This window comes from Prosthecobacter sp. GW821-HT29F12 (genome assembly GCF_058803405.1).
This window is the reverse complement of the sequence record NZ_CM179517.1, coordinates 4,757,003-5,216,795: the sequence shown is the minus strand read 5'-3', so window position 1 is coordinate 5,216,795 and position 459,793 is coordinate 4,757,003. Positions and strand designations below refer to the sequence as shown.

The window sequence follows — 459,793 nt, the reverse complement described above, 5'->3', positions numbered from 1 at the left end:
TCGAAGGTAAGGGCATCGACAAACCCTGGCGCACGCATTTCTTCTGCGAGCACCTCGACCTCGCACCCACGCTTACCTGGGAAGGCATCCGCGGCCAGCGCTACGTGTATGCGCGCTACTTCGATCAAAAGCCTGCGTATGAGTTTCTGCATGATCTGGAAACCGACCGCGATGAGCTCAAAAACCTCGCATCCGATCCCGCGCATGCCGAGGCTCTGCAAAAAATGCGCGCGCTGTGCGATGCCGAGATGAACGCACGCGGCGGTGCCCTGCTGCCCATGGACCAGCGAGGTGCGCGCAAAGCCGCCGCCAAGAAAGGTGCGGGCAAGAAGGCCAAGGCCGAATAATGACAGGTTTTAGATCCCACCTAGCTCTCCCAACCATGAAAGCCCTCGTTCTCATCCTTTCGTCATTCTGCCTTTTGGCATCGTCCTTTGCCGCTCCGGCGAAGCGTCCCAACATCTTGTTCATCGTTGTGGATGACCAGTCACCCTTTGACTTCAAGTTCTACAATCCGAAGTCACCGCTGCAGTCACCGAACATCGACAAGCTCGCGGCGGAAGGCATGGTCTTTGATTCTGCGCGGCACATGGGCTCCTTCAGCGGTGCGGTGTGCACGCCTTCGCGGCACATGATCATGAGCGGGCGCACGGTGTGGCATCTGCCCATCGGCCCCGGCGCGAAGGAGCACTGCCCGCCGAATCTGGAGCTGAACACGCTGGCAGCGGTGTTCAATCGCGCCGGTTACGACACGATGCGGACTTGCAAACAGGGCAACTCCTATGAGGGAGCCAATAAGCAGTTCACCGTGCGGCATGATGCCACCAAGCGTGGCGGCACCGATGAAACCGGCAGCACCTGGCATGGCGACCGAGTGATGGAGTACCTGAACGAGCGCGAGGCGAAGAAGGACACGGACCCCTTTCTCATCAACTTTGGTTTCTCCCATCCGCATGACACCCGCGACGGCCGCCCCGAGCTGCTGGCGAAATACGGTGCAACCAACCACGAAGATCCGAACACGCTGCCTGCGCTGAATTCCAAGCAGCCCGCGCTTCCCCCGAACTACCTGCCCGCGCATCCCTTCAACAATGGCGATGCTGGCGTGCGCGACGAAGTGGAAGTCAGCGGGGTGTGGAAGAACCGCGATGAAGCCACCATTCGAAATGAGATCGGCCGTGAGTACGCCTGCAACGAGAACATCGACATCCAGATCGGGCGCGTGCTGGAGAAGCTTAAGGCCATGGGTGAGCTCGACAACACCTACATTGTTTACACGGCAGACCACGGGATCGCCATTGGACGCCATGGATTGCAGGGGAAACAGAACCTCTACGAGCACACCTGGCGCGTGCCCTTCATCGTCAAAGGCCCCGGCATCAAGCCCGGCTCCCGCGTGCCGGGAAACATCTACCTGCTGGACATCGTGGCCACGCTTTGCGACATCGCGGGCATCCCCGCACCGGAAAGCAATGAAGGCGTCAGCTTCAAGCCGGTGCTCGAAGGTAAAAAGACCGCCGTGCGCGATGTGATGTACGGCGTTTACTGCGGTGGCACCAAGCCCGGCATGCGCTGCGTGCAGCAGGGCGACTGGAAGCTGATCAAGTATGATGCCATGAACGGCGCCGTGCATGAGACGCAACTTTTCAATCTCGCCGCGAATCCTGACGAACTCCTCAAGGAGCACGGCAGCAAGGACCCGCTGAAGACCAACCTCGCCAGCAATCCTGAGTACGCCGCCAAGCTTGCCGAAATGGAGGCGTTGCTCCTCAGCGAAATGCGCCGCCTCGATGATCCTTATCGTCTTTGGAACCAGCCGGATGATGGACTGCCGCCAGTGCCGGAGCCTGCGCCGAAGGCCAAGAATGCGAAGAAGAAACAGGCCAAGCAGTGAGTCATGATCAAGGATTGGCCATTCGCAGACGCAGCCAACACCGCGGCTTTCGTATCACGATACGTTATGCAGGGTGAGCCGATCTGTCGTGTTCATCACGACTGGGAGGATGGTGCATGGCAGTTTCATCCGGATCGCATTCCGGAGCTGTCCGATATCATGATTGTGTGCCTCGAACACGTGTTCAAGCTGGACCCTACCATCGGAGAACTGCACGATCTGCCCTATGGTTGGGCAGCAGAAAGAACTGCACGTCAGAGCCCCTGGGTACGCCTGAAGGACCATCCTTTTCCTGTTTTCAAAGACGATGGCTTTTATCTGGATGATGCCACTTCGTACAAAGAATTTTGTGAGATTCCTGCTGCCGAAATTCGCGAAGGTCTCAAAGCAGGACAATTGGCGAAGCTGATATTCCGATTCGCAGATGAATGGTCGGAACGTCAAGACAACGACTGCGAGCGCATGTGGGTGGAGGTGCTCGAAACTGATGCAGAGAATATTCGTTATCGAGGACGCCTGTTGAGCCAGCCTCATCTACACACCGCGATCCATGAAGGTGACGAGCTTTGGTTCCATCCAATGCACGTCTTCGCCATCGACGACTGATTCACCCGCAAGATTTGTTTGTTCGACTTTTACCGATCATGAAACCCCTCTCGCTCATCCTTTCGTCATTCTTCATTGTAGCGTCGTTGTTCGCCACGGAGCAGCGCCCGAATTTTCTCATCATCTATGCTGATGATCTCGGTTACGGCGATGTCTCGACCTACCATGCCTCAGACTGCCACACGCCGAACATCGACAAGCTGGCGGCGGAGGGCATGCTGTTTCAGAACATGCGGGCGAACTGCACGGTGTGCTCGCCTTCACGGGCCGCACTGCTCACTGGGCGCTTTCCAGATCGCGTGGGGGTTCCCGGTGTCATTCGCACGAATCCGGAGGACTCGTGGGGTTATCTTGCGCCTGGCATTCCGACGATTGGGAATGAGCTGAAGAAGGTTGGCTATCACACAGCGGTGATTGGGAAATGGCATTTGGGTCTCGAGTCTCCGAACACGCCGAATGAGCGCGGCTTCGATCTCTTCCACGGCTTCCTCGGCGACATGATGGACAGCTACACCACGCATCTGCGTCAGGGGCACAACTACATGCGCCGCAATGCGGAGGTCATCGACCCGAAAGGGCATGCCACGGATATCTTCGCGGGCTGGGCGGCGGATTACTTTCGTGAACGGGCGAAGGAGAAGCAGCCCTTCTTCCTCTACCTCGCCTTCAATGCACCGCATTTCCCCATCGAGCCGCCGGAGGAATGGGTGGCCAAGGTGAAAGCGCGTGCGCCGCAGCTTGATGAAAAGCGTGCAATGAATGTCGCGCTGGTGGAGCATCTGGATGATCGCATCGGACAACTGCTGGCCGTCTTGAAGGAAACCGGGCTCGATCAAAACACCGTCGTTGCTTTTGGTTCTGACAACGGCGGCTCCTTGCCGCATGCGCAAAACAACGACCCCTGGCGCGATGGCAAGACCAGTCACTACGACGGTGGCCTGCGCGTGCCCTTCATGGTGCGCTGGCCGGGGCACATCAAGGCGGGCTCACGCAGCGACTACGCGGGGCTGAACTTTGACCTTTTCCCCACCTTTCTTGAACTTGCTGGTGTGAAGGCTTCACCTGGCATTGATGCCATCAGCCTCGTGCCGATCCTCAACGGTGGCAGCATCGACGCTCCGCGAGATCTCTACTTCGTCCGGCGTGAAGGAGGTGCGACTTACGGCGGCAAAAGCTACGAGGCCATCATCCGTGGCGAGTGGAAGCTGATGCAAAACACGCCCTACAGCCCGCTGGAGCTCTACAACCTCAAGAACGATCCGCAGGAGAAGACCAACCTCATCGGCAAGGCACCCAAGGTCTTCAAAGAACTCTCCACCGCCCTGCGCACGCACGTGCAGATCGGCGGCGCCACGCCCTGGCAGAAGCCCGAAGTCCGCGAACCATGAAAAGCTTCTTGTTGATCCTTTCGACGTTCGCCCTCTGGCATTCGTCATTCGCCGCGCAGCCAAACATCATCCTCATCATGGTCGATGACTTCGGCTACGAGTGCGTCACGGCGAATGGCGGGGAGTCGTATCAGACTCCGAACATCGATAAACTCGCGGCCAGCGGGGTGCGCTTTGAAAACTGCCATGTGCAGCCGCTGTGCACGCCTACGCGGGTGCAGCTCATGACGGGACGGTACAATGTGCGCAACTACATCAACTTCGGCACGCTGCTGCGCTCGGAGACGACTTTTGGCAGCCTCATGAAGAGCGCAGGCTACGCCACCGGAATCTGCGGCAAGTGGCAGCTTGGCGGGGAAGTGGATTCGCCGCAGCACTTCGGCTTTGATGAATCCTGCCTGTGGCAGCAGACGCGCCGCCCACCGCGCTACGCGAACCCGGGCCTGGAATACAACGGCGTGGAGAAAGATTTTACTCATGGCGAGTACGGCCCCGCGCTGGTGAACGACTTCGCGCTCAGCTTCATCACGAAGAACAAGGAGAGGCCCTTCTTTCTCTATTATCCGATGATCCTCACGCACAATCCGTTCCAGCCGACGCCGGACAGTCCGGACTGGGATCCGACGATCAGCAGCGAGAACAAGCAGCAGTCGCCCAAGCACTTCGCCGATATGACCGCCTACATGGACAAGCTGGTGGGCAGCGTGGTCGCGAAGCTTGATGAGCTCGGCATCCGCGACAACACTTTGCTACTCTTCCTCGGTGACAACGGCACGAACTCCGGCATCACCAGCCGCTTCAAAGGAGCGGACTACAAGGGTGGCAAAGGCAGCACCACATCTCATGGAACGCATGTGCCGCTCATCGCCAGCTGGCCCGACGTGATGAAACAGGGCCGCGTCTCTGCGGATCTCGTCAGCAGCACCGATTTCCTCCCCACCCTTTGCGCCGCTGCCGGCGTAAAGGTGCCTGAAGGCACCGATGGCGTGAGCTTTCTGCCGCAGCTCAAAGGAGAAGCAGGCACGCCCCGCGACTGGCTCTACACCTGGTACTCACCGCGGCAGAGCCAGGATATGACCGTGCGTGAGTACACCTTTGATCAGCGCTTCAAACTGTATCGTAGCGGCCAGTTCTACGATCTGAGTACGGATGAACTGGAGAAGCAGGATATTGCCGCCACCACGCTGAGCCATGAAGCCGCCTCCGCCAAGAACAAACTGCAAACCGCTCTCGACCAATTCAAAGACGCCCGACCCATTGAGCTTGATCGCGAGTTCCAATCCTCGGGAAAAGGCAAGGAGAGGAAGAGCAAGAAAGGGAAGAAAAAGGGGAATGAGGAGTAATTTTTTCATCACCAACATGCGCCCGCTTCTGCTCATCCTCTCGTCATTCTGCCTTTGGCATTTGTCATCAGCCGCAGAGCTGAGGCCCAACATCATCTTCCTGATGTGCGATGACCTGGGCTATGGAGATGTGCATTGCCTCAATCCCGCGCATGGGAAGATCTCTACGCCGGGCATGGACCGCCTGGCGGCGCAGGGGATGATCTTCACAGACGCGCATTCAGGTTCTTCGGTCTGCACGCCTACGCGCTACGGGGTGATGACGGGGCGCTACAGCTGGCGGACGAAACTGCAGAGCTGGGTGGTGGAAGGCTTTGCGCCAAGCTTGATCGCGGCAGACCGGCCCACAGTCGCCAGCTTTCTCAAGCAAGCGGGCTACCACACGGCCATCATCGGCAAATGGCACCTGAATTTCGAGTATATTGACCCCCAAACCGGCAAACCTTATCAAGCCAAAGACTTCAAGATTCCGCCGGTCGGAGCACAGATTCACGACGGGCCGGTCGCGCGCGGGTTTGACTACTACCACGGCTTTCACCACGCGCGTGACATGGAGGCGGTCATCGAGAACGACACTGTCATCGAGCACGACCCGGTGGTGCACATGCTGCCGCGGCTGCGGCGCAAGGCCGTGGAGTTCATTGACTCGCGCAAAGGCAGGCAAGAGCCGTTCTTTCTCTATCTGCCACTGGGATCGCCGCACACACCCATCGTTCCCGCACCCGAATGGCAGGGCAGAAGCGGCCTGGGGGATTATGGCGACTATGTCATGCAGACCGACGATGTCGCCGTCGCGGTGTCGGAGGCTCTGGAACGCAATGGCATGACGTCCAACACACTTGTCATTCTCACCAGCGACAACGGCTGCTCGAAGGCGGCGGGCATCGACAAACTAGCCCTGCAAGGCCATCAGGTCAGCGCGAAGATGCGGGGGTCCAAGGCGGACATCTGGGACGGCGGGCACCGCATTCCCTTCATTGTGCGCTGGCCGGGACACGTCGCGGCAGGCTCGACCTCCGGGCAGCTCATTTGTCTCGTTGATTTCTTTGCCACCGCTGCCGAGATCGTCGGACGTCCGGTGCCCGCGGGAAGCTGTAAAGACAGCGTAAGCTTTCTGCCTGCACTGAAGGGTCTGCCGATTGTCTCCACACGCCACGGTGTCATTCATCACTCGATCAGCGGTCACTTCGCGTATCGCCAGGGGGCGTGGAAACTCGCGCTGGCCAGGGGTTCCGGCGGCTGGTCCTCGCCCAATGAAAAGCAAATGCCTGCCGGTTCACCGAAGGGCCAGCTCTACGACATGCAGAACGACATCGGCGAGACGACGAACCTTTTCGAGACGAAGCCTGAAATCGTGAACCAGCTTCTCGAACTTTTGAAAGCCGACATCGAACGCGGTCGCAGCACGGCGGGACCGGACTCCGCCAATGACTTTGCCGACATCGTGATGTGGAAGAGTGAAAACGGGAAGAAAGGGAAAAAGAAGAAGTAATTTCACCGGCGGCACGCTGATCGCTCAACCATGATGAATCACTTGAGAACGAAACTCCGTACCGCAGCAGAGGCTGTTTCGGCATCGAATTGGAGAGTGATGAATCGTATTCCAACCAGACATTTTCCCCAACCATGAAGACCATCCTGCTTATCGCGCTTTCGTCATTTGTTGTGCTGCATTCAGCATCTGCGGCGAAGCCAAACGTCCTGTTTCTCTTCGCAGACGACTACACCTACGAGGCCGTGCGCGCCTTTGGCCACACGGACATCGACACGCCGAATCTCGACCGCCTCGCCGCACGCGGCACCGTCTTCACCCACGCCTACAACATGGGCTCCTGGAGCGGCGCGGTGTGCGTGGCCAGCCGCACGATGCTGAACACCGGGCGCAGCGTGTGGAGCGCGGACGCCGTGTACAAAACCACCGACAAGGAGCGCCAGAAGGGCGTGCTCTGGCCGCAGCTCATGAGCAAGGCGGGCTACAAAACCTACATGACCGGCAAATGGCATCTGCAGACCGCCGCGGCCAAATGCTTCGATGTCACCGCTGATGTGCGCGAGGGCATGCCCAAGACCGTTCCCACCGCCTACAACCGCCCCATTGAAAACCAGACCGATGCCTGGAGCCCCTATGACAAAACGCTGGGCGGCTACTGGGAAGGCGGCAGGCATTGGAGCGAGGTGGTGAGCGACCACACGCTCGAATACCTCGCCGATGCGAAGCGGCAGGCGCAGCCTTTCTTCATCTATGCCGCCTTCAATGCGCCGCATGATCCACGGCAGGCGCCGAAGGAATACCAGGACATGTATCCGCTCAGCCGCATGCAGATGCCGCAGAATTTCATCCCCGAGTATCCCTACAAGGACGCCATGGGCTGCCCGCACTCCTTGCGTGATGAAAACCTCGCGCCCATGCCGCGCACCGAGTTCGCCGTGAAGACGCACCGCAGCGAATACTACGCGCTCATCACCCACCTCGACGTGCAGATCGGCAAGATCCTCGATGCGCTGGACCAGTCCGGCCTGGCGGACAACACCTGGATCTTCTTCACCGCCGACCACGGCCTCGCCGTGGGCCACCATGGCCTCATCGGCAAACAAAACATGTATGACCACAGCGTGCGCGTCCCCTTCATCGTCGCCGGACCCGGCGTGGCCAAGGGTGCGAAGAACGACAACGCCATCTACCTGCAGGATGTCATGGCCACGGCGCTCGATCTCGCCGAAGCCGAGAAGCCGCAGCACGTCTTCTTCCACAGCCTGCGCCCGCTGCTCAATGGCACCCAGAAGCAGTCCAGCTACGAGTCCGTCTATGGCGCCTATCTGGAGCTCCAGCGTGCCGTCACTCACGATGGCTGGAAGCTCATCGCCTACCCTAAGGCCAGGGTGCTGCGCCTCTACCGACTCGCCGAAGATCCTCAGGAGATGACCGATCTGGCCGCAAAACCCGAACATGCGGCCAGGAAAAAAGAGATGTATGCACGTCTCTTGAAACTCTCCGCCGACCTTGGCGACAAGGTGGATCTGCAGAAGGTGTTTGGCGATTAGGCGACCGCGGCCTGGATGCGCGTGCTCCAATTATTTTCAAATCCGGCGCAGAGTTGGCGCTTGGTCGGGTAATCTATCTCTGAACAAGCACCACCACTCCTATGAAACACTCCATTCTTGCCACCCTCCTTTTCACATGCCTGCTGTGTTCCGTGACTCAGGGCCAGCCCACACCTTCTGTCCCCAGCCCTGCAGCAGTTCCTGAAGTTCAGCTCATGGGCACGCTCGAACAGCGAGTTGCCATCGGTGGTGAAACCACCGGCTGGGTGCTGCGCTATGGTGAAAAGCAGCGCGTTCAGGTGCTTTTGCCGGTGGAGGCCTTTGCGTGGATCAGAGATGGCGTGGTTGTTTCCGTCAGCGGCGTTCATGGCACGAAGCATTATCCAGAGCGCGGCGATGTGGCGGTCTTCATCGTGAAGAAAATCAGCCAGGTGGTGCAATGATCCATCCATGGTATGTTTGAACCTGCTGCTGCGTGTGCCGCGGCTCTGTTCTGAACCTCACCCCGCCGCACCCGATGTCCGACAAAAAATGGCAAATCAAGTGCCCGCATTGCCAGAGCAGCACGCTGCTCACTGCGGACCAACTCAGTGCGCGGCACATGATCGGCAGCATGTCGGCGCTGAAGGACCCTGCCAATGCGCGGCGCATGCTGGAAGACTACACCATCGCCTGTCCGCACTGCGATGCGCTGATGCCTTTTGAGCCGCGCAGTGAATACCGCCGGCGCAAGGCGCTCGCGGTCAGCCGGCGCATCACCCGGCTGTTAACGGAGCTGGAAAGCGCCACGGGAGGAGAGCGCGACTTGCTCGCGACGGCGGGGCAATTGGGTGCGGTTGTGCTTGAGATGCTGGAGACGGACATGCCGCTCGAAACGCTCTTCGACAGCGAGGACAAGCTGCTCTCCGTCTTTGCGGATGAAGTCCGTAAAACTGATGCCGAGCCCAAGCGGCACCGCGCGTGGCGCTGGTTGCAGGAAACCTTTGCCATCGCCTGCTCCGGCATTGGCGAGCGTGATGATCTGCCGGCAGCGCCAGTCGAAGACGTGGAGGAAAAGCGGGAGGCCCTGCTGCGTTCTCTGGATGAGCTTCATCAGGAGCAGCGCCAGTCGGCGACCGTGGCTCAGCCGGCTCCCGCACCTGCGGCAAAGACGCAGTGCAACCTGCGGTTTCAGTTCAAGCGGGCGCACGACAACAACGTGGAGGCCTTGGCGATTTCGCGTGATGGACGCATCGGGCTGTCTGTCGGCTGGAACTCTTTCGTGCGCGTCTGGAACCTGGAGACCGGACAGGAACTGCCGCCCTTGAAAGCGGATGGCAACTTTCTCACCTCCGTGATTTTCCTGGGCGATGAATCACGGGTGGCCGCTGCGGGTCAAAGCGGTGCGTTGTGGATTTGGGACCTGGCGAGCGGCCGGGTGCTTCATTGCTTGCGCAAGCATTCCTTCACCATCTTCAGTCTCGCGGCCTCGGCTGGCGGACGACTGTTGATCACCGGCAGTGGCGACGGCACCGCGCGGCTGTGGGACACGGTCAAAGGATCGCATGTGCGGAAGTTTGGAGGCTTCTTTGGAGGCACTCTCAATGGAGGCGTGGCTGCGGTGGCCCTGTCCCCCGATGGCGCGTGGGCGCTCACGGGTGGCGGAGATCATGCAGACACGGTCAAAGTCTGGGATACCAGCAACGGACAGCTGGCCAAAACGGCCCACTTTCCCGCACGTGCAATCAGTGCGGTTGCTTTTATGTCCGTGCGCTGGAAGGCTCTTGTGCTTTCGGGGTCCAAGCTGTGTGTAATGGATGTCACGGAAGGCAAAATCATCGATCGCCTGGCTGATTCCAATGACGATTATTTCACGGGGTTCCAGCTCGCTTCAGGTGGCCAATGGGCGGCAGCAGGATCTGGCGCCGAGGTTTGTGTCATCGAAGTCGGTGCCGATTCAAAAAGCAGCATCCGGCTCCGCCTGCGCGGCCATGAGCCGGGCATGTCCATCAATGCCTGCGCAATTACGCCTTCCGGTGGACGTGTCATGAGCGGAGGACATGACTGCGCTGTTATGGTGTGGGACACCGGCCTTTGATAGCCTCAGTGGCACAGCAGGCAGAGCACTGCCAGTCCCAGGCTGCCAGTTAGCAGACCCAGCGCGATCACTACGCAGCCGGACTTTCCAGACGACCCAGAGGCGGGTCCGATCATGAGGGTGCCACCCACCTCAGCATTTGATGAGCCATACCAAAAGGCCTTTTGTTTTTTGGTCATGTCTTCGTCCCATTTCAGGCTGGGCTGGGCATCCAGCAGCTTCTGGTATTCGGACGGCACCTGGGTCTCCGGTGACATGCGACGGATCAGACGGATGAGATTGCCAAAGCAGAGAATCCCGTCGTCCCAGCTGAAAAACAAACGCACGGCCACCACGCGTGCGCGGATCTCTTCAATGAGCTTTGCGGCTTCACGCAGGTTGCCCGCCTTGGCCAGCGCAGCGGCCTGATTGAGCTTCTCTGCCAGCCATTCTTCGCTGGGTGAATCCACATGTCCGCGGCTGGCGGAGCGGCAGAACCTTTGGAGGTCATCATCCCAGTCGTAAGCCATGATCAGTGCAGGGTGAAATCAGCAGAGCCGGAGCAGCGCAGTTGTCGCTGAGTGATGATCCGGCACTGACACATGCCATCGGATAATCGACGGCGGTGCAGTCGTCAATCCACCTCCTGCAAACATGGGGCAGCCGTCTCTGCGTCACGAAGTGAAATTATTTTCAAGCCTCACGCAGAGTCGGCACACGGACCGGTAATCCATCTGCAGAGAGGCAAATCAGCCGATCAAACTTAACCAACAAAATACAAACAACATCCGCATCCCATGAAAACGAAACTCATCCAAACCCTGCTGCTCCTTGTCGCCGTCTCCTCCATCACCGGAGCCCAGGCCGGCGAGTCGCTCTCCGATCGCATCAAGGAAATCTGCAAAGACCCACCCCGCCCTCGTGGGCCCACCGCCGTCGCCGCCGTCCGCGGGTAAGACTCATCACATCCCTCCACCCTCCACCCTTCACCCACTCCATCCCATGAAAACATCAATGCTTCACCTCTGCTTCCTCACCGCCGCCACACTCGCCTTTCATCCGAGCGCCCACGCTGACACATGGATCCGCCCGCTGCCCATCAGCCCGCTGCCGCTGTGTCCGCTACCCATCTACCCGGCGCCCACTCCTGAACTGCCCAAGCCCTGCCGTCCCTGCGTGCCGCTGCCACCTACCGCTGATCCCTGGGATCAGCTGGCAGTGACCGGGACAGACGAGGGGTGCGTCAGGCTGCCGGGGAAACCCACCCGTCCGTCTTCCGCCAGCACAACGATGATTCCTGCCTGAACCGCCCCTGCATCAAACCACCTCATCTCTACTCATCATGAAAACATCAATCCATCTCGCGCTTCTCCTGCTTGTCAGCCTCAACGCTCCGCTCTCAGCAGCGGATTCCGATGACAAGCTCGACGCCGCCAAGAAACTGGTGGAGCGCATCAGCGAGGCGCAGCCTCCACGTGAAACCGGCAGCGGGCGCACGCCGGAACAGGCCATCAAGGAATACAAGGAGTCTGGCAGAGCGCCCGGCATCCGCCTGGAGGTCCACCCGGTGCCGCCGCCGGCTCCCTGAGAGGCCGCGTCAAACACAACGGCAAGCCCGGTTCCATGCGGGCTTGCCGTTTTCATTTTGCCTCGTAGCCTGCACTGCATGAGCAACGACGGCGAGATGTTTCCGCAGACGCGCTGGTCACAGCTGGCGCGGCTGAAAGACGGTGATGAAACCACCAAAAGCGAAGTGCTCGGCACGCTGTACCAGCTGTATCGCAAGCCGGTGCTGGCCTATCTCGCGCGGCGCGGCTTTGGACATGAGAAGGCCGAGGATCTGGTGCAGGACTTCTTTCTCCACTCCATGCAGCATCAATTGTTTGAAAAGGCGGAGACGGCACGCGGGCGCTTTCGCCGTCTGATGCTTTCCGCCCTTCAGCATTACGCCGCTAATGCGCACCGGCATGATCAGGCGCAGCAGCGGCGGCCAGCGGGCGGATTTATTTCCGCAGACGAGGTGCTTGAAGAAGGCGGCAGCGCTGCGGTGATGGGTGTGGACAACCACACTCCGGAGGATGCCTTCACCCAGTCATGGGCGCGCATGCTCCTGGCACGTGTGGTGGACGCTCTGGACCGCGAGTGCCAGGCCACTGGCAAGCAGACGCACTTCAGTATTTTCAAACGCTTCATGCTTCTGCCCATTCTCGATGGCGTCGCGGCACCTTCGCAGCGCGACATGGCGGCCGAGTTTGGACTCACGGAAAAAGAAGTGGCCAACCGCCTCGTCACCGCACGGCGCGCCTACCAACGGCTGCTGCGCGAGGAGATCTCCCAGTATGCGACGGACAGCGATGAAGTGGACGCGGAGGTTCGCGATCTCTTCGCCGCGCTCAGCCGCCCCGCTTGAATTCCGCCATGCCACCCGATGCCAATTCCCGCAGCTTGCGCGATCTGCTTTCCGCCCTGAGGCGCGGGCTGATCGATGCGAGTGAAGCGCGTTCCGCCGTGACACCGGGTGGTTCGGTGATCGCACGCCTGGAGCGCGGCAATGCGCTGGAGGCAGGCGGTCTTGCAGACTTGCTTGGGCTGGACAGCGGCTCACAGGAAGAGGCCGATCTCATCCGCCAACTCCAGCACGAGTGCCGTTTTTTGGAGCAGGTGCCGTTTCAGCCAGGAGCCTGCATCGGCGGGAAATATGAGGTGCTCAAAATCCTGCATGGGGGTTTCGGGCTGGTGTACCTCTGCCGCAGTCTCGGGCCGGAAACTTATCAGCGAGGGGATTCGCTCGCCGCCTTGAAGAGCCCGCTGCCGCAGCATCTGACTGATCCGGAGCTGTGCGAGCAGTTCGTGGCGGAGGCGATGAACTCCGTGGCGCTCACACCGCATCCCAATCTCGTGCTCGCCTACGGCGTGGAAATGCACAACCGCATTCCCTTCCTCGTGATGGAGCACATCACCGGCGGTCGCACCTTGGCAGAGGAGATCGCGAAGGGCCGCACGGACTGGCGCAGCTCGCTGCAGCATGGCCTTGGCATGGCATGGGGTCTTGCGCATGCCTTCAAAGAAGAGCAGCTGGTGCATGGCGATCTGAAGCCTGCCAATGTACTGATCACCGCTGATGGCGTGGCGAAGGTCAGCGACTTCGGGCTTTCGCTCACCGGAGGCGATACCGGTCCTGCGGGACTCATCGCCGGTACGGACGGCTTCATGGCTCCTGAGATGGTCGCGCGGCGTTCGGGCCGCAGCACCGCGGCAGACGTGTATGCTTACGGCGTCACGCTGCTGTGCGCGGTGCTGGGTCACTTTCCGGAGGCAGCACGCCCTGCAGAGCTCTGCACCGCCGCCCGCATGCCGGAGCCGCTGGCCGCGCTGCTGCGGGAGTGCCTCGCCATTGATCCCGCTGCACGGCCCGCGAATTTCCAAGTGATTGCTTCACGTTTGGAGACCATGTTTAGCTCCCTGCTCGGAGCACCGCCTCCAATCACGACAGCTCCCGATTCGCCGTTGCAGGCAGATGCCCTCGTCAATGCCGCGCAGACCTGGCTCAATCTCGGTCAGCCGCGCAAAGCCCATGGCGAGGCTGAACGTGCGCTGCGCCTGAACCCCGCCAACTGGAAGGCGCATCAGATCCAAAGCTGCATCCACATGGAGAGGCGCGACTTTGATGCCGCATTTCTGAGCGCGTCGAAAGCCCGCCAGCTCGCTCCTGACGAACCCGGCCCTCTGGCCAATCTAGCGCAGGCCGCGATGGGTCTTGGCCGCCGTGAGGATGCTTTGAGCTGGCTGGATCAGGCGCTGGAGCTCGCCTACGAATTCAACCGCATGGGCGAACTCGATGGCACCTCGCATCTCTTCATCGAGCTCCTGCCTGCGGAGCAGGCTTGCAGCGTGCTGGATGCCATTGTGGCCTCTCAGCCCGGCGCAGCGATCACTTGGAACAATCGCGCCATCCTCATGCGGCGCATGAAGAAGCCTGCAGAGGCGCTGGCCAGTGCGGACCGCGCCATCGCCCTCAATGCCGCGTATGCCAAGGCCTGGGTGAACCGCGCCAATGCGCTCATTGAGCTGCACCGGTTCGCGGATGCGCAGACCTCTGCGTCCAAGGCGCTTGATCTCGATCCCTGCCTGCCGGGTGCCTACTGCGCCAAAGCCACGGCACTGGCCCAGCTCAATCAGCTTGCTGAAGCCCGCGCCGTGATCCGCAGCGGCCAGTCCATTCTTCCTGCCGACCCGCTGCTCCAGAAAGCAGCGCAGATGTTTGCACGGTGATCCCGGCGGCGATCAGGCATGCTCCTTCAATTTGCCGAAGGAACCTCTCATGCGCATCGTTCCCTCGCCATGCGCCAACCAGCAGCCCTCATCCTTTCGTCATTTTTAGTTTTGGCTTCGTCATTCGCGGCAGAGCCGCCGCCAAACATCCTCTTTGCCATTGCTGATGACTGGGGGCCGCATGCGAGCGCCTATGGCACGCCATGGGTGAAGACGCCGAACTTTGACCGCGTGGCGAAGGAGGGGCTGCTCTTCAGCCAGGCCTACACGCCGAATGCGAAGTGCGCGCCTTCACGTGCGTGCATCCTCACGGGGCGCAATTCATGGCAGCTCAAAGAAGCGGCGAATCACATCTGCTACTTCCCGCCGGAGTTCAAAGGCTGGGGCGAGGCCCTGGCGGAGAAGGGCTGGAATGTGGGCTACACCACCAAGGGCTGGGGCCCCGGCGTGGCGGTGGATGCGAATGGCAAGCCTCGCCAGATGACGGGCACGCCCTACAACAAACGCAGAGCGGAGGCACCCACGCCTGAGATTCTGAACTGCGACTACGCGGCGAACTTCAGCGACTTCCTCAATGCCGCGCCGGCTGACAAGCCCTGGTGCTTTTGGTATGGCAGCGTGGAGCCGCACCGTGGGTATGAATTTGGCAGCGGTGTGGCGAAGGGCGGCAAGAAGCTCACGGACATTGACCACGTGCCTGCCTACTGGCCGGACAACGAGGTGATCCGCAATGACATGCTCGATTACGCCTTTGAGGTGGAGCACTTCGACAAGCACCTCGGGCGAATGATCGCTGATCTCGAAAAACGCGGCCTGCTGGACAACACGCTCGTCATCGTCACCGCAGACCACGGCATGCCCTTCCCGCGCAGCAAAGGCAACGCGAACGTGCAGGCCAACCATGTGCCGCTGGCGATGATGTGGAAGAAGGGCATCCTGCAGCCGGGCCGCACGCTGAGCGATTTCGTGAGCTTTGTTGATCTCGCGCCGACCCTCGTTGAAGTGGCGGGCATGAAGTGGGCGGACACCGGCATGGCGGAGTCACCGGGCCGCAGCCTCACGGATCTCTTTGCCAACAAGCCTGCGCATGTGCGCGATCATGTGCTCCTCGGCAAGGAGCGCACCGATGTGGGCCGCCCGCATGACTGGGGCTACCCCATCCGCGCCATCGTGACGAAGGACAGTGTCTTTGTCGAAAACTTCGAGCCCTCGCGCTGGCCCGGGGGCAATCCCGAGACCGGCTACATGGACTGCGATGCTGGCGCCACCAAGAGCTTCATCCTTGATGCGCACCGCAAAAATCCCGCCGATCCTTTCTGGCAGCTCTGCTTTGGCCTGCGCCCTGGCGCCGAGTTCTATGACCTCAAGTCCGACCCCGATTTCGTGAAGAACTCGCCCGCTGATCCACGCGCCACAGCACTGCGTGAGCAGCTTCACACCGAGCTCAAAGCACAGGGTGATCCGCGCATGTTTGGGCAGGGCGAGATCTTCGACAAATACGAGCACGCCTCCAAGGCGAACGTTGGCTTCTACGAGAAGTTCATGAGCGGCAAGCCCATGAAGGCCGGATGGATCAACCCCAGCGACATTGAACCCAAGCCCGTCCTGCCATGAGATTTTCTTTTCTGCTCATTCTCGTTTCGTCGTTCATCAGCCTGCATTCATCCTATTCGGCTGCTCCGAATATTCTTTTCATTCTCTCGGATGATCACAGCTATCCCTTCATCCACTGCTACGGACGTGAGGAAATGAAGACTCCGAACCTCGACCGATTTGCCGCCGAGGGGATCATGTGCCGGCGCATGTTCACGGGTGCGCCGCAGTGCGTGCCTTCGCGTGCCACGATTATGACCGGGCGCTCGCCGGTGGCCTGCCGCATCACGCGGTTTTCATCACCGCTGCCGCGGGATGAGATCACCTTTCCGGAGATCTTGCGGAAGAACGCAGGCTACTTTGTTGGCTGCTGCGGACGGACGTATCATCTCGATGGTTCGGGGCGCGGCCCGGAGGCATCCGCGCAGGTGTTTGATGAGCATCACATGGTCACCTTCAAGGATCGCTTCAACTACGTCGATGCGAGCGGTCAGGAGAATGTGCCGGCGAAGATGAATGAGTTCTTTGACCAGCGGCCGAAGGACAAGCCTTACTTCCTGTGGGTCGGGTTCAGTGATCCGCATCATGCTTGGAACACCGGGAAAAATCCACCGGACCCAGCCAAGCTCAAGGTGCCCGGCTTTTTGCCGGACCTGCCCGGCGTGCGCAGCGATCTCTCCGCCTACGAAGGGGAGATCGAGCACTGCGACGGCGATTTTCAGCGCGTGCTCGACATCGTCAAAGAGCGCGCCGGACTGGAGAACACGCTCATCATTTTCATGGGAGACAACGGCATGGCCTTCCCCAGTGGCAAAGGCTCGCTGCATGATCCCGGATTGAACGTGCCGCTGCTCGCGTGGTGGCCGGGTGTGATCAAACCGGGCGGTGACTCCAGCGCGCTGATCTCTGGGGAGGACATCGCGCCCACCTGCCTCGAAGCCGCCGGACTGCCGGTGCCCGAGCGCATCAGTGGCGTGAGCTTTCTGCCGCTGCTCAGAGGCGCGAAGTTTGAAAAGGAGCGCCAGCACATCTTCGCCGAACGCGGTCCGCATGGCAGCGCCACCTTCAATGAAAGCACCACCGCCAGCGGCGTGGACTACAGCCGCTGCGTGCGCAGCACGCGCTACAAACTCATCTACAACGTCACCCCGAACCTGCGCTACACGCCTGTGGACAGTGCGGGCGATCCGAGCTGGAAGGACATCACCCAAGCGCACGAGGACAAGACGCTGGCGACCGAGTTTGAAGATCTCTGGTTCACCAGTCCGCGCCCTGTGTATGAACTTTACGACCTCAAGGACGACCCGAATGAGCTGCACAATCTCTACGGCCAGAAAGGTCTGGAGGAAGCCACGCTGGAGCTGAAGACTGCGCTCCAAAGGAAGATGATTCTCGACTTCGATTATCTGCCGCTGCCCATCGCTGGTGAGGCGAGGCCCAAGGGCAAGGCGCAGGCGAAAAACAATCCCAACCGCGCCGAGCAGTTCAAGAGGCTCGACACCGATCATGATGGCAAACTCAGTCGTGAGGAGTTCAGCGCCAAACGCGATCCCGCCGATGCCTCCGCATGGTTCAAAGCCCGTGATGTGGATGGCAACGGCTCCATTGACGCTGCGGAATACACTGCCAGCACCGTGCCGAATCCTCCCAAACGCTGATGCTCATGAAACGAATCCTCATCTTCCTCACTGTTTGACTCTCTTTGCGCGCCGACTTCATCACCCCGGTCTTTTCCGACGAATTCTCCCGTGACGAGGCCACGCCGGGCAAAGAGGACATCGGCAACGGCTGGACCAGCAACAGCGCGTGGCGCGCCAAGGGGCATCAGCAGGTGGATCTCATCGACGGCTACATGCACGTGACCAAGCATGCCGAGGCCGACCATGGCGTGGCCATTTTTCACGCGGTGGAGTTTCAGGATGGAATTGTGCAGTTGAAGTTCAGGCTTGGCGAGGGCGATGATCTCGGCGTCGATTTCGTGGATCGTGAGATCAAGACCGTGCATGCGGGACATCTCTGCATCGCGCGTGTGACCAACAAGGCGGTCACGCTCACGGACTCCAAGACCGGAGGCATGGACAATGAGATCCGCGCCCGCCGCGAGAAAGGTGACAAGTCACCTGAACTCGCCGCGCTGCTCAAATCCAAAACCAAGTCCTTCAAGCTCGACCTCAAGCCCAACGAGTGGCACAGCATGAACATCAAGATCGTCGGCGATCAGATGACCGTCCGCATTGACGATCTGGAAGCTGTTTCCTTCAGCAGCGAAGGCATCGCTCACCCCACGAAACGCATGATCACCCTGGCGGTGAACAAGTCGGCGGATGTGGATGATGTGAAGGTTTCGAAGTTGAAGTGAGTTTTTACTTTTTCATGCGCTTCATCTTCTTCCTCGGTCTCCTCGCCACGGCGTCTTTCGCGCAATCCCAGCATGAGGTTGTCCCTGGCTGGCCTCAGTTGCCAGAGGGGCATGTGCTCGGGCTGTGTGCCGGGGTCGGGGTCGATGCGCAGAACCGGGTGTTCGTCTTTCACCGCAGCGGCCGGGTGTGGTCGAAGCCCTTTCCCAAAGAGGCCATCGCTGCGCCGACTGTGAGCGTGTTCGATGGCGCGACGGGACGGTTTCTCAATAGCTGGGGGGCGAAGCGCTTCATCATGCCGCATGGGCTGACTGTGGATCATGAGAGCAATCTCTGGCTCACGGATGTGGGCTTGCATCAGGTCTTCAAATGTTCGCCGACTGGTGAGGTGCTGCTCAGCTTGGGCGAGGCGGGTGTGCCCGGCAGCGATGACAAGCATTTCAATCTGCCCACGGATGTGGCGGTGCTTGCAGACGGCTCTTTTTACGTGAGCGACGGCTACCAAAACACGCGCGTAATGAAATTCACCGCTGACGGCCGCTTTGATTTTCAATGGGGCACGAAAGGCCGTGGGCCGGGCGAGTTTCATCTGCCGCATGGCGTCACCGTGGATGCGCAGGGACGCGTCATCGTCTGCGACCGCGAGAATGAACGGTTGCAGGTCTTCGATGCGAAGGGGGCATTCCAGCATGAATGGAAAGGCCCGCAGATCGGCAAACCGTATGGCATCGCCACCGGTCCCGACGGCCATCTCTTCGTCATTGATGGCGGTTCTCCCTCTTTGCAGCCGCAGCTACGGGGCAAGGCGGTGGAGCTGGATCCTACCGGGCGGGTAGTTGAGACCTTTGGCAGCCACGGCCAAGCAGCTGGGCAGTTTCAGCTCGGGCATGACATTGCGGTTGGCCCGGACGGTGCGGTCTATGTCGCTGAAGGCACTGGCGCGCGGGTGCAGAAATTTGTACGCAAGAAAGAGGCGGAGTGATAGTATGGGCACGCCATGAAACACCTTCTTGCCGTATCCCTGGTTTTGCTCGGTGCGCACACGCTGCGTGCTGCGGTGCCGGGTGGTGAATCACTCGCCACGCTCATCGCGCATGAGTTTGACACCAATGCTGACGGCATCCTTGACCAAGGGGAATGGCAGGGCGGCATCACCGGCAGTTTTGACAAGTTGGATACCAATCGCGACGGCTCGATCAAGCCCGACGAAGTGGATGGCCTGAGCGATGACATAGCGGCGGAGGCCGGAGACATCGGCGGGGTGATCCTCGTGGCCCTCATCAAGCAGGCACTGCTCACGCTCGACCAGGACGGTGACAAGGCCGTCAATCGCAAGGAATTCGACACGCTCACCGATGGCATCTTCACCAAGCTCGATGCCGACAAAAACGCCAGCCTCACACCCGCCGAATTGTCCGAGCTGCCGGTAAAGATGGTGTCGAAGTAGACATTGTTGCCTTGTGCGAACCGCACATCTCCCGCTGGTCTGATGATCGGACCAAGGGTTTGCTGCGAAAGCAAACAGAGGGGGCGCGTAATCTATGGCACTATGACCAATCGTCGCCGCTTTCTTGCCACCACGACCTCCGCACTTGCCTTTCCGTTCATCGCGCGTGGGGCCTCACCTGTAGCGAAGATCATTGAGACCAAGGTGATCTCTCAACAGCCGGAGTTTTATCATGGCTGGCCGACTGTGGTGCGCAGGCAGAATGGCGAGCTGTGGGTTTCGTGGTCCGGTGGTCGTGAATCGCATGTGTGCCCCTTTGGTCAGGTGCATGCGATGACTTCGCATGACAATGGCGCCACCTGGACCTGGCCGCGTGTGCTGCTGGACACGGCAACGGATGACCGTGACTCCGGTGTGCTGGAAACCGCGAAGGGCTCTCTCATTGTCAGCACCTTCACCTCGCTGGCCTATGAAGATCATTTCAAGAAGGCCAGCACCTTTGCCGAGCACACGGACAAGGGCTGGACCTCGAAAACCATGCCGCAGGAGCAGTTTGTGAAGTGGAAGGCCGCGCACGAGCGCCTCAATGATGAAGAGCGCAAAGCGGAGCTCGGCGAATGGGTGATCCGCTCGACCGATGGTGGCAAGTCCTGGTCCACCCGCATCCCTACCATTGTGAACAGTCCGCATGGTCCCATCCAGCTCAAGGATGGACGCCTGCTGTATGCGGGCAAGCAGCTCTGGACGACCGATAAGAAGGTCGGAGTGGCGGAGTCGAAGGATGACGGCCAGACCTGGCAGTGGCTGGCGGAAATCCCCACGCGCAAAGGCGATAACGCTGTCAGGTCGTATCACGAACTGCATGCGGTCGAGGCTGCGGACGGCACGCTGATTGCGCAGATCCGCAATCACAACGATGCCAACAAGGGTGAGACGCTGCAGACCGAGTCCAAGGATGGAGGCAAGACCTGGAGCGAACCGCACAGCATCGGCGTGTGGGGGCTGCCCTCCCATCTGCTGCGCCTGCGCGACGGCCGCCTTGTCATGACCTACGGCCACCGCCGCAAGCCTTATGGCAATCAGGCCCGCATCAGCAGCGACAACGGGCAGACCTGGAGCGAAGCCATGATCCTCTCCGGCGATGGCATCGGTGGTGATCTCGGTTATCCCAGCACCGTCGAGCTGGCCGATGGGACGCTGCTGAGCGTGTGGTATGAGACGATGAAGGAGCCGAAGCTGGCGGTGCTGAGGCAGGCCACGTGGCGGATCGAGTGAGGGCGGCTCAAGGAGGGGAGCGCGGAATGAATTCCGTGCTCCTTGTGCAGCAGCACGGCACTGCGCTACATTGCGATCCTGCCATGAAATGTTTTCTGCTCCTGTCTGTCTTCCTCTTTGCGCTGTGCAAGCTGCATGCGCAAACCACACCACCCGAAGCCGCGCCTGCCCAGCTCAAACTCAACGCACCGCTCGATTACCAGGTCTTTCAACGCAGGGATGCGCACCAAGGGAACATCACGATCTCCGGCGTGTTCGCACAGATGCCGAACGAGGTCTTGGTACGATCTGTGGTGAATGGACAAACCAGTGGCTGGATACCGCTCAATGTCGCGATCAATGACTTGTCATTCCGAGCAGAATATGAACTGCCCGCAGGTGGCTGGCACCGGCTCGAACTTCGCACCAAGCTGAATGGCAAGGTGATCGAAGAAGCGACGGTCGAACACGTCGGCATTGGTGAGATTTTCATTGTCGCCGGTCAGTCAAACTCGGCGAACCACGGTGAAGAAAAGCAATCCACGCAGACAGGTCGTGTCTCGGTCTGTGATGGCCGGCGCTGGCAGCTTGCGAACGATCCGCAGCCCGGTGCCAGCGGCCAGGGCGGCAGCTTCATGCCGCCGCTCGGCGATGCACTGGTGAAGAAATTCAATGTCCCGGTCGCCTTCATCCCCTGTGGTATTGGGGCGACCAGTGTGCGGGAATGGCTGCCGAAAGGCGTGCCGTTTCCGCAACCTCCCACGATTGAATCCCGTGTGCAGAAGCTCCCCGGCGGTGCGTGGGAAAGCAATGGTACGGCCTATGCCAGATTGCTTCAGCTCATGCAGGGCGCCGGCCCGTATGGCTTTCGCGCTGTGCTCTGGCATCAGGGCGAGAGTGATGCGAACCAGAGGGACCCAAATCGTACACTGCCAGGAAAGTTGTATCGTGAGTATCTGGAGAACATCATCACCAGCTCCCGCCGCGACATCGGCTGGAAGGCCCCGTGGTTTGTCGCCCAGGTCAGCTACCATGTGCCAGGAGATGAAGCCTCCCCCGACATCCGCTCGGCACTGGCATCCCTGTGGCGAGACGGCATCGCTCTCGCAGGACCGGACAGCGATGCCCTCAAGGGCGAACTGCGCGAGCGACAGGGCAAGGGCGTGCATTTCAGCGGCGCAGGCCTGCGTGAGCATGGCAGCCGTTGGGCCGCGCAAATCATCCCCTGGCTGGAGCGGGAGTTGAAATGAAGTGTTCTGCGCGAAAGACTCGCGCCTGCCGCTCGCTTCTTATGCTCATGCTCCTGCGACACTTTCTGCTCACCACGCTTTTCATCACCACCGGCTTCGCGGAATCCAACTGGCCGCAGTTTCGCGGGGAGGGCGGGCTTGGGCTTGGCACGGGGAAACCGCCGGTGGAGTTTTCGAGCACGCAGAATCTGAAGTGGCAGGTGGAGGTGCCGTTTGGGCATTCGTCGCCGTGCCTCTGGCAGGACAAGATCGCGCTCACGGGACTGGATGGCGGCAAGCTGGTGACGATTTGCCTGAGCCGGAAGGATGGGCATGAACTGTGGCGTGCGGCGGCTCCGGCGGAGAAGGTGGAAGGTGCGCACCGCATTGGCAGCCCGGCCACGCCGACGTGCTGCACGGATGGCGAGCGCTTGATCGCCTACTTCGGCTCCTATGGCGTGCTGGCGTATGACTGGAATGGAAAGGTGCTGTGGCAGAAGCCGCTGCCACCGCCGATCGTGGAGTTTGGCACCAGCGCCTCGCCCATCATTGCGGATGGCAAGGTGATCATCGTGGCGGATCAGGATGTGGGCAGCTACATGATCGCACTGGATGTGAAGTCGGGTGAGCCCGTGTGGCGCGTGGACCGCAGCGAATTCCGCCGCAGCTTTTCCACGCCGTTTGTTTGGCGGCATGACGGCATTGAAGAACTCATCGTGAGCGGATCACTCCGGACGCGCAGCTACGATCTCAAGGACGGCAAACTGCGCTGGTCTGCCAGTGGCATGGCACGTGTGTCGAACACGAGCCCCATTGCGGTGGGGGATGTGCTGATCGTCTGCGGCTGGAACGCGGGCGGGGATCCGGATGACCGCGTGGAAATGGAGCCGCATGACGCTTTCCTTGCTGCGCATGACGCGGACAAAAACGGTCTGCTGAGCGAGAAGGAGTTTCCCGAGGGGCCCTTGCGTGACCGCTTCACGATCATCGACGCCGACAAGAACGGCACCGTCAACCAGGCCGAGTATGACGCCATGCGCGACATCTTTGCCAAGGCGGCGAACCAGCTCTTTGCCATCAAGGCCGGTGGCAGTGGCGACATCACGGATACGCATGTGATCTGGCGGCAAACGAAGCAGCTGCCGTATGTGTTTTCTCCGGTCATTGCGAACGGGCGCGTCTTCACCGTGAAAGGTGGCGGGCTGGCCTCAGCGTATGATGCGAAGAGCGGCAGCCCGATCTTCCAAGCCGAACGGCTTGATGCTTCCGGCGAGTACTATGCTTCTGCGGTGACCGCTGATGGCCGCGTGTATGTGACGTCGCAACGCGGTGTGATCTCCGTGCTCGATGCGGCGAGCGATACGCTGAAGGTGCTGGCGAAGAACGACCTCAAGGCGCCTGTGTTCGCCTCGCCTGCCATTGTCGATGGTGTGATCTATGTGCGCACCAACAAGCACTTGTGCGCGTTTGGTCACTGAGAGATGCGCTCATTTCGAATCAGCAGCCAGAACACGGCGGCAATGATGTAGAGTGCGCCAAAGCCGGCCAGCACGGCATTCCAGCCACCGGCGTGGGCCAGCAGCCAGGGCACGAGGATGGGGAATGCTGCGGCACCCAGATTGCCGCACATGTTGGTCGTCGCGCTGAGGGTGGCCACATGAGGGCCGCCGATGTTCATCACGGTGGCGCCGAGGCATGGATTGGCGGTGGCGGCGCAGAACATGCCGGCGCTGATCACCAGCACGGCAATCACCGGATTCGCGACGAACCAGGCGCAGAAAATCAATCCGGCACACAGCAGCAGGGCGGTGGCGGTCAGGCCCTGCCGGGCGAGGCGCTGGCTGCCCGTGCGACGCAGCAGCACGTCTGACAGCACGCCGCCAGCCATGCAGCCCGTCACATCGGCCAGCAGCGGCAGTGTGGTGAGCCAGCCGGAGCCAAGGATGGTCACTCCGCGTGCCTCCTGCAGGTAGGTGGCAAACCAGCTGGCAAAGAAAATGTACCCTGCAGCACGGCAGAACTGCTGGATGCATAGACACCACAGCGCCGGACTCCGCAGCAGCAGCCCCCACGGCACACGCGGAGTTTCTGCGGGCTCATGCGGCGCGTCCTGCTCGATCTGTGCGCGTTCGGTGGCATTCACCGCCGGATGCTCCGCCGGTCGGTTCCGGTACCAAATCGCAAACCACGCCGCCCACAGCACCCCGGGCACGGCATACCACACGAACATCCAGCGCCAGCCGATGCTCACCACGAGCCAGGCCGTCAGCGGCGCGGCGATGATGCTGCCCACGGACATGAAGCCGCTGAAAGCACCCGAGGCCGAAGCCTGGGCCGTGCGTGGAAACCAGCGCGCCATCACCGTGGTGCCCACCGGCACCAGTCCCGCCTGCGCCATGCCCATGAAGGCGCGTGCGCCCGTCATCACGGCCAGGTTTCCCCAGGCCAGACATGCCGTGGCCAGTGACCACAGCACGCCATACAGCGACAACGACCAGCGCGAGCCCAGCCGCTGCGCCAGCATGGCCGCAGGGATCTGGCACAGCGCATACGGCCAGAAGAACGAGCTCATGAGCATGCCCGACTGCTCCTTGGTGATGCCGAGCTCCGCACGGATGGTGCTCTCCGCCGGGCCCACGCCATTGCGCGTGAAATACGCCAGCGCCGCCCCCGCGCAGATGCCTGCGAGTACGATGAAGCGGGTCCGGGTGGGTTTCATGGTAGAATGATGATGGGTAAAATGATGTTCTGAAAAGAACCTATCTGAAAATCATTTTACCCATCATCATTCTACCAATCATGCCCATCGAAACATCCATTCCGATCGCTTGCATCAGTCAGCAGGAGTTTCACGAGATTGACGCGCGAATGATGGCGCATGCCTTTGACATCCAAAATGAGTTTGGACGTCTGCTCGACGAGCTCATTTACAAGAAATCACTGGCCGAACGCTGCATCTCTGATGGCATGCCGGCCAGACGAGAGGTGGGCATCCGTGTGAGGCATAAATCGTTCGCCAAGGAATACTTCATCGACCTTTTGCTGTGTGACAGCACGGTCATCGAAGCCAAAACGGCCAAGGAGACCCTCGCCGTGCATCGCGGCCAGGGAATCAATTACCTGCTGCTTGCTGGAACGAAACACGGCAGCTTGGTGAACTTTCGTCCACCGCGAGTCGTGCGGCATTTTCTCTCCACACGCCTCACGCACGACCTTCGCCGCACATTTGAAACCACGGAGTCAAACTGGCCGCCCGACGAGGCGTTTACGAACTTGCGAGATGGTGTGATTGAACTGAGCCGGGACATTGGCCTGGGCCTTGATCTACCTCTTTATAGAAAGGCCATAGCGCATTTGATGCAAGGCACCCGGCATCTCGTGCCACTGAAAGATCGGAGTTCATTGGTGGGCCATCACGAGATGACTCTGCTGACACCCGATGTTGGCTTGGCAGTAACGGCCCTGAATGAAACAGGCGACTTCAAAATCCATCTGCATCGCTTACTGGCTTTGACGCCTCTTTCAGGCATTGCTTGGATCAATTTGAAACTCGGCGAGATGCGCTTTGAGCACCTTAGAAGGTAAAATAATGGCGGGTAAAATGATGTGTTCTGAATCCATCAAATCCGAATCATTTTACCCTTCATCATTTTACCAGTCCGCCACGCCACCATCGGGGCTGAACTCACGCAGCACGATCTCCTGCTGGAAGGGGTGCTTCTTCACCTCCTCTTCGTTGATCGTGATGCCGAGTCCGGGTTTGGTGTTCGGGCGGACAATGCGGCCTTGTTTTTCGATGATGAAGCCTTCCTCCACCACGTCCTGGCGCCACGGCACATCGTTGTGGACGGTTTCGCAGATGATGTAGCTGGGCTGTGAAAAGCCAAACTCCAGCGATGCGGCAGTGCTGACGGGACCCTGCGGATTGTGCGGGGCGAGGGAGATGCGATGAGCCTCGGCCAGCGCGGCGATGCGTTTGGCGGCGCTCAGCCCGCCGCAGTGGGTGATGTCGAGCTGACAGATCTCGACCGCGCGTTTCTCAAACATGTCCTTGAAGGCCTCCAGGTTCGTCACGCGCTCGCCACTGGCCACGGGTGTGGTGAGTGCGGCATTGATGCGGGCGAGCCCGTCCACGCATTCGGGCCAGCAGGGTTCTTCAAAGAAGTAGAGGCCGAAGTCATCCAAGGCTTTGCCAAACTTCAGCCCCATCGCGGGCGAGGGCCGCGCATGGCAGTCCACCATGATGTCGATGTCCGGCCCCACAGCCTCCCGCATGGCGGCCACGGCGGCTGCTGCGGCGCGCACGGGCTTCTGGCCCTCGATGGGCATCGTGCTGGGCACCGCCATGCTTTTGAAGGCGGTGTAGCCATCCGCCACGGCGGCCTGCGCCAGCTCGGCGAAGCGTTTGGCGTTGTCGGCGGGCGTTTGATAAAAGTCCTCCATCTTGCCGCCGCCGAGGTGGCAGTAGGTGCGCACAAAATCACGCACCGGGCCGCCGAAGACCTTGGAGAGCGGCATGTTCGCCACCTTGCCGACGATGTCCCACAGCGCGAGGTCGATGCCTGCGATGGCCGTGGCACGCACGATGCCGTGCCCATGCCAGAAGTGCTGCCGGTACATCACCTGCCACAGGTACTCCACCCGCGTGGGGTCTTCGCCGATGAGGAGATGCGACATGTCTTCGATCGCGCCGACGATGCTTCGCGTGTGCCACTCCAGCGTCGCCTCGCCCCAGCCGATGAGGCCGGGCTGGTCCGTGACGACTTTGACGAAGATCCAGTTTCGCATCCGCGCGTGGCAGACGAGTGTTTCGATGGCGGTGATTTTCATGGGGTGATGTGAATGGAAATGGATTCGATCAGCTGCTCCAGACTGCCTGCCGCGACGACGGCGATGGTCTCCTGGTAGATGCCGGTGTCGTAAAGGTCACGCGGTGGCAGGTAGGAGGCACCCCAGTCGGCGGCGATGGTGGCGACGATGATGACTTGATCCGGGAAACGGCGGCGCAGTTCGGTTTGCAGGTGGCTGTAGCTCTCTCCCTGGACACCCACCCATACTGCATCGCCCATGTGCCAGACGACGACTTGCAGCGGATAGCGGTCTCCCGGCGGAAGCTGGTGGAGACGATGCAGCAGGCGGGTTTTGCGCTCGGCCATCGCACGGCATTCTGCCGCACGGGACTCATCGCCCGCTGCGCGCGCTGCGGCCTCGGAGGCTTGGAATTGATCGAGCTCGGCCTGCACCTGCGCCACGGTGGGCTGGCCGGGGCGGTAGTGCAGAGGCTCGTGCCAGCGCTGCAGCTTCCAACCGGCTTTGGTGTCTGGATCGATCTTCTCGTGCTTCCACGCGCCGAGGGTCGCGCCTGATACGACGGGGCCTTGATAAACGAAGGTAGTGCCTGCGGCTGGCAGCGCGGTGAGAGCTGAGAGCGCGGCATAGCCCAGCTCGCGACCATTGCGATCCGCGACAGCGGTGTCGCCGACGAAGCCCTCGCGCGGGCCGAGTTCGCCGCTGGCACCTTGCAGAAACAGACAGGGCGCAGAGGTCTCGCGCTCCACGAGCTCGCGCATTGCGCCGATGTAGTCGGGGCTGATGAGAGTGTTCTCCCATGCGAGCGTGGTGGGATGGCAGGCGTAGTTCACGATGCAGGCGAGCATCTGCCCATCGTCCGCCGTCACGCGTGCCACGATCACGCGGTCATCCGCAGGCACGCCGGGATTGTGCCCGCAGATGAACTGGCTGCCGTCCCAGAAATCGCGCTGCGTGGCCAGACTGCAGCGGCCACGGCCATAGACGATACCCGCTGGCACCAGCGAGGCGAGGCATTGCTGCACGAGTTGGCCTGCTTTCTCGCCCAGCGCATGCAGGTAGGGCGGAATCAAATCGCCCCCGGGCAGCTCGGCGCGGTCCAGCCCCATGAGGCCCGCGCCATGGGTGTGGGAGAAGACCACGAGCACCTCCTCCGGTGCCACGCCGCCTATCGCTGCGGCTTGAGCGACGAGCTGCGCATGCTCCTTGGCTCCCATCACGCAATGATCCAGCGCGAGGAGGATCTGCCGCCCTTTTCCCTCCATGGCCGCAAACACCGCCACCGTGGCCCGCAGCGGCCGGTGCACCCCGGTGGCGCGCTCATGCTTCGCCGCGCCCCACATGCGGTGGTAGATGTCCGCCGGAGGTGTGATGTCACACCAGGCGAGCGCAAAGCGGCATCGGCTTTGCGGTGTGGGGTCTTCGGTGCGGGAGGGCTGGCGCATGAGACTTGGTAGAATGATGAGGGGTAAAATGATGGAAAGGCCCGAATCCTTCAAAACATCCTTTTACCCGCCATTATTTTACCGCCGGCTGCTTCGTTCTGCCATGAAACTGTCTGCCTGTTCTTCTGGTCTGTTTGTCATACCAGAGATTATTTGACTATCTGGCTGCGTAGTTCTGCCATGAAGCTGATTCTCTTCTCCTGCCTGGTTCTTTGCTCCTTCTCTGCATTGGCTGCCGACGCCATCGACATCGGCTCCCGACGCGAGCTGTTTGTGGATGATCTCTTGATCGACAAACTGAGCGGCAAGGCGGAGCAACTGCTGCATCATCCGCAGATTCAGGAGATCGCGCTGGTGCATGACCTGCCGTGGGAGGGCAGCGGCAGCGGTTACCACAGCGTCTTCAAAGACGGCGACAAGTACCGCATGTACTACAAGAGCTGGCAGCTCACCGTGACAGCACCGGGCAAGGTGAACACCGGCGAGCATCCACTCTTCACCTGCTACGCGGAGAGCGACGACGGAATCCACTGGCGCAAGCCGGAGCTGGGCCTGCATGAGTTCAAAGGCTCGAAGGCCAACAACATCGTCATTCCCCATGGCAAGATGGGCAAGGTTGACCCCGATGGCGGTCATCCTGCCGTCTTCAAAGACGAGAATCCCGCCGCGCCTGCGGATGCGAAGTACAAGGCCATCGTGCGCTCGAATTCACCGAAGGGACTGCTCGCGCTGAAATCGCCCGATGGCCTGCGGTGGTCGCCGATGGCGGATGCGCCGGTCATCACCGACGGCGCGTTTGATTCGCAGAACCTCGCGTTTTGGGATGCGCACAGCGGCCAGTACCGGGCCTACTGGCGCTACTTCACCGGCGGCACCACGGATGAAAAGAACTGGAAGCCCTCGGGAGATCGCGCCATCCGCACGGCGACTTCAAAGGATTTTATCCATTGGGAAAACCAGCACGATCTGAGCTACGTCGATTCCCCCAGCGAGCAGCTCTACACCAACCAGGTGAAGCCTTACCACCGCGCACCGCATCTGCTGCTCGGCTTTCCCACGCGCTACACCGAGCGTGGCTGGTCTGACAGCATGCGCGCGCTGCCCGAGCGCGAGCATCGCGAATGGCGCTCCAAGGCCAGCGACCGCTACGGCATGGCCATCACGGAAGGTTTGTTCATGAGCAGCCGCGACGGTGTGAAGTTCAAGCGCTGGAACGACGCCTTCCTGCCGCCCGGCATCGAACGCCCGGGCACCTGGAACTACGGCCATCAGTACATCGCGTGGCATCCTGTGGAGACGAAGTCGGCCCTCGAAGGCGCGCCCAACGAGCTCAGCTTCTACGCCACCGAAAGCTACTGGACCGGCAAGAGCAGCCAGCTCCGCCGCTATACCCTGCGTCTCGATGGGTTCGTCTCCATCCGCGCTCCGATGAGCGGGGGTGAGCTGACCACGAAGCCGATCACCTTCACCGGCAAGGCGCTCACGCTGAATTTCGCCACCTCCGCCGCAGGTGGCATTCAGGTGGAGATTCAAGATGCCGGTGGCAAACCCATTTCTGGATTTGCGCTCGCCGATGCGCAGCCCGTCTTTGGCGATTCCATTGACCGCACTGTAACTTGGAAAAGCGGCAACGATGTGAGCTCACTTGCGGGGAAAGTCGTGAAGCTGCGCTTTGTGCTGAACGATGCGGATTTGTATTCGATCAAGTTTGAATAGAGCGGATAGCAGGCCGCATGCCCGGCACTGTGCTTGCGCACGAAGTTACGAAGCGGGGCTGTTGGGATTCAGCTCGTCCTGCTTTCGAAGATACTCGCGCAGGACCTCGAGTTCGATGGGCTTGACGAGGTATTCGTCGAAGCCGGCTTCCAGCGCGAGGGCGCGGTCTTCTCTCCTGCCGTAGCCGCTCATGGCGATGATCTGGATCTTCTGGAAAGCGGGCATGGCGCGCAGCCGGCGCGCCACTTCAAAGCCGTCCATGCCGGGGAGGCCGATGTCGAGGAGAACGACGTCGGGTTTGAATTCCGCCGCGACGATGAGTGCGTCCGGCCCGGTGAAGGCGGTGCGGGTCTCATGACCGCGCCGGGTCTGGAGGGTGGCCATGGTGATGGCGGAGTCGGTGTTGTCATCCACCACGAGGATACGGCGCGGGACTTCGGGAGCCTTGGCCACAGAGCGCGGCGGTGGCGGCGGTGGTGGGGCATTGAGAATGGGCAGGTGAACGATGAACTCCGCGCCCTGGCCAGGGCCGGCGCTGTGTGCCTCCACCCGGCCGCCGTGCAGCGCCACCAGCCGCTGCACGAGAGTGAGGCCGATGCCCAGGCCGCCATGCGCACGGTCCAGAGAACGCGTAGACTGGACGAAGAGATCAAACACATGAGGGAGCAGCTCGGGCGTGATGCCGATGCCGTCATCGCTCACGGTGACGGTAACCTCCGGCGGCTGGGTGGTGGTATCGAGCGCCGCTTTGAGGGCGATGTGGGAGCCGTCACCGCTGTATTTGCAGGCGTTGGCGAGGAGGTTGCCAAAGACCTGCTCCAGGCGGGTGGCGTCAGCATCCAGATACACCTGTTCTTGGGGCATGGAGACGCTGAGCTCCTGCCCGTGGGCGGCAATGCTGGCGCGGATTAGACTGGTGGATGCTGTGAGGATGGACTCCAGGCTCACGGGCTTTTTGCGCAGCTCGATCTTGCCTTCAGTGATGCGGGAGACATCCAGCAGGTCATTGATCATGCGGCCCATGTTTTCGATCTGGCGCTCCAAAATGCTCTGGGCCTTGTGCCGGTCCTCATCGCTGGAGCCGGAAATTTCCAGGAGCTGCACGGCATTGCGCATGGGGGCGAGAGGATTGCGCAATTCGTGCGCGAGCATGGCGAGGAATTCATCCTTGTTGCGGTCGGCCTGCGCCAGCCTCTCCGCAGCCTGTCGCAGCGCTTCGCGGGCCTGCTTCTGGGCCGTGATGTCGCGCAGATACGCCGTAAAAAAGGGCGGCTCGTCAGGCATCCGGGTGAGGGTGATGGTCAGTTCGCAGGGGAAGCAGGTGCCGTCTGCGCGCTGTGCGGCGAGTTCCAGACGCTTGCCAAGGGCAGGGCCCGCGCCGGTGGCCATGAAGCGGGCCAGACCGGACTGGTGGGCTTCACGAAACTCCGGCGGGATGATGGTGTCCGCCACCGTGCGACCAATCGCATCCGCACGCAAAATACCAAAGGTCTGCTCAGCGGCGGGATTGAAGTCCACAATGCGGCCCTCATGATCCATGCTGATGATGCAATCCAAGGCCGAAGTCAGGATGGCGCTCTTGCGGGCCTCGCTGGTGCGCAGTGCGCGGTCTGAAGCCCGCTCGACGCTCACGTCGCGGAAGACCAGCACGCAGCCGACAATATCGCCCTTTTTGCAGCGAATCGGCGCAGCGCTGTCGTCGATCGCCCTCTCGGAGCCATCTTTGGCAATGAGGATGGTGTGATTCGCCAGCCCGACAATGACGCCGTCCCGCAGGGCCTTCGTCACAGGGCTTTCCACAGGCTGGCGCGTGGTTTCGTTTACGATGTGAAACACATTCTCCAGCGGCTGCCCATGGGCTTCCTGGTTGCTCCAGCCGGTCATCGCTTCCGCCACAGCATTCAGGTTGGTCACCTTTCCCTCAGTATCCGTGGCGATGACAGCATCACCAATGCTCGCGAGGGTGGTGCGCAGGCGCTCCGCCTGCTCCGCGATGACGGCAGCAGCGGCAGCGCGTGTCTTCAGAAGCCGCCGTACCACGTAGAGAAAGGCTCCCACGCAGGCCAGTGCCGTCAAACCCGAGATCAGGCCGCTGAGCATGGTGATGCGGTAGGTGCGGTGGGTGCGTTTATCCCTGACCTGCAGCAGCTCTCTCTCGTTCGCTGCCATCTGCCTGACCAGCAGGCGCAGCTCGTCCATCAATTTCTTGCCACGACCGACCTTCGCCCTTTCCTGGACCGCCGCAAAGCCCTCCTTCTGCATCAGGAGCCTGGCTTCCTCCATGACGCTCAATTTCTCAGCGATGAGCCGTCGGAGCTGCGGAATGCGTGACTGCTCACTTGGACTGTCGACGATGAGCTGCTCCAATTTGCTCATTTGCGCGTCAATGGCAGCAGGTGCCGCTGCGAAGGGCTCCAGGTATGCAGCATCACCGGTGATGAGGTAGCCGCGAAGGCCGGTTTCCGCATCCGTCATCAGCGGGAGCAGGTTGTCCAGAACTGAAATCACCTCATGCGTATGAGTCACCCACCTGGCATCGGCCCTCAACAGCCGGGTGTTGCGCGCCATGAGGCCGATGTTTGCCACCAACAGGGCAACGACGACCGTCGCGGCAGCCAGGAGCAGTTTATCGATGGCGGGTCTCATGCAATCTGTGGCGGAATCAGGTGAAGGGTGGGCAGCGTGTTTCTGGCCAATCATTCATCGCAGCACACGCCATGAGCAGCTTGTCCTTTGGCGATAAACGCATTGGGACCTCGTTTTGGATTCATTGCCATGATCGGCGGCACTGAACAAAAATCCACCCAATCGAGCATGCCGGTCTTCCTTGGCTGGCAGCCAAGGTTGCGAAATTGGCGGCGGGTGATGACCTTTAACCCCCGCCACTCCGTACGATTCCAAAAGAATGGGCCTGCAACTTCGCAGGCCCATCCCTATCAACTTGTTATCAGACGCAGGCTTTTACACCTTTGCCAAAATCGCATTGAACGTCGCGCTCGGACGCAGCGCGGCATCCGCCTTCGCGAGGTCAGGCTTGTAGTAGCCGCCGATTTCGACGGGATTGCCCTGCACGGCGAGAAGTTCGGCGACGATCTTGGTTTCGTTGGCGGTGAGCTCCTCGGCGATGGGCTTGAACTTGGCCTGCAGTTCGGCGTCGGCGGTCTGGGCGGCCAGGGCCTGAGCCCAGTAGAGGGCGAGGTAGAAGTGGCTGCCGCGATTGTCGATGGTGCCGAGCTTGCGGCCGGGGCTGCGGTCGTTTTCGAGGAACTTGCCGGTGGCGGCGTCGAGGGTTTCTGCCAGCACCTTGGCCTTGGGCAGGCTGAAGTTTTCGGCGATGTGCTCAAAGCTCGGGGCCAGGGCGAAGAACTCACCGAGGCTGTCCCAGCGGAGGTAGTTTTCTTCGAGGAACTGCTGCACATGCTTCGGCGCGGAGCCGCCGGCGCCGGTTTCAAACAGGCCGCCGCCGTTCATGAGGGGAACGATGGAGAGCATCTTGGCGCTGGTGCCGACTTCGAGGATGGGAAAGAGGTCGGTGTTGTAGTCGCGCAGCACGTTGCCCGTGACGGAGATGGTGTCCTCGCCTTTGACGATGCGCTCGAGCGAGAAGGTGCAGGCGTCAGCGGGCGTCATGATGCGGATGTCGAGCCCGCTGGTGTCGTGGTCCTTGAGGTACTTCTCCACCTTGGCGATGATCTGGGCGTCATGGGCGCGGGCCTTGTCGAGCCAGAAGATGGCGGGCACACCGGAGGCGCGGGCGCGTTTGACGGCAAGCTTCACCCAGTCCTGGATCGGCGCGTCCTTGGTCTGGCAGGCGCGCCAGATGTCGCCAGCTTCGACGGCGTGCTCAAGGAGCACGGCGCCTGAGCTGTCGGTCACACGCACGGTGCCGTCGGCGGGAACTTCGAAGGTCTTGTTGTGGCTGCCGTATTCTTCGGCTGCCTGGGCCATGAGGCCCACGTTTGGCACGCTGCCCATGGTCTTGGGATCAAGTGCGCCGTTCTTTTTGCAGAAGTCGATCACGGCCTGGTACACACCGGCGTAGCAGCTGTCGGGAATGACGGCCAGGGTGTCCTGCTCCTTGCCGGCGGCGTTCCACATTTTGCCACCGCCGCGGATCATCGCAGGCATGGAGGCATCGACGATGACGTCGCTCGGCACATGAAGGTTGGTGATGCCCTTGTCGCTGTTCACCATGGCCAGCGCGGGGCCGTTGGCGTAGGCGGCCTGGATGTCGGCCTCGACCTCAGCTTTCTTGTCCGCTGGCAGCTTGGAAAGCTTCGCGACGAGATCGCCGAAGCCGTTGTTCAGATCCACACCGATTTCAGCGAGCACGGCGCTGTGCTTGGCGAGGAGGTCCTTGAAGAACACGCGGACGGCATGGCCGAAGATGATGGGGTCGCTGACCTTCATCATGGTGGCCTTCATGTGCAGGGAGAAGAGCACGCCGTCCGCCTTCGCCTTGGCGATCTGGCTTTCGATGAAAGCGACGAGCGCCTTCTTGCTCATGAGCGTGGCGTCGAGGATTTCGCCGGCTTTGAGCGGGGTCTTGTCCTTCAGCACCTTGGTGGTGCCGTCCTTGCCGATGAACTCGATCTTCACGTCGGTGGCGGCAGGCACGCAGACGGATTTCTCGTTCGAGAAGAAGTCATCCTTGCCCATGGTGCCCACGCTGGTCTTGGAATCAGCGCTCCACTTGCCCATGGAGTGCGGGTGCGCCCGGGCGTAGTCTTTCACGGCCTTCGGTGCGCGGCGGTCGGAGTTGCCCTCGCGCAGCACGGGGTTTACGGCGCTGCCCATGACCTTGGCGTAGCGGGCCTTGATGTCTTTCTCGGCGTCGGTCTGCGGGTTTTCAGGGAGATTTGGCACGGCGTAACCCTTGCTCTGCAGCTCGGCGATAGCGGCCTTGAGCTGTGGCTGGGAGGCGGAGACGTTGGGCAGCTTGATGATGTTCGTGGTGGGCTCCTGGCAGAGCTTGCCGAGGTAGGCGAGGTCGTCGGGCTGCTTCTGTGCGTCCGTCAGGAAATCGGGGAAGTTTGCCAGGATGCGGCCTGCCAGGGAGATGTCGCGCGTTTCGACCGTGATACCGGCGGGCTTCGTGAAGGCCTGCACGATGGGCAGGAACGAAAAGGTGGCCAGCAGGGGGGCTTCGTCGGTCAGGGTATAAATGATCTTCGCGGACATGATTTGGAGGGGGAGAATTGGGAGCGTAAGAGCTAAACGAGACCACGCTCCGGCGCAATCCCAAGGTGTGCTGCGGCACACTGAAAACAAGAGAAGCGGACCCTTGGGGCCCGCTTCTCCGCAGATGTTGCCTAGGCGATGCGCCGACTCAGCACGCAGGCGCTGGCCGCCCCGTGAGCAGGGCGTCCATTTTGTCCATGCAGGTGTTCCAGCCCTGGCTGTGATTGCCTCTGCTTTCGGCCGATGGGAAGCCGCTTTGAGTGAGACGCAGCTCGGTTTGATCTCCGCTGGCGATGAACTCCACGGACACGACCGATTCGCAGCCTGCCCATTCCTCATCGCCTTCATATGTCCAGGTGAAAACCACCTTGGCCGGCGGCGTGATTTCACGATAGACGCCTGTGACAATGAAGGTCTCCCCGCTCTCCGGGGAATGGGTGACAAGGCGGTAGCTGCCGCCGACGCGGAAGTCCGTGGTGCAGGTGGTGGTTTTGCCGCCGCAGCCAAACCATTGGTCCATGTACTGGGGGGTGGTGAAGGCGGCAAACACGCGCTCGCGCGGGGCTTTGAACAAGCGTGTGAGGTTCAGGGTGTCGGATTCGGTGGTGGTCATGGGTGTTGAATAGCGGTGTGGCGCAATTAGTTAACCAAAAGGTTAACAATGCAAGGGCGATTTTCTGGCAAGTTTGACCGCCCACATTCCACTCACCGCAAGACTCCGCGAATGGCCGGCACCAGCAGCTCCGCAACGAGCTGCTGTCCGAGGTCATTCGGATGCATGCCGTCCAGCAGCATCCCCTCAATGGTGGTCTGGTGCTTGGCTGCGAATTCCGGGTAGGCCGCGCGGACATCCACCAGCGGCACTTTCAGTTCTGCGGCGAGCTTGCGCAGGGCTTCGTTGTAACCGGCGAGCGTGGCGGAGTCGAAGCCGTCTTCGGCAGCGGGATTGTAGGGCGGTTTGCCATACAGCTCGCGGAGCTTGGAGGTCCAGCGCAGCGGATTGGTGGTCATGAGGATGACCTTGGCCTTCGCCTCGTGGGTGGCGGAGATCATGCGGCGCAGATTGCTGAGGTATTCGGCCAGTGGCACGCGAGGCTCAGTGGCGGGCGGGTTCTTCCACACATCCATGGCTGAGTCATTGATGCCGAACTGCATCACGACAATGCGTGGCTGGTACTTCAGCACGTCGGTTTGCAAACGCTTCAGCGCATCCCGCGTGGTGTTGCCGGGAATGCCAGCATTGTGCACGCCGAGCGAGGAGCCGATGCTTTGCAGCATGGTCTCCACCCGCGCGGCATACACTTTCAGGCTGCCGCGCGGCGCGGTGGTGGAATCGCCAAACATGACGATGCCGCCTGGTTTCGGCTCCGCCTTGGGCGGCGGGACAAAGACCGGGATCTCGCCTGCGCCGAGATCGGCAGTGTTGATCTTCATGCGCAGGCCGCCCTGCATGGTGGTGATCCACAGCTCTCCGGGCTTGCGCTCGTAAAGGTAGGGATAAGACACGCGGCCACCCGGCACGTAGTTCGCGGCCACGATGACCGGCTTGGACCACGTGGCCGCTTCATCGTCTGAAAACGCGAGCGACAGCTCCACCCGGCTGGAGCCGCTCTTCGGATCATGCCGCGGCGGCGCATTCCACAGCAGCGCGATGCGGCCATCGTTCAAACGCGCCATCTGCGGGCAGCAGGTGACGGAGGCGATGTTTGTTTGCTTCAGGCCGGTCCATTTCAAGCCATCGCGCGAGATCGCCTCCCATAGAAAGCCCGACTCCGTGCGCAGCAAAAGGTAAAGCGAGCCGTCTTTGCGCTCGATCACGCTGCCTTCGAGAGAGCCCGCGTGATCATGCGTGCCGACGCCGTAGTCGAGCATGTCGCCGCGCTGCCAGCTTTTGCCGAGATCATCTGAGGCCCACATCACCGTGGCATGCCGCCACTGCGGGATGATTTCCTGCCCCACAAGCACGATGCGCCCCGACTTCATTTGAATCATCGAGTGAATGCACCCGCACCATGGCGTGCTGAGCAGCACGGGCTTCTCCCACGTTTTGCCATCGTCCGTGCTGCGGCAGGAATAAGTCGGCAATACGAAAGACTTCCAGTCCACGCCGGGTTCACCCCAGTGCCAGCCTTTGGGCTCCTTGCGTTCCGCGCCGTTCATCCAGGCGGAGATGATGACACCTTCGCGGGTGCGCAGAAGCGCGCGCTCGTTGCTGACGTTGAACTTCGCCGGTTCGGCAAACAACGGTGTGGTGCTCCATGTGCGGCCCTCGTCCGTACTGCGCAGCGCGTTCTTCGCATCAATGCACAGCACGCCGCCGTCTGCCGTGGTGACAAACGGCCCCTGGTGCGTGAAGGGCAGCGCCGCCGCCTTGGGATGCAGCTTGGGTGAGTCAGCAGCGAAGGCAGTGGCCGTGATGCCGAGGAGCAGCGGGAGGAGTCTCATGGTGGTTCATTTGTACGCGGTAAAAATGGAGCTTGTACTCATGGCGTTCTGGTTCTGTAAGCAGACCAGCACGGGCAGCGCTGGCAGGAGTGCCCATCGTATCTCTCCTCACGCGATCACATTCTCACCGCGATTTTCCTTCTGCTGCAGCGTCACAGGCCAGCCGGGGAACTGATTGCCCGGCTTGCCGTCTTTCACATCGATGAGGAAGCGGAAGGACTCGATGAAGTAGGTCTTTTTCACTGTGTCGAAGGTGATGAAGCCGAAGCCGCTGCCTTTCTCATGTGCCTTCTCGTAGCGGTTTGCCGCCTGGCCGACCACGGGGTTGCCCACGGCGTAGACGTAGGCCTTGTTGCCGAGACCTTCGATGAACTCGCCTGTGTCCGGCAGGCCATGCTTGGGCCGGTTTTCATGCGGCATTTTGAGCTCATCCGGCCGCCACCAGCGGGGATAACCGGCGGAAATGGCGGGCGTGCAGAAGGACCAGTTGCTGTCGCGCTGTTTTTCCACGCCGTACTGCGTCAGCGTGGTGAGATGCTGGTCGCCATTGATGTGCAGCGCCATGGAGGGACGCATGATTTCCACGGCCCGATTGCGCGGCGTCTGAGGCCAGCCGCCGGAATCGAGATCGGCCTTCAGGTAGCCATCGGGCCCGCCATGATGCGTCGCCACATTGGCAAACACGGTCTGGCTCAGCACGGCCTTCAGCGTGTGCCCGCGCCAGTCCTGCGCCCATTTTTTGAGAAACTCCTCCTGCCGCTCGCCAAGCAGCACGAGCCCCGGCTTGTCGAGCGTGGATGTGTCAAAGTTCGGATCAGGCACGTGGTCTGCGCGGCCAGCGCCCGTCTCCACATGCTCTGGCCCACTTTTCCACTGGCGGTCGGCAATGATCGCGAAGCTCACGCCGCCATAGACCATGTCGCCATAATATACGCTGATGTCCTGCTGCACTGGCTTGGGATCATACGCATCCGGATGATGCGCCACATTCGTCTTGTGCACCGCATTGACCATACGCGCCGGCTCGATGTAGCCGCCCTTGGAGGAGGCACCTGCATCGCCCACGTCCATCTTCTTGCCGCCCTCGCCCCAGATGTTGCCTTGAAAGACATCATGATCATCCGGCAGGCAGAGCGTGGGTGCATTGCGCATCACCTCGCGGAAGGCCCATCCGTGCTGGTAAAACTTGCGCAGGTAGTTCAGGATCGCGGGTTCTGCGGGTTCACGGATGATGCCGAAGCCGCCGTGGTTCTCATAGATCTGGTCGCCGGAGAAGAAGACGAGATCAGGATCGAGCTTGAGCAGATTCTCCGCCACAGGCGCGTAGGGGAAGCCGTAGTCGTTCTGGCAGGTGAGTGCGGCCATGCGCAGCGGGCGGCCTTCGGGGTTGGCTTTGATGGTGCCGGTCCATTCGTGCGGCGTCTCGCTGCCGTCCGTATGCTTTTCGCGATACACCAGCTTGTACGGCGTCGCCTGCTTCTCATTCCATTTGGGAATGCGGAAGGTCGCCACCCATGCATCAGGATCCAGCTTGGCCTTATCGAGTGATTTCCATTTGCCGCCCTGTTGCACCTGCAATTCGACCACCTGACTGTCCTTTGCCCCCATGGGACCTGTTAGCGCGCTGAGCTTCATCACAAAGCCCTCGTTCGTGCGTGAATCGCTCAGCGAGTACATGGACCACAGCAGCGGTCCAAACTGGTTGCCCTGCGTCACGGTGAAGGCGCTGCCTGCCATGGTCCAGTTTTGAAACCGATAGCGTCCTCCTCCTGCTGCACCCGCCTTGCCCTTGTTTTTCTTTGCCCCCGCCACAGCACCAGCGGCGAAGTTGTTGGCGATGGAGACATTGCCGAGAATCTCCTCTGCACCGAAGGGGTGCGAGATCGTCCCCAGCTCCACGCCAGAGTCTGCGATATTGGCTGTGAGTGTCACCACGCACTTGTCTCCTTCAGTTGCGCCCTTGAGCGTCAGCCGAACCTGTTTCAAAGCATTGCCGTCTTTGAGCGGAGCGGTCTTTGGCCCTAGAACCAGAGTTTCGCCCTGCCATCCGGCGTTGATGCCCTTCTGCACAAAGCAGTTGCTGCGGTATTCGTTGATTTCACTGCGCAGGCCGATGCGGAAGCCCGCGCCGCCATCGGCTTTGCCGATCTCCAGGCGGGTCAGCGTCACGCTCATCGTGAAGTCACCGTTATGCGTTACTTGATGCGTCAGTGAATGCACACTGCGGCCACCGCCCATGTTCAGGCACTCCGCGCCGCCTTCGCTCACGCGCCAGTCTTCCATCGGATTCGCCCAGAATTCACCGCCGAGAAACACACGGTCATGCGTTTTGGCCCAGGCATCCGTTGGTGCGTCGGGTTTGGCCGGAGCGGCAGGCGAGTTGTCACGGGCACCAAGACCCATGAGGGTGCCTGCTGTCATCAGCTTGAGTCCAGTGCGTCGGGAGATGTTCCGTTTCATGAGCCCGATGCAACGAAGGCAATGGGTCGCGCCCATCATTAAATTTGGACTTTTGCCTCAACTGCCTGCCGGAGCCTCAGAGGCGACGCGTCGATAGATTTCTTTGGCCGTCTCATAGCTGCGTCTGGCTTCCTCACGCTCTGCCGGAGCGATGTTTTTCTCCCGCACGCGCCAGAGCTGCTCAATGCAGCCGAGGCACCACTGCGCACTGCGGCGTGAGGCGCGGATGGGTTGTTCTGCGACTAAGACGTTCACCGGGTTCGTGTGAAGCTGTGGAAACTGCCGCACCGCCACCCAGCTGCTGCGGGGGATGTCGGCGCTGAAGGTGATCTCATGAATCTGATCATCTGCAGGCACCTCGCGCATGGCCACGGGCAGACCATTCACGATGAGCTCCACCTTGCGTTTGCCGCCGGCATAGGGCTGCGCTGCGGTGACATCGTGATAGTTCACCGTGTCGCCGGTCAGACGTGCGCCAGCGACGGGTGTCGCGCCGCCATAGGCGATCTCCAGCGGTGTCTCAGAACTGAACGCGGCTTTCACACGCACTTCAACCTTCCCCGGCTGCGCGAGGCGCACCTCGTCGCCGGAGGGCTGGCCCGCGACGGTGAAATCGAGCGCGTGCGCATAGCCATCGCTCACATAGCTGCGTCCTTGTGCCATCGCCTCGCACCACTTCTTGAAATCGATGCGGTCGGTCTTGCCGAGCTTCACATACGTGCGGCCCTGGCCCACGCGGGTGCCGCTCATGCAGGGGAAATCGGTTTCGCCGGCGGCCTTGAGAGGAAAGCCGCAGTTCATGAGGTGGTACCAGGTGTTCCACTCCAGCAGGCGCGCGGTGTCCATCGCGCTGATGAAGTCACACACGCCATGCGCGGTGGTGACGAAGATTTCATGGCCGCCCGCATCGGGAATCGCGAAGTTGGGCAGCAGATCCAGCACGCGCTCATGGCTGCTGATGATTTCGGCTTCGTTGAGTCCGCCATCGTGATCGGCATCAGTTTTATCAAACGGCTCCGGCAGCAGCGCACTCTGCGCTTCGGCAGCCGTGAGCCGCGCATCCTTGCTGGCATCGTAGAGATCGAGCAGGCGCTTCGCCGCTGTGGCGGAGTTCACCTGCATGCCACTGCCAGAGTGCGGATAGCCGGTGAAGCCGCCCTGCTGCTTGGTCCAGCGCAGCGCGGGCAAGGTCCAGGTGGGCCAGCCTTTGATGCCGTCTGCGCCGGGATACACCAGCTCACGCAAATTGAGCAGGCACACGTGGCCGAGCGCTGCGGAGCCGAAGCCGCTCACCTCCATGTCGTATTTCATCTGCGTCAGCGGCTCGCTGAATTGATCGACCTGCGGGCCGAAGAACTGGCGCTGGTAGTCGAAGCAGTAGCCCCAGGCGAGCACGCAGCCGACGTTCAGCCCCTCGCCCTTCACCTGCTGAAACATGTGCTCCGGCCGCATGCCTTCGGAAGGCGAGGTGTAGTGTGCGCAACCAGCGGCGTGGATGTGATGATCGCCGCTGTAATAACCGAAGTCCGCCGCATGGATCCAGCGTGCAAGCTTCACGGGAAGCGTGGTCTCCTTCGCTGAAGGGATCATCACCTTTGTCTTTACTGTGCGATATTCCGGGCCGCGCGAGGCCTCCATCGTAAACTCTCCCGGCGGCAGCAGCACGGTGCCGCCGCTGGGGCGGTACAGATGTTTTTGGAAAAAGAAATCCGGCGCGAGCCTTCGTGCCTGTGGCGGAAAGACCTGCCCTTGCGCATTGGTGAAGGTCAGGCGTGCCGTGGTGGCCTGTCCGTCGAAGTCCTGAATGTCGAGCTTCACCTTCACTGCCGGTGATACCTGAAACAGGATCGGCACCTCCGCACGAAAGCCGAGATCCTGCGTTCCCTGGCCGATGTCGAACACGAGCGAGGCCTCGCGTTTGCCCACCTCGCTCGAATAGACGAGTGCGATGACGTATTCGACTTCCAGACCGCTGAGGTTTGCGGTCATTGGCGGCGCATCAAACAAGCTGATCTCCAGAAAACGGTCGGTGCCCTGCGTGTTCTCGTTCTCCCGCAGATGCGTCTGCCGCTCGCGCTCCATGGTGAGCTTGGCCACGCCTGCATAGGAGGGACCTGCCTGCGGGCTGCTGATCTGCAGGCGCGCCACGCTGGTGGCGTGGTTGATCACTTTGATCAGCACGGGCGTGTAGCCTGCCTGCTGCAACTGCGCGGTGGCCGGTCCGCGCTGCGCCTTCACACGTGATTCAGGGCTGATGTCCACCGCGCACAGCACCTGCGGGTCTAGCACAGACTGCACGCCTGCGCCATCGCGCGCCGTGATCGCTCTCTGCAACTTCGTGCGCAGTTCGTTTGCGAGCGGTCTGCCCAGAAAATCCAGCGCCTGCACGACCCGCTGCGCATTCGCCGCCAGTGGCTGGCCTTCGACTTCGATCACCGGCAGCGGCCCAGCGTGGGCTGCGAGGGAGAGCGTCGCGAAAAGGGCGCAGATTTTGTTCATGACCTCTATACGTCACGAACACCCGCATCTTGGATCACGGGCTAAATTGCACCGGCGTGCTCACCATGGCGTCACGGCTGTCAGTGACGTTGATGAACCACGTGTTCGCCTCGGCAGGCGGCTTGGGGGCCGTTATTGTATAGCCCCAGATTGGTGGACTCGCGGTCAGGGAGTTCATCGTGATGGTGGCCGGAAGACTTTTCCATTCGCGCTTCGAACGCAGTCCGGTGTCGGTGGTATAGTTCAGTTCAGCCTTCTGGATGGCGTTCACACATGCAGTGCATGAGACCTCAACCGTATCAGTCTTTAGAACAGGATTGCCAAGGGTTGGCAGCGGCTGTTCGGTTTTAAGACCATCCTTCGCTCCGACCACGGGTGTTATCCCCTTGCACTTCGAATCAATAAAAATCCCGATCTCCTTCGGCGCCCATCCTGGCGGATGCCCATGCGGCATCTTGATCTGGATGCGGATATGCTTCTCTCCAGACACGGCGTTGTAGCTCTTCATGTAGCTGTCGAGCACATAGTGGACGTCGTTGGTGCCGTTCACGAAGAGGATGGGCACATGGCAGCGTGGCAGCAGGCTGCCGGGATCGTATTCCTTCACCCACAGCGCGCGGTGCTCGGGGTCCAGCTTGTCGATGCTGGGTTTTTGAACGGATTCACCTTCGTGCAGGAAGCCGCAGCCATAGACGGGCACGGCGGCTTTGAAGCGATCATCCAAAGAAGCGACGAGGCAGGTCGTGTACCCACCCCAGCTGATGCCGGTGACAGCGGTGTGCTCGGCATCCACTTCGGGGAAACTGCGTAGCAGCGAGTGTGCGCGCATCACGCTCGCGGCGGCGTGGAAGGGCCAGTCATCGCTGGTATCAGGAGTGAGCACGCAGTCAAATTTTTCAGGATGGCCGTGCTGTGGGCCCGCATTCGGCAGGCGCGTGCGCACTCCGCGATGGCCGTTGCCGATCGCCATGCCGGTCTTGGGGTCAAACTCGACCTCAGGCGGACGCGAGCCATTCAAATCCATCGCAATGGCGGCGTAGCCGCGCTTGGCCCACAGGTGCACCCAGTCAGCGAAGGCCGTGCCGCCACCGCCGTGAATGAGCACCACGCCGGGGAACTTGGTGCCAGGTTTCACCTTCTCTCCCAGAGTTATCGGTGAGGCATAAAACGCGAAGACCTCGGTGTCATGGCCCTGGTACTTTTCACCCGCATAGGTCAGCGAATGAATCGGCTGATCCTGCCGCACCCATTTCATGGCAGGCACGTTGTTTTTAAGGGCATCCAGATCCCAGGGGCCGACTTTTTCGGCGTGGATGGATGTGGCGAGACAAACGGCAGCGGTAAAAAGAGATAACCTCATGGCGGAAGATCAAACGCTCCCGCCAAGTCAATTCAGCATCTTTTTTCTACAGCTTGGGGCACGCGGTTGTTCTCCTCGTGCCACGGACCGATCACGGCGACATCAAAGCTGGCAGCACGCGAACTCTCCCGAACAAGGTGGCATTCGAATTCATGCTTATGCTCTGGTTCATCGTGGCACCCGTGCCCTCCAGAACCGCCGATACGGGAGCCCAGGTTTTGAGATCACTGGACGATTCCACGACGTAGAGGCGTCCGGCCTTGGATTTCCAGGTCAACACCAGTTCGTTGCCGGGTACTGCATGCGAAATGCTGGGCGCCGTCTCCAGGCGGTCCAAGGCGGAACGAGGGTCCGTGCCAGCTTTGAACTCGGCAAGGTCGGTCATTCCATCCCCATCGCTGTCAGAGGTGGCCGTGGTGGCGGAAAGACTGCCGTAGAACTGCATTTCCCACCAGTCGGCAATGCCATCGCCATCAGAGTCGGCAATGGTGAAGGAAGCCTCATGGATGCGGCTGACTTCCGAGCCTTTGACGGAGATGGCGCGGATTTTGCCACTCCAGCTCATGCGGACGGGAGCCCCGGAGACAAGCCATGGGCTGGTGAAATCTGGTGCCGAGCCATCGACGGTGTAGTGGATTCTGGTGGTGGGATCCGCCGCACCGATGACCACACCCACCGGCTGGTCAAAGCTGCCCCCGGGCGGCGTGAAGGTGATCGCCGGCTGCGCAGCCCATGCGGAGACGGTGCCGGTGGCCGGGCTGGAGATGATCAGCGCATCATCGACCACGGCAGGGCTTCCTCCACGGTTCAGCGTGGCGATCAATGTGCTGTCGTAGCGGCCAAAGATAAACGTGTTGCTGTTAGAGGCGGCGATGACGAGATCATCCGTGACAATGGGCTGCCCGGAAAGGTAGGTGCCAGCCGGTGCAGCATACGTGGCGATGAGGCTGCCATCCGTCGCCGTACGGCCCTGCACGGTGTTTCCACTGAGCGCAAAGACGGTTCCGCTGGAGACAGCCGGAGTGCCGTTGAAATCACCATTCACCGACCAGACGACGGCGTGGGTGTCCAGGTTGATGCAGGTCAGGTCTTCATCGTAATAGGTGGCGGTGGGGCTGTCGTTGATGAGGTAGGCGCGGCGGCTGTCCAGCGCGGTGGTGCGGCCCATGCTGTAACCGAAACCGCCCCAGCCTAGCGACCGGGTCCAAAGGGCCGCGCCCGTTGCAGGATCATGGCGGACAAAGTCGCCATTCACAAAAGCATAGAGCTCGGAGTCCAGGATGGAAGGGGTCCAGCTGTCTGACTGCGCCTTGCTCACAAAGAACTTCTGGGAACCGCCGCTGAGGGAGAATCCGTACATGCCGCCGTAATAACCGCCATCCACAAAGACGCCGGAATCAAACACCGCCGGCGCCATGTAGCTGTCCCACTGCGCGGCATGCGGCGCAGACCAGAGGGTGGCTCCGGTGTCATCCTGCAGGGCGATGAGCTGGGTGTCGCTGGCATGATTGCCCCGCTGCACATACACGCGCCCGTTGTACCAGCTTGGCGGATTCATGGAGGAGGCACTGGCAAAGCTTTGTGACCAGAGCTGCGCCCCGCTGCCGGCATCCAGGGCGACGACGCGGCTGGAGGTGGAATCGCGGAAGGAGGCAAAGACCCTGCCACCCGCGCTGGCCACAGGTTGCAGGCTGGAGCTGCTGCCGCTGGCGCTGTAGCTCCAGCGCTGTGCCCAGCCGGTGCGGCCGAGCGCAGATGAGGCATAGCCCGTATGCGCCGGTCCGTTGCCAAAGGTGGGCCAGGACCCCGTGATGCTCTGCATGATGGAGATGGAGACGGAAGCCGTGGCGGTGGCTCCCGAAGGATCAGTGATGGTGTAGCTGAACTGGGTGCTGCCTCCGCTCACATCCGCAGGAGAGTGATAGCGCAAAGTGCCGTCGTCATTGCGCACCACAGAGCCCAGGGATGGCTGGGTGAACGACAAAACCGTGACCACATCTCCGTCCACGTCGAAGTCATTGAGCCGCTCACGAATGGGGCTGACGATCTGTCCGGGCTGTGCCACCCGGGCATCTGCACGCGCCACAGGCGGATCGTTCACCGGCAGCACGTTGAGCGTGACCGTGGCAGATGAGGAAAGACTTTTGCCATCGCTCGCAGCAAACTGGAAGCTCGTGAGTGGTGAGCCATTGCGGTCGGCCATCGGCAGAAAGATCACCTTGCCCTGTGCATTGGTGACCAGCGCAGGTACCGTGGAGATAGTGCTGCCGAGAGCGGTGCCATCGCTTGTCTGATACAGGGTGCCGGCCGCCGGCAGGGTGGTTATGACGTAATTCAGAGCATCACCGTCCGCATCCGTCCCCCGAAGACTGACCGCCGTTCGCGTGTCCTCCTGCGTGGTTGCGGTCTGCGCCAGGGCTGCCGGCGGATGGTTTGTTACGTCAGGGACACCATAAGCACGAATGTACCCGTCGCTGGAAGCGATGTAGAGGGTATTGCCCGCGAGACTGAGGTTTCCACCGTAGGCGATGGTCTGCCTCAGGACGTGGCTGGCGAGATCAAAAATGTACGTCTTCGACGCCGAGGAGGCAATGACCGAGTCGTTGGTCACAATGGGCTGGTTGACCAGGCCGGTGTCCGTTCCCGGGAGGGTGTAGGCTCCCAAATACATGCCGGTGGCTGCATCGTAAGCCTTGATGGAGCTGGTGTTGGAGATGACAAACGCTGACTGATGCGCCACAGCCGGAGTGCCCGTGAAGCTGCCCATGACCTTCCATGCAGCCTTTTTCTGGAGGAGATCCACACAGATCAGTTCCTGGCTGCCTGAAGGAATAGTCACCGAGTCGTTGACCAGGAAGGCGCAGTTGTAGGCGCAGGCCGTGGTGCGGTACAGGGTGTAACCCGCCCAGCCAAAATTCAGGCTCCACAAGGTGGCTCCAGAAGTCTTGTTATGGCTGGTAAAGGTTCCATCAATAAAGGTATACAAGCCGTCGTTGTAGAGGGTGGGGTTCCATTTGTCCTCCATGGGGAGCTGTTGGAAAAACAACTGTGCTCCCGAGGCAGGATTGAAGCCGTAGATGCCGCCATAGTAGCCGCCGCTGATGTACACACCCGAGGCTTCCGCCGTCGGTGCGAAATACTGGCCCCACTGGCTGCTAAACGGCGCGTTCCACGTCGTCGCCCCGGTTGTCCCGTTGAGGCAGTAGAGCTTGCTGTTCGTGGAATAGGTGTACTGCAGGAAAACACTCCCGTTGAAAAAGGTCGGCGGGCTCATGTAGGCCGGCTGGGTGAAGTTTGACCTCCACAACTCGCCGCCGCTCGCGCTGTCCAGAGCCACCAGGCTGGAGTCCTGGAAATAGACCTGCAAACTGGCATAAACCTTCCCATCCGAAACCGCGAGCTGGTAGGCGGGCTTGGTCAGGTTTGTCTGCCAGTTCTGTGTGAAGGCCGTGGTGCCCAGCCTGACGGGCAGGAAGCCAGCATGGTCCGGCCCTGCGCCAAACGTGGGCCAGGAACGCCCCAGGGTGGTGCTGATGGTGACGTTTACCGTCGCGGAGGACTGCACATTCGCGGCGTCGCTGACGGTGTAGGTGAAGGTGTCCGTGCCGGAGGTGAAGCCCGCGTTGGGCACATACTGCAAAGATCCGTCCGCGCTTTGCTGAACCTGACCGGATGCACCCTGGGTGCAGGCCACGACCTTGAGTGCATCGCCGTCTGGATCACGATCATTGGCCTCAGGGTGGAAGCCCGTCAGAGACTCGCCGGGACGGAGGGCCACGAAATCGTCAACAGCCATCGGCGGGTCATTGACGGGCGCGATGTTGATGGTGATCGTGGCCGCAGCGGAGGTGGAGACCTGATCGCTGGCCGTAAAGGTGAAGGAGCCTGCGCCGCTGCCAAAGACATTCAGCGGAGCCACATAGATGACCGCGCCTGAGGCATTGAGCACCTGGGCCGGCACCTGGGTGATGGCATTGCCTTTGGTCGTCCCGTCCACGCTCTGATACAACGTCCCCTGGGCAGGCAGCGTGCGCACCACGTAGGTCAGGGACTCGCCGTCGGCATCGGTGCCCTCAAGTGTGATGGCGGCCTGCGCCTCCTCCAATATCCCTGCCTGTGCTGCCAGCGCCACCGGCGCGTGGTTTGATGCCACGCTATGTCCATACAACCGCACTTTGTTGTCCGAGCAGGAGAAATAGAGCAGATCGTTGACGACAGCGGCCTGGCTGCCAAACGTCAGGGTCTGGACCAAGGCGTTGGTGGTCAGATTGAAAAGATACGTCTTCGTGCTGGAGCCAATGATGAGCAGGTCGTTGCTTACCACGGGGCTGCCGTTGAGGCTCGTTTCCGTTCCGGCCTTGAAGTCCGCCAGCCAAACACCGGTGGAGGCGTTGCAGGCTTTGACCACGCCGCCGCTGCAGGCATAGACGACCCCGTTGGCCGTGGCCGGTGTGCCGTTGAACGTCCCCGCCGTCCTCCACAGCACGCTCTTTGTCTGCAGATCCAGACCCACAAGTTCCGCACCCGATGATAGTGTGTTCACCACAAAAGCCCGGCCGGAGTCAGCGCAAATCGTGCGGTTCATCGAACCGCCCAGCGCGCCGTTCAAATTGACGGACCACTGCACCACGCCGGTCTCCGGGTGGTGGTTGCGGAAGGTGCTGTTGACAAAGGAATACACCTTCCCGTCAAGGATGGCCGGGGTCCACTGGTCCACCTGATCCAGACTGAGAAAGAATTTCTGCGCCCCGCTCTGGCTGTTGAAGCCGTAAATCCCGCCATAGGTTCCACCATCGACATAGACCCCCAGGTCGGAAACCGCGGGAGAGAAGTAGCGCTCCCACTGGGCATTATGAGGGGCGTTCCAGAGGACGGTGCCGTCGGCAGCCTTGAGCGCCCACAGCTGGGTGTCTCCGCCGTTGTTGCCACGCTGGATGTAAACATTTCCACCATAGAAACTCGGCGGATTCAGTGAATTTCCCGGCTGGAACTGCGCGCGCCAGACCTCGCCCCCGGTGACGGCGTCCAAAGCCACCGCGTACATGTAGTTGTTCCAGTTGCCCGTTTGCGTGACGTAAACCTTGCCTCCGGCCACGGCGAGGGGATTGATGCTGGAGGGGAAGGCATACTCCCAGCGCTGCACCCATGTCTGGGTGCCGAGTGACCCGGGATAGCGCCCAGCATGGTCGGGCCCGTTGCCAAACTGCGTCCACTCGCGGCCGTAGGACGCACTGACAAACACCTGCACGGTCGCGGTGCTTTGTGCTCCGGCTCCATCCCGGACTGTGTACTGGAAGCTGTCCATGCCCTCGGTGAAATCCGCCTGCGGTGCGTAGTTCACCGAGCCATCGCCGTTCTGGTTCAGGGTCCCCTTGGCGGGAGCGGTGAAGGAGACGATCTGCAGTGCTTCGTTGTCCACGTCCACATCGTTGGCCGTGGGCCGGTAGGAAGTCAGCACGTTGCCTGCCCGCAGGTAGGCGGTGTCATCCATTGCCACAGGAGCATCATTGACGTTGGTGACATTGATCGTCGCCGTGGCCTCGGCGGAGCTGATCGTACCATCGTTGACCTTGAATTTGAAGGTGGTGTAAGGCGCCCCGAAACCATCGGGCGCAGGACGGTAGATCACCTGGCGCTGGGGATTCTTCACGACGACAGGAACCAGCGTGATCGGATCCCCGACCTGCACGCCGTCTGCGGTCTGGTACAGCGTACCTTTGGCCGCCAGGGTGGTGATGAGCCCCACCAGGGGGTTGTTGTTCGCGTCCGTGCCGGGCAGCGTCAGGGTGACGGATTGATCCTCCACACAGGTGGCCGTCAGCGCCGTGGCGACGGGGGCGGTGTTGGCCCCCATCACGGCATAGCAGCGCAGCACACCATCCGTGCCGGCCAGCAGCAGATAGCTGTTGCTCAGGCTGGGGATGCCCCCCGCAGCGATCGTCTGCGTCTTGGTGCCCGTGCTCAGTGTGTGAATGGCGGTGCTCGTTGAAGAACAGGCGAAGAGGGTGTCGTTGGTGACAATGGGCTGGTAGAGACCTGTGGTGCCGATGCCCGTGGTGTAGGTTCGAATCAGAGCGCCGCTGGTGATGTCATAGGCCTGGACGTTTCCAGCAGCGTCAAAGGCGTACACCGACGAACCCGCAACTGCCGGAGTCGCGGCGGCAAACCCGGTCTGCACACGCCAGCGCACCGCTTGCGTGGTCAAATCAATGCAGACCAGCTCATTTGATGGAGAACGATTGTTCACGACGAACGCGGCGCCGGAGGCGATCGCCATGGTTCGCCCCATGGTATAGCCGTTCCAGTTCCAGGTCAGGTCCAAGGTCCAGTCGATGGTCCCCAAGGTGGGATTGTGCTGGCGGAACTTCCCTGTCACGAAGGAATAAGCCTTGCCGTTGTAAAAGGAGGGAGTCCAGCCGTCATACTGGTCAAGGCTGGTGAAAAACAACTGGGCGCCCGTCGTGCGGTTGAAGCCATACGTACCGCCGTAGTAGCCACCGGCCGTAAATACGGAGGTGTCGGTCACTGTGGGAGGCAGGTATTCCTCCCACTGGGCGCTGAACGGGGTGCTCCATTTCGTGCTTCCGTCAGTCGCATTCAGGGCCCAAAGCTGGCTGTCGCTGCTGTGGTTGCCACGCTGCACATACAGCACGCCGCCGAAATAAGCGGGGCCGTTGAGCGAGCGCGCCTGCACCGGCCATAGCTTCTTCCACGCCAGAGTGCCCGTCGTCAGATCCACCGCACTCAGCTGCGTCTCGTTGAAATAAATGTCCGGAGTCGCAAAGACCTTCCCTTCCGCGATGGACACCTGGTTGAGCGCCTGCGGGGCCACCTGCAGCGTCCACGCCTGAGAAAGCGTCTGTCCGTTCAGCGAGCCAGGATAAAAGCCGGTGTGCGCCGCGTCCCTGCCCATCATCGGCCAGGGGCCTGCGGCCAGGAGGCCCACGGCCACTGTCACCGTGGCGGTGGAAGTGCCGCCGGCACCATCATTGATGGTGTAGGTGAAAGAATCCTCCCCGCTGGTGAAGCTGCCATTCGGCATGAAGCTCAACGTGCCGTCCCCATTGCTGGCCACGGTTCCTTTGAGACCCTGGGTGAAGGAACTGACCGTCAAAGTCTGGCCATCGGGATCGATGTCATTCGCCAGCACCGTGATGGGCGTGATCATCTGCCCCGGCAGGCCGGAGGCAAAATCATTGAAGGCCACCGGGAGGTCATTCACCGCCGTGACATTGAGCGTCACCGTGGCTGCTGTGGACTGGGAGCGCTTGTCATTCAGCACAAACTGGAAGCTGGCAAAAGGCGTACCGTTGGCGTTCGGCGGCGGCACAAAGATGACTTTTTTCGCGTTGTTGGAAACGATCGCCGGTACGGTGACAATGCGTTCGCCCAGGCTGGTGCCATCGCTCGTCTGGTACAAACTGCCCTGGACGGGCAGCGTCTGAATTTGTGCAGTGAGCGCATTTCCATCAACATCACTGCCAGTGAGCGTGATAACCGCCTGCGCATCCTCGTTTAGCGTCACTGTCTGCGCATCCGCCACGGGCGGTGTGTTGGGCTGCTGCTGCACCGTCATGGTCACCGGCACGGACACCACGGGGTTGGCAGGATCATTCGAACTGATGTCAATCTGGCCCAGATAATCTCCCGCGATCTTGCCGGTCGCATTGAAGGTCACCGTGAGCGTGGTGGACTGCCCGGGCGCCAGCGTGGCGCCGGTGGGTGTCTGGGACAGCCAGCTCAGGCTGGAATCCATCATGCGGATGTCATCCCACCAGGCTTCGGACCCCGTGCTGAAGTTATAAAGCCACAGCTGAGAAACTTCGTCCACATACGCCGCATTGCGGAATGGAATGTTGGCCTTCACCAGCGTGCCGTTGACGTAGTAGTCGAAATTTTTCGCCGTCCAGTCGAGATCCTGAAACTCGACGTGGTACCACACATTGGCCTGATAGCTGAAGGTCTCGTCGCCGCCGACGTCGCCATTGACGTAAAACTTGCCCGAACCCCGTGCAAAGAACCAGATCAAGTCATCACCATAGGTGCCGTCTGTGAGAACGAAGTAGCCATCATGCGTGGTCGTGGAGCCGGATCTCACCCAGAAGGAGATGTTTTTGGGCTTGGAGCCAGGGCTGAAGTCACGGTTGATGCCATGAAAGTGATCGGTGCTTCCCTGGTAGTTGTAATGAAAACTCTTGCTGCCTGAGGCGGCCGTGCTGGACACGATTTCTCGTGTGCCGGCGCCGGAACCGCTTGCCCATTCGCTCAAGGTGCCGCTTTCGAAGCCGTCCGAAAATGGCAGTGGCGTCGATCCCGACGCGATGCGCATGAGCTGCTTCACGCCTGCAGGCTGCGTCTCGGCCGCCGCATCCAGCACACCCAGAATCGGCGGAGCCTGAATGCTGGCCGTGCCCGGGTCCATTGAAAGCACCGAGCTGCGCGGCACCGAATTGACGTCAAATGTCAGCGGCTGGTCACCATTGTTGGTCAGCGTCAGGGTTTTCGTGGCCACCGCATCCTCATACTGGGTGGAGGCAAGGGTGGAAGGTGCAACCTGGATGCGAGATTTCCCGAGCGCGAAATCAACCGCGGCAGGATTTGGCGGGACAGTCACGGAGGTGCTCGCGGACGGATTGTAGCCGGGCGCTGTGGCGCGGAACTCATAAGTTCCGTCGGTAAGTTTCACACTGTAGGTGCCATCGGCCGCCGTCACGACGCTGCCAGTGGACGTCCCGGTGTAGTTGATCAAAGCTGCTCCGATGCCCGAGCCGCCCGTCACCGCCGTCACCCGGCCGGACACGGTGCTGCTGGTGAAAACCGTGAGCTGTGCCTGGGAGGTCCACGAGTGGCCGTCGGTGTCCGTCGTGTTCAAAATCAGCGAAAAAGCATGCGGCGTAGGGGTGTCTGCGGCGATCCGGATGAGAAAAGGCGTACCTCCCGTGGACGCGGTGCCACCCACGGCAAGATCGCCCCACGAGTTGCTGCCCTGAAGCACGGTCACCTTGTTCCCCGCAGACGTCACCGTCAGCATGCTCGCGGCGCCCTTGGCAGTTTTTGCCCCCACATTTTTCAATGTCACCGCCAGCGTGATGTCCTCGGCGGGATTCAGCACACCGTCGTTGTTGCCAGCACCTCCCTGCTGGCCGCTGTCGGAGGCCTGCAGTGCAGTCAGTGTCACATACGGCTCCGATGCGATGATCAAGGCGCGTGCCAGGTTCATGCGCCCGTTCGCCGCCACCTTGCCGGTCATCCCCGCCACCCCATCGACATTGTTCATCAGCGAGCTCTTGATGTCCGACCAGTTCATCGCGGGACGGGCTGATTTGATCAAGGCACAGGCGCCTGCCACGTGCGGACACGCCATGGAGGTGCCGCTCAGCGTGCGGTAACCACCACCCGGACTGGTGGAGTAAATGCTCACCCCAGGTGCCGCCAGATCCACCGTGGTGGCACCATAGTTGGTGAAGCTGGCCAGCACATCCGCGTTGTCGCTGGCGGCCACGGAGATGATGTTCGCCGAGTCATAGGAGGCGGGATAGGAGGCAGACAGGTCCGTGTTGATGCCGCTGTTCCCTGCCGCCGCCACAAACAGAATGCCGGCCGTCCCTGCCGCATCGATCGCATTTTTCAAGGTCTGCGAATAGCCGCCACCGCCCCAGCTGTTGGATGTCAGGGTCACGTGGTTCGCCGTCGCATACAGCACGGCCTCGATGGCGTCTGAAGTCGAACCTCCGCCGCTGCCGGAGAGGAATTTCAGAGCCATCAACCGCACCGTATGACAAACCCCGGCGACTCCGATGCCGTTGTCTCCCACCGCGCCGATGGTCCCTGCACAGTGCGTCCCGTGATAATGATCATCCGCCGGATCATTGTCATTCGACACGAAATCCCAGCCCCTCATGTCGTCGATGTAGCCATTGCCATCGTCATCAATCCCGTTCCCCGGGATTTCGCCGGCATTCAGCCACATGTTTGCCGCCAGATCAGGATGGGTATGGTCAATTCCAGTGTCGATGATCCCGACCACGACGGCAGAGCTGCCCCGCGCGACATCCCAGGCCTCCGGCGCGTCAATGTCCGCGTCACCCACTCCGCCACTCTGGCCGGTGTTGTTCATGCCCCACAGGGAGGAGAAGGAAGGATCGTTCGGCGTCAGCGAAGCAAAGACCACGTAGTCCGGTTCCACGATCTGCATCGCTGCCCCGCTCAGCCGGAAATCCTTCAGCTTGACGTCGTACAAGTCCAGGTCAGAAGTGCCCGTTTCCACGATGTAAACCTGCGAATTCGGCAGATGCCTGCGCACCTTGCCGCCCAGGCCGTCCAGCACCGTTTGCAGCTCCCCGGCGGTCACTCCGTCTTTCAGCGTCAGCAGAAAATGATCCGCCACCATCACCTTCTGCTCCTGCATGGTTTCCACACCCGTCGCCGCATCACGTTTCCATGACTCCTCAATGCGCAGGAACGGGTATTTGAACTTTGCCTCCACCACCCGCTTTTTGGTGAAGTTTCCCTGCGCATCCGGCGGCGTGGAGCGTTCCTGCAAAATGCGCGCGTCTTGCAGGAAGCGGGCCCGCTCCGTGGTGGCCGCCAGATCCGCCGGCTTCTGCGGCGCGATATACGGTGCCGGCTTAGCTTTGACCTCGGGATTGGCCTCGCGTGTGCCAAAAACGGCGGGGGCAGCAGTCGGGGCAGGTTTTAAATTCGGCGGGCTGGATTTGAGCGCCCCGGCGTCCGCAGGGGGTTTGGACACTAAGGGTGGGGCAATTTCTCTTTTCCCCATAAGGTACCATCCGACCAAGGTCAGCAGCACGAGGGTTAAAACAGGCACAAAAAATCGTCGGAGCATATTGGCCAGAATTACGAAATTCCGCCCCAGAATTCAACTATTTCCTTTCTGTTTCCTAGGCAGACCCATTATTTAATCGGGATAAAATCCTATCTATACACCCTGCGGGAAATTCCAACCTCCACCCGAGGACGCTTTAGACCAACTTCAAAAATCTTGTCACATTGCCCGGGCGGCGGAGCGGCTCCATTGGCTGCGTCGTGTGCTTGCCTGTTATTTCCAAATAGCAGGCGGCGCACTCTCCTTGCCACTGGGGCCGCTGTGCTCGCCGGATCAAAATGACAATCTTTTGGAGAACTGGTCTAATAAAACAAAACCGCCGCAGCGAGCGACTCCCGGCACTCACTGCGGCGGTATATTTGGGTCAACGAGAGAGGGACGGCTCTCAGTTGGCCTTCTTCGGACGGCCAAGCACATCGTCCTTGGTCGTGAGCGCGACGGCGACGACCTGGTCAATGAGTTCCTGGCTGATCTTGAGATCCTTCAAAGTGTTCACGAGGTTTTCAGCGATGGCGTTGAAATGCACCTCGGTCAGGCCCATGCCCTCGTGGGCTTTGCGCATGTCTTTGCCAGTCCATGGCAGCGGACCACCGAAGGCGGCGCTGAGGAATTCCTTCTGCTTCCGGCGCTGCTTGTCCATGCTCACGTCATCAAAGAAGTGCTTCACGCGGTCATCGGCCAGCACCTTCACATAGAAGGCGTCAATCGCAGCCTCCATGGCGGCCTTGCCTCCCAGCTTTTGATACAGGCTGTCTTCGCGAGCCTTCAGCCATTTGGTTTTGCAGGCTTCCTGGGCAAAGGACCATTTCCGGCCTTCATAGTCGGTGGTGATGGCAGGATCGACCGGCTTGCCGCTGATCGGGCAGACCGTGTTGGTGGCTGCTTCAGTGGCGACGGCGGCCGGATCGACCGCGAGCGCGGCGGCATTGACCAGCAGGGTCATGACAGCGGTGATGGTGACGATGGATGATAGGATGAGTTTCATGGTTTGGTTGGGCCATTTAATAAGTTGCATCGCCGATACATCAATGCACCGATCCTGCGCAGAGATGCGCGTTTATTGCGCGCCCTCCGCCACGCCAATTCCTGCGCACAAGGCCGCACAAAGCGAGAAGCGACAGGTGCGGTTAATGTTGCATGGTAAATGCATGTTTGAAACCAAGCCTGACATCACCGGACGCGCCGAAATCGAAACGCTGGTGAACACCTTCTACGACCGCATCCGCACCGATGAGGTGCTGGGGTTCATCTTCAACGACGTCGCGCAGACCAACTGGACCACGCATCTGCCGAAGATGTACGCCTTCTGGGAGACGGTGCTCTTCCGCACGGGCGGCTTCACTGGCAATCCCATCGCCGCGCATGCCAAGCTCGTCCCGCAGACGGCCATGGGCCGTGCGCAGTTTGATCACTGGCTGCAGCTCTTTCGCAGCACGGTGGATGATCTCTTTGCCGGAGAGCGCGCGGAGCACATCAAGAACTGCGCGGCAGACATGGCCAACGTGATCTACTCGCGCATCAACCAGGTGCCCGATCCCCGCTTTGATCCCGCCAATCTCACTCCGGAACAACGCGCACGCTATGCGCACTACAAACCTCAAGCCCAGCCCGCAGCACCATGATAAGAAACACCAGTATCATCCTCACCGCCCTTTTGCTCACCCAATGCGGTGACCACGAGCTGAGCCCGAACGAAAAGCTTTCCCAGCAAACCTTCATCAAGGAGACGGCGGCGTATTCCACGGCCGTACCCGATGCGGTGCGGGATCCCCTGAAACAACCTGATAAGCCGCTCTCCGGCAGTGAAGACGCCGTGCTCACCGATGCGCCGCATGTCCCGCCGCCGATCACGCGCGATCATCCGACCAAGGTCATCGTGAAGCTGGAGGTGCGGGAGCTTGTGAAACGCATGGCAGACGGTGTGGACTACACCTTCTGGACTTTCGGCGGCAGTGTGCCGGGCAAGTTCATGCGCATCCGACAGAATGACGAGGTGGAGTTTCATCTCATGAACCGCCCCGACAGCAAGATGCCTCACAACATCGACCTGCATGCCGTCACCGGCCCCGGCGGTGGAGCGGCGGCTTCCTTCACCGCGCCTGGGCATGAGTCCGTGTTCTCGTTCAAGGCACTGATTCCGGGACTGTATGTCTATCACTGCGCCACCGCGCCGGTGGGCATGCACATCGCAAACGGCATGTATGGGCTCCTCCTGGTCGAGCCCATCGGCGGCCTGCCGAAAGTGGACCGCGAGTATTACGTCATGCAGTCTGAGTTCTATACCAAGGGGCCGTATGGTGAGGCGGGTCTGCAGCCCTTCAGCATGGAAAAAGCGCTGGCAGAAAACGCGGACTACGTCGTCTTCAACGGCTCCGTCGGTGCTCTTGCCGGAGACAATGCGATGCCTGCGAAGGTCGGTGAGAAAGTGCGTTTGTTCGTGGGCAATGCGGGGCCCAATCTCACGTCATCCTTCCATGTCATCGGCGAAATCTTCGACACCGTTTATCTCGAAGGCGGCGCGCTGCCCGCGCAGCACAACGTACAGACCACGATGATCCCGGCAGGCGGATCGGCCATCGTGGAGTTCGGCCTCGATGTGCCCGGCACTTACATCCTCGTCGATCATTCCATCTTTCGTGCGTTCAACAAAGGCGCGATCGGCATGCTCAAGGTCGCAGGCGAGGAGAACAAGGTGGTCTATTCAGGCAAGCAGGATGACCGCATCTATCGTCTCGAAGGCGGCGCGATCCAGACCATCCCGCAGGCCTCTACGCAGCAGGCGCCGGCCGTGAACAAGGACGAGCGCATTGCGCGCGGCAAGATCGTCTACAACTCCGTCTGCTTCGCCTGCCACCAGCCCGAAGGCCAGGGCATCCCGAAAGCCTTCCCGCCGCTCGCGAAGTCGGACTACCTCAATGCCGATCCCAAACGTGCGATCAGCAACGTGCTGCACGGCCTGCAAGGCAAGGTCACCGTCAATGGTGAGACGTATGAAAGCCTCATGCCGCAGCTTGGTCTCAACGACGAGCAGGTGGCCAATGCGCTCACGTATGTCTACAGCCAGTGGGGCAACAACGGCACCGAGGTGCTGCCTGAGACCGTGAAGCAGGTGCGCGCCACTGTTCCTGCACCTGTCGGCCCCGGAGCCGAGTGATTTATGAAAACCACTCTCCTATCACTGCTGCTTCTCGCCTGCGCAGTCAGCGCCACTCAGGCGGAGACATCCGGGCCGCCGCCGGGCATGGTCTTCATTTCCGGTGGTGACTACAAGCCGCTCTATGCGAAGGAGGCGAAGAGCCGCCACACCGCGCCCTTCTTCATGGATGTGACGCAGGTGACGAACGGGGAGTTTCTCGCCTTCGTGAAGGCTCATCCAGAATGGCGTCGCTCCCAGGTGAAACGCTCTTTGGCCGATGCGAATTACCTCGCGCATTGGGCAGGTGACCTCGAACTCGGTGACAGCGCACCCCTCAACGCACCGGTGACGCATGTCTCCTGGTTTGCGGCGAAGGCCTGCTGCGAAGCCCAAGGCAAGCGCCTGCCCACGCAGGATGAGTGGGAATTCGCCGCGCGTGCCGATGCCACGAAACAGGATGCGAGCACGGACCCCGCTTACCTGCGTCAGCTGATGGAGTGGTATTCGAAGCCTGCGACCTCGGCTCTTGAGGATGTGCACACCGGGGTGACAAACGTGCACGGTTTGCGTGGCATGCATGGCCTCGTCTGGGAGTGGGTTCACGATTTCAACGCCACGCTGCTGATGGGCGATTCGCGCAGCGACGGCTCACTGGAGCGGAAACTTTTCTGCGGTGCGGGATCTCTGCTCGCCAGCGATGTGAGCAATTACGCCGCCTTCATGCGCTATGCGCTGCGTTCCAGCCTTAAGGGCTCCTACTGTGTGGGAAGCCTGGGCTTCCGCGCAGCGCAATCCATCACGCCGGACGCGGCCAACAGCCGCACCCTCGCTTTCACCACTCCTTATGATCTGCCAGGTGAATGGCGGAACCAGGACAACAAAACGGCCACGCTCGCCGGCCTGCGCGGCAGGGTGCGAGTGATCACGATGGGCTTCACCCGCTGCAAATTTGCCTGCCCGCGCATCCTGTCAGACATGCAGCACATCGAGAAAGAACTCGGCAAAGACGCGGAACAGGTGGGCTTTGTCTTCCTTTCGATCGACCCGCAATTCGATACTCCGGCGCAGATGACCACCGCGATTCAAGAGCACCGGGTGAACCCTTTGCGCTGGACGTTTCTGACCGCACCTGCAGACATCGTGCAGCAGACCGCCGTGGCGCTGGATTTTAAATACCAGCTTGTGGATGGCTTTTTCGCCCATTCCAATCTCATCGCGGTGCTCGATGAAGACGGCAAAGTCATCCACCGTGAGGAATCACTGGGTGCCGACATCAAGCCAGTCGTCGATGCCGTGCGCAAGCTGCTGACCCAACCCTGAACCCTTCTCATCCCGTGAGCTTTCCTGCCTGCAAACACAAGAAACACAAAGCCACCGGCCCGCGCCGGGATGGCCTGCGCTGGCTTGCGTCGGAGCCATATCGCCTGTTCTTTTTCAGTGGTGCGGTGTGGAGCATCATCGGCGTGGCGCTGTGGCCGTTGTATTATGCGCAGCAGCTTGGCTTTTATCCCAGCTTCGTACACGCGCGCATCATGATCGAGGCCTTCGGCGCGGCCTTTGTCGTCGGCTTTCTCGGCACCGCCGGGCCCCGCATGGCCACTGCACCGAAGCTCATGCCTCTGGAGCTGTTCTGGCTCTTCACGCTGCATCAGGCCTGCGGCATCTCCCATCTCACCCTGCACTTGGCCTTGGGGGATATGTTTTTCATCGCGCTGCTCGGTTCGCTGCTGCTGTGTCTGGTGGTTCGCGTGGTGAAGTTCCGCAAGGAGGCGCCGCCACCGCAGCTGCTTCTTGCGCTCACTGGTCTGATCTGTGGCATCACAGGTGCGTCGTTGCTGCTGTCAAATGCGACACTGCTGGATCCTCAGCGCCTTCGTCTCGCGAATTTGCTGCTTTATCAGGGACTGCTGCTGCCGCCGGTGCTCGGCATCGGTGCGTTTGTGTTTCCGCGCATGCTCGGCGGAGATTTTGGTGATCCGAAAACGGCGGCGCAGAGCCGCACGAAGCTCATGCGCGCTCTCATGGCGGCAATCCTGCTTGTGGGCAGCTTCTTTCTCGAGTCCTGCGGTCAAGTCATCGCCGGCTATGCGCTGCGCGCGCTCGTGGCGGCAGGCTATTTGCTCATGGAAGTGCGCTGGAAGACGGTGCAGAGCGGCTCACTCACCACCGGTTTGTTTTGGTCGCTGATCCTCGGCTGGCTCGGTCTGGCGCTCGCCGGATTCTTCTACACCCAGCATGTCAGCGTGGAGCACCTGCTCTACATCGGCGGCTTCGGCATGCTCATGCTCATCGTCGGCAGCCGCGTACTGTTTGGCCACAGCGGCGATCTGGACGGCTTTTTTGTGAAGAGCAAGTGGGTGCGCTTCCTCATCTTCCTTGGCGTTCTGGCCGCCATCACGCGTGCCACGCCCGCCTGGGTGCCTTCGACGACAGTGTCCCATCACATCTACGCCGCACTGACGTGGGCGCTGCTGGTGCTGTTCTGGCTGCTGTGGCACCGCCGGCGTTTTGTGAAGCGGGATGAGGAGGATTAGCTGCGGCGGGTTCAAACACCCCCGCAAAATCAGCACAACATTCCACACGCATAGAAGGGATTGCCACGCACTTCTCCCGTTAGTCTCACGCATGAACCCTGCGCTGATGAATCCCGAGTGGTCGAAGGTGGCCGCGATGGCCTATGACGGCTTTGATGAACGTCCCTTTCTCGTCTTTTGGGAGATCACGCGGGCCTGTGCGCTGGCGTGCCAGCACTGCCGGGCGGAGGCGCAGTCGCATCGTCATCCCGATGAATTGAATCGTGAGGAATCGAGCCGGCTGATCCGCCAGCTCGCGGAGCTGAATCCCCCCATGCTCATCCTCACGGGCGGTGATCCGCTGATGCGCACGGATGCGCTGGACTTGGTGCGCGAGGCGACGGCTGCCGGGCTGCACGTAGGCTTGAGCCCTTCGGCAACGGCAAGGCTTATGAACGCTGATTTTGCGGAGATCAAAGCGGCGGGCGTTGACCGCATCTCTCTGAGTCTGGACGGTGCCTCACGCGAGACGCACGATACCTTTCGCGGAGTTAAGGGTACCTTTGACCGCACCATCGCGGCGGTGCATCGCGCCCATGCGGCGGATCTGAGCGTGCAGATCAACACCACGCTCACACGCGGCAACTTGCGTGAGTATGAAGCCTTCAAGAAGCTGATGTTTGAACTGAAGCCTGCCATGTGGAGCGTCTTTCTGCTGGTGCCGACCGGTCGCGCAGGCATTGCGGATCTGCCTGATCCCCTGGACATCGAACACGTGTTTCAAGACATGGCCTCGCTCGTCGGCAAGGCCCCCTTTGCCATCAAAACCACGGAGGGCCACCACTTCCGCCGTGTGCTGATCCAGAAGCATGGCGCGGGTGGCAGGCAGCGCCCCGGCATGCGTTCACCGCTCGGCATTCGCGATGGACGCGGAGTGATGTTCATCTCCCACACCGGTGTGGTGTCTCCCAGCGGCTTCCTGCCCTTCGACTGCGGCAATGTGCGCGACGAGCATCCTGCAGAGATCTACCGACATCATCCGCTTTTCGTCTCGCTGCGTGACAACGATGCACTGGGCGGCAAATGCGGCCGCTGCGAGTTCCGCACGGTTTGCGGCGGCTCCCGGGCACGCGCTTATGGCGTGACGGGAGATCCCTTCGCGGAAGATCCGGCCTGTGTGTATCAGCCGCGGCAGGGCAGCGCTGTGCTCAGTTAGAGCGAAGGCGGTGACCAGTCGGGAATGCCACCGGACTTGAGCTGTTTTTCATAAAGCTCCCAGTAAGGTTTTGTCGGCGACATGGGCGCGGTTTCATTCACCATGAGCGGGCGTGCTTCCTTCCAGTAGCTGTCATAGGCGGCGCTCATTTTCTGCACCACTTCGGGATAATCACCGCTGACATCCGTCTTCTGATACGGATCGGCCTCAAGATCGTAAAGCGCGCCTTTCGTGGGCTTGGCGGCGGCTTGTTGTTTCTTCTTCGGATTCCCGGCACCACCACGCGGGCCCACGTAGCGGAAGCGCTGGTTGCGCACGCCGTAGTTGAGAAATTCCTGCGTGTTTGGCTCCGTGCCCGTGGGCCAGCGGGCCACATGCGTGAAGAGGAAGCGATCCTCCCACTTGTCGGCCTTGCCTTCGATCAGCGGCAGCAGGCTGCGGCCTTCCACCTGATTCTTCGGCAACTCTGCACCAGCTAATGCGGCAAAGGTGGGCAGCAGATCAATGTGTGCGGCGACGGTGCTGATGTTACGCCCAGCATTGATATGTCCATCCCAGCGGATGAAGAACGGCACGCGCACGCCGCCTTCATCGGTGGAGCCTTTCAGGCCGACTTGATCGCCATTGAAGAACGGATAGCCGGGTGCGAGATCCTTGCCGGGAACGCCGGAGCCACCGCCCGTGGTGCCATTGTCAGACATGAAGATGACGACGGTGTTTTTGTACAGGTCCCACTCCTTCAGCTTCTCCGCGAGGCGGCCCATGTTTTCGTCGATGTTTTCGATCATGCCGTAGAATCCCGCCTGATCTTTGCCGAAGCCGAGATCGGTGAAGCGTTTCGCATTCTTCTCCGGTGCGATGTAAGGGCCGTGCGGAGCATTCGTGGTGAGGTAGGTGAAGAACGGCTTGCCGCTGTCCTTCTGCTGCTTCATCCAGCCGAGCGCGGCCGTGAAGAAGACATCTGTGCAGAAGCCGTGCGTCTTCACAAAGCTGCCGTTGTGACGGATGACGGGGTCCATGTACTTGTTGTTTGGCGCATCTGCGCAGGAGCAGGGATAGGCCTGGCCGATGCCGCCTGCGCCGTGGATGAAGGCCTCGTCAAAGCCGCGCTTGTTCGGCTGATACGCTTCTTCATCACCGAGGTGCCATTTGCCAAAGATGCCGGAGGTGTAGCCCGCCGTTTTAAGGACCTGTGGCAGGATGGTGGCATTCAGCGTCATGCGCTCGCGCTCCAGAATGGTGTGCGTGATGCCGTTTTTGAGATCATGCCGGCCCGTCATGATGGCGCTGCGTGTGGGCGAGCATGTGGGGCTGACGAGGAAGCGCGTGAAGCGCAGGCTCTGGGCGTGCAGCGCGTCGATGTTCGGTGTTTTCAGCCAGGGATGCCCGTGACATGCGAGTTGAGCGTAGCCCTGGTCATCCGTCATGATGAGAATGATGTTTGGCTTGCCGCCCGCGAGATCCGCGAAGGCATGCAGGGTCAGGACAAAAAGAAGGGTCAGGGCGAGTTTCATGGTCGGGAGTGTGAGGACGCAGTCCAGATGGCGCTCTTTCAACTCAATGCGGTTAGATGCTCCACCTGCTATTTTTTATAAGGCATGCGTTTCACCTCTTCGATGACAGGCACGTCCTTGTTCATCGCCTCATAGGCGGCCATGAGCCGTTTTACTTCGTCGGGATGCTGGGCTGCCACATCATGCTGCTCACCGGGGTCGTTTTGCAGATCAAAGAGCTGCATCTTCGTCGCGGCATCGCCGGTGTTGAGGCCGGGAAAGGCGTCGATGTTGTACTGCTCGTAAGGCGCGAGAATCGTCACTCCATCTGGCGCGCGTGGATCGAGCCACTTGCCATCTGCTTCGGCCTTCAGCTTGAGCTGGCCAGCAGGAAGCACGTGCAGCTTCCAGCGTGCATCGCGGATGTTGGCCAGCTTGGAGTTGAAGTGACCAAAGAGGTGCTCATGCGGTGATTTGGCAGCGCTGGTGAGCAGCGGCATGATGCTGCGGCCATCCAGCACACGGTCATCCGGCATCTTCGCACCCGTTACCTCCAGCACCGTGGCAAAGAGGTCCATCGTGATCGCCATTTGATCGCTCACCTGTCCGGCGGGAATCTTGCCGGGCCAGCGCGCGATCATCGGCACACGGTAACCGCCTTCCCACTGCGAGCCCTTCATGCCGCGCAGTCCTCCGGTGCTGCCGCCGAACCAAGCACCGTTGTCACTGCTGAAAAGCACGAGCGTGTTTTCATCCAATCCCAGCTCTTTCAGTTTCGCCAGCACCTGGCCCACTCTCCAGTCGAGCTCGGCCACGGCATCCCCATAAAGTCCTGCGCCGCTCTTTTTGTAGAACGCTTCGGAGGCCGCGAGCGGCTTGTGCGGCATCGCTTCCGCGAGGTAAAGGAAAAAGGGCCGGTCCTTGCTGCGCTCGATGAAGCCCAGTGCGCGATCCGTGTAGCGCCGCGTCAGCGTGGCCTGCACCACGGGGTATTCGATGACCTGCGTGTTTTCCAGCACCTGCACCGGCCGCATGTCATTCGAGTACGGGATGCCGTAATACTCATCGAATCCGCGCTCCGTGGGCAGGAATCCCGCCTTGTGACCGAGATGCCATTTACCCACCATGCCCGTGGCATAACCGGAGGACTTCAGGACCTGCGCCAGCGTGACCTCCTTCTCAGGCAGGTGCAGTGCATCCGCCACCGGTCCGCCATCCGGTGCGGGATTCGCCGTCATGCCGCAACGAAACGGATAACGTCCCGTCATCAGAGCAGCGCGGGTGGGTGCGCAAAACGGTGCCGGACAGTTGAACTGCGTGAGTCTGGCACCCTCCGCCGCCATGCGATCAAGATTCGGCGTTTTGATCTGCGGATGCCCATAGCAGCCGAGATCGCCATAGCCGAGATCATCCGCGAGGATGATGACCACATTCGGCTGCTTCGCGGCCAAGGACGAAATCAAAAAGACGAGGAGGGAAAGCAGAGTGATGAGAGGAGTCTTCATGTGTGTGGTTGGGCTGCGCCGTGTACTTCACGAAGCCAGGTCGGTACTCTTTCGCATCATGGCGATCATGTGCTCAAAGTTTCAATCCTCCCTTTTGCCACCCGTCGAGTCCGGATTGCGCGGCTCATCATGCTTTGGCAGCCACTGCTGCAGCTCGGCTTTGATCTTGGCGGACTCCGGCTTGGTGGCGAGGTTGCTGCGCTCCAGAGGATCAGCGGTGTGGTCATACAATTCCTCCGCACCGTCTGCATAGCGGATGTAGCGCCAGCGGTCGTTGCGCAGCGCGTGGCTTTTGAAGCCAGCGGTGGTGAGGGCGGGACGTTCCCAAGGTGCCGCAGGATTTTTGAGCAACGGCATGAGGCTCACTCCATCGAGTCCAGCCTTGGCGGGCAGTCCAGCCAGTTCCACCAGCGTGGGGTAGAGATCCAGCAGGCTGACCGGATGCGTGCAGGTCTGCTGCGCGGCAATTCCTGGCCCCGCGATGATCAAGGGTACATGGGCTGAGCCTTCCCGCAGGCTGCCCTTGGACCAGTTGTGCTTTTCGCCAAACTCATAGCCGTTGTCGCCACAAATCACGACGATGGTGTTCTCGCGGTTTGGGCCGTCGGTCAAACCCTTCAGAATGCGGCCCACACAATCGTCCGCATAGCGTGAGGATGCGAGATAGGCCGAGATCAGTTCCTTGCGCCGCTGAATCAGCTCAGCTTCTGCCTTATGCGTTTTTTCACGCACAGACTCCGGCAGTCCTGCGCTTTCATCGGGAGCCAGATCAGGCACGGTGATGCTTTCAGGTGGAAAAAGATCAAAGTACTCCTGCGGCACATGCCAGGGTGTGTGCGGCTTCACGATGCCGCAGGCCAGGAAGAAGGGCTCCTCATGCGGCTTCGTCAAAAACTCCGCCGCCCATCCAGCCAGCTTCCAGTCTTCCATATCCTCCTTGCTCTTGTAGAGCGGGCCCCACGCATGTTTGCCGATGGCATTCATGCCCTCGCCTTCCGGAGGCGCGGGGGCATGCTTCTTGGCCTTGCGGCCCAGCTCGATGCTCTCGGCCCAGATGCGCTTGCCAGCAGCAGCGGCGATGGCAGAGCTGAAGACCTTTCCTGCGCCCGCGAGGTGGTAGCCCTGATCGCGGAAGTACGTCGGCAGCGAGATCGAGCGCATCAGAAGATGATCTTTTGGCAAAGAGTCCTGGCTGTTGTCATAGATGCCTGTGGTGGAGGGTCGCAGGCCGGATAGAAAGGCCGTGCGCGAAGGATTGCACACCGGCGCAGCGCACTGTGCATTGGCAAAGTTCATCCCGCTCTTCGCAAAGCGGTTGAGCTGAGGCGTCACCGCCTGCGGTGCAATATCCGTGCGGCCCGCGAAACCGTTCTGATCATCAATCACGATCAGCAGCACGTTGGTCTTCGGCGCAGTGGCTGCCTGACCTGAAACAAGCGGTGCCATTAACAGGAAGAGGAGTGCGCGTGTTTTCATGAGCAGCCCCTCAAACGTTGGCGCGGCCAAGTCTTTCGTGAAATATTCGCCGGGCTTCCACCTCTCACGGTCATGAAGCCTGTCTTTTTTGCCCTCGCCCTCATGCTGCCTTCACTGTCCTGCACCGCCAGCACCCCCGCACAGCCCGAGGAGGCTGGAAAGGTGCGATGGAGCCGGATTCTGGAGACGGCGCTGGCCTCCAGCGCTCAGACAGGAAAACCGGTGTTCGCCCTGTTTCAGGAGATCCCCGGCTGCGCGGGCTGCAAGCAGTTCGGTCGCGATGTGATGTCGAACCCGCTGCTGGTCGAGGCCGTGGAGACCGAGTTCACCCCGCTGCTTATTCATAACAACAAAGGAGGACAGGACGCCGTGGTGATGCAGCGCTTTGGCGAACCAGCGTGGAACTACCAGGTGGTCCGCTTCCTCAATGCAAACGCGGAGGACATCATCCCCCGCAAAGATCAGGTATGGGACACAGGCGGAATCGCAGAACGCATGATCGCAACACTGACTGAGGTGAAACGCCCCGTGCCTGCCTACCTGACATTGCTGGCCGCCGAGCACTCGACACGGCTCAAGCAGGCCGTGTTTGCCATGTATTGCTTCTGGACCGGTGAGGTGGAGCTGGGCCAGATCGACGGCGTGATCACCACCGAGGCTGGTTTCATGGCCGGGCATGAGGTCACGCTGGTCAACTATGATCCGGCGGTCATTTCACTGCCCGAGTTGATCACCGCCGCGGAGAAGGTGGAATGTGCCAATGCCGTCTCAGTGCATGCGACGGATCTTCCCGCCGCGAAGACCACGCGGCTCAAGATCGGCACCATCTCCGGCTACCGCAAGGCACCCGTCAGCGATCAGAAAAAGCAGATCGGCGGCACCCCGGCGGAGAAGCTGACGCTTTCCCCAGCCCAGGCCACGAAGGTGAATGCATGGATCCGCACGGATCCGGCCAAGGCGCTGAGCTTCCTCACGAAGTCGCAGCGGGCGCAGCTCAAGTGACAAGCTCAAGACCGGGGCTTGACGATGAGGCTGTCGATCTGCGGTGCCTCATGCTCGCCTGAGTTTTCGTAGCCGGGCAGCTCCTTGCCGCCATGCCGCTCCTCCCGCACCTTCACATCAGGCCCGTAAGCCATGCGCAGGATCTTGAGGTTTTCGATCTTGTCCTCGGCCCGCACTCCCACCTGAGTGCGGTAGATCGCACAATCCTCCACCGTCACCCGCGCATCTCCGCGCCCGCCTGGTCCACGTGCGCGGATGGCCACCTCGTTGTCGTCAAACACGCAGTGGGAGATCACGGCATCAATGTGCTCCTTCAAATTGAGCGCGGCACGTGTCGAGATCTGGCTCGGCTGGTTCCATCCATGCATGTAGCACTGGCGGATGAGGAGCTTGCACCGCTCGCCATCGGGCGGGGTCTTGGAATCAAAGGCGTTCTCGCCAGGACTCTGTCCCGCTTTGAAGCCCGGCACGTCTTCAGCCAGCGGGCCTGCCCACAAGTTGCATTGTTCAATCGTCAAGCTGCCGCGTGACTGCCGATCGGGATCAAACTGAATGCAGTCGCCCGAGGTATGAGAGATGTCGCAGTTGCGGATGGTCACATCTCCCCAGCGGCCGGTGATGCCATGGGCATCGTTTTGATTCTCAAAGGTGCCGTTCAAGAGATGATGGATGCGGCAGTTCTCGATCACCACACGCGTGCCAAACACACCGACGCCATTGCCCGTGCCATTGAAGATCTCGCAGTTGCGCAGAGTGACATCGTCTGCGGTGATCTTCACAATGTTGCCGCCCTGACCCTGCGCATCGACACGGAAGTTTTCATATACCCCGGGCTTCGTGATCTCCAACCGATGGACGAGCTTCGCACCCTCCTGTGTGCCCACGGGGCCCGGAGCCCCTGCCAGTTCGGCGGCGTGAAGGGAAATGAGCACGCCGCACGCGGCCCAGCAGATGAGGAAGGTCTTTTGCATGACACCTTGAACGCTGCAGCAGCGCGTCTGTTACCAAGGAATCACCGCACGGTCCTTCACAAATTTTCCGCGCTGCGTGTGGGGCGCATCCAGTGCCAGCCATGTCAGTGTGTCCGCACCTTCATCGGGCGTGCGTGGTGCCTCGCTGCCGCCCATCTCCGTGCGGCACCAGCCGGGGCACATGCTGTTCACCATCACCTCAGGCAATGCGGCAGTGAGCTGCTGCGTGAGCATGTTGAGCGCGGTTTTGCTGATGCAATAGGCCGGTGCCCAGGACTGCGGCTCACCGTCCAGCTGCCCCGCACCACTGGAGACATTGATGATGCGCGGCGCACTGGATTTCGCGAGCAGCGGCGCGAACCCCTGACACACCCGCAGCGTGCCGACCACATTCGTGTTCAGCGTCTCCAGCAGCACCTCGGGCTTGAGTTCCAGCAGGCACTGATAGTGATCCAGCAGGATGGCAGAGTTGTTGGCCAGCACATCGAGCTGACCAAACTGGCCCTCGATTTGTTTCACCGCAGCTTCCACGCTTGTCTGATCCGTGATGTCCAGAGCGACGCCGCGGGCATCATCGCCCACCCGTGCAGCTGACTCAGCGGCGCGTGAGCCATCACGACTGGCGATGATGATCTGCGCGCCGCGTGCGGCCAGCTGCCTGGCAGCAGCGAATCCAATGCCACGCGTGGCTCCGGTGATGAGAATGACAGGCTTCATAGAGAGGTGAAGGGCACGAACCCTCAGGCCCGTTCCCAGCGGAACTTACGCTCCTCCTCGCGGATCGGTTGGTCGTTGATGCTGGCATAGCGCCTGGCCATGTAGCCATTTTCATCAAACTCCCAATTCTCATTGCCATGGCTGCGCCACCACTGCCCGGCGTCATCATGCCACTCGTATTCAAAGCGCACGGCGATGCGGTTCCCCGTGAAAGCCCAGAGCGTTTTCTTGAGGCGGTAGTCATGCTCCCTGGCCCACTTCTTTTTCAGAAAATCGACGACTTCGGCGCGGCCATTGAGAAAGACATCGCGGTTGCGCCATTCCGTGTCGGGTGTGTAGGCCAGTGAGACGCGCTCGGGATCGCGGCTGTTCCAGGCGTCTTCAGCGGCCTGGACTTTCTTGATGGCCGATTCTTCAGTGAATGGTGGCAGGGGTGGGCGTGGGTTCATGGTGTTTGCAGTTTGAGCTGGGATTCGAGTTCGGCAATGCGTGCCTTCAGCAGCGCCACGGCGTCTTGTACTTCCGCGGCGGTGAAGCGCGGTGTGATGAATTTGGGGCAGTTCCAATCGTAGGATAAAACGTCGATGACAAAGATGCGCTCCACCTTCGCCGCGTGACCTCCGGGCGGCGCGATCTTGGCGACCAGATCCGGATGCTCACGCGCATCCAGCACACGCGCATGGCCAAGGATCTTCAACCGCTCCCGCGCCGGGTAGTCCATGAGGAAGAGGCTCACGCGGTCATTCTTCGCCAGGCTGCCCACGCTGATCATCTGGCGGTTGCCGCCGTGATCGGCAAACATGAGTTCGTTCGGTCCGGTGACTCGCAGAAAGCCCTTCGCCCCGCCGCGATGCTGGAGATACGGCCAGCCATTCTCCGTGATGGTGGCCATGTAAAACGAGTCGCGCTCGGAGATAAATGCCGCCTCTGCGGCAGTGAACGCATCACGTTCAGGTGTGGAGTCAAAGGCGGGATAGGTCCGCCCATAGTAATGACGCTCCGCCTCGAACACGGCAGGCGTGAGCACGGTGTGCATGAATCGGTCGGCCATAATCGAGGTGGAGCGAGGGGTTGCTGATAATGAAGGCGTTCGCCGGTGATTTTAGAATACGAGCGTCTGCCAGCCTTCGGCGAGATATCGACGGATGCTTGCGAATCCTGGAGTGCCTGCCAGCGCAAAATCTTTGATCTCCGGCAGGCCGCAGGCTTCGACTTCCTTCGTCGCGCCAAACACGGTGGAACAGCCGCAGGAGGCGCCAGCGACGGAGGGGCGCACGGCATTGTAGAGACCGTGGGCCGGATGGGTAGGCTTTGAGAATTCGGCAGGCCAGCGTACGCCGGTGCCGGCGAACACGACACTGACTTCGTCGTTCTTTTCCTGGGCTTCCGCTGCAAGAGCAAGGGCATTGAAGGCGCGGCCAAGGGCTTCTTCGCCGTTTTTAGGATCCGAGGTGATGATGATTGCGAGTTTCATGATGAGGTATGTTTAGGTTGATGTGCTCTTGAGTGAGCAAGTGGATACTGCCGCGCTGGTGAGGCTGCGGGTAATGCCGGTTGGCAGTTGCCGTTATGCCAATTGTGCATAACCTCTGCGGCATGATGGACCGCATCCGAGCCCTGCTCACCGTGATCGAAGAAGGCAGCGTCAACCGCGCGGCAGTGCGGTTGCGCATCACGCAGCCCGCGCTGAGCCGTCAGATGCAAGCTTTGGAAAATGAACTCGGCGGCAAGCTGCTGGAGCGCGAAACCAGTGGCGTGAAGCCTACGGGTCTTGGCCATGCCCTGGTGAAATCCATGAGCCCGCTTGTCGCCAGCTATGATGCAGCATTGGCCGAGCTGCGCCGGCAGGCGCGTGGAGAGCGCTCCGAGCTGCGCGTGGGCTATCTGCTTTCCGCAGCGCAGAGCATGCTCACTCCCGCTCTGGCAAAGCTGCGCAAGTCACACCCGGAAGTGAAGCTGAAACTCCACGACATGTCCCCGCGCGAGCAGCTCGACGGCTTGTGCGCTGGCGAGCTTGACCTCGCCCTCATCGGCCAGGAGGGCGCGGCGGCCGCACGGGAGTTTCACAGCGCCAAACTCCGCTCACTGCATGTCTGTGTGGCTGTGGCGGATGATGATCCCATCGCGGCACGGAAAAGCATCGCGCTGAAGGATCTGAAGGGCCGCGACTTCATCGGCGTGGATGAAGATCAGGTGCCCGGGCGCAATCGCTGGGTGGCGGCGCTATGCAAAGAGTCCGGATTCAAGCCGCGCTTCGCCGTCGTCGTGGACGGCATTACCAATGTGCTCTCCCAGGTCGTCTCGGAATCCGCCGTGACACTGCTGCCCGGCTATTTTGAAAAACTGCAGCATCCCGGCGTGACCTTCGTGCCGGTCAGCGATGAGAAAGCCCGCTGGGACTTCATCGTCCTCTGGCAGAAAGGCCGCGCCTCCACCGCCACACGCGCGCTGGTCGATGCACTGAAACAAGTCGCGGCGGAAATAAAATGAGGAAGCTCCTGCGGAGCTTCCTCAAAGAGAATCAGGGGCGGTTACTTTTTCGTGCTCATCATCCGGCCTGCCACCTTTTCGGTGTAGAAACGGTGCATCTTCTCGGAGATGAACTCCAGGTGATCCTCGACGGCGAAGTGCCCTGCCTCCAGCCTGTGCATTTCAGCATTCGGCAAGTCCTTCAGGTAGGCCTCTCCTCCTTCAGGAGTGAAGAAGATGTCCGCCTGTCCCCAGAAGATGAGGGTCTTCGGCTGGTTCTTGCGCAGAAACTCCTGCCACACAGGGTAGAGTTCCACGTTTTTACGGTAGTCGTAGAACAGGTCCAGGTTCAAACGGGCGGCGTTCGGCCTCTGCATGAAGGCAAAGTCAGACTCCCAGTTGTCAGGGCTGATGAGCGCCGGATTTTTCGCCCCCTGCACATACATGCCCTTGATGGCGTCATGGGTGAAAAAGCCCGTCAGCGGCTTCTCCGTTTCCGCCGTGCGGTTTTTCCAGAGCGCGCCACGAAGGCCGTCCCACGCCGCCGTGAAACCGGACTCATAGGCGTTCGAGTTCTGGACGATCAGCCAGTCGAGGGCCGCAGGATTGCGCACCGCAATTCTGAATCCCACCGGACCGCCGTAGTCCTGCATGAACAGCCCGTAATGCTCGAAGCCTTTGAGCTTGAGAAAGTGCTCCACAGTGTCGGAGATGCCGTCAAAGGTGTAGCTGTAGGTCGCCGGGTCAGGCATGTCGCTGAGGCCAAAGCCGGGATAGTCCGGAGCGATCACGTGGAAGGCGTCCGAGAGTGAGCGGATCAGGTCACGGTACTGGTGTGATCCCGAAGGGAATCCGTGCAGCAGCACCAGCTTCGGGTTGGCCGGATTGCCCGCCTCACGAAAGGCGATGTTCAATCCGTCCACCTTGAGACTCCCGAAGGTGATGGGATGCGGCTCGGCGCTCAGCATCGGCCTGCCGGGTTTGGCGGCGCCGGCCAAGCCTCCCGTGGCGGCCATCATCGCGAGCGCTGCGAGAGTTTGTCGTCTGGTTTTCATGTTCGTATCTTTTTTTGTTTTGGGGTTTGTTGGGTTTGCTCACGACGCCTGAGGCGTGGTGAAAAATGCGTCCTTCGCCTAGGCCTCACCGCCAAAGCTGACGTGGTCGTCCAGGTCGAGGTAGTCGAAGGTGCCGCGCAGGTCTTCGCGTGCGGGATTGAGGCGTTTGATCTGCTCGGTGAACCACTCGCGCATTGCGACGTCATTGAAGGCCACCGTTTCGGTCCAGTCGGACCACTGGCTGATCTCCAGCACGGTGCGCTTGTGCGTCGCGTGCTCGTTGACCCACAGCAGCAGGTCCCAGTCTCCAGCTCCGGTTTTCACCTGCGCCAGCAGCGCTTCTGGCTCAATGCCGGTGAAACTGAAAAAGCGCCGGTCGTTCGGGCTGTCATAGACGTATTCGCCATGAGTGCCGGCCAGTAAGGCCCGCGCTTTGTCGAGCAGGCGTGGGAGGACGGTGTAACCGCCGAGGCGGACGCGGGGGCTGCGGGGAGGACGTTGGGTGAGGTTGAGTGCTTTCATCACCACCATCATCCACGCAGCCGCCGCTGTCGGGTAATGCCGCTTCGTCGTGATGGATATGCCGAATCAGCATAGCCCATTTCTCCAGCTGAGACGTGGCCTCAGCGCAGTGCCAGCCCATGCTGCTGCCAGAACGACTGCAGCGCTCCATGCGAGCCGTTGAAGACATTGCGCTCCACCGGGCGGTCGAGATTGCCAAAGTAGAGGCTGTTGCGGTGCATGCCGTGATTGTACACTTTCGGCTGCGAGCGGCCGTGCGCCCAATCCACGCCGCCATATTGCCACAGCGTCCAGTTTGACCACACTTGGTACTGATGGACCAGCCCATGCGGACTTCCCGGCGCGGGATAAACCGGCCCTGCACCGCTGTCATGCGCATACAGCGCCACCCAGTAGGGCATGCGACGCAGTTTAGCTTTCGTGGCGGGATCAGCGCTGCTGAGGAGCTGCTTCAAATGCGTGCTGTTTTCCAGATAGGCCACCGGCACCACGCCCGTGCGGGACTCCACCCGGTCCATGAACCGCAGGATGTCCGACAGCCGCGAGTTTGCATCAAAGTCCGCGCACAGCAGCAGCGCGGGCGCATTCCACGCACGCCCACGCGCCAGCGAATGCGCCCGTGCGCTGAATTGATCCGCCTGCGCCACGGCATCCACATGATTTTGCAGACGATAATAAACCCCCGGCAGCATCCCGGCGCGATCCGCCGCAGCGAGGAAGTTCCCGCACTTCTCGTCCAGATTCCCGCCCTTGCCCGCCCGCGCGATCAAGCCGCTGGCCCCATTGGCCCGCAGCGCCGACACATCGTGCTCCGAGTAGCCCTGGCCTGCGCGCTGCTTCTCCTTCGGATCATAAGCCGAAACATTGATGATCTGCGGCATGCCCCAGGAAGACGGCGGCAGACTGCCCGGCGTGCCACCGGACTGCGGAGTGGTACAACTGGCAAGGGCAAGAAAAAGCGGCAGTAGAAGGTGTTTCATGGGGATGTAATCGGCTGTGGCATCAGTCATGGACTCTTGAAGCTTTGGCAAGGAGCCTCATGCCATTCCAGAGGGGCTGGCAGTGAGAAACCGGCAAACTCGATGTGCAGCACCCGGCGCCGCCTTGGGCTGGAAGAGCGAGAGGATGCATGCAGCAGCAACGGCCGCATCAGCAGCACGTCTCCGGCTTTGGCTTCACAAAGAACCTCTTCATGAGTTACACGACGGCTTTGGATCGCTTCTGCGCTCAGCCGGCCTAGTCGATGCGTGCCAGAAAGAACTCGCAAAGCACCGTTGCTCGAATTCGTGTCATCCAGGTGCAGGCGCACGGTGAGCATCTGCTCCAGCAGCTGCATCGGTGGCTGCACATGCGGCACGCCTTCCTTCACGCTCCAGGGTCCAAATCCAGGGACCTCGGCTTGTTCTTTGAGCGCCAGCGTCAGGTCCTGATGCCAGGCCACCAGCCAGTTCGTTTCCGGACGTTTGTCAAAATAGATGCCCCGCACTGGAATGGGACTGAGAGGAAGATGCGGGCGTACCAATTCAGCCAGTGATGATTCTGCAAGCTCAGCTACCAGTGGATTGCTTAGCATGCCACGACTGCCTGCTCCGTTTGCATCGCCCAGCAGGGATGCCAATGCATGACATGCAGAAGCATCGAGCACGTTCGGCACGATGGCGAATCCACGTGTGTCCAGATTGGAGGCGATGTTCATTCAACCGATGTCTTGCTTGTTCCTTGCCCATTTGCAAGCCAGCCATGGCTTTGAGAAAAACTTCAAAACTCCGTCCGCGTCACCTTGCCGCCTTCATTGGAACGCAGCTCGATCCAATCAATCTCCACTGGCTGCTCCTGCATGGGCAGATAAAGACGCACGATGCCCAGCGGACCCGTGGCGGGGATTTGAACAGTGATCTCTTGCCAGTCGCCACTCATCAGGGTGAAGGGAACGCGCTGGGCCTTGCCGCCTCCGGGCACCCAGTCGAAATGCGATGTGCCGGGCTTGGCCTTGATGCGGAAGGTGGCGGTGCTGGGGCCGCTGTGCTTGCCGGCACCGAAGCCGAAGAAACATTCAAAGCCAATGTTCGTCACACGCACGATGCCGTCCTTCACCGCCGCTTTGCAGTCGCGGGCCTTCCAGCCTTGCAGGGCGGGATCGCTGTCATCTTTGGCCGGTGCTTTCGCCCTGGCCTTCGGCTGCTGTTTGCCCTCAAGTTCAGGGTGGTATTGCTTGGGATCAAAAGCCGGATTCACCACCGGCACCACGGCATGCGTTTCCTTGAGGAAGGTTTCAATCAGCGCGTCCAGCTCAGTCACGAGTTCCGGCTTCTGCGTGGCGAGATTGTTCTTCTCGCCAAGATCGTCCTTCAAATTAAACAGCAGATGCCGATGCGCCCCGTTCTCACCGCCGTGAAAGATGCGGATGAGCTTCCAGTCATCGCGATGCACGGACACCGCAGGTGGCAGCCAGTCTGGCACGGTGCCATAGTGCGGAAAGTACTGGAAGACCGCCTTGCCCGGCAGTTCGCCTCCTTTCAGCGCAGGCAGGATGCTGCTGCCGTCAAAATGCTGCTCAGGTGCTGACTTGAGCGCCAGACCTTCGAGCAGCGTGGGGTAATAATCCTCACTCTGCACCAGTGCATCGTTGCGTGCCCCTGCCTGGGTGATGCCAGGCCACACGACAATGCCCGGCACACGCGTGCCGCCTTCAAACAGGCAGGCCTTGCCACCGCGCAGCGGCGCGTTGCTGGTGGGCGTGGTGTCATCCACCTTGTCATACATGTTGCCGCCATTGTCAGCGGTGAAGATGATGATGGTGTTGTCCGCAATTTTGAGCCGGTCCAACGTGTCCAGCAACGTGCCGACGGCGTCGTCCATGCTCTCCACCATCGCCGCATACGTCGGGCTGTGCTGTGGGTCAGCGGGATTCACGCGGCTGCGGTACTTCTCCATGAGCGCCTTCTTCGCATCAAACGGCGCGTGCACGCTAAACATCCAGTAGTTCAGGTAAAACGGCCCACCCTTGTGCTGCTCCATGAATTTCACCGCATCCTTCGCCATGCGGTCTTCGATGTGCTGTTCCGGCACGTCGGGGTCCGCATCAAAGTCCGCAAACTTCCATGGCGCGATGTAGCTGCCCGCCGGACCCGGGCCCGGATGATGAGGCACATCGACATCAAAACCCTGCTGCAAAGGGGAGAAAGGTTCCGGTCCAAGGTGCCATTTGCCAAAATGTCCCGTGGCATAGCCAGCCTCGTGCAGCGTCTCCGCCAGGGTGCGATATTCAGTCTTCAATCGCGTCGGCGGCGTGGGTTGAATCGCCTTTTGATTTGGAGCCGCTTTTTGGGGAAGGCTCGCCTCCAGCACCGCCTGCGGCATGTGGCAGTTGGGCACGGTGATGCCCGTGCGTGCCGGACTCAGTCCGGTGAGAAGCGCCGAACGCGTGGGCGAGCACAGCGGACTCGCCGAATACGCCCGCGTGAAGGTCATGCCACGCTTCGCCAGACGTTCGACATTCGGTGTCTGGTAAAACTTCGTCGTGCCATACAGCGTCGTGTCACTCCAGCCGAGGTCATCGGCCAGGATGATGATCACATTCGGCTTGTCCAACGCACCAAAGAGCGCCGGACAAAGAGACAGGAAGCAGAGTAAAAAATTTCTCATCTTGAAGCGGGTTGGAGATCAATCGTGCGAAACTCAGAAGGACCAGCCGGCATGTGCACGCGCACATGTATGACACGGCCTTTGCCGGGGATCTGAAGTTCGCGCGTTTGCCATTCCTCGCTCGCTTTCACTTCAAATTGGGCGCGGTTCTCCGGCAGGAAGTCTTTATCTCCATCCATGCGCCATGCGACGGCCCCTTGGCCTGAAGCAGCCGTTTTGAAGGTGATTTTGGCCGTGACGGGACCGGCGAGTTTGAGCTGGCTGCGGGTGATAAAAGTTCCCTTGCCGCCTTTGTCCGGCGTGAGCACGAGCACTCCCTCTTTTTCGATCAGGCTGCCACCACGGGCCTGCCAGCCACGAGTGGCGCTGGTGTTGGGTTCGGCCTCGGGTTTCGGCGCGGGTTTGCCTTCCAGGTAGAAATCGAAGTAGTCATTCCAAACGGGCGCCATCGGGCCGAGGGCGAGTCCTGGCGGATTGAGTTCCGCACACCAGGCTGTGAGCTTCGCGCGGAGACGTGCGGCGATGTCTGGACGCTGCGAGGCGAGGTTGTGCTTCTCCTCCAGATCGGTGGCGAGATCGTACAGATACTCGCGCTCACCGCCCCGCAGGAGTTTCCAGTTTCCCTCGCGGATGGCGCTCTGAGCCATCCAGCGCCACATCAGCGCTTCATGCGGTGCTGTGGTGATCTCGCCTTTGAGATAAGGAAGAAGGTTCACGCCATCAAGATCGCCAGGTTTCACGGCAATGTCTGCCATAGCAGCAGCCGTGGCGGCGACATCCAGCGCGCTCACGGGGTGCTCATAGGTCTGACCACCGGGAATGGTGCCAGGCCACGCGATGAGAAACGGCACATGCATGCCGCCCTCCGCTAGCATGCCTTTTTCTCCATTGAGCGGTGTGTTCAGACTGCCATCCCAGCCACCGGCATCACCTTCCAGCGGTGAGTCGGTCTTGTGAATCTTGAGAGGTGCGCCGTTGTCGCCGATGAAGAAGATCAGCGTTTTTTCGGAGAGGCCGTTTTTCTTCAGCGTGCTCGTGACGAGCCCCACTCCATCATCCACCGCGGCCAGCATGCCCAGCGCGGCGCGGCGGCGCTCAGGCATCTCGCCGGGGAAGCGGTCTTTGTACGACTGCGGCGCATCCAGCGGCGTGTGAGGGGCGCGAAAGGCGATGTAGAGAAAGAAGGGCTGCTCCTTGTAGCGCTCGATGATCGCCGCCGCGGCCTTCGCACAGCCATCGACATGGTAAAGCGACGGCGGCAGGTCACTCATCGGCCTGTCCTTGCCATCCAGCGTGATGTTGGCGGAGAACCTCTGCTGCCCGTGCTGCGAATACACATGCTTGAAACCATGCTTTGTGATCTCGCTCTGCGGGCCGAGGTGCCACTTGCCAAACTGCGCCGTGGTGTAGCCTGCGTTCTGCAGTCGCGTGGCGATGGTGGTCTCCTTGTTGAAGCCGTCCAGCGCGGAACCGTTGTTGTCGAGATTGAAGCGCCCCTGAAACTTCCCCGTCATCAATCCGCCGCGCGAAGGCACACACTGCGGCGCGGTGCTGTAACCGTTTTTAGCGATGACGCCGCTGCGGGCCAGCGCATCCAGATGCGGCGTTTTTACGTCCTTTTCAACACCACGAATGCCGAGATCAGCAAAGCCGTGATCATCGGTGTAAATGACGATGATGTTGGGTTTCGACTCGGCATGAGAAGTGACTGCGAGACTGCCGAAACTCCAAAGACAGATGAGCAGGTGCTTCATGGGCGTTTTTTCTTCGGCTGTTCAATCAAGGCGGTGGCCTCGTGGCCCACCTGGCCGGGGATCACGGCGTCTTTGAGAAACTCGGCCAGGCGCGCACGCATGGTGGCAGTGCGTTCAGGCTCCTTGGCAGCAAGGTTTTCCTTTTCGCCAATGTCTGTTGCGAGGTTGTAGAGAGCAAGAGTTTCACCGGACTCAGCTGCCTTGGACTTGCCCTTCTTACCTTTGCCTTTCCCTTTGGCACTACCTGCGGGGGTTTCTTCGCTGTCGGCATCGCTGCCGTTCATGACGAGCTTCCAGTCGCCCATGCGCAGTGCAGCCACAGTGGGAGACTGCACGCAGAGGATGGCATCGTGCGGAGAGGGGGCACCTTGCGTGAGCATGGGCCACACATCCTTGCCATCCAATGCAGTCTTTTGCTCCAGCGATCCACCAGCGAGCTTCACGAGGGTGGGATACCAATCCACGGTGTGCATGGGTTCCTTGAGACGTTTGCCTGCGGGGATGTGACCGGGCCAGTTGGCAAAGGCGCAGCCGCGCACGCCGCCTTCGTAAATGCTGCCTTTGAAGGCGCGCAGGGGTGTGTTGCTGCCGGGAGGCGGGCCGCCGTTGTCGGTGGAGAAGATGATGAGCGTGTTCTCACGCTGGCCGGTGGTTTCCAATGCGGCGACGATCTTGCCGATGGCCTCGTCCACGGCGGCGAGCATGCCTGCGAGTTTTTGCCGGGCACCTTTCAGCTCGCCATAGGGCTTGAGGTACTCATCCGGAACTTCATGCGGTGAGTGCACTCCGTTGAACGGTACGTAGAGAAAGAGGGGTTTTGTTTTGTCCTTCTCCGAGATGATGCGGCAGGCTTCGCGAGAGAGAAGGTGAGTGGTGTAGCCCTCCTCCTTGATTTGTTTGCCATCGCGGTACCAGTCGAGATCCTGGCCACGCATATGGGTAAAGTAGCCCAGCATGCCGAAGTAGTGGCCGTAATGATGATCGAAGCCGCGTGCCGTGGGCAGGTAGGCGGGCTCGAATTCGCCGAGGTGCCATTTGCCGGTGATGGCGGTGGCGTAACCGGTATCGTGGAGCGCGTTGGCCAGCGTGCGCTCGGTGAGCGGCAGACCCCAGGTGGCATGCGGGCGTACGATGGTGTAAACGCCTGTGTGTGTGGCGTAGCGGCCGGTCATCAGCGCGGCGCGCGTGGGCGAGCAGACGGGCTGCACATAGAGCGACTCCAGCACGGTGCCGCCCGCCGCGAGCTTGTCGATGTTCGGCGTGTGGATGTCTTGGCCGCCATTGAAGCCGCAGTCGGCATAGCCGAGATCGTCGATGAGCAGGAAGACGATGTTGGGCTGTTTCCCGGCAGCGAAGGACGATGCCAATAGGAGCAACGACGAAAAGAGGAGTGTGATGATTTTCATGGGAGGAGAATAAAAATGCGCAGTCATTTGGACTTCTTCTTTTTACCAGCGCCGGGATCGACCATTGTGACGGGCTCGCCGATCAGCAGCGGCTTGCCAAAGACGGTCTGCTTGTCGCCCTGCCGCTGCATCCAGTCATCCACGTCGGCGCGCATTTCCTTGAGGCGTTCTGCCTGGGCGGGGTCGTCCGCAATGTTGTGCAGCTCATTCGGATCACTCTTCAAATCAAAGAGTTCTTCTGCGGGGCGCACGGAATAGCGTTTCAAGACAGCCGTTGCCGCAGGATTGCTTTCGGCCGCAGTGAGCCAGCTCTGCCAGTAGTTGAACCCGCTGGTCACGTTGCTGGAACGCGAGATGTGAGTGTGATGCTGAAACTCGGGATGCAGATTGCGGATGTACTTCCAGTCACGCGTGCGCACGCTGCGGATGGGATAGACGTTGAAGTCTCCATCGCCGCTGTGCGTGGTGAAGATCTTTTCCCGGTGCGTCGTGGCTTTCCCCAGAAGAACGGCGGCAAAGGATTTGCCATCGATGCCCTCCGGCACGGTGCCGCCGCCGAGTTCGATGAAGGTGGGCAGCAGGTCCGGCCAGGAAATCATGGCATCATTGGTCGAGGCGGGCTGCAAATGGCCGGACCATGCCGCGATGAAGGGGATGCGGATGCCGGCATCGTAGAGGTTCCATTTGGCGAAGGGCCACTGCGCGCCGTGGTCGGCGGTGTAAATGAAGAGAGTGTCTCCCGGCACCTTGTCCTTGGCCAGCGCGCGAAGTTCTCCGAGCAGGGTGTCTGAGCGTGTGATGTCCGAGCAGTAGCGTGCGCGCTGTTCGCGGGTGGCTGCTGTGTCCACATGCGTGGGTGGCAGCTTCAACTGGGAAGCATCGTAGCCTGCATTCTCCCCCCATGGCACATGCGGATGATGGGTGCCGAAGAAGAGGCAGAGCGGTTTCGATGCATCGCGGTTGGCCAGGAATTTGCCGACTTCCACGGTGTCGATGTCGCCCTGCTGCTGGCCGCCCAGAACATCGAAGCCGTGATCCTTGCCGTAGTTTCCATGGGCCACCTTGCCAAAGGCCGCCAACTCATAGCCCAGCGCGTGAAGTACGGGCGGCAGTGAGCGCACACCAGGATTCTTCGCCTTGTGATTCGGCTCCGCGCCATTGCGTGCCGGCCACAGGCCGGTGCAGAGGGTGGTGCGGCTAGGTCCGCAGGCTGGCGAGGCAACGAAAGCGTGGGTAAACTTCATGCCCTCCGCCGCGAGTTTGGCCATGTTCGGCGTGCGGATGTCCGCGGACCCGTAGGGCTCGGAGTCCAGCATGCTGTGATCATCCGAGATGAAGACAACGATGTTTGGCTTTTCAGCGCCCAAAAGCGGCAGGCTCAGGAAAGCCGCAGCGAACAATGTCAGGGTCTGGTTGGACATGAGCCGGTAACGAACGATTTTGAGGCAACATCTCAACAAATGCGCATCAGGGTGCCGCCTGCTTTTTCTTCTTCGCCTTTTTTGGTGCTACGGTTTCTTGCTTCGCGTTTGGATCAAAGTTCGGATTGGGCGTCGGCATCAGTGCGCCAACTTCTTTGCGCCATGCGATGAGCTTCTCATGCAGTTCTTTCACCCTGTCAGGCTGTGCAGAGGCCAAATTGTTCTTTTCGCCGATGTCCTGCGGAATGTTGTAAAGCTCCAGCGCGCCGTCCTCATGCCACTCGATGAGTTTCCAGTCGCCATCGCGGATGGTGGTGCATGGTGGGCCGCCTTGATTGGCATAGTGCGGATAGTGCCAGAAGAGCGGCTTCCCACGAGCGGTGGACTCGCCTTTCAGCAAGGGTAGGAAGCTTACGCCATCGAGGTGCTGCTCGGGTTTCAACGGCTGGCCGGCGAGCTGCAGCAGGGTGGGATAAAAATCCGTGCTGATGACGGGTGAATCGCACGTTGTGTCCGGCTTGGTCACGCCGGGAGCCACGACGATCATCGGCTCGCGCACACCGCCTTCGTAGGGCCAGCCTTTGCCGGCACGCAGCGGCAGATTTGAGGTGGGATGTCCTTCGGCAGTGGCAAGGCCGCCATTGTCAGACATGAAGACGACGATTGTTTTCTCTGTGAGTCCGTTCTTCTCCAGAGTGGTGAGCACGCGGCCAATGGCCGTGTCAAACTGCTCCAGCATCGCGGCGTAGACCAGATTGTTCTGCACGAGGCGCACCTGGTTCGTCCGCTCCTGGCCCCAGGCATCGGCGGGCGCTTGCTTCGCCTTTTCCTGCCACTTCGCCACGAGGTCGGCGCGTGCGCCGATGGGCACATGCGGTGCGTTGTAGGGCAGGTAGGCGTAGAAGGGCTTGTCTTTGTTGGCCTCGATGAACTTCACAGCCGCGTCGGTGATGCTGTCGGTGTTCTTCGGATCGTCCTGCTTTTTGCCCTTGCCACCCTTCGGCCCGGTGCTTTCGCTTTCGTCGTGAGTGAAGCCTTGGTCACGCGGCATGAAGCCCGCGCCGCCCAGGTGCCACTTGCCTGCAAAGAACGTCTCATAACCCGCATCGCGCAGAGATTCCGCAATGGTGACCTCCGCCAGCGGCAGCTGACCTGCATTCGGCGCTGGCAGCAGTTTGCCCGCACGACCTCCAGGAATGAAATTGGTGATGCCAAAGCGCGGCGGATACTTCCCGGTCATCAGACTGCCACGCGTGGGAGAGCACACGCAGCAGGCTGCATAGCCCTGCGTGAACTTCATCCCGCGCTTCGCCAGCCCGTCGATGTTCGGCGTTTCATAAAACGTCTTCGGGTTGAATGCGCCGATGTCCATCTGACCAAGATCATCGGCCAGGATGAAGACGATGTTGGGTTTTGTCTCCGCGAAGAGGGACGTTACAAAGGTGAGCGCAAGCAGGGCGAGAAGCGGGGCTTTCATGGTTTGGAGAGATGTGAAAGGAACGAGAATGATCTTCAAGGCAGAGACGGTAGAATCATGGTGTTGTCCTGGGTGTCTGCGTGCCATTGTTTCAGGGCGGCATAGAGACGTTCGAGGTGCTGGCGCTGCGTGGGATCTGGAGCCAGGTTGTGGAGTTCGTCGGGATCGCTTTGGAGATCGTAGAGCTCGATCAGCGGGGGTATTCCACCCAGGGCGTGCGGGTCCATTTCCTGCAGGATGCGAAAGGCTTCGGGAAACTGGGCTTTGACGCGCACGGTCTCTCCATAGATGCGGTTGATCCAGGGTTTCATGTCACGCAGGTCGGCATTGATGACCTTGGGCTCATCGAGATGGCTGCGGACGATGAGCTGATGCGTGGCGTCGATCACACTGCGCTCTTCCATGCCGCGCTGCTGGTTCAAGGAGCGGCCGGAGACCTCACTGAAGATGAAGTCATGCCCTTTGGCGTCTGGCTTGCTTTCAAGCAGGGGTCTGAGGCTGATGCCGTGGAGGGGTGACTCGTACGGAATGCCAAGCAGATCCAGCAGAGTGGGCAAGAGGTCGAGCTCACTGACCAATGAATCGCTCACGAGCGGTTTGCCTCCGGGAAGGCGAATGACGAGCGGAATGTGCAGGCCCAGATGAAACGGTGTCATCTTGCCATGCTGGTAGGCCGGGCCGTGATCTCCCATGAAGATCACGAGGGTGTTTGCTTCCTGACCGGACTCCCGCAGAGCGGTCATGACCTCGCCGACGATCTGGTCGTTGTGCTGCACGCCGTCGAGATACTCGGCCCAGTCACGGCGTGAGACGGGTGTGTCCGGCAGATGCGCGGGCAGTTTCACCATTGCGGGGTCGATGGTGATGGGCTGCTTCTCGCTGTTCACAAAGGGCCGATGCGTATAGGTGGTGCTGTTGTGCAGCAGGAACCACGGCCTGCCTGCGGACCGTTTGATGACTGCGGTGAGGGCTTGCTTGGAGCCAGCCTTCGGGATGAAGTCATTGTAGGGAAAGCGTTCATTCGGAGCGATGTGGAGCTTTCCGCACACTGCGGTGTGATAGCCCTGCGCAGCAAGCACCTCGACCATCGTCTTGCCCTGGGAACGGATGCGGGTATGCAGGTAGGGTGGAGCTTTTTTCTCTGCCTCTGTGAGTTTGTCGGCGGGCTTGAGGTAGTTGTTGGTGTTGTTGACCAAGCCGTTCGTGTGCGAGTGCAGGCCGGTCATGATGCAGGCCTTTGATGCTGAACAGACGGGGTATCCCACATAGGCCCGGCGAAACAACGCACCGCTGGCCGCCAGCGCATCCATGTGGGGTGTCTTCACATCGGTCGTGCCCAAAGCGCCCATGTGCGCGCCTTGATCCTCGGTGAGGATGAAAAGGATGTTCGGACGCTGCTCCGCCGCGAATGACGAGAGCACACTGAAGAATGACAAAACAAGAATGGCCGGGACGCGATGCATGGTGGGTTGTGCGCGTGTAACGAAGGGCTCTGTCAGGACATCTCAGCAAATAGTGTGTCGGATTCAGCATGCAGGCTTGTCATTCAAATGGAGGCATTTTAGTTTTTCGCGCCATGACCTCGAAATCGACCGCCGGTTCCTCGACTGCAGCCGCCACCAAGCAGTCCGCTGAATATGCCATCTACAAACCCAACGGTCGCGGCACCGGCGGAGTGATTCGTTTCGAGTTCAATCGCAGCAAAGGGGCCGTGTTTGTGGATGCGGCGTCGCAGAGCGGGGAGAAGCAGTTCGACTGGGAGCAAAAGATCACCATGAAATGGGGGCTTTCGGACCTTGGCGCTGTGCTGGCGACGCTGCAGGGGCGGCAGGAACAGGCGAAGCTTTTCCATCAGTCTGAGAAGGCCAACAGCGCCTTTGAGCTGACCTTTCGCGATGATCCGCAGAAGGCACCGTATTTCATGAGCATGTCACGTCAGGACGCGTCTTCGAAGAGCGTGAAGAAGGTCACGATTCCCGTCACGCATGCCGAGGCGGTGATTCTCGAAACCGCGTTGCGGGCGGCGATCACGCGGCTGATCGGGTGGTGAGGTTTTAGAGGGCTTCCATCATCACCGTCAGCGAGTTGTAGCCGAGCGTGCGGTCGAACTTGGCTTCATGTTCGACACGTTCTTTGGCTTCGAGAATGGTGATGCTCTTCACACGTTCGCAGCACAGACGCAGCAGCGTGCGCAGGATGAGGCGTGCGTGCGGAGCGCCGAGGCAGAGATGGGTGCCGAAGCCGAAGGAGAGATGCGGGTTGGGCTTGCGATCAAGGCGGACTTCTTCCGGTGCCGGGAAGGCGGTGGAGTCAAAATTGGCGGAGGCCCAGGCGAGGGAGATGCGGTCGCCGGCTTTGACGGTGGTGCCATTAACATCCGTGTCTGCGGGACAGACACGGCCGATGTGCGTGAGCGGCATGAAGACGCGGAAGAACTCCTCGCTGGCGAGGGTGATGCGCTTGGGGTCTGCGCGCAGATACCCGAGGGCTTCGGGATGTTCGGCGAGATAACCCAGGGCGCAGGAAATCGTGTGGATGATGGTGTCACGCCCGCCGGCGAAGGCGAGATTGGCGAAGCCCATCATCTCCTCACGCGTGAGCTTGCGGCCGCGATACTCCGCCTGCGTGAGAGCGCTGAAGAAGTCTGCGCCGGGATTCGCCTCGGCGCGGTCGAACTGCGCGTGGAGGTAATCCTCCAGCACGTTGCCCTTTTTAAACTCACCGCCGGTGACTTTGAAGACATGGATGCCCCAGCCGATCCAAGTTTCGCCTTCGGATGCGGGTACGTTGAGCAGATGGGTCAGGGCGCGTGACTGGATGGGCAGCGCGAAATCGTTGACGATCTCGATCGAGTCGCGATTCATTGCCTGCGTGAGCATGCCGTCCATCAGCGCCTCCACCTGCGCGATCATCGCGGGATCTTTGGAGCGCTGGAAAAACGGCTCCACGATGGCGCGGTAGTCGGTGTGCTCCGGCGGATTGGTCTCGATGGGCAGCTGGCGCATGGTACGCACGGCCTCCTCCGAAGGGATTGGCACACGGAAGGGCGCATCCGAGCTGAAGGTCTGCCAGTCTTTGGCGGCCTTGCGCACGTCCTCATGGCGCAGGATCATGGTGATGTCTTCGCCATGAAAGGGGCACTTTAGCACGCCGGTGGCGTTGCGGACTTCGCGGAAGGGATCGGAGAAAGCGGGCATAGGAGGATGAATCAAACGCTGAACGCGGGCTGCTTTCAGTGCAACCTTTGCTCTTTGTAGGATGATGCCTGCGGCCTGTGTTAAGGCTGTTTGCTCACTTCTTTTTCGCCTTGCCTGCCTTCGCTGCTGGTTTTGCCGGTGCGGTGGGGTCTTCGCTTGGGCTGCCATGCCATTGCGGAGCGATGTTTTTGGCGTTCCACTCTTCCCAGGCCTTGGAGAGTTTGCTGACGAGTTCGGGCTTGGCGGAAGCGAGGTCGTGCTGCTCGCCGATGTCGGTGCTCAAATCGTAGAGCTGCCAGCCGGACTGGGTTTTGGCCTCCATGTCGCGCACATCGACAAGCTTCCAGTTTCCCTGGCGGATGGCCTTCTGTGGACCGAAACGCCAGGCGAGTGTTTCGTGTGGTGCGGTGGTGACTTCACCTTTGAGATACGGCAGGAGATTCACGCCTTCGACGCCAGCGGGCAGTGGTGTTTCGGTGACGGCGCAGGCCGTGGGCAGGATGTCCATGGCGCTCACCGGTTGGTCGAAGGTTTTGCCTGCGGGCAGTTTGCCGGACCAGCTCACGAAGAAAGGCACGCGAATGCCGCCTTCCAGCGTTTGGCCTTTGTCGCCACGCAGCGGAGTATTGACGCCGGTGTTGTAGGCAAAGAAGGGTTTCCGGCCGGAGCCGCCATTGTCGCTGAAGAAGAACACGAGGGTGTTCGGGTGTTTGGCTTTGAGCTCGGCGGTGATGCGGCCGATGTCGTCGTCAAGCCCCAGCAGCAGCGAGAGATAGCCGCGGCGATTTGGATCGGTGACATCAGCGGGAATGCGGTCCTTGAGTTTGTCAGCGATCTCCAATGGTGTGTGCACGGCGTTGTAGGCGAGGTAGAGAAACCAGGGTTTGGCCGTGTTGCGGTTCATGAAGCCGAGGGCTTCATCAGTGAAGAGATCCGTCGTGTAGCCGTCGAGATGCTGCAGCTCGCGGCCGCGATAGATCATGTTGTGCGAATGCGCGGAGCCGAACTCGGGCTCGGCGTCCTTGTGCAGCAGGAAATTGTGCCCGCCAACGAGGAAGCCCAGAAACTCGTCAAAACCACGCGACAGCGGATGATGCGCGGCATCGAAGCCCTGATGCCATTTGCCGATGAGTGAGGTGGCATAGCCCGCATCGTGCAGCACATTGGCGATGGTGCGCTGATCCAGCGGCAGACCGAGTTTGGCCTCATCTCCGACATGGGGATTGAACTCATGGCCGAAGCGCGTCTGCGATTTACCCGTGAGAAATCCCGCGCGTGAGGGGCTGCAATACGGCGCGGTGACATAGCCATTGGTGCAGCGCACACCGCTGGCAGCGAGGGCATCGATGTTCGGCGTGGGCACCGTCTTGCCGCCATGAACTCCGATGTCCGCGTAGCCCAGGTCGTCAGCGACGATGACGAGGATGTTGGGTTTGCCTTCCTGCGCCGAAGCTGTGGAAAACAAAGCTGCTGCCAGGATGGAGCGACCGAAGGCGCGAAAGATCATGGATGGGTATTTCATGGAGCGTTGATAACGGAGCACGTGTGATGATCTCCCAGCAAAAGCCGGAGGATTCTCAGAGCCGTAAGTTCAATGATTTGGAGTCAGCTCACTTCCCAAACATCGCATTCGTCTTGTCGCCGCCGCTGAGGACGTAGGCGAGGAGGTCGAGGATTTCGTCCTTCTTGAGCATGGCGAGGAGCATCGGCGGCATGGGGGAGACGGTGCTGAGTTCGATGCTCTTCACTTCCTTGCGATCCACGTTCACGCGCTGGTTGGGATCGGTGAGGTCGGTGTTGAGGGTGACGCCGTCGCCGCTGAGGTTCACCACGACGCCGCTCATCACGGTGCCGTCGTTTTTGGTGACGATGATGGGGGCGAACTGCTCGTTGATGACCTTGCTGGGGTTGATGATGTTGTCGAGCAGGTCGTGTGGGCTGTAGCGACCGCCCGCGCCGGTGAGATCCGGGCCGGTCATGCCGCCGGCGTTGCCGAAGCGGTGGCAGGTGTAGCAGGCGGCGGCGGTGAACATCTTGCGGCCGTTGTCGAAGCTGCGTTTTTTCATGCCGGTCTTGGCGGCGGCGCTGAGTTCATCGAGCGTCCACATCGTCGGTGTGCGTCCCACGAACATGGAACCGACGTTTTCGATGGCGCTCTTCGCCTCGGGTTTCTTGGCGATGAGCTCGGCAAGCTGCGCATTTTCTTCAGGTGTGAAGGTGGCCAGCGAGTCTTTGCGGATGAAGTCGATGAAGATGGCGAAGCTGCTGCCGCCTTTGTAGTTCGCGGCCTTGAGGAGGAACTCGAGCTGCTGGGTACGGAGTTCCTTGGTCCAGCCGGTTTTCAGGAAGCGCAGGCTGCGGGCGTATTCGATCTGCGGCTCCTGGCTTTCCGCAGCGGCAATGAGGGCCATGCCTTTGGCGGCGGTGTTCGGGGCCTGGAGATAGGCGAGGGTTTCGGTGAGCAGCCAGTTGAGCTCAAAGTTGTCAGCTGGATAGGCAGGATCGAGCTTGGCGATGATCGCGGCCACCGTGGCATCATCCGGATTGCCGAAGCGGTGCAGCACGATTTCGGTGAGGCGTACGTAGGCCATGCGCTGCTCGTTGTTGAGCTTCTTGAAGTCGCGCTTCAGCAGGGCGGCCCAGAGCTTGTCGCGCATGGCGGTGTTCACGACGTGATCGGGAGCACGATGCGTGGGGCACACGCCCGTCATACGAGTCAGCGCCAGCAGGGCTTCAAGCTGCGCGGTGGCGTTCTTTTCATTGAGCGCCTTGGTTTCCCATTCGGAGACGGGGTTGTGCTCCAGCACGGTGCGTGCGGCGGCGCGGATGAAGCGGTCCTTGTCACTGAGATGCGGCCAGGCGAATGCGACGGCTTTTGTGTCTGCTTTGCCGTGGAAAGCGGCAAGCTCATGACGCAGCTCGCTGGCGCGTGTGATCTGCGGTTTGGATGTCACCGGCTCAGTCGATTCCTTCCCGGTGTAAGTCACGCGATAGAGTCCCGACTGCACGCGACGGCCACCGATGGTGAAGTACATCGCGCCGTCTTGGCCGATGATGGCATCGCTGACTGGCAGCGGGCCGCCGGTGACGAATTCTTCCTTCGTGGCGGTGTAGGTAGATCCGCTGGGCTTGAGATGCACGGCGTAGATTTTGCCCCAGCTCCAGTCGAGCACGAAGAAGGCGTCCTGGTATTTGGCGGGGAACTTCGCGCCATAGCCAAAGGTGGTGCCAGTGGGCGAGCCGGGGCCGATGTTCAGCGTGGCGGGCAGGTTGTCATAGTAGAATTCGGGATACTTGCCTGCGCCGTTGCGCCAGCCGAATTCCGCGCCGCTGACGACGTGATTGATACGTGTGGGGCGATACCATGAAGTATTGAAGTCATACTCCATGTCGGCGTCATAGACGAAGAGCTCGCCGTCGCGATTCACGCCGCCGTCGAAGATGTTGCGGAAGCCGTTGGCGAACTGGATGAATTCTTTTCCATCGGGCGAGACGCGATAAACATTCCCGCCCGGGGCCATGACGTGGCGATTGTGACCGCGACCGTCAGGCATGCGTGGCAGCAGGTGGTCATCGCCCCAAAGCTTCTGCACGGGCGAGGTCGGGACGGTTTCTGTGAGCACGGCGTTGTTGCCCGTGATGAGATACAGGCCTTTGCCGTCGGGAGTGAGGAGAACTGCGTGCACGCCGTGGTCGCCGCCGGAATCAATCGCGCGCAGCAATTCCACCTTGTCGGGCATGTCGTCGTTGTCGCTGTCAGTGATCCGGTACAAGCCGCTGGGGATTTTCTTTTCGTAGTCGTTCACGCCAACGTAAAGCGCGCCAAAGGCAAACAGCATGCCGTTCACCGCGCGGATGTCGGCGGGAACTTTCTGCACGTCGCCCGGGCTCAGCGTCTTGCCGGGGGCGGGCATCTTGAAACGATAGAGACCGCCGTACTGGTCGCTGGCGTAGATGCGGCCTTTGTCGTCGGTGCAAAGATTGACCCAGGAACCCTGGTCGCCGCCGGGCACGGAGTAGAGCAGCTCCACTTTGAAATCCGGCAGCGTTTTGATGTTGGTGACCGGTGTGGCCACATTCGCGCCGATGGCTGGACCGACGGCATCCGGGCGCTTCGGCTTCACTTTGGCGGCCTTGGCTTTGGCATCGCCCTTGGCTGGAGCGGGGGCGGGTGTTTGGCCTTTGCCTTTGCCCTTCGCCGGCGCTTTGGCCTCGATGATCTGCGCATCGCTGGGAATGGCAGATTTTTCAAACGAGACCACGCCGCCATCGGGCAGTTCCTTGAGCATGACGTCTTTGATCTGCACGTTCATGGCGGGGCCGCGATGAATCTGGAAGGCGATCAAGCCTTCGAGCGAGCGCTTCGATTCTTCGAAGTCGAGCAGGTCGATGGTGACCTGGCCGTCGATCTTGTGAATGAGATGATTGCCCTGCGCGATGACGGTGTACTCATGCCATTGGGCGATGTCCACTTTCACCGGTTCATGCTCGGAGGCGAGCCAGCGTTTGCCTTCTGGATCGATGACCACGCCCTGCCCGTTCTGAACGATGATGCCGCGCCCGCGCTCCTCATAGACCATCGCGTTGTTCGGTGTGGCGGGATGAATGTCGCACTGATAACCGCCGATGGACCACTTGCCGTTCTCAGGCAGTTCTTTGCTGCGGTACTGGATGCCTGTGTTGTTGCCCGTTTCCTTGATCTTGGCGTGCAGTTCAAAGTTCTTCACTTTGCCGCCGCGCCAGATGAGGAACTGATTGTAGGCAAGCTGTTCGGGGCCGGTGGTTTTGCCGGTGATGCAGCCGTCTTCGACGCTCCAGAGTTCTGGATTGCCATCCCAGCCGGCGAGGTCTTTGCCATTGAAGAGCGGTTTGAAGCCGTCCTGCGCGGAGGCGAAGGAGGCAAACAGGAGAGAGAGGAGAAAGAGGCGTTTCATGGTTGGGCGCGTGGATAAACGTGCCCGTCTGTCAAAAACTGCCAGCAAAGGATGTGTCGGATTCAGCAAGTGGGGGTCGGTTTCTCCATTTCAGACCCGCCGAGAGAAGCATGGCATTGTGAATGCCATTGAAAATGGCATTTCTTATGCCAATATCGTTCCCATGACCGCGACTGTAACTCTCGACAAAGCCGGACGCCTCGTGCTTCCCAAGCCTGTGCGTGATCAACTGCACCTTCGTGCGGGATCCAAACTGCGTCTTGATGTCATGGGGGACCACATGGAGCTCACGCAGGAAGTTCCAGAGGTGAAGATTGTAAGGCGTGGAAAGCGTCGCGTGGTGGTGGGCTGGGAGGGCTTCGACGCAGCCAAGGCCGTACGGGAAATGCGCGAAGAACAGGTTGCTCGTCTTGAATCCTCGTCTGGCTCGTGAGCGATTTTATTGACACTTCTGTCTTGGTGGCGGCCGTGGTCGCCACAGAGCCTTTTCACATTGAATGTGATGCGTTGCTAAATCGCAAAGCATTGGCTGCATACTCCCATGTCCTGGCGGAGACATTCAGTACACTCACCGGCGGTAGAAAAGCCTTCCGCCTGCCAGCAGCAGTCACTGCCGCTGTTTTAGAAGAGGACTACGTACCCGATCTTACCATCACCACCCTGACTCCCACGGAGATGCTGCGCGCCATGCGCGAGGCAGAAGCTCGTGGCGTGAGAGGTGGAGCGATCTTCGACTTTTTGCACCTCGTCGCAGCACGAAAGGCCAAAGCTGTCAGGTTTTACACGCTGAACATCTCAGACTTCCGCGCAATTCATCGCTCGGGTGATCCAGAGATTGTACATCCTTGAAGAGGGTGGCGGCCTGCCACCCTCTTAGCGACAAAAGCCTACTTCATCGGGTGCTGCTTGAGCAGCTCATCGGTGGTGTAGAGCATCATGCGGCCAGGGTTGGCGTCGCGGATGGCTTTGACTTCGGCGGCGGTGATGGGGTCGGCTTTGTTGCCGAAGTGGTTGCGGACGAAGGTGAGGACGCTGGCGATTTCCTCGTCTTTGAGCATGCCGCCGAAGGGCGTCATGGGGACCTGGCCGTTGTATTCCTTGGCACCGACCTTGAGGGGGCCCATGAGACCGTACATGGCGATCTTGATGAGGCGGTCGCGGTCGGTGGTGACCCAGGGGCTGTTGGCGATGCTGGGGAAGGCGGGGTCGAGGCCGGCGCCGTTGGGCTGATGGCAGGTGACGCAGTGGCCTTCGCGGAAGTAGATTTCCTGGCCGAACTTGAACTGCTTCTTGGCGGCGTCGCTCAGGTAAGCGGGGGGCTGAATGACGGGATGCTCGGGCTTCACGATTTCTGCGATGCCGGCGAGGCGATCTGCAGCGGTTTTGGTGGCGGCCTTGTTCCAGTCGTCCAGCGGGAGCTTGGAGGCGATGGCGACGATGTTTTTCGCGGCAGGAATGTTCGGCAGCCAGGAGGCGGCGACGACGGCTTCGAGACGGACGCGGCCGTGTTCATCGGCGGCGGCTTTTTCGAGGAGCGCCACGTGATCGGCGATGCGGTGGGTGTTGTAGCGCAGCACGCGGACGGCGGCGGCACGGGCGTGGAAGTCGGAGGAGGCGAGCATTTCGCGCAGGAGGCCTTCATCGGCCTCGTTCAGGCCCCAGGTGACCCAGAGGGCTTCGAGTTTGGCGTGGGTGTCCTTCTGTTCTGCGGCCCAGGTTTTGATGGCGGGGAGCACTTCCTTGGGATCGCGAGCGCGCAGTTCGCGGCGGGCGCGGTAGCGGGTGCGGAGTTCGGGTTCCTTGAGGTCTTCGAACAGCGTGGCGAGCGGTGCGCCGGCGACGGGCACGGGCTTCACGAGCGGGCGGCCCGCGTAGGTGATGCGGTAGATGCGGCCGTGGACGTGGTCGCGCAGGGGATCGCGGGCATTGTGCTGCATGTGGCCGATGAGGACATTGTGCCAGTCGATGACGTAGAGGGAGCCATCGGGGGCGAATTCGAGATCGACGGGGCGGAAGTTGCCATCCGTGCTGACGAGGAGGTCCTGGCGATGCGCGGTCTTCCAGCCGGTGCCGCTGTCTTCAATCTTGACCTGCTTGATGCCGAGGAAGCCGATGGCGTTGCAGTAGATGAGGTCGCCCTGCACTTCGTCGGGGAAGTTGCGGGAGGAGACGATCTCCAGGCCGCTGGTGGGGCGCACTTTGTGGCCGTCCGGCACGAGGTCGGCGGTGGAGGGGGTCTTGCTGCCAAAGGTGGGCTTCACCTCGACGGGGAGGGCCCAGTTCATGGTGGTGCCGGAGGTGTGCAGGAGGAAGTCCTGGCCCCACTGGTCAAAGACGAAGCCCCAGGGATTGGGGATGCTCATCTGGATGGTGCGCTCCAGCATGCCGCGCTGCGGGCTGTAGCGGAAGAAGCCGCCATCGACGCAGCGAACGGGGCCGTAGGGGGTCTCGACGTTGGAGTGAAGGAAGACGCCTTCGCACAGCATGAAGGCGCCGCTGGGGTCGGCGGTGAAGGCGCTGATGGCGTGGTGGGTGTCGTGCGTGTCAAAGCCGCCGAGGACGATTTCCATGCTGTCGGCTTTGTCGTCGCCGTTGGTGTCGCGCAGAAGCATGAGGTTGGGCTCCTGGGTCACATAAACGCCTTCGGTAGCGAATTCGAAGCCGATGGGCAGGTGGAGCTTGTCGGCGAAGACGGTTTCCTTGTCGGCCTTGCCGTCGTTGTTGGTGTCTTCGTAGATGAGGATCTTGTCATCCGGCATGGCATCGCCGGGGCGATAGTGCGGGTAGGTCGGCATGGTGGCGACCCAGAGGCGGCCCTTGTTGTCGAAGGACATCTGCATCGGGTTCGCGAGGTTCGGGAACTCCTTCTCAGAGGCGAAAAGCTCGACCTTGTAGCCTTCCGGCACTTTGAGAGACTTCAAGGCGTCCTCGCCATAGAGGTACTTCTCGCTGCCGTTCTTGACGCTTGGCACGTAGTTGGTCGGCACGGGTGGCAGCGCGTGGGTCTTGCTGTCATCGACCTTCAAGTCGGTGGTTTTGCCGGTGGCGACGGCGTGGATCAGGTTGTCGCGCAGGGCGGTCATCTCGCGGGACTTCTGCACTTCATCCGGGTAGTTCTGCGGGCCGTAAGGGTTGTAGCGGCGGCCGTGCGCGTGGACGCCGTTGAGGATGTTGTAGTCGGTGTTCCAGAACCAGTCCTTCTCCTTCACAGCTTCGTGCACCAGCTTGGGATCTGCCTTCGACTCATAGCTGGCGTGGCCGTAGAGGCCGGTGGCGAGCAGCTTGGCCACTTCCACGTAACCTTTGTCGGTCGGGATGAAACCGCCGGTGGTGAAGGATTCGCCGCCTTTGGCTTCGATTTCCTGCGTGGGGGTGAAGAGGTCGATGTAGGTGAGGCCGTGCTTTTTGGCGACTTTCTCAATCGCACTTGCATAGAGAAGCAGGTTTGAGTTTTCGACGTCGCCCTTGGGCAGGTCGCGTTTGGCGCTCTGATTTTCGTAGGCGATGGGGCTGACGAGCACGACGCGCGGAGCGGTCTTGCCGTTGTAGGCCTTGCTCAGGGTGTGGACGACCCAGGCGTCGAGTTCGGCTTCGAAATTGCCAACCTTGGAGGGGCCGTCGAAGGATTCGTTGTAGCCGAAGAAGCCGACGATGGTGTCTGCCTGCAAATGGGTGAGCCACTGGTCAGGCGTGGCGTAGAAGCCTTGGCCGTTGTGAATGGTCTTGTCCGGATGGAACTTCTCCGCGCCGGGGAAGGCCCACTGCGAAGCGCGTGAAGGATGCGGACGGAAGCCGGGGGTGTCTCCCACGTGGCCCATGTTGCGGAAGAAGAGCTCGCGATCCGGGTAGCGGAGCTGGAGCTCGGTTTCGATGCGGCTGTACCAGGTGTCGCGCTCAGCGAGGCCGTTGCCGATGAGCACGATGTGCTCGCCCTTGCTGGGTGGTGCGACAGCCTGAGGGCGCGCGGAGGTGGCTGCAATGGGTTCCACGCTGGGCTGATGCGGGGCTTTGACTTCTTCCGGCTTTTTCGCGTCCGGCTTCTTGGCTGCAGTCGGCTTGGATTTGTCTTCGGGCACGCCCATGGAAGGGCTGCTGCCGGTGGCGAAGTCGCCGGGTTTCAGATTGCGCTGCTTGAAGTAGCCAGCGTCCTTGGTGAAACCGAAGGCGGTGGGTTTGAAGGGATCGATGAGGGAGACGTCCGCCTTGGCAGCGACGGGGAGTTTCAGGAGGGAGTGCACTGCATTGACGATGAGGCGGCGCAGGTTTTCGTCCGTGTAGTCCAGCGAGGCACCCATGGTGGTGCAGAAGGAGCGGCCCTTGGCGCTGCCATCCGGGGACGTGTAATCATGCAGCCAGGCGATGGGCTGCATGGGCTCGTTCTTCGGGCCTGCGACGTTCTTCGATTTTGGGTCGAGGGTCTCGGTGACAGCGCCGCGCAGCAGGATGGTGTCGCTCTCAGGCTTCACATCTGGGGCACCATAGACATCGGTGGTGCAGAAGATCTCGCCGACACCGCGCAGGATTTCGTTCTTGCTGTTGGCCTCCACGACCACGCTGCGGGTACCTTCCTTTTTGTGGGAGCCGTGATGGCTAACCCATTTTTCGCCGAGGATCTTCAGGCCGAACTCGCTCCACTTGAAGTCGCCCGTTTTGGCGCTGCCGGTGAAGGCGTGGGTGGCGGTGCGGAAGCCGATGACGGGTTTGCCGGAGTTCAGGAACTTGGCGAAGTGCGCCAGGCTTTCGTCGGGGAGCTGGCGGAAGCGGGTGCCGATGATGAGGAGATCCGCGTCATCGAGCATTTCCGTGCCGCGGATGTTCTTCTGGTTGTTCGGGTCGATGTAGCCCGCCTTTTCATCGGTGGAGAAGAGGACGATGCAGTTGAAGCCGTGGGTCTTGGCCAGGATTTTGGCCAGCATGGGCATGCTCTCTTCGGTGTGGTATTCCTCGTCACCGGCCACCAGGACGATCTTTTTGCCTTTGCCGGCACCGACCGGATTGGCGGCGACTTCGAGATATTCCTGCGCGTGCGCGGATGCGACCGAGCCAAGCAGGAGGAGGGTGAATAGGAGATGCTTCATGGTTGGGAAAAAACTGGCGGGGAATGCTTATACCGCACGGCCTGGAGAAACCGGACAATAAAAAAAGTGGGCGGGGGTGAGAAATGAGCTGGAACGGAGGCATGCGAGACCTCCGCCTGTGACGGTGAAAGGGCGCGGTGCCTCAGCCAGCATCCGTCAGGGTGCACGAGGTGACATGCCAGAAGGCTGGTCGCCCCTACTGGATCAACTCAGGGCATGCACCCCTTGATACTTTGTTTCCGCCGGTTCAGTGCCGGGGGAGCTTAGCGGGCCCCGTGGGAGCGGCGCCAGCCTTCCTGGAAGGCATTGCCGTAGTCCTCGGTGCCGGTGCCAATGACTTTACCGTCCGCTCCGAAGCGCACGACGTGCTCTTCGACCTTGGCCCAGGTGCCATAGACCGGCACATGGCGTTTCCAGCCTTGCTGAGCCCAGCGCCAGGTTTCGCCGCTGGCGGTGGGTTTCTTTTCATCGGGCTCTCCCCACGCGGCAACCACCTGGGCTTTGGTCATGCCGGGCTTGATCGCGCCGTCACTGGAAGAAGACCCAGCCGGTGCCGAAGCGCTGCCGTCATTGCCGGCGGGGGCCGCACAATGGGAGAGGCTGAGAGTGAGGGCGGCGAGAGAGAGGAGGGGGATGATTTTAAAGGTCATAAGCCGCCGGTTTTATCCAGAGCGGTTTCGTCCGTCAAGCTTGGATGCATTGGCCGGAGGGCTCGGGCAAAGGGGCGAGGCGCGTCCCCCTCGTTTGTTATTGAACATGTTCTAAAGAACAGTATTGGATGATCTCGCGGTTCAAGTTTAGGCAATGAGCACTGAAAAATCGGCGGCGCAGACGGCAGGCACGTAGAGCCAACTCAACATGGAAATCACCCGCAAACTCGAAATCCTGGCCGATGCGGCGAAGTATGATGCTTCGTGCGCGAGCAGCGGCGCGGCGCGGAAGGACTCGCGGGGCAGCGCGGGCGTGGGGTCCACGGGCGGGATGGGGATCTGCCATTCCTACACGCCTGACGGGCGCTGTGTCTCGCTGATGAAGGTGCTCATGACGAATGCCTGTCTGTATGACTGCCACTACTGCATCAACCGGCGGTCCAGCAACGTGACGCGGGCACGCTTCACACCGGACGAGGTGGTGCAGCTGACGCTGGATTTCTACAAGCGGAACTACATCGAGGGATTGTTTCTGAGCAGCGGGATCATCCGCAGTGCGGACCACACGATGGAGCTTGTGATCGAGGTCGCGCGGAAGCTGCGGGAGGTGCACCAATTCCGTGGCTACATTCATTTGAAGACGATCCCTGAAGCTTCGCAGGAGCTCATCGCTCTGGCCGGGCGTTATGCGGATCGCATCAGCATCAATGTGGAGCTGCCCAGCCAGCAGAGTCTCAACACGCTGGCCCCGGAGAAAAACCTGGCGCGCACGGAGGAGGCCATGGGGCACATCCGGGGAAAGATCGAGGAGCGGCATGCGGAGAAACGCAAGCCGGATGCCCCCAAGCCGCCGCCGTTTGCCACGGGCCAGAGCACGCAGATGCTGGTGGGGGCGGATGCCTCGACCGATGCGGTGATCCTGGGATGTGCGGACAAGCTCTACACCTCCCACCGCCTGCGCCGGGTGTACTACTCGGCCTTCAGTCCGATCCCGGAGCCGTCTTCGATTTTGCCGCTGAAGGCACCGCCGCTGATCCGTGAGCACCGGCTGTATCAGGCTGACTGGCTGCTGCGGTTTTATGAATTCAAGGTGGAGGAGATTGCATCGACCGCCGCACCCAATCTGGATCTGGCGCTGGACCCCAAGCTCTCCTGGGCGCTGCGAAACCGAGCCACTTTTCCCGTGGATGTGAACCGAGCGCCCCGGGAGCTGCTGCTGCGCATTCCGGGGCTGGGCGTGCGGAATATGGAGCGTATCCTGGCTGCGCGGCGCTACACCCGGCTGCGGCTGGCGGATCTGGTGCGGCTGCGGCTGCAGATGAAAAAGCTGCTGCCTTTCATCACAACGGCGGATCATCATCCGGCGAGACTGGGGCTGGACAGCGACTCGCTGCGGGCGCGGTTTTTGCCCCCGCCGGAGCAGCTGGAGATCAACTTTGACTCACCGCCAATACCTGCCACGAGCGACTTTCTCTCAGTGAGATCCGGGGAGCTATAAAAACGAGCATGCGCACCGTTGTCATTGAGCCTGAGTATGAAGCCTGGAGAGCTGCGGCCCGGCAGTTGCTGGCGCAGGGCGTGGCCCCTGAGGAGGTGTTGTGGACGGATGATCGCCAGGAGGCATCGTTGTTTGTCGGCGAAGCGCCTGCCGTAGCGGCGCAGGAGGCCAGTGCCATCAAAGTGCCGGCGGCTTTCATGGATCTGGCACGCAGCGTGGCGGCGCATACGGATGCGCGGCGCTGGGGCATGCTGTACCGGGTGCTGTGGCGGCTGACGCGGGGAGCGGAGCGGCACCTGCTGGCCATGGCCACGGACCGCGATGTGCGCCAGCTGCAGGACTGGTGCAAGGAGGTGGGACGGGACATCCACAAGATGCATGCCTTTGTGCGCTTCCGGCTGGTCGGCACGGATGCCGCCACGGGGCGCGAGCAGTTCGTGGCATGGTTTGAGCCGGAGCACCGCATTGTGCGGCTGGCGGCACCGTTTTTTGAGAAGCGCTTTGCCGGCATGGACTGGTCCGTCCTGACGCCGTATGAATGTGCACACTGGGATGGCAATCGGCTGCATTTCACCGCAGGGGTGTCACGCAGCAGCGCTCCGGATGAAGACGCGCTGGATGACCTGTGGCGCACCTACTACCGGAACATCTTCAATCCTGCGCGGGTCAAAATCAGCGCCATGCAGTCGGAGATGCCGAAGAAGTACTGGAAGAACCTGCCCGAGACATCGCTGATTGCAGGACTGATCGCCGAGAGCACGGGGCGTGTGCAGGGCATGCTGGAAACCGAGGAACGAGCTGCCAAGCCCGCGCCCAACAATGCCTATTTGAAATCGCTTCACGCCATGAATCAGAGCGAAGCCGCCGCCCAAAACCCCGAATCAGACCCGGCATGAAAGGCGTGAAAAAGCAGGATCTTCCCACCAAGCCCTGTCTCGTCTGCGGACGGCCCTTCACCTGGCGCAAGAAGTGGGAGAAGGTGTGGGAGGAGGTGAAGTTCTGCAGCGAGCGCTGCCGACGAAGCAAGTCGAGCGCACTTAGCTCGATCACTTCGCCAGCATCGCAATCTCCGCATCGCTGAGGGCGCGGTCCCAGAGGGCGAATTCGTCCATGGCACCGCTGAGGTGGCGGATGGCGACGCCTCCGGATTTGCGGCCGTCGTTCCAGTTGCCGAGTTCGGCGATGCCGATCTTCAGGGCTTCGGTGGTCTTGAGGGTGGAGCGAGTCAGGAGTTCGCCGTTGGCGTAGTGGCGGACTTCCTTGGTGGCAGGATCAAAGACGACTGCCAGATGGGTCCAGCGGCCGAAGCGTTCCGGGGTGAACAGGACGGGGGTGTCGTGATCGGCATGATGCGCTCCCGCGCTGCCGGCGATGCCGAGGCGTACTTTGCCGTCCCGCGTGATCTGCCAGTGGACTTTGCGGTCGCCCCAGCCTTCGGACATGAAGAGGGAATTGAAGGTGCGGTCGAGGCCGTTCACCCGGACCCAGACAGCCATGGTCAGGGTCTTGGTTTCGCCGGGAATGTTCAGGCGCACGCGATCGCTCACATTGCGGAATTCGAGGGCACGTTTGCCCGGCCAGCGGCCGGAGGTCCAGGAAGCGCCGACGATGCTGCCGTCTTCGATCTGGCCGCCGTTCACGGCGTGATTGCGCAGGGAGCGCGAGCCTTCGTCATCCTGGAAATCAAAGCGCAGGCGGAGTCCGGCATCGGCGTTCAGTTTGGAGCTGGAGGCCAGCCACTTTTCAAACTGGAAGCGCTGGGACATCGCGCTGCGGGCGTCGATCTCATTGAGCGAAGCAAAGCTGGAGGCATTCGCGCTGAGCACGGCGGTGTTGCCTGCGATCGCCATGGCCTGTCCTTCTTTGAGGGACTTCATGGTCGCAGAGGGCTGATGCAGTTCCACCTCACCTTTGAACACATGTACTTCCTCATTCGCGGCGCTGACATCCAGGCCGAACTCGGTGCCGAGATCGACGATGGTGCCCTTGGGGGTGTTGATGCGGAAGCCTTTGGCCTGGGGTGGCACCTGGGCGCTGAGTTTGCCACGGGTGCAGGTGGCTTCGCCGGAGGAGACGAGCTGCAATTCGGCGGGGCCTTCGATCAGGACGCGCGCGCCTTGATAAAATTCGATCTGCGCGATGCCAGATTTCAGTTTGAGCAAGCCCGGTGAGAGCGGTGTGCCGGGGGTGATGGCGGCGGAGTCCCATTCCAGATTCACCCCGCGTGTCAGCACGGCCACGGAGGCGGTGGTCTCCTCGGCTTCGGGTCGCAGATCCAGGGCAGCATTCATCAGCCAAGTGCCCAGCAGGGTGATGCAGGCGGCCATGGCCGCGACGCTGGTGACGGTGGCGAAGGTGAAGCGGCGCTTGGGCAGCAGGGCGGGGCGGATGATGTTGTCCGCGACCAGCGGTTTGGTCGCGCGCAGCATGGCATCCATGTCGAAGTGCTGGAGCAGGCGCTCGCCCAGCTCCGGCTGTGTTTGCAACAACTCGTGCAACTCCTCCGCCTCGGCCGTGGTGAGCGTGCCTTCGAGGTAGTGCTGGATCAAGGTGTCGGTGTCAGGCATGTGCGGGGCCTCCTTGGTTGGTCGAGCGCTCGATGCACTCGCGCAGTTTTTCGCGCACGCGGGAGAGGGCGCGGCAGACGGTGTCCGCCTTCATGTTGATTTGATCGGCGATCTGCGGCGTGCCGATGTCGTTGTAGTAGTAGAGCTCCACCAGCTCGCGGCTTTTCTCCGGAAGCTTTTGCAGGCAGGCGCGCAGCACGCTGATCTCCTCTTCATAGCGCGGCGGGGCTTCGCGTTCTTCGGCCAGGAGGCGGATGTGGTCGGCCAGCTTCTGCACCACCTCGGGCTGCTGTTTGGTGCGCTCGCGCCACTGCCGCATGGCGATGTGGCGTGTCATCGTGGCCAGCAACGGGCGTGCATCCGTGCTGAGGTCCCACTGGGATTCCTTGGCCATGAACTCCAAAAACACCTGCTGGGCGATGTCCTCCATCAGACCCGGCCATGGCGCGTACTTCAGCGCCACGCCCCTCACAAAATCGTGATGGGCGAGGAAAACCTGCGCGGCCTGGGTCTCATGCGTGTTCATGCGTCTGGCAGTATCTCACGCGGGAAGGGGGAACCGGACAGGGAAAATTCGTTCGCATTTTGCCTGCGCATGAAACGAGGCCGATTACACCTTAGAAGGTAAAAGCCTTGCCGATCATCCCATGAGCACAACCAATCTCATATTCGAACGCTACGATCTTTTGATTGATGAGCTGGCGGAGGAAGTGGAACGAAATTTTGGAGGAATTGGCGATCCCCTTTTTGAGAGTGTGAGATTCTACACCTGTGAGCGGGTTGATGGCAGCTTCAGCCACAACCGGGTGACCGAACTCGCTGTTGAAAAGGTGAGTGAAATCGAAGGCAGGCAGATGCAAACAGAGGAAGCGGTACCGTTGTTCGCCCCCCTTCTGACGAAGCTCAAAACCATCGCTCCTGAATTTAACAAGAACGGTCAATTCGTATTTCTAGCTTCCTGGGGAATGGGACCCGGAGAGATCGGATGGTGCATTCGGTATTTGAATGACCGTTCCATCTTTGAACGATACCTCGCGGCCGCCGGCATTTCAGAGGCAGACGTCGATCTCTACAATGACGCGTTTGCTGAGGACTTGAATACTCAGACGTGAAAGGACGCCATTGATGGAGGTCGTACGCTGGCGGCATGCGGCGTGTTGTGCCACCGCTACGCGTTTTCCACGGGCTTAGAGGTGTGGCAGCGCGCTACACCGTCACGTAATCCCGCATCGTGCTGAGCATGATGACGACGGAACATGCACCGGCGTCGGGGAAGCCGAGGCAGGCTTCGCCGAGGGTTTTGGCGCGACCGAACTGGGCGATCATGGCTTTGCTGGCTTCTTTGCCGGACTCGGCAGCGGCGGCGACGGCGGTCAGGGCTGCGGTGAGTGAGAGGGCGGCGGATTCGCGGGCTTTGGTGGCGGCGGGGGCGAGGGCGTCGATCATGGTCTTGTCGCCGGGCTTGGCGCCACCGCGTTTCATGACTCCTTCGAGGGCGGCTTCGAGGAGGAGAGCGAGGCCTTCGGCATCGAAGAATTCACGGCCGGCGAGGGCCTTGCCGCCGGCGCGGTAAACGGTGCCGAAGAGGGCACCGGAGGCTCCGCCCATGCTGGTCATCATGGCGGTGCCGGTGGTGACGAAGACCTGCTCCACGCTGGTGGGTTCCATGGGCTCAAGCTGGGCTTTGACGGCTTCCATGCCGCGCTTCATGCCGAGGCCGTGGTCGCCATCGCCGAGATCGCGGTCGGCTTGGGAGAGCATGGGTTCAGCGGCGATGATGGCATCGGCGACTTGCAGCATCATGAGCCGCACCTGGTTGGATTTGAGTTCCATGGTTGAAGGGGAAAGAGAAGGGCTGGAGAGGTGAGTGAAAGAAGGGGGATCAAGATGATCCCCCTCCTGTGAATGCGTTCGATCTGCTGAGGCTTACTTCTTCTTCAGCTCTTTCTTCTTCAGGTCGTTGTAGAGTTCGAAGGCCTTGTTCGCGTTGAGGCCACCGTGCACCACGCCTTGCACTGCCTGCATCATCGAGACCGGAGCATCGCTCTGGAAGATGTTACGGCCCATGTCCACGCCGCTGGCACCCTGCTTGATGGCGTTGGCGCACATCTTCAGCGCATCGAGCTCAGGCAGCTTCTTGCCACCGGCGATCACGATCGGCACCGGGCAGCAGCTCGTCACCGTGTCGAATTCCTTCTCCGTGTAGTAGCACTTCACCACGTTCGCGCCGAGTTCCGCCATGATGCGGGTGGCCAGGCGGAAATACTGCGGCGTGCGGGCCATCGCACGGCCCACGGCGGTCACGCCCATGACGGCGATGCCGTAGCGGCTGGCGGCGTCAACGAGGTCGGTGAGGTTCTTGAGGGACTGGCGCTCGTAAGCGCTGCCGATGAAGACCTGCACAGCGAGGATGCTGGCATTGAGGCGGATGGCCTCTTCGATGTTGAGGGCGGTGCTTTCGTTGGAAAGGGGCTCAAAGCCGGGGCGGGCAAACTTGGCCTTCTTGCCGTCGATCTCGCCTTCCCATTCTTCCATGGGGCTGATCATCGAAGTGCCGCCGGAGGCGCGCAGGGCGATGGCCTTGGTGGTGGAGGCAGGGATGACGGAACGCTGGATGCCGCGGGTGAGCATGAGGCAGTCGGCGTAGGGGGCCAGGGGGAGGATGGTCTGGTCCACGCGCTCCAGGCCGGTGGTCGGGCCCTGGAAGTAGCCGTGGTCAAAGGCGAGCATGACGGTGCGGCCATCCTTGGGGTTGAAAACCTTGGCGAGGCGGTTCTTGAGGCCCCAGTCGTACTGGTGGCAGCCCTTGAGGAAGAAGCCGGGGGCCTCCTGGGGGACGTCGGTGAAGAATTCCTTTTCCTTCTTGTCTGCAGCGCTGGTTTGGATGTCGGCCATGGTGTGTGTTCAGTTTTGGTTGAGTGATCATCCATAGTCACTCCCTGCTTGCCGTCCATGCACGGGCTCGCCAGATTTGTGTCGGATTTTGCAATGGCCATGCAGACGAACAAAAACATCCTCAGCCTCGTGCCCACCGGCTCGGCACATCGCGTGCAGGGTCAGCGGACGGTGGCGCTGCCGGGGGTGACGGTGGACATCCTGACCACGCGCAAGATCGAACTGCAGCAGTGGGAGCTGCGGCGGCTGAACGATCCGTACTGGCGGCTGTACTGGCCGGTGAGTGCCGGAGGGGTGGTGGAAATCGAGGGTGAAAAGACGCTGCTGGAACCGGGCTTCATGTATCTGATTCCGCCACACACGACTTTCAGCACGACGACGAGCCGGCCATTCAGCAAGTGGTACGCGCATTTCAATCTGGGCCCTCTGGCGGACCGGGCGGCACCGGGCATTCACAAGTTCCCCACGAATGCGCTGATGCAGAGTCTGATCCCCGGCCTGATCAAAATGAGCAAGGAGAAGGTGGCGGTGAGGTTTCCGTGGCCCACGATCCAGCTCGTCATCGCAGCGGTGCAGTGCCTGCCTGAGAGTGTGTGGGAGAAGCAGCATCTGGATGCGCGGGTGCTGCGGGCGATGGAATTCATGCACCAGCATCATGGGCTCAAACTGACTGCCGAGCAGGTGGCGAAGCATGCGGGGCTAAGCCTGCGGAACTTGAACCATCTCTTTCAGCAGGAGCTGCAGCAGCCGCCGATGCGTGTGCTGCTGGACTACCGGCTGGATGAAGCGTGCCGCAAGCTGAGGCACACGAAGGAGAGCATCGAGACGATCTCCGAGCAGTGCGGGCTGACGAACCGGTACTACTTCAGCCGCATGCTGCGGCAGTACCGGAATACCTCGCCAGCGACGTATCGGGATGAGAGCTGGGGGTGAATAGGCGGGGAAACGAGGTCGCAAGCATGCAGGGACGCTTTTGATTTTGGGGTGTGCTGGAGCGCTGGCCGACAGACAAGAGTGTCTGTCGTACTTTCCGGAGGTGCTCGCGCTGGGACTTGGAAGAAGAGAGCGGTTTAGAGGTCCAAGCCGAGGAGCTGCAAGCTGTCGCGGTGGATCATGGCTTCGATCTGGGCCAGGTCGAGGCGGGGGAGGTGGGTGCCTTCGAGCATGTCGTTGAGTTTGCGGATGCCATCGATGGAGGCGTTGACGGTGGTGAAGGGGAAGTCGGTGCCGAAGAGGAGCTTGTGCCAGACGCCGTATTCCTGCGCGAGCATGAGGGAGTTGTAGAGCTGCCAGGGGCGGTAGTGCAGGGCGCTGACGTCGGCGAAGACGTTGTCGTGCTTGCGGATGGTGACGAGGCATTCGCCTTCGTACGGATGGCCGAGATGGGCGAGGATGATTTTTACGCCGGGATGTTTGAGGGCCACGGGCTCGATGAGGCGTGGCAGGGTGAAAGCGAGGGGGGCCTGGGCGATGAAGGTGGTGCCCATGTGCAGGAGTACGGGCAGGCGGTGCTTTTCCGCATACTGCCAGAGGGGTTCGAGTGTGGGGTCATCGGGGCTGAAGCCAGCGTACATGGGCAGAAGCTTGATGCCGCGCAGGCCGAGGGTTTCGTGGCCGAACTGCATTTCGCGCTGCCAGTTTTCCTGAGTTGGATCGATGGAGAGGAAGCCGATCAAGCGTGCGGGATCGCGCGCCACGTAGTCTGCCACGGTCTGGTCATTGACCCAGAGGCCGCTGAGTTTGGCTTTGCCGCCGAAGACGAAGGTGCGGGTGTCTTCCGGGGCGCTGGCGCGATAGGCTTCGTAGGTCGCGCTGATGTCCACCTTCACGCCGGGGCGGGCGCGTCCGGCTTGATGGATGAAATCGTCGGAGAAGTCGGCAGGGAAATTCCAAGCGTGGGAGTGGACGTCGATGATCATGGGTTTGAATCAAAGGGTGGCGGCGAGCATGCGGTCGAACTGGCGCTCGACTTCGAGTTGCGATTCAGTGTCGAGTTTGAAGCCGACGGGGCCACGGATGAGGGTGTTTTTGAAGATGCCCTGACGGACGAGGAGGTGCTTTTCGACGGCGAGGAAGCCATCGAGGCTGGTCTGCATGGAGATGAGGGCGGAGAGGGGGCCGTGGATGCGGTCGGCTTTTTCGGTGTCGCCGGCTTTGAGAGCATTCCAAAGGGGGACGAGGCCGCGAATGAGGTCGGCGCCGGGCATGGTGCCGACGACGCCGCGCTTGAAGGAATCCACGAGGGCGATGCCGCCGGTGCCTTCGAAGACTCGGGCGCGGCCTTGGGTGGCATCGCGGAGTTCGGAGAGCTTGGGGCCGATGGGGGAGGCCTCGGGTTTGTATTGAACGCGTTCGGGGCCGAACTCGGCGAGCAGTTTGGCCTGCATGGCGATGGGCATGGGCTTGCCGACATAGCCGCTGGCGTCCTGCACGATGACGGGAATCTGGATGGCGTGGATGATGCGGGTGTAGTAGGCGAGCAGCTCGCTTTCGCCGATGCCGATGGACACGGGCGGGATGGCCATCACGGCATCGGCTCCGACGCTTTCGGCGTGTTTGGCGTAGCGTTCGGCGACCTTGGAGGACTCTGCGCCGACGCTGATGATGACGGCGCCGCGTGATTTGCCAAACTTGCACGAAGCGGCGGCGAGCTGTTCGCGCTCTTCGCTGTCGAGGCGCAGGGTTTCGGAAACCATGGCCATGACGATGCCGTGGGCACCGGAGTCGTAGAGCCAGGCGATTTCGCGTTCGAGGGTGTCGAGGTCGAGGGTTTCATCGTCATGCCATGGGGTTTGGAATACGGGGAGGACGCCGTGGAGTTCGTGTTTGGGGGGAGTCATGGGGGAGATTGAATGCCGCAGAGATTGTTTCTGAAGAAGAGCGGCGGTGTTTTAAGGTTCCACGCTTAGCGGAGTGAGGGGAAATGGGTGGCCGCAAAAAGGCGCAAGAAGCGCAAAAAAAGGGACCGGAAAGGGATGGCCGAAAGAAGGGAAAAAGGGTGAAAAAATTCAGAGAACGAGAGCAGTTTCAAAAAACTTGGGACATTGGCCGGAGGGGCACTGGTCACCAGAGCAGTTTGCCGCCGTCGATGATGAGCAGGCTGCCGGTCATGTAGCTGCTGGCATCGCTGGCGAGGTAGAGGGCGAGGGGACCGATTTCTTCGGGGCTGCCCCAGCGGCCCATGGGAATGCTGGTGGCGACTTCGCCTTCGAACTCGGGGCGCTCGCCGATCCAGCGTTTGTTGGCGTCGGTGAGGAAGGGGCCGGGGGCGATGGCGTTGACCGTGATGCCGTGCATGGCCCAGTCGGCGGCGACGGCTTTGGTGAACATGGTCAGGGCGCCTTTGGAGGTCTCGTAGCTGCGGCCGCGCATGGCTTTGCCGGGCCAGAGGGCGTTGATGGAGGAGATGTTGATGATGCGGCCCCATTTGCGTGGGATCATCGCGCCGCCGATGCGTTTGGTGAGGATGAAGGCCTGGGTGAGATTGAGGTCGAGTATGCGCTGCCAGTCTTCGAGGGTGAGGTCCTCGGTGGGGGTGTTGATGCGGCGACCGCCGACGTTGTTGATGAGGATGTCGATGGGCGGGTGATCGCGGAGGAGGACATCGCAGAGGCGTTCGGCTTCTTCGGGTTTGGAGAGGTCGGCCTGGATGGTGGTGACGGTCAAGCCTTCGCTGCGCAGCGTGGCGCATGCGTTTTGGAGGTGCGTTTCATCGGAGCCGGCGATGATGAGTTCGGCTCCGGCTTCACCGAGGGCGCGGGCCATTTCCAGGCCGAGGCCGCGGGAGCCGCCGGTGATGAGGGCGCGGCGGCCGGTGAGATTGAAGCGATCGAGAACAGACATGAAAACAGATCGGCGCGATGAAGGGAGTCTTTCACGCACTGCGTATGGCTTGCATGATCCTGCGCCTCTTTTTCTGTTTTTTCCTCGTTGTTCTCCAAGCCCGTGCCGGGGATTTTCGTGTGGGGGCCGCGAGGGTGGACATCACGCCGAAGGATGGGACGCCGCTGGGTGGGTTCTACAAGTTTCGGGGTTCGGAGGGTGTGCTGGATCCGCTGTATGCGAAAACGCTGGTGTTTGAAAAAGACGGCGTGCATGCGGCCATTGTGGTGCTGGATCTCTCGGGCACGGTGAGGCCGCTGGTGGCGGAGATGAGGAAGGTGATTCAGGAGCAGTGCGGTATCGAGGGGGATCATGTGATGATTTCAGGCACGCACACGCATTCGGGGCCGCAGCAGCCGCGTGGATCGCTGATGGATGACATCACGAAGGTGAACTCGCCGCCGGGGGTGGCCTACATCAGCGCGCTGCCGGGGCTCGTGGCGCAGTCAGTGAAAGAGGCGAAGGCGAAGTTGACGGCTGCGAAAGCCTCGGTGGCGGTGGGCAAGGCGGAGGGGATCAGCTTCAACCGGCGTGTGCTGCGGGAGGGTGTGAAGGAGGCGATCTGGCAGCCGCAGAAGATCAATCCGGCGACGGACAAGCCGGCGGGGCCGATTGATCCGGATGTGGGCGTGGTGGCCTTTCATGGCACGGGTGCGGATGCCGCACCGCTGGGCGCGCTGCTGAACTTTGCGATGCATCCGACCTCGGTGGGAGCGGGCACGAAGATCTCGGCGGATTACCCCGGAGTGTTTACGAAGCTGGTCAGCGAGAGGCACGGACCTGGTATGATTTCGGTGTTTGCGAATGGCTGCTGTGGGAACATCAACCATGGGGATTATATCAACGGCAAGCGCCGAAGCACGCTGGAGCTTGGCACTGCGCTGGCAGATGCGACGGATGCCGTGTGGCCGAGCATGAAGACGGTTGCCACATTCGCGCCGCGTGTGCGTTCTGAGCAGGTGACGTTGCAACGCCGCAGCTTCACGCCGGAGCAGATTGCGAAGGCGAAGGACATGGCGGCGAACATGTTTACGAAGAGCTTCGGTACGGTTCCGATGGCGGAGACCGTGTGCATCTTGGAAACGGTGGAGAAGCAGAACGTGCCGCTGCTGGCGGAGGTGCAGGTGATCGCGCTGAGTGATGAGCTGGCCATCGTGGCGCTGCCGGGAGAGATTTTTGTGGAGCTGGGGCTCGCTTTGAAGAAGGCCTCGCCGTTCAAGACCACGATCATCGCAGAGCTGGCGAATGGAAGCATTGGGTATGTGCCGAACCGAGAGGCGTATCCGCAGGGCAATTATGAAGTGGTGAGCGCGCGAAATGAAGTGGGCAGCGGCGAGAGGCTGGTGGAGGTGGCGCTGAGGCTGCTGGGCGAGGTGAAGGCGGGGAAGTGACTGCGACCTAGAAGAGGCAGTTTGTGCTTCACGCCGAGAATGGTTTTTGCTCTATTATCAGGGCATGAGTCTTTCGCGATTATTCCAAGCATTCCTGATGCTGGGATTGTGCGATCTGAATGCACGGGAAGACGACAGGCAGCAATGGCTGCAAAGTGAGCTCTACCGGGCATGCGACAATGGTACTCTGGAGGCGGTGAAAAAGCTGCTTTCAGAGGGTGCCAGCGCGAAGCTGGTGTCCGAGGACTACCACGAGCTGCCTTTGAACAGGGCGATCTCGATGGGGAATGAAGAGATGGTGAAACTGCTGGTAGAGCATGGCGCGCCATTGAATGATCCAGAGGCCTCGGCGCTGGCGGTGGCAGCGAGAGGTTTGTCGTTTCCGTACTCGGAGATCAAGACGAAGAGAATGATTGATCTGCTGCTGTCGTTGGGGGCGGATGTTCATGTCTATGATGAGGAGGCGATTGTCGAAGCTGCAGGAACAGGGCTGGCGATTGTGCAGCAGCTCGAAAAAGCGGGGGGAAAGCCCAACCACCGAGCTTTGGTGTCTGCGGTCAGAGGGTGTCATCTCGATATTGTAGAGCATTTGGTCAAAGGAGGCATTGACCCGACTTCCACCGACAAAGATGGCCGCACCTTGCTGCACGAAGCTGCAAGTATGTCATGGGCTTACTCGCGGGAGGAGCCAGAAAAGCGGCTAACTCTTTGGAACCGAATACTTGCGCTGGGAATCCCTGTCGAGGCGCTGGATCGAAGAGGACGCAGCGCTTTGTTTGAAGCAGTCACCGCGGAGATGATGGAATGGCTCGTTCAGAAAAATGCGGATGTGAATCTGAAGGACCATGAGGGCATGACGGTGCTGATGGAGGTGGCAGGAGACGGATGGGATATGGCAGAACTGGTTCGATGGCTGCTGAAGGCTGGAGCCGATTTGAAGGCGAAAGATCAAAAAGGGCGTTCTGCGCTGGACTTCGCCGCCGGTGCAGAGGCATGGGGGGAAATGTCCCTGTTGCTGGATGAAGGTGCGACTGCGGACCATGCAGTGGGCATGCTCACGGCCATGGCCCGCGCCACGCTGGATCATGCGACGGCGCATGAGCATCTGGCCAGCATTACCGAACATTTGCTGTCGCAGATTGGGGAGCCGAATGCTCTGCGTGTGGATGGAATGCCGCTGCTTTCTTGGGCGGTACTGATCAATAATGAGGCAGTGGCAAAGCTGCTGCTGAAGGCCGGGGTGGATGCCAATGCTGTGGATGCCGAAGGACGCACTGGTCTGATGCTGGCCGCGCTGGCTGGCAATACCGCCATGAAGGGACTCTTGCTCAAGGCGGGTGCTGATTCCGCGCGCAAAAACAAGCAGGGGCTCACGGCTGACAGGTTGACCCCTTTTCCAAAGATGGGGAATGAAAGCCTCTCATCCGGCGGGAGTGATGGATCCACCGTGGCCGTCGAAGCAGCGCTGAAGGATGACATTTTCGGGGCGATTGCGGCTGATCAAATCGAGGATGTTAAGCGGCTGGTAGCGGCGAAGCCCGACATCCTTAAAAAGGAACGAGGTGGAGTGCAGCCATTGCATCTGGCGATTGCGCTGGGGCGAGTGCCCACTGTGGAATGGCTCTCAAAGAACGGTGCCGCGCTTACTGAAAAAACTTCAGATAAGCAAACCTGCCTGGCGGTCGCGCTGGGGGCGAATCAAGAGGAGATGGCGCGGTGGTTGATGAAACAACGTGATGTTTTTGACCCTGCGGCGGTGATGGAAGAATTGCTCGGTAGTTGGACAGATCAAGAGGGCTGTATTCTGGCAGTGCGTCTAGCTCTGGAGGCCGGATGGAAACCAGACGGTAGTGGAAAGGCCAGAGATGCGGTGGCACTGGCTGTTCGGTGCGAAGATCTTATCACCACCCGGCGGCTGCTGAGTCTCGGTGCCCCGCTAACCCCGGTGGAGAATGACAGCGCTGAAAGTATAACGATTGGAACACCTCAAAATCTGATTCGGTTTGCCGCGCAGAGCCGCAATACGGCGATGCTGAAATTTCTGCTGGAGAAAATCTCCGCTAAACACAAGGAATGGCGGGCGGACATCACGGCAGCGCTGCATTTTGCGGCCAGTTCAGGCAACCTGCCGGTGGTGAAGCTGCTGGTGGAGCAGGGCGGGGCCGATGTGAATGCAGGCACGCAAAAGTTTCACGGGACTGGCTGGGGGTATCAATCTTTGGAAGACAAGACCATCTTGTTCACTCCCATCTGCCTCGGCGTGGAGCAATCTCAGCGCGAGATCGTGGAATATCTGCTGCAAAAAGGTGCCAAAGCCGAAGGGCATGATACTTCCGGACGGCAGGTGCTGGCCTGTGCTGTGGCGACGGGGAAAATCGAGCTGGTCAGACTCATGCTGGAGCATGGTGCGCCCCTTGAGGCCAGGAATGGAGATGGTGGCACCGCACTGCATGAAGCGGTGCGATGCTGGGTGTCTGACATCACAGCGCTGCTGCTCAGCAAGGGAGCCAGCCGTGATGCGAAGGATAAGAATGATCGTACGCCGGCGCAACTGGCCGAAAGCATGGGGCAAACTTTTCCCTGAAGCAGCGCGTCATTCTTCCGGCAGTTTTTCAAAGGCGGTGACGATCTTTGCAACGCCGGGATAGCTGCCATCGATGGTGGCATTCCAGGCGATGCCGAGCCAGCCGCCGGTGGTTTTCATGGAGACGTTGGTGTTCCAGTGGCTGAGGCCAGGAAGACGCTTGTGTTCCACTTTGCCGCTCACGGGATCAATGCTCGTCAAGATGGTCTCCCACCTGCGCAGGGGATCTTTGCGTTCCGCCGCAGTCTCTGCCTGGCGCACCCAGGCCACCCACCAACGGCGGGCCGCCCAGACGGGAGCTGATGAAGTGGGGAAATCATAGATCGTCGCCGGCTCACCGAGCAGCACGGTCTTGCCGGGTGAAAAGCCTTTCGTGGCGGCGGTGGAGAACATCAGTTTGACTGAAGCCGATGGATCCACGCGCTCGTCGCTGGTCCAATCGTAGCCTAACGCAGTCCAGGTGAAGCCTGCCCATTCACCAGCCAAAGTTGCTTCGTCAACCATCGCAAATTTTGCCGGGTCGAGGGGCAGGGGCTGTTCGACTTTCTGCCCATTCGTTGTTCGAGTCAGAACAAAACGTGTTTTGCGTGAGCCTGGCACTCCAAGGGTTTCCACCTTGATGGCATCGGCAGGTGGGGGCGGCTCCGGGCGTTTGACCAGGATTTGATGGCGTGGAAGCAGGAGTTTTCCCTCTGGAGAGAAGACCATGCCCCATTCCAGAACCTGGGTTTCCACGCGTGTGATGAAATGGATGGCGAATTTGCCATCCTCGATCTCCACACTGGGGCTGACGTCCCCATGTGGATTCATGTGAGCCTGAGTGATCAGCGGTACGGACAACAGGCAGGCGAGGCCGAGAAGGGCTTTGGCTGACATGGCGCAAGGCGATGGAGCAATCCGTGCTGCGAGCTAAGCCGCCTGCGGGGCGCGGATGTGGGCCCAGCAGTGGACGTGGGGGTCGCCGCGGAAGAACCAGACCATGCTGGGGCCTTCGATCTGCCAGACGTCCCAGATGCCGTCTTTGCCGACGTCCTGGTTTTTGAAGAACGCCATGTGGAGATTGTCGTAGCCGCCGGCTTCGATGTACTTCATGGACTCTTCGCGCTCGGATTTACGGAAGGGTTTGAGGAGATCGGCGATGACTTTTTTGACGAGGTCTTTCTGGTCGGCGCTGAGTTCGGTGAGGGGGATGCCTTCGAGGCCTTTGGTTTTGCCGGTGAGCTTGACGGTGTCGTTGCCGTCTTCGTCGCGGGATTCGCCGAGGAGGGCGAGCTCGCGCTGTTTGCCGTCGAGGGCCTGGAAGACTTCGTTGGCGCGCTTGGCCTGGTACCAGTAGGCGTTGCCGGGGTGGTCGGGCTTTTCATTGAAGCCCTGGGCGGCGTGGCCGTAAAAGATGGGACCGCCGAAGGCCGCGCCTTTTTCGCTGTCGCCATCGCAGCGGCGGGTGCAGTGGCGGCCTGTGAGGACGAACTCGAACTGACTGGTGCCGGGCTGGCCGAAGAGGGCGATGGAGGCGCTGCCGAAGCCGCCGTCTCCCTTGTTGTCCTGATCGAACTGACGCCAGACTTCGGATTTGTACTCGTCGCTGTGGAGTTTGTCGAAGATCTCGCGCACGAGGTCCTGCTGGTCGGGCTTGAGGACGTCGCGGATTTTCTGCGGGGTGATGTGCCAGTTGTTGTCCACCTTGAGGCGGCGGGGATCGCTCCAGGCGAAGCAGAGGGTTTTGCGCTGGGCTTCGTCCATGCTGCCGTAGAGCTGCTGGACGAGGGTTTCAGAAGTGGCGGCTGAAGTGGCGCCGAAGGCGGAGCCAAGGAGGCCCGCGGCGGCGGCCTGCGCGCTGCGGGTGATGAAGTCGCGGCGGTTGACCGCAGGGGTGAGGGGCGTGTTCATGGCGCGGTTGTACCAAACGTGGCTTTGAATGGGAAGTTTTTGTTTTCCCTGCGCCATTATCGCAAACGGGCATAAAAGTGATGCTGAAATGGTATTGCAGGTGGCGTACCAGCAGACAGCATTCATTCGTATTGAAGTTGTTATGCACATGAACAGTACCCACGAAGTCATCATCATCGGCGGCGGTCCGGCCGGAACCAGCACTGCAGCCATTCTCGCAGAGTACGGCCACAAGGTGCTGGTGCTGGAGCGGGAGAAGTTTCCGCGCTATCATGTGGGGGAGTCGTTGATCCCGTTCACCTTTGGACCGCTGGAGCGGCTGGGGCTGATCCCGACGATGAAGAAGTCGCACTTCATGAAAAAGTTCAGTGTGAGCTTTGTGCAGCCTGACGGACGGCGCTCGCAGCCCTTCTATTTTTACAATCGCTATGACCGCGAGACGGTGGCGCAGACGTGGCAGGTGATGCGCTCGGAGTTTGACCAGATGCTCATGGAGCATGCGCGCGGCAGAGGTGCCACGGTGAGGGAGGAGACGACGGTGACGCAACTCCTGAAGGATGACAGCGGCCGGGTGATCGGCGTGGCGGTGCAGAACAAGGACGGCAGCAAGGAGCACCTGCTGGCCAAGCTGGTGATCGATGCCTCGGGCAAGGAGGCGTTTGCCTCCGTGCGCGAGGGCTGGCGAGTGGGCGACCCCTATCTTAACAAGGTGGCGGTGTGGACGTACTACAAGGGGTCGAAGCGCGAAGCGGGCCTGGATGAGGGTGCTACGACGATCGCCTTCGTGCCGGACAAGGGCTGGTTCTGGCACATCCCGATGCATGATGACATGGTGAGCGTCGGCGTCGTGGCCGAGGGCAAGTATCTGAGCCGCGATGGGGTGAAGGATCCGAAGGCGATGTTTGAGCGTGAGATCGGTGAGAACCAGTGGATCAAGGACCATCTTTCGACGGGAGTCTCCACGGGTGAATACTGGATCACGAGCGAGTATTCACGCCACTCGAAGTATGGTGCCTCGCCAGGCCTGCTGCTGGTGGGGGATGCGTTTGCGTTTCTGGATCCGGTGTTCAGCAGCGGTGTGATGCTGGCGCTGAAGAGCGGCGTGATGGCCGGAGATGCGGTGCATGAGGCGCTGGTGGCGGGTGATCTTGCGCCGGAGCGGTTTGCCGAATACGCCGAGTCCATGCGCCAGGGCATCGATAACATGCGCAAACTGGTGTATGCCTTCTACAATCCGAACTTTTCCTTCAAGGATGTGGTGATGAAGTATCCGGATGCCGGTGACGAGATCACCGACTGCCTGTCCGGTGATGTGAACAAGGATTACTCATCCCTGTGGATGAAGATCCGGGAGTTCTCGCCGATACCCGACATCCTGCCCTATGGGGTGCCGATGGCGGCGTGAGCGGAGGAAGATGAAGTGATTTTAATTATCGCGGTGCGTGAGGGCGGGCAACCTTCATCGCACCGTCATGAAAACGCTTCTGCTTCACTTCAGCCTGGTTTTTTGCGCCCTTTCGAGTCTTCAGTCCCGCACCTGGACGGAGGCGCAGACGGGGCGCACTTTGGAGGGTGATTTTGTGAGTGTGCAGGGAAGTGCGGTGGTGGTGCGCACGGGGAATGGCGGCACGCTGCAGCTGCCGCTGGCACGGCTGAGCGAGGCTGATCAGACCTTTGTCAAAGAGCAGGGAGCGGCTGCAACGAAGCCTGCGGCGGCGAAGGCGGAGGAGAAGGACGATGTGAAGAAGCAGCTCATCGGCACGTGGGATGGCTTCATGGCGGACAGCGATGGCTCCAAGCATGGGGACATTCGGCTGGTGATCACGGCGGATAAAATCACCGCTTCGAATCCGCAGGGGAACCGAGAGATGGGTGCGGGAACGTACAAGATTTCGGGCAAACGCATCGATGCCACGGGGACGGAAGGGCAGTTTGCCGGTAAAAAGTACGAGGGCATTTTTGACCTCGACAGCAAGACTTTGAAATGGTGCTCGGCGAACGACAACCCGAACTCCACCCGCCCCACCAAGCTGCAAACGAATCCGCAGGCAGGACAGTTTCTCATGGTGCTGGAGAAGAAATAACGGGTTTCACGATCGGCATCGCCGCGTTTCTTGGCCTGCATGCGCCTCCTCGTCATCGAAGATGAAATCAAGGTGGCCCGCTTCATTGAGCGCGGGCTGCGCGAGGAGGGTTTTGCAGTCGAAACAGCACTGGATGGCGAGGCAGGGCTGGCCAAGGCGAGAGACGGCAGTTTTGATCTGATCATCCTCGATGTGATGCTGCCGCTGCGGGATGGTTTTTCGGTGCTGCGTGCGCTGAGGGGGGCGGGTGTGTCTACGCGGGTGCTGATGCTCACTGCGCGAGATGGCGTGGGGGACCGGGTGCTGGGGCTGGATCTCGGCGCGGATGATTATCTGGTGAAGCCGTTCGCCTTTGCGGAGCTGCTGGCGCGCGTGCGTGCGCTGCTGCGGCGGAGCATTGCTGAGGAGTCTGCGCTGCTGCATGCGGCGGATGTGCAGGTGGATCTGCGTGCGCGGCGTGTGACGCGGGGTGGGAAGCTGGTGACGCTCTCCTCCAAGGAGTTCGGGGTGCTGGCGCATCTGCTGCGGCGTGCGGGGAATGTGGTGACGCGGGCGGAACTGGCGGAAACGGTGTGGGAAGACCTGCCGAACACGCCGAGCAATGTGATCGAAGTCACGGTTTACCATTTGCGGGAGAAGATCGATCGTGGCTTTTCACCGGCGCTGATCCAAACCGTACGTGGTGCGGGCTACCTGCTGCAAACATCATGAAATCTCTGCGCGCACGGCTCTGCATCAGTTTCACGGCGCTGCTGGCGGCGGCGCTGCTGATGTTTGGTGTCATTGCGTGGCTGGTGGCGCGTGAGGCGATGACGAATGATCTGGATGATTTTCTGCGGTCCAAAGCAACGCTGCTGGGGAGGCTGGTGTCTGCCAGCCGACTGCGGATGGAGCCGTGGATCGAGCAGGAGCTGCAGGTGCAGGAGCGTCATTTCATGCTGCAAGTCTTTGCGGCGGACGGCAGCGTGGCTGGGAAGTCGAGCAATCTGGCGGCCGGGATTCCGCTGAGTGATGAAGCGCGGCGCTCGGAGCATCCTGCGGGGAATGCAGTGATCGAGACGCTGCACGTGGACGGGCGCGCCTACCGCGTGGCCACGCATCCGCGACGTGAGCAGTGGGGAGATCCGGTGACGCTGTATGCACAAGCGCTGATGCCACTGGATGCAGTGCAGGGGCGGGAACGGCGGCTGCTGGTGTGGCTGGTGGGCTGTGGTGTGGCCATGCTGGCTGCAGGGGCGGTGGCGGCCTGGCATCTGAGCCGGCAGTGGCTGCGCTCAGTTTCCAATCTGGAGGAAGCGGCGCGTGGGCTGAGCAGCGCGGAGCTGGGATTGCGGCGTTTGTTTGTGCCTGCGGACGACGCGGAGCTGGCGGCATTGGCGGCTTCGTTCAATCTGCTGCTGGACCGCCTGGAATCCGCGCATGCGACGCAGCAGCGGTTCACGGCGGATGCTTCACATGAACTGCGCACGCCGCTGACGGTGCTGCGTGGGGAGATCGAGGTGGCGCTGAGAAAGCCGCGCAGTGCGGAGGACTACCGGGAGGTGCTGGTCAGTAACAAGGAGGAGATCGAGCGGCTGTCTCGGCTCACGGAAAACATGCTGGCGCTTGCGCAGGTGGATGTCGGGGATGGCATCGCGCAGCGGGAGCTGGTGAATGTGAGCGAGCTGTGCGACAGTGTGATCGCGAGGCTGCAGGGACTTGCGAGTGAGAAACGGATCACGCTGCATCATGAAGATACGACGAATGAACCGCTGAGTGTGAATGGAGACCGGATTGCGCTGGAAAGGGTGGTGGCGAACCTTGTCGAAAATGCTGTGAGGTACTCGCCGGCGGGTGAGCAGGTGACGGTGCGGGTTTCAAAGGCAGCGCCGTGGATTGAGGTGCAGGTGATTGATACGGGCGGTGGCATCGCGCCGGAGCATCTGCCGCACTTGTTTGAGAGATTCTACCGCGTGGACAAGGCGCGCTCACGTGTGCATGGGGGCAGCGGCTTGGGATTGTCGATTGTGAAGGCGCTGGCGGAAGCGCATGGCGGCGGTGTGAGTGTGAAGAGCGTGGTCGGGCAGGGGAGCACGTTTACGGTCAGGCTGCCGATGGCGTGAGGCAGGGGGGAGCGCCAGGCGCTGATCAATCGCCAGCCGGCATAGAAGCGATGCTGAGAGAGTATTTTAGACATTGATCAAAATCGGCATTGATTGGACCGTGAAACTTCTTGGCACCACCTTTCTTTGCGGCGCGCTCTGGCTGGCGTTGATCACGACCATGCATGGTTCGCTGAACCTGAAATGGTTTGCGCCGAAAGTGGCGAGCACGACCAAGGCCGGAGGCAAATTCCGCATCGGCTTTCTGCCGGTGACGTGCCATCTGACCTGCCCGGTCACGGATTTCATCAATCAGCAGGTGAAGGGGCAGAGCAGCTTTGATCCGGTGAGGTTCAGCGGGTGGCCTGAGCTGAAGGAGGCGTTTCTTTCTGGCTACACGCCGGCCACGTTCATCCTGGCGCCGATGGCGATGGCGCTGCGTGAGCAGGGGGTGCCGCTGAAGATTGTTTATCTGGGGCATCGAGACGGCACGGCGCTGATGGTGCACAAGGATTCGCAGATTTACCGCTTTCAGGATCTGCGGGGCAAACGAATCGCGGTGCCGAACCGCTACTCGAACCAGCGGCTGCTTATTTTCCGTGCGTTGAAGCAGGCGGGGATGACGATCAAGGACGTGGAGCTGGTGGAAATGCCGCCGCCGGACATGCCTGCCGCGCTGTACTCCAAGGCGGTGGATGCGGTGACGAGCGGCGAGCCGTTCATGGGCCAGACGGAGATCGACGGCTATGGCCGGGTGCTCTACTTGACGAAGGATGTGTGGCCGAACTTCATCTCCTGCGTGCTGGCGGTGCGGGAGGATTTCATCAAGGATGATCGTGAGACGGTGCAGCGATTGGTGGATGGCATCGCGAGCAGCGGCAAGTGGCTGGACCAGACGATGGACCATCGCATGGATGCGGCAAAGTTTGTGGCGAAGAACTACTACAACCAGCATCCGCGGTTGTTGGAGTTTGTGCTGAGCAAGCCGCCGGACCGGGTGAAGTACACCAACCTCGCGCTGAGGAAGGCGGACTTTGAGGAGATTGAAGCACTGGCGCTAGAGGCCGGGGTTATTCAGAAAGATGTGATCTTTGAAGACTATACAGATGCTTCTTTCGTGCCGGATGACGTGCTGGTGAAACCTTCCACTTATGAAGGACTGAAGGGTGGAGAGGTGCCGCCGAGAAAATAAATTGTCTGAAGCATGAAGCGTTTTTCTTCCATTCTCCTGCCGCTGGCCACTGCGGTGATTTTTTTGATCGTGTGGCACTCACTTGTCCGCCTCTCTGGCAGCGATCTTTTCCCGACGCCCATGGAGGTTGTGAGGGGCATCCAAGAGCTGTTTGAGAAAGGGCTGCTGCTCAAATACATCGTGGCCTCGCTGTTTCGCGTGAGCTGGGGTTTCGGGCTCGCCGTGGTGGTGGGCGTGCCGCTGGGTTTGATCCTCGGCTGGTTCAAACCTGCGTTTCAGGCGCTGAATCCGATGATCCAGATCCTGCGTCCGATCTCGCCCATTGCTTGGATACCGGTGGCGATTTTGTGGTTTGGGATTGATGACACGGCGCCGGTGTTTCTGATCTTCCTGGCGAGTGTGTTTCCGATCACTGTCTCGTCGATGGCGGCGGTGCAGAACATGCAGCTGGTGTATTTGCGTGCGGCACAGAATTTTGGCATCAAAGGGCCGCAGCTTTTTCGGCGGGTGATTCTTCCAGCGGCGCTGCCGCAGATCATCACTGGCATCCGCATTGCGCTGGGCATCGCCTGGCTGGTGGTGGTGGCGGCGGAGATGATCGCGGTGAACAGCGGACTGGGGTATCTCATCATTGATGCGCGCAATGCAGGGAAACGTTATGACCTGGTGGTCGCGGGGATGGTGATGATTGGGCTGATCGGGCTGGTGCTCGACCTGCTGATCCGCCAATTGGAAAAATTTGACGAAGTGAAATGGGGCTATGGACAACGATAAATCACTCATTCATGTCCGCGATTGCTGGAAGTCTTTCCCGGGCAAGAAAGCCGGGGAGCAGGTGCATGTGCTGGAGCGTGTGAATCTGGATGTGCAGGCGGGGGAGTTTGTCTGCGTGGTCGGGCCGTCGGGCTGCGGGAAATCGACGCTGCTGAACATCATTGGCGGGTTTTTCAAAGAGTCTCAGGGAGAGGTGAAGGTGGCGGGAGTGCCGGTGAACGGACCTGACCCACGACGCATCTTTGTGTTTCAGGAGAACGGTGTATTTCCATGGCTCACGGTGGAGGAGAACATTGGGTTTGGCCTCATGTCGCGGCCGGCGAAGGAGCGTGAGGAGCGCGTGGCGCACTACATTGGAATGGTGGGGCTGACGGGATTTGAAAAATCGTATCCGCGTGAGCTTTCAGGAGGCATGCGGCAGCGGGTGGAGATCGCGCGTGCGCTGGCGGCGGATGCGGAGGTGCTGTACATGGATGAGCCGTTTGGGGCGCTGGATTTCATCACTCGTTTGAAGATGCGCGCTGATTTGATCCGCATCTGGCAGGCTGAGAAAAAGACGATTTTGTTCGTCACGCATGACATCGAAGAAGCCGTGCAGCTGGCGGATCGTGTGGTGGTGATGAGCAGGCGTCCGGCGACGGTGGCGGAGGAGGTCCGGGTGGATCTGCCCCGACCGCGTGATCTGGATTCACCGGGTTACCTTGCCGCGCGTGATCGCATCTTTGCCATCATGGGCATGGATGTGCATGGCGCTGGCATGGGTGAAATGAAGTGAGAGGTCAGCGCCTTCACCGGGGTGATTTCTTGACGCTGAAAACAAGGAGCAGAAAGGCAGTGATCGCGCCGATGCCGATGGCGTTTTCGCGCCATGAGGGCGGGAACACCAAGATGTAGCCTGCGTCTTTCACGAGAGCGGCGAAACTGGAGACGCAGAAAGGCATGAGGAAGAGTCGGAAGAGGACCCAAGGGTCGGTCTTGGTGGTATTGCCGGAGGATGGACGTGTGCTGAGGATCAGCGCCGCGCCGATGATGCCACTGAGGCCAAGGGAAGTGAGCCAGATGCGCGGGGTGGGATCGAAATGATTGATGATGCTGAGCGCCCACCAGATGAAGTAGCACCAGAGGATGGTGCGGCCGGTGGAGAGGTTCTGCAGGTAGCGGATCAGGGGCATGGCGGGTGAGGCTTCCTATGAAGCGCATCAGTGCAGGGGCAAATAAGAAGGTCATCCGGTTGCGGCCTTGGCATCGTGTGGGGCGTAATGGGCATGCGCCATGCCATCCCGCCCCCGACTTGTGCTAGTGCTGGGAGACCAGCTTGATCTTCAATCCGCCGCTTTTGACGGCTTTGATCCGTTGCGGGATGTGGTGTGGATGGCCGAGGTGGCGGCGGAGTCCACCAAGGTGTGGAGCGTGAAGGCGCGCATCGCCGTTTTTCTGGCGGCCATGCGGCATTTCCGCGAGGCGCTGAGGGAGAAAGGATGGAGGGTGGTTTATCATGAGATGGGTGCGTATGGGGACTTTGGGCAGGCTCTGCGTGCCAGTGTGATGGAACTGCGCCCTTCCGCGCTGGTGATGGTGAAGGCGGGGGAATGGGGCGTGCAGCGTGATCTGGAGGCTGTGGCTGCGGAGCTGGGGGTGCCACTGGAGGTAAGGGAGGACCGCCACTTTCTTTGCACAACGGCTGAGTTTGCGGAGCATGCCAAGGGGCGCAAACAGCTGCGCATGGAGTTCTTTTACCGTGAGATGAGACAGCGCACGGGGGTGCTGATGGAGGAGGGCAAGCCGGCGGGAGGGGAGTGGAACTTTGATCACGACAATCGCGGTTCTTTTGGCAAAGAGGGGCCGGATTTGCTGCGGGTGCCGCCGAGGAGGTTTGTGCCTGATGAGATCACGCGGGAGGTCATTGAGCTGGTGGAGGAGCGTTTTGCGAAGCATCCGGGCACGCTGAAGGATTTCGACTGGCCGGTGACGGCGGCGCAGAGTGTGGAGGCGCTGGAGGATTTCATCGCACATCGGCTCGCGCAGTTTGGGCAGTATCAGGATGCGATGTGGGTGAATGAGCCGTGGCTGTATCATTCACGGCTGAGTGCCGCAATGAATCTGAAGCTGCTGGATCCGAGGGTGGTCATCGCGGCGGCGGAGAGGGCGTGGCGTGAAGGCAAGGCACCGCTGGCGGCGGTGGAGGGTTTCATCCGGCAGATCCTTGGCTGGCGTGAGTATGTGAGAGGAATCTACTGGCTGAAGATGCCGGACTATGTGCGGCTGAATGCCATGGAAGCGCACGAAGCGCTGCCGGGTTTTTACTGGACTGGGGAGACGGACATGAACTGCCTGAGGGATGCGCTTTCGCAGACGCTGCGCTACGGGTATGCGCACCACATTCAGCGGCTGATGGTGACGGGTTTGTTTGCGCTGCTTTACGGGGTGGACCCGCATCAGGTGCATGAGTGGTATCTGGCAGTGTATGTGGACGCGGTGGAGTGGGTGGAACTGCCCAACACGCTGGGCATGTCCCAGTATGGAGACGGCGGCCTGATGGCCAGCAAGCCGTATGTGGCCAGTGGCAAATACATCCAGCGGATGAGCAACTACTGCACGGGATGCAAGTATGATCCGGCACAGGCCACGGGGGCGAAGGCATGTCCTTTTACGACGCTGTATTGGGACTATCTGCTGCAGCATGAGGTGAGGCTGCGGGGGAACCAGAGGATGGCAATGCAACTCAAGAATCTGGGGAGGCTGAGCGCGGAGAAGAGGAGTGAGATTCAGGAGCAGGCGCGGAGGGTGAGGCAGGGGGGCGGTGAGGTGGGGTGAGTGGCGGAGCTGCAGGATCGAGGACGAGAAGGAGAACGAGGACGAGGACGATTAAGAGGGGCGCTGCGCAGGGGAGGCTAGGTGAGGATGTTCTTCACGACACGGGCGGGTTCGACGCCGGTGAGTTTGAAGTCGAGGCCCTGGGCGCGGAAGGTGAAGCGTTCGTGGTCGATGCCGAGTTGGTGCATGACGGTGGCGTGGAGATCGCGGACGTGGACGGGGTTTTCGGCGACGTTGTAGCTGAAGTCGTCGGTGGCGCCGTAGGTGATGCCGGGTTTGACGCCGCCGCCGGCCATCCACATGGTGAAGCAGCGAGGGTGGTGATCGCGTCCGGCTTCGGGGCTGTCCCATTTACCCTGACCGGCGACGCCACGGCCGAATTCGCCACCCCAGAGCACAAGGGTGTCATCGAGGAGACCGCGTTGTTTGAGGTCTTTGATGAGAGCGGCGCTGGGCTGGTCGGTGTCGCGACAACGGGCGGTGCACCAGCTTGGCAGACGGCTGTGATGATCCCAGTCGGGATGGAAAAGCTGGATGAAGCTCACGCCACGTTCCGCGAGGCGGCGGGCGAGGATGCAGTTCGCTGCGTAGCTACCTGCACGACGTGAGTCGGGGCCGTACATTTCGAAGACGTGATCGGGCTCATCGCTGAGATCGGTCAGTTCCGGCACGCTGGTCTGCATGCGGTAGGCCATCTCGTATTGGCGGATGCGGGTGGTGATTTCGGGATCCTGGGTTTGCTCGAAACGCATCTGGTTGAGCTCGGCGAGGCCGTCGAGCATGCCACGGCGCAGGTGGCGTGGCAGGCCTGCGGGATCGGTGAGATACAGAACGGGGTCTTTGGAATTGCGCAGTTTGACGCCTTGATAGCGGGAGGGGAGGAATCCGCTGCCCCAGTAGTGGTTGTAGAGAGGCTGGTCGCTGGGGCGCTGCATCTTGGAGATGAGCACGAGGTAGTCGGGCAGGTTGCGGTTCAGGCTGCCGAGACCGTAGCTGATCCAGGAGCCGAGGCTCGGCCTGCCGGGGAGCTGGTGGCCGGTGAGGAACTGCGTCATTGCGGGTGCGTGGTTGATCTGATCTGTCGTCATCGACTTGATGAAGCAGAGGTCATCGGCCACGCCTTGGAGATGAGGCAGCCATTCGCTGATGGTGGCGCCGCTCTGGCCGCAGCGGCTGAATTTGGTGAGGCCCGGCAGGATGAGCTGCTTCTGACCCGAGGTCATCGTGGTGAGGCGCTGACCCTGGCGCACGGATTCCGGCAGCTCTTTGCCGGCCCAGGGCATCAGGCCGGGCTTGTGGTCGTAAAGTTCGAGCTGCGAGGGGCCGCCCGAATGGGTGAGGAAGATGACGCGTTTGGCCTTGGGTGCAAAATGGGGAAGGGAGGGCAGGCCGGTGACTTCCTGCTGGGCCATCGAGTGGAGAGCCATGGCGCCGACGGAGACGCCGGTGCATTGGCCGAGGAAGTAGCGCCGGGTGGTGTTGAGGGAGGATTCACTCATGGGTGATGGCTTCGTCGAGGTTGAGAACCAGGCTGGCGACCAGGGTGTGCGCGGCGAGTTCGGGCGTGGATTGCAGTTTGCGTGCGTCTTCGGGATGGACGCGGTAGTGGGCGAGAGCGCGGTCGAGTTCGCGCTGGAGGACGGAGAGCTCTTTGGGGGTGGCCGGGCGGGTCAACACGGACTGATAAAGCAGGGGGAGACGATCTTCGGTTTTCGCGGCGAGCATGCGTTTGGCGAGAGCGCGGGAGGCTTCCATCATGGTTTCGTCATTGAGCAGGGTGAGGGCCTGCAGCGGTGTGTTGGTGCGCGAAATCGCCACTTCGCATGAGCGGCGCTGGGCGCTGTCGAAGAGGAAGGTGGGGGCGATGCTGCGACGCCAGAAGGCATACAGGGTGCGGCGGTGCTGGGCGGCGCCCTGGCTGGGCTCATAGGTGAAGCGGCCCATGAAGATCTCCTCCCACACGCCGTCGGGCTGGTGGGGGCGCACGGGCGGGCCGCCGAGGGCGGGATTGAGCAGGCCGGAGGAAGCGAGGGCGGCATCGCGGATCATCCAGGCGGGGAGGCGGAAGCGGGGGCCGCGTGAGAGGAGGAGGTTTTGAGGATCGGATGGATTGGTATGATCTGATGCCTGCTGGTAGGTATCGCTGGTGACGATGAGCTTGATCAGCTTCTTCACATCCCAGCCGTTCTCCATGAAATCGACGGCGAGCCAGTCGAGGAGTTCGGGGTGGGTGGGGCGCTGGCCTTGGAGGCCGAAGTCATCGGGTGTGCGGACGAGTCCGGCACCGAAGAGCATCTGCCAGACTTGATTGACGAAGACGCGGGCGGTGAGGGGATTTTCTTTGGAGGTGAGCCACTTCGCGAGGCCGATGCGGTCGCGTGCGATGCCTGCGGGCCAGGGGGCGATGGCGGCGGGGACATCGCGCTGGACGACATCGCCTTTTTTGTCCCAGACACCGCGAACGAGGACGTGGGTGTCGCGGGGTTCTTTGCGCTCGGCGAGCACCATGACGTTGAGCTTGCCGGCGGCGGCCTGCACTTCCTTGAGCTGGGCATTGGCGCGATCGAGGGAGGCTTTCGCGAGTTGATAGGGTTCGTGATCTTCCAGGAATTGATCGAGGAGGCGATGGCGGTCGGGTTTGCCAATTGCGAGTTGTTCGAGGGGGGCGGGTCCGATTTCGCGCACGGCGGGGCCGGGCTGATCCGTGGCGGAAACGCGAAAGCTGGCGATGTTGGCATCGCCGTTGGTGGAGCGGTGGCGAAGTTCGAAGATGAGCTCTTCATCGCTTTCGAGCACGAGGGGTTCGGCAAGACCGTAGAGGGCGGTGTGCGGCTGATCTTTGGGGAAGCCCTTCGTGGTCCAGCCGTTGCGGGGATCGTCGTCGAGGGTGCCTTTGACATCGCCGTACTCGCGGGCCTTGGCTTCGGTCTTGGTGTCAGCGATGGCGTATTTGACGAGGATGTCGCGGATCTGGGAACTGCCTTTGCGGCGAACCTGCAGCTTGATGTCGGTGAGGATGAATTCGCCGTCCTTGCCGCGTGAGAGCACGCCGTTTTGTGGCAGCACTTCGAGCTTCAGGCCGGTGAGGCGGGGCAGCTTGATCACCGAGATGAGGCGGTAGTCGTCCTGTTTGGGATTGGGACCGCTGGCGGTGACGATGCCGTCTTTGGCCTGGGCCAGCTTGGAGCCTTCTTGGGATTCCACGGCACCGTGGATGATGTGCCAGGCTTGGAAGCCGTTTTTTACTGCGGCTTGCTGCTCCGTGAGCCATTTCTCAAAGGGTTTTGCGGCATCCGCTTTGGCCTTGGTTTCCACGGGTTTGCGGGCATCGACGAGTTTTTGGGTTTCATCCACGGCACGCTTGGCGTGAGGCGACTGGTAGCTGAGGTACGGCTTCGCAGCCGTGCCAGCGGCACCGTCTTCGTCGATGCTGTTGAAGAAGGCGTGGAGGCTGTAGTAGTCGTGCTGGGAAATGGGGTCGAACTTGTGCGAGTGGCACTGAGTGCAGCCGAGCGTGAGGCCGAGCCAGACGGTGCCGATTGTATTCACACGGTCGATGACGTAGTCGATGCGGGACTCCTCCTTGTCGCGGCCGCCTTCGCCGTTGGTCATGTGGTTGCGGTGGAAGCAGGTGGCGAGTTTCTGCTCGGGGGTGGCATTGGGCAGGAGATCGCCGGCGAACTGTTCGAGAGTGAACTGATCGAAGGGCTTGTTGGCGTTGAAGGACTCCACCACGTAGTCGCGCCAGGGCCAGTTGGTGCGGGAGGCGTCGGACTGGAAGCCGTCGGTGTCGGCGTAGCGAGCGGCATCCAGCCAGTTCATGGCCATGCGCTCGCCGAAATGCGGTGATGCAAGAAGGCGGGTGGCTAGATCCTGGATGCTAGATTCTAGATGCTGGATACCGGAGGCGGGAGGGAGGCCGGTGAGGTCGAAGGAGAGGCGGCGGAGGAGAGTATGAGCGGGGGCTTTGGGGGAGAGCTTGAGGCCTTCTTTAGCGAGGCGGGCTTTGACGAAGAAATCCACGGGATGGCCTTCGACTTTGGCTTTCACGGGTTTTTCGAGGGACCAATGCTTGCCCCACGGTGCGCCTTCGGCGAGCCAGCGCTTCAGAAGCGCGACCTGCTCGGGCTTGAGGGCCGGCTTGTGGGACTTCGGGGGCGGCATGAGCTCCTCGGGATCGCTGGTGACGATGCGAGCCATGAAGTCGCCGGACTTGAGGACTTCGCGCGCGCCTTCCTGGGTATCGAGCCGGAGGTCGGCTTTGCGGTGGCCTGCGTCCTGGCCGTGACAAGAGAGGCAGTTGTCCGAGAGCAGCGGCATCACCTCGCGGCTGAAGCTCACCGGGTCCGCATGGGCGGAAAGGGAGAGGGCGAGGAGGAGCAGCAGATGTTTCGGCATGAGACGCAGCATGCAGAAACCAACGCGGCTGAACATGCAAGGTGCATGCATTCGCTATGGAGAATCCTGAGATTTTTGCGGCGGCAGCCTGCGTAAAAGCAGGCGAGAGGGCGGCGGGAGGCGTAATGCGAAGGCATTCATGAGTGAACAACCCTCCAACAAGCGCCACGGCCTCATGCTGGCCGGATTCATTGTCGTCACGTTCTGCGCGCCGCTGATGAGCGTGGGCTCCATGCCGGGCGCATGGTATGCGGCCTTGCAAAAGCCGTCATGGAATCCGCCGGCGTGGGTGTTTGGCCCTGCCTGGACGCTGCTGTACACGCTGATGGCGGTGGCGGCGTGGCTGGTGTGGAAGCGCGTGGGATTTGGCAAACCGCTGACGCTTTACTTTGTGCAACTGGCGCTGAATGCAGCGTGGACGCCGATTTTCTTTGGGGCGCATCAGCTTGGGTGGGCATTGTTTGAAATGGTACTGCTGTGGATCGCTATTCTGGCGACGCTGTTGAGCTTTCGTCGTGTGAACACCGCAGCCGGATGGCTGTTTGTGCCGTATTTGGCGTGGGTCACGTTTGCGACGGTCTTGAACTTCACACTTTGGAAATTGAATCCCGCATGACACAAAAGAACTGGCTGATCACAGGATGTTCGAGCGGCTTTGGCCGAGCGATAGCGGAGGCGGCGCTGGCCGCGGGGCAGCGTGTGATCGCCACGGCGCGGGATGTGAGGAGCATTGCGGACCTGGAGCGTGCGGGAAGCTGTGAGGTGATGGCGCTGGACATCACGGATGCTGACAACGTGCGCGAAGTGATCGCGGCGGCGGGGGCGCTGGATGTGATCGTGAACAATGCGGGGTATGGGCTGATCGGTGCGGTGGAGGAGTGCAGTGACGAGCAGATCCGCCGCAGCATGGAGACGAATTTCTTTGGGCCGCTGAATGTGATCCGTGCGGCGCTGCCGATGCTGCGGGCGCAGAAGAGCGGGCACATCGTGAACATCAGCGCGGCGGCGGCGATTTCGAACTACCCGGGCTTTGGCATCTATGGAGGAGCCAAGGCGGCGCTGGAGATGATGAGCGAGAGCCTGCGGCTGGAACTGGCGGCGCTGGGCATTCAGGTGACGCTGGTGCAACCGGGGCCGTTTAGGACGGACTTCATCGCGCGAGGTTTGGAAAGGGCGGCGGGAGAGATCGCGGATTATGCGGGCAGTGCGCGCAAGTTTGCCACGTTTCTGGAAACGGTGAACGGCAAGCAGCCGGGAGACCCGGTGCGTGCGGCGGAGGCCATCGTGAAAATGGTGCTGGAGGGCCAGGCACCGCTGCGGCTGCCGCTGGGCAAGTATGTGGTGAAGAAGATGCGGGACAAGGCGGCGGCGCTGACGCGTGAGGTGGAGCAGTGGGGAGAGGTGGCGGTGAACACGGATTTCCCCAGCTGATCATGGCCGTTCACACCTTGCACACGAAGCAGACCATCCGGGCCACGCGGCAGGAGGCGTGGGATTTTTTCTCGAACCCGAGGAATCTGGCGAAGATCACGCCGCCGGAACTGGGTTTTGAAATCATCACGCCGGATTTGGAGCCACAAGTGCGGGAGGGGATGATGATCGCGTACCGCGTGAGGCCGCTGCTGGGACTGCCGATGACGTGGCTGTCAGAGATCACGCTGGTGGAGCCCGGAGTGCGGTTCATCGACGAGCAGCGTGTGGGGCCGTATGCGGTGTGGCATCATGAGCATGAGTTTCACGATCTGGGTGATGGCCGAATCGAGATGGAGGACAAGGCGACGTATGTGCTGCCGTTTGCGCCACTGGGAGATCTGGCGCATGCGTGGCTGGTGCGGCCGCAGCTGGAGCGCATCTTTGCCTACCGTGAGAAAGCGGTGAGGCAGTTGTTCGATTGTAGCCCGAGCAAGGGATGATCGTTTGTTCGACTTGAGTGTGGTTGGCGTTTAAACACCCCCTAGCATGAAGATCCCTGTTGCTTACGAACTGAACGGCCGCCGCCGCTTTCTGCTGGTGCAGGACGGGGAGACGATCAGTGTCGGGCGTGGCGAGACGTGCAGCATTCGACTGACGGGGGAGGCAGCGCAGGAGGTGGAACTGACGGCGCAGTTTGTGAACGGCTGCCAATTCCTCGTGGTGCATCCGGCCAATGGCAGCGTGCCTTATGCGCAGCCGCTGCCGTGGAAGGTCACGCTGGCGGGGATGGAACTGGAACTGCAACGTCCGTTCAGAGCGGAGCAGGGCAAGGCTGGGCGCGAGCTGATTTTGCAAGGTTTGAGCGCGGGGGAAACCCGGCTGGTGCTGCCGCCGGACAAGCCGCTGCTGCTGGGTGCGAGTGATGCCTGTGAGGTGGTCATTCCAGATGCAGGCTGTCCGGATGTGCTGCTGGCCCTTTGGGGGGCAGGAAACAAGCTGCGGGTGCAGGTGCTGGATGAGTCCGCTGTGGTGGGCTGGGTGGGACGCGCGGGTGAAAACGAGGCTGAGCTGGAGCTGCCTGTGAGTTTGAGCATTGGCGGCCGGGTGCTGCTCTTTCGCTCTGGCGAGGCAGCAGCCATGACGCATCCCGTGGCGAAGCCGATGGTGCCTGTGGCGGCAGCACCGCATGCGCCAGCCATTTTGGCGAAGAACGCTGAATATGCGCCCAAGATCATTGCACGGCAGGGTAGCAGTGAGGAAGGCGGGATCCATCTGGTGAAAAAGGAGGAGCAGGCTCCGGCAACCACGGGGCGTCCGCTGGTTTTGCCGCCGCCATCGGTTCTCTCAGCGGATGAAGGGGTGCCGATCATGACGATGGAGGAGGCGGTTCATTCGCATCCCAAGCCCTACACTCCCACGGTATTCCTACTCGCGAGCTGGCTGCAGGTGGGGCTGATTTTTGCCGTGGCGCTGCTGCCCCAGCGGGGGCTGATGACGCCCGAGCAGATCGTGCAGTTGTGGTATGCCGCAGGTGGCATGCTGATCCTGACGCTGGTGCTGGGTCTCGGGGTGCTGCTCAAATGAAGCGTGGAAGCGGCTGGTTTTTTTGAGGAAGGTGTCATACAACGCGGCACGCCCGCGTCACTCAGCGGGAAATGAATGGAACGCGCCATTGCCGACCAGCTCGAAGCCCTGCATCCCGACGCCTTTGGCTGGGCGCTGCACTGCTGTGCCGGCGAGCATGGGCGGGCGGAGGATGTGCTGCAAAACGCGTATCTCAAACTGGCCCAGCAACGGGCGCAGCACGACGGGCGCTCCAGCTTCAAGACGTGGTGGTTTGGAGTGATCCGTTTCACGGCGCACGAGGAGTTCCGACGGCTGCGCTACCGGGAATCCCTGCTGGGCAAGCTGCTGCTGCAGCTCACGGGCGATGCCCACGATCCGCAACCGTCGCCCGCACGAAAGATGGAGCTGGACGAGCGCACGGCCGAGCTGCGGCGCTGCCTGGCGCAACTGCCGGCACGGCAGGCCGAGGTGCTGCATCTGGTGTTTTACCAGGATCTCACGCTCAACGAGGCGGCGGAGGTGATGCGAGTGAGCATCGGCTCCGTGCGCCAGCATTACGAACGCGGCAAAGCGCGCCTGCGCACGCTGCTGCAACCCGAACACCTGCATGAAACCGCAGTCTGACGACGACCTGCTGGAGATTTTTTCGCACGCGCGCCGATGTGATCGGGAAGACGCACCCGCCTGGAGGCCGGAGCTGCTGGAGCGACCTGTGCAGAGGCCCGTCACTCCGTTGCGATGGATTCCGGCGGCGCTGGCGGCAGCCAGTGTGATCGTGGCGGCGGTCTTCTTCACCCGCGCACCAATGCATGAGCCGCGTCTGAGTGAGGCGCTGCCGCCGTTGTTTGAGTCTCAGCCAGGCGAGCTGTTTGCCAGCATAGAGCCGTCACTCATGACTTTCGAAGCGCCTTCCGATTTTCTTTTGCCCGATCATCTCAATCCCTACAACCCATGAAAAAGCTCCTTTGCTGCCTTTTGCTCACCGTCGCCAGTCTGCCTGCTGCCCAAGTCGAAGACTGGCTGAAAAGCGGGCTGCTGCATCCGGACCTGATCGCCTCGGTGCGTGAGCAGCTGGGCCTGACGGAAGAGCAGCAGGCCAAACTCAACTCCCAGCTCAGCGAGGCGCGTGCCCAGGCCGAGCCGCTGGAGCAGGCCGTGCAGGAGCAGAAGAAAGCGCTCAATCATCTGCTGCAGGACCCAAGCACCAGTGCTGACGTGGCGGCGGCGCAGCTGACCAAGCTTCTGGATGCTGAAGCTGCGGTCAAACAGCTGCAGCTGCGTACGCTTATTGGGGTGCGCGATGTCCTGACACCGGAACAACTTGGCAAAGCGAAGAAACTGGGGCCGCCGAAGCTGGCTGCCAGTGGAGGACTGGAGGCGAAAGTGAAGGAGAAAGCCGGGAAGCTCAGGGCTGCGGTGGAAGCCATCGGCGTGCCGCCTACCGAGGCGATGAAGTATCGGGGGGAGGAAATCGAAAAGCTGATCAAAGCCAGTCAGTTTGCCGAAGCCAACAAGGAGCTGGATGAGCTGATGGAAGACTCGCATTTCAAGGAGCTGGACGCCCAGGTGGAGAAGGTGGATTTTGCCAAATTCGAGCCCGGCAGCACCGATGTCGAAACTTTGCGGGAGCGCTACGAAAGCGTGCATGCGGCGGGTCAGGAAATCATCTCTTTGCCACTGCTGCGCGAACTGCTACAGGCCAAGACGGCATTTGAAGCCGCGAAGGAGGCGCAGGACGCCGACAAGGTGGGGCGCATTCTCACCTATGTGGAGGGCAAGCTGAAGAAGTAACCGAGGCGGGAAACTGGATTTAAGAACGGGAAAGCAGCGCTCCGCCTGAGGGTGACGTCGGGGTGAAACCGTAGAAAAGTTTCGTTTGCCTTTGGCAAATTTCCGGCGATAAAACGCCGTAAGTCACCTGTTAAGGGTCAGGCTCAGTCGTTCATCAGGTGATTTCGAATCCGTTGGTGTTCATATACCGATGATCGGGGCTGGTTCTGACACGAGGCAGAGGACGGCACCCAACAACGAAAGATATGAATACCAAGATGTACGTGGGCAATCTGCCCTTCGCCGCTCAAGAACAAGACATTCGTGAGCTGTTTTCACAATACGGTGGTGTCACCGAAGTCTTCCTCCCGATGGATCGCGAAAGTGGTCGTCCGCGCGGCTTTGCCTTCGTGACCATGGACTCCGCAGAAGCCATGAATGCTTCGATCAACGCGCAAAACGGCCAGGAATTCATGGGCCGCAAGCTTGCCATCAATGAAGCCCGCCCACGTGAAGAACGTCCGGCAGGCGGCGGCGGTGGTGGCGGTCGCGGTGGCTACGGCGGCGGTGGTGGCGGCGGCGGTGGCCGTGGCGGCTACGGTGGTGGCGGCGGCGGCGGTGGCCGTGGCGGCTACGGTGGTGGCGGCGGCGGCGGCGGCAAGCGCGGTGGCGGCGGTTTCGACCGTGGCAACCGTGGCGACGGCGGCGACGGCGGCGGCTGGTAACACCTGACCCTGTTTTTGACTTTACGCCCGTGATCCGGTGAGAGCGTTATGCGCCCTCCTGAATCACGGGCTTTTCTGCGTTCACGAACAGAGCAAACACACCGGCGAGCACGAAGGCCGTGGCGCACATCCAGACGCCTTCGTGGAAATCGTGATTGGTGTCATAAGACTTGAGCACCAGTGTGAAGAGCATGGGCATGATGGCGGCACCGAAGTTTCCCCACATGTTGGACCAGCCAAAGAGCTGCGCCTGATTTTTGCCACTGATGTCCTGCATGGTGGTCCACATGGCAGGCAGACCGATATCGCCGAAAAAGGCGGCCATGCCAAAGGCTGCGGCCATGCCCCAGGGAGAGTCCGTCCACAAGGCCAGCACATAACAGCCGGCGGCGGCGAATTTGGTCACGCTCATGGGCAGCATGCGGCCCATGCGTTTGCCATGATGGCGTGTGATGTAGTCGGTAATGAAGCCGCCGAGAGGTAGCGCCACGATGCCAATGGACAGCGCGCCGGTCGTGATGAGGCCGGCGAGGCCTTCCTCCAGATGCATGACTTTCTTGAGATAGTCGGGCAGGGAAAGGATGAGAAAGGCCCAGCCGATGTTGGTGAAAAACTGCACGGCATTGGCCATCCATAGATTGAGGCTCAAGCAGGCGGCCTTGAGGGGAAAACGCCGTGGTGGATCTTTGATGGGCTGGAAGTCACCGCGTCCTTCGGCCAGCAGATCGATCTCTGCTGAGTTGCAGCGTGGGTGCTGGCGCGGGTGCTCACGAAACACGCGCCAGTAGCAGATGGCGACGATGACTCCGATCAAACCATAGATCCACCCCGCCCAGCGCCAGTCGCCAGAGCGCAGAATGACAAAGGCTGTCAGACCCGGCGCCACGGCACCTCCGACGCGCCCGCCCCAGGAAATCATGCTGCTGGCAAATCCGCGTGCTTCAATGTGGGCCCAGCGGGTGAGGAGGCCGCTGCTGGCTGGATAGTAACCCGCTTCGGCGAGTCCGCAGCAGAGCCGGGCGATGAGCAGGGTGGTGAAGCCCAGTGAAAAGCTGGTGGCGGCGGTGAAGACGGACCAGGTGGCAATGTAGATGGTGATGAGGATGCGAGTGCCGAAGCGATCGCTGAGCCACCCGGCGGGGACTTGAGCCAGAGCGTAGGCCCAGAAGAACGCACCTTTCACCCAGTCAATCTGCCAGCCTTCCAGCGCGACGCTTTTTTGAAACGAGTCCGAGGCTACGATCTGTGCCAGACAAATGCGGTCCAGATACATCAGGAAGGCCACCATCGTCGCGGTGGCAAGGATTTGATGGCGGACGATCGTGGGGCGGGAGGTGGAAGACATCGAAGAGACAAGACGCAGAAAATCAGCCAGCCCTAACAGGATTCCGACTTGATGAAGCATCGGAAGGCATGCATGAGCCGTGTATTGCAGCGCAAAAGCGTCCCAATGAATAGACTTGCGCGCCTCGCAGTCTCAACAACTCTTCCCTATCATGACTGCCATCAAAAATCTTACCGCATTGCTGGTATTGAGCTTTCTCGCTTCCGGTGTACTGGGTTGGTTCCTGTTTCAGTCGCACACCGATCTCGCGACTGCGCGTGCAGAGCTGGAGCAGGTTAAATCTGCGCATGCCGAAGAGATGAGTGCGAAGGCGGCTGAATTTCAGCGCACGCTCGACACCCAGGCGGCGCAGCATCAGAAAATGATCACTGCGATCAATGATGAGCACGAGAAGAAGATCGACGAACTGCGCTCGGGCGAGCGCAAGCGCCTGGCCATCGCGGCGAAGGAGTTTGAAAACATTTTTGAGGGCAACAAAACCACGCTGCAGTACATTGACCTGCTGGAGGACAAGGTGAAGGCCGGCCAGTCGCTGTCGAAGGCGGAAGTGGAAAAGCTTTCGATCATCACCACCGGGCTCGGCTACCTGAAAAAGCAATATCAGAAGCCGATGCAGGAGTTTCAGGAGCTGGCGAACTACTTTGACGCCCAGGCCTCCAAGCAAATCGCCAAACCGAAGGGCGGCTTCTTCAAGCGCCTTTTCAGCAGCGACTTCCGTGATGCCGAAAAGGAATACCTGCGACAGGAGGGGGCCAAGGAGGCCTTTGAGCAGGCGCAGAGCAAGTTCTCTGGCACCTACAAGCAGGCCCAGAAGGTCATGGGTTCGGTGAATCTGGATGCGGATGCCCAGATCCAGAAACTGCATGCTTACATCGACGACAAGCAGCAGATGAACGCGGAAGATCTCTCCTCGTTTTTTGACAAGGCTCGCAAAGCGCTACGAACCCATCAGGATGTTCTTGACTTTGAACCGGACGCTGCGCGGCTTCCTGCGCCGAAACCGCAGCCCTGAGGTCCGCTAGGACGATAGGAAATTTTAGGTGAATTGGTGCGAAACGCCGGGGATTAGAGGTGTCATGGAGGTGCTGCGCAAGCAACTGTCCCAGCCATTCAATGAATGGCCATGGCATGGGTATGATCCTACGCAAATTGTAGGTTTTTGAAGGCACCGAGGGCTCCAGGAGCTGCGAGTTGATCGCAATTAACGCTCCTAAATAGTAAGAGAAAACCGAAAATATAGGCTGCTAATACGCCAGCATAAATTTTCGCAGGAAATCGTGAACATATTCTTGATGTCGACCTTCCCAATCCTTTACCATCGACACCCTCTCCTAATTTAAATAAATATGAAGTTTTTACGCATGCATCGTCCCTTTATCAGCGCGCTGATGATGATGTTGATATTCTCCTGGCAAATAGGTCAGCCGCTCGCGGCGGCAACGCTTTACTGGGATTCGGATGCTGCAGTGGCAGGGAACAGTTCGATCACGGGGGCTGGTCTGGGCGGATCTGGAATTTGGAACACCACTTTGCCGTATTGGTGGGATGGCAGCAGCACGGACGCTGCGGTGACTTTTACCAGTGCAGACACAGCCCTCTTCACAGGCATGGGCGGCATGGTGCAACTGGGGTCACCCATCACCTTGGGATCGATCATTTTCAGTCAAAACATCGGGGCCTCGGGATTCAACATCACCGGTGACGGGACGGCAGGCAGCAACTCACTGACCCTCGCTGGAACTGCGGCCATTGCGGTCAATGTGTCTGGAACAGACACGATCAGTGCAGTGATCGCCGGATCCAACGGGCTTAACTACAGCAGCACGACCAACGGAAGGTTGAACCTCACCGGGGCAAACACCTACAGTGGCACCACCACCATCAATTCCGGGACGTTGAGCATTTTCGCAGATGCCAATCTTGGCAGCTCCGGCAATGACATCACCTTCAATGGCAGCACGGCGGCGGGTCTCATGCTGAATGCGCCGATGGTGCTGGGTTCAGGGCGCACGATCACACTCAACAACACTGGAGGTGCGGTGGCGCTGCTGTCCTCGAACGGGACTGCTGCGCAGGTCGTGCTGGGGCAGGTGACGGGGGCGGGGACGCTGGCTGTGGCAAATGCCGGGACAACTTACCTCCTGAATACCGCCAATAATGCTACGGGTATTCTTTGGGCGCAAACGGGCACGGTTTCACTGAGCACCCTGACGGACGCGTCTGGCAACGGCAACATCAAGCTTGGCTCAGGCGGGAGCACGGGGGGGGTGCAGTGGAATGTGGGCGCCACGAGTGCACTCAACCTTTCCAACCGGAGCATTGAACTCGCTGGTACCACGGGCGGCGGCACGATTGACAGCTCATCGCTGGTGGCCGCCAACAGCATCACGATCAACAACAACCTCTTGTTTACAACGGCCAGTTCGGGGGCCAAAACCCTGACGCTGACCGGCTTCAACCAAGGCATCAACACCTTTGCAGGGAACATCCTGAACAATGGAAGCTCCACGACGGCATTGCAGAAATCCGGGCTGGACCTGTGGGTGCTGACCGGCACGGGCAACAATTATACCGGTGCGCTCACGATTAATCAGGGGACTTTGCGGGTGGTTAATGCCAGCGGTCTGGGGGGCACGGGGACGCTGTCTTTCGGAGGGGCCGCCAATGGGCAGGGGCTGGACATTCGCACGGACACGGCCCCCACGGGAATCCGATCGATCACCAACAACAGCGCGAACAACGCCTTCATCTATTTGGATCATGCGGCCACGAACGGCAACGCCACGACGGGGCAGACGATCACCTTTGGTACGATCGCCCAAGCGAATAGCACGGCCGCCATTACGTTCGTGGGAAATCATGGTTATGGTGTGGCGCTGGGTGTGAACACACTTGCGGCCAGCAATGGCACCGCGAACACCCTGACTACTTATACAATCACCAATGACCTCGGCTCTCCTGGTCTGACGGGCTACAGCGTGGGCGCGAACGAGTTCATCTCCATCGCAGGATTTGCAGAGAGCGGGTCCAACACGGCGGGGGTCACGCAGACGCTGAATGGCTGGGGGAATTACACGATCACGGGCCCGATCTCCAATACAGGCACCCAGCCGGTGAACCTGACGAAGAGCGGCATAGGAATACTTACCTATTCACCGACGACGCTCAGTGGCTGGAACACGGGAACACTGTCACTGAGCGCGGGTACCACGCGAGTCGCCTCATCCATCGCAACAGGCGGTGCCACGGTCACGATGAGCGGGGGGTTGCTGGAACTCCGCAACGATGCCTCGACCAACTTTGGCTTCAACATTGCCGGCGTCTCGGCGGCCTCGACCCTGGTCATTGACCATGCCGACACAGCGGCCAATGCCAATGCCGGACGCACGGTCACGATTGGAACTCTCACGGGTTCCTCCACACTCAACATTGTGGGCGACCATGGATACAGTCTTGTCACTGGCAATCTCTCGATTGGGGCATCCACCTTAACGCTCAACAACATGCTCAATGCCGTCGGTTACAGCGCCACCGGCTACACGGGAGGCAGCATCACGCTGGGCAACGTGACTTCCACGGGTGCGGCGGTGCTGACGCTGAACGGCTATGGAGACTACACGCTGGGCACATTGGGGGTGACCTCCGGTTCGCTGACCGTTAACAAAGGCAATCTGGGCATTGTCACCATTGGCAGCAGCAACATTCCAGCTTCCAACACCTGGACGAGCGGCACAATCAACACCACGCTCGGCACGACGCGCATCGATGCTTCGGTTGCTTCCATTGGCGCCGCCGCGATTGGCGTGGCGGGCGGCATCACTGAAGTCCGCAGCAATGGCAACATCGCATGGTCGGCCAACAATCTTATTCTGCAGACGGCGAGCGGCACCCTGGTCGCGGCCCCCGCCATTGGCAGCTCGAACACGGGGAACCTGCTCACACTGGGAACACTGACGTCGGTGACCACCGGGCTTACGTTCAACTTTGACACCAACCACAATTACGGCATCACGCTAAGCGGAGCGGCGACATCGGCCATCGCCGCCACGACGATCAGCAACATCGGCAATGGGACCGTCACATTTGCAGGAGGAATGACGAACACCGCCGCCACAGTGTGGACGCTGGCTGGCAATGGAGACTTTGCTGTGACGGGCAACCTGCTGGCGGGCACCGCCACGACGGGTCTGACGAAGACCGGCTTTGGAACACTGACTCTCAGCGGGGCGGCAAACACTTATACAGGTGCGCTGACGCTTACGGCGGGCATTCTGAAAATCACGACGCCACTCGGCACGGGGACAGGTGCCCTCACCTTTAACAACACTGGTTCTGGGCTGCCCAATAACAACGTTATCGGACTCGATTTGCGGAACAATGGCTCGTTGGACCTTTCCACACATGGCCTGGGCCGTTCGATCACGACCGTATTCAACGTGGACAACAACGGTTCTGGAACCAATGGAACGATGACCCTGGGCGGCGGCCTGAGCTTTCAGGACAGTGGCTGGTCCGACTTGTTCATGGGCGCCAATGGGTACTCGCTCAAGTTTGCTTCCTCAGCACCGGTGAAGCTTGGGGTTGCAACCACGGCTGTCGCTTACACAAACTACAACTACATCCCGAGCGTGAGTGGCAGCGGCAATGTGGAGTTTGCCGGTGGCATTGCGTTCCAAAACACCACGGTGAACTCAAGCATCGCCCTGGCTGGCACGGGAGACTACTTGCTGTCGGGAGCTTTGAGCATCAGCGCGACAACGGGCACATCGACTGTCACGAAAAGCGGTCTGGGTACCGTGACTCTGACAGCAGACTCCAGCACGAGCTGGAACAACGCCTTGAATATCTACACCATGACCGCAGGCATCACCCGCGCCACGGTGGCGGGAGCCTTGGGCGGGGCGAGTTCCAAGCTGAATGTGAACACTGGCGTGCTGGATCTCCGGTCAGACACCGGCTTTACGCTGACGGACCCTGTCACCATTGGCGCGACCAATTCCTACTTCAATGCGGATCGCGCCATCGGTGGTGCAGGAAGCGCCCAGACGATGACGCTTAGCGGTGTTTCGTCGGGTGCCTTCAACTCCTACTTCTTGAATGGCAACAACTACTCGATCAACACGGGTACATTCACGCAGACGGGCGCCTCAGTCATTGTGAATCGCACAAGCGGCACCGGCGCACTCGTCATCCCGACGCTGACGGGAACCTTCAATGCGAAAGTGGACGGTCCTGGCAACACGAACATCACCAATGCCATGACCCTGGCAACGGGAACACTGACCAAAAGTGGTGCTGGCACGCTGACCCTCAGCGGTCCGGCGGGCTATGCCGCTTCAAACACGAACGGAGCGATCACGGTCAGCGGCGGCACATTGGCGCTGGATTTCACCGGCATCACCACAGCCACCAATCTGCTGCAGTCAGCCGGGCTGACGCTGGGAGCGGCGAGCGCCGGCGGTGTGAGCGGAGGCAAGCTGAGCATCAACGGGGCTGCAAGCGGCAACACAAGCCAGACGCTTTCGACGCTGGCGATTCAGGCCGGCTTTGATCAGATCGTGCTCACTCCCAATGGGGCAGGCACCACGACAATGACTTTCTCCGGGGCGCTGACGGCAACGAATGCTGGCGGCCAGCTGCTGGTGAGCGCGCCGTCAAACTCAGCAGTCACAGTGGCCACAGCGCTCAACACGGCAACCACCACGGGACGCAACACCGTGTTCTTTGACGGAACGAATTACAACTGGGCGACCAACACCGCCTCGGGCGCCGCCTTCATTGCAAACAACAACGCAAGTGCTGCGGCAGCCGTCAAATACGCAACGCTGGCCCTGACTGCAGGTACTGACACCAGCAACTCCCAGGTGACAGCCAACGGAACCACGACGCTGGCGGGTGCACGCATCACCAACTCGCTGATGCTCAATGCGAGTGGAGCCGGTGGCACCCTTGCCTTGGGTGCCAACCTGCTGACCCTGACCCAGGGCGGATTGCTGTTCACGGATTCCGGCACTTACACGATCACCGGCACCAGCGCTACCAACGGACTGAAGAGCGCCACGGCGACGAACTCGGACCTGGTTATCAACAACTACGGCACAGGGACCTTGCAAATCCAGGCTCCCATCATCAATGGCACCGGCACCTCCACGCTGACGATTGGCGGTCTGAGCGGTGGCACCACCATTCTGGGCAATTCCGCCGTTCTTGCCACGGTGGGCACCTACACCGGACTTACATACATCAACAGCGGCACCGTAAAACTGGCCTCAGGGATCACCGGGCTGGGCGCTGCCGCCAGCAACACGGGGCTGACGCAAAACGGAGGCATCTTCGACATCAATGCCAACAACCTCAATATTGGAGCCTTTAACGGCGGCCCTGCTGCAACCATCGACAACACCAATGCCGGTACCGCGACGCTGACCATCGGCGCAGGCAATGGCACAGGAACGTACACCGGCACCATCAAGAACACGGGTGGCGCGCTGAGTGTCATCAAGACCGGCACGGGTGTCATCACCTTGGGAGATTTGAATGGCTCGAGCAGCCTGCTTTTCACGGGAGATCTGACTGTCAATACTGCCGGGGCCTCAGGTGCGAACGTGCTGACTTTGGCGGCTCCGCTGGCAGATTCTGCCGACTCCAAGATCAATCTTGGTACCGCAACGTCCACCGACACGGTGCAGATCACCTACAGCGGTGCCACCAACATGACGCTGGCCAGCCGCCAGCTGGATCTGAGCGGCCAGTCCAATGTGACGATCACATCCAGCGGGGTCAGCGGCCTCAACGGCACCGTGGGTGTGCTGGTGATCAATAGCAACGTTCTCACGGATGGCACGGGTGCCAAGACTCTCAGCCTCGGAGGAACTGGCGGAGCCGGTGCGCCTGGCGGGGCTTCGGTGAGCGGTCTCACCGGCACCGGCTCGGTGCAGACGATCAACACCATCAATGGCAACATTGGCAATGCGAGTGGCGGCGGCGCACTGACACTGACCATCGCCGGTTCAGGCGGCTGGTCACTCGGTGGCAACAACAGCTTTACGGGTGGTGTGAACATCACATCGACAGGCGTCATTCGCGGCACGAGCGCCAATGCTTTCGGTGGCAGCACCAACACGATCAACTGGACTGGAGCCGGTCAGTTGGACCTGCGGTCAGATTCTTCCCTTAATTTTGGCAATGCGATCACCTGGGGCAATGCGGCTCTCAAAATCAACGTGGATCGTGCCGCTGGCGGAACGGGTTACGGCCAGGTGATGACTCTGGGTGCGATCACGGAAACCGTGACAGGGCAGACTCTGACAGTCACCAATGCGGTCGGGGTAGGCACCAATATCAATGGCACCAACCCCATTGCAGGTTACGGCCTGCGCGTCGCAGGTCTCGTTCTGAATGCAGGCACCGCTACCACCATCACCAATGGCATTGGCGCAGCTTCCACCGCTCAATTTGCCGTTCCGGCATCTGGGACCGGAGCAGCGGGCGCGTTTACCATCGATGGCATCACCACGGCCGCCACGCTGGGAACGCACACCTTGACCATTGGCTCAGCCGGCAATTCAGATCCAGTCACGATCATCACCGGCGACATTGTCCAGAGCACCGGCACGAATTTGGTGATCAACTACACGGGCAGCAACCTGCTCACCTTGGCAGGCCAGACAGCGTCCACCAACTACAGTGGCGGACTGAACATCGGCACGACGACGGGCACCGTGCGTGTGACGACGGCTTACGGTCTGGGCTCCGGCGCTGTGACATTCAACACTGCGGCCACAGGGGGCACGCTGGAAGTGCGCAATGACTCCAGCGTCAATTTTGGAAACACCATCACGGTCGCCAACACTGCTGCGGCGACGGTCAGGCTGCAGGTGGGCGAATCGATCAATGGCACTGGCGGGCATGCCAACACCTTCACCTTTGGTGCGTTGAACCTGGGCGGCATCACCGCCAATGCTCTGACGGTTTCAGGCATCAGCGGCAGCAACAACAACAGCGCTGACTCCGTCACCTTTGGCAACGTGACGCTGGGCAATGGAGTCAATGGCACTGCCTCTTTTACGGTGAACAACAATCTGGCAATGCCCGGTGTGATGACCCTGGGCAATGTGACCAGCTCCAACACCACCACAGCCACTACTCAGACGCTGGTCATCGGCGGCACTGGGGTGACAACGATCGGCAATGTGACGGATTCGAGCACATCTGGAGCCCTCACAGCCCTCAGTTTCTCCGGCACTGGCATCCTGGACCTCAGCAAGGTCACCAGCGCCAACAATTACACTGGCGGCCTGGCACTTTCCGGTGCGGGTGGAATCACTCGTGTGACCAATCAATACGGTCTCGGTGCCAACACCGGCAGCCAGGCGACGAGCAATGTCGTGAACTTCGCGGGCGGAACACTGGAACTGCGCAGCGACACAAACGTGACCTACAGCAATCAAATGCTGCTCAATGCAACCGGCAACGGCACGATCAACGTGGGACAGTTGCCCGGCGGCACGGGTGTCAATGGCGCGACTGGCGTTCTGTTCACGCTGGGCCAGTTGAAGATCGGCACCGCGGGCAAAGTATTTGCGGTTGCTGGCATCGGCTCGGGCCTGACCGCCACCACGGCGGTGACTACGGCCACCAGTGCGGCCTCCGTGACTCTTTCGGGTGGTGTTGATCTCAATGGTTTGGCGACCAACATCCAGAACAATCTGCCCCTTCCCGGCGTCATGAACATTCCGAACGTGACCAGCAGCGCCACCGGAACCCCAGTGCTGACCATCAGCGGTGCAGGCCTTACGACATTGGGTGATGTGACCAATGGCAGCGCCACTTCCGTGGCATTGACTTATACAGGTTCTGGTATTCTGGATCTCAGCCGTATGACAGCGGCGACGAACTACAGCGGTGGCTTTACCTTGAACGGTACCGGCATCGCCCGCATAACCAACGTGGGCCAATTGGGCGCCGCTTCGGGCCTCAGCCTTTCGGGTGGTACGCTGGAAATCCGCAGTGACAGCAACTTCACTTATGCCAATCCGCTGAACTGGAACGGCAACACGGGCAATGTGAACATCAGCATCGGTGAAGTCGGCACTGGCACCACCACGGGTGTTGGCAGCACCTACAGCTTCGGTGCTTTAACGGTCACCACGGCATCGGGCAAAGTGCTGAGCTTCGGCGGCATCGGCAATACTGGGGCGAGCAGCAGCGATTCCATCGTCGTTAACAATGTGACCTTTGGCGCGGGCAACTTCAGCAACACCATCAGCAACAATCTGAGCCTGCCTGGTACGCTGGGCCTGGGGAATATCACAGGGAATGGAACCACAGGCACGGTGACTTTGACAATTGGCGGCACTGGATTCACGACCATCGGAGATGTGACGAACGGCAGCGGTGGAAGCGTCACGGCGCTGACTTACAGCGGCACGGGCATATTGCAGGTGACTCCGACAGCGACTGCCACCACGAACTACAGCGGTGGTTTGAACCTGAGTGGTTCCGGGACCCTGCGCTTCATCACCAACGGAACCGCCGCCAACTTCGGTGCGGTTACAAACACCATCGCCCTGACCAATGGTACTTTGGACATCCGCACGGACTCCAGCCTGAGTGTGGCCAACGCGATCACCGTGGGCACGAACAGTGTCACAATCAATGTGGACGCAGGGACCAGCGGCAATCTTAGCAACACGGTCACGTTCGGCGGGACGACGACCCAACTGAGCACCACGGCGAAGACTCTGACTCTGAACAGTGGGAGCAATTACGGCATGACGTTCACAAATGGTTTCAGTGTGAACATTAATGCTTACACCATCGTCAACAACGCCTCAGGCACGGTGAACTTGGGTGCGCTGAGTTACAACTCGGCTGCCGGTGCGCTGACGATTGGTGGCTCGGGTCTCACCATCGCGGGCAACATCACGGGTGTCACCGCTGCTGCGGCGCTGACCTATTCCGGGACAGGCATGCTGGATCTCACGGGCAATGGTGGAGTGAGCAATCCTCTTTCCTCGATCACCCTCAGCGGTGCTGGCGGTATGTTGCGAGTGAACTCGGGGACGAACCTGGGCGCGGCCGGTAACATCGTGACCTTCAGCAGCACCACGACGGCGGCAACGCTGCAGGTGCGCAGTGACGGCAGCGGCAGCAATGGCAGCATCGCCTATGGAAATGCGGTGGCGTTCAATGGTGCCGCCTCAGCCTTGGGCATTATTGATGTGGGCAACAATGGCAGCTCCAACACGGGGAATACCGTGGCCTTTGGGGCCTTGATCAACAGCGGGACTGGCAACGCCGGCACCCTGACGATCAATGGGGCCAACGGTTACGGTGTCAGTTTCACCAGCCTCGCGCTGCCGAGCGGCACAGCCAGTGTGAGCACGACCCTGGTGGCCAATGCTCCGGTGACGATCACCGGTGGGGTGACGAATGCCAATACCGGAACTGCAGCCGTCGCAGACACACTCATTCTTGATGGGGTGAGCACGGGATCGATCGGCGGAGTCATTGCTGACGGCACCGCTGCGCTGACTGCGGTGACCAAGCAGGGAACGGGCATCTGGACATTCGCAGGCGCCAACACGTACACCGGGGCCACCACCGTCAACAACGGTACTCTCCTGATCAACGGATCGAGCGTGGCTGGCAGCGGTTATACGGTGAACGGCAGCGCCACGCTGGGGCTGCAAGGCACGCTGGGGGGCACCGGCGTCATCGGTGGTGCGGTCACGCTGGGGACGAATGGAGCCAGCTCCTTTGACCTGGGTGCCGTGCTCAATGCTGGCACTGTGGGCACGGCGGGTACGCTTACGATCGGGGGTCTCCTCACCACCAACACCTTCAGCACTCTGAGTTTTGACCTGAACACTGCCAGCACGGTGGGATCGGGAGTCAATGACCTCATTTCCGCCGCCTTGGCACCAGTCATCAACGGAAACACGCAGATCGTCATCAACACTCTGGGAACGCTGACGGTAGGTGCCTATACCTTGATCAATGGATACAGCGGGAGCATTGCCAGCCCTGGAAATTTCACCCTGGCGGCCTTCACAGGTGTGGACACCACCCATGGTGGCATCCTCATCAACAATAATGGGTCTCTGCAATTGTTCGTGACGAATGCGACGCCCACGAACGCCTATTGGTCTGGAGCGGTGGACGGGAACTGGAATTCCTTTGACCTCGGCACGGCGGCCACCAACTGGCGCACGGATGCCACCAGCAACACAGACACCCTGGCGCTGCCGGGTTCCACCACCAATGTGCACTTCTACACGACGACACCGGCGGCAGGAAACATCACCACGACGCTGGGCTCGAACTTTGCCATCAACACCCTGACCTTTGATGCGGCCGCCACCAGCGCGGTGACCATCAACGGCGGAACGCTGACGATTGATCCATCCAGCAGCAGCACGGGCATCACTTTGGAAAACGGTGCTGCCGCCGCCACGATCAACAGTGCTGTTGTGATGGGTTCGGCGCAGACATGGACCAACAACTCCGCCACCAACCTGCTGACCATTAATGGAAGCCTGTCCAACGGTGGGAGTTTGCTGACCAAGGCTGGAGTGGGAACCGTCGCCGTCACCGGTGTCATTTCTGGGGCGGGCGGGCTTGCCCTCACCGCTGGCACATTGAGCATCAACCAGCAGGCCAACACCTTTACGGGCAATATCACGGTGGATGGTGCGTCCACGATTCTGTCCATTGTTGGAAATTCGGCGGGCACCTATACGACTTCGAACCCATTGGGGAACGCTGCGGCGGGTGGCACGAATTTCAAGACGGTCACCCTGACCAATGGCGGGACGTTCGCTCTGGCGAGCCAGAACTTTAATGTCAATGTCATCACGTCCACAAACGTGGGCGCGGGCATGGTTTTCAACATCGGCACGGGTGGCGGCAAGTTTGATGTCGCGAGTGGTTCCACCTTCACTGTGGACGATGGCACTACCACGGGAACAGCGACCACCGCTTATCAGCTTCAGGGCAGCGGAGGCCTGACCAAGACAGGAAATGGCACCCTTATTTTGAGACAGCAGAACGCCTTCTCCGGCACCATCACAGTCAGTGCCGGCCTGTTGCAAGCCTCAGGCACGACAATGGCCACGGCTGCTGCAGGAATCATCGTCCAGTCAGGAGGAGCATTGAATCTGGCGGGTCAAGCAGTGACCGACATGGAATCGGTGACCATCTCCGGCACCGGGCTGACGGCTTCCCCGGCGGGAGCCATCACGAACAGCACCGGCACGGCCAGCTACGGTGGGGCGATCACACTCGCTGCGGACAGTGCCGTGGGCGGCGCTGGCACCCTGCTCACGCTGAGCGGGGTCATTGATGATGCGAGCGGTGGCTTCGGCCTTGCGAAACTGGGGACGGGAGCCACGACTCTTTCGAACACGGCCAACACCTTTGCAGGAGCCCTTTCCATCAATGCTGGTACGCTTACCCTTGCTTCCCTGGCGAACAGCGGGGCTGGCAGCAACGGCACCGGGGCGATTGTCTTCAACAACGCGGCCATTGCGGCGACACTCACCTATACAGGGAGTGGCAGTGGCAGCATGACTGGCCGCGGAATCTCCCTGCTGGGCTCGGGCGGTGCGGTCACCATCAACAACAACGGCACGGGCGCGCTTGTGTTCAAAGGAAGCAACACGAACAGCATCACCGGGAACACCACCCTGACGCTGGCCGGCACTTTCACAGGGGCTGATAACGCGATGGCGGGGAACCTCACGGACAATGCAGGGAGCGTGCTGGCGATCACGAAATCTGGTGCCGGCAACTGGGTTCTCTCCGGCACAAACGCGTATTCTGGTGTGACCACCATTTCAGCGGGTGTTCTTCAATTCAGTGGTGCAGGCGCTCTGTCTTCTGCGACTGCCATTATTCTGGGAGGCGGCACATTGTCCTATCGTGACGACACAGCAGGTGCGATTGACAAGACCACGAATGCCCTGACTTTGACTGGGACCAGCACCATCGACGTGGGCAACAACGGCGGTACGACGACGGGCAGTGTGGTGAGGTTTGGAGCATTGAGTCAGACGGGGGCCACGGCACGTACGCTGAACATCACGGGAGCCAATGGCTATACCGTGGAACTGGCCGGTCTTGCACTTGCCACAGGAACAGGCCAGACCACGACCCTCAATCCAACGACAGCGAATCTCAGCATCACCGGGAATGTGACCAATGGGATGAGTGGATTTGCGACCGGCAATTTTGACACGGTACTGCTCTCTGGCACCACCACGGGCAACAGCATCAGTGGTGTGATTTCCGACGCTGCAGGCGGTTCCTTCCTGCCGACACTTGCGGGCGGATATACAAAGATCACCCAGAACGGCGGCAGCATGTGGAGGCTCTCGGGGCAGAACACCAATACGGGTGCGGTGGCTGTCCAAAATGGTGCCATCTGGCTGGCTGGCGGTGACAACCGGCTCAATCCCAATGGCGGTGGCGTGACGCTGGGCACCGGCACCACCAGCGGCAAGCTGATCATCGGCGGGAATGCTGACGGCAGCACGACGGCGGGCTCGCAGCGTTCTCAGACGCTGAATCAGATCAATGCCACGTCCATTTTGGCGACAAGCGGAACAGGCACGCAAAACAGCATCGTGGGTGGAGCGGATGGCGGCACCAGTGCCGGGACCCCGGCAAACAACTCGACGCTGACGCTGAACATCGGCGCTGGCTTTACGGACACTTATGCCGGCCTCATTGGCTGGGATGGCACCGGGTCTGTTGGTTTTCAAAACAACATCAACCTTGTGAAGAGCGGGGCTGGCACTCTGATCCTGTCGGGGGACCTGACGAACTGGACGGGCACGATGACCAATGCCGCTGAGGGAACAGATATGACCATCGATCCTACGCGCCCGACCATCACCATCTCAGGCGGGGTCTTGCGCGCGACGGGGGTGATCAACACGGTGGTGCTGCAAACGGGGGGTATCTTTGATGACCAGACAACCGGTCACGGGGTGAACTTCTACCTGAAGATCACCGGGGGCCTGGTGACGAGCAATGCGCTGGCGGACAATGCCGAAGACGTGGTGGAGACCATCTCCCACGGTGTGTATGCCTTCAATTTCAACAACACTGGAACGACTGGGGTGTCAGGCAGTGACATGTATCTCGGCGCTGTTGGAGCACGCGTTTTCAGCGGTTCTGTGCTGGCTGCGGGATCGTCCAACACCTACCGCTTTGGAGGTGGTGCTCCTTGGGGAGCTGTTTCCTCCGCCACACTGGGAGGCAGCGGCGGCTATCTCCAAATTGCAACGGCCAATGTGGTCACGGGTGCGAACAGCGTCATTATCGGCGACAATGGCTCATATGGTGGGGGCCTGAGTATCTACGGCGGCAACAGCACGGTGGAATTTACGGCGGCTCAAAATTATACGGGCACGACAACACTGGCAGGCGGCACCTTGGTCTTCACCAACAGCAATCAGCTGGGAAGTCCGGCAACCGTTGCCGGCAGCCTCATTCTTGATGGCGGCATTTTGCGTTATTCCGGCGCCCTCACCACGGATGTCTCCAATCGTCTCACGATTGACAGCGGTGGCGCGATCGACACCGGCAGCAACAATGTCACCTTCGCCAGCGCCTTGGGCAACAGCAACACGGGGACCAGTGATGGCACCAGCCACCCGATCACCAATGGTGTGGGCGGCCTGACCAAGATGGGCACGGGTACGCTGACGCTGACGGCTGCGAATACCTACGCCGGCACCACGACGGTGAGCGGCGGCGTCCTCCAACTCAACCGGCAGACCGGCTCGTTGAACTCAACGTCAGGACTCACCTTTGGCGCCAGTGGTACGTTCCGCCTGGACAACACGGGGGCCTCAGGGGCGCTGAGCCAGACTCTTGGAACTTTGACCTTCAGCGCTGGAGACGGCGTTATTCTCTCCCAGCGCACTGCAAATCAGAATACAACGCTGACTTTTGCGGCGCTGCCGACCCGCGCTGGAGGAGCTACAGGGAACTTCACAGTGGCTGGAACGGGCGCCACCACGGCGCTCAACCAGGTGGTATTCAACACGCCGCCAACCACGAAGCAGTTCCTGAATGCCGGGCTGTATGTCAGCGGGACCAACTTCGCGGCGTATGACGTCGCCGGTTATGTTCGCGCCCTCGACTACACCACGGACACCAATGTGGCCATCTCAGCAGGGGGGACCACACTGGGCGCCACGGTGACCGGAAAGGATATTCAACTCGCCACCGCCGCAGTCACCGCGCAGACCACGGTTTCCATTAACTCGCTCAAGATCAACGGTGCCTTTGGCATCACTCTTGGTTCGGGACAGATACTGACCATCGCCAGCGGTGGTCTGATCAAGACGGGTACAACAGCCACCATCACGGGCGGCACCCTGGCCACCAGTGGTGAACTGGTCATCCGTCAGGATGCGTCTGCGGATGCGCTGACGATCGCGAGCGTGATCAACTCCGTGGGCCTGACCAAATCGGGCGCGGGGACCCTGACCCTGGGCACCTCGACCAACAACCTCGGCGGCGGACAGGTGGTCATCAATGGCGGGGTTCTCACGGTGGATTCCGAGAACCGGTTTGGTACCGCAGGCACCAGCTATAGCGGGGTGGTGCTCAATGGGGGGACTCTGGCAGTGACTGGCAACTCCACCATCAGCGGCACCTTCACGCTGGGGCTGGCTGGAGGCACGATTACGCAGAGCAGTGATTCCAGCGACAATATTGGTTCAGCAGGTGATCTGCTGTTCGTCGGACTTGGCGCACGTACTTTGACCCTGGCAAACAATCGCGATAACCGCACGAAGACCTTCCGTTTCAGCATTGGTGACAACGGAGGACCGACCAGCGTGACGATCGCCGGTTCGGGTGATTCCAATGTCTACGTTCTGAGTGGTGCCAACACCTACACGGGAACGACCACCATCACGCGTGGCATTCTGAGGCTTACGGGAGCGACTCAGCTGCCTGGTGGTCTGGGTGGTGTGACGCTGACCAGCGCCAACACGGGCGGTGGCAATCTAACCTTCAACGGCGGAGCAAGCACGAGCCGTGCGATCCTGGAAACGAGCACTGCGGCAGGGGACATCTACCGTTCTGTTGGCACAGGGTTTGACCAGATCCAATGGCTCGGCAACGGCGGTTTCAGCAACTCGACAGCTTCAACAACCCGGATTGTGAATCTGGGCGGTTCGGCTGCGACCCTGACGTGGAATTCGGGTTCGTTTGTTCCAACGGGTTCGCGGCTGCAGTTTGGTGAAGCTGCGGCCAACGTGGGCAACAGTGCCGGGACCATTGACTTCCAGAACTCCATCAATCTGGGCACAGCGAGCCGCACCATTGATGTGGCCAACGGTACGGCGGTAGTTGAAGCAATCATCAGTGGTAATTTGATCTTTGGCGCTGGAGGCGGCCTGACACTGAACACCGGCACTGGTGCGCTTTCCCTGTCGGGCACCAACAATGCCGCAGGTGCAGCCACAATCGACATTCTGACTGGCACGCTTTATTTTGCCAATGCCAACGCCGTGCTGGGAACGAGCGGCAACATCACGATCACGGGCGGGGTGAGTTCTGTGGGGCTGGCGGGATCCACCAATCCGCTGACCAGCATCATTGGCAGCCGTATCGTCACCACTTCCACGGGAAGTGTGGCGCTCGATACTAACAGCAGTGCGACGCTGAACTTCAGCAGCTATACAGCGCTGCGTCTTTCGGCCTATAATCCTGGAAATACAGCCGTGTATTTCACTGGCACGATCACGCCAAACGGCACCACCTACCGTTTTGGTGGCCAGCACATCGATGTGGGCGGCAGCGCCCCTTCTTCGACGCTGGTGCTCTCCAACAAGAACACGCTCACCGGGGCACGCAGTGTGGACATGGCTCCAGGCGTTCTCACTCTTACGGCTTCACAGAACTACAGCAATGGCACGGTGGTGAACACCACGCTGGCTGGTGGCAGCAGCAGTTTGGGGTTGGGTTCTGATGCAGCGCTGGGAACAGGCACCGTGACTGTCGGAGGCGGGAACACGGTGGCTTTCGGCGCGGTCAATGGTGACCGGGTGGTGTACAACCGCATCATTGACACACAAACGGGCACGGTTGCCTTCGTGGTAGCGGGTGACCAGGCAAGCGATGGGCTGGCCAATAACACCAACCAAGGGGCCATCACTTACGCTGGTACGCTGGATTTGAATGCGCGCGCCGCTTCTTCTGTGCTGCACTCGCGCACGGGACATGCTGCGATTTTCCTTGGCAACATCACCAACAGCACGAATGGTCTGGCACTCAACAACTCCACCCTCGGTTTGTTCGGTTTGCTGACCAGCGCCAATGGCGGTGTGAACAAAACCTTCTCTGGAACCACGACTCTGGCGGACAACACCGTCCTGGCCATCGACAGTGACGGCTCCCTGGGCACCGGCGGCGGACTTGCGATGGGAAACAGTTCGCTCGTTCTCCAGCCGGGGACCACGGGAACCATCATACTGGCGGGTGCCGGCACCCGGACCCTGACGGTGACTGCTGATAAATCCCCCAACTTTGTCATTGGAGCAGGCGGTACGATTGCGATCACCGGAGGGATCAACGGAGGTGCCAACACAGCAGCCAGAACATTCACCAAATTCGGCGGTGGAACCCTGGCCCTGCGCGGAGCCAACGGCACCTATACCGGAGCGTCAGGCTCCGCGAACACGATGCAGATCTATGGCGGCAAGCTGCAGCTGGATTCCGTCAACTTTGCCGCAGCATCTGATCGCTTCATTGCTGAGACGACGCTGATGCCTCTGACCTTTGGCGTGGCCTCGGCCACCCTCGGCGGTGGTGGCACCCTGGAGATCGTGCATGATGCGGCGAAAGCATTCGCGCTGACGCAGGGTTTTGGAAACATCACCATCAACCAGGGTGCGCATACCATCGCGCTGACGAATAACAATGTGACGCAGGCGCTGAATCTGAATCTGGGCTCCACCTTTACCCGTGCGGCGCTCAACGGCGGCACCTTGAACTTCAACAGCACCACGGCTGGCGGCACCAACACCATCGGTTCCGCGATCGCGAACAACGCGGGTGGCATCATCGGCGGTTACGCGACATTCAACGACCTCGACTGGGCTGTTCAATCGGGCAGCAGCACCATCACAGCACTGGCATCAGGCAGCTACACGACGCTGGTGGCAGCCTCCAACAGCGCGACCGGCAACTTCATTCTGACCACCGGGACAGTGGCTTTGAGCACCGCCAGCGCCAGCCTGAACACGCTGAAGCTCGTGGGCAGTGCGGGCGGCACCAATCTTACGCTCAATGGCGCGAACGTCCTGACTTCGGGAGGGGTGATCTTTGACAACACCTCGGGCAGTGCATCCATTTCCGGTGGCACGCAGCTGGGCACGACTGGCACTGAAATCATCGTCTTCACCGGTGGCACGGGCAACACATCGACGAACAAGCTGACACTCACATCTGTCATCAAGGGGACAGCCACCGTGCTCACCAAGTCGGGCTCGGGCACCTTGGTGCTGGCAGGTACGAACACCTACACTGGCGCGCTGATCATCAATGCGGGTACGGTTGAGTTCAGCAATGGTGCGGCCTCGCAGAATTTGGGCAATCCAACGGCTGGCGCCGCCAACATCATTCTCAATGGGGGTGTGCTGCGTGCAACTGCGACGACCAGTTTGGGTTATGGCATCACGGTCAATGGTCCGGCGGCGATTGATCTCGCCTCGGGGGTGACGCTCACTCAGACGGCGCAAAACATCACCGGCATCTCCAATGGCGCGGGTCTTGGCACGGGTCTGCTGCAGAAGACAGGTCTGGGCACCCTGACGCTGGCGGGATCCACAGCGAACAGCAACCTGAGCATCGAAATCGTGGGAGGGGTGCTTAATCTTGGCAAGTCTGCCATTTCAGTGGGTGAAACCACCAATGCCAACGGTGTTCCCTATGCAGCCCTGATTGTGGACAGCGGTGCCGTGGCGAACCTGACGGGGACCGGCGGCAATCAGATCGGCGATGCCTCGAGTGTGGTCGTTAAGAGCGGGGGCATCTTTGACGTGATGGGCACGGGAGCCACTGTCACGACGGAAAGCTTCGACGGACTCGCAGGGACAGGCACGGTGCGGAATACCATTGGAACCCTGTTTAGTCTCACCTTGGGCTCCAACAACAGCAGCAATCTGGCACCTTACACTCTGGGTGCGGCAGCCGCAGGAGTGGGCTCCACAGGGCTCAACAACTTCGGTGGAGTGATTCAAGGAAACATCGCATTGAACAAAATCGGCAGCGGCACCCAGATTCTGAGCGGCAATAACACGTACTCCGGCTCTACGACCATCAACGAGGGGACACTGAAGCTCGGCACCACGAATGCTCTGCCCAGCGGGGCTGGCAAAGGCGACGTCACCCTTGTCGGTGATAGCACGGCCACGGGTGTGGCCATCGGTGGTTCAGCGACGGTTCTTGCTCCGGGCACCTTGGATCTGGGGGGCTACAATCAAGCCATCAACGGGCTCAACTCCACGACGGGTGGCTATGTGGTTAACAACCCGACTGCGGGTGCCAGCATCACCAACACGCTCACCGTTGGCAGTGGCGATGCAAACGGGGCCTTCAACGGTGTGATCATGGATGGGTATTCGGTGGGAGCTGACTCCACGACGGCGGCGCCGCTGGCCTATGTGGGGACGATCAATCTCTCCAAGATCGGCTCTGGCACACAGGTTCTGAGTGGTGTCAATACCTTCACCGGCAAGACTTCTGTGACGGGTGGTGTCCTGAGCATCTCGGCTGACAACAACCTGGGCACGGCACCGGGCAGCAATGTGGATGACCAGCTCACGCTGGATGGAGGCACCTTGCAGACGACGGCCACCTTGATGATCACAAGCACACGCCGCATTACCGTGGGAGCCTCCGGCGGCACGTTTGACACTGCCGCGACGACAACGGCGACCATCAACAGCGTCATTCTGGGCGGTGGCCCCATCACCAAGATCGGTGCTGGCACCCTCGTCTTCACTGCAGCGAACACTTACACTGGAAAGACGAGCATCCAGGATGGTGCGTTGAGCGTGGGTTCGATCAACAGCGTCGCAGGTGGCACTGCTGGCAGCAACCTCGGGGCTCCGGTCACGGTTGCCAACGGCACCATCGACATGGGTGCAACCACGACCACAGGTGCTTTGATTTACACAGGCGCGGGCGAGACGACCGACCGTGTGGTGAACCTGGCCGGCACCACGGGTGGAGGCACCCTTGACCAGTCGGGAACAGGCGTGGTGAAGTTTACCAGCAACCTGACAGCTGCCGGTGCTGGCTCCAAGGTGCTGACTCTTCAAGGATCCACCGCTGGAACGGGTGAGATCAGTGGTGCCATCGTGGACAACAGTGTTACCAACACCACTGGAGTGACAAAGAACGGTACTGGCACCTGGGTGCTCAGTGGCACCAATACCTACACGGGTGGCACCACGGTCAATGGAGGCACGCTCCAAGTGGGTGCCAGCGGTGCCGGAAGCATTGGCAACAGCACGGTCACGGTCAACAGCACGGCCACACTTTCGGGTTCTGGCAGCATCGCAGGCAGCACGATCATTGGCAGCGGAGCTGTTCTTGCCCCTGGCGATGGGAATCCAGACACGAGCAACGCGACCCTGACCTTCAGTGCTACCACCACTTCCCTGACAGTGGCAGACACCGGTTCGATTCATCTGAGCCTGAGCTCCGCCGATTCGACAGATGCGAGCTTTGCCGCCTGGTTCCATGACAATCCAAGCGGAACGGCTGCACAGTATGTCACCAGCATTGGCGGGATGGCCAACACGGGATCAGGCACCAGCTGGAATGACATTCACTCCGGCAGTCATGACTTCATCTCGGCCGCAGGCACGGTTGTCCTGGGCAGCACGAATACCACCGACAAGCGTGTGGTGGTGTCCTTGAACAACCTCACCGGGGTGACTTATGGCAGTGTCTTCAATCTCATGGACTGGAGCACGCTGGGCCTGACGCATGATGACAGCGCCCTTTCCGCCATGGGGGCGTTCAATGTGGCGAACAACCTGCAACTGCAGGACATTTCGAGCATTTCCCCCGGACTTGCCTGGGATACCAGCCTCTTTGACAGCTATGGCATCATTGTCGTGGTCCCAGAGCCAGGACGGATGCTGTTCCTCATGCTCGGTTTGCTGGGACTTCTGGCACGCCGCCGCCGCCGGGCTGTGGCTTGATTTTGAGGAGTCAAACCACGCAAAAGTCATCCATTCAGGGCAGTCCGCCGCGCAGTTGATGTGATTCGGAGGTCTGCCGAATCACAAACGGCGGTGGATTGGGCATAAACGGCGGGGAATGAAAGGAAAGGTTGTCTTTTCGCTGACGTTTTGGCTAGGCTTAACATTCCATGCCGCGCTTTCAGGTGCGGCTGTGCCTGATTCCAACTCTTCATTCCATGCAAACAAAACAAAACCAAACCACCCGCCGAACCTTTCTTCGCGGCACTGTGGCCGGCGCCGCCGGTCTCGTCGCATCCCGAGCCTTCTCCGCACCGCTGGGTGCCAATGGTGACGTTCGTGTCGCGGTCATCGGATTTAACGGACGTGGCGCAGGCCACATCAAGAGCCTGGAGGAAATCCCGGGCGTGCGCATCGTCGCTCTCTGCGACGTGGACGCCAATGTGCTCGCCAAAGGCGTGGCAAGCCAGGCCAAGAAAAACAACACCGTCACAGCTTACTCCGACTACCGGAAGCTCATGCTGGACCCTGAGGTGGACGCCGTGACCATCGCCACGCCGAACCACACGCACACGCTCATCGCCATGACGGCCATGCAGCATGGCAAGCATGTGTACGTGGAGAAACCCGTGTGCCACAACATTTGGGAAGGCCGTCAGCTTTTGAACGCCGCCGAGAAGGTCGCCAAGAAGGGACTCGTTGTTCAACATGGCATGCAGCGCCGTTCCAGCCCCGGCTGGGCGGAGGCCATGGCTTGGGTCAAGGAAGGCCACATCGGCAAGGTGACGCTCTCCCGTGGAGTGAACTACAAGTCGCGCATTTCCACCGGCAAAGTGGCGGAGGCGATCCAGCCCAAGGACGGGATGATCAAGGGAACCTTCCACGATCTGCGCAACGTCAAGACCGACCCGGCCGGAGCGCCGCAGGAAGTGGATGTGGACTACAAGCTGTGGGCTGGACCACGTGGCATGCTGCCGGTGCACCGCACGCAGTTCCACTATGACTGGCACTGGCAGTGGGCCTTCGGCAACGGCGATATCGGCAACCAAGGGCCGCATCAGACAGACGTGGGCCGCTGGGCGCTGGGAGATCCCGAGCTGCTGCCCAAGCGCGTGATGAGCTTTGGCGGACGCTGGGGCTACAAGGATGACGGCGAGACCGCGAACAATCAGATGGCTTTCTGGGCCTACGAGCCTGCGCCGTTGCTGTTTGACAACCGTGGTCTCCCTCTGAAGGACATGGACTGGAAGCTGGAGCCCGTCTTCCGCGTGAATGGCAAGACCGCCGCTGCGCGCGTCGGCAATGTCATCCATTGCGAAGGTGGCTACGTCATCGAGGCCAAGGCTTATGACAATGAAGGCCAGGCCATCAAGAAGTTCGAGAACTTCAATGACGGCCCTGACCACATGCTCAATTTCATCAACTCGGTGCGTGCCGGCAAGCTCATCAACCCGAACCTGCACGTCTCCCACGGTTTCCATGCCGCTTCGCTGGCCCATTTGGCGAACATCTCCTACCGTCTGGGCAAGGCTGCGAACGTCGCTGAGGTGCAGGAGCGCCTCAAGAATGACAAGGCCGGTCTGGAGACGCTGGAGCACTTCGTGAAGAATCTCGAGGACAACAAGATCGACCTCAACGTGGACAAGATCAGTGCCGGCCCCTGGCTGGAGTTTGATCCCGTCTCCGAGAAGTTCACCGGCGAGTTCGCCGATGAAGCCAACAAGCTCGCGATGGAGAACTACGTGGACGAATTCAAGCTGCCGGAAATCAACTAAACGGAGAGCGAACTTCGAATTTGATGCTTTGCGCGGAGCCGGGAAACCGGCTCCGCGTTTGTAATGGGCGGCGGGCTGCTTTGGAGTAGGGTTAAAGTGCCATGGAATCCCCCAATCCACCTCCCGCGCTGCCGTATTCATCCGTCACTCAGGATGAAAAAACTCTGGGCATCGTCATGCACGTGCTTTGTCTGGTCGGTTTCCCCATTTTGGGTCCGCTGATCGTCTGGCTGGTCAAAAAGGATCAAAGCAGCTACATCGACCTGCAGGGGCGGGAATTGCTGAACTTCCAGCTCAGCTTCCTGGTTTATGGCTTCCTGTCCTTTTTGCTCTGCTTCATTCTCATCGGCATTCCGCTTCTCATTGCAGTGGGCGTTGCCACGGTGGTGCTCACCATCATCGGGATTGTGAATGCTTCTGAGGGAAGGATTTATCGGTTCCCGCTGACGATTCGCCTGCTGTGAGGCAAAACGGTTGCGACTTCTGTGCCGTGGTGCTAGCTGAGTTCCCCGTTTCCACCCCAATCCAGATGCGACCCAACCAACTTCTTCAAGCCATCGGTGCCGAGCTGCGCATGCAGATCATGACCTACATGCAGACCGATCAGCGTGCTGCATACAAGGCTGTCATTGATTCGCTCGCTCCGGCCAAGCGTCTTCGTCCTGCCTTCATTCTGGAGAAGTCCCGTGCCAAGCAGGCAGAGTGGCTGCTGGAGCAGCTCAACACGAAGTCGAACGAAGAAGTGACAGCGCAGATCTTTCAAATCTGGCTGCTCAAAGGTCAGCCGCAGATGCTGATCACTTTCCTCGATGCCGCGCAGATCGCGCATGATGGCAAAGGTGAAGTGACCGAGCTTCCCGAAGTGATCGATGATGACAAGGCTGAAGCTGCGGTGACCGCCTTGCTCGCGGCGTATCCTGCCAAGCAGGTCGCCTTGTATCTCTACATGTTCCAGCAGCAGCGCGAAGGCGGCTGGATCTCACTCACCAAGGCCATCGATGCCCGCCCTGAGCTGAAGCTCGAAGCCTGAGATTTTCTGCCATGATGGACGCCCTCGACAGCGCCATCGCCAACACGCAGGCGCATCTGGATGCCCTGCGCAATGCGAGCGGCCACTGGGAAGGGCGGCTTTCCAGCAGCGCGCTTTCGACCGCGACGGCCATCGTCGCGCTGGCGCTGGTGGATTGTGACAAGCATGCAGTGCACATCGCTGCCGGGGCGCAGTGGTTGTGTGATCATCAGAACGCTGACGGCGGCTGGGGTGACACAACGTTGAGCAAGAGCAACCTTTCGACCACGCTGCTGTGCTGGAGTGCGCTGCATCTCGTGGGGAAGCGGACTACGCCTGCCGTTGAAACTGCCAATGGGTGCATCATCGCGCAGGTGGGTTCGCTTGAACCAGCGGCCATCGCCCGGGCGGTGGTGTCCCGCTACGGGAAGGACAAGACTTTTTCGGTGCCCATTCTCATGCTGTGCGCGCTTTGCGGCACTTTGGGGGAGAAGCCGTGGAAGCATGTCATTGCGCTGCCGTTTGAGCTCGCTGCTCTGCCGCGCACCTGGTTTGGGGCGGTTGGACTGCCGGTGGTGAGCTATGCGCTGCCGGCTCTGATCGCGATTGGGTATACGAGGTTTAAGAACCAGCCGCCGGCGTGGTGGAATCCGCTGCGGTGGCTGCGTGCGCTGACATGGCCGCGTATCCGGCCGATGCTCAAGGCACTGCAGCCTAGCAGCGGGGGTTATCTTGAAGCCACGCCGCTGACGAGTTTTGTGACCATGGCGCTGGCGGGTGGCGGGCAGCTTGATCATCCGTGCCTGCCGCTGGCGGTTGAATTCTTGGTGAGTTCGAAGCGGGAAGATGGGAGCTGGCCGATTGATACCAATCTGGCGACGTGGGGGACGACGTTGTCGCTGCGAAGCTCGGACTTCAGCGCGCCACCTATTCCATGGCTGCTGGCGCAACAATACCGCGAAGTTCATCCTTTTACCAATGCGCCGCCGGGGGGGTGGGCGTGGACGAATTTGCCTGGGGGAGTGCCGGATGCGGATGACACTTCGAGTGCGCTGATAGCACTGAAGAAGATCGGGCATACCTGCGATGAGGCGATTCAGCAGGGGATCACATGGTTGGTTGATTTGCAAAATCGGGACGGGGGCATTCCCACGTTTTGCCGGGGATGGGGCACGCTGCCGTTTGACCGCAGCACGCCGGAGATCACAGCGCATGCTCTATGCGCGTGGTGGGTCTGGAGAGATGAAGCGCCGCAAGCTTTGAAGAAACGCATCGATGAAGGAACACAACAGGCGCTCGCCTATTTGAAGCGGGTGCAGTTGTCAGATGGTTCCTGGATTCCGTTGTGGTTTGGGAACGAGCACACGCGGGATGAAAACAATCCGGTCTATGGCACGGCGCAGGTGGTCAATCATCTGAGTGGCAGTGCGCAGCTGGCCAGCAAGTTTGAAGCGTTGATTCAGAGCGGAAGGCAATATCTGCTCAGCGCCCGGAAGTCCGATGGCTCGTTTGGCGGGGATGCGAATGCACCTGCCAGCATCGAAGAGACGGCAGTTGCTGTGCATGCGCTGTGTGGTGAAGAGCAAGGCGTCATGGCCAGCGTGCAATGGCTCATCACGGCCACGGAGAACGGCACTCGTTTTCCGACTGCGCCCATAGGTCTCTACTTTGCGCGGCTGTGGTATCATGAGCAGCTTTATCCCGTGGTTTGGACACTGGGAGCGCTGAGGGCGGCCAAGAAGGTGCTGAGTTGATTTATTCCTGCTCGACAGTGCTGGAGATGTCCACGGGGGGCTCGCCTGCGGCTTCTTTTTCGACGGGCTGCACGCGGATTTCGACGTTTACGGGGACGGCGCGGAGGCCTTCGATGATGCGCTGAAGGCGCTCGATGGTGACATCGGACAAGGTGGGTTTGCTCACGGCCTGCTCGATCTTTTCAAGACCGACGGTGAAGGCGTTCATGTGGCCGGTGATGCGGTTGATGGGATCGTTTTCGCCGCCGCCGCCGGTGAGGAGGTTGCGTTTGAAGGTGCTCTTAATTTCGGTCCAGCGGATGACGTCGGCCTCGGTGGAGAGGGCGTTGATCTCGCGCCACTTGAGGAGGTTGGATTCCGCAGCCTGGCTGAGGGTTTGCGCTTCGCCGCGATAGTGATCGGCGATGAGGCTGGCGACTTCGGCATCGGTCATGAGAGGGAGGATTTTCTCCGCGATCTTGTTCATGTTGCGGTAGCTGCCCTGGAGCTTGAAGGGCGGCTCGGTGCGGTAGGCGTCCTCCATGGCGGCGCTGCGCACGTATTCCTGATTCACGCGCAGGATGATCTCGCGCACATGCAGGAGCTTTTCCATGACGGCGACGGCTTCGTTGATCTCTTCGGCGCTGTAACTGCCTTCGAATTCGACGCCTTCGCGGGTGCCAGTTTGGGCGACCTTTAAGACGGCGAGGGCATCGGCATGGCTGCGCGCGGCGATGCGGGCCAGCGTCGCGTTGCTGGTGAGGCTGTTTTCGATGTAGCTGTCTTTGAAGACTTCCTGATGGCCGCCGAGGATGTCGCCGAGATTGTAGGTGTCGGCGCGGTTGGCGAGCATGTCGGGCACCTGGAATTTGCCGCCGACTTCGGTGTAGGGATTGCCGGCCATGACGACGGCGACTTTGCGGCCGCGCAGGTCATAGGTTTTGGCCTCGCCTTTGAACACGCCTTCGATCTTGCGGGTGCCGTCGCAAAGGGAGATGAACTTTTGCAGGAACTCGGGGTTCGTGTGCTGAATGTCATCGATATAGATCATGACATTGTCGCCCATCTCGAAGGCGAGATTGAGTTTCTCCACTTCTTCACGCGCGCTGGCGTTGGCGGCCTCGGCGGGATCCAATGAGGTGACCTTGTGGCCGAGTGCGGGGCCGTTGATCTTTACCAGTGTGATGCCGAGTCGGCTGGCGACGTACTCCATGAGCGTCGTTTTGCCGTAGCCGGGTGGTGAGATGAGCAGGAGCATGCCCATGCGGTCGGTGCGCGTATCCTTGCCTGCGGCACCGAGCTGTTTCGCGAGGTTGGCACCGATGAGCGGAAGATAGACCTGATCGATGAGGCGATTGCGCACGAAGGAGCTGAGCACGCCGGCTTTGAACTGATCGAGGCGCAGTTCGCGGCGGCGGGTGTCGGCGAGGCGATGCTTGAGCAACTGGAAGGCTTCGAATGCGGGCACGACTTCGGCTTCGTAGCGTTGCAGGCGCGTGGTGAATTCGTGGTAGTTGAGCTCGAGCTTTGCGTCGGCGATGCGGGCATGCGTGCCGATCAAGCCGGTGATGGTGGCGTGGGCTGCTGGCTCGGTGGGTATGGCGGCTGGAGGTTGGTCGTGGGTGATGACCATGGCCGCAGTTTCGATCAGCACTCCGGGGGCTGCGGTGGGATTGAGAGCGGTGAGCCACTCCAAGGCGATTTCAAATGCGAGTAGGGGCTGCGCGGCGAGGGAGATGAGGGTTTCTTCGAACTCCTTGGCTGCGTGTTTGACGGTGAGTTCGCGGTGGAAGGCACGCAGGAGTTCTGTGGCTGCGGCGGAGCGGGTGAAGGGATGCTTGGATTGGAGCTCGTCGAGGAGACAGGCGGTGATCTGGGATGACGAAGCCTGCGCCAGCGTGCCGCCAAGCAGAGTATCCACATGCTTTGCCAGTTCGTTATCGGCGGAGGCATTCGAGATGCCGAGAAGGTCGCGCATGCGACCTTTGGACTGCATGCGTGCAAGGAGTGCTTTCTTGGAGTCGTCTTCAGCCCAAGAATGCCAGAACAGGCGGGCGTAGCCGCGGGCGGCGGGGGAATGGCGGAGGAGGCCGAGGGCCTGCTGCATTTCGCGCAGGGGTTTCAGCAGCAGCGCGGCGTCGTGATCATGCACGCCCTTGGTGTAGCCTTCGTGATAACGCTGAGCCATGAACGTGGCCACGTCATCGCCTGCGCCGGCCTTGAGCATCTGCCAGGCGAGGTATTCGGCGCGATAGACGTCTGCGTTTTCTGAGACGACGGCCTGGTCCCATACGCTGCGCTGCGTCGCGAGTTCAGGGTTTTCGACGGTCTCATAAAAACGCGTGCCGGTGAGGTGGAAGGCCAACCCATTGTCGCGTGGGAGGATGGTGAGCTCCAGCGGCTGCTTGTTCACACTGAACTGATGCTGGCCGAGCTGGATGAGATCGCCGCCTGCGACGAAGATTTCCGACTTGTCGCGGATCTGCTTGATTGAGTCCTGCTGGACGGTCTTGAGGCGGGTTTGCAGTTCGTCGGCACGGACGCTGTCGCCGAGTTTGCGCAGTTCCTCGATGAGATCGCGCAGCTTGGCGACCATGGCGTCAGCTGCGAGCCAGGCGTGGACTTCCTCGGGCTTCGCGAAGTTGGCGAGACGATTGCGGATGCTGGTGAGGATGCGTTCGGCGGACTGGCCGAGGCTGCCGCAACGGCGGTTCAAGGCATCGCTGAGGCTCTGGCGGCGTGACTCGAAGGCGGTCTGCACTTCTTCGCGCTTTTTGATGAGTTCGGCGGCGTAATCGTCGAAGTCGGAGAAGCGGGTCTCCATTTCCTCGATCTGCACGAGCACGCGGGTGAGGGATTCGTCACACTTTTCCGGAGTGGTCGCGACTTCGAGGTAGTTCAGCACGCTCTGGCTGAGCAGGCTGAGCTGGGCCTGGAACTGCGCCGCGCCTTCGGTTTTGGCGAGGTCATTGCGGCGGTTGCGCAACACGCTGCGCACTTGATTGAGCTGAGCGAAGAGCGTGGAGATGCCTTCGATGATGCGCGTGGTCTCGGTGGCGTCTTCGATCTTGAGGCCGCTGACAATCGCGGTGAGCATTTCCAGCTCGCTGCTGGATTTGGCGAGGGCTTCCTCGACGGCCTGGGCTTCGGTGACTTTGGCCAGTGCAGGCACGAGGGCCTGCTGTTCGGAGATCTGTTTGCGGTAGGGGTCCAGCGACTCAGGCTTGAGCAGGAAGGTGACGCATTTGGCCGAGAGCTTGTCTGCGCCTTCCGCCACCGCCTTGTCCATGCGGTCGATCTCAGCGGCGTCGGTGTAGCGCACATCGCGCAGGGCGATGATCTGGCCGCGCAGCTCACGCAGGGAGGTGAGGAGATGGACGAAGCCGAGGATGTCGGTGGGATCGGTGTTGGCGGCGGCGTTGAGAGCCTTCTTCGATTTCTCCTGCAGCGTCGCAGTTTGCTCCGCTGCGGTCTTGCGCATGCGGCTGACTTTTTCAAACTCGCCCAGCGCGGCTTCGGCGGTGGTCTTGACCTCGACGAGGATGCTCTTGAGATCGTGGGCTTCTTCGCGGCCGACCCAGAAGTAGCTGTCGGCAATGTCGCCGCAGGAGCGGGAGAGTTCGACGTAGAGACCGGAGAAGGAATCGTCTTTGCCGAGAAGTGTGAGCACGCCCTGGCACTCGGCCATGGCGCGGACGATTTCGGCGTTGCCGATCTTGCTGAGGAAGGTCTGCGAAGCTTTGGCTTCGCTCACATCGGCAGAAACGAAGGGCGTGCGCCAGACCTGAATGACGTGGTGCTTGCGCGGTTCTTCATCCGCCGAAAACAGCACGAGTTCGCCGCTGGGGAAGAGGCTGAAGCCATGGCAGGGCTGCGGCGTGGCGACGTTTTGCGTGATGAGATTGTAGCTGAGCAGCAGGTAGGACCCGCTCTCCAGATGGCTGAAGACAAAGAGCGTGTCCTCGCCGTTCGCGGCAGGGATGCGTTTCTCGAAACGCATGGGCGGCAGGCCGGTTTCAAAGCGACGCACTTCGCCGGTTTGCAGGACGTAGCCATGCGGGAAGAGGATGCCGTGGTCGTCAGGAAGAAGGACGCAGCTTTCGGCGATGCTGTCGATGCGATGTGCTTCGCGCGTGCGCTCATTGAAGACGAGATGCCGCCACGTTTTTTCCTGGTAGGGGAGGAGCTTGAGCAGGATGAGGCTGCCGACGATGGCGTAGTACACCTCGGCATCGTCGAGGGTCTGATCTCGGTTTTCGACGGGCTCGTTGTAGATGCCGCGACCGGTGTCGGTGTTGTTTTCCACCTTCACGGTGAGATCGCCGCCGATGGTCTCGACGAAGACGCGATCCTCGATGCTGATGTGCGGGTGGTTGCCGTGGATGTACATGTCCCGCGTCGCGCGCTTCCATTCAAATTCCTGCGGCGTGGGGAAGATGAATTCGTGGTCGCTGCGGTTGCCGAGGTACTTGAGCGTGCCGAGGTCATCGTTCACGAGCCACTTGAAGGCTTTCACCTCGGTGACGCGCTGACCCACCTGGAAGCCCAGGTAGAGATGCGGGCCGATGCGGTGAAACTTCAGAAAGGAGGCGTGCTTGTAGTAGCTGTAGAGGTAGGCGAAGTCCTCCACGAACTGGGGATCACTTAGCAGGCCATCCTTGTTGGGATGAAAGCTGTGATCCGCAGGATGATAATCATAGACCGCGAACACGTCCTCGATGCGCATGGTGCTGCGCAGGCCGAGGTGGACGTTGTAGCCAAACAAGAAACGGTGCGGGCCGATGGCGGCGAGATCGCGCGGCACGCAGTTGTTTTCTGTCGTGAGGCGCGAGGTGGCCAGCAGGGCGGTTTCAATGCCGCCGAACTCCGCCTTGCGGTCGGCATTCAGCAGATCCAGCCGACGCTGCAATTCGGAGCCGTGCTTGTTGAGACGCTGACGAATGACCTCGTAAGCGCCGGCTTCGAGCTGCGGGGAGGGTTGGGGAGATGGAGGTGTGTCGGCCATTCGTGGCGGTTTAAAGATTCAGAACCTCAGTGAACATCACTCGAAGTGATCGCATGAATCAGTCATTTGGATCCATCCAGACCGATCTGAGTAACCATGCGGAATGAGGAAGCGCGAGGAGTGCCATCCACCCAAAAGTGCCTTCCGCCATCACAAAGGGGAGGGAAACGGCCAGGAAGGTCCAAAAGATCTTCCCGGCTGTTTTCCAGGCTTTGCGTGTGGCGTAAGGCGTCGCGTTCATCGGAATGACGCGGTTACTTCTTCGCCGCCTTGGCTGCGAGGAGGCCGCTGACGGTCTGCTCGGTGAGGCCGAAGCGGGAGGCGGCGCCGATCATGCCGGTGAGTTTATTTAAGGTGGTGGCGTCGGGGTTGAGGCCGATGAGCTTGGAGAAGAGGGCGCTGAGGGTGAGGTTCTTGGTGTCTTCGGAGGTGAGGCCAAACTGATCGATGATGTTTTTGAGCTGGGATTTGAAGTAGTCGGGATCGCCGGTGAAGAAGGTTTCCTTCACGTCGGTGAGGGTGCGGCTGCCTTCGACCATGCGGTCGATGGCGCGGGCGTTGCCGATGGCGTTGGTGATCTTGTCGAAGAACTGGCTTTCGCCGCCGATGATTTCGATCTTGGCGGACTTCATGGCCTCGCCAAGCACGTTGGCCTGGGCGGCGGCGATGTCCTTCTGGATGTTGATCTGCGCGAGCTCGATGGCTTTTTCCTTTTCGAGCGTGAGCTTGAATTCCTCGTGTTCGCGTCCGGCGTTTTCGAGGAGCTTCATGGCCTGCGCCTTCTTGGTGATGCCATCGGCTTCCGCAGCGAGTTTGAGCTGCGTGACTTCGGCGTCTGCGGTGCCCTGCTTCTGCGAAGCCTCGGCCTTGGCAAGCAGGACCTGGGCTTCTCCGAGACCGATGGCGGCGGAGCTGGCGGTGCGACCTTCGGCGAGAGATTTCTCGGCGGCGGCATCCTTGGAGGCAGACTCCTGCCGGGCTTCGGCAAGCGTGAGCAATTCCTGAGCGTGAAGCTCGGCAGCCTGCTTGGAAGCGTCGGCGGCTTTGATCGTGGTGAAGGCTGACTGCTCAGCGGCGAGCTGTGCGGATTGTTTGGAGGCTTCGGCCTCTTTGATTTTCTGGATGAGCTGCTCCTGGGCGTTTTTCTCGGCGTTGGTGAGAGCGACCTGCTTCTCGCGGTCGGCGGTGGCGAAGGCTTCGGCGTCCTTCATTTTCTGCTGCTCGATGACGACGGTTTTTTCGAGAGCCACGCGGTCTTTGATGACTTCCTGGATGTTCTTTTTTTCCACTTCGACGGCCTTTTCCTTCTCGATGGCCTTGAGCGTGGTGACACGCTCGCGGTCGATGATTTCAAGGTCGCGATCACGGGTGACGCGTTCGACTTCGACGGCGTCGGTGCGCTCCTTGTTGCGCTGGGCGACGAGGACCTGGCGATCTTTGTTCTGGGTGGCGACGGCGATTTCTTCGTCGGCGCTGATTCTGGCGCGCTCGGCCTTGAGGCGCTCTTCTTCCTGCACCTTCATCATTTCGGCCGTTTCGCGGGCACGGACGCTTTCGACGTCGCGTTTCTGTTTGGACTCGGTTTCTGCCAGCTGGCGCTCGAGTTCGAGGATGGCCTCGCGAGCCTGCACGTCCTGCTGCTTGATGACCTTTTCCTTGTCGCGCTGGATGTTGTTGGAGAGCTTGGCCTGGGCGGCGGTGAGCTCGGTGATCTTCTTGATGCCCTCGGCGTCGAGGATGTTGTCGGGATCGAGGTTCTCGAGCTGTGTTTGTTCGAGGAAGTCGATGGCGCAGTCGTCGAGGGTGAAGCCGTTCAGGTCGGTGCCGATGACTTTGAGGATCTCGCTCTTGAAATGATCGCGCTCATTGTAGAGCTGCACGAACTCGAAGCGCTTGCCCACGGTCTTGAGCGCTTCGGAAAACTTGGCGTCAAACAGCACGCGGATGGTGTCCACGGTGCTGGCACGGGCACAACCGATGCTCTGGGCCACGCGCAGCACGTCTTCCGGCGTCTTGTTCACACGGACGAAGAAGGCGACCTTGATGTCGGCACGCAGGTTGTCTTTGCAGATGAGACCTTCCTGGGCTTTACGCTCGATTTCGATGCGCTTGACCGAGATGTCCATGTACTCGGACTGATGGGCCACAGGGATGACGATCATGCCGTTGAAGGTCACCTTGGTGCCGCCGATGCCGTTGCGCACGATGGCCTGGCCCTGCTGCACTTTGCGGAAGAAGCGCGAGAACAGAATCAGGATGCCGAGAAAGATGCCGATGATGATGACTCCGACAAGAAGGCTGCCTTCCAGCAGGAGAGCGAGGGGTAGGGATGTGGTCATGAGCGAGTTGGGTGAAAAGGTATTGGGTTAGTTCTGGGGAGCGGGTTCGATCAGGTAAAAAATATTGTCGGGACCGGCGGAGATGACTTTGGCCGAGTCGCCGCGTTTCAGGGGTGCGGCATCGGGCTGGGTGCGGACATTGATCAGCAGCGGGACATTGGTGGTGGTAATTTCCAACTGGCCGTAGGTGGCGTCAGCTTCCGTGGAGGTGATGATGCCGGTGCGCCCGATGACCTCCTCGGCTTCGGAGTCGGCATCGCCCATGGCTTTGAAGAGTTTGGCGACGGGGAGGGTGACGAGCTTGGTCACGATCAGGCTGCCTAGAAGGTTGGGCAGGAGGAGCCAGGTGGCCTGCAGCAGGCTGCCAGCCTGATTGTACCATTCATTCAGCGCCAAGGAGCCGAACCAGAGAAAGAGAACCAGGAAACTGAGCCAGACCATGAGGGGCACCTGCGAGAAGCCGAGGAAGCGACCCGCCGAGAGCCAGGCGCCGCCGGTGCTCATGCCAAGAGCGTTTGAGGAGCCGGTGCCGTGATGGGCATCGCCGTCTGTGCCCAGATCGTCGGGCAGATCAGCCTCGAAATCCAGCGCGCCAAGCAGGACCAGAAGCCAGTAGCAGACGACCAGTGTCAGCAGCAGCGTCAGCAAAAGCTGGTGTGGCAGGATGGCGGCTTGGAAGAGTTCGAACACGTTGTGAGAATTTGGCGGAAAGGTGATGTGCGATATAAGCAACTGACCCGAGGCGAGGCGATTACAATTTTGCAGATCGTCTTCAATGCAATTAGACGAGCCTAGTTGCGTGTGCGCCTGAGGTTAAATAAATTCCTGATTGCCGGAGCGGGGGAGGATTGAAAAACCGAGCTTTGGAATGTTCGCGCGGGTTGTTTTTGGGGGCGGAGAGGGATGGCTGACCTCACTTTAGGCGGCTTTGAGGCCGTGATATGAACCGTGAGAAGCATTGACAAGCCCGGCGCTGCTCCTAGAATCGGCATCGAATTCACCCAGAACAAAGTACAGCGAATCGTCAGTCAGCGGAGGTTACCGGCATGAGGAACACAGAATTTGAAGACGAACGGCGTCCACCCAATCCGCCGCTGCATTCCGAAAAAATCGTCACGGATCGGAAGATTTTTTTCCTGGATCTCAAGGAGAATGACCGCGGCAAGTTCATCAAGATCACCGAGGACGTACGCGGCCGCCGTGACACGATCATTCTGCCGATCGACGCCGCGCAGGAGTTCCTGGACGCCATGATGCGGACCGTGGACGCTGCGAGTGTGGATGAGTGAGGCTAGGCGGGGATTTTTTTCCGACGGCAAGCCAATTCAAAATTCGGGCATGAAGGGAAAGTGCCGTAGAGGGGTTATCAGCCTCGTGCTCGGGGCACTCGTCGCGGCTGTCCCACTTGGGTTGTACTGCCTGACGAAAGGCCATCACTACTCCGAACATGGAACCTTCTTCAGTGGCACGTTGGACGGCCAGCAAATCGTCGGCGTTTCGTTTGTTGAATACGACGGAATGGGTTTGATGAAACCCATCCAATGGAGGGTTGAGTTGGTGAACCGTGCTGGCCAGCATGTCACGCTGTACCGGAAATCATCGCTGTTTCAGGAAAAGATTCCGCATCAACCGAAGATCGAAATCAGCGACCACCAGATTCAAATTGATGATGGTGAGGACAAACTCACGATCACCATTCAATAGTGTCAGGAGGTCTCGACTCCCTGGCTTTGGTTGGCCGCCTGACTTCACACGAATTTGATCACCTGCTTCTGCCCGTGCTCTTCATGCGCGGGATTGAGCGCACGGAGCTCGAACTCGGCGCGCTCTGAATTGATACGGACGATGACCCAGCCGTTCGGGCGTTTGGGGTCGAAGGTGTAGGCGACGGGCGGGAGATTGATGAGCGGGAGGCCGGTCTTCTCGTGCTTCGTTTTCAGCCAGGTGTGGGTGTGGCCATAAATGTAGCCCTGCACCTTGGGATAGGCGGCGAGGAGGTCGAAGAGGGCATCGCTGTCCTGCAGGCAGCTGCCTTTTTTCTTGTCGTCCATGCTGGGCTGCATGGGATTGTGATGGGCCACGATGAAGGTGGGCTTGTTTGGCGCGTTGCGCAGTTCGCGCTCGATCCACACGAGCTGGGGTTCACCCAGCAGGCCGGGGGTTTTGTTCACGAGGTCCAAGGAGTCGAGCAGGATCCAGTTCACCTGGGCGCTGGTGACGGTGGCGACGTGCTTGTCCGGCACGTTCATGGGGCGCTCGGCGTTGGGCGGCGGCGGGCCGATGATGGCGTTGAGGAAGTTGTTGCGGTGGTCGTGGTTGCCGAGTGTGCAGTGAATCTGAATGGACTGCTCGCGCAGGGCCTGGATGCAGTGGGTGAAGGTGACGTAGTCTTCCGTCTTGCCTTCGAGGTAGGCGCAGTCGCCGTTGACGATGAGGCCAAAGGGCTTCTGGCCGATCTTGAGCACCTGATTGGCGCAGCGGCGCAGATTTTCCGCCATGCAGGCGCCGCGTGCGACGAGCGCCTCGTCCTCGGCGATGTGGGGGTCAGAAAACAGCACCCAGGTCTGTTCAGGAATCTCCAGCGCCGGAAGCTGCGTGGCGAGGGCGCCCAAAGCAGCGGCGGTGCCGTGCTGCAAAAAGTTGCGGCGGGTGAGAGGGGGGAAGGTGATTGGCATGGGAAGGAATGAAACGCTGCTTGAGGGCAGGATCGTGCGAACAGGAAGCAAACTTCAGGTGCCGAAATAGCGATCTCCGGCATCGCCGAGGCCGGGGACGATGTAGCACTTGTCGTTCAGACCGGAATCAATGGCGGCGGTGACGATGGCCACATCTGGATGAGCACTCTCCATGGCGGCCAGCCCTTCCGGGCAGCTCACCACGCAGACCATCGTGATGCGCATGGCTCCGGCCTCCTTGAGCTGGCGCGCGGCTTCGCAGGCGCTGCCGCCGGTGGCGAGCATGGGGTCCAGGAGGAACACATCGGCGGTGGAAAGGCTGGCGGGCAGATTCGCATAGTAGGCATGCGGCAGGGCGGTTTCCTCATTTCGCCTGATGCCGACATGGGCGACGACGGCGTCAGGCACGAGCGGCAGGATGCCATCCAGCAAACCCAGGCCGGCGCGCAGGATGGGCACGCAGACGAGCGGGCGTGCGAGCTGTGAGCCCACGGTTTGCTTGAGAGGTGTCTGCACTTCAATTTCGCGCACGGGAAGCTCACGGGTGGCTTCGAGGAAGAGAAGGCGCGCGAGGTGGTTCAGATGCCGCCGAAACTCATGCGATGGCGTGCCGACAGCACGGATGGCGGCGAGATGGCACTGTGCCAAAGGGTGCTGGACGACGACAACGGGCTGCATGCCGGGCATTCTGCCGCGTTTGCCCGTGCTGGCAAAGTTTTCCACCACCGGGTTGACGGTCATGATACCCTGCAGGCATGAAAACACGATTCTGCGTGCCTGCTCTGCTCGCTCTTTCACTGGTCGCTTGCGACAGCGCACCGAGAGGGGACGGTTCGAGTTATTATTACCCGTCTGCCAATCTCCCGCAGGCCGCCCCGCGCAGCAGCCCCAGCCAGAGCATTGCCAGCATGGCGGGCGGCAGCGGAGCTCCCGTGCCGCGTGGTGGTTATGCACCCGGTTCGGGGCCAACGGCGATGCCGCAGGGGAACCAGTTCATGTATCAGCAGAACGTGTCAGGCCCCTTTGGCAGCCGCAGTTCGAGCGGTGTGATCAATGCATACGGCGGGGTGCAGAGTTATCAGACCATTGGCAACATGCCGGTCTATCCCGGCATGGCGGTTCCGTACAACAACCCGCGCTACAACGGCAGGATGCCCACGAAACCGGTGTATGTGCCCGGTGTCGGCGGCGCTCCCGGCTACTACATGAACCCGAGCACAGGGGCGCGGGTGCCAGGGCCTTAAGCCGGGTTAAGCTTCTCCATCCTTCTCAGCCTGCGCTCGCTTGGCCTCAGCTTTGTGTTTGAGCACTTCGAACACGATGGGCAGCATGGAGACGACGATGATGAGAACGAAGACCAGCTTGAGGTTGTTTTTGATGATCGGGATGCTGCCGAGGAAGTAGCCGGCGATGCTGAAGCTGAGGACCCAGACCAAGCCGCCACCGAGGCTGTAAACAAGGAAGCGGCGGTAGTCCATGCGGCCAAAGCCGGCGGTGAAGGGGGCAAAGGTGCGCACGATGGGCACGAAGCGCGCGAGGATGATGGCCTTGCCGCCATGCTTGACGAAGAAGGCCTCGGTCTTCGCGAGGTAGTCGCGCTTGAACCAGCGTTGGTTGACGATCCAGCCGCCGGCTTTGCGGCCGATCCAGTAATTCAGGTTGTCGCCGATGATGGCGGCGCACATGAGCAGGGGAATGATGAGCTCAATGCGGATGAGACCCTGCGCCGACAAAGCGCCCACGGCAAACAGAAGAGAATCACCCGGCAGAAAGGGCATGACCACCAGGCCGGTTTCGCAGAAGACAATGGCGAAGAGAAGTCCGTAAATCAGCGCGCCATGATCGTGGGCAAAGGTTTCCAGGTGTTTGTCGATGTGCAGGGCGAAATCTAGAATCTGGGACATGGACCGCGACTCTCCGGCGTCAGAGCGAGGCGGCAAACGAAAAGTCATGCCGATCCCGAACGGGTCACAAAAAAGCCGGGGCGTGATGCCCCGGCTTTGCTGAATGGGTTCTGTCGATTTGATCGGTGGCTTATTTCAGCTCAACTGTGACCACTTTTTTGCCCTCGATCTTCAGGCCGTCGACGTTTTTGAATTTTTCCGCCACCTCTTCCGGGCTGAGGCCGACGTCAGCCGATTCCATGAAGCCGGCGAAGATGTCTGCATTGTCCATGATCTTGTCGAACTGGATGTCCATGTAGCTGATCGTGCCATCATTCAGATGGGCGGCATTGGAGCTGGCGATGCCATTGGCACCTTGCACCGCCACGGTTACGCGCATGCCGGCAAACATGGGCTTCATCATCGCCATCTGCGATTTCATCATGGCGATTTGATCCGGGGTCTTCTTTGGCTTTGCCTCGTCGCCGCCTCTCTTTTTATCTGCGTCAGGGTTGGTGATGGTGAGGGTGGAACCACTCAGCGCGAAGGTCATCGGCTGCGTGGTGGAGGGTTTGCCTTCCTGCTCTGGCTCAAACGGCACGTATTTCAGCTTGGAGAGATCAGCAACGGCGAAGACCACTTTCACGCCGCTTTTGCCATCGGGGGTCTTCACTTCTTCGTGCGATTTGACTGTGACGCCCTCGCCGAGTTTCTTCGCGCGTTCTGCGGCCTTTTCCTTGTCCATGACCAGGCCCTTGAGCTGATCGCCCTGGCCCCCCTGCATCATGGCAGCCAGCTGAGCACCCAAGAGAACACTCTCCTCGATGGTGGCCGTGCCGTCCTTGCTGACGATCACGGTGGATTTGATTTCAATGCAGGAGGCCAGCACAAAAGCGACCGCCGCGAGGAGGAGGGATGAGATTTTCATGAGGTCGGCAGATTAGGCGTGTGGAATTTTCTTCTACAAGCGCAAAGAGCGGGGCGGTGTGACATTTGCCATGGCAGAACGGCAAGGATGCTGCTTGCCAAATGAGTTACTTTCTGAAACAAGTCAGGCATGGACTCCCATGAAGTGATCAGCAAGGCCGTCGAGCAAACCAGCTTCAAAGAGGTGGCTGCGCAGATGGGCGTTTCCCTCTCGCTCGCCTACAAATGGTCCCAGCCGGACGAGCAGCAGGGCAGCGGCACCTCCAATCCACTGGACCGAGTGCGCCAGCTGTTTGAGATCACCAAGGATGCGCAGCTCATCCAGTGGCTCTGCCATAAGGCGAACGGGGTCTTTGTGCAGAATCCCACCACCGGAGGTCCCCGAGGCATGGAGCTGATGCCTGCCACGCAGGAAATCGTCCAGCAGTTTGCCGATCTCCTTACGGCCATCAGCAAGGCGGCCTCTGACAACCGCATCAACAAGGAAGAGGCGGAGCACATCCGCGGCGTGTGGGATGAGCTGAAACGTTTCACCGAAGGCTTCGTCCGCCTGTGTGAGAAGGGCGACTTTGCCCACCTCGCGGATGAGATCAAAACGCATCAGGGGCACAAATAACGAACCTATTATTGTAAGCCATGGCCGCCACGGGTCCGCTGCTCATCCGCCACGAAGGCCACACGCCACGTGAGCGCAGCACCTGTGGCTGGAGGGATCGTTTGATCAGCCGTGAAGATGCGGGCCTGTCTCCCGCAGCCTGGGCGCATGCGGTGGACATCGACGGTGCGAAGCTCCACTACCACAAACGCTCCACGGAACTCTACTACGTCCTCGAAGGCGGTGGCACTGTGGTGCTGGACGGCGCCGAACAGCCTGTGAGCCAGGGTTCGCTCGTGCACATCCCGCCTGGCGTTGTCCACGGTGCGCGTGGGAAAATGCGCGTCCTCGTCGTGGGCATCCCGGACATCGCTGAGGATGATTACTTTGAGATGGAGGAGCCGGACTAAAATTAATAAAACGTACGCGCAGTCAGAAGGACTGGGCCGATTGGTATGGAAACCGCTCTTTTTTTGCCATGGCACTGCTTCTCCTTTTTGTAGCCCGGCTTTGCCTCACGTCACCCATGCAGCTCAGCATGCAACTCAGTGACGACGATTGGATGGCGCTCTATGCCGTCCTTTCCATTTCGGTTGCTCTTCTGATCAGTCACAAGGTTCACATGCTGACCGGACGCTGAAGCACATGGCTCTGGGCTGAGTGATTTGTTATATTCCAAGGAGTCATAATAATTCATTGAAAATCAATGTAATGAGAGGGTGTTGGGCGAAATCGTAGACCGAATCTGAGCCATCTCTTGGGCATTTGAAAATAAAGATTAGGCTCAGGCATCTAAAGAAATAGATGGGAAAGAATCAGGAATCGATAAAATTAATTGGACCGATTTGCATTTGTTATGTTTATTATAATCATAAACATTTAGTCCACTTATCATTATGAGCGAGAACGAACGCAACACTTTGGTGCCTGACATCCGTGAAGTCCTTGCCCAGCATGGCCGGTTCCCCGTGGAAAATCTGACTGAGGCTGACGATCTTTATAATGCTGGCCTGACGTCATTGGCGACGGTAGCGGTGATGCTGGCGCTGGAAGACAAGTTCAATGTCGAGTTTCCCGACAATCTGATCGGCCGCCGCACCTTCAAGAGCATTGAATCCATCGCGGAGGCGATCACGAAGCTCGCGGCCTAGGTCCGTGCGGCCATGCGCCCCAGTTGTTCAAGCCCGTACTACTCCCCACCCCCAATCCAATCCTGTGAGCACTCTTTGCAGCACCGAAGTCGATTTTGACGAACTTTTGAAGGAGGTGCATGCGCTGGGCAAATCGGTGCTCCGTGTTCATGCGGCGGATGTGGACAAGGAGGCGCGTTTTCCGAGCGAGTCGATCGATGCTATGCGCGAGGCGCGGCTGCTGAGTGCGTATGTCCCAGAAGAATATGGCGGCATGGGGTTGAACCTCGTGCAGGTCGCGAAGATCTGCGAGACCCTGGGCCAGTACTGCGGCTCGTCGGCGATGATTTATGCGATGCACAAGATTCAGGTGGCCTGCGTCGTGCATCATGCCCAGCAGTCGGAATTTTTCTGCGACTACCTGCGGCAGCTGGCGGAGGAGCAGCGATTGATGGCCTCTGCGACGACGGAGATCGGAACGGGCGGAGACCTGCGCTCCAGCATTTGTGCGGTGGAGGTCTCGGGGGATCAGTTCAAACTCACGAAGAAGGCCCCGGTCATTTCCTATGGTGACTTCGCAGATGAGATCTTGGTGACCTGCCGCAGTGCATCAAACGCGCCGGCGAATGAGCAGGTGCACGTCATGGTGCGCAAAGGAGAGTACACCGCCGTGCCGCTTTCGACCTGGGACACCATGGGTTTCCGTGGCACCTGCAGCTCCGGGTTTGAACTGACGGCCACAGGCAATGCGGAGCAGATTCTGCCGCAGCCTTTCAATGAGATTTTGGGGCAGACGATGCATCCCTACTCGCACATCGTGTGGGGCGCGCTGTGGTCGGGCATTGCGATGGACGCAGTGAACCAGGCCCGCGCCTTCGTCCGTGCCGAAGCGCGCAAGACACCTGGTGAAACACCCATCTCGGCCATTCGCCTCGGTGAGGTCGATCAGGTGCTGCAAGTGATGAGGAACAATGTGACGGCCATGGCCCGCGAGTACGACGAACTGCGCAGCCGCGACTGCCCGGGAGTGTTTGAAGAGTTTGGTTTCTCCATCCGCACGAACAATCTGAAACTGTCCACCTCGCAGCAGTTTGTGGACATCGTCGGCCGTGCGATGCTGATCTGCGGCATCTCGGGTTATCGCAACGATTCCAAATTCAGCATCGCCCGCCATCTGCGTGATGCTTATGGCGCGGCGCTGATGGTCAACAACGACCGCATTTTGAAACTGAACGCCACGATGCTGATGGTTCACAAGGAAGGCTGATTTATGACGTGCACCTCGACCGCAACTCTCCCCATCACCGAGGCCTATCAGGCGTTTCTCGACCAGGTCACTGAGGCCGGGCTTCTCGTGCCGCTTGGCGTGCGTGGCGTCTATGGCTACAACGGTGTGTTTGAAGGCGTGCTGCAGAGCTTTGACCGCCTGGTCACACGACGCGCAGCGCACTTCCAGGCGGACATCATGCGCCTGCCCGGAGTGCTGAGCCGTGAGCATTATTTGAAGACGAGCCACATCGAGAACTTCCCGGACTTGATGGGTTCCGTGCACAGCTTCATGGGGCGTGATCGCGAACATATGGGAATGCTGACCAAGCGCGAGAGCGGCGAGGAATGGACCCAGGACCTGACGCCAAGCGCACTGATGCTGACGCCCGCATGCTGCTATCCTTTGTATCCTACGGCGACAGGCACGCTGACGAGTGAGGGCAGGACGGTGGATTTGTTCTCGCAGGTGTTCCGGCATGAGCCGTCGATCGACCCGTGCCGCCTGCAGATTTTCCGCCAGCGCGAATTCGTCCGCATTGGCACCGCTGAGCAGGCGCTGGAGCATCGCAAGCAATGGATCGAGCTGGGCCGGGACATTCTGGAGGAGGTCGGACTCGGCGTGGAGATCGTGGTCGCCAACGATCCCTTCTTCGGACGTGGAGGCCGGGTGATGGCGGCATCGCAAAAGGAGCAGGACTTGAAGCATGAGTTCACATTTGCCGTGGCTTCGGAAGAGAAGCCGACGGCCATTGCCTCGACCAACTGCCACATGGATTACTTCGGCAAAGCCTTCGACATCAAGCTGCCGAACGGTGAGGCGGCGCATTCGGCATGCATTGGATTTGGGATGGAGCGCATCACGCTGGCCTTGTTCAAGCATCACGGGTTTGATCCCGACCGCTGGCCGTATGAAGTGAAAAACGCCCTGGAACTATGAGCCGGCCGTTTCCACCACTTGATCCACAAACTTACACGCGCCATCGCCTGCACACGCAGGAGCGCGAGTGGGCGGAGACGAACTGCTACGTCGATGTGTGGATCGAAGTCCTGCATGCCCGTGGACTGGAGCCGATAGCGGCCCTGCCGTTCACACTGGGCATCGACTTTGAGGGCGACCAGTGGACCTTTTTCAAATATCAGCTGACGGATTTGTACGATCTGTACGCGCTGGATGTGCAAGAGCTCGCCATTTACCGGCCGCTGACGGCGCACATTGAGGAACAGTTGTCGCTTGGACGACCCCTGCTCATTGAGCTGGATTCATTTTATCTGCCCGACACGGCTGGCAGCGCCTACCAGCTGGAGCATGTGAAAACGACAGTGGCCATCGCTGAAATCGACATGGAGCAGCAGCGCCTGGGCTACTTCCACGCGCAAGGCTACTACCATCTGCATGGGGATGATTTCGCGCATGTGTTTCATCTCCGTGGGGAAAAGAATCCTGCGATTCTGCCGCCCTACTGCGAGATCGTGAAGAACACCGCCAAGCTGCCGCTGCAAGGCGAGGAACTGTTGAATGCATCGCTGGGTCTGTTGAAGCGACAGCTGCAGCGCCTGCCGGAAGTGAATCCCTTTGTGAAGTTTCGTGCCCGATTTGAGGCTGACATGCAGTGGCTGATCAACGAACCGATCGCCACCTTTCACCAATACTCCTTTGCCACGCTGCGTCAGTTTGGCTCCTGCTATGAACTGGCCGGCACCTATCTGAAGTGGTTGCAGAGCCAGGGCGTGGGCGGGCTGGATGGCGCGATTGACTCGATCCTCCGGCTGTCCACTGGGGCGAAGACGCTGCAGTTCCAGCTGGCGCGTGCGATGGCGCGAAAGAAGGCGATTGATTTCACGCCTGTCGATCAAATGGCGGAGCACTGGACCCAGGCAATGCAGCAACTGAAGGACGCGTTTCCCGCGTAATCACCATGAAGGACCCTGTTCACTTTGCGCCGTGGACATGCTGTGCGCAGGCTCCCGGAGCGAGTGCTGAACCCGCAGCGGTGCAGGGAGATTGGTTCGCCGCCCAGGTGCCGGGCACAGTGGCTTCGGCTTTGCGCGCACGTGGTCAGTGGAATCATCAAAATCCGCCGGAAGTGGATGCGCAGGACTGGTGGTATCGAACAACATTTACTGTGGCGGCGCGAACTGCAGAAGAGTCCTGTGCCCTGTGCTTCGACGGGCTGGCATCGCTCGCTGACGTATGGCTCAACGGCGAACTCATTCTAAACTCCGACAACATGTTCCGCAGCCATCGCGTGGATGTTGCGCGTGTTTTGCGCGATGAGAATGAGCTCATGATCCGCTTTCGTTCGCTCACGGCGGACTTGAAGAAGAAACGTTCGCGTCCGCGTTGGAAAACGAACCTCGTAAACAACCAGCAGTTGCGCTGGCAGCGGACGAGCCTGCTGGGGCGCATTCCTGGCTGGTCACCGCCGGTGCCTGCTGTGGGGCCGTGGCGTGCGGTGAGACTGGAGTGTGCGCCTGTGCTGCTGACGGACATCCAAAAGACGGCTCTGCTGGTGGGAGATGAAGGCGTCGTCAGTTTTCGTGCGCGGGTGGAGACGTCGATGAAGATCGTTTCTGCGCGGTTAAACATCGGAGAGTATTCTGCCGAGCTTTTGTGTGAGGGTGATGTTTTGCGCGGTGAGCTGCGCATTCAACATCCGGAACTGTGGTGGCCGCATACGCATGGCGTGCCGGCGCTGTACAGCGGCAAGGTGATCATCGAGACGAGTGCGGGTCCGCATGAGTTTCCGCTGGAGCAAACGGGCTTCCGCAGCATCGAGGTCTGCAATGATCCCGGGTTTGCGGTTCATGTGAATGGAGAGCGCGTGTACTGCCGGGGTGCGTGCTGGACGACGAACGATATTTTTACGCTGGGCGGCACCGAAGAGTCGCTGCGGCATGATCTCATGCTCGCGCGTGATGCGGGCATGAACATGCTGCGCATTGGCGGCACGATGGCCTATGAGAGTGATGCACTCTACCGCCTTTGCGATGAGCTGGGCATCCTTGTCTGGCAGGACTTCATGTTTGCCAACATGGACTATCCCGTGGAAGACGCGGCGTTTGCAGAAAACATCACGATTGAGGCCACGCAGCAGCTGAGCCGCCTCGCGCAGCACCCCTGTGTGGCGGTTTACTGCGGCAACAGTGAGATAGAACAGCAGGCGGCGATGCTGGGCATGGCGCGTGAGCTTTGGCGCAACCGCTGGTTTGGCGAGCAGCTGCCGGCGCTATGCAGCCAGCATCATCCCGGCACGGTGTATGTGCCTTCATCGCCGAGCGGCGGTGCGCTGCCTTTTCACACTCGCACCGGCGTGACTCATTATTATGGCATCGGTGCTTATCTGCGCTCCTTGCGTGAGCTGCGGCAGGCGGATGTGAAGTTTACCAGCGAGTGCCTGGGTTTTGCGAACATCCCGGAGCCTGAGGCGATTGATGAAATCATGGGCGGCCTGATGCCGGTGATGCACCACCCGCGCTGGAAGCAGCGTGTGCCGCGTGACACGGGAGCCGGATGGGATTTTGAAGATGTGCGTGATCACTACCTGCGGGAGCTTTTCAATGTCGATCCTGTGACATTGCGCTCATTCGACATGCCTCGTTATCTGGAACTAAGCCGCGTGGCTTCGGGCGAGATGATGGCGCGAACATTCGCGGAATGGCGCAGCGGGCACAGTCGCAACGCCGGTGCGCTGGTGTGGTTTTACAAGGATCTGTGGCCAGCGGCGGGCTGGGGCATCGTGGACAGCACGGGCACCCCGAAGGCAGCTTACTATCAGCTCAAGCGCGCATGGCAGACACGGCAGTTAAGCATCACGGACGAAGGCCTCGATGGTTTGCATCTGCATCTGAGCAACGAAACGGCCGGGTTGGTCGAGGGCTTTGTCGAGGTGCAGTTGCTGCGCGAGCCGAATGTGGTCGTCGCACGCCACGAGATCGAGGTGACGGTAGCTGGGCGTTCGTTGGAGTTGCGCAGTGTGGATGAAATTCTCGGTTCGTTTTTTGACGTGAACTATGCTTACCGTTTCGGGCCGCAGTCGCATCATGTGGTGATCGCGACCTGGTTCAGCGCCGGGCGTGAGGTCATCAGCGAGGCGTTTCATCTCACTCGTGCACGTGATCCGGTGGCGCAGCCGTTGTCGGCCGAGGCGCTGGGGGCCAAGGCGGAAGCCCTGGGTGATGGGCGCTACCAGCTCAGGCTCAAGAGCGACCGGTTTCTGCAAAGTGTGCGATTGTCGGCCAAGGGTTTTCTTCCTGACGACAATTACTTTCATCTGGCCCCGGGCCGGACCAAGACGGTGTCCTTCACGCCGACTTCTGGGAAGAGCGGGGCGCTTGAAGTTTATGTTGAGGCCCTGAATGTGGCGGGCGAAATTTCGGTGGAGCCGAGCCGTGCATCCCACCCAACCCATCATGACAGCTGAGCCACAGTCGCACGCGCCTGAAGACGCTTCGTGTGTTGATCAGACCGTGCGGAGCGCGTTCTACTTTGAGAGTGGTGGCAGGTCGTTGTTTGCGTGGCTGCACCGACCTGCAGGCGCTGTGGCTGAACATGGGGTGTTGCTCTGTCCGCCCCTCGGGCACGAGCAGGTTCATTCACATCGTGCGCTGCGACACCTCGCGGAAAAGCTGGCGGCGCAAGGTTTTGCGGTGATGCGGTTCGACTATTATGGGACCGGTGACTCCGATGGCACAGAAAACGATCCGCAGCATCTGGCCACGTGGCAGGCCAACGTGAGCGATGCCGTGGCTTGGATGCGTCGTGAAGGGGGCTGCCTGAAGATCAGCCTCGTGGGACTGCGTCTGGGAGCGTCGCTTGCGGCGCTTTATGCCGAGCAACACGAGGTGGAGAGCCTGGTGCTGTGGGCTCCCATTGTGAAAGGACGGCGCTATGTGCGCGAACTCACCGCCTTGAGCCAGACTGCGCAGCTGGCCGCAGGCAATGAATCGGCTGGAATTGAAGCCATGGGCTTTGTCTATCCAAATGAGCTGGCTGGCGAACTCGCGCAGATCGATCTGCTCGCCCATTCGGTGCGCTGCCAGCAGGTGTTGATCGCATCCAGTGCAAATGCGGCGGGTGATTTGGCGTTGTTGGAACATCTGACGAAGCAGGGCGTGTCCGTGGAGTCCGTGGCATCGTCTGGCTATGAAGGGATGATGGCGGAACCTCATGACACCCAGGTGCCGCATGAAGCGCTGCGAAGTATTGCGGATTGGATGAAGGCCAAAGCACAGCCTGTCGTAAGAGCCGGAGACACTGTATCAGCTCCAGGTGCAACGACGATGCTGACGAGTGGTCCTGACGCGGTGCGCGAGACCATTCATCAGATCAGCAGCACGCCTGATTTGTTTGGCATCATGACGGAGCCGGTGGAGCGCCCGACGTCACTGCCGTGGATCGTGATGCTCAATGCCGGGGCGGCGTACCGGATCGGTCCAGGGCGCATTCATGTGGCCATGGCGCGGCAGCTTGCAGCGCTCGGTTATCCCTGCCTGCGGCTCGACATCAACGGCATCGGCGACAGCGTGGCCGCTGATCCTGAGAAGGAAAACGACACCTACGCGGCGACTGCCTTCCGCGACGTGAGTCTGGTGTGCGACTACCTGCATGCGCGGCAGCCTGGCCGCCCGATTGTTTTGCTGGGCCTCTGCTCGGGCGCCTATGTGGCCTTTCAATCGGCGGCCCAACTGCCCCATCCTGCCATCATCGAGAGCATTCTCATCAATCCCCTCGTCTTTTTCTGGAAGGAGGGCATGACCATCAATGACACGAACACCGACCAGCTGGTGGCCTGGCGTGAATATTGGAATGCGATCTTCAAATGGAGCCAATGGAAGATGCTGCTCACCGGCAGGACGCGCATGGGATTTGCCGGCTCGCTTAAACGTTTTGCAGGCCATGTGAAGCCACGTTTTCTAACTGCTGGCAGTCGTGCTGCGCAGAAAGGAAAGTCCGCGGCGCAGAGCGGCTGCGCCCATCCGGCGCGCAAGGATCTTCCAGGAGATTTGAGCCGTATCGCTGCTGCGGAGCGCAAGCTGGCCATGTTTGTTTCCGACAACGATCCGGGGTACTTTCTTCTGATGTATCAGGCGCGTCGCAAAGCCACGCTGCTGATGAAGCAGGGCCGGCTGCAGTGCCGCTTCATCCACCAGGCGGACCACACTTTCTCCACCGCTCAGGCGCGCCAGACTTTTTATCAGTCACTCACGGATTACCTGCATCATCGCTTTGGTTCCGGGAGGATGGAGAGGCGGGCACCGGATAAGGATTGCAAACTGCTGGCAGCTTCGCTGACGGCGTGACTCGGCCGGATCTGTTGCCAGATCTTCATTTCAAAGGCGGAACGCGGAAGATCTTTCCGGTATAGGGGCATTGCGACATCTGACCCGCGTTGAAATCGCGAACATCAATCAGCCGTCCGCTGGGATCGAAGGGGCTTTTCACCACGCCACGCTTCCCGGGAGCCCAGGTGGCAAAGGGAATGTCCGCCGGATTCAGATCTTGCGCGGGCGCCGCGCTCACTGCGGGCTTTGACGCGGATGGTGTTGTCGAAACCGTGGGCGCGGGTGTCACCGCAGTGACCGTGCTGGGCGTGCTCGGTTCCGGAAGTTCGGCAAGTGCAGGCTGGCCCCCCGATGCAGGTGGTTTGTAGCGTTGCATGGCGAGATTCCAAAAAGCGTCACGCGCGGCGTTGGGATCTGGCGGCGGATCTCCTCCGGCAACAGGTGGAGTTTCTCCCCCAGCAGGTGGGGTTTCTCCCGCAGCAGGCGCTGCGCCCGTCACGGCAGGTGGCGCACCTTCGGACAAGGCCGCCTGTTGATTCACCCCTGCTGCAGCAGACGGGGAACTTTTGGACAAAGCCTTCTTCGGTCCTGCACAAGAAGTGAGGCCAATGAGGGTCACGCTCAGGAGAGCAACGGAATGGAACAGGCGGATCACGGGAAATGTGGAGGGTTAGTAAACTTCACCGCCGGCTCAACCGGCCCCACACATTCATAGTACACCCTACGATTTTAGGCAAGTCACCGACCGTTTTTTCCTATGAAATGGGAAAAGGACACTAAAAAGCCCTGTAAACCAACGGTTTACAGGGCTTTGAAATTGGTTGCGGGAGTAGGATTTGAACCTACGACCTTCAGGTTATGAGCCTGACGAGCTACCGGGCTGCTCCATCCCGCGATTTGATGAGGGACTAGAATCGGCTGTATCGAAGGATTGGCAACCTGTATTTGCAATACTTCACATCTTGACCTGCAATATCGCCTGCGGCTTCTCGTTAGCTGCTTCCCCGCATGAAATACACTGCTACAATCCTCCTGCTCGCACTGGCGAGTTTTCCGGCCCTGGCTGCCGACTCCAAACCTGCCGTTCCAGAAAAACCTTCACCCATCGGCTATTCGGACACTCCGGTCATTCCAGGCACTCAGTGGAAGGTTCACGACATCGACCGTCCACGTCCTGATGCCGTGGCTCCTGGAGAAAAGCCAGGCGACCCACCTGCAGATGCGATTGTGATCAATGCCGACTCGCTGCAAGCGAAGGAAAAGGACGCGAAGGGCAAGGAAACCGGCAAGATCATTCCCTGCCCTTGGACAACCGACAGCGGAGTGATGATGATCTCCGGTGGCGACTGCTGGACGAAGCAGGAGTTCGCCAGCTGCCAGCTCCATCTGGAGTGGATGAGCGAACCCAACACGAAGGGCAATTCCCAGAAAAAAGGCAATGCCGGCGTGTTTTTCATGGACCGCTACGAATCCCAGATGCTGGACTGCGACAACAACCCCACCTATGCCGATGGCATGACGGGCGGTGTGTATGGCCAGACGCCGCCGCTGGTGAACGCCGTGCGTCCTGCCGGCCAGTGGCAGGTCTATGACATCGTCTTCACCGCGCCCAAGCTGGAAGGCGGCAAAGTGGTGGAGCCAGCCTACATCACGACCTTCGTGAATGGCATCTGTGTGCAGAACCACACGAAGATCATGGGACCGACAAAGCACAAGAACATCACGGACTACACGGGTGAGTTCCCCGCAAAAGCACCGATCCGCATCCAAGACCACAAAAACGAGCCGCCAGTACGCATTCGGAACATTTGGATCAGGCCGCTCTGAGGCTGAAGAAAGCGTCTTTTTTAAACTCTCAAGGCCGGAGGAAACCCCTCCGGCCTTGTTGTGTTTAGACTATGATAGTCAAAAGTAAGGAAAGCGTAAGATTAATACAGTATTTATGATAATTTCATTGAAGTTAATAAATCGCCACCTAAAATGTGTGTGATTGTTACGATTGCCAAATTTCTATAACCGTCATGCCTGTCAGCCATCTCCGGCTGAGGGCCTAAGCTTTTCATTAACCCTTTGATTATGCCGCTCGCCCTCTACTCGCGCTCTATCAAAGCCGCCGCCCTTGTCGGGAGCGGGCTGGCATCGTTTTCGCGTACACGGCGTTCCTCCGAGGCCACGATTTTAACGTTTCATGGTCTCAGTGAAAATACTGAAGATCGAGGCATCCTCGACTGGTCCCTGCATCTGGATGTTGATGCTTTTCGCAGCATCTGCTCCATGCTGGCCAAAGAGTACCGCGTGATTTCTTTGGCCGATCTCGTTGAAGCTCGCAGCCAGGGATCCGGCCTGCCTGACAACTCAGTCGTCATCACCTTCGATGACGGGTATGCATCCAACTACGAACTGGCGTTCCCTATTTTGCGGGAGTTCGGGCTGCATGCCACCATCTTCGTCGCCACGGGCTTCCTCGATCGGGTGGAAATGTTTTGGTTTCAGCGCGTTGATCTCGCCCTCGGTCGAACGCAGAAGGAGCTGCTCGACTGGAGGATTAACGGTAAAAAACTGCGCCTTTACCTCGGCACATACGAGCTGCGTCAGCAGTCACTCAGGCAGCTGCTGCCTGAACTCAAGGAGCTGCCGGACGCAGATTTGCTGGGCGAGGTGGATCGTTTGGAGGAGGCGCTGGAGGTCAAAGCGCCCGCATTTGACGATCTACCCAAAGCCATGCGCCCGATGACGTGGGAGATGGCGTGTGAAATGTCTCTCAGCGGCCATGTGGACATCGGCGGTCATACGCACACGCATCCCATTCTGGCACGTTGTGACGTCATGGCCATGCGTGCGGAAATCGCCACATGCCGTGATCGCATTCACGCCGAGCTCGGTGAACTGCCCATTGCTTTTGCCTATCCCAACGGCGGGCCGGACGATTTTACCCGCGAAACACTCATGCTTGTGCGTGAAGCGGGGTTCAAAGCAGCCTGTACGACGATCAGCGGCCGCGTTCATGACACTGTCTCGATGCACCAGCTGCCACGCTACGGCTCTCCTGAATCCGTGCTGGAGGCGAAAGCCACGGTTTCTGGTGCTTTTGAAACACTCAAAGACTGGCGGCAGAGCTGCCTGAAAGCGATGTCGATGATATGAGGACGATCACGCTTGCCACGAGTAACACGCTCCAGCTGCCCATCCAGCAGCCGATGCGTGCTTTCGCGGCTGCGCAAACCCTGCCTGCGCCCGCCATCGACCGGCGCCCGGTGGTGCTGCATTTTGCCTACAGCATCGGGGGTGGTGGCGCGGAGGCGATGCTGATGAATCTGGCCGAATCGCTCGATCCGGCGCAGTTCCGAACCGTCGTCGTGGCCATCAATGCCAAGCCTTGGCCACATCAGCTGAAGCGGTTGCATGAGGCAGGGGTGAATGTGCATGACCTTGAGAGCACCACCTATCTCAATGCGCGAACACTCGCGAGACTGCACGCTGTGCTGCGTGCGGAGCGTCCTGACATCGTGCAAACGTGGACGCATCACGCCGATCTCGTGGGCGGCTGGGCTGCGCGGGTGGCTGGAGTGCGCCACATTGTCTGGAGCATCCATTGCCGCGAAATCCACCGCAACCCCGGCGACAGTGACGGCAAGATGGCGCTCTTCCGCCGTGCGCTGGCCTGCAGCTCGCGTTTTATTCCGCAACGCATCATTTCCTGCTCTGCCACCGCCATCGAAGACCACGCCGCCATCGGCTATCCGCGCGCCAAAATGCGCTGGATTCCCAATGGCATCAGCGCTGAGCGCTTTGTGCCAGACACGGATGCCGGACTGGACACGCGTGCCGAACTGAAACTGCCGCCTACAGCACCAGTGATCGGATTCGTCGGGCGCTTTCATGAGATGAAGGATCTGGCGACCTTCCTGCGCGCAGCGGCCCTGCTACAGACCCGGGTGCCAGAAGCACACTTTGTCTTTTGCGGCGGAGTGGAAGTGGAACTGGGCGAGGTGGAGCGTGAGCTGCTGGCCATGCTGCCGCAGCGCCAGCAGGTGCGTTTTGATTCTTTCCGTGCCGACCCGTGGCGTTTGTACCCTGCGCTGAGCGTGTTCTCGCTTTCCTCACGCACCGAAGCGTGTCCGATGACCATCATTGAGGCGATGTCCTGCGGTGTGCCGTGTGTCACCACGGATGTGGGTGATTGCGGACGATTGCTTGAAGGTGTCGGACAGGTCGTGCCAATGCAGGATCATTCTGCCTTGGCGAGAGCCTGGGAACAGGCGTTGCAGCTTGGAGCGGCAGCGCGTGAAGAAATCGCCCGGAAATCGCGCCAGCGGGTGCTGGAGAAATTGACCATCGCCCATGCTGCACGGCAGTATGCGGAAACCTATGCAGAGCTCGTGGAGGTGAAGTCATGAAAGCGCTTCTGCTGCTCCTGGCACTGACCACCTGCGCGGCTGCCCAGCCGGTGAAAGTGTCGTTTTGCGATGGCATGACCCGCATTTCCCGTGACGGCGCCGCGCCGACGGCAGCCACGAACACCCTGTACGCAGCGCGCGGAGAATGGGAGCCGTTGCAGATCATCGTTACCGCCACGCCCGAGCAGCTTAAAACGATTCAGGTGATCGCCACGGGGATCGCCAAGAATGATTCTGGCGTCTTGCTGCCAGCCCCGAAGGTGCTGCGTGAGCACTATGTGCGGGTCTCCAAGTCCACACCGATGGCACCGCTGCCGCCGGGCGATTATCCGGATGCACTGGTGCCGCTGGACATGCCTGCGCAGGAGCTCAGCGGTACTGAGGTGGTGAACCAGCCTTACTGGGTGGATGTCTTTGTGCCTTACACGGCTGCACCGGGGGCATACACCGGGGAAGTGCGGTTCGAGTTTGCCGATGGCATGAAAGCCCTCGCCAGCTACACGCTCAACGTGTGGGATTTTGACCTGCCCGTGGTGCCCATGCTGCGCACCTCGATCATGACCACGGTGCGTCACGTCGCCCAGGTGCATGGACTGGAGTATCATGACAATGCACCTTTGCTGGCGCACGCGGGTCTGCTCAATGCCTATTACGACCTGCTCGCCGAACATCGGCTCAGCGTGGATCAAATCTACGGCAGCTATCCTGACGCCAGCACCGGCAAGCTGGATGAAGACAAGGTGGAACGGGCGCTGAGAAAGCACCTGCTGCACCGCCATTGCAACAGCATCGGCCTGCCGATCTGGCCGCAGTGGCCGTTCAAAGATCCCTTGGGCGAAGATCGCGCTGCGGCGATGAGCTATGTCGCGCAGTGGATGAAGCTGCTGGCCAAAATCCACTGTGAATCTCGTGGCTACGTCATCATGGGAGATCTTGATGAGCCGAACAACGAGGCCGCTTATGCCACGGTGCGCCGCTGGGGCGAGTTCTTCAACGAGGTGGAAAAAAAGCACGGCGTGCGTGTGCCGCTGCACGTCACCGAGCAGCCGACAGCCGAAAAAGCCGCATGGGGTTCACTGGCCGGTGCGGTGGACATCTGGGTGCCGCATTTCAGCGAAGTGTGGAAGGACATGGAATGGGCCGGAGGCAAGCATGACATCGCCCTGCGCCGGCAGGCAGGGGATGAAATCTGGGCGTATGCAGCGCTCGTGCAGATGCCAGTGGCCTGGGAACAGCAGCACGGCAGGCCCAAGCAGCTCACCAGCAGCTTTCCACCCGTTTGGGCGATTGATTATCCGCCCATGGCTCATCGCATCGTCGGCTGGCTGTTTCCAAAGCACGGCATCACGGGCTTTGATTACTGGGACACCATCTTTGCCGCTGAAGGCGTGGATGTCTGGCAGGATGCCGGCACTTTCAAAACACCCGATGGTGCGACCTACAATGGCGACGGCTCCTACATCTACCCTGCCACGGAAAAACGTCAGGGCCGCAATGCCCCGGTGGCGTCCATGCGCCTGAAGTGGCTGCGTGAGACGGTGGAAGACTACGATTACCTGATGCTGGCACGTCATTTGGGCCTCGAAGATGAGGCACGTCGTTTGACGAACGGTTTTGCGCGTGGTTTTGGCGACTGGGATGACAATTCCGGCGTACTGCTGAAGGCGCGCCAGCAACTGGGTGCGCTGATTGAATCCGCGCAGCAACACAAACAAACAGCCGTAGTGCCAGCAGGAGGTGCCAAGTGACAACGACAATGTTTCGTCCCAAACCGCGCCGCGCTTCGGCCCCTTCCATCCCAGCTCCGCGTCGTGGCGTGCTCACGCTCGAGATCGTGCGCGACGAAGCGGGTTTCCATGCGCTGCAGCCGTTTTGGGACACACTGGTCGATCAAATGGCCACGCGTTCGCCGTTCGTTCGCTGGGACTGGATGAGCCTGTGGTGGGAAGAATGCCGTCAAGAGGCACGGCTGGTCATTGGTGTGCTGCGTGATGCCGAAGGTATTCCGCAGGCCATTGCGCCGCTGATGTTCGCCTCTGAATCGGATGCGGTGCGCAAACATCTCGTGACCCTGACCTTTCTGGCCGGGTTTGGAGATGCGCATGGCGAGCGGCTGGACCTCATCGTGCCCGCCGGCCGTGAGGATGAACTGACGCCTCAGCTCTGCCGCGTGTTCAAGATCCTGCGGCCTGAATGTGACAATGTCCGGCTCAATCATCTTCTCGAAGAATCTCCCAACAGGCCCCATCTCCTCGCGGTGCTGGAGGAGGCTTTCAGCCATGCCGGAGTGCTGAACCGCCAGATCACCCGGTTTATCAACCTGCCTGCGTCCTGGGAAGACTACGAGTCACGCCACAGCTCCAAATGGCGCAATTTACTGCGCCGTGGTCGCAGGGCGTTTACGGCAGAGCATGCAGGCATCGCCACGCAAGTCGGTGAGCGCATGACCATAGACGAAACGATGAAGGAATTTCGAGTGCTGCATGCCATGCAGTGGGCGGAGGGAATCAGCAGCTTCACCACGGAAGCGTCCTGGCGTTTTCACCAGCGCCTGGCGGCTCGCTGGCTGCCGCAGCAGCGCGCATGGATGCCCTTGCTCGAGGCCGACGGCAAACTGGTGGCCGCGCTGTACGGTTTCGTTGAGCGTGAGCAGTTTTTTCAGTATCAGTCGGGCTGGGATCGGTCCCTGGCGAAGATTTCCCCTGGGAAGCTGGTGATCCGCTGGGCTGTTGACTGCTGCATCCAGCGCGGCCTGCAGGTGTATGACATGCTGCCCGGCGACTACGACTACAAACGCCAGTGGTGTGACGGTACACGCTGGCTGCTCGATCTCGAAGGTTTCAATCCGACAAGCTGGCGCGCCACCGCCTTTCGTGCTCTGCGCACCGTGCGCCGCTGGCTGCCACGGTCCAATTCTTCAGGGGCGATCAGTCCCAACGATTCTCAGGAGGGGAATGAACCTGTTCTCCCTCCAGCTGTTTAATACACTTATATGGCCATTTCCTACAGCATCCAGCCCTCAAACGCCGCCCCACCGGACGGCTTTGGAGCGATGCTTGCCCTCCCGCCAGCGCGTGGACTGGTGCCAATGGCTCCGTCCATGACCATGCCGGCGCATCCGGGCATGTCGCCGGTGTTTGACCCGCGTGCCTTCCTGCCGCCGATCAATCCGCAGGATTTTGAGGTTCAGTCGCTCATCAGTCTCGTGGATGTCATCGGCTACATCCGCAAGCGCTGGCTGCGGGCTGCCGTGCTGGGTCTCATGCTTGGGGCATTCGCATTTTATTACCTCGGCATGGGGGTGAAGATCTACGAGGCGGAGTCGCAGCTGCTGCTGCGCATTCAGGATGCCAGTCCCGTTGACATTGATGGCGCGGTCTCACGCGGTCCCGGAGAACTGAGTGCTGTGCAGTTGATCAACAACCACCGTGCGGAGCTGCTGTCCCGGCGCTATCTGAGTTATTTGTTCGACCACTTTCCGGCAAAGGAGCGTGATGCGTTTCTGGAGCGTGAGGCGAACTCTCTCAGCCGCAAGGATGAGCTGATGAAACTGCTGGGACTGTACAAGCCGGGCAAGCCGGGTGATCCGCGTGAACGGTTCATCAACCTGATGATCAGCAATGCACGGGTGGAGCCGCTCAAGGAATCGCACGTGCTGCGGGTGCAGATTCGCGACCGTGATCCGCAGACCGCCGCCGATCTCGCCAACCATTACACGGAAGAGTACACCCGCTACGTGGCCGAGGAGGAAGGCCAGCTCAGCGCGAACGCCTCCACCTTCCTTGAAACCAAATCAGCGGAGTTGCTGAAGCGACTGCGCGAATCGGAGCAGAAGCTCGCGGAATACCGCAAAAGCCAGGGGATCATGGAAGACGTCGATTCCAAGGATGTTTCCAACGACAAGGTGCGCCAGCTTAACGTCGCGATCACGGAGGCTGACCTGAAGCTCACCAAGGCGAAAAGTGATCTCAATGATCTTGTGGCTGCACAGAAGGCCGGGCGTGACCTGACCGAACTTCGGTTGTTTGCAGACAACCCGGATGTGAATTTCATCCGCAAGCAGCTTGATGCCAAGATCGCCGAACGCGCGCCTCTGGAGGCCACCTGCGGCCGCAAACACCCACGCATGATCGGCCTGACGAATGAAATCGAAGCGCTGCGGGGGTCGCTGGCTCGCGCGATCAGCTCCGTTGGTGGAATGATCGAGGCCGAGGTGGAGTCCCAGGAGCGCCAGCTGGCCGACTACCGCCGCCAGCTCGAAGAAGCACGCGGCGTGGCGCTGGACGTCAATGGCAAGAACGTGCAGCAGAGCCTGCTGCGTGATCAGGTGCGAATGGACCGCGATCTCTATGAGAAAATCGAGATGCGCCGCAGTCAGGCAGCACTCACGGGCCAGTTCCGTGACAGCGGTCTGCTGCGTGTGGCGGATGTGGCAACGGTGCCGGAAAAACCTGTGAAACCGAGCAAGCCCATCGCCGCCCTGGCTGCCGTGATACTGTTTGGTCTGACCTTGATCGGCCTGCCAGTGGGCTGGGGAATTTTTGACGATCATGTGAAGAAGCTTTTCAGCCCCAAAGTCGAAAAGCCCGTGATGCAGGATCAAACGCAGCACACAGCGTATGGCTATGGCTATCCAGCTCAGCATGCCCAGGCACCGCCGCGTGCTTCTCCCTTCACCATTGCCAGCCCTGCGGCGCCAGCCTTGCCTGCTACGGAGCGTCCATCGCCTGTAATGAATCGTCCTGCAGCGCCTCCGCCACAGCCGCAGCCGCCGCAATCGCGCCAGATGCCGGTGATCAAGCCTGCCAATGGTGAAACCACCATTCTGGCCCGTCTTCCCTATGTGCATGGATCCAGCCCGGAGGCCATGCTTTCGGAACTGCTGAAACCAGAACCCATCGGTGCTTCCAGTGCGCTGCATCAGCTCACCAGCACGCTGGAACAACAAGCCATGAACCGCAGCGGCACTGCCGGGGTGATTCTCATCACGAGTGCGGGCAACGGAGATGGCAAAACGCTGGTGTCCGCCGCATTGGCCGCCGCCTTCTGCCATCAGGGCCGCCGTGTGTTCATGATGGAGTGCAATCCGTCCTCCCCCACGCTGCACCAGTGGTTCCCGCGAGCAGTGCAGGGCTACGGCGCCTATGCCAGCAACCTGGAGGCCCTTCGCTACGGCCACAGCAATCTTTTCCTGCTGCCCGGCTGCGACCTGCCCGCGCACGCCACCAACGAACTGCTCGACGGTTACCGCAGCTGGATCGAGCGCGCGAAAACGGAAGTGGACTGGATCATTCTCGATGCCTCCCCGCTGCTGAAAAGCTTTGCCAACGTCGCGCCGCTGGCCCCGCTCGCGACCGATGTGCTCATCGTCAACAACCCTGCCAAAACCACCCCCGCTCAGCTGCGTGCCGGTCTGGCGTTGCTGCAGCCGATGATGTCATCGAGCGCTCTGCGTGGCATGGTGGTGAACGGCGGGTAATGGGGCCTTCAATGCGCACCTGCCGCGCTTGAGCCAGAGGTCTTCGCGCACAGGAAGATGAGCGGGATCATGGCGAACAGCAGCAGGCCGGCGACGTGGAAGCAGTCATTGTAGGCGAGGACGAAGGCTTGTTTGCGCAGGGTGGCATCCAGCAGATGCAGAGCGCGATCCTGAGCACCGACGGCATCGATGCCCTGAGCCATGAGATTTTGGGCGATCGCGGCCAGGCGGTCGCGAGTGAGGGGATTGTAGAGGCTGACGGCCTCGCCGAGGTGGTGCGAATGGAAGTGCTCGCGCTGCGTGAGGAGCGCGGAGAGCAGAGCGATGCCGACGGAGCCGCCGAGATTGCGCAGCATGTTGAAGAGGCCGGAGGCGCTGGAGGCATTTTGAGACTCAATGCCGCCGGTGGTGATGAGAGAAAGCGGAACAATGATGAAGGTGAGGCCAATGGCACGGACGATCTGCGGCAGCACCAGTTGATCATGCGCGGTGTCGGCGGTCATGCCGCTCATCAACATGGCGCTGAGGCCGAACAGACCAAGACCCAGGGCGACGATGGCGCGCTTGTCGAACCACTTCATGAACAGGGGCATGAAGGGCATGATGATGAGCTGTGGCAGGCCCACCCACATCATGGTGGCGCCGATCTCCATGGCGTTGTAGCCCTGAATCTGTGCCAAGTAGACGGGCAGCAGGTACATGAAGCCGTAGAGGCAGAGGCCCAGCACCAGGTTCACCAGACTGCCGAGCAGAAAATTCCGGCGGGCAAAGAGACGGAGATTGACGACGGGCGCGGTCTTTTTGCGCAGGAGTTCGATGAGCACGAACACCGGCAGCGCGATGGCGGCGATGATGGCGAGCCAGGAGATGAACTCGGAGCCAAACCAGTCTTCGCGGGTGCCTTCCTCCAGAAAGACCGTGAGAGAGCCCAGGCCAAGCGCCATGAAGACGATGCCGGTCCAGTCGCCTTTCTTCAGCATGGAGAGGCGCATCGGCGTGGCATCGAGGCCGTAGGCGATGGCAGACACGAGGATGATGCCCGGCACCAGATTGATGTAGAAGATCCATGGCCAGGAATAGTTTTCCGTGATCCAGCCGCCAACCGTGGGGCCGATGGCCGGGGCAAACATGGCGCTGAGGCCGAAGAGAGCGAAGCCGACAGGCTGTTTGGACGCTGGCAGTTTGAGCAGGACCATGGTGGATGCCATGGGGATGAGCGCACCACCGGTGAATCCCTGCAGAGCGCGGAAGACGATCATGCTGGAAAGATCCCAGGCAAAACCGCAGCAGATGGAGAAGACCAGGAACAGCACGCTGTTCCAGATGAGGTAGCGCCGCATGCCGAAGACCTGGGCCAGCCAGCCGCAGAGGGGAATGACGACAATCTCCGGCACCAGGTAGGAAAGGGACACCCAGGAACCTTCATCGAGAGTGGCTCCGATGCCGCCGGTGATGTTTTGCAGCGAGGAGTTGGAAATCTGAATGTCCAGCACCGCCATGAAGGCTCCGAGCAGGGCACCGAGCACGGCGATCCAGTTGCGAAGGCTTTCGCGGGAAGCCGGCACGGGTTCAGCCAGCGGAGCGGAGAGTGTGAGGCTGCGGGTCATGGCGGTGGGAGGTTGAAGTGGGTGCGGGACAAAACTGGCTCAAGGTTTCAAGCGCACGGTGGCGATGACCGAGAGGCCGGGAGAGAGCTGGCTGGCGAAGGCATTGGAGTCGGAAGCATCGAGCAGGATTTTCACCGGCAGGCGCTGGACGATCTTGGTGAAGTTGCCTGTGGCGTTGTCGGGGGGCAGCAGGGTGAACTTGGCGCCGGTGCCGGGAGAAAAACTGTCCACATGGCCGTGGAAGCTTTGACCGTGGATGGCGTCAATTTTCACCTCCACCGGCTGACCTGCGCGCATCTGGGCAAGCTGGTTCTCCTTGAAGTTGGCGACGACCCAGTTGTCCTGAGACACCACGGCGAGCAGCGCCTGACCGGGCTGCACATGCTGGCCGGTTTGGAGTGTGCGCTTGCCGATGCGTCCGGCATCCGGCGCACGCAGGATGGTGTAGGAGAGCTGCAACTGGGCATCATCCACGACCGTCTGCGCATGATCTCGCCCTGCTTTGGCGACGATCAGGTCCGCCTCCGCAGCGCGAACGCCTGCCGTTGCTGCCTCCTGGGAGGCCACTGCGGCGCTGTGGTTGGCCATGGCGGAATCAAAGGCGGCCTTCGCGCTGTCGAGGTCCTGACGGGAGATGGCCCGGCCTTCGTTGGTGAAGAGTTTTTCCGCACGGTCAAAGTCGAGCCGGGCCTTTTCAAGCTGTGCTGCCGCCACCGCCACCTTCGCAGCAGTCTCGCGGCTGGAGGCATGCGCCTTCGCCAGCGCTGCTTCCGCCTGAGGGATCTGTGCGGCGACTTGTTCCAGCGTTGTCCTGGCGAAGGCGAGCTTCATTTCGTAGTCGCGCGGGTCGAGCTTCGCGAGCGGCTGGCCTTTGGCGACGATCTGGTTGTCCTCCACCAAGACTTCGAGCACGTCGCCGATGATGCGGCTGCTGACGGGGTGCACATCCGCCTCGATGAAGGCGTCATCTGTTTCCTCAAACTTGGCCGCATAGGCGAGCCAGAAACTGAGTGCGGTGGCTGCAAGAGCCAGCGCCGGAATGCCGACGAGGAGAAGCCGGGTGCGGGTGCTCAGCGCCCTTCTTGGGGCGGCAGGCTGGGTGCGTGAGGGAGGATCATCGAATTCGATTTCCGGGGCGAGTGTTTTTGGGTCGAGTGCGAGGGTGCTCATTGCTTTCTCTGGTTTAGTTTCGACCCCATCATCCATGGCTGCGGGCCTGCCGGACATGACTTGTTTCCTTTGCGCGTTATAGCTAAAAGCTATAAGGTGTTGAATGGAATTGCGTCATTTGCGCTACTTCGTGGCCGTTGCGGAAGCCCTGAGCTTCAGCCGTGCGGCCACACGACTGCGGTTGGCGCAGCCTTCGCTGAGCACGCAGATCCGCGATCTGGAAGAGGAGCTGGGTCTTGAACTGCTGGAGCGAAACCGGAACCGCGTGGCGCTGACGGATGCAGGCGCGGTGTTCCTGAAGGAGGCGCGTGCGGTTCTCGCACGTGCGGAAAAGGCGGTGGCGCGGGCGAAAGAGGCTGCGGCAGGCACCACGGGCGAACTCCGTGTCGGCTCCATGGGTTCGCTGACGATCAGTTTTCTGCCTGCGTGCCTCACCCGGCTGCATGCCGCCCTGCCAAAGGCACGGATCAGTGTGACGGAGACGGGGCCTTCAGACCAGCTCACGCAAATCTTTGCCGGACGCATGCACATCGGTTTTGTGCCGGAGATCTTCGCGAAGCTCTCGGCGGGCAAACGACTGGCGGTGCGGAATATTCTCCGCAGTCCGCTGATTGTGCTGGTCTCAGAACATCACCCCCTGGCGAAGCGAGGGGCGGTGCGCCTGCGTGATCTGGAGGATGAGACTTTCCTGCACATCCTCATGTATGGCAGCGATGCGCAGCGGGTCTGGACGCGGGAGATTTGCCGCAGCACCGGTTTCATGCCGCAGTTTGGCAGTGCGGCCTCGAATGCGGAGAACCTGGTCAGCATGGTCGCGGCCGGTGAAGGCGTCGCCTTGATTCCCAAGATCGCCGAACGCACCGGCACCCCCGGCTGCGCAGGGCTGCTGGTGAGCGACAAGGGGCTGCATTACAACCTCTGCGCCGTTTACGATGAGCATTTCCCTTCGGGCCTGCGGGACACGTTTCTGGGCATCGTGGAAGAGGAGGCCAAAAAGGTGGAGACTCAGGTGGCCGGGCGGTGAACGGAGCCTCTAGGGCGCGCGCTGCTGCTTTAAGGCGTCAATAAGCGCTGCGGGCTCGCTCACACTGAGCATGACACTGTAGCCCTCCGTGGTCGGAATGCGCGCAACGCGCGTCTTGTCCGTGACAAAGAGCAGCGCTTTCTCCCCATTGCGGAGTTTGAACCATCCAGCGGCGTAGCCTGGCAGCGCTGTTCCCATCGTGCGCCATTTCGGCTGGTGCTCTTTGTCGGTGCTCAGGTTGGTGACGACCGCCTCGTCGAGTTTGAGCGACTTGAGCGGGACCGTTCGACCATAGAGATCGCCTTGAAGTCGCAGGCCATCCTTTGAGACCGTGAAGCGCACATGCTGCATGGACCACGCCAGCCAGACCATCAGCAACAGGGCACCGACGAGGATGAGGCTGATGATGGCAAAGAACCACAGCGATTTACTCGCGGCAGGAATCATGGGGAAGACGGTGGTGGTGTCCATGCGGTGGAGTGTGATCCTTCCGGTGAAACATGCCAGAAAACAAAAATCCGGCAGCCTTGCGGGCTGCCGGATGATTGTTGAGTTGTGGCTGGAGGGAACGAACTTGGTAGTTCGTTCTACGGCTTACGCGTTGGCGCGCAGGATCTGGGCGAGCACATACGGCAGGATGCCGCCGGCGCGGTAGTAGTCGATTTCGACAGGGGTGTCGATGCGAACGACGACGGGGACGTCAAAGCTGCTGCCATCGGCCTTGTGGACACGGAGGGTGGCTTCGCTCATGGGCTTGAAGTCGTTGCTCAGGCCCAGGAGGTCGAAGGTGGCATCGCTCAGGTCCTTGACCTTGTCGTAGTCGGCCTTGTCCTTGAAGTTGCAAGGCAGGACGCCCATGCCGACGAGGTTGCTGCGATGGATGCGCTCGAAGGACTTCGTGATGACGGCTTTGACGCCGAGCAGACGAGTGCCTTTGGCGGCCCAGTCGCGGCTGGAGCCCATGCCGTAGTCTTCACCGCCGAGGATGATGCTAGGCGTGCCAGCAGCCTTGTAGGCCTCAGCAGCGTCGTAGATGCTCATTTCGGTGCCGGCAGGTTGCAGGAGGGTGTCGCCACCTTCCTTGCCGCCAAGCATGAGGTTCTTGATGCGCACGTTGGCGAAGGTGCCACGGGTCATGACGAGGTCATTGCCACGGCGGCTGCCGAAGCTGTTGAAGTCGGCCTGCGTGACACCGTGTTCAAGCAGGAAACGGCCGGCAGGGCTGGCCTTCTTGATGGCACCCGCAGGGCTGATGTGGTCCGTGGTGACGGAGTCGCCGAAGATGCCGAGCGGGCGGGCGCCCTTGATCTCGGTGATGTCTCCGGGGGTCATGCTGAAATCAGCGAAGAACGGCGGATGCTGGATGTAGGTGGACTTGCCGTCCCACTCGAAGACTTCGCCGATGCCGCCCTGGATCTCGTTCCACTTCGGATTCTGCGAAGCGAAGTCGGTGTAGAGCTTGCGGAAGACATCCGGGGAAAGAGCGGACGCCATGGCATCGCGCACTTCCTTGAGCGTTGGCCAGATGTCCTTCAGATACACGCCGCTGCCGGGAACGAGCTCGTCCTTGCTCAGATCGATATCGACCGTGCCTGCGATGGCGTAGGCGACCACAAGCGGGGGGCTCATGAGGAAGTTGGCCTTGATGCTCTGATGCACGCGGGCTTCGAAGTTGCGGTTGCCGGAGAGCACGCTGGCAGCCACGACATCCTGGCCTTTCACGACGTCTTCGATGCCTGCGTCAAGCGGGCCGGAGTTGCCGATACAGGTGGTGCAGCCGTAGCCGACGGTCTGGAAGCCGAGCTTGTCGAGTTCGACCTGAAGGCCGGTTTTCGTGAGGTAATCGGTCACCACACGGGATCCTGGCCCGAGGCTGGTTTTGACGGAAGGCTTCACTGTGAGGCCCTTGGCGTTCGCCTTCTTGGCGAGGAGACCTGCGGCGAGCATGACGCTCGGATTGCTGGTGTTCGTGCAGCTCGTGATGGCGGCGATGAGCACGCTGCCGTCGGTGATGCTGTCTTTGATGCCACCTTTGGAATCGACGGTGACCTCATAGGAGGTCTTGTCGGAGACCACGTCCACCCCTGCTGCTGCGCCGGTGACGTCGATGCCATCCGCTTTGGAGGCACCTAGGTGTTCCACAACCTGCGAGACGGGTGTTTTGCCAAAGCCGCCGGCTTTCACATCGGCCACGAGGAGCTCGTTGAACTTGGACTTCAAAGCAGGCACTTCGATGCGGTCCTGCGGGCGTTTTGGGCCGGAAACGCAGGGAACCACGGTGCTGAGGTCCATCTCCATCTCGGTGGTGAACTCGATGCTGCCTTTCTCCGTGGGGATGCCCCACATGCCCTGGGCCTTGTAGTAATTGGTGACGGTGGTGCAGAGCTCTTCGCTGCGGCCGGTGCCGCGCAGGTAGGCGATGGTTTCTTCATCCACGCCGAAGAAGCCCATCGTGGCGCCATATTCAGGGGCCATGTTGGCGATGGTCGCACGGTCGGTGACAGGCAGGCTGACAGCGCCTGGGCCGTAGAATTCGACGAATTTGCCGACGACACCGAGCTTGCGCAGCTTCTGCGTGACTTCGAGCACGAGGTCCGTGGCGGTGACGCCTTCTTTGAGCGCGCCTTTGAGGTAAACACCGACGACTTCCGGTACAAGGAAGGTCACTGGCTGGCCGAGCATACCAGCTTCGGCTTCAATGCCACCCACGCCCCAGCCAACGACGCCGAGGCCGTTGATCATGGTCGTGTGCGAATCCGTGCCGACGAGGGAATCGGGATAATACACGCCGTCTTTTTCGAGCACGCCCTTGGCGAGGTATTCCAAGTTCACCTGATGCACGATGCCAATGCCAGGAGGCACCACCTTGAAGGTGTCGAAGGCCTGCTCACCCCACTTGAGGAACTGATAGCGCTCCTTGTTGCGCTCAAACTCCAGCGCGAGGTTCTGATTCAGCGCATTCTGCGTGCCGGCGAAGTCCACCTGCACGCTGTGATCGACCACGAGATCAACGGGAACGAGGGGCTCGACCATCTTCGGGTTCTTGCCGAGTTCTTTCACCTTCGAGCGCATGGCGGCCAGATCGACGAGAAGGGGCACACCGGTGAAGTCCTGCAGCACGATGCGGGCGACGGTGAAGGGGATCTCATACTCACCCGGGTTCTTCGCGTTCCAGTTCGCGAGGTTTTTGACGTCTGCCTCGGTGACCTTCTTCCCATCCAGATTACGCAGCAGGGACTCCAGCACGATGCGGATGGACACTGGCAGACGAGAGACATTGCCTACACCGGCACTTTCAAGAGCGGGAAGAGAGTAAAATTTGCCGGGAGCGCCGGAGCCAGTGGTGAAGGTGAGTGGTGTGTTCATTGGAATGGGGTAGCAGCCAACGAAATAGCAAGAGTAGCACGAATGACACCACTTTTTTGTCCCCCACACATACAGGGCAAGGCATGCCAGAGCCCAAAGCGCCTCAAAGCGGGACATCTGTCATTGTCCCTATCGTCCCTAAAGAAGGAGAGGTGGGAGGTGAACGTCGCAATGCGGAGGCGCGTCTCGGTTATGAGGATAGTGCCCATGAGAGGGCGTCGCCAACGATGTTTTAGAAGCGGAGGAGAGGCACGATATAGGGGCATGTTTTTGATGGCCCATATGCACAAGCGAATGCCTGCCGAAATCGCGCTCAATCATGAATGAAATCGAGCGGAAAGAAGAAAATGTCTGATGCCAGCGCAGAAAGATGAAGTTTTGGGATCAACGCATGCGCACTCTGACCAGCGGGTCTTAAAAAGTGATGCGTTCTCAGAGCTTAAAAACGGCGTGTTTACGTAGACAAATCGTCGTTTTTCGAGAGTCGCTTTTTGCAGACAATGAGAACGCGAGATCGAAGGCATGAAATGGGGCGCGAATCGGCAGGAAAAGGCTGATTGGATGCATCGGACGAAACTTTTTTGCAAAAAACAGCACAATGTAGTTGCAGGGTTCTGAAGCTGTTCTAAGATCCCAACCCGCAGCGAAAAACGCGGGCTGAGAAAAAGAAGATTGGGAAGCGAAAAGCGGCTCATGAAACTTGGAATCAGAAACGATCTTTTAGAAAACACAGAAGCAGTTTTAGCGAGGCGAAAGCCGAGTGAAGACTGTTAGAAAACAGAAAGCTAAATTGTGCGCTGTGCATGAAAATGCGCAGGCATCTGTGGTTTAAACAGATGCAGTCAATAGAGATCGTCTTGAAAAGAGACGGCTCGAAATTTTTGGAGAGTTTGATTCTGGCTCAGAACGAACGCTGGCGGCGTGGATAAGACATGCAAGTCGAACGGGACACCATGAGTAGCAATACAAGTGGTGTCTAGTGGCGAACGGGTGCGTAACACGTGGATACATTCCGGGAAGCGGGGGATAGCCCAGGGAAACTTGGATTAATACCGCATGTGGTCGAAAGACTAAAGGCAGGGACCGCAAGGCCTGCCACTTCCCGATTGGTCCGCGGCCTATCAGCTAGTTGGCGGGGTAAAAGCCCACCAAGGCTACGACGGGTAGCTGGTCTTAGAGGACGACCAGCCACACTGGAACTGAGACACGGTCCAGACACCTACGGGTGGCAGCAGTCGAGAATCTTTCACAATGGGGGCAACCCTGATGGAGCGACGCCGCGTGGAGGATAAGGTCTTCGGATTGTAAACTCCTGTCATGTGTGAACAAGGCTGTCTCGTTAATAGCGGGGCAGATTGATGGTAACACAAGAGGAAGAGACGGCTAACTCTGTGCCAGCAGCCGCGGTAATACAGAGGTCTCAAGCGTTGTTCGGAATCACTGGGCGTAAAGGGTGCGTAGGTGGCGTGGTAAGTCAGATGTGAAAGCCCGGGGCTCAACCTCGGAATAGCATCCGATACTACCATGCTAGAGTACTGAAGAGGTGACTAGAATTCTCGGTGTAGCAGTGAAATGCGTAGATATCGAGAGGAATACCAACGGCGAAGGCAGGTCACTGGGCAGTTACTGACACTGAGGCACGAAGGCCAGGGGAGCAAACGGGATTAGATACCCCGGTAGTCCTGGCAGTAAACGGTGCACGTTTGGTGTGGGCGCAATCGACCGCGTCCGCGCCGGAGCTAACGCGTTAAACGTGCCGCCTGGGAAGTACGGTCGCAAGATTAAAACTCAAAGAAATTGACGGGGACCCGCACAAGCGGTGGAGTATGTGGCTTAATTCGATGCAACGCGAAGAACCTTACCTGGTCTTGACATGCATTGTGTCTCCGGTGAAAGCCGGATAGGGTAGCAATACCCGCTTTGCACAGGTGCTGCATGGCTGTCGTCAGCTCGTGTCGTGAGATGTTGGGTTAAGTCCCGCAACGAGCGCAACCCCTGTGATTTGTTGCCACCGGCGTATGCCGAGCACTCGAATCAGACTGCCTCGATCAACGAGGAGGAAGGTGGGGATGACGTCAAGTCCGTATGGCCCTTACGACCAGGGCTGCACACGTACTACAATGCCCAGTACAATGTGAACCGAGACCGCGAGGTGGAGGAAATCAATAAAACTGGGCTCAGTTCAGATTGGAGTCTGCAACTCGACTCCATGAAGCTGGAATCGCTAGTAATGGTACATCAGCTACGGTACCGTGAATACGTTCCCGGGTCTTGTACACACCGCCCGTCACATCATGGAAGCTGGTTTCGCCCGAAGTGCATGCGCCAACCGCAAGGGGGCAGTGCCCTAAGGCAAGACTGGTGACTGGGATGAAGTCGTAACAAGGTAGCCGTAGGGGAACCTGCGGCTGGATCACCTCCTTTCTATGGAGAATGTCCGATGGCTCACGCCTGATAACGGACAAGGTCGACACTGACTGCCAGCAATGGCAAAGTGTGTGAATGATGAAAGTCCTCACAAACCTTAATACTGCGAGCAAGTAGTCGCAGCGCACAATTTAGTTTTTCTGTTTTCTGTGCCTTGAGCGGGGGTTTAGCTCAGTTGGTAGAGCGCTAGCTTTGCAAGCTTGATGTCAGGAGTTCGAGTCTCCTAACCTCCACCATCAATGATCAGCGGGCATGTAGCTCAGTTGGTTAGAGCACCGCCTTGATAAGGCGGGGGTCACTGGTTCGAGTCCAGTCCTGCCCACCATTCATTGTGCACAATCTGTTTTTTTGGGAATCATGTTCTTTGACAACTGTATATAGGGTAGAAAACAAATTCAATTGAGCCATCTTGAGAACCGTGAGGTTTGTAAAGATAAGTAAAATTAAGAATCAGGCGAAAACATTTCGGCGCGGTGAAAGCCGCGCTATTCGAAATGGATTTTAACAATGTAAGATTTATAGGGTATGTAGTGAATGCCTTGGCACTAGCAGGCGATGAAGGACGTGGTAAGCTGCGATAAGCTCCGGACAGCCGCAAACTGGCTTTGACCCGGAGATCTCCGAATGGGATAACCTGTAACGATTCATCTCGTTACGTGACGCTCTGAATACATAGGAGCGTCGACGCAATACCGCCCGAAGTGAAACATCTCAGTAAGGCGAGGAAAAGAAAGCGAATGCGATTCCGTCAGTAGTGGCGAACGAAAGCGGAACAGCCTAAACCGGAAGTTTACTTCCGGGGTTCGGGGCCCGATGTGGTAGTTGAAGAGTTAGGTGAAGCGAATGGAAAATCGCTCCAAAGAGGGTGAGAGGCCCGTAACCGAAAACTTAACAACGCCTAGGGATTCCCAGAGTAATACGATCCACGTGGCATTTCGTATGAATATGTGCCGACCACGGCATAAGGCTAAATACTCGCTAGTGACCGACAGTGAACAAGTACCGCGAGGGAAAGGTGAAAAGAACCGCCGTGAGCGGAGTGAAATAGTACCTGAAACCACATACCTACAAGGTGTCAGAGCCGGCTTGTCCGGTGATGGCGTGCCTTTTGCAAAATGAGTCTGCGAGTCAGTCTGTGTGGCAAGCCTAAGTCCTTCTGGGACGGAGGCGGAGCGAAAGCGAGTCCGAACAGGGCGACAAGTCGCACGGGCTGAACCCGAAGCGGAGGCGATCTACCCATGGCCAGGTTGAAGCGTTGGTAATACGACGTGGAGGACCGAACTGGTGAACCTTGAGACGTTCTCGGATGAGCTGTGGGTAGGAGTGAAAGGCTAATCAAGCCCCGTAATAGCTGGTTCTCCCCGAAATGTATTTAGGTGCAGCGTCATGCGCTGATCGAGGGGGGTAGAGCACTGAATGAGCTAGGGGACATACCCGTCTACCAAACTCAATCAAACTCCGAATACCCTCGAATGTAGCATGGCAGTAAGACAGTGGGGGATAAGCTTCATTGTCGAAAGGGAAACAGCCCAGCCCTGCAGCTAAGGTGCCCAAATGCCGCTAAGTGGAAAGGAGGTGAGATTTCATTGACAGTGAGGATGTTGGCTTAGAAGCAGCCACCATTTAAACAGTGCGTAATAGCTGACTCATCGAGAGATCTCGCGCCGAAAATGATTGGCGATTAAGCGGCATACCGAAGCTCTGGATTGTATCAGCTACGGTTGATACAGTGGTAGGGGAGCGTTCTGTGAGCGTCGAAGCGTGAAGGCGACTGACCGTGGAGTTCACAGAAGTGAGGATGCAGACATAAGTAACGTTAAGGGCGGTGAAATCCCGCCCCGCCGTAAACCCAAGGTTTCCTGGGCAACGATATTCGTCCCAGGGTTAGTCGGGAGCTAAGTCAAGGCCGTATGGCGTCGGCGATGCACATTGGGTTAATATTCCCAAACCGGCTATGGTTAAACCAGGACGTTCGTGGAAATTGAGAAAGCATGCCGGCTGAAAGTGGCAGAAGGAGGCGGGGCAACCCAAATCCGGTCTTTTGATCCGACCACCGAGAAAAGCGTTTTGGCCCTTTCCATGGCCGCCCGTACCGCAAACCGACACAGGTGGGTGGGTAGAATATACCAAGGCGAAAGAGTGAAACCTCGTTAAGGAACTCTGCAATCTAGTCCCGTAACTTCGGAAGAAGGGATGCCCTCTTAGGAGGGTCGCAGTGAAAGGGGACAACCGACTGTTTATCAAAAACACAGCATTGTGCCAAGACGAAAGTCCAAGTATACGATGTGACACGTGACCAATGCGGAAAGATTAAGGCAAGGGGTTAGCCGCAAGGCGAAGCTCTGAACCCAAGTCCCCGTGAATGTCGGCCGTAACTATAACGGTCCTAAGGTAGCGAAATTCCTTGTCGGGTAAGTTCCGACCTGCACGAATCGTGTAACGAGTTGTCCGCTGTCTCAACGAGGGGCTCAGTGAAATTGTATTAGCAGTGAAGATGCTGCTTACCCGCAGAAGGACGGAAAGACCCTATGCACCTTAACTGTAAGCTGTCACTGGTCGTTTGGTTTCCATGCTTAGCGTAAGTGGAAGACTTTGAAGCGTAACTTTCGGGTTACGCAGAGTCGTCAATGAAACACCACCCTTGGGTATTGAACGATCTAACCGCAGTCCATGAATCTGGATGTGGGACCATGTCAGCCGGTCAGTTTTACTGGGGCGGTATCCTCCCAAAGAGTAACGGAGGAGCGCGAAGGTTGGCTCAGCGTGGTTGGTAATCACGTGTTGAGTGCATTGGCATAAGCCAGCCTAACTGTGAGACCTACAAGTCGAACAGATGCGAAAGCAGGCCAAAGTGATCCGGTGGTTTAATGTGGAATTGCCATCGCTTAACGGACAAAAGGTACGCTAGGGATAACAGGCTGATTTCATCCAAGAGTTCATATCGACGATGAAGTTTGGCACCTCGATGTCGGCTCGTCGCATCCTGGGGCTGGAGAAGGTCCCAAGGGTCCGGCTGTTCGCCGGTTAAAGCGGCACGCGAGCTGGGTTCAGAACGTCGCGAGACAGTTCGGTCCTCTATCCTCTGTGGGCGCAGGAAAGTTGAGGGGTTCAATTCCTAGTACGAGAGGACCGGAATTGACGCACCTCTGGTGTTCCAGTTGTTCTGTCAAGAGCATCGCTGGGCAGCTATGTGCGGAAGGGATAAGCGCTGAAAGCATCTAAGTGCCAAGCCCATCCCAAGATTAGCTTTCCCTGAAGGATCGTGGAAGACTACCACGTTGATAGGCCACGGGTGCAAGCGCAGTAATGCGTTCAGCTTAGTGGTACTAATCATCCGTTTGTCTTACATTGTTCCATTTTAAACTGAAGCCTGGTTCAAAGGCTCAAGAAGAATTTGATACTCCCTATATGCAGTTGTCAGAGAACACTCCCTGAAGTGTCTCCAGACACTCGGTTCATTGCCTGCCTCATCCGCAGCGCACATGGGCCGCAGTCTGGTGACCATGGCACAGTGGTACCACCCGTTCCCATTCCGAACACGGAAGTGAAACGCTGTTGCGCCGATGATAGTATGGCGAAAGGCTATGCGAAAGTAGGACGTTGCCAGATTAAACATCATCCCGCATCTCGTAAGAGATGCGGGATTTTTTGTGCCTGCATTCCGAGACCAAACCGCAAGCCGCGAACCGCGATTCTCGAACTGCGCGCCGCGACCACGAGCAGCAAGAAACCCTGCTTTTCAGTTGCAGACTTCAAGGCAAACCGGACAGCCAATGCTTGCCCGCCCGGCGTACGTAGGATGGGTGTGGCGACAGCCCGCCCGTCCATCAGCGTTCCGCAAACATCGGAGCGTGCGAACACCCTCGTGGTCGGACGGTTTGGCGGAGGGAGTTGTGGAGCGAAGAAGCGGTTGCGACGCCAAACACATCCCACCTACGACCGGAGCGCCACGCTACCCGTACAACCCTGCGCTCAGACCCGTTTTCAATGGCGCGTGGTATCAGTCGCCGGGTTGCAATCCACCGTCATTCCCAAGCGTGGTTCGTGAGCCGTAGCGGCTGATTTTTCCTTCCGACTTGAATCCTGCTATGCTGATCAAAGCCTGCTGAGTCTTTGAACTGGCCGATTGGACCAGTGAGCTCCTTCTATTTGCGCTCCAGGAACAGAACAAAAATCAAACGTCCTTCTTTCCATGGCGGTCCGCCGATGAACAAGGGACTGTCTTTGCGCAGAACGGCATCGCTTTTGACCAAAACCTGCTGCTCACGCCAGACTTGGAGGTGCAGATTGACCCCGCCTTTGTCCGCCGGGCCTTTGGAGTCAATTTTCATGAAGAGATCCCGGGAAGGAACGACCCAGGATTCATATTCGCGGAAGATGTCCTGCCGATGCTGGCCAAGAATTTCGAAGTGTTTGAACGGAAACACCTTCGCGAGTCGCTCATTCAGCCGGGGCAGCTCCGCGTGAATCGGCTCTTTGGCACCGGTCAGCTGGCTGGCATCGTTAGTGGCAAAAATCAGCGCGCCCCACACATGACCTTCAGTTGCGTGTTTGACTGAAGACACCACAGACGGTGGTTCCCCCTGGGCACTGGCAAGGGCTGTGCAGATAACAAGGAAGAGCGCTGTAAGGAGGGGCTTCATCCGCGAGGAGTGATCATGGGATTGCCAAGCGCGTCACGGGAAATCATGAGCACTGGAGTTCCATGTGCGTCGAACATCGTCGTGGAGGCCAGTTCAGGCTCCACTTCACTGCGCTGGATGTTGATTCCGGAGACTTTACGCTGAGCCGGCACGGCATCCAGTCCATCAAGCATCAGGACGGTGGCATCGGCGGCACTGTCATGGTAGGTGCGCGCCTGGACGTGGGTGTTGGGTGTGTAGGAGCTGATGATCATGCTTTCCGAAGCGTCACCCGTGGCGGGGTTCAGCAGGAAGAAGCCCAGAACCGCCAGGGCAGCAGTGCCAGCCAGCGCAAACCATGGCTGGCGCAGCCATTGAAACATGGCACCCCAGCCGGGAGCGGCCTGCTTTGCGCGTGCGTCGTCCAGCGCCATCTGGGTGATGCGCACTCCGATCTGGGTGTTGAAGTAATCGGCATGCGGCACACGCATTTCAGCCGGCAAGTGGGTGCGGAGGCTGTTGCTCAGCTCGCGCATTTGCCGGGCTTCCTTGGCGAGCACGGGATCTTGCTTGAGGCGCTCCTCAAACGCGGTGCTTTCTGTTTCATTCATTTCGCCATCAATCCAGCGAATGAGGTCGTGTTCTTCAGATGGAGGTTTCATAAACGTCGTGGAGTTGTTCCTGAAGTTTCTTGCGGGCGTAAAACAGACGCGACATCACCGTGCCGAGAGAGCAGGGAATGAGGGCGGCGATTTCTTCATAAGCGAGCCCTTCGACTTCACGCAGGACGATGACCTGCCGGTGTTCGGGCGAAAGTTTGGCGATGGCCTGCTGAATGCGCTGCCCGAGCTCGGCGTTTGTCATGGCAGCGTCGGGCGCCAGATCGCCCTTCGGCGTGGCTTCCGCGCCTACGGCGACGCGGTGCTCCGTGCGCTCGTCATCGAATTCACCATCGCCCTGGATCTTCTTTTTCCGGAGCCAGTCATAGCTCACATTGTGGGCGATGCGGTAGAGCCAGGTGTAGAATCCCGCATCATGCTTGAACGTCGGCAGAGCACGCCATGCCTTGATGAAGGCCTCTTGGGCGAGGTCCCATGCTTCGGTTTCGTTCTGGATGAGGTGATAGGTCATGGCATAAATCCTCCCACGGTAGCGCGTGACGAGAACGTCAAAGGCGCGCGTGTCGCCTGCTTGGCTACGTTTGACCAAGTCGAGGTCTGAGACTTCGCCAGGGTCAGTCGATGCTGAGGCAGGCATGGATTATTGTTGGCAGAGGATTGACGGCCGTGACGGTGGAATTATTCAGGTCGCAGCACGTTTTGGAGCCAAAAAATGCGTGGAGCGTTGAATCAGGGGATTTTCAGGGACTGACCAAGTCGGATCAGATCACTGCTGAGGCCGTTGGCGGCCTTGATTTTAGCCACGGAAGACCCTTTTTTCCGGGCGATGGAGGAAAGCGTGTCACCCTTGACGACGGTGTATCTCGACCCCGAGGATTTTTTGGTCGGTGTCTTTTTGGCCGTGGACTTCTTTTTCGCGGAGGTGCTGGAAGCCGTGGACTTCTTGGGCGTGGATGACGTGCTGGACGGCGTCACCTTCTTCGTGCCGCTGAAAGCATAGGGGTTCGCGGGAGGCTCCGGCGGCAGGGAGGGTGGGGCCGGCGGGGTCTGATACTTCGGCGTGGTCGAAGATGCGTAGCCGCTCTGGCCCGGGTAAGGATTGTAGTGCCCGTCGGTGCCGTAGTTGGAGGCATAGGGATCGCTGCTAGTGCCGCCGGATTTGTTCGTGTTTTCACAGGAAGCCAGGGCAAGGCAGGTGGCGGACAGCGCGATGAAACGAAGGGCAGTCATGATGGGGTGTAATTTCAGCCAGCATACACGCATGGCAGGAACCTGCGCACTAATGAAATCGGGCGCATCCTTTTCAATGCCTAATTTGCTGCTGCTGAGCCTGCGCTGCGATTTCCCGAGGTTGGCGCAATAGAGGCGGCAGCACGGGCGTTGTGCCTGACGAGGGAAATCTTCCGACACAGACCTTGCCAATTCGCCCGCCATTCCCTAGCTTCGCGTCCCACCCCATGAAAATCGGCTTCAATCTCCTTCTCTACTCCGGCCACATCACCGAGGCAAACTACCCCGTCATCGAAAAACTCAAGGCCACCGGCTACGACGGAGTCGAGGTTCCGATCTTTGATGTCAGCAATCCCGCCCATTTTAAAGGCATCGGCCAGGTGCTGAAGGACAACGGCCTCGAATGCACCGCTGTCACCGTCCTGCCAGATGAAGCCCACAATGCCATCAGCCCCGTCGCGGCCAACCGCCAGGGCGCCATCGATCATCTCAAGCGTGTGATCGAATGCGCGCACAACGCCGGCGTGCAGACTCTCGTCGGCCCCTATTACCAGGTGCTCGGCCAGTTTACCGGAGCCTTCCCATCGGAAGCTGAACTCGCAGGCGCAGCCGAAGTGCATCGTGCCATCGCTCCCGTCGCTGAAGCCGCAGGCGTGAAGTGCGCCATCGAAGCGCTCAATCGCTTCGAGGCCCACCTGCTCAACACCATGGAGCAGGCTGCCGCCTACGTGAAGCGTGTCGATCATCCGAATTTCGGCACGATGTATGACACCTTCCACGCCAACATCGAAGAGAAGAACCCGCTGGCGGCCATCGACACCGTGTTTGCTTCCGGCAAGCTCAACCACGTCCACATTTCCGAAAATGATCGCGGCACTCCTGGCCGTGGCCACATCAACATCGTTGAGCAGATCAAGCACCTCAAAAAGATCGGCTATGACGGCTGGATGACCATCGAGGCCTTTGGCAGCGCTCTGCCAGACCTCGCCGCTGCCACCCGCGTCTGGCGCGATTTCTTCCCGAACACCGAACAAGTTTACACCGAAGGCTTCGCGCTCATCAAAAACGCGCTCGCCTGATTTGAAGCCACGTCAACCCAACCCATTCAACCCATGAACACACCGACCCCACCCCCCGCAGCGGCGACCTCCCGCCGCCAGTTTATCGGCACCACTGCCGCTACTGTAGCCAGCACCGGCCTTACCGTCGCCCAGTCCGCAAATGTTGCCGGCAGCGATGAAATCAAAATCGGCCTCATTGGCTGCGGCGGTCGTGGCACCGGCGCTGCCGGCCAGGCGCTCAGCACCAATCAGAAGGGCGTCACGCTGCACGCTGTGGGCGACGCCTTCAAAGAAAAGGCGGACGGCGCGCTGAGCAATCTGCGCAACAAAGTCCCGGACAAGGTGAAGGTCGATGACTCCCGCATCTTTGCCGGCACAGACGCTTACCAGAAGGTGATTGATTGCTGCGATCTCGTCATCCTCACCACACCTCCCGGCTTCCGCCCGTATCACTTCGAAGCCGCTGTGAACGCTGGTAAAAACATCTTCATGGAAAAGCCCGTCGCAGTGGACAGCCCCGGCGTGCGCAAGGTTCTCGAAATGGCCAAAATCGCCGACGAGAAAAACCTCAAGGTGGTCTGCGGTCTGCAGCGTCGCTACCAAAACTGCTACCGCGAAGCCCTCACCCAGGTCAAGGAGAACGGCGTCATCGGCGACATCGTCTCCGGCCAGGTTTACTGGAATGGTGGTGGCATCTGGTTCCGCGACAAGCGTCCTGACCAGTCCGAACTCATGTACCAGCTCAACAACTGGTATTTCTTCACCTGGCTCTGCGGAGACCACATCAATGAGCAGCACATCCACAACATCGACGTGGCCAACTGGTTCCTGGGTGGTCACCCCATCAGCGCCCAGGGCATGGGCGGCCGCCAGCAGCGTGTGGACAAGAAGTTCGGCCAGATCTATGACCACCACTACGTGGAGTACACCTATGAAAACGGTGTCCGCATCAACAGCCAGTGCCGTCACCAGTCCGGCGTGAGCAACGCCGTGCGCGAAGAATTCACCGGCACCAAAGGCAAGATCTACCTCGACAACAGCGGCCGCTGCTACGCCAACAACCACAAGGGCGAAACCATCTGGAAATACCGCCCCGGTGGCAAGGATCCCGCATCGGCGGGCAAGGGAAATGCCAAGAAGCTGGACCCGGATCCATATCAGACCGAGCACGACACCCTGCAGGCCGCCATCCGTGAGAACAAGCCCGTCAACAACGCCTACTATGGTGCTGAATCCACGATGACCGCCCTCATGGGCCGCATGGCCACCTACTCCGGCAAGGAGCTGAAGTGGGATGAAGTGCTCAACAGCAAAGTGCAGCACATGCCCAACATCATCACTCCTGAGTCCGAAGCCCCGGTCAAACCCGATGCTGAAGGCTGGTATCCTGTCGCCATGCCCGGTTGGGCTGCGAAGGATTACGCCGAGCATGGCCGCCAGAACGTGGAGATCGTCTAATCTCACCAACCTGGATCACTCCAGCCCCGGCCGCAGCGATGCAGCTGGGGCTTTTTTGTGTGCTTTCTCCTCCGTTCCTGCTGCCAAATCTCTTGCCAATCGCACGTTCCCTTCGCTACAACCATCTCCTGCCATGAACACCAGCCGCCGCACCTTCCTGACCAGTTTCGCCGTTTCCGCCGCCACCACGACTTTGCTGTCCCGCGACTGGTCCGGCCAGACGCCCGAGCGCTATCCCGATCCCGACGTCATCGTGCTCGCGCCTGAGTTTGAAAAACTCATTCAGGGAAACTCGCCCATCCGCCGCCTGCACACCGGCATGCTTTGGGCGGAAGGCCCGGCATGGAACGGCAGCGGCAACTACCTCGTGTGGAGCGACATTCCCAACAACGCGCAGATGCGGTACCTGCCCGAAGACGGCCACGTCTCCGTGTTGCGCAACAACGCGAACAACAGCAATGGCAACACCTTTGATCTGCAAGGCCGTCAGATTTCCTTTGAGCACGCCACGCGTCGTGTCGTCCGCTACGAACTCGACGGCAAGATCACCGTGCTGGCCGACAAGTTTGAAGGCAAACCGCTCAACGCGCCGAATGACGGCGCCGTGCATGCCGACGGCTCCGTGTGGTTCACCGATCCCGGCTACGGCAGCATGATGGATTACGAGGGCAACAAAGGGGAGCTGCTCCTCAAAGAGTCCGTCTATCGCATCGATCCCAGTGGGGAGATCACCAAGATCACGGAGGATCTGGAGAAGCCGAATGGGCTGTGCTTTTCGCCAGATTACCAGAAGGTCTACATCGTCGACAGCGGCTCGCCGAAAAACATCCGCGTCTACGATGTGGACGGGAAGAAGGTGAAAAACGGCAAGGTGTTCGTGACCAACAAAGGCATGCTCACCGACAAGGCGGCCAAAGGAAACTCCGACGGCGTCCGCTGCGACGTCGAGGGCAATCTTTGGGCCAGCGCCGGCTGGATCGGAGACGGCTACGATGGCGTCCACGTCTTCAATCCCGCAGGGAAAATGCTCGGCTACATCAAGCTCCCCGAAACCGCCAGCAACCTCTGCTTCGGCGGTCCGAAACGGAACCGTCTGTTTGTCACGGCATCGCAGAGTCTTTATTCGCTCTACGTGAATACGCGTGGAGCGCATCATTGCTGAGAAAAGCTGGCGACGCTCGGTTTAGCCGCAGAGGAGCAAAGAGGCAGAGGGAGCAGAGAATCCGAATTTATTCAAAATCTCTGCCGCCTCTGCTCCTCCGCCTCTCTGCGGCTAAATCGAATGATCCATGGCTCGGCAGTTCCTTGATCTCAAGTGCTGCCCACGCTAAACGAACGCATGGATGAATCCTACACCCAACGCTTCGGCGGCATCGGGCGGCTTTACGGAGCTGCGGCGCTGCCACGTCTTGCCGCAGCACACGTCGCCATTGTGGGTGTAGGCGGCGTGGGGTCTTGGGTCGTGGAGGCTCTGGTGCGCAGCGGCATTGGCGAGCTGACGTTGATCGACATGGATGACGTCTGCATCACCAACACGAACCGTCAGCTTCCCGCACTGGCCCACACCATCGGTGTGTCGAAGGTCGATGTACTCGCCGCACGCGTGGCCGAGATCAATCCGGCCTGCCGCGTGAACCGTGTCATCGAGTTCCTCACGGAATCGAATGCGGACCGGCTGCTCGCACCTAACTTTGATTTCGTGGTCGATGCCGTTGATCGCACCTCGATCAAGGCGATCATCATCGCCCGCTGCCATGCACGCGGTTTGCCGGTCATCACTTCGGGGTCTGCCGGAGGGCGGCGTGATCCCACCGGCATCAAAATCGCCGATCTCGGTCATGCTGGAGCGGATCCGCTGCTCCGAGGCGTGCGCCAGAGCCTGCGCCGTGACTATGGCTTCGCCAAAAGCGAGCAGGGCCGCCCCGTGACGATGGACATCCCCTGCGTGTTTTCCATGGAGAAGCCGGTGTTTCCGTGGGCGGATGGTTCCTGCTCTCTCGAACCCGAAACCGGTGCTGAAACGGGCCTGCGCCTTGACTGTGCCGCCGGCTTTGGTGCTGCGACGTTCGTCACCGGCACCTTTGGCTTTGTGCTGGCGGCGGAGGTGGTGAGAAGGCTGGCGAAAGGGGGGTAAAGGATGAGGCCAGAAATGCTTCATCATCGATTTCATCGGCCAGACGGTTCAATTTTTGCAACGGAACACCGGACGCAAAGACACCCGAGTGCGGATCAATGCGAAGGGTGATACCTTGCCGAATTGGTTCGGCGAGATCGTCATCAAGTGTCAGCGCGGCAGACATAGAGGAGAAACGAATCGATTAAGGGAGCACTGCTACTTCACCACCGGCTTGCCCGCAGCTGCCCAGCCGCCGAAGCCTTCATCCAAGTGAATGAGGTTCGTGAAGCCGAGTTTTTCAAAGACCTTGAGGGCGCGTGTGCTGCGGCCACCGGCCTGGCAGTGGACGAGGGTGGGCTGGGTCTTGTCGAGTTTGCCAAGCTGGGCTTCGAAGTCTTTCGACATGATGTCGATGTTCTTCGCGCCTTGGATGTGGCCGTCTTTGAATTCGTCCGGCGTGCGCACATCAATGACGGCCACTTTGCCGTCGGCAATGATCTTGGCGGCTTCATCAGCCTTGACGTGTTTGGCGGGGTCTGCGGCAAGCATGAGCGTGGGGAGTAAAAGAAGGAGGGCGGTGAGGAGAGTTTTCATTGGATGGATTGGTGTAAAATTTAAAGCTTAAATTCAAACTGAGCAGTGAACTTCGACAGCCATGCGGCTGAGGCGTTGATAGAGTTTTCGCAAGGAGAGCAGGGGCCACCAGCGGTAAAGGTAGATTTCGAGCGGCTTCCACATGGCCACCCAGCCGATGATGGTAAGACCTTCGCGGGCGACGGACTGCCAGTTGCCATCGGCAGGGGCTAGAAGCGTGGCAGCAAACTGGCAGGCACCAAGGAAGAGCAAGCCGATCAGGAAGGAGGCGCGCCCCTCGCGCATCAGGCGTTTGAAATCGTGCAGCGTCATTTCGGCGCGATACTCAAAGTAATGGGCGATGGAATTGGCGACGAGCTTCTGTGCGTCGGCAATATCCACAGGGTGTTTGGCCAGATGAACGACGAGTTTCAAATCGTGTTTGCGCGGATGCTCCTGCGCCCAGCTGACGATGAATTCCTCGGCATCGTGATCCAGATCACGCTCATGGAACGGGGAGGGGTCCAGGGAGTTGAACAACTGGTTCAACTCCGTGAGATTGACCTCGATGAGTTCGGGCATGAGCGTGATGTGCAGAAGGGGCTCACGCTTTTGCAGCAGCGTAGCCTTTGGCCACTTCCGCCCAGTTCACCACATTCCACCATGCGGCGATGTAGTCGGGGCGCTTGTTTTGATACTTGAGGTAGTACGCGTGCTCCCAGACATCCAGGCCGAGGATCGGAGTGCCGAGATCGGCGGCATCGACGATGCCTTTCATCAGCGGGTTGTCCTGATTGGGCGTGGAGGTCACCTTGAGCTTGCCGTCCTTGGTGACGATGAGCCAGGCCCAGCCGGAGCCGAAGCGCTTCACTCCGGCCTCGCCGAAGAGTTTTTTGAAGTCGTCGATGCTGGTGAAGGTGCTCTGAATCGCTTCACCGAGCTTGCCTTCAGGGCCGGTCGGGCCGCTGCCAGCCGGGGCCATCCATTTCCAGAACCAGGTGTGGTTCACGTGGCCGCCGCCATTGTTGCGGATGGCCATCTGGGAGGCTTCAGGGAGAGATTTGATGTCGGAGACCAGTTCGATGGCGTCCGTCTTGCTGATGTTCGCCGCCTTGAGTGCATCGCCGAGCTTGGCGATGTAGGCGGTGTGGTGCTTGCCGAAGTGGATGTTCATCGTCAGGGCGTCGATGTGGGGTTCCAGGGCTTCGGGGGCGTAGGGCAGGGGAGCCTGGGTGAGATCCAGCGCATGACTGCTGGTGGGGACGATGAGCGAGCCTGCGAGGGCGGCGGTGCTGGTGGTGAGGAAGTGGCGGCGGTTCATGGTGTTGGGGTGTGGGTGAGCTTCCAGAATACGAATTCCGTGGGGGTGATGTCACGGCGAAAGTGCTGCGTGCAATCTTTTGTCACCGTGGTAGCTTTTGCTTCGTTATGGCCGCAGTCACCCATCCCCCCGAATGGACCACTCCGCAGTCCTCTTTTCGTTCTCGCGACGACTGGAGCCTGAAATGGTGGGTGATGTTCGCGCTCATCCTCTCCGTGGTGTTTCACATGATGCTCGTCGTCGGCTTTGACACGCTGGGCATCTCCAGTGTGACACCAAGCAAGCTGCGCGACGTGCCGGAGCGGCTGCGCATCAGCGAGCAGGTGCTGAAAGACCAGCAGGCCATCCAGGAGATCCCGGAAATCATCGCCCCCGGCAATGTGCCGGACATGAAGGCTTTCGAGCCCAAGCTGGATGATTTCGACAAGCTGCAGGAACTGCCGAAGAATCAGGAGATCGACCTCACGCCGAACGTGAAGGAGATCACCAATTTCATCCGCGCCAACGATCCGGGTGACGGTGCGCCCGGCACGCCCAAAGGCAGTGACATGGCGAAGCTGCTTGCCCCTGCAACCATGGACGGGCCGGAGATCGCCGCAGAGATGGCCAGCGTGCGCCGGGATGTCTTGTCCAAACCCATCTCAGAAAAACAAATGCTGCTGGATGCAGGAGCCGTGGACCCAGGTGAGGGGGGCAAGATGGACAGCGGCCTTCTTGACGCGGTCAAAAGCCAGAGCACGACGGCCGCTGCGGGCGCACGCGTGAAGGGTTTCAGCAATCTCGATGATCTGCTCGGTGGCGGCGGCAAAATGGGCGGCAGCACGGCCCCGATTTTGATGCCCACCGACCTGCTGTTTGAGTATGGCAGCGACCAGCTCGCCGAGGCGGCACGCCTCAGTCTGATGAAGCTGGGTTTCCTCATTCAAAAAAACCCGGATTCGCTCTTCATCATCGAGGGCCACACCGACAGCTTCGGCGGTGAGGACTACAATCTCGAACTCAGCATCCGCCGAGCGACGGCGGTGGTGAGCTGGCTGCGCGAATCGCTGGGCCTGGGCACGGATCGCATTCAGGCCGTGGGCATGGGCAAGTCCAAGCCGATTGTCAGCACTGCCGGCACACCCGAGCAGCAGGGCATGAACCGCCGCGTGGAAATCAAGGTGCGGCCGAAAAAGTAACCCGTCTCACGCCAACCCCGCAGTCCGCATGTCCGTAAAGTCCGTGTATCTGCAGTTAACGAAACTATGGCTGCGCGGCGGCCGCTGGGTGGTGATGTTTGCATGTCTGGTCGTCTTTGCCTGGTATTACGTGCGGGCCTTTCAGCAGCAGGGGATCACCCGATCAAATCCCCTTCCAGAGCATGAACGTATGTATCTGAATGCCGCCATCGAAACGCGGAAGGACCTGACGCCGGATTTCTCCAAAAGCGTTTCCAAGCCGCTGAACGACTGGCTGCCGCACCGTACGGATGGCGTGGTGCGCCCTGTCTGGCCCTGGCTGGCCGCCTGGAATGTCGGGGCGGAGCAGCCCCTGTCATCCGACCCCTTGAGCAAGGAGGACCAGCGTGTGCTTGGGGCCGGCAAGTGCTGGCTCATGGGGCTGAGCCTGGGCTTTTTGATGATGCTCGGACTGGCGGCGGCACGGGCGTTTTCCGTTCCGGCGGCGTTGCTCACGATTTTGACCATCGGCTTGGGTGTGCTGCTGCCTTCCACCGCTGAGTTTTCACCGGATGTGCTGTTTCAGCTGCTGTTTCTGCTCACCTGGGTGTGCTGTGTGGCGGCGTTGAAACGCAATTCTCTCTGGCTTTACGGGTTGATCGGCCTGCTCTCGGCGCTGGCGAATCTGACGCTGCCCACCACGACCACGCTGGTGCTGGTTTTCATCCTCGTGAGCACGCTGCGCTGGCTATGGGGCTGGATTCTGGCCCACTTGCCTCATGAACGCGGAACGTCGCTGTGGGTGTGGCGGAATCACTGGCTGGGCATGGTCCTGCTGGTGGCCTGCCATCTGATCACCGTCGGCCCCATGATGGCGTATTCGAAGGAGAAACTGGGAGACGCCACGCCCTTCCACTGGCGGTGGTTTGAAAATGAAACCGCCATGCAGCAGTGGACGGCGGTGCATCGGACACGCGAGGCTTTGCAGGCGGTGCCCGCAGGCGAGATGCCGAGCTATGCCAACTACCTTGCAACCCATTCCCCCAAGGCGAGGCAGGAGCGCTTTTGGCACGGCGGGCTGAAAATGATGGGGGCCGTGCTGCAGTTCCCCTGGAGCTTTGATTCGCTGCCGCATGAGCGCGGGGTGTTTGTGATCGTTCTGGCCGGCATTTTGTGCCTGCTGCTGCTGATCATCGCGTTCGTGGCACCGCGTGCGGCGCATGCCGGGCAGGCCTTGCATCCTGAAACAGCCCCGCTGGCTTTGTTCAGCATTCTGGCCTTTGTGGCCTGCACGCTAGATTTCGGCTGGGACATGCCGGTGCTCACCTGGGGAAATCGTCATCTGGCCTTGTATCCGCCGCTGGTGCTCAGCCTGCTCTGGGCCAGCGAGGCCTTGGTGCATCGTGCGCGCCGGCGCAACATGCGGCTGCCAGTCTTCGTGATCTATGAAACGGTGCTGTGGGCGCTCTGCATTCTGGCCTTCTGGCGAGTGATCGCGGTCTTGCAGCCGGGCTCATTCGCGGCATGAATGCGCGCCCCCATTCATGGCTGCCCCCAAACATCGTTTCATCCTCTGCTTCGACTTCGATGGCACTCTCGTGCATCCGGAGAGAGATCCCGTGTTTCATCCGGGACTCGGGCAGATGATTCAACTGCTGCGCGAACAGGGCGCGGCGTGGGTGATCAACACGGGCCGTGGCCTGAGCCAGACCATCGAAGGACTCGCGCAGCATGGCATCTACATGGAGCCGGATTTCATCATCGCGCAGGAGAGTGACATTTATAAGCCGGGCTTCTTCAGCCGCTGGACCGACTACGGCTCATGGAACCGGAAGGCACGACGTGCGCAGGAGCGGTTCGCCAAAGACCACCAGGCCTCCCTTCAAGACATCCGCCGCATGGTGGAGACACAGACCCAGGCCTCGTTCATCACCGGTGGTGAGGGGGAGATGGGCATCGTCGGCACCAGTGACCTCGAACTCGACGGCATTTGTGCTTACATCGACACGCACGCGCGGCAGTTCCCGGACATTGGCTACCACCGCAACGGCATCTACCTGCGCTTCTCGCACAGCGGCTACAGCAAAGGGACCGCGCTCAGCGAACTGGCACGCCTGCTCGGACTGGATTCCTCGGCCTGTTTTGCCGCCGGGGACAATTTCAATGACCTCAGCATGCTGGATCCGCGCCATGCCCGCATGATCGCCTGTCCGGGAAATGCGGTGGAGCCGGTGAAACAGATCGTGCATTCACGCGGTGGATTCATCGCCACCCGCTTCGCCAGTGAGGGCATGATGGAGGCGCTGACACATTTTTTTGGCAATTCTCAGCCTCCAACGGCCTTATTTTAACAATTCTAAAGCGTTCGAGGGAAGTTTTCCCTTGCCGAATGGGTTGAGGTGTGGAAACCTCCGCGCCCCTCGTCCCAAAATGACGGGGCAACTCTTACTTTTCAGGTTATGGCATACGCAATCATCAAAACAGGCGGCAAGCAGTACAAAGTCTCCGTGGGCGACAAGTTCGACGTGGAGAAACTCGAAGCTGCAGAAGGCGACACCGCGACCTTCGACCAAGTGCTCGCCGCCGGCGAAGGCAACAGCATCAACGTGGGCGCTCCGACCCTCGCAGGCGCCAGCGTCTCCGCCAAGGTGCTCAAGCAGCACAAGGCTGACAAGGCCACCACCTTCAAGTTCCGCAAGCGCAAGGGCTTCCACAAGACCCGTGGTCACCGCCAGCCGCTGACCCTCGTGCAGATCACCGCCATCAACGCTTAATTTTTAATACTCACTTCTTATGGCCCATAAAAAAGGACAAGGTTCCGTCAAAAACGGTCGCGACAGCCAGAGCAAGCGTCTTGGCGTCAAGAAATTCGGCGGTGAAGCCGTCATCGCAGGCAACATCATCCTCCGCCAGCGCGGAACGAAGTGGGTTCCAGGCCGCAACGTCGGTCTTGGCCGTGACCACACCATCTTCGCTCTTGTGGACGGCAAGGTCCTCTTCGACAAGGATGGTCGTCGCGTGAACATCGTCGAGGCTGCTGCCCTTCAGGCATAAGCGATCGAACAGTTTATTTTCATCAGGGCGCGGATCACCTCCGCGCCCTTTTTCTTGCCCAAATTCCATCCTAAAGTTCTATTTCCTACTTTACACATCGGGAATCAGGTGAATACTCCGCGCCCCTCGCATGAATCCCGACCAAATCCAAGCTCTCAACGATGCCGCCCGTGGCCAGTCGCCCCAGGAAATCATCAAGACCGCCCTCGCTCATGCCGACGGCGGAGCCATCGTGACCACGAATTTCCGCCCCTATGAGGCTGTGATCCTGCATCTCGCGACCGAGCAGAGTCAGGACATCCCGATCCTTTGGGTCGATCACGGCACCAATCTCCCTGAAACCTACGTCTTCGCCGAGAAGAGCCGCGAACGGCTGGGCCTCAATTTGAAACCCTACCTGCCCAAAATGACCGCTGCCCACTGGCTGGCGCTCAACGGCGGCCAGGTGCCGATGCCCGATGAAGTCGAGCGTGTGGAATCCTTCAGCCGCATCATGAAGCTGGAGCCCTTTGAGCGCGGCATGCGCGAGCTGGCCCCGAAAGTCTGGATCACCGCGCTGCGCAAGGAGCAGAACCCCCAGCGTGCCGCCACGCTGCAGCCCTTCATGTGGGATGCCAAATTCAACTGCCTCAAGGTGAACCCCATCCTTGAGTGGACGCCCGTCGAGATGGACGCCTACCTGGCCGAGCACAATCTGCCGAACGAGCGCACCTACTACGATCCGGCCAAAGGCGACGAAAAGCACGAATGCGGCCTGCACGCCAAGCTCGTCACCGACAAAGCGTAAGCGTTCATGGAATTCCTGACTCAAGAATTCGCGCTCTACGTGCTGGCCGGCTTCGTCGCTCAATTGATCGACGGAGCACTCGGCATGGCCTACGGCGTCAGCGCCTCGTCCCTGCTTTCTGTCTTCGGTGTGTCACCCCAGGTTGTCAGCGCCACCGTGCATGCAGCGGAGTGCTTCACCACGGGAGCCTCCGGCATCTCTCATCATGCCTTTGGCAATGTGGACAAAGTGTTGTTTCGCCGGCTGCTCATTCCAGCCGTGATCGGCGCGGTCGTGGGTGCCTACATCCTCACCTCGATCGACGGCAAGGTGCTCAAACCCTACATCTCCATCTATCTCGTGATCATGGGTGCGGTGATCATCGCCAAGGCCTTCACCCGCGTCCCGCCGCGCAAGGTCACCACGCACCTCGCCCCGCTGGGATTCTTCGGCGCGCTGGTCGATGCGATGTGCGGCGGCGGCTGGGGCCCCATCGTGGCTTCCAATCTCATCATCCGTGGCAATGACACACGCATCACCGTTGGCAGTGTGAACGCCGTCGAGTTCTTCGTCACGCTCGCCGCTTCCATCACCTTCTTCCTGACCATCGGCCTCACGCATTGGAACATCATCCTTGCGCTCGCCATCGGCGGCGTCATCGCTGCGCCTCTCGCTGCGTGGGCCGCGAAGCACATCCCGCACAAGCCCTTCATGGTGCTCGTCGGTCTGCTGATCGTCGTCATCAACTCCCTCCGCATTTTCAAGATCCTTTAATTCACCCGTCTCATGTCCGCGATCACCCATCTCCAATTCCTCGAATCCGAGGCCATCTACATCCTGCGCGAAACGGCCGCGCAGTTCCAGAAGCCCGCGCTGCTCTTCTCCGGTGGCAAAGACTCCATCGTCATGGCCTGGCTGGCGCGCAAAGCCTTCTATCCTTCCAAGCTGCCCTTCCCGCTGCTCCACGTGGACACCGGCCACAACTTCCCTGAGGCCATGGAATACCGCGACTGGTTCGTGCAGGAGATCGGCGCCACGCTGACCGTGGGTCTTGTGCAGAAATCCATCGACGAAGGTCGTGTGCAGGAAGAAAAAGGCCACAACGCCAGCCGCAACAAGCTGCAGACCGTCACCCTCCTCGACACCATCGAAGAAAACCAGTTCGACGCCTGCCTCGGCGGTGGTCGTCGCGATGAAGAAAAAGCCCGTGCCAAAGAACGCTTCTTCAGCCATCGCGATGAATTCGGCCAGTGGGACCCCAAGAACCAGCGCCCTGAGCTGTGGAACATCTTCAACGGTCGCAAACACTTCGGCGAACACTTCCGCGTTTTCCCGCTGAGCAACTGGACCGAGATGGACATCTGGCAGTACATCCGCCAGGAAAACATCCCCCTCCCCAGCCTCTACTTCAGCCACCAGCGCAAGATCATCGAGCGCCACGGCCAGCTCCTGGACGCCAGCACCGGCATCATCCCGCTGCTCGATGAAGAGAAGCCGAAGGTGAAGGAAATGACCATCCGCTTCCGCACCGTCGGCGACGCCACCTGCACCGGCGCCGTCGAATCCACCGCCAGCACGATTGATGAAATCGTCGCTGAAGTCGCCGCCGCCCGCCAGACCGAACGCGGCACACGCGCCGATGACAAGCGCAGCGAAACCGCCATGGAGGACCGCAAGAAGGAAGGGTACTTCTGATGCCTGGCAGATGGGAGATCGGAGATGGAAGATGGGTTTAACCACGAAATACCATGAGTGAACGAATCGAGTGCTTTGAAGATCTTGAGGCCTGGCAGCAGGCGAGGCTCCAAAACTATGAAGTGGGGGTGCTCACCCTTGAAGATGCGTTCAAACATGACTTCGATTTCAAGAGCCAGATCCGCCGCTCCGCTCTCTCCGTTATGAACAATCTGGCAGAGGGCTTTGAGCGCCTCGCCATTCTCGAAAAGAGAAAGTTCTATGATTACGCTCGTGGGTCGAATGGCGAAATTCGCTCCATGACGTATGCAGGTGAGGACTTTTACCCACAATTCAGCGCTCATTTCCAGGCAATACGCCAGCACTCCATTCGCATCGGCAAACTGATCACCGGTCTTATTCGCTCCACTGAACAACGTCGCGCCTAACAGCTTTCATATGTCCACCCCAATCTCCGATCTTCCATCTCCCATCTCCGGCGTCGTCGATGCCTCTGAATCCTCTCTTCTCCGCTTCACCACTGCTGGCAGTGTGGACGATGGCAAAAGCACGCTTATCGGCCGCTTGCTGTATGATTCGAAGTCGATCTTCGAAGACCAGCTTCTCGCGGTCGAAGAATCCTCCAAGCGTCGTGGCGATGCGCATGTGAATCTCGCTTTGCTCACCGATGGTCTGCGTGCCGAGCGCGAGCAGGGCATCACGATCGATGTGGCCTACCGCTACTTCGCCACGCCGAAGCGCAAGTTCATCATCGCCGATACTCCGGGGCACATTCAGTACACGCGCAACATGGTCACGGGTGCCTCCACCGCAGACCTTGCGATCATCCTGATCGATGCGCGTCTCGGTGTCATCGAGCAGACGATGCGCCACACCTTCCTCGCGAGCCTGCTGCGCATCGGCCACATCGTGCTGGCGGTGAACAAGATGGACCTCGTGGATTTCGATGAGGCCGTTTATAACAAGATCGTCGCCGACTTCCAGGCGTTCGCCAAAGGCCTCGACCAACTGCCGCAGGTCACGCCGATCCCGATGAGCGCGCTCAATGGTGACAACGTCGTGGACAAGTCCGAGAACACCCCGTGGTACACCGGCCCTTCGCTCCTGCAGCACCTTGAAACCGTGCAGGTTCACAGCGAAACCGCTGCTGATGAAGCACGCTTCGCCGTGCAGTGGGTCATTCGCCCGATCTCTGATCGTGAAGACGCCAAGCTGGGCAATTTGCATGACTACCGTGGCTTCGCCGGCCGCATGGCCAGCGGCACCTTCAAGGTGGGAGATGACGTGCTCGTGTATCCATCCGAGATGAAGTCGAAGATCACCGGCATTCACACTTATGAAGGCCCGCAGCAAGAGACGACACCGCAGCTCAGCTACAGCATCACCGTGGCCGATGAAATCGACACCAGCCGTGGCGGCATGATCGTAAAGGCCAATGAGCCCACGCAGACCAGCCATGAGTTTGACGCCATGATCTGCTGGTTCGCCGACAAGAAGACGCTCAAGCCACGCAGCCGCTTCCATCTGCGCCACACCACCAATGACGTGCGCGCCGTCGTCACGGATGTGCTCTACAAGGTGAACATCAGCACGCTGGAAAAAACCACCGCGAGCAAGGAGTTCTCCCTCAACGACATCGGCTGCATCCGCATCCGCTGCGCGGCCCCGATCTTCTTCGACCCCTACTCCAAGAACCGCACCACGGGCAGCTTCGTCCTCGTCGATGAACAGACGAACAACACCGTCGCTGCCGGCATGATCACCAAGTCGCTGGTGGATGCAGGTGACGAAGATGCCGAAGTGGCGATCTAAGGCGGACTCAAGCCCTGAGCATGGTCACGTTGGAAGACGTGGCCATGACCTGCGGCGGCCTTTTGACGCAGGAGCAGGCGATGCCGGGGCGGCTCTTACAGCTTGCTGGTCAGGCGCAGCCAAAGCATCCCTTTGGGGCGGCCTTCGTTGGTCCAGCCGCGCTTCATGCGGTCGGTGAAAGCCGGCGGCCAGTCATATTTCTTCCATTGGCGCTCGGTGTCCGACTGGACCTCGATTTGATGGGTCAGGCGGAAGCGTTCGATGAGCAGATTGGTGACTCCGGGCACCAGGCAGTCATGTGTTTCGATGATAAAATCGGAATACTTCAAGTTCGGAACTTTGACGGGGTCCAGCAGGTCGGCCTCGCCGCCTTCGATGTCGCAAAAGACCAGAGTCTTCGGGCCGGAGAGTTTCTCCAACTGGTTCCAGTCGCACAAGGTGTTGATCTCGATCTGCGGCAGGACGTTGTTCAGCGTGGCCAGCTTTTCCAGCATCTGCCGGGGCCGCTCGACGATGTCGAACGCCACAATGCGCGGCGTGACCTTGGTGAGGGCAAAGCCCACGGCGTAATAGCCTTCGGCGGAGCCGACGTTGATGATGCGATCATACTTTTTGGCGGCGACGTCCTGGATCCAGCCTTGGATGGGCTCTTCAAAGCTTCCCACCAGCTTGGTCACGATGGCTGAATTGATCAGCTGGCGGATCATGGAGTCAGACTCGCCTGGCAGATAAAACTTCATGCCTTTGAAGGGCCCGCTGCGGATCACGGGTTGCTTGCCGAACAACCCTTCCATTCGGGTGATCTTTTTTTCACGTCGCCGGGATCTGAGCCATTCACGAATCATAAGTGCGTGGGGTATGACTCATAATCACTGAATTGTCTAAGCATTTTTTGGAATGAATCACGAGGTGTGATTTGGAGCATGGACGGCGATTATGCCTCGGCTGCGTTGGTCATGAGTCCTGCCGCGATACGGGCGATGACGCAGGGAAGATCAGGCACCACGGGAAGGAGGCCCGTCCAACGTCAGAGCAAACGCTGGGCTCACAATGACAAGATCGTTTTCCCTGTCTTGGTGCGGCACGGCACGTGGAGGTGATCCAGCCAGACGGGGATGAAGTAGTTGATGAGGAACTTCCGCGCTTCCGCGAGGTCATCGAAGGTGGCGCTCGCCCAGGGGGAGCCGCGTTCCTGATAGTAGAACTCCCACTCGCCGCGGCGTTTGGAAATGAAGTAGCTCCCGTCATGACTGTCCACCTCGGTGCTCACCGGCGGCAGATTCTCGGGCTGCAGGCCCTGGGCCGCGAGACTGTCCTCGATGTCCTTGCGCGTCAGCGTGAAGACCCGGTTCACCGCGTCCTGGCAGCGCTCCGTGTTGCCTTCTTCATTGGTGTCGCGCCACTCCGGCGGCAGGCCCAGATGCGCCAGCGAAAACGTCGCCACATCCTCTCGGGATTGCAGCACCTTCATCTGCTCGGCGATGGTGAGAGGTTTGGCGGCCTTCATGCGCCAAGGTTCCCGGAAACCGTCAGGAATCAAGCCCGTGGGATCGGCGACCCGGCTGCCCGCCTGATTCCCGGTGACCCAGCAGCACCTAGGAGCATTTTTCAATCATTATATAGCCTTATTGGTTCATAAGCATGCACGGGACATCAAGCGAATCTCCTCTCCCCCTCGATGATATGGCAATGTCCAAGATCTCCTTGGGGGAGAGGAAGGGTGAGGGGTCATCCCATGCTGGAGAAGGCGGCCCATCGCCCCCCCTCACCCCGGCCCTCTCCCCGAAGAGAAGTATTAGTTGTCGTCGTGTGTCAGGGGCGAGGAGAGGGAGAACCGCTTTTTGGCGCACTGGATTTATAGGACACGAAATGGTTCAAAATGCTCTGATGGAGATGGAGCACCCAAATCCCCCGCGCAATCACCCGAGGGTATGCCAGCTCCGGGTGCCGTGTGGACAAAGGCCCGAATGAATCTTTCCAGCATCTCTCCTGACAACTTGGCTGGCGCATGGACTCGCTTTCTACGCATACCGTCCCGGCCGGTTCGCGGTATCGCTGCGTGCCGACGGAGCTGGTGCTGGCACGGGCCGGTGCATCACCTTCTGCGAAGGCAGCCAGCCTTGATCGCGCCACTTGCGCAGCCCTGCGCGCCAGTCCTTGATCGCGTTTTGGCCGTTCACCCATCCGTTCGCCTCCCAGTGGTTGAACATCGAGGCGCCATCGCTGGCCGGCAGTCCGATCTGCACCGCGTAGGCCTCCAGCTCCGCCTGGGTTGCACGGCCGGCGTGGGGCTCCGCGCCGCCGGGAAACTCCAGGCACTTGGGGCTGATGCGCGGGTCCGCTTTGTTCAGCCAGTTCAGCAGCCTCACACGGCTGAGCCGCTTTTGTTTCAGCTCGCACCAGGCGGTGCATTTCCCCAGTTCCGCCGGGATGTCGAGGGCTTGATACGCCGGGTTCGCAGCGAGGTGCGCGAGCCACATCGCGTCATCCACCGGCAGTCCACGGCGTTTGGGCTTCGGTGCCGCTGACAGGGGTTGCGCTGCCCATGGCTGCGCTGGGTGACCCGTCGCGGCCTCGCGTACGTACGCGGGCCTGCGCTCATGTGCAGGTGTGGGGGCGTGTGGGTGGGCGGGGGAAAGGGGAGTCTGAGGGGAAAGGGGAAAGGGGGAGGGAGGGAGAGAGGGGGAGAGGTGTTGTGTTTTCAGACGATGCAGCCGCATCCAGACACTCCAAGACGGGTTCAGACGATGTTAAGACGTTTTCAGACGCGCGCAGACGCTGTGATTCATAGTAGCGGCGGTTCCTTTCGGCACGCCTGCCGGCCTTGGATGGCTCCGCATCCACGATGACGCCACCCTCGGGGGTGAGTTCAAAGCGCCGACCTGAGGCGAGCAGCGCGGCAATCATTTCTGGCGGAAACACCATGGTTTTATTGTGGTATGAAGTGGTATTCAAAAGCGGAGTTCAGCTGCCGTAGATATGAACGTTTTGCAGGTGCCGTTCCAGAAGCTCCGAGTAGCCGTTCGAAGAGCTGGGATGCAGGCGCTCATGGCAGGGGCGGCAGATCGCCACCAGCTCGAAGAGGAGCTCATCACCCACATGGGCATAGGTCCGATGGTGGACTTCCCTGGCCGGAGCCTCCAGGCACCCTTCGCAAATGCCCTCGGCTCTCCTGAGAACGCGCTGGCGCACGGACTGCCAGTCGGCAGACGCCAGATAGCGACGATAGACAGCCCGCCACTCCGCCTTCCGCCTGGCGATGGCAGCTTCCCGGCATTGCCCGTAGGCAGCCGCGCCCTCGCGGAGACGCCTCTGGTACAGCTCCTCATTCCACTGCGGGCACCTCTCGCGGTCGGGGACGCTGGAGTGCGGGAGTGAATGGCTGAGCTTCTGGCCGCAGTCAGCACACTGGATGCGATAGAAAGGCTTGCCGTCCGACTGCAGCGCCACACGAGGCTCCCGCCGCAGATGATCGCAATGCCGCTGCCTGGCCACCTCCGCGCTGATCTCACGACTGTCGATGTCCAGCGAGGGAAACAGCCACTTGCGGCGCACAGGACGTGGCTGGGGGATCTCTTCCATGAGGATGGGCAGGTGTGTTTCCATAGGTGTCTGGAGGCAATGCTGAAACCGGTTTGAATGCCCATGATGGCCGGCATCTTTTTCTTGCAAACGCCGGACTGAGAAAGGCCGGCGAGGCACTCGTTTATGGTATGATCACCATGGATGTATTATGGTATGATCCGGTATTTTATCAAGCCATTTTGGCCTGTTTCACGATCTCGTCCCCGCCTGTGTGCAAAGCTTTGCAACTGGAAGCAAATCAGTGCAGGCGCGGGCAAAATGACTGGTGTGAATGGTACTTGGTCTGCTGAGACTGGAGAAGCGCGACAGCGTCTTGGAGTGCGGTGGCACAGATGCACGGCGCAAGCCTGCATCGACGACACCGCTTTCGCGGGGTATTGTACATTCTTTGGCCTGAGCCTGCCGTCCGGCCTGCGAAAGCGGCGTCGCGCTTAGGCTTGCCGCACGCACTCCAAGACGCTGTCGCGTTCTCGTATGTGCAGGACATCTCGTCTTATCCGAGTCCCATTCATGCCTGGCATCTTGCCTCACGCAGCAGGGTTGCGCCCGTCAGACGGTGTGGCAGATTCCAACTGTCATGAACGCATTCTCCAGCCTCGAAAGGATGCTCGATCCCGCCCGGCCGTGCTTCACGGCTGAGACGGCGGCAAACATCGTTCAAATCGAGCCAGACGTTGCCAAAACGGCCCGCATGGAAGACCTGGCGACCAAGGCCAACGAAGGGCGGCTCGCTCGTGATGAGGAGTCCGAGTACTGGAGCTGCATCTATGCAGGCAAGATGATGTCGATTCTCAAACTTCAGGCCAGGCTCTTTCTGAAACGCCAGGCTGCCTGACGAAAGCCCGTCGGGCTTTTGGGGACGGGGAAGGTTTTGCGCTCTGAGCTCGCACCCGCGTGGTGGAAAACTTCGAGGTGGATTTCGAAGGGAAATTGAGGATGGTTCGTGCCATGAGCACGGCCACCTTGACCCAGTCTTTGTTCTCGTTGCCAGTCGCCGAACGTGTGGCGCTGGCGGACAGGCTTTATGCCAGCGTGCCGGAAGACTGGCAGAAGACCGTCGATCAGGCCTGGCTGGAGGAGGCGACGCGGCGTTCGGAGGAGATGGATGCCGATCCGAGTTTGGAACTGTCGCATGAGGACTTCATGGCCGGGCTCAAGATCAATCGTGATCGTCGATGAAGCTCAGTTTTCACCGGCGGGTTCAGGCGGAGGTCGATGAGGCGGTGGATTGGTATGAGGAGCAGAGTGCAGGACTGGGAGAAGATTTCTTCGCGAAGTTAAAGGATGCCTTGTCACAGATTGAGACGCACCCCGAAGGGTCCGGCGGCGTATGAAGAAATGATCTTCATTCTTGCCCGTACAGATCTTGTCCATAAGATCAAGCTATGCCCGGTTTCCCTGACATCATCAATTCAACTCTGCGGCCTGCCAAACGGCCCAAGCTGGTTGCTGTGGATCTCTTTGCTGGTTGCGGAGGCTTGGCGCTGGGCTTCGAAGCGGCGGGGATTGCAACCATCGGGTTCGAAAAAGAGCGCGATGCATGTGCCACCTACCGGCGAAACTTGAGTGGAGCATGCGTGGAAACTGTCCTTAGCCCTGAGTCAGAGTTTCCGGAGTGCGACATTTTGATTGGTGGTCCACCGTGCCAGCCATTTTCAGTTGGAGGCAGCCAAAACGGATTAAACGATTCACGCGATGGTTTTCCAACCTTCATAGCTGCTGTTGAGAAGCTAAGGCCAAAGCTTTGGATGTTTGAGAATGTAAGGGGCATGATGTATGTAAACCGTTGGTATCTCGATCAAATACTCGACCGACTGAGAGCCCTCGATTACGAGGTTGAATTAAGGTTGCTCAATGCGGTGCATTTTGGTGTTCCTCAGAAGCGTGAACGATTGGTTGTTGTTGGACATCAGGGTAAATTTACGTTTCCTCAGCCATCCTCACATGCGTGGACGGCAGGCGAAGCCTTGGAAGGAATACTCTTCGAGGTCCCACCTGAATCGAAGTTCCTGACCGCAAGCATGGATAGGTATGTGGAGAATTATGAGAAGGCATCGTGCTGTGTCCGACCACGGGATCTTCATCTCGAACAGCCCTCCAGAACGCTCACTTGTCGTAACCTTGCTGGAGCAACCGGGGACATGCAAAGAATCAAACTTCCGGATGGACGCAGGCGGAGGCTTTTGATTCGAGAAGCAGCGCGTCTGCAAAGCTTTCCTGATCACTACGAGTTCATTGGCTCCGAAGGAAGCGTCTTCAAACAAATTGGAAATGCTGTCCCTCCTATGATGGCACATGCGTTGGCCAAGTCGGTGTTAAATTATTTTGCAAAGCACAAGGATCCTATTGCCAAGAACACACTCGCGGCAGCTGCTTAATTCCATGCCGACAAAACCAAAATCGACAAGTGTTCGTCGGGTTATTAATCAAGCAATCGACGTGCTACAGGCTCTGGGAGTTCCTCTTGCTTCAGGAACGCAACGACAGAGAGAAATGGCGGGTATGTGCTTTTTGGCCGTTGCAGGTGTAACGCATACGGCAGACTGGCCATCATGTGGTAAGCATCCAGGTGCTCCTTTAGGAACACGCCAAATCATAGACTTCATTAATAAGCACTTTGAGGAGGCAATTTCTCGCGGTTCGTACGATGACATTCGCCGGAAGCATTTAAGGGGTGCTGTATTAGCAGGAATCATTTTGAGCAGTGCGGCGAATCCAGGTGCAGCGGCAAATGATCCAAGACGTGGTTATGGGATTAATCCCGCGTACGCAGTGATAATTCAGGCCTTCGGTCAAACTGGCTGGACCGCTCTGGCAGCCAAATTCATGGAGCGTAAAACGCCGCTGACAGATTTAGTTGGAGGCAAGCAAGCAGTTTCCTCGGTAGCTGTAGTGATGCCTGATGGGTCTGAACTGAAGCTTGGGCCAGGTCAGCATAACGCCCTACAGAGAGCTATTGTAGAGCAGTTCCGCCCACGGTTTGCACCTGGTTCCCATGTCTTGTATTTGGGAGATGCTGAGAATCGCTCCATTGTGTGTGATGATAGTAGATTGAAGAAAGTTGGCCTCATGCTAGAGGCTTCAGGTAGTCTGCCAGACATTGTGTTATGGGATGAAAAACGCGGATGGTTGTTCTTGGTTGAAGCGGTGCATAGCTTTGGTCCGATCTCGCCTGAACGTTTGATGGCTTTGGAAAAGTTGTGTGGCAGCTGCAATCAACCATTGGTCTTTGTCACAGCCTTCCTCGATCGAAACGCATTTCGGAAGTTTGCGCCTGACATTGCCTGGGATACTGAGGTCTGGATTGCCGATGAACCAGATCATATGATTCACTTTAACGGTGACCGATTCTTTGGTCCGCGGAACTAAGCTGGGACGAATTATAACATCTGTGATGGTGGCTGATTTCGGTTGCGCCCTCGAGTTCAAACACAAAAAACAGCAGGCATTTCTGCCTGCTGTTGCGTTGATAATATGATTGAAGGGTGATGGGGGGACGGCCAGCGCCTTCCCTTTACTGGCACGCCTCACAAGTCCCGCCGTTCCGCATGGCCTCAAGGGAGCAGGCCATGGCTTCATCAGCGGTGAACTGCTTGGCAGCGGCAGCTGCTGCGGCCACGCCGGCGTGGTGGGTGCCGACGACGCCGCGCTTCTCCTTCTCGACTTCGCTGGTGGCTTTTTCGATGTTGGAGGCGCTGCGGGTGCGGAGGTAATAGGTGGTCTTGAGACCTTTCCGCCAGGCGGCACGGTACATGTGGGAGAGGGTCTGCATGGCGCTCTCGCCGCAGAAGAGGTTCACGCTCTGGGACTGATCGATCCACTTCTGACGACGTGCGGCGGCGTCGAGCAGCCAGGCCCAGTCGATGCCGAAGGCGGTGGCGTACTTGCGCTTCAGGTCCACGGGGACTTCCTCGATGCTTTCGAGTTCGCCGTCGGTGTACTTGATCTTGTTCTGGATCTCGGAGTTCCACAGGCCGCGCTTCTTGAGGTCCTTCACGAGGTAAGGATTCAGCACCATGAAGTCGCCGGAGAGGTTGCTCTTGGTGTAGAAGTTCGTGAACAGGGGCTCGATGCAGGGGCTGGAGCCCATGATGTTCGAGATGGTGGCCGTCGGCGCGATGGCGAGGACGTTGCTGTTGCGCATGCCGTTCTTGGCGATCTTTGCACGCAGGCCGGACCAGTCCATCTTGCCGCCACGGGGGACGTCGATGTCCATGCCGCGCTCTTTGGCGAGGAGATCCACGGTGTCCTGCGGAAGGAGGCCACGGTCCCACTTGCTGCCTTTGTAGGTGGAGTAGGTGCCTTTTTCTGCGGCGATGTCGCTGCTGGCCTCATAGGCGTAGTAGGCCACGGCTTCCATGAACTCGTCGTTGAACTCGACGGCTTCCTTGGAGGCGAAGGGCAGGCCTTTGCGATAGAGCGCGTAGCCGAGGCCCATGACCCCGAGACCGATGGGGCGATGACGGCTGTTGGCGGTCTTCGCGGATTCGGTGGGGTAGTAATTGATGTCGATGACGTTGTCGAGCATGCGCACCGCGACGCGGATGGTCTCGCGCAGCTTGGAGTGGTCGATGTTGCCGTTGTCGTCGAGGTGGTTGTCGATGAGGACAGAGCCCAGGTTGCAGACGGCGGTTTCTTCAAAGCTCGTGTTCAGCGTGATCTCGGTGCAGAGATTGGAGCTGTGGATGACGCCCACGTGGTCCTGCGGGCTGCGCACGTTGCAAGGATCCTTGAAGGTGATCCAGGGATGGCCGGTTTCGAAGATGGACTTGAGCATCTTCTTCCAGAGGTCCAGCGCTTCCATGGTGCGGCCAAAGATCTGGCCCTTGGCGGCCATCTCTTCGTACTCGGCGTAGCGTTTTTCAAAGGCGCTGCCGTAGAGCTCATGCAGGTCCGGCGTTTCGTTGGCGCGGAAGAGCGTCCACTGCTGGCGGTTCTCCATGCGCTTCATGAAGAGGTCGGGCACCCAGTTGGCGGTGTTCAGGTCGTGCGTGCGGCGGCGTTCGTCGCCGGTGTTCACACGGAGCTGGAGGAAGTCCTCGATGTCGTTGTGCCAGACTTCCAGGTAGGCGCAGCCGGAGCCACGGCGCTTGCCACCCTGATTGACGGCGATGAGCTGGTCATTGTGCAGCTTGAGGAAGGGGATGACGCCCTGGCTTTCGCCATTGGTGCCTTTGATGTAGCCGCCGGTGCCGCGCACGGCAGTCCAGGAGCCGCCGAGACCACCGGCCCACTTGGAAAGGTAGGCGTTGTCCGCGATGCCGCGCTGCATGATGGACTCGATGCTGTCGTCCACCTTGTAGAGGTAGCAGGAGGAGAGCTGGCTGTGCATCGTGCCGCTGTTGAAGAGCGTCGGCGTGCTGGAGCAGAAACGGCGGCCTTTGTAGAGGCGGTAGAGGGCGATGATCTTGTCCTCGGCGTTTTCCTTTTCCTGCACGCAGAGGCCCATGGCCACGCGCATCCAGAAGAGCTGCGGGGTTTCCAGGCGCTTGGAAGGCTTGGTCTTCTTATCGACGATCAGATAGCGGTCATACAGCGTCTGGATGCCGAGGAAGTCGAAGTCCATGTCCGCAGCCGGGTCGATGGCGTCGGCGATCTTGTCGAGGTCGTACTTGAGAAGCTGCGGGTGCAGGCGCTCGATCTCGATGCCACGGGCCAGGTTCTTGCGGAAGCCACGGCGGTGGAAGTTCGGGAGCTGCTCGATGCCGTGATCCACGATGCTCCAGCCGAGCACTTCTTCATAGATGTAGGTGAGGAGCATGCGGCCGGCGAACTTCGCGAAGTCGGCGTCCTTTTCCATCAAGGTGCGCGCATTGAGGATGATGGTGGTCTTGAGCGCTTCGACGGTGATCTCGCTGAAGATGGAGCGGCGCAGCTCCATTTCGATCTCGGCACGGCTGACGCAGAGGTCGAGGCCCAGGCTGGCGAAGTCGATGCGGCGCTTCAGATCCTGGCCGTCCCAGAGGAAGGTTTCCGTGGGGGACACACGCACCAGGATCAGAGTCTGCTGCTGGTCGGACTCCTGCTCGTCCTGGATGGCGGCGGCGGCTTCCTCACCAAAACGCATGGTGGAGCGCAGCGCACGGTACTGAATGTAGGCGCGGGCGACCTTGAAGAAGCCCTGCTTCATGAGCTCTTCTTCGACGAGGTTCTGCACGTCTTCGATGTGCATGAACTGCTTGCCGTCATTGATGATGGCACGGCTCACGGCCTCGGCGATCTGCACGGCAGGCGTGGAGTCCATCTCCATGGAGAGGAAGGCCTTGCGCACGGCGATCTCGATCTTGTTGTGGTTCCAAGGGACGAGCTGGCCGTTGCGGCGAATGACTTTGGTGGTGACCATGATGGGTTGAAGCGCGCCAGCGTCGTTGGCGTCGGAGTTGGCAAGAGTTTCGGTGCGTTTGCGGCGCTCGGCAAGACTGCGGGCCACGTCGTGGGCGTTGTGACGTACCAGCGCCTGCTCAATGACCTGGTAGATCTCCTTGGTGCTCAGCATCGGTGCCTCGGTGCCATTGTCCGTGGTGCGCTGGGCGACCTCCTCGGCCACCGCACGTGAAATGGCCTGCACCAGCTGGCGGTTGGAATCATTGAAGATTTCGCTCTGACGCTGGCGTGCCATGAGCAGATCGGTGATCGCATTGCCCACGGTGTCGGCGATTTCACCCACATCGAAGTCACGCTCGCTGCTGCCGATGCGCACTTTGGTGGTTCCCGTCATGGGAATGCCGGCCACGCCTGCGGTCAGCGCACTCCACTCGAACTGGGGTTTTTGGTCCTTGGGGGTGTGGTGGGCGTAGCGCTTGAGCGCTTTGTCTTCGTGGAGCAGGTCAGTGATCATGGCGGGAGGTCCGGACTTTGAGGTTAACGTGAGCAGGGGATGAGCGGAAAGGGGCAACGGGGTGAAGGAAATTTCACCGGAGGAACGCCAGCGAAAAGCCGGCCATTAGAGATAAATTAAAGATCTAAAGAAATTAAAGATCGTCGTCGGAACAGGCGGCGAGCGCGGAGGACTTCTGGTAGTCGGTCACCTTGCCCTCAAAGAAATTTTGCTCCTTCTTGATGTCCATCAGCTCCGCCAGCCATGGCAGCGGATTGGTGATGCCCGGGTTCAGCGCCGGGAGACCGCAGCCGTCCAGACGACGGTCGGCGATGTAGTCGGTGTAGCGCTCAAATTCTTCCGCGCTCAGGCCCACGGCATTCACCGGGAGGCAGTCACGGATGAACTCCTTCTCCAGCGCCACGCCTTCGCGCATGATGTTGAGCAGCTCCTCACGGAACTCAGCGGTCCAGATGTCGGGGTTTTCCTCGATGAGGTCCATGAACAGATTGCGGAAGACTTCGATGTGGTTCGACTCATCGCGCAGCGTGTAGCGGAACATCTGGCCGATGCCGGGGAACTTGTTCTGGCGGTACAGGCTCAGGATCATGCCAAACAGGCCGTAGAACTGCGTGCCTTCCATGCACTGGCCAAAGACGAAGATGTTCTTCGCCAGCAGCTGCTTGTTCTCCAGCTTGGTGAGATCGAGATCGCGGCGCAGGTTGTTGGAGTGTTTGGTGACGAATTCGTTCTTCTTCACGATCGTCGGGATCTGCTCAAACATGGCCTCGCACTCATGCGGGTTGATGCCCAGGGAGGAAATCATGTACAGCAGGGAATCCGCATGGATGTTCTCCTCATGGGCATGGCGGCCCAGGACGAGCTTCAATTCGGGGGCGGTCACCAGCTCGCGCACCACATGCTGCACGTTGTCACCCACGATGCCTTCTGCGGCGCTGAAGTAGCCGATGCCCATCATGATGATCCAGCGTTCGTTCTGGGACACATCGTTGGAGCGCCATTGTTCCACATCCTTCTGCATCTGAATGTCTTCCGGCTCCCAGTGGTTGGCCTTCATGATCCGGTATAGGTCATAAGCCCACTGATATTTCAGCGGGAGAAGGTTGAAGGTCATGCTCTTGCGACCATTAATCACCATCTTCGCTGCGAAGGCTGCTTCTGCTTTATCTTGATCGAGGGGGAACTCGCGATTGCCGATCTTGTAGGTCTTTTCCATGACGATTTCGTTGCAGAGTGAAGGATGTTTATTAGAATTTTATCGAAAATGACAAATTATCCGGTATGCGTCATAAATTCTAGATAGGACGCGGACCGAGGCGGATCATGCACAAGATATAGTGTTTTGGCCAGATCTTTTTCCCATCCATTGTGCTAAAAAGCGTTTCACGCCGGAGATTCAAGGGTTCCACGGCGTAAAAATTTTTCACGCGTTAAAATGCCGCCCCTGAAGAGCGAAATTGAGAATCTTTGCATCCTTGCCCGAGCGCATCGAAAACTAAGGAAAACCAAAAACTTACCTAAACTCGATAACGACATGGGACCGGAAACGGATCTTGTCACGTAAAGTGCTCATATTGAACCCATGAAATTCCGCCACATCGCCTGCTACACTCTTCTTGGGGCGCTTTTGAGCTCCTGTTCGGTCATCGTTCCACAGGGCACGCCGCCAGGTGTCACGGTCGATTTGATACCGAACGGGCGTTACGCCCGCCGGCAGTACCGGCCCATGCGGCCCACCTACGTCACCATCCATGCCACGGAGAACTATGGGCGGGGTGCCGGAGCCTACGCCCATGCCCAGATGCTGAAAACCGGCTCGATCAAGGGCCGGCACAATGCCATCGGCTACATCGGCTGGCATTTCACCGTGGATGACCACTCCATCTACCAGAGCATGCCCACCAACGAGCGTGGCGAACACGCCGACTATGACGGCCCCGGCAATCGCAGCTCCATCGGTATCGAAATGTGCGAAAACCGTGGCAACGACCGCGCCCGCACGCTGGACAAAACCGCGCGTCTCACCGCCTGGCTCATGAAGCAGTACAACATTCCTTTGGATCACGTCGTCCCGCATCAGCACTGGCTCATGATCCGCCACGATGATCACCGCAATCTCGGCCACAAAAACTGCCCGCACTTCCTGATGGACCGTGGGCGTCCGGGTGCCAAGTGGCAGGCCTACCTGGCCAGGATCGCGGCGTATCGACGTGCATTGGGAAATTAAAATACCTTGCCACCTCCGCCACCCCACGCAGGAGTCTGCCCCATGGCTCAAAATCTCGATGCTCTTCGGCTGGCACTCCAACATTCGCCCGACAATGCGCCGCTGCTGATGCTTTTTGCGGACGCCTGCCTGGATGACGGCCTGCTGGATGAGGCTGAGCAGAGCTTTCAGCGCGTGTTGAAAGACGACCCAGCCCACGCAGACGCACGCCTGGGCCTCGCCCGTGTCGCTTTGCTGCAAGGCAAGACCTCTCAGGCCGCGGTGCGCGCCGAGCAGATCGTGGCCGACACACCCACCTGCGCCGCCGCTTACCTGCTGCTCGCACGCATTCACATCACCGAAGGCGATCTGCCAAAGGCCAAGGCGATGTATGACAAAGGCATCGCTATGAATCGCTCCCTGGCGGACCCCGGCATCGAAAAAGATCTGCACGGCATCAAGCCCTCAGGGGACGATAGCTCAGGACGCAAGCGCGGGGCCATGACCTCCAGCGGTATTCCCCTCGAATTGGTGGAAGAAGACAAAGACGACGAAGACGGCCATCCGCGCGGTGGTGCCGCCTACGATCTCGGGCTGGCTGAATTCGGCAAGCCAGAGCTCAATTTCTCCAGCGTCGGCGGCATGGAGGCGCTGAAGGAGGAGATCCGCATGAAGATCATCTACCCGCTGCAGCACGCGGAGCTGTTCAAGGCCTACGACAAGAAAGTCGGCGGCGGAGTACTGCTCTACGGCCCGCCCGGCGTGGGCAAGACGCTCATCAGCAAGGCCACCGCCGGCGAGATCAAAGCCAACTTCATCGCCCTGGGCCTGCACCAGATTCTCGACATGTGGATCGGCGGTTCGGAGAAAAACATGCACGAGGTCTTTGAGCTCGCGCGTCAGAACGCACCCAGCATTCTGTTTTTCGATGAAGTGGACGCGCTCGCCGCAGACCGCCGTGATCTGCGCCAAAGCGCCGGCCGCAATCTCATCAACGCCTTCCTCTCTGAGATGGATGGCGCGGAGTCGAACAACGACGGCGTGCTCATCCTCGGTGCCACGAATGCACCATGGCACATCGATCCTGCCTTTCGGCGTCCGGGTCGCTTTGACCGCACCCTGTTTGTGCCACCACCGGATGAAGCAGGTCGTGCTGCGATCATCGAGGTCATGGCGAAGAACAAACCGATCGGTGAACTCGATCCACGTGCGCTCGCCAAAAAAACCGAAGGCTTCTCCGGCGCAGATTTGAAGGCGGTCTTCGATCTCGCCACCGAAGACGTGATGAACGAGGTCATGCGCAGCGGCAAGGTCATCCCGTTGACCACCAAGGATCTCATCAAAGCCGCAGGCCGCCACAAGGCCACGACAAAGGCGTGGTTTGAAAGCGCGAAAAATTACGCGATGTATTCCAATCAAAGCGGTTTTTACGACGACGTCTTGAAGCACCTCGGCCTCATGAAGCGCTGAACCCCTGGCAGCGCATGTCTGAAGATTTTCATCCCTCTCCTGAAGCAGCCTTCGCCCGCGGCCGCCTGCTGCAAAGCCAGCACCGCACGCAGGATGCCATTGCGTGCTACAAGCAGGCGCTCGAACTCGATGCGCATCACACGCTCAGCTACATCATGCTCGCGCTGTGCTGGATGCAGGAGGATGACACCGCGCCCAAGTCGATCGACGCGGCCCAGCGCGCCGTGGCGCTTGAACCGGAAAATCCCTTCGCCCGCAGCGTCCTGGCGCTCGCCTTGAATGCGAATGCCAAAGACGGCCAGAATGCCGCGATCAAAGCAGCGCTGCAGCAGGCCGAGGAAGCGGTGAATCTCGATCCCGACAGCGATTTCAGCCACGCCGTTCTCTCACGCCTGCACCTGCGCCTGCGTGATTACCCGAAAGCGGAGGCCTCCGCGCGCGCCGCGCTCTCGCTCGACACCGAGAACACCATGGCCGCCGAGGTGCTCTCCGCCGCGCTGCTCTTGCAGAAGAAGGACGGCGACAACCAGGACCTCATCAAATACCAGCTGGAGCGCAACGCCGAAGACGACAGCGCCCACACCAGCGCCGGCTGGATGGCCGTGATGAAGGGGGACCATAAAAAAGCCAACGAGCATTTCCTTGAGGCTCTGCGGCTGAACCCCATGAATGAAAACGCAAGACTGGGCCTCATCGAGTCCTTCCGTGCGCGGTCATGGCCGTATCGCCTGCAACTGAAGTTCGCGCACTTCATGAACCAGTTCACGGAAGGCCGGCAGACCGCCATCATGCTCGGCGGCTTCATCTGCTACAAGGTGGTCAGCAGCTACCTCAAGACCGTCTCGCCCATCCTCGGTGCAGTGGTCATCGGCGCATGGCTGATGTTCGTGCTGTGGGCGCATTTGGCGCGCGGTTTCAGCTCGGCCTTCATTGTGATGGATCGTTTCGCACGGGAGGCGCTGCGCCCGCGCGAGTACTGGGAGGGCGTGGTGGTGGGCGGTCTGATCTTCGCCTCCATCTCCAGCCTCGTGCTCGGCTTTGCCTGGCATCTCGGGGCCGAGGGCGGGTTTGCCGCCCTGACCTGCATCTTCGCCGCCGTGGTCAACGCCGCCGCCTTCACCAATGACCACTGGATTGGCCGCCACGTCTATGGCGTGGCAGCCGCTCTGGCCGGCACAGGCGCTCTCTACTCCACCCTGGATGTCTTTGCCGATCTGCACCTGCCCTTCGCCACAGAATTCGGCTCTCTGGCCCTCCTGCTCGGCGTGGCAGCCACTTGGCTGCGCGGCTTTGGGGTGTGGTATCGGTGAGGTGGATTACTTCTTCATCAAATACGCATCGCTCAGGCTGGAAAAGTGGCTTGTGAGTCAGGACCCCACGGGTATCTTTTAAAAGTGAGTGCGCGTGACCTATTGCTGCAAGTCAAAGCTCTGCCCCCAGCCGAGCAGCGCCGCTTCATGGACGCCATGATGGATTTGGATGCCACCATGCCCATGTCTTCCGCTTCAATGCGGGTGCCTGATTTTGACGCATACTGGGAACGCCTGCATGTCCTTGGAATGCCCCGCTGGACGGCGAAGCAGACCGCGGGACTCGACCGTTGGCTGGCTGGTGAAGAAGATGCCGCATGATTCCTTACGCGGACACCAACTATTTGACCCGCCTCTACCTGAATCTTGAAGGTGCTGAAAAAGCCAGAGGTTGGGCGAAAGAAGCGGCGTTACAGGCGGCGGCCCCTTTGCCGGTGACCTGGCTTACGGAACTGGAGTTGATCAACGCCTTTCAGCGCTGTGTTTTCGTTACTCGAATGGAGGGGCGCATGCGGGTGACTTCCGAATTTGCAGGTGCCGCTCAGCAGGAATTTCGTGATGCATTGAGCGCCGGGCAGTTTTTACGCCCAGCTCTGGTGCCCTATTCTAGGCTGAAAGAAAAATTTGAAGAACTGTCGCTGCGTCACACTGCAGCACATGGATATCGCACATACGATCTTCTTCACGTGGCTTTCGCGCTGCTGCTGGGCTGTGACACGTTTTGGAGCTTTGACGTCAAGGCACTCCAACTCGCCGCTTTGGAAGGCCTGCGAGTTCCTGATCTTCAGTGATGGGCTGAGCTGCTGAGACTCAGATCATTTCTTCATCAAATACGCAAAGAAGTCCTTCAGATCCGCATCGCTCATGCCGGTGGTGAGGCCTTCGGGCATGAGGGAAATCGGGGAGGCGGTCATGGATTCGATGTCGGTTTGCTTGAGCGCGGTTTTGTTGTTGGCCATGTCTTTGATGACGATGCCTTTGGCGTCCTGCGCATCCATGAGGCCGGTGAGGATCTGGCCGCCCTTCGTTTTCACGATGTAAGCGCCGAAGCCTTCGCGGATTTCCATGCTGGGCATGAAGAGGTTGTCGAGCCAGAAGTCGGCGTTGCTGCGGTCATAGCCGGTGAGTTCGGGGCCGATCTGGCCGCCTTCGCCAAAGAGCTTGTGGCAGATGGCGCAGCGGGCCATGAACTGGATCTTGCCTTTGTCGGCATCGCCGAGACCGGTCTTGAGAACAGCCTTGATGCGTTCAGACTCCTTCTTCTTTTCCGGCGTGGGGCCCGTGGCCAGCAGGCCCTTCCAGTGCTTGTCGATGGCTGCATCAATCTCGGGATCTTTGTGCAGGCTGAGCTGGCGCACGATGTCCACAGTGAAGTGCTTGGTGGGCACCTTCCACTCATTCACAAAACTCACCAAAATCTGCGCCCATTCCTTGCGGCCTGCCATCACACGCAGCGCATCTTCGCGCAGCGCCTTGTCTCCGGCGATTTGAGCCTCCCAGCCGAGCAGCAGGGCCTCGGGGATGCGCTTGTCATCAAACTTGGCCGCTGCCTGGAGAATGCCGCGCTTGAGGCCCGGCGGGCTCGTGGCTTTCAAAATGTTCACCATCGGCATCACCGCTTCCTGCTTGCCGAGTTCAGCCAGCGTTTTGGCGATGGCGATGCGGGCGGTGCTGCTCGCCTTTTTGTCTTCCAGCAGCTTCAGCGCGCTCTTCAGCGCATCCGCGCTGCCACTGCGCAGCGCCAGCGTGAGATCCCCGCCGCTCTGCTTCGCCATGTAGTTATTGAGCGCCTTTGTAAGCGACTCCGGCAGCTTCGGCATCTCCGCGCCTTCAAAGGCGGAGGCGATGCCGGCGATGAACTTGCCACGCAGGGCGTCATCATTCGTCAGCGCGAGTAGATCCGCGCAGGACTGGAAGTTCTCTTCGCCACCCGCCAGCGCATAGCGTTTCGCCAACTTCTCAGCGAGGTTGTCGCGGAAGAGGGTAGTCTTCAGGAAAGCGGTGTCACTCTTGAGGAAAGCGAAAACGGCAGCGCGTTCTTTTTCAGCTTTGGATTCGAGCGCCCACCAGGCAAGCAGCGGCAGATGACCGCTTTCGTCCTCGACGTCAGCACTTTTCAACAAAGGAAGGGCTATGCCGGCTGGCAGTCGTTTGGCCGACGCGACGATCTGAGCGCGCACTTCCAGTTCAGGGCTTTTTTGCAATTCAGTGAGAGCCACATTCTTCATCCAGAAGTTGCCACGTTCTCCGAGCATTTTTGCCGCCCACCGACGGACATACGGGTCTTTGTGTTCCGCAGCGGTCACGATGGCATTATTGACTTTCTCATAACCTCCCAGGTCTGATTCCATCTCCGCTGGACCAAGCATGTCCAAAGCCCACAAGGCCTCCAGCGCGTGAGGATTATTCGCTTTCGTATCCAGCATCTCTGTCAGTGGCTTCTCCAGCTCCTTCAGCTTCCGCCACCCAATCTCCAGCACCGCCTGCTTCCGGAACCACTCGTTCGGATGGCTCAAATAACCGAGCAACTCATCCCCGCTCGCCTTGCTCAAATCAAACGGCTTCAGCTTCGGCGCGCCTGCGGCAGGCCGCACACGGTAGATGCGGCCGCTGGTCTTGTGCCAGTCGTCGATGGGGCTCACGTGGCTGAGGCGCGTGTCATACCAGTCGGCCATGTAGAAGCCGCCATCCGGGCCCACACCGGCCCACACGGGGCGGAACCAGCGGTCCGGGGTGCTGAGCAGGTTTTCTTCATCCTTGGTGCGGAAGGTGGAGCCGTCAGGGATGCGCTCGCTCACATACACGAGGTTTTGCAGCGCGTTCGGGGCGATGATTTTGCCCTCGTAGGCACTGCCGAGCAGGCCGCCTTCATACACGGTGAAAGCCTGCGGGAAGCGTTTGTTGTCGCCTTGGTGATTCATGTGCTCAAACCAGCCAAACGCATAGGGATTGGTCAGCGGGCCGTGCTTGCCCCAGCCTTTGATGCCGTAGCTGCCCTGCTCATAGTGCATGCCGCGTGTGGCGCCGTTCGTGCCGGAGAACAGGCGGCCCTTGCTGTCAAAGTCGAGGCTGAAGGTGTTGCCGCCGCCCTCGGCGTAGATTTCAAAGGTCTTCTTCTTCGGATGGTAGCGCCAGATGCACTGGCCTTCCCACTTCACGTTCTTGGTGTTCGCGCTGCTGACGTTGCCGGTGGTGGTGCTGCCGTTGGCACCGTAGAGCCAGCCGTCCATGCCCCATTGCAAATTCGTGGCGACGCTGTGCGTGTCCTCCAAGCCGAAGCCACTGAGCTCCACCTCAGGCGTGTCAGAGTCAGGTTTCGCGTCGAAGTCTGCATCCGCGTAGCTGAGCAGGTAAGGGGGATTCAGCACCCAGATGCGCCCCATGCCATGCAGCGCGGCGCTGGCGATGTTCAGGCCGGTGATGACGTCCTCGTGCTTGTCAAAAAAGCCGTCGCCATCTGTATCCTCAAAGACGGTGATCTTGTCAGCCCCCTTTTCACCCCGTGGCGGCGGCAGCGGCACCTTGTCAAACTTGGCGCGCAGATGCTGGTCGTAGCTGATGATCTTCAGCCCGGCGGGAAACTGATACTGGCGGTACTGCACCACCCACATGCGCCCTTTGGAATCCCAGCTCGCATAGAGCGGCTGCTCCACCACCGGCTCGGCGGCCATGAGGTCGATGGCCACGTCACTGCGCGTTTTGAATTTCTTCAGCGCCTCCTCGGGCGGCGTGGGAGGCGTGTCGTCCCGCATCACGCCGCGACCGGCGCGCGTCTCCATGATTTTTTTCACAGCCTCGTTGCCTGCGACATCGCCGGGTTTGACGTTCGGGTCCGCAGCGAGCGCAGTGCCACCGAGCAGGAGAAAAAGGAGACGCGTTTTCATGGGGTAGAGACTAACAAACGAAGCGGCGGCGGTTTCTTGCCGCCTTGTCACCGGTTTCGGTATTTTCGTGTGACAGAAAAAACTGGCAGCCGGACCTGTTTTCCGCTCCAATTTACACTGAACAACCCAATTCATTCCCATGGCTGACTCCTACACTGAAGTGACTTCACAAAACTGGTTCAGCCGCATCGGCGAATCGATCAAAGGCATTCTGTTTGGCATCATTGTCATCCCGCTGACGATCATTCTGCTCTGGTGGAATGAAGGCCGTGCCATCACCACCGCGAACAGCCTGAAGGAAGGCGCCGCCGCCGTGGTGCATGTGTCCGCAGACAAAGTGGACCCGGCCAATGACAAAAAGCTGGTGCATGTGACCGGTGAGGCCAAAACAGACGCACTGGTGGTGGACAGTCATTACGGCATCAGCGTGCCGGCTTTGCGGCTGGTGCGTACCGAAATGATCTATCAGTGGGTGGAGGACAAGAAGAGCGAGACGAAGCAAAAAGTGGGTGGCGGCGAGGAAACCACGACGACCTACACCTACGACAAGAAGTGGGTGGATGAACCGGTGAACTCGTCTGAGTTCAAAAAGCCCGAAGGCCACACCAACGAGGGTGACTTGATCGCAGGAAACGAGAACATGAGCGCCGAGAAGGTCAAACTCGGGGCGTTCGATGTGCCGGAAAAGTTTGTGAAAGAGATGGGCAGCCCGATTGCGCGCGCAGTGACGGACGCAGATCTGGCCACGCTGCCTGCGGATCTCAAAGACGGCACGAAAATCCAGGATGGAGCATTCTACTTTGGAGCCAATCCCAAAGAGCCCAAAATCGGCGATGTCCGCGTGTCCTATGAAATCGTGAAGCCCGGCACCTTCAGCATCCTGGCGGCGCAGATCGGGGAAACTTTTGAGCCCTACCAGACCAAGGCCGGCGACCCGATCTATTTCATCGAAGCAGGCACCGTTAGCTCTGACAAGATGTTCAAAGACGCCGCCAGAGCGAATTCGATGATCACCTGGCTGGTGCGCTTTTTGGGCTTCCTCTTCATGGCCTTCGGCTTCATGGCCATCATGAAGCCGCTCAGCGTGCTGGGCAGCGTCATTCCCTTCATCGGCAACATCATCGGCATGGGCACAGGCCTGATCTCCTTTGTTCTGGCGGGTGCCATCTCCTTCCTGGTGATCGCCATCGCCTGGATCTTTGTCCGTCCGCTGCTGGGCATCGCAATGCTGGCACTGGCCATCGGCGCCTTCATTTACACACGTAAACTGGCGGCTGCCAGCAAGCCCGCCGCCGCTTAGGTAGGAAGGCCTAAATATACTCTAAGCTTGATGGTTGTTGCTCCCGTTGTCAGGTGTGTCACAGTACCTGACTGATGCGACTTACCAGCAGCACCGCCGCTCCCCTCGTGACTCGTTCCGCGCCGCCTTCGTCGCAGGAACTGTCCGCGATGATGCCCTTCGGGCGTTATTCGGTGCAGGCGCAGGTGGGCATCGGCGGCATGGGCACGGTGTACCGTGGCACGCAGCTCAGCCTGGGTCGGCCGGTGGCCATCAAGGTGCTGCGCGTGAGCGACGGGTACGACTTCGCCTTTGAAGACCGCTTCCGCCGTGAGGCGCGGGCCATGGCCACGCTGAACCACCCGAACATCGTCGCCATCTACGACTATGGTCACATCGGCACCGACTTTCTGTTCTTCGTCATGGAGTTCGTGGATGGCACCGATCTCGGTGAAATCATGCGCACTGGGCGCATGACGCGTGAACTCGCGCTGCAGCTGCTGCCGCAAATCTGCGCCGGACTCGAATACGCGCACTCCAAAGGCATCGTCCATCGCGACATCAAGCCCGCGAACATCATGCTCACGCGCCAGGGCGAGGTGAAGATCACCGACTTCGGCCTCGCCAAGGACGTAATGCGTGCGCCTTCGATGGCCACCGAAACACACATGGTCATGGGCACGCCGGAATACGCCGCACCGGAGCAGTTCAACGCGCACCGGGACGTCGATCATCGTGCCGACATCTATGCCTTCGGCGTGCTGATGTATCAGATGCTGACAGGGGCGCTGCCACGCGGCTCCTGGCAGCCGCCTTCCACCTTGCTGCATGGTTTGGATCCCCGCTTTGACGCGGTCATCATCCGTGCCCTGATGACGGATCGTGAGCACCGCTACCAGTCCATGGGTGACATGCGCCGGGTGATCGAGGCCGCTCTGGTGCCGGTGGCGCACACACCCAGCCGACCGCTGCCAGTCGCCAAACCCTCCGCCGGACGCATCCTGCTGCTCGAGGATGATCTCATGGTGCGCGATCTGATGCGCCGTGCCTTGGAAAAGGCGTCATTTGAAGTCGTCGAAACCGGAGATGGCAAGGAGACTCTGCGCCAGTATCAGGAAGCGATGCAGCAGGGCCGTCCCTACGACCTCGCCATTCTCGATCTCACCATTCCCGACGGCATGTGCGGCCGGGAAACCATGCTCTATCTCCGTCGTCTCGATCCACAGATCCTCGCCATCGTCTCCTCCGGCTACCGGGATGATGCCGTCATGAAAGACTGCGCCGCCTACGGCTTTGCCGCGGCGCTGCCAAAGCCCTACCAGGTCGAAGGCCTGCTGCACGTCGTGAACGGCGCCCTCGCCGTGGGCCGCCGGCGCATGGCGTGATCTCATGCCGTAGGACGGTTGTGGCGCAAGCCCGCCCGTCTGCGAGCGTAGTGCAGACACTGTGGCGTGCGAACGTCCTCGAAGTCGGGCGGTTTGGCGGAGGAGGCGATGGAAGATGACAGGGTATCGACGCCAAACACACCCACCCTACGCCCAGGTGCCGCGCGCTGCCCGCCTGTTCGAGAACAGGTCTGCTGAGACTGGATGACAGACCGGTTTTAAACAGATCATGGTATTACACCACGCGCACCGCCGCCTGGGCGTCCATGGCCTGCCAGACGCCATGCACCACACGCATGTAGTTCATGCCTTCACCAAAATCCGGCCTGGGTCGCGGGGCTTTCGGATCACGCACCGCCGCGATGAAATCACGCTCCACCGTCCAGCTTCGCTGCAGCTCGGTGGGAACTGGCACTGACTCCAGCTTGCCGCCGCGTTTGCCCAGCTGAAGATCATCCGTGGCAAAGTCATAGCTCAGCGTGCCTTCGGAGCCGAAGATCCACAGCTTGTCCGTCGGCGCATGCGCGGCCACGCCGCTGAAGAGCATTGTGGCCTCGATGCCGCTGCGGAATTTGGCCATCACGTGGACGAAATCCGGAATGTCCACCTCCACACCCGCACGTTCCGGGATCACCACATTGCCGCGAGCCTCCACTTCCACGATGTGGCCGAGCCACTGCTGCAGCACCTCGGTGTAGATGCCCAGTGTGAGGATTTGAATGCCGCTCAAGTCGGACTGCTGCCGCCAGTGCGCGGGCTTGGCCGCATCTAGCCAGGCATCATTGAAACTATGCAGCAGCACCTGATGTGGTGTGCCGATGGCCCCTTCCGCGAGCAGCTTCTTCACCAGCTCTCCACCATGCATGCCCTGCGGTGCCGGGCAGATGGCGGTGACGAGTTCCGGATAGCGCATGGACGCCTCCCACATCTGGTTCGCCTCCGGCAGAGAGGCCGCCATGCGTGCCTGCGTGAAGACGTGCTTGCCATGCTGCAGCGCGTAGCAGGTCATCTCCGCATGCATGTAGGGGTGCGTGCCGATCCAGACCACATCCACCTCATCGCTCGACGCCACCTCCTCCCAGCGCTCCACCGCCTTCGCTTCCGGGGCAAACTCACGGCAAAAAGCCTCGGCACTTTCCAGCGAGCGGTTCGTCACCTGGGTGATCTGCACATTCGGGATCGCCCGCAGGCCGGGCATGTGGCGGGATTTGACGATGCCACCGGCGCCGATGATGCCGATGCGGATGGGTTGATCAGTTGCGGTCATAGACGTATGGATTGGGCACACCTTGGAGCCAACATTCAAGCCCCGCATGCAAATCCTGCACATCTTCCTTTCTCCAGAGCACATCTACGTCGGTCATCACGGCCTGCCGCCCGGCACCACGCCCATGATCGAAGTGCCGGAGGCTGAATGCGTGGCTGGCAAAGGCCTGCGGGGTGATCGCTATTTCGGCTGGAAGGAGGACTTCAAAGGGCAGGTCACCTTCTTTGAGCACGAGCAGTATGAGCGCCTCTGCGAAAAGTTCAGCGCCATGGGCGTGCCCCCCTCCGTCTTTCGCCGCAACATCATCACTAAGGGCATCGACCTCAACACCCTCATCGGCACCGAATTTGAAGTGCAGGGCGTCCGTTTTCTCGGCACGCAGGAGGCCGCGCCCTGCCACTGGATGAACCAGGCCTTCGCTGAAGGCGCCGAAGCAGCGCTCAAAGGCCACGGCGGCTTGCGGGCCAAAATTTTGAGCGACGGCATCCTCCGCAAATCATGAACACTCCTTTCGCCGCCGTATTGCTCGCCGGGGGGCGCTCCACCCGGATGAAACAGGACAAAGCCCTGCTCCACTGGCATGGGCAGGATTTGTGGCAGGCCCAATTGCACAAGCTGCAGTCGATCGGTGCCGCGCGCGTGCTGCTCTCCTGCCGGCGCGATCAGCCCTTGTTTGTCAGCCCCAGCGATGAAGTCGAAGTCATCCATGATCCCGACGGCGTGGATGACGGCCCGCTGGGTGCCATCACACGTTGTTTGGAGCAGGTGCAGATGCCGCTGCTCGTCCTCGCCGTGGACATGCCCTGGATGACCGCCACCTTTCTGCGCGAGCAGCTTAACCAGCACGAGAGCCCGGAGAAGGGCTGGTTCTTTCGCGGCCCGCACGGCGATGAAACCCTCGCCGGTCTTTACGTTCCCTCCATGCTGCCGCTCATGCGGGAGTCGCTTTCCAAGAAAGACTTCAAGCTCCAGCACATCATAGAGACCGCCGTCCATTCGGGTCTGGCCATCACGCATGCGCTGGGAGATGATCAGATGCCCTTTTTCCACAATGCGAACACGCCGGCGGATTTAAGGCATTAAGGCACCAGTCATTGCCTTCGGGCTTCGGCTCACCGTTCAAAGGGCTCATCCACCACCAGGCGCTTGCCCAGGCTCACGACATCATCAATGGCAAATCCGAGCCGTTGGTAAAACTCAATCACCTGGGTGTTTGTCGTGCGCACCTGCAGATTGATTTTGGGGCAGCCCAGCCGGCGCAGCAGGTCTTCAGCGTGCCGCATGAGGGCGCGTCCGTGGCCCGACTTTTGCAGATGCGGAGCCACGGCCAGATAATTGATCCAGCCTCGATGCCCCTCATATCCAGCCATGACGGTGGCGATCACCTGCGAGTCCAGCACCCCCACAAGAAACAGCTCGGGAGAGTCAGCGAGTTTGCGCTGGATGTCCTCACGCGGATTGTTCTGCGGTTTCACGAGTCCGCAGGAAGTCCACAGGTCAATGACCTGGTCCTCATCGGCAGGCTGGTAGCTGCGGACCTCCATGCAGCTCAACATGGCCTGAAGCCATGCAGCTGCAAGTGCGGGCCTGCCTGCACTCCTCAGCTCACTGTTTCTTCAGCTGTGCCGTCAGGTATTCACCGCACGGCGTCTCTTTCCCGTCCTTGAAGCGAATCACATACGGCTTCCCGGAAGTGCCTGAGGCGGAGGCCACCTTCGCAATGAAATCTGTCGCGGTCTTCACCTCCTTGTCATTCCGCTCCCATTTGGCCCGGAGAAACTTGGCCGCATTCGCCGCGCTGTAATCGCTGCCATTCCTGACAAACATGGCGTTTTCGAGCCCCTGAATGTGCGTGATCAGCGTCTCGATCTTCGCCTTCTCCGCCGGCTCTGCTGCGGGCAGCGTGACAAAGAAACAGAGAAGGCAAAAAAGCTGGAGGATGAGTTTCGGTGTCATGGCGGTATTCTTTTTAAACGCACCTGCTCAGACAAAAGGATGTCCAGATTCAGCGCAGCTCATGCCCCAGGATCGCCAGCGTGGCGATGCTGGCAGTCTCGGCACGCAGGACCAGCGGCCCCAGCGTCACAGGCACAAACCCCGCTGCAAAAGCCTGCCCTTCTTCTTCCGCCGTAAAATCACCCTCGGGGCCGATCAAGACGGCCACGCTGCTCGGTTTGTCCGCAGGCAATGCTTGTTTGAGCGTGCGGGAGTGCTCGCTCAGTGCGGGGATAAGCTTGAGTCCGGCTTCAAACTTCACACCTGCGGCGAGGGTGATGGGCGCGTGAAGTTCAGGCACAAACGGCGTGTGGCATTGCTTCGCGCTTTCAATCATGTGCCGCCTCCATTTGGCCAGCTTCTTCTCCGTCTGTGCCGCATCGAGATGGATCACGGTCCGTTCCGTGATGATGGGCTGGATGCTCGCAGCGCCCAGTTCCACCGCCTTTTCCAGCAGCCACTCAAAAGGCTCAGCTTTGATCAGCGCAGGCAGCAGATGAATCGACGTCTGAGACAGCTCCACTCGCGTTTCAGTGGTGACTCTGGCCTGCACGGTCGATTTGGTCACGTGCGTGATCTCGCAAACCGCCACGCGTCCCGCACCATCAAAGACCTCGATGGTGTCCCCCGGCTGCTTGCGCATCACGCGGCCACAATGCTGCGCTTCATCACCGGTCAGCGTGAGATGCGGCGTGGCCCAGTCGGAGGCGGAAAGATGGAAGCGTGGCAGCGACATGTCAGCGTTTCATCAGCGCTTCAATCTCATCCGCCTCGATCGGAATATGCGCCATGAGATCAATGTTTTCGTGTTCACCGATGAAGATGTTGTTCTCCAGGCGGACACCGAGTTTTTCCTCCCGGATGTAGATGCCGGGCTCCACGGTGAAGACCATGCCGGGCTGCACGGGCTTCCACATGTGGCCCACGTCATGCACGTCGATGCCCAGCGGATGCGAGGTGCCGTGCGGGAAGTATTTTTTATACGCCGGCTTGTCGGGGTCCTGCTTGGCGATGTCCTCCTCCGTGATCAATCCAAGGCCGAGCAGCTCCTTTTCCATCAGCTTGCCCACCTCCTCCTGATACTCACGAATGATGACGCCGGGGCGCAGCATCTGGCAGCACTTTTTGAAGACACGCAGCACGGCGTCGTAGACCTGGCGCTGGCGCGGCGTGAACTTGCCGTTCACAGGAATCGTGCGCGTGAGGTCGGCGTTGTAGTTGCCGTAGTTCGCCGCCACATCCAGCAGCAGCATCTCACCGTCCTGACACTGGCAGTGGTTGGTGATGTAATGCAGCACGCAGGCGTTCGCACCGCTGGCGATGATTGGCGTGTAGGCAAAGCCGCGCGCACGCTGGCGGATGAACTCATGCGACAGCTCCGCCTCGATCTCGAACTCCTGCACTCCCGGCTTCACGAACTTCAGCACGCGGTCAAAGCCATCTCCCGTGATGCGGATCGCTTCATTCAGCGCGGTGATTTCATGGGGGCTCTTGATCACGCGCAGCTCGTGCATGAGCTGCGCCAGACGGCGGTAATCGTGCAGCGGATACTCCCGCTGGCAGCGCTGCGTGAAGCGCATCTCCCGCGTTTCCGTGGGGATGGTGGCACGGGGGTGCTCGTTCGAGTTGAGAAAGACATGGTCCGCCTGACACATGACGGAGCGGAACTGCACCTCAAAATCCTCCAGCCAGTGCACGCGTGTGATGCCGCTGCGCTCCTTCGCCTGCTCCTTGCTGAGTTTTTCGCCTTCCCACACCGCGATGTGCTCGTTCGTCTCGCGCACAAACAGCATCTCCCGCTGCTTCGGATCAGCGGCGTCAGGATAGAGAACGAGAATCGTCTCCTCCTGATCCACGCCGCTCAAGTAAAACAGATCGCTGTTCTGCACAAAACTGAGGGAGCCGTCCGCATTCGTCGGCAGCACATCATTGGCATGAACGATCACGACTGACTGCGGCGGCAGCTTGGCATAGAGATGCTGACGATTTGAAACGAACAGTTCGGCGGGCAGGGGTTGGTAGCGCATAGGAGTAGGGCAAGCGTCCCGCTTGCAGCAGGTGCCGAAATTGCACGCAAGCCGCAGCCTTGCACCCCTTTATTGCGCCAGCACCGCCTTTGGTGGGTGGCGGTCGGCCTTGATCCACAGCTGGGTTTCGGTCCAGAAGGCTTCCACTGGCAGGGCAAAGGTAGTGACCCGGTCCACACGGGCGATGTTGATGCCGACGACCTTGCCTTCGAGATTGGCCACGGGGCCGCCCATGTCCGCAGGGAGCAGCGGGATGTCGTGCTGGAGGACTTCGGGGAAGTCGTCACTGCGCAGGGAGATGCCGCCATTGGCGAAGTCCTCACCCTCCCAGTTGTTCATCACCTTGGTGCGGCTGGCCAGGCGGACGCGGCAGCTCTCCTCCTTGTCTTTGCGCAGGTAGTGGATGTCAATGATCTCACCGGGCTGGCGCTTTTTGACGATGTCATAAACACGCGCCTGCGCGGACACCTTTTCGCCTGCGATGGTGATGAGGACATCGTCCTCCTTCAAACCGGCGGCTTCGGCGGGGCTTTCGCTGGCGATGCCGACAATGCGCACTCCTTTGCCATCTTTGACGGACTTTTCGTCCATGCGGATGCCCATGGCGGCCCCCTCGCCCGGAATGCGGCGGAATTTGGCGCTGACAATGCCGATGCGCGTTTCCTTGCCTGCATCCGCCACACTGCACAGCCACTGGCCGAGGCCGAGTGAGTGTGCGCCACCAAACGAAACCGCACGCAGGCCGGTGATGCCCACCGCCTGGGCCAGCAGCAGGTCCAGCCGCGTGTCGCGGTGCACCTCGCGCAGATCCGCAGTGCGTCCGTCGCTGAATTTGATGCGCGTCTTGTGCAGTTCGGGCACTTCGCTGGCCTTGATCAAAACATAGCCGTCTTCCCCCACAATGGTGGCGGTGCAGATGGAGCGTCCCAGCGGGCTCTCGATGCGCGCGGCACAGGCGACGGTGAGCGGCTTGAGCCTCTCCACCGCCGCGAGCGTGTGCTTCCCATTGGTGCGGTCCTCCTGCGGCAGAGGCAGGCGAGGCGGGTCCGCATGGAGGAGAAGGGGACTGAGGAGTACAAGGAAAGCGGAATGACGAAGCCCAAATGACAAAATGGCCCCCGCACGGAATGCGGCAGGACGGTCCTTCGTCATGTTAAATGCGTCCTTCGTCATTTGCTTACTGTCCTTCTTCCTGCGGCTTTTGTGCCAGTTGGACGGAAACATCGCGTTCCTTGTCGTGAGTGCGCAGTCTGAGCTTGAGGGTGTCCCCGGCGGCCCGGGCGCGCACGGTGGCGCTGAACTGCTGCTGGTCGGTCATGGCTTCACCATTAACGCTCAGGATGACGTCTCCGGCGCGAATTCCGGCCTTCAGCGCGGGTGAGGCGTCGATCACATCCGCCACTTCCAGATCCAGGCTGTCGTTCATCACGGTGGCCACTCCAAGGTAGCCTCCCGCGCCCGTGCCCCAGGTCTTGATGACTTGGGATTTCTGCATCGCCTCCCAGGACCGGAGAAAGGGCGCCATGGAGACGTGGACGTTTTGGTCCCGCCCCTCCCAGATCTGGCTGTGAATGCCGATGACCTCGCCATTGAAGTTAAAAAGCGGGCCGCCGGAGTCGCCGCCCATCAGCACGCAGTCGCTGTGCAGGCTGTTGGCGGTTTGTTTGATGATCCTGCCCACACGCAGCACGGGGCCGCGCGCCTTGTCAAAGCCACCGGGATGCCCCAGTGCAAAGCACCATTCACCGGGCTGCGCCTTGGCCACTTCACGGCTCAGATTCACAAAGGGCCAGGGTTTGCCCCGGTCTTTGAGCTGGGCCAGGGCCGCGTCGGTCGTTTTGTCCAGCCCCAGGGATTTGGCCGTGGTGACGGTGCCGTCTTCCAAAAGGACCTTCATGTCCTTCCCCGGGCCGTTGGGAACGTGCGCGGCCGTCAGCATCAGCCCATCGGCGGAAATGATGACCCCGCTGGCCGTGCCGTCCCCGCTTTGGATGGCCACCAGCGCCTGGCGCACCCGTGGCAGGAGCTTCTGCACGTCACTCTGGATCTTCAGGAGTTCAGAGATGTCGGTTTTCGGCGGCTTGTCATTGCTCTGCCGCTGCTCCGCCGCACTTGCCTGCCAGGACAGCAGGAATGTGATTAGCAGAAGATGGAATGAAGTGCGCATTTTTGAACCAATCAAACCAACGGCCCAACTGCTGGAAAGTTGCCAGATTTGGGACTCTGTTCAAGGCAAGTCTCAGTCTTCTTCGGCCGGTTCCCATAACTTTGCCGCTGCAGGCAGCAGCGCCGATGAACCGGGCGGCACCAGAGCGATGACCAGATCCACCGGAATGAGCACGCCATTGAGGTCACGGCGGAAATTCCGTGCATGGGCATCGGTGATGAGAATGCCATCCCGCTGGCGATACCACGTCACCCCATGCACCTCGGGATTGATGATGTGGGCGTCGTCCACCCGCTCAAACCCATGGGCGGCGAAAAACGCCTCCGCGTCCTCCAGCGTGGCCGGCAGATTCTCATCCTCCGGGATGAACGGCTGCTCCACCGCCATCTGCGGCTCACGGTCAGAGCCGGTGACTTTGCCAAGGTAATGGGTGGTCATCCCGAAAACGTCATCCATGACAGCCCAGCGACGCAGATATTCGGAAGGCAGCGCTGCCCGCATCATGATGCCGGGTTTTGTTCTGAAAAGTGCGTGGATCGAGCAGCTTCGTCTCGTCCATGATCCGGCCATAAAAGCCGGGCAGGGTATGTTTGATGACGGTTTCTGACTGATCAGGAATAAAAACCGTGTGCTCTCCGCCGATAAAGGAAGGCGGATAGCCTGGAACGCCGACCTCAAGTTCTTCCAAAAGACGGCTCAGCTCACTCTCGCGGGCGGAGGGGATGAGCTTGCCCGATTGGCAGCCAAAATGGAGCGAATGGCCTGCTCCCGCGAGACGCGCGGCTGATTGGAGCAGATCGCCCGTAACTTTTTTGGGTCCGTGATGATGACCGCCTTGGGTTTCATGCTCGTAAACTAGCACGAGTCCCAGGAGCGTCATCTGGAAAATCTCCCATCCAGGGAACACTGATTCACCGGTTGAACATCCCTTCCGGCTGCGCTTCTCTCCTCCCTCACTTTCTCTCTCAAAAAAACATGAACTACGACCTCATCGTTATCGGCGGCGGGCCTGCGGGCTACGTCGGAGCCATCCGCGCAGCGCAACTCGGCAAAAAAGTGGCCTGCGTCGAAAACGACCGCGCCGGGGGCACCTGCCTGAACTGGGGCTGCATTCCCACCAAGGCCCTGCTGAAGAACGCCGAGCTGTACCACACCATCACCCACCGCGCCGAGGAGTTCGGCCTCAAGATCGGCAGCGTCGAGTACGACTGGTCCAAGGTCATCGGCCGCAGCCGCGGCGTCAGCGACAAGCTCAACAAGGGCATCGAGTTCCTCTTCAAGAAGAACAAGGTGGACTACCTCAAAGGCACCGCCAGCATCCCCGCCGCAGGCAAGGTCGAAGTGACCGCCGCTGACGGCACCAAGGCCACCCACGAGGCGGCCAACATCCTCATCGCCACCGGCGCGAAAACCCGCCCGATGCCCGGCTTCCCCTTCAATGGCAAGACCGTCATCGGCAGCAAGGAGGCCATGACCCTCGACAAGCAGCCGAAGAGCATCATCGTCATCGGCGCCGGAGCCATCGGCATTGAGTTCGCCTACTTCTTCAATGCCTATGGCACCAAGGTGACCGTCGTTGAAATGCTGCCAGACATCCTCCCGGTCGAGGACACCGAAGTCAGCAAGACCCTGGAAAAGAGCCTCACCAAGTCCGGCATCCGCATCCTCACCAACACCAAGGTCACCGGCACATCCGAAGATGGCAAAGGCGTGAAGATCACCGTCGAAGGCGCTGCCAACGAAACCCTTGAGGCAGACGTCTGCCTCGTCGCCATCGGCGTGGCCCCCGTGCTGCCCGGCGGCATCGAGCTCAAGCTCTCCGATCGCGGCTGGCTCCAGACCGACGAACGCTATCAGACCTCCGTCAAAGGCATCTACGGTGCCGGCGACATCATCGGGCCGCCCTGGCTCGCCCACGTCGCCAGCTATGAGGCTGTGCAGTGCGTGGAAGGTCTCTTCACCAAGCACAAGCCCAAGAAAGTCGGCGTCTTCCCCGGCTGCACCTACTGCCATCCGCAGGTGGCCAGCATCGGCCTCACCGAGCGCGCGGCCAAGGAAAAGGGCCTCAAGTTCAAGGTCGGCAAGTTCCCCTACGTGGCCAGCGGCAAGGCTCTCGCCGCCGCCGAGCCCGAAGGCTTCGTCAAGATCCTCTACGGCGAACCGCACGGCGAGATCATCGGCGCGCACATCATCGGCAGCGAAAGCACCGAGATGATCGCCGAAATCGGCCTCGCCATGAATCTCGAAGCCACCTGGGACGAAATCGAAGCCACCATCCACGCCCATCCGACCCTGTCTGAGATGGTCAAGGAGGCGACAGAAGTCGCCAAGGGGCATCCGATTCATGTGTAAACGGGAAGGGGGCTTCTAGCTTCGCAACTTCTTCAACGGGCGGCCAGTGATGGCCGCCCGTTTTAGTAATCAGGAGTCAACTTGCTTCCAAGTGCTCATAACCTGTCTTGCGCACCCAATCTTTGCCTTTAACATCTGGTGAGATGTCACCCGCTGCCCATTCACTGCTGAACATGAACCGTCTTGATCGCACAGCGATCTCGGTGGGCACGTTCGAAGACCAGCGGCGCGAGGATTACGAATACTGGATGTCGCGTCCGGCGCGGGAGCGCTTCCTAGGCATCGAAAAACTACGACTCGCTTACTATGGAGAGGCTGCTCTCAGACGATCTGACCGAGTTTTTGAGGTATCTCAACGAGGAGAAGGTTGAGTATCTCTTGATCGGCGGCTGGGCAGTGGGATACCACGGCTACCCGCGACTGACCCAGGACATGGACGTCTGGGTGGAGATGAGCGTCGAGAACACGCACCGCATTCTGAAGAGTCTGGAGCGATTCGGTTTTAAGCCGGGCATGGTCGATGAATCGCTGTTTCTCAAGCCTGGAAACATCGTTCGTTTTGGTTTTCCCCCGAACCGGATTGAGATTCTCAATCAGATTTCAGGCGTCGAATTTGCCGAATGCGTTTCACGCAAACAAATGGCCGATTTCGACGGCCTTACAGTGCCGGTCATTGCGCTGGAAGATTTGATCCGTAACAAGCGGGCGAGTGGCCGACACAAGGACTTGGCGGATATTGAAGGATTGAATGTAGACGATTGATTGCCTCTAAGGCCAACGGTTCCTGACAAGTAAGCGCGCTGCATCCCGTATAGGCATCTCCATCCTCCACCATGAACCGCCGTCAGTTCCTCCACACCACTTCCGCCGCAGCTCTCACCGCATCGTCCTGCACCACGACGACCCAGCGGGCGGACAAGCTGATCATCGACACCCATCAGCACCTCTGGGGTCGTGGCTTCGTGAATCCACCTTGGGTCAAAACATCGCCTGAAGTGCTGCAGCATGACTTCCTCACCCCCGAGTATCTGGAGGCCACTCATGGCCTCAACGTGAAGGCGATCTACATGGAAGTGGATGTCGCTCCGAAAGATCACATCAAGGAGGCCGACGCCATCGTGGCGCAAATCCGCGCCCGCAACACTCCGACCATCGCCGCCACGATCGGCGGGCGTCCCGCCTCAGCAGATTTCGAAAGCTACGTGCAGCGCTACGCCGGCAACGGCATCGTCAAAGGCCTGCGCCAGGTGCTGCACGGCCCCTCCACCCCTGCTGGCTACTGCCTGCGCCCCGATTTCGTGCGCGGTGTGCAGACGCTCGGCAAACACGGCCTAAACTTCGAGCTCACCATGCGCCCCACAGAACTGCACGATGCCGTGAAGCTCATCCAGCAGTGCCCGGAGACCCGCTTCGTCCTCGACCACTGCGGCAACGGCGATCCCAAGGCCTTCAACCCCAAACTCGGCCCCGGCCTGAAACGCAGCTGCACCGCCGACGGCTGGAAACGCGGCATCGATGCCGTGGCCGCGTGCCCCGGCGTGATGTGCAAGATCAGCGGCATCGTCGCCTTCGTTCCACCCGGCGAATGGCGCGCCGAAGACCTCGCCCCCGTGGTCAACCACTGCCTCGATGCCTTCGGCCCCGACCGCGTCTTCTTCGGCGGCGACTGGCCCGTCTGCCTCCTCGGCAGCCGCGTGCGCGGCTGGGTCGAGGCCCTGGATCAGATCGTGGCCTCACGCCCCTTCGCCGACCAGCGCAAGCTATGGTCCGGCAATGCGACCAAGTTTTACAAGCTGTGACTCCTGCGTAGGACGGATGTGGCGACAGCCCGTCCTTCCATGAGCGCACAAGCACTACCAATGTGTTCTCAAGCTTTGGCATGGTAAAAACTCGCGTCAGCGTTTTGGAGTGCTCCAGCCCTCTGGAGCTTTTCGCGAGCCATAGAATACTCGAAAGCGCCGGAGGACCGGCGCACTCCAAAACGCATAGCGCAGGCGGCGCTTCGATTTTAAGTGTCCTCAATCCAGCGTCTGCCGGTAGCGAAACACCCCAATAAACAACGCCACAATCGCAAACAGCCCGATCTGCCAGAGCTGAAGGGAGATGTCGGCAAAGTCATTCCCCTTCAGCAGCACCCCGCGAATGATGCGCAGAAAGTGCGTGAGCGGCAGCACCTCGCCGATGTTCTGCGCCCACTGCGGCATGCCTCGAAAGGGAAACATAAAGCCCGAAAGCAGCAGCGAGGGCAGGAAGAAAAAGAACGAACCCTGCACGGCCTGCAGCTGGTTGGTGGCCAGCGTGGAGAACGTGATCCCCACCGCGAGATTCGCGGCGATGAAGACAAACGCGGCAACAAAGAGCAGGCCAAGATTCCCCACCATCGGCACATGAAAGAGGAAATGCGCCGCGATCAAAATGAGCACCACCTGAATGTAGCCGACGAACATGTAAGGGATGATCTTCCCCAGCAGGACTTCAAACGGCCGCGTCGGCATCGAGAGCAGATTCTCCATCGTGCCGCGCTCGCGCTCACGCGTGATGGCCAGCGCGGTGATCATGACCATCGTCATCGTGAGCACCACGCCCATGAGACCGGGGACAATGTTATACTGCGTGACCGCCTCCGGATTGTACAGCGCGTGAATGCGCAGGTCGATGGGAGCCTCGCTTTGCGCCAGATAAGCGAGAGGGCCCTTGAAGTCATTCATGAGCGCCGTGGTCAGCAGCGGGCGCATGATGTTGATGGCATTGCTCGTCGCCGCAGGGTCCGTGGCATCCGCTTCGATCAGCAGCGTCGGCTTGTCTCCGCGCAGCAGGTCCCGTGAAAAATCCTGCGGGATGGTGATGACAAACTGCACCTCCCCATGCTCCAGCACCTCGCGCGCCTCGTCCTCGCTCTTCACCTGCCGCACAAACTCATAGTAGCCGCTGTTGCGGATGGCGCTGAGCAGCGTGCGTGCCTGCGGTCCCTGATCATTCATAAGCACAGCCGCAGGCAGGTGCTTGGGGTCGGAGTTGATCGCGTAGCCAAACAGCATGAGCTGCAGCAGCGGTATGCCCACCATCATGCCAAAGGTCACGCGGTCACGCCGCATCTGGATGAACTCCTTGATGATGATCGCCAGAAAGCGTGTGATGGAAAAGTAGCGGTTCATGCGGCGGCGAAGTTGTCCTTCGATTGATCCATCAGGTGAATGAACACGTCCTCAAGCCCGGGGCGGATGAGCGTCCATTCGTAGTCATTGCGAAAGGGCGCAATGGCCTGCTCCAAAGCCGCTGCATCGCCACCGCTCACATGCAGCGAGGTGCCAAACGCCACCGCCTGATGCACGCCCGGTTTCCCGCGCAACTCGCCCGCGAGCTTCAGCAGTTCATTCCCTTTCACCTGCCAGGTGGTGAGGTGGGCGCTCTCAATCACCTCCTGCACCGTGCCATGCGTGAGCAGATTGCCATACGCGAGATAGGCCAGTCGATGACAGCGCTCGGCCTCATCCATGTAATGCGTGGTGATGAGAAACGTCAGTCCTTCGGAGGCCAGTTGATGAATCTGCTCCCAGAAATCGCGGCGCGCCTTCGGGTCCACACCTGCCGTCGGTTCATCCAGCAGCAGCAGCTTGGGCTCATGGATCAAACAAGCCGCCAGTGCGAGCCTTTGCTTCCAGCCTCCTGACAACTGGCCCGCCAGTTGCTGCTCGCGTCCGGAGAGGCCCAGCCGTTTGATGGAGGTGCTCACCGTCTTCTCCCGATTTTTGACGCCATACATCCGCGCCACGAAATCCAGGTTCTCACGAATGCTCAGGTCTTCATAAAAGCTGAAGCGCTGCGTCATGTACCCCACCTGCTTTTTGATCTCCTCGCTCTGCTTGATCACATCAAAACCCAGGCACGTACCGCTGCCTTCGTCCGCCTTGAGCAAGCCGCACAGCATGCGGATGAAGGTGGTCTTGCCACTGCCATTGGGCCCCAGGAAGCCATAGATCTCGCCTTTGCGCACCTGCAGGTCGATCTTGTTCACGACCGTGCGCGTGCCGAAACGCTTCGTCATGCCTTTCACGTCGATGGCCAGTTCCTCGCTCATCGTCAGGGCGCGAATTCCACATCGACCGGCTGCCCCGGGTGCAGCTTCGCCGCCACAGCATCATCAAAGCGAAGCTCGATCATGAACACCAGCTTGCTGCGGTTCTCCTGGCTGTAAATCACCGGCGGGGTGTACTCCGCCTGCGGCGCGATGAAGCTGACCTTCGAACTCAGCGGCTCGACAACCCCATCAAGCCGAACCTTCACCGCATCACCCACCTTCAAAGTCGTCAGCCGCGTTTCCGGCACAAACGTGCGCACCTTGATGTTCGCCGGCGGCAGCAGTGACACCACCGGCCGTCCCGCCACCACCATCTCGCCAGCGCGATAGAGCGTGTCATTCACCACTCCGGCCTGCGGCGCGCTTTGCTGCTTCTGCGATAGATCCCACGCCGCCTTGGCCAGCGCCGCCTCACGTGCCTTCACCTCCGCTTCCAGTGCTGCCACCGCATCGCTGCGCATGCCCAAAGTGGCAGTCTTCAGATCCGCCTCCAGTTGTTCGACTCGCTGGCGGCTCTGCACATTCGTGCTGCGGGCCTGGTCCGTGCTGTCCACCGCCACCGCGCCGGATTTCGTCAGCTCAAGCTGCCGCGCCAGCTCGATCTCCGACAAGGCCAGAACCTCACGCGCCTGCTTCAGCTGCGCCTCCAGCGACGCAATCTCAGTCGGCCGCTTGCCTTTCTTCGCATCCTCCAGCGTGTTCTTGGCCTGCTGCAGCCGATGGCTCGCCTCATCCCGCGCCGCCGTTTCCGCGATGTCTTCCAGCGCAAACAGCACGTCGCCCTCCTTCACCTGCGCACCCCGCTGCACATTCAGCTTTGTCAGCTTGCCACCCAGTGGTGAAGACACATACACAAACTCGCCCTCCACATAGCCTTGCAGCAGATTGGACGGCGGGCGCTTGCAACCAAGCAACCCGAGAATCAGCACCATGGCGCCGATGGAGTGGAACGACTGCTTCATATCTGAGGGTAACCGGCACAGCGGTTACCCTGTTACGAGCAGGTTGCAAGGTGCAGAAGCTCTTGTCTGTGCTTCCCGCGCAGGTTCACTTCACCACGCCCAGCACTTCCAGCTCATGAATGGACCAGTACGTTCCCTTTGCTTCACCAGTCTGCGAAATGCGGATGGATTTCACCTTGGCCGGTTTAGGGAAGAGGTATTCGACGGCTCCTGCGTCGCCTTTTCCTTGAAGGACCGGCTTCTCCCATTCAGTGCCGTTGAGTGACAGCTCGATCTTGTACTGGCGCGGGTAGTCGTTGTGGGATTTGCCCGTGTCGAGCACCAGGCCGGAGATATCGGTGGCTTCGGGGAGATCAATCTGGAACCACATGTCCGGAGTCTGCGGCTTGCGGGTGTCCCAGCGCGTGGCGATGTCACCATCGATGGCCTTGGCAGTTTCCTTTTCATTGTTGCTGGCGGTAAGCTTCCACGCCGCGCGGTTTTTCAGCGGCTGCGGATAGAGCGCCTGCAACTCCTCGATGGTCCACGGCGTGGTGCGCTTGGAGAGCTCTTTGCGCAGCTTCTCCACCTCCTTTTTCTGCACCAGCTTCCCATTGTTGCCAAAAGCCTTGCGGATGTAGCTCGTCACGTCCGCGATCCATTGGTCGTTGTTTGTGGCCATAGGCACCATCTGCGCCTCGTAGGTCTTGCCATTGATGGGACCACCAAGGCCGTTCATCATCACACGCACGATGGCGTCTCCCTGCACCGCGGTTTTGGAGCCAGCGAGTGGCGGCGCGAGCGTCGCGCCTTCACGGCCGGCGATGGGCATGCCATTGCCATCGAAGCCGTGGCAGGCGAAGCACAAAGACCGGAAGATCTCCTGGCCGCGCTCCAGCTGCTTCTTCTCATCCTTGGTGAAGCTGCCGCTGATCTTCGGTGCCTCCACCAGCAGCTGCGCGCCGATTTCCCTCACACCGATGCTGGGAGAGGTCATGAGCACCGTCTGCGCTTCGAGTTTCCAGTTCGGCCAGTTGAAATGACGGCTGGTGTAAAGCGTCTGCAGCACCACCGTCGGATCTTTGTCAGCACGCAGGGCTTTGATGTCGGCGATCAAAGCCGTATCACCTTTCTTCAGCAGCGTTTCCGCCACGCGGATGGCATTCGCACGAAGCTGCGGATGCTCGTCCTTCATCGAGGTGTGCACGATTTCCGGCGTGACCGCATCCAGTCCTTCCAGCGTCCACAGCGCGTGCAGGCGGGCGAGATGGTTGTCATTCTTCGCTGCCATCTCAATGAGGGCAGGCACCACGGATTTGTCGTTCTTCACCACCAGCATGCGCTGCGCAGTGTCGCGCCAGAAGCCGTTCGGATGCGTGAGATGCGCCACCAGTTGTGCAGACGTCTCGCCAATCATCTTCGGCTGCGGGCCGGGCTTGAAATCCTTGTGCACCAGACGCCACACACGGCCGTGTCCGGTCACATGCTGCATGCCTGTTGGCTCAATCGCTCCACGCAGAAAGCTGCCCGGCTTCACCCAGTTGCCCTCTTGAATGATGCCACGATACGCATCCACAATATACAGACAACCATCCGGCCCGGTGGTCATGTTCAGCGGGCGGAAGTTCGGGTCGCTGCTGCGGATGAACTCGGTCATCTCCGCCTCATACGGATTGGTCACGGTGGTAATGCCATCCTTCACTTCGACGATGGAGCGGCGGATCAAACGACCCACCGGCTCAGGCAGAAACACATTGCCATACATTTCCTTCGGCAAGCGGTCACCGCGATAGATCGTCTGTCCGGCGCAGCCCGTGAAGTGGTTCAACCGCAGATCCTCAGGCGAATGAAAGCGCCCCGGCCCTCCCTGGAAATCACCCAGCGCCACAATCGGCCACACCGTATCAAACTTCTCGCTCTTCTGCTGCGGCACATTGATCGCGGCGTAGAGGATCGGTGCCTGGTAGTTCCACAGGCCCTTTTCGCCACCCGCATTGCTCCACCACATCTTGCCGTAATCATCCTGCGCCAGACCCCACTGCCCGCCATTCGGTGCGGTGTTTTCTTTGAGCGGCGCATCCTTGCCGTTCCAGCGCAGGCGGTAGCCGTTATAGGTCGTGTAAATCCAGTTATCCAGACCCCACACCAGACCGCTGGGCTGGTGCTCCATGTTGCCGCCGCGCGGACCGCCGACATACCACGGCGACTGCTCGTCAGCCACGCCGTCACCATTTGCATCGCGATGCAGCGTGATGTCATTCGTGTCCGTGATGCCCACCAGCACGCGGTCATCAAGCGGCAGCACCATGCGTGGAAGAAGGATGTTGTCGAGATACACACTGTGCTTGTCATACACGCCGTCTCCCTTCGTCGATTCATGCAGCGAGATGCGGCTCTTCGGCGTCAGCTCGTCCGTGCCGTCGATGTCCTGCATGTAGGTGCGCATTTCGACGATGTACATCTTGCCGTTCCCGTCGAACGCGATCGCCGTCGGCTCTTTGATGATCGGATCGCTCAGCACCAGCTCCAATGAGTAGCCATTCGGCAGTTCAATTGTTTTCAGCTCCTCCTCGGCGGTCAGTGCCTTGACGGGGAAGGTGTAAGTCGGCTTCGTTTGAGCGAATGCCGCAGTGCCGGCGAAGGCGAGGAAGGAAAGAAGACGGAGGTGCATGACGGACGGTGGTTGAAATATCGCCATTTACATACTGCCGCCACCCTCCGTTCCTTTGGTGACAGGCTGCCAATTTTTGTTAAAATCCGGCCATGCCACTGCCTCGCCTCCAAGCCGAGTTTTTCGCCCAGATCGCCGATCCGCAGGGCGTGCGCGCCATCTTCGAGCACATGCCGGGCGTGTTCTTTTTCATGAAGGATGATCAGGGACGCCACATCGCCGCAAACAGCGCCACCTATGAACGCTTCGGCATCAAGAGCGAGCGCGAACTCGTCGGCGCGATGGACGAGAAATTCTTTCCGCCCGATATTGCCAAAGCCTACCGCGAGGATGACCAGAAGGTCATCCGCAGCGGCAAGCCGCTTATCAACCGCCTCGAAGTCTGGTATGACGAGCAGCACAACCTGAACTGGTTCCTCTGCACCAAGCTCCCTGTGCTCGACAGACGCGGCAAAGTCATCGGCGTCATGGGCATCACCCGGCGGGATGAAGACCGCATGCGCCAGCACGATGTGCGCGAAGTGACCGCCGCCATTCAATACGCCCGTGCGCACTGCCATGAGGTCGTCACCGCTGCGGAACTCGCCCGCGCCGCCGGAGTCTCAGAGCGTCACCTTCACCGCAAGCTCCGTGCCGCCCTCGGTCTCAGCCCCTACGAGCTGCTGCTGCGCGCACGCGTTCAATCCGCCGCCGAAGCCCTGGCCAAAACATCCACCCCCATCATCCAGATCGCCCTCGACCACGGCTTCTGCGATCAAAGCGCCTTCACCCAGCAGTTCCGCAAACGCACCGGCATGACCCCCAAGGAGTTTCGCACCCGGCACCACGGGTGATGGTTCAAACGCAATCAGCCATCAGAGGACGCCGCGCGAAGAAAAGCCAGCCTTTGGCGCAAGCTGTTGGCCGCAGAGGTGTCCGGCAGCAGGGACTCATCAAGCATGAGCGTCAATTCCCATCCTCCATGCGGCTGCCTGACATGTTCCGCACCCAAACTGCTCCACCACGTGAGCATCACATGATTTTCATCCAGCACCTGCGCCACAAACTTCCGGATGCCAATCGAGTACGCATGCTCCCAGATCGCGGCCAGCAAAATCGTTCCAGCACCTTGCCCCTGAAACTCATCCGCCACTGTGAAGGAGACTTCCGCCGTGTCTGCATGCTCTCCCATGCGCCAGAATGAGCCGCCTCCCACACCCGGAACATCATCGTTGTTTTCGACGACAATGATCCAGCTCGCATGCAGCCCCTGATCTTCCGCGCAGAGCCGGTCGATGAAGGTCGGATTGGCCCCGCGAAAGCTTGTCCAGAACCTGAAGTACGTGGACTCAGGCGAAAGCCTCCTGAAGGCCTCAATGATCCGCTCCCGATCATCCGGCAGCAGCGGACGCAGGATCACCGGAAGTTGGTCGCGAAGTTTGAGTCGATAGTGGTCCAGCAAAACAGAGAGGTTTGATTTGCATCCAAATAGTGGCCAAATGGGCATCAGTTCAACCACGACAAAGCGGACATCTGGCAATCCGATTTGTGAGAAGCCGCATCCTTGTTTAGCCTGCACCCATGCCTGCCCCGCGAAACACCCCCAAATCCGAAGTCCTGCGCGGACTTGTGGACCGGGTCGTGTTCCACAATGAGGACAATGGCTACTGCATCCTGAAAATCGTCCCCGAAGGCCGGCGCGATGTCGTGAGCCTGATCGGCAAAGCTCCCCGCGTGGTCGCCGGAGAAGAATTCGAGGCCCGGGGCGTGTGGGAGCCGAACCGCGACTTCGGCCCGCAGTTCAAAGCAGACGCGCTCAAGCTCCGCCGCCCCGATTCGCTCGCAGGCATCGAGCGCTACCTCGGCAGCGGCTTGATCGAAGGCATCGGGCCCAAGTACGCGAAGCGCATGGTGGAGAAGTTCGGGCCCAAGGTCTTCGACATCATCGAAAACGAATCCAAGAAGCTCGAAGATGTGGAAGGCGTGGGCAAGAAGCGCCGCGTGGAAATCCGCGAATCATGGATCAAACAGAAGTCGATCCACGGCATCATGCTCTTCCTCCATCAGCATGGCATCAGTTCCTCCCGTGCCCTGCGCATTTATAAAACGTACGGCGAAGAGTCGCAGGCGGTGCTGAAGGAGAACCCCTACCGTCTGGCGCAGGACATTCGCGGCATTGGTTTCAAAACAGCGGATGACATCGCCTATCAACTTGGCGTGGCCGAAGATGCTCCGGAACGAATCAAGGCGGGGATTCTGCATGTGCTCGAAACCGCCGCCGGAAGCGGCCATTGCTGCGTTCCAGAAACCGAGGTGATCAAAAAAGCCATCGACCTTCTCGGTGTGGAGGCCTTGATCGCACCACAGATCGACGCGCTCATCGCCAGCGATCAACTCGAACGGCACGAGACCTTTCTCTACCTGCCCTACCTGCGCGCCGCAGAGCAAAGCATCGCGGCCAATGTGAAGTCACTCGCCGCCCTGCCCGCAGCCTATCCGAGCATCGACGAAGACGCAGCCTTGGCCTGGGTGATGAAGAAGACCGGCAAGGAACTCGCCGAAAGCCAGCAGCGCGCCGTGCGTGAGGCCCTGCGGCATCGCCTGCTCATCATCACCGGCGGCCCCGGCGTGGGAAAGACCACCATTCTCCGCAGCATCCTCCTCATCCTGCAAAGCAAGCAGATCAAACTCGTGCTCGCCGCGCCCACCGGCCGTGCGGCCAAGCGTCTCACCGAAAGCACGGGCCTTGAAGCCAAGACCCTCCACCGACTCCTCGAATACCAAGGCGAAGGCCAGTGGGGTCGTCATCGCGGCAAGCCGCTCGCGGGTCATTTGTTCGTCGTCGATGAAGCCTCGATGATCGATGCACCTCTCATGGCGCAGTTTCTCTCCGCATTGCCCGACGGCGCGCATCTGCTCATCGTGGGAGACGCCGATCAGCTCCCCTCCGTCGGTCCCGGCATGGTGCTGCATGATCTGATCGCCAGCGACAAGGTGCCCTGCGTGAAGCTCACCGAGATCTTCCGTCAGGCCGCCAGCAGCCGCATCATCACCAGCGCACACGCGATCAATCGCGGTCAGGTGCCCGATCTGAAACCCTCACGCAGCAGCGATTTCTTTTTCCTTCAGGAGTCCGAGCCGGAGGAGATCAAGCACACCCTCGTCGAACTCGCACACACGCGCCTCGCCACCAAATACGGTCTCGATCCCATCCGCGACATCCAGGTGCTCACGCCGATGAACCGCAACCTCCTCGGCACCATCTCGCTCAATCAATCCCTGCAGCTCGCGCTCAATCCCCCCAACGAACTCAAGTTCGAAATCGAGCGCTTCGGCGTCACCTTCCGCGTCGGCGACAAAGTCATCCAAACCCACAACAACTACGACAAGGAAGTCTTCAACGGCGACATCGGCCACATCGTCACCATCGATGCCGATCCCGTCAAAGTTCACGTCCGCTACGATGCCGACCGCCTCGTCGAATACGAGCCCGGAGAGCTTGATGAACTCCAGCTCGCCTACGCGTTGAGCATTCACAAAAGCCAGGGCAGCGAATTCCCCTGCGTCATCATCCCCGTCAGCACCCAGCACTACGTCTTGCTGGAGCGCAGCCTCATCTACACCGCCATCACACGCGCCAAAAAACTCTGCGTCCTCGTTGGCGATGAGCGCGCTCTGTCACTCGCCGTGAGCAAGCAGGAAAGCCGCAAACGCTGGACGGGGCTGCGCCAATTATTGTGCTCGTCATCCGGCGGTTGATCGGATATGAATCCCGGCATGACGGATCAAGCTCAGCTTTCCACGGCCTGGTTGAAACAGGCGTGCCGCACGCGTCGCAAGGTGAATGCCGGCTGGTGGCTTGCTCGGGCCATGCCCCTTCTGGTGATGGCGGGAGTGCTCGGCTTTGTCGTGATTTTTGTGCTCCGTTCGCGCGGCATGGAGCTGGGATGGCACCACGTCTGGCCATGGGTGGCGTCTGGCTTTGCAGCTTTGATGATCACAGCCTGGCTGCTGGCACGGCGGCAGTTTGTTTCCACCTCGCAGGCCTTGGTGCGGCTTGAGTCAGAACTCCATCTGCACAATGCCCTGACCACAGCCGCCGCAGGCCGCGGTGTCTGGCCAGCACTGGTTCCATCTGCGGACGACGGCTGGCGCTGGCGCTGGCAGACCGTGGGCGGACCCATCGCAGCGTTCGCCGGCAGTCTCGCCCTCGCGATCTTCCTGCCGGTGGCCCAGGATGCTGAAGCCAAAGCACCCACGGTGGAGCCGCAGGCCTGGGCCCAGATGGAAGACTGGCTGGAAAAGCTGAAAGAAGACCAGATCGTCACCGAGGAGGAAAAAGACGAGCAGCTCGCAAAAATCGCGGAGCTGCGGGATCAGCCACCGGAAAAGTGGTTCAGTCATGAAAGCCTCAATGCGGGGGACACCCTCAAAGAGCAGCTGCAGCGCGACATCAAACAACTGGCTCAAAATCTCACCACGGCGGAGCGCAGCCTCAATGCACTGAAAAATTATGCCGACCAGCTTTCCGTAGAGGCCAAGGAGCAGCTGCTCAAGGACTTCGATCAGGCGCTGGCTGACATGAAGTCGAGCTCCTTGGAGCTTGATCCTGAGCTGCTGAAGTCGATTGCAGGCCTCGATCCCAAAAACCTGAAGAGTCTCTCCAAGGAGCAGATGAAAGAGCTGGGCGAGTCGATGAAAAAGAAGGCGGGCGCCTGCAATGGCATGTGCAAAAACCCCGGCTTTCTCGGTGATGGCGAAGGCGAGGACGACGAACTGGCGGAGGCCTTGGGACTGCTGAAAAAACAAGGCCAGGGCATGGGGGGAGAGGGCGAGGGCCCCGGCAATGGCGGCGTCTCGCGTGGCCCGGGCACGGCACCGTTGACACTTTCCGACGAAGAAAACGATTTCGGCACGAACAAAAAAGAAGCGGTGTCGAACACCGACATGTCACGTGCCCAGGTGAGCAACATGCTGGCACTTCAGGATGGCAAACACGAAGTGGACAAGAGCCTCAAAGGCCCCCAGGCCGCCGGTGCGATTCAAAACGCCGGACAGGGCGGCGAACAGGTCTGGCGTGAGTCATTGACACCCGAGGAGAAGGCCGTGCTGAAGCGCGTTTTCCGCTAGGACTTTGCTTTCGCGTGGCACTTGTAGCGCCGTTTGTGAAATGTGTGTGAAGTTCCGTTTTCAACTCGACTTCATGCCTTGGTTCTTGTTTTAGTCGGATGAATGAACGACGCCTACGCTTCAGACGCAGAGATCCAGTCAGCATCCCTACCCGTCGATGCCCTGCGACGAACCCTGAATGAGGTGCTTTTTGGGCAAAGTGAACTCATCGAGCTGGTGCTCTGCGGCGTCATCGCACGCGGGCATGTGCTTCTCGAAGGTTTGCCGGGCCTGGGAAAAACCGAGCTGGTGAAAGGACTCTCAAAAGCCCTCAATCTCACCACCCGCCGTGTACAGTTCACGCCCGACTTGCTTCCCGGCGACATCACGGGAAATCCCGTGCTGCAGGAGGTGGATGGCAAGCGCGAGTTCGTGTTTCAACCCGGGCCCGTGTTTACCAACCTGCTGCTGGCGGATGAAATCAACCGCGCCTCTCCCAAGACGCAATCCGCACTGCTCGAAGCCATGCAGGAGCGCCGCGTGACAGTACTGGGGCAGACGCACACGCTGCCAGATCCGTTCTTTGTGCTCGCCACGCAGAATCCCATCGAGCTCGAAGGCACCTATCCGCTGCCTGAGGCGCAGGTGGACCGCTTTTTGTTCAAGCTGGAGGTGCTGCGCAATTCAGCGGAGACGCTGGCAAAGATCGTCACCCAGCGCGAACTCGGCGTGGAGCCGCAGGTGGCGTCGGTTGTGACACGTGAGGCGTTCGCGCTGATCCAGGCCACCGCACGGCGGATCTTCCTGCCTGAGATCGTCGCGGACTACATCGCGCGCATTGTCGATGCCACACACCCGGGGCAGTCGCACGCTGCATTAGGCGTGCGCTTCGGTGCCAGCCCGCGTGCCGCGCTGAGTCTGGCGGCCGCTTCAAAGGCGCGCGCGCTGATGCATGGCCGGCCAAATGCGAGCTTTGAAGACGTGCAGGCGCTGGCGCTGCCGGTGCTCAATCACCGCGTGCTGCTGGACTACACCGCACGCATGGATGGCAAGACGAGTGCCGGAGTGGTCCGTGCCATCCTCGCTGAAGTGCCCGTGCAAAACCTCGCCACACCACGCACCCTGAAGGAGGCCGCATGAAGTCTTTTCACCGCCTGCTTCTGGGCGTGCTGCTGCTGGGGGCCACGGTGGCGCATGCGCAGAAAAACATCGCCAATGAGGAGCTCGATCCGCTCACCGGCACTCGCGTGCAGGTTCGCAGCGTGTTTGATCCGCTGCCTCCTTCGGGATATGCGCCCATGCGCATCGTGGCGACGAACGGCACCGGCCGGAATGCGCGCTGGGGCTTTGATTTTCATTCGCAGACCCAGCACTACCGTCAGCAAAACGAGCACGACAGCAGCTTTGCCGTGGATGTGCCTGCACGCTCCACGCAGTCGGCTTTGTTCATGGTGCCGGTGGCTGTGGATTATGACTACAGCAGCAGGGGAGGTTCCGGCCATATGCTGCGTGTCAGCCTTTCAGGCACAGGCTTCGATGAGGCGCCCAAATTCGACCATGAGAACCGCGTCGCCGGTTTCCCGGCGCTGGCACTCAGCGAGACACTGGTGGAGTTCAACATCACACAGCTCAACAAGGAGGTGGAGTCAAAGCTGCGCTCTGGCAGCGGCGGGTATTACGGCGGCAGCGTGAACTTTGGCAGCCACTTTGAACCGGCGGATCTGCCCGATTCATGGCTGGGCTACAGCGGTTTTGATTTTGTCCTTATCAGCGGTACGGACTGGCAGAAAATGAAGCCGGCGGTGAAGCGCGCGCTGCTGGAGTGGGTGCGGCTGGGCGGGAATCTGCATGTGTATCTCTCGCCCGGGACTTACCCTGAGTCTCTTGGCCTGCCAGACATCATCAATGCGTTCTCACACACGGTCTCGCTGGGAAAAATCGTCACCTTGAGCTGGGATGGCAAGACCCTGCCCGCGACTCAGACGGTGAACCGTTACTGGGGTGAGCCACAGCGCGTGAACACCCTCAGGTATGATCATTCCCGCGTGGGTGTATGGCCGTTGCTGAAATTGCTGGGCACGCGCAGCTTTGCCTCCTGGCAGGTCATTGTGTTTCTTGTGGTCTTCGGCATGCTGGTGGGGCCGGTGAATCTTTTCGTGCTGGCTCCGGCTGGCAAGAGGCACAAGCTCTTCATCACCACGCCATTGCTGTCCATCGGTGCCAGTGTCGTCATGGTGGGACTGATCCTGGTGCAGGATGGTACTGGCGGTGTGGGGCGGCGCTTCGTTGCCATCAATCTCGAGCCCGGCGAAGCGGCGGCCTATGTGACGCAGGAGCAGATTAGCCGCACCGGCGTCCTGCTGGGCGCAGGCTTTGAGATGAAGCAGCCCGTGCTGATCGAACCCTTGGTCATGCCAGACTCGCCATGGGCAAAATTGAAAAAGACCTCCACCGCGCAGTCCGCGAATCTGACGCAGGACGGACGCGAACGCCGTGGCAATTTCTTCCAAAGCCGCGCAGAGCAGGGGCAGGTACTGAGGGCCGCCGTCTCGACTCGCGCGCGTCTCGAGCTCAAGGCCGGTGCCGCTCCTGACGCCGCACCGACACTGATCTCAGCACTCGGCTTCACGGTTGAGGAACTGTTTTACACAGACGTAGCGGGTGCACACTGGCGGCTCGAAAAACCGCTGAGCACCGGCCAGAGTGCCACGCTGGTCAAAACGGACGCGACAACGAAAAACCCCTGGCTGGATGACGCCGTCAATCCTGCCGTGGACTCGCTGCGCATTTCGCTCAACAACACCACCACGGACCGGCGCTCGTTCTTCGTCGCGAAGGCCCGGAAGGCACCGGATTTCACACTCGACACCCTGTCCTCCATCCGCTGGGAGGACGATCGCATTGTTGTCTTCGGCCCGGTCACGCAGCCCTGAACTCCGCATCTTCGATCTTCATGTCATCGTCTGTTTCAAACTCCGCCCCCGCCCACGAGATGGATCGCAGCCAGCCTGCGGTCGTGGTGGAGGATCTGCACCGCACTTTCGGCACCCTGAAGGCGGTGGATGGCGTGTCCTTCAGCATTGATCACGGACGGGTGGTTGGCTTCGTCGGTGCCAATGGTGCAGGCAAAACCACCACCATGCGCATCATGGCCACGCTGGATTCTCCCGGCAGCGGCCGGGTTTGCATGGGCGGGCACAACGTCGTGCATCATCCAGCCAAAGTTCGCCGGCTGCTGGGCTGGATGCCGGACAGCTTCGGCACCTATGAGCACATGACCGTGCTCGAATACCTCGACTTCTACGCACGCGCCCTCGGCTTCAAAGGCGCGGACCGCCTCCGCCGCATCCAGGAGGTGATGGACTTCACCGATCTCACGCCGCTGGCAGATCGCATGAGCAACAAGATGTCCAAAGGCCAGACCCAGCGCCTTTGCCTGGGCCGCGCGCTTTTGCATGATCCTCAGATCCTCATCCTCGATGAGCCCGCGGCGGGCCTTGATCCCAAGGCGCGTGTGGAGTTGAAAAATCTCATCCGCATTCTCGCGCAGGAGGGCAAAACCATTCTCATCAGCTCCCACATCCTCAGCGAACTTGGCGAGATGTGCGACAGCCTGCTCTTCATCGACAAAGGCCGCATCGTGCATCATGGCGACGCCGAAAGCATGGTTCGCGGCACCGAGACCGCCGGCGAGACACTGGTGAATGTGCAGATCGCCGGCGAACCCTCCAAGCTCATCGAATGGGCGCTCACCGCCCCGCTCATCAAGGTCGAAGAAGAGACCAAGCGCGGCGCGCGTCTGCGCATTCAGTCCGTAGACGATGCCACCCTGGCAGGAGTGCTGCGCCGCATGATCCAGGACGGCCTCCCCGTGCTCGACTACCACCGCGAAGAGCGCCGCCTCGAAGACGCCTTCATCGACATGCTCGGGCAGATTGACAAGAACACCTTCAAAGCGCCGCCGCCGGGAGGGTTGCCGCCAAAAAACGCAGAGGACGCAAAATAATGCATCAAAACTGGCTCCTCATTTTTGCGTTTTTTTGCGTTTTTTTGCGGCCATCCCACTCATGAACGCTTCCTTTGCCATCACAGACTTTCCCGACCGCCTCTCTCCGATGGTGGTCAAGGAGCTGCGGCAGGGGCTGCGCACTCGCCTGTTCGGCGGTGTGCTGCTCACGCTGCATGTCATGCTGGTGCTGCTCACGCTCATGAGCGCCGGGGCGGAAAATGCCACTGTGGTGAGCGGATGGTTCGATGGCATCGTCACACTCGTGCTTTGCATCATCATGCCTCTGCGCGGCTTCTCCGCCGTGGCGGATGAGATCAAGTCCGGTACGCTGGACATGCTGGCGCTCACCCGTCTCTCGGCCGGGCGCATCATCTTCGGCAAATGGGCCGCCATCGCCTCCCAGTCTCTGCTGCTCATGCTCAGCATCATGCCTTACGTGGTCGCACGTTTTGTGTTTGGCGGTTTGGATCTCTTTGGCGAGATCGCGGCGCTGTTTTACAAATGGCTGGCCGGCGTCGTGATTGCGGCGGTGATCGTGGCGCTCTCCACCCAGCGTCAGTTCTGGCTGCGGGCCGTCGTTGTTTTCCTGCCGCTGATGATCGGCGGCTGTGGCGCGTTTTCGTTCATGGTGATGAAACGCGTGGGAACCAGTACGACTTCGGGCTCGATGTTCACTTTCTTCACCAAGTCCGGCGGTGGCAGTACCTTGCTGCTGGTGGTGGGAATGGCAGCTTGGGCGATCTTCTTCTTTCTCAGTCTGGCGGCCACACGCATCGCGCCGACTGCTTCGCTCCTGAGCGTGGTCAAACGTTCCGTGCATTTGGTCATGATCCTGTCCTTGCTGCTTCTGGGCTGGCTGACCGGGTCGGCTGCTGACATAGGCATGATCGCTGCGGGCGTGCTCACCTTGCTCATGATCGACGCCCTCACCGAGCGCGTGAACGAAGTGCCCTCAGTCTATGCCGCCTTTTATCAGCGCGGGTGGCCGGGCCGTGTCGCCCTGTGGCTGCTGGCGCCGGGCTGGGTCACGGGTTTGGTCTACTCGGCGCTGTTGGTGGCGCTGGTGGCGGTGTTCGTTGGCTGGACCCGCAGTGTGGAGGAAGCAAAGCTGGTCGTCGTGAGTGCCGCGGGCACGTGGATGATTGCGGCTTTGGTGCAGTTGTTTTCCACTCGCAAATCGCGTGATCTGCTGCCGCCCTTCATCATCTTCTGGCTGATTGTAAACGTAATGATCGCGATCCTGGGCATTCCGCTGCTGGCGTCGTTGAGCATGAGGAGCGCCACGGCTTGGTTCACCTGCGCACTCCCGCAGTTTTTGGCATCGGGTTACAAGACCGCACAGGCGGGGGACAAGGCGGTCCTTCTCCAGCTAGGCATGCTCTCCGCCTCCATCTGGCCCGCACTGCTGCTGATTGCCGCAGTGTTCGCCTGGCGGCACGCACGCGCTGCGCGGCAGGAAGGCTGGCGCATGATCCACGGCAAAAAAGGAGGCACCGCAGTCTGACATGAACGCCACTCTGCCCATGCTGCGTGATTTCAGTGATCGCTTCAGCCCGATCGTCGTCAAGGAACTGCGCCAAGGTCTGCGCACGCGGTTCTTCACCTCGGCACTGATCTTGTTCCACACCTTCATCATCCTGCTTCTCATCACGGTGACGTTTGGTGCGCCAATCGAGGGCGTGAACGGCATCTTCTGGGGCATCGCAGGTTTCATGCTGCTGGCGGTCATGCCGCTGCGTGGATTTGCCGCCCTGCATACCGAAGCTTCGGATGGCACACTGGACATGCTGACGCTCACCTCCATCGCGTCATTCCGCATTCTCTATGGCAAATGGGTCGCGCTCTACAGCCAGACCCTGCTCGTCGCGGGCTCCATTCTTCCCTACATGGTCGCGCGCTACTTCTTTGGCGGCGTGGAAATTCTGCAGGAGGTCGTGGCGCTGGTGATCCTGTCACTCGGCTCCGGCGTTATCACGGCAGCTTTGCTGTCATTTTCTTCTCAGGGTCCCTTGTTGCTGCGCATCTTTCTGGCGCTCTGCGTAGGAGCGGGCGCGGTGCCGCTGGGTTTCTTCACCGCATTCCTCGTGTCGGCATCACAGTCAGACTCGATGGTGCGCGAATTCTTTGCGCTCGCTCTATGGGAGCAGTGCAGCCTCATCGGCGGCATTCTGGCTCTGGTAGTTTATGCCGTGTACTACTTTCTGGCGCTCGGCTCCTCACGCATCGCTCCGCCCTCAGAGAATCACAGCACGTTGAAACGCTTCATCGCACTGACTGTGCATGGCGCGTTGATGGTGACGGGCCTTCTGCTGTGTTTCCTCAACACCGATCCCGATGTGGCTTTTTGGGCCTTCATTCCCCTCATGGTCCTGACGCTCATCGTTTGCATGGATGTGCTGACGGAGGAGATGCCGCGCTACCCCACCGCCGTGGCAGTGCTGGCACGGCGCGGGCGTTTTGGCAGGCTGGCTGGCAGGCTCTTATACCCCGGCTGGGCTTCCGGCGTGATCTTCTCCGCAGTCATGTGCGTCATGGCGTTGAGCATCGTGGCTGGCATCACTTTGCGACACTCATCCTGGGATTGGGACGACGGCCCGGGCGTTTACATGGTCTGCCTGTTATCGGCTGTCTTCGTTCCGGTGATCCTGCGCATCAATCGAACAAACACTTTTGTAAACTGGTGGGTGGTGCAGCTTTGCTCAGTGATCTGCGGGATCTTGCTGACGATGTTTTGTTTCACCATGAATGCGCGTGATCTGGGCGTCATCGGCATTTTCACCCCCATCACCGCGTTGTTCGGTGTCGAGTGTGTGGACTACAGAAGCCGTGAGGGCATCATGTTGATTGGCTGTGTCTTCAGCTCAATGTGGCTCCTCGCCGCCATCGTGCGTGCAGCGTCACATTTCAATACCTACACCACGCTTGAATCCGAAGCGCTTGAGCAAGCCGCTCAGGAAACCCCTCGCACTCATGACGCTGCTTGAAGATGCCGGCGCATTGCGCACACTTCACGTCCGCGCACGTGGTTGGGCGCGCGTGCTGAAGCTGCCCTTCCGTCAGCAGCGCTGGCGTGGCCATGCGGGTGAGTTTCTCGGCAGCGGCACCGGCAGCAGCCTCGACTTCCAGGACCATCGCCTCTACCTCCCCGGTGACGATCCACGCCAGATCAACTGGCAGGCCTACGTCCGCACCGGCACTTACTCGATGAAGCTCTATCGCGAGGAGGTGCGCCCGCTTGTCGATGTGATCCTCGATGTCTCGGCCTCGATGTTCGCCTTTGCCGCCAAGGAGCAGCGCGCGCTGGAATTGTTTGCCTACACCATCGAGTCCGCGCTGCAGTCTGGCGCCACCCTGCGCTGCTACGCCGTCGCCGGATCACAGCACCAATTGCTGGAGCCCGAGGTCATCCTCAGCGGCCAGTGGCACGCACGTGTCAGCGCCTTGATCCCCACTCAGGAAACTCCCGTGCTCAACCGTCTCCCCCTGCGTGCCGGGGCCATGCGCGTCTTCATCAGCGATCTGCTTTTTGCCACCGAACCGGAGGCCATGCTCGCCTGCCTCAGCACACGCAGCGGTCGCGGCATCGTCTTCGCTCCGCAGGCGCAGGAGGAGGCCGATCCCGGCTGGGATGGGAACTACGAATTCATCGACCCCGAGACCGGCCTGCCGCATGAGCACCGGGTCGAAGCCGCGCTGCTGCAACGCTACGAATCCGCCTACCGCCGCCATTTTGAACTTTGGAAAGCCGCCGCCCAGAAACACGGCATCGCGCTGGCCCGTGTGTCTGCAGAGGCTGATTTTCAAAAGGCGCTGCAACTTGAAGGCCTTTCCAGTGGAGCTGTGGAAACCGCATGAATCTCACGCTCGCCAACACCTGGGGCCTTTGGGCGCTGCTCGGCATTCCGGCCGTCATCGCCATTCATTTCCTTCAGCGGCGCAACCGCCGCGTGCCCGCCACCACGCTCTTCCTGCTGCAGCAGATGAAGCGCGAGAGCCGCACCGGCAGCCGCTTTGAGCGCCTGCGCACCTCCATCCCGTTCTGGCTGCAATTGCTCATGGTGCTGCTGCTCACCTGGCTGCTGGTTCAGCCCCGCTGGCTCAAACACGATGCGGTGCAGCGCATCGTCATCGTGATGGACACCTCCGCAAGCATGCAGGCATTTCGCGTTCCCGCTGTCAAAGCAGTGGATGATGTTCTCGGCCTGCTCGAAGGGCCGCTCGCACGCGCAGAGCTCACCCTGCTGTCCTCGGATGCCGAAGCCCCCAGCCTTTATCATGGCACGCTGGCCGGTGAACTGCGGCAGGCGCTCGATCACTGGGAGCCGCTGCTCGGCGTGCATGATTTCACACCCGCCTTGCGCGTCGCGCGCGGACTCGTCGGGCAGCAGGGCGTCGTGGTGCTCGTCACCGATCACCCGCTGCCAGTGCCTCCGCTCTTTGGCGCACAGGTGGTTTCCGTCGGGCAGGAAACCGACAACGTCGGCTGGGCGGGCGTCACCGTGGAAGAAAAAGACGGCCAGTGGGTGTGGCATGCGCTCGTGAAAAATTACAGCCTCACCGCTCAGGAGCGTCAGTGGCGCGCGCAGGCCGGTGCTGCAGAATCTCCATTGAAGCCAGTCAAGCTCGGTCCCGGTGAAACCCAGACGCTCTCGGGTCCTTTCCCCGCGGGTGAGATCCAGCAGATCGCGCTTCACCTCAGCGACGACGCTCTCTCACTCGACAACGATCTCCCACTCGTGCGTCCCCAGCCCAAGGTGCTCTCACTCTGTCCGCTTGAAGGCAAAGTGCCGCTGCTCACCGAGCTGTTCGGCCGCTATGCACACCTGCGCACGGTCGCTGTGCCCGGTGAGTCAGATCTCGTCGCTGCCGTGATGACACCGAGCTTCGCGCTGCCGGAGCAGCGGCATGGCTGCTTTTTTCAAGCACCGGCAGATGAAACCGCGCCCTACCTCAAGGGCAGCATCGTCGCCGAGCCCCATGCGCTCGTGGAAGGATTGAACTGGCAGGGCCTGCTCGTGCGCGAATCGAAAGTCATGCCTCGGCAGTCGCAAGATCGCGTCCTCCTCTGGCAGGGCGAGCGACCGCTCATCGTCTTGCGCATGATGCCCGCCGGTGGCCGCCAATTGATCTGCCAGTTTGATTTGGAAACCTCCAATGCACGCAAACTCCCGGCCTTCGCCGTGCTGCTGCATCGCTTTCTCGAAGAATTGCGCACGGACAAACTCGCTCCCGAAGCCGCGAATTTCGATGTGCGTCAGCACCTCGTCGTCGCGCATCGTCAGGATGCCGAAGCTAGTCCATTGAAGCTGGGAGATCAGGAAATCCCCCTCGCTCAGGCACGGCTGCTGCGCGCGCCTGCAAAGCCCGGCCACTTCACCGTGCGTCAGGGTGAAACATTGCTCCTCACTGCGGCGGCGCATTTCGCCGACACCCGCGAAGCCGACCTCACCCAGGCAAAACCGTTCAACGAACTCGACAAGATCAAGGCCGTGCAGATCGAGACCCTGCACGAGGCCGATCCCAACTGGCGGCTGTGGCTTCTCATCCTGCTGCTTCTGCTGCTGGGCAGTTGGTGGTTCACGAATTCCAGACGCGAAGTTCAGGAGGTGGCACGGCCATGAAACACTCGTTCATAGGCCGCAAAAAAACGCAGAAGCCACAAAATGGGACCATGTACGGAAATCTCTCCTGTCCCTCTTTTTTGTGCCATTTTGAGTTTTTTGCGGCCATTCAAAATGAGGCCCCGACATTATGATGTTCCGCCACCCAGAATGGTTCGCGCTTCTGCCCGTGCTGCTGCTCGCAGGCTGGCTCCTGCCACGCCTCATGCTCATGCGGCCGGTGCGGCTGCTGCTCGTCGCTTTGATCACGCTGACGCTGGCACAGCCGCAGTGGCGGCGTCTCGCAGACGGCGTGGATCTCTGGGTCCTGCTGGACTCCTCCACCTCAGCCGAGCAGCCGATGGCCAAGGGCATGCAGGAATGGGAGAAGCTGCTCGAAAAAAGCCGGGGCCGCGAAGACCGCATCTTTTACCTCAACTATGCGGCAGAGGTCATGAAGCGCGGTGCTGAAGGCGCGGAGATGTACGCACGCAATCAAACACAAACCCGCACCGCTCAGGCCGTGACTCAGGCGCTCGCTTTTGCCCAACGTGAAGGCCGTGGCAGGCCGGCGCGCATCCTGGCCATCACCGACGGTTATTCCACCGAGCCCCTCACAGGCCTTGCCTCCAAACTCACGCAGCAGGGCGTGGAACTGGACTATCGCCTCGCCCGCGAAATCGAGACCACCGACTTCCGCGTCTCCGCCATGAAGCTCCCTGCACGCGCGCAGCTCGGCGAGCCCTTTCTGATCGAAGTCGAACTGCGCGGCACGACCGATGGCAAGGTCCCCCTCACACTGCTGCGCAACGGGCGTGAACTCAAAACGAGCGAAGTGGCTGTGAAGCTCGGCAGCGGCATGATCCGCTTCACCGACCGCCTCCCCGCTGCCGGTGTGGCGCATTACGAGGCCATCATCCAGCCCGGCAAGGACGCGCACTCGGGCAACAATCGCCACGAGGCCATGATCGAGATCGCTGGCGGTCCTCGCGTTCTGCTGCTCACCAAATACACCAATGATCCCGTCGCAGCCACTCTGCAGCGGCAGGGCTTCACCGTCGAGACCGTCACGGAGCTGCGCTCCCTGCGTCCGGATCAGTTGGCAGGAGTGAAGTGCGTCATCTTCAACAATGTCCCCGCATTCGAGCTGCCCTCCGAGTTTCTCCCGGCCATGGATTTTTACGTGCGCGAGCAGGGTGGCAGCATCCTCATGGCCGGTGGCAAACAGAGCTTTGCGGCAGGCGGTTACTTTGAATCTCCACTCGATCCACTGCTTCCGGTGTCCCTCGAAATGAAGCAGGAACACCGCAAGCTCATGGTGGCCATGGCCATCGTGATGGACCGCAGCGGCTCCATGGGCATGACCGTGCAGAACGGCTTCACCAAAATGCAGCTCGCCGACGAGGGTGCAGCGAATGCCATCCGCTTCCTCGGGCCGCAGGATCTGCTCGCGGTCTATGCCGTGGACAGCGAGGCCCATGAAATGGTGCCGCTTCAACAGGTGGGTCCCAACCGCGAAAAAATGGAGAGCGCTGTGCGCCGCATCGAAAGCACCGGCGGTGGCATCTATGTTTACAACGGCCTCAAGGCCGCATGGGATCAGCTCAAATCCGCGCCCGTCGGCCAGCGCCACATTATTCTCTTCTCAGACGCCGCCGACTCCGAACAGCCGGACGATTACCAGATCTTGATCGATGACATCATCAAGAACGGCGGCACCGTCAGTGTCATCGCGCTCGGCACTCGCAAGGACGTGGACGCATGGCTGCTCGATGACATCGCCAAGCTTGGCAAAGGCCGCATCTTTTACACCGACAAAGCGGAGGAACTGCCCAGCATCTTCAGCCAGGAAACCGTCGCCGTGGCACGCAGCGCCTTCATCACGGAACCTGTCGGCACCAAGGCGGCAGGCGGCTGGTTTGAGATTAGCAGCCAGGCCTTTGAGTGGCCCAAGGAGGTGGATGGTTTCAATCTCAGCTACCTGCGTGAATGGGCCAGCCAGGCACTCATCACACAGGATGAATACGCCGCACCGCTCGTCGCCTTCGGACCTCGCGGCACCGGTCGCACGGCCGCCATCAGTTTCCCCCTCGGCGGCGAGCATTCCCAGCGTGTGCGCGACTGGCCCAGATACGGCGACTTTCTGCAGACACAGGTGCGCTGGCTCATGGGTGAGACCGTGCCGCCCGGCATCGGCGTGCGGCACCGCATTGACGGCAACACCCTCACGCTGGATCTCCTCTACGACGAAGAATGGGAGCCCAAACTGCGCACCAAAGCGCCTCGAGTCGTGCTCGCGCATGGCCTGCGCGCCGAAGGCTCGCATGAGCTCGCCTGGGAGCGTGTCGCACCGGGGCATTTCCAGACCAGCACCGAACTCCCGGAAGGTGAAATGGTGCGCGGCGCCGTGCAGGTCGGCGGTCAGGCCATCAGCTTCGGTCCCGCCATTGTCGGCACCAGCACCGAGTGGGCCTTCGATGAGTCACGCGTGGAGGAACTGCGCCGCGTGTCCCAGACCAGCGGGGGCCGCGAACTGCTCGAAATGAGCCAAGCCTGGCGCAGCCCCGTCACACCTCGTTTTACAGATCTGGGCTTGTACCTGCTCATCGCCACCCTGCTCCTCCTGCTCTTCGAAGCCTTTGTGACACGCACCGGCTGGAAGCTGCCGCAGTGGGCCCATGCCGAAGCCCGGCAGCGGCCCAAAGTCGTCAAACCCACCCGGGAGACCGTGCAGCATCAGCAGCGCCTGCAGCAAACGCCGCAGCCTGAAGCGCCCCAAACCTCTTCAGTGGCGTCGGAAACAAAACCCGAACCCATCACTGATGCCGAGCGCCAGAGCCGTTTTCAGCGCGCGAAGAAACGCTGATGCAAAACCCACCCTGACGCACTTCGGGGAACGCTCGGATGAAGGCTTGCGTGTCCTTGGGGCTGGAATTAGATTTAACCATGGTTCCCATCCTGAGTCAGCCAGGCTTTCAGCAGCGTGCCATGCCGTTGTCCATCAAGGCTTGGCATCAAATGATCGCAACTGGTCTCGCTCCGGCGCGGGCTGAACTCATTCGCGGAGTGATTGTCGAAAAAATGAGCAAGTCCATCATCCACACCAAGCTCGCGGCGAGAATCTTTGCTCTTCTGCAAAAACTGGCAGGCGCTCAGGTGTGGGTCCGCAAAGAAGATCCGCTCACCTTGACGGATTCAGAACCCGAGCCGGACGCATCGGTGGTCGCGGGTAGGGAAGAAGACTTCCAGAGTCATCCAACGACAGCCCTCCTCGTCGTGGAAGTCTCTGTTTCCAGCCTCAATGAAGACCGTGAAATGGCCGACCTCTATGCAGAAAACGGCGTGGTCGAATATTGGATTGTAAATGGTCAAGAACGCTGCATCGAATGCTATCGCGATCCCTCTGCTGGCCGCTATCAAACCCTTCTCCGCATCACCGAAGGCTCACTCCTTCAGAGCACCGCCCTGCCAGCAGTGAGCGTGGACATCGCCGAATTGTTTGCGGGTATCGGTGCCTGATCCCGCCCGCGCTCTAGCAGGCATCCCAGCATGGCTCTTTCGAGAGAAAGCCTCCCCATGTCTCCGCCGAAGAACGCCAGAGCCGTTTTCAGCGCGCGAAGAAACGCTGAGGTGGCGGGGAAGGGGCGGATGGAAAGCTTGAGTGACTTTGATCCAGATTCTTTTCCAACCGCTCATGGTACTAAACTGCCCTTCTTTGTCTTTGGAGACAAAGAGTCCGTTGTGGCAGCGTAAATGGAAGTCACTCCAATCCACCGAAGATCATGCCCACCTCTCGCCGCTCCTTCCTGAAAAACTCCACGCTCGCCTCTGCCGCAGTCGCCTTTCCAGCCTTCGTGCGTGGGCAGAATCTCAACAGCAAGCTCCAGGTCGCCTGCGTCGGCGTCAATGGCATGGGCTACAGCGATCTGCACAACGTGGGCTCTCATGCCTCCGTAAAATTCGTCGGCTTCTGCGATGTGGATGCCAATCGCTTCGACAAAGCAGACGCCGAGTTCCCTGGCGTGAAACATTTCTCCGACTACCGCGAGATGTTCAACACCTTGGGCGACGGCTTCGATGCCGTCACCGTGGGCATTCCCGATCACATGCATGCCCCGGTGGCCGTGGCTGCCATGCAGAAGGGCAAGCACATCTACTGCCAGAAGCCCCTCGCGCACACCGTCTGGGAGGCACGGCAGATGAAGCTTTGGGCTGAGAAGAAGAATCTCACCACCCAGATGGGCAATCAGATCCACTCCTCCATCGAGTACCGCATGGGCACACGCCTCATCAAGGAAGGCGCGATCGGCAAAATCAAAGAAGTTTACTCCTGGGTCGGCGTGACGGGCAACGAGCGCACCCGCATGTTCCAGCCGCCGCCCCCCGCTCAGGCCCCGGCCAATTTGAACTGGGACCTCTGGATCGGCGCGGCTCCGATGCGTGACTACGCCCCCGCCTACCATCCCTTCATCTGGCGCGACTGGCAGGACTTCGGCGGTGGCGGCCTCGGCGACTTCGGCTGCCACATCATGGACCCCGTCTTCACCGCACTTGATCTCACCGCCCCTATCAGCGTCCACGCCAAGAACAGCGGCATCAACAACCAGATCTGGCCCACGCATGAGACGATCAACTACGTCTTCCCCGGCACACAATACACCGCCGGCAAAACAATGAAGCTCACCTGGATGGACGGCGGTCTGAAACCCAGCCACAAGCTCGCGCAGATGCCTGGGGACGTGGATCTCCCCGGCAGCGGCTCCATCTTCATCGGCGAAGGCGGCACCATGGTGCTCGCCCACGTGGCCGGCCCGCGCCTCTACCCGCTCGACAAGTTCACCGGCTTCAAATACCCCAAGGAAGAAGGCCGCAGCCACTGGCACACCTGGGTGGACGCCTGCCTCGCCAGCAAAAAGACCAGCGATGGTTTCCACTACGCCGGCCCGCTCGCGGAAACCGTTCAGCTCGGCAACGTGGCCACACGCCTCGCCATTCCGAAGATCGACCCCATCACGGGCCGCATGGAGGAGGCAAACAAGGTCCTCGAGTGGGACGCCGCCAATCTGAAATTCACCAACGCCCCCGAGGCTGACAAGCTGCTCACGAAAACCTACCGCAAGGGTTTCGAAGTAGCCGCTGCGTAAGCATCCGGATGCTCTGATCTCAACAGACGCGCGCTGAACTTAAAATTCAGCGCGCGTTTTTTTTGATGGCAATTGAGTGACTGGCGTAGTTATTGCGTCAGACATCGATATGAATTCGGAACACACCAACGAATCATCGTCTTCCCTCAGCGGAAGCCTCCTGCTCGCCTCACCGGCCATGCGCGACTCCAACTTTGCCCGCTCCGTGGTCTTCATGGCGGCGCACAATGCGAAGGACGGCGCCTTTGGCTACATCCTGAACCGGCCGCTGGAGCAATGCGTCGCCGATCTCCTGCCAGACCAGGATCTCGGCCCGCTCGGTGAGGTTCCCGTCTTCATGGGCGGCCCGGTTTCCACCGACAAGCTCGCCTTTGCCGCGCTGCACTGGAACAAGCGCCGCCGCACCCTGCGCTGCCAGACACACCTGTCAGTGACTGACGCCCTCCATGCGCTCAGCCTCGGCCATGACGTGCGCGGCTTCGTCGGCTACTCCGGCTGGAGCGGCGGCCAGCTCGAAAGTGAACTTGAAGTCCGTTCCTGGATCACCACCACCGCACGTCCGCTCGTGCTCACCGTCGAAAAACCGACGCAGATGTGGTCCGCTATTCTCAAGGACATGGGCCCGGTTTACCAAGTCATGGCCGGCATGCCTGAGGATGTGAGTCTGAATTGACTTACTTCGAAAACTCCTTGTCGATCGCATCCAGATACTTCGAGATCGGATCGGTGCGGACGGGGAGTTCTTTCTTGATGGTGGCGGGCAGATTCAGGAAGTCGTCAAACTTGCCTGACAAACGACCGCTTTCACTGGCTTCAAACCAGTCAAGGTAGTCGCGCACAGCGATGGACTTCTGATACGCGACGAGCGCAAATTCATGCAGCGCGGCCAGGCGCTTGTCCATGTCCTTGGTTCTCCCGGCTTCAATGTCATGCACTGCCACCAGATAGCCTCGGATCACAGGACGGAACAGGATGCTGACACGCAGCTCCAGGGCACGCAGTGAGGCGGTGTTGTAGGCCAGTATCTTGGCGCGGTCCGGGTGCTTGAGGATGTGCTGGTACTCTTCCAGCGGCAAACTCACCGGCACCAGCGTGGTCGAGGCGTCAGCGTTGGCTGCAGTGGCTGCGGCCGCCGCTTTGACCAGTTCAGGCGGCACGGGTTTCGCGTTAGGATTGCTGGTCTGCGGTTTGTCCGCAGGATTGGCGGATGATTTGGAGGCCGGTTTGGAATTGGGATTGGTCGTGCGCGGCTTGCTGCTTTTCTTGACGGGTGGTCTGTCCTCCTCCGTTTTCGGGGCAGGCGGCGGTTCTTCTTTGGGGGCTTCTTCGGCCTTGGGCTTGCGCTTGCGGAAATCAAACAGCGGCTCCGCAGTCGGACGCGCGGCAGCAGGTGCCAGCATCTGCCACGCATCCGCCATTAGGGGCGAGATCAGTCGTGCGACATCGAAAGTGTCAGGCGGTGTGAGAAATGCCTCCTTCTCCTTGGCAGGCGTTTCTTCTTTCTTCTCCTCAGTTTTCTTGCCGCCACGAAACCAGTTCAAGGGATTGAGCTTGGTGGGCTTCTTCTCCTCCACCTTCGGCTCTTCCTTGGTTTCCGGTTCTTTTTTGACAGGAGTCTTCGGTTTTTCGATGGTGGCCGCTTTTTCTTTTTCAGCCGTCTTTTTCTCTGCGGGCGCGGTTACAGCCGGTTTGTCCTCAGGCTTCTTTTCGCCACCGCCAGCACCGAAGAGACGCCCCATGAAGCCAGGCTTCTTCTCCTCTTCTGCCTTCGGCTCTTTTTCGACAACTACAGGAGCTTCAGCCGGCTTGGCAGCGACCTTGGCTGTGCTCTCTTTGACGCTTGGCTCATCTTGGGTCTTCTTTTCACCACCGCCCGCACCGAAGAGACGGCCCATGAAGCCAGGCTTCTTTTCCTCTTCAGTGGTCGGCTCCTTCTCGTCAGCAGTCTTGGCTGGTTTGTCACCTGCCTTGGCTTCGCTTTCTTTTTCTTTGGCATCTCCCAGGAAAAGCATGCGCCGGAGGAAGCTGCGTTTCGTCTTGGGATCTTCTTCCTCAGCCGGCTCTTCCTTGGCTTCGGCGGTGGCTTCTTTGGTCTTGGGCTTGGCCGGCGCCGCAGCCGTGTGGGGCTCCGGATGGGATTCGCTGGCTGGGATGACTGCCAACGGTGCCGGGATCACAAACGGGTGCAGCTTCACATTCTTCGGGACGGCGGAGGGAAGCGCTTCGTAGTGGATGGTGATCGCTTCCTCGATGGCCTTGAGACTCTCGGCCGCAGTGAGGGGTTCGCCGACACCGGGATTGGCCAGCGAGGCAAGCTGGAGCGACCACCACTTGTTCAGGCTTGAGGCCGAGGCGGCAAAATTTGGAAAGGCGGCACTGAGCAGCTCACGTTCGGAGCGCGGGTCGCTCGCCAGGGAATTGAGAAACTTGTTCAGGTTCTGCGGTCCGCTGGGCTGATCCACGAGCGCCAGCACCAGGGCACAGCAGGAGGTCTCGTAAATCGTGCGGGACAGGTTGTCCATCTCCACCGGAGAGGCTTCGATGATCTCCTCGATGCCATAGATCTTGCCGCTGCGGAACAGCGTCGCAAACATCGCGCTGGGCGTTGGGCTGGCACGGAAGTCCAGCGCGTGCAGCACGCCGGTCATGATCCAGTCAGGCAGCAGCAGCCGTTCTTTCGGCGTCTCGATCTTCTGATGGTTGCGCAGGATGCGCTCGGCCAACAGCGCACGCACCAGCTCCTTGCGCAGATCCTCCGCTTTGAGACCAGGTCCTTCATTGATCGTCACCTGCAGGTGAAAACCGCCAAAGCTAAGCTCGGAAATGGTGGTGCTGATGGGCGGTCCTTTCGATTTCGCCGCCTCCTCACCCGTGTTCAGCAGCACGACAATCGGCAGCACCCACGGCTCCTTGTCATTGAGCACCTTGCGCACTTCCTGGGAAACTTCCTCACAGCGCGTGGACATCGCGCTCCGAGTCTCAAACACTTTCCCATGCACGATGAACTGCCGGCTCGTGCTGGTGGAACTGGTGACGGGGAGCTTGTCCGCAGGAGTCCCCACCCGCGGCACTTCTTTGACCGCAGGCTTTTGGGTGACGGCTTCCAGCACCTGCATTTTGCTGGCGGAATTATCAGATGCAGCCGGAGCTGCGGGTGCCTCCGCCGCAGGCTTGGCAGGACCTCCATTCTGCAACTGGCCTGGCTGAGGCGGGGCCGGGGACACAGCAGTTTTCGGTGCCTCAATGGCAGCCGCTGCTTCCTTTTGCTCCTTCGTGAGCGCTGGGACTGGCGGCGCAGCGGTCTGCCCCACCGCAAGCAGTGTGGCGCAGGCATACGAGAGCACGCTCGCAAGGGCGGTTGGAAAACGGCGGTTCATGCGGGAGGGAAACGGGGATCGAGCACGAGCTTGTCCTTGGCGATGGTGATCTGGGTCATTTGAAACAAGGCTCGAATTTCCGGGTCCAGCACCTCAGCCAGCGCCTCCAGGGACGGGTAGAGCGGCCGCATCATGCCACGTGGCATTTGCAGATGGCCGTAAGCACCGCGCAGCACATCGACGCGAAAGTTTTTATCGTCACGACTGATGGCAAGATCCACGCTCGCCGTGTGGGTGTAGCCCTTCAGCTTCCAGATGACGAACAGGCGGGCCCTGTCAGGCTCCAGATCCACTCGCGCACCTTCAAAACTGACCCAGCTGCCAAGCATGCTCGGGATTTTCCCGGACAGCGTCGTGGCCAGGTGCCGGTTGATTTCAGCCTCGCTGATCTCCACCACCGCAGCGCGTTTGATCGTCGTCTGCCGCAGGCTGTCCAGCAGGTCATCCGCCTTGGCATTGCTTGGCGCGGCGACCTTGGGCAGATCGGCCGGTCGGTAAGCAACCCAGGCGGCTCCCGCCAGCAGGCTGATCCCGAGCAGCCGCAAAGTCTGAAACAGGTGGCGAATCACGGCGGCAGGAGTGGGGGGGTAAATGCGGGCTCAGGTCTAGGCGCCCTAGGTCTTGGCAGGTGCCGGCGGTGTGGCAGCCGGAGCCGGTGTCGAACTCGTGGAGGCTGAGGCGCTTTCAGAATCCTTCTTCGCCGCCGCTTTGTACGAATCACTGCGGTAGTCCGTGATGTAAAAGCCGTTGCCTTTGAAGATGAAACCCGAGCCCAGTCCAATCAGGCGCTTCACCGGACCTGGGCAGCCCTCTTTCGGGCAGTCCGTGAGATGCGGATCCTTCATCGACTGTTTGGCCTCAAACTTGTGGCCGCACGTCTGGCATTCGTAATCGTAAGTGGGCATGGTGTGTGGGTAGGTGCGTGCGCGGGGGGTAATTAAATGCGCAGCAGGGGGTTAAGTATGCCGCTTTGCACCCTCTGCTGCAAAAGGATTTTCCCCCTCCGTGGGCTCCCGGGCGCAATTCAATGCTCGACACCCGCGTGCTGCTGAATGTATTATCCGGCCATGGCTACGCTGTTCCAGGAAACCGTCTTCATGACGAATCTTTACGCCACACCCGCTGACTGGCAGCGTGATTTGTTTTATTCCGTGGTGCGCGCGGGCCATTTGAAGGCGGGTTTCGAGCACCGCATCGAGCGTGAAACCTACCCCGGTCATGAGCTGATCCTCTGCCTCAGAGGCTGCGGCTGGGTCCAGATCGCAGGCAAACGGCATGCCGTCGGACCCGGTGCCTTGCTATGGGTGAACTGCCATCACCCGCACATCTACGGTGCCGCAAAAAAAGATCCTTGGGAGCTCTACTGGATGCGCATCGAAGGCAGATCCCTGGACCGCATCGCCGAGCTGCTGCAAGTGCGCTCGCAGCCCGTGCTCGAAGGCATCAATGAGCAGGCGGTGAAGCAGGAGTTTGAGCGCGCCTTCCAGTACATGAGCGGCACCCGCCCCAGCGATGCCGCACTCGCCAGCGCTGCCGTTGCTTCCATCATCGGCCTCGCATTCCACGTGCGCCTCTCGGAGCCCGGCCTCGTGCAGCCCGAGCTTCCCTCCGCCGTCTCCAAGGCGCTGGAGCGCATGCGCCTCTACTTCCATCTGCCCATGCGCGTGATCGAGCTCGCCCAGCTCAGCGGCATGAGCGAAAGCCACTTCAGCCGCCAGTTCAAATCGGCCATCGGCACCAGCCCCATCGACTGGCTCCGGCGCGAGCGCATCAATCAGGCCAAGCGCCGCCTCATTGAATCCGACGACCCCGTCAAAGAAATCGCCCGTCAGGTCGGCTACCACGATCAGTTCTTCTTCTCCAAGGACTTCAAGAAGATGACCAAGCTCACCCCCACGCAGTTCCGTGAGCAGGAAAAGCAGCCCTAGCAGTTCTCTGCGGCATTAGCCCACCAGAGTCCTCCGCTTCATCCGCTCTTCCACCCACGCATGCGTGCGGCGGAAGATAAAATCCAGCAGCAGCGCCAGCAGCGCCCCTGCAAACGCCCCGCCGATCCCGCCATACACGGCGATCATCCAGCTCTCGTCCACGTGCTCCAGCACCGTCCGGCCCACCCACGCAGTGACCGCTCCGGCTGGAATGCCGGCCAAAATGCCGCACTGAAGCAGCAGCGCCCGCACCGCCGTGGCAGGCCGCTTCGTGAGAAAGCCCAGCGCCACCGAGCTGGAAACCACCCCCAGCATCGCCAGCCCCGCGGCAAGCGCGCAGGCAAACAAACCAATGCCGATGCCCGCGCCGACAAGGACGACCATGACAATCAGCATGATGAGGCCGGGAATTCCCATGTCAGCATCATCAAACCCAAATCTCGAATTTCAAATGCTCATTTCATCGCCACTGTTGCACACATGACCACCCCCCCCGCACCCCAGGGACTCCTCGGCATGAAGCCGGAGGAGATCGCTGCCGTGTTCGCAGAGCTGGGCCAGCCCGCCTTCCGTGCCAAACAGCTTGTCGAGTGGGTCTTCGCCAAACGCGCCGCCACCTTCGAGGAGATGACCAATCTCCCCAAAGCCACCCGCGAAGCCCTCGCCACCCGCTTCGTCACGCGCACGATGACCATCGCCAAAGTCGCCGGCTCCAACGACACCACGCGCAAATTCCTCCTCAAACTCCACGACGGCCGCTACGTCGAAACCGTGCTCATCCCGGCCAATCCCGCCCTCTACGGCGGCAGCTCAGACCGCCGCACCCTCTGCGTCTCCAGCCAGGTCGGCTGTGCCTACGACTGCAAATTCTGCGCCAGCGGCCTCGCCGGCTTCGCGCGCAATCTAACCGCAGCGGAAATCGTCGAGCAGATCGTGCAGGTGGAAGCCTACGCCGGAGAGCGCGTGGACAACCTCGTCTTCATGGGCATGGGAGAGCCCCTCGCCAATTACTCGAACGTCACCAAGGCCATCGAGATCTTGAACGCCGAATGGGGCATCGGCATCGGCGCACGCCACATGACCGTCAGCACCAGCGGCCTCGCCCCGCAGATCAAAAAGCTCGCCGATTTCCCTCTGCAGATCCGCCTCGCCATCTCGCTGCATGGCGCCACCGATGAAGTGCGTGAGAAAATCATGCCGGTGAACCGCAAGCACAACCTCGGCGAGCTCTTTGAAGCACTCGACTACTGGAATCAGAAGCGAAAGCAGTTCCTCACCTTCGAGTTCATCCTCATCGCCGACGTGAACGACAGCCTCCAGCAGGCCCACGCCCTCGCCAAACGCGCCCGCAGTGCCAACGCCAAGGTCAATCTGATCCCCTACAACACCGTCGATGGCCTGGACTGGGTGCGCCCCAGCGAAGCCAGCCAGGATGCCTTCCTCGCCGTGCTCACCAATGCCGGCGTCACCGCCACCCTCCGCCGTGAAAAAGGCCACGACATCGCCGCCGCCTGCGGTCAGCTCCGCCTGAAACAGGAGACAGAACTCGGCATCATCGAATCCCCCATCCCCGCCAAACGCATCACAATCGGCGGCGGCGCGGATTGATCCTCTCGCATGTTACCATCCCAGCGGTGAAAGCACACAGGGCATCGCGAATGCGCCAGCAAAGTGGTCCGCACAGTCCTCTGTGCGGCGTCTGGGTAATCGTTCACGCTGAAAAACATACAGAGGGCCTTGCCGCCCGCTATTTACGCCAGCCTCCGGCTACCAAACTCCAGAGGCTGTAAAATGTCTGATGAAATGCGCTACCTCACTCTCGCCGGTTTCCTCACCACCTTGGCAGGCGCGCGTTTCACCGGTCGCTTAAGTTTCGGCGCACTTGTCGGTTTGGCCGCAGCAGGCTTCGCGCCAGCCTTGGCTTCCTTCAGCTCGCGCAGTTCCTTCTCGACCTCGGCCAAACGGCGCGAAGTGGCCTCCAGCTTCCGCACGACCAGGCGCGCGACAAATTCATACAGCGCCGCATGGAAATCCGGGTCTTCCTCGCGCGGATGGATGTCCTGCAGGAATTTCTGGTCCACCGCGAGGCACACCGCCTTTGTGGAGGCGATGACGGACGCGAGACGCTTGTCATGGTTCACGAGCGCCAGCTCGCCGAAAACTTCCCCAATACGGGTGATGGCAGCCACTTTCTTGGTGCCGACCCGCACCTCCAGCTCACCACTGAGCAGGACGTAGATGCGGGAGTCGATGCTGCCCTCCTTGATGATGTGATCGCCCGGCTCGCATTGCAGCAGGCTGCTGGAATTCAACACATCATCAAGCTGGTCATCGCTAAAACTGGCGAGGGCAGGCACCGCGCGCAAAGGCGACGGGCTGTTTTTCTCGTCATGGATGTAAGCAAACTCTTTCATGGAATTCGCCCGGATTCTGTCAGGAGGAAGGCGGGGGGGAAAGATAAATTTTGGTCATTTTCCGCCACTCTTCAGCGCCGCATCATACGCGGGCCAGAAACTGGCGGGTGGCATCAGGTCCTTCCCGCCGTCATCAAATCGCGTCCCGATCTCCTGCAGCGGCAGTGATTTCGCCACATCAATGCCCGCCGTGATGTTTGCCGGAGTAAACACAAGGCGCGTGAGCTTCATGCCCTTCAACGGTGTCAGATCCGTCACCGGTGTCTCGGCGATGTGCAGTCGCTGCAGCGCCGTGCCGGTCAGTGGGGAGAGGTCCTTCACCTTCGTACGGTGCAGCGTCACGCTCACCAGCGGCACCGTTTTCAGCGCGCTGATGTCCGCCACCGGGCAGTCCGTCAGCCACAGCATCTGGATAGGACATTTGGCTATGCCCGAGATGTCCCCAATCGGGCAGCCCACCGCGTTCAGCTCCACCAGAGGCATGTTTTCCAGCGCCGCCAGATTTTCCACCGGCGTGCGGCTCAGATACAGTTTTTCCAGCGGCATGCCACGGATAGGCGAAAGGTCCCGCACCTTCGTGTCTTCAAGATACAGCTCCACCAGCTTCTTGCCCTGCATCGGCCGCAGGTCGGTGATCGGTGTCTCGCTCAGGTCCAGCGCCAGCGGTTCGATGTGTTCGAGAAACTTCACGTTCTCAATCTTTGCCCCGCGCAGGCTCAGCGCGACCACGTTCCCGCCTTCGATGTTGAACTGCCCGTTCCCCGCATACCCCGGATTGTGAAACTTGATCTCCGTGTGCATCATCTCCTGCGTCCAATACACCTTCTTCGGCGCATCCTTGGCCGGCGCTGCAGGCGTCACCGCAGGCTTTTCCGCCACCGGCTTCGCCGCAGACGCAGGTTTCTTGGGCTCATCACCACACTGGGTCAGAAGAAGAGGAAGGACGAAGAGCAGGCTGGGCTTCATGCCATGGGCATGCCGGAATTCCGCGTGTGATGCAAGCTTGAAGTGAAACAAGCGCCGCAAACCCTCGTTTACCGCGCCTCACTATGCGACCGCTCCTTGTTCTCGCCACCCTGCTGCTCACCGCATCCGTCTTCGCAGCCAAACCCAACGTGCTCCTCATCGTCGCAGACGATCTCGGCTACAATGACGTCGGTTTCCAAGGCTCCAAGGAGATCCCCACCCCAAATCTCGACAAGCTGGCCGCACAAAGTCTCGTCTGCACCAACGGCTACGTGTCGCATCCGTTTTGCAGTCCCACCCGGGCGGGCATCATGACGGGCCGCTACCAGCAGCGCTTCGGGCATGAAAACAATCCCGCCTGGCTGCCGCAGGACACCGTGGCGGGCCTGCCGCTGACGGAAACAACCTATCCGCAGCTCATGCAAAAAGCAGGCTACACCACGGGTGCGGTGGGAAAGTGGCACCTCGGAGCTCATCCGCAGTTTCACCCAAACAAGCGCGGCTTTGACGAATACTTCGGCGCTCTCGGCGGCGGGCACATGTACTTCCCGGGCACCGGCGGCGGCGCGGAATACAACATCCCGCTGAACCGCAACGGCAAGGATGAAGCCCAGACCAAGTACCTCACCGAGCAGTTCGGCGAAGAAGCCTCTTTCTTTGTCGAACGTCACGCCACTGAAGCCAACCCATGGATGCTCTACCTGGCCTTCAATGCTCCCCACACACCGCTGCAGGCACCCCAGAAGTGGCTCGACAAGTTTTCCCAGATTGCCGACAAAAATCGCCAGACCTACGCCGCCATGGTGTGCGCCATGGACGAAGCCATTGGCGGCGTGCTGGACAAGCTCGACGCCACCAAGCAGCGCGAGAACACGCTGATCTACTTCGTCAGTGACAACGGCGGCCCCAATCTGCAGGCAAAGAGCGGCTCCAACTTCACCGACAACTCCCCGCTCCGCGGCGCAAAGGGCATGGTTTACGAAGGCGGCATGCGCGTGCCCTTTCTCGTGAGCTGGCCCGCCAAAATCAAACCCGGCAAATACGACCTGCCAGTCATCGCCCTCGATTTCCTGCCCACCTCTCTCGCCGCCGCAGACTCGGCTGAGTTGACGCCAAAGAATCTGGATGGCGTCAATCTGCTGCCCTACCTCAGCGGTGAAAAAACCAGCGCCCCTCATGACACCCTCTACTGGCGCACCGGCGGTCCCGGCGGCAACAACGCCATGCGTCGCGGCAGTATGAAACTCGTGCGCCTCGGCAAAGCGGAGCCTGAGCTCTACGATCTCGCCACCGACATTGGCGAATCCAAGAACCTCGCTGCTGAAAAGCCCGAGGTGGTGAAGGAACTCGTCTCCGCCATTGCCGAATGGGAGAAAGGCACCATCGCCCCCATCTTCGAAAGCCCGAAGGCAGGCAAACCTGCGGCGAAGAAGAAAAAGAAATAGGCAGCCACGTGGCGTTTCTGGCAGGATGAATTTCTTCATGCTGCGCTCACTCACTTTTCTTCTTCTCTGCTCCTTCGCGCACGCGGATGAGTTCGACTCATTGCGTGCCGTGGTCAGCAAAGCCGTGGCCAAAGGCAATCCGCCAGGGGCCGTGCTCTGGTTCGAAAGCGGGGACAAAAAGATGACAATGATCGAAGGCCAGCGCGCTCTCGTCCCCGCGAAGGAGCCCATGACCGAAGACACCGTGTTTGACGCCGCATCACTGACCAAGGTGGTGGCCACGCTGCCCAGCGCGCTGATCCTCATGGAACAGGGAAAGATCGAACTGGAGGCCGAAGTGCGGCGCTACCTCCCAGAATTTCGCGGCGGCATTACCGTGCGCCATCTCCTCACCCACACCTCCGGCCTGAAAGCCGGCATTCCCAAGGAGCCGGAATGGACCGGTTACACCGCAGGCATCGCACTTGCTGTCGCATCAGAACCCGAAGGCCCGCCAGACCGCTTTTTCCGCTACTCCGACATCAACTTCATCCTGCTCGGCGAGATCGTTCGGCGCGTCAGCGGCATGGGCTTGAACGAGTTCGCCGCCAAGCACGTGTTCGCGCCTTTGCACATGGATTCCACGCGCTTCCTGCCTCCGGAGGATTGGCGGCCACGCATCGCACCCACGGAAAAAGATGAGACCGGCGTCATGCTTCGCGGCGTGGTGCATGACCCCACCTCGCGCAAGATGGGCGGCGTCACCGGCCACGCAGGCCTCTTCTCCACCGCCGGCGATCTGGCAAAGTACGCGCGCATGATTCTCGCGGGCGGTGCTGGCATATTGAAACCGGAGACGGTCAAACTCATGACGGCACCGCAGACCATCGCCACAGTCTTCGAACGCCGTGGCCTCGGCTGGGACATCGACTCCACCTTCAGCAGGCCCCGTGGCAAAGTGTTTCCCATCGGCTCGTTCGGGCACACAGGCTTCACCGGTACAAGCCTCTGGATCGAGCCCGCATCGAAGACCTTCGTCATCTTCATGAGCTCTCGCCTTCACCCCAATGGCAAAGGCAGCGTGCGTGATTTGTACGAAGAGATCGGCACCGCAGCAGCACAATGCGTGAAGCTCATTCCCGCCAACGGCCCGCCATGGCCACGCGATGAAAAGGAAGTGCCCACGGTGCTCAATGGCATCGACGTACTCTTCCGGCGCAAGTTTGCCGACCTGCATGGCCTCCGCATCGGCCTCATCACCAATCAAACCGGCATTGATGCCCAGCGCCACAGCACCATCGATCTTCTGGCCAATGCCCCCGGCGTGAAATTGAAAAAACTCTTCAGCCCCGAGCACGGCATTCGCGGTGAACTCGATCAGGAAAAAATCAGCAACTCCACCGACAAGAAGACCGGCCTGCCCGTGCTGAGCTTGTTTGGCGAGCAGCGCGCCCCCACGCAGGAACAACTCGCAGACGTGGACGCCCTCGTGTTCGACATCCAAGACATCGGCTGCCGCTTTTACACCTACATCGGCACCATGCGTCTTTGCATGGAAGCTGCTGCCAAGGCGAAGAAGCCTTTCTACGTGCTTGATCGCGTCAATCCCATCGGCGGCATCCAAGTCGAAGGTCCCGCCGTCATCGATGCCGAAAAACCCACTGCCACGCACGCCATCCCGCTGCGCCATGGCATGACTGCTGGCGAACTCGCCGCCATGATGAACACCGAGCGCAGCATCGGCTGCGACTTGAAAGTGATCCCCGTCGAAGGCTGGCAGCGCCACATGCGCTTCGATCAAACCGGCCTGCCCTGGATCAATCCCTCGCCCAACATGCGCTCATTGAACGCCGCGCTGCTCTATCCAGGCATCGGCCTACTGGAATTCAGCATCACCGTCGGGCGCGGCACCGACACCCCCTTCGAAGTCCTCGGCGCTCCCTATGTCGATGACCTGCGGCTGTCCTATGAGCTGAACAAGCTCGGCCTTGCAGGCCTGCAGTTCACTCCCATACGCTTCACGCCCACAGCCAGCATCTTCAAAGGCGAAGCCTGTGGCGGCGTGCGCATGTCCATCACAGATCGCGCCGCCTTGAACTCCGTCGAAGTCGGCATCGCCATCGCCAGCACATTGCAACGGCTGTATCCCAAAGAGTTCAAGCTGTCACTGGTGGACACCCTCCTCAATCGTACCGCCAGCGTGAAGGCGCTGCGTGGTAGCAATGCATGGAAAAAAGTCGTGGCAGACTGGTCCGCGGAGACGCAGGCGTTTGAGTCGAGACGAAAGACCTTTTTGAAGTATTGATGGGTGAGCCATGAAGACACGAATCATGTACATCGAAAACAAGAGTGGCGGGCTCATTGGATCAGCCCGGATCGGACGAGTACGCTTGTCCAAGACGGGCCGAACGTTGTTCTACGGCGAGCTTGAACTGAAGAATCTCGATGGAGCCGGTTACAAGAGCAATCATGTCGATCCGGCCACAGGCCATCGCTACTGGATTTCAGGTCCGCGCAAAGACGGGGCTGACCGGCTGTATGGCGAAAGGGTGCCCGTGGAAATCGATGAAGATGTGAGAGCGGAGTATTGGACCAGGATACGAAACCTCCCGGAGCGAGCGAACGATTGCGTGCAATAGTTCGAGATGTGACCCCAAATCTCGGGCTTGCACTCCCATGCAGTATCTGTGCTAGCATGAACGCAATGAAATCTCGCCTCCTCACTCTGCTTTGCACCCTCCTGCTTGCCGCCTGCGGCAAGACTTCGGATCAACATGCGGAATCCAAAGGCACCATCGCGGTCTCGTTGCTCTCACTGCAAAATCCCTTCTTCAAAGTGATCGGCGACAGCATCATCGCCGAGGCGAAGAAGAACGGCTACGACACGCTCGTGGTCAGCGCAGATGGTGACGTGGCGCGCCAGAGCAACCAGATCAAAGACTTCATCGTCAAGGATGTCGCCGCCATCGTGCTGAGCCCGACGGATTCAAAAGCGATTGTAACCGTGATCCAGGAAGCCAACGCCGCCGCCATTCCCGTCTTCACCGTGGATGTGCCCTGCAACGAGCCCGGCGTGAAGATCGCCACCCAGGTGGCCACCGACAACTTCGGCGGCGGCAAGATGGCGGCAGAGGCCATGATCGAGGCGCTGCAAGGGCAGGGGGGGAAGATCGGCGTGCTCGACATGAAGCAGGTCGAGTCCTGCATCCTGCGCGTCAAAGGCTTCAAGGAAGTGCTGGCCGCTCACAACGCCACGGCGGCGAGAAAAATCGAGATCGTAAGCGAGCTCGACTGCCACGGCGCCAATGACAAAGGCTACAAGGCCACCGAAGACATGCTGCAGGCGCAGCCAGATCTCGTTGGCATCTTTGCCATCAATGACCCTGGCGCACTCGGCGCACGCGGGGCCATTGAGAAGGCGGGTCGCACGGACAAGGTCGTCATCATCGGTTTCGACGGCCAGCCCGAAGGCAAGCAGGCGATCAAGGAAGGCAAGATCTACGCTGACCCCATTCAGTTCCCTGACAAGATGGGCGCGGAAGTCGTGCGTGCCTTCATGCGCTACTCCAAAGGCGAGGAACTCCCACCCCAGATGCTCATTCCCACAAGTCTTTATCGCAAAGCCGATGGCGTGGCGGATGCTTCGCTGAAATGATCCCATGCTCACTCTCATGAACCCGCTCACCGCCCTCGCCCTGCTGGCGCTTGCCACCTCCATCGTCTCTGCCGCGGATCCAAAACCCGAATCCGAATTCACCACTACCGACCCCAAGAAAGTCAAAATCCTCGAAGACTCGTCACGCGAAAAAGATCCCGAGATTGATCACTTCAAGCATCTCTGCCCCGGTCTTGGCGGCTATCAGGTCATCCACGAAGGCGGCGATCTGCGCAGCTGGATCAACCTGATCTATGACGGCAGCAAGACCGACCTCATGAACGACACCCTCAGCGCCTGCCCCGGCCAGTTCCCGGCCAAGGCGAACAACGTCGTGCAATGGCGCGGCTTCCGCAAAGGCGGCTCCTTTGTCCCTTACGCCATCATTTACCGCATGATGTCCAGCGCCGATGACGAAAAGCAGACGCGCCTGGAAACGCTCGTCATCATCAAGCTCGACAAGGACAAATCCACCGTCGTCGGCCATGTGCCCGCGAAGGAAGGAAACGAAAAAGCCGAGCTGCTCGCGGACAAGCTCTGCAAGCCATGAGCAAACACCCATGAAGGCAGGCTCATCCATTCATTGGTCCCGACGCGCACTGCTGCTGGCAGCTCTCGCCGCCGCTTGCTGCTGCTGGCCGGCGAAAGCTGCCGACGAGCTGCCGCACGTTCGCATCCTCTTTCTCGGCAACAGCTACACCGCCTTCAATCTCCTTCCCGGCATGGTGGGCGAGCTCATGCTCTCCTCCCAGATGCTGGCGCCGCACATCGGCAGCAATCTGCAGGGCAACTACACCCTTGAGCGCCACACCACCAATGCGGAGGGCATGGACTTGCTGAAAAAAGGCGCTGACGACGGCAAGCCCTGGGATGTCGTCGTCGTGCAGGAGCACAGCGTCGTCTCCGCTGCCGCCGCCGTGGATGCAGATGCCAGAATGCTCATGGAAAACGGCCTCGCCAAGCTCGTCAAATCCGCCCATGAATTGAACCCCAAAGTGCTGGTCGTCGTCTTTCAGGTGTGGGCCCGGCACGAAAAGCTCTGGAAGGAAAAATCCGCCGATGCTCTCGCCACCGGCAACAATCCTGAGCAGGCCCTGGCCCGCATCCACGTCGCCAATGCGAACGCCGTGAAGGCAGCCCAGGAAAAAATTCCCGGCGCACAGATCATTGTCAGCCCCGTGGGTGATTTCTGGTGGCGCGTGCATGATCTCTATCCCGCGCTGTCGCTTTATGCCGAGGACGGCACGCATCCCGATCTGCTCGGCACCCTGCTCAGCGCCTACGTCATTCTCGGCAGCATCGGCGGGCGCGAGGTTCTCGAACAATCCTCATGGCTGCCGCCGGACTGCCCCGCAGTTCAGGCCGCACGCGTGAAGAAGATGGTGCTGGATCACCCCGAAGTCTTCAAGGCGGCTGGCAAATAGCCCCTCGCAGCAGTGGCCGGCTCATTTAGGCCGCCAGGACGTGACGTCATCACTCGTGCGTGGGACCTGATCCTTGCCGCTGCTATAAACAGCCACCTTGGTGACCAGATGCGCCGCCTGACCCGTCGAAATCTTGGGGTCGGTATTGGTGACATCGGGATTCTTCACCTGATTGTCACCGTTCGTATCCAGCAGGATATGATAAGGCTGGCCATACATGTCAGCGAGCTTGAAGGGCCGTGCGGCTCCTACCAGACCGTGGCGGCCATTGTTCGCAGGGGGAAATGACGCAAACGGCGTGCGCTTCGGATTCAGATCCACCGCGCCGCCCGATGCAGGAGGGATGCCCATGAGAGTATCCACCAGCGAATTGTTGCCATCGGTCAGCAGTTCGGGTGTGTCCTCACCATTCGCTCCGGTGACACTGGAGTCGATGGGCCAGCGGTTGTAGTCGGTCTGGTAGTTGTAGATGCCATTCTTGAGATCCATCAGCACCGTTCGAATTTTCAGGCGATTGCCTTGGTCGATGGCATGGCTGATTCCCGCAGCTGTCATGCTCGCGAGGATCGCGATGATGGTGATCGTAATGAGCAGTTCGATCAGGGTGAACGCTCTCGTAGCAGGCTGCCGGTGCGTTTTCATATTCAGAGTTTACCTGAAATGTCATTCGCAGGTCAATACTGCTTTTTTCACCCTTGATCCCCCTCTGGAAACAGCGCACGGCTTGCCTCCCCGTGAACAAACCAGCCGTCCTCGATCAAATCCTCTCCGTGCTCAATGCCGAACTCGCCGCCCTCACCCGCGCCGCACAGGGAGCCTTTGCCGCCGCCACGGACCCGGACAGCAAGGCAGAAAACAAGTACGACACCCGCACCCTGGAAGCCTCCTACGTCGCCCCTGGTCAGGCCCAGCGCGTGGCGGAGCTTCAAGAAGCCGTGCGTGCCTTTGGCGCATTGTCAGGAAACACCCTGGATTCAGGTGCCGCCATCACCCTCGGAGCCCTCGTCACCTTGGAGACCCCCGGCGAACAAACCCACTACTTCCTCGGCCCCTTCGCAGGCGGTACGGAGATTGTGCATGCAGGCCAGGAAGTCGTCGTCATCACCCCCGCATCCGCCTTGGGTCAAAAACTCATCGCCAAGCGCGCAGGGGACACCATCGCACTGCGGCCCGGCCTTTCCGCCAAGGTGATCGCAGTGGCCTGATCATGGCGAATCTAGCTCGTTATGCAGAATGCGACTGCACGTTCCTCAAAGCGTCGCACTGCATGGGGTCTGAAGGACCCACGGAGTCAGCCCAGGGCGCCGGAGCGCAGCGACAAGCCCTGGGTCACTTGACCCACGCGCCCGTTTCTTCAGGAAGCGCCCTGAATGGGCGCGGGAACAGGTGCTTTCGCCCCATCATCTCACTGTTCATGCTTCTCCTGGAGGTTTGCCAAATCAAGGACGGCCTGCACTAGCAGTCACAGCCACAGCATCCACATCCGTCGCCGTCGCAGGGATTGCAGTCGACCATGGAACTCCCGCCTCGGGTCCATCCGGGGCGGCAGCAGTCACAGCAGTCACAGCATTCGCAGCAGTTGCATCCATCGCAATTGTCCCAGCAGGAGCGTTTGCGCTGTTTGCGCTCGGTGCCTTCAATGGGTGACTGCACATGCTTCGTGCCTTTCTCTCCTTTTCCCGACACCTGCGCCACCCGCGCTTCCGCACCTGCGATCAGCACCGCCTGCAGCAGATCGCGATGTCGCCGCAGCGGCAGGGCATCAAATGCACGCCGCAGGCTGGCCAGCGCTTGCTCAAGCGCAGGCAGCAACGCGACACGCCGCCCCGCGAGATCAGGAAAGGCATGCAGCGGATTGAACTGCCCGCGTCTCTTGTCCCGCGCCCAATCCTCCCACGCATCCTGCGCGTAGATGAGAAAGCCCAGGCTCTCACCGAGTTGATGCAGCAGAGGCTTGGCACCCGGTGCGCCAGACACCTGCGCCAGGTGCCCCACGATCTCACCGTACGCCGCACACGTCGGCCCCGCGCATGCGTTGAGGCTGGCTGAGGGATGCTCGATGTCTCTTTGCCCGGCCATCCAGCCGCGAACGTCTTGCACAGGAAAACGCATCGCATGCAGCAGGCCCAGCGCGTCGCCGATGGGCCTGTCGAGCGCTATCGATCCCACACGGGCCGCATGGCGTCGCCACCCCTGCTCATCCTGCGCATCGTCATCCAGCTTCGCGCTCAGGCCGCAGACCGTCACTGCGGCGGTGTATTGCAGCACCGGGCTGTCTGCCACCAGATCACGTGGCGTGGCGAATGCATTGCAGCACGTCGTCTGGCACAGCTCCGGCGGTGCTTCCGCCAGGGCGAAGCCCAGCAGCGTCAGAAAAGCGCTGTCCCTGTTCACCAGCCAGCGCGCCCACGCGCCATAGTGACGGTGCAAATTCGTGCCGAGACCGCAGAAATGCGCTCGATACAAAGACGCCGCCTTCTGGCAGCACATCGTGGGACCCGGGAGATGGCCGAACATCGCCGAAGATGGTGCAAACACCTCCGGCGACGAATGATTTTCGCTCACCCCGCACGACGCATCTCCGCGATCCACTCCGGCGGAATTCCCTGCCCAGGCACCGAGCTGTCCGGCTGCCGCTTCAGCCCCACCGTATGCTCCAGCAGCCACTCCAGCCCCACCCAGAAATGCAGCGCATCCAGCACCGGGTTCAGAGCATTCGTCACCGGGCAGTAGTGCACCTCCTTCGGATTCGTGTGGTGCACCGTGTGGTGCTGCGGCGTCTGCAAAATTCGCAGGTCCTGCAGCATCGAGATGAAGCGCCCGTTTTCCCGCCGTGTCCGGTGCGACCACTTGTGCACCTCGTTCGCATTCCCACCCACCACCGCAAAGAGCCACACATGCCACGTCAGGCAGCCCAGCCACGCCGCCGCGATGATCAGCACACCCATCGCCACCAGCAGTTCCTTGTTGCTCTCCCACCACGTGTTCCGTGTCATGCGCCGCGGCAGATGATGATGCACAATGTTCGGCCGCCCGATCCACCGCCCCAGCCACGGCGTATCCTCGCGGATGTAAGCATCCTCGATCCAATGGACGAGTCCGGCGGCAAAATCCGCAGCAAGCACCACGCCTGCCGCCTGAAGGGAGAGTGAGATGAGGTCGTTCATGACCCTCCATCACTTGCCCACAAAAGCACACCTCAGGACATTGATACTCTTGAAGCTTTGATTGAGGAGATCAATGGCCCGACTCTAGTTCGCACCCGGACTCACTTGCCTACGTTGCTCCGTGTAAATCGTCCCTGTGGCGGTTGCCTGACCACAATGCCCCAAGGTGAATCCAAGGGTGACAGGAAGGCAGTCAGGCAACTCATGGTGGTACTGGAAGCATGGAGGTATTCTTGGACACCATAACTTATTTCCAATGGGCGGAATCAGCTGCAGGGGCGTGTGGTCCAACCGATCTGTCCTCGTCCTTGCCACGCTGCCTGATGTTTGACGGGCAACCAGAGGCCATTCTTGCGTTGGAGTACAATGCGGCTGCAAGAGGCATGGATGCTGTCATCCTTGCAGTTCCAGTCAATGATGGTCACGATGGATTCCTCGCCGCCCACTGAAGCGGCAATGTGCAGATCAGACCGCTTGGGTCGATCTGAAGGATGACACAAACCGTGAAGGTACTCATCGGCCATGTTCTCCGGCGTATTCAGCTGAGGTGCAGCTGAAACAGCCGATTTCAAATGATGCAGTGAATCTTCCGACAGTGGAATCTCGATGAACCTATAGGGGCCACCAAACAAATACCAGTAGCACCCTGTTCCGATGAGCAGAACAACTGCGCTCATCAGAAACAGGAGCTTCCTGGTTTTCATTTCAGGGCTGAATCAAAGGTCACTCACTTCACCAGCCTCACCATCAAATCCTTGCTCTCCACACTCTCACTGATCTTCACACAGATCTCACTGACAGTGCCCGCAATCGGCGACGAAACCGCCGCAAACATCTTCATGGCCTCCAGCGTCAGAAGGGTCTCCCCTTCCTTCACCTTTTGCCCCACGCTCACCGCAATGCTCGCCACCATCCCCGGCATCGGCGCGCCCACCTGAGTCGGGTCCGCAGGATCCGCCTTGGTCTTGGTCACCGCATTCTTCGCCAGAGACTTGTTGGTCACTGTCGTATGACGCGGGTAGCCGTTCAGCTCAAAGATCGCCGTTTGCTGACCAGCAGCATCCGCCTCGGTCATGTTGAGCAGGCGCACGAAGAGTGTCTTGCCTTCTTCCAGGCTGATATGGATCTCCTCCTTGTCCTGCAGGCCGTAGTAATACGCCGGCGTTGGCAGGGCGGACACGTCACCGTAGGTCTTGCGGAATTCGGCGAACTTCAGGAACACATCCGGATACATGAGGTAGCTCCACACATCGTCTTCGGTAGGCTCCTTCTTCAGCTTGCCCTTGAGCTCGGCGCGCACGTCCTCCAGCTTGATCTTCGCAGCATGCGTGCCCGGGCGGCCTTTGATCCGCTTGCCGCCTTTGCCCACGATGGCATCAGCCAGCGCATTCCACTTCTTGCGGGAATCCGCCGCCTTGGCCGTCTCCATGCCGTAGAAAGGTTCGCCCAACCAGCCTTCAAACATGCTGGTCACGTCCTTGCTCCACTTGGTGCCTTGCAGATTGATGATGTCCGTCGGCTTCACGCCACGTGCCACGCACTCGATGGCCAGGTCGCCCACGACCTTGCTCGATGGCGTCACCTTGACGATGTCACCGCAGAGCTGGTTCACCTCCGCATACGCATGCGCGATCTCCGGCCAGCGTGGGCCGAGACCCATGCCAATGGCCTGCTCCTTGAGATTCGTGTACTGCCCGCCGGGCATCTCATGCAGATAGACTTCCGCAGTGCCGTAGGGCTCAGAAGTGTCGAAAGGCTTGTAGAAGCTGCGCACCGCAGCCCAGTAGTCGCTGAACTCCTGCAGCGCCTCGACATCCAGTCCGGTGTCACGCGGCGTGTTCTGCATGGCAGCCACGATGGAGTTCAGGTTCGGCTGCGAAGTGCCGCCAGACATGGAGGCGATGGCCGCATCCACCACATCGACACCCGCCGTGGCGGCTTCGATGATGCTCGCGGCGTTCAGCCCGCTCGTGTCATGCGTGTGGAAGTGAATCGGGATGCCCACTTCATCCTTCAGCGCCTTCACCAGCTTCTTCGCGGCAAACGGGCGGACGAGTCCGGCCATGTCCTTGATGCACAGCATGTGCGCGCCCATCTTTTCCAGCTCCTTGGCCAGACCGACATAGTATTTCAGGTCATACTTGTCGCGCTTTGGATCCAGGATGTCGCCCGTGTAGCACAGCGTGCCTTCACAGATGGAGTTCGTGTCCTCACGCACCGCATCCATCGCCGCCTTGAGGTTCGGCAGGTAGTTCAGCGAATCAAAGATGCGGAAGATGTCCATGCCGTTCTCGGCGGCATGTTTGATGAAGCCCTTCACCACGTTGTCCGGGTAGTTGGTGTAACCGACGGCATTCGAGCCGCGGAAGAGCATCTGCAAAAGGATGTTCGGCACCTTCGCGCGGATGTCGCGCAGGCGCTCCCACGGATCTTCGCGCAGGAAGCGCATCGTCACGTCAAAGGTCGCGCCACCCCACATTTCCAGGGAGAACAGGTTCGGCGTGCGCCGTGCCACGCTGTCCGCCACGGCCAGCATGTCAAAGGTGCGCATGCGCGTCGCCAGCAGCGACTGGTGCGCGTCACGCATCGTCGTGTCGGTGATCAGCAGCTTCTTCTGCTTCGCAATCCAGTCGTTGCAGAACTTCTCCGGCCCCATCTCCGTGAGCAGCTGCTTTGTACCCTTCGCCGGCGCGATGCGGTGGTCAAACTTCGGCGTTGGCGGTGCGGTGAAGGCCTTGTTGACCTTGTGTCCTTTCGCGAACGGATTCCCGTTCACAATCGTGTCAGCCAGGTAGTTGAGCAGCTTCGAGGCACGGTCCTTGCGCGCCACAAACTTGAGCAGGTCAGGATTGTTGTCGATGAAGCGCGTCGTGGCCTGCCCCGCCATGAATTCGGGGTGATGCACCACGTTCATGAGGAACGGGATGTTCGTCTTCACGCCACGGATGCGGAACTCGCGCAGACCGCGGTCCATGCGGTCCAGCGACTGCTGGTAGGTGCGCGCATACACCGTCATCTTCACCAGCATCGAGTCATAGTAAGGCGTGATGACCGCGTTCGTCGCGCCCAGCGCGCCATCCAGACGAATGCCAAAGCCACCCGCGCTGCGGTAGGTCAAAATCTTGCCAAAGTCCGGCGTGAACCCGTTTTCCGGATCTTCCGTCGTGATGCGGCACTGGATCGCGTAGCCGCTCTTCTCGATCTTATCCTGCGGCGGCAAGGCCAGCGGCTCCTGATGCACCTGGTAGCCCTGCGCGATGAGGATCTGGCTGCGCACGATGTCGATGCCCGTGATCTCCTCCGTCACCGTGTGCTCCACCTGGATGCGCGGATTCATCTCAATGAAGAACCATTCGCCCGTCTCGTGATCCACCAGGAATTCCACCGTGCCCGCGTGCGTGTAGTTCACCGCATGCGCCAGCTTCACCGCAGCATCGCACAGGCTGTCGATGATCTCCTGCTTGATCCCGTAGCTTGGTGCCTGCTCGATCACCTTCTGATGCCGGCGCTGCACGGAGCAGTCGCGTTCGTGCAGATGCAGCACGTTGCCATGCTTGTCGGCCAGGATCTGCACTTCGATGTGCTTGGCCTTGCCCACAAATCGTTCGAGGAACACCGCCCCGTTGCCAAACGCGCGTTCCGCTTCCGTCTGCGCCTCATCCAGCAGCTTTTCCAGGTCCTTGGACTCGCGCACGATGCGCATGCCGCGCCCGCCACCGCCAAAGGCCGCCTTGATGATCAGCGGAAAGCCGATTTTCTTCGCAGCCGCCAGCGCTTCCTTGCGGTCGCTCACCGGCTCATCGGTCCCTTCGAGAATCGGCACCCTCAGCTTGCGGGCCACATTGCGGGCCGCAGTCTTGTCGCCCATCATGTCCAGAATCTTCGCCTCAGGCCCGATGAAGATGATCCCGGCGTCTTCGCACGCCTGGGAGAACTTCGGGTTCTCAGACAGGAAGCCATAGCCGGGATGGATCGCATCCACGCCCTTCTCCTTCGCCAGAGCCACGATGCCTTCGATGTCCAGGTACGCTCCCAGCGGCCCCTTGTCCTTGTTCAGCTCGTAGGCCTCGTCCGCCTTGAAGCGATGCGGGCAGAAGCGGTCTTCCTGCGCATAAATACCCACCGTTTTCAGCCCCAGTTCAGTGGCCGCACGCATGACGCGGATGGCGATTTCAGAGCGGTTCGCGACCATCAGTTTCTTGATGGGGCGGATCGTGGCAGGGGCAGGAGTTTTCTTGGACATGTCAGGGTTGGATGAATGCGGGCGCATAGTCCCGCGAAATCGTGGAGTGGCAAGGAAGAGGTGCGCTCTTGTGCAGCCCTTTCCTGCTCTCCCAGCCCTCTTGTGGCAGCTTTCTACCCCGTCAGCCCATTTTGACCTGCCTTGAGCGACGTCGGCGCAGCGCAAGACCGCCAAGGCTGAAGAACAGCAGGCTCATGCGCCCAGGTTCAGGCACCACCACGATATTTCCAGACGTCGTAAAGCGGCTCACATCCCAGAACAAACCGCTGCCGCTGATGTCCGGCAGGTCAAACTGGCTGCCATTGTCACCGCTGCCATCGCGCAGATTGGTACCCACTGAAAAGCCGCTGAAATCAGTCGTCAGCACCGTCGCCCAGTCCACCAGATTGAAAACATCCCCCGCATGCGGAGTGTAGCCGCTGGCAAGCACGCTGATGTTGCCTGCCACAGTCAGGGTGCCACTGGCGCCGTTAAACACCAACCGGTCATGTCCGCCCACACCGCTGACACCATCCACCCAGGCGTTGTATCCAGCGCTGCCAATGGCAAATCCGCCGAAGTTTCCGTCATTAGTGGTGGCCGTGGTGATGTCCAGGAAGGTTTTGGAGCCGGAGGCCAGGCTGTAGCTCGCGGTGGACACCGGTGTGAAGGTCAGCGTGCCGTGGTCGGTCGTCGTCGTGCCATCTCCTGCATACAGGTTGGCGTTGGCGCTCAGAGTGAAGCTGCTGCCCTGCACCACCCCCGTGCCCGAGAGGCTGGCATTCGCCGCCACGGTCACTGCGCCGGTCCCGGTCTGGCCCACGCCCGCCTTGCCCACTTGCAGCATACCCGCGTTGACATTGGTCGCACTGCTGTATGAGTTTGCCCCGCTGTAAATCCAGGTGCCCGTCCCCGTTTTGTTGACGGTGAGCGTATTCGACAGCACGCCTTGGATTTCCCCGGTGCCAGAGCCTGTTAGGGTGAAGGTATGGATGGTATTGTCCGTGGAGGCGGCGTTTACATCCCCCTTGATCAGCAGGCTGCTGCCTGCCGCCACATCCAGCGTCAGTGGGGCGTTCGTAGTGGCGCGCACTGTCCCCGCCCAGGTGTTGTTCCCACCCACGTTTTCGATGTAGGGGGTGATCACAGACTCCCCCGTCACGGTGATGTTGTTGTCCAGCTGAAGTCGACTCAAGGAGGTGGCGGTAAACAAAACACCATTGCCTGTGCCACCCAGCGCACCATTGCTGCGCACCAGCAAATTTCCCGCGCTCACGGTAAGCAGGCCGGTAAACGTGCTGGTGCCGCTCAGCGCCAGGGTGCCAGCCCCCGCTTTGATGATCCCTGTGGCCGTGGTGCCATCAGAGATGTTCCCGCTCAAAGTGAGGGTGCCTGTCGTGACCGTAACGGTGCGCGCCGTTCCCGCTGCCGTTCCCAGGCTCACGGCACCGCTGCCCAGATCGAGGGCGTTGGTCAGGCCCGCGCTGAAATCCGCGTTGATCACAATGGCGTTGCCGTTGGCGATCGCCACAGCCGCACCGCTGCTGTTGCCCAAAGTCCCGCCATTGAGGGTGAAAGTGCTCGCCGTGGCACCCAGCGCCGTGGCGCTGTTCAGATTCAGCCCACCCTGATTCAGTGTCAGCCCGCCGGTGAAGGTGTTGGTGCCACTCAGGCTCTGGGTGAAGGTGCCCGTTTTGATCACGGAAAGTGCCCCGCCGCCGCTGCCATCCGCCAGCGTGCCGGCAAACACAGCGTCCGTGGTGGAGCTGATCGTCAGGGTGGCTGCCGTGGCGCTTGCATTGCGCACCGTGCTGGCACCCAGCCCCGCCGTGGAAACCAGCGAGGCGATGGTGATCGAGTTCCCGTTCAGCGAGAGGTTTTTCACCACGGAGGTGTTGGCAAAGGTCACACGGTTGGGGGCCGTGGAATTCAGCGCCCCTGCGCTGTCGATCCGCACGTTCGTCACATCAATGGAAATGCCGCCCGTGAAAGTGTTGTTCCCTGACAGCGCGATCGTTCCAGTGCTGCCGCCCTGCGTGCCGAAACTCAAGGCGCTGCCGACGACGGACTCGCCAATGTTCGAACTGATGATCGAGGTCACGGCGCTGATGTTTTGCGTGATCAGCGCGCTCCCCGCCAGCGTCAGGCCTCCCGAAAGCGTGATGTTGTTGACGTCCAAACGGAGCGCCCCACGGCCACCAGCGCCAGTCCCCGCAATCGTGAACGGCACCTGCCAGTTCCCAGTGGCGGCGAGCACCAGCGTGCTGTTCGTGCCAACATTCACCCCCGTCAGCGTGGCAGAAGGCAGTGAGTTCAGGTTGTTCACCTGCACAAAGAGCCCGTTCGCATCCGCCGAAGTGAGTGAAAACGTGCCGGACAGCGTGGAAGCACTGCCAATGGTGACGAGGGCAAAAGCGCCCGCCGCTTTTTGCAGCGTGATGTTATTGCCACTGAGAGTCGAATTGAAGGTCAGACGCGAGCTCAGCGAGCTGGAGCCGTCCTGCAGGGTGATGGCGGAGCCGTCCGCCAGCGCGATCATGCCACCCGTGAAGGTGTATGAGGTCGGGGTGACAGCGCGGAAGATCAGCCCGTTGGTGTTCACTGTGCCGGAAACGGTGACCGTCCCGCCTGCGCCACCTGCACCGAAAGCCGCAGTGTTCCCCGCTGAGTTGGACCACGTCTGATTCTGCTGGTTGTTCGTCTCATCAAACCAGTTGCTGCCAGCAGCCACCCAGGTGCCGCCGCCGTCTTGCGCACCATTCGTTCCTGTGTTCACATCCCAGACGAACGTGGCCCCATGGGCAGAATGCGGCACCAGGACTCCAAAAAGAAGCACGGACAGGGAGAGACAAAGGATTTTCAGTCGAGACATTCGTGGGGAAGGGGGGGATGAGACAGCGAAGCGCCGGAATCGTTGGAAACCCACTGGAGCACAAATCGGCTCCTCCGCCTGTCACGGATGCCCAAACCTCGTGCGTAGCGTTTTTCAACTGCCCAAAAGCAAGATTGGCCATGAACTTGCTAAACACACCCCTGCGGGCATTGAGTTCCCGTCCGCCCCCCCCCCAACCTTTTCGCATGTCCATCCACGTCGCCCTTCACCATCGCACCAGCTACCGTTACGAGCGACCCATCGAGCTGGGCCCGCAGGTCATCCGGTTGCGCCCAGCTCCGCATTCCCGCTCACGCATCCTGAGCTACTCGCTCAAAATCACCCCGGAAAAGCATTTCCTGAACTGGCAGCAGGACCCCCAGTCAAACTTCCTCGCCCGGGTGGTCGTCCCGGAGAAAACCAAGGAATTCAGCGTCGTGGTGGACGTCGTGGTGGAGATGGCGGTGTTCAATCCCTTCGACTTCTTCCTGGAGCCTGAGGCTGAAAATTTCCCCTTCGACTACGATGCCACGCTGGACCATGAGCTGGCCCCCTTCCTGAAGTGCGGCGAACTCACGCCCAAATTCGCGGAATACTTCACCCAGGTCGAGAGCGAGCTCCTCGCCATGAAACCCTGGCCGCCGCGCACGATTGACGCCCTTGTTACCATCAATCAGCGCCTCTGGAAGGACATCGGTTACACCGTCCGCATGGAGCCGGGAGTTCAAACTCCCGATGAAACCCTGACCAAGCGCACCGGTTCCTGCCGTGACACCTCATGGCTCATGGTGCAGCTCATGCGCCGTCTGGGCATCGCCGCACGCTTTGTCAGCGGTTACCTCATCCAGTTGAAGCCGGACGTGAAATCCCTCGACGGCCCCAGCGGCACCGAGGTGGACTTCACCGACCTCCACGCCTGGTGTGAGGTCTACCTGCCCGGCGCTGGCTGGGTCGGCCTTGATCCCACCTCCGGCCTCTTCGCCGGGGAGGGGCACATCCCTCTCGCCGCCACACCAGACCCGGGGAGCGCCGCACCCATCAGCGGCATGGCTGAGCCTTGCGAAACGGAGTTCGAGTTCGAGATGAAGGTGGATCGCATTTACGAGTCACCCCGCGTCACCAAGCCCTACACCGAGGAGCAGTGGGCGGAGATCGAAGCTCTGGGCCATGCCTTGGATAAAGAGCTGGAAGCCAACGATGTACGCCTGACCATGGGTGGCGAGCCCACCTTCGTCTCCATCGACGACGCCGAAGGGGCCGAGTGGAACACCGCCGCCGTGGGGCCCATGAAGGCCAAGCTCTCGGACATCCTCCTCAAACGCCTGCGCGACCGCTTCGCCCCCGGGGCCTTTCTGCACTACGGCCAGGGCAAATGGTACCCCGGCGAATCCCTCCCGCGCTGGTCCTATGGCTGCCATTGGCGCAAGGACGGCCAGCCCTTGTGGGCTCACCCTCATCTGTATGCCGACATGCAGACGGACTACGGCGTGAACGAGACCCACTCCGCACGCTTCATCCACGCGCTGGCAGAGCGCATCGGCTGCAGCACCAAATGGATCATGCCGACGTATGAAGACGCCTTCTACTACCTCTGGCGCGAGCGCAAGCTGCCGGTGAACGTCGATCCGCTCAAATCCAACCTCAAAGACAAGGAGGAGCGCACTCGCCTCGCCAAGGTGTTCGAGGAAGGTCTCGACAAAATCATCGGCCACGTGCTGCCGATCAAACCCGTGGACAATGGCTGGCAAACCGGTCCGTGGTTCCTTCGTGCCGAGCGCTGCTACCTCGTGCCGGGGGATTCACCCATCGGCCTGCGTCTCCCGCTCGATTCCCAGCCCTGGGTCAAGACCACCGACTATCCCTATCATCACGAGCAGGATCCCATGCAAGACCGCGATCCGCTGCCCTCGCGGCAGCAGTTTGTGCGTGGCATTGCCGGCGTGCCGCCCTCCTTCTGGAAAAAACTCGCGCAGCGCCCTGGCCCTGTGGGTGAGGAAGGGTTGAACGAAGAACACGGCGAGGAAGACCAGCAGGGGATTGACCCAGCCGCCCAGCCGCCTGCCGTGGGACAATCCGCCGATCAGGTCGTGCGCACCGCCCTCTGCGTGCAGCCGCGTGATGGCAAGCTCTTCATCTTCATGCCCCCCACCAAGACGCTGGAGGAATACCTCTCCGCTCTGGGGGCCGTGGAGGATGTGGCGCTGGCACTGGATCAGCCCGTCGTCATCGAAGGCTATCCGCCTCCCTATGACCCGCGTCTCCACGTCCTCAAAGTCACCCCCGACCCGGGCGTGATTGAAGTGAACGTGCACCCCGCCAAGAGCTGGGATGAAATGGTGAACATCACCGAATCGCTCTACGAAGAGGCCCGTCTCACCCGCTTGGGCACCGAGAAATTCATGGTCGATGGTCGCCACACCGGCACCGGCGGTGGCAATCACATCGTCATGGGCGCGGAAACGCCCAAGGACAGCCCCTTCCTGCGGCGGCCCGATCTCCTGCGCAGCCTCACCAGCTACTGGCAGAATCATCCGTCGCTCTCGTTCATGTTCGCCGGCATGTTCATCGGCCCCACCAGCCAGAGCCCGCGTATTGATGAAGCGCGCAACGACTCGCTCTACGAACTCGAAGTGGCCTTCAAGGCCGCATCTGAGGCCATGGCAAAGGGCGGAGAGGTGCCTCCATGGTTGGTGGACCGGTTGTACCGCAACCTCTTCATCGACTCCAGCGGCAACACCCACCGCGCCGAGTTCTGCATCGATAAACTCTACTCGCCAGACAGCAGCACCGGCCGCCTCGGCCTGCTCGAAATGCGCGGGTTTGAAATGCCGCCCCACCCGCACATGAGCCTCGCTCAGGCGCTCATGCTCCGCACCCTCATCGCCCGCTTCTGGAAAGAGCCCTATGAGGCGCCGCTCGTGCGCTGGGGCACCGACATCCATGACCGCTGGATGCTGCCTCACTTCGCCTGGAGCGACATCGAGGACGTCTGCCATGACACACAGCAGGCCGGGTTCGAACTGAAACCCGAGTGGTTCGCCCCGCATTACGAGTTCCGCTACCCGCTCAGCGGCGACTGGGCCACGCGCAACGTGAACGTGGAAATCCGCCAGGCGCTGGAGCCCTGGCACGTGCTCGGTGAGGACAACGGTGCCGGTGGTGCCGTGCGCTTCGTCGATTCCTCGCTCGAACGCATCCAAATCAAGGCGCAGGGGCTCGTGGAAGGCCGTTACGCCATCACCTGCAACGGCCGCACCGTGCCGATGCATCCCACCGGCACCAACGGCGAATACGTCGCCGGAGTTCGCTATCGCGCCTGGCAGCCGCCAAACTGCCTGCACCCCACCGTGGGCGTCCACTCACCCCTCACGATTGACCTCGTTGATCAGTGGAATCAGCGCTCCCTGGGTGGTTGCAGGTATCATGTCGCCCATCCCGGTGGTCTGAGCCACGAAACCTTCCCGGTGAACGCTTACGAAGCCGAAAGCCGCCGCTACGCCCGCTTCTTCCGCCACGGTCACACCCCCGGAAAGATGAAGGTGGAGCCAGCCAGGCCAAATCCCGAGTTCCCCTTCACTCTGGACCTGCGCAATGGCTGACAGGCTGGACGTTGACGCCACATACCCCGCAGCCTAGATTCAGGCATGAGTTCACGCAGTCAGGCCATCCTGAACCAGATCCAGGCGCTGCCCCCTGAGGAGCAGCAGGAGGTCTGTGATCATGTGATGCTTTGGGTGCATGCGGCTGCGGCTGTTACGACGAATAGAGACCCCATTCGCTCAGCGCGGGGGATGTTCGCTGGCAGCAGGTTGAACGACGCCCTGATGAAACATCGTCAGGAGGAGCGCCGCCGTGCCTGAAGCCATCGTGCTGGACACTTCAGCCTGTTTTGCCCTGCTGGAGGATGAAGGCGGAGCCGATGTCGTCGAAAAGCATCTTTTCGAAGCCAGGGCTGGCGGTGTGGCAGTCCACGGATCGTTCGTGACGCTGACGGAAGTCGAATACATCACTCTGCAAGAACGTGGGGAAGAAGACGCCGCACGGGCGATTGGTATTCTCGAGGCATGGCCGGTGAACTGGCATCATTCGGATCCTGCCGTGTGCTCTGCTGCGGCAAAACTCAAAGCTGCGCACAAGATTTCTTTTGCGGATGCTTTCGTCGCTTCACTGGCAAAGAGCCTGGATGCCACACTCATTCACAAAGACCCGGAGTTCCTGGCATTGGCCGGTTCGATGAAGCAGAAGATGCTTCCCCCCCAAATGAAGAACCCAACATGCCCATTTATGGCATAAACATTGCGTTCTTCCGACAAATGGGATGCATAGGCGGGATCGATTCCTACTGTCACCACAATCCCTCCAGCTACCTCCAACCTCGCATTGATCTTTCAATCCCAAAGCTCCACCGCTGCTGCTCCCGTTCCACAACGGGCGGTGATGTCGCGCTTGGATGGTCCTGAGACCCGGGGGCATTACGATGAACTGCGGGATGTCAGCGGCAAAGTGCGCCCGCATTACGAGCCGATCATCGCCGATCTCCACCGCCGGGATACCGCCGGCGTCAAACGCTTGGCAGACACCACCCGCCGCCTGCTGGCGGAGCGTGGCGTCACCTTCAACATCTACGACGACAAAGGCCTCGACACCCCCTGGAAGATGGACCCGGTGCCGTTTGTCATTTCGGCTCGCGAATGGGAGGGCATTGAGAAGGCGCTGATCCAGCGCGCCACCCTGCTGAACGCGATTTTGAACGACAGCTACGGTCCGCAGCAGTTGATCCGTGAGGGCAGCATGCCTGCGGCGCTCGTGCTTGGCCAGCCCGCCTATCTTCGCCCCTGCCACGGCATCAAGCTGCCAAACGCCAAGCCACTCCAAGTGTACGGTGCGGACCTCGCCCGCTCGCCCGACGGTCAGTGGTGGGTCATCTCCGACCGCACCCAGATCCCGACCGGTTCCGGCTACGCCTTGGAAAACCGCCTGATCACGTCGCGATTGCTGCCAGACGTGTTTCGTGATGCCCGCGTGCGCCGTCTCGCCGGGTTCTTCCGCCAGATGCAGCAGTCCCTTGCCGCCCTCGCGCCACGCCCAGTGGAGGAGCCCCGCGTCGTGCTGCTGACCCCCGGGCCCTACAACGAAACCTACTTCGAGCAGGCCTATCTGGCCCGCTACCTCGGCTACACCTTGGTGGAAGGCGAAGACCTCACCGTGCGCGATGACCGCGTCTTTTTGAAGACTCTCAACGGCCTGGAGCCGGTGGATGTGATTCTACGCCGTGTGGATGACGATTTCTGCGATCCGCTGGAACTGCGCAACGACTCCATGCTCGGCGTTCCCGGCCTCGTGCGCGCCGTGCGTGCCGGCAATGTGTCCTTGGGAAACGCCCTCGGCTCCGGTCTCGCTGAAGCCCCGGCCATGATGGCCTTCCTCCCCGGTTTGTGCCGCAAACTACTGGGCTCCGAGCTGCTCATGCCCTCGGTCGCCACCTGGTGGTGCGGACAGGAACGCCCACGTGGTGAGGTGGAAAAAAACCTCGACCGTCTGGTCATCAAGAGCGCCTTCCGCGTGCGCGGACGCGAGGCCTGCTTTGGCGGACGCCTCAGCGGTGCCGAGCGCGCTTCCCTCGCCGAACGAATGCGCTTTGCCCCGGACCGCTGGGCGGCGCAGGAAAAGATCGCCTTCTCCACCGCTCCGGTGTGGGAGGACGGCCACCTCGTGCACAAGCCCGTGAGCATTCGCGTCTATCTTGTCGCCACCAAGGACGGCTACATGGTCATGCCCGGCGCACTCACGCGCGTGGCCGCCTCCATGGATTCCCCCCTGGTGTCCATGCAGAAGGGCGGCACCAGCAAGGACACCTGGGTGCTCAGTGAAGGGCCGGTGGAAAACGTCACGCTGCTTTCCAGCACCAGCACTCCGGTGGAGCTCCGCCGCACCGGCCACAATCTCGGCAGTCGTGTGGCGAATCATCTCTACTGGCTCGGTCGCTACGCCGAACGCGCTGAATCCAGCGCCCGCCTGCTGCGCTCCACCCTCCTGCGCTGCTCTCCGGAAAGCGGCATGAGCGAAACACCGCTCCTCCTTCCCTTGCTGGAAGCATTGAAGAGTCTCACCGTTCTGGATGATGTCCCGGATGCCGCCTCGCTCGCCTCCCAGCAGGAGCAGCTTGAAGCCCGGCTGCTGGAGGCCGTCTTTGATGCCAATCACCCCACCAGCATCCGTTCCTGCGTGGCGCACATCCAGCGCATTGGCGTCTTGCTGCGTGACCGCATTTCAGTCGATACCTGGCGCGTCATCAGCCAGCTTGGCGATGCGCTCGACGCTTACGACAACACGCCGAGCGTCACACCCATGTCGGACGCGCTGAACGTCCTCACCCGCATCATCCTCGAACTCGCCTCCTTCCACGGCCTGGCAAAGGAAAACATGACCCGTGCCCAGGGCTGGATGTTCCTCGACATCGGCCACCGCATTGAGCGCACCGTCTACATTTGCGAGCTTCTGCGCGCCGGACTCCGCAGCGCCGACGCAGAAAACCCCAGCCTGCTGGAGGCCATTCTCGAGGTGGGTGACAGCACCATCACCTACCGCAACCGCTACAGCCTTCTTCCTCAGCTCGCCGCCGTGTATGACCTGCTCATGCTCGACGACCTGAATCCTCGCGGCCTGCGTTTCCAGTTCGAGCGCATCCGCCAGCAGTTCAAGCATCTGCCTCACGAGCAAAACTCCGCGGTTCTCACGCCGGCGATGCGTGTGTTTTTGGAAAACAGCACCCGCTTGCAGTTGTGTGATCCCACCGAGCTCGCCCGTGTCGAGCCAGGAGCCTGGTCGCAGACCCAGGTGGCCAAGCTGCTCACCCAGCTCATCGAGGCCATGCCGGTCCTCAATGACGCGCTCACCGCCGGTTATTTCGCGCATTCCACCATCAGCAGCAGCGATGATGTGCCTGCTGACACACTGTCCACGTGATGAACTACCGCATCACTCATCGCACGACGTACGTCTACAGCTCGCGGGTGGTCGTGTCTCACCATGCCGCGCGTCTGCGCCCGCGCGATACCGAAACCCAGCGCTGCCTGGAGTTCAGCCTCAGCTTTGACCCGGAACCCGATCTGCTCACGGAGCATACCGATTCCTTTGGCAATCTGGTTTCCTGCTTCTCAGTGCAGAAGCTCCACAAGCAGTTTGAAGTGATCTCGCGCAGCCTCGTCTCTTTGACGCCTGTGCTGCAGCCCGATCCCCTGCAGACACCGCCCTGGGAAAGCGTTGCCGCGATGTTCCGTGACCCCGTGGCCGTGGATCTCCTGGACCCCTGCCAGTTCGTCTTCGGCAGTCCGCTGTTGATCCATGAAATGCCGCTGCGTGATTTCGCACTGCCCAGTTTCACCAAAGGCCGCCCCGTGCTCGCTGCCACCGCCGATCTCTGCCGCCGCATCTATCGTGAGTTTGTGTTTGATCCGAAGGCCACCACCATCAGCACCCCGCTGAACGAAGTGCTGGAGAAAAAACGCGGTGTCTGCCAGGACTTCGCCCATCTCGCCATCGCCAGCCTCCGCGCCATGGGCCTGCCTGCACGCTACATCAGCGGCTACCTGCGCACGCATCCGCCCGCAGGCAAACCACGGCTTCAGGGGGTCGATGCCTCGCATGCCTGGGCCTCCTGCTTTGTACCCGGATTTGGCTGGGTCGATTTCGACCCCACCAACAACTGCTTCACTTCCCTCGACCACATCACCGTGGCCATCGGTCGTGATTTCTCGGATGTCAGCCCCGTGCGTGGCATCATTACTGGCGGTGGCAGGCACACCGTCGGCGTAGGCGTGGATGTCGAGCCGGTGGGAACCTGACCAAGACCCTCCAGCCGATGCCATTTTCAAAGACTCCCAAACTCTGGCACAGGCCCTGCTATATTATATCACCTCATGTCGTCACTGTTTAACGACTACCAACCAGAGGGCTTCTTCGACGAAGTGTTTTCCAAATCCGGGAAGGCACGTCCGCACTACGGAGCCATGCTTGATAGTGTAGGTTCACTCACTCCATCCGAATACTCCGCTCGCCAAAAGGCCGTGGATGCCGCGTTCCTCCGCCAGGGCGTGACGTTCACTGTTTATGGTGACGACCAAGGGACGGAACGAATATTTCCCTTCGATCTCATGCCGCGCATCATACCGCAGCGTGAATGGGAGACCATTGAGGCCGGGCTCATCCAGCGCATCACCGCGCTGAATCTCTTCCTCAATGACATCTACCACGGTCAGAAGATCATCACGGACAAGGCGGTCCCTGCCGAGCTGGTCCTCTCCGCCTCGCATTACCGGCCTGAGTTCCGCGGCATCAAAGTACCGCACGGCATCTACATCCACATCTGCGGCACCGATCTCGTGCGCGATGGCAAGGGCGACTACTACGTCCTCGAAGACAACGGCCGCTGCCCTTCCGGCGCCTCCTACATGCTGGAAAATCGCAATGCGATGAAGCGCGCCTTCCCCGGCCTGCTGCAGCAGCTCCCCGTGCGCCCGGTGGATGCCTACGGCTCCATGCTGCGGGAGACGCTCGCCCACCTCGCCCCCAGCGGCGTCTTGGATCCTGCCATCGTCGTCCTCACTCCCGGCATCTACAACAGCGCCTACTTTGAGCACTGCTACCTCGCCAAGCAGATGGGCGTGCCCATCGTCGAAGGCCGCGATCTCATCCTTCGCAATGACCGCGTCTTCATGCGCACCACCAAAGGCCTGGAGCAGGTGCACGTCATCTATCGCCGCATCGACGACGACTTCCTCGACCCCCAGGTCTTCCGCAAAGACTCCCTCCTCGGTGTGCCGGGCATCATCAATGCCTATCGCAAAGGCCACGTCGCCCTCGCCAACTCCATCGGCACCGGTGTCGCCGATGACAAGGCGGTCTACGCCCTCGTGCCGAAGATGATCAAATACTACCTCGATCAGGATCCCATCCTGCCGAACGTGCCCACCCATCTCGGCGTGGATGAAAAGGAGTGCTCTTACATCCTCGATAACCTCGACAAGCTCGTGGTCAAGGCCGTGAACGAATCCGGCGGCTACGGCATGCTCATGGGGCCTCATGCTTCCAAAAAAGAGCGCGCCGAATTCGCCGAGCGCATCAAGAAGAACCCGCGCAACTACATCGCGCAGCCCGTTCTCCAGCTCTCCCGCCATCCCGTCTTTGTGGATGATCATTTTGAAGGCCGTCACATCGACCTGCGCCCCTATGTGCTCTGTGGCGACCGCGTTCGCGTCGTCCCCGGCGGTCTCACCCGCGTGGCGCTGAAAAAAGGCTCGCTCGTCGTCAATTCGTCTCAAGGAGGCGGCAGCAAAGACACCTGGGTGCTCTGGGATGATCCCCTCGACATGCCTGCCGAAACCCCACCCGCCGCCTGATCAAACGCCATGCTTAGCCGAGTCGCAGACAGCATTTACTGGATGGCACGCTACGTTGAGCGTGCCGAAAACCTCTCACGCCTCCTCCTTTCCACGCAGGACCTCCTGCTGGACGCCGGAGCCGAAGGCGTCGATGAAGCGCAGTTCTGGCAGCCCCTCCTCGCCACCACCGGCGATGAAGAGGCTTATTCCAAGCTGCATAAAAAAATCAAAGGCAAGGACGTCACCGAATTCCTCGCCGTGCGTTCTGACAATCCCAATTCGATGCTCAACAGCATCCGGGCCGCCCGTGAAAACGCGCGCACCGTGCGGGATCAGATCTCCGATGAGATCTGGGAGTCGCTGAACTCCCTGCGGCTCTTCGTCGAATCCGCCGAAGGCAAGGCCATGCATCGCACCCAGAGCGCCGCCTTTTACGAGCGCGTCCTCCGCGGTTCTTATCAGTTCCAGGGCATCGCCGATTCCACCACCCCACGCGGTGAGATCTGGCACTTCCTCCGCCTCGGCACCTGCCTGGAGCGTGCGGACAAAATGTCCCGCCTGCTGGACACCTGCTCCGGCCTGTCCCTCGAACTCCCGCCCCATGCGCAGGCCCGCCCTCTGCGTTGGGCTGCCCTGCTGCGCTCGTGTTCTGCCTGGCATGCGTTCCAAGCCCATCACCGCCGCCTGGATCCCTGCAAAATCATTGCCTACCTTCTGCTCGATGAAACCTTCCCGCGCTCCATCGCTTGCTGCGTCGCTGAAGCGGAAACGGCCCTGAAATCACTCTGCGCGGATGCCGGTCTCAAAGGCATGCCCTTGCCTCTGCGCCACGTGGGCCGTTTGCGCGCGGATCTGGCCTACACCACCGTTGAAGAAGTGCTCGCCACCGGCCTGCATGAATACATCGACGATCTTCAGCTTCGCCTGAATCAGATCGGCGAGGCCATCTTCCAGACCTTCGTACAGCACGCCGAACTCTCGCAACTCAGCGACGACGATGCCCCCGTGGAAAGCATCGCCCCAGGTGCCTACCACGCCCACGCCGACGAAGATCTCCAGGTCCAGCAACAGCAGCAGCAACAACAACAGTAAAAATATCGTTGGCATCCCCTGCTGCTCGCCATGCGATTCCGCGTCTTCCACCGTACCCGCTACGTCTATCGTGCTGCGGTTCGTGACAGCTACAACGAAGTGCGTTTGCGTCCCGTCACGGACGACAAATCACGCCTCGAATTCTTCCTGCTCAACGTCAAGCCGCCTGCCCGGCTCCAGCACTTCCGGGACAACTGGCTCAACTACGTTCACTACTTCGACATTCCAGAGCCGCATAAAGATCTGATCATCGAGTCCCAATCGACGATCAACACCACCAATCCCTACAAGGACGGCAAACCCCTCGGCGTTCGCTTTGAAGCACTCAAAACTGAGACCGACGAAATGGTCTCCCCTTTTTTGGGCACCAGCCGCTACGTGGAAGTTACACCCGAAGTCTGGCGGCTCGGCATCGACATCCGCAACGACAGCAACGACGTTTTTGAAACCGCCGAGGCCGTGATGCACCACATCTTCCGCGAGTGGACCTACGCTCCCAGCAGCACCACCGCCTCCACGCACATGAATGAGGTGCTGGAGAAGAAACAAGGCGTCTGCCAGGACTTCACTCATCTCATGATCGGCATCTGCCGCTCCCTCGGCATTCCGGCCCGTTACATCAGCGGTTATCTCTACAACGGCCCCGACTCCCACTTGCGCGGCGCCCAGGCCTCCCACGCCTGGTGTGAGGTCCACATTCCCGGCAAAGGCTGGTTCGGCCTGGACCCCACTAACGACACCCTGGCCGACGAACGCCACATCAAAATCGCCACCGGCCGTGATTACCAGGACGCCGCCCCCGTCTCCGGTCACTTCGATGGTCCTCCCGGAGCCACGGCGGCCCTTCAGGTTGAGCTCGAAGTCAGACGCCTCGACGGCTGACGTCTGCGAGAATCTTCCGTTGTCTTTCCAACCCCGCCCGCTACATTTCTGCCATAGCGGGCCGCGCAACGGGGTTGGAAAACTTCAAAACCGATTCAGGAGCGAGGCTCCCAGAATCAATATTAAGTTTTTATGGGGTTGTTCTCTCTTCCGGTGGTGAAAATAGGGTCTGTGTCGATGGATGGCACGGAACCGGTCCTGATGCTCGGTCCTTGCGTGATCGAGAGCGAAGAATTCATCTGGAGCGTGGCCGAAAAACTCGGTGCCATGGCGCAGCAGTACGGCTGGCGCTGGATTTTCAAAGCCTCCTACGACAAGGCCAACCGCAGCGCCATTTCCTCCTACCGCGGCCTCGGCTGCGAGGCCGGCTGCAAACTCCTGGCCCAGATCGGCGGAAAACTCGGCGTACCCGTCACGACAGACATCCACAGTGTCGAGGAAGCCCGGCAGGCTGCGGAACACATCGACCTCCTGCAAATCCCCGCCTTTCTCTGCCGCCAGACAGATCTGATCGTCGCTGCCGGCGAAACCGGCCGCGCAGTGAATGTCAAAAAGGGCCAGTTCCTCGCCCCGTGGGACGTGCGTAATATCGCTGACAAGCTGGTCAGTGCCGGCTGCCAGAATTTCATGTTCACCGAGCGCGGCACCACCTTTGGTTACAACAACCTCGTCGCTGACATGCGATCTCTCTACTGGATGAGGGAGCTCGGATATCGTGTGGTGATGGACGCGACGCACAGTGTGCAGCGCCCCGGCGGTCTTGGCACCGCCACCGGCGGTGATGGCAAGCTGGCCCCCGTGCTCGCCCGCGCCGCCGTCGCCACAGGATGCGACGGCGTGTTCATGGAAACGCACCCGGATCCTGCCAACGCCTTTTCAGACGGCCCCAATCAAATCCCGCTTTCGCAGATCGCTGAAGTGGTGGAAACCTTGCGGAAGATTCATGGCCTCGTTCGTGACATCACTTGAGCTGCTCTACCACCGCAGACTCGCGGTATCCATCACGCTCGGCGTGCTGGCGGGCCTCGTCATGTTCGCCACCGCCCAGCAGTCGGCGCCGGCGGACTCCGGCATCAGCGCTTTCTTGCAGATGGTCCCGCCCGGAGCCGTGAACAAGGGCGCGTTCATCCCCTCCTTCGACTCCACCGGCCGTCGCACCTCGCTCATCACCGCAGACATGCTCCGCCGGGTGGATGACGAACGCATCTACGCGGAAAACCTCGTGGTCCAGATGTTCAATCCCGATCCGAAAAACGACGTCCGCATCGATCTCAAGACTGCTTTTTATCAGATGGCAGCCAGCGGCGGCATCCTGCGCAGCACGGAGCGCAGCCACGTCAGCAGTCCCACCTTCGACATTGAAGGTGACAGCCTCATCTTTGACACCGCAAAAAATCAGGGACGGATGACAGGAAACATCCACATGGTCATCTTTGACAGCAGCACTCTCAGCGGCGAGGTACCACCCCCCGCTGAATCACGCCCCTCCAAGTGATATGAAGACGTCGTCCATACTGTACATTGCCCTGCTGGTCAGCAGCGTTGGCGCGTTGGCTCAAGGCCCCGGCGGCACACGCCCCCTCTTTGATTTCCGCAAAAAGAAGGTCGATGAAGACACCAAGGCCAAGGCGATCGATGCCGCCAAGGACGCCGTCAAACAGGTGCCCGATGCCGTGAAGGACAAGGCCAAGGAACTGCTCCTCTCACCCGACAGCGCTGAAATGCGCCAGAAGGCGTTGCAGGCTGCCCAGTCGATGATCCAAGGCCAGGGCACCGCTTCCAGCCCGGCAGCGGCTACGCCCCCCGCCGCCGCAGATACCCCACCTGCTTCTGCCCCAGCACCAGCCCCCATGGTGGCGGTCGTTGAAACGCCTCCTCCACCACCCTCGGGCCCGCAGCCCAAACCTTTGCAGCCCTTGAACCTGGACGAGGCCCCCAAAGCCACCAAAGGCCAGATCGATATCACCGCTCAAAAAAGTGCGTTCTTTGATGCCAATAACAATTATGGCATCTATACTGGCGACGTGAAGGCGCGCCATCCTCAGATGTACATCGAGTGCGAGGAATTGGAACTCTTCATGGCCAAGCAAGGCGGCAGCGTCCTCGGCGCCCCCAAGCCCAAAAAGGTCGGCCCAGCGGCCAAAGATGCGGACATCCTCGCCGCTCCCAAAAAAGCCGCCAACACCGCCCCCCCCATCGACAAGGCCGATGCCCGCGGCCCCATGGTCACCATCGAGAAAATCTCAGAGGATGGCGAACTCCAGATCGGCCACTGCAAGCACCTCATTTACGACGGCAAAACCGAGCAGACCACCCTCCTCGAATGGCCGCAGGTGCAGGCTGGCAATCAGCTCCACAAGGCCACTGAAGCAGGCTGCATCATGGTCATCGACAAGACTGGCAAGCTGACCACCACCGGTGGCCATGAGACCATCATCCTTCAGGGAGATGAAGTGACGCCTCGTAGGAGTGGCTCGAATTCGCCCGCACCCGCACCGCAGTGAACATGGCTCCGCGAAAGAAAAGAATGAAGGATGCTGGTGGCCGGGAATCCCTGCCCGCCTCAGAACCTGCAGAATCCTGGCAGACCGCGCCTGATGCGGGTACGCCAAGGCCCATCATTCCAGACGAGAACACCCTCCTGCACACCGAAGGATTGAAAAAAGTCTACGATGGCCGCGCCGTGGTCAACGGCGTCGACATCGAAGTCAAAAGCGGCGAGATCGTCGGCCTGCTCGGCCCGAACGGTGCTGGCAAAACCACCACCTTCTACATGATCGTCGGCCTCGTGCAGCCCAACGGCGGCAAGGTGATGTTCGATGGCAAGGACACCACCAATCAGCCGATGTACATGCGCTCCCGGCTCGGCATGGGCTACCTCCCGCAGGAGGAGTCCATCTTCCGCCGCCTTACCGTGCGTGAAAACATCATGGGCGTCATGGAGACTCAGCCCTACACGCGCCAGGAGCGCGAGGAGCAGACACAGTCCCTGATGGAAAAGTTCGGCATCGATCATGTGGCGGACAATCTCGCCATCACCCTCAGCGGTGGTGAAAAGCGCCGCCTCACCATCGCCCGCTCCCTCGTCACCTCGCCGAAGCTGCTCATGCTCGACGAGCCCTTCAGCGGCGTTGATCCCATCGCCGTCAGCGAGATCCAGGAGATCATCCGCATGCTCCGCAGCGCCGGCCTCGCCATTCTCATCACCGACCACAACGTCCGTGAAACCCTCAACATCGTGGACCGCGCCTACCTCATCTTTGAGGGCAGGGTGCGCCGCCACGGCAGCAAAGACTTTCTCGTCAATGACGATGAAGCCCGTCGCCTCTATCTGGGCGAAGGGTTCACCATGTAATTTTTAGTCCAACCAAAAAAGGAGAACCACCATGCAAAAACACAACGTCAACCTCCCCATCATCGTCACCGCACGACACATGGAAGTCACCGATGCGATCCGCGATTACGCCCACAAGAAGATCGAAGGACTCCACCTTGATTACCCCCGCATCATTGAGGCCAAGGTCGTGCTCGACGTGCAGAACCATCACCGCCACATCGCGGAAATCATCCTTTTCTGCGCCGACCACATCGTCATTGAAGTGAAGTCCGTCACCGAAGACATCTATGCTTCGATCGACGAAAGCGCTGCCAAGATCGCGCGGCGCATGCGCAAGTACAAGACCCGCCTGCTCAAAAACCACCGCCCGCGCAAGGAAGTCTCCATCCGCCACATCGAGGAGCAGGTCTTCCATCAGGAAGTGCTGCACACCGAGGACGAGCACATTGAGCCCGCCTACGTGCACAAGGAAAAGTACAAAATCCGTCCTCTCTATGCCGACGAAGCCATCATGGATCTCGAAATCAGCGAGCGTCCCTTCGTGATCTTCCACAATCAAAAGACCCACAAGCTCGCACTCCTGTTCCGTCGCAAGGACGGCGACTACGGCCTCATCGAGCCCGAAATGGAAGCCGCCTCCAACGGCGCTGCCAAGTAAGGCAAAAACAGTCAATTAACTCACCCACGGAGCGGCCTGAATTCAGGCCGCTTCTTTTTTATGGCTCCGCCCCATGTGCTCGGACAGCAGAAATAGTTAAAGCGTTTTAAATAGTTTTGTGTCGGATAAATCCAGGGCAGCCAAAGCGGTTCTCCCTCTCCCCGCCCCTGACGCACGACGACAGCTAATCACTTTCCTTGGGGGAGAGGGTCGGGGTGAGGGGATTAGCTTTGTGTCCTCACGATGTGAGGAGTCATGAGGCTATAAAATAATTTAGAATGCACCAATAGCATTACATACCATGAAGCATTGAAAAAAAGACCTGGCTTGCTGTCCTCAGTGAATGATGTTTCTCGCTGCTTTCATTAGGCCTGGAGTTCCGCCATTCCTCGCCACGGTGCTGCTCTCTTTCGTCATCCCGTTCCGCTTTACACCAGCCCTGAAGGGGCTGCGGATTACAGCCCAGGGTCAGCCGAGCCTCAGCGAGGCGACCCTGGGTTGGCTCCCACCAAATGGGAAAGCAAACCCATGACTTTCTTCACTCGCCGCGTCCACCAGCAGCGCCATCCCGCATCCCCGACACAGTGATTGGCGCGCGTTGCCACACCCTCCCAAGTTCACCATTGATACCTTCGGACAAACCAACTCACCCACGGAGCGGCCTGAATTCAGGCCGCTTCTTTTTTGTGCCTTGCCAGATACTGCCGGCAGTTTTCCTCGCCCATGTACTTGGCCAGCAGACGCGCATCCGTCTCCGTGAAATCGACCATGATCAGGCCATCCACCACCGACGAGAAATCCTTGTCCACGTTGAAGCTCAGCAGCGTCGCGTTCAGCTTCAGGTAGTGCTTCAGCAGAATCGGGATGCCCTTGCCATCTGTCTCCAGGCTGGAGATCAGCGCCGAGCAGTCGTCCACGTTTTGCAGATCCGCACTGATGAACTCACGCATCATTCGGCGCGTGCGCATGTACCGGAAAGGATTGCGCGCCTTCACAAAACTCGACAGATGCGGGTGCATCCGGTTGTCCTGCAGGAACTCCACGATCATCTTCCGCGACAGGCTGCTGTAGTCCTTGCTGATGCTCACCGGGCCAAACAGCTTTTTGTAATGCGGATTCCGCGCGATCCAGTGCGCGATGCCCTTCCACAGCAGCGGCAGGGAGGCCAGATTGCGCTGGTAGGCCTTGATGATGAAGCTGCGCCCCATCTCCACCGCATGCTCCAGATTCGCCAGGAACGGCTTTTCAAACCGGAACAGCGTGCTGGTGTACAGACCTTTGGATCCATACTCGCGCAGAATGATGTCAGCACGCCCCAGCCGGTAGGCCCCTGCCACACATTCCTTCTCCTCATCCCACAGAATGAGGTGCTCGTAGTAGCGGTCGTACTTGTCGATGTCGATGTCATTGCCGCTTCCCTCGCCGACTTCTCGGAAGGTGATCTCGCGCAGTCGCCCGATCTCTGGCAGCAGCGCCGGGATCTCATGCGAGTGCGCCTGATAGACGGACAAACCGCCCTGTCCCACCAGGCGTCCGCCACGTGCACGGATGCGGTCGATTTCTTCCACCATATGTTCCTGCTGGGTTTCAGAGGGTGGAGTGATCGTGATGTTTTCACCCGTCACCGTCAGTTTGGCGCTCTCCTCGTGGCCACGCTGATGCAGCACGAACGTATGGATGCGCAGGTAGCGCGTGAGGGATTCATCATCCTCAAATTTCTTCAGGCGTGAATAGGGGATGGGCTGCCCCACGTTCATCTGCACCGGCGTGTTCGCGCGGTTGCAAAATTCACGCAGCAGCAGGCCCGTGCGCAGGCGCGGGTGGATCATTCCGGCGGCATGAAACAAGGCGCTGTTGGAGCCGGGGAAATACACCGGCAGCACGGTCGCCTGCGTGCGGCGCACCAGCGATCCCACATGGTTGCTCCAGGCGGGTTCATCGATGCCGCGTCCAGGTTTGTAGGAGGCCACTTCACCAGCCGGAAAAATGATCAGCGCACCGCCGCCGCGCAGCAGCCGGATCGCCTCCTTCATCGGCGCCAGGTTGCGCTTCGCAGCACCTTCTCCGCCAAAGGGGTCCACTGGAATGACATGATCTGCCAGTTCCTTCATGGCCAGCAGCAGGGAATTGGTCATCACCTTCAGATCCGGCCGGAACTGCCCCGCCCAGCGGGCCAGCATCACGGGGTCAATGACCCCAAACGGATGATTCGCCACGATGATCAGCGGCCCCTGTTTCGGAAACTCAAACTCAGCCGGCAGATCCACTTCTTCCTGCAGACTCAGCGAATGCGCCACAGAATCAAACCACGCGAAGGCGTTCGGGTGTTGCGGGTGCAGCTTGAACAGCCGCGCAGACTCCTCGTAGCATTCATTGAAACCGCGCAGCCCCAGCGCCTTTTCCAAGGTAGGGCCGACCAGGCGGTAGATCCGTCGCTGAAATGGGGTTTTGAGATGCTCGCTAAGATCGATAACCATGAGAACGGTCCACCCATCCTCTCGAATGCGCTTCAATCAAGCGCCATCCGCGTTTCGATTTTGCCATTCTTAAAAATGAAAAATTCAGTTGAGTGCATTCTGGATTTGACTCATCCAGAACTCCGCTCGGGCGGCAAAGGTCAGTTCATCTTTTTGATACAAAACCCCCCGCGACACATTCACCAGCAGCGGCGCTTTCCGCCCGCTGCCTTTCAGCGCCGCCAGATCACCCCCCTGGGCGCCCAGACCCGGAATCAGCAGCGGCACATCGGGGATGTGGTCCAGCACATCCGGTGCCGCATTCGTCAAACCCACCACCAGGCCCGCCTGCGGATGCCCGGCGGTCATCGCGGCCACCAGTTCATACACCTGGCGGTCACCCGTGGGCTGCAGCTCAATGTCCTTCGCACCCGGATTCGAGGTCACCCCCAGCAGGTACAGCCCCTTGTCCGTGTATTTCAAAAACGGCTCCAGCGTGTCGCGGCCCATGTAGGCGTTCAGCGTCACCGCATCCACGTTCATCGCCTCAAAACAGGCCTTGGCGTAATAACCCTGCGTCTCACCGATGTCCCCGCGCTTCACATCCAGCACCACCGGGATCTCCTTCGGGATCTCTTTCAAAATCTCCTCCAGCATCTTCATCCCGCGCCAGCCCAGCGCCTCAAAGTAGGCCGAGTTCGGCTTGAACGCCGCCGCATACGGCGCCGTCTGCTCGATCACATCCAGAATCCACCGCTTCGTCGATTCCTCCGCATTTTCCGCCCGCACATCCAGCCCCACGCAGAGATTGGATCCAGTCTTGGCGATGCGCTGATTCAGTTTGTCGAGAAAAGTCATGGCAAATGGCTTGGCACAGCCTGAGGCGTCGAGCAAGGGCCTTGGTAAACGATCACTGTGGCCAAAACGGGCGGCTTGACGAGCTCAAGCCTGGGGAGCCGCCGATCAAAACTAAATTCCCTCAAAAGTCCTGACTTTGAAGCGAACGTTTCCATTGTGGCGGCTGTAATCGATCTTCTTCATCAAGTTCAGCAGCAAGACCTCTCGTTCCTGCCCTGGGTAATCCGAGGGCCCCTGCCACTTGTTCGCCGCTTGCAGCATGGCCAGCAAATGCACAAGCTTCTGTTCCAGTCTGGCCTCATCCGGGACGAGATTCCGCAAGCGATGCAGGCTCCTCAGCAGCAGCAGCGGTCCAGCCAGGAACACCTGGCTCAGCGCATAAGCCAGTCCCGTCATCTGGGCTCCGCGGTGAGTGCCTGCCGTTTCTGCGCCTCCGCCAAAATCATGATAAAAGGCCGACTCCGAGTAGCTTTGGAATCCCTCGCCCTTTTTCCAAGTTCGCCACCCGCTGAAGGAAATGCAGGCCAACCCCAGCAGGGCTGTCCATGGAGCGGCCCTCGTGGACAAGGCGCATGAGTCTAGAACCATCGTCGCGCCCTGCTCGAAGAAAAGCCACGCCAGCACATAACACACCACGCTGCCCGCCAGACCGAATACTCCCCAGATGACCTGGCTGCGGTTGAATGCTGAAATCATAGGAGGCACTCTAGGTGGCGGTGGCAAATCTGAGCCAGAAAAAATTTGTGCCCGGCCATCCCGCCCGCCATCGTGCCCCCCTTTCCCGATGAGCACCCCTTCCGCCAGCAAGCCCCTCGTGGGCATCATCATGGGCTCCAGTTCCGACTGGCCCACCCTCCAAAACGCCGCCCAGGTGCTCACCGACTTTGGCATTCCCTTTGAAAAGAAAGTCGTCAGTGCCCACCGCACCCCCCAGCTGCTCTACGATTACGCCACCACCGCCTCGGACCGCGGCCTCAAGTGCATCATCGCCGGTGCCGGCGGTGCCGCCCACCTCCCTGGCATGACCGCCAGCATGACCACCATCCCCGTCCTCGGCGTCCCCGTGCAAAGCCGCGCCCTCAGCGGCGTGGACAGCCTCTACTCCATCGTCCAGATGCCCGGCGGCATCCCCGTCGCCACCTTCGCCATCGGCAATGCAGGCGCCCTGAACGCCGGACTCTTCGCCGTCTCCATGCTCGCGAACGACAATCCCGAGCTCGTCGCCAAACTGAAAACTTTCCGCGAGCGCCAGACCCAAAAGGTGCTCGAAAGCCAGAAGGAACTCGAAGTCGAACCCAAGGCATGAAGTTCCCGCCTCCTTCGACCATCGGCGTCCTCGGCGGCGGCCAGCTCGGCCGCATGCTCGCCCTTGAAGCCCGCCGCGCCGGCCATCGCATCGCCATCTTCACCGACGAACCCCAGGGCTGCCCCGCCGGACAGTTCGCCGACGTCGAAATCAACGCCGCCTACGATAACACCGCTGCCCTGAACAACTTCCTGCAGCAGGTCGATGTCGTCACCGCCGAGTTCGAAAACATCCCCGGCACTTGCCTCGCCGCCGTCGAATCGGTAAAACCCCTGCGCCCCGGTGCCAAGGCCCTCATCACCACCCAGCACCGCGAGCGCGAAAAAAACTTCCTCCGCGATCAAGGCATCGCCTGCGCCCCCTTCCGCGTCATCGACGACCTCGCCGGACTCGAAGCCGCCGTCGCCGAACTCGGCCGCCCCTGCGTCATCAAAACCGCCGCCTTTGGCTACGATGGCAAAGGCCAGTGCAAAGTCACCGCCGAAACCAACCTCGCCGAAGCCTGGAGCGGCTTCACCGGCCAGCGCGCCGTCGTCGAGCAATGGGTCACCTTCGTTTGCGAAGTCTCCGTCGTCGGCGCCCGCGGCATCGATGGCAGCATGGCCACCCACGGCTGCGTGGAAAACCAGCACACCCACCACATCCTCGACGTCACCATCGCACCCGCACGCGTGGAACCGCAAATCGTTGAACAAGCCATCGCATTGTGGAAAGCCGTCGCCGAAGGCCTCGACTACGTCGGCACCATGGCCGTCGAAATGTTCGTGACGAGTGATGGAAAAGTCATCGTCAACGAAATCGCCCCCCGGCCTCACAACAGCGGCCACTACACCATCGACGCCTGCCGCACCAATCAGTTCCAGCAGCAGCAGCGCGCCATCTGCGGCCTCCCCCTCGGCGATGCCACCCAGCACACCCCCGCAGTGATGATCAATCTCCTCGGCGACGTCTGGCCCGCCCCCCTCGTCCACCCCGACTGGTCCCCCGTCCTCAATCACCCCCGCGCCAAACTCCACCTCTACGGCAAACGCGAAGCCCGCTCCCGCCGCAAAATGGGCCACTTCACCGTCCTCGGAGACACCATCGACCAGGCCCTCGCCGACGCTCTCGACATCCGGAAGGCCTTGGGAATCGGTGAATAAACGAAAGCTGACACGTGCTCGCGAACGCGACAGCGTCGTGGAGTGCGGTGGGAAGCGCAGCGCCACACCGCTTTCGAGCCGGTGCAGAATGCGCAAAGTCCGAAAAAACCACGTCCGGCTGCCAAAAGCGGTGTCGCCGATGCAGGCTTGCGCCTTGCATCTCGGTCACCGCACTCCACGACGCTGGCGCGCACTCGCATGCGCCATGCCTCTCTCACGCACCGCAACACTCCGCAATCACCTCGGGAAAAAACACCTCAAAGTCCTCCCGAAACCCTTCATAGTGCTCCTCCAGCACCGCTACCGCAGCCGCCAGATCAAACGGAAACCGCAGTCTCCGCGACATCCGCCTCAGCGTCGTCTCGATCCCCTCCAAAGTCGCATAGGAGCACAGCCAGTCCCCGGTCCGCATGTGCTCCAGCACCGCGCACGCCTCGGCGGGAATGTGCTCCTGCACCTGCTGCACCGAGTCATAAAAACCGTGCACAAATTCTCCCAGCGGTTCCTTGCTATGCACATTCCAGCCCTTAGCCAGGAAGTGATCATAAAACACATCCGTCAGCACCCCGCCATAGCGCCGAAACGGCTTCTCAAACCTCCTCACACTCCGCCTCACCAGCGGATGCGCATCCGTGAACGCATCAATCGACCGATGCCTCTCAATCCCCCGCTGAAACCCCTCCGGCAGCCCCACCATCTCCCACGGCCCCACCCAGTCCGGCAGCAAATTCCCTACCCGAAACTCCACCTCCGGCTCCGACAAGTAAAGATGGGCCAGCCAGTTCATTGAAGCAGAATGACCGATTTTCTGCGAAAATCGAGCCCTTCATATGTTCAGATGCCTCGATTGGACTGAAGTGGACTAGCGCAGCTTTTTCGTATTTAAGAGCTGGGAAAAATGAACCAGCGTCACGATTTCCACCTCATCAAAAAGCACCCGGTAAATGATGCGGTAAGACGCTACATGAACTTCTCGCACATCCAAATCCGGTGCCTCATGGACTGGATGTCCCACCTGCGGATGAAGAGCGAGAACATCCGTTCGTTCGATGATTCTGGCTGCCATTCGATCCGCATAAAACACCGAATCTTTGGCGATGTAGGACCTTATGGCCCGTAAATCCTTCCGTGCCTGGCTGGACCAGAAAACATTCACGCGACCCCGAATTCGCGTTTGATGCTGGCCTGTGAATGACGCCGGCCCGCATTCAAGTCAGCAAGACCGGCCTCGATTTTCTGACGCACAAAAATCTGCTGCATCACGTCATCCCATGAAGCAGAAGCGGGAAGCTTGTCGATCAACCTCCGAGCTTGGTTCTTGGCGCTGACTGCCTTGGTCTTAGCTTTCATAAATTAAGATGCCCTTGTTAGCGCATTTCTCAAGATCGCACTTTAACTCGCCAGGGTTGCAGAAAGCCAACGACACGACGCTTCGCGCGCTCAAAAACGTGAGCCCTACACCTTCACCCACGTCTTCTTCTCAGAGCTCTCCAAGATCGCCTCGCACAGTTTGATTTCGTGGTGGCCGTCTTCGGCGGTGGCAAACAGGACCGGGGTCTGCTTGCCGCTGGCGATGTGCTCGTAAATGGCACGGTAGTGCATTTTGTGGCCGTCGCTGAAGCCTTCGGCGTGGCCGGGGGGGTAGTCGGTGTAGTTGGCGACGTCTTCGAGGAATCCGGGCGTGCCGCGCTGGAGGATTTGATTTGGTTCATCGCGGCGGCCCAGCGTGATTTCGTTCGGCTGCTGCAGGTCCCAGCGCACGCTGCCCTTGGTGCCGTAGATGCCGAAGCTCAGGCTGCATTTCCAACCTGCGGCCACCTGCGAGATGCTTGCATTCGCATGCACGCCATCTGCAAAACCGTGCTTCGCCTTGCCAAATTTGAGCAGCACGCTGCCGAAATCCTCGGTGTCCACCGGGTAGTCCACCATCTTCTTCGGGTCCACCTTGGCAAAGGTCTTCACTTCGCCCTTCGGACGTTTGCGGGTTTTGTAAAAGGTCTCAATGTGGGCAAAGACGCTCTGCGTTTTGGCACCGAGCACGAAACCGACGGCGTCGATCCAATGGGTGCCCACATCGCCCACGGCGCGCAGTTTGCCGCCTTCGCTGGAAAGGATGCGCCAGTTGTAGTCGGTTTCATGCAGCAGCCAGTCCTGGAAGAAATGACCTTGGACGTGGATGATCTTCCCGAGGTCACCTCGTGCTACCATGGCGCGCATCTGGAGGATGGCGGGGAAGAAGCGGCACATGTAGTTCACTGCAAAAACCGGGCCCTTCTTGCCACCCTTGCGCACGGCATCCACCACGAGCTGCGTGTCCTTGGAGGTCATGCCCAGCGGCTTCTCGCAGATCACATGCTTGCCCATCTCCAGCGCATGCAGGCACTGCTCCACGTGCACCTTGTTGGGGGAGGTGATGTGCACCACGTCGATGTTTGGGCTGGTGTACATCGCCTCGTAATCGTAGTCGCCGTAGATTTCCGGGATGCCCCACAGATTTCCCACCTGGCGTGCGCTTTTGGTGGAGCCGCAGATGCCGTTCACGGTCACGCCGAGACGTTTAAGTGCCTCAATATGAACAGGTCCAATGAAGCCGGTGCCGATCACGCCGGCGCGAAGTTGATGAAGGGGTGTCATGCGGGTGCAGTGAAGCGCGAGGAGGGGCTTGGTCAATGCAGCAAAGTACTCGCGGCATCATTTGGTGGATCGCGCTGTATGATTTGGTGGATCATGCTGCGTTCTTAAGGATACTCAAAGTTCCTTCATGCCTCCTGCCTCCCATGCCTTTTCAGCAACCTCCGCAGCAGCCCTGCTGGAGGATGGCATGACTCCCCTGGAGGCGGGCGATGAAAAGCCCGGCGATGTCCTGGGTGACTTTCGGCTGATCGAAAAGCTGGGCGAAGGCGGCTTTGGCCTCGTGTGGCGGGCGGAACAGACGCACCCCGTGCGACGTGAGGTGGCATTGAAGCTCCTGAAGCGTGGCATGGACTCGCGGCAGATCCTCGCCCGCTTTGATCAGGAGCGCCGCATGCTGGCCGCCATGGAGCACCCCTGCATCGCCACCATGCTGGATGCGGGCATGTCCCCGGACGGGCGGCCCTTTTTTGTGATGGAACTGCTGCGCGGCAGGCCCATCACCGCGTTTTGTGAAGAGCACCATTTGACGCTACGGGAGCGCATCACGCTGTTTCGGGAGGTCTGCAGTGGCGTGCAGCACGCGCACCAGAAGGGGGTCATCCACCGCGACCTGAAGCCCACCAACATCCTCGTCACCGAGGTGGATGGGCGGCCCATGCCCAAGATCATCGACTTCGGCATCGCCAAGGCGCTCGCGTCCGGCGGCATCGAGGCCATGACCTTCGCCACGCAGGCGAATTTCGTGCTCGGCACGCCGCAGTACATGTCTCCGGAGCAGATCGAAGACGTGGGCAGCGTGGACACCCGGAGCGACATCTACGCACTGGGAACCGTGCTCTACGAAATGCTCACCGGCAGCCCCCCCTTTGCCGAACTCACCCGGCAGGGCCAGACCCGCCAGGAGTTCTGGCGCATCATTCGCGACAAAAATCCGCAGCGTCCTTCCACCAGTTTCACCACCACGATCCTTGCTGCGTCCTCACCCGCCCAAGAGAGGCGCATGGATGTGTCCAAGCTGCCGGCGGATCTCGACTGGATCGCCCTGCGTGCGCTGGAAAAAGAGCCCCAGCGCCGCTACCAAAGCGCCGCCGAGTTCGCCGCCGATTTGCAGTGCTTCCTCGATGGCGCACCCGTCTCCGCGCATCCGCCCAGCAAGTCCTACATCGCCTCGCGCTGGATCAGACGGCATCGCGTGGCTTTTGCAGCCGCTTGCTTCAGCGTGCTGGCATTGGTCACAGGTGCAGGCGTGGCCATCTGGCAGGCCAAGCTGGCCCGGGAGGCGCAGGGGCGGGCGGAGTCCGAGGCGCTGCGCAGCCGTGAGTCCGCTTCATTCCTCACCGGTCTGCTCAAGGAAGTCGCCGAGGAAGTGCGCAACGGCCGGAATCCCGAGGCCCTGCGGCTGGCGCTCATCACCAGCCAGCAGCGCATCGAGGACATGCGCCAGGATCCCGATCTGCAGATCGAGCTCATGAACCAGGTGGCCCGTTTGTTCGATCTCATGAGCGACCGCAAGCTGTCTCTTGTGGCATTGCGGCGCACGGCGGAGCTTTCGGCGGCAAGGCTGGGGCCGGAGAATCCGGCGGCACGTGAGGCCGCCTTTCAGCACCTCATCATGGCCGTGGACCACGGGTCCCGGATCGAGGCGGTGGAGCTGCTCAAAGCGCTGCGCAGGCACATCGAGCAGCATGAGGGGCGGGGCAGCCAGAACTGGTTCCGGGCGCAGGGCATGCTGGTGCGCGCATGGACGAAGCTGCGCCGTGGCCAAGATGCGGCGCAGGCCAGTGCGGAGGCCGTGGCGGAGGCGCGGCAGAAGCAGCTCCGTGGAACTGCGCTGCATGACATGCTCATGATCAACGCCGCGGCGCTGGAGTCTGCGCGGGAGTTTGATGCGGCTGAGAAGCAGATTCAGGAGTGCATCGCCCTGGCGAAGCAGAATGGCGATCTGGGGAAGCACCAGTGGGAGTTTGATATCCGGCTGGTGGAACTCATGATCCATCGTGGCAACCATGCGCGAGCTGCTGCAATGCATGGCGAGGTGGTGCAGCGACTCCGGCAGCTGCCGGACGCTCCCAATCTGCCGCATCAGCTCATCTGGCTGGCGGAGATCGAAAATCGCGCCCGTTTGCATGATCAGGCCATCCAGCACACGCAGGAGGCCATCGAACTCATCAAAACGCGCACGGCCGCCATCTCCCAGGAGGATGCCCGCGCCAACACGCTGCGGGAGGACATGCAGGTGGCGTTTGAGGCGCAGAGTGCTGCTTATCGCGGCTTGAAGCAACCGGACGCAGCCATCGCCGCGGCGAAGGAAGGCCTGCGTGTGGCGCAGCAGGGCGGCAATGAGACCTTCATGACCCGCGCGCTGGCGGCGCTGGCGGGGGCGCAGGAGTCTGCCGGGCATCTTGAGGAGGCCTGGGAGCTGCACCGCCAGCTCTATGAGAACCACGCGGAGCACAACGCCACCTATAAGAACCGTTTGGACGATTTGAGGGAAATGACGCGCATCCGGCTGCGCCAGAAGCGTTTTGAGGACGCGATGGCCCACGCGCGGGATGCCTGGTGCCAGACGCTGGCGGAGCCTTCCTCGCAGCTTGAGCCGGATTATCTCGAATACATGGCCGACTTCGCCCTCAAGACCTGGAAGACGGTCCTGGCCGCCTGCCCGACGGCGGCGGTGCCGGAGGAGGTGGGGGCCTGGGAGAAAGCGGCGGGGGTCAAGGGGGCGAAATGAGGGGGTAGAGGGGGCGGATGGAGGTCAAGAATCGTCATGGCGCCGGGGGATGGACAGAGGACGTTTTTGTGTGTCGAATCTGGCAATCTTGCAGGTTGGTTGCGGTTGAGGAGGTTTTGGGGACGATTTGGAGGAGATTTGGACAGGATTCACAGGAGGGCAGAATGGACAGGATTTTAGGGATGGGGTTCTGACACGCTGCTGTTGCTGGCGGTGTTTGAGGGTGATGGAGGGCGCGCTGAATTTTGGCAAAGGAATGAAGGAGCAATGGAATGTTCCGGAATGGCTTTTGGGTTTCACTGCGGAGGCTGAGGTGAGGATGGGCCAGGCCGAGTTCCGAGCCGGAGTCTTTAACCACTGAGGAGACACTGACTGACACTGATGATGAGCCAAGGGTTCTGGAATCGCCGGATGGGATTGACCACGGAATACACTGAATACACGGAACCCGGATGGGTGGGACGGGACAGCGGGGCGAAGGAGGCGCTGAATTTTGGCAAAGGAATGAAGGAGCAAGGGAATGTTCCGGAAGATTCCTTTGTGCCCGGAGGCCGGAGTGGATTGACCACGGAGCCGAGCGAAGCGAGACAGACGACTGAAAGGAGCCCGGAGGGTGAGCGAAGCGAATCAATGCACTGAATGCACGAAACCCGGATGGGAGGGACGTGACAGCGGGGCGAAGGGGGAGGGCCGGAGATTTGGTAAAATCATTGGGGGTCAAATGATTTCAGAAGTGGGGAGGGAACCGGATCGGGAGGGCAGAGAGGCAGAGGGAGCAGAGATTGAAGTGGGATGGTGTGGTTTTATTAGCGTCATGTCAGCGTCACATCAGCGGTTAGAGCCTGACCGTTTTCACCGAGGGTTTCCGATCCAAGAAATCGACGGAGGAGGGGCCGGAGGGCGGTTGGTGGCGCGGAGGGGTGGTGCTTGAAGGAGAGGTTTTTTTACCGCTGATATGACGCTAATAAAACGCTGATAAAGGGATTCAGAAATGCCGTCGGGATGGATCCGGCCACGGAGCCGAGCGGAGCGAGACAGACGACTGAAAGGAGCCCGGAGGGTGAGCGAAGCGAATCAATGCACTGAATACACGGAGCCGAACGAAGTGAGACAGACAGCCGAAGGCTGCCCGGAGGGCAAGCGCAGCGCAGTCAACCCGGATGGGAGGGACGGGAGAGCGGGCCGAGGCGGGCCCGTTCTTCGCTATCCATCCTTCGCTAAAGCTTCCTTCTTCCCCCTTCGCTCTACGAGCTACGGAGGACACGTCGCTCTACCCGTTCTTCGCTAAAGCTACGAAGGGCTGGCTGAGCTACGAAGGACAGGCCTACGGGCTGGCGAGCTTCGAAGGGCAAGATGGAATCTTGGAGGCGCTGATTTTGGATGGGGAGGTGATCCTGGGGACGTGTTTCAATGCTTCCGAACTGGAGCGATGGAGCGCGCGCGTGATCTCCATCGCTGCCAGATGAGGGGAAAGTTAGAATCCGGCGGCCTGAAGCTGTGCGTCCAGATCAGCCAGGACTTTCTCAAAGGCATCTTCGTAGGCCTGGTTCCAGTTGGTGTTGCTGGCCACCTGTCCGGAGTTTTCGCCATGACCTTTGACTGTGAAGGTGCGGGTGGTGCCGCCTTTGCTCACGGTGACGTTGCATTGAATGATGGACTCGAACCCGAGCGACCACATGCCTGGCGTGAACCACGCCCAGAAAAGCTGAACGTTGGCAGTGGCGCGGTTGCCACTGGAGGGGGCGAGGGCATAGCCGCGGCGGGCAAAGGCTTCGGCGAGCAGGTCACGCACTTTCGTCTGGACGCTCTGACTTGCGGGAAGGGCGATGTCTCCCATCGCCTTGCCGAAGCCATTGCGCTGGCGGCCTACCATCCGCGCCTTATCCGCAGCATTCATGGCATTGTGGTCGCCGTTGATCGAAGGCGTCCGGGGGTCCGAGGGATTGTTTTGAAAAACACGCACATCGTGGATGGACGCGATGGTGACGGTTCCTTTGGCAGGAGGATGCTGCGCCGCAGGTATGGCGGGATTGATGGTGCGACGACCCAGAACGCAGCTAGCGAACAGGCATGGGAGAAGGACAAGGGCCAGACGGAGGATTTTCATTGTGGCATTATTCTTAATTGGATTGTTCAATTGGTGTCAATGCAGAAGATTTTTTAACCGCTGATCAGACGCTGATAAAGGCACCAGATTGGATCAACCACGGAAAACACTGAATACACGGAACTCGGATGGGCGGGACGGGAGAGCGGGCCGAAGGAGGCGCTGATTTTGGATGGGGAGGTGATCCAGGGGACGGGAGGGAGATGCGAGTGGCTTGGCTGGGCCGATTTTTCGCACCGCAGGTTTGCAAAATGCAGAAATGTTTCTTTTGGATCTGTTCTCTCTGTATTCTTAGGCTCTCAAAGGACTTGAGCATTGCGGATGCGTTAAGGATGGGTAATTACAACCGCATGTCGTTGATTCATTACTTCGAACATCCTGGTGGCCTATTTCGCACCTCTGGCGGACTTCCCAAAGAGCTCAAAGAGCAAATTTCTATAGTTGGAAAGGAGTTTGCGTTTCATCTCAAACGGGAAGCTCGTTTGCTTAAAATCCCACTGTCGGACATTGATGTCATGCGCAGTTCGCGCCTTCACGTGATTGAATCGGATGCAATGATTCAGTATTATTTTATCGACATGGGTGGCGATAATCACATTATTTATCAAAAGGTACCAGGGAAGGTTGATCGAACGCGTGCCATTGAAGCGCTCGAAGCCCAGGTTGGAAATGTGGTTTACGACTGGGCACATAGCACCAATGCTGATGTTAACGGGTTAATAAATGATCAATTGAAAAATGTTCAGATTTATTTTAAAGATATGAGAAGGTTTAGGTCGATGCGGCAAACTGAACATCCTCCCGAAATATTTTCGGGAATAGAGTCTTTTAGAAGAGACTTTCCTCCTGGTCAAAAGACGGCTTTCGTTGTGATGTCCTTTCAATCAACGCCCGCCCACGAAGCTATTGTGGAAACTCTTAAAAACGTGTTGGCCGGCCATAATATCATAGCCCTGCGAGCGGATGACAAAGAGTATACTGACAATCTTTACGGCAACATCCGCACCTACATGCATGCCTGCGATTTCGGGATTGCCGTTTTCGAACGGATCACAAGCAATGATTTTAATCCCAATGTTTCACTGGAAGTCGGATACCTCATGGGAATGGGTAGGAAAGTGCTACTTTTGAAAGATAAGACGTTACCCAGTTTACCCACCGACCTTGTTGGTCAACTCTACAAGCCTTTCGATCCTCAGAACATTTCTGGCACGATGCCAGCGCAGGTCGAAAAATGGTTGAAAGACAACGAGTTTATTTTGTCACCTAACACGGGCGATGTTCCAGCTTAGAGTGAAGGTTTGATAAGTTGCCCGCATCAATTTCCGGGCAATCAATTGAGCCTTAGCTTCGAGGTAGAATGCAAGTGTGTGAAGAGTTCAGATGTGTGCAGATGGCTACGGGCGCATCTCCTCAATTAATAGTATCTAGTTTATCCATATTTAGAGCATCCCAGAAGGAAACATGGGCATAAAAGTTAAAATCTGACCATTTGGTTACCCCCAAACGTTCAAAACCCGCTTTGATCTTAGACCTTAATTCTTCGCCGCTCTTTAACCCCGTGATTTCCGCCAGTTTCTGGAAGTGTTTATGCTGTGTAGCCCTAATGAAAAACGGGAATTTTCTACCGTAGCCGCAATAATAGAGTGTTTGGGGATACCATCTGGCATCTGGATTTATCGATGCTGCCATCAAGCATAGCAAATCCGCTTGCATGATTGCATCGAAAGGTAGGTCTCCTCTATTGGCCTGACGTTTTAGCAGTTCTGCCGCTGGGCTAAGAAGATTCGCCCCTAGAACCGACTTCAATGTATTGGAGGAGGCGTAGAAAATGTCGAATGTATCGAATCCATTCGGTGTCGAATCTTGATCTTCCACAAAGTAGTGTGTGAAAAATAAATCTCTAAGCAGATCAAACCTGCCCACTCGCAACAGGCCTGCTATAATATAAAGGAATACTTGGTACGCAAAAAGACGATGAGCCTCAAACCAGTTGTCGTTCCAAGAGGTTACTTCTTGCGGTTTTGCCTTCAATACTAGCAGCTTCTCAAGCATTTGGGAAAGATGTTCTTCGAATTCCCCTTTGGGGGGCTGAGCTGCTTCGATTAAAACCCAATCAACAATCACATCGCGAATCGGGCTTAGAAGATTGAGTGTATCAAAAACTTTTTGCCCGAAGTCAGATGTATTCGGAGCTGAGCGAACTCTGAGAGAGTCAATATATTCGTAGCAAAGATCTAAAAAATCCTGTCTATAAGGATTAAGTCCAGAACGCCCATGAGAAATTGCTTGTCTTAATGATTCAAATTTTGCGCGTGCTGGGCTTGTTGGAAGCGAATCATCTTGCTCTATGTAAGATGGCATCTTACCGAGCGCCGGTTTTTGGAAGAGCGGTTTACCATAAATTGCTCGAACTAGCTGTTCCCAGTTGCTGTTTACGAGTTCAGGGGAAGAAAAATTTATCCACTTGCGTGTTTTGACAAAAGTGGGAAGAAATGGCTCACCAGATTCGGAGATCTCGCAAATGATGGGAATGAACTTAGATTGTTCGACCTGTTTATATACTTCCTGAGAGATGATTTGTGATTCTGTTCCAACGCCAGATTTTCTGCCATCAGCCTTTGCGGTGTAGACGCGATCACAAATCATTAACACGTGAGTTACACTTGGGTCGGTCACCATTTTCTCCATGAAATAATTGGTGTCATGCCCCTCTTTTAAATCGTATTGATCGAGGAGAATTTCCACACCGTCAGAAATTAGGCGATCAGCCCAGTTGCGAACCATTTCGCAATGTGCGTCAGAACTCCAACTATAAGATATAAATGCTTTGGCAGGCATAATCACGTCTGGTCACATGCTACGTAAGGAATGAATGATGGCATTGTCGAGGTATTTATCTGGGCCGTGTTGAGCCCGAGAAAACGAGACGTCGCAACGGCGGCAAGTACCATGATACCAATTTAGGGCCGACTATTGCAAGCCTCATTGATTAATTGAAGTATTCGCGCAAGGGAATTTTCTGCATTCACCTCGTCGTCAATCTTTCCTTCAGTGACATATTCGGGTTCCGTAGCGATTGTAATGCATAGAGCTTCTCTAATTAATCGATCAAAGCGCGTATGGTTTGATGGATTAAGTGCTTGATTTGTCCGAAAATAATCTAGATCAATATCGAAGATATAGTCTCTATTTATAGAGTCTCTGACTGTAGCAGCTAGCAAGTCGTCTTCGATAGCAGCGTCACATAGCAAGCGATCGCATTCCTCATCGTGTGGACGTTTCGTGCAATTCGGCAAACAGTGTCCCAACAGATAGTGGATATGCGGCACTCTTTGATCATTCGATGGTGAATCATGCGCGAGCACGAAGGCCTCGCTTATAATGTCCGAATCCAACGCGGCTCGAATATGTTCGTCGTGCCATAGATCACTGGCGGCAGCAGCAACGCTGTTCACACAACAATAGTTTAAATTTCTGACTCGCTCAGCAGCTATCTCGTTCGAGGTGCGTTGTTTGCTTTGGCACTCTGAGTGCCAATGTGACCAGCGCAAAAACGCCGGCAGTGTGTCGGTATGGCGGTCTATAGTTAAAAGAAGCGGGGCAACTTCCACCGTGCGGCGTGCCTGAGCCCAAGGTATTATCGCTTCAGAGTGTCGCTCGAATACGTAGACAGGCACTCCACCGAGGATGGAATGAGGTTTCATAGTGGGCTCTTTTGAGGGAGAATCGATTCCTGATTGGAGATTTGAAGTGCGCATCGGTTTTAATTCTGTGTCCTGCTAGCTCACGTGATCGGTCACTGACGGAGTCGAACTCGATCATGACTTTCTCTATGGTTGTAATAGCATGTTCGTCGACGTAATAATATAAATTTGTATTGCGGAATATCATTTAAACGTGGTAAAAATCGCCGTCAACAGCCTGAAATTCACATAAACCATGGACCCTTTGCTTTATAATTTTCTCCTGATGTTTGGTTATGGCATCGCCGGTGCTTTAATGATGTCACTGGCTCTCACCATACTCGTGAAAGTGTGGAACTGGATCACGCCTATTGATGAGTGGGAAGAACTCAAAAAAGGAAATGTAGCCGTGGCAATTGTGATGGCGGCAGTCATCATCGCATTTGCGATTGTTGTTTCCTCCGCCGTGGCACCCGGACATTGATATGAAAGCCCTCGCCTTTATTTTGTTTTTTGCTTTTGGGATTGCGATAGCCCAGGATCTTACCCTTCGGGATGGCACGGTTCTCCGTGACATCAAGCTCCGGGAGAAAACCGACATAGGCATTCGAGTGATGCATGAGGGTGGTATTTTGTTTGTGGATTATTCGCGCATCCCTCTGCCCGATCTGTACACATGGGGGTTTGAACAGGCCAAATACGACCAAGCGTGGACGGTGGCGGGTGCACCCAAAGTGCCTGAAAATGATTATCGGCCTTCGCGTCTTTACCAATCGGTTGCACCCGCTGCGCCGGTCACTCCACCAATTCCAGCTGCCTCCTCTAGCAATGACACTTCTTCAGGTGTTAGACACCAGTGCGCAGCGACGACCAAGAAGGGATATCGTTGTTCTCGTCTTGCCCAAGCGGGCCGTTCGTACTGCTATCAGCATTGAAATAAGTATTTACCCCCAAGGAAGGTGTGGGTGAGATTTCTGTGTTTAGCCCTCCAGAATGTAGCCGATGGCGAGTTTTTGGAAGTGGTCGATTTCGTGGGCGGTGCGGGCGGGGGTCCAGTGGAGTTCGGTGGCCATGAGGGCGGCGACGCGGGGGGCGGCGGACATGGAGGCCTGGGCATCGAAGAGGAGGCTGCGGCTGCGGCGGGCGAGGACGTCCTCCACTGACAAGGCCATTTCGTGGCGGGTGTGGAAGATGACTTCGGCGCAGGTGACATCGAGCCGGGGGTGGACTTTGCCGGCGAGTTCGGGCTGCTGGTGGGCGAGGGCGCGGATCTCGGTGGCATCGCTGCCGTAGACGGCGAGGGGATCGTGGGGATCGAGGACGGTGGCGGAGCCGTGGATCATGAGGCCGGGGGTGATGCAGTGGCGCATGCCGAAGCCGCCGACCATTTCGGCGTGATCGATGACGTCTTCGGCCATGCGGCGGTAGGTGGTCCATTTGCCGCCGGTTATGGTGATGAGGCCGGAGTCTGCGACGAGGATGGTGTGATCCCGGGAGAGGGCGGCGGTGGTGCCGGAGTGGCCGTCTTTTTCCTTCATGGCGACGAGGGGGCGGAGGCCTGCGTAGATGCTGAGGACGTCGGAGGGGTGGGGATCGCGCGTGAGGTAGCGTGCGGCGTGCTGCATGAGGAAGGCGATTTCGTCTGGCAGGGCGCGGGGCTCGAGGGAGGTGTGGTGGACGGGGGTGTCTGTGGTGCCGATGATGACGCGGCCGTGCCAGGGGACGGCGAAGAGGACGCGGCCGTCGTCGGTCTTGGGGATCATGATGGCGGAGTCTCCGGGGAGGAACTCGCGGGGGAGGACGAGGTGGACGCCCTGGCTGGGGGCGACGATGTTTTCGGCCTTGGAGTCGTCCATGTGGCGGATGGCATCGACGAAGACGCCGGTGGCGTTGATGACGCAGTGGGCGCGGATTTCGTACTGGTGGCCGGATTCGACGCACTCGGCCTTCACGCCGATGATGTGGCCGTTTTTCTCCTTCATGAGGCCGCAGGCGCGGGTGTGATTGAGGACGATGGCGCCGTGATCGACGGCGGTGCGGGCGAGGTGGATGGCGAGGCGGGCGTCGTCGAACTGGCCGTCGTGATAAACGACGCCGCCGGAGAGGCCTTCGGTTTCGAGGGTGGGGAGGAGCTGGATCATGTCCTCCCGGGAGAGGGAGCGTGAGGGCTCGAGGCCGAGCTGGCCGGCGAGGGTGTCGTAGACCTTCATGCCGATGCCGTAGAAGGGGCCCTCCCACCAGTGGTAGCTGGGGATGACGAAGGGGAGGCTGTGGACGAGGTGGGGGGCGTTGCGGACGAGGAGGCCGCGCTCGCGGAGGGCTTCGAGGACGAGGGAGACATTGCCCTGCTTGAGGTAGCGGACGCCGCCGTGGACGAGCTTGGTGCTGCGGGAGGAGGTGCCTTTGGCGAAGTCGGACTGCTCGATGAGGACGACGGAGTGGCCGCGGGAGGCGGCATCGACGGCGGCGCCGAGGCCGGTGGCGCCGCCGCCGATGATGGCGATGTCAAAGGGGCCGGAGTGGGCGGTGAGCTGGGAGAAGAGGCGCTCGCGGTTCATGGGGGGAGTTTAGGGAGGGCGTGGGAGGAAGGGAAGCGCGGAGTGAAGGGGGGGGGGAAGATGGGAGATGGGAGATGGGGGCGAGGAGACAGGGAGGGGGTGGGACGTTCGGTTTTGCCGCAGAGGGGCGGAGGTAGCAGAGGGGGCGGAGATTGAATGATGCTGACGGAGCTTTGAAGGGAGGAGAGCTTGCTTGCGGTGGGGGGGCGGGAACCGCACACGGAGTGTGCGGACCACTTTGCTGACGCCTTTGCGAAGTTCCGTGGTGCAGTGGGCTGTTGAGGGGCGCGGAGCGGTGGAGGGGGAGGGGAGACTGCCGGGATGGTTGTGCGGCGGGGTGCATTCGGGGGTCGACAAGTGGGAGGGGGGTGCTAGGGTTTTGGTTCCTGTTTTACCAACCCTCATTTACACACATTCCATGTCCGACATCGCTCTTGCCAAAGGTGAAAAATTTCTCGAAGACAACGCCAAGAAGGAAGGCGTGACGGTGACCGCGAGCGGTCTGCAGTACAAGGTGATCACGCCGGGGACGGGGAAGAGCCCGAAGGCGACGGATACGGTGGAAGTGCACTACGAGGGGACGCTCATTGATGGGACGGTGTTTGACAGCAGCTACCGCCGCAAGGAGTCGATCGAGTTTCCGCTGAACCGCGTGATCGCGGGCTGGACGGAAGGTGTGCAGCTGATGCAGGAGGGGGCGAAGTATCGCTTCTACATTCCTTCGAAGCTGGCGTATGGCCCGCGTGGCGCGGGGCGTGACATCGGGCCGAATGAGGCGCTGATTTTCGATGTGGAGCTGATCAAGGTGAAGTGAGGTCTTGCTGAGACTGAGTGCTTTTTTTGCCGGGCGGTGCTGTGGTGCCGCCCGGTTTTTTTTGGGAGCGACGTGGGTGGTGAGATGGCGCTGGGACGTTCGGTTTTGCCGCAGAGGAGCAGAGAGGCAGAGGGGGCGGTATGAACTAGCCAGTCGGCGGGAAGAGGTCGAAGAGGGCTTCGGCGGAGCGGATGCGCAGGCGGCGTGGATGGTTCAGGTCGAGCGCTCTGATGGTGGCCCGGCCCGTGGGGGTGAGGCCCATGAGGCGGGTTTCCTGCCAGGCGAAATGATCCGACCAGAGGTGCTGGCGTGGATGGTAAAGCGGCGCGGAGAGACCGGTGTCGGGATCAGTGGCGTGAGAGCGGTCTGATTTGTGGAGATTGCAGCCGGGACAGGCGAGGGCCAGGTTTTCGGGCACGGTGCCGCCACCGCAGGTGCGTGGTACCACATGCTCGAAATGAAACGTGGCTCCCTGAAGCGACTGGCTCATCCGGCAGTATTCGCAGCGGCCGCCTGCGCGCGCCTTGACCAAGTCTGCCAGTGAAGCCGGCAGGCTCATGCTGGACGATGACCCAGGAGTTGCAGGGCCTCGGCGCGGAGCAGGGAAACTTCCTCGCTCCATGCCGCGAGGGCGGCGAGTTCCTGCTTTTGCGCGGGCTGCAGGAGACCGTCGTTGTTGAGGTCCATCAGTTCCTGGAGGTGCCGGTCCGTTTCGGGCGGCAGCCGCAAATCACCGATGGAGCGAATCCATGTCTCTGGTGCGGGAATGGTGGCGGGCATGGGGCAAAATCGAAGACGGGCTTGTTTTGTCAATGACCGATGAACTGCCGCCCAGGCAGGCAGAGGGGGGCAAGAAGAGGCTGCTAGGATGGGGGTGGGGCTGCGTTATGGGGGGATGTGGATGCGATTTGCGGCTTTTTGTTTTTGCGTGTTGTGGCTGTTGGTGGGCACCGATTTGGCGGGGCAGCCGAATGTGGTTTTGATTGTGAGTGATGATCAGGGGTATCCGGATCTGGGGTGCATTGGGAGCAAGCCGCTGGTGACGCCGAACCTGGACAGGCTGGCGGCGCAGGGGGTGCGGGGGACGAATTTTTATGTGACGTGGCCGGCGTGCACGCCGTCGCGGGGGAGCATTCTGACGGGGCGGTATCCGCAGCGGAACGGGCTCTATGATATGGTGCGGAATGACTTGGTGAACTATGGGCACAAGTATGATGCGGAGGAGTATGCGGTGTCTCCGGAGATGACGCTGGGGCTGGACGTGCGGGAGGTGACGCTGGGGGACATGATGCGGAAGGCGGGCTATGTGACGGGCTGCGTGGGGAAGTGGGACATGGGGCAGGCGAAGCGCTTCCTACCGCTGCAGCGGGGCTTTGATTTCTTCTACGGGCACGGGAACAACGGGATCGACTACTACACGCATGAGCGGTACGGGGTGCCTTCGCTGTTCCGGGGGAATGAGCGGACGGAGGAGGACAAGGGGACGTATGTGACGGAGGTGTTTCGGCGGGAGGCGCTGCGGTTTGTGAATGAGCAGGCGGGGCGGAAGCCGTTCTTTTTGTACCTGGCTTTCAACGCGCCGCATGGGGCGTCGAGCTTTGGCGAGGGGACGGAGGAGGGCGGGAAGAAGGTGGCGGAAGGGGTGCAGGCGCCGGAGAGGTACGTGGCGATGTATCGGGGGAAGGTGAAGGATGAGAAGCTGGCGCGCTACTGCGGGGCGGTGACGTGCATGGATGAGGCGATCGGCGCGGTGCTGGAGGCGGTGGAGAAGGCGGGGCAGACGGAGAACACGCTGGTGGTGTTTTTGTCTGACAACGGGGGCAGCGGGAACGGGGGGAATGCGCCGCTGCGGGGGCAGAAGAGCACGATGTGGGAGGGGGGACTGCGGGTGCCTTTCATCCTGCGCTGGCCGGGCGGGAAGGTGCCGGCGGGGAAGGTGACGGATGAATTCATTACTTCGCTGGAGCTGGTGCCGACGCTGCTGGCGGCGGCGGGTGCGAAGGGGCCGGAGGGGGTGAAGCTGGACGGGTTTGATCTGCTGCCGGTGCTGCGGGGTGAGGTGAAATCGCCCCGGAAGGAGATGTTTTGGCAGAGGCGCGGGGACAAGGCGGCGCGGGTGGAGAACTGGAAGTGGGTGGAGTCGGGGAAGGGGGGCGGGCTGTATGATTTAAGCACGGATCTGGGGGAGAAGAAGGACCTGAGCGGAGAGAGGCCGGAGGTGGTGAAGATGATGAGGGAGAGGTTTGCGGGGTGGCGAAAGGAGATGGATGGGAGCGAGGCGCGGGGGCCGTTTCGGGATTACTGAGCGGGCTGGGCTGCCGGGGGAAATTTGGGGACGCGGAGGGGGTTCGCTGCGCGACGGCGGTTCCCAAAAAGGCGGGGTGTGTGCGGGTTTGAATTTAGTTAGCTCAATTTGAGGTGTTTAGATGGCAAGAAACTGTCAAGAATCCGCCATAAATGAGAGTTTTTTAACAAATTGAGTGTGGGACGAATGCGGGAGATGTGGTATATAAGAGGTCTCCACCCAACTATGAGCAGCGCCCCTGAGATGACATCATCCAAGCCCCAGGCCACGATTTCCGAATGGAAAAAAATTGTCGCCCCTTTCACAGTTCCTTCCATTCCGCGTGCCACCTGGCAGATCATCAACACTTTCGTCCCGTATGCGCTGCTGTGGTGGGCGATGTTTTGGAGCCTGAGCCACACTTCCTACTGGGTGACGCTGGCGATCGCGGCGGTGACGGGGCTGCTGCTGGTGCGTGTTTTCATCATGTTTCATGACTGTGGTCATGGGTCGTTTTTCAAGTCGAAGCGGGCGAACAGCGTGCTGGGCTTCATCAGCGGGATGCTGACTTTTACGCCGTATCTGCACTGGACGTGGCAGCACTCGGTGCACCACCAGACGTCGGGTGACCTGAGCCGCCGTGGCGACGGGGACATCTGGACGATGACGGTGAAGGAGTACCAGGAGGCGAGCCCGACGCGGCGCTTCTTTTACAAGCTGATCCGCAATCCGATCACGCTGTTTGTGGTGGGGCCGCTGGCGCTGTTTTTGATCCATCAGCGTTTTCCTTCGCCGCGTGCGAAGGGGAAGGACCGCAAGTCGGTGATGATGATGAACGTGGCGCTGGTGCTCATGATTGTGGGCCTGAGCTATGTGTTTGGCTTCAAGAACTACGTGCTGATGCAGCTGCCGGTGACGATGTTTGCGGGGATGGCGGGGATCTGGATGTTTTATGTGCAGCACCAGTACGAGGATGTGTACTGGGAGCACAAGGAGGAGTGGGACTACACGACGGCTGCACTGGAGGGGAGCTCGTTTTACAAGCTGCCGAAGATCCTGCAGTGGTTCACGGGGAACATTGGTTTCCACCACATCCACCATCTGAGCTCACGGATTCCGAACTACTACCTGGAGAAGTGCCATAACTCGCATCCGCTGTTTTATTCGATCAAGCCGCTGACGTTCTGGGAGAGCCTGAAGTGCATGAATCTGCGGATCTGGGATGAGAGCGACCGCAAGCTGATCTCCTGGAAGGAGTACCGCCAGCGCTATGCGCACCCGGTGGCTGCAGCGAAGGTGGAGGAAGTGGATCCGGCGGATCTGCCTTCGCCGAGCGAGATTGGTTCGGGGATGTCTTGAGGGCTGCTGAGTAAACCGAATTTTTGACACCGCGGCTTCACGGCTGCGGTGTTTTCATTTCTATGCGCTTCAGTGCAAAATTATTCAGCGCATTGCTGAACGGTGGTCGTACGTTTCATCATGTCTGTTTTTCGGCTTAACACGGAGTACCAACCGCAGGGGGATCAGGCGCAGGCGATTGCGAAGCTGACGAAGTCTGTGCGCGCGGGGAACCGGCACCAGACGCTGATGGGGGTGACGGGGTCGGGGAAGACTTTCACGATGGCGAACATCATCGCGGAGGTGGGGCGGCCGGCGCTGGTGTTCTCGCACAACAAGACGCTGGCGGCGCAGCTGTACTCGGAGTTTAAGAATTTCTTCCCGGAGAACGCGGTGGAGTATTTCGTGAGCTACTTCGACTACTACCAGCCGGAGGCTTACATCGCGCGGACGGACACGTTTATTGAGAAGGACAGCGCGGTGAACGATGAGATCGAGCGGCTGCGGCTTTCGAGCATGGGGGCGCTGATTACGCGGCAAGACACGATCATCGTGGCGAGTGTGTCGTGCATCTATGGCTTGGGTTCTCCTGAAGATTATGAGGGGATGATGCTGCCGCTGAACGTGGGGATGCAGATGACGCGGGAGACTCTGCTGACGCGGCTGGTGGACATGCTGTATGAGCGGAATGACGTGCAGCTGACGCGCGGAAAGTTTCGGGCGCGCGGGGATGTGATCGAGGTGGTGCCGGCGTATCTGGAGAACGAGGCGATCCGGATTGAGTTTTTTGGCGATGAGATCGACCGGATCAGCGCGGTGGATGTGCTGACGGGGACGGTGACGCTGAAGATGCCGAGCTACACGATTTTTCCGGCGAAGCAGTTTGTGACGCCGGGGGACAAGATGCGCAATGCGATCGTGAAGATCCGGGAGGAGATGGAGGAGCGGGTGGCGTGGTTTGAGAAGGAGGGGAAGCTGCTGGAGGCGCAGCGGATCAAGATGCGGACGCAGTATGACATTGAGATGATGCAGGAGATGGGCTTCTGCCAGGGGATCGAGAACTACAGCCGGCACCTGACGGGGCGTGAGCCGGGGGCGACGCCGGGGACGCTGCTGGATTTCTTCAAGGAGCCGCCGCTGATGTTCATCGACGAGAGCCACGTGACGATTCCTCAAATAGGCGGGATGTATGAGGGTGACAAGTCGCGCAAGACGGTGCTGGTGGAGCATGGGTTCCGGCTGCCGAGTGCGCTGGACAACCGGCCGCTGAGGTTTGAGGAGTTCATGGGGAAGGTGGGGCAGCTGGTGTATGTGAGCGCAACGCCGGCGCGGTTTGAGATTGAGAACAGTGTGGTGGGAAATACCAGCTACGTGGCGAAGGTGACGGATGCGCTGCCGATGACGCGGACGGTGCGGATCAGCGGGAGCGCGGAGCCGATTGATAAATTTGATGTGACGACGAAGGGCAAGTCGCTCGTGGTGGAGCAGATTATCCGGCCGACGGGGCTGCTGGACCCGGTGATCACGATCAAGCCGCTGAAGGGGCAGATTGATGAGACGATCGAGCTGTGCCGTCAGCGGATTGAGAAGAACGAGCGGGTGCTGGTGACGACGCTGACGAAGCGGACGGCGGAGGATTTGACGGACTACCTGCGCAATTTGGATTTCAAGGTGCGGTATTTGCACAGCGACATCGATGCGATCGAGCGGGTGGAGATTCTGCGGAGCCTGCGTGCGGGGGATTGCGATGTGCTGGTGGGGATCAACCTGCTGCGTGAGGGGTTGGATCTGCCGGAGGTGAGCCTGGTGTGCATTTTGGATGCGGACAAGGAGGGCTTTTTGCGCAGTGAGTCGTCGCTGATTCAGACGGCGGGGCGTGCGGCGCGTCACATCAACGGGGAGGTGGTGCTGTTTGCGGATATTGAAACGAAGAGCATCCGGGCGCTGCTGAGCATCAGCGGGTATCGGCGCCAAGTGCAGACGGATCACAATGAGAAGCACGGGATCACGCCGCAGACGGTGCAGCGTGCGGTGCAGGAGAGTCTGCAGGTTTTGGGCAAGGCGCGGGAGATTGAGGAGAGCGTGGTGCGCGAAGGGGGCGGTGATTTTGCGATCACGGAGACGATCCGTGAGCTGGAGCAGGAGATGGCGGAGGCGGCGATGAAGCTGGAGTATGAGCGGGCGGCGCTGCTGCGGGACCAGATCCGTGAGCTGAAGAAGCGGGCGGGGCTGAATGCGGATGATAGCGGGGCGCTGCCGGCGCAGAGGAAGAGTGTGGCGTATGCGAAGCCGAAGAGGGGCGGGAGGAAGGGGAAGTAGGAGGGGGATGACGAATGACGAAATGGGGTGGGTGGGTGATGGTTGGGCGATGGGGTGTGCGGAGAGAGATGACAGGATTAACGGGATGGCATGATTCACAGGATTAATGGGATGTGGTGGAGTGGTGGAGTGCGGATTTGAGGGACGTTCGGTTTTGCCGCAATGAGGCAGAGGTGGCAGAGGTGGCAGAGGTGGCAGAGGTGGCAGAGGTGGCAGAGGTGGCAGAGGTGGCAGAGGTGGCAGAGGTGGCAGAGGTGGCAGAGGTGGCAGAGGTGGCAGAGGTGGCAGAGGTGGCAGAGGTGGCAGAGGTGGCAGAGGTGGCAGAGGTGGCAGAGGTGGCAGAGGTGGCAGAGGTGGCAGAGGTGGCAGAGGTGTTGGGGGGGGAGCCCCGATTCTTGATGGATGGAAAGTAGAGGTGAGAAATTTCTGCTTGAAGGTGTAACAGATGTGCTGTTACAGTGGTCACACTTCGCGTATGCTACCTTTTTCGATCCAGCTTCAAGATGGGAGTCCGGTCTCTGACCAGATTCTTGGGGCTGTGCGCAAGGCGCTTTTAACGGGGCAGATGAGGGCGGGGGATGCGTTTCCGAGTGTACGGACGCTGAGCCAGGAACTGCGGATCAGCCCGACGACGGCGCATAAGGTGGTGCTGCTGCTGAAGGATGCGGGGTGGCTAAACTCAAGGCCGGGCATCGGGATGGTGGTGACGGTGCCGGATCAGCCGGACCTCGCGGAACGGCTGGAGCAGATCACGCCGGAATGCCGGGCGCTGCTCAAGGAGGCGGCGGAACTGAATCTCACGCTGGAGCAAGTCATCAAACATCTCAAAAGCCTATGATCACGATCACCGATCTGCATAAACGTTTCCGCAAAACTGAGGCCGTGGCCGGTTTGAGCCTGGAAGTGCCGGAGGGGCAGGTGACGGCGTTTCTGGGGCCGAATGGCGCGGGGAAGAGCACGACGATCAAATGTCTGCTGAATTTGCACCGGCCGGACAGTGGGAGGATTGAGGTGCTGGGCGGGGATTCGCGGAAGCTGGGGCCGGCGCAGTTCACGCAGATTGGGTATGTGTCTGAAAACATGGAGCTGCCGCTGTGGATGACGGTGGGGCAGTTCTTCAATTATTGCCGGCCGCTGTATCCGAACTGGGATGCGGGCTTTGAGAAGCAGCTCATGGTGCAGTTTGATCTGCCGACGGGGACGAAGCTGAAGGATCTGTCGCGTGGGATGCGGATGAAGGCGGCGCTGCTGAGCAGCCTGGCGTACCGGCCGAAGCTGGTGGTGCTGGATGAGCCGTTCAGTGGGCTGGATCCGCTGGTGCGGGATGAGTTTATTCGGGGGCTGCTGGAGCTGACGGAGCAGGAGGGGTGGACGGTGTTTGTGTCGTCGCATGACATCGAGGAGGTGCAGCGGCTGGCGGACCGGGTGGCGATCATCAATCGCGGAAAGCTGGCGCTGGATGAGACGAGCGACAGTTTGCAGGCGCGGTTTCGAGCGGTGGAGGTGGTACTACCAGATGATGGTAGAGCGCCGGTGAGCCTGCCGGGGGACTGGCTGCACGCGGAGCAGGCGGGGAGGACGCTGCGGTTTACGGCGAGCCGGTTTGGGGATGAGGGAGCGTTGGTTGCGGCGCTGCGGGAGGCGGTGCCGGGGGCGACGCAGCATGAGGTGCGGGCGATGAGCCTGCGGGAGATCTTTGTGGCGCTGGCGAGGGCTTACCGACTGGAGGGGAAATGAGATATGAACCTGGTCCTGCATCATTTTCGCAAAGAGTTTTATTATCTGCGGGTGCGCTGGCTGGCGTTTCTGCTGCTGTTGGCGCTGGATCTCGGGGTGAACTTGGAATGGCTGCTGCCATTGCGTGCGGGAGAGAATGTGCCGGGATGGCTGAGCTATCTGCCCACCGTGCTGATGCTGGCGGGAATGGCGCTGATGGGATCGTGTCCGGAGGACAAGCCGGGGAGTGATCGCAGTTTCATCAGCACACGGCCTCTGCCGATGCGTTCCTACTGGCTGGCGAGGATTGCGCTCTGGCTGCTGCTGCTCGTTGTGCCGGTGGTTTTGCAAAACGCGCTTTATCTGGTGCTTTCGCATCGACCGGTGTCGGAGATCATGACAGGGACATGGGATAAAGCGGTGGAGACACTCAGGGTCACGGTGTGGGTGCTGCCGATGACGGCGCTGTGGCGGCGTGGGGAGTTTTGGGCGGCGCTGGGGTGCCTCGCCGCAGGGTATTTCATCGCGGACCGGGTGGTGGATTTTGCGGCGCTGAAGTGGCTGAACACCTCGCTGAGTTACCAACAGAATCCTGTGGGACTGACAGCGGCGATGCTGGCGTTTGCCCTGGGCCTGCTATGGATGGCATGGCGGCATCAGGCAGGCAGCGTGAGAACTTTCCGGTGGCGCCTGCTTGTGATGCTGGGCATGTCCACTGTTTGTCTGCTGCTGGCCCGACTGTGGCCGTGGAATGAGGAGGACCCACCGCAAAATCAAGCGCGGGCAAATGAACTGGCACCCCAGCTGAAGGTGGACGTGGATCTGAGGTCGCTTGAATTTTCAGGCTTTGCAGCAGAGTGGCAGAGACAGTTCAATCCGCTGATACGGACAAAGACTCCTGATCCCCAGGTGTCGGTACTGCTGCGCCCGCAGTCCACCTTGATTGTTCAAGGCGACAAATCCAGCCACGCGATACCGACTTTAAGCCGGCGCCGACGGTACGCTAGCTTTCAGGCACCCTATCAAACGCTTATGTCGGTGGACACAGTGCTGCGTGACTTATTTCCGGCTGGCACGCTTTTCACCATAAGCAGTGATCGCTCGTCCTGGGGTATGTTCACCCATCAACCCACTTATCTTTGCGAGTTTAAGAAGCCGCTGCCAGATCCTGAAAAGCCACTGAGACTCACGACCGATTATGAGATCGACTGGTATCGGCGGGAAATCGCACTCGATCTGCCGCTGCAAGCTGGCGCCAAGGGCGAGTCTGACGGTACCGCCGTGCGGATCATGGAGGTGAATCCCAATGAAAATGAAAAAGGCGTGCCCAGTCTCGGAGGCTTGAGCGTGCATCTGCATGTCAGCATGCAGCATATCCAAACAGGACCGATGGATGACACCACGCTGCTGCTTTATTCTCCGCAGCGGCAGATTGTCTGGGTGGAGCCGGCATTTCAACAGCAGCAGCCAGCCCGCGCTGGAGGCACAGGCTGGAGCCGTCTGGCCAAACATCTCAGCTGGCGCAACGTGCTGAACTATGCAGATGGGGAGGATGCCCGAGTGGATGTGTCTCAGCTCAGGATCATGCTGCTGCGCAGTCGTTATCTGGGCACCACTGGATGGACCTGGAAATCACCGGACATCGTGCTGGCGGATCATCCGCCCAGAAGAGACCCGCGCCAATTGTATAGCCAGCAGATCTATGCGGGACGTGAGGTGAAGGCTTTTCAAGAACGTCTCGCGACTTTGAAACCAGCTGAGGCTGGCAGTACTGAAGCCGAGGCGCGGCGCTACCTTTATGATCTGATTGCCATCACCAAAGCCACGGAGGTGGCGTATAAGAAGGCTGCGCTCAAAGAAGTGGGAGATGCCTTCCGGCCACTGCTGCAGAATCATCTTCCGCTCATGCTGGAGCTGCCTTCTGAAATGTGGCCCGGCTGGAACAACTATCCGCCGAAGAGCCTGCTGGACGAATACCTGACCGAAGAACAACGGGACAGCATCATTGACCGGGTGATGACGAACACGATGCTCACGGATACGATCCTCCGCAAAGGCTGGAGTGAGGCGGCACGCCGACTGGAGCCGCGCCTGCTTGCAGCGCCGAGGCTGCCATACGGCATCGACAACCTGCTTTTGAAATGGGGGGATGAAGCCTCGCTTGAGAGGCTCATGCAAGAGCTGAGGTGCCAGGACCATGGCTTCAGCCACCACTATGAGCAGCTGGACAAGTTTCCCTCTCTGCGTCCACGGCTGGAGGCGTTCGCGCAGGCGGCAGTTTTTGAGGAAGTGCCCGCGCTGCGGAACGAAAACTACGGGGTTGCAGACCGATTCAAAACAGCCGCCGCGTATGGCAGCCGTGAGGCACTGGAGGTCTGCCTGCGATGGATGGCCATGGGAGGGGATCTACCGTCGCTAAATTGCGCTGTGCCTTATCCCAAACTGCTTGAGGCCGACGGTGCCAGGCTCTGGAAGGGGAAGGTGGACAGCGAGAAGCAGTGGCCGCGCTACCGGCACCTGCGGGCCGCCGATTTTGAATACCTGCCGGAACAACGTGCCTGGAGGCTCCGCAAACCATGACTGCCACGCTGCTCATTCGAATCATGCATCAGTTCCGCACGGAGTGGCGGCATCATCGCGGCTGGGTCCTGGCATGGATTGCGTGGACGCTGCTGCATCGTTATTACAGCTCCGGCATGGACGACGACAATTTCTACTTTGCCTTCTGGGGGTTCGTTCCTTTGCTGATGTTCCTGCTTCCTGCCGCCGTGGCCTGGCGATGCATCTGTGCGGACTCGCCGTCGAACACCGACTGTATGACGCTCACGCGTCCCATCGGCCAGACAGCACTTTGGCTGGGCAAGATTGCGTTTCTATTCTGCGGCATCGTGCTGCCACTGCTGATTGTGGAAAGCACAGGGTGGGCTGGCTTTCAGTTTGGAACAGGGGCATGGCTCGCGCTCGGGAGTGGGGTGATGCTCTACTTTGGGTTGATGATTGGAACTGTGAGCGCGCTCACGGCTCTGACGAGCACGACGCGGCAAGTCATCGCCCTCGCGGTCCTCGGGGTGCTCCTTGCAGGACTCTGGCTCACAGGTGGAGTGTCCATGTTGCAGTTTTGGATGCCTGCCAAAAACGATGCTGCTGCCGAGGCTTTGAAGGTTTGCGGAGGCATTGTGGCCAGCGGGGTCGCGTTCCTTGGGGTCATCGCGGCATGGTGGCTCGCGACCGTGCCGCGTCGGCGGGCGGTTGCGGTCGGGGTGCTCGTCATCAGTTTGATGCAGGCACCGCTCGTTTCAGCGATGTGGAAGGTGGACTGGATCACGCCGCCGGCGCTTGGCTATCCAGTTAAAAAAATCGGTTTGAAAACGGGCAAGGCGGATCCTGCTGACAAGGCACCAGGGCGAGTGCTGTGGCCCACGCTGCGGATCACCGGGCTGGGCAAAGACGAAGTGGCCAGTGTGATTGATTTTGCGCCGATTATGGATGGGCACAAAGAGTGGCCTCCACTCGGGAGTTATTCGGATCTCGTGCCGAATACGAACGGATTCGACTCCTGGCTGCACCTTGAGCACGTCCGTGCTCTGCTCAAACACAGCGCGCCTACCACGCTCTGGTGGCATCAATTGTATAACAATAGGCTCTACAATGGACGTCCGAAGATTCACGAAGCCCTCAAGCCCCTGCACCTTGATCCGAAAGTGATGCCAGCGCGCTGGCGTTTGCGGCTCGCGGTGCATGAGATGCGGCGCATTGGCACCGTTCCCTTCAAGAAGCTCTGGGAGCAAGGTGTCATCTTTCCGGTGCGTCCGGGCCTGCGTGTGGAGTTTCAGCCAGTCGTGCCGAACTTTATCGGCTGGGAGACCAAGGGCCGCCTGCATCGGGTTTATCCACTGATGCTTCCGCCACGCGAACACCGGCCGGCGGAATCACGCGGACAACCTCTGGCGGAGGGTTTTCTTCTGGTGCTGGAAGACCCTGAGTTGCGAGAGAACAGGGCTCAGGATCTCTGCCCTCGTCAGCACGAGTATGGTCCGGGACGCGACCAGGGATTCGCATGGCAGGCCGATGAATCTCAAGGCTTCGATTTTCGCATCTCGTCTCCCGTTGTGCAGCATGATCTGCTCAAAACCACGGACGAAGAGTGGGTGAAGCGGCTGAATGCCACGCTGTGGCATGCGGAGGAGAGGGGGACCGTTGAGCTTGAACTTACTGCTGCGCAGATGGAGGAGGTGCTGGCGGAGCCTAAGCCGGAGGCGAAGAAGCCCTGATGGCTGCTTGATCGTGGGTGTATGCACACTTGGAGCGTGGCGGTGGTTTGTGCCACCGCTACGCGGTTCCTCGGGATCTGAGAGATGTGGGGATGGCGTTTCGTGGGCTGGCGCACACGGCTACCGTTATGCCAGCGCTACGCGCTTTCTGAGGTCCTGCGTTTGCGAGGAAGTGGCGATGGGCTGTTGTGAGTTTGTGCCGGATATTCAACGAAGGTTTTCAAGCATGGTGCAGGCTGTCCGGAGGAAGTGGGGGCGGCATGAACAGCCAATAGGTGGATTGGTCGGGCCAATGCAATCATGTAGAGGGTCGATGAGGGGATTGGCGGGAGGTGGGGCATCTTGACGGCATGAAAACGAAACTTATCCGCTCTCTTTTTGTCGTCGTGGCTGGTCTGAATCTGAGCAGCTGCGCCAGTGCTGGACTGGAATTTCGCAACTCGTTCCGAGGAAGTGTCACGCCCGGCGAGCGCATTGCGGCAGGAGCTTTTGATGTGGTGACGCTGCCGGTGCAGCTGCCGGTTCTTGCGGCGATGAAGCTTTCTGAGTGAGGAATGTGGGTTTGGCGTCGTTTCAGAGGGACTCTTATGATGAAACGACGCGCTTTTCTCCTCGCCTGTGGTTCCACTGCTTTTGCCGCTGGCGGCGGTGGTGGTGGTCGACTGCGCATTGGGCAGATCGGGACGGAGCATGCGCATGCGGCGGGGAAGATGGCGGCGATGCGTGCCTTGAAGGATCTTTGGGAGGTCGTAGGCGTGGCAGGTGAGAAGGGGTATGAGGGGGTGCCGCTGATGACGGAGGCGCAGCTTTTAAGCACGCCGGATTTGAGGGCGGTGGCGGTGGAGACGCGGGTGGAGGATTCGTGCGCGACGGCGCTGCGGTGCATCGAGGCGGGGAAGCATGTGCATCTGGACAAGCCGGGGGCGCTGAAGCATGAGGAATTCAAGACGATGCGGCTGGAGGCGGAGAAGCGCGGGCTGACGGTGCAGATGGGGTATATGCTACGCTATAACCCGGCGTTTGAGCTGCTGTTTCAGGCGGTGCGTGAAGGGTGGCTGGGGGAGATCACGGAGATCGATGCGGCGATGGGGAAGCTGGGGGATGCGAAGCAGCGGGGGATCATCGGTGCGCTGCCGGGTGGGGGATTGTTTGAGCTGGGCTGCCATGTGATCGATGCGGTGGTGACGATCTTGGGCAAGCCGCAGTCGGTGACTGCTTTTTCGACGCCGACGCAGAGTGATGGGGTGAAGGACAACCAGATGGCGGTGCTGCAGTATGCGAAGGCGACGGCGGTGGTGCGGGTGAATCATGCGGACCCGTTTGGCGGGCCGAGGCGGAGATTCAATGTGACGGGGACGGAGGGGACGTTTGAGATTGTGCCGTTGGAGAGCGGGAAGGTGAATCTATCGCTGACGAAGGCGCGTGGGAGCTACAAGAAGGGGACGCAGTCGTTTCAACTGGAGGTGCCGAAGGACCGGTATGCGGGGGAGTTTACGGATCTGGCGAAGGTTGTGCGCGGGGAGAAGAAGCTGGCGTGGGATGCGGCGCATGACATCAGCGTGCATGAGACGGTGCTGAGGGCGGCGGGGGTGTGGAAGGAGTGAGTGGCGCTGGCAGATGACGGCAAATGCGCGGCGGGGCGGGTTGCAGACGCTGCTGGTGGACGCTTTGCGCGGCGAACCGATGGGTTTGCTTCCCAAGCATGACCTGCATTACGGGAAGCACTCGCTAAAGCTCGGCATCCCTGGGCTCAATTACGGAAGGCCGTTGGCCTTCAAGGCAGGGTCGGAGTCAGGCTGCGAAGCCGTGAAGTGAAACCCCGACGTCTTGGGTTTGGATTGCTCGCACGGGTTTCGAGCATGGCGTCAATGGGGGAGGGCTTGCGCATGAAGCGGCTCATGAGGGCGTGACGGCTGATCGGAAGGGCACAAAGGACGGAAAGGACGGAAAGGACCGAAGGACGCAATATTCCCACCACTGTTGCAGCTGTACATGCGTAAACCGTGTCAATGGGGGCAGGAATGCCACCATTACACTTGGAATGCCCCGTTAGTTTACTGCGTGGCGAACTTGGTGAGGAGGCCGCGTTTGCGGGTGAGATTGAGGACCCAGACGAAGAGCCAGCCGGCGAGGGTGAGGTAGATGACATTGAGGCCTGCGGCGAGCCAGAGGTGATTCCAGCTCATGGTGCCGGTTTTCATGACTTCGCGCATGCCTTCAAAGATGGGTGTGGCGGGGAAGAGCCAGGCGATGGGCTGAGACCAGGCGGGCATGTCCTCGACACGGTAGAAGACGCAGACGACGGGCTGGATGAAGAAAGGTACGGCCCAAGCGAGGGATTCGGCGGCCTGACCCCAGCGGAGGATGAGCGCGGTGGAGATCATGCCGAGGGCCCAGCCGAAGACCATGAGATTGAGGAAGAAGGGCACGAGCCACCACTGGAGCTGGAAGATGTTGAAGGAGTAGCCGATCCAGGAGACGAAACTCATGACGACGCAGGTGATGAGGATGCGCAGGAAGCCGACGACGAAGGTGGAGCTGAGGTACTCTGCGGTGCGGACTGGAGCGACGAAGATGTTGAGGAGGTTGCGGGTCCAGACGTCTTCGAGGAAGGAGATGGCGACGCCCTGCTGGGCGCGGAAGAGGATGTCCCAGAGGATCATCGCGCCGAGGAAGAAGAGGATGAAGCCGCCGAATTTGGCGTCGCTGTTTTTCTGGATGAAGACGGTGACGTTGCCCCAGACGACGAGATCGACCAAGGGCCAGAAGACGAGCTCCACCATGCGCATGGGGGTGCGGGAGTAGAGGAAGAGGTGGCGCATCACGAGCGCGCTGATGATGCGGAAATTCATGGGGCGGAATCTTTCTTGGGTTCGTCGAGGATTTCGCCGTCGCGGGCGATCTTGATGAAGACGTCCTCAAGGTTGTCGCTGCTGGACTGGGCGACGATGTCTGCCGGGGTGCCTTCGCGGACGATCTTGCCTTTGTGGAGGAAGATGACGCGGTCGCAGACTTCCTCGATGTCGCGCATGTTGTGGGAGGTGTAGAGGATGGCGATGCTGCGCTCGCGCTGGACCTTGCGCACGACTTTGCGGACTTTGTCGGCGATGTCGGGATCGAGGCTGGCGGTGGGCTCGTCGAGCATCAGGAGCTCGGGGTCATTGAGGAAGGCTTTGACGAGATTGACACGGGTGGACTCGCCGGCGGAAAGCTGGCCGGTGACGCGCTTGCTGAGGTGGGAGATTTCGAGGAGCTCCATGAGCTCGGCGATTTTCTTCTTGGGATTGGGCACGCCGTAGATGCGGGCGAAGACGCTGAGGTTTTGCCAGACGAGGAGATTGCCGGGGAGGGCGGTGTAGGCGGAGGAGAAATTCGAGCGTTGAAGGATGCTGATGCGATTGGCCTGCAGTGGGAGGCCGAAGGCATTGAGCTCGCCTGAGGTCGGCAGGGTGAGGCCGAGGAGGCAGTTCATGGCGGTGGTCTTGCCGGCGCCGTTGGCGCCGAGGAGGCCGAGGACCTCGCCGCGATGGAGCTTGAAGCTGAAGCTGTCGAGCGCCTTCACGCCGTCGAACTCACGGGTGAGATCGATGGCTTCGAGAATGACTTCGCGGGTGTCAGGGGGGGCGGACATGGGCTGTTAGAGGTACTCCTCGATGGGGAGCTTGCCGTTCCAGGCGCAGATGAACATGGTGCCGGGCTTGGTGGTGCTGGGCTTGAGGGTGACTTTGCCGCCGCCCATTTCGACCATGAGCTGGCCGGCGGCGATGTCCCAGAGGCTGATTTGTTCCTCGACGTAGGCATCGAGACGACCGGTGGCGATGTAGGCCATGGCGAGGGCGGCGCTGCCGAGCATGCGGGTCTTGCGGACTTCGTAGGCGATGCGCTTGTAGCGGGCGAAGCCGAGATCGAGGGCTTCCTTGCTCTTGGAGAAGCCGACGGTGACGACGGCTTCGGCCATTTCGGCGCGGTTGCTGACCTCGATGGTTTTGCCGTTGAGCTTGGTTTTTTCGCCGCGGATGACGGTCCAGGTTTCGTTTTGCGTGGGGTCGAAGATGACGCCTATGAGGAGCTCTTTGGACTCGCGTTTGCGGGCGGCGATGGAGACGCAGAAGTGGGGGATGCCGAAGAAGTAATTCACGGTGCCGTCGATGGGATCGACGATCCATTCGACATCGCCATTGCCGCCGGTTTCGCCGCCTTCCTCGCCAAGGATGGCGTGGTCGGGGAAGCGGGCGAGGATCATGTCGGTGATGAGCTGCTGGCTCTGCACATCGAGTTCGAGCTTGATGTCGTGGCGCTGCATTTCGTTCACCGTGAGTTCGGAGCCGAAGTGTTCTTTGATCATTTTGCCGGCGGCGTGCGCGGCTTCGGTGGCGGTGGCGAGGAGTTCGTTCACTTCGGGGCTTGGGGGGATGAGAGTCGGGAGATGTGCGCGATCAATTCGCGTGCGAGGGCGGTTTTCGACTGCCTGGGGAGGGGCATCGTTTGACCGCCGGGGAGGCAGAGGGTGACTTCGTTTTCCAGACTGTCAAACCCGATGCCCGATTGAGATACGTCGTTTGCGATGATGAGGTCGCAGCCTTTGCGGAGAAGCTTGTCCTGAGCGTGGGAGATGAGGTTCTCGGTTTCTGCGGCGAAGCCGACGAGGAAGCCGGTGAAGGAGAACTGGGAGCGGACGGAGCCGAGGATGTCTTCGGTGCGTTCGAGCTCCAGGGTGAGGGTGGTGGCGGACTTTTTGATTTTTTGAGCGGCGGTCTGGGCGGGGCGGTAGTCGGCAACGGCGGCGCTGAAGATGGCGGCATCGCAGCCGGGGAGGTGGGTGCGAACGGCGTCGAACATCTCGCGGGCGGTTTCGACGCGGATGAGCTGGATGCCAGATGGGGCGGGGAGGGTGACGGGGCCGGAGATGAGGAGGACTTCGTGTCCGGCGGCGTGGGCGGCTTCGGCGAGGGCGTAGCCCATGCGGCCGGAGGAGCGGTTGGAGAGGAAGCGCACGGGGTCGATGGGTTCGCGCGTGGGGCCGGCGGTGATGAGGAGGCGCATGGGGCGGCACCATGGAGGATGGGGTTCTGGGCTTCCAGCTTTTTGATTCCGGACGAAGGCGGGACGCCTCGAGCCGTTGACAGGCCGGAGGCCTATCCTCCGGGGACGGTGAGGGAGCGGCCGTTGTCTTTGGGGCCGAGTTTAATGAAGTAGGGGACGGCGCGGCGGGCCCAGTTCTGGGCGTCAGGGAAATCGCCGGCTCCATCGCCGAAGGTGCTGCGGAGCATGTCGGTGTCGATGATGCCGGGGTTCATGGGGATGACGGCGACTTTGCCGCCGGTATCCTGGGCGGTGGCCATGGAGAGGCCTTCGATGGCGTACTTGGTGGCGCAGTAGGGGGCGACGTCGGAGGCGGTGCAGCGGCCCCAGCCGGAGGAGAAGTTCACTATTACTCCGCTGCCGCGTTTGAGCATGGCGGGCAGAAGGTGGCGCATCATGGAGGCGGGGCCTTTGATGTTGATGTCGATGATGCGGCTGAAGTCTGCGGCGCTGGTTTCCCAGAGGGGGGCGTTGGGGGTGATGATGGCGGCGTTGTTGAGGACGAGGTCAGGAGCACCGAATTTTTCGAGGATGGTGTCGCAGAAGGCGGCGATGTCGGATTCGCGGGAGACATCGCAGGTTTGGAAATGGTGCGGGGCGGGGAACGCTTTGGAGAGTTCGGCGATTTGAGCGGTATTGCGGCCGCAGCCGGCGATTTGCCAGCCGGCTTGGATAAAGAGGGGGACCATGGCGCGGCCGAGTCCGCGGGTGCAGCCGGTGATGACGACGCTTTTGGGGGGCATGGGGGAGGCGGTGGCTTTGGGTTGCGCGGTGCTGTTTTGACAGGATTTACAGAATTGCGGGATTCACAAGATTTACGCGGGCGTGGCTTGAGAGTGGCGTTGCGAAACGTCGCCTCTTGTGCAGGGCGAGCCATGCTGCGTCATCCTGAAATCTTGTTAATCCTGTCTAAAAACGTGGCCTGATCAGGCGGCCGCTTTCTTCTCCACTTCGTCCCAGGGGATCTCGGAGAGTTCGGCGTTGGGGTTGCGGCGTTCGAAGTAGTTGATGGCCCACTGGTCGCTAAAGAAGACGACCCAGCGTTCGGCGCTGTCCTGGGCGGTGGTGACGCCGCCGGGGATGTCGAAGTCTTCGATGGCTCCGCCGTCTTTGGTGCGGACCCAGCGGAGGACGGTGTAGGGGGCGGTTTCGAGGCGGCTCTGGGCGTTGTATTCGCTTTCGAGACGGAATTGCACGACTTCGAACTGAAGAGGGCCGACGGCTCCGAGGAGGGGGACGCGCTGACCGGCGTGGGGCTGGATGAACTGCTGCACGACGCCTTCGCTGAGGAGCTGCTCCAAGCCGTCGCGGAAGCGCTTGTAGTGCGCGGTGCTGGGGTTGTGCAGGTAGCAGAAGACTTCGGGGGCGAAGCGGGGGATTTCGTCGAACCGCAATTTGGGATCGACGGCGAGGGTGTCACCGATGCCGAAGCCGTGATTGCCGACGATGCCGACGACATCGCCTGCGTAGGCTTCATTCACGGTCTCGCGATCCTGGGCGAAGAGTTTTTGGGAGTTGGCGAGGCGGACGATTTTGCCGGTGCGGGTGTGGGTGACCTGCATGTCGCGCTCGAACTTGCCGCTGACGATGCGCACAAAGCTCATGCGGTCGCGATGGCGGGGGTCCATGTTGGCCTGGATCTTGAAGACGAAGCCGGAGAAACCTTCGTCGGTGGGCTCGATGACGCGGCCGTCGGCGGCCATGCGGGGCTCGGGCGGCGGTGCGAGTTCGAGGAAGCCGTCGAGGAGCATCTGGACGCCGAAGTTGTTGCTGGCGCTGCCGAAGAAGACGGGGGTGAGCTCGCCGCGATCGATCTTGGTGCGGTCGTAGGCGTGGCCTGCGCCGTCGAGCATTTCGAGCTCCATCTTGGCCTGTTCGAGGGCTTCGGGGACGGTGTGCTTGGCGACGAATTCATCATCGAGGCCGCCGACTTTTTCGGGGGCGCGGTAGGCGCCGTGGACGGTGCGCTCGAAGAGATGGACGTCGTTTTTGCGGCGGTCATAAACGCCGCGAAACTGCTGGCCGAGGCCGAGGGGCCAGTTGATGGCGCAGGCGCCGATGCCGAGGACGGTTTCGAGTTCGTCGAGGAGGGTGAGCGGTTCGCGCGCAGGGCGGTCGAGCTTGTTCATGAAGGTGAAGATGGGCACGCCACGGCGGCGGCAGACTTCGAAGAGCTTGCGGGTTTGGGCCTCGATGCCTTTGCCGGCGTCGATGACCATGATGGCGGCATCGACGGCGGTGAGCACGCGGTAGGTGTCCTCGGAGAAGTCCTTGTGACCGGGGGTGTCGAGGAGGTTCACGACGCTGCCTTTGTACTCGAACTGGAGGACGGTGGAGCTGACAGAAATGCCGCGCTGCTTTTCGAGCTCCATCCAGTCGGAGGTGGTGGCGCGCTGGTTCTTGCGGGCGGTCACGGAACCCGCGAGCGCGACGGCGCCGCCATAGAGCAGGAGCTTTTCGGTGAGCGTCGTTTTACCGGCGTCGGGGTGCGAAATGATCGCGAAGGAACGACGGCGGGCGATTTGGGCTTCGTGGGGCATGGGGGGCGGTTGTATTCGTCCAAGCCGGGGAAGGATGCAAGTGGAGTGGCGGGGGGCTTTCGAATGGAAAATGGCGAAAGCTGAAGGACGAAGGGAGTGGATGGAGGTGCGCGGAGAGGGATGGACAGGATTAACAAGATTACGGGATTAACAGGAGTAGATGAGGTGACGGCACCGTGGCAGGGAGCTTTTTTTGCCTGCGGTGCGTGCTTCGACCCGGATGGACCGGAGGTGGGGTTAGAAGCAGTGGGGGATGAAGCGGCTGGTGTTGGAGGTGATGAGGGAGGTGTCCTCGCGGATGCCGATGCCGGCAGGTTCGCCGCCGATGATCCAGGAGCCGATGACGGGATGGTTGCCGGAGAAGGTGATCTCGGGGTGTAGCTCCTGGTAGACCTTGGGCTGGGCATGCCAGGGGCCGTCGCTGCTTTCGAGCAGGCTGCCGTTTTGGATGAGGCGGACGTTGGTGCCTTCGCGGCTGAAGTAGGGCTTTTCGACGTGGTCGTGCATGCCGTCGGGTTTGAAGGAGGTGCGCAGGAGGTTGGGGTGGCCTTCGAACATTTCCCAGAGGAGGACGAGGAAGGCTTTGTTGCTCCAGAGCATTTTCCAGACGGGTTCCATGAAGCGCTGGCATCTGCCGGGGAGATGGCAGGAGAAGTCTTCGAGCCACATCCACTCCCACGGGTAGAGCTTGAAGAGAAGCTCCATGGGGCGGTCTTGATGGTCCACGAAGGTCTGCATGCCCTGGTTCCAGCCGAGATCTTCGACGGCGAGGTCGATGGTGCTTTTGCCGGACTGGCGGCAGGTGTCGATGAGGTAAAGCAGGGTGCGCCAGTCTTCTTCGGATTCGCGCTGGGCGCAGAAGTGGATCTGCTGCTGGGGCCATGAGGGCCAGGAGGCGAGCAGCTTTTCGTGGATGGAATTGAACTGGTCGGCGTGGGGGCGTGTCTGCTGCAGCCACTGCCACTGCACGACTGCGGCTTCCAGCAGGCTGGTGGGGGTGTCGGCGTTGTATTCGAGCATTTTGGGCTCGCCGGAGCCGTCCCACATGAGATCGAAGCGACCGTAGAGGGAGAGGTCGTCGCGATCCCAGGAGTGGATGATTTCCTGCCAAGCCTGGGGAGAGATGGCGAGGCGGTCGCGCCAGTTGTCGCGGATGGCGCGCTCTGCGGCGGCGATGCTGATGCGCTGCAACTCGGCGGTGGCCTGCTCCAGGCGGTCGATCTCGGGGCCGGTGAAGCGGTAGTGGGCGGATTCGTCCCAGTAGAGGTGGCCGTCGTTGGTGTGGAAGGTGAGGCCGAGGGCTTCGACCTGGGCCTGCCAGTCGGGGCGGGGTGTTTCGGTGATGCGTTGCACGGAAGAATCAGGAGCCGGAGAAAAAGCCGGAGAAGCCGCCGGTGTGGCCAAAGCCGCCACGGCTGGTGAAGGCGGAGCGCGTCATGCTGGCCTGGCTCTGCGGTACGCCGGTGTGGATGGGGGCGCCGGTGGGCTGCCGTGCGTAGTCGTTGTTAACCGACGGAGGGCTCGTGAGAGTGGAGGGAGCGGTGTTGTGCGATGAACCCGAACCGGCAAAGCCACCGCGAAAATACGTGGAGGATGATGGGTAGGCCTTGGTGCTGTGATAACGCGACCACCTGCCGCAGCGGTAGTAGCCCCAGCGCTGATCGTAGTGATCGTAGGGATAGGGGAACCATGCGGAGCAGGGCTGATGATAGTAGCCAAGCTGCGGGTCGTAGGCGTTGTGCGGCGGCATCTGGCGCGAGACATCATTCCCGGCGAAGAAGGGCGGGAGGCTGGCGCGCATGGCGGGGCTCAGGGACTCGGGTGGCAGCACGGCGGTACTGTGGACGTTCACCGGCTCGGTCATGCGATTGTAGCCGGTGACACCCAGGCCCACGCCAGCCAGCGTGAGGATGATGACATTGCTGCGTTTCATGTGACTGAAGGGGGGAATTAGCTGCTCATGGCAGCCGCGAGGATCAGCGACACGCCGATGATCACGCTGCCGGCGAGGATGGCTGCAGCGATGTTCTTGTGCTCGAAGATCTCGGCGTGGAGATCGCCGGGGGTCAGTTTGTCGAAGAGCTTGTAGCCAGCGATGGCCATGAGGATGCCTGCGAAGCCGAAGACGATGAAGAGCTCCAGACCGTGGTAGATTGAGTATTCAGCGAGGATGTGGGTGGAGAGCAGAGGCATGGGGAGAGAAGGGATGATGGGTGGTCGGCGGAGAGAGCGGTGGGTTTGAGCCTATGAAAGAGCCGCAGAGGGAGGAAAGGGAAATTACAAGGGGGATGGAATTTTGTTTGAGGGGAGTGTGGGTGGGAAATCTTCGAGTTTGCGGCAGGTAGCGCGAAGAGCAGAAAAAGATCTGCGCTGCGTGTGCCGAGGGGGATTGCACGATGGAGGCTGCGATGTTGAAGAGACGTGTGGAGGCATGGGTTCACGCGGAGTGCTGCGGACTGGAAGTCCGCGCGCCGGGACGCTTTGGCCTGCGACGTTCCATTCCACGCGGGAATCTCATTCATACCATCATGGATGAACGAGAGGCAGGAAAGGATCACGCGACATTGGGCAGACGAAGTCCGGCGATGAATTCTTCGTGTGATATTTCTCGCACCAGTCCCGACTCGATTTCGGCATCGCGACGCATAGCTTCAGTGAAGATTTCGTCTGCGAAGGAACTGCCTTCGTGCAGTTGCAATGCGGACTCGTTGGCGGTCATGCCGGGAGATTAACCGACGGCGTGAGCAGTGGCAAGGCGGGAGACTCAAGGGGTCTCGTTTGGATAGTTTACCTCCACCAGATACAAGCCGCAGGCGGGGGCGGTTTGGTTGCTTTGGGGGCCGGTGGGATCGGTGAGGAGTTGGGCGAACCATTCTTTGGGTTCGCGGCCGCGGGCGACGTGCATGAGGCTGCCGACGATGAGGCGGACCATTTTGTAGAGGAAGCCGTCGCCGGAGAATTCGAGTTCGATGAAGTCGTCTGCTTCGCGGAGTTCGGCGCGGTGGATGGTGCGAGTGGTTTTTTCGAAGCGGAGGCGGCGCTCGGTTTCGGGCATGTCGCCGCGATTGGCGGAGAGGCGGACGAAGTTGTGGGTGCCGATGAGCTGCTCGCAGCACCAGCGGACGGCGTCGAGATCGAGGGGACCGTAGATGTGCCAGGAGCGGTCGGCCTCAAAGGGGGAGAGCATGCGCTGGCGCCAGATGCGGTAGCGGTAGGTTTTGCCGAGGGCGTCAAAGCGGGCGTGAAAGCTGGGCGGGCATTCCTCCACCCGCAGGATGCGGATGGTGAGGGGGAGGCAGGCGTTGATGGCATGGGCCCAGGATTCGCAGGTCATGCGCAGGGTTTCAGGAACATCGCAATGGGCGATCTGCGCGAGTGCGTGCACGCCGGCATCGGTGCGGCCGCTGCCGTGCACGCGGGCGTCGATGCGGGTGGCTTTGCGGATGGCGGTGTGGAGTTCGTCCGTGACGGTGAGGCCGCCTTCGAGGCTCTGCCAGCCACGCCAGGGGGTGCCGCAGTAGGCGATGGTGAAGCGGAGGCGTTTGAATCCCGGCTCGGGGCCGCGATTTTTGCCGGCCTTACTTTCGACGTCGCTTCGGCTCATCGGTCCAGTCGAGTTCGTAGGAGGCGTCGGGCAGCAGGAAGCCTTCGGGGCCGCGCTGCTGGTTTAAGTATTCTTGAAGGATGACGACGGCGGCGAGCTGATCGACGATCTCGTTGCGCTCCTTTTTTCCGGTGATGCCGGCGCGGGACATAGAGGCCTCGGCTTCGACGGAGGAGAGGCGCTCATCGACGAACTCGATGGGCACCGAGTGCTGCAGCTCCTTGCCCAGACTGAGGGCGAATTTTTCAACGCGCTCTGCAGCGCTGCCTTTCTCGCCGCTCATGCGGTAAGGCATGCCGATGACGATTTTGCCGATGCGCTTTTCCTGCACGATGCGGGCGAGGGTGCGCTCCGGCTCATGACTGGCATCGATCGTTTTGAAGGGGCTGGCGACGATCTCGGTCTCGTCACTGAGAGCGAGACCGATGCGCACGGTGCCGTGATCAATGGCGAGGATGCGGGGCATGGGGCTGGAGGCTGGACCCTAGATGCCCATTCTTCGCTAAAGCTACGAAGGGCAAGCTGGATGCTGGATGCTAGATCAGCGCAATTCTTTGGGCAGGCTGTCGACGATTTTCTTGATGTTCTCGGCCTTGCTGCGGGTGGCGACGAGGAGACCATCTTTGGAAGCGACGACGATGAGATCCTGAACTCCGATGAGGGCCACGTGCTGGCCGGTCTGGGTGAAGACGATGTTGTTGAGGGAATCCTGCTGCGAGAGGGCGCAGTTGTGCTGGTTGCCATCGCTGTCGGTGTCGAGATAGCGGCCGACGCTGGTCCAGTTGCCGACGTCATCCCAGTCGAAGGTGGACTCGATGTTGAGCACGCGTGAGGCGCGCTCCATGAGGGCGTAGTCGATGGAGAGCTTGGGCAGTTTGCCGAACTGTTTTTCAACGGTGGCGCTGAAGTCCTTGGAGCCGCGGAGTTCGGAGACGAAATCGGCGAGCACGGGGCAGTGACGGCTGAGCTCGCTGAAGATGGCGGGGATGGTCCAGATGAACATGCCGGCATTCCAGAGGAAGGTGCCCTGGCTGATGAAGTGCTCGGCGAGATCGGGATTGGGCTTCTCACGGAAGCGGGCGACCTCCCAGACGGGGAGGTCATCAAGACCGCCGATGCTGGCGCGACGACCGCGCTCCACGTAACCGTAGCTGGGGCAGGGCCAGGTGGGGGTGATGCCGACGGTGACGAGGCTGCCGCTGTTTTCGGCAGCGAGGGCGGCGTTGGAGAGCACGCGCTGAAACTGGGCATGATCTTTGATCAGGTGATCGGCAGGGAGCACGATCATGGTGGCGGTGGGGTCACGGGCGACGACCCAGCCGACGGCGAGGGCGATGGCGGGAGCGGTGTCGCGCTTCTCGGGTTCAGCGACGATGTTTTCCGCAGGCAGATCTTTGACCAGTGCACGCACGGAGGCTTCCTGCTGCTTGTTGGTGAGGATAAGGATGTTTTCCTTGGGGACGAAGCCGTCGAGGCGCTCGATGGTGAGTTCGAGGAGAGTTTTGTCGCCAAAAAGTTTGAGCAACTGTTTGGGCAAAGCATCGCGGCTGATGGGCCAGAAGCGCTGGCCGCTGCCGCCTGCGAGGATTAGAGCGTAACGATTTTTGGGTGCGGCTTGGGACATGAGCAGAGTAATTTGTGGACTGGGTTCCCTTAGCCGGAAAGCAGGACGCGGGCAAATTCCTCTTTGGTGATTCTCGCGGAGAGGTTATGTTTACTTATGAAAGAAAATCTCTCCGCTCCCGGCTACGAAACTTATGCCTCACTGATTGCTCCTGCCGCCGCTGGGTGTGCGCTGGGCATCCTGTTTGGCCGTGGAATGCGGCGTGGATCTTCGAATGTGATCGCGCTGACATTGCTGGCCGCCAGTGCTGCCATCGCCGCACCGGTGATCACTGATTTGGTGCAACGCACAGCCAACCGTCCGGGCAGCGAGCGCGGCAGCCGCCGCAGGCTGGAAGGCATCCGCAATCACGGCATGCCGGATGGCGATGTGGGCGAGTTTTTCGTGGACACGCCGGAGCCGTTTGTGGCGAAGGGGCGGTAAGATGATCGCCCCTGGAGGGTGAGTCCGACATATAAGCAAGCAGCAAGCAGCATCCGGGGAGGTGCGGTTGAGGGATGGCTTTGCCGTGGGGTGATGCTGGCTGGGCAAAGCCTGTTGCGGCAATTCAGTGAGTGTTTAACACCCTGAATTAGAATCGAATGACGATCTGGTGGGGTTCAGTGACGAGCTTGTTTTTTGATATAGCCAAACATGGGTCGGCAGACGATCCTTAGGTTTTTTGGAAGTGCGTGGAGACTAAAAATCAAACCTAAAATCATTGAAAATCAGCCATATGAAGTGGAAGGCTTGGCGGATCTTTAGGAAACGATTTCTATGAATGAGCCTAGCCACGCCAACAGCTTGCTCTTGAAACCCGAAGAGGCCTCCGCCATGCAGGGCGGATGGGAGCTGACCCGTCCGGGGAGAAGAGGGGATGAGGTGGCTGCAGAGCGGGACCTCCGAATTGAGCGCGAGCGCCTGAGGCTGGCGCTGTCCGCAGGGCAGATGGGCGTGTACGATTTGTCCATCAAGGATGACGTTTTGTGGTGGTCGCCCGAGGTGTATGCGGTCTTTGGCGTGAGCCCGGAGACCTTTACCCCGACGCGTGACGCGTTCACGGAGCTGGTGCATCCGGATGACCGGGAGAAGATCTGGCAGCATCTGCAGGAATGCATCGAGCAGGGGCAGCACTTTGCGCATGAGTTCCGCATTCAGCGGCCTGACGGGCAGGAGCGATGGATCAGCAACCGGGGTGAGACGGAGTATGACGATGCCGGGACCGCCGTGCGGCACTTTGGGGTGGCCACCGACATCACCGAGCGAAAGAACGCCGAGCTGCAAACGCGGCAGAATGCGGAGCTGTTTTCGTCTTTGATCGAGCAGGCGCCCATCGGCACGTATGTCGTGGATGCGCAGCTGCGTCTGCGGCAGATCAATCCGGTGGCGATGCCTGCGTTTCCTGGAATTGACCCGCTGATTGGCCGCAGTCTGGAGGAGGTGACGGAGATCCTGTGGGGCGCCGAATTGTGTGCGGGCCTCATGGCCCGGTTTAGGCACACGCTGATGACAGGCGAACGGTACATCTCCCCGCGCTTTGCGCATGAGCGGCAAGATATCCGGATGGAGGAAGCCTATGAATGGGAGATCCAGCGTGTGCGGCTCCCCGAGGGCGAATATGGCGTGGTCTGCTACTTCAATGACATTTCCCCGCGCAACCGTGCGGAAAAAGCGCTGGTGGAAAGCGAGGAGCGTGTGCGCCTAGCGACGGCTGCCACCGGGGTGGGAATCTGGGAATGGAATGTGATCACGAACACCGTCTGGTGGGATGAGGCGATGTTTCAGATTTACGGCATTCCGCCAAGACCCGAGGGGATGGTGCGTTACGAGGACTGGCGCGATGCAGTGCTGCCGGAAGATCTGGCGGAGAATCTAAAAATTCTGGAAGAGACGGTGAGCCAAGGGGGCAGCAGCGCGCGCTCCTTCCGCATCCGCCGCCGGAGTGACGGCGTGGTGCGCCATGTGGAATGCGTGGAGACGACGCGCGTCAATGCGCAGGGGCAGGTGGAATGGGTGGTGGGCACCAACCTGGATGTGACGGAGCGGAAGCTGGCAGCTGAGGCGCTGGTCAGAAGCGAGCGCTTTAACACGGCGGTCCTGGATTCGCTGCCTGCGGAAATCGCGGTGCTGGACTGCGCGGGGCGGATCATCGCCATCAACAAGCCGTGGCTGCAATTCTCCCAAGACAGGGAGGAGGTCCGGCTAGATCGAGTCGGAGTCGGGGTGGATTACCTGGCCGTATGCCGCAAGGCTGCTGTCGAGGGAGATGAAGTATCGATGCAGACGCTGGAGGGCATTCAGAGTGTGCTGGAGGGCCGGGCGAAGGAATTCAAGATGGAGTATCCCTGCCATGCCCCGGATCGAGAAAGGTGGTTTGCCATGCACGCCCTGCATGCCCCGCCCGAGGTGGGGGGAGTGATCATCGCGCATACGGACATCACGGAGCGGCGGGCTCTGGAGACGGCGCTGGTGGCGAATGCGAAGCAGCTCACGGAGGCTGACCGGCGGAAGGATGAATTTCTGGCGATGCTAGCCCATGAGCTGCGCAACCCGCTGGCACCAATGCGGAACATGACGGAGGTGCTGAAGTCGGCGACACTGAACGAGGAAGAGAAACAGTACTCGCTGGCGATTCTGACGCGGCAACTGGGAAACATGAGCCGAATGATCGATGACCTGCTGGATGCGGCCCGCATCACGCAGGGGAAGATCGAGCTACGGAAGAAGGTGGTGGCGCTGGAGGAAATCGTGCAGGCGGCGGTGAGCCTGGCGCGGGCGGATGGCATGAAGCGAGGGCAGGAGGTGCTGCTGCAGCTGCCGGAAGAGGCCGTGCATCTGGATGCTGATCCCACGCGAATCGAGCAGGTGCTGGGCAATCTTTTAAACAACGCGCGCAAGTACAGCAACGATGGCAGCCCCATCAAAGTGAGCGTGGAACGCGATGGGAGCGAGGTGGTGATCACCGTGAGCGATCGCGGCGTAGGAATCGAGGCGCAGCTGCTGCCGCGAATTTTTGAACTTTTTGTGCAGGGGAGCCGATCTCTGGAGCGAGAACGTGGAGGACTGGGCATAGGCCTGACGCTGGCGGAGCGGCTGGTGAGGCTGCACGGAGGAAGCATCGAGGCGAAGAGTGCGGGGGCCGGCCGAGGAGCGGAGTTCAGCGTGCGTCTGCCCATGCTGATGGATGCGAAATCTGCAGCCGCCGAGAAGCGGCTGGGAACTGCGGCCGCAGGAGCGGTGAGGGAGCGGCCAAGGCGCATCCTGATCGTGGATGACAATGAGGACTCGGCCTGCAGTCTGGCGCTGCTGCATGAGCGCCGGGGGCATGAAACGCGAATCGCTTTCACGGGACCGGATGCCGTGGCTGCGGCGGCGGAGTTTTTACCCGAGGTGGTGATCCTGGACGTGGGGCTGCCGGGCATGAACGGTTTTGAAGTCGCCCGGCGCATCCGTGCGCTGCCGGGGCTTGCCGATGCCTTGCTGGTGGCGATGAGCGGCTATGGGAGCGATGAAGATCTGGCCGAAGGGAAGCGCGCCGGCTTCGATGAGTATCTGGTGAAGCCGGTGGACTTGAAGAAGCTGCGAGAGTGGATTCGGTGAGGGTGCGCCGGGGAGAAGGGGGGTTGTGCTTTGCTCTGCGAGGTTCCTTCTGCGCTGAAGCTGCGAAGGACGAGATCTAGGGCGTTTTTTGCTGACTTAGGGAGGCGAAGAATGGCGAAGCCGTTTGTTTGCAAATGCGGTTCCCGAGGCGGTTTTGAGGTAGCGTTCGAAGGCGAGAGCTTGGAGCCGGTCGGAGAAGGCCAGGTAGGTTTCGAGGTTCCAAGGGGTGTATTGCTTGGTGTGGGGTGATTTGCCTGAGTTGTGCTCGGTGAGGCGTTGGCGGAGGTTTTCCGTGAAGCCTGTGTAGACTTGTGCAGGTGAGGACTGGCTACGGAGGAGGTAGACGTAGAACATGCAGCCCATTTTGGAGGTTATGGAACACGAAAGGCAAGTCTTGCGTGGAGGGAGAGCCATTTGTGGCTGGGGAGAGGGTGCCCATCCTTCGCTCTACGAGCTACGGAGGGCATTTTTTGCCGCCTGGGGCGGCAAAAAATGGCGGAGAGGGAGGGATTCGAACCCTCGGTTGCCTTACGACAACGTCTGATTTCGAGTCAGGTGCCTTCAACCACTCAGCCACCTCTCCGGATCATTTTGCGAGGCCGGAGGGTACTGCGTCTGCGCCTGAATGCAAGGCGCGGCTTACAATGAGTCCGGAGAATTGCAGTTGTATTCAGCGGAGGGTGGTGATCTGTGCCGTTGTTATGCAAATTCTCTCTGTTCTTATCGGTCTGGTGTGCGCGGTGCTGCTGGTGCCGGGACTCATCCCTCTGCTCGGCTGGCTGCAATGGGCGGTGCTTGCGGGCTGCGTGCTGGGCATCATCCTGGGTTCTTTCTGTCAGCGGAAGATCGGCCTGACGATCAACGTGGCGGTCGCATTGGTCGCGGCGTTGAGGTTGTTCCTTGGCGGCGGCTTGTTTTAAGCGCTGGCTGGCCATGTGAGTGGGACGCCTCTCCTGCGCTCCTTCAGAGCGCGGCCTTGAGCAGGAAGTGAACTGACTGGCCTGACCCAGGGCTTGCTGCGCTGCGCCCTGGGCTGAGTCCGGCGGGCCGTTGGCCCACGGGCATAGGGTGGGGAGTGATCTTTTGGGCCCTGCAGGACCTTAACTGCGCTCGCAAAACTCATTTCCATTTAGCCGGTTGTCAGTGGTTTGAAAGTCGTGGGCTTCGACGGCGGCTGGCTGGGACCGCCAGCCCTACCTGCGATGTAGGTGCGAAGGTGGGGCGTGGGCACTTCAAGCAACGCGGGGCTTCTTCTTGCTCGCACTTCGGAAATCAGATTCGGGAACCACTATAGCCGAGCACCAGTCTTGGCGGGTAGTTTCACTTTGCCGTGTTTGACGCTGAGGTGGGGGCTGTGGCGGGAGAGGAAGCGCCAGGGGTAGTCGATGGCCTGGCTGATGCCGACGCGGATGTCGGTGGCAAGTTCGTGGGTGGATGACGAGGGCTGGACGAGGCCGCAGCCGGCGGGGCGGCCTTTGCCGGTCATAGGGAGGCCGTGATGGGTGCCGTCTATGCCGAGAGCGAGGGCGAGCTTGCCGGGGCCGGAGCAGAGTTCGTGGAGTTTTTCGCGGTGGCGGCGCTGCTGCATTTGCGGGATGCCGCGGGTGGGCTCGAGAGCGCGGATGAGGATGAGGCCGTCCTGGGAGCCGCCTTTGACGAGGAGGTTGAAGAGCCAGTACATGCCGTAGTTGAAATAGACGTAGGCGGTGCCGGGCGGGTGTTTTTTGACGAACTCGCGGGCGCTGGGGCGGGTGGCGGTGTGGGCGGCGAGGTCGCCTTCCACGGAGTAGGCTTCGGTTTCGACGATGATGCCGGCGCAGCCTTTCCAGACGAGCTCGACGCCGATGAGATCGCGGGCGACGGTGAGAACGTCGCGCTCGAAGAAGTCGGTGCCAAGAAATGCCATGCGTTCATTGTGCCGTGCCCACGAAGTCAGCGCAACACCTGTGCGACATCCTCCGCCCCTTGCTGCTGTGCGAGAGCGGCGGCGGTGTTTCCGCTGGCATCGACAGCTCTGGCATCGGCCTGGTGACCGAGTAGCATTTTTACGGCGTCAAAGCGGCCTGTGAGCGCGGCAAACATCAGCGCGGTCTGGCCGCTCAGGTTGCGCTGATTGACGTTGGCTCCGGCGGCGATGAGCTGTTTCATGATGGCGGTTTCGCCTTTGAAACTGGCACCGGTGAGGGCGGTGAAGCCCATCTTGTTTTGGAAGTTCACGTTGATGCCTGGCTGGGAAAGCAAGAGCTTCACGATCTCGGGCTGGCTCTTGTAGGCGGCGAGCACGAGGAGGCTGTCGCCACGGGAGTTGATGGCATTGGGCGTGTAGCCGGAGTCGAGATAGAGCTGGAGCGCCGCCTCATTACCTGCGCGGACGTGATTGAAGATGATCTCGGTGAGTTCGGGGCCGGGTTGCTTGCGGGTATCGGCCACCGGGGGCGATTCGGGCTTCCGGGTTGTGAGAAAGGGGATGGAAAAGACGGTGAACATGGCGAGGAGGCCGAGAAGCTGGCCGGGTGCGGGGATGAAGCGTTTCATGATCAGGGGAAGAGTGCGGCTCCCCCGCCATCGCAGCGTGCCGAGGAGCGAGGGAGCCGTGGTTTTGGGTGGGATTACTCGATGAGCGTGGCGGCGAGGGCTTTGACCTTTGCAAGATCGGCTCCGGCAGCCTTGGCGAGGCGGGTGCCGTAGTCGGAGTCCGCCTTGTAAGCGAAGGCGACCATGCGGGTCTTCACGTCGTCATTTTTCACGACGCTCAAGTCGCCGCCGAAGTTCATGATGAGGTGCTCCTGGTCTTCCTTGCTGAAGGCGCGGAAGGTTTCGCCGGCCTGCTGGAAGTTCAGCGTCTTCTTGATCGGGCGCTGCTGAGTGGTGCCGGTGAGCGGCAAGGTGCTGGAGGAGTACTCGGCCACATCCGTGTAGGCATGCGGGGTGCTGCTTGGCTGGTAGTTCACACCACCCTTGGTGCTGCCGCTGTTCGCGGCGCCATCCTGATTGTAAGCGGAAACCACGGCCCGGGGACGATTGATGGGGAGCTGCATGTGGTTCGGCCCCACGCGATGGAAATGCGTGTCGGCATAACTGAAGAGGCGGCCCTGGAGCAAACGATCTTCGCTGGCTTCGATCCCGGGAACGAGGTTTGAGGGGGCGAAGGCGCTCTGCTCGGTTTCCTGGAAGAAATTATCCGGCAGACGATTCAGCGTCATCCTGCCGATGGCCTGCCATGGGACGCCGAGCCACTGCTTCGTTGCGTCGAGGGCGTCGTAGTCGAACTTGTCGAGTTCGTCGGGTTTGAGCAGTTGCACGCGGAGTTCCCAGCTTGGGAAGTCGCCTTTCTCGATCGCGGAGTAGAGGTCGGTGGTGTAGCGATTGAAATCGTCCGCCTGAGCCTGCTTCGCTTCGGCGGCGGTGAGGTTTTTCACGCCCTGCTGACTGATCCAGCGGAACTTCACATAGGTGACTTCGCCTTTGGCGTTCACGAACTTGTAGGCGTGCACGCTGTTGCCATCCATGTGGCGATAGTCGGCGGGGGTGCCGAGGTTGCTGAAGAGATGCGTCCACATGTTGATGCTCTCCGGGGTGTGGCTCATGAAGTCGAAGAAGCGGTTGGGGTCCTGCCGGTTGTCATAGGGGCTGGGCTTCAGGGAATGGACCATGTCGGGGAACTTGATGGCATCCCGGATGAAGAAGACGGGGAGGTTGTTCCCGACGAGGTCCCAGTTTCCTTCATCGGTGTAGAACTTCGTGGCGAAGCCGCGTGGATCGCGCAGGGTTTCGGGGGAGTGGTTGCCATGGATGACGCTGCTGAAGCGGACGAAGACGGGTGTCTTGCGCTGACCGCCGGAGAAGAGAGCGGCGCGGGTGACGGCGGACATGTCGGTGGTGGAAACGAACTCGCCATGGGCGGCGGTGCCACGGGCGTGGACGACGCGCTCGGGGATGCGCTCGCGGTCGAAGCGCTGGAGTTTTTGGATGAGCTGGACGTCTTCCAGCAGAGTGGGTCCGTTAGGCCCGGCGGTCTTGGAGTTTTGGTTGTTGCCGACGGGGGCGCCGTTGTCGCGGGTGAGGACTTCAGCGGGCAGGCTGCCGGCGAGGAGGGTGGTGGTCATCATGGTGGTGAAGAGTTTTGAAGTGGGTTTCATGGTGAGGTGTTGTGGTGACGTGAGGACAGTGCCGGATTCGATTGATTGATCCAATTTGCAAAACCGGCAGGATTGATTGACAAAACTCATGAGTGGGAAATGAGTGGGGCATGACCTTTCGTGATCTGGAATACATCGTGGCAGTGGCGGAGCACGGGCACTTCGGGCGGGCGGCGGCGCATTGTCATGCGAGCCAGAGCGCACTGAGTTTGCAGCTGCAGAAGCTGGAGGCTGAGCTGGGGGTGCAGCTCATCGAGCGCACCAGCCGGCGGGTGGTGATCACGGCCACGGGACAGGCCTTTGTGGAGCGGGCGCGGCACATCCTGCGGTGCCGACAGGAGCTGCTGGACGGGGCGGCGCTGGAGCCTGGGCGGATGCCGAGTGAGGTGACGCTGGGGATGATTCCGACGATTGCTCCTTACCTCAGCGGCAGAGTGCTGGCGGCGATGAAGAAGGCGCATCCGCACACGCGGGTGCGGGTGGTGGAGGATGTGACGACGAATCTCGTGCAGGCGGTGTCACGCGGGGAGCTGGATGCGGCGATCATTGCCACGCCGGTGGAGGACACCTTGCTGGAGGAGACGCTGCTGCAGGAGGATGAGATGCTGCTGGCGCTGGCGGCGAGCCATCCGCTGGCGAAGAAGAAGCTGCCCACAGTGCATGACTTTGCGCAGGAACCGCTGCTGCTGCTGAAGGACGGGCACTGCCTGAGGGATCAGGCGCTGTCCTTCTGTGTGGCGAAGGGTGGGCCGACGGCACAGCATTCCATCGCGGCGAGCATCGAGACGCTTAAGGCGCTGATCCGTGCGGGGCAGGGCGTGACCTTGATACCGAGGATGGCTATCGACGGCTGCCCCAAGGATGAGCTGCTGCGCTACGTGCGGCTGAGGCCTGCACCGAGCAGGCAGATCAGGGTGATCTCACGAAAGACCGCGCGAGTGGGGCAGGTGCTGGCTGAGGCGCTGAGGCGGGTGGGGGCTGGAAAGCAGCCGTAGACCGGTTTTCAAACGCAGGCTGTGTTTACAAGCCGGTGGGGTGGTCGACGAACTCCCAGGGGATGCCGAATTTTTGCTCGATGTAGGCGGAGAGGGCTTTGACGCCGAAGGTCTCGGTGGCGTAGTGGCCGCCGTAGATGAGATTGACGCCGATCTCTTCGGCGAGGGTGTAGCTCCAGTGGGGGCCTTCGCCGGTGATGAAGGTGTCGATGCCGGCCTTGGCGACGGTGGCGACTTCGGAGCCTGCGCCGCCGGTCATGATGCCGATTTTCCGGCAGGTGGCGGGGCCGCCGGGGCAGAGATGGACGCGGGCGCCGGTGGCGGTGGCGAGACGGGTGACGAGTTCATCGCGGCTGATTTCGGTTTCGATTTTGGCGCCGTTTTCGGAACCCTTGGTCTTCATAAAATTGCCGGAGGGTTCGAAGCCGAGGGCGCGGGCGAGGACGGCGTCGTTGCCGAGGGTGGGATGGAAATCGAGGGGGAGGTGGGAGCTGTAAACGGCGAGGCCGGCATCCAGGGCGACTTGGATTTTTTGGAAGACGGGGCCGGTCCAGGTTTGGAGGCCGGTCCAGAACATGCCGTGGTGGACGATGAGCAAATCAGCACCCGCGGCGACGGCTTTTTTGATGACGGGCAGCGTGGCATCCACGGCGGCGACGATCTTGGTGACTTCACCTTTGCGGTTTTCGAGCTGGAGGCCGTTGAGGGCGTTGGAGTAGTCCGCGATCTCGGCGATGCGCAGTTCGGTGTCGAGGTGGGAGACGAGGTCGGCGAGATTCATGCGAAGATAATGTGGAGGGTTTGGGTGAAATGTCGAGATGTGCAAAGGCGGGGCTTGCGTATGAAGTGGTCAACGAAGTGACGGCCCGTCTGAAGGACAAAAAGGACGGAAGGGACCGAAAGGACATTGAATTCCATGACAGCAGATGTTTTGCCGCTGCTCATGCGTAAAGCCTGCAAAAAAAGGCGCGCAGTGGAGCGTGCTGTGACAATTTATTGCCCATGCCTGAAGTCACACGATTCGCCCCCAGTCCCACCGGATGGCTGCATCTGGGGCATGCGTATGCGGCGTTGTTTGCGCAGGAGAAGGCGGCGGGGGGGCGGTTTTTGATCCGGCTGGAGGACATCGACGGGACGCGGGCGCGGCCGGAGTATGAGGGGGCGATCTTTGAGGATCTGGCGTGGCTGGGGCTGGAGTGGGAGGTGCCGGTGCGGCGGCAGTCGGATCATTTTGAGGATTACCGCGCGGCTTTGGCGAAGCTGGAAGCGCTGGGGGTGCTGTATCCGTGCTTTTGCACGAGGCGGGAGATTCAGGAGGAGATCGCGCGGGCGGGGAATGCGCCGCAGGGGCCGGACGGGCCGTTGTATCCGGGGACTTGCCGGAATCGCAGCAAGGAAGAGCGTGAGCAGCGGAAGGGGGCGGGGGAGCAGTATGCGCTAAGGCTGGATGTGGCGAAGGCGGTGGGGCTGGTATCCGGCGAGTTGCTGTGGAGGGACCGGGGGCGCGGGGTTTTCACGGCGCGGCCTGCGGTCTTTGGGGATGTGGTGCTGGCGCGGAAGGACACGCCGGCGAGCTATCACCTGGCGGTGGTGGTGGATGATGCGCTGCAGGGGATCACGCTGGTGACGCGGGGGGAGGATCTGCTGGAGGCGACGCATCTGCACCGGCTGCTGCAGGCGCTGCTGGGACTGCCGGTGCCGGAGTGGTGGCATCACAGGCTGATCACGGATGAGAGTGGGAAGCGGCTGGCGAAGCGGGATGATGCGCGGTCATTGCGCAGTTTGCGGGCGGCGGGGTGGACGGCGGAGAGGGTGAGGGAGCGAATGACGAATGACGAATGACGAATGACGAATGACGAATGACGAATGACGAATGACGAATGACGAATGACGAATGACGAATGACGAATGACGAATGACGAATGGGCGGCGTTTTTTATGCTCAGTGCCTCGTGGTGTGAGTGAGGTGACCGGCCTGCGAAAGCGGTAGCTGCGCTCCTTCGTCGCTGCGCAACCGCAGTCCAAATGGGGGGGGCGTTGACTCGACGCTACTGGCTCAGAAGCCGACGACGGGTGGGGGCACGGTGATGGCGCCGCGACCGCCGAGGGGATTGCCTTTGGTCTCTTCGATTTGGGAGACCACGTTGTCTTTGAAACTCAGGCCGAGGGTGCCGACTTCGACGCGGATGTAGACGACGGTTTGAACGATCTGGCCGAAGGCATTGACGCCGGTGCTGGTCTGCGGGACCTGATCGTAGATGGCGTATTCCAGCCGCTCTTCCTTGCCTGCGGCGGTGATCTTGCTGGATTTGCGGGCGGGTTTGCCCAGGGAGGCGTGGACTTCCTGGCTGGTCATGCCGAGGGCGACCTGTTTGTGCTGGATGAGTTCATCGACGAGCTTGGTGCGCTCGTAGAGCTTTTTGAGGTTGGCGCTGAGATTGGGGTCGGCCGAGAGGACATCGGTCTTGAGCACCCAGCCTGCGACGTCGCCATGGCGGGCGCGGCCGCGAACGCGGTAGGCGGTGTCTGACATGGCCAGGAGGGTGACGAGAGCTCCGGGGGCAAAGGAGCCAAGGGCGCCCTGAAGCTTGCTGGTGGGATAGACGGGGGCCTCGATCTGCACTTTGAGCACGATGGGCTTGGGCGTCATGCCTTCCACGGCAAAGGTGCCGGGCTCCACCGTGGCCAGAGAGGACCGATTGCGTGGGGAAGAGGTGGCCGACTGCGCGTGGGCGGCCTGAGCGGTACAGAGGGCGAGGAGAACCAAACAGAACGCTTTCATGGCAGGTGGTCGGGAATTAGGCTGAGAATAGCCGACTCAGACGGTTCGGAGCAACCTTTTGTTCGACGCATAAAATCTCCCGCGTATCCCTTTCCACCCCAAACCATGCCAAACGGACCCCTTTCCACCAAGCTCTTCGACCTCGCCAAGCAGTACATTCCCGGAGGAGTGAACTCGCCGGTGCGCGCCTTCCGCAACGTCGGCGGTGATCCCTTTTTCGTGAGACGCGCCAAAGGCTGCCGCATCTACGATGTGGATGACCGCTGTCTGATCGACTACGTGGGCACGTGGGGACCGGCGATTCTCGGGCATGCGCCGATCAGCGTGATCGAGGCGATCCACAACGCGGCCAAGGACGGGGTGAGCTTTGGCATTCCGAACCTTTATGAAGTGGAGATGGCGCGGACGATTTGTGAATGGGTGCCGAGCATTCAGAAGGTGCGCATGGTGAGCAGCGGCACGGAGGCGACGATGTCTGCCATCCGTCTGGCGCGTGGGTTTACCGGCCGCGACCGGCTGGTGAAGTTTGACGGGTGCTATCATGGGCACTCGGACAGCCTGCTGGTGGCTGCGGGCAGCGGAGCGCTGACGCATGGGAATCCTGACAGTGCTGGTGTGCCGAAGGCGTTTGCCGAACTGACCAGCGTGCTGCCGTTCAATGACGAGGCGGCGCTGGAGGAGTTGTTTGAGAAGCAGGGGCATGAGATCGCGTGCGTGATCGTGGAGCCGTATCCGGCGAATGCGGGGCTGATTTTGCCGAAGCCGGGGTTCCTGCAGAAGCTGCGCGACATCACGACGAAGCATGGGGCGCTGCTGATTTTTGATGAGGTGATGACGGGCTTCCGTCTGGCCAAAGGCGGGGTGCAGGAGTTGGAGAAAATCACGCCGGATCTGACCTGCCTTGGCAAGGTGATTGGCGGCGGATTGCCGGTGGGTGCTTTTGGTGGGCGTGCGGACATCATGGACTACCTTGCGCCGATCGGCCCGGTATATCAGGCGGGGACGCTCAGCGGCAACCCGGTGGCGCTGGCGGCGGGTCTGGCGCAGCTGCGCGAGCTGGAGAAGAAGAATGGCTACGCGCTGCTGGAAAACCTGGGGCAGATCATGGAGACGGCGGTGCTCGATGTGCTCAAGAAGAAGGGGCTGAACTACCGGTGGTACCGCAAGGGGAGCATGTTCTGTCTGTTCTTCACGGAGAAGGAAGTGCACAATCTGCAGGACGCGAAGACGTCGGATCTCGCGGCGTTCCGCAAATTCTTCCATTACTGCCTGGACCATGGGGTGTACTTTGCGCCGAGCCAGTTTGAGACGGGTTTCATCAGCATGGCGCACAGCCGGGATGATCTGGAGGAGACGGCGGAGGTGGCTGCGGCGGCGCTGGCGGCGCTCTGATATTTTGAGATGAAAATGACTGCCAGTGCGAAGCATGCGATGGTCTCGTTGGTCATCGCGTGGATCGTCTATGATCTTGCAATTGTGTCGTTTTGTTGGGCCAAGGCGGGGGCCGGGGCGGCGGTGGAAGCTGTGTGGGATGTGCCGCGATTTCGTTCGGTATTGGGGTGGTATGTGGTCGCCCAAGCGGTGGTCGTCGTAAACGGTGCTCTCCTGATGAGATTGGTCCCGGCAAAGGCCTCACGTGGACTGCGACTGGTGGTCTTAATTTTTCTCCATCTGGGGTTGGCGTTTGTGTCTGCCGGCCTTGGGGTCGTTTGCGATGGAGCGATTTGGAAGATGACCGGACCGTAGTCCTACCATCTTGAGGATCAGGAGAAGACGGAGGCGCTGTAAAAAGGGGATGTGTCCTGGCGGAAAGAGGTTATTCTTTTTACATGCCACAGTTCACGATTGATCTTCCGGAAGAAGTCATGCCTGCCCTGACCCGCAGGGCGCAAGGGTGGCGGCAGACACCTGAAAGCTTCCTATCCTCCTATGTGGTGCTTTGTCTTGAAAACGACGAGCAGCCAGGCGCTGATCCTGCGCGTCAGGCATTGGAGGATATTTTGGAGGAGCGGGACAAGGGGCCCTTCGTCACGATTACGGACATGAAAGCCTACCGTGAAAGCATCCGTGCCAGAGTGATGGAGCGTGTTCAACAGCATCAGCATGGCTGAGCAGGAACTCCAAATTCATCCAGAAGTGGATGAGGATGTGATCGAGATTTCGACCCACATTGCAATGGACAATCCGGTCGCAGCCGAGGCGGTTGAGCTGGCCATTACCGGAATGTATGAGTTGCTTGCACAAGAGCCTCTCATGGGCACCGAATACCATCCGCTCCGTCGATCACTCAAAGGCACCCGCATGATTACTGTGCCGGAGTATCCCAATTTCCTCATCTACTATCGTCCTTTGCCGGAAAATGCAGGTGTTCGCATTCTGTATGTCCTTCACGGCGCGCGGGATGCGGTGGCATTTGCGAAAGAGCACCGGCGGCAGTAATTCTCCGTCATTATGTCTGAACCTCGTTTTGCCGTTGCCCAGTTGGATGAAATTCCGCCGACGCCTTGTCCTTGTGGGCAGGCGAGGAGGGCGTTCAAGGAGGACTGGAACACGCTGGCGACGGTGCATCTGACGGACATCCATGCGGATTCGAAGGCGCACTATCACAAGAAGATGACGGAGATCTACATCGTGCTGGAAGGTGAGGGGCACCTGGAGGTGGACGGGCAGATCGTGCCGCTGAAGCCGATGACGACGGTGATGATCCGGCCGGGGTGTGTGCACCGGGCGGTGGGGAAACTCAAAATCATCAATGTGCCGATGCCGCCGTTTGATCCGGCGGATGAATTTGAGGTGTGAGACCTGACTATGCGCGACCTCATCACCAGCATTGATTCGACACGGCTCGGCTTTTTCAGGTCGATCCTCGAAGAGGCTGGCATTGCCTGTTTTATCCGCAATGAAACGACCGCGCAGTTGACCAATATTTTCATTGGGCCGCTGCAGCCGACTTTGTGTCTGGTGGAGGATGCTGATTTTGAGCGGGCAAGCGCGCTGCTGGTGCCGCATCAGTCGGAGGAAGTTTGTACTGCTGAAGAATGGCTGTGTCCTGCCTGCAAAGAATCCAATCCTGCCTCGTTTGAAGTGTGTTGGAAATGCCAGACGGCCAAAAACGAATGATCTAGCCCCATGAACAAGTTCGCTTTCATCTTGCTGACTGTCCTGCTTCCGGCCCTTATTCATGCTGAAACGCCGAAGGGGAAAAAGTCGGCGATGCCGGAGGGGTTTCATGAGCTCAAAATTGGAGATGTGGCGCCGGATTTTGATCTTGTGGGCATCGATGAAGAGAAGCACACGCTGAAGAACTACGAAGACGCGGAGCTGCTGATGGTGGCGTTTTTGAGCAATCACTGCCCGACTTCGCAGGCGGTGGAGGGGCGCATCAAGAAACTGCTGAAGGAGTTCAAGGGCAAGGGGCTGAAGGTGGTGGCGATCAATCCGAATGATCCGGCGGCGCTGCGTCCGGATGAACTGGGCTATTCGAAGTACAACGACAGTTTTCCGGAGATGAAACTGCATGCGAAGGAGCAGGGTTTCACCTTTCCCTACCTCTACGATGGAGACACGCAGAAGACGGCGCTGGCCTACGGCTGCCTGGCCACGCCGCATGTCTTCATTTTCGACAAGGAGCGCAAGCTGCGCTACCAGGGCCGACTGGATGATTCACGCTACGCGGATGAGGCGACGGTGACTGCGCCTGATGCGCGCAATGCCATCGAGGCGCTGGTGGAGGGCAAAGCGGTGCCGGTGGAGGTGACGAAGCCGCACGGGTGCTCGACCAAATGGATCGACAAACGCAAGCAGCTCGCCGCTGATAATGAAAAGTGGGAGAAGGGCGAGGTGGAGGTGGAGCTGATTGATTCCAAGGGCATCGCGGCGCTGCGCAAGAACGACACGAAGAAGGTGCGCCTCTTCAATGTGTGGGCGACGTGGTGCGGGCCGTGTGTGGAGGAGTTTCCGCAGCTGGTGGCGACATCGCGCAAATTTGGCCTGCGTGATTTTGAGTTCATCAGCATCAGCATGGACGACCCCAAGAACGTTGATGAGGTGAAGGCGTTTTTGGAGAAGCACAACGCGATCGTGCCGGACAAGCTGAAGGCTTCGCTGAAGGCGGAGGGGCGCAAGGGCAACGCCTATGTCTTCAACGAGGCGAGCCAGGAGGAGCTGATCAAGGCGCTGGATCCGGAGTGGCCGGGGCCGATCCCGCACACGCTGGTGGTTGCACCGGGAGGTGAGGTGATCTTTCGCCACAATGGCCCGATCGACGGGGATGAACTGCGGGCGAAGATTCTGGAGCACATGGGGCGGTTTTATCAGCCGGAGTAGGGCTTGGTTTTGATGGCAGAGTGCAAGCGAGACGCTCGCACTACTGTCAGAACCAGCCGGTGGCTAGTTTCACAAAGCGCAGGCCTTCGGTGGTGAGCTTGCCAGTGCTGCCGCTGCCGGTGACGCAGCCACGGGTGTGAGTGAAGTGGGGAATGCCGGAGTCTTTGACCCAGGTGACGAAAGGGGCGGCAATGGGTGAGGAAGAGGCTTTCACGGCCAAGGGCAGACCCCAGCGGCTGAAGGTGACCTCCCAGCTTGCGGGTTTGCCTGAAGGACGGGGGCCATCGAGCAGCCAGGGGTAGTTTTTGAGGATTTCCATCTCGGCATCTCCAGGGACGGCCACGCGGTAGCTGCTTTCCGTGGCCCGCACGGCACTGGCGGGGGTGAGGCCGGGATTTTTCTGCTGCGCGAGGTAGAGCGACTGGAGATCGAGCCCGATGAGATTCAGGCCGTTGTAGAGGCCATGATGGTTTGGGGTGGGGAAATTTGAATTATGCCAGGCCTCAAAGCGGCTGGAGAGAAAGAGGTTCAGCTCCACATGGAGGTGGGCGCGGCGCTGGTCGATGCCGCTGCCGGTGTAACCGAGAATGCCGAGAGTGGTGCCCGCCTTGACCTTCTGCCCGGCACTGACCTGTGCAGAGGCCAGATGGGCGTAGAGGGAGAAAAACGGACTGCCGCCCCAGTTGTGCTGGACCACGATGTAGCGACCGTAGTTGCTCAGGCCGGACGAGGCGGCCACGTAAGCCACAACGCCATCGGCGATGGCGCCGACTTCGTCCTGAGGATTGCTTTTGGCATCTCGCTGGATGGGTTTGATGTCGAGGCCTTCGTGAAAGCGTGCGTAGGCGATGCGGCCTCCGATACGGCGGGGGTCGCGGACGAAGCCGAACTGGCCGCCCTCCCAGGGGGTGGTCTTGGCGCCGTCGAAGTCGCGGTCGACGAACTGGAAGAACTCCGCAGGCGCGTTAAACAGGGCGTGGTTGGCGGTGGGAAGCTGGAGCTGCTGAGCGGGCAAGATGCCCGTGAGCAGGCTGAGCAGTGAGAATGAAAGTGCGAGACGCAACATCAGGTGCCGGGGAGTTTGTAGCCTTCGAGCGGGATGTCCTTGGTCTTGGGCGTGGGCGCCTTGGGGAGGATGCCGAGTTCTTTGTCACGCGCAGCGGCTTTCTCGGCGGCCTCCAGGGCCTTGGCATCTCTGCGAGAGTTCATTTTTTCCTTGGAGGTGGACGGCAGCATGTCGTCCATCCAGCGAGAGGAGGATTTCATGTATTTGAGGCGCGGGTAAAACTTGTCCATTTCATCAATCGTCTGCTTGGAGAGTCCGCGCCAGATGGTGAAACGACCGTCGGTGATCGGCTTGTCGATCTCGATCAGGTCGATGGGCAGGCCATTGACCATGGTCAGTAAGGTCATGCCAACATACTGACGGGAGGCGAGATCGAGGGCGGTGCGACCCTTGGTATCGAGCTGGAGAACCACGCCGTAGCCATCGTTGTTGTCCGCTTCGAAGGGTTCGAAGCCGGAGATGCTGCGCTGGCTGAACTCGGGGACTTTTTTGAAGATCATCTGCTGGCCTGCGATGGTGACTGGCATGAGCTCGCTTTGATGTTCCAGCTGGTCCGTCTGCACGTGCGTGGTGATCAGCAGTTTGTTTTCGCGGAGAATGTCACAGCTGGCCAGCAGGGTGGTCAGGGCCAGCATCAAAATGGCACGGGGGAATCTTTGCATGAGCGTATCAAATCAAATGCGCGGCTGCTTTGCAACCCTGGAGGCGTGTGGCGGGGCGAAACTTCTGTGCCGGTGCTGCGATCCACCGATTTGACAAGACGGTGAATCGCCGGACTGTCCGCGCACCCTTTTCCACCATGCCCGGCAATGAACGTACGCTACTCACACAGGCCCAGATGGCCGCAGGGGTGCAGGCTTTGGCGCAAAGCATCCTGACGGCGAATCCTGGCGCGGAGAGCATCGCGCTGGTGGGTGTTTTCACCCGCGGGGTGCCGCTGGCGAAACGCATTGCTGCGGAGATCGAAAAGACTGGCGGCGTGAAGGTCTTTCTGGGCACGATCGACATCACGCAGTATCGCGATGACCTGAGCACCTTTCAGATGGTGCCGAAGCTGGAGGGGTCCGACATCGACTTCGACATCGACGACCTCAATGTGGTGCTGTGTGATGAGGTGATCTACACCGGCCGCAGCGTGCGTGCGGCGCTGGATGAGCTGCTTAATTTTGGCCGTCCGAAACGCGTGCAGCTGGCTGTGCTGGTGGACCGCTGCGGCCGTGAATTTCCTGTGCAGCCGGATTTCTCCGCCCTCAAAGTCACCCTGGCCCCCGGAGAGCGGGTGGCGGTGCGCTTTACCGAGGTGGACGGTGAGGACGCCTGCACCGTGCAAACCCAAGCCTCAACGAGATGACCCCGCGCAAAGACCTCCTCGACATCGCCTCGCTCACGGACGCTGAAATCGCCTTCGTGCTCGACAACGCCGTGCCGTTCAAGGACCTCTTCAAGCGCAGCGTGAAGAAGGTGCCCACGCTCAAGGGGCAGACGATGCTGACGCTTTTTTATGAGCCCTCCACGCGTACGCGCTCCAGCTTTGAAGTGGCGGCGAGCCGCCTGTCAGCGGACGTGACGCACTTTGATATCGAATCGAGCAGCGTGGTGAAGGGGGAGTCCATTCTGGACACGGTGGAAACGCTGGAGGCGATGCGGGTGGACTACATCGTGGTGCGGCACAAGCAGGCGGGGACGCCGAATCTCATCGCCAAGAACACGCGTGCGAGCGTCATCAACGCCGGGGACGGCTGGCATGCGCACCCGACGCAGGCGCTGCTGGATGCCTTCACGCTGCGGGAGATTCACAAAAACCTGAGCGGCTGCCGTGTTTTGATTGTGGGCGACATTCAACACTCCCGCGTGGCGCGCAGCACGAGCCTGATTTTCCGCCGTCTCGGCATGGAGGTGGCCTATCTTGCCCCGGGGTCGATGATGCCGCGCGAGGTGCCGGAGGAGATCCCGCAGTTTGGCAACTGGCATGATGCCTTCGAGTGGAAGCCGGATGTGATTTATCTCCTACGTGTACAGGGCGAGCGCCTCGACGAGCCGCTCATTCCAAGCGCCGCTGAGTACCATCGCAATTATGGGCTGACGAACGAGCGCGTGGAAATTTTGCGTGAGCGCGGACTGCACCTGATGCACCCGGGGCCGGTGAACCGCGGGGTGGAGATCACGGATGCGGGGATGAATTATGAGAGGTGCCTGATCAATCAGCAGGTGGAGAATGGGATCGCGGTCAGAATGAGCGTGCTATACTGGCTGAGGCCGGGGGCGGTGGAGCAGGGCTGAGTAGCGCGGAGCCCTGCAAGAAGCCTGGTCACCCGTCGTTCAGGCTTCAGCAGTATTGCTCCATCCAACATGCACCGCCTCCTTCTGGTCTGCCTCGCCTCCACTCTTCATGCCGCCGACTGGCCGCAGTTTCGAGGGCCGACCGGTGACGGTGTCACGACAGAGACGAACCTGCCGCTGAACTGGAGCGAGAAGGAGAATCTGGTGTGGCGCACCGAGCTGCCGGGACCGGGGTCATCCAGCCCCATTGTGAGCGGGGACCGTGTCTTCCTCACCAGTTACAGCGGCTACGGTGTGGACATCAAAGCTCCTGGAGACATGAGCGAGCTGACACGGCATGCGTTGTGCCTGGACAAGCGAAGCGGCAAGATTCTGTGGGACTACCCGGTGAAGACCGATCTGCCGGAAACGGCTTACAACGGCAGCTACATCACCATGCATGGTTATGCATCAAGCTCGGCGGTCACTGATGGCAAGGGCGCGTTCTTTTTCATGGCCAACGCGGGAGTGTTTGCCTTCACGATGGACGGCAAAAAGGTGTGGGATGTGAGTGTGGGTGAAAAGCCGCATCCCTGGGGTGTGGGGACCTCGCCCATCCTGTATGGTGATCTGCTGATCGTGAACGCCGCGCTGGAGAGCAATCAGCTGCTCGCGCTGGATCGCAAGACGGGCAAGACGGTCTGGAGCGCCAAGGGCTTCCCGGCTTCATGGAACACGCCGACGATTGTGAAGGTGGGAGGTCACGATGAACTCGTGGTGAACTCCAGCGGCAAACTGCGCGCCTTTGATCCGAAGGACGGCAAAGAACTGTGGTCCTGCGAAAGCATCAAGGCTGCCGAGCTGTGCCCGTCGGTGGTGGCGCACGATGGCGTGGTGTTTGTGCTCGGTGGCGGTGGGAAGGCCTTTGCCGTGCGCGCTGGTGGCAAGGGCGATGTCACTGCGACACACATCGTCTGGCAGGTGCAGAAGGGCTCGAACGTAGGCTCGCCCGTGTACCACGGGGGGCATCTCTACTTCGTCAATGACACGCGCGGCACGGCGACGTGTCTGGATGCGAAGACCGGGGAAACAGTCTATGAGCAGCCCCTGATGAAGGAGAAGCGCGACCGCTGGTATGCGACCCCGCTGCTCAGCGGCGAACGGCTGTACTACACGAGCCGGCAGTCGGGCTCTGTGGTGCTTGCGGCCAAACCGCAATTTGAGGTGCTGGCAACGAACGTGATCGCAGATGATGTGAGTGTGACGAACGCGAGCCTTGGAGTGTCGGATGGCCAGATATTTTTGCGCTCGGACAAGTTTGCGTATTGTTTTGGGGTGAAGCGGTGACTGCGGGGGGCGGTGGAGTGAGTTTGCCTATGGCTTGTATCTGCGCTTCCAATCAAATTTTGGAATGTTGATGCGTTGGTCGCTTGTGCCATCCCACTCCAGCGCAAATCCAGCGCGTTCCAACTCCTCTTTCAGAGCCAAGCCCACCTTCAGTTTGTCGGGATCTTCGACTTTCACATGATCAAAGGCCAGCATTAATCCCTGTGCTGCAATGGCACGTTCAACATCTTGCCCATGATAGAAACAATATCCGAAGTAACGGCCATTGGGCTGTTTGGAAAGTACTTCAGACGCGTCGGTGTGTCCGTCTGACATTTCGAAACCAGCGTTGTGTAAGCAAAGGACACCTCGCTTGTCCAGTGCGGCAAAGACAGTGTTCAGGCGGTCGCAGTCTGTCACCTTTGGCCATGCTTTCTCCGCTTCCTCTTTCTTGGTAAATTCAGGGGCCACTGCATCTCGCAACATCGCCTCATTCGCATCTTCCTCGAGGATATCGTCAATCATTTCATCCACTTCTTCGGGGGAATAAAATCCCGACCAAACCCATTTGTGGATGGCTCCGAGAATGTATTGATCTGATTCGTTCAACTCAGATGGCATCTCTTGTTTGATACTTTGGCGACCAATGAGGCAGAAAATTAACAAGGCAGCGATGGCGAGGAGTGTGCGCATCTCTTCCTTGAACTAAGTTTTTCAAAACTTCCCGTCGCGGGATTCGAAGTGGGTGGGTTTGCCGAGGGATTCGCCGCCGGTGGAGATCCATTGGGCGACCCATTCGGTGAGTTCTTCGTCGCGGATGAACGGGATGCCGAGTTCGACGAAGCTGCGGTAGGGATTGCTGAGGAGGGCGTCGGGGGCTTCCTGGCCGGTGATCTGGACGGGTTTGCCGAAGAGTTTGCCGAAGGCATGGGCGAGTTCGCGGACGCTGAGGGTGGCGGTGCCGGTGAGGTTGACGACCCAGGCGGGGCTGTGGGCTTTGGCGAGGCTGAGGAGGGAGAGGGCGTTGGCATCGCCCTGCCAGATGGTGTTGAAGTATCCCATGGTGACGTCCACGGGCTCGCCGTTCCAGACCTGGCGTGCGATGTCGACCATGACGCCGTAGCGGAGGTCGCAGGCGTAGTTGAGGCGGATGAGGGAGACGGGGGTGCCGCGGGTCAGGCTGAAGTGCTCGAAGATGCGCTCGCGGCCCAGGCAGCTCATGGCGTATTCGCCCTTGGGGTTGAGGGCGTCTTCTTCGCGGCTGCCACCGCGCTCCACGGGGACGAGGCCATAGACATTGCCGGTGGAAAAGGCGGCGATGCGGCTGCGGTGGTAGCGCTCGCACACGAGGCCGGGGAGCCAGGCGTTCATGGCCCAGGTCATGGATTCCTGGCCGGTGGAGCCGAATTTCATGCCTGCCATGTAGATGACGTTGGGAGCATGGGGGAGGTAGGCGACGGCGTTGGCAGAGAGGAGGTCGGTGGCGATGACCTCGATGCCATGCTGCTGGAATTCCTCCGCTGATCCCGGCGAGCTGAAGCGTGAGACGGCGATGACGCGGCGCTGGGTGCCTGATTCGTCGCTGGCGCGTTTGGCCATGCGTGCGAGGGAGGGGCCCATCTTGCCTGCGGCGCCGAGGATGATGATGTCGCCAGGGAGCTGGCTCATCATCTCAACGACGGCAGGTGTGGGGCGGCTGAGGCGTTCTTCGAGATCTGCGAGGCTGGCGGGCGGCATGGGCGCATCTATGAACGGGTTTTCGATATTGGAAAATTTTTTACTGCATGAGGTGGGCCTGCGTTTGACGTTGCGGACTCTGGCGGAGCTGTTCGTGTGGAGGACAAAAGAGACGAAAGTGTCCCAAAGGACGTGGGATTCGGTGGCTGCCAGGCATGCGGACCTGCGCGCCGCAGCAAATTCATCGTGGAGTTTGCTGATGCGGCATTTTCCGCTAGGGTCGCGGCCCGATGATTGCCAATGCTGCTGCTGCTGTAACCGCCAATTTGAACGTGCTCGACTTTTCCTGGGTTGCGAATCCGGAGGCGTGGATCGCGGTGCTGACGCTGTGCGTGCTGGAGATTGTGCTGGGGATCGACAACATTGTGTTCATCTCGATCCTGGTGGACAAACTGCCAGCGAAGGACCGCCAGCGCGGGCGTTTCATAGGCCTGGGGCTGGCGATGCTGACGCGCATCCTGCTGCTGCTGTCCATCACGTGGGTGATGTCGCTGACGACGCCGCTGTTTACGGTGCTGGAGCATTCGATCACCGGGAAGGACATGGTGCTGATCTTTGGCGGCCTGTTCCTGATCTACAAGAGCACGCATGAAATTCATGAAAAGCTGGAAGGCGACCCTGAGGGCGAGGTGAGCAAGAGCGTGGGCAAAGGGGCGGCGTTTGGCGCGGTGATGGTGCAGATCGCACTGCTGGACATTGTGTTCTCACTGGATTCGGTGATCACGGCCGTGGGGATGGTGAAGCATATTTCCATCATGGTGACGGCGGTGCTGATCTCCGTGGGCTTCATGATGGTGTTTGCCAGAGCGGTGGGTGACTTTGTGACCCGTCACCCAACGGTGAAGATGCTGGCGCTGAGCTTTCTGATTCTGATCGGCACGGCCTTGATCGGCGAAGGGCTTCATTTCGAAATTCCGAAGGGCTATATCTATTTTGCCATGGGCTTTTCGATGATGGTGGAGATGCTGAACCTGAAGGCGAAAAAGAAGCGGGTGGCCAAGGCGTAGGAACATTGGCTTCAAGCATGCTGGTAAATTGCTGCGGCGGAAGGGCGTGACCAAAGCTGCTGGCTGGCATGATGTGCAGCGGAGTGCTCGGTTTGCTTCCCAGAGGTCTGGCTCTACCCCAGGGTCGCCTCGCTGAGACTCGGCTGACCCTGGGCTCAACTCCGCAGCCCCCTTTGGGGCTGGTATGTCGCGGAGTAAGATGGCGAAAAGATACGACAGTCAGACGAGAAGCTCAGGGCGCAGTGAATGATGCACTGAGGTGCCAAAGTGAACGAAACTTGGTCTTAGCGAGTGCCATTGAAGATCCTCATTTGAGAAGCGGTCTAATTGGCAAAAATGTCTCACTGAAGAGACAAGACATGGCTTTTTTGGCACACCGTGAGGTCGGGCTGGGTTAGGGTGGAATGTTTTAGATTGTTGGTTTTCAATCAGTTGATTGGAATTGAGGGCGGCTGGCATGGCTGATGCATGAGTATGAGGTGGAAGAAAATCCAACTCCCAAAACTCAAACCAAAACACTCAAGCTATGAAACTCATCCGAACCAACCCCTTCAGCCTCAATCGCGTTTCTGACTTCGACGAATGGTTCCGCCATCCGCTGGCCGGACTGCCATCCTTGAGCAGCTTCATCAACAACCTCGGTGAGGTTTTCCCTGGCGTGGCCGGTGACAAGCTGGCCGTGGACGTGCACGAAGACAAAGACAACTACTTCGCCAGCTTTGAAGTGCCGGGCGTGAAGAAGGAGGATGTCAAAATCGAGCTGAACAACGGCATGCTGACCGTCTCTGCTGAAAAGCGTGAGAAGGACGGCGAGAAGGAAAGCTCCTACAGCCTCACCCGCTCGGTGTCCGTGCCAGAAATCGTCAACGCGGAAGCCATCGTCGCGAAGCTGGAAGACGGCATCCTGACGGTGACCCTGCCGAAGCAGGAACGCAGCAAGCCACGCACCATCACGCTGAACTGAACTGATCTGATCTGATCAACACCCATCCCAAAATCCATTCTTAACAAATCATGAACACTACCTGCTCCCCCCGAACCAGCGCTCCTGCCACCTCCGGTGTCACCGAATCCCTGCGCAAGCCGCTCTACAACGTCAATGGCAATGCCGAAGCGTTTGAAATACGCGTCGAACTGCCCGGCGTGCCGAAGAGCAATGTGAAGCTCGACCTTGAGGAAAACATCCTCACTGTGCGAGGTGAACGCAGCACGACCGTGCCGGAAGGCATGAAGGCGCTCCATCGCGAGCTGTCGCCGCTCAGCTACCTGCTCCGACTGCGTCTCAACGCACCTGTGAGCGAGGATCAGATGACGGCGAAGCTGGAAGATGGCGTGCTGACGCTGCGCCTGCCGCTCAAGGAAGTGGCGAAGCCGCGCCAGATCCCGGTGCTGTAATTTGACCTGAGTCAGAAACCTCCGCCGCCCTCACCTCCTCAACAGGCGATGGGGGCGGCTGCTTTTTATCTTCCAGCGCGGCACGATCTCGGCTAGTAGCAGGGCATGGAACCCGCCGCGCTTTCTTCAAGGACCGACTCACCGCCCTCTCTGCAGCAAACCATCGGTGGCTGGCAGGTGATGTTTTATGGACTGGGCTCGATGCTGGGCGCGGGCATTTATGCGCTCATCGGGCGGGCTGCTGATTCCTTGGGGAATGCGGTCTGGCTGGCGTTTTTGACGGCGATGATCGCGGCGATGCTCACGGGCTTGTCTTATGCGTGTGTGGGCAGCCGTTATGCAAGAGCCGGGGGCGCGGCCTATGTGACACAACATGGCCTGCGCAAGCCGCTGCTGAGCTACGTGGTGGGAATCGCGGTGATGATGAGCGGGCTCACCAGCATGGCGACCGGATCTCAGGCGATTGCGGAGCAGCTGGAGAAGGCGTTTGGGTTTGCGCTGGACATCAAGCTGGTGGCCATCGGGATTGTGTTTCTCGTGGGGTGCGTCATCTATCGCGGCCTGCGTGAGAGCATGTGGCTGAATGTGCTCTGCACGGTGGTGGAAGCTTCCGGGCTGCTGTTCATCATCGCTGTGGGTGCGCGGTACTGGGGCGGCGTGAACTATCTGGAAACGGCGAAAGACACGGTGGCTGGCGGGGCAGGCTCCGGCATCACGCTGGCGCTGGTGATGCAGGGGGCGGTGCTGACGTTTTTCTCCTTCATCGGTTTTGAGGACATTTTGAATGTGAGTGAGGAGGTCAAGAATCCGCGGAAGAATGTGCCGTTTGGCCTGATCGGCGCGATGATTTTGGCGACGCTCATTTACATGGCGGTGGCGATCACGGCGGTCTCGGTGGTGCCGTGGCGTGAACTGGCCGCGAGCAAAACACCGCTGATGGATGTGGCGCACCGGGCCGCGCCCTGGCTGGGGGGCATCGACAAGCTGTATCTGGGCATCACGATTTTTGCGATCGGCAACACGGCGCTGCTGAACTACATCATGGGCTCACGCCTGCTGTATGGCATGAGCCGGCAGGGGCTGCTGCCAGCGATTTTAGGCCGTGTGCATCCCAAGCGGCACACGCCGCATGTGGCGGTGTTTGTGCTCTTTGGCATCGTGTCTGTGCTGATCCTCAGCGGCGGTGTGAAACAAATGGCGGAATCCACGGTGCTGCTGCTGCTGGCAGTGTTTACCGTGGTGAACATCGCCCTGGTGGTGCTGAAGCGCCGCCCGGGAGAGCCGCAGGGAGGGTTTGAGCCACCCATGTTCGTGCCGGTGCTGGGTGCGCTGACCTGTGCCTCGCTGATTTACACGCGCATTCACAGCGCTGTCACAAGCCCTGACGCTTCCATGCAGATCGCGCCGTTGATTGCGGGAGGGATCATTGTGATCAGCGTGGTGCTGTACGCGGTGCTGAAGCCGAAGAATCCGGTGGTGCAGGAAAATTGAAGAAAGGTTGCCAAATCCAGAGCGGAAAACTAAACTGCGACCATGTCCAAGCTCGCTGAAATCCAGGCCGCCGTGGAGAGCCTCAGCCTCGAAGAGATGAACGCCTTCGAGCACTGGTGGCATTCGCAGCCCGGCAAACCCGGTGCGAGGCTTAAAAAGCTCGTTTCAGATGCCTGGGCGGGCCAGTCCGAGGTGCCGCGACAAGTGACCAATGTTTCTGACGAAACGCTGACGGACCGCGCCATCGAACGCTCGCGTGAACTCATCCGGGAACGCGGCTGGCATGTCTAACCTCTACACACTGCGAGAAAGCGAGTTTTATGCGTGGCAGGTGGCGCGGCTTGGGAGCAGCGAGCGAATGGATGATGTGCTCGCCGGTCTTCTCTGGGCCATCGCACGGCTGGCGGATGATTTTCCACTGGTTCCAGACACCGAAAAACTACGTGTGGCCGAATCCACGCGGTTCCTGCACGATGACGGCACGCCGCTTCGCCTGCGGATCTGGTTTGTCGTCGCCAGCGAGAACGAGGTGGATCTGCTTGCCATTGAGGCTGAGCCGAGTTGAAGAATATGCCCATGAGCCAGACTGCCAACCTCCACATTGCCTCCAACGTTCCGCTGCCGTCACCGCGCAGCCTGATGAGCGAGATCGCGCCGACTGAAGCGCAAACTGCCTTCGTGGCGAAATCGCGGCAGGAGATTCGGGACATTCTGTTTGGCAGTGATTCGCGCTTCCTTGTGATCCTTGGTCCATGCTCGATTCATGATCCCGAGGCGGGGCTGGAGTATGCGCGGAAACTGGCGGCGCTGGCGGAGGAACTGAAGGACCGACTTTGCATCGTGATGCGTGTGTATTTTGAAAAGCCACGCACGACGGTGGGCTGGAAGGGGCTGATCATGGATCCGCATCTGGACGGGAGCTGTGACATCCCGGCGGGGCTGCGACTGGCGCGGAAGATTTTGCGCGATGTGCTGGATCTCGGGATGCCGACGGCGACGGAGCTGCTGGACCCGATCACGCCGCAGTACATTGCGGATTTGATCAGCTGGAGTGCGATCGGCGCACGCACGACGGAATCGCAGACGCACCGTCAGATGGCGTCGGGTTTGTCGATGCCGCTGGGTTTCAAGAACGGGACGTTTGGGCACATCACGCCGGCGATCAATGCGATCAAGGCGGCGATGCAGCCGCAGACATTTCTGGGGGTGAGCGAGGACGGCGTGGCCTCTGCGGTGACGACGAGCGGGAACCCGGACTGCCACATCATCTTGCGCGGGGGAGAAGACGGCCCGAACTATGGTGCGGATGATGTGAGGGAGACGATTGACGGGCTGGAGTCTGCGAAGCTCAAGGCAGCGATCATGATCGACGCGAGCCATGGGAATTGTGCGAAGGACCACCGCCGGATGCCGGATGTGTTTCGGGAAATTGTGCGGCAGCGTGTGGCGGGGCAGAAGGCCATCATTGGCGCGATGCTGGAGAGCAACCTGGTGGGAGGCAGCCAGAAGTTTCCGCAGCCGCTGGAGAAGCTGGTGCGTGGGCAGTCGATCACGGATGCGTGCATTGACTGGGAGATGACGGAGGCGCTGCTGAGAGAGGCGTATGCGGGGCTGAAGTGAGGGAGACGGAATTCCGGTTTCGTCATTCCTGGTCGCGCGTATCGTCAGAGCATGGACGACCTTGCTGCACGGATGCGCGCTGATCTGGAAGAGATCGGGCGGACGTTCATGCCGTTTGGGAAGTATGGGCCGCAGCATTTTCCGCCGAACGGGGTGCCGATCTATGACATTCCTGCGGAGTATCTGGGGTGGTTTGCGAACAAGGCGGGGTTTCCGAAGGGACGGCTGGGCGTCTTGTTGCAGATGGTGCACCAGATGAAGGCGGATGGGTCCGACGTGGTGTTTGATGTGTTCCGGAAGAGGTATGGGCGCACGGATCTCAAACCGGCGAAGCGGAAGTCGTGGAAGTTTGAGGAGTGAGCGGGGTCGTCTGACTGCGGTTACGAATGGGACCACAAGCACTCGACGCCTTCGCCAGCATTGGAAGACCCCTCACCCTTACCTCTCCCCAGAGAACATCCTGGGTATTGCCATATCCTCGGTGGGGAGAGGGGATTCGCTTGATGCCGACGCGATGTTATAAGCCGGTAAGGCTATAAAATAATACAAAATGCCGAGTGCATTCGTTTGGCGCAGCAGCCTCTCCAACCTACGTTTCAAGCTGCGTTAGGCGCGGATCGGGGGGCCGTACCAGACGTAGCACATGAGGTAGACGATGATGCCGGTGACGGAGACGTAGAGCCAGACGGGGACGGTCCATTTGGCCATGCGCTTGTGCTTGTCGAAACGGCTGCGCAGGGCGGGGACGACGGTCATGATGATCATCGGCAGGCTGAGAATGGCCAGCGGGATGTGCGTGAAGAGGATGGTGAAGTAGATCGGACGGGTGAGGCCGGTGCCGGCGAACTTCACGTGGCCTGCGTGGTAGTGGTAATAAAGGTAGCAGCCGAGGAAGGCGGTGGAGAACAGCAGGGCGATGATCATGCTGACGATGTGCGGCTTTTTGTGGCCGAGCTTGATCATCGTCAGGCCGAGGATGATGTGCAGCAGCGCGCAGCCGTTGAAAATCGTGTAGAGCTTGGGGAGTTCGGTGACGTCCATGATTTATTTCGAGGCTGCGGGCACGTAAGGGTTCTTCTTCTGTTCGTTGAGGAGGTAGTGCAGGTCTTTGCGCAATTTTTCATCCCAGAATTTGGCGAATTCAGGATCGGGATTCAGGATGTCCGCCAGACTGCGCACGTGACCGCGGTGGTCGATGACGGCGACGCGGAGGTCGTGGATGTATTTGTCATCCGGGGAGAGGCGGTCGGCCTCGGGCATGTCCTGCACGGGGCGGAACTGGACCTGGCTGGTCATGAACTTGCGCACGGCGTCTTTCTCGCCGTTCACGAACCACCAGTTGGCGTCGTCCTTGATGCCAAGGCCGCTGGCGAATTTCTTCATCATCTCGGGGGTGTCATCGGCGTCGAGGGTAAAGCTGACGAACTGAAGGCCGGGCTCGTTGGCGAATTCCGCCTGAAGCTTTTTGAGCTTGGCGATGACGGCGGCGCAGCCACGGGGGCAGCGGGTGAAGACCCAGGAGATGACGAGGACTTTGCCTTTCAAATCTTCGAGATGGACGGTCTTGCCGCTGCGCTCGGTGAGTTCGAGGTCTTTTTCGAGGCGGCCAAGGATGGGCGGACGGTTTACGTCGTTGTCGATGCGTGAGCGGTAGATGAGGTAGTTGTAAAAGACGACGAGGCCGAGTACGGCAATGATGACGGGCACCCAGATGGTCCAGGGGCTGAGCTTGGCTTTGGCGGGGGAATCGTTCATGGCGGTGCAGTTACGCGTGTTTCCAGGCGATGATGGATACGGTCAGAATGCCGGGGAGATACATCAGCGTGCAGAAGAAAAGCTTTCGAGCTGTAGGGCGTTCCGGCTGGCGATTGAAGCGAAGGGCCAGCACGCAGAGCCAGCCGCTGAGGAGGAGGGCGGGAGGCAGAAACCACCAGGCGTAGGCGGCGCCGGCATAGACGGGATAGAACATCAGGAGCACGGTGCTGACGGCGTAGGCGAGGGCATGCTGCGAGGTGCGCGCGCCGTGTTCATCGTCATTGGCGAGCATGACGAAGCCGCCTTTGCGGTACTCGTCGCGGTACATCCAGTTGATGGCGAGGAAATGCGGGAGCTGCCAGAGGAAGAGCAGGAGGAAGAGGTAGATGGCACCCGGCTCAACCATGAGCTCCCAGCGGAAATGAGGCGCGGTACCCGCAGGCAGCGGCCCCGCGGCACCCGCCCAGCCGATGAGGGGCGGCAGCGCACCGGAGACAGCGCCGACGAGGGTGTTGGTGGCGCTTTGACGCTTAAGCGGGGTGTAGATGAAGAGATACACCGCGAGGGTGAGCGCGGTGAGGGCTGCGGCCTCCATGTTCACCTGGATGGTGAGATGGATGAGCGCCCAGGCGCTGAGAAGCCAGCCGATGCCGAATGCGGCGGAGGGGCTCACGCGCCCGGAGGGCAGGGGACGGTCCAACGTGCGCTGCATGCGCGAGTCGGGCTCGATTTCCATGAGCTGATTGAACACGGCGGCACCGAAGGCAGCGAGGGTGCTGCCGATGATGGTGTTAAAGAGCAGCCAGAAGTCGAAGCCTTTGGGCGCACGCAGCCAGAAGCCCACAAACGTGGTGACGATGACGAGTGCGCTGAGGCGGAATTTCGTCAGGGTCAGCAGGTCGCGGGTGGTCATGAGCGGTTAGCGGAAAAACTTTTTCGCCTTCTCGAAGAAGGACTCCTCCATGGGGGAGGTTTGTTCACCGAGGGATTTGGCGAATTCGTCGAGTTTGCTGCGCTGTTCCGCATTGAGCTTGGTCGGCACGGCGATTTGCACGTGGACGTAGAGATCGCCGAAGCGGTCTTCGCCCAAGATTTTCATGCCTTTGCCGCGGAGGCGGAAGGTGGTGCCGTTTTGGGTGCCCGCAGGCACTTTGACGGAAGCCTTGGCCTCCATGGTGGGAACGGTGAGCTCGCCACCGAGGGCTGCGGTGCCGAAGGAAAGCGGGATGTCGCAGTGGAGGTCGTTGCCTTCGCGCTCGAAGATCTCGTGGGCTCTGACCTGGACGACGATGTAGAGATCGCCGGGAGGGCCGTTTTTCACGCCGAGATCACCGTTGCCGGTGGAGCGCAGACGAGAGCCGTCTTCGATGCCTGCGGGGACTTTGACGCGGACTTTGGTGCGTTCCTTGGAGCGCCCGGTGCCGCTGCAATTGCGGCAGGGATCGCTGATCATTTCACCACTGCCACTGCAATCCGGGCAGGTCTGCTGAATCTGGAAGAAGCCACGTGAGCTGATGACCTGGCCGACGCCACCGCAGGTGCGGCAGGTTTTTTTACCGCCGCCGCTGGCCGAGCCGGAGCCGGAGCAGATTTTGCATGAGGCGCTGCGCTCGTACTCGATCTCGCGCTCCACGCCATGTGCGGCGTCTTCGAGGGAGATTTCCATGCCATAGCGCAGGTCGCTGCCGCGTTGCGGGCCGTCGCGACGACGACCGCCGCCACCACCACCACCGCCGCCGAAGAACTGCTCAAAGATGCCGCCACCACCGCCGCCGCCGAAGACTTCACGGAAAATGTCGAAGGGATCGTGACCACCGGCGGAAGGCCCGCCCATGCCACCGGCGAAGGCGGCATGGCCATAGCGGTCATACGCAGCGCGTTTTTGTTCGTCGCTGAGGACGTCGTAGGCTTCGCCCACTTCCTTGAACTTACCTTCGGCCGACTTGTCGTCCGGGTTTTTGTCGGGGTGAAACTTCACCGCGAGCTTGCGGTAGGCTTTCTTCAACTCCTCGGCCGAGACGTCACGGGAGACGCCTAGGACTTCGTAATAATCGCGTTTATCGGCCATAGCTGTGTAAAAAGAAAAAGAGGGTTACGCCTCTGCAGGGGGCGTTGGACCACTGGAAACGATGACGCTGGCGGCACGCAGGAGGCGGTCCTTGAGCTTGTAGCCACGACGGGTGACGCGGATGACGGTGCCTTCGGGAACGGTGGGGCTGGCTTCCTGGGCCACGGCCTCGTGAAGATTCGGGTCAAAGACTTTGCCCTGGGCCTCGATTTCCAGCGCACCACTGTCGCGCAGGAAATCCTGGAGCTGGCGGTTCACCATGCTCATGCCCATGAAGACCATGGACTTTTCGGACTCCTGGCGGGCGGCTTCGAGACCCATGTCGAAATTATCGAGGATGGGGCACAAGGCGCGGAGGAGATCGCCATTGGCGTAGGCGCGGGTTTCCTGGGCCTCGCGGGCGGAGCGCTTGCGGAAGTTGTCCAACTCGGCCTGGCTGCGGTAGGCCATGTCTTTCCAGCGCTCGACTTCCTGGGTCAGTGCCGTGATGGGGTCAAGCGGGGCTGCGTCCTCCACTGGAGCGGCGGCTTCAGGATTGGGGTTTTCTTCAACAGGTGCTTGCTGGGTCGTATCGGGACTCGGCTCGGTCATAAGTTTTCGCGGTGATTTGGGGGGCCGCGACTATGCCGTCTTCTGGATAGCAATCAAGGTGATGTCGTCATGGGAGCGCCGCCCCTTCAAAAAGTGTTCCAAATCCAGGATGATGCCGCCGATGACGGCTTTGGGCCCGTTCGGGGCATGTTTGGCGAGTTCCTCCTCCACGCGCTCCTCACCGAATTCGATGCCTTTGGGGTCCATGGCCTCGTTGACGCCGTCGGTGTAGAGCAGGAGGCAGTCGCCGGTCTGCATTTCGAAGCTGGCGTCCTTGGTGACGCGTTCAAACACTGCGCCTTTGTCGATGCCGACGCCGAGGCCGGGAGGGTGGATGGCCTCGACCTTGCCGGTGGCCTTGCGCCAGAGCAGCGCGGCATTGTGGCCGGCACGCGAGAGGGTGAGGTTCGAGCCGTCCTGCTCGACCACGACGTAGGACATGGTGATGAACATGTCCTCGCGGATGTCCGGAGCGATCTGGCGATTGACGGCGCCGAGGACGGTGCTGGGGGAGGCGGAGCTGGAGGCATTGGCGCGCATCAGGGTACGACACATGACCGTGATCATGGCGGCACCGAGGCCTTTGCCGGAAACATCGGCAATGACGGCACCAAACCGACCGTCTGGCAGAGTGAAATAATCAAAATAATCACCGCTGAGGGTGCGGGCGGGGATGTTTTTGCCCGCGATGATGAAGCCGGGGACCTGAGGATCGCGATCTGGCAGGAGCACCTTTTGGATCTGGCTGGCGTTTTGGAGCTCCTGCTGATCCATGCGGTTCTTGGCCGCCTCCTGGTGAGACATGGCATTGGCCAGGGCGAAGGCGGACTGCTCGATGAGCGAATTGAAGACTTCGAAGTCGTTGGCGTTGTAGCTGCGGCCTTCTTTGGGAGAGGTGACGGCCAGAACACCGAGCCTGCGGACGCCAAAGCTCAGAGGGCCGATCATGGCGGTGACATGCTGCTGGGAAGGCACCAAGTGCTCGCCGAGGCGTTTGTCCGTGCCGAGATCGGGCATCAACTCGGTCTTTTGCTGCATGAAAACGCTGCCGAGCAGACCTGACTGCACTTTTTCTGCATGCATGCGCAGGGTGCTGAGGAGAGTGGCTGAATTCTCCTTCATCTGCTGCCGCACGCGCTCGGGCAGGCTGATGAGGGGGGCACAAAAGTCGGAGTAGTGCCGGGGCACGAGCTGCTGCGTGGCTTCGTCGTAGAGGTAAAGGGCGCCGCCGGTGCTTTGAGTCACGCGAATGGCACCCTCAACAATCAAGCGATACATCGAAGCCTGCTGGTCATCGCGCCAGATGGCCTCGCCCAGATCGTGCAGGTAGTGAAACATGCGGCGTTCTTCGGCCACGATGGCCTCCTCCTCGGCCCGGAGCGCCGCGATGGCATGCTTTTGCTGACGTGCAATTTTTGCCAGCATTACCAGTCCCGCCGTCATCAGCAGTACGATCAGGACAAGAAGAGCGATGATCATGGGTGTAGGAGGCGGCCCGGCTCATCCGGGGGGCGCCTAGGCAGGAACAGCAGATGTGCCAGCCTCCAGCTCTTTTTCCAAAAATTCGATCACATCGTGAAAACGGCTTTCGTTGGCGTCGCTCACATCAGCGAGGGCCTGATGAGCGGAGAGCACGTGCTGTGTCTGCACTTCTTTGCATTCAGCGGTGGATTCGCCGCAGTGCTGCAGAGCGTCGCAGACTTCCTTGCGTTCGGCCTCCCAGAGCTTGCCGTCACGGTCGAGCTCCAAAATGTGGTCCAGTCCGAGGCTGGTGAGCAGCTGGAGATTGCGCTGGTTGGCGTTCACGACGCTCAAAGAGCCGCCACCGGATTCGCGGAGGTTCAGGGCAGCGCCCGTGAGCATGCCGAGAAAGGTGGAGTCCATCATGGGACAGCGCTCGAGATCGACGACGAGATTGCGCATGCCCTGAGAAACCACGCGTTGGAGCGCCTTCTTGGCCTGCAGGCTGTTTTGAAAGGTGCCTCGTCCATCCACCCTCATCCAGAAAACTCGGCCGATGGTGCCAACAAGAATATGAGTGGGAGGTGTCATGCGTTGCGGAGTTAGTTCCAGAGCGCGGATTGCTGGCTTACCAGTTCTTCCTTGCCGCGCAAAATACTGATGCGCCATGCGATTACCCGGCCACTTTTTTGGTATTCTGGGCCGACGACCTGGAATTTGGAAACGTTGCTGCGGTGAATGTCTTCGACGACCTGCTCTTGAACACGTTTGCTGAGGCCTGACTTTGCCTGCTGGTATTCGAACTTGATCGTCACCGGGCCGGTGCGGTCCGTGGTCTTCCAGAAAAACGCGTAGTAGTGGCCGAAGCGGTCAACGATGTCCTTCTTGCTCACTGCGCCGTAAATGAAGTGCTGGCGTTCAAACAGAATGGTCGGGTTCGTCGTCTGTGGCGTGAAGAACGGCATCAGGTGGTAGTACTTCACCTTGGAGATCTGTCCGCCCGGACCTTTCGTCGTGCTCGAACAGGCAGAAAGCGCAAAGGCCAGGATGGCTAGACATCCGAGGCGGAGGCAGGAGGTGCGTTTCTCTGTCGTCATGTAGGGGGGCAATATTGAATCGGGACGCTTGATGTCAACGTTCCCTTCGATTCTTCGAATCGACAAAGGATAATTTACAAAAGTGATACGGGATCGACGTCCCAGGTCACAATGACGTCCTGGGGGAGGCTGGTGGCCTGCAGGACCTGCTGGATATGGCGGCAGAGGGGGCGGATTTTGGCCGCCCGTAGAAGGAGCTGGTAGCGAAACTGACCGTGAGCCTTCGCCATGGCACAGGGGGCGGGCTCGCCCATCAGGACGTCTTCGGGCAGGCCTTCAAGGAGGCGCTTGTGAAGTGTTTGCAGGGCAAATTCGGCCATGGCCTGGTGTTTTCCCCGGCTGGCGAGGATGACCACGTGGGTGTAGGGCGGGTAATGAAAGGCGCGGCGCTGCTCCAATTCCTGCTGGGCGAAGCCCTCGAAATCGTTGTGACGGGAAAATTGTACGGCCGGGCTGTGAGGTGCGTGGGTTTGCACGACGACCTCTCCCTTGACCTCGCCGCGCCCCGCACGGCCGGCGACCTGAACGAGGAGCTGAAGGGTGCGCTCCGCCGCGCGGAAATCCGGCAGATTGAGCGCAAGATCGGCATTCAGGACTCCGACGAGCGTGACATTGGGGAAATCGAGGCCCTTGGCGATCATCTGGGTGCCGATGATGAGATCGATTTTCTGCGCGCGGAAATCCCGCAGGAGGTCGCGGAGCTGGTTTTTGCGCTGGATGGTGTCCGTATCCACGCGGGCGATGCGAGCGTGGGGGAACACCTCGCGCACCACGGTTTCGACGCGTTCGGTGCCATAACCGGCGAATTTCAGGCCGGGCTCCTGGCAGGAGGGGCATTTCGACGGCGGCAGACGCCGCGAACCGCAAACGTGGCAGACGAGGCGGTTCTCGTGCTTGTGAAGCGTCATGGGAATGCTGCAATCCTGGCACTGCACGGTCTCACCGCATGCGAGACAGGCGAGGGAGGTGTTGAACCCGCGACGGTTCAAAAACAGGATGGTCTGCTCCTTTTTTTCCAGGCGGGAGGTGATCGCGGAGCGGAGTTTTTCAGAGAGGATGCCGGTATTTGCCACGCTGGTGCCGGTGCCTTTGCGCCGTTCCATGCGCATATCGACGATGCGGATCAGCGGGAGTGTGCGGCCATCGGTTCGGCTCAACAGCTTCAGGAGTTCGTACTTGCCGCTCGTGGCATTTTCGAAGGATTCGAGGCTTGGTGTGGCGCTGCCGAGCAGGACGACGCATTTTTCGATGCTGCCACGCACCACGGCAACATCCCGCGCATGGTAGCGTGGTTTTTCGTCCTGTTTGAATGAAGGCTCATGCTCCTCGTCCACAATGATGATGCCGAGGCGTTCCAGGGGCGCAAAAATCGCGCTTCGGGCGCCGATCACGATGTCGGCACGGTCTTCGTGAATTTTGTACCACTCGTCGTGGCGTTCGCCGTCGCTCAAATGACTGTGAAGGACGGCGATGCGATCACTGCGATCGGAGAACCGGGCCTTGAAGCGCTCGATGGTCTGCGGTGTCAGCGCGATTTCCGGCACCAGCACGAGAGCGGTGCCGCCACGCTCCAGCACGCGGGCAATGGCCTGGAGATAGACTTCGGTCTTGCCGCTGCCGGTGATGCCATGCAGCAGGATGGGTTTGGTCTGTTCTGTGGAGTCGATGGCTGCGGCGACGCGGGTGTAGGCGGCCTGCTGTTCATCCGTGAATGTCAGTGCCTGGCTGGGAAGGAAGGCCTCGTCGTGGAACGGATCGCGTTCCACGCGGACTTCGCTGCGGGTGATCCAGCCTGCTTTGATCAGGGAGGGGAGAATGGAGGCGGCGCGGGGCACGTCCTTGCGGATCTGGCTGAGAGTCGCCTCGCCTTTGCAACTGCGCAGGATGTCCAGCACGCGCGCCTGCATCGGCGCCTTGTGCCGCAGCTTTTCGAATGCGTCCGGCGGTGGTTCGCGCAGGAGTTTGAGATGGCTGTCCATCACGAAACTGCCCGGTTTGTCCCGCACCGCCTGCGGGAGCATGGTGCGCAGCACGGTGTGAACGGAGACGAGGTAGTACTCGGCGATCCAGCGTGCGAGCTTGAGCAGTCCGGGGGTGAACATGGGCCGCTTGGCCACGATGGAGGCGATCTCCTTGAGCCGGCCGCGATGAGGTGACTCCTTCAGAAGCTCAAGCACCACGGCATTCATCCGCCGGTTTTGCAGGGGGACCATGACGCGCGAGCCGACGACGATCTCGCCTGAAAGGTTCTCTGGAATGGCGTAGTCGAGCTCCATGGCGGCGGCACCTTCCAGCTGCACGCGGGCAATTTGCACGGCTGCCTGTGGAGCGGACGCCTCAACCACAACAGGCGCGCCAAACAGATCGCTCTGTTTTGGCGTGGGGGCGGCGCTGGGGCTGGTGCGTGACATGCGGGTGCATCCTAGCTGCCGTGAATCACAGGCCAAAACGATTCTTCTTTTGAGAAACAATTCACCCCGTGCGATAGTTTCACGGAGCAGGACGGAGCGAACGGCATGTGGAACTTTCTGACAGCACACTGGCGCGACGGCGTGGAGATTTTGATCCTCGCCGCCCTGGCGTATCATGGGTATCTGTTTTTCCGGGCGACGCGTGGCGCACGCATTCTGACGGGGCTGCTGGTGCTGTTGCTGAGCCTGGCCCTGATCTCGCTGCTGCTCGAGCTGTCCGTCATCAGCAGCCTGCTGCAACGATTCTCGGTCTTCCTTGCGATCGCGCTGGTCATCATCTTTCAGCCGGAGCTGCGTCGAGTGCTGGCGGAGCTGGGCAGCAGCCGTATTTTTTCCTTCAATCGTCCGGATCCCGAGGTGCTGGATGTGCTGCTGGAGGCGATGCAGCAGCTGTCATCACGCCGCTGCGGGGCGCTGTTTGCGCTGAAGCGTGGCATTGATCTCAAACCCTATGCTGAGTCTGGCGTGGAGCTGGATGCGGTCATTTCGAATGAACTGGTCACCACGATCTTTCAGCCCAAGACTTCGCTGCATGATGGAGGGGCGATCATTGACCAGGGCCGCATCTCGGCCGCAGGCTGTGTTTTTCCGGTGAGCCAGCGTGATATTCAGGACCGAGCCATCGGCCTGCGACATCGGGCGGGCATGGGCATCTCGGAGGAGACGGACGCGATCGCGCTGGTCGTTTCCGAGGAGACCGGGGCGCTCTCGCTGTGTTTTCAGGGCAGGCTGGAGCATGATCTGGAGCCGGCGAAACTGCGCCAGCGCATCAATGAAATTCTCAACAACGGCGCCACGACAGGTTCAGAATCCGCAACGGAGGGCAGTCATGAACTGGGGAAATCAGCTTAAAGAATTCATCATGCGCAACTGGCGGGAGAAGATCATCTCCCTGGTGCTGGCCTTTTTGTTCTGGTTCATGATCAAGGCGCAGGACGCCCGCAACATGCCGTCTTACTCGATGCCGCCGCCGGCGAGGATTCCGGTGCCGACTTCTCCGGCACCTTCGCAGCTCACGCCGGTGATTCCTGCGCCGGTGCAGCTCCCCTCGGAACTGGAGCCCATGCTTTCGCCGCCGAATGCATCGATTCCGCCTGCGCGCGCGCCGGGGACGGCAGGGAGTGGCAGCGCCGGGCTTTGACACTCTGGAAGTCCTGCGCTAGAAGCGCCGTCCTATGTCTGAAAAGCGCCAGTTCTTCGGCACCGACGGCGTCCGTGCCGTGGCCAATCGTCACCCAATGACCCCTGAGTTTGTCATGCGCCTCGCGCAGGCTTCCGCCGTGGTGCTCGGCGGCAAACCGGAGGGCGGTGAACGCCCCAAAGCCGTGCTGGGCCGCGATACGCGTGCTTCTGGCGAAATGCTTGAGTCCGCGCTGGCGGCAGGTCTGAATTCCGCGGGGGTGGATGTCATCCTCGTGGGACAGGTGCCCACGCCGGCGGTGGCCATGCTCAGCGCGCAGCTCGGCGCGAACTTTGGTGTGATCGTTTCGGCTTCGCACAATCCTTTCAAGGACAACGGCATCAAATTCGTGCATGGCGACGGTCACAAGCTCAATGACAAGACGGAGGTCGCGATTGAGCGCCTCGTGCTTGGCAATGAGGACACGCCGCGTCCGGAGGGTCGGGGCATTGGCCGCATCACCAAGCTGGCCGATGGCGTGGACCGTTATGTGGCGCACGCGATTGCCTCGATGGGGGGCGTGCGGCTCGACGGCATGCGAGTGGCGCTGGACAATGCGCATGGCGCTTCGTCCTTCACCAGTGCGATCGCTTTGGAGCAGCTCGGTGCCGATGTGCAGGTGTACCACTCCGAACCGGATGGCTTCAACATCAACGAAGAGTGCGGCTGCACGCACGCGGATGAAATCGAGCGCATCGTGCGCCAGTGCCAGGCGCAGGCCGGCATCGCGCATGATGGCGATGCGGACCGCAGCGCGCTGTGCGATGAAGAGGCCATCGCGCTGGACGGTGATGAACTGATGGCGATCGCCGCGGAATCCATGCTGCGCAAAGGCACGCTGAAGCAGAACACGCTGGCCGTCACGGTGATGAGCAACTACGGGCTGGACGATCTCGTTTCGCGTCTGGGCGGACGTGTCATCCGCACGGGTGTGGGTGATCGCTATGTGCTCGAAGAAATGCGCTCACGCGGACTGAACTTCGGCGGCGAGCAGAGCGGCCACATCATCTTTGGCGACTGGGCCACGACCGGGGACGGCCTGATCGCGGGGCTGCAGATCCTGCGCATCATGAAGGAAACGGGCGAGCCGCTGAGCGAGCTGCGCAAGTGCCTGAAAAAATTCCCGCAGTGCTCGCGCAACCTGCGCGTGCGCACGAAGCCGCCCATCGAGCAGCTTGTCGAGGCTGACAAGATCATCAAAGAGACGGAAAAGAAGCTCGGTGACTACGGTCGCGTGCTGCTGCGCTACTCGGGTACGGAATCGCTGATCCGCCTGCTGGTGGAAGGACGGGACGTGGAATACCTCGAAGCGCAGGCTGACAAGATTGCGTCTGCAGTTCTTGCTCAGATCGGCTAAACTCATCGAGCTATGAAAAACCACTTCGCGGCGGCCTTGGCGATTGGGGCATGCATCATCATTGGCTGTGGTGTGATCGCCATGGCTTTTGGCACGGTCCCAGGCCTGATCGGAGCATGCATGGCCTTCGCCTTTGGCCGCTGGATGCTCAAGTGGGCAACGGAACTCTCAAACAAAGAGTGACTGTGAGCCACTACTTCATCACCGGCACCGACACGGACGCAGGCAAGACCTACGTCACTTGTCTGCTGCTCGAAGCTTTGAAGCGCAGCGGGAAAACCGTGGCAGGCTTCAAGCCCTTTGTCTGTGGATCGCGTGATGATGCGATTCATCTGGCCAATGCCGGGAGCGAGGGTCTGACTGTCGAGGAGGTGAATCCGGTATGGTTCAAGGTGCCTGCTGCACCCTACGCCGCTGCTTTGATGGAAAATCGGCGCATTGAACTGAACGAGGTCATCGCTGGCTTTCACAGGCTGGCGCAGCGCCACGAACACGTCCTTGTCGAGGGTGCGGGAGGATGGGAAGTGCCGCTCAACGAATTTTCGACGATGGCTGACTTTGCTCAGCGCCTGGCGCTGCCGGTGATCGTGGTGGTGAACAACAAGCTAGGCTGCCTGAATCACACGATTCTGACCGTGCGCAACATTCAGGCCCGTGGCCTCACGTGTGCCGGCATCATTCTGAACTACGTCCAGGAAGAGCGCGATGCGGCGAGCATCAGCAACCGGATGGTATTGGAGCATTTTTTGGATGTGCCGGTCTTGGCTGAAATCATGCATGGCGAGACGGAGATCGAGTGGCCTTTGTGAGGGTGGTTTGGGAAAGTGGAACAGTAACGGAGTCTAGGTTGACAAAGACATGCATGGATTCCTATTCGGGCACTCTTCACAATCATATGAAAACATCTCTCAGTCTGTGTCTGGCCGTTCTGCTCACTGCTCCCCTGGCCTTCGCGGCTGATAAAGCCGTCAATTTTCCCAAAGAGTCTCCGCTCGTTACATTCGTTCTGCCTGACTCCTGGCAGGTGGACTTCGAAGACGACTCCCTGATCGCCACACCCACCAAGGATGATGACAGCGTGAGCATTCAGGTGGATGAAATGGCGGCCGGGCCGGACGCCATTGATGCGGCGGTGAAAGAGGCCAAGGAGACCATGACTGAATTTAAGAACGTGAAGTACGACGAGATCGAGAAGGCTCAGAAAGACGGCCTCGGCCTCGCCATTCTCAATGCCGAGGGCGAAGACGAAAACGGCAAGGTCTTCATCAATCTCGTGCTGCTGGCAAAGCCTGGCGCAGAGAACTTCATTCTCCTGTCCTGCATTTCATCGAAAGAAGGCAGCGACAAGCATGGTGCGGCCATCGGCGCCATGATCGGCTCTGTCAAAGCCAAGTGAGTTTTGCCTCCCCCATTGATTCCCTGAACAACCCCTTTTTCTGAATACGAAGAAGGGGTTTTCCGTTTGAAGCCGCGCCATCCATCGCCCATGAAAACCTCACCCACTGCATCCCTAGCCTTTCCTGATGCCTGGAATATCGAGACTGGTGATCAGTCGCTTTCCGCCTCATCTGTGGATGAACTGGTGAACATGGAGCTCATGGCCCTGGACGTCGCTGAGGCAGCGAGTGCCATCGAGGATACGAAGGAAGACCTGGAAGAAGAGCTCAAAGGCAAATGAGCGAGGTGACTTCGCCGACTGCTGCCAAAGAGGGCGTGTCCATCGTGTGGAAGGTCTGCGGCATCCTCTTCATCGTGCTCTGGATCATCGCGCACCTCGCGTGGGGTGCGATGGCGTTTATTGCCGATGTGATGGCGAATGACTCGGGCAGGGCGGACCCGGACAAGCACATGATGCTGATCTTTGGCATGATGGGCGGCCAGGTGCTTTGCGGGGCGGCTGGCGTGCCTGCCGGACTGGCGTTTTTCTGGCGTGGCAGACGCAAGCTGCTGCTCGGGCTGTTTGCCATCTTGTTTGTGGTCGGTGCTCTGATCCAGGGCGGTGTGTTCTATTCTTTCTTCTCTTCCATGTCATGAACAAATTATTCATCCTTCCATTGTTCTTGCTGAGCACCATCATCTCAGCCGCTGAACCGCAGACGCTGTTTTTTGCGCAGGAGAACGCCAAAGAATACACGCGCATCGCTCTCACGATCGAGGGGGACAAGGTCACCGGAACGCAGAACTGGCTGCCGAAACAGCCTGACGGGCACGGGGCGCATGGAACGATCAGCGGAAAGGTCACCGACGGCATCATCCGGGTGCTTTATGAGTACACCATCGAAGGCTCTGAGCAGTCTGAGGAGGAGGTACTCAAGCTTGATGGCGACAAACTTTACATTGGGGAAGGTCAGCTGCTGGCGGACCCCAAGAATGACGCACATTTGAAGCTCGAAGATCCCAGCAAGGTCGTCTTCAAGAAAGGGCTGACGAAGATCCCGACCTTTGAGCCGAAGGCCGGGACGCCGGAGCGCAAAGCCATCATGGATGCGATGCGGGTGCCCGTGAGCGCCGAGGCGGGGCGGGACGTTGTTTTCACCGGCACGGTGCGAGTCAGCGGCTCATGGGCGCGCTTCAACGGCCACGTGGATCCAGTCGGTGGGAAACCGAAGAACGAAGATATCGCTGCGGAGATGGAACTGGATTTTTTTGCGCTGCTGCAAAAAGACGGGAAGGGTGGCTGGAAGGTCCTGCACCAAGGTTTTGCCGGAGACATCGGCGTGATGGAGGCGGCGAAGGAAAATTATCCGAAGGCACCGTGGGTGCTGTTTGAATGATGGCACGGTGACAGTGAGTCAGGCCTGACGGAAGAAGCGCCTCGACACGTACACCACTCCAAGGCCGACCAAGACGCCGATGGCCATCGAGGGCGGGATGTCGCTGGGCCAGTGGGCGCCGCAGTAGATGCGTGAATAGCCGACTGCGGCTGCCAGCAGATACATGAGGATGCCGGCGCGGCGGTAGCTGCATGCGATGACCGTGGCGGCTGCGAACATGTTGACGGTGTGGCTGGAGGGGAAGGATTTGCCAGTTGTCGCGCCATTGGGTTCGCTGGGTTTGACCACGGGCTGCTGGAACAAGCGCATGAAAGCAGGGGAAGCGGTGCCGAGATCACGAATGGTGATGCCCGCTAATGCATCGCGGGGGCGAACGCGGCCGATGGTTTTTTTCAGGGTATTGGAGATCACGCCGTCGCCGAGGCCGATGGCGATGCCGAGGCAGAGCAGCATGATGCGGGCGCGTTTGCCGCCGTGCCATGCGGTGACCAGCACGGCCAGTATGATGAGGGGCAGCCATGCCTCGATGGCGGACAGGGCGGGCATCAACCAGTCGAGCACCGGGTGTGACCAGGTGGTGTTGATTTGATGCAGAAGGCTGAGATCCCAGGCGTTCATTTTGTGGGCACAGGCTTCCACTGTTTCAGATTGTGTCCGAGATAGACACTGAACTCGCGCACTTCCCTCCCCAGCGGGACGCGGATGCTGCCACGGAATTCGAGTTTTTCGAAGGCGGAGGTGAAGAGGGTGTTTTGCTGCAGGGTGGGAACAGGGCCGGGTTCGAGAATCAGGGCATCGTCGCCGATGCGTTCTTCCGGGCCGGGCCAGATTTCATACTGGGACTGCACCGAGTCGCTGGGCTCCCAGCGATAGAGGCGCGGATGCGAGGGCATGTAGAAGGCCATCTCTGCCGCGTGATAGCGATGGCCGAGGGCCATGACGAAAGTGTTCTGCGGCCTTGGCACCTGATCGAGGAACTTCTGGGCCTCGATGCCGGCTTCATTCCAGCCGCGCAGGCTGGCGAGCTTGTCGATGCCTTTCAGCTCCGTGGTGAAGATGATGACGAGCGCGAGATGCACGATGAGGACCAGGGCCCCGCCGACCCGCAGGGACCAGCGCTCCCAGCCGGGATGCAGCTTGAACGGTGCGGCTCCGCGCAGCCATGCCGCCGCCAGAACGAATGCAGGCACAAAGAAGGCGGCGGGCCAGTTTGGATTGATGCGCTGACGCAATGCCAGCACCGCAAAGCAGGCCAGCGCCGGAGCGGAGGCCAGCATGAGGAACAGGAGCGGGCGGGAGAGATTTTTGCGCTGCTTCACCGCTGCTCTCATGGCTGCAACGAGCGCGATAAATGTCACCGGAGTGTAGATGAGGGCCTGCAGGCCGACGTTTTCCAAGGTGCGGCTGATCCATTTGCCAAAGCTGCGCGTCTCTCCGTCAAAGTGATGCTTGGTGTGCTCCAGCGTGATCCAGGCGTGGTTTTGATTCCACTGCAGGACAGGAATGATGAAGGCCATGCCACAGAGGATGGCGAGCCACATGCGTGGATTCCGCAGCAGGGCGCGATCCTCAGGGGAAACAGCGGCAAAGAGAAGCATGAGCGCCGGGAAGGCGAGCATCATCTGCTTGCTCAAAGTGCCGACGCCGATCACGAGCGCGAGTGCCAACCAGCGCGTGTTGCATGTTGGTTTTTGCGCGGCATACCAGAAGAGCAGCAGGCCCAGCGTCCAGCACAGCAGAAGGGGAGCATCAATGGTGAACAGGAGGTTCAACCCGGCATTGGCAATGGTCAGAAGCACCAGGACGGCGGTGAGGAAAGCTGTGCGTGCATCAAACAGCACCAGCGCGATGCGGTGGATGATGACCAGGGTGACCGTGCCCAGCAGAAGAGCTGCGAAGCGGATGCCCCACTCGGCATTGCCCGTGAGCGCGCCGATGATGCCCATCATCCAGCCGATCATGGGCGGCTTGCTGTAGTAGCACCAGTCCGGCCTGCGGCCCCAGTCCCAGTAGTAGGCCTCGTCTCCTGCGAGATCCGCACCATGGACGAAGAGCAGCATCACGCCGATGCGCGCGATGAAAACGGCGGCCAGCAGCCACCAGAAGCGTTTTAGCCAGGTCGAGGAGTCAGAAGCGGGAGTCACAGACATGCGCGCGCATGATAGCCGTGAGTACCGGGTGGGAAATGGGAAACCCATCTGGCGATCTTGTTTCTTGGCTGCTTGCACCCTGCTGCGGCGCAGGCACCGTGCGGAATAGGAATGATGAACGAAACGGCGCAAAAAGAAATCGACTGGCTCTACAGCACCCAGTTTTACGGCATCAAGCTGGGGCTGGACAATGTGCAGCGTCTGCTAAGCGAGCTGAAGCTGCCGGCGGCGGGGCAGAAGTTCATTCACGTGGCGGGTACGAATGGGAAGGGCTCCACCTGCGCCTTCATGCATTCGATTTTGCAGGCAGGGGGCATCAACGCGGGGTTGTTCACTTCGCCGCATTTGATTCAGTTTGGGGAACGGATCAGGGATGCTGAGCGTATGATCACGCCGGAGGAGATCGTGGCAGGCGTTGTCCGACTGCGTGAGCGTGTGGCGGGATGGGAGCCGCATCCCACGTTCTTTGAGCTGACGCTTGCGCTGGCGCTGGAATGGTTCGCGCAGCGGGGCAATCCGTGGGTGGTGCTGGAGACGGGGCTGGGCGGACGGCTGGATGCGACAAATGCGATCACGCCTGCGGTGTGTGTCATTACTCCGATCGGCTGGGATCACATGGACATGCTGGGTGACACGCTGGCGAAGATTGCTGCGGAGAAGGCGGGCATCATCAAGCCGGGGGTGCCGGTGGTGACGATGAGGCAGGAGGCTGAAGCGCTGGAGGTGATTTCACGTGCCGCTGCCGAGCGTGAAGCGCCTCTCACGATTGTCGAAACGCCCTGGCCTGGAGAAACGGGGCTCGCGGGTCCGCATCAGCGGTGGAATGCGGCGATGGCTGTGGCGGCACTGAGGGCGGCAGGATTTAACTTCGATGACAAAGTGATCGTGCGTGGTTTGCGCGAGGTGCAATGGCCGGCGCGTTTTCAAAAAGTGGGCGGCTGCATCATTGATGGGGCGCATAACATCGATGCTGCGCGTGTGCTGGCGCAAACGTGGTGCGAGCAGTTTCCAAAGGATAAGGCGGAGATCATCTTTGGTGCGGTGGCTGGCAAGGATACCGCTGCGGTGCTGCGTGAGCTGGCGCCCATTGCTGCGAGCTGGCATTTCACGGGGTTTGAGTCACCGCGTGCGCTGACGCCGGAGGCGTTGCGGGAGATTTGGAATGGGCTTGGGCTTGAGGCCCGAGCGGTGACCACGCATGCGCGTGTGGTTGATGCTTTGAAGGCTGTAAAACCGGAGGGGAGGGTGCTGATCGCGGGTTCGCTTTATCTGGCGGGAGAAGCGCTGGCGCTGATGGAGAACAAGGCTGCTGCGTTTGAGAAGAGTGCACAGTGAGGTGCGGTGCCGCTTGTTGTTTGCGGTGCCGCTGATCGACAGACAGGTGTGTCCGTCGTACTATTCTTCGGAGGCTGAGACTTTGATGCGGTAGCCGTTTTCGTTTTTCTCGAGCTTCATCAGGCCGCGATCTGCGGCGGCCTCTAGCAGTGCGCTGAAGGTGCTGAAGCCGTAGAAGCGTTCGTCGAACTGGGGCTGGCGGCGGCGGATGGCCTGTTTGACGGGGCCGGCCCAGACGGTGTCGCTGCCGCTGCGGCCGAGCATGGCTTCGACGGTTTCCACGACAAGCTGGATCGCTTTTTCGGGATCGCCGCCGGGTTTGCGTTCCTGAGTGGCGGATGGTTTGGCTGTGGAGGGGGCGGGCTTGGCGCGCGCGATGCGCTTTTTGGTCTTTTCTTCTTCGCGCACGAGATCGTCATAGAAGATGAATTCGTCGCAGTTGTCGATGAAGAGTCCGCTGGTGGACTGCTTCACACCCACGCCGATGACGGTCTTGTTGTTCTCGCGCAGCTTGCTCACGAGAGGGGAGAAATCGGAGTCGCCGCTGACGATGGCGAAGGTGTCCACATGCGGCTTGGTGTAGCAGAGATCGAGGGCGTCCACGACCATGCGGATGTCTGCCGAGTTTTTGCCCGACTGGCGCACATGGGGAATTTCGATCAGTTCAAACGAAGCCTGATGGATGCCGGCCTTGAAACTTTTGTAGTGGTCCCAATCGCAGTAGGCTTTTTTTACGACGATGCTGCCTTTCAGCAGCAGGCGGTCGAGCACCTTGTTCATGTCGAACTTGTCATACTGCGCGTCCTTCACGCCAATGGCCAGGTTTTCGAAGTCGCAGAAAACGGCGATGGTGTGCGTGCGGTCGGTCGTTTGAGCGCGATCGGTGGAGGGGGTAGCCATGGTGCGAGATCGTCCGCTTGCGGAGGCTCCGGGTCAACTGGCGTTCCAGTCACGTGTTCTCATAAAATGGCCACTCCGGCAAGGAGGGGCGCCCGAGGGACTCTTGCTCGAAGTCGCCTTTCGTGCCGGAGTTTCGCATGGCCTGCAAAGAAGCGTGGCAGTCCGCCATGCTGGGGTCGCCGAGAAGGCGGTCGATGATCTGGAGGTCGCGCTGGGTCAATGGCTTTGCCTGGGCGGATGGTCGCCATGACATGTGAATGGGCAGCACGTGGTGAGGAGCGAGTTCACGCAGTTTGCGCAGGATGTCCCAGCCGCTGGGGTCGGTATCGCCGAAATGGTAGTGCGGCAGAGCGGGTGGCAGCTTTTGCAGCAGGAGCTTCACCGCCTGCGTGGGGAAGGAGGTGGCGACGATCAAGGTGCTGCGCTGCGCATCTGCATGTGCGAGCTGGAGGAAGGTGGTTTTGCGGTTCTCGACGGAGAGGAGGCGCTGGGCGGTGGTGGTGATGTGCGTGGTTTGTTCGAGCTCTGCGATGGACAGCGTGGATTCGTAGCGGAGGTCGAGAGGTTTTGAGTGGTCGGTGAAATGCAGGACCAGCGGGCCGCAGTAGTGAAGAGTGCTGTTACTTGTTTGAATGCCGACAGCTTCCATTGGGGTCTCGCGGCCGAAGAGTGTTTCCAAGGCGCGTTCGAGGAAGCTTTGCTGGGATTCGAGATGTTTGGAGTCGTAGCCGAGATGCGTGCTTGCATCGCGAATCAGTGTGCCGGTGGGCCATTCGCGGCTGGTGATTTGGAAGAGCAGGGCCAGCAGTTCATTCACACGCACTGGCTCCAGCCAGCGGAAGGGTTCGAGTGCACGTGGGATGTTGAAGGCGGCTTCCAGCCGTTGGCCTAGTTCGCTCCATGCTTCTGGCAGGAGAGGGTGTGATCTCGCTGACAAAGCGCGCACCACATCGAGCGCCTGCTGCCGGGATGATGCGCCGGGCTGGGTGCCGAACTGCTCGTGCAGCCAGGCTTCTGACTCCAGTGGAATGATGATCTTGTCGATGAAGCGCGGGTTTCGCTTGCGGGGGATCAGTTGAAATTTGGCAAGCTGTTGTGCCTCTCGCAAAGCGGCTTGTTGGTCTTCCGCTGAACGGATGCCGGCATCTTCAAGCAGTTGTTCCCAGTCGCGACGGAATGGCTGCACCGATGCTGTCACGCGCCGCTTTCGGGCGGTCATCCAGTCTTGGTGCAACTGGGCGAGCCATTTCATTCCATCAGTTCAGCGAGACGTGAGCCTTCGACGCGGACCACCCAGTTTTCGATGTTTTGAATTTGCTCGGTATCCGGGTCGTAGGTGCGTTCGACGCGGCACTGTACGACGGTGTCGGCGTGCTGGAACATGGTGGGCAGGCGGTCTTCGGGGAAGGCCATGATGAGCTGCAGGCCGAAGTTTCGGGCCATGGCGAGACAGTCGTCAATGCGGTCGCCGCTGAGCTTGCTGAAGGCTTCGTCCATGACGACGAGGCCGAGGTTTTGCGGATCGTCGCGGCGACCGAGATCGTACACGCGGCGGAAGGCGGCAAGCGTGGCGACGAAGAATGGGGCCTGGTTTTCGCCACCGCTTTGTTTCTTGGCGCTCTTGTTCAAGCTGATGGCGGCGGCATCGCCACGACCGGCGGGTTTGGCTTCGATGTCCCAGTGATGGTAGTAGCGGTAATCGAGAGCGCGCTGGTGGCGCTTGTCTTCCGGATTGTCGGCGGCGTCGATGGCGGCCATGAGTTCGTTCTTGGCGCGCTCGATGTCCTCGCGACCGGCGGCGTTGAAGAGCTCCATCTCGGAACCGCTGGGGAGGCCTTTTTCGACGAGGGTCCAGATGGCGGTGTGCGCCTTGTCGGCGCGGCTGGTGAGCTGGTAGCGCCAGCCGCCGATCTCATGATCCATGGCGCGGTTGAGTTCGCGTTTGGTGCGGTCGGCTTCGCTGAGTTTTTCGCGGAGCACATCGAGAACTTGGTGCTGCAGGCGGTCTTCCCACTCGCGCTTGGCTTCGAGAGCGGCGGTCTTGTAGCGCTCAAGTTCGTGGGTTTCGAGGTCTTCGCGGCGCTTGTCGTAGGCTTCGTTGTCTTCGGCTTCAGCATCGAGAGCGTCGCTGAGATCGGCATGGACGGTGACGAGTTCCTGGCGCTGAACATCGCGCAGGCGGCGGGCCTCCTGAGCGTGGGTTTCGAGCTGGATGGCCAAGGCAGCGGCCATTTCGATGGATTTGCGCCAGGAGGTGGATTTCTGGCGTTCGGCATTGATGCGCGCGTTGATTTCATCGTCTGATGAACCACGCACGAGAGTGCGCGAGGCCTGGCGGGCGATGCGGGTCTGCTCCTCCTGGAAGATGTCTTCGCTGATGGATTCTTCGAGCCGGGCCTTGGCGAGTTCGAAGGCGGTGATGGCGGATTTGAGGCTGCCGATGCGTTCGTGGATGCCTTCCAGCGAAGCGTTCTCCACGCGGAGGTTTTCCATGGCCTTCACGTTGTCGGGCGTGGCCAGCAGATCCCAGGTGGCCTGGAGTTCGCCGAGTTCTTTGCGGAACTTGGGCAGGAGAGGCACTTCGTCTGCGCCGTCTGGAACGTTGAAGCGGTCGAGACGCCATTCCATGCCACGATTGACGAAGGCGCGGAGATCATCGCGATCCTGGCGCACTTCTTCAATGACGGCGTCGGTTTCGCGCAGTTCGTTTTCACGCACATCGCGGAGACGGCGCAGACCTTCTTCGCCGAGGGTGAGTTCTTTTTCCGGCGTGAGGCGTACGCGGCGTGGCGGGTCTTTGAGCCAGCCATCGAGTGACAGGGCGCGCTCGTGCTTGTCGAGTTGCGAGGCTTTGTTCACGGCGACGATGCCGCCGAGGAGGTGATCGAGTACTTTGCCAGCCACTGGGTGCTGTGTCTCCAGCATCTCGCGCAGGGAGCCTTTCTCGACCTTGGCAGTGATATTGGCGGCTTCGTCGGGATGGATGAGAAGTTCGTTCGGGCTGGGTGTCTGCTGAGCCTGATCCCACGCGGCACGGAAGTCTTCGGGAATGACGGCGCGGCGGTTCACGCCGAGCACGCTCTCGAGCAGCGGCCACCATTTTTCTGCCGTGGGTTTTACTTCCACGACACGGCCCAGTGCGACGGCTTTCTGACCGCGAGACAGCAAGGCGTTGAGCAGAGGAGAGGGCGAGGCCTGGCCTTCGCGGAGCTGTGTGAGGTCTTTGTGCAGCGCGGATTTGCGAATCTCGTGCTCGGCCAGACGGGCCTCGACGGGGCGCAGCTGCTCCATGGCTTCGTCGCGCAGCTTGATGAAGGCATGGGAGGAATCGCGTGCGGCGGCGAGGGCTTTGCTTTCGTCTTTGCTCTGCATGCCAGAGATGGCGGCGGAGGCATCGGTGGTGTCCTGCAGGCCGAGGCGTGCGGCGTGCAGCGTCCAGTCCTGCCAGTGGCGCAGGTGGGAGCGGATCTGCTCGTGCAGACTCGTGGCGGCAGCTTCGAGGCGGGTGATCTCCTTGGAGACCTCGCGGCGGCGGCGGTCGTTTTCCTCCATGCGCACGGCTTTGTCGCCGAGGGCAGCGCGGGCTGCCTCCACCGAACGGCGCAGGCGGTCACGCTCTTCGAGGGTCTGCTCGTGCGTTTTGCGATTGTCTTCGTAATCGGCCTGTTTTTCGTCCAGCTCTGCGCGGCTGCGCTGGAGGTTTTCCAGTGCCTCTTCGTGCTTCAAGGCATCGCTGAGGTGGGTGTAGAGGGCGGATTCGCGCTTGGAGTTGATCCAGTCTTGATGGTGGGTGGAGATGCGTTTCAGACGCTCAAGCTGATCGTGCATCTTCTCCAGTCGCTCCTGCGCGCGGCGGTGGGCATCGACGCTGGCTTTCACGGCCTTCACATCGGGCATGCCGGGTTCGAGGAGGAACTCGCGCACGAATTTCTCGAAGTTGCTCTCGGGCTCGAAGGCCATCGCGCGTGGGAGGGTCTTGCCCATCTGCTCGGGATCGAAGCCGAGGTGGCTGCGCATGGCCATCTCATCAAGGTAGGCTTTTTGGCGGTCCCATACGTCACCGTTGAGCTCGCGCTTTACGCGGGTGCGGAACTCGTCCTCCTGCAGGAACTGCATCGCCTGAGGTCCGGCTTCGCTGTTGAGGAAGTCCTGCCATGCGAGGCGGCGACCGGCGCAGAACCAGATGGTCGAAGGCTTGGCGGTGGGGCTTTCGTACTCGATGCGCGCGCCCCAGGTCTCGCGGCGAGGCTCTTCTTCGCCGGGTTGCGTGGGCCAGGTGAATTCGAGTGCGGCGAGGGTGACGCTGCTGGGGCGGAGGTAGCGCTCGTGGCCGTCGCGGCCGGTGGTGTTGGTATCGCAGAGGCAGTAGCCACGCAGGCTGCGACCGCTGCCCGCACCTGCGGCGGCTTTGTTGAACTTGCTCTGCTGCTCGCCCAGCATGACGAACTGGATGAGGTCCAGCAGGGCGCTTTTGCCGCTGCCGTTGGCGCCGGTGATGAGTGAGAGGCCGGAGACGTCGATGATCTGACGGTAGCCGTACCAGTTGACCGCGAGGATGCGGCTCAAGGTGATGCGCGACTGGCTCATGCCGGCACCTCCTCAATGGCGCTGCCGTCTTTCGGCGGCTGAAAGGTCTCTGCACGCGCTTGCCATGCAGCGATGTCATCAAACGGAATCACACGCGAGAGGCTGGGCAGGATTTCGATCTGCATTTCCCCCGCCTGCGTCATGCCCTCGGGTTTGAGCGTGCGCACAAGGCGATGCCGGCGCAGACGCACAAGGCAGGACTCGATCTGGGATTTTTCCGGCGTGGCGACTTTGTCGAAATACACCTTCAGCGCGGCCCAGAGCTGATCCACGGTGACGATGACGGCCTCCTGGCTGCCGGTGCTGATTTCATCATCGTAGAGGCGCCACAGCGCGAGGAGCACCAAGGTTTCGTCCTTGTCGAAACGACCGAGGAGAAGGCAAGACTCCGTGCGCGGTCTGGCCTGCAGCAGCGAATTTTCGTCATCGACGATCAACTCCAGTGCGAGAGGCGCGAGGTAGTCCTCCACATGGGTGCGGTAGTGATCGCGTGCGAGCATGTAGAGTTCGCGTCCGCTGCCTTCATCGCCCAGCAGCACGCCTCGGCCGAGCAGCTCAGCCAGCACCTCGCGCAGCGCAGCGCGGTCAGCATCGGGCACATCACTCCAAAAGGAGCGCGGCCAGAGGGGATCGGAGGTGGAGGCGGACATGGGGGCGCAGATGATGGAGGGGCTTGGATGCTTCCTCAACCTTCTCTTGTGATGCCAAACCTCTCAATGCGATGCCCGGCGTGGGTGTCGTGCTCAAGGATGTGCGGTTCCAGGCCGTTGCGGCGGCGGAGGCCGTCCACGGTCCAGCGGATGCGTTTGCCGGCGAGGGCGGGGGCGTGTTCGTAGGCCACGACGGCGAGGAGATCGAGGAGGTCGTCGGTGGTTTCGAGGTGGATGTCTTCGGTGCTGGTGCTGCCTTTTTTTCCAGGGATGAGCTTGGCGACGAGGCGTGCGGCGCGCTGAGGGGTGAGGGCGAGGCGCTGGCGCTCTTTCCAGGCGGCGAGGACGTCGTCTTCGCTTTGCTTGACGGCACCGCTTTGGCCGAAGGTGAGATCGACGGGGGCTTTGGTGCGGCGGGGTTTGTAGAGGGATTCGGTGCCGAAGAAGAAGCGGGTCTCGACACAGCGCGGGGCGAAGTCGGCGGGCTTGGCGCCGAGCTCGGAGAAGCGACCGCCGGCGTGGGCGGTGTTGATGGAGTCGCAGTAGGCTTTGATGATCTCCGGACGGCGGCCGCGAAGCTCGGTCTGGTAGCGGTAGCGCTGCTGGCTGAGGCGGTTGAAGGCGGCCATACGCAGGTCGATGGCCTCGGCACGGCGTTTCAGGCCTCCGAGATCGCGATCAAGGCGGGTGAGGAGGGAGATGGCGAGGTCGTAGGACTCGGTGGAGTCGTAGCCGTAGTGCTCGCGCAGGCCTTCGGAGAGGCGTTCGCGCATGAGCGGATCGTCATGGCGCTCTGCAATGATGCTGCGGGCCTGTTCGATGCGCATGAGCAAGCCGCCGCGACGCAGGGCATCGTAGCAGACCATGTGCTGGCCCTGGCCGAACTCCTCGTAGAGGAGGCTCAGCGTGTCGGCGGCGGTGGCGCTCTGGCGCTGGCGCTGCTCGAAGCTGGTGACGATTTTTTCCACGGCGTGGAGCTGCTCGATGGCGCGTTCGAGGCGCTGGGAGAGGTCGGTGACGGTGGAGCGGAGCTGATCCGGCTGCTTGAGCACGGGATCGAGCACACCGCGCTCCTCCAGGGTCTGGCAGAGGCCGCGCAGCGTGTCAGCGAAGGTTTTCAGCTCCGCCACGCGATCCTCGGCGAGGTCGCGCAGCATGCGCAGGAGGGGGCGCAGGCCGGGGGTGATGACCGCCCAGCGCTCATGCAGGCCGAGGGTCTGGTCTTCCAGCCAGCCGGCGGCGATGAGGCGATTGAAAAACTGACCGGCACGCTGACGTGCATCGCGGAGGGCTGACCCCTCATCTTCGGACAGCAGGGAGAGAGGATGCCGGGCGATGACCTCGCGAATGATCTCGTTGGTTTCGCGCTGGGAGAGGCGTCCAGCTTCACCGGCTTCCTCGACCAGCCGGTCCGCGCAATCCACATAAACCGGCGCAGAGGGCCGGGCGAGGGGGCGGAAGAAATCCGCCGACACGCTGCGGCTGAGTCGGGTGCTGAGAGATTCGGGGAGCATTCAGTCTGCGCATCATGGGGAGGCACCATGCAGGGGCAACTTTTTCGATGAGCGGCGATCTCTGGAATAAAGGAAATCCGTATGCGAAAAAGTGGAGAACAAGTATTGCGTGAGCGTTGGGCGGTTTCAACATAACCGCCCCCTGAGCGTCTAAGCCGCTCTCCTTCCTGCTCCCCCTCTATTTTGATGATGATCCCGACCTTGCTCACCACACGTATGCGGCAGATGCTGCTGTTGTCACTGCTTGCGAGCAGCGTGGGGGAGGTGATGGCCACACCCTACACTTATGACACGGATGGCACTGTAAGCGGGGTGATCACCGAAGGAACGCTGGGCTGGAACGGAACCAACGCCGTGTGGAACAGCGGCGGCAGCCTGATCGCGTGGCCGGGGCAGAACACGGACATCGCGATCTTTGGCGGCGGCACAGCCGGATCGGGTGCGGGCACGGCGGGCACCGTGACGGTGGGCTCGGTGCTGGCCAATGGCATCACTTTTAACACACCCAATGCTGGCAGCTACACGCTCAGCGGAGGAACCATCACCCTGGACGGGACTACGCCCACACTGACCGTGAACAGCGCCACGGCCGTCATCAACAGCGCCCTTGCGGGAACCGCGGGCGTGACGAAGGCGGGAGCGGGGGCGCTCACTCTGGGTGGCACCACTGCGAACACGCTGACGGGAGTCACCTTGGTCAACGCCGGGACGCTGACGCTCAACAAGACTGCGGGGCTTGATGCGATCGCTGACGACTTGACGATAGCTGGCGGTACCGTGGTCTGGAATGCGAGCAACCAGATCGCGAATGCAGCGGATATCATCGTCTCAGGCGGGCAGTTGAACTTTAACAACGCCAGCGAGACGTTTGCCAGCTACACGCAGAGTTCCGGTGGCTGGCTTGCGGCGGGGAGCAACGCGGGCAGCATCTCGGTGAGCGGAGCTTTCAGCGTGACCGGCGGCAACCAGTATGTCGTTAACAGCGGCGGTCAGCTCAGCGTGGGCAGCATGAGTCTGACGGGCGGCAGCGGGCTGCTGGTGGGCGGCAATGGCAGCACGCTTACCACAGTGACCGTTGGCAGCGGCGGGCTGACCCTCAATGGCCGCACCATCCAGCTCAATCTGGCCAGTGTTGCGGGAAGAATGGGAAACAGCCTCAACCTGCAAGGTACTTTGAGCAATACGGGTGGCACCAGCATCATTCAGGCGGACGCCGCCACCACTCCGCTTTCAGGCAGTGTCGCGCAGGTGGATCTTGGGGCAGACCGAATTCTCGACATCTCTGGTGGCAGCCTGACCATCAGCAACTCCCTCACCGTGCTCGGTACTGGCACCACGGTGAAAAGCGGAGTCGGCACCCTGAACTTCGGCGTCACCGCCGGCACCAATGCCATCAAGCTTGCGACCCTCAGCATCACCGGAGGCACCGTGAACCTGAACAACAACGAGCAGTTTCAGGACACCCTGAACATGACCAACAGTGGTGGGCAGATGAATTTCAACTCCAAGACTGAAACCCTGGCGTCCTACACGCAGACGACCACCACCGCCAATCCGAGCAGCCTTACGACGGGCCTGCTCACCGGCATTGGGGGCAACGTCACTTTTACCGGCGCCCTCAAGGTCTCGGGCAATGGATACACCACTTCCGCGATCACGATCAGCTCCAGTTCCAGTCTCAGCGCTGCGTCGGTGGATCTCACGGGTGCCACTGGCGTGGCCGTTCTCATTGGCGGTGTCGGCACAGTGAGCGTCAGCCAGTTTAACATCGGCTCCGGCGGGCTCACCATGAACGGACAGACCATCAACATGAGCCGTGCGGCTGCGGGTCAGTTTGGTGCCAGCATCAATCTTGGTGGTGACTTCACCGCCAGCGGCATCAATTCCATCAGCTATCAGACCTCGGATGGTGTGCTGGTGGCAGGCTCAGTGGGTACGCTGAATCTGGGCGCTTCCACCCGCATCTTTACTCTTAACGACCCTACACCGACCACCCCGCCTACGACCGCTGACGCCAGCGATGCAACGACCATCAATCTTGTCATCAGCGGAAGCGGTGGCATCACCAAGGCGGGTGCGGGCAATCTGATCTTTACCGGTGTCAATTCCAACACCTATACCGGGGATACGAACGTCAACGCAGGCCGGCTTTACCTCAGCAAGACGGCTGGCAGCGATGCCCTGGCTGGCGACCTTTACATCAACAACGGTGGCTATGTGCAGTGGACACAAAACAACCAGCTCAATGACACCAATTCTGACGTGATCATTTCCACCGGCGGATTTGTGGATTTCAACGGCAAGTCCGAAACCTTCAACAACTTCACCAAAAGCGGCGGCACCGTAACGAGCACCGCTGGCTTCATCACCATCAACGGCACCATGACTGTCACTGGTGGCGGCAGCAATTCTCCAACCCTCTTGGAGACAGGAAACCGCTACACCATCAATTCCAACGGCGTGACCACCGCCAATACCGTGACCTTTGCAGGGGCTGGCACCAGCGCTCTGCTGGTGGGCGGGAACGGTGCCACCCGCATCACCCGCTTTGTGGTCGGCAGCGGTGGCATCACCCTGCTGGGTAACACGCTTACCTTTAATCGTGCTTCGGCGACCGGCAATCAAGGCAGTGAATTCGTTCTCCAAGGCACGCTCACTTCCTCCGGCACAAGCCTCATCACGCGCGACACCTCCACCATCGGAGTCACCAATCTCAATCTCAACGGTGCCGAACGCACCTTTGCCATCACCGGCGGCACGACCACGGTGAACCTGAACATCGTCAGCAACAATCTCGAAGAGACCATCGCCGCCACCACTGCGACCGCCACCGCAGGGGGAATCAACAAGACTGGCGCGGGGACCCTCATCCTGAACGAAAACAACAGCTACACCGGGAAAACTACCGTGCAGTCCGGCATTCTTCGCCTTGGCAGCACCAGCATTGCCACCACACCCACGGCCACCACCATCACGGGGGCCATCAATGACTCGGTGTGGCTGGATGTCGCCAGCGGTGCCACCTTTAACAACAACACGGGCAGCACCTACTTGTATGATGGAACCGTCTCCGGCAGCGGCACGGTGAGCGGGAACTTCACCGTCACCGACGGCATCGGGGCAGTCAGCGGCAGCGGTATCATCCGCGCTGGAGGCAGCAGCGATGCCGCCAGCATCGCCACGGCTGGGGACCAGAATGGCACGCTTACTTTTGCCAACAATCTCACGCTTACCACGGGTGCCACACGCCTGGATTTCACCATCACGGGCAGCACTGGAAACGCGGCCAGCAGCTACAGTGGGAATTTGACCACCTGGCTGGCGGCTCTGCCCACCACGAATGTCAGCCTGCTGACGGGCAACCCGGGCAACCACGACCACGTGGAGATCACCGGTGCGCTCACCCTCAACGCAGGCGGCACCATCAGCGTCACCAATGCGGGCTACACACCTGTTTTCGGCGATGTTTTCAACCTGTTCGACTGGGGCAGCCTCACCAACAATGGGTTCAATGCCTCTGCCACGGGCGGGGATCTCATCCTTCCCTCGCTCGGCCCGGGGTACGTCTGGGACACCAGTCTCTTCCTGAGCCACGGGACGCTCGTTGTGGTGCCTGAGCCCGGTCGCGCCACCTGCCTGCTCTTTTCTCTGGTCCTTTTCGCCATCCGGCGGGGCCGTCGCTGGAAGTGACATGTGATCGGCTACTCTGGGGCATGGACGATCCCGCCCTGAGGAGGGCGGTGCGCAAGACGGCCCATTGGACCGGCGTTGTGCTGGGCTGCCCTGATTTTGTCAAAAAACGCCCGCCAACCCATGAAGACACGTCTCCTCATTCCTGCACTCTTCCTCGCCGCCGCTGTGCATGCCGCACCGCCGAAGAAGGACGAGGGCATCGACCCGAACAAGCCGGTCTCCTTCTACAAGCACATCCGCCCGATCTTTCAGGCGCAGTGCAATGGCTGCCACCAGCCGGCGAAAAAGAAGGGCGACTACATCATGACGGAGTTCGTGGCGCTGCTCAAAGGGGGCGAGGAAGGCCATGCGGTGGTGGCGGGCAAACCGGCGGAGTCCAATCTGCTGAAGCTGATCAAACCGGATGAAAAGGGCAAGGTGGAGATGCCGCAGAAGGCTGAGCCGCTGCATGAAACGCAGATCGCCCTGATCGAGCGCTGGATCGCCGAAGGCGCGAAGGATGACACGCCGGCGTCTGCCAAGGCGCAATACGACATGGCGCACCCCCCCGTTTATGTGAAGGCACCGGCCATCACGTCGATCGATTACTCACCGGATGGCAGCATGATCGCGGTGGCGGGCTACCATGAGGTTTTGATCCACAAGGCGGACGGCAGTGGCATCGTGGCGCGTCTCGTTGGTCTTGCGGAGCGCATTCAGAAGCTGGCGTGGTCGCCGGATGGCAAGAAGATCGCGCTTACCGGCGGCAGCCCGGCGCGCATGGGGGAAATCCAGATCTGGGACGTGGCGGCGAAGAAGCTGGAGCTCTCCAAGTCGCTGACGTTTGACACGCTGTATGGCGCGAGCTGGTCGCCGGATGGCAAATACCTCGCCTTTGGCTGCGGTGACAATGCGGTGCGTGCCATTGAGGTGGCTACTGGGAAGGAAACGCTTTTCATGGGCGGGCACAGCGACTGGGTGCTGGACACCGTGTGGGGCGTGGATGGCAAGCATGTCGTTTCCTGCGGACGTGACATGAGTGTGAAGCTCACCGAAGTGGCCACGCAGCGTTTTGTTGATAACGTGACTTCCATCACTCCTGGCGCGCTCAAAGGTGGTGTGCAGGTGCTGGCGCGGCATCCGCTGCGCAATGAAGTGCTCATTGGTGGTACGGATGGCGTGCCTGCGATCTACCGCATGGAGCGCATCACGAAGCGTGTGATCGGCGACAATGCGAATCTCATTCGCAAATTCCCCGCGATGCAGGGCCGCATTTTTGGTGTCGATTTTGCGCCAGATGGCAAGCGCATCGCTGCTGGTACCTCGTATGAAGGAACCGGCGCGGTGAACATTTACGCCAGCGATTACGACAGCAAGATGCCTGAGGCGGTGAAGAAGATCGTCGAAACGGTGAGCGGCAAGGGCCCGGAGCTGGATGCATGGGTGACCAAAGATGTGAAACAGCTCAGCAGCACGGCGATCCCCTGCGGCATCTTCAGCGTGACCTTCAGCCCCGATGGCAAAACCGTTGCCGTTGCGGGTCAGGATGGGCAGATCCGTTTGATCGACGCGACGACGGGTGCCATCGCCAAGGAGTTTGTCTCGGTGCCGCTGGTGAAGGAAAAGATCCTCGCCGCCACGGACGTGATCGTGGATGACAGCGTGCGTGTGGCGATCGAAAAGGATAACAAGATCGAGACTCTGCACACGGGGCCGACGGTTGCCTCCATCGATGTGGAGCCGACCACGATCAAGATCGGCAAGCCGACGGAATATGCGCAGCTGCTGGTCTCTGCGCGCATGAGCGATGGCACGCGTGCGGATGTGACGCGCATGGCAAAGATCACTTCTGAAAATGCCGAAGTCGTGGATGTGAACACACGCGGCATGGTGCGTCCGGACAAGGATGGAGCGACCAACGTGAAGATCTCCTTCCAGGGCAAGACGGCAAACATTCCGGTGAATGTGAGCGGCATGAACGTGGCCCTCCACCCCGACTACGTGCGCGATGTGATGCCCATCATGTCGAAGCTGGGCTGCAATCAGGGCACCTGCCACGGCGCGAAGGAAGGCAAGGCAGGCTTCAAGCTCTCGCTGCGCGGTTACGATCCTGTTTATGATGTGCTTGCCTTTGCGGATGATCTCTCCAGCCGCCGTGCGAACGTCGCGTCGCCTGAGCATTCGCTGATGCTTTTGAAGGCCAGCGGCAGCGTGCCGCATGAAGGCGGCCAGCTCACCGTGCCGGGAGAGCTTTACTATGAGTCTCTCAAAGCCTGGATCGGCCAGGGCGCGAAGCTGGACCTGAAGACGCCACGCGTCACCAGCATCGAACTGTCGCCGAAGAATCCGGTCATCGAGCGCATTGGCGGCCGCCAGCAGCTGCGCGTCATTGCACGTTATGCGGATGGCTATGTCAAAGACGTCACCGCCGAGGCCTTCCTGGACAGCGGCAACGGCGATGTGATCGAAGCCGACAAGAAGGGGCTTATGACGAGTCTGCGCCGTGGTGAGGCGCCGATCCTTGCGCGCTTTGAAGGAGCTTACGCCGCCACCACCATCACGGTGATGGGCGACCGCACGGGCTTTGCCTGGAAAGAGCCGGAGAAGTGGAACAAGATCGACGAACTCGTGGCGCAGAAATGGCAGCGCATGAAGATCGAGCCGAGCGGATTGTGCAGCGACGAGGACTTCCTGCGCCGCATCCATCTTGATCTCACCGGCCTGCCACCGAAGCCCGAAGAGGTGAACGCCTTCCTGGCCGACAAGCGTGACACCCGCACCAAACGCAGCGAGGTGGTGGACAAGCTCATCGGCAATCCTGATTTCGTCGAGCATTGGGCCAACAAGTGGGCCGACATGCTGCAGGTGAACGCAAAATTCCTCGGTGCTGAAGGCGCCGGCGGACTGCGCACCTGGATCAAGCAGCAGGTCGCGGACAACACGCCATATGACCGCTTTGCGTATCGCATCATCACCGCCACGGGTTCGAATAAGGACAATCCGCCCGCCGCTTACTTCAAGACCGTGCGCACGGCCGAAGAGATCAGCGAGAACACCACGCACCTCTTCCTTGCGACCCGCTTCAACTGCAACAAGTGCCACGACCATCCCTTTGAGCGCTGGACGATGGACCAGTACTATGAAACCGCGTCCTACTTTGCGCAGATTGATCTCAAGGGTGATCTTGCTGCGAAGGGCCAGACCATCGGCGGCAGTGCTGTCGAAGGTGCTAAGCCGTTGTTTGAAATCGTGGCCGACAAGAAAGACGGTGACGTGCTGCACCTGCGCACCAACAAGCCTGTCGCGCCTCAGGTGCCGTTTGAAACGGAACTCGTCAGCAAAACGGCGAACACCCGCCGTGAGCAGTTTGCCACGTGGATGACCAGCCCGCAGAATGATTACTTCGCCATGAGCTATGCCAACCGCATCTGGGGCTACCTCACCGGCACTGGCGTCATTGAGCCGCTGGATGACATCCGCGCCGGCAATCCGCCGAGCAATCCTGAGCTGCTGCAGTACCTGACGAACGAATTTGTGCAGAGCGGCTTCAACGTGCGCCACTTGATGAAGATCATCGCCAACAGCCGCACGTACAATCTGAGCCTGGCCACCAACAAGTGGAACGAGGACGACAAGACCAACTACAGCCACGCCAAGGCGCGCCGCCTGCCAGCAGAGGTGCTGTTTGACTCCGTCTTTGCCGTGACCGGCAGCATGCCGAACATCCCTGGCATGCCCAAGGGCACCCGCGCTGCCGCTCTGGCTGATGGACAGGTCAAGCTGCAGGACGGATTCCTGGCCAACTTCGGCAAACCCGCCCGCGAATCCGTGTGCGAGTGCGAGCGCAGCAACGAGGTGAATCTGGGTCCTGTGATGGCGTTGATGAGCGGCCCGACTGTGGGTGATGCCATCAGTGATCCGGGCAACGCCATTGCCAAACTCACCAACGAGATCAAAGACGACCGGCAGCTCGTGGATGCCATCTTCCTGCGCATCCTCAACAGCCACGCGAATGAGAAGGAAATCAACGCCGCCCTGGCCTCCATGCAGGAGCTTGATCCTGAGAACAAGCAGCTTGCCGCCGCGCTCCAGGCCAAGGAAGCCGAGCAGCAGCCGATCATTGCCAAAGCCGAGCAGGAGCGCCTGGCAGCCATTGACGCCGCGAAGAAGGAACTCGAAGCGTACAAAGCCAAGATGGCTCCGGAGATCGCCAAAAAGGAGGCTGCACGCAAAGCCGCCATCACCGCTGCGGAAGCCAAGGTGAAGACTGTGCAGGACACCGCCGCTGCGAATCAGCCGGCGTGGGAAAATTATCTCGATCTCACCACGGAATGGCAGCCGTTTGACAGCATCAAGGTGCAGCGCGCCGCGGGCGTGGACAAACTCGAAGTGCAGCCGGATGGCAGTCTCTTTGCCACCGCACTGCCCGCCGGCCGCGAAACCGCTGGCAACTACATGCTCATCGGTAAAACGACACTCACCAACATCACGGCCATCAAGCTGGAGATGCTGCCTGATGACCGCCTGCCCAGCAACGGCCCTGGCCTCGCACCCGATGGCAACTTCGTGCTCGGCGAAATCACCGTCCGCACAGACCCCATGGACGCCAAGCGCAGCAAGCGCGGTGGTGAAGAGCAACTGCTGAAGAATCCGAAAGCCGACTTTGAGCAGACCAACTTTGTCGTGACTGAAGCTCTCAAGAAAGGCAATCGTGACCGCGGCTGGGCTGTGAGCCCGCAGGGCGGCTTCCGCCATGAGGCCACCTTTGAATTCGCCAAGCCTGTGGCAAATGACGGCGGTTCGCAGTTTACCATCGTGATGACCTCCAACTTCCAGAACGGCAAGTACAACCCGGGCCGTTTCCGCCTGTGGGTCACCACCAGCCCGACAGTCCGCTTTGGCACTCCTGCTGCTGTCGCCGCCGCGCTGAAAGCCGCCAAGCGCACGCCTGAGCAGAATGCGCTGCTGACCCAGCACTTCCTCAACCAGTTCAAGGACTATCAGACGCAGAAGAAGGTGCTCGCCAATGCCCGCAGGCCGCTGCCGGTGGATGCGCAGCTCGTGGCGCTGGAAACCAAGCACACCGATACGCAGAAGCCGATTCAGATTGATCCTAAGCTGGTGCAACTGCGCCGTGATGCTGACCTGAGTCAGAAACAGCTTGGCAACAAGCGGCTCACGGCTGCGCAGGATCTGGCGTGGGCCTTGATCAACTCGCCGGCGTTCTTGTTTAATCACTAAGAGCCTGTTATTAACTTTAAAAAGTGCTGTACACCGGTGAGGGTCAAAGCAATAAGCTTGGGATGGAACCTTCGACCGACAAACCAAGAACTGCCTACACAAGTGATGTCAGCGATGCAGAATGGGATTTTTGCCGTCCCTACCTGGTGCTGATGAAGGAAGATGCGCCCCAGCGGGACTATCCGCTGCGCGAGCTGTTCAACGCGTTGCGTTACATTGTGCGCTGCGGCTGCCAGTGGCGCATGATGCCTCATGACCTGCCACCCTGGCAGAGCGTTTACCAGCAAGCGCAGCGCTGGATGAAGGCATGCTGCTTCGAAGCCATGGCCCATGATCTGCGTGAACTCTCGCGCCTGGCCAAGGGACGCAAGGCCCAGCCCACAGCGGCCATCATGGATGGACGCACACTTCAGTCCTCGCCAGAGAGCGGCGGCCGGGCGGGCTATGATGGCTACAAGCGCCGCAAAGGCAGCAAGGTGCACATTGCGGTGGATACTCTCGGGCATCTGCTGGCGGTGAAAGTGACGGCCGCCAACGAGCAGGAGCGTGCGCAGGTCGGCGAGCTTGCAGCGCACATCCAGCAGTCCACCGGAGAGAATGTGGAGCTGGCCTATGTGGATCAAGGTTACACCGGTGAGGAGCCTGCACGACAGGCACAACAGCACGGCATCAAGCTGGAGGTGGTCAAGCTCTCGGAAGCCAAGATGGGCTTTGTGCTGCTGCCAAAACGCTGGGTTGTGGAGCGCAGTTTTGGCTGGGCGGCACGCTTCAAACGCCTCTCCCGGGACTACGAGCGTCTGGCTTCGACTCTGACTGGCATGCACTGGCTCGCTTTCGCGACCCTCATGCTCTCTTCTCTATTCGGCAAAAGTTAATAACAGGCTCTAAGGCGGTTTGTCAAAACAGCCCAGTTGCGGCGCAACTGGGCTGCCTTGCTTGCCTTTCACCGTCGAGCATTGACTCTAGGCCTCCTCCGTCGTAACTTGCCAGCAAGGTGAGTTCCGAAAAAAAACAGATTCAAGCCCTCCAACCTTTGGCCAAGGTGCCGAAGGCCATTCGCTTGAAGCCTTCCACCACCGATTACGTGACCTTTGCGGCCATGACGGACAAAGTCATGGGAGTGACCGCTCCAAACGGGCCGAGAACGAAGCCCAACGAGCGCATGCTCTGGCTCGCGAATTCGAAATCCTAAGGAAGGCGGATCAAACCTTCGACGAGTTTAAAAAATCGGCACCCGAGTTGCGTTGTGGTACTGAGCATCTGGTCGAATTCGACGCTGAGATTGGACGCGTGTCCAAGATTACCGTTCCACCCAAGTTTGGCCTCATTCCCGCAGTCATCTCTACTCCGCGTGCCAATCTCCGTGATGATCCAGAGGTGCCGGCTTTCAGACAGCAAATTGAATTCATTCATGCCACGCCGCTCGAGTACTTAGAGCGTTGGATTGCCGCGAATGAAGTCTTTGGGGATGACGTCAGGCTGACTTCAGTTGTTGAATGGTCGGATGGCCGCATTTCTTTTTCGATCAGCCAGCCGCAGTATCACGGAGAAGCGGCCAAGCCTCGCGAGATCGAGGATTTTTTCATCGCAGCCGGTTGGAAACGCATTTTGGATGATTCAGGGCACCTGCTTTTTTACAACTACGCCTTCGAGGTTCTCGCGATCGACGCGTTGCCTCGCAACTGCTACATCAAGGATGGCAATCTGCTGCCGTTTGATGTCATCTTGTGCCATCCAAACGCTGCTCTTCAAGACTTCCTGAAACTCTATTGAATCATGCCAGTCGCCGCATCTTCTCCAACCCCCACAGTTATCCTCATCCACGGTCTCGGGCGTTCGCGGCGCAGCATGTGGCTGGTGGGGCTGTGGCTGAGGTTTTGCGGGTATCGGGTGACGAGCATTGGATATCCGTCTCACCGTGTTTCGATTGCGGATGCGGTGGTGAAGCATTTGAACCCGGCGCTGGAACGGCTGGAGATTAAGGCGGGTTCGCAGGTGCATTTTGTGACGCACTCGCTCGGGGGCATTGTGTTTCGGGCCTGGGCGGCGCAGCGTGATCCGGCGTTTCCTCTGGGGCGTGCGGTGCTGCTGGCGCCGCCGAATCAGGGCAGCCAGATCATTGATGAACTGGGTCAGTGGCGCTGGGTACGCTGGCTGCTGGGGCCGGTGTCAGCAGAGCTCGGCACGGATGCAGGCAGCACGCCGAATACGCTGGGGCCGCTGCCTCCTGAGACGGGGGTCATCATGGGAAACAAGGACACGCTGCCGGTTTTTCGGCGTTTGCTGGGCGCGGAATCTGATGGGGTCGTCACGATTGCCAGTTCGCATGGGGAAGGCGAAGCAGACTTCACGCTGCTGCCGACGAATCATGCCACGATCATCCTGCAGCCTGCGGTTTTCCGGGCGGTGCACCGGTTTTTGAGGACAGGGAGCTTTGCGGAGTGAGGGTGGCTCGATGCCAAATCATGTTCAACACGCCGTCGGTGTTTCGCATCATTTCGTCATTCGTGAATCTTAGCGTCTCGATGCCTTGAGATCGTAGGAAGGCTTCTCTTGCTTTGTCGTGCTGCTTTCCTTCGGTGGTGTTGTGCTGTCCGCCATCCAGTTCGATTGCGAGCTTCAAATCCGCGCAGTAGAAATCAAGGACGTAAGGTTCCACCGGATGCTGGCGGCGGAACTTGCGGTTGTTCATTCGGCGGCCGCGCAGGCATGCCCATAGGAGAGCTTCGGGATCCGTGGCGTCTTGGCGGAGCTTGCGGGCGAACTCGATGAGGGTGAGCCGTTCGCCGGTGATTTCATGGCGAATTTCTTCCAAGCGCGTGAGCATGGGGGAAGTACATCATAAGGTGTAAGAAGGCGTCAAGAATGCTTTGGCCCACCCCTCACCCAGCCTCTCCCCGAAGGTGAACATGCAGGCGGTGTGCACTCGGGCACAAGGGTTACATTTTCTCCCGGGCACATAGGTGACACTTTTTTATGGCTGGGGCGGCTCATCCAAGCGCATGCAGCACCTTGTTTTTGTGAGCCTGCGCGCAGGGTGGCTTTCCGAGCGAGGCCTCAGCCGAGCCGGGAAGACGCCCGTAGCGCAGGCTCACAAAACACCGCCCCTCCCATCCTCGGCTTCACGTGGCTTGGCCCCAGCCTGTTTTGGCAGATTTTTATGCCCTTTGACCTTCATGGTGCGCTCATCAAAAACGCCCAGCTCAAGGTCTTGGAACCACACTGCCCAGCGCCCGTCTCCCACCGGCTCCAGCCCCACATCTTCGCCGCTGAGCACCTGTGTGAGATGCACCTCATGGCCGCTCCACTTGATCGTGCCTCCTGGCTTCACTTTGCGCCGGTGCCACTCCTCAGGGAACTCCCGCGCATCAGGCAGTCGCTGAGGATACTCAAGGCTCGATGGCCTGTAGTGTTCCGCAGGTGTGGTCTGGCCCAGCGCCTCGTGCGGGCGCTCGTGGTTGTACTCGCGGCGGAACTCGTCAAAGCAGCGCTGCTGCGCCTTGAGCGTTCGTGCTGGCGGTGATGCGGTGTGCTGTTCCAGCGTGCGATGAAAGCGCTCGTGCCGTCCGTTTTGCTGCGGCTTGCCCGGCTCGATGCGCTCCAACCTGATGCCCAGCCGCAACCACCACACGCTCAGTGCGCTGAGCCCGCCGAGCGTGCGGCTGGCAAAGGGCGGCCCGTTGTCCGAGCGTATCGCGCACGGCATCCCATGTTCCCGGAACGCGCTGATCATGATGGGCTGCACCAGCGGCCCTCCGGTCTTGCTGCCCAGGCACTGGCAGCGCAGAAGGTAACGGCTGCTGGCATCGGTGAGCGTCAGTGGACTGCACTTGCTGCCATCGCCCGTGCGGAACCATCCCTTGAAGTCCACGCACCACACCTCGTTGGGTGCACGTGCATGCCCCAGCGGCTGGCTGCTGGGCACTGCGCTGGCATGCGCGCGTCGCTTGATCGAATTGGACAGCCCATGCCTGCGCAAGATGTCGCTGACCGTGCTCTCCGCAGGATGCGGCCCCACTTCAGACTCGCGCTGCAGCCGTGCCAGAAGCTTTGGCGCGCCCCAGTGTGGCCAGCGAGCCTTGAGCCGCAGGATATGCTCGACGACCTCCAACTCCGTGGCGTTGGGATGGTGATGCGGTGCGCTGGATCGCTCCTGCAATCCCTCCGCTCCTGCCTGCTCGTAGCGAGCGATCCACTTGTAGACGGACTTGCGGCTCACGCCGTATCGCCGGGCCAGCTCCGCTGGCCCATAGCCGCCGCTCAAATACTCGCCGATCATCTTCAACCGTTCCTTCATCTCGTTTGTTTGGTTCCAGGGCATCAGTCACCCTGTCACCCATGTCCCCGGGAGAAAGTGTCACCAACGTGCCCGGAACATACCCATTGCCCTGCCATCGGTGGGGAGAGGGGGATGCGTTTTGGCTCCGACTCACTTTCGAATGGGTATAGCGCACTTCTCCTCTCCCCGCCCCATGCTGCGCTGCTCCATGGCAATCTTCGGGGAGAGGTAGGGTGAGGGGTCAATATTCTACTATTGCATGCCTCACCTCAAGGCGCCGCCAGTTTGGTGACGACGTGGCTCATGTAGGGGAAGAGCTGTTTCTTGCGGCTGACGACACCGGCCATGTCGTAGACGTGCTCTTTGGCCTGCGGGTAGTCGATGGCGTCGATGACGCGCTGGTCTCCGGCCACGAGCAGGACGCTGTGGTGGCGGGTGATGTCGGTGACCATGAGGCAGGCGAAGTGGAGATTGTGCTTGGTGAGCAGGGACTGCAGGGCGCCCTGCAGATCGGCTTCGCGCTTCCAGAATTCGTCGAGGCCGAGTTCTTCGATCTGGGAGATGCTGATGTGCCAGCCGTTTTCTTCGAAGACTTTGCGATCGCTTTCCAGCGCACGGTCAGGTGTGTTCTCGCGCAGCATGGAGCCGGCGGCGAAGAAGTCTTTGACGAACTGGGCGCTGTCGATGCCGCCGATACCGCTGAGCCATTCGAGGATTTCCTTGTCGGTGCTCGTCGTGGTGGGGCTGGTGAGGTGGAGCGTGTCGGAGATGATGCCGGCGCAGAGGCAGATGGCGGTGGACTTGTCCGGTGCGGCCTTGCGCATGCGGTACATGATGCCCACGATGGTGGAGGTGCTGCCCACGGGCTCGTTGATGAAACGGATGGGCTCCTTGGTGCGCAGATTGCCGCTGAGACGATGGTGATCGATCACCTCGATGATTTCAGCCTCATCAGCGCCAGCCACAGCCTGGGCAAATTCATTGTGATCCACCAGCACGAGCTTCATGCGTGGCAGATCGATCAGGTCCGACTTGGAAAAGACGCCGAGGAGCTTCTGAGTTTCTTCGTCGACCACGGGAAACAGCGGCTGGCCGGAATGCTGCGCTGCCGGGACGATTTCGCGCAGCGGGGTGCGTGAACCGAAGGAGAGGAACTCGTGTGTCAGAGCCTCGCCGATGGGGCGTGAGAAACGCAGGAGCTGCGAGGTGCTGGCGGTGTCGTAGGGGGAATAAATGATGGCGACACCCTGCTGTGCGGCGCGTGTCAGGATGCTGGGGGTGGCTTTGAACTTGCCGGTGATGATGAGGCAGCGCGCATTCATCTCGATCGCCAGTTCGTGAATCTCCGGGCGGTCGCCCGTGATCATCACCAGGCGGTTTGCCGGGAACTGCCGGGTGCGTTTGTGCGTGGTCTCCAAGCTGGAGGCTGCGACGACGAGCACGAAATCCTGAATTGTTTCCAGATCGGCGGCGGCACCGCCCAGGATTCCGTCGAGAGCATTGACGATGTTCAGCAGGCTGCTGCGGACTTCACGATTGGCCTGGTCCGTTTTGTCATTTGTCTGCGCCGGCAGAAAGAGCTGCGCGAGCTCCTGAATGGCCGGCATGCCGAGCAGGCGGCCTTCGTCATCGACGATGGGGATGCTGCGGAAGTTGTGATCCATCATCATCCGATACACGGAGAGGAAGGTCTGATGCGGGCTGGCGGTGAAGACATCACGCCGGCAGATGGAGGCGGCGGTGGGCCGGACATCGAGCAGGAGCTTGGGGCCGGGAACGCCTGCGGTTTGCAGCACCCAGTTGGTGCGCACGCTGAGCTCGCCACAGCAGGCGGCCTCGGCCTTCATGCCGCGCACATCCCGCAAGAAGGCCGCATAGCCGATGGCGGAGCAGATGGCGTCCGTATCGGGGTTGCGATGCCCGATCACATGGATCGTGTCCGGAGAGGTGGTCGGACGCAAGGCCGAGGAAATGCGGACGATCAGCGACGAATGATCCGTCGCGGCTGTTTCAGTAGCGGCCATGCGTCAGGCGGTGAAGATGGGACAAGCTCAGGCAAAACCCAGTGCCGTGATGCGGGCATGGACAGCGTCCTTGTTTTCAAGAAGTTCGGCGATGGGGTCCCACTTGCCGGTGGTCAGTGCTTCGAGCGCGGAACCTGGCAGGGTGATGGCGAATTCCTGATCTTCAAAGAACACTTTGCCGGCGGCGACGTCGATGGTGACTTCGAGCTTCGGATTGCGCTCGATTTCGTTGGCCAGCACGCGGATGTCTGCGGCGCTTGCGCAAACGCAGGGGATGCCGAGCGTGGTGCAGTTGCCGAAAAAGATTTCTGCGAAGCTCTCGGCGATGACGGCGCGGATGCCGAAGCGATAGAGGGCCTGAGGGGCGTGCTCACGGGAGCTGCCGCAGCCGAAATTGGTGCCGGAGAGAAGGATGTTGGCGCCTTTGAAACGAGGATCGTCAAGGGGGTGGCCGGTGGGCTTGCCGTCCTTGTCGAAACGCACGTCGTAGAAGGCGAATTCACCGAGTCCGTCAAAGGTCACGCATTTCATGAAGCGTGCCGGGATGATGCGGTCAGTGTCGATGTCCGAGCCAGGAACGTAAACGCCGCAGCCGGTAACTTGGGTGATTTTTGCGAGTGCCATGAGGGGTGCGACAGTAACGGAATTCGGCGTGAGGGCAATGCACATCTCAGCGTCCTTGCTGCTGGATGAGGGCGGTCCGTGCCTGATCGGCCTCCAGGGCGGTCTGGCGGAGGAGTTCGCGGTAGCTGTCCAGCCAGTTGGTGGTGCCTTCGGGGTTCAGCGCCTTTGCTTTTCCGGCCCAAAGGTAGGCGAATTCAGCCTCCTGATAGCGTTTCATGCGGTGATAGTGCATGCCCAGGGCCAGGCGGGGCTCCTCGTAGAGGGGGGCGAGGGTCAGCGCCCGCTGGATGGCCTGAAAAGCGGCGTCGTTTTTGCCAGCGGCGTCCAGGGCGTCCGCCAAGGCGAGCTGGTAGAGGTAATTGTAGGGGTTCAGCGTCGTCGAACGGGTGAGTTCTTTCAGCGAGGCGTCCACGGTGCGGAGGTAGGCATCCTTGGTCATTTTGGAATGGATGGAGTCCATCAAGGCCACGCCATGCTGATAGGCCAGCACGGCATTGCGTGGGTCCATGAGCGTGGCGCGTGCGAAATGACCCAGGGCTTTCCCGGTTTCGCCATCCTTGATTTGGAGCCGGGCATAGGCGGCATAACCATCCGCTGTGCCGAAGATCGCCGCGGCAGCGAGCAGCGCGGCGGAGGCTGCGAGCATGGCGATTTTCATGAGGAAGCGCAGCCCCCAGATGCGGCGGGATTTGAACACCTCGCTCTCAATGCCAGGATTGGCGAGCAGGCCGAGGAGGATGGCGCCGACCAGGGCGGTGATCGGGATATGTCCTTGAAACTCAAACACCGCCTGCACCAGCGTGGCCAGCAATGCGGCGATACCGCCGAGGGTGAGCGCCAGCGCATTGCTGCCAAGCATGCCGGTGGCGGGGAATTTTTCCAGCGTGAACCAGCGCAGGAAACGCAGGCCGTTCAGCAGGTGTGCCAGCAGCACCAGCAGCACCAGCGCCAGCCCGGCCCAGCCGTAATCCGCCAGCGTCTGCAGGTATTCGTTGTGGGCGAAGAGCGCATCTCCCATGTATGGCGAAGACTCCGGATCCCGGTGCGTGATGCTGCCTTCGTAAAACATGCGTGATCCCACGCCGATCCAGGGTGACTCTGCATTCTGTGCCAGTGCGGCGCGCCAGATGTTCACGCGCATGTCCTCGCCCAGCGGGCTGATCAGTTGCCGCCTGACCATGGAGTCCTCATTCACTTTGTAGAGAGCGCCGCCCGCAGCGCCCCCCACCAGCAGCAGGGCGATGATGAGCCACTTGAAGAGCGAACGCTTGGTGCCCCATACGATCCACAGTGCGAGCAGTACAAACACTCCACCGCCGACGCCGAGTCCCAGCATCGCCGCCCGGCTGGCGGTCAGGGCCACACCTGCGAGCATTGATAAAATGGCAAAACCCAGCAGCAGCCGTGAGGCGATGTGAATGCGCGCAAACAGCATCAGGCCTGCCGACAGGAAAGCTGTGAAGGACAGAAACGCGGCGAGGTGATTGGGGTTGTTAAAGAAGCCGCCAATGCGTCCCGGCGGGAAGGAGCGCGAGAAGCCCGGCACCAGATGGAAATCCCATCGCCCTTTGAAATGAACCCAGCCGGCGGTCAGATTTCCCGCCGCCAGGACCAGCAGTACGCAGACGATGCCGAGCCGCCATTTCGAGTCGCTGACAGCGGTCACCGTCAACAAATAGGCCACGAAACCTGCCAGCAGCACGGCGGCGTCCTCACGTGCATAGATCTCCACGGGGGAAGCCCAGGCGCGCCAGCCCACGTAGCCTGCCAGCATGAGCACTGTGAGCAAACACCAGTCACTGGGTTGAAAAGTCACGCGCAGCTTCCAGCGCAGGACGGCGGTCAAACCCGCCAGACCCAGCAGCAGACACCCCGGCCAGAAGAACAACAAGCGCGTCTCCGTGCCGAGCAATCCGGTCACGAACAGGCCGAGGAGAAAAAGAATGAGAGCAAGTTTCTGCATGCAAAAAGCCGCCCGGAGACGGAACAAGCGGAAACTGAACACCGATTCTCCGATGTTGGACACTGAAAAGTTTTCTGACGCAAGCTCATAGAGAGGCGGTTATTAGAGGATGCCGCGTTGTGATATTATTATGATCAAAGCGGACATTTGATGGTTTCGGCACCGTTTGTGGCCGGTGTTATGCTTGGAGCAGGGCTAACCCCTGTTTCGAAAATGCCCTCAAAGTCCCCCAACGCCCTGCGGAGCGGCTCCGCGAGGTGCGCCTGCACCTGTGCTTTTTTTCTGGTCTTCAGCAGCTTGCTATGCCCCTCCCTGGTTCGAGCCCAAAACTGGACTGGAGGTGGAGCAGACAACAACTGGAGCACTGGAGCCAACTGGAGCACCGGAGCCGCGCCGACTGCAGGCAGCAGCCCCAATTTTACAGGCACGACCAGGCTGACGCCTTTCAATGATCTCACCGCAGGCACGAGCTTTGCCGTGTTTAACTTTTCCTCCACCGCCGGCGCCTTCGTGGTCAGTGGCAATGCCGTGCTGCTGGGAGGTGATGCTACTGACAGCTCCGCCACGAAGGAGACCATCAATCTGGTTCTGCAACTGGGCAGCGGGACCAGCCGCAATTTCAACGTTACGAATGCAGCGGGAGAGCTGGAAATCAGCCAGGGGATCGTCAACGCTTCTGGGGTGGCCAATTTGGTGAAGGTAGGCCGGGGGGGGCTGACGTTCACCGCAGCAAACACCTACAGTGGACTCACCAGTGTGCTGGATGGCACGCTGACGATCAGCGGGGCCAATGGCAGCATGGCGCTGGGCACCGGCATCACCGTCACCAATGGGGCGACATTCCGCCTCTCCAACACAGCAGCCGCCAACAACACTGCCCGACTGGCGGACACCCAGGCTGTTTCATTGAACGGCGGCAACATGCAGTTCATCAACACGGGCGGGGCGGCCAATTACAATGAGACCGTCGGGGTGCTGACGTTGGCCGGAGGAGTGAACACTCTGACGAGCAGCCAGGCGGACAGCGGCCAGACTTCGGCGATCACCTTCAGCAGTCTGTCGCGAACCAATGGCGTGGTGAACTTCAGCGGCACGGGCCTCGGTGACGACACGCGCAACCGTATTGTTTTCACCTCAGCCCTGAACAACGACGGCATCATGGGCGGCTATGCCACGGTGGGGAATGAGTTTGCGAAATATGACGCCACGGTGGGTTCGGTGCGCGCCATGCAGGCAGGTGATTACATCACAACGGACCAAGATACCTGGACAGCGACGTCCAATGTCAAACTGACGGCGAGTCCTTCGATGCTGAGTGTCAGCCGGCAGATCAACTCATTGAACCTCGCTCCGGCCAGCGCGTTTGTGATGGATCTGGGCGGGCGCACTCTGCGGGTGGAAAGCGGCGGTTTCCTTTTCAGCGGCAGCCAAAGCGCGGCTGTGCGGTATGGAACGCTGACAGCGGGGGAGGGCACAAACGCGGCAGGCAGCCTCATCATCAATCAAAACAGCGGCGGCATGCTGACCCTTGGCGCACGCATCACCAACAATGGTACGGGAGTGGTCAGCGTGACGAAGGCGGGCACGGGCGGACTCACGTTCATGGAGGACAACACCTACACCGGTGCCACTTACATCTATGCTGGCAGTTTGCGTACGGGCGTGAGTGGCGGTCTTTCCTCCACCTCAGCCTTAATTTTGGGGGACAGTTCCGGTACGGCGGCCGCGCTGGACACCACGGGCACCAGCCAGGCCATTGGTGGACTGCAGGTGCTGGCAAACACCACTGCCGTGAGTGCCATTACTGTGACTGCTGGGGAAACGCTGACTGTGAATGGTGACGTCAGCATAGGTGGCAATGTGGCTGCGAGCGTCACCAACACCACGATGAACGGTGGGGGATCGCTGGTCATCAATGACTCTGGCGGCACCTTTCAGCTGGGGATGGCCACGGGCAACATCAGCTACAACACGGCCATTCTGGACCTCACCGGCATGTCTTCATTCACGGCAAACATGGGGACAGCCAGCGGCGTTTTTCGAGTGGGAGACAACAACACGACGGGGAATGCTTCCACCTCGGTGCTTAAAATGGCGGTGAACAGCACCATCACCGCGAACCGTATCTCGGTCGGCGGTGAATCAGGCGGCGGGACTCAGACTATCTCCTTTGGGGCGGGGGCTACGGTCTTGAACGCAAACACGCTGGACCTTGGCCCGATCGCAGGAGGAGCGCGGGCCATAGGCGCGCTCAGTTTTGCCACCAGCTCCGGCACGCTCAAGATTCGTGCGGCGGATGGCGTCGGGGCGGCCGTCTTGAACGTGGGGCATTCTTTGCTGCCGAGCACCTCCGGAGCGCTCGGGGGATCGTTTGACTCACGGGGCCACAATGCGGATCTGAAACTGAGCACGCTCAATGTCGCCACTCGCGGCGCAGGTGCATCCACCGGGTCGATGACAGCCACATTTGATTTCGACACCGGCATGCTGGACGCCACCACGGTCAATCTTGCGCAGAAGATCAACTCCAACACGGCTTCTGGTGCCATTGCTGGTACCATGACCCTGGGTGGAGGCACAATCACCCTGGGCACGGTCACTCTGGCCAGCAACACCACAGCCACTGGCAGCGCCTCCGCGATTCTGACTCTCAGCGGGAGCAACACGACCACGATCGGCAGCATCACGATGGCGTCTGCCACCACTGCGGGTGGCACCGCCACGGCGGTGCTCAACTTGAATGGCGGATCTATTACTCTCGGTGGAGCCATCACGCGCGCGGGTGGCGCGGGTACCAGCACTGCCACAGTGACGCTTAATGGGGCCACGCTGGACATGGGGGGCAATGCCATCGGCAGTCTGGCGAATGCGATCACTTTCACGGCGCAGTCAGGCATCCTCAAAAACGTGGCCTCCATCAACGGAGCGACGGGTGGCCTGACCAAGACCGGAACGGGTACCCTGGAGCTGCAAGGCAGCAACGGCTATGGCGGCGCGACGCTGATCAGCGCTGGCATCCTGAAAATCGCCACTCTCACGAATGGGGGCGCGGCCAGCACGCTGGGCAGTTCCAGCAATGCGGCGGCCAATCTGGTGCTCAATGGTGGTACTCTGCAATACACGGGAGCGACGACCACTACGGATCGTCTGTTTAGTGTGGGCACAGCCACGGGCAGCGTGATCGATGCGTCAGGCAGCGGCACGTTGAAATTCACCAACACGGGCAGCATGGGATTTAACAGCCAGTTGGGAGCGCGGACATTGACGCTGACGGGCACCAATACGGGTGAAAACAGCATCGCGGCTGTCATAGGTGATAATAGCGGACTCACCTCGGTGACAAAAACAGGGGCAGGCACCTGGGTGCTGACGGGGGCCAACACCTACGCGGGCACCACGACGGTGAATGCGGGGACGCTGATGCTGGACTTCAGTGCGGCGGGTGCGCCGACATCCAATATACTCAGCGGTTCCTCCGCCATCTCTCTTGGCGGTGGCACGCTGAGCATTCGTGGAGGAGGTGGTTCGCCCACGCAGACGCTGGCGAGCCTCGCGCTGACGGCCGGTGCCAACACACTCTCTCTGACACCCAATGGAGCCACCAGTCTGGTCGTGACGCTCAATGGTGCCAGCATTAGCCGGACTGCTGGCAGCACTCTTAATCTGGTGGCCTCGGGCACGGCTTCTTTTACCGCCACCAATGCACTCAACAATTCGGCAGGCATTCTGGGAGGCTACGCAGTCTTCAACGGGGCGGACTGGGCCACGCGAGATGTCTCGGGCAATCTGGTGGCGTTTTCCAACTACACTGCCCTGTCCACTACGGGGGGCGATACGGCGACCAATTATCTACTCACTTCCGGCACTTCCTTGACGGGTGCGCTCACCGTCAACAGTCTCAAAATCACTGGCACGGGGGTGACGCTGGATGGAAACACGCGTGCTATCACCTTCTCCGGCACAAGCGGCGGTCTGCTGTATGCGCCCGCCTTATCGAGCGACACCTACAGCATCACTGGCAGCGGAGTCGTGGGCGCAGGCACTGCCAATGAGTTCATCGTGCAGGTCAGCCAGGGGAGGCTGAGCATTGCCAATCCTGTGGTCAGCAGCACGGCCACTGCTGGCAGTTTGACCAAGGCGGGGGACGGCACGCTGGTGCTCACTGGAGCCAGCCTTTTCACAGGGGCCACCACGGTGAATGGCGGCACGCTGGAAATCAGCGGGACGGGCACTCTGTCATCCAGTGCGGGAAACATCACGGTGGGTGCCGGAGCGACGCTGCGGGTGAACAGCACCAATGCGGCGCAGGCCATTGGGGACAATACTGATGTGGCCGTGGCGGGGACTTTCGAGGTGCGCGCCAATGAGACGCTGGGAGGTCTTTCCGGACTTGGAACGCTCCGCAATGGTGGAAGCACCAATGCGGTGCTCACCGCTGGGAATGGCAATGAGACCAGCAATTTCAGCGGCCTGATTCAAGATGGCAGCACGGGCACGCTGGGCATCACCAAGGCGGGAACGGGTGTGCTCACGTTCGATGGTTCGCTCTCGAACACTTACAGCGGAACCACCACCATCAATGCTGGCACTCTGTCTCTGGCGAAGACTGGCGGTGCCATTGCGGTCGTTGGGAATATCACTGTCGGAGATGGGAGTGGTTCGACGGCTGACATCCTCCTGCTCAGCGGGAGTGAACAGATTCAGGACACCGCCGTGGTCACTTTGGCGGGCAACAGTACTGTTGCTGGAACCGGCACCTTCAGGCTCAATGGCAACACCGAAACGATTGGCGGTCTGTCCAGCGCCGGAGCTACTCAGAACGGTGTGGTGGAAAACGCGCTGGCCAGCACCACCGGCAAGCTGATTGTGAACACCACTTCGGATCAAAGTTTCACCGGTGTCCTGCAAAATGGTACGGGTACTTCTTCGGTTCTGGTCTTTACCAAGGTGGGGGCAGCACAGCAGTCGCTGGCGGGCACTGCGGCCAACACCTACACAGGTGTCACCACCGTGCTGGGCGGTACGTTGAGGCTGAACAAGACGGCGGGTATCAATGCCATTGCTGGCAGCCTGAGCATTGGTGATGGCACCGCTTCCGCCGTGGTGCTGCTGGCAGCAGCCAATCAGATCGCAGACACCACGATTGCCACGCTGGCGGGAACAGGAGCGACGGCGGGCGTGCTGCGGCTGGCTGGCAACAGCGAAACCCTGGCAGGAATCAGCAGCAATGCACTGGTGGGCGGTGGTGTGGTGGAAAACGAGTCTGGTGTGGCTGGCTCAGCCACGCTGACAGTGAACGTGGCCGACAGCACTACGCAGGCATTCAATGGTGTTGTGCGTGATGGCGACGGCGTGGGAACGGACGGCTCGCTGGCGTTGGTGAAAAGCGGCACGGGTGTCCAGGTCATGTCAGGCGACAACACTTACAGCGGGGGCACCACCATCAATGCTGGTACATTGGTGACTGGGGGCGTTGGCAGCGGGCAGGTGGTGAACAACGGCACGCTGGTCATCAATCGCACGAGCGAGGGCACCCTGGCGCAGGCGATGACGGGGACAGGCTCCTTGATTCTCGGCAGCAGTGGAACGGTGGTGCTCTCCGGGAACAGCAACACGTACAGCGGCGGCACTATTGTGGATCAGGGCACGCTGCGTGTCATGAACAGCTCCGGCTCAGCCACGGGCACGGGTGCAGTCACCATCGCCAATGGGGCGACGCTTTCAGGAACGGGAATTGTAGGAGGCGCGACTAGCATCAACGTCGGTGGAACGCTTTCGGTGGGTTACAATGGAAGCGCGGGGCAGACGATGACCCTGAACGGTGGCTTGTTCTCTGCGGGCATATTGCAATTCGATCTCTGGGGCAATGCGGGCGGAGTCAATCCCGGCACCAATGCCGATCTCCTGATCGTGGGTGGGGGTGCCGTGATCCTGAGCGGTACCTTACAAGTCTCAAGCACCGGCATCAGCTCCTGGGCTGTTGGCGACAGCTGGAAGCTCATCGACTGGGGCACTGTACTCCTCTCCGACCGGACAGTAGCCTTCGATACCTTTGTCATGCCCACCCTCAGTGGAGGTCTTACCTGGGACACCTCCCAGCTTGGGCAGACGGGTTACATTGCCATCGCTCCTGAACCTGGCCGGATGATTCTGTTGATGGTCGGGTTGGTGATGCTGGGACTGCGTAGAAAGCGGAGCGTCAGTGTCGCTTAAAGATCTTGCGAATGGACTGTGAGGGGGCTCTCGTCGTTCATGGGACCGGCATTGAATCATCTTATCGAATGCACTGACGTTCTTCAAATCGCTGAGGCGGTCTTTGAACGCGTGTTCCGCAGCGGACTTGGTCAGCCCGGCTTTGCTGTTTTGGTGATGCCTCAGAATCTCAGTTCCCAGGAACTGCGCCATTCCATGACTGTTCTCAAAGAACGACTTTCCGAGCTTCACACTATGAGATGGGGCGAGGCTCTAGAATATCTTTCACTGGGTCGCTTCGACCAGCAGAACAGCACCAAGCTACACCTCGACGGTGCTCCAGAGCGATCGTTTCTCATGCTCGGCTACGAGCCCACGAACGTGCGCAGCGAGTTTCAAATTGCTGACTTCAGCCGCTGCGCATGTGACATGGGGCTGTCTCCTGCGGAGTTTATGAGCCAGCACAATCCTATGTTCAGCGCCGGCGCTGAACTGCTGCGCAACTACGTCTCCAATATCACGAACTGGCATGAGGACTGCCCCCGCATTGTCCTCATCAACAACAGCATTGCAGGGCCAGGAATGCATGGGGCGACCTATGGTGTGCTGCATGGTGCTTTGATTCCGGTGCCAGATCCTCAGGCGTCTCGTATCATCAACTCGACCATGATGGCCCCGGCATGCTTTGTGGCTAGCGACCCTGCGATGCAGGTGCGGGAGTTTGTCTCCACGGATAAAATTTCCGGTCAAATTCTAGGCTAAGCCGGATCACAGCGGCAGCGGCTGGTCTTCGCCGATGACCTTCACTTCCATCTCCAGAGTGACGCCGCGCTCGTGCATGGCGGTATCTTTGATCTGGGCCACGAGGTCGAGGACTTCGCGGGCGGTGGCGCCGCCTTGATTGACGATGAAGTTGGCGTGGACGTCGCTGACGACGGCTTTGCCGACGCTGCGGCCTTTGAGGGCGAGATCATCGATGAGTTTGCCTGCGCCGCAGATTTCGGGGTTTTTGAAAGTGCAGCCGGCGCTGGCACCGACGGGCTGAGAGGTGCGGCGTTTTTGATGAGAGGCGGCGAGCTTGGTGTCGATCTCGGCCAGCGGGGCAGGGGTGCCTTTGAACACGGCGGAGACGACGTAACGCTCTTCAAACTCCGGCACACTGCGGTAGTGGTGGGTGATCTCGGCCAGCGGTTTTTCTTTGATGCTGCCGTCTGTGTCGATGAAGCGCACGCTGACGATTTGGTCGAAGGTTTCGGAGCCCATGGCGCCGGCGTTCATGCGGATGGCACCGCCGAGATTTCCGGGGATGCCTTCCATCCATTCAAAACCGCCGATGCCGGCATTGCGTGCTGCGCTGGCGATTTTCTTGAGCCTTGCTCCGGCTCCGGCGGTGATGAGGTCGCCGTTCACGGTCACGTTTTCGAAATCGCCTTTCGTGTGGATCACTGCGCCGCGGATGCCGCCGTCTTTGACGAGCAGGTTGGAGCCGCGGCCGATGACGCGGATTGGGATCGAGGCCGAGCGCAAGTAGCGCACGACTTCCGCGAAGGACGCTTCATTGCGCGGTTCGATCCAGTACTGCGCGGGACCACCGATGAGCCAGGTGGTGTGGCGGTTCATGGGCTCGTACAGGCGCGCCACGCCGCCGCCGTTGGCATCGAGGATGGCGCAGAGTTTTTCGAGCACGGGCAGATCGCGGGCGATGCAGCGGCCGACTTCGTGAACGTTGCCAGCGCCGAGGGTGATGAGCAGATCGCCCGGGCGCAGGGCGTTGCCCACCTTGTCGCGTGCGATGGGCATCGTGGGTGTGCTGCCAGTCTTGGTGTGATCGTTTTGCAGCTTCACCTCTTCGAGGATCGTCTCGCCACTGACACCGGGGAGGGGCTTTTCGCTGGCAGGGTAAACGTCGGTCACGAAGAGTTCGTCCACATCGTTAAAGCTGGCACCGAACTCCTTTTTCAAGAGCTGCGTGCGGCTGTAGCGATGCGGCTGGAAGAGGCAGACGATGCGCTTTGCATTCAAGCCTTTCGCGGTGGCCAGCGTGGCGGCGATCTCGCTGGGGTGATGGCCGTAGTCGTCCACGACGGTGAAGCGCTCGCCGCTGTGGCGGATTTCGAAACGACGCTTGGCACCCCGGAAGGTGCGCAGCGCGTGCTGGATGGCCTCAAAAGTGACACCGCAACGGGTGGCGAGGGCGATGGCAGCGAGTGCGTTGCTGACGTTGTGCTTGCCGGGAATGCCGAGCGTGGCCGTGCCGAGAAGCTGGTCTTTTTGGTACACTTCGAACTCGGAATGGTCCGGCTTCATCGAGAGGATGTTGGCCGAGAAATCGTGCGAGCGGCTCCAGCCGTAGCTGACGCCTTGGGGCCCGGCACAAACTTCGCTGGCCACGGGATCTTCGGCACAGTAAACCCAATGGGTTCGCGTCTGGCTGAGGACCTGGCGGAACACGGTCTTGATGGCCTCGATGCCGTCATAGAAGTCGAGATGCTCAGGCTCGATGTTCAGCACAATGGCGTGTTCCGGATGAAAGTTCACCAGCGTGCCGTCGCTTTCATCCCCTTCGGCCACAAAGAGCTCGCCCTCGGTGTCCCAGTGCGCGTTGGAACCGAGGATGGGGATCTCTGCACCGACGTAGTGGCTTGGCTTGAGGCCACCCTGGCGCAGCACGTGGGCGGTGAGCGCAGAGGTGGTCGTTTTGCCATGGGTGCCGCAGACGACGACGCCTTTCTTGTTCGCCATGACGGCGGCCAGCGCCTCGGCGCGACGGATGAGGGAAATGCCCTGCTTGTAGGCCGCTTCATAGGCCACGTTGCCGGGCTTGATGGCGCTGGAGTAGATGACCATGTCGCAGTCCTCGACCTCTTTTTCCGTGTGACCGTGGAAGAACTGCAGGCCGAGCTTTTGCAGGCGGTCCGTCTCCACCGTGGTCGCCTTGTCCGAGCCGCTGACCTTGTGACCGAGGCCCAGCAGCAGCAGCGCGAGCCCGCTCATGCCTGAACCTGCGACCCCGATGAGATCGATGCGCATGGGGTGACGGCTTTCTTTGAGGAGGCTGAGGACGGCGTGGGTCATGATGGGATGAGCGCAGAAGCTAGGCCGTGATTCGCGTGGGGGCAAGATTTGTGGTTGGTTCAGCTGACTGAGTTTTCATCAGAGATTGCTCCTCTCGGTGCTAGTCCAGCATAAACAAGGTGCGCGCCTGAGGGCACCGGAAAAATCTTAGCGGGAGCCGACCTTCTTGCGCTGTTTTGCCTTGGCGATCAAATCCTCTGCATTCAGGGGCAAAAACTCCGATTCTGCAGCTGCGATGCCTCCGCTCAATTCATTCCTGAACCACGCCCATTGGCGTTGTTCCGCCTTTTCGCCATCACACTGCAGTTCTACGTCGAATCGAACATTGATGATGCTTTTTGCCATGATGGACGAACCCTGCGCGGCCCACTTAGGATTGTCAAATGCGTGGAGTAGACTGGAATCCCTCCAGACCTCCCGGTCACTGACAAATCCTCCTGCATTTTCCAATCGCCCGAATCACGTGGTTCTGCTCTCATGGTGGCGGGATTGAAAAAATCCCAATCATGAAACCAGACATTCAAATCATGCCGAAACTTTGGGCCAGCATTCCGGAGGCCATTCGCAACCGGGTGGGCCGGGAAGCAGGGACGCAGCGTGCGATCTATGAGGAGGAGCACCTGCTGCTTATTCTCCATCAGCTTCCCGGGCCCGATGATATCACCCGTCGGCCCGCGTTGTTTTGGCGGCAGCCGGACGGTGTTTGGAAATCCAGCCCGGACAACGGAGGCAGTCTCGCGCTGCAAAATCATCTGACGGCGTATGTGGCGAGGCTGGATGAACTGGACAAGCAGGAGCACGCAGCTCAAACGGCCGCCGAGTACCACAAGGTGCTCGAAGCCATCGCTCCTGTGCTGCGCAGTTCGCGCGGCCTGCATCGTGCGCTGCAGCAGGCGCGTGAATTCATCAAAGCAGACCGCGATGTGATCAATCTGCGAGATCAGGCGGCGAGTGTGGAGCGCACTGCAGAGCTGCTGCTGCAGGACGCGCAGTTTGGCCTGAACTTCACCGTGGCGAAGCAAGCCGAGGCGCAGGCGCAAAGCGCGAAGATCATGGCGAACACCTCACACCGCCTGAATGTGATGGCTGCATTGTTCCTGCCGCTGACAGCGCTGACGGGCCTGTTCAGCATGTATGTGCGGGCGGATGTGGCCGACACACCGGCGAACTTCTGGCTCATCGCTGCGGCGGGGGTGCTCATCGGACTGGTGATGAGCGCGTTCGTGGTGGCCAGACGTTAAGGCCTGGAACGCTATGCGGCGGTGCAGGGGGGATGCAACTTGCTACTCTCCGCTCTTTTTTCGTGCCTCCACGTAATTTGTCATGGCGTTCATGTGTTTGACGAATTCAGCGCAATCAATGGCGTCGTCTTTGATCCAACGGCCTTCGCTGTCGAGCGAAGCGACAGCTTTTTGAACCTTGGCGATCAACCCTTTGGCCCTGCTCTTCCATTCCTTGGGAGTCTGGGGGCCGGCGAGATTTTGCTGAAGCTCTTCGCGGCCTTTGGCGAGTTTCTTTTTAAAGTCGTCGATGTTGTCCTGCACCATGTCTGTGAAGGAGTAATGGGTGGGGATATTGCTGCTGTCATAAGTCAGCTCGTAGGTGTCCTTGACGAAGAAGAGGGGCTTGTTGGTCTGCAGTTCGTAGAAGCGGGCGTGGGTGCCGTCGGCCAGCTTGGAGCGTTCGTACCATGAGAGAGCGGGCTGGAGGGGGCGGAGGTATTTGTCATCCCCGGTGAGCACCCAGAGCTGGTGCAGCACCTCCATGGCACCGAGGCTTTCGTAGCCGGTGACGGAGGGGGGCTCGAACTTGCGCGCCCAAACCGGGTGCATGTCGCGGTCATACTGCTGGGCCCAGACGGGCTGCGGCTCGGGCATTTGGGCCAGCAGGAAGAACTCGCCAAGTTTCTTCAAGGCGGTGAGGTAGCGCTCGTCCTTTTCGAGATCGTAGGCGCGGAACAGCACCCTGGCGATCTGCTGCAGGTTGTCGTCGTTGAGCGTGTAGAAGCCGGTGTATTTGATGGCAGGAAAGGTGCGACTCCACGTTTCAGGATAGCTGGCCTTGAGCACTGGAGCTGTGGGGTCCGCCGGGCCGGAGAACTGCTGAGGCCAGGCACCGATGGGAGCCTGGGCCGCGAGCAGGGCGTCGAAGGCAAACTTGGTACAGCGCTTCAATTCGGCATCGTCTTTGCAGGCGGGCTCGTGGACCATTTCGAGGAGGAACAGCAGCGCGGACTCGGTCTTGTTGTCATCAAGGGTGGTGCTGTTGCGGCGTTTGCCGGGCTCCTTGTCTCCGGCATCGAGATCACTGCGCAGGTAATACTTTTTGGCCTTCTCGGGATCGAAATCGAAGTCGCTGTCCCAGCCACCGGAGGCGAGCTGGCATTTGAGCAGTGCCTTGGCGGCATCTTTGGCGGCGGTGAGGAAAAGGTCGTCACCCGTGGCTTGATAGGCTCGCAGCATCACCAGCCCCATCGTCGTCGTGCCTGGAGGCTGGATGGAGATGATGGTGGGCGATTTGGCGTGCTCGACTTCGCCGATCTTGCCCTCTTTGTCATAGGAAGAGGCATAGCCACCTTCGCGCGCGAGATTCGTATGAGCGTAAGTGACAGCCTTCTTCATGGCCGCCGTGATGACGGCGGGATCTGGCAGATCTGCTGCGAGAGCAAACGACGAGGAAAGGGCGAGAGCGAGAAGCGAGCGCATGGTTGGACGCCAAAACGTCGGCTTCAGCTCCACTCCTTCAATCTTTCCGGGAATGGGCAGTTGGCGCAGGCGGAATCGTCCTCGAGGCAGAAGTCCTCATAGATCTGCAGCAGGCCCTGATGGTGGTGCAGTTTTTTGGTGAAGTCGCGGCTGCGCGGGTCCTCACCAAAGAGCCGCAGCACGGCACGGCGCACCTTTTGATTGTCCAGCAGGGCGGGGAGTTCGAGATACTCGGCCCACAGGCGCGTGCGCTCTGGAACGAGCAGCGGGTAGGCGACGTTGGCGAGCATCTCCTGCACGCGCGTTTCGCCAATCAAGGCGACGGGTTTCTCCGCCGTTTCCGAGAGGAGAGTGTAGTGGGTGGCCCAGAAGTCATGGGAGAGCGCGAGCAGGGACTCGCGCCACGCGGCCTGGCTCCAGCGGGTGGCATCGGCGAGAGGGGTGACGATGGAGGACCAGGAACGCAGCAGCGCGGCGAGTGCGCCGAGTCGGCGCTGCGGATGATTGCCGGGGCGGATGGCATTGAGCTTCCAGCGCAGGAGCTGGCGGTCATCCAGCCAGCGCTCCACCCCGCTGCGAAGCTTCCACCATTCGCTCCACAGCTCGCGCAGGTAGGAGCGTGTGGCGGGCTCGGTGTCGTCACTGCGGACGCTTTCGAGGAAGCCGGAGACGCCGAAGAGCCATGCCTCGCGCTTTGCGGCATCAAGCTGGGTGATTTTCTTCAATGGCAGCCGCTGGGAGAGAATGGCGAAGGGCTGCTGGTTTTTGCGATAGCCCAGCGTCTGCGCCAGCGCCTGATAGATCGCCTGCTCGCGACCTTGAGCGGCCACGCTACGGTGCAGACGCTTTGATTTGAGCTCAAGCCGATGCTGGGCAGCGGATTCGATGATGGACTGCACTTGTGAGGACTCCATGTCCCGCAGGGGGACGGCGCAGCGGCCCATTCTGGCTTGAGCGAGGTTGCGCTTGGGCTGGATGCCTTCCGGCAGCATGCCGGCCTGCAGCAGCACTTGTGGTACAGCGTGGTGGGCGCTGTTACGCGTGTAGAAGCGCTCCTCTGGCGCGTGCAGAAAGAGGTGAAGAATGACGCGGTTGAAGTTCTCGTTTGAGCCATGCGTGTGCCGTTCCCAGTCGCGGGCATCGGGATCCAGCTCGATGTCACCGCGCAGGGTTTGACCATCGATCACGATGGCGCAGCCGTTGAAATCCGGCCCGGCTCCGGAATTCCAGACACCGAAATCAGCGATGCGCACCGTCTTGCCATCCGTGGTGGTGAACTCACAGCCAAAGGCGCCGGAGAACCACAGGCTTTGCAGTTCCATCTCCGTCATGGGTTCGGCAAAACCCGGCAGCGTCTCGGCCACGCCGGAGAAGACGGCGTCGCGAAAACGTGCATAGCGGTCGGCGAGCGGGAGCGGCGTCATGGCGGTCGGACACCAAGGATGGTCTGGCGTGGAATGCCACTGGATTTATGATTTCGCAATCCCGCAGGATGAAAGTGAATCCATGGCATCCTGTGCGTATAGTTGCGGCATGACGATTTCCGCGTGGAAACAAGCCGCCGTCGCGCTGGCTCTGTGCCTGCTGGCAGCAGCGGTTTGTCTGGTGCTGCTGATCATGCTGCGACTGCGCGAGGTGGAGCAGCTGCGGGTGCTGGCGCATGAGGAGCAGGAAATCGGGCTGCGCTTCCACCGTGATGGCGCGGCATTGATGCTGGACCTGCACAGCGCGGCGCTGCGGCTGGGCGATGGCGAGGTGAATGTGGGGAAGCAGGACCAGTACGCCGTGCTGTTTGCGCGCAATGAGGCATTTTTCCGCCACCCACCCGTGTCGCTGACCGGTGCGGCGGCCACTTCGCTGGAGGAGGTGCAGAAGGACCTGCGCATCTATGGCGAGCAGGTCCAGTCATGGCTGGCGCTGCCAGACAAGGAGAGGCTGGCAGGCGTCATGCGTGCCGACGAACCGTTCAGGGAACTGCTGCGGGATCTTCAGGCCCTGCGGGATGCCTGCGGATTCCGTCTGCTGGACCGCGTGACCGAAATGCGGGATTCGATGCGGGAGCTGCAATGGCTGGTGGTGACGGCTGCGGCGGTCATGGCACCGCTGTTTGGACTGCTGCTGTGGATGATTTATCGTGGGTGGTTCCAGCCGCTGCAGGAGCAGGCGGCGCAGGTGGAGCATGCGAAAACAGCGCGCGATGAGATGGCCTCTCTGAGCAGTCTTGCAGCCGGTCTGGCCCATGAAATCCGCAACCCGGTGGGAGCACTGAAAAACCGCGCCTATGCGCTGGGGCTGCTGGTGGACGCCGAACTGCAGCCCAAGGTGGCGGCGCAGGTGGCCAGCATGAACCGCGAGCTGGACCGTGTGGAGCACATCGTGGGTGATTTTCTGATTTACGCCCGCCCATCGGAGCCGCGCATCATTTCCTGCGCGCTGGCAGAGCTGGTGGATTTGTTTCATCATGACCACCAGGCGGAGATGCAGCAACGCGGGGTGCGTTTTGAACTGGGCATCGTGGAGGATGCGAATTTTCATGCCGACCCCGAACTGCTGCGGCAGGCGTTGCTGAACCTCCTCCGCAACGCCGCTGATGCCTGTGGCGGACGTGAGGACGGGCGCGTGCTGCTGGAGGCCTTGGCACTGGAGCGCCGCATCGTGCTGGCGGTGACGGACAACGGTCCCGGGGTGCCGGAAGATCTCAAGGAGCGGCTGTTCAAGCCCTTTGCCACGCTGAAGCGCGGCGGGACCGGACTGGGGCTGACCATCAGCCGCAGCATCGCCCGCAGGCATGGGGGTGACCTGCTGCTGGCCTCCACCTCGGCAGAGGGCACGCGGTTTGAGCTGCGCCTGCCGCGTGTTTGAGGCGCTTGCATGGTGGCCCCAGTGGCAGCACCATGATGCATGTCTGAACAGAGCGCACGGTTGCTGCTGATCGATGACGATGACGATTTTGCGTCGTCGCTGCTCACCGTGCTGGAGACGAGCGGTCATCTGGTGCAGCGCGCCAGCGATGGAGCCACAGGAATCCAAATGGCCATGAGTGAGCCGTTTGACCTGGTGATCTGTGACATCCGCATGCCGGGCATCGGTGGCATGGAAGTGCTGCAGCAGCTGCACGCGGCGAAGCCACGGCTGCCGGTGATTTTGATGACGGCCTTCACCACCACGGAGCGTGCGATCGAGTCGATGAAGGCGGGGGCCTTTGACTACCTGCTGAAGCCGTTTGATCCGCCCGAGATGCTGCGCGTCGTGGAGCGAGCGCTGCACGTGTCTTCTGCGGCTGCACGCCCGGTGCCGCTGCGTGAAGGGGAGGCGGGGAAGGCGGCCCTCATCGGTCGCAGCCGCGCGATGCAGGAAGTCTTCAAGCAGCTGGGCAGCTACGCCGCCACCCCGGTGCCGGTGCTGATTTTAGGAGAGACCGGAACGGGCAAGGAACTTGTGGCCCGCGCGCTGCACCTGCACAGCAGCCGCGCCGAACAGCCGTTCGTGGCGGTGAACTGTGCGGCGATTCCGGAGAACTTGATCGAGAGCGAATTGTTTGGGCATGAGAAGGGTTCCTTCACGCACGCGGTGGCGAGACGTGTGGGGCGCTTTGAGCAGGCACAGGGCGGCACCTTGTTTCTGGATGAGATTGGCGACATTCCGCCACCGGTGCAGGCAAAGCTGCTGCGCGTGCTGCAGGAGCGGCGCGTCAGCCGCGTGGGCGGCAGCCAGGAACTGGTGCTCGATGTGCGCGTCATCACCGCAACGCACCGTGACCTGCCTGCCATGATCAAGAAGGGCGAGTTTCGAGAAGATCTGTTCTATCGCCTGAACGGTGCCGTGCTGAAGTTGCCGCCGTTGCGGGAACGGACGGAAGACATCACTACACTGACCCGGCATTTCCTGGCCAAAGTGGCGGCACAGCTCGGCATTGCGGAGCCCGCCATCGAGCGGGAGGCGCTGGAGGTGCTCAAGCAGCAGCGCTGGCCCGGCAACGTGCGCGAGCTGGAGAACGTCACCCGCACGCTGCTTATCGAGGCACGTGGATTTCCCATCTCGGCGGAGATGGTGCGTCGTTTGTTGGAAGCGCCGCCGGCAGACTCGCCGGCACGTACGATTGCTGAGCTGGTGGAGTCCAGCCTGCATGCGGCTCAGGCGGGCACGCTGCCGGGTGGCGCGCTGAACGCGGCGATGGAAGTGATGGAACAGGCGCTGTACGCGAGCGCGCTGCGACTTGCGGCAGGCAATCAAAGCCAGGTGGCCGAATGGCTGGGGGTCTCCCGAGTCACGGTTCGGGAAAAGCTGGACCGGTATGATCTGCTGCCGAAGCGGAGCAAAAAGTGAGTTCAAAAAAGCTTGGCTACCGCTTTGGAAGTTTACACAGGGTGCTTTGAAACTTTACAACACGATGGCTCAAGGTAGCCGCTGCGAAACGACCTCAAGCTGCTGGAGGCCGGTAAAATCAGGCCTTCCAGCGTGTGTAAAGGCTGCTGGCATGGAACTGGCAATATCAATGGAGCAATCCAGGAAGGCTTCGTCGCGGCAACCAACGCAAGGGTCGTTTCCAGGATGAGTAGAAATCCAATCAATCCAACCATCGATAACACCCGCCATGAAAACGAAACTCATGCTTGTCGCTTTGCTCGGCTCTGCCGCATTTGCACAGGCCACGCCAGCCATCTCCACACCGCAGAACAAAGGGCCTCACCTGAACCGCTCTGTTCAGCGGTCTAGCGCAGGCTCTACCGGCCAGAAGGCCGCCAGTGGTCCATTTCTCAATCATCCAGATACCGCTCCAGGCCCACACTAAAAGGTGTCTTCCAGTCGTTCTTGGCTGGTAACGAGGAGACGGCTCATGGGCCGTCTGATAGAAGATGCAGCCGTCGCCCGCAAAGGCGGCGGCTTTGTCATTGAATGATGAAGAGACATTGATCGTGCTGGAGGATCTGAGCCGTCCACAACCCAAATATTGCAAGTGGGAGCATTCTGGCAATCTTCATAGGGAACTTCAGGAGCGCCTCATTGCGTCAACCAGCGTGGAGTCGTTTCTGGATGAGATTCAAATCCAACCAACACAGTCCGATCCTACTACCAGCCATGAAAACGAAACTCATTCTTGCCGCTTTGCTGGCCTCGGCCTCAATCTCACAGGCTGGACCACCGATGACCCCAGCAAAGATCAAACGCCCTCTGCGACTCAGCCAGGTGACGAGTATTTTCGCCCCTTCCGCACCTAGCGCACCCGTCCAGCCCGCCAGTGCAAGCGTTCCCAGCGCGGGAGGTGCCACTAGTGCAGTTGCTCCCGTCGAAGCCCCTGTGAGCAAAAAGGTCCACCTGAACACCTTCCTCAATCATCCGAAAACCGCTCCTGGCCCGAAGTAAGAAGGGACTTCTGAGGTTCATGGCTGGTGTGAGAGATTGCTCATGCACAGTCTGACATTGCATAAGTCTGCCGCCATTCAGGCGGCGGACTTATGCGAGCAAGGTTTGCTCAACGAGGTCTGAACGTGGAGTCCGTTCACGGTTGCAACCGGCTCATGCGGAAATCGAGAATCCCGATCTGCCAGGGGATGCTGCCATATTGTTTGGCCTTGTAGCCTTCGGCATCGACGCCTTGGAACACGAAGCGGAGATTCGCGGGATCGACTTCGAGTGTTTCGTTGTTGCTGCTTCGGATGAGTTCTCCATGGCTGATGCTGGTGGTCCAGGGCTCTTTTTGCGTGACGTTGGCGGTGGAGGTGAAAGGATGATCGCGTGTGGCGGCAAGCGGCTTCCAAGGGCCTTCGAGTTTGTCTGCCAGCCAGGCTTTGTAGTAGCGCTGTCCGGGAGCCATGGCCTCGATGAGGGTGAGGTATTGGTCGCGGCCTTTGAGCTTGTAGGTGTGGGAGGCTTCGAAGAGCTCATCCTTCGTGTCTTGGAGCAGGAGTTCGGGTTTGGACCAGCCGAGCGGAAAGTTGGAGAGGGCGGTTTCGCGCCGCCAGAAATGGCCGTCGTCGCTGGTATAGAAGAGGTGGGCCTTAGTGGCGTCGCAGATGACCCAGAAGTCGATCCATCGGATCTTGTCGCCGCCCTCGGGCAGCGTTTCGATCATGGGCTGCGGCTTGGTCCAGGACTTGGGATCGGCGAGGGTGGACGTGGTGGAAAAAAACGGCCCCATCTTGGGCGCACGACGTTCATCGGCGAGTTGATAGATGAGATACCACTTTTGATGCGGTGTGAAGAAGAACACCTGGGGAGCGCAATGGTATTGATCATGAAAGTCGAGCGTGTGGCGCGTGGCTTTGCCGGCGTCTTTCCAATCGGTGAAGCTGAGGTATTGCATGTCCACCTTGCCCGAGGCGCGCCGGTGCGTGGCAAAGAGATGCCATTTCCCCTCATGAAACACCATCGTCGGGTCTTTGAGCGCCACATCGGGATCGGCTGCATCTGCAGCGGGACCGATAAGCGGGGGCGAGCTTTGCCACTGGAATTCACCCGTGCTCAACCAGGCTGGATCAGCCGCGTGAAGCGTGCCGATGAAACACAGGGAGAGCAGAGCGTGCAGTTTCATACCATGAGTTCCTTGTGGAAAACTTGAGTGAGCTATCACTCTAATTACTTGGCCTGCGGCGGAGTAAGGATGTAGGCGTGGCCATCTGTGGTGAGCTTACATCGGCTGAGCACCGCCACGTAACCGAGGGCATCAGAGAGAGAAATATCGCGGAGGTCGAGAGTGACTTTGGCAGCTACTCCGCCGGATTTGATGAGAATGTTAATGCCCTTCTTGGTGCTGTCGAGCATGCGTGATTTGACGCGCAGAAATTCAACGGCCTCTTCGAGAGTGGCCTCTTGGAATTGTACGGTTGGAAAGATAATGGCCCCGGCATTGCCGAGAACAGGGGGTGTAAATTTGGGCTCTAAACTGGCGGCGATCATGACCGCACGAGCATCCACCCGGTATTTAAGACCGGCGGCTTCCACACAATAACGCAAGGCCACACCGAGAGGAATGTCTTTGAGATCAAGACTGATGGAGGTTTTTACTGCTTTATCCTTGTTGAGAATGAATGACACACCGCCAAACACCGGCGGGGCGGTTTCCTTGTCGAAATCACGGCTTTTGACACGCAGATATTCCACCGCTTCTTCGATTGTGGCATTGTGGAACTGTACGACTGGCAAAATGATCTCATCGAGCTTTTGCTGGAGCTTGGGTTCAGCCGGTGAAATGGCTGACAAAGGGAGAGTGCACAACAGCGCACATGCCAAAGTGAGGAGGAAGCGGCGTGCTTTCATTGTTGAAGAAGAGTCAAGGATATGAACTTCGAGCTAACAGGGAAAGCTTTTTTCAAGACATGAGTTCTGTCAATGAGACCTCGGCAAGGGAATTCACGCGTTTCCATGCGCCGGTGAAATCCAGGTGCTGTGTCATGGGGCCGGGCGCTACGATGCAGCGAATGCCCGCGGCCTTGGCGGCGCGGAGGCCGTTGAGGGAATCTTCGAAGATCACGGCTTCCGCAGGTGCGACACCGAGGTTTTCGGCGGCGTGGAGGAAGAGGCTGGGATCGGGCTTCACCTTGCCGGTGTCATCGACGGTGGAGATGTGGTGGAAATGATCGTGCAGACCGAGCTGGTCCATCCAGGAGTTGATCCACACCCGTGGGCTGCTGCTGGCGATGGCGATGCGCAGGCCGAGTGAGGCGGCCTCTTGCAGGCGGTCCGCTACTCCGGGGAGCAACTGAAGATGCTTGCGCAGTTCGTTCTCGCGCGTCTTGCGTTCGATTTCAATGGCCGCCCAGTCGAAGTCTCGGCCGGTGAGCTGTTCGAGATCACGCTTGGGATCGTAGGTGCCGGTGAGGAAATCGGTGCCGACGGCCTGCGCATAGCGCTCCACGGGCAGCTCATGGCCATGCTGGTCGAAGATTTCTCTCCAAGTGTGGTAACCGGTGCTTTCAGTGTCAACGATGAGGCCGTCGAAGTCGAAGATCACGGCGCGAATGGGTGGGGGCATGCGGATGGATGGCCGAAAGTAGCGAAAGATGCAAAAGATTCGAAAGCTGTGAAAACCGGCGGGCCCAATTTTTATGCTTTTTCGTTTCTTTCGCCCCCAAGGCCATGGCAGCGTGTTGCCACGATGCTCAGCTTGAAACCACCAGTGCCCGAACGAGTGCGAGTATTGCTGGAGTCATGGAGGAATGAGCCCTTGAGCTACACACCGCCACTGGCGGACGGCTTCATCGCCGATGAGCATGAGGTGATGCTGGGCAGAGGGGATGAAGTTTATCGCATGGCATGCGAGGCGCTGGATGCGTGGGTCATGTTTCCAAAGTGGGCGGAGGTCAGCCGTCTGGAAGTCAAAGGCCAGGAGGTCGGGCATATCGTGGCGATGGTGACACGCATCTGCGGACTGTGGTGGGTGAACCCCTGCCGAGTATTGCGGCGCTGCGATTCAAAGCACACACACGGCTTTGTCTACGGCACCCTGCCTGAACACGCCGAGTGTGGCGAGGAACAGTTCATCATTGAGCATCGGGCTGATGGCAGCGTGTGGTATGCGATTCGTGCGTTTTCACATCCGCGTCACTGGATGGCGTGGCTTGGCTTTCCGCTGGCGCGGTGGTGGCAGTGCCGGTTTGTGCGGGATTCGCAGCGGAGGATGGCCTGCCTATGAAAACGGCGGACAAATTCAAATACGAGTGGCTGGCTGGACTGCT

General features: G+C 60.2%; 376 protein-coding genes, 4 tRNA genes, 3 rRNA genes and 2 pseudogenes (2 of these 385 cut by a window edge). 217 read left to right on the top strand and 168 right to left on the bottom strand.

Annotated features, from left to right (window positions below; genetic code table 11):
• The 9 genes from AC3RLQ_RS21445 to AC3RLQ_RS21405 all read left to right on the top strand — a co-directional run.
• On the top strand, positions 1-347 hold the final stretch of the coding sequence (locus tag AC3RLQ_RS21445) for a sulfatase family protein (RefSeq protein ID WP_493030686.1). It extends 1,114 nt beyond the left edge of the window; the window shows 347 of its 1,461 coding nt (coding positions 1,115-1,461); its start codon lies off the left edge, out of view; the stop codon is at positions 345-347.
• Between the two features lie 35 nt (positions 348-382).
• Entirely contained in the window at positions 383-1,894 is a 1,512-nt protein-coding gene (locus tag AC3RLQ_RS21440) for a sulfatase family protein (protein ID WP_493030684.1), read from the top strand.
• Between the two features lie 3 nt (positions 1,895-1,897).
• Positions 1,898-2,500 carry a DUF2314 domain-containing protein gene (locus AC3RLQ_RS21435; protein WP_493030683.1) on the top strand — a complete coding sequence of 201 codons (603 nt, stop codon included), beginning with the start codon at positions 1,898-1,900 and terminating at the stop codon, positions 2,498-2,500.
• A 38-nt stretch (positions 2,501-2,538) separates the two neighbouring features.
• A complete protein-coding gene (locus AC3RLQ_RS21430) occupies positions 2,539-3,888 on the top strand; it encodes a sulfatase family protein (protein ID WP_493030681.1) in 1,350 nt (449 codons plus the stop codon).
• A complete protein-coding gene (locus tag AC3RLQ_RS21425; RefSeq protein WP_493030679.1) occupies positions 3,885-5,231 on the top strand; it encodes a sulfatase family protein in 1,347 nt (448 codons plus the stop codon). The genes AC3RLQ_RS21430 and AC3RLQ_RS21425 overlap by 4 nt, the downstream gene beginning before the upstream one ends.
• Positions 5,232-5,247: 16 nt before the next feature.
• Positions 5,248-6,723 (top strand): sulfatase family protein, encoded by a 1,476-nt coding sequence (locus AC3RLQ_RS21420; RefSeq protein ID WP_493030678.1) that lies wholly within the window; start codon positions 5,248-5,250, stop codon positions 6,721-6,723.
• Positions 6,724-6,857: 134 nt separating this feature from the next.
• Entirely contained in the window at positions 6,858-8,273 is a 1,416-nt protein-coding gene (locus tag AC3RLQ_RS21415; protein ID WP_493030677.1) for a sulfatase family protein, read from the top strand.
• A gap of 101 nt (positions 8,274-8,374) precedes the next feature.
• Positions 8,375-8,716: a hypothetical protein gene (locus AC3RLQ_RS21410; RefSeq protein WP_493030676.1), complete on the top strand. Its 342-nt coding sequence runs from the start codon at positions 8,375-8,377 to the stop codon at positions 8,714-8,716.
• Positions 8,717-8,790: 74 nt separating this feature from the next.
• The gene (locus AC3RLQ_RS21405; protein ID WP_493030675.1) at positions 8,791-10,350 is read left to right on the top strand and encodes a WD40 repeat domain-containing protein; all 1,560 of its coding nucleotides are present in this window, start codon (positions 8,791-8,793) and stop codon (positions 10,348-10,350) included.
• A 5-nt stretch (positions 10,351-10,355) separates the two neighbouring features.
• On the opposite strand, the gene AC3RLQ_RS21400 is transcribed toward AC3RLQ_RS21405, so the two are convergent.
• Positions 10,356-10,859, bottom strand: coding sequence for a hypothetical protein (locus tag AC3RLQ_RS21400; protein WP_493030674.1), 504 nt, complete (start codon positions 10,857-10,859; stop codon positions 10,356-10,358).
• 267 nt (positions 10,860-11,126) lie between these two features.
• Here AC3RLQ_RS21400 and AC3RLQ_RS21395 point away from each other — a divergent pair, with 267 nt between their 5' ends.
• The 13 genes from AC3RLQ_RS21395 to AC3RLQ_RS21335 all read left to right on the top strand — a co-directional run bounded on the left by AC3RLQ_RS21395 (position 11,127) and on the right by AC3RLQ_RS21335 (position 23,959).
• Positions 11,127-11,285: a hypothetical protein gene (locus tag AC3RLQ_RS21395; protein ID WP_487686803.1), complete on the top strand. Its 159-nt coding sequence runs from the start codon at positions 11,127-11,129 to the stop codon at positions 11,283-11,285.
• A gap of 46 nt (positions 11,286-11,331) precedes the next feature.
• Complete coding sequence (locus tag AC3RLQ_RS21390) at positions 11,332-11,634, top strand: hypothetical protein (RefSeq protein ID WP_493030673.1); 303 nt, start codon at positions 11,332-11,334, stop codon at positions 11,632-11,634.
• Positions 11,635-11,671: 37 nt separating this feature from the next.
• On the top strand, positions 11,672-11,917 hold the full coding sequence (locus AC3RLQ_RS21385; protein ID WP_493030671.1) for a hypothetical protein: 246 nt from the start codon (positions 11,672-11,674) through the stop codon (positions 11,915-11,917).
• A 78-nt stretch (positions 11,918-11,995) separates the two neighbouring features.
• Complete coding sequence (locus tag AC3RLQ_RS21380; protein WP_493030670.1) at positions 11,996-12,739, top strand: RNA polymerase sigma factor; 744 nt, start codon at positions 11,996-11,998, stop codon at positions 12,737-12,739.
• An 8-nt stretch (positions 12,740-12,747) separates the two neighbouring features.
• A complete protein-coding gene (locus AC3RLQ_RS21375; protein WP_493030669.1) occupies positions 12,748-14,601 on the top strand; it encodes a protein kinase domain-containing protein in 1,854 nt (617 codons plus the stop codon).
• A gap of 69 nt (positions 14,602-14,670) precedes the next feature.
• Positions 14,671-16,215, top strand: a complete 1,545-nt coding sequence (locus AC3RLQ_RS21370; RefSeq protein WP_493030668.1) for a sulfatase family protein — start codon at positions 14,671-14,673, stop codon at positions 16,213-16,215.
• Complete coding sequence (locus AC3RLQ_RS21365; protein WP_493030666.1) at positions 16,212-17,852, top strand: sulfatase family protein; 1,641 nt, start codon at positions 16,212-16,214, stop codon at positions 17,850-17,852. The genes AC3RLQ_RS21370 and AC3RLQ_RS21365 overlap by 4 nt, the downstream gene beginning before the upstream one ends.
• A gap of 44 nt (positions 17,853-17,896) precedes the next feature.
• Positions 17,897-18,553: a 3-keto-alpha-glucoside-1,2-lyase-like domain-containing protein gene (locus AC3RLQ_RS21360; protein WP_493030665.1), complete on the top strand. Its 657-nt coding sequence runs from the start codon at positions 17,897-17,899 to the stop codon at positions 18,551-18,553.
• Positions 18,550-19,533 (top strand): peptidyl-alpha-hydroxyglycine alpha-amidating lyase family protein, encoded by a 984-nt coding sequence (locus AC3RLQ_RS21355; protein ID WP_493030664.1) that lies wholly within the window; start codon positions 18,550-18,552, stop codon positions 19,531-19,533. The genes AC3RLQ_RS21360 and AC3RLQ_RS21355 overlap by 4 nt, the downstream gene beginning before the upstream one ends.
• A 15-nt stretch (positions 19,534-19,548) precedes the next feature.
• The gene (locus AC3RLQ_RS21350; RefSeq protein WP_493030663.1) at positions 19,549-19,998 is read left to right on the top strand and encodes an EF-hand domain-containing protein; all 450 of its coding nucleotides are present in this window, start codon (positions 19,549-19,551) and stop codon (positions 19,996-19,998) included.
• A gap of 102 nt (positions 19,999-20,100) precedes the next feature.
• Positions 20,101-21,273, top strand: a complete 1,173-nt coding sequence (locus AC3RLQ_RS21345; RefSeq protein ID WP_493030662.1) for a sialidase family protein — start codon at positions 20,101-20,103, stop codon at positions 21,271-21,273.
• A gap of 83 nt (positions 21,274-21,356) precedes the next feature.
• Positions 21,357-22,502: a sialate O-acetylesterase gene (locus tag AC3RLQ_RS21340; RefSeq protein WP_493030660.1), complete on the top strand. Its 1,146-nt coding sequence runs from the start codon at positions 21,357-21,359 to the stop codon at positions 22,500-22,502.
• Positions 22,503-22,549: 47 nt separating this feature from the next.
• On the top strand, positions 22,550-23,959 hold the full coding sequence (locus AC3RLQ_RS21335) for an outer membrane protein assembly factor BamB family protein (protein ID WP_493030658.1): 1,410 nt from the start codon (positions 22,550-22,552) through the stop codon (positions 23,957-23,959).
• On the opposite strand, the gene AC3RLQ_RS21330 is transcribed toward AC3RLQ_RS21335, so the two are convergent.
• Positions 23,953-25,200 (bottom strand): MFS transporter, encoded by a 1,248-nt coding sequence (locus AC3RLQ_RS21330; RefSeq protein WP_493030657.1) that lies wholly within the window; start codon positions 25,198-25,200, stop codon positions 23,953-23,955. The two genes, AC3RLQ_RS21335 and AC3RLQ_RS21330, sit on opposite strands and share 7 nt — an antisense overlap.
• An 80-nt stretch (positions 25,201-25,280) precedes the next feature.
• On the opposite strand from AC3RLQ_RS21330, the gene AC3RLQ_RS21325 reads away from it, so the two are divergent.
• The gene (locus AC3RLQ_RS21325) at positions 25,281-26,066 is read left to right on the top strand and encodes a GxxExxY protein (protein ID WP_493030656.1); all 786 of its coding nucleotides are present in this window, start codon (positions 25,281-25,283) and stop codon (positions 26,064-26,066) included.
• 66 nt (positions 26,067-26,132) lie between these two features.
• Here the strand turns inward: AC3RLQ_RS21325 and AC3RLQ_RS21320 are convergent, their stop codons facing one another.
• Positions 26,133-27,311 (bottom strand): enolase C-terminal domain-like protein, encoded by a 1,179-nt coding sequence (locus tag AC3RLQ_RS21320; RefSeq protein ID WP_493030654.1) that lies wholly within the window; start codon positions 27,309-27,311, stop codon positions 26,133-26,135.
• Entirely contained in the window at positions 27,308-28,735 is a 1,428-nt protein-coding gene (locus tag AC3RLQ_RS21315) for a neutral/alkaline non-lysosomal ceramidase N-terminal domain-containing protein (protein WP_493030653.1), read from the bottom strand. Before AC3RLQ_RS21315 ends, AC3RLQ_RS21320 begins: the two co-directional genes overlap by 4 nt.
• A 180-nt stretch (positions 28,736-28,915) precedes the next feature.
• Between AC3RLQ_RS21315 and AC3RLQ_RS21310 the strand changes: the two genes are divergently transcribed.
• Entirely contained in the window at positions 28,916-30,451 is a 1,536-nt protein-coding gene (locus AC3RLQ_RS21310) for a hypothetical protein (RefSeq protein WP_493030652.1), read from the top strand.
• 45 nt (positions 30,452-30,496) lie between these two features.
• Here AC3RLQ_RS21310 and AC3RLQ_RS21305 read toward each other — a convergent pair whose 3' ends face one another.
• The 9 genes from AC3RLQ_RS21305 to AC3RLQ_RS21265 form a co-directional block, all read right to left on the bottom strand.
• Positions 30,497-33,097 carry a PAS domain S-box protein gene (locus AC3RLQ_RS21305; RefSeq protein WP_493030651.1) on the bottom strand — a complete coding sequence of 867 codons (2,601 nt, stop codon included), beginning with the start codon at positions 33,095-33,097 and terminating at the stop codon, positions 30,497-30,499.
• Between the two features lie 315 nt (positions 33,098-33,412).
• Entirely contained in the window at positions 33,413-35,632 is a 2,220-nt protein-coding gene (locus AC3RLQ_RS21300) for an NADP-dependent isocitrate dehydrogenase (RefSeq protein WP_493030649.1), read from the bottom strand.
• Between the two features lie 148 nt (positions 35,633-35,780).
• On the bottom strand, positions 35,781-36,245 hold the full coding sequence (locus AC3RLQ_RS21295; protein ID WP_493030647.1) for an SRPBCC family protein: 465 nt from the start codon (positions 36,243-36,245) through the stop codon (positions 35,781-35,783).
• A 92-nt stretch (positions 36,246-36,337) separates the two neighbouring features.
• Complete coding sequence (locus AC3RLQ_RS21290; RefSeq protein WP_493030646.1) at positions 36,338-38,077, bottom strand: GDSL-type esterase/lipase family protein; 1,740 nt, start codon at positions 38,075-38,077, stop codon at positions 36,338-36,340.
• Positions 38,078-38,185: 108 nt separating this feature from the next.
• Positions 38,186-40,537, bottom strand: a complete 2,352-nt coding sequence (locus AC3RLQ_RS21285; protein ID WP_493030645.1) for an alkaline phosphatase D family protein — start codon at positions 40,535-40,537, stop codon at positions 38,186-38,188.
• A 57-nt stretch (positions 40,538-40,594) separates the two neighbouring features.
• The gene (locus AC3RLQ_RS21280) at positions 40,595-43,036 is read right to left on the bottom strand and encodes a CehA/McbA family metallohydrolase (RefSeq protein WP_493030644.1); all 2,442 of its coding nucleotides are present in this window, start codon (positions 43,034-43,036) and stop codon (positions 40,595-40,597) included.
• A 34-nt stretch (positions 43,037-43,070) separates the two neighbouring features.
• Positions 43,071-44,396, bottom strand: a complete 1,326-nt coding sequence (locus tag AC3RLQ_RS21275; protein ID WP_493030643.1) for an alpha/beta hydrolase family protein — start codon at positions 44,394-44,396, stop codon at positions 43,071-43,073.
• Positions 44,397-44,487: 91 nt separating this feature from the next.
• Positions 44,488-55,146 (bottom strand): Ig-like domain-containing protein, encoded by a 10,659-nt coding sequence (locus tag AC3RLQ_RS21270; protein ID WP_493030642.1) that lies wholly within the window; start codon positions 55,144-55,146, stop codon positions 44,488-44,490.
• Between the two features lie 481 nt (positions 55,147-55,627).
• Positions 55,628-56,227: a globin domain-containing protein gene (locus tag AC3RLQ_RS21265; RefSeq protein WP_493030641.1), complete on the bottom strand. Its 600-nt coding sequence runs from the start codon at positions 56,225-56,227 to the stop codon at positions 55,628-55,630.
• A 163-nt stretch (positions 56,228-56,390) separates the two neighbouring features.
• Between AC3RLQ_RS21265 and AC3RLQ_RS21260 the strand changes: the two genes are divergently transcribed.
• The 5 genes from AC3RLQ_RS21260 to AC3RLQ_RS21240 all read left to right on the top strand — a co-directional run bounded on the left by AC3RLQ_RS21260 (position 56,391) and on the right by AC3RLQ_RS21240 (position 62,107).
• Positions 56,391-56,864: a group III truncated hemoglobin gene (locus AC3RLQ_RS21260; RefSeq protein WP_493030640.1), complete on the top strand. Its 474-nt coding sequence runs from the start codon at positions 56,391-56,393 to the stop codon at positions 56,862-56,864.
• Positions 56,861-58,396 (top strand): copper-containing nitrite reductase, encoded by a 1,536-nt coding sequence (nirK, locus tag AC3RLQ_RS21255; RefSeq protein WP_493030639.1) that lies wholly within the window; start codon positions 56,861-56,863, stop codon positions 58,394-58,396. Before AC3RLQ_RS21260 ends, nirK begins: the two co-directional genes overlap by 4 nt.
• A gap of 3 nt (positions 58,397-58,399) precedes the next feature.
• Positions 58,400-59,698 carry an SUMF1/EgtB/PvdO family nonheme iron enzyme gene (locus AC3RLQ_RS21250; RefSeq protein WP_493030638.1) on the top strand — a complete coding sequence of 433 codons (1,299 nt, stop codon included), beginning with the start codon at positions 58,400-58,402 and terminating at the stop codon, positions 59,696-59,698.
• A gap of 14 nt (positions 59,699-59,712) precedes the next feature.
• The gene (locus AC3RLQ_RS21245; protein ID WP_493030637.1) at positions 59,713-60,912 is read left to right on the top strand and encodes an NnrS family protein; all 1,200 of its coding nucleotides are present in this window, start codon (positions 59,713-59,715) and stop codon (positions 60,910-60,912) included.
• Positions 60,913-61,003: 91 nt separating this feature from the next.
• Entirely contained in the window at positions 61,004-62,107 is a 1,104-nt protein-coding gene (locus AC3RLQ_RS21240) for a radical SAM protein (RefSeq protein ID WP_493030636.1), read from the top strand.
• Here the strand turns inward: AC3RLQ_RS21240 and AC3RLQ_RS21235 are convergent.
• The 3 genes from AC3RLQ_RS21235 to AC3RLQ_RS21225 form a co-directional block, all read right to left on the bottom strand.
• Positions 62,104-63,621 (bottom strand): arylsulfatase, encoded by a 1,518-nt coding sequence (locus AC3RLQ_RS21235; protein ID WP_493030635.1) that lies wholly within the window; start codon positions 63,619-63,621, stop codon positions 62,104-62,106. The two genes, AC3RLQ_RS21240 and AC3RLQ_RS21235, sit on opposite strands and share 4 nt — an antisense overlap.
• Positions 63,622-63,689: 68 nt before the next feature.
• A complete protein-coding gene (locus tag AC3RLQ_RS21230) occupies positions 63,690-65,105 on the bottom strand; it encodes a sulfatase family protein (protein WP_493030634.1) in 1,416 nt (471 codons plus the stop codon).
• An 81-nt stretch (positions 65,106-65,186) separates the two neighbouring features.
• A complete protein-coding gene (locus tag AC3RLQ_RS21225) occupies positions 65,187-66,581 on the bottom strand; it encodes a sulfatase (RefSeq protein WP_493030633.1) in 1,395 nt (464 codons plus the stop codon).
• A 72-nt stretch (positions 66,582-66,653) separates the two neighbouring features.
• On the opposite strand from AC3RLQ_RS21225, the gene AC3RLQ_RS21220 reads away from it, so the two are divergent.
• On the top strand, positions 66,654-67,583 hold the full coding sequence (locus tag AC3RLQ_RS21220; protein WP_493030632.1) for a VPGUxxT family thioredoxin-like (seleno)protein, type 2: 930 nt from the start codon (positions 66,654-66,656) through the stop codon (positions 67,581-67,583).
• A 5-nt stretch (positions 67,584-67,588) separates the two neighbouring features.
• On the opposite strand, the gene AC3RLQ_RS21215 is transcribed toward AC3RLQ_RS21220, so the two are convergent.
• Genes AC3RLQ_RS21215 through AC3RLQ_RS21195 form a run of 5 tightly spaced genes read right to left on the bottom strand, consistent with a single transcriptional unit; the run spans position 67,589 to position 70,745 of the window.
• Complete coding sequence (locus AC3RLQ_RS21215) at positions 67,589-68,554, bottom strand: right-handed parallel beta-helix repeat-containing protein (protein WP_493030631.1); 966 nt, start codon at positions 68,552-68,554, stop codon at positions 67,589-67,591.
• A 30-nt stretch (positions 68,555-68,584) separates the two neighbouring features.
• Positions 68,585-69,271: an SDR family NAD(P)-dependent oxidoreductase gene (locus AC3RLQ_RS21210; protein ID WP_493030630.1), complete on the bottom strand. Its 687-nt coding sequence runs from the start codon at positions 69,269-69,271 to the stop codon at positions 68,585-68,587.
• 23 nt (positions 69,272-69,294) lie between these two features.
• The gene (locus AC3RLQ_RS21205) at positions 69,295-69,720 is read right to left on the bottom strand and encodes a nuclear transport factor 2 family protein (protein ID WP_493030629.1); all 426 of its coding nucleotides are present in this window, start codon (positions 69,718-69,720) and stop codon (positions 69,295-69,297) included.
• Positions 69,717-70,322 (bottom strand): pyridoxamine 5'-phosphate oxidase family protein, encoded by a 606-nt coding sequence (locus AC3RLQ_RS21200; protein ID WP_493030628.1) that lies wholly within the window; start codon positions 70,320-70,322, stop codon positions 69,717-69,719. Before AC3RLQ_RS21200 ends, AC3RLQ_RS21205 begins: the two co-directional genes overlap by 4 nt.
• Positions 70,323-70,373: 51 nt before the next feature.
• Positions 70,374-70,745, bottom strand: a complete 372-nt coding sequence (locus tag AC3RLQ_RS21195) for a DsrE family protein (RefSeq protein ID WP_493030627.1) — start codon at positions 70,743-70,745, stop codon at positions 70,374-70,376.
• A gap of 122 nt (positions 70,746-70,867) precedes the next feature.
• Between AC3RLQ_RS21195 and AC3RLQ_RS21190 the strand changes: the two genes are divergently transcribed.
• On the top strand, positions 70,868-71,761 hold the full coding sequence (locus AC3RLQ_RS21190; protein ID WP_493030626.1) for a LysR family transcriptional regulator: 894 nt from the start codon (positions 70,868-70,870) through the stop codon (positions 71,759-71,761).
• Between the two features lie 41 nt (positions 71,762-71,802).
• On the opposite strand, the gene AC3RLQ_RS21185 is transcribed toward AC3RLQ_RS21190, so the two are convergent.
• The 10 genes from AC3RLQ_RS21185 to AC3RLQ_RS21140 all read right to left on the bottom strand — a co-directional run bounded on the left by AC3RLQ_RS21185 (position 71,803) and on the right by AC3RLQ_RS21140 (position 84,483).
• The gene (locus AC3RLQ_RS21185; protein WP_493030624.1) at positions 71,803-72,795 is read right to left on the bottom strand and encodes an alpha/beta fold hydrolase; all 993 of its coding nucleotides are present in this window, start codon (positions 72,793-72,795) and stop codon (positions 71,803-71,805) included.
• A gap of 78 nt (positions 72,796-72,873) precedes the next feature.
• On the bottom strand, positions 72,874-73,317 hold the full coding sequence (locus AC3RLQ_RS21180) for a DUF5069 domain-containing protein (RefSeq protein ID WP_493030623.1): 444 nt from the start codon (positions 73,315-73,317) through the stop codon (positions 72,874-72,876).
• Between the two features lie 101 nt (positions 73,318-73,418).
• Positions 73,419-74,297 carry a GH25 family lysozyme gene (locus tag AC3RLQ_RS21175; protein ID WP_493030622.1) on the bottom strand — a complete coding sequence of 293 codons (879 nt, stop codon included), beginning with the start codon at positions 74,295-74,297 and terminating at the stop codon, positions 73,419-73,421.
• Positions 74,298-74,323: 26 nt separating this feature from the next.
• Positions 74,324-75,013 (bottom strand): phytanoyl-CoA dioxygenase family protein, encoded by a 690-nt coding sequence (locus AC3RLQ_RS21170; protein WP_493030621.1) that lies wholly within the window; start codon positions 75,011-75,013, stop codon positions 74,324-74,326.
• Between the two features lie 62 nt (positions 75,014-75,075).
• Entirely contained in the window at positions 75,076-76,962 is a 1,887-nt protein-coding gene (locus AC3RLQ_RS21165; RefSeq protein ID WP_493030620.1) for a sulfatase, read from the bottom strand.
• On the bottom strand, positions 76,959-78,716 hold the full coding sequence (locus tag AC3RLQ_RS21160; RefSeq protein ID WP_493030619.1) for a sulfatase family protein: 1,758 nt from the start codon (positions 78,714-78,716) through the stop codon (positions 76,959-76,961). The genes AC3RLQ_RS21165 and AC3RLQ_RS21160 overlap by 4 nt, the downstream gene beginning before the upstream one ends.
• Positions 78,713-80,122 (bottom strand): arylsulfatase B, encoded by a 1,410-nt coding sequence (locus tag AC3RLQ_RS21155; RefSeq protein WP_493030618.1) that lies wholly within the window; start codon positions 80,120-80,122, stop codon positions 78,713-78,715. The genes AC3RLQ_RS21160 and AC3RLQ_RS21155 overlap by 4 nt, the downstream gene beginning before the upstream one ends.
• Before the next feature lie 23 nt (positions 80,123-80,145).
• A complete protein-coding gene (locus AC3RLQ_RS21150; protein ID WP_493030617.1) occupies positions 80,146-81,543 on the bottom strand; it encodes a sulfatase family protein in 1,398 nt (465 codons plus the stop codon).
• Between the two features lie 46 nt (positions 81,544-81,589).
• On the bottom strand, positions 81,590-83,020 hold the full coding sequence (locus tag AC3RLQ_RS21145) for a sulfatase (protein WP_493030615.1): 1,431 nt from the start codon (positions 83,018-83,020) through the stop codon (positions 81,590-81,592).
• Between the two features lie 35 nt (positions 83,021-83,055).
• Positions 83,056-84,483, bottom strand: coding sequence for a sulfatase-like hydrolase/transferase (locus AC3RLQ_RS21140; RefSeq protein WP_493030614.1), 1,428 nt, complete (start codon positions 84,481-84,483; stop codon positions 83,056-83,058).
• Positions 84,484-84,596: 113 nt separating this feature from the next.
• On the opposite strand from AC3RLQ_RS21140, the gene AC3RLQ_RS21135 reads away from it, so the two are divergent.
• Positions 84,597-85,070 carry a hypothetical protein gene (locus tag AC3RLQ_RS21135; protein WP_422320026.1) on the top strand — a complete coding sequence of 158 codons (474 nt, stop codon included), beginning with the start codon at positions 84,597-84,599 and terminating at the stop codon, positions 85,068-85,070.
• A 4-nt stretch (positions 85,071-85,074) separates the two neighbouring features.
• Here the strand turns inward: AC3RLQ_RS21135 and AC3RLQ_RS21130 are convergent, their stop codons facing one another.
• From AC3RLQ_RS21130 to AC3RLQ_RS21120, 3 genes are all read right to left on the bottom strand, one after another.
• Positions 85,075-86,217 carry a cytochrome P450 gene (locus AC3RLQ_RS21130; protein WP_493030612.1) on the bottom strand — a complete coding sequence of 381 codons (1,143 nt, stop codon included), beginning with the start codon at positions 86,215-86,217 and terminating at the stop codon, positions 85,075-85,077.
• A gap of 94 nt (positions 86,218-86,311) precedes the next feature.
• Entirely contained in the window at positions 86,312-87,739 is a 1,428-nt protein-coding gene (locus AC3RLQ_RS21125) for a sulfatase family protein (RefSeq protein ID WP_493030611.1), read from the bottom strand.
• 88 nt (positions 87,740-87,827) lie between these two features.
• Positions 87,828-91,151 carry a 3-keto-alpha-glucoside-1,2-lyase-like domain-containing protein gene (locus AC3RLQ_RS21120; RefSeq protein ID WP_493030610.1) on the bottom strand — a complete coding sequence of 1,108 codons (3,324 nt, stop codon included), beginning with the start codon at positions 91,149-91,151 and terminating at the stop codon, positions 87,828-87,830.
• Positions 91,152-91,269: 118 nt separating this feature from the next.
• On the opposite strand from AC3RLQ_RS21120, the gene AC3RLQ_RS21115 reads away from it, so the two are divergent.
• Complete coding sequence (locus AC3RLQ_RS21115; protein ID WP_493030609.1) at positions 91,270-91,584, top strand: AbrB/MazE/SpoVT family DNA-binding domain-containing protein; 315 nt, start codon at positions 91,270-91,272, stop codon at positions 91,582-91,584.
• Complete coding sequence (locus AC3RLQ_RS21110; RefSeq protein WP_493030608.1) at positions 91,581-92,000, top strand: PIN domain-containing protein; 420 nt, start codon at positions 91,581-91,583, stop codon at positions 91,998-92,000. The genes AC3RLQ_RS21115 and AC3RLQ_RS21110 overlap by 4 nt, the downstream gene beginning before the upstream one ends.
• A 38-nt stretch (positions 92,001-92,038) precedes the next feature.
• Here AC3RLQ_RS21110 and AC3RLQ_RS21105 read toward each other — a convergent pair whose 3' ends face one another.
• Both AC3RLQ_RS21105 and AC3RLQ_RS21100 read right to left on the bottom strand, forming a co-directional pair.
• Positions 92,039-96,229 (bottom strand): PVC-type heme-binding CxxCH protein, encoded by a 4,191-nt coding sequence (locus AC3RLQ_RS21105; RefSeq protein WP_493030607.1) that lies wholly within the window; start codon positions 96,227-96,229, stop codon positions 92,039-92,041.
• Between the two features lie 263 nt (positions 96,230-96,492).
• Positions 96,493-96,879: a hypothetical protein gene (locus AC3RLQ_RS21100; protein ID WP_493030606.1), complete on the bottom strand. Its 387-nt coding sequence runs from the start codon at positions 96,877-96,879 to the stop codon at positions 96,493-96,495.
• A 208-nt stretch (positions 96,880-97,087) separates the two neighbouring features.
• Between AC3RLQ_RS21100 and AC3RLQ_RS21095 the strand changes: the two genes are divergently transcribed.
• From AC3RLQ_RS21095 to AC3RLQ_RS21085, 3 genes are read left to right on the top strand one after another with little or no spacing between them, the layout of a single operon-like run.
• The gene (locus AC3RLQ_RS21095) at positions 97,088-98,377 is read left to right on the top strand and encodes a putative DNA modification/repair radical SAM protein (protein ID WP_493030605.1); all 1,290 of its coding nucleotides are present in this window, start codon (positions 97,088-97,090) and stop codon (positions 98,375-98,377) included.
• An 8-nt stretch (positions 98,378-98,385) separates the two neighbouring features.
• Complete coding sequence (locus AC3RLQ_RS21090) at positions 98,386-99,273, top strand: TIGR03915 family putative DNA repair protein (protein WP_493030604.1); 888 nt, start codon at positions 98,386-98,388, stop codon at positions 99,271-99,273.
• Positions 99,270-99,458, top strand: a complete 189-nt coding sequence (locus AC3RLQ_RS21085) for a DUF2256 domain-containing protein (protein WP_493030603.1) — start codon at positions 99,270-99,272, stop codon at positions 99,456-99,458. The genes AC3RLQ_RS21090 and AC3RLQ_RS21085 overlap by 4 nt, the downstream gene beginning before the upstream one ends.
• Here the strand turns inward: AC3RLQ_RS21085 and AC3RLQ_RS21080 are convergent.
• Positions 99,424-100,944 carry a LamG-like jellyroll fold domain-containing protein gene (locus AC3RLQ_RS21080; RefSeq protein ID WP_493030602.1) on the bottom strand — a complete coding sequence of 507 codons (1,521 nt, stop codon included), beginning with the start codon at positions 100,942-100,944 and terminating at the stop codon, positions 99,424-99,426. The genes AC3RLQ_RS21085 and AC3RLQ_RS21080 overlap by 35 nt on opposite strands.
• A complete protein-coding gene (locus AC3RLQ_RS21075) occupies positions 100,937-101,470 on the bottom strand; it encodes an RNA polymerase sigma factor (RefSeq protein ID WP_461526165.1) in 534 nt (177 codons plus the stop codon). The genes AC3RLQ_RS21080 and AC3RLQ_RS21075 overlap by 8 nt, the downstream gene beginning before the upstream one ends.
• A gap of 121 nt (positions 101,471-101,591) precedes the next feature.
• Here AC3RLQ_RS21075 and AC3RLQ_RS21070 point away from each other — a divergent pair, with 121 nt between their 5' ends.
• Positions 101,592-102,056, top strand: a complete 465-nt coding sequence (locus AC3RLQ_RS21070; protein WP_493030601.1) for a hypothetical protein — start codon at positions 101,592-101,594, stop codon at positions 102,054-102,056.
• Positions 102,057-102,150: 94 nt separating this feature from the next.
• Here AC3RLQ_RS21070 and dhaL read toward each other — a convergent pair whose 3' ends face one another.
• Both dhaL and AC3RLQ_RS21060 read right to left on the bottom strand, forming a co-directional pair.
• Complete coding sequence (dhaL, locus tag AC3RLQ_RS21065) at positions 102,151-102,777, bottom strand: dihydroxyacetone kinase subunit DhaL (protein ID WP_493030600.1); 627 nt, start codon at positions 102,775-102,777, stop codon at positions 102,151-102,153.
• 93 nt (positions 102,778-102,870) lie between these two features.
• Positions 102,871-103,839 carry a 3-hydroxy-5-phosphonooxypentane-2,4-dione thiolase gene (locus AC3RLQ_RS21060; RefSeq protein ID WP_461526163.1) on the bottom strand — a complete coding sequence of 323 codons (969 nt, stop codon included), beginning with the start codon at positions 103,837-103,839 and terminating at the stop codon, positions 102,871-102,873.
• A gap of 99 nt (positions 103,840-103,938) precedes the next feature.
• On the opposite strand from AC3RLQ_RS21060, the gene AC3RLQ_RS21055 reads away from it, so the two are divergent.
• Positions 103,939-104,772, top strand: a complete 834-nt coding sequence (locus AC3RLQ_RS21055; RefSeq protein WP_422320301.1) for an AraC family transcriptional regulator — start codon at positions 103,939-103,941, stop codon at positions 104,770-104,772.
• Positions 104,773-104,909: 137 nt separating this feature from the next.
• Here the strand turns inward: AC3RLQ_RS21055 and AC3RLQ_RS21050 are convergent, their stop codons facing one another.
• From AC3RLQ_RS21050 to AC3RLQ_RS21040, 3 genes are all read right to left on the bottom strand, one after another.
• Positions 104,910-105,758, bottom strand: a complete 849-nt coding sequence (locus tag AC3RLQ_RS21050) for an amidohydrolase family protein (RefSeq protein ID WP_493030599.1) — start codon at positions 105,756-105,758, stop codon at positions 104,910-104,912.
• Positions 105,759-105,767: 9 nt separating this feature from the next.
• Positions 105,768-106,679, bottom strand: a complete 912-nt coding sequence (locus tag AC3RLQ_RS21045; RefSeq protein WP_493030598.1) for a dihydrodipicolinate synthase family protein — start codon at positions 106,677-106,679, stop codon at positions 105,768-105,770.
• A gap of 223 nt (positions 106,680-106,902) precedes the next feature.
• Positions 106,903-107,682, bottom strand: a complete 780-nt coding sequence (locus tag AC3RLQ_RS21040; protein ID WP_493030597.1) for an SDR family NAD(P)-dependent oxidoreductase — start codon at positions 107,680-107,682, stop codon at positions 106,903-106,905.
• Positions 107,683-107,735: 53 nt separating this feature from the next.
• Between AC3RLQ_RS21040 and AC3RLQ_RS21035 the strand changes: the two genes are divergently transcribed.
• Both AC3RLQ_RS21035 and AC3RLQ_RS21030 read left to right on the top strand, forming a co-directional pair.
• Complete coding sequence (locus tag AC3RLQ_RS21035; protein ID WP_493030596.1) at positions 107,736-109,112, top strand: neutral/alkaline non-lysosomal ceramidase N-terminal domain-containing protein; 1,377 nt, start codon at positions 107,736-107,738, stop codon at positions 109,110-109,112.
• A gap of 64 nt (positions 109,113-109,176) precedes the next feature.
• The gene (locus AC3RLQ_RS21030) at positions 109,177-111,696 is read left to right on the top strand and encodes an ankyrin repeat domain-containing protein (protein WP_493030595.1); all 2,520 of its coding nucleotides are present in this window, start codon (positions 109,177-109,179) and stop codon (positions 111,694-111,696) included.
• Positions 111,697-111,705: 9 nt separating this feature from the next.
• On the opposite strand, the gene AC3RLQ_RS21025 is transcribed toward AC3RLQ_RS21030, so the two are convergent.
• On the bottom strand, positions 111,706-112,572 hold the full coding sequence (locus AC3RLQ_RS21025; protein WP_493030594.1) for a hypothetical protein: 867 nt from the start codon (positions 112,570-112,572) through the stop codon (positions 111,706-111,708).
• 33 nt (positions 112,573-112,605) lie between these two features.
• Positions 112,606-113,586 (bottom strand): DUF3500 domain-containing protein, encoded by a 981-nt coding sequence (locus AC3RLQ_RS21020; RefSeq protein WP_493030593.1) that lies wholly within the window; start codon positions 113,584-113,586, stop codon positions 112,606-112,608.
• 148 nt (positions 113,587-113,734) lie between these two features.
• Here AC3RLQ_RS21020 and AC3RLQ_RS21015 point away from each other — a divergent pair, with 148 nt between their 5' ends.
• From AC3RLQ_RS21015 to AC3RLQ_RS20985, 7 genes are all read left to right on the top strand, one after another.
• On the top strand, positions 113,735-114,991 hold the full coding sequence (locus AC3RLQ_RS21015) for an NAD(P)/FAD-dependent oxidoreductase (RefSeq protein ID WP_493030592.1): 1,257 nt from the start codon (positions 113,735-113,737) through the stop codon (positions 114,989-114,991).
• 67 nt (positions 114,992-115,058) lie between these two features.
• A complete protein-coding gene (locus AC3RLQ_RS21010) occupies positions 115,059-115,670 on the top strand; it encodes a hypothetical protein (protein WP_493030591.1) in 612 nt (203 codons plus the stop codon).
• A gap of 39 nt (positions 115,671-115,709) precedes the next feature.
• On the top strand, positions 115,710-116,381 hold the full coding sequence (locus AC3RLQ_RS21005) for a response regulator (protein WP_493030590.1): 672 nt from the start codon (positions 115,710-115,712) through the stop codon (positions 116,379-116,381).
• Positions 116,378-117,772, top strand: a complete 1,395-nt coding sequence (locus AC3RLQ_RS21000; protein WP_493030589.1) for a sensor histidine kinase — start codon at positions 116,378-116,380, stop codon at positions 117,770-117,772. The genes AC3RLQ_RS21005 and AC3RLQ_RS21000 overlap by 4 nt, the downstream gene beginning before the upstream one ends.
• 100 nt (positions 117,773-117,872) lie before the next feature.
• The gene (locus tag AC3RLQ_RS20995) at positions 117,873-118,943 is read left to right on the top strand and encodes an ABC transporter substrate-binding protein (RefSeq protein ID WP_493030588.1); all 1,071 of its coding nucleotides are present in this window, start codon (positions 117,873-117,875) and stop codon (positions 118,941-118,943) included.
• A gap of 12 nt (positions 118,944-118,955) precedes the next feature.
• A complete protein-coding gene (locus AC3RLQ_RS20990; RefSeq protein ID WP_493030587.1) occupies positions 118,956-119,717 on the top strand; it encodes an ABC transporter permease in 762 nt (253 codons plus the stop codon).
• Complete coding sequence (locus AC3RLQ_RS20985; RefSeq protein ID WP_493030585.1) at positions 119,704-120,492, top strand: ABC transporter ATP-binding protein; 789 nt, start codon at positions 119,704-119,706, stop codon at positions 120,490-120,492. Before AC3RLQ_RS20990 ends, AC3RLQ_RS20985 begins: the two co-directional genes overlap by 14 nt.
• Before the next feature lie 13 nt (positions 120,493-120,505).
• On the opposite strand, the gene AC3RLQ_RS20980 is transcribed toward AC3RLQ_RS20985, so the two are convergent.
• Entirely contained in the window at positions 120,506-120,889 is a 384-nt protein-coding gene (locus tag AC3RLQ_RS20980) for a hypothetical protein (protein WP_493030584.1), read from the bottom strand.
• A 100-nt stretch (positions 120,890-120,989) separates the two neighbouring features.
• On the opposite strand from AC3RLQ_RS20980, the gene AC3RLQ_RS20975 reads away from it, so the two are divergent.
• On the top strand, positions 120,990-122,531 hold the full coding sequence (locus AC3RLQ_RS20975) for a cryptochrome/photolyase family protein (protein ID WP_493030583.1): 1,542 nt from the start codon (positions 120,990-120,992) through the stop codon (positions 122,529-122,531).
• A gap of 77 nt (positions 122,532-122,608) precedes the next feature.
• Here AC3RLQ_RS20975 and AC3RLQ_RS20970 read toward each other — a convergent pair whose 3' ends face one another.
• Positions 122,609-124,030: a DUF1501 domain-containing protein gene (locus AC3RLQ_RS20970; protein WP_493030582.1), complete on the bottom strand. Its 1,422-nt coding sequence runs from the start codon at positions 124,028-124,030 to the stop codon at positions 122,609-122,611.
• Positions 124,023-126,965 (bottom strand): PSD1 and planctomycete cytochrome C domain-containing protein, encoded by a 2,943-nt coding sequence (locus tag AC3RLQ_RS20965; protein ID WP_493030581.1) that lies wholly within the window; start codon positions 126,963-126,965, stop codon positions 124,023-124,025. The genes AC3RLQ_RS20970 and AC3RLQ_RS20965 overlap by 8 nt, the downstream gene beginning before the upstream one ends.
• A gap of 103 nt (positions 126,966-127,068) precedes the next feature.
• Here AC3RLQ_RS20965 and AC3RLQ_RS20960 point away from each other — a divergent pair, with 103 nt between their 5' ends.
• The 8 genes from AC3RLQ_RS20960 (at position 127,069) to AC3RLQ_RS20925 (ending at position 132,403) form a co-directional block, all read left to right on the top strand.
• Complete coding sequence (locus AC3RLQ_RS20960; RefSeq protein WP_493030580.1) at positions 127,069-127,545, top strand: TspO/MBR family protein; 477 nt, start codon at positions 127,069-127,071, stop codon at positions 127,543-127,545.
• The gene (locus AC3RLQ_RS20955) at positions 127,542-128,360 is read left to right on the top strand and encodes an oxidoreductase (protein WP_493030579.1); all 819 of its coding nucleotides are present in this window, start codon (positions 127,542-127,544) and stop codon (positions 128,358-128,360) included. The genes AC3RLQ_RS20960 and AC3RLQ_RS20955 overlap by 4 nt, the downstream gene beginning before the upstream one ends.
• 2 nt (positions 128,361-128,362) lie before the next feature.
• The gene (locus AC3RLQ_RS20950; protein ID WP_493030578.1) at positions 128,363-128,842 is read left to right on the top strand and encodes an SRPBCC family protein; all 480 of its coding nucleotides are present in this window, start codon (positions 128,363-128,365) and stop codon (positions 128,840-128,842) included.
• Between the two features lie 46 nt (positions 128,843-128,888).
• Positions 128,889-129,926, top strand: coding sequence for a hypothetical protein (locus AC3RLQ_RS20945; RefSeq protein WP_493030577.1), 1,038 nt, complete (start codon positions 128,889-128,891; stop codon positions 129,924-129,926).
• Positions 129,927-130,001: 75 nt separating this feature from the next.
• Complete coding sequence (locus AC3RLQ_RS20940; protein ID WP_397384986.1) at positions 130,002-130,532, top strand: RNA polymerase sigma factor; 531 nt, start codon at positions 130,002-130,004, stop codon at positions 130,530-130,532.
• Positions 130,516-130,863 carry a hypothetical protein gene (locus AC3RLQ_RS20935; protein WP_493030576.1) on the top strand — a complete coding sequence of 116 codons (348 nt, stop codon included), beginning with the start codon at positions 130,516-130,518 and terminating at the stop codon, positions 130,861-130,863. Before AC3RLQ_RS20940 ends, AC3RLQ_RS20935 begins: the two co-directional genes overlap by 17 nt.
• Positions 130,860-131,699 (top strand): Spy/CpxP family protein refolding chaperone, encoded by an 840-nt coding sequence (locus AC3RLQ_RS20930; protein ID WP_493030575.1) that lies wholly within the window; start codon positions 130,860-130,862, stop codon positions 131,697-131,699. The genes AC3RLQ_RS20935 and AC3RLQ_RS20930 overlap by 4 nt, the downstream gene beginning before the upstream one ends.
• Before the next feature lie 245 nt (positions 131,700-131,944).
• Entirely contained in the window at positions 131,945-132,403 is a 459-nt protein-coding gene (locus AC3RLQ_RS20925) for an RNA recognition motif domain-containing protein (RefSeq protein ID WP_493030574.1), read from the top strand.
• Between the two features lie 46 nt (positions 132,404-132,449).
• Here the strand turns inward: AC3RLQ_RS20925 and AC3RLQ_RS20920 are convergent, their stop codons facing one another.
• Positions 132,450-133,748 (bottom strand): MFS transporter, encoded by a 1,299-nt coding sequence (locus tag AC3RLQ_RS20920; RefSeq protein ID WP_493030573.1) that lies wholly within the window; start codon positions 133,746-133,748, stop codon positions 132,450-132,452.
• 151 nt (positions 133,749-133,899) lie between these two features.
• Between AC3RLQ_RS20920 and AC3RLQ_RS20915 the strand changes: the two genes are divergently transcribed.
• The 6 genes from AC3RLQ_RS20915 (at position 133,900) to AC3RLQ_RS20890 (ending at position 159,528) form a co-directional block, all read left to right on the top strand.
• Positions 133,900-134,760 carry a hypothetical protein gene (locus tag AC3RLQ_RS20915; protein WP_493030572.1) on the top strand — a complete coding sequence of 287 codons (861 nt, stop codon included), beginning with the start codon at positions 133,900-133,902 and terminating at the stop codon, positions 134,758-134,760.
• 349 nt (positions 134,761-135,109) lie between these two features.
• The gene (locus AC3RLQ_RS20910; protein ID WP_493030571.1) at positions 135,110-154,990 is read left to right on the top strand and encodes a beta strand repeat-containing protein; all 19,881 of its coding nucleotides are present in this window, start codon (positions 135,110-135,112) and stop codon (positions 154,988-154,990) included.
• 218 nt (positions 154,991-155,208) lie between these two features.
• The gene (locus tag AC3RLQ_RS20905) at positions 155,209-156,765 is read left to right on the top strand and encodes a Gfo/Idh/MocA family protein (RefSeq protein WP_493030570.1); all 1,557 of its coding nucleotides are present in this window, start codon (positions 155,209-155,211) and stop codon (positions 156,763-156,765) included.
• A 101-nt stretch (positions 156,766-156,866) separates the two neighbouring features.
• Complete coding sequence (locus tag AC3RLQ_RS20900) at positions 156,867-157,229, top strand: DUF4870 domain-containing protein (RefSeq protein ID WP_487687034.1); 363 nt, start codon at positions 156,867-156,869, stop codon at positions 157,227-157,229.
• Between the two features lie 65 nt (positions 157,230-157,294).
• Positions 157,295-157,795 carry a hypothetical protein gene (locus AC3RLQ_RS20895; protein WP_493030569.1) on the top strand — a complete coding sequence of 167 codons (501 nt, stop codon included), beginning with the start codon at positions 157,295-157,297 and terminating at the stop codon, positions 157,793-157,795.
• Between the two features lie 11 nt (positions 157,796-157,806).
• Positions 157,807-159,528 carry a prenyltransferase/squalene oxidase repeat-containing protein gene (locus AC3RLQ_RS20890; protein WP_493030568.1) on the top strand — a complete coding sequence of 574 codons (1,722 nt, stop codon included), beginning with the start codon at positions 157,807-157,809 and terminating at the stop codon, positions 159,526-159,528.
• Position 159,529: 1 nt separating this feature from the next.
• Here AC3RLQ_RS20890 and AC3RLQ_RS20885 read toward each other — a convergent pair whose 3' ends face one another.
• From AC3RLQ_RS20885 to AC3RLQ_RS20875, 3 genes are all read right to left on the bottom strand, one after another.
• Entirely contained in the window at positions 159,530-164,512 is a 4,983-nt protein-coding gene (locus AC3RLQ_RS20885; protein WP_493030567.1) for a DNA repair ATPase, read from the bottom strand.
• A 254-nt stretch (positions 164,513-164,766) separates the two neighbouring features.
• On the bottom strand, positions 164,767-166,851 hold the full coding sequence (locus AC3RLQ_RS20880; protein ID WP_493030566.1) for a flotillin family protein: 2,085 nt from the start codon (positions 166,849-166,851) through the stop codon (positions 164,767-164,769).
• A 27-nt stretch (positions 166,852-166,878) separates the two neighbouring features.
• Positions 166,879-167,541: a hypothetical protein gene (locus AC3RLQ_RS20875; RefSeq protein WP_493030565.1), complete on the bottom strand. Its 663-nt coding sequence runs from the start codon at positions 167,539-167,541 to the stop codon at positions 166,879-166,881.
• Between the two features lie 356 nt (positions 167,542-167,897).
• Here AC3RLQ_RS20875 and AC3RLQ_RS20870 point away from each other — a divergent pair, with 356 nt between their 5' ends.
• Together AC3RLQ_RS20870 and AC3RLQ_RS20865 are read left to right on the top strand one after the other, a co-directional pair.
• Positions 167,898-168,140: a DNA-binding protein gene (locus AC3RLQ_RS20870; protein WP_397381501.1), complete on the top strand. Its 243-nt coding sequence runs from the start codon at positions 167,898-167,900 to the stop codon at positions 168,138-168,140.
• Positions 168,141-168,189: 49 nt separating this feature from the next.
• The gene (locus tag AC3RLQ_RS20865) at positions 168,190-168,555 is read left to right on the top strand and encodes a hypothetical protein (protein WP_493030564.1); all 366 of its coding nucleotides are present in this window, start codon (positions 168,190-168,192) and stop codon (positions 168,553-168,555) included.
• Positions 168,556-168,599: 44 nt separating this feature from the next.
• Here AC3RLQ_RS20865 and AC3RLQ_RS20860 read toward each other — a convergent pair whose 3' ends face one another.
• Positions 168,600-169,526, bottom strand: a complete 927-nt coding sequence (locus AC3RLQ_RS20860; RefSeq protein WP_493030563.1) for a metallophosphoesterase family protein — start codon at positions 169,524-169,526, stop codon at positions 168,600-168,602.
• Positions 169,527-169,580: 54 nt separating this feature from the next.
• A complete protein-coding gene (upp, locus tag AC3RLQ_RS20855; RefSeq protein ID WP_493030562.1) occupies positions 169,581-170,267 on the bottom strand; it encodes a uracil phosphoribosyltransferase in 687 nt (228 codons plus the stop codon).
• A 14-nt stretch (positions 170,268-170,281) separates the two neighbouring features.
• Here upp and AC3RLQ_RS20850 point away from each other — a divergent pair, with 14 nt between their 5' ends.
• On the top strand, positions 170,282-170,770 hold the full coding sequence (locus tag AC3RLQ_RS20850) for a hypothetical protein (RefSeq protein WP_493030561.1): 489 nt from the start codon (positions 170,282-170,284) through the stop codon (positions 170,768-170,770).
• 6 nt (positions 170,771-170,776) lie between these two features.
• Here the strand turns inward: AC3RLQ_RS20850 and AC3RLQ_RS20845 are convergent, their stop codons facing one another.
• Positions 170,777-171,430 (bottom strand): DedA family protein, encoded by a 654-nt coding sequence (locus AC3RLQ_RS20845; RefSeq protein ID WP_493030560.1) that lies wholly within the window; start codon positions 171,428-171,430, stop codon positions 170,777-170,779.
• 130 nt (positions 171,431-171,560) lie between these two features.
• Positions 171,561-172,337: a hypothetical protein gene (locus AC3RLQ_RS20840; protein ID WP_493030559.1), complete on the bottom strand. Its 777-nt coding sequence runs from the start codon at positions 172,335-172,337 to the stop codon at positions 171,561-171,563.
• Positions 172,338-172,466: 129 nt separating this feature from the next.
• Here AC3RLQ_RS20840 and AC3RLQ_RS20835 point away from each other — a divergent pair, with 129 nt between their 5' ends.
• The 9 genes from AC3RLQ_RS20835 (at position 172,467) to AC3RLQ_RS20795 (ending at position 181,630) form a co-directional block, all read left to right on the top strand.
• Positions 172,467-172,952 carry a phage regulatory CII family protein gene (locus AC3RLQ_RS20835; protein WP_461526126.1) on the top strand — a complete coding sequence of 162 codons (486 nt, stop codon included), beginning with the start codon at positions 172,467-172,469 and terminating at the stop codon, positions 172,950-172,952.
• Positions 172,953-172,972: 20 nt separating this feature from the next.
• Positions 172,973-173,341: a cupin domain-containing protein gene (locus tag AC3RLQ_RS20830; protein ID WP_493030558.1), complete on the top strand. Its 369-nt coding sequence runs from the start codon at positions 172,973-172,975 to the stop codon at positions 173,339-173,341.
• A gap of 68 nt (positions 173,342-173,409) precedes the next feature.
• Positions 173,410-173,571: a hypothetical protein gene (locus tag AC3RLQ_RS20825; protein WP_493030557.1), complete on the top strand. Its 162-nt coding sequence runs from the start codon at positions 173,410-173,412 to the stop codon at positions 173,569-173,571.
• A gap of 256 nt (positions 173,572-173,827) precedes the next feature.
• Positions 173,828-174,082, top strand: a complete 255-nt coding sequence (locus tag AC3RLQ_RS20820; protein WP_397381493.1) for an acyl carrier protein — start codon at positions 173,828-173,830, stop codon at positions 174,080-174,082.
• Positions 174,083-174,146: 64 nt separating this feature from the next.
• Positions 174,147-175,328: an acyl-CoA dehydrogenase family protein gene (locus tag AC3RLQ_RS20815; protein WP_493030556.1), complete on the top strand. Its 1,182-nt coding sequence runs from the start codon at positions 174,147-174,149 to the stop codon at positions 175,326-175,328.
• A gap of 3 nt (positions 175,329-175,331) precedes the next feature.
• Positions 175,332-176,267 carry an amino acid--[acyl-carrier-protein] ligase gene (locus tag AC3RLQ_RS20810; protein WP_493030555.1) on the top strand — a complete coding sequence of 312 codons (936 nt, stop codon included), beginning with the start codon at positions 175,332-175,334 and terminating at the stop codon, positions 176,265-176,267.
• Entirely contained in the window at positions 176,264-177,241 is a 978-nt protein-coding gene (locus AC3RLQ_RS20805; RefSeq protein ID WP_493030553.1) for a DUF1839 family protein, read from the top strand. The genes AC3RLQ_RS20810 and AC3RLQ_RS20805 overlap by 4 nt, the downstream gene beginning before the upstream one ends.
• Positions 177,242-177,246: 5 nt before the next feature.
• A complete protein-coding gene (locus AC3RLQ_RS20800; protein ID WP_493030552.1) occupies positions 177,247-179,751 on the top strand; it encodes a glycoside hydrolase family 2 protein in 2,505 nt (834 codons plus the stop codon).
• Positions 179,741-181,630, top strand: coding sequence for an alpha/beta fold hydrolase (locus AC3RLQ_RS20795; RefSeq protein WP_493030551.1), 1,890 nt, complete (start codon positions 179,741-179,743; stop codon positions 181,628-181,630). Before AC3RLQ_RS20800 ends, AC3RLQ_RS20795 begins: the two co-directional genes overlap by 11 nt.
• A gap of 25 nt (positions 181,631-181,655) precedes the next feature.
• Here AC3RLQ_RS20795 and AC3RLQ_RS20790 read toward each other — a convergent pair whose 3' ends face one another.
• The gene (locus AC3RLQ_RS20790) at positions 181,656-182,267 is read right to left on the bottom strand and encodes a hypothetical protein (protein WP_493030550.1); all 612 of its coding nucleotides are present in this window, start codon (positions 182,265-182,267) and stop codon (positions 181,656-181,658) included.
• Positions 182,268-182,430: 163 nt separating this feature from the next.
• Positions 182,431-182,507, bottom strand: a tRNA-Met gene (locus tag AC3RLQ_RS20785).
• Between the two features lie 113 nt (positions 182,508-182,620).
• On the opposite strand from AC3RLQ_RS20785, the gene AC3RLQ_RS20780 reads away from it, so the two are divergent.
• The 6 genes from AC3RLQ_RS20780 to AC3RLQ_RS20755 all read left to right on the top strand — a co-directional run bounded on the left by AC3RLQ_RS20780 (position 182,621) and on the right by AC3RLQ_RS20755 (position 191,488).
• Positions 182,621-183,439 carry a 3-keto-disaccharide hydrolase gene (locus tag AC3RLQ_RS20780; RefSeq protein WP_493030549.1) on the top strand — a complete coding sequence of 273 codons (819 nt, stop codon included), beginning with the start codon at positions 182,621-182,623 and terminating at the stop codon, positions 183,437-183,439.
• 249 nt (positions 183,440-183,688) lie between these two features.
• Positions 183,689-184,756, top strand: coding sequence for a polysaccharide deacetylase family protein (locus AC3RLQ_RS20775; protein ID WP_493030548.1), 1,068 nt, complete (start codon positions 183,689-183,691; stop codon positions 184,754-184,756).
• The gene (locus AC3RLQ_RS20770) at positions 184,753-186,009 is read left to right on the top strand and encodes a glycosyltransferase (protein ID WP_493030547.1); all 1,257 of its coding nucleotides are present in this window, start codon (positions 184,753-184,755) and stop codon (positions 186,007-186,009) included. Before AC3RLQ_RS20775 ends, AC3RLQ_RS20770 begins: the two co-directional genes overlap by 4 nt.
• Positions 186,006-187,757, top strand: coding sequence for a DUF4091 domain-containing protein (locus tag AC3RLQ_RS20765; protein WP_493030546.1), 1,752 nt, complete (start codon positions 186,006-186,008; stop codon positions 187,755-187,757). Before AC3RLQ_RS20770 ends, AC3RLQ_RS20765 begins: the two co-directional genes overlap by 4 nt.
• 8 nt (positions 187,758-187,765) lie before the next feature.
• A complete protein-coding gene (locus AC3RLQ_RS20760; protein ID WP_493030545.1) occupies positions 187,766-188,992 on the top strand; it encodes a GNAT family N-acetyltransferase in 1,227 nt (408 codons plus the stop codon).
• A gap of 9 nt (positions 188,993-189,001) precedes the next feature.
• Entirely contained in the window at positions 189,002-191,488 is a 2,487-nt protein-coding gene (locus AC3RLQ_RS20755) for an exopolysaccharide transport family protein (RefSeq protein WP_493030544.1), read from the top strand.
• A gap of 8 nt (positions 191,489-191,496) precedes the next feature.
• On the opposite strand, the gene AC3RLQ_RS20750 is transcribed toward AC3RLQ_RS20755, so the two are convergent.
• Together AC3RLQ_RS20750 and AC3RLQ_RS20745 are read right to left on the bottom strand one after the other, a co-directional pair.
• Positions 191,497-193,095 carry a DHA2 family efflux MFS transporter permease subunit gene (locus AC3RLQ_RS20750; protein ID WP_493030543.1) on the bottom strand — a complete coding sequence of 533 codons (1,599 nt, stop codon included), beginning with the start codon at positions 193,093-193,095 and terminating at the stop codon, positions 191,497-191,499.
• Positions 193,096-193,134: 39 nt separating this feature from the next.
• Positions 193,135-194,265, bottom strand: a complete 1,131-nt coding sequence (locus AC3RLQ_RS20745; protein WP_493030542.1) for an HlyD family secretion protein — start codon at positions 194,263-194,265, stop codon at positions 193,135-193,137.
• Positions 194,266-194,368: 103 nt separating this feature from the next.
• On the opposite strand from AC3RLQ_RS20745, the gene AC3RLQ_RS20740 reads away from it, so the two are divergent.
• Positions 194,369-195,289 (top strand): LysR substrate-binding domain-containing protein, encoded by a 921-nt coding sequence (locus AC3RLQ_RS20740; RefSeq protein WP_493030541.1) that lies wholly within the window; start codon positions 194,369-194,371, stop codon positions 195,287-195,289.
• A gap of 9 nt (positions 195,290-195,298) precedes the next feature.
• Here AC3RLQ_RS20740 and AC3RLQ_RS20735 read toward each other — a convergent pair whose 3' ends face one another.
• Both AC3RLQ_RS20735 and acnA read right to left on the bottom strand, forming a co-directional pair.
• Entirely contained in the window at positions 195,299-195,760 is a 462-nt protein-coding gene (locus tag AC3RLQ_RS20735; protein WP_493030540.1) for a PH domain-containing protein, read from the bottom strand.
• A 123-nt stretch (positions 195,761-195,883) separates the two neighbouring features.
• Positions 195,884-198,655, bottom strand: a complete 2,772-nt coding sequence (gene acnA, locus AC3RLQ_RS20730) for an aconitate hydratase AcnA (protein ID WP_493030539.1) — start codon at positions 198,653-198,655, stop codon at positions 195,884-195,886.
• An 878-nt stretch (positions 198,656-199,533) separates the two neighbouring features.
• Here acnA and AC3RLQ_RS20725 point away from each other — a divergent pair.
• The 5 genes from AC3RLQ_RS20725 to rrf all read left to right on the top strand — a co-directional run bounded on the left by AC3RLQ_RS20725 (position 199,534) and on the right by rrf (position 204,691).
• A 16S ribosomal RNA gene (locus tag AC3RLQ_RS20725) occupies positions 199,534-201,079 on the top strand.
• A gap of 163 nt (positions 201,080-201,242) precedes the next feature.
• Positions 201,243-201,318: transfer RNA gene (locus AC3RLQ_RS20720), tRNA-Ala, on the top strand.
• Positions 201,319-201,330: 12 nt separating this feature from the next.
• A tRNA-Ile gene (locus tag AC3RLQ_RS20715) sits at positions 201,331-201,407 on the top strand.
• A 182-nt stretch (positions 201,408-201,589) separates the two neighbouring features.
• A 23S ribosomal RNA gene (locus AC3RLQ_RS20710) occupies positions 201,590-204,433 on the top strand.
• 142 nt (positions 204,434-204,575) lie between these two features.
• Positions 204,576-204,691 (top strand): 5S ribosomal RNA (gene rrf / locus AC3RLQ_RS20705).
• The 16S, 23S and 5S rRNA genes sit together here with 2 tRNA genes alongside, the layout of an rRNA operon.
• 536 nt (positions 204,692-205,227) lie before the next feature.
• Here rrf and AC3RLQ_RS20700 read toward each other — a convergent pair.
• The 4 genes from AC3RLQ_RS20700 to AC3RLQ_RS20685 all read right to left on the bottom strand — a co-directional run bounded on the left by AC3RLQ_RS20700 (position 205,228) and on the right by AC3RLQ_RS20685 (position 207,554).
• Positions 205,228-205,647: a hypothetical protein gene (locus AC3RLQ_RS20700; RefSeq protein ID WP_493030538.1), complete on the bottom strand. Its 420-nt coding sequence runs from the start codon at positions 205,645-205,647 to the stop codon at positions 205,228-205,230.
• 74 nt (positions 205,648-205,721) lie between these two features.
• On the bottom strand, positions 205,722-206,366 hold the full coding sequence (locus AC3RLQ_RS20695; protein WP_493030537.1) for an anti-sigma factor family protein: 645 nt from the start codon (positions 206,364-206,366) through the stop codon (positions 205,722-205,724).
• Positions 206,350-206,961, bottom strand: coding sequence for a sigma-70 family RNA polymerase sigma factor (locus AC3RLQ_RS20690; protein ID WP_422316217.1), 612 nt, complete (start codon positions 206,959-206,961; stop codon positions 206,350-206,352). The genes AC3RLQ_RS20695 and AC3RLQ_RS20690 overlap by 17 nt, the downstream gene beginning before the upstream one ends.
• Before the next feature lie 92 nt (positions 206,962-207,053).
• Entirely contained in the window at positions 207,054-207,554 is a 501-nt protein-coding gene (locus AC3RLQ_RS20685; RefSeq protein WP_493030536.1) for a LysM peptidoglycan-binding domain-containing protein, read from the bottom strand.
• A 227-nt stretch (positions 207,555-207,781) separates the two neighbouring features.
• Between AC3RLQ_RS20685 and AC3RLQ_RS20680 the strand changes: the two genes are divergently transcribed.
• From AC3RLQ_RS20680 to AC3RLQ_RS20665, 4 genes are all read left to right on the top strand, one after another.
• Complete coding sequence (locus AC3RLQ_RS20680) at positions 207,782-208,633, top strand: sugar phosphate isomerase/epimerase family protein (RefSeq protein ID WP_397384396.1); 852 nt, start codon at positions 207,782-207,784, stop codon at positions 208,631-208,633.
• Positions 208,634-208,666: 33 nt separating this feature from the next.
• A complete protein-coding gene (locus AC3RLQ_RS20675) occupies positions 208,667-210,073 on the top strand; it encodes a Gfo/Idh/MocA family protein (RefSeq protein WP_493030535.1) in 1,407 nt (468 codons plus the stop codon).
• A gap of 133 nt (positions 210,074-210,206) precedes the next feature.
• A complete protein-coding gene (locus AC3RLQ_RS20670; RefSeq protein WP_493030534.1) occupies positions 210,207-211,235 on the top strand; it encodes an SMP-30/gluconolactonase/LRE family protein in 1,029 nt (342 codons plus the stop codon).
• A gap of 153 nt (positions 211,236-211,388) precedes the next feature.
• Positions 211,389-212,207, top strand: a complete 819-nt coding sequence (locus AC3RLQ_RS20665) for a tRNA threonylcarbamoyladenosine dehydratase (RefSeq protein WP_493030533.1) — start codon at positions 211,389-211,391, stop codon at positions 212,205-212,207.
• 198 nt (positions 212,208-212,405) lie between these two features.
• Here AC3RLQ_RS20665 and AC3RLQ_RS20660 read toward each other — a convergent pair whose 3' ends face one another.
• From AC3RLQ_RS20660 to AC3RLQ_RS20650, 3 genes are read right to left on the bottom strand one after another with little or no spacing between them, the layout of a single operon-like run.
• Positions 212,406-212,783: a rhodanese-like domain-containing protein gene (locus AC3RLQ_RS20660; RefSeq protein WP_493030532.1), complete on the bottom strand. Its 378-nt coding sequence runs from the start codon at positions 212,781-212,783 to the stop codon at positions 212,406-212,408.
• A gap of 33 nt (positions 212,784-212,816) precedes the next feature.
• A complete protein-coding gene (locus AC3RLQ_RS20655; protein ID WP_493030530.1) occupies positions 212,817-213,344 on the bottom strand; it encodes a hypothetical protein in 528 nt (175 codons plus the stop codon).
• Between the two features lie 22 nt (positions 213,345-213,366).
• The gene (locus AC3RLQ_RS20650) at positions 213,367-214,083 is read right to left on the bottom strand and encodes a superoxide dismutase (RefSeq protein WP_493030529.1); all 717 of its coding nucleotides are present in this window, start codon (positions 214,081-214,083) and stop codon (positions 213,367-213,369) included.
• Between the two features lie 107 nt (positions 214,084-214,190).
• Between AC3RLQ_RS20650 and AC3RLQ_RS20645 the strand changes: the two genes are divergently transcribed.
• From AC3RLQ_RS20645 to AC3RLQ_RS20600, 10 genes are all read left to right on the top strand, one after another.
• On the top strand, positions 214,191-215,261 hold the full coding sequence (locus AC3RLQ_RS20645; protein WP_493030528.1) for an OmpA family protein: 1,071 nt from the start codon (positions 214,191-214,193) through the stop codon (positions 215,259-215,261).
• Between the two features lie 28 nt (positions 215,262-215,289).
• Entirely contained in the window at positions 215,290-216,768 is a 1,479-nt protein-coding gene (locus AC3RLQ_RS20640) for a hypothetical protein (protein ID WP_493030527.1), read from the top strand.
• A 16-nt stretch (positions 216,769-216,784) separates the two neighbouring features.
• Positions 216,785-217,591 (top strand): HAD family hydrolase, encoded by an 807-nt coding sequence (locus AC3RLQ_RS20635; RefSeq protein WP_493030526.1) that lies wholly within the window; start codon positions 216,785-216,787, stop codon positions 217,589-217,591.
• 108 nt (positions 217,592-217,699) lie between these two features.
• Positions 217,700-218,014: a 50S ribosomal protein L21 gene (gene rplU / locus AC3RLQ_RS20630; RefSeq protein WP_461527197.1), complete on the top strand. Its 315-nt coding sequence runs from the start codon at positions 217,700-217,702 to the stop codon at positions 218,012-218,014.
• A gap of 19 nt (positions 218,015-218,033) precedes the next feature.
• Positions 218,034-218,294 carry a 50S ribosomal protein L27 gene (gene rpmA / locus AC3RLQ_RS20625; protein WP_395732078.1) on the top strand — a complete coding sequence of 87 codons (261 nt, stop codon included), beginning with the start codon at positions 218,034-218,036 and terminating at the stop codon, positions 218,292-218,294.
• Between the two features lie 130 nt (positions 218,295-218,424).
• Complete coding sequence (locus AC3RLQ_RS20620) at positions 218,425-219,081, top strand: phosphoadenosine phosphosulfate reductase domain-containing protein (RefSeq protein WP_461527195.1); 657 nt, start codon at positions 218,425-218,427, stop codon at positions 219,079-219,081.
• Between the two features lie 6 nt (positions 219,082-219,087).
• Positions 219,088-219,834 (top strand): sulfite exporter TauE/SafE family protein, encoded by a 747-nt coding sequence (locus AC3RLQ_RS20615; protein ID WP_461527194.1) that lies wholly within the window; start codon positions 219,088-219,090, stop codon positions 219,832-219,834.
• 12 nt (positions 219,835-219,846) lie between these two features.
• Positions 219,847-220,755: a sulfate adenylyltransferase subunit CysD gene (gene cysD / locus AC3RLQ_RS20610; protein ID WP_461527193.1), complete on the top strand. Its 909-nt coding sequence runs from the start codon at positions 219,847-219,849 to the stop codon at positions 220,753-220,755.
• A gap of 53 nt (positions 220,756-220,808) precedes the next feature.
• Positions 220,809-221,183 carry a four helix bundle protein gene (locus AC3RLQ_RS20605; protein WP_493030525.1) on the top strand — a complete coding sequence of 125 codons (375 nt, stop codon included), beginning with the start codon at positions 220,809-220,811 and terminating at the stop codon, positions 221,181-221,183.
• A 10-nt stretch (positions 221,184-221,193) separates the two neighbouring features.
• A complete protein-coding gene (locus tag AC3RLQ_RS20600; RefSeq protein WP_493030524.1) occupies positions 221,194-222,567 on the top strand; it encodes a sulfate adenylyltransferase subunit 1 in 1,374 nt (457 codons plus the stop codon).
• A 95-nt stretch (positions 222,568-222,662) separates the two neighbouring features.
• Here the strand turns inward: AC3RLQ_RS20600 and AC3RLQ_RS20595 are convergent, their stop codons facing one another.
• The 4 genes from AC3RLQ_RS20595 to AC3RLQ_RS20580 form a co-directional block, all read right to left on the bottom strand.
• Positions 222,663-223,307, bottom strand: coding sequence for a hypothetical protein (locus tag AC3RLQ_RS20595; protein ID WP_493030523.1), 645 nt, complete (start codon positions 223,305-223,307; stop codon positions 222,663-222,665).
• A 305-nt stretch (positions 223,308-223,612) separates the two neighbouring features.
• Positions 223,613-224,074 (bottom strand): hypothetical protein, encoded by a 462-nt coding sequence (locus tag AC3RLQ_RS20590; protein ID WP_493030522.1) that lies wholly within the window; start codon positions 224,072-224,074, stop codon positions 223,613-223,615.
• Between the two features lie 514 nt (positions 224,075-224,588).
• Positions 224,589-225,047 carry a hypothetical protein gene (locus tag AC3RLQ_RS20585; protein ID WP_493030521.1) on the bottom strand — a complete coding sequence of 153 codons (459 nt, stop codon included), beginning with the start codon at positions 225,045-225,047 and terminating at the stop codon, positions 224,589-224,591.
• Between the two features lie 484 nt (positions 225,048-225,531).
• Complete coding sequence (locus AC3RLQ_RS20580) at positions 225,532-226,173, bottom strand: HNH endonuclease (protein ID WP_493030520.1); 642 nt, start codon at positions 226,171-226,173, stop codon at positions 225,532-225,534.
• Positions 226,174-226,729: 556 nt separating this feature from the next.
• On the opposite strand from AC3RLQ_RS20580, the gene AC3RLQ_RS20575 reads away from it, so the two are divergent.
• The 5 genes from AC3RLQ_RS20575 (at position 226,730) to AC3RLQ_RS20555 (ending at position 229,521) form a co-directional block, all read left to right on the top strand.
• Positions 226,730-226,987 (top strand): hypothetical protein, encoded by a 258-nt coding sequence (locus AC3RLQ_RS20575; protein WP_493030519.1) that lies wholly within the window; start codon positions 226,730-226,732, stop codon positions 226,985-226,987.
• Positions 226,988-227,100: 113 nt separating this feature from the next.
• A complete protein-coding gene (locus tag AC3RLQ_RS20570; RefSeq protein WP_493030518.1) occupies positions 227,101-227,331 on the top strand; it encodes an addiction module protein in 231 nt (76 codons plus the stop codon).
• Positions 227,328-227,486: a type II toxin-antitoxin system RelE/ParE family toxin gene (locus AC3RLQ_RS20565; protein ID WP_493030517.1), complete on the top strand. Its 159-nt coding sequence runs from the start codon at positions 227,328-227,330 to the stop codon at positions 227,484-227,486. The genes AC3RLQ_RS20570 and AC3RLQ_RS20565 overlap by 4 nt, the downstream gene beginning before the upstream one ends.
• 51 nt (positions 227,487-227,537) lie before the next feature.
• Positions 227,538-228,530, top strand: a complete 993-nt coding sequence (locus AC3RLQ_RS20560; protein WP_493030516.1) for a DNA cytosine methyltransferase — start codon at positions 227,538-227,540, stop codon at positions 228,528-228,530.
• Between the two features lie 4 nt (positions 228,531-228,534).
• Positions 228,535-229,521, top strand: coding sequence for a BsuBI/PstI family type II restriction endonuclease (locus tag AC3RLQ_RS20555; RefSeq protein ID WP_493030515.1), 987 nt, complete (start codon positions 228,535-228,537; stop codon positions 229,519-229,521).
• Positions 229,522-229,666: 145 nt separating this feature from the next.
• Here AC3RLQ_RS20555 and AC3RLQ_RS20550 read toward each other — a convergent pair whose 3' ends face one another.
• Both AC3RLQ_RS20550 and AC3RLQ_RS20545 read right to left on the bottom strand, forming a co-directional pair.
• On the bottom strand, positions 229,667-232,990 hold the full coding sequence (locus AC3RLQ_RS20550; RefSeq protein ID WP_493030513.1) for a ribonucleoside-diphosphate reductase subunit alpha: 3,324 nt from the start codon (positions 232,988-232,990) through the stop codon (positions 229,667-229,669).
• Positions 232,991-233,123: 133 nt separating this feature from the next.
• Positions 233,124-234,206, bottom strand: coding sequence for a ribonucleotide-diphosphate reductase subunit beta (locus AC3RLQ_RS20545; RefSeq protein ID WP_461527183.1), 1,083 nt, complete (start codon positions 234,204-234,206; stop codon positions 233,124-233,126).
• A 366-nt stretch (positions 234,207-234,572) separates the two neighbouring features.
• Here AC3RLQ_RS20545 and AC3RLQ_RS20540 point away from each other — a divergent pair, with 366 nt between their 5' ends.
• The 5 genes from AC3RLQ_RS20540 to AC3RLQ_RS20520 all read left to right on the top strand — a co-directional run bounded on the left by AC3RLQ_RS20540 (position 234,573) and on the right by AC3RLQ_RS20520 (position 238,767).
• Entirely contained in the window at positions 234,573-235,217 is a 645-nt protein-coding gene (locus AC3RLQ_RS20540) for a peptidoglycan recognition protein family protein (RefSeq protein WP_493030512.1), read from the top strand.
• 42 nt (positions 235,218-235,259) lie between these two features.
• Positions 235,260-236,666 carry an ATP-binding protein gene (locus tag AC3RLQ_RS20535; protein ID WP_493030511.1) on the top strand — a complete coding sequence of 469 codons (1,407 nt, stop codon included), beginning with the start codon at positions 235,260-235,262 and terminating at the stop codon, positions 236,664-236,666.
• 14 nt (positions 236,667-236,680) lie between these two features.
• A complete protein-coding gene (locus tag AC3RLQ_RS20530) occupies positions 236,681-237,976 on the top strand; it encodes a tetratricopeptide repeat protein (RefSeq protein WP_493030510.1) in 1,296 nt (431 codons plus the stop codon).
• A 147-nt stretch (positions 237,977-238,123) separates the two neighbouring features.
• Positions 238,124-238,297 (top strand): hypothetical protein, encoded by a 174-nt coding sequence (locus AC3RLQ_RS20525; protein ID WP_493030509.1) that lies wholly within the window; start codon positions 238,124-238,126, stop codon positions 238,295-238,297.
• The gene (locus AC3RLQ_RS20520; protein ID WP_493030508.1) at positions 238,294-238,767 is read left to right on the top strand and encodes a PIN domain-containing protein; all 474 of its coding nucleotides are present in this window, start codon (positions 238,294-238,296) and stop codon (positions 238,765-238,767) included. Before AC3RLQ_RS20525 ends, AC3RLQ_RS20520 begins: the two co-directional genes overlap by 4 nt.
• Before the next feature lie 24 nt (positions 238,768-238,791).
• Here AC3RLQ_RS20520 and AC3RLQ_RS20515 read toward each other — a convergent pair whose 3' ends face one another.
• Positions 238,792-241,860 carry a DUF7133 domain-containing protein gene (locus AC3RLQ_RS20515; RefSeq protein ID WP_493030507.1) on the bottom strand — a complete coding sequence of 1,023 codons (3,069 nt, stop codon included), beginning with the start codon at positions 241,858-241,860 and terminating at the stop codon, positions 238,792-238,794.
• A 139-nt stretch (positions 241,861-241,999) separates the two neighbouring features.
• Between AC3RLQ_RS20515 and AC3RLQ_RS20510 the strand changes: the two genes are divergently transcribed.
• The gene (locus AC3RLQ_RS20510) at positions 242,000-243,160 is read left to right on the top strand and encodes a TMEM43 family protein (RefSeq protein ID WP_493030506.1); all 1,161 of its coding nucleotides are present in this window, start codon (positions 242,000-242,002) and stop codon (positions 243,158-243,160) included.
• A 74-nt stretch (positions 243,161-243,234) separates the two neighbouring features.
• Complete coding sequence (locus AC3RLQ_RS20505; protein ID WP_487687840.1) at positions 243,235-244,524, top strand: protein kinase domain-containing protein; 1,290 nt, start codon at positions 243,235-243,237, stop codon at positions 244,522-244,524.
• A 235-nt stretch (positions 244,525-244,759) separates the two neighbouring features.
• On the opposite strand, the gene AC3RLQ_RS20500 is transcribed toward AC3RLQ_RS20505, so the two are convergent.
• A complete protein-coding gene (locus AC3RLQ_RS20500; protein ID WP_493030505.1) occupies positions 244,760-245,791 on the bottom strand; it encodes a Gfo/Idh/MocA family protein in 1,032 nt (343 codons plus the stop codon).
• Between the two features lie 46 nt (positions 245,792-245,837).
• Here AC3RLQ_RS20500 and AC3RLQ_RS20495 point away from each other — a divergent pair, with 46 nt between their 5' ends.
• Both AC3RLQ_RS20495 and mobA read left to right on the top strand, forming a co-directional pair.
• Complete coding sequence (locus tag AC3RLQ_RS20495) at positions 245,838-246,293, top strand: MOSC domain-containing protein (RefSeq protein ID WP_493030504.1); 456 nt, start codon at positions 245,838-245,840, stop codon at positions 246,291-246,293.
• Entirely contained in the window at positions 246,290-246,874 is a 585-nt protein-coding gene (gene mobA / locus AC3RLQ_RS20490; RefSeq protein ID WP_493030503.1) for a molybdenum cofactor guanylyltransferase, read from the top strand. The genes AC3RLQ_RS20495 and mobA overlap by 4 nt, the downstream gene beginning before the upstream one ends.
• Positions 246,875-246,903: 29 nt before the next feature.
• On the opposite strand, the gene AC3RLQ_RS20485 is transcribed toward mobA, so the two are convergent.
• From AC3RLQ_RS20485 to AC3RLQ_RS20450, 8 genes are all read right to left on the bottom strand, one after another.
• A complete protein-coding gene (locus AC3RLQ_RS20485) occupies positions 246,904-247,335 on the bottom strand; it encodes a GNAT family acetyltransferase (protein WP_493030502.1) in 432 nt (143 codons plus the stop codon).
• 61 nt (positions 247,336-247,396) lie between these two features.
• A complete protein-coding gene (locus AC3RLQ_RS20480; protein ID WP_493030501.1) occupies positions 247,397-247,747 on the bottom strand; it encodes a DUF5329 family protein in 351 nt (116 codons plus the stop codon).
• A 49-nt stretch (positions 247,748-247,796) separates the two neighbouring features.
• Positions 247,797-248,522 carry a 16S rRNA (uracil(1498)-N(3))-methyltransferase gene (locus AC3RLQ_RS20475; protein ID WP_493030500.1) on the bottom strand — a complete coding sequence of 242 codons (726 nt, stop codon included), beginning with the start codon at positions 248,520-248,522 and terminating at the stop codon, positions 247,797-247,799.
• A gap of 1 nt (position 248,523) precedes the next feature.
• On the bottom strand, positions 248,524-249,813 hold the full coding sequence (locus AC3RLQ_RS20470) for an aminopeptidase P N-terminal domain-containing protein (RefSeq protein WP_493030499.1): 1,290 nt from the start codon (positions 249,811-249,813) through the stop codon (positions 248,524-248,526).
• A gap of 69 nt (positions 249,814-249,882) precedes the next feature.
• Positions 249,883-250,986 carry a PDZ domain-containing protein gene (locus AC3RLQ_RS20465; protein ID WP_493030498.1) on the bottom strand — a complete coding sequence of 368 codons (1,104 nt, stop codon included), beginning with the start codon at positions 250,984-250,986 and terminating at the stop codon, positions 249,883-249,885.
• A 4-nt stretch (positions 250,987-250,990) separates the two neighbouring features.
• On the bottom strand, positions 250,991-251,980 hold the full coding sequence (locus AC3RLQ_RS20460; RefSeq protein WP_493030497.1) for a S1C family serine protease: 990 nt from the start codon (positions 251,978-251,980) through the stop codon (positions 250,991-250,993).
• 72 nt (positions 251,981-252,052) lie between these two features.
• The gene (locus AC3RLQ_RS20455) at positions 252,053-252,436 is read right to left on the bottom strand and encodes a hypothetical protein (RefSeq protein WP_493030495.1); all 384 of its coding nucleotides are present in this window, start codon (positions 252,434-252,436) and stop codon (positions 252,053-252,055) included.
• A complete protein-coding gene (locus AC3RLQ_RS20450; protein WP_493030494.1) occupies positions 252,429-252,860 on the bottom strand; it encodes a hypothetical protein in 432 nt (143 codons plus the stop codon). Before AC3RLQ_RS20450 ends, AC3RLQ_RS20455 begins: the two co-directional genes overlap by 8 nt.
• A gap of 95 nt (positions 252,861-252,955) precedes the next feature.
• Here AC3RLQ_RS20450 and lpdA point away from each other — a divergent pair, with 95 nt between their 5' ends.
• From lpdA to AC3RLQ_RS20435, 3 genes are all read left to right on the top strand, one after another.
• On the top strand, positions 252,956-254,332 hold the full coding sequence (lpdA, locus tag AC3RLQ_RS20445) for a dihydrolipoyl dehydrogenase (protein WP_487687809.1): 1,377 nt from the start codon (positions 252,956-252,958) through the stop codon (positions 254,330-254,332).
• A gap of 306 nt (positions 254,333-254,638) precedes the next feature.
• Positions 254,639-255,094: a nucleotidyltransferase gene (locus AC3RLQ_RS20440; protein WP_493030493.1), complete on the top strand. Its 456-nt coding sequence runs from the start codon at positions 254,639-254,641 to the stop codon at positions 255,092-255,094.
• A gap of 71 nt (positions 255,095-255,165) precedes the next feature.
• Complete coding sequence (locus AC3RLQ_RS20435; protein WP_493030492.1) at positions 255,166-256,131, top strand: amidohydrolase family protein; 966 nt, start codon at positions 255,166-255,168, stop codon at positions 256,129-256,131.
• A gap of 219 nt (positions 256,132-256,350) precedes the next feature.
• Here AC3RLQ_RS20435 and AC3RLQ_RS20430 read toward each other — a convergent pair whose 3' ends face one another.
• The 4 genes from AC3RLQ_RS20430 to AC3RLQ_RS20415 form a co-directional block, all read right to left on the bottom strand.
• Positions 256,351-257,487 carry an ABC transporter permease gene (locus tag AC3RLQ_RS20430; protein ID WP_493030491.1) on the bottom strand — a complete coding sequence of 379 codons (1,137 nt, stop codon included), beginning with the start codon at positions 257,485-257,487 and terminating at the stop codon, positions 256,351-256,353.
• Positions 257,484-258,410, bottom strand: coding sequence for an ABC transporter ATP-binding protein (locus tag AC3RLQ_RS20425; protein ID WP_493030490.1), 927 nt, complete (start codon positions 258,408-258,410; stop codon positions 257,484-257,486). Before AC3RLQ_RS20425 ends, AC3RLQ_RS20430 begins: the two co-directional genes overlap by 4 nt.
• Positions 258,411-258,412: 2 nt before the next feature.
• A complete protein-coding gene (locus tag AC3RLQ_RS20420; protein WP_493030488.1) occupies positions 258,413-259,372 on the bottom strand; it encodes an HlyD family secretion protein in 960 nt (319 codons plus the stop codon).
• Positions 259,373-259,457: 85 nt separating this feature from the next.
• Positions 259,458-262,022 carry a DUF7133 domain-containing protein gene (locus AC3RLQ_RS20415; RefSeq protein ID WP_493030487.1) on the bottom strand — a complete coding sequence of 855 codons (2,565 nt, stop codon included), beginning with the start codon at positions 262,020-262,022 and terminating at the stop codon, positions 259,458-259,460.
• A 92-nt stretch (positions 262,023-262,114) separates the two neighbouring features.
• Here AC3RLQ_RS20415 and AC3RLQ_RS20410 point away from each other — a divergent pair, with 92 nt between their 5' ends.
• Positions 262,115-262,855, top strand: a complete 741-nt coding sequence (locus AC3RLQ_RS20410) for an AraC family transcriptional regulator (RefSeq protein ID WP_493030485.1) — start codon at positions 262,115-262,117, stop codon at positions 262,853-262,855.
• A 14-nt stretch (positions 262,856-262,869) separates the two neighbouring features.
• On the opposite strand, the gene AC3RLQ_RS20405 is transcribed toward AC3RLQ_RS20410, so the two are convergent.
• Positions 262,870-263,463, bottom strand: a complete 594-nt coding sequence (locus tag AC3RLQ_RS20405) for a GNAT family N-acetyltransferase (protein ID WP_493030484.1) — start codon at positions 263,461-263,463, stop codon at positions 262,870-262,872.
• 119 nt (positions 263,464-263,582) lie between these two features.
• Between AC3RLQ_RS20405 and recD2 the strand changes: the two genes are divergently transcribed.
• The 13 genes and pseudogenes from recD2 to AC3RLQ_RS20340 all read left to right on the top strand — a co-directional run bounded on the left by recD2 (position 263,583) and on the right by AC3RLQ_RS20340 (position 282,536).
• Entirely contained in the window at positions 263,583-265,760 is a 2,178-nt protein-coding gene (gene recD2 / locus AC3RLQ_RS20400; RefSeq protein WP_493030483.1) for an SF1B family DNA helicase RecD2, read from the top strand.
• Positions 265,761-265,778: 18 nt separating this feature from the next.
• Positions 265,779-267,131, top strand: a complete 1,353-nt coding sequence (locus tag AC3RLQ_RS20395; RefSeq protein WP_493030482.1) for a hypothetical protein — start codon at positions 265,779-265,781, stop codon at positions 267,129-267,131.
• Between the two features lie 102 nt (positions 267,132-267,233).
• Entirely contained in the window at positions 267,234-268,250 is a 1,017-nt protein-coding gene (locus AC3RLQ_RS20390) for an AAA family ATPase (RefSeq protein WP_493030481.1), read from the top strand.
• On the top strand, positions 268,247-270,043 hold the full coding sequence (locus AC3RLQ_RS20385; protein ID WP_493030480.1) for a hypothetical protein: 1,797 nt from the start codon (positions 268,247-268,249) through the stop codon (positions 270,041-270,043). Before AC3RLQ_RS20390 ends, AC3RLQ_RS20385 begins: the two co-directional genes overlap by 4 nt.
• A gap of 20 nt (positions 270,044-270,063) precedes the next feature.
• Positions 270,064-271,116 carry an ABC transporter ATP-binding protein gene (locus AC3RLQ_RS20380; RefSeq protein WP_493030479.1) on the top strand — a complete coding sequence of 351 codons (1,053 nt, stop codon included), beginning with the start codon at positions 270,064-270,066 and terminating at the stop codon, positions 271,114-271,116.
• A 61-nt stretch (positions 271,117-271,177) separates the two neighbouring features.
• A complete protein-coding gene (locus AC3RLQ_RS20375; protein WP_493030478.1) occupies positions 271,178-272,623 on the top strand; it encodes a hypothetical protein in 1,446 nt (481 codons plus the stop codon).
• A 1-nt stretch (position 272,624) separates the two neighbouring features.
• Positions 272,625-274,103 carry a hypothetical protein gene (locus AC3RLQ_RS20370; protein WP_493030477.1) on the top strand — a complete coding sequence of 493 codons (1,479 nt, stop codon included), beginning with the start codon at positions 272,625-272,627 and terminating at the stop codon, positions 274,101-274,103.
• A gap of 157 nt (positions 274,104-274,260) precedes the next feature.
• Positions 274,261-274,974, top strand: a pseudogene (locus AC3RLQ_RS20365) (DUF58 domain-containing protein); the annotation flags it as partial.
• The gene (locus tag AC3RLQ_RS20360) at positions 274,971-276,740 is read left to right on the top strand and encodes a BatA domain-containing protein (protein ID WP_493030475.1); all 1,770 of its coding nucleotides are present in this window, start codon (positions 274,971-274,973) and stop codon (positions 276,738-276,740) included. The pseudogene AC3RLQ_RS20365 and the gene AC3RLQ_RS20360, both read left to right, overlap by 4 nt.
• 130 nt (positions 276,741-276,870) lie before the next feature.
• Complete coding sequence (locus AC3RLQ_RS20355) at positions 276,871-279,585, top strand: VWA domain-containing protein (protein WP_493030474.1); 2,715 nt, start codon at positions 276,871-276,873, stop codon at positions 279,583-279,585.
• A 38-nt stretch (positions 279,586-279,623) separates the two neighbouring features.
• On the top strand, positions 279,624-280,238 hold the full coding sequence (locus tag AC3RLQ_RS20350; RefSeq protein WP_493030473.1) for a Uma2 family endonuclease: 615 nt from the start codon (positions 279,624-279,626) through the stop codon (positions 280,236-280,238).
• A 263-nt stretch (positions 280,239-280,501) separates the two neighbouring features.
• Complete coding sequence (locus AC3RLQ_RS20345; protein WP_493030472.1) at positions 280,502-281,863, top strand: Gfo/Idh/MocA family protein; 1,362 nt, start codon at positions 280,502-280,504, stop codon at positions 281,861-281,863.
• A gap of 109 nt (positions 281,864-281,972) precedes the next feature.
• Positions 281,973-282,536: a YqgE/AlgH family protein gene (locus AC3RLQ_RS20340; RefSeq protein WP_461527618.1), complete on the top strand. Its 564-nt coding sequence runs from the start codon at positions 281,973-281,975 to the stop codon at positions 282,534-282,536.
• 1 nt (position 282,537) lies between these two features.
• Here AC3RLQ_RS20340 and AC3RLQ_RS20335 read toward each other — a convergent pair whose 3' ends face one another.
• Genes AC3RLQ_RS20335 through AC3RLQ_RS20325 form a run of 3 tightly spaced genes read right to left on the bottom strand, consistent with a single transcriptional unit; the run spans position 282,538 to position 286,145 of the window.
• A complete protein-coding gene (locus AC3RLQ_RS20335; RefSeq protein WP_493030471.1) occupies positions 282,538-285,240 on the bottom strand; it encodes a hypothetical protein in 2,703 nt (900 codons plus the stop codon).
• A complete protein-coding gene (locus tag AC3RLQ_RS20330) occupies positions 285,237-285,809 on the bottom strand; it encodes a hypothetical protein (protein ID WP_493030470.1) in 573 nt (190 codons plus the stop codon). Before AC3RLQ_RS20330 ends, AC3RLQ_RS20335 begins: the two co-directional genes overlap by 4 nt.
• 45 nt (positions 285,810-285,854) lie before the next feature.
• Positions 285,855-286,145: an FmdB family zinc ribbon protein gene (locus AC3RLQ_RS20325; RefSeq protein ID WP_422318841.1), complete on the bottom strand. Its 291-nt coding sequence runs from the start codon at positions 286,143-286,145 to the stop codon at positions 285,855-285,857.
• A gap of 162 nt (positions 286,146-286,307) precedes the next feature.
• Between AC3RLQ_RS20325 and AC3RLQ_RS20320 the strand changes: the two genes are divergently transcribed.
• Positions 286,308-287,168, top strand: coding sequence for a helix-turn-helix transcriptional regulator (locus AC3RLQ_RS20320; RefSeq protein ID WP_422318839.1), 861 nt, complete (start codon positions 286,308-286,310; stop codon positions 287,166-287,168).
• A 15-nt stretch (positions 287,169-287,183) separates the two neighbouring features.
• On the opposite strand, the gene AC3RLQ_RS20315 is transcribed toward AC3RLQ_RS20320, so the two are convergent.
• The gene (locus AC3RLQ_RS20315; RefSeq protein ID WP_493030469.1) at positions 287,184-287,585 is read right to left on the bottom strand and encodes a hypothetical protein; all 402 of its coding nucleotides are present in this window, start codon (positions 287,583-287,585) and stop codon (positions 287,184-287,186) included.
• A 63-nt stretch (positions 287,586-287,648) separates the two neighbouring features.
• Between AC3RLQ_RS20315 and rlmN the strand changes: the two genes are divergently transcribed.
• The gene (rlmN, locus tag AC3RLQ_RS20310) at positions 287,649-288,776 is read left to right on the top strand and encodes a dual-specificity RNA methyltransferase RlmN (protein WP_493030468.1); all 1,128 of its coding nucleotides are present in this window, start codon (positions 287,649-287,651) and stop codon (positions 288,774-288,776) included.
• A 200-nt stretch (positions 288,777-288,976) separates the two neighbouring features.
• Here the strand turns inward: rlmN and AC3RLQ_RS20305 are convergent, their stop codons facing one another.
• On the bottom strand, positions 288,977-289,582 hold the full coding sequence (locus tag AC3RLQ_RS20305) for a cyclic nucleotide-binding domain-containing protein (protein ID WP_493030467.1): 606 nt from the start codon (positions 289,580-289,582) through the stop codon (positions 288,977-288,979).
• A 54-nt stretch (positions 289,583-289,636) separates the two neighbouring features.
• Positions 289,637-290,548 (bottom strand): leucine-rich repeat domain-containing protein, encoded by a 912-nt coding sequence (locus tag AC3RLQ_RS20300; RefSeq protein WP_493030466.1) that lies wholly within the window; start codon positions 290,546-290,548, stop codon positions 289,637-289,639.
• Between the two features lie 83 nt (positions 290,549-290,631).
• Here AC3RLQ_RS20300 and AC3RLQ_RS20295 point away from each other — a divergent pair, with 83 nt between their 5' ends.
• From AC3RLQ_RS20295 to AC3RLQ_RS20270, 6 genes are all read left to right on the top strand, one after another.
• Positions 290,632-291,993 carry a sulfatase gene (locus AC3RLQ_RS20295; protein WP_493030465.1) on the top strand — a complete coding sequence of 454 codons (1,362 nt, stop codon included), beginning with the start codon at positions 290,632-290,634 and terminating at the stop codon, positions 291,991-291,993.
• 37 nt (positions 291,994-292,030) lie between these two features.
• Positions 292,031-294,277 (top strand): exo-beta-N-acetylmuramidase NamZ domain-containing protein, encoded by a 2,247-nt coding sequence (locus AC3RLQ_RS20290; protein ID WP_493030464.1) that lies wholly within the window; start codon positions 292,031-292,033, stop codon positions 294,275-294,277.
• A gap of 10 nt (positions 294,278-294,287) precedes the next feature.
• Entirely contained in the window at positions 294,288-294,611 is a 324-nt protein-coding gene (locus AC3RLQ_RS20285) for a 1-deoxy-D-xylulose-5-phosphate synthase (protein ID WP_493030463.1), read from the top strand.
• Between the two features lie 65 nt (positions 294,612-294,676).
• Positions 294,677-295,627 (top strand): substrate-binding domain-containing protein, encoded by a 951-nt coding sequence (locus AC3RLQ_RS20280; protein WP_493030462.1) that lies wholly within the window; start codon positions 294,677-294,679, stop codon positions 295,625-295,627.
• A 16-nt stretch (positions 295,628-295,643) separates the two neighbouring features.
• Positions 295,644-296,177, top strand: a complete 534-nt coding sequence (locus AC3RLQ_RS20275; RefSeq protein WP_493030461.1) for a hypothetical protein — start codon at positions 295,644-295,646, stop codon at positions 296,175-296,177.
• Between the two features lie 10 nt (positions 296,178-296,187).
• A complete protein-coding gene (locus AC3RLQ_RS20270; RefSeq protein WP_493030460.1) occupies positions 296,188-297,051 on the top strand; it encodes a hypothetical protein in 864 nt (287 codons plus the stop codon).
• Between the two features lie 21 nt (positions 297,052-297,072).
• On the opposite strand, the gene AC3RLQ_RS20265 is transcribed toward AC3RLQ_RS20270, so the two are convergent.
• Positions 297,073-297,693, bottom strand: a complete 621-nt coding sequence (locus AC3RLQ_RS20265; protein ID WP_493030459.1) for a prepilin-type N-terminal cleavage/methylation domain-containing protein — start codon at positions 297,691-297,693, stop codon at positions 297,073-297,075.
• Positions 297,694-297,785: 92 nt separating this feature from the next.
• On the opposite strand from AC3RLQ_RS20265, the gene AC3RLQ_RS20260 reads away from it, so the two are divergent.
• On the top strand, positions 297,786-298,256 hold the full coding sequence (locus tag AC3RLQ_RS20260) for a transcription elongation factor GreAB (RefSeq protein WP_493030458.1): 471 nt from the start codon (positions 297,786-297,788) through the stop codon (positions 298,254-298,256).
• A 250-nt stretch (positions 298,257-298,506) separates the two neighbouring features.
• Here AC3RLQ_RS20260 and AC3RLQ_RS20255 read toward each other — a convergent pair whose 3' ends face one another.
• From AC3RLQ_RS20255 to AC3RLQ_RS20235, 5 genes are all read right to left on the bottom strand, one after another.
• Entirely contained in the window at positions 298,507-299,568 is a 1,062-nt protein-coding gene (locus AC3RLQ_RS20255; protein ID WP_493030457.1) for a DUF5685 family protein, read from the bottom strand.
• Between the two features lie 44 nt (positions 299,569-299,612).
• Entirely contained in the window at positions 299,613-300,218 is a 606-nt protein-coding gene (locus AC3RLQ_RS20250) for a fatty acid desaturase CarF family protein (RefSeq protein WP_493030456.1), read from the bottom strand.
• A 266-nt stretch (positions 300,219-300,484) separates the two neighbouring features.
• Positions 300,485-300,922, bottom strand: a complete 438-nt coding sequence (locus AC3RLQ_RS20245; protein ID WP_493030455.1) for a hypothetical protein — start codon at positions 300,920-300,922, stop codon at positions 300,485-300,487.
• Between the two features lie 23 nt (positions 300,923-300,945).
• Positions 300,946-304,461: a pyruvate carboxylase gene (locus tag AC3RLQ_RS20240; RefSeq protein WP_493030454.1), complete on the bottom strand. Its 3,516-nt coding sequence runs from the start codon at positions 304,459-304,461 to the stop codon at positions 300,946-300,948.
• 121 nt (positions 304,462-304,582) lie between these two features.
• Positions 304,583-307,255: an autotransporter-associated beta strand repeat-containing protein gene (locus AC3RLQ_RS20235; RefSeq protein ID WP_493030453.1), complete on the bottom strand. Its 2,673-nt coding sequence runs from the start codon at positions 307,253-307,255 to the stop codon at positions 304,583-304,585.
• 263 nt (positions 307,256-307,518) lie between these two features.
• Here AC3RLQ_RS20235 and AC3RLQ_RS20230 point away from each other — a divergent pair, with 263 nt between their 5' ends.
• The 13 genes from AC3RLQ_RS20230 to hpf all read left to right on the top strand — a co-directional run bounded on the left by AC3RLQ_RS20230 (position 307,519) and on the right by hpf (position 322,661).
• Positions 307,519-310,911 carry a transglutaminase family protein gene (locus tag AC3RLQ_RS20230; RefSeq protein WP_493030452.1) on the top strand — a complete coding sequence of 1,131 codons (3,393 nt, stop codon included), beginning with the start codon at positions 307,519-307,521 and terminating at the stop codon, positions 310,909-310,911.
• Between the two features lie 45 nt (positions 310,912-310,956).
• The gene (locus AC3RLQ_RS20225; RefSeq protein ID WP_461527596.1) at positions 310,957-311,172 is read left to right on the top strand and encodes a hypothetical protein; all 216 of its coding nucleotides are present in this window, start codon (positions 310,957-310,959) and stop codon (positions 311,170-311,172) included.
• The gene (locus tag AC3RLQ_RS20220) at positions 311,165-311,605 is read left to right on the top strand and encodes a PIN domain-containing protein (protein ID WP_493030451.1); all 441 of its coding nucleotides are present in this window, start codon (positions 311,165-311,167) and stop codon (positions 311,603-311,605) included. Before AC3RLQ_RS20225 ends, AC3RLQ_RS20220 begins: the two co-directional genes overlap by 8 nt.
• Before the next feature lie 144 nt (positions 311,606-311,749).
• Positions 311,750-314,278 (top strand): circularly permuted type 2 ATP-grasp protein, encoded by a 2,529-nt coding sequence (locus AC3RLQ_RS20215; RefSeq protein WP_493030450.1) that lies wholly within the window; start codon positions 311,750-311,752, stop codon positions 314,276-314,278.
• Positions 314,278-315,156, top strand: a complete 879-nt coding sequence (locus AC3RLQ_RS20210) for a transglutaminase family protein (RefSeq protein WP_493030449.1) — start codon at positions 314,278-314,280, stop codon at positions 315,154-315,156. Before AC3RLQ_RS20215 ends, AC3RLQ_RS20210 begins: the two co-directional genes overlap by 1 nt.
• 75 nt (positions 315,157-315,231) lie before the next feature.
• Positions 315,232-316,710 (top strand): circularly permuted type 2 ATP-grasp protein, encoded by a 1,479-nt coding sequence (locus AC3RLQ_RS20205; RefSeq protein WP_461527592.1) that lies wholly within the window; start codon positions 315,232-315,234, stop codon positions 316,708-316,710.
• Between the two features lie 9 nt (positions 316,711-316,719).
• Positions 316,720-317,784, top strand: a complete 1,065-nt coding sequence (locus AC3RLQ_RS20200) for an alpha-E domain-containing protein (protein ID WP_493030448.1) — start codon at positions 316,720-316,722, stop codon at positions 317,782-317,784.
• A 30-nt stretch (positions 317,785-317,814) separates the two neighbouring features.
• Positions 317,815-318,666 carry a transglutaminase family protein gene (locus tag AC3RLQ_RS20195; protein ID WP_493030447.1) on the top strand — a complete coding sequence of 284 codons (852 nt, stop codon included), beginning with the start codon at positions 317,815-317,817 and terminating at the stop codon, positions 318,664-318,666.
• A 132-nt stretch (positions 318,667-318,798) separates the two neighbouring features.
• Positions 318,799-319,635 (top strand): 3-deoxy-8-phosphooctulonate synthase, encoded by an 837-nt coding sequence (gene kdsA, locus AC3RLQ_RS20190; protein WP_493030446.1) that lies wholly within the window; start codon positions 318,799-318,801, stop codon positions 319,633-319,635.
• Positions 319,622-320,161: a hypothetical protein gene (locus AC3RLQ_RS20185; protein ID WP_493030445.1), complete on the top strand. Its 540-nt coding sequence runs from the start codon at positions 319,622-319,624 to the stop codon at positions 320,159-320,161. The genes kdsA and AC3RLQ_RS20185 overlap by 14 nt, the downstream gene beginning before the upstream one ends.
• A gap of 1 nt (position 320,162) precedes the next feature.
• On the top strand, positions 320,163-321,170 hold the full coding sequence (locus tag AC3RLQ_RS20180; RefSeq protein WP_493030444.1) for an LptA/OstA family protein: 1,008 nt from the start codon (positions 320,163-320,165) through the stop codon (positions 321,168-321,170).
• 2 nt (positions 321,171-321,172) lie between these two features.
• On the top strand, positions 321,173-322,021 hold the full coding sequence (gene lptB / locus AC3RLQ_RS20175; protein ID WP_493030443.1) for an LPS export ABC transporter ATP-binding protein: 849 nt from the start codon (positions 321,173-321,175) through the stop codon (positions 322,019-322,021).
• A 31-nt stretch (positions 322,022-322,052) separates the two neighbouring features.
• Positions 322,053-322,661, top strand: a complete 609-nt coding sequence (hpf, locus tag AC3RLQ_RS20170) for a ribosome hibernation-promoting factor, HPF/YfiA family (RefSeq protein ID WP_493030442.1) — start codon at positions 322,053-322,055, stop codon at positions 322,659-322,661.
• A gap of 668 nt (positions 322,662-323,329) precedes the next feature.
• On the opposite strand, the gene AC3RLQ_RS20165 is transcribed toward hpf, so the two are convergent.
• The 3 genes from AC3RLQ_RS20165 to AC3RLQ_RS20155 form a co-directional block, all read right to left on the bottom strand.
• Positions 323,330-325,138 (bottom strand): bifunctional lysophospholipid acyltransferase family protein/GNAT family N-acetyltransferase, encoded by a 1,809-nt coding sequence (locus tag AC3RLQ_RS20165; RefSeq protein WP_493030441.1) that lies wholly within the window; start codon positions 325,136-325,138, stop codon positions 323,330-323,332.
• A gap of 84 nt (positions 325,139-325,222) precedes the next feature.
• Positions 325,223-325,975: an orotidine-5'-phosphate decarboxylase gene (gene pyrF / locus AC3RLQ_RS20160; protein WP_493030440.1), complete on the bottom strand. Its 753-nt coding sequence runs from the start codon at positions 325,973-325,975 to the stop codon at positions 325,223-325,225.
• Between the two features lie 111 nt (positions 325,976-326,086).
• Positions 326,087-326,671, bottom strand: coding sequence for a hypothetical protein (locus AC3RLQ_RS20155; protein WP_493030439.1), 585 nt, complete (start codon positions 326,669-326,671; stop codon positions 326,087-326,089).
• Positions 326,672-326,759: 88 nt separating this feature from the next.
• On the opposite strand from AC3RLQ_RS20155, the gene purE reads away from it, so the two are divergent.
• Positions 326,760-327,281: a 5-(carboxyamino)imidazole ribonucleotide mutase gene (gene purE, locus AC3RLQ_RS20150; protein ID WP_493030438.1), complete on the top strand. Its 522-nt coding sequence runs from the start codon at positions 326,760-326,762 to the stop codon at positions 327,279-327,281.
• Positions 327,278-328,423 carry a 5-(carboxyamino)imidazole ribonucleotide synthase gene (locus tag AC3RLQ_RS20145; RefSeq protein ID WP_493030437.1) on the top strand — a complete coding sequence of 382 codons (1,146 nt, stop codon included), beginning with the start codon at positions 327,278-327,280 and terminating at the stop codon, positions 328,421-328,423. Before purE ends, AC3RLQ_RS20145 begins: the two co-directional genes overlap by 4 nt.
• A 214-nt stretch (positions 328,424-328,637) precedes the next feature.
• Here the strand turns inward: AC3RLQ_RS20145 and AC3RLQ_RS20140 are convergent, their stop codons facing one another.
• From AC3RLQ_RS20140 to AC3RLQ_RS20125, 4 genes are all read right to left on the bottom strand, one after another.
• Positions 328,638-329,210 carry an acyl carrier protein phosphodiesterase gene (locus AC3RLQ_RS20140; protein ID WP_493030436.1) on the bottom strand — a complete coding sequence of 191 codons (573 nt, stop codon included), beginning with the start codon at positions 329,208-329,210 and terminating at the stop codon, positions 328,638-328,640.
• Between the two features lie 75 nt (positions 329,211-329,285).
• Positions 329,286-329,579, bottom strand: coding sequence for a type II toxin-antitoxin system RelE/ParE family toxin (locus AC3RLQ_RS20135; protein ID WP_493030435.1), 294 nt, complete (start codon positions 329,577-329,579; stop codon positions 329,286-329,288).
• The gene (locus AC3RLQ_RS20130) at positions 329,576-329,773 is read right to left on the bottom strand and encodes a hypothetical protein (protein ID WP_461527577.1); all 198 of its coding nucleotides are present in this window, start codon (positions 329,771-329,773) and stop codon (positions 329,576-329,578) included. Before AC3RLQ_RS20130 ends, AC3RLQ_RS20135 begins: the two co-directional genes overlap by 4 nt.
• Before the next feature lie 105 nt (positions 329,774-329,878).
• Positions 329,879-331,057: a Gfo/Idh/MocA family protein gene (locus AC3RLQ_RS20125; RefSeq protein WP_493030434.1), complete on the bottom strand. Its 1,179-nt coding sequence runs from the start codon at positions 331,055-331,057 to the stop codon at positions 329,879-329,881.
• A 127-nt stretch (positions 331,058-331,184) separates the two neighbouring features.
• Here AC3RLQ_RS20125 and AC3RLQ_RS20120 point away from each other — a divergent pair, with 127 nt between their 5' ends.
• Positions 331,185-333,788, top strand: coding sequence for a protein kinase domain-containing protein (locus AC3RLQ_RS20120; RefSeq protein WP_493030432.1), 2,604 nt, complete (start codon positions 331,185-331,187; stop codon positions 333,786-333,788).
• 1,474 nt (positions 333,789-335,262) lie between these two features.
• On the opposite strand, the gene AC3RLQ_RS20115 is transcribed toward AC3RLQ_RS20120, so the two are convergent.
• The gene (locus AC3RLQ_RS20115) at positions 335,263-335,895 is read right to left on the bottom strand and encodes a YajG family lipoprotein (RefSeq protein ID WP_493030431.1); all 633 of its coding nucleotides are present in this window, start codon (positions 335,893-335,895) and stop codon (positions 335,263-335,265) included.
• A 332-nt stretch (positions 335,896-336,227) separates the two neighbouring features.
• On the opposite strand from AC3RLQ_RS20115, the gene AC3RLQ_RS20110 reads away from it, so the two are divergent.
• Complete coding sequence (locus AC3RLQ_RS20110) at positions 336,228-337,187, top strand: TIR domain-containing protein (RefSeq protein WP_493030429.1); 960 nt, start codon at positions 336,228-336,230, stop codon at positions 337,185-337,187.
• A gap of 121 nt (positions 337,188-337,308) precedes the next feature.
• On the opposite strand, the gene AC3RLQ_RS20105 is transcribed toward AC3RLQ_RS20110, so the two are convergent.
• Together AC3RLQ_RS20105 and AC3RLQ_RS20100 are read right to left on the bottom strand one after the other, a co-directional pair.
• On the bottom strand, positions 337,309-338,736 hold the full coding sequence (locus AC3RLQ_RS20105; RefSeq protein ID WP_493030428.1) for an SEFIR domain-containing protein: 1,428 nt from the start codon (positions 338,734-338,736) through the stop codon (positions 337,309-337,311).
• Between the two features lie 122 nt (positions 338,737-338,858).
• Positions 338,859-339,602 (bottom strand): peptide arginase family protein, encoded by a 744-nt coding sequence (locus tag AC3RLQ_RS20100; protein ID WP_493030427.1) that lies wholly within the window; start codon positions 339,600-339,602, stop codon positions 338,859-338,861.
• 235 nt (positions 339,603-339,837) lie between these two features.
• On the opposite strand from AC3RLQ_RS20100, the gene AC3RLQ_RS20095 reads away from it, so the two are divergent.
• On the top strand, positions 339,838-340,065 hold the full coding sequence (locus AC3RLQ_RS20095; protein WP_493030426.1) for a DUF350 domain-containing protein: 228 nt from the start codon (positions 339,838-339,840) through the stop codon (positions 340,063-340,065).
• Between the two features lies 1 nt (position 340,066).
• On the top strand, positions 340,067-340,516 hold the full coding sequence (locus AC3RLQ_RS20090; protein WP_493030425.1) for a hypothetical protein: 450 nt from the start codon (positions 340,067-340,069) through the stop codon (positions 340,514-340,516).
• A gap of 45 nt (positions 340,517-340,561) precedes the next feature.
• Here AC3RLQ_RS20090 and AC3RLQ_RS20085 read toward each other — a convergent pair whose 3' ends face one another.
• Positions 340,562-342,139, bottom strand: coding sequence for a glycerol-3-phosphate dehydrogenase/oxidase (locus tag AC3RLQ_RS20085; RefSeq protein ID WP_493030424.1), 1,578 nt, complete (start codon positions 342,137-342,139; stop codon positions 340,562-340,564).
• A 430-nt stretch (positions 342,140-342,569) separates the two neighbouring features.
• Here AC3RLQ_RS20085 and bamJ point away from each other — a divergent pair.
• Positions 342,570-342,953, top strand: a pseudogene (gene bamJ, locus AC3RLQ_RS20080) (BamJ family beta-barrel-assembly machinery protein); the annotation flags it as partial.
• A 145-nt stretch (positions 342,954-343,098) separates the two neighbouring features.
• Here the strand turns inward: bamJ and AC3RLQ_RS20075 are convergent.
• Positions 343,099-343,512, bottom strand: a complete 414-nt coding sequence (locus AC3RLQ_RS20075) for an HNH endonuclease (RefSeq protein ID WP_493030423.1) — start codon at positions 343,510-343,512, stop codon at positions 343,099-343,101.
• A complete protein-coding gene (locus AC3RLQ_RS20070) occupies positions 343,509-343,733 on the bottom strand; it encodes a hypothetical protein (RefSeq protein WP_493030422.1) in 225 nt (74 codons plus the stop codon). Before AC3RLQ_RS20070 ends, AC3RLQ_RS20075 begins: the two co-directional genes overlap by 4 nt.
• A gap of 148 nt (positions 343,734-343,881) precedes the next feature.
• Here AC3RLQ_RS20070 and AC3RLQ_RS20065 point away from each other — a divergent pair, with 148 nt between their 5' ends.
• The 10 genes from AC3RLQ_RS20065 (at position 343,882) to AC3RLQ_RS20020 (ending at position 356,485) form a co-directional block, all read left to right on the top strand.
• Positions 343,882-345,258 carry a sulfatase-like hydrolase/transferase gene (locus AC3RLQ_RS20065; protein WP_493030421.1) on the top strand — a complete coding sequence of 459 codons (1,377 nt, stop codon included), beginning with the start codon at positions 343,882-343,884 and terminating at the stop codon, positions 345,256-345,258.
• A gap of 225 nt (positions 345,259-345,483) precedes the next feature.
• Positions 345,484-346,596 carry a fatty acid desaturase gene (locus AC3RLQ_RS20060; RefSeq protein WP_493030420.1) on the top strand — a complete coding sequence of 371 codons (1,113 nt, stop codon included), beginning with the start codon at positions 345,484-345,486 and terminating at the stop codon, positions 346,594-346,596.
• A gap of 120 nt (positions 346,597-346,716) precedes the next feature.
• A complete protein-coding gene (gene uvrB, locus AC3RLQ_RS20055) occupies positions 346,717-348,894 on the top strand; it encodes an excinuclease ABC subunit UvrB (RefSeq protein ID WP_493030418.1) in 2,178 nt (725 codons plus the stop codon).
• 113 nt (positions 348,895-349,007) lie between these two features.
• Positions 349,008-349,307 carry a hypothetical protein gene (locus AC3RLQ_RS20050; protein ID WP_493030417.1) on the top strand — a complete coding sequence of 100 codons (300 nt, stop codon included), beginning with the start codon at positions 349,008-349,010 and terminating at the stop codon, positions 349,305-349,307.
• A gap of 62 nt (positions 349,308-349,369) precedes the next feature.
• Complete coding sequence (locus AC3RLQ_RS20045; RefSeq protein WP_493030416.1) at positions 349,370-349,732, top strand: GntR family transcriptional regulator; 363 nt, start codon at positions 349,370-349,372, stop codon at positions 349,730-349,732.
• Positions 349,729-350,631 carry an ABC transporter ATP-binding protein gene (locus tag AC3RLQ_RS20040; RefSeq protein WP_493030415.1) on the top strand — a complete coding sequence of 301 codons (903 nt, stop codon included), beginning with the start codon at positions 349,729-349,731 and terminating at the stop codon, positions 350,629-350,631. Before AC3RLQ_RS20045 ends, AC3RLQ_RS20040 begins: the two co-directional genes overlap by 4 nt.
• Positions 350,632-350,634: 3 nt before the next feature.
• Complete coding sequence (locus AC3RLQ_RS20035) at positions 350,635-353,190, top strand: hypothetical protein (RefSeq protein ID WP_493030414.1); 2,556 nt, start codon at positions 350,635-350,637, stop codon at positions 353,188-353,190.
• Positions 353,187-354,881, top strand: a complete 1,695-nt coding sequence (locus tag AC3RLQ_RS20030; RefSeq protein ID WP_493030413.1) for a hypothetical protein — start codon at positions 353,187-353,189, stop codon at positions 354,879-354,881. The genes AC3RLQ_RS20035 and AC3RLQ_RS20030 overlap by 4 nt, the downstream gene beginning before the upstream one ends.
• Positions 354,882-355,231: 350 nt before the next feature.
• Entirely contained in the window at positions 355,232-355,432 is a 201-nt protein-coding gene (locus tag AC3RLQ_RS20025; protein ID WP_493030412.1) for a hypothetical protein, read from the top strand.
• 36 nt (positions 355,433-355,468) lie between these two features.
• Positions 355,469-356,485, top strand: coding sequence for a Gfo/Idh/MocA family protein (locus AC3RLQ_RS20020; protein WP_493030411.1), 1,017 nt, complete (start codon positions 355,469-355,471; stop codon positions 356,483-356,485).
• Between the two features lie 450 nt (positions 356,486-356,935).
• Here the strand turns inward: AC3RLQ_RS20020 and AC3RLQ_RS20015 are convergent, their stop codons facing one another.
• The 13 genes from AC3RLQ_RS20015 to AC3RLQ_RS19955 all read right to left on the bottom strand — a co-directional run bounded on the left by AC3RLQ_RS20015 (position 356,936) and on the right by AC3RLQ_RS19955 (position 367,731).
• Entirely contained in the window at positions 356,936-357,733 is a 798-nt protein-coding gene (locus tag AC3RLQ_RS20015; RefSeq protein ID WP_493030410.1) for an ABC transporter permease, read from the bottom strand.
• Positions 357,730-358,512 (bottom strand): ABC transporter ATP-binding protein, encoded by a 783-nt coding sequence (locus AC3RLQ_RS20010; RefSeq protein WP_493030409.1) that lies wholly within the window; start codon positions 358,510-358,512, stop codon positions 357,730-357,732. The genes AC3RLQ_RS20015 and AC3RLQ_RS20010 overlap by 4 nt, the downstream gene beginning before the upstream one ends.
• A 6-nt stretch (positions 358,513-358,518) precedes the next feature.
• Positions 358,519-359,277: an inositol monophosphatase family protein gene (locus AC3RLQ_RS20005; protein WP_493030408.1), complete on the bottom strand. Its 759-nt coding sequence runs from the start codon at positions 359,275-359,277 to the stop codon at positions 358,519-358,521.
• On the bottom strand, positions 359,274-359,924 hold the full coding sequence (locus tag AC3RLQ_RS20000; protein WP_493030407.1) for a phosphopantothenoylcysteine decarboxylase domain-containing protein: 651 nt from the start codon (positions 359,922-359,924) through the stop codon (positions 359,274-359,276). Before AC3RLQ_RS20000 ends, AC3RLQ_RS20005 begins: the two co-directional genes overlap by 4 nt.
• A 92-nt stretch (positions 359,925-360,016) precedes the next feature.
• Positions 360,017-360,706: an SDR family oxidoreductase gene (locus AC3RLQ_RS19995; protein ID WP_493030406.1), complete on the bottom strand. Its 690-nt coding sequence runs from the start codon at positions 360,704-360,706 to the stop codon at positions 360,017-360,019.
• 183 nt (positions 360,707-360,889) lie between these two features.
• A complete protein-coding gene (locus tag AC3RLQ_RS19990) occupies positions 360,890-362,503 on the bottom strand; it encodes a peptide chain release factor 3 (protein WP_493030405.1) in 1,614 nt (537 codons plus the stop codon).
• Between the two features lie 237 nt (positions 362,504-362,740).
• Positions 362,741-363,856: a glutathionylspermidine synthase family protein gene (locus tag AC3RLQ_RS19985; RefSeq protein ID WP_493030404.1), complete on the bottom strand. Its 1,116-nt coding sequence runs from the start codon at positions 363,854-363,856 to the stop codon at positions 362,741-362,743.
• A gap of 7 nt (positions 363,857-363,863) precedes the next feature.
• Positions 363,864-364,436 (bottom strand): hypothetical protein, encoded by a 573-nt coding sequence (locus AC3RLQ_RS19980; RefSeq protein ID WP_493030403.1) that lies wholly within the window; start codon positions 364,434-364,436, stop codon positions 363,864-363,866.
• 17 nt (positions 364,437-364,453) lie between these two features.
• Positions 364,454-364,696 carry a DUF350 domain-containing protein gene (locus tag AC3RLQ_RS19975; protein WP_493030402.1) on the bottom strand — a complete coding sequence of 81 codons (243 nt, stop codon included), beginning with the start codon at positions 364,694-364,696 and terminating at the stop codon, positions 364,454-364,456.
• A gap of 361 nt (positions 364,697-365,057) precedes the next feature.
• A complete protein-coding gene (locus AC3RLQ_RS19970; RefSeq protein ID WP_493030401.1) occupies positions 365,058-365,222 on the bottom strand; it encodes a hypothetical protein in 165 nt (54 codons plus the stop codon).
• 45 nt (positions 365,223-365,267) lie between these two features.
• Positions 365,268-366,107, bottom strand: coding sequence for a tRNA pseudouridine(38-40) synthase TruA (truA, locus tag AC3RLQ_RS19965; protein ID WP_493030400.1), 840 nt, complete (start codon positions 366,105-366,107; stop codon positions 365,268-365,270).
• Positions 366,082-366,573, bottom strand: coding sequence for a Holliday junction resolvase RuvX (ruvX, locus tag AC3RLQ_RS19960; RefSeq protein ID WP_493030399.1), 492 nt, complete (start codon positions 366,571-366,573; stop codon positions 366,082-366,084). The genes truA and ruvX overlap by 26 nt, the downstream gene beginning before the upstream one ends.
• Before the next feature lie 75 nt (positions 366,574-366,648).
• On the bottom strand, positions 366,649-367,731 hold the full coding sequence (locus AC3RLQ_RS19955) for a mannose-1-phosphate guanylyltransferase (RefSeq protein ID WP_493030398.1): 1,083 nt from the start codon (positions 367,729-367,731) through the stop codon (positions 366,649-366,651).
• A 96-nt stretch (positions 367,732-367,827) separates the two neighbouring features.
• Here AC3RLQ_RS19955 and AC3RLQ_RS19950 point away from each other — a divergent pair, with 96 nt between their 5' ends.
• The gene (locus AC3RLQ_RS19950) at positions 367,828-368,154 is read left to right on the top strand and encodes a hypothetical protein (RefSeq protein ID WP_422319452.1); all 327 of its coding nucleotides are present in this window, start codon (positions 367,828-367,830) and stop codon (positions 368,152-368,154) included.
• A gap of 333 nt (positions 368,155-368,487) precedes the next feature.
• On the top strand, positions 368,488-371,310 hold the full coding sequence (locus AC3RLQ_RS19945) for a hybrid sensor histidine kinase/response regulator (RefSeq protein WP_493030397.1): 2,823 nt from the start codon (positions 368,488-368,490) through the stop codon (positions 371,308-371,310).
• Positions 371,311-371,406: 96 nt separating this feature from the next.
• Here AC3RLQ_RS19945 and AC3RLQ_RS19940 read toward each other — a convergent pair whose 3' ends face one another.
• Both AC3RLQ_RS19940 and AC3RLQ_RS19935 read right to left on the bottom strand, forming a co-directional pair.
• Complete coding sequence (locus tag AC3RLQ_RS19940; protein ID WP_493030396.1) at positions 371,407-371,664, bottom strand: GIY-YIG nuclease family protein; 258 nt, start codon at positions 371,662-371,664, stop codon at positions 371,407-371,409.
• A gap of 139 nt (positions 371,665-371,803) precedes the next feature.
• Positions 371,804-371,893: transfer RNA gene (locus AC3RLQ_RS19935), tRNA-Ser, on the bottom strand.
• A 118-nt stretch (positions 371,894-372,011) separates the two neighbouring features.
• Here AC3RLQ_RS19935 and AC3RLQ_RS19930 point away from each other — a divergent pair.
• Positions 372,012-372,230: a hypothetical protein gene (locus AC3RLQ_RS19930; protein WP_493030395.1), complete on the top strand. Its 219-nt coding sequence runs from the start codon at positions 372,012-372,014 to the stop codon at positions 372,228-372,230.
• 368 nt (positions 372,231-372,598) lie between these two features.
• Here AC3RLQ_RS19930 and AC3RLQ_RS19925 read toward each other — a convergent pair whose 3' ends face one another.
• From AC3RLQ_RS19925 to AC3RLQ_RS19915, 3 genes are all read right to left on the bottom strand, one after another.
• The gene (locus AC3RLQ_RS19925; RefSeq protein WP_493030394.1) at positions 372,599-373,216 is read right to left on the bottom strand and encodes a DNA-3-methyladenine glycosylase; all 618 of its coding nucleotides are present in this window, start codon (positions 373,214-373,216) and stop codon (positions 372,599-372,601) included.
• Between the two features lie 26 nt (positions 373,217-373,242).
• A complete protein-coding gene (locus AC3RLQ_RS19920) occupies positions 373,243-373,845 on the bottom strand; it encodes an ankyrin repeat domain-containing protein (protein ID WP_493030393.1) in 603 nt (200 codons plus the stop codon).
• Between the two features lie 74 nt (positions 373,846-373,919).
• On the bottom strand, positions 373,920-375,419 hold the full coding sequence (locus AC3RLQ_RS19915) for a catalase (protein ID WP_493038749.1): 1,500 nt from the start codon (positions 375,417-375,419) through the stop codon (positions 373,920-373,922).
• Between the two features lie 140 nt (positions 375,420-375,559).
• Between AC3RLQ_RS19915 and AC3RLQ_RS19910 the strand changes: the two genes are divergently transcribed.
• Positions 375,560-376,444 carry a LysR substrate-binding domain-containing protein gene (locus AC3RLQ_RS19910; RefSeq protein WP_493030392.1) on the top strand — a complete coding sequence of 295 codons (885 nt, stop codon included), beginning with the start codon at positions 375,560-375,562 and terminating at the stop codon, positions 376,442-376,444.
• A gap of 25 nt (positions 376,445-376,469) precedes the next feature.
• Here the strand turns inward: AC3RLQ_RS19910 and AC3RLQ_RS19905 are convergent, their stop codons facing one another.
• On the bottom strand, positions 376,470-377,225 hold the full coding sequence (locus AC3RLQ_RS19905) for a Nif3-like dinuclear metal center hexameric protein (protein WP_493030391.1): 756 nt from the start codon (positions 377,223-377,225) through the stop codon (positions 376,470-376,472).
• A gap of 221 nt (positions 377,226-377,446) precedes the next feature.
• On the opposite strand from AC3RLQ_RS19905, the gene gluQRS reads away from it, so the two are divergent.
• A complete protein-coding gene (gene gluQRS / locus AC3RLQ_RS19900; protein WP_493030390.1) occupies positions 377,447-378,286 on the top strand; it encodes a tRNA glutamyl-Q(34) synthetase GluQRS in 840 nt (279 codons plus the stop codon).
• 214 nt (positions 378,287-378,500) lie between these two features.
• Here gluQRS and AC3RLQ_RS19895 read toward each other — a convergent pair whose 3' ends face one another.
• Positions 378,501-379,226, bottom strand: coding sequence for a hypothetical protein (locus AC3RLQ_RS19895; protein ID WP_493030388.1), 726 nt, complete (start codon positions 379,224-379,226; stop codon positions 378,501-378,503).
• 105 nt (positions 379,227-379,331) lie between these two features.
• Between AC3RLQ_RS19895 and hemL the strand changes: the two genes are divergently transcribed.
• The 6 genes from hemL (at position 379,332) to AC3RLQ_RS19865 (ending at position 383,552) form a co-directional block, all read left to right on the top strand.
• A complete protein-coding gene (gene hemL / locus AC3RLQ_RS19890) occupies positions 379,332-380,618 on the top strand; it encodes a glutamate-1-semialdehyde 2,1-aminomutase (RefSeq protein ID WP_493030387.1) in 1,287 nt (428 codons plus the stop codon).
• 473 nt (positions 380,619-381,091) lie between these two features.
• Entirely contained in the window at positions 381,092-381,337 is a 246-nt protein-coding gene (locus AC3RLQ_RS19885) for a hypothetical protein (protein WP_493030386.1), read from the top strand.
• Entirely contained in the window at positions 381,312-381,665 is a 354-nt protein-coding gene (locus AC3RLQ_RS19880) for a type II toxin-antitoxin system RelE/ParE family toxin (RefSeq protein ID WP_493030385.1), read from the top strand. The genes AC3RLQ_RS19885 and AC3RLQ_RS19880 overlap by 26 nt, the downstream gene beginning before the upstream one ends.
• 12 nt (positions 381,666-381,677) lie before the next feature.
• Positions 381,678-382,025, top strand: coding sequence for a cupin domain-containing protein (locus AC3RLQ_RS19875; RefSeq protein ID WP_377168360.1), 348 nt, complete (start codon positions 381,678-381,680; stop codon positions 382,023-382,025).
• 9 nt (positions 382,026-382,034) lie between these two features.
• Positions 382,035-382,346, top strand: coding sequence for a putative signal transducing protein (locus AC3RLQ_RS19870; RefSeq protein ID WP_493030384.1), 312 nt, complete (start codon positions 382,035-382,037; stop codon positions 382,344-382,346).
• Between the two features lie 9 nt (positions 382,347-382,355).
• Positions 382,356-383,552 carry a redoxin domain-containing protein gene (locus AC3RLQ_RS19865; RefSeq protein WP_493030383.1) on the top strand — a complete coding sequence of 399 codons (1,197 nt, stop codon included), beginning with the start codon at positions 382,356-382,358 and terminating at the stop codon, positions 383,550-383,552.
• Positions 383,553-383,598: 46 nt separating this feature from the next.
• On the opposite strand, the gene AC3RLQ_RS19860 is transcribed toward AC3RLQ_RS19865, so the two are convergent.
• Both AC3RLQ_RS19860 and AC3RLQ_RS19855 read right to left on the bottom strand, forming a co-directional pair.
• Positions 383,599-384,618, bottom strand: a complete 1,020-nt coding sequence (locus tag AC3RLQ_RS19860) for a murein hydrolase activator EnvC family protein (protein ID WP_493030382.1) — start codon at positions 384,616-384,618, stop codon at positions 383,599-383,601.
• On the bottom strand, positions 384,618-385,280 hold the full coding sequence (locus tag AC3RLQ_RS19855; protein WP_493030381.1) for a hypothetical protein: 663 nt from the start codon (positions 385,278-385,280) through the stop codon (positions 384,618-384,620). The genes AC3RLQ_RS19860 and AC3RLQ_RS19855 overlap by 1 nt, the downstream gene beginning before the upstream one ends.
• A gap of 137 nt (positions 385,281-385,417) precedes the next feature.
• Between AC3RLQ_RS19855 and pyrR the strand changes: the two genes are divergently transcribed.
• The 3 genes from pyrR to AC3RLQ_RS19840 all read left to right on the top strand — a co-directional run bounded on the left by pyrR (position 385,418) and on the right by AC3RLQ_RS19840 (position 388,224).
• On the top strand, positions 385,418-385,969 hold the full coding sequence (gene pyrR / locus AC3RLQ_RS19850; protein ID WP_461526272.1) for a bifunctional pyr operon transcriptional regulator/uracil phosphoribosyltransferase PyrR: 552 nt from the start codon (positions 385,418-385,420) through the stop codon (positions 385,967-385,969).
• Positions 385,966-386,898 carry an aspartate carbamoyltransferase catalytic subunit gene (locus AC3RLQ_RS19845; RefSeq protein WP_493030380.1) on the top strand — a complete coding sequence of 311 codons (933 nt, stop codon included), beginning with the start codon at positions 385,966-385,968 and terminating at the stop codon, positions 386,896-386,898. Before pyrR ends, AC3RLQ_RS19845 begins: the two co-directional genes overlap by 4 nt.
• Positions 386,899-386,967: 69 nt before the next feature.
• Positions 386,968-388,224: a PQQ-binding-like beta-propeller repeat protein gene (locus AC3RLQ_RS19840; protein WP_493030379.1), complete on the top strand. Its 1,257-nt coding sequence runs from the start codon at positions 386,968-386,970 to the stop codon at positions 388,222-388,224.
• Positions 388,225-388,251: 27 nt separating this feature from the next.
• Here the strand turns inward: AC3RLQ_RS19840 and AC3RLQ_RS19835 are convergent, their stop codons facing one another.
• Both AC3RLQ_RS19835 and AC3RLQ_RS19830 read right to left on the bottom strand, forming a co-directional pair.
• The gene (locus AC3RLQ_RS19835; protein ID WP_493030378.1) at positions 388,252-388,896 is read right to left on the bottom strand and encodes a DUF6891 domain-containing protein; all 645 of its coding nucleotides are present in this window, start codon (positions 388,894-388,896) and stop codon (positions 388,252-388,254) included.
• A gap of 21 nt (positions 388,897-388,917) precedes the next feature.
• On the bottom strand, positions 388,918-389,940 hold the full coding sequence (locus AC3RLQ_RS19830; protein WP_493030377.1) for an NAD-dependent epimerase/dehydratase family protein: 1,023 nt from the start codon (positions 389,938-389,940) through the stop codon (positions 388,918-388,920).
• Between the two features lie 230 nt (positions 389,941-390,170).
• On the opposite strand from AC3RLQ_RS19830, the gene AC3RLQ_RS19825 reads away from it, so the two are divergent.
• The 8 genes from AC3RLQ_RS19825 to AC3RLQ_RS19790 all read left to right on the top strand — a co-directional run bounded on the left by AC3RLQ_RS19825 (position 390,171) and on the right by AC3RLQ_RS19790 (position 395,813).
• On the top strand, positions 390,171-390,947 hold the full coding sequence (locus AC3RLQ_RS19825; RefSeq protein ID WP_493030376.1) for a TerC family protein: 777 nt from the start codon (positions 390,171-390,173) through the stop codon (positions 390,945-390,947).
• A gap of 526 nt (positions 390,948-391,473) precedes the next feature.
• Positions 391,474-391,911: an Hsp20/alpha crystallin family protein gene (locus AC3RLQ_RS19820; protein WP_397384542.1), complete on the top strand. Its 438-nt coding sequence runs from the start codon at positions 391,474-391,476 to the stop codon at positions 391,909-391,911.
• A 50-nt stretch (positions 391,912-391,961) separates the two neighbouring features.
• A complete protein-coding gene (locus tag AC3RLQ_RS19815) occupies positions 391,962-392,342 on the top strand; it encodes an Hsp20/alpha crystallin family protein (RefSeq protein WP_461526266.1) in 381 nt (126 codons plus the stop codon).
• A 105-nt stretch (positions 392,343-392,447) separates the two neighbouring features.
• Entirely contained in the window at positions 392,448-393,833 is a 1,386-nt protein-coding gene (locus AC3RLQ_RS19810; RefSeq protein WP_493030375.1) for an APC family permease, read from the top strand.
• A 42-nt stretch (positions 393,834-393,875) separates the two neighbouring features.
• Entirely contained in the window at positions 393,876-394,124 is a 249-nt protein-coding gene (locus tag AC3RLQ_RS19805) for a hypothetical protein (RefSeq protein WP_422321198.1), read from the top strand.
• Positions 394,117-394,398: a hypothetical protein gene (locus AC3RLQ_RS19800; RefSeq protein WP_422321199.1), complete on the top strand. Its 282-nt coding sequence runs from the start codon at positions 394,117-394,119 to the stop codon at positions 394,396-394,398. The genes AC3RLQ_RS19805 and AC3RLQ_RS19800 overlap by 8 nt, the downstream gene beginning before the upstream one ends.
• 11 nt (positions 394,399-394,409) lie before the next feature.
• Positions 394,410-395,453 (top strand): 3-deoxy-7-phosphoheptulonate synthase, encoded by a 1,044-nt coding sequence (locus AC3RLQ_RS19795; RefSeq protein WP_493030372.1) that lies wholly within the window; start codon positions 394,410-394,412, stop codon positions 395,451-395,453.
• Positions 395,454-395,504: 51 nt separating this feature from the next.
• On the top strand, positions 395,505-395,813 hold the full coding sequence (locus tag AC3RLQ_RS19790) for a putative quorum-sensing-regulated virulence factor (protein WP_493030371.1): 309 nt from the start codon (positions 395,505-395,507) through the stop codon (positions 395,811-395,813).
• 246 nt (positions 395,814-396,059) lie between these two features.
• Here AC3RLQ_RS19790 and AC3RLQ_RS19785 read toward each other — a convergent pair whose 3' ends face one another.
• The 9 genes from AC3RLQ_RS19785 to priA all read right to left on the bottom strand — a co-directional run bounded on the left by AC3RLQ_RS19785 (position 396,060) and on the right by priA (position 404,836).
• Positions 396,060-396,494, bottom strand: coding sequence for a DUF420 domain-containing protein (locus AC3RLQ_RS19785; protein ID WP_493030370.1), 435 nt, complete (start codon positions 396,492-396,494; stop codon positions 396,060-396,062).
• Positions 396,495-396,497: 3 nt separating this feature from the next.
• Entirely contained in the window at positions 396,498-397,208 is a 711-nt protein-coding gene (locus tag AC3RLQ_RS19780; RefSeq protein WP_493030369.1) for an SCO family protein, read from the bottom strand.
• A gap of 10 nt (positions 397,209-397,218) precedes the next feature.
• A complete protein-coding gene (gene cyoE, locus AC3RLQ_RS19775) occupies positions 397,219-398,121 on the bottom strand; it encodes a heme o synthase (protein WP_493030368.1) in 903 nt (300 codons plus the stop codon).
• 6 nt (positions 398,122-398,127) lie between these two features.
• Complete coding sequence (gene dnaJ, locus AC3RLQ_RS19770) at positions 398,128-399,276, bottom strand: molecular chaperone DnaJ (protein WP_493030366.1); 1,149 nt, start codon at positions 399,274-399,276, stop codon at positions 398,128-398,130.
• Between the two features lie 24 nt (positions 399,277-399,300).
• Complete coding sequence (locus tag AC3RLQ_RS19765) at positions 399,301-399,867, bottom strand: nucleotide exchange factor GrpE (RefSeq protein WP_493030365.1); 567 nt, start codon at positions 399,865-399,867, stop codon at positions 399,301-399,303.
• A 30-nt stretch (positions 399,868-399,897) separates the two neighbouring features.
• Positions 399,898-401,346 carry a PP2C family protein-serine/threonine phosphatase gene (locus tag AC3RLQ_RS19760; protein ID WP_493030364.1) on the bottom strand — a complete coding sequence of 483 codons (1,449 nt, stop codon included), beginning with the start codon at positions 401,344-401,346 and terminating at the stop codon, positions 399,898-399,900.
• A 36-nt stretch (positions 401,347-401,382) separates the two neighbouring features.
• The gene (locus AC3RLQ_RS19755) at positions 401,383-401,919 is read right to left on the bottom strand and encodes an STAS domain-containing protein (protein WP_461526256.1); all 537 of its coding nucleotides are present in this window, start codon (positions 401,917-401,919) and stop codon (positions 401,383-401,385) included.
• Between the two features lie 11 nt (positions 401,920-401,930).
• Positions 401,931-402,425, bottom strand: coding sequence for a hypothetical protein (locus AC3RLQ_RS19750; protein ID WP_493030363.1), 495 nt, complete (start codon positions 402,423-402,425; stop codon positions 401,931-401,933).
• Between the two features lie 74 nt (positions 402,426-402,499).
• On the bottom strand, positions 402,500-404,836 hold the full coding sequence (gene priA, locus AC3RLQ_RS19745) for a replication restart helicase PriA (RefSeq protein ID WP_493030362.1): 2,337 nt from the start codon (positions 404,834-404,836) through the stop codon (positions 402,500-402,502).
• A 105-nt stretch (positions 404,837-404,941) separates the two neighbouring features.
• On the opposite strand from priA, the gene cdaA reads away from it, so the two are divergent.
• The 9 genes from cdaA to AC3RLQ_RS19700 all read left to right on the top strand — a co-directional run bounded on the left by cdaA (position 404,942) and on the right by AC3RLQ_RS19700 (position 410,207).
• The gene (gene cdaA / locus AC3RLQ_RS19740) at positions 404,942-405,748 is read left to right on the top strand and encodes a diadenylate cyclase CdaA (protein WP_493030361.1); all 807 of its coding nucleotides are present in this window, start codon (positions 404,942-404,944) and stop codon (positions 405,746-405,748) included.
• The gene (locus AC3RLQ_RS19735) at positions 405,726-406,037 is read left to right on the top strand and encodes a hypothetical protein (RefSeq protein ID WP_493030360.1); all 312 of its coding nucleotides are present in this window, start codon (positions 405,726-405,728) and stop codon (positions 406,035-406,037) included. The genes cdaA and AC3RLQ_RS19735 overlap by 23 nt, the downstream gene beginning before the upstream one ends.
• A gap of 34 nt (positions 406,038-406,071) precedes the next feature.
• On the top strand, positions 406,072-407,433 hold the full coding sequence (glmM, locus tag AC3RLQ_RS19730; protein ID WP_493030359.1) for a phosphoglucosamine mutase: 1,362 nt from the start codon (positions 406,072-406,074) through the stop codon (positions 407,431-407,433).
• A 12-nt stretch (positions 407,434-407,445) separates the two neighbouring features.
• Positions 407,446-407,616 carry a hypothetical protein gene (locus AC3RLQ_RS19725; RefSeq protein ID WP_493030358.1) on the top strand — a complete coding sequence of 57 codons (171 nt, stop codon included), beginning with the start codon at positions 407,446-407,448 and terminating at the stop codon, positions 407,614-407,616.
• 2 nt (positions 407,617-407,618) lie between these two features.
• On the top strand, positions 407,619-408,242 hold the full coding sequence (bioD, locus tag AC3RLQ_RS19720; RefSeq protein ID WP_493030357.1) for a dethiobiotin synthase: 624 nt from the start codon (positions 407,619-407,621) through the stop codon (positions 408,240-408,242).
• Positions 408,243-408,328: 86 nt separating this feature from the next.
• Positions 408,329-408,829 (top strand): hypothetical protein, encoded by a 501-nt coding sequence (locus AC3RLQ_RS19715; RefSeq protein WP_493030355.1) that lies wholly within the window; start codon positions 408,329-408,331, stop codon positions 408,827-408,829.
• Between the two features lie 90 nt (positions 408,830-408,919).
• A complete protein-coding gene (locus AC3RLQ_RS19710) occupies positions 408,920-409,111 on the top strand; it encodes a hypothetical protein (RefSeq protein ID WP_493030354.1) in 192 nt (63 codons plus the stop codon).
• Positions 409,108-409,467 carry a hypothetical protein gene (locus AC3RLQ_RS19705; RefSeq protein ID WP_493030353.1) on the top strand — a complete coding sequence of 120 codons (360 nt, stop codon included), beginning with the start codon at positions 409,108-409,110 and terminating at the stop codon, positions 409,465-409,467. Before AC3RLQ_RS19710 ends, AC3RLQ_RS19705 begins: the two co-directional genes overlap by 4 nt.
• The gene (locus tag AC3RLQ_RS19700) at positions 409,464-410,207 is read left to right on the top strand and encodes a hypothetical protein (protein WP_493030352.1); all 744 of its coding nucleotides are present in this window, start codon (positions 409,464-409,466) and stop codon (positions 410,205-410,207) included. The genes AC3RLQ_RS19705 and AC3RLQ_RS19700 overlap by 4 nt, the downstream gene beginning before the upstream one ends.
• Before the next feature lie 18 nt (positions 410,208-410,225).
• Here AC3RLQ_RS19700 and AC3RLQ_RS19695 read toward each other — a convergent pair whose 3' ends face one another.
• Both AC3RLQ_RS19695 and AC3RLQ_RS19690 read right to left on the bottom strand, forming a co-directional pair.
• On the bottom strand, positions 410,226-410,825 hold the full coding sequence (locus tag AC3RLQ_RS19695; RefSeq protein WP_493030351.1) for a phosphatase PAP2 family protein: 600 nt from the start codon (positions 410,823-410,825) through the stop codon (positions 410,226-410,228).
• Entirely contained in the window at positions 410,822-412,357 is a 1,536-nt protein-coding gene (locus tag AC3RLQ_RS19690) for an ArnT family glycosyltransferase (RefSeq protein WP_493030350.1), read from the bottom strand. The genes AC3RLQ_RS19695 and AC3RLQ_RS19690 overlap by 4 nt, the downstream gene beginning before the upstream one ends.
• Positions 412,358-412,468: 111 nt before the next feature.
• On the opposite strand from AC3RLQ_RS19690, the gene AC3RLQ_RS19685 reads away from it, so the two are divergent.
• Positions 412,469-413,692 (top strand): bifunctional folylpolyglutamate synthase/dihydrofolate synthase, encoded by a 1,224-nt coding sequence (locus AC3RLQ_RS19685; protein WP_493030349.1) that lies wholly within the window; start codon positions 412,469-412,471, stop codon positions 413,690-413,692.
• Between the two features lie 60 nt (positions 413,693-413,752).
• Here the strand turns inward: AC3RLQ_RS19685 and AC3RLQ_RS19680 are convergent, their stop codons facing one another.
• Genes AC3RLQ_RS19680 through AC3RLQ_RS19660 form a run of 5 tightly spaced genes read right to left on the bottom strand, consistent with a single transcriptional unit; the run spans position 413,753 to position 421,343 of the window.
• Positions 413,753-414,592 carry an NYN domain-containing protein gene (locus tag AC3RLQ_RS19680; protein WP_422319495.1) on the bottom strand — a complete coding sequence of 280 codons (840 nt, stop codon included), beginning with the start codon at positions 414,590-414,592 and terminating at the stop codon, positions 413,753-413,755.
• A 49-nt stretch (positions 414,593-414,641) separates the two neighbouring features.
• Positions 414,642-415,844, bottom strand: a complete 1,203-nt coding sequence (locus AC3RLQ_RS19675) for a Wadjet anti-phage system protein JetD domain-containing protein (RefSeq protein WP_493030348.1) — start codon at positions 415,842-415,844, stop codon at positions 414,642-414,644.
• On the bottom strand, positions 415,841-419,179 hold the full coding sequence (locus AC3RLQ_RS19670; protein ID WP_493030347.1) for an SbcC/MukB-like Walker B domain-containing protein: 3,339 nt from the start codon (positions 419,177-419,179) through the stop codon (positions 415,841-415,843). Before AC3RLQ_RS19670 ends, AC3RLQ_RS19675 begins: the two co-directional genes overlap by 4 nt.
• Positions 419,176-419,829, bottom strand: coding sequence for a DUF4194 domain-containing protein (locus tag AC3RLQ_RS19665; RefSeq protein WP_493030346.1), 654 nt, complete (start codon positions 419,827-419,829; stop codon positions 419,176-419,178). The genes AC3RLQ_RS19670 and AC3RLQ_RS19665 overlap by 4 nt, the downstream gene beginning before the upstream one ends.
• A gap of 35 nt (positions 419,830-419,864) precedes the next feature.
• On the bottom strand, positions 419,865-421,343 hold the full coding sequence (locus AC3RLQ_RS19660; RefSeq protein WP_493030345.1) for a Wadjet anti-phage system protein JetA family protein: 1,479 nt from the start codon (positions 421,341-421,343) through the stop codon (positions 419,865-419,867).
• Positions 421,344-421,544: 201 nt separating this feature from the next.
• On the opposite strand from AC3RLQ_RS19660, the gene AC3RLQ_RS19655 reads away from it, so the two are divergent.
• The 6 genes from AC3RLQ_RS19655 to AC3RLQ_RS19630 all read left to right on the top strand — a co-directional run bounded on the left by AC3RLQ_RS19655 (position 421,545) and on the right by AC3RLQ_RS19630 (position 432,701).
• Entirely contained in the window at positions 421,545-425,033 is a 3,489-nt protein-coding gene (locus AC3RLQ_RS19655; RefSeq protein ID WP_493030344.1) for a beta strand repeat-containing protein, read from the top strand.
• Positions 425,034-425,156: 123 nt separating this feature from the next.
• Positions 425,157-430,256 (top strand): DUF1549 domain-containing protein, encoded by a 5,100-nt coding sequence (locus tag AC3RLQ_RS19650; RefSeq protein WP_493030343.1) that lies wholly within the window; start codon positions 425,157-425,159, stop codon positions 430,254-430,256.
• Positions 430,257-430,318: 62 nt separating this feature from the next.
• Complete coding sequence (locus tag AC3RLQ_RS19645; RefSeq protein WP_487688717.1) at positions 430,319-431,131, top strand: IS5 family transposase; 813 nt, start codon at positions 430,319-430,321, stop codon at positions 431,129-431,131.
• Between the two features lie 119 nt (positions 431,132-431,250).
• A complete protein-coding gene (locus AC3RLQ_RS19640) occupies positions 431,251-431,448 on the top strand; it encodes a hypothetical protein (protein WP_493030342.1) in 198 nt (65 codons plus the stop codon).
• Between the two features lie 98 nt (positions 431,449-431,546).
• Entirely contained in the window at positions 431,547-432,029 is a 483-nt protein-coding gene (locus tag AC3RLQ_RS19635; RefSeq protein WP_493030341.1) for a hypothetical protein, read from the top strand.
• Positions 432,030-432,032: 3 nt separating this feature from the next.
• Positions 432,033-432,701 (top strand): alpha/beta fold hydrolase, encoded by a 669-nt coding sequence (locus tag AC3RLQ_RS19630; RefSeq protein ID WP_493030340.1) that lies wholly within the window; start codon positions 432,033-432,035, stop codon positions 432,699-432,701.
• On the opposite strand, the gene AC3RLQ_RS19625 is transcribed toward AC3RLQ_RS19630, so the two are convergent.
• From AC3RLQ_RS19625 to AC3RLQ_RS19605, 5 genes are all read right to left on the bottom strand, one after another.
• Entirely contained in the window at positions 432,634-433,083 is a 450-nt protein-coding gene (locus AC3RLQ_RS19625) for an endonuclease domain-containing protein (protein WP_493030339.1), read from the bottom strand. The genes AC3RLQ_RS19630 and AC3RLQ_RS19625 overlap by 68 nt on opposite strands.
• A gap of 264 nt (positions 433,084-433,347) precedes the next feature.
• Positions 433,348-434,577, bottom strand: coding sequence for an IS481 family transposase (locus AC3RLQ_RS19620; RefSeq protein ID WP_493030338.1), 1,230 nt, complete (start codon positions 434,575-434,577; stop codon positions 433,348-433,350).
• 227 nt (positions 434,578-434,804) lie between these two features.
• A complete protein-coding gene (locus AC3RLQ_RS19615; RefSeq protein WP_493030337.1) occupies positions 434,805-436,559 on the bottom strand; it encodes a putative manganese-dependent inorganic diphosphatase in 1,755 nt (584 codons plus the stop codon).
• A gap of 27 nt (positions 436,560-436,586) precedes the next feature.
• Positions 436,587-437,183, bottom strand: coding sequence for a 3-isopropylmalate dehydratase small subunit (gene leuD, locus AC3RLQ_RS19610; protein WP_422319520.1), 597 nt, complete (start codon positions 437,181-437,183; stop codon positions 436,587-436,589).
• A gap of 46 nt (positions 437,184-437,229) precedes the next feature.
• Positions 437,230-439,146 carry an O-antigen ligase family protein gene (locus AC3RLQ_RS19605; RefSeq protein ID WP_493030336.1) on the bottom strand — a complete coding sequence of 639 codons (1,917 nt, stop codon included), beginning with the start codon at positions 439,144-439,146 and terminating at the stop codon, positions 437,230-437,232.
• A gap of 297 nt (positions 439,147-439,443) precedes the next feature.
• On the opposite strand from AC3RLQ_RS19605, the gene AC3RLQ_RS19600 reads away from it, so the two are divergent.
• Complete coding sequence (locus tag AC3RLQ_RS19600) at positions 439,444-445,359, top strand: beta strand repeat-containing protein (RefSeq protein ID WP_493030335.1); 5,916 nt, start codon at positions 439,444-439,446, stop codon at positions 445,357-445,359.
• A 195-nt stretch (positions 445,360-445,554) separates the two neighbouring features.
• Positions 445,555-446,100 (top strand): hypothetical protein, encoded by a 546-nt coding sequence (locus AC3RLQ_RS19595; RefSeq protein WP_493030334.1) that lies wholly within the window; start codon positions 445,555-445,557, stop codon positions 446,098-446,100.
• A 6-nt stretch (positions 446,101-446,106) separates the two neighbouring features.
• Here AC3RLQ_RS19595 and murC read toward each other — a convergent pair whose 3' ends face one another.
• A complete protein-coding gene (gene murC / locus AC3RLQ_RS19590; protein ID WP_493030333.1) occupies positions 446,107-448,413 on the bottom strand; it encodes a UDP-N-acetylmuramate--L-alanine ligase in 2,307 nt (768 codons plus the stop codon).
• Positions 448,414-448,560: 147 nt separating this feature from the next.
• Entirely contained in the window at positions 448,561-448,758 is a 198-nt protein-coding gene (locus tag AC3RLQ_RS19585; RefSeq protein WP_493030332.1) for a hypothetical protein, read from the bottom strand.
• A gap of 161 nt (positions 448,759-448,919) precedes the next feature.
• On the opposite strand from AC3RLQ_RS19585, the gene AC3RLQ_RS19580 reads away from it, so the two are divergent.
• The gene (locus AC3RLQ_RS19580; protein WP_493030331.1) at positions 448,920-449,654 is read left to right on the top strand and encodes a CorA family divalent cation transporter; all 735 of its coding nucleotides are present in this window, start codon (positions 448,920-448,922) and stop codon (positions 449,652-449,654) included.
• A 42-nt stretch (positions 449,655-449,696) separates the two neighbouring features.
• Here the strand turns inward: AC3RLQ_RS19580 and AC3RLQ_RS19575 are convergent, their stop codons facing one another.
• Both AC3RLQ_RS19575 and AC3RLQ_RS19570 read right to left on the bottom strand, forming a co-directional pair.
• Complete coding sequence (locus AC3RLQ_RS19575; RefSeq protein WP_493030330.1) at positions 449,697-451,118, bottom strand: pectate lyase; 1,422 nt, start codon at positions 451,116-451,118, stop codon at positions 449,697-449,699.
• A gap of 23 nt (positions 451,119-451,141) precedes the next feature.
• Positions 451,142-452,542 carry a DUF2851 family protein gene (locus tag AC3RLQ_RS19570; RefSeq protein ID WP_493030329.1) on the bottom strand — a complete coding sequence of 467 codons (1,401 nt, stop codon included), beginning with the start codon at positions 452,540-452,542 and terminating at the stop codon, positions 451,142-451,144.
• Between the two features lie 109 nt (positions 452,543-452,651).
• Between AC3RLQ_RS19570 and AC3RLQ_RS19565 the strand changes: the two genes are divergently transcribed.
• Together AC3RLQ_RS19565 and AC3RLQ_RS19560 are read left to right on the top strand one after the other, a co-directional pair.
• On the top strand, positions 452,652-453,980 hold the full coding sequence (locus tag AC3RLQ_RS19565; RefSeq protein WP_493030328.1) for a sensor histidine kinase: 1,329 nt from the start codon (positions 452,652-452,654) through the stop codon (positions 453,978-453,980).
• A 39-nt stretch (positions 453,981-454,019) separates the two neighbouring features.
• Positions 454,020-455,444, top strand: a complete 1,425-nt coding sequence (locus tag AC3RLQ_RS19560) for a sigma-54-dependent transcriptional regulator (RefSeq protein WP_493030327.1) — start codon at positions 454,020-454,022, stop codon at positions 455,442-455,444.
• Between the two features lie 69 nt (positions 455,445-455,513).
• On the opposite strand, the gene AC3RLQ_RS19555 is transcribed toward AC3RLQ_RS19560, so the two are convergent.
• Positions 455,514-455,729, bottom strand: a complete 216-nt coding sequence (locus tag AC3RLQ_RS19555; protein ID WP_493030326.1) for a hypothetical protein — start codon at positions 455,727-455,729, stop codon at positions 455,514-455,516.
• A 245-nt stretch (positions 455,730-455,974) separates the two neighbouring features.
• On the opposite strand from AC3RLQ_RS19555, the gene AC3RLQ_RS19550 reads away from it, so the two are divergent.
• On the top strand, positions 455,975-456,337 hold the full coding sequence (locus AC3RLQ_RS19550) for a hypothetical protein (RefSeq protein ID WP_493030325.1): 363 nt from the start codon (positions 455,975-455,977) through the stop codon (positions 456,335-456,337).
• A gap of 281 nt (positions 456,338-456,618) precedes the next feature.
• On the opposite strand, the gene AC3RLQ_RS19545 is transcribed toward AC3RLQ_RS19550, so the two are convergent.
• From AC3RLQ_RS19545 to AC3RLQ_RS19535, 3 genes are all read right to left on the bottom strand, one after another.
• On the bottom strand, positions 456,619-457,650 hold the full coding sequence (locus tag AC3RLQ_RS19545) for a glycoside hydrolase family 62 protein (RefSeq protein ID WP_493030324.1): 1,032 nt from the start codon (positions 457,648-457,650) through the stop codon (positions 456,619-456,621).
• 44 nt (positions 457,651-457,694) lie between these two features.
• Positions 457,695-458,318: a hypothetical protein gene (locus tag AC3RLQ_RS19540; RefSeq protein WP_493030323.1), complete on the bottom strand. Its 624-nt coding sequence runs from the start codon at positions 458,316-458,318 to the stop codon at positions 457,695-457,697.
• A 109-nt stretch (positions 458,319-458,427) separates the two neighbouring features.
• A complete protein-coding gene (locus AC3RLQ_RS19535; protein WP_493030322.1) occupies positions 458,428-459,090 on the bottom strand; it encodes an HAD family hydrolase in 663 nt (220 codons plus the stop codon).
• A 192-nt stretch (positions 459,091-459,282) separates the two neighbouring features.
• On the opposite strand from AC3RLQ_RS19535, the gene AC3RLQ_RS19530 reads away from it, so the two are divergent.
• Positions 459,283-459,750, top strand: coding sequence for a DUF1990 domain-containing protein (locus AC3RLQ_RS19530; RefSeq protein ID WP_493030321.1), 468 nt, complete (start codon positions 459,283-459,285; stop codon positions 459,748-459,750).
• Positions 459,747-459,793, top strand: the 5' portion of a protein-coding gene (locus tag AC3RLQ_RS19525; RefSeq protein WP_493030320.1) for a YndJ family transporter. Its footprint extends 892 nt past the window's final position; the window shows 47 of its 939 coding nt (coding positions 1-47); the start codon lies at positions 459,747-459,749; the stop codon falls past the right edge of the window. The genes AC3RLQ_RS19530 and AC3RLQ_RS19525 overlap by 4 nt, the downstream gene beginning before the upstream one ends.

What these genes read in the sequence shown, in the direction of transcription:
- AC3RLQ_RS21440 (WP_493030684.1), top strand. Translation starts at nt 383, where the DNA reads ATGAAAGCCCTCGTTCTCATCCTTTCGTCATTCTGCCTTTTGGCATCG.
- AC3RLQ_RS21435 (WP_493030683.1), top strand. Translation starts at nt 1,898, where the DNA reads ATGATCAAGGATTGGCCATTCGCAGACGCAGCCAACACCGCGGCTTTC.
- AC3RLQ_RS21430 (WP_493030681.1), top strand. Translation starts at nt 2,539, where the DNA reads ATGAAACCCCTCTCGCTCATCCTTTCGTCATTCTTCATTGTAGCGTCG.
- AC3RLQ_RS21425 (WP_493030679.1), top strand. Translation starts at nt 3,885, where the DNA reads ATGAAAAGCTTCTTGTTGATCCTTTCGACGTTCGCCCTCTGGCATTCG.
- AC3RLQ_RS21420 (WP_493030678.1), top strand. Translation starts at nt 5,248, where the DNA reads ATGCGCCCGCTTCTGCTCATCCTCTCGTCATTCTGCCTTTGGCATTTG.
- AC3RLQ_RS21415 (WP_493030677.1), top strand. Translation starts at nt 6,858, where the DNA reads ATGAAGACCATCCTGCTTATCGCGCTTTCGTCATTTGTTGTGCTGCAT.
- AC3RLQ_RS21410 (WP_493030676.1), top strand. Translation starts at nt 8,375, where the DNA reads ATGAAACACTCCATTCTTGCCACCCTCCTTTTCACATGCCTGCTGTGT.
- AC3RLQ_RS21405 (WP_493030675.1), top strand. Translation starts at nt 8,791, where the DNA reads ATGTCCGACAAAAAATGGCAAATCAAGTGCCCGCATTGCCAGAGCAGC.
- AC3RLQ_RS21400 (WP_493030674.1), bottom strand. Translation starts at nt 10,859, where the DNA reads ATGGCTTACGACTGGGATGATGACCTCCAAAGGTTCTGCCGCTCCGCC.
- AC3RLQ_RS21395 (WP_487686803.1), top strand. Translation starts at nt 11,127, where the DNA reads ATGAAAACGAAACTCATCCAAACCCTGCTGCTCCTTGTCGCCGTCTCC.
- AC3RLQ_RS21390 (WP_493030673.1), top strand. Translation starts at nt 11,332, where the DNA reads ATGAAAACATCAATGCTTCACCTCTGCTTCCTCACCGCCGCCACACTC.
- AC3RLQ_RS21385 (WP_493030671.1), top strand. Translation starts at nt 11,672, where the DNA reads ATGAAAACATCAATCCATCTCGCGCTTCTCCTGCTTGTCAGCCTCAAC.
- AC3RLQ_RS21380 (WP_493030670.1), top strand. Translation starts at nt 11,996, where the DNA reads ATGAGCAACGACGGCGAGATGTTTCCGCAGACGCGCTGGTCACAGCTG.
- AC3RLQ_RS21375 (WP_493030669.1), top strand. Translation starts at nt 12,748, where the DNA reads ATGCCACCCGATGCCAATTCCCGCAGCTTGCGCGATCTGCTTTCCGCC.
- AC3RLQ_RS21370 (WP_493030668.1), top strand. Translation starts at nt 14,671, where the DNA reads ATGCGCCAACCAGCAGCCCTCATCCTTTCGTCATTTTTAGTTTTGGCT.
- AC3RLQ_RS21365 (WP_493030666.1), top strand. Translation starts at nt 16,212, where the DNA reads ATGAGATTTTCTTTTCTGCTCATTCTCGTTTCGTCGTTCATCAGCCTG.
- AC3RLQ_RS21350 (WP_493030663.1), top strand. Translation starts at nt 19,549, where the DNA reads ATGAAACACCTTCTTGCCGTATCCCTGGTTTTGCTCGGTGCGCACACG.
- AC3RLQ_RS21345 (WP_493030662.1), top strand. Translation starts at nt 20,101, where the DNA reads ATGACCAATCGTCGCCGCTTTCTTGCCACCACGACCTCCGCACTTGCC.
- AC3RLQ_RS21340 (WP_493030660.1), top strand. Translation starts at nt 21,357, where the DNA reads ATGAAATGTTTTCTGCTCCTGTCTGTCTTCCTCTTTGCGCTGTGCAAG.
- AC3RLQ_RS21335 (WP_493030658.1), top strand. Translation starts at nt 22,550, where the DNA reads ATGCTCCTGCGACACTTTCTGCTCACCACGCTTTTCATCACCACCGGC.
- AC3RLQ_RS21330 (WP_493030657.1), bottom strand. Translation starts at nt 25,200, where the DNA reads ATGAAACCCACCCGGACCCGCTTCATCGTACTCGCAGGCATCTGCGCG.
- AC3RLQ_RS21325 (WP_493030656.1), top strand. Translation starts at nt 25,281, where the DNA reads ATGCCCATCGAAACATCCATTCCGATCGCTTGCATCAGTCAGCAGGAG.
- AC3RLQ_RS21320 (WP_493030654.1), bottom strand. Translation starts at nt 27,311, where the DNA reads ATGAAAATCACCGCCATCGAAACACTCGTCTGCCACGCGCGGATGCGA.
- AC3RLQ_RS21315 (WP_493030653.1), bottom strand. Translation starts at nt 28,735, where the DNA reads ATGCGCCAGCCCTCCCGCACCGAAGACCCCACACCGCAAAGCCGATGC.
- AC3RLQ_RS21310 (WP_493030652.1), top strand. Translation starts at nt 28,916, where the DNA reads ATGAAGCTGATTCTCTTCTCCTGCCTGGTTCTTTGCTCCTTCTCTGCA.
- AC3RLQ_RS21305 (WP_493030651.1), bottom strand. Translation starts at nt 33,097, where the DNA reads ATGAGACCCGCCATCGATAAACTGCTCCTGGCTGCCGCGACGGTCGTC.
- AC3RLQ_RS21300 (WP_493030649.1), bottom strand. Translation starts at nt 35,632, where the DNA reads ATGTCCGCGAAGATCATTTATACCCTGACCGACGAAGCCCCCCTGCTG.
- AC3RLQ_RS21295 (WP_493030647.1), bottom strand. Translation starts at nt 36,245, where the DNA reads ATGACCACCACCGAATCCGACACCCTGAACCTCACACGCTTGTTCAAA.
- AC3RLQ_RS21290 (WP_493030646.1), bottom strand. Translation starts at nt 38,077, where the DNA reads ATGAGACTCCTCCCGCTGCTCCTCGGCATCACGGCCACTGCCTTCGCT.
- AC3RLQ_RS21285 (WP_493030645.1), bottom strand. Translation starts at nt 40,537, where the DNA reads ATGAAACGGAACATCTCCCGACGCACTGGACTCAAGCTGATGACAGCA.
- AC3RLQ_RS21280 (WP_493030644.1), bottom strand. Translation starts at nt 43,036, where the DNA reads ATGAACAAAATCTGCGCCCTTTTCGCGACGCTCTCCCTCGCAGCCCAC.
- AC3RLQ_RS21275 (WP_493030643.1), bottom strand. Translation starts at nt 44,396, where the DNA reads ATGAGGTTATCTCTTTTTACCGCTGCCGTTTGTCTCGCCACATCCATC.
- AC3RLQ_RS21265 (WP_493030641.1), bottom strand. Translation starts at nt 56,227, where the DNA reads ATGAAACTCATCCTATCATCCATCGTCACCATCACCGCTGTCATGACC.
- AC3RLQ_RS21260 (WP_493030640.1), top strand. Translation starts at nt 56,391, where the DNA reads ATGTTTGAAACCAAGCCTGACATCACCGGACGCGCCGAAATCGAAACG.
- nirK (WP_493030639.1), top strand. Translation starts at nt 56,861, where the DNA reads ATGATAAGAAACACCAGTATCATCCTCACCGCCCTTTTGCTCACCCAA.
- AC3RLQ_RS21250 (WP_493030638.1), top strand. Translation starts at nt 58,400, where the DNA reads ATGAAAACCACTCTCCTATCACTGCTGCTTCTCGCCTGCGCAGTCAGC.
- AC3RLQ_RS21240 (WP_493030636.1), top strand. Translation starts at nt 61,004, where the DNA reads ATGAACCCTGCGCTGATGAATCCCGAGTGGTCGAAGGTGGCCGCGATG.
- AC3RLQ_RS21235 (WP_493030635.1), bottom strand. Translation starts at nt 63,621, where the DNA reads ATGAAACTCGCCCTGACCCTTCTTTTTGTCCTGACCCTGCATGCCTTC.
- AC3RLQ_RS21230 (WP_493030634.1), bottom strand. Translation starts at nt 65,105, where the DNA reads ATGAAGACTCCTCTCATCACTCTGCTTTCCCTCCTCGTCTTTTTGATT.
- AC3RLQ_RS21225 (WP_493030633.1), bottom strand. Translation starts at nt 66,581, where the DNA reads ATGAAAACACGCGCACTCCTCTTCCTGTTAATGGCACCGCTTGTTTCA.
- AC3RLQ_RS21220 (WP_493030632.1), top strand. Translation starts at nt 66,654, where the DNA reads ATGAAGCCTGTCTTTTTTGCCCTCGCCCTCATGCTGCCTTCACTGTCC.
- AC3RLQ_RS21215 (WP_493030631.1), bottom strand. Translation starts at nt 68,554, where the DNA reads ATGCAAAAGACCTTCCTCATCTGCTGGGCCGCGTGCGGCGTGCTCATT.
- AC3RLQ_RS21210 (WP_493030630.1), bottom strand. Translation starts at nt 69,271, where the DNA reads ATGAAGCCTGTCATTCTCATCACCGGAGCCACGCGTGGCATTGGATTC.
- AC3RLQ_RS21205 (WP_493030629.1), bottom strand. Translation starts at nt 69,720, where the DNA reads ATGAACCCACGCCCACCCCTGCCACCATTCACTGAAGAATCGGCCATC.
- AC3RLQ_RS21200 (WP_493030628.1), bottom strand. Translation starts at nt 70,322, where the DNA reads ATGGCCGACCGATTCATGCACACCGTGCTCACGCCTGCCGTGTTCGAG.
- AC3RLQ_RS21195 (WP_493030627.1), bottom strand. Translation starts at nt 70,745, where the DNA reads ATGAAACTCGCAATCATCATCACCTCGGATCCTAAAAACGGCGAAGAA.
- AC3RLQ_RS21190 (WP_493030626.1), top strand. Translation starts at nt 70,868, where the DNA reads ATGATGGACCGCATCCGAGCCCTGCTCACCGTGATCGAAGAAGGCAGC.
- AC3RLQ_RS21185 (WP_493030624.1), bottom strand. Translation starts at nt 72,795, where the DNA reads ATGAAAACCAGACGACAAACTCTCGCAGCGCTCGCGATGATGGCCGCC.
- AC3RLQ_RS21180 (WP_493030623.1), bottom strand. Translation starts at nt 73,317, where the DNA reads ATGAAAGCACTCAACCTCACCCAACGTCCTCCCCGCAGCCCCCGCGTC.
- AC3RLQ_RS21175 (WP_493030622.1), bottom strand. Translation starts at nt 74,297, where the DNA reads ATGAAACACCTTCTACTGCCGCTTTTTCTTGCCCTTGCCAGTTGTACC.
- AC3RLQ_RS21170 (WP_493030621.1), bottom strand. Translation starts at nt 75,013, where the DNA reads ATGAACATCGCCTCCAATCTGGACACACGTGGATTCGCCATCGTGCCG.
- AC3RLQ_RS21165 (WP_493030620.1), bottom strand. Translation starts at nt 76,962, where the DNA reads ATGAGAAATTTTTTACTCTGCTTCCTGTCTCTTTGTCCGGCGCTCTTT.
- AC3RLQ_RS21160 (WP_493030619.1), bottom strand. Translation starts at nt 78,716, where the DNA reads ATGAAGCACCTGCTCATCTGTCTTTGGAGTTTCGGCAGTCTCGCAGTC.
- AC3RLQ_RS21155 (WP_493030618.1), bottom strand. Translation starts at nt 80,122, where the DNA reads ATGAAAATCATCACACTCCTCTTTTCGTCGTTGCTCCTATTGGCATCG.
- AC3RLQ_RS21150 (WP_493030617.1), bottom strand. Translation starts at nt 81,543, where the DNA reads ATGTCCAACCAGACCCTGACATTGTTCGCTGCGGCTTTCCTGAGCCTG.
- AC3RLQ_RS21145 (WP_493030615.1), bottom strand. Translation starts at nt 83,020, where the DNA reads ATGAAAGCCCCGCTTCTCGCCCTGCTTGCGCTCACCTTTGTAACGTCC.
- AC3RLQ_RS21140 (WP_493030614.1), bottom strand. Translation starts at nt 84,483, where the DNA reads ATGCATCGCGTCCCGGCCATTCTTGTTTTGTCATTCTTCAGTGTGCTC.
- AC3RLQ_RS21135 (WP_422320026.1), top strand. Translation starts at nt 84,597, where the DNA reads ATGACCTCGAAATCGACCGCCGGTTCCTCGACTGCAGCCGCCACCAAG.
- AC3RLQ_RS21130 (WP_493030612.1), bottom strand. Translation starts at nt 86,217, where the DNA reads ATGCCCGCTTTCTCCGATCCCTTCCGCGAAGTCCGCAACGCCACCGGC.
- AC3RLQ_RS21125 (WP_493030611.1), bottom strand. Translation starts at nt 87,739, where the DNA reads ATGAAATACCCATCCATGATCTTTCGCGCCTTCGGTCGCTCCATCCTG.
- AC3RLQ_RS21120 (WP_493030610.1), bottom strand. Translation starts at nt 91,151, where the DNA reads ATGAAACGCCTCTTTCTCCTCTCTCTCCTGTTTGCCTCCTTCGCCTCC.
- AC3RLQ_RS21105 (WP_493030607.1), bottom strand. Translation starts at nt 96,229, where the DNA reads ATGAAGCATCTCCTATTCACCCTCCTCCTGCTTGGCTCGGTCGCATCC.
- AC3RLQ_RS21100 (WP_493030606.1), bottom strand. Translation starts at nt 96,879, where the DNA reads ATGACCTTTAAAATCATCCCCCTCCTCTCTCTCGCCGCCCTCACTCTC.
- AC3RLQ_RS21095 (WP_493030605.1), top strand. Translation starts at nt 97,088, where the DNA reads ATGGAAATCACCCGCAAACTCGAAATCCTGGCCGATGCGGCGAAGTAT.
- AC3RLQ_RS21090 (WP_493030604.1), top strand. Translation starts at nt 98,386, where the DNA reads ATGCGCACCGTTGTCATTGAGCCTGAGTATGAAGCCTGGAGAGCTGCG.
- AC3RLQ_RS21085 (WP_493030603.1), top strand. Translation starts at nt 99,270, where the DNA reads ATGAAAGGCGTGAAAAAGCAGGATCTTCCCACCAAGCCCTGTCTCGTC.
- AC3RLQ_RS21080 (WP_493030602.1), bottom strand. Translation starts at nt 100,944, where the DNA reads ATGCCTGACACCGACACCTTGATCCAGCACTACCTCGAAGGCACGCTC.
- AC3RLQ_RS21075 (WP_461526165.1), bottom strand. Translation starts at nt 101,470, where the DNA reads ATGAACACGCATGAGACCCAGGCCGCGCAGGTTTTCCTCGCCCATCAC.
- AC3RLQ_RS21070 (WP_493030601.1), top strand. Translation starts at nt 101,592, where the DNA reads ATGAGCACAACCAATCTCATATTCGAACGCTACGATCTTTTGATTGAT.
- dhaL (WP_493030600.1), bottom strand. Translation starts at nt 102,777, where the DNA reads ATGGAACTCAAATCCAACCAGGTGCGGCTCATGATGCTGCAAGTCGCC.
- AC3RLQ_RS21060 (WP_461526163.1), bottom strand. Translation starts at nt 103,839, where the DNA reads ATGGCCGACATCCAAACCAGCGCTGCAGACAAGAAGGAAAAGGAATTC.
- AC3RLQ_RS21055 (WP_422320301.1), top strand. Translation starts at nt 103,939, where the DNA reads ATGCAGACGAACAAAAACATCCTCAGCCTCGTGCCCACCGGCTCGGCA.
- AC3RLQ_RS21050 (WP_493030599.1), bottom strand. Translation starts at nt 105,758, where the DNA reads ATGATCATCGACGTCCACTCCCACGCTTGGAATTTCCCTGCCGACTTC.
- AC3RLQ_RS21045 (WP_493030598.1), bottom strand. Translation starts at nt 106,679, where the DNA reads ATGACTCCCCCCAAACACGAACTCCACGGCGTCCTCCCCGTATTCCAA.
- AC3RLQ_RS21040 (WP_493030597.1), bottom strand. Translation starts at nt 107,682, where the DNA reads ATGTCTGTTCTCGATCGCTTCAATCTCACCGGCCGCCGCGCCCTCATC.
- AC3RLQ_RS21035 (WP_493030596.1), top strand. Translation starts at nt 107,736, where the DNA reads ATGATCCTGCGCCTCTTTTTCTGTTTTTTCCTCGTTGTTCTCCAAGCC.
- AC3RLQ_RS21030 (WP_493030595.1), top strand. Translation starts at nt 109,177, where the DNA reads ATGAGTCTTTCGCGATTATTCCAAGCATTCCTGATGCTGGGATTGTGC.
- AC3RLQ_RS21025 (WP_493030594.1), bottom strand. Translation starts at nt 112,572, where the DNA reads ATGTCAGCCAAAGCCCTTCTCGGCCTCGCCTGCCTGTTGTCCGTACCG.
- AC3RLQ_RS21020 (WP_493030593.1), bottom strand. Translation starts at nt 113,586, where the DNA reads ATGAACACGCCCCTCACCCCTGCGGTCAACCGCCGCGACTTCATCACC.
- AC3RLQ_RS21015 (WP_493030592.1), top strand. Translation starts at nt 113,735, where the DNA reads ATGAACAGTACCCACGAAGTCATCATCATCGGCGGCGGTCCGGCCGGA.
- AC3RLQ_RS21010 (WP_493030591.1), top strand. Translation starts at nt 115,059, where the DNA reads ATGAAAACGCTTCTGCTTCACTTCAGCCTGGTTTTTTGCGCCCTTTCG.
- AC3RLQ_RS21005 (WP_493030590.1), top strand. Translation starts at nt 115,710, where the DNA reads ATGCGCCTCCTCGTCATCGAAGATGAAATCAAGGTGGCCCGCTTCATT.
- AC3RLQ_RS21000 (WP_493030589.1), top strand. Translation starts at nt 116,378, where the DNA reads ATGAAATCTCTGCGCGCACGGCTCTGCATCAGTTTCACGGCGCTGCTG.
- AC3RLQ_RS20990 (WP_493030587.1), top strand. Translation starts at nt 118,956, where the DNA reads ATGAAGCGTTTTTCTTCCATTCTCCTGCCGCTGGCCACTGCGGTGATT.
- AC3RLQ_RS20985 (WP_493030585.1), top strand. Translation starts at nt 119,704, where the DNA reads ATGGACAACGATAAATCACTCATTCATGTCCGCGATTGCTGGAAGTCT.
- AC3RLQ_RS20980 (WP_493030584.1), bottom strand. Translation starts at nt 120,889, where the DNA reads ATGCCCCTGATCCGCTACCTGCAGAACCTCTCCACCGGCCGCACCATC.
- AC3RLQ_RS20975 (WP_493030583.1), top strand. Translation starts at nt 120,990, where the DNA reads ATGCCATCCCGCCCCCGACTTGTGCTAGTGCTGGGAGACCAGCTTGAT.
- AC3RLQ_RS20970 (WP_493030582.1), bottom strand. Translation starts at nt 124,030, where the DNA reads ATGAGTGAATCCTCCCTCAACACCACCCGGCGCTACTTCCTCGGCCAA.
- AC3RLQ_RS20965 (WP_493030581.1), bottom strand. Translation starts at nt 126,965, where the DNA reads ATGTTCAGCCGCGTTGGTTTCTGCATGCTGCGTCTCATGCCGAAACAT.
- AC3RLQ_RS20960 (WP_493030580.1), top strand. Translation starts at nt 127,069, where the DNA reads ATGAGTGAACAACCCTCCAACAAGCGCCACGGCCTCATGCTGGCCGGA.
- AC3RLQ_RS20955 (WP_493030579.1), top strand. Translation starts at nt 127,542, where the DNA reads ATGACACAAAAGAACTGGCTGATCACAGGATGTTCGAGCGGCTTTGGC.
- AC3RLQ_RS20950 (WP_493030578.1), top strand. Translation starts at nt 128,363, where the DNA reads ATGGCCGTTCACACCTTGCACACGAAGCAGACCATCCGGGCCACGCGG.
- AC3RLQ_RS20945 (WP_493030577.1), top strand. Translation starts at nt 128,889, where the DNA reads ATGAAGATCCCTGTTGCTTACGAACTGAACGGCCGCCGCCGCTTTCTG.
- AC3RLQ_RS20940 (WP_397384986.1), top strand. Translation starts at nt 130,002, where the DNA reads ATGGAACGCGCCATTGCCGACCAGCTCGAAGCCCTGCATCCCGACGCC.
- AC3RLQ_RS20935 (WP_493030576.1), top strand. Translation starts at nt 130,516, where the DNA reads ATGAAACCGCAGTCTGACGACGACCTGCTGGAGATTTTTTCGCACGCG.
- AC3RLQ_RS20930 (WP_493030575.1), top strand. Translation starts at nt 130,860, where the DNA reads ATGAAAAAGCTCCTTTGCTGCCTTTTGCTCACCGTCGCCAGTCTGCCT.
- AC3RLQ_RS20925 (WP_493030574.1), top strand. Translation starts at nt 131,945, where the DNA reads ATGAATACCAAGATGTACGTGGGCAATCTGCCCTTCGCCGCTCAAGAA.
- AC3RLQ_RS20920 (WP_493030573.1), bottom strand. Translation starts at nt 133,748, where the DNA reads ATGTCTTCCACCTCCCGCCCCACGATCGTCCGCCATCAAATCCTTGCC.
- AC3RLQ_RS20915 (WP_493030572.1), top strand. Translation starts at nt 133,900, where the DNA reads ATGACTGCCATCAAAAATCTTACCGCATTGCTGGTATTGAGCTTTCTC.
- AC3RLQ_RS20910 (WP_493030571.1), top strand. Translation starts at nt 135,110, where the DNA reads ATGCATCGTCCCTTTATCAGCGCGCTGATGATGATGTTGATATTCTCC.
- AC3RLQ_RS20905 (WP_493030570.1), top strand. Translation starts at nt 155,209, where the DNA reads ATGCAAACAAAACAAAACCAAACCACCCGCCGAACCTTTCTTCGCGGC.
- AC3RLQ_RS20900 (WP_487687034.1), top strand. Translation starts at nt 156,867, where the DNA reads ATGGAATCCCCCAATCCACCTCCCGCGCTGCCGTATTCATCCGTCACT.
- AC3RLQ_RS20895 (WP_493030569.1), top strand. Translation starts at nt 157,295, where the DNA reads ATGCGACCCAACCAACTTCTTCAAGCCATCGGTGCCGAGCTGCGCATG.
- AC3RLQ_RS20890 (WP_493030568.1), top strand. Translation starts at nt 157,807, where the DNA reads ATGATGGACGCCCTCGACAGCGCCATCGCCAACACGCAGGCGCATCTG.
- AC3RLQ_RS20885 (WP_493030567.1), bottom strand. Translation starts at nt 164,512, where the DNA reads ATGGCCGACACACCTCCATCTCCCCAACCCTCCCCGCAGCTCGAAGCC.
- AC3RLQ_RS20880 (WP_493030566.1), bottom strand. Translation starts at nt 166,851, where the DNA reads ATGACCACATCCCTACCCCTCGCTCTCCTGCTGGAAGGCAGCCTTCTT.
- AC3RLQ_RS20870 (WP_397381501.1), top strand. Translation starts at nt 167,898, where the DNA reads ATGAGGAACACAGAATTTGAAGACGAACGGCGTCCACCCAATCCGCCG.
- AC3RLQ_RS20865 (WP_493030564.1), top strand. Translation starts at nt 168,190, where the DNA reads ATGAAGGGAAAGTGCCGTAGAGGGGTTATCAGCCTCGTGCTCGGGGCA.
- AC3RLQ_RS20860 (WP_493030563.1), bottom strand. Translation starts at nt 169,526, where the DNA reads ATGCCAATCACCTTCCCCCCTCTCACCCGCCGCAACTTTTTGCAGCAC.
- upp (WP_493030562.1), bottom strand. Translation starts at nt 170,267, where the DNA reads ATGACCGTCAACCCGGTGGTGGAAAACTTTGCCAGCACGGGCAAACGC.
- AC3RLQ_RS20850 (WP_493030561.1), top strand. Translation starts at nt 170,282, where the DNA reads ATGAAAACACGATTCTGCGTGCCTGCTCTGCTCGCTCTTTCACTGGTC.
- AC3RLQ_RS20845 (WP_493030560.1), bottom strand. Translation starts at nt 171,430, where the DNA reads ATGTCCCAGATTCTAGATTTCGCCCTGCACATCGACAAACACCTGGAA.
- AC3RLQ_RS20840 (WP_493030559.1), bottom strand. Translation starts at nt 172,337, where the DNA reads ATGAAAATCTCATCCCTCCTCCTCGCGGCGGTCGCTTTTGTGCTGGCC.
- AC3RLQ_RS20835 (WP_461526126.1), top strand. Translation starts at nt 172,467, where the DNA reads ATGGACTCCCATGAAGTGATCAGCAAGGCCGTCGAGCAAACCAGCTTC.
- AC3RLQ_RS20830 (WP_493030558.1), top strand. Translation starts at nt 172,973, where the DNA reads ATGGCCGCCACGGGTCCGCTGCTCATCCGCCACGAAGGCCACACGCCA.
- AC3RLQ_RS20825 (WP_493030557.1), top strand. Translation starts at nt 173,410, where the DNA reads ATGGCACTGCTTCTCCTTTTTGTAGCCCGGCTTTGCCTCACGTCACCC.
- AC3RLQ_RS20820 (WP_397381493.1), top strand. Translation starts at nt 173,828, where the DNA reads ATGAGCGAGAACGAACGCAACACTTTGGTGCCTGACATCCGTGAAGTC.
- AC3RLQ_RS20810 (WP_493030555.1), top strand. Translation starts at nt 175,332, where the DNA reads ATGACGTGCACCTCGACCGCAACTCTCCCCATCACCGAGGCCTATCAG.
- AC3RLQ_RS20805 (WP_493030553.1), top strand. Translation starts at nt 176,264, where the DNA reads ATGAGCCGGCCGTTTCCACCACTTGATCCACAAACTTACACGCGCCAT.
- AC3RLQ_RS20800 (WP_493030552.1), top strand. Translation starts at nt 177,247, where the DNA reads ATGAAGGACCCTGTTCACTTTGCGCCGTGGACATGCTGTGCGCAGGCT.
- AC3RLQ_RS20795 (WP_493030551.1), top strand. Translation starts at nt 179,741, where the DNA reads ATGACAGCTGAGCCACAGTCGCACGCGCCTGAAGACGCTTCGTGTGTT.
- AC3RLQ_RS20780 (WP_493030549.1), top strand. Translation starts at nt 182,621, where the DNA reads ATGAAATACACTGCTACAATCCTCCTGCTCGCACTGGCGAGTTTTCCG.
- AC3RLQ_RS20775 (WP_493030548.1), top strand. Translation starts at nt 183,689, where the DNA reads ATGCCGCTCGCCCTCTACTCGCGCTCTATCAAAGCCGCCGCCCTTGTC.
- AC3RLQ_RS20770 (WP_493030547.1), top strand. Translation starts at nt 184,753, where the DNA reads ATGAGGACGATCACGCTTGCCACGAGTAACACGCTCCAGCTGCCCATC.
- AC3RLQ_RS20765 (WP_493030546.1), top strand. Translation starts at nt 186,006, where the DNA reads ATGAAAGCGCTTCTGCTGCTCCTGGCACTGACCACCTGCGCGGCTGCC.
- AC3RLQ_RS20760 (WP_493030545.1), top strand. Translation starts at nt 187,766, where the DNA reads ATGTTTCGTCCCAAACCGCGCCGCGCTTCGGCCCCTTCCATCCCAGCT.
- AC3RLQ_RS20755 (WP_493030544.1), top strand. Translation starts at nt 189,002, where the DNA reads ATGGCCATTTCCTACAGCATCCAGCCCTCAAACGCCGCCCCACCGGAC.
- AC3RLQ_RS20750 (WP_493030543.1), bottom strand. Translation starts at nt 193,095, where the DNA reads ATGACCCGCAGCCTCACACTCTCCGCTCCGCTGGCTGAACCCGTGCCG.
- AC3RLQ_RS20745 (WP_493030542.1), bottom strand. Translation starts at nt 194,265, where the DNA reads ATGAGCACCCTCGCACTCGACCCAAAAACACTCGCCCCGGAAATCGAA.
- AC3RLQ_RS20740 (WP_493030541.1), top strand. Translation starts at nt 194,369, where the DNA reads ATGGAATTGCGTCATTTGCGCTACTTCGTGGCCGTTGCGGAAGCCCTG.
- AC3RLQ_RS20735 (WP_493030540.1), bottom strand. Translation starts at nt 195,760, where the DNA reads ATGGACACCACCACCGTCTTCCCCATGATTCCTGCCGCGAGTAAATCG.
- acnA (WP_493030539.1), bottom strand. Translation starts at nt 198,655, where the DNA reads ATGAACACACCACTCACCTTCACCACTGGCTCCGGCGCTCCCGGCAAA.
- AC3RLQ_RS20695 (WP_493030537.1), bottom strand. Translation starts at nt 206,366, where the DNA reads ATGAAACCTCCATCTGAAGAACACGACCTCATTCGCTGGATTGATGGC.
- AC3RLQ_RS20690 (WP_422316217.1), bottom strand. Translation starts at nt 206,961, where the DNA reads ATGCCTGCCTCAGCATCGACTGACCCTGGCGAAGTCTCAGACCTCGAC.
- AC3RLQ_RS20685 (WP_493030536.1), bottom strand. Translation starts at nt 207,554, where the DNA reads ATGACTGCCCTTCGTTTCATCGCGCTGTCCGCCACCTGCCTTGCCCTG.
- AC3RLQ_RS20680 (WP_397384396.1), top strand. Translation starts at nt 207,782, where the DNA reads ATGAAAATCGGCTTCAATCTCCTTCTCTACTCCGGCCACATCACCGAG.
- AC3RLQ_RS20675 (WP_493030535.1), top strand. Translation starts at nt 208,667, where the DNA reads ATGAACACACCGACCCCACCCCCCGCAGCGGCGACCTCCCGCCGCCAG.
- AC3RLQ_RS20670 (WP_493030534.1), top strand. Translation starts at nt 210,207, where the DNA reads ATGAACACCAGCCGCCGCACCTTCCTGACCAGTTTCGCCGTTTCCGCC.
- AC3RLQ_RS20660 (WP_493030532.1), bottom strand. Translation starts at nt 212,783, where the DNA reads ATGAAAACTCTCCTCACCGCCCTCCTTCTTTTACTCCCCACGCTCATG.
- AC3RLQ_RS20655 (WP_493030530.1), bottom strand. Translation starts at nt 213,344, where the DNA reads ATGCCCGAACTCATCGAGGTCAATCTCACGGAGTTGAACCAGTTGTTC.
- AC3RLQ_RS20650 (WP_493030529.1), bottom strand. Translation starts at nt 214,083, where the DNA reads ATGAACCGCCGCCACTTCCTCACCACCAGCACCGCCGCCCTCGCAGGC.
- AC3RLQ_RS20645 (WP_493030528.1), top strand. Translation starts at nt 214,191, where the DNA reads ATGGCCGCAGTCACCCATCCCCCCGAATGGACCACTCCGCAGTCCTCT.
- AC3RLQ_RS20640 (WP_493030527.1), top strand. Translation starts at nt 215,290, where the DNA reads ATGTCCGTAAAGTCCGTGTATCTGCAGTTAACGAAACTATGGCTGCGC.
- AC3RLQ_RS20635 (WP_493030526.1), top strand. Translation starts at nt 216,785, where the DNA reads ATGGCTGCCCCCAAACATCGTTTCATCCTCTGCTTCGACTTCGATGGC.
- rplU (WP_461527197.1), top strand. Translation starts at nt 217,700, where the DNA reads ATGGCATACGCAATCATCAAAACAGGCGGCAAGCAGTACAAAGTCTCC.
- rpmA (WP_395732078.1), top strand. Translation starts at nt 218,034, where the DNA reads ATGGCCCATAAAAAAGGACAAGGTTCCGTCAAAAACGGTCGCGACAGC.
- AC3RLQ_RS20620 (WP_461527195.1), top strand. Translation starts at nt 218,425, where the DNA reads ATGAATCCCGACCAAATCCAAGCTCTCAACGATGCCGCCCGTGGCCAG.
- AC3RLQ_RS20615 (WP_461527194.1), top strand. Translation starts at nt 219,088, where the DNA reads ATGGAATTCCTGACTCAAGAATTCGCGCTCTACGTGCTGGCCGGCTTC.
- cysD (WP_461527193.1), top strand. Translation starts at nt 219,847, where the DNA reads ATGTCCGCGATCACCCATCTCCAATTCCTCGAATCCGAGGCCATCTAC.
- AC3RLQ_RS20605 (WP_493030525.1), top strand. Translation starts at nt 220,809, where the DNA reads ATGAGTGAACGAATCGAGTGCTTTGAAGATCTTGAGGCCTGGCAGCAG.
- AC3RLQ_RS20600 (WP_493030524.1), top strand. Translation starts at nt 221,194, where the DNA reads ATGTCCACCCCAATCTCCGATCTTCCATCTCCCATCTCCGGCGTCGTC.
- AC3RLQ_RS20595 (WP_493030523.1), bottom strand. Translation starts at nt 223,307, where the DNA reads ATGAAGTTTTATCTGCCAGGCGAGTCTGACTCCATGATCCGCCAGCTG.
- AC3RLQ_RS20590 (WP_493030522.1), bottom strand. Translation starts at nt 224,074, where the DNA reads ATGAAGGCCGCCAAACCTCTCACCATCGCCGAGCAGATGAAGGTGCTG.
- AC3RLQ_RS20585 (WP_493030521.1), bottom strand. Translation starts at nt 225,047, where the DNA reads ATGTGGCTCGCGCACCTCGCTGCGAACCCGGCGTATCAAGCCCTCGAC.
- AC3RLQ_RS20580 (WP_493030520.1), bottom strand. Translation starts at nt 226,173, where the DNA reads ATGGAAACACACCTGCCCATCCTCATGGAAGAGATCCCCCAGCCACGT.
- AC3RLQ_RS20575 (WP_493030519.1), top strand. Translation starts at nt 226,730, where the DNA reads ATGAACGCATTCTCCAGCCTCGAAAGGATGCTCGATCCCGCCCGGCCG.
- AC3RLQ_RS20570 (WP_493030518.1), top strand. Translation starts at nt 227,101, where the DNA reads ATGAGCACGGCCACCTTGACCCAGTCTTTGTTCTCGTTGCCAGTCGCC.
- AC3RLQ_RS20565 (WP_493030517.1), top strand. Translation starts at nt 227,328, where the DNA reads ATGAAGCTCAGTTTTCACCGGCGGGTTCAGGCGGAGGTCGATGAGGCG.
- AC3RLQ_RS20560 (WP_493030516.1), top strand. Translation starts at nt 227,538, where the DNA reads ATGCCCGGTTTCCCTGACATCATCAATTCAACTCTGCGGCCTGCCAAA.
- AC3RLQ_RS20555 (WP_493030515.1), top strand. Translation starts at nt 228,535, where the DNA reads ATGCCGACAAAACCAAAATCGACAAGTGTTCGTCGGGTTATTAATCAA.
- AC3RLQ_RS20550 (WP_493030513.1), bottom strand. Translation starts at nt 232,990, where the DNA reads ATGATCACTGACCTGCTCCACGAAGACAAAGCGCTCAAGCGCTACGCC.
- AC3RLQ_RS20545 (WP_461527183.1), bottom strand. Translation starts at nt 234,206, where the DNA reads ATGGAAAAGACCTACAAGATCGGCAATCGCGAGTTCCCCCTCGATCAA.
- AC3RLQ_RS20540 (WP_493030512.1), top strand. Translation starts at nt 234,573, where the DNA reads ATGAAATTCCGCCACATCGCCTGCTACACTCTTCTTGGGGCGCTTTTG.
- AC3RLQ_RS20535 (WP_493030511.1), top strand. Translation starts at nt 235,260, where the DNA reads ATGGCTCAAAATCTCGATGCTCTTCGGCTGGCACTCCAACATTCGCCC.
- AC3RLQ_RS20530 (WP_493030510.1), top strand. Translation starts at nt 236,681, where the DNA reads ATGTCTGAAGATTTTCATCCCTCTCCTGAAGCAGCCTTCGCCCGCGGC.
- AC3RLQ_RS20525 (WP_493030509.1), top strand. Translation starts at nt 238,124, where the DNA reads ATGGACGCCATGATGGATTTGGATGCCACCATGCCCATGTCTTCCGCT.
- AC3RLQ_RS20520 (WP_493030508.1), top strand. Translation starts at nt 238,294, where the DNA reads ATGATTCCTTACGCGGACACCAACTATTTGACCCGCCTCTACCTGAAT.
- AC3RLQ_RS20515 (WP_493030507.1), bottom strand. Translation starts at nt 241,860, where the DNA reads ATGAAAACGCGTCTCCTTTTTCTCCTGCTCGGTGGCACTGCGCTCGCT.
- AC3RLQ_RS20510 (WP_493030506.1), top strand. Translation starts at nt 242,000, where the DNA reads ATGGCTGACTCCTACACTGAAGTGACTTCACAAAACTGGTTCAGCCGC.
- AC3RLQ_RS20505 (WP_487687840.1), top strand. Translation starts at nt 243,235, where the DNA reads ATGCGACTTACCAGCAGCACCGCCGCTCCCCTCGTGACTCGTTCCGCG.
- AC3RLQ_RS20500 (WP_493030505.1), bottom strand. Translation starts at nt 245,791, where the DNA reads ATGACCGCAACTGATCAACCCATCCGCATCGGCATCATCGGCGCCGGT.
- AC3RLQ_RS20495 (WP_493030504.1), top strand. Translation starts at nt 245,838, where the DNA reads ATGCAAATCCTGCACATCTTCCTTTCTCCAGAGCACATCTACGTCGGT.
- mobA (WP_493030503.1), top strand. Translation starts at nt 246,290, where the DNA reads ATGAACACTCCTTTCGCCGCCGTATTGCTCGCCGGGGGGCGCTCCACC.
- AC3RLQ_RS20485 (WP_493030502.1), bottom strand. Translation starts at nt 247,335, where the DNA reads ATGGAGGTCCGCAGCTACCAGCCTGCCGATGAGGACCAGGTCATTGAC.
- AC3RLQ_RS20480 (WP_493030501.1), bottom strand. Translation starts at nt 247,747, where the DNA reads ATGACACCGAAACTCATCCTCCAGCTTTTTTGCCTTCTCTGTTTCTTT.
- AC3RLQ_RS20475 (WP_493030500.1), bottom strand. Translation starts at nt 248,522, where the DNA reads ATGTCGCTGCCACGCTTCCATCTTTCCGCCTCCGACTGGGCCACGCCG.
- AC3RLQ_RS20470 (WP_493030499.1), bottom strand. Translation starts at nt 249,813, where the DNA reads ATGCGCTACCAACCCCTGCCCGCCGAACTGTTCGTTTCAAATCGTCAG.
- AC3RLQ_RS20465 (WP_493030498.1), bottom strand. Translation starts at nt 250,986, where the DNA reads ATGACGAAGGACGCATTTAACATGACGAAGGACCGTCCTGCCGCATTC.
- AC3RLQ_RS20460 (WP_493030497.1), bottom strand. Translation starts at nt 251,980, where the DNA reads ATGCGCACTTCATTCCATCTTCTGCTAATCACATTCCTGCTGTCCTGG.
- AC3RLQ_RS20455 (WP_493030495.1), bottom strand. Translation starts at nt 252,436, where the DNA reads ATGGATGACGTTTTCGGGATGACCACCCATTACCTTGGCAAAGTCACC.
- AC3RLQ_RS20450 (WP_493030494.1), bottom strand. Translation starts at nt 252,860, where the DNA reads ATGACGCTCCTGGGACTCGTGCTAGTTTACGAGCATGAAACCCAAGGC.
- lpdA (WP_487687809.1), top strand. Translation starts at nt 252,956, where the DNA reads ATGAACTACGACCTCATCGTTATCGGCGGCGGGCCTGCGGGCTACGTC.
- AC3RLQ_RS20440 (WP_493030493.1), top strand. Translation starts at nt 254,639, where the DNA reads ATGGAGAGGCTGCTCTCAGACGATCTGACCGAGTTTTTGAGGTATCTC.
- AC3RLQ_RS20435 (WP_493030492.1), top strand. Translation starts at nt 255,166, where the DNA reads ATGAACCGCCGTCAGTTCCTCCACACCACTTCCGCCGCAGCTCTCACC.
- AC3RLQ_RS20430 (WP_493030491.1), bottom strand. Translation starts at nt 257,487, where the DNA reads ATGAACCGCTACTTTTCCATCACACGCTTTCTGGCGATCATCATCAAG.
- AC3RLQ_RS20425 (WP_493030490.1), bottom strand. Translation starts at nt 258,410, where the DNA reads ATGAGCGAGGAACTGGCCATCGACGTGAAAGGCATGACGAAGCGTTTC.
- AC3RLQ_RS20420 (WP_493030488.1), bottom strand. Translation starts at nt 259,372, where the DNA reads ATGAAGCAGTCGTTCCACTCCATCGGCGCCATGGTGCTGATTCTCGGG.
- AC3RLQ_RS20415 (WP_493030487.1), bottom strand. Translation starts at nt 262,022, where the DNA reads ATGCACCTCCGTCTTCTTTCCTTCCTCGCCTTCGCCGGCACTGCGGCA.
- AC3RLQ_RS20410 (WP_493030485.1), top strand. Translation starts at nt 262,115, where the DNA reads ATGCCACTGCCTCGCCTCCAAGCCGAGTTTTTCGCCCAGATCGCCGAT.
- recD2 (WP_493030483.1), top strand. Translation starts at nt 263,583, where the DNA reads ATGCCTGCCCCGCGAAACACCCCCAAATCCGAAGTCCTGCGCGGACTT.
- AC3RLQ_RS20395 (WP_493030482.1), top strand. Translation starts at nt 265,779, where the DNA reads ATGACGGATCAAGCTCAGCTTTCCACGGCCTGGTTGAAACAGGCGTGC.
- AC3RLQ_RS20390 (WP_493030481.1), top strand. Translation starts at nt 267,234, where the DNA reads ATGAACGACGCCTACGCTTCAGACGCAGAGATCCAGTCAGCATCCCTA.
- AC3RLQ_RS20385 (WP_493030480.1), top strand. Translation starts at nt 268,247, where the DNA reads ATGAAGTCTTTTCACCGCCTGCTTCTGGGCGTGCTGCTGCTGGGGGCC.
- AC3RLQ_RS20380 (WP_493030479.1), top strand. Translation starts at nt 270,064, where the DNA reads ATGTCATCGTCTGTTTCAAACTCCGCCCCCGCCCACGAGATGGATCGC.
- AC3RLQ_RS20375 (WP_493030478.1), top strand. Translation starts at nt 271,178, where the DNA reads ATGAACGCTTCCTTTGCCATCACAGACTTTCCCGACCGCCTCTCTCCG.
- AC3RLQ_RS20370 (WP_493030477.1), top strand. Translation starts at nt 272,625, where the DNA reads ATGAACGCCACTCTGCCCATGCTGCGTGATTTCAGTGATCGCTTCAGC.
- AC3RLQ_RS20360 (WP_493030475.1), top strand. Translation starts at nt 274,971, where the DNA reads ATGAATCTCACGCTCGCCAACACCTGGGGCCTTTGGGCGCTGCTCGGC.
- AC3RLQ_RS20355 (WP_493030474.1), top strand. Translation starts at nt 276,871, where the DNA reads ATGATGTTCCGCCACCCAGAATGGTTCGCGCTTCTGCCCGTGCTGCTG.
- AC3RLQ_RS20350 (WP_493030473.1), top strand. Translation starts at nt 279,624, where the DNA reads ATGAAGGCTTGCGTGTCCTTGGGGCTGGAATTAGATTTAACCATGGTT.
- AC3RLQ_RS20345 (WP_493030472.1), top strand. Translation starts at nt 280,502, where the DNA reads ATGCCCACCTCTCGCCGCTCCTTCCTGAAAAACTCCACGCTCGCCTCT.
- AC3RLQ_RS20340 (WP_461527618.1), top strand. Translation starts at nt 281,973, where the DNA reads ATGAATTCGGAACACACCAACGAATCATCGTCTTCCCTCAGCGGAAGC.
- AC3RLQ_RS20335 (WP_493030471.1), bottom strand. Translation starts at nt 285,240, where the DNA reads ATGAACCGCCGTTTTCCAACCGCCCTTGCGAGCGTGCTCTCGTATGCC.
- AC3RLQ_RS20325 (WP_422318841.1), bottom strand. Translation starts at nt 286,145, where the DNA reads ATGCCCACTTACGATTACGAATGCCAGACGTGCGGCCACAAGTTTGAG.
- AC3RLQ_RS20320 (WP_422318839.1), top strand. Translation starts at nt 286,308, where the DNA reads ATGGCTACGCTGTTCCAGGAAACCGTCTTCATGACGAATCTTTACGCC.
- AC3RLQ_RS20315 (WP_493030469.1), bottom strand. Translation starts at nt 287,585, where the DNA reads ATGGGAATTCCCGGCCTCATCATGCTGATTGTCATGGTCGTCCTTGTC.
- rlmN (WP_493030468.1), top strand. Translation starts at nt 287,649, where the DNA reads ATGACCACCCCCCCCGCACCCCAGGGACTCCTCGGCATGAAGCCGGAG.
- AC3RLQ_RS20305 (WP_493030467.1), bottom strand. Translation starts at nt 289,582, where the DNA reads ATGAAAGAGTTTGCTTACATCCATGACGAGAAAAACAGCCCGTCGCCT.
- AC3RLQ_RS20300 (WP_493030466.1), bottom strand. Translation starts at nt 290,548, where the DNA reads ATGAAGCCCAGCCTGCTCTTCGTCCTTCCTCTTCTTCTGACCCAGTGT.
- AC3RLQ_RS20295 (WP_493030465.1), top strand. Translation starts at nt 290,632, where the DNA reads ATGCGACCGCTCCTTGTTCTCGCCACCCTGCTGCTCACCGCATCCGTC.
- AC3RLQ_RS20290 (WP_493030464.1), top strand. Translation starts at nt 292,031, where the DNA reads ATGCTGCGCTCACTCACTTTTCTTCTTCTCTGCTCCTTCGCGCACGCG.
- AC3RLQ_RS20285 (WP_493030463.1), top strand. Translation starts at nt 294,288, where the DNA reads ATGAAGACACGAATCATGTACATCGAAAACAAGAGTGGCGGGCTCATT.
- AC3RLQ_RS20280 (WP_493030462.1), top strand. Translation starts at nt 294,677, where the DNA reads ATGAAATCTCGCCTCCTCACTCTGCTTTGCACCCTCCTGCTTGCCGCC.
- AC3RLQ_RS20275 (WP_493030461.1), top strand. Translation starts at nt 295,644, where the DNA reads ATGAACCCGCTCACCGCCCTCGCCCTGCTGGCGCTTGCCACCTCCATC.
- AC3RLQ_RS20270 (WP_493030460.1), top strand. Translation starts at nt 296,188, where the DNA reads ATGAAGGCAGGCTCATCCATTCATTGGTCCCGACGCGCACTGCTGCTG.
- AC3RLQ_RS20265 (WP_493030459.1), bottom strand. Translation starts at nt 297,693, where the DNA reads ATGAAAACGCACCGGCAGCCTGCTACGAGAGCGTTCACCCTGATCGAA.
- AC3RLQ_RS20255 (WP_493030457.1), bottom strand. Translation starts at nt 299,568, where the DNA reads ATGTTCGGCCATCTCCCGGGTCCCACGATGTGCTGCCAGAAGGCGGCG.
- AC3RLQ_RS20250 (WP_493030456.1), bottom strand. Translation starts at nt 300,218, where the DNA reads ATGAACGACCTCATCTCACTCTCCCTTCAGGCGGCAGGCGTGGTGCTT.
- AC3RLQ_RS20245 (WP_493030455.1), bottom strand. Translation starts at nt 300,922, where the DNA reads ATGAAAACCAGGAAGCTCCTGTTTCTGATGAGCGCAGTTGTTCTGCTC.
- AC3RLQ_RS20240 (WP_493030454.1), bottom strand. Translation starts at nt 304,461, where the DNA reads ATGTCCAAGAAAACTCCTGCCCCTGCCACGATCCGCCCCATCAAGAAA.
- AC3RLQ_RS20230 (WP_493030452.1), top strand. Translation starts at nt 307,519, where the DNA reads ATGTCCATCCACGTCGCCCTTCACCATCGCACCAGCTACCGTTACGAG.
- AC3RLQ_RS20225 (WP_461527596.1), top strand. Translation starts at nt 310,957, where the DNA reads ATGAGTTCACGCAGTCAGGCCATCCTGAACCAGATCCAGGCGCTGCCC.
- AC3RLQ_RS20215 (WP_493030450.1), top strand. Translation starts at nt 311,750, where the DNA reads ATGTCGCGCTTGGATGGTCCTGAGACCCGGGGGCATTACGATGAACTG.
- AC3RLQ_RS20210 (WP_493030449.1), top strand. Translation starts at nt 314,278, where the DNA reads ATGAACTACCGCATCACTCATCGCACGACGTACGTCTACAGCTCGCGG.
- AC3RLQ_RS20205 (WP_461527592.1), top strand. Translation starts at nt 315,232, where the DNA reads ATGTCGTCACTGTTTAACGACTACCAACCAGAGGGCTTCTTCGACGAA.
- AC3RLQ_RS20200 (WP_493030448.1), top strand. Translation starts at nt 316,720, where the DNA reads ATGCTTAGCCGAGTCGCAGACAGCATTTACTGGATGGCACGCTACGTT.
- AC3RLQ_RS20195 (WP_493030447.1), top strand. Translation starts at nt 317,815, where the DNA reads ATGCGATTCCGCGTCTTCCACCGTACCCGCTACGTCTATCGTGCTGCG.
- kdsA (WP_493030446.1), top strand. Translation starts at nt 318,799, where the DNA reads ATGGGGTTGTTCTCTCTTCCGGTGGTGAAAATAGGGTCTGTGTCGATG.
- AC3RLQ_RS20180 (WP_493030444.1), top strand. Translation starts at nt 320,163, where the DNA reads ATGAAGACGTCGTCCATACTGTACATTGCCCTGCTGGTCAGCAGCGTT.
- lptB (WP_493030443.1), top strand. Translation starts at nt 321,173, where the DNA reads ATGGCTCCGCGAAAGAAAAGAATGAAGGATGCTGGTGGCCGGGAATCC.
- hpf (WP_493030442.1), top strand. Translation starts at nt 322,053, where the DNA reads ATGCAAAAACACAACGTCAACCTCCCCATCATCGTCACCGCACGACAC.
- AC3RLQ_RS20165 (WP_493030441.1), bottom strand. Translation starts at nt 325,138, where the DNA reads ATGGTTATCGATCTTAGCGAGCATCTCAAAACCCCATTTCAGCGACGG.
- pyrF (WP_493030440.1), bottom strand. Translation starts at nt 325,975, where the DNA reads ATGACTTTTCTCGACAAACTGAATCAGCGCATCGCCAAGACTGGATCC.
- AC3RLQ_RS20155 (WP_493030439.1), bottom strand. Translation starts at nt 326,671, where the DNA reads ATGATTTCAGCATTCAACCGCAGCCAGGTCATCTGGGGAGTATTCGGT.
- purE (WP_493030438.1), top strand. Translation starts at nt 326,760, where the DNA reads ATGAGCACCCCTTCCGCCAGCAAGCCCCTCGTGGGCATCATCATGGGC.
- AC3RLQ_RS20145 (WP_493030437.1), top strand. Translation starts at nt 327,278, where the DNA reads ATGAAGTTCCCGCCTCCTTCGACCATCGGCGTCCTCGGCGGCGGCCAG.
- AC3RLQ_RS20140 (WP_493030436.1), bottom strand. Translation starts at nt 329,210, where the DNA reads ATGAACTGGCTGGCCCATCTTTACTTGTCGGAGCCGGAGGTGGAGTTT.
- AC3RLQ_RS20130 (WP_461527577.1), bottom strand. Translation starts at nt 329,773, where the DNA reads ATGAAAGCTAAGACCAAGGCAGTCAGCGCCAAGAACCAAGCTCGGAGG.
- AC3RLQ_RS20125 (WP_493030434.1), bottom strand. Translation starts at nt 331,057, where the DNA reads ATGACACCCCTTCATCAACTTCGCGCCGGCGTGATCGGCACCGGCTTC.
- AC3RLQ_RS20120 (WP_493030432.1), top strand. Translation starts at nt 331,185, where the DNA reads ATGCCTCCTGCCTCCCATGCCTTTTCAGCAACCTCCGCAGCAGCCCTG.
- AC3RLQ_RS20115 (WP_493030431.1), bottom strand. Translation starts at nt 335,895, where the DNA reads ATGAAAATCCTCCGTCTGGCCCTTGTCCTTCTCCCATGCCTGTTCGCT.
- AC3RLQ_RS20110 (WP_493030429.1), top strand. Translation starts at nt 336,228, where the DNA reads ATGGGTAATTACAACCGCATGTCGTTGATTCATTACTTCGAACATCCT.
- AC3RLQ_RS20105 (WP_493030428.1), bottom strand. Translation starts at nt 338,736, where the DNA reads ATGCCTGCCAAAGCATTTATATCTTATAGTTGGAGTTCTGACGCACAT.
- AC3RLQ_RS20100 (WP_493030427.1), bottom strand. Translation starts at nt 339,602, where the DNA reads ATGAAACCTCATTCCATCCTCGGTGGAGTGCCTGTCTACGTATTCGAG.
- AC3RLQ_RS20095 (WP_493030426.1), top strand. Translation starts at nt 339,838, where the DNA reads ATGGACCCTTTGCTTTATAATTTTCTCCTGATGTTTGGTTATGGCATC.
- AC3RLQ_RS20090 (WP_493030425.1), top strand. Translation starts at nt 340,067, where the DNA reads ATGAAAGCCCTCGCCTTTATTTTGTTTTTTGCTTTTGGGATTGCGATA.
- AC3RLQ_RS20085 (WP_493030424.1), bottom strand. Translation starts at nt 342,139, where the DNA reads ATGAACCGCGAGCGCCTCTTCTCCCAGCTCACCGCCCACTCCGGCCCC.
- AC3RLQ_RS20075 (WP_493030423.1), bottom strand. Translation starts at nt 343,512, where the DNA reads ATGAGCCTGCCGGCTTCACTGGCAGACTTGGTCAAGGCGCGCGCAGGC.
- AC3RLQ_RS20070 (WP_493030422.1), bottom strand. Translation starts at nt 343,733, where the DNA reads ATGCCCGCCACCATTCCCGCACCAGAGACATGGATTCGCTCCATCGGT.
- AC3RLQ_RS20060 (WP_493030420.1), top strand. Translation starts at nt 345,484, where the DNA reads ATGAGCAGCGCCCCTGAGATGACATCATCCAAGCCCCAGGCCACGATT.
- uvrB (WP_493030418.1), top strand. Translation starts at nt 346,717, where the DNA reads ATGTCTGTTTTTCGGCTTAACACGGAGTACCAACCGCAGGGGGATCAG.
- AC3RLQ_RS20045 (WP_493030416.1), top strand. Translation starts at nt 349,370, where the DNA reads ATGCTACCTTTTTCGATCCAGCTTCAAGATGGGAGTCCGGTCTCTGAC.
- AC3RLQ_RS20040 (WP_493030415.1), top strand. Translation starts at nt 349,729, where the DNA reads ATGATCACGATCACCGATCTGCATAAACGTTTCCGCAAAACTGAGGCC.
- AC3RLQ_RS20035 (WP_493030414.1), top strand. Translation starts at nt 350,635, where the DNA reads ATGAACCTGGTCCTGCATCATTTTCGCAAAGAGTTTTATTATCTGCGG.
- AC3RLQ_RS20030 (WP_493030413.1), top strand. Translation starts at nt 353,187, where the DNA reads ATGACTGCCACGCTGCTCATTCGAATCATGCATCAGTTCCGCACGGAG.
- AC3RLQ_RS20025 (WP_493030412.1), top strand. Translation starts at nt 355,232, where the DNA reads ATGAAAACGAAACTTATCCGCTCTCTTTTTGTCGTCGTGGCTGGTCTG.
- AC3RLQ_RS20020 (WP_493030411.1), top strand. Translation starts at nt 355,469, where the DNA reads ATGATGAAACGACGCGCTTTTCTCCTCGCCTGTGGTTCCACTGCTTTT.
- AC3RLQ_RS20015 (WP_493030410.1), bottom strand. Translation starts at nt 357,733, where the DNA reads ATGAATTTCCGCATCATCAGCGCGCTCGTGATGCGCCACCTCTTCCTC.
- AC3RLQ_RS20010 (WP_493030409.1), bottom strand. Translation starts at nt 358,512, where the DNA reads ATGTCCGCCCCCCCTGACACCCGCGAAGTCATTCTCGAAGCCATCGAT.
- AC3RLQ_RS20000 (WP_493030407.1), bottom strand. Translation starts at nt 359,924, where the DNA reads ATGCGCCTCCTCATCACCGCCGGCCCCACGCGCGAACCCATCGACCCC.
- AC3RLQ_RS19995 (WP_493030406.1), bottom strand. Translation starts at nt 360,706, where the DNA reads ATGCCCCCCAAAAGCGTCGTCATCACCGGCTGCACCCGCGGACTCGGC.
- AC3RLQ_RS19990 (WP_493030405.1), bottom strand. Translation starts at nt 362,503, where the DNA reads ATGCCCCACGAAGCCCAAATCGCCCGCCGTCGTTCCTTCGCGATCATT.
- AC3RLQ_RS19980 (WP_493030403.1), bottom strand. Translation starts at nt 364,436, where the DNA reads ATGAAACGCAGCAATGTCATCATCCTCACGCTGGCTGGCGTGGGCCTG.
- AC3RLQ_RS19975 (WP_493030402.1), bottom strand. Translation starts at nt 364,696, where the DNA reads ATGCCTCTGCTCTCCACCCACATCCTCGCTGAATACTCAATCTACCAC.
- AC3RLQ_RS19970 (WP_493030401.1), bottom strand. Translation starts at nt 365,222, where the DNA reads ATGACCGCCAACGAGTCCGCATTGCAACTGCACGAAGGCAGTTCCTTC.
- truA (WP_493030400.1), bottom strand. Translation starts at nt 366,107, where the DNA reads ATGAGCCGAAGCGACGTCGAAAGTAAGGCCGGCAAAAATCGCGGCCCC.
- ruvX (WP_493030399.1), bottom strand. Translation starts at nt 366,573, where the DNA reads ATGCCCCGCATCCTCGCCATTGATCACGGCACCGTGCGCATCGGTCTC.
- AC3RLQ_RS19955 (WP_493030398.1), bottom strand. Translation starts at nt 367,731, where the DNA reads ATGTCCCAAGCCGCACCCAAAAATCGTTACGCTCTAATCCTCGCAGGC.
- AC3RLQ_RS19950 (WP_422319452.1), top strand. Translation starts at nt 367,828, where the DNA reads ATGAAAGAAAATCTCTCCGCTCCCGGCTACGAAACTTATGCCTCACTG.
- AC3RLQ_RS19945 (WP_493030397.1), top strand. Translation starts at nt 368,488, where the DNA reads ATGAATGAGCCTAGCCACGCCAACAGCTTGCTCTTGAAACCCGAAGAG.
- AC3RLQ_RS19940 (WP_493030396.1), bottom strand. Translation starts at nt 371,664, where the DNA reads ATGTTCTACGTCTACCTCCTCCGTAGCCAGTCCTCACCTGCACAAGTC.
- AC3RLQ_RS19930 (WP_493030395.1), top strand. Translation starts at nt 372,012, where the DNA reads ATGCAAATTCTCTCTGTTCTTATCGGTCTGGTGTGCGCGGTGCTGCTG.
- AC3RLQ_RS19925 (WP_493030394.1), bottom strand. Translation starts at nt 373,216, where the DNA reads ATGGCATTTCTTGGCACCGACTTCTTCGAGCGCGACGTTCTCACCGTC.
- AC3RLQ_RS19920 (WP_493030393.1), bottom strand. Translation starts at nt 373,845, where the DNA reads ATGAAACGCTTCATCCCCGCACCCGGCCAGCTTCTCGGCCTCCTCGCC.
- AC3RLQ_RS19915 (WP_493038749.1), bottom strand. Translation starts at nt 375,419, where the DNA reads ATGATGACCACCACCCTCCTCGCCGGCAGCCTGCCCGCTGAAGTCCTC.
- AC3RLQ_RS19910 (WP_493030392.1), top strand. Translation starts at nt 375,560, where the DNA reads ATGACCTTTCGTGATCTGGAATACATCGTGGCAGTGGCGGAGCACGGG.
- AC3RLQ_RS19905 (WP_493030391.1), bottom strand. Translation starts at nt 377,225, where the DNA reads ATGAATCTCGCCGACCTCGTCTCCCACCTCGACACCGAACTGCGCATC.
- gluQRS (WP_493030390.1), top strand. Translation starts at nt 377,447, where the DNA reads ATGCCTGAAGTCACACGATTCGCCCCCAGTCCCACCGGATGGCTGCAT.
- AC3RLQ_RS19895 (WP_493030388.1), bottom strand. Translation starts at nt 379,226, where the DNA reads ATGAAAGCGTTCTGTTTGGTTCTCCTCGCCCTCTGTACCGCTCAGGCC.
- hemL (WP_493030387.1), top strand. Translation starts at nt 379,332, where the DNA reads ATGCCAAACGGACCCCTTTCCACCAAGCTCTTCGACCTCGCCAAGCAG.
- AC3RLQ_RS19885 (WP_493030386.1), top strand. Translation starts at nt 381,092, where the DNA reads ATGCCTGCCCTGACCCGCAGGGCGCAAGGGTGGCGGCAGACACCTGAA.
- AC3RLQ_RS19875 (WP_377168360.1), top strand. Translation starts at nt 381,678, where the DNA reads ATGTCTGAACCTCGTTTTGCCGTTGCCCAGTTGGATGAAATTCCGCCG.
- AC3RLQ_RS19870 (WP_493030384.1), top strand. Translation starts at nt 382,035, where the DNA reads ATGCGCGACCTCATCACCAGCATTGATTCGACACGGCTCGGCTTTTTC.
- AC3RLQ_RS19865 (WP_493030383.1), top strand. Translation starts at nt 382,356, where the DNA reads ATGAACAAGTTCGCTTTCATCTTGCTGACTGTCCTGCTTCCGGCCCTT.
- AC3RLQ_RS19860 (WP_493030382.1), bottom strand. Translation starts at nt 384,618, where the DNA reads ATGTTGCGTCTCGCACTTTCATTCTCACTGCTCAGCCTGCTCACGGGC.
- AC3RLQ_RS19855 (WP_493030381.1), bottom strand. Translation starts at nt 385,280, where the DNA reads ATGCAAAGATTCCCCCGTGCCATTTTGATGCTGGCCCTGACCACCCTG.
- pyrR (WP_461526272.1), top strand. Translation starts at nt 385,418, where the DNA reads ATGCCCGGCAATGAACGTACGCTACTCACACAGGCCCAGATGGCCGCA.
- AC3RLQ_RS19845 (WP_493030380.1), top strand. Translation starts at nt 385,966, where the DNA reads ATGACCCCGCGCAAAGACCTCCTCGACATCGCCTCGCTCACGGACGCT.
- AC3RLQ_RS19840 (WP_493030379.1), top strand. Translation starts at nt 386,968, where the DNA reads ATGCACCGCCTCCTTCTGGTCTGCCTCGCCTCCACTCTTCATGCCGCC.
- AC3RLQ_RS19835 (WP_493030378.1), bottom strand. Translation starts at nt 388,896, where the DNA reads ATGCGCACACTCCTCGCCATCGCTGCCTTGTTAATTTTCTGCCTCATT.
- AC3RLQ_RS19830 (WP_493030377.1), bottom strand. Translation starts at nt 389,940, where the DNA reads ATGCCGCCCGCCAGCCTCGCAGATCTCGAAGAACGCCTCAGCCGCCCC.
- AC3RLQ_RS19825 (WP_493030376.1), top strand. Translation starts at nt 390,171, where the DNA reads ATGATTGCCAATGCTGCTGCTGCTGTAACCGCCAATTTGAACGTGCTC.
- AC3RLQ_RS19820 (WP_397384542.1), top strand. Translation starts at nt 391,474, where the DNA reads ATGAAACTCATCCGAACCAACCCCTTCAGCCTCAATCGCGTTTCTGAC.
- AC3RLQ_RS19815 (WP_461526266.1), top strand. Translation starts at nt 391,962, where the DNA reads ATGAACACTACCTGCTCCCCCCGAACCAGCGCTCCTGCCACCTCCGGT.
- AC3RLQ_RS19810 (WP_493030375.1), top strand. Translation starts at nt 392,448, where the DNA reads ATGGAACCCGCCGCGCTTTCTTCAAGGACCGACTCACCGCCCTCTCTG.
- AC3RLQ_RS19805 (WP_422321198.1), top strand. Translation starts at nt 393,876, where the DNA reads ATGTCCAAGCTCGCTGAAATCCAGGCCGCCGTGGAGAGCCTCAGCCTC.
- AC3RLQ_RS19800 (WP_422321199.1), top strand. Translation starts at nt 394,117, where the DNA reads ATGTCTAACCTCTACACACTGCGAGAAAGCGAGTTTTATGCGTGGCAG.
- AC3RLQ_RS19795 (WP_493030372.1), top strand. Translation starts at nt 394,410, where the DNA reads ATGAGCCAGACTGCCAACCTCCACATTGCCTCCAACGTTCCGCTGCCG.
- AC3RLQ_RS19790 (WP_493030371.1), top strand. Translation starts at nt 395,505, where the DNA reads ATGGACGACCTTGCTGCACGGATGCGCGCTGATCTGGAAGAGATCGGG.
- AC3RLQ_RS19785 (WP_493030370.1), bottom strand. Translation starts at nt 396,494, where the DNA reads ATGGACGTCACCGAACTCCCCAAGCTCTACACGATTTTCAACGGCTGC.
- AC3RLQ_RS19780 (WP_493030369.1), bottom strand. Translation starts at nt 397,208, where the DNA reads ATGAACGATTCCCCCGCCAAAGCCAAGCTCAGCCCCTGGACCATCTGG.
- cyoE (WP_493030368.1), bottom strand. Translation starts at nt 398,121, where the DNA reads ATGACCACCCGCGACCTGCTGACCCTGACGAAATTCCGCCTCAGCGCA.
- dnaJ (WP_493030366.1), bottom strand. Translation starts at nt 399,276, where the DNA reads ATGGCCGATAAACGCGATTATTACGAAGTCCTAGGCGTCTCCCGTGAC.
- AC3RLQ_RS19765 (WP_493030365.1), bottom strand. Translation starts at nt 399,867, where the DNA reads ATGACCGAGCCGAGTCCCGATACGACCCAGCAAGCACCTGTTGAAGAA.
- AC3RLQ_RS19760 (WP_493030364.1), bottom strand. Translation starts at nt 401,346, where the DNA reads ATGATCATCGCTCTTCTTGTCCTGATCGTACTGCTGATGACGGCGGGA.
- AC3RLQ_RS19755 (WP_461526256.1), bottom strand. Translation starts at nt 401,919, where the DNA reads ATGACACCTCCCACTCATATTCTTGTTGGCACCATCGGCCGAGTTTTC.
- AC3RLQ_RS19750 (WP_493030363.1), bottom strand. Translation starts at nt 402,425, where the DNA reads ATGACGACAGAGAAACGCACCTCCTGCCTCCGCCTCGGATGTCTAGCC.
- priA (WP_493030362.1), bottom strand. Translation starts at nt 404,836, where the DNA reads ATGTCACGCACCAGCCCCAGCGCCGCCCCCACGCCAAAACAGAGCGAT.
- cdaA (WP_493030361.1), top strand. Translation starts at nt 404,942, where the DNA reads ATGTGGAACTTTCTGACAGCACACTGGCGCGACGGCGTGGAGATTTTG.
- AC3RLQ_RS19735 (WP_493030360.1), top strand. Translation starts at nt 405,726, where the DNA reads ATGAACTGGGGAAATCAGCTTAAAGAATTCATCATGCGCAACTGGCGG.
- glmM (WP_493030359.1), top strand. Translation starts at nt 406,072, where the DNA reads ATGTCTGAAAAGCGCCAGTTCTTCGGCACCGACGGCGTCCGTGCCGTG.
- AC3RLQ_RS19725 (WP_493030358.1), top strand. Translation starts at nt 407,446, where the DNA reads ATGAAAAACCACTTCGCGGCGGCCTTGGCGATTGGGGCATGCATCATC.
- AC3RLQ_RS19715 (WP_493030355.1), top strand. Translation starts at nt 408,329, where the DNA reads ATGAAAACATCTCTCAGTCTGTGTCTGGCCGTTCTGCTCACTGCTCCC.
- AC3RLQ_RS19710 (WP_493030354.1), top strand. Translation starts at nt 408,920, where the DNA reads ATGAAAACCTCACCCACTGCATCCCTAGCCTTTCCTGATGCCTGGAAT.
- AC3RLQ_RS19705 (WP_493030353.1), top strand. Translation starts at nt 409,108, where the DNA reads ATGAGCGAGGTGACTTCGCCGACTGCTGCCAAAGAGGGCGTGTCCATC.
- AC3RLQ_RS19700 (WP_493030352.1), top strand. Translation starts at nt 409,464, where the DNA reads ATGAACAAATTATTCATCCTTCCATTGTTCTTGCTGAGCACCATCATC.
- AC3RLQ_RS19695 (WP_493030351.1), bottom strand. Translation starts at nt 410,825, where the DNA reads ATGAACGCCTGGGATCTCAGCCTTCTGCATCAAATCAACACCACCTGG.
- AC3RLQ_RS19690 (WP_493030350.1), bottom strand. Translation starts at nt 412,357, where the DNA reads ATGTCTGTGACTCCCGCTTCTGACTCCTCGACCTGGCTAAAACGCTTC.
- AC3RLQ_RS19685 (WP_493030349.1), top strand. Translation starts at nt 412,469, where the DNA reads ATGATGAACGAAACGGCGCAAAAAGAAATCGACTGGCTCTACAGCACC.
- AC3RLQ_RS19680 (WP_422319495.1), bottom strand. Translation starts at nt 414,592, where the DNA reads ATGGCTACCCCCTCCACCGATCGCGCTCAAACGACCGACCGCACGCAC.
- AC3RLQ_RS19675 (WP_493030348.1), bottom strand. Translation starts at nt 415,844, where the DNA reads ATGAAATGGCTCGCCCAGTTGCACCAAGACTGGATGACCGCCCGAAAG.
- AC3RLQ_RS19670 (WP_493030347.1), bottom strand. Translation starts at nt 419,179, where the DNA reads ATGAGCCAGTCGCGCATCACCTTGAGCCGCATCCTCGCGGTCAACTGG.
- AC3RLQ_RS19665 (WP_493030346.1), bottom strand. Translation starts at nt 419,829, where the DNA reads ATGTCCGCCTCCACCTCCGATCCCCTCTGGCCGCGCTCCTTTTGGAGT.
- AC3RLQ_RS19660 (WP_493030345.1), bottom strand. Translation starts at nt 421,343, where the DNA reads ATGCTCCCCGAATCTCTCAGCACCCGACTCAGCCGCAGCGTGTCGGCG.
- AC3RLQ_RS19650 (WP_493030343.1), top strand. Translation starts at nt 425,157, where the DNA reads ATGAAGACACGTCTCCTCATTCCTGCACTCTTCCTCGCCGCCGCTGTG.
- AC3RLQ_RS19645 (WP_487688717.1), top strand. Translation starts at nt 430,319, where the DNA reads ATGGAACCTTCGACCGACAAACCAAGAACTGCCTACACAAGTGATGTC.
- AC3RLQ_RS19630 (WP_493030340.1), top strand. Translation starts at nt 432,033, where the DNA reads ATGCCAGTCGCCGCATCTTCTCCAACCCCCACAGTTATCCTCATCCAC.
- AC3RLQ_RS19625 (WP_493030339.1), bottom strand. Translation starts at nt 433,083, where the DNA reads ATGCTCACGCGCTTGGAAGAAATTCGCCATGAAATCACCGGCGAACGG.
- AC3RLQ_RS19620 (WP_493030338.1), bottom strand. Translation starts at nt 434,577, where the DNA reads ATGCCCTGGAACCAAACAAACGAGATGAAGGAACGGTTGAAGATGATC.
- AC3RLQ_RS19615 (WP_493030337.1), bottom strand. Translation starts at nt 436,559, where the DNA reads ATGGCCGCTACTGAAACAGCCGCGACGGATCATTCGTCGCTGATCGTC.
- leuD (WP_422319520.1), bottom strand. Translation starts at nt 437,183, where the DNA reads ATGGCACTCGCAAAAATCACCCAAGTTACCGGCTGCGGCGTTTACGTT.
- AC3RLQ_RS19605 (WP_493030336.1), bottom strand. Translation starts at nt 439,146, where the DNA reads ATGCAGAAACTTGCTCTCATTCTTTTTCTCCTCGGCCTGTTCGTGACC.
- AC3RLQ_RS19595 (WP_493030334.1), top strand. Translation starts at nt 445,555, where the DNA reads ATGACTGTTCTCAAAGAACGACTTTCCGAGCTTCACACTATGAGATGG.
- murC (WP_493030333.1), bottom strand. Translation starts at nt 448,413, where the DNA reads ATGACCCACGCCGTCCTCAGCCTCCTCAAAGAAAGCCGTCACCCCATG.
- AC3RLQ_RS19585 (WP_493030332.1), bottom strand. Translation starts at nt 448,758, where the DNA reads ATGGCAAAAAGCATCATCAATGTTCGATTCGACGTAGAACTGCAGTGT.
- AC3RLQ_RS19580 (WP_493030331.1), top strand. Translation starts at nt 448,920, where the DNA reads ATGAAACCAGACATTCAAATCATGCCGAAACTTTGGGCCAGCATTCCG.
- AC3RLQ_RS19575 (WP_493030330.1), bottom strand. Translation starts at nt 451,118, where the DNA reads ATGCGCTCGCTTCTCGCTCTCGCCCTTTCCTCGTCGTTTGCTCTCGCA.
- AC3RLQ_RS19570 (WP_493030329.1), bottom strand. Translation starts at nt 452,542, where the DNA reads ATGACGCCGCTCCCGCTCGCCGACCGCTATGCACGTTTTCGCGACGCC.
- AC3RLQ_RS19565 (WP_493030328.1), top strand. Translation starts at nt 452,652, where the DNA reads ATGACGATTTCCGCGTGGAAACAAGCCGCCGTCGCGCTGGCTCTGTGC.
- AC3RLQ_RS19560 (WP_493030327.1), top strand. Translation starts at nt 454,020, where the DNA reads ATGTCTGAACAGAGCGCACGGTTGCTGCTGATCGATGACGATGACGAT.
- AC3RLQ_RS19555 (WP_493030326.1), bottom strand. Translation starts at nt 455,729, where the DNA reads ATGAGTTTCGTTTTCATGGCGGGTGTTATCGATGGTTGGATTGATTGG.
- AC3RLQ_RS19550 (WP_493030325.1), top strand. Translation starts at nt 455,975, where the DNA reads ATGCAGCCGTCGCCCGCAAAGGCGGCGGCTTTGTCATTGAATGATGAA.
- AC3RLQ_RS19545 (WP_493030324.1), bottom strand. Translation starts at nt 457,650, where the DNA reads ATGAAACTGCACGCTCTGCTCTCCCTGTGTTTCATCGGCACGCTTCAC.
- AC3RLQ_RS19535 (WP_493030322.1), bottom strand. Translation starts at nt 459,090, where the DNA reads ATGCCCCCACCCATTCGCGCCGTGATCTTCGACTTCGACGGCCTCATC.